This is a genomic window from Streptomyces sp. NPDC028308, from assembly GCF_055565855.1.
This window is the reverse complement of sequence record NZ_JBVHTO010000002.1, coordinates 1-446,323: the sequence shown is the minus strand read 5'-3', so window position 1 is coordinate 446,323 and position 446,323 is coordinate 1. Positions and strand designations below refer to the sequence as shown.

Genomic DNA, 446,323 nt, shown 5'->3' with positions numbered 1-446,323 from the left:
ATGCCAGGGTCCGCTCCCCGGGCTGTGGTGATCTTCCTGCGTAGGAGGACCTTCCGCATGTTCCGAAGTATCGGGAACGCCGTCGTCCGACATCCCGTGTGGACGATCGTGGCATGGCTGATCGCGGCGGTGGCGATCGTCGCCACCGCCCCGAGTCTGCCCTCGAGCAGTGACGAGAGCAGCTTTCTGCCCAGCAGCTATGAATCGATCAGGGCGGCCGACCTTCAGGAGAAGGCGTTCCCCAGCGCCTTCACCCCGTCCGCCATCGCCCTCTACCAGCGCGGCGACGGCGGCAAGCTGACCGCCGCCGACAAGAAGGACGTCGCCCGCATCACCCGCGAGCTGGGCGAGAAGCACATCGACCAGGTGCAGAAGGTCGTCGCCGGCCGGCCGTCCAAGGACGGCCGCTACACCATGACCCTGGTCCAGATGGACAGCAAGAACGCCGGCCAGCCCAAACAGGCCGACGCGGCCGAGACCCTGCGTACGGACGTCAAGGAGCTGACCAAGGGCACCGACCTCGACGTGAAGCTGGGCGGTTCCGCCGCGCAGGCCCTCGACCAGCAGGAGTCCTCCAGCCGCGGTCAGGCACTGATCGGCATCGGCACTTTCGTGATCATCCTGGTCACCCTGCTGATCATCTTCCGGGCGCCGATCCTCGCCGTACTGCCACTGGTCCTGATCGGACTGGTGTCCGCCATCGCCAACGGGCTGATCGCGTACGCCACCAAGCTGTTCGACCTCCAGGCGAACAGCTCGATCTCGTCGATCCTCATCGTCGTGCTGTTCGGCGTGGGCACGGACTACTTCCTCTTCCTCATGTTCCGTTACCGGGAACGTCTGCGCGCCGGTGACGAACCGAAGGAGGCCATGGTCAACGCGGTCGGCCGGGTCGGCGAGGCCATCGCCTCCGCCGCCGGCGCGGTCATCATCGCCTTCCTCGCGCTGGTCCTGTCCACGCTCGGCTTCCTGAAGCAGATGGGCCCGGCGCTCGCCATCGCGGTCGCCGCCACACTGGTCGCCGGACTGACCCTCATCCCGGCGGTCGTCTCGCTCATCGGCCCGAAGGTCTTCTGGCCGTCCAAGTCCTGGCGGCAGGAGCCGGAGAACGCCCGCTTCGCCGCCCTCGGCCGCGGTGTGCGGCGCCGCCCGGCCCTCACCGCCGCGCTGTCCGGCCTCGTCCTGGTCGCGCTCTCGCTCGGCATGTTCGGCTACAAGGCCACGTTCGACCTGGCGTCGGGGTCCATGCCCGACACCAAGGAGTCCATGGTCGTCCAGGACGAGATGCAGAAGGCGTACTCGGCCGGCGCCGCCGCCCCCACCGACGTCTACCTCTCCAGCACCGGGGGTGAGCCGCTCGACAAGGCCGCCTTCGACGGATACGCGGACAAGCTCGGTGCCGTGGACGGTGTGGCGAGCGCCCGCCTGACCCAGCTGAACAAGGACGGCACCACCGCCGACTTCACCGTGACCCTCGAGTACGAGGCGTCCACGGACCGGGCGATCGACGCCGTGGGCGAGGTGCGCGACGTCGCGCACTCAGCCGCCCCCGACGGAACCGAAGCCCTCGTCGGCGGCATGTCATCGATCTACAAGGACATCGGCACCGCGGTCAACCACGACTACCGCACGGTCTTCCCGGTCGCCGCCGTCCTGATCATGGTGATCCTCGGGCTGCTGCTGCGCAGTGTGGTGGCCCCGCTGTATCTGATGGCCTCGGTGGGTCTCGGGTTCGGCGCCACTCTCGGTGCCACCGTCTGGATCTTCCAGGACGGCCAGGGGCACTCGGGGCTGATGTTCATGCTCCCGGTGATCATGTATCTCTTCGTGGTCGCCATCGGCACCGACTACAACATCCTCATGATCGCCCGGCTCCGCGAGGAGGCGCGCGAGGGCCGAGATCCGCGCGAGGCGGCCGGTATGGCGCTCCGGTACGCCGGTCCGACCGTGGCGGCGGCCGGGTTCATCCTGGCGGCGACCTTCGCCACGATGATGCTCGCGGGCAACGCGCTCCTGACCGAGATGGGCTTCGCGGTGTCGTTCGGGATCGCGGTCGCGGCCTTCGTGATGTCCATGTTCTTCACGCCGAGCCTCACCGCGCTGATCGGCCACGCGGCCTGGTGGCCGGGGCACGGGGACCGAGCGGTGGGCGCGGCAGCGGGACCCGGCGCGGGTGTCGCCGAACCCGCCCCGGCACCCGCGGACCGGGCGCACGACACCGCCGAGGAGGAACCGTCCGGGCGCACCCGGTGAAGTACCACTCCCCGCGCCCGAAGGCGTGGGGAAGTGTCGCCTCCCGGCGCCCGCGGGTACCGGGAGGCGACGCCCACGTCCGCCGCTGAGAGTCGTCGGCGAGGGCGCTGTGGGCCGCCGCTCAGCGCGGCGGCGGCCCATGTGGGGTCCGGCGGGTGAACCCGTCAGACGCCTGCGGCGAGTGCCCGCTGCCGTGCCTGCACCACGGCGTCGTGCAGGGCGGTGATGTCGTAGGCGCCGTGGTAGCGGCGTCCGTTGACGAAGAACGTCGGCGTGCCCGAGACGCCGCTCAGGTCCGCGGAGTCCACGTCCTCGGCGATCCGGCGCGCCCCCGAACGCCGCTCCAGGTCCTTGCGGAACAGCGCGACGTCCAGGCCCAGTTCGGCCGCGTACCGGAGCAAGTCGGTCTTGGTGAGCGCGTGCTGGCGGTCCATCAGCAGATCGTGCATCGCCCAGAACTCGCCCTGGGCGGCCGCCGCCTCCGACGCCTCCGCGGCCAGCTGCGCGCGGGGGTGTACGTCGTTGAGGGGCAGGTGCCGCCACACGTAGCGCACGTCGGTCTCCGTGCCGAGGAGTTCGCGTACCGCCGCTTCCGCCTGGCCGCAGTACGGGCACTCGAAGTCGCCGTACTCCACCAGCGTGACCAGCGCGTGCTCGGGTCCCCGTACGCGGTCGTGTCGCGGGTCGACGGCGACCGCCAGATCGGTCAGGGGTTCGTTGGTGCCGAGCAGCGCGCGGGCCCGGCGTGCCGGGGGGAGCAGGGAGATCACGCCGGTCACCGCCCAGCTGATCAGGAAGGCCGCCACCAGCGTGGAGAGGATGCCGATCCGGGCCTGCTCCAGTGCCCGCCCCTCGAACGCCAGTGACGCGATCAGCAGCGACACCGTGAACGCGGCACCGGCGATGGCGCCGCCGGCCGTGACCGAGCCCCACCCGACGCCGGGGCGCAGCCGGCCGCGGCTCAGCCAGCGCGCGGCGGCCATGGAGCCCACCACGCCGAGCACCTTTCCCGCCGCGTACCCGCACAGGATGCCCAGGGTGATGCGGGAGGTGAACGCGTCGGCGAGGGTGTCCATGCTGAGCGGGATGCCCGCGTTGGCGAGGGCGAACAGCGGCACGATCACCAGGCTCACCCAGGGCAGGAACAGCTGCTCCAGCCGGTCGTTGGGGGAGAGCGCGGCGGCGAGCCCCTGGACCGCCGAGCGCTGGAGTTCCGGCGTCGGCTGCTCACGGAACAGCCGGAACAGGCCGCTGGCCCGCTCCAGATCGACCCGGTCGGCGGGATAGGCGATGACCAGCGCGCCCACGGCCAGTCCCGTCACGACGGGGTCCACCCCCGCCTCGTACAGTGCCACCCACGCCACGACCGAGAGCACCGCGCAGTACACGCCGCGGCGTACGCCGAGCACCCGCAGGCCGACGATCAGGAGCAGCGCCACGATCGCCACCAGCAGCGCCGGGAGCCGGATGTCCTCGCTGTAGAAGAAGGCGATCACGAGCAGGGCGACCAGGTCGTCGACCACGGAGATCGACAGCATGAAAGCCCGCAGCGACGCCGGGAGTCTGGAGCCGAAGAGAGCGAGGATGCCGAGCGCGAAGGCGGTGTCCGTCGACATGGCCACACCCCAGCCGTGCACGGAGGTGTGCCCGGCGTTGAGGGCCACGTAGACGACGGCCGGGACGACCATGCCGGTCAGTCCGGCGATGGCGCTCAGCACCATCCAGCGCCGGTCGCGCAGCTCGCCCATGTCGAACTCCCGGCGGGCCTCCAGACCCACGAGGAAGAAGAACAGGCTCATCAGTCCCGCGTTGATCCATTCGTGCAGGTCGAGCGAGAGCTGGTGCGAGCCGAGGCTGACGGAGAGCTGCGTACGCCAGACCGCCTTGTACGCGCCGGGTGCGATGTTGGCCCAGAGCAGGGCCGCGACCACGGCGGCCAGCAGCAGTGCGGCGCTGCCGGTCTCCGTCCGCACGAAACTCTGCCGGCGCGCGGCACTGCTGGTGGAGGTACGCAGTGCGTCTCCCAAGCCTGTCTCCGTCACCGCTCGATTATCACCGGGGCGGAAGGTGCACCGGTTCCGGAGGGGGCGTGTGGCCGTGTGCGCGAGCCCGGCTCACGGGTGAGGGTCCACCGAACACGATGAGGCGCAGCGCTTGCTCTCACCTATCGAGTTTCGATAGATTTCCATCGCTGGTCGATCGAGGGAGAGATATGGGAGTGATGACTGTGCGCGCGCTGCGCGCCGTGCTCGTGATGCTGATGGCGGGCTCGGTGTTCGTCCAGGCGGTGATGGTGCCCCTGCTCGCCGCCGACCTGCGCGGGGTGGACGAGGACCTCGACTTCCCTCGCGCGCCGTTCCTCGTGATCACGGTCCTGGGCATCGTGGCGGTCCAGGTCGTCCTGGTCTGCGTATGGCGACTGGTGACGATGGTGCGCCGCGGCACGGTGTTCTCGGACGGCGCCTTCCGGTACGTGGACGTCGTGATGGGGGCGGTCGTGGCCGCCGCGCTCCTGGTGTTCCTGCTCGGGGTCCTCCTGGCGCCCGGTGAGGCCGTCGCCCCCGGAGTGGTCCTGCTCCTGGGCGGAGTCGGCGTGGCGGTCCTCGGCGTCGCCCTCATCGTGCTCGTCCTGCGGATGCTGCTCGCCCAGGCCGTCGCACGCGACATGGAGGCGGCACGGATGCGGGCCGAGCTCAACGAGGTGATCTGATGCCGATCACCGTCGACATCGACGTGATGATGGCCCGGCGGAAGATGTCCGTGGGCGAACTCGCCGAACGTGTGGGGATCACGCCCGCCAATCTCGCGGTGCTCAAGAACGGCCGGGCCAAGGCGGTGCGTTTCGCGACCCTGGCCGCGCTCTGCGAGGCACTGGAGTGCCAGCCGGGGGACGTGCTGCGCTACGAGGCGGAGGCCGGGGACGAGGGGGCGGCCGTGCCGGTCTCGGAGGCCGCGGAGGGATGACATCCACCGCGGGACGAGGGGTGGGGCCGCCGGACACCGGCGGCCCCACCGGGGATCACGACTGGTAGGGCTGCTGCTGAGGCTGTCCGTAGGGCTGACCGGTGCCGGCGGCGGCCGCCTGCCCCTCCAACTGCGCCGCCTGCTCCTTCGTCACCTTCTGCTCCGCGCCGCAGAAGGTGCACTGCGTCTGGTACTTCGTGGAGAAGGGGAACAGCGGTACGAAGAACAGGGTGAACTTCGTGACGCGCTTGCGGAGCGTGTGCGCGGAGGGGTTCCCGCACCGGCCGCACACGAGGGTGAGTATCGCCAGCTGGTACAGATATCCCTTGGTGCCAAAAATGATCATGATGTGACCCTTCCCGGTCCGGCGGCGGCCGGCTCTCCTGAGCACGTGACGAAGCGTGCGTTCACACAGGACGGTCTCATGCCGCCCGGCCCGGGTCGAAGCGAGGTGGCGGTGCGCCGCGGACGCACGGCGGCTCGCCCCGTACACCGGTCAGATCCGCACGACGGATGTCCGGAGATGTCCCCGAAGGTGGGGCGGAGCACCGGACGGATCAGGATTCGAGAAGCGCCGGCCAGGGTGTTCCGCCTACCGTGACTGCCAGGAAGCCGGAGCCGTGCGGCTCGCCGGGGCGAGGGCGGGCCGGGCGGGGACGACGGAGACCGCGCGAGCGGTCCCACCAGGAGATGGAGACGCGATGAGCAGGGCCACGAGGACGGACACGCAGTCGCCTGCGCCGCACGCCGCGGACAGCCACGACATGATCCGCGTGCACGGCGCGCGCGTGAACAACCTCAAGGACGTCAGCATCGAGATCCCGAAGCGGCGGCTGACGGTGTTCACGGGCGTCTCCGGCTCCGGCAAGAGCTCGCTCGTCTTCGGCACGATCGCCGCGGAGTCGCAGCGGATGATCAACGAGACCTACAGCGCCTTCGTGCAGGGCTTCATGCCCACGCTCGCCCGGCCCGACGTCGACGTCCTCGAAGGACTGACGACCGCGATCATCGTCGACCAGCAGCGGATGGGAACCGACTCCCGCTCCACCGTCGGCACCGCCACCGACGCCAACGCGATGCTGAGGATCCTTTTCAGCCGGCTCGGGAAGCCGCACATCGGCTCACCCCAGGCGTTCTCCTTCAACGTCGCCTCCGTCAGCGGAGCGGGCGCGGTCACCCTGGAGCGCGCGGGGAGGACGGTGAAGGAGCGGCGGAGCTTCAGCATCACCGGCGGCATGTGCCCGCACTGCGAAGGACGCGGCACCGTCACCGACTTCGACCTCTCGCAGCTGTACGACGACAGCAAGTCGCTGAGCGAGGGCGCGCTCACGGTCCCCGGCTACAGCGTCGACGGCTGGTACGGACGCATCTTCAAGGGCTGCGGCTTCTTCGACCCGGACAAGCCGATCCGCAAGTTCACCAAGCGGGAGCTCCACGACCTCCTCCACAAGGAACCGACCAAGATCAAGGTCGACGGCATCAACCTCACGTACGAGGGCTTGATCCCGAAGATCCAGAAGTCGTTCCTGTCCAAGGACAAGGAGGCCCTGCAGCCGCACATCCGGGCGTTCGTCGAGCGGGCCATGACGTTCACCACCTGCCCCGAGTGCGAGGGCACCCGGCTCAGCGAGGCCGCGCGCTCCTCACGGATCGGGAAGACCAACATCGCCGACGCGTGCGCGATGCAGATCAGCGACCTGGCCGACTGGGTCCGCGGCCTCGACGAGCCGTCCGTGGCGCCGCTGCTCGCCACGCTGGGGCAGACGCTGGACTCGTTCGTCGAGATCGGGCTCGGCTACCTCTCGCTGGACCGGCCGGTGGGAACGCTGTCGGGCGGTGAGGCGCAGCGCGTGAAGATGGTCCGCCACCTCGGTTCGGCGCTGACCGACGTCACGTACGTGTTCGACGAGCCCACCATCGGTCTGCACCCGCACGACATCCGGCGGATGAACGACCTGCTGCTGCGGCTGCGCGACAAGGGCAACACGGTGCTGGTCGTGGAGCACAAGCCGGAGACGATCGCGATCGCCGACCACGTCGTCGACCTCGGGCCCGGCGCGGGTACGGGAGGCGGCACCGTCTGTTTCGAGGGCACCGTCGAGGGGCTGCGGGCCGGCGGCACGGTCACCGGACGGCACTTCGACGACCGCGCGGTCCTCAAGGACGCGGTGCGCGAGCCGTCCGGCGCGCTCCAGGTGCGGGGCGCCACCGAGCACAACCTGCGCGATGTCGACGTGGACATCCCGCTCGGCGTGCTCACCGTGATCACGGGGGTCGCAGGCTCGGGCAAGAGCTCGCTGATCCACGGCTCGGTCGCCGGACGGGACGGCGTGGTGACCGTCGACCAGAGCGCCATCAAGGGATCCCGGCGCAGCAACCCGGCGACGTACACCGGACTGCTCGACCCGATCCGCAAGGCCTTCGCGAAGGCCAACGGCGTGAAGCCGGCGCTGTTCAGCGCCAACTCCGAGGGCGCCTGCCCCACCTGCAACGGCGCCGGGGTCATCTACACCGACCTGGCCATGATGGCCGGCATCGCCACCACCTGCGAGGAGTGCGAGGGGAAGCGGTTCCAGGCGTCGGTGCTCGAATACCACCTGGGCGGGCGCAACATCGCCGAAGTCCTGGCGATGCCGGTCACCGAGGCCCATGCCTTCTTCACCGAGGGCGAGGCACGCACCCCCGCCGCCCACAAGATCCTGACCCACCTGGCCGACGTCGGGCTCGGCTACCTCAGCCTGGGCCAGCCGCTCACCACCCTGTCCGGCGGCGAACGCCAGCGCCTCAAGCTGGCCACCCACATGTCGGAGAAGGGCGGCGTGTACGTCCTCGACGAGCCGACCACCGGCCTGCACCTCGCCGACGTGGAACAACTCCTCGGCCTGCTCGACCGGTTGGTCGACTCCGGCAAGTCGGTCGTCGTCATCGAGCACCACCAGGCGGTGATGGCCCACGCGGACTGGATCATCGACCTCGGCCCGGGCGCCGGCCACGACGGCGGCCGCGTCGTCTTCGAAGGCACCCCGGCCGACCTCGTCGCCGCCCGCTCGACCCTCACGGGCGAACACCTCGCGGAGTACGTCGGCGACTGACCGCGGCGAGGGGCGGCGGTCCGGGACGCCGCCCCGAGGAGCCGATGAAGTCGCCCTCGTCCCGGCCCTCACCGTCGTGAGGCCCGGGCGGGCCGGAAAACTGTTTGCGCCGCCCCCGTACCCGGATGGCAGGGTTGCGCGGTGATTCATGTGCTGTCGGCCCGTCACCTGGACTGGGACGACGTCGAACCGGTCCGCCATCCCTTCGACCGCGCCTCGGTCGAGCAGGTCGTGCGCTCGCTCGGACCGGCCCGGAACGTGCCCCGCAGGCCCGACGTCCCCTTCGCCGACCCGGTGATGACCGCATGGGACCGGGAGGTGGCCGAGCCGTGGGCCGACGCCATGTCGCAGGCCCTGGTCGAGCGGTACGGCCGCTGGACCGTGGGCTGGCGCTGGTCGCACGACGAAGGGGACTTCGACGGCGGCCCGGTCGGCCACTGGTGCTGCCCCCGCGACTCCGTCACCACCCCGGAGGAGACACTTCCCCGGGTCGTCGCGGCGCTGTGCGAATGGCGTGACTGGCTGGAGAGCCTCGCCGGCCGCTTCGAGGCGTACCCGCTCGACCTCGCCGACGTCGAGGACCAGCGCATCCTGTGGGAGTGCGCCGCCCGCAACCTGATCATCCAGGTCACCGACCGCACCGGCTGCGGCAGCGGCTGGCACGGGCACTGCCACCAGGTCCTCGCCTGGTTCCTCGACCACTGGGGGATCGCACCCGACACCGCACAGGTCCTGGTCGAGCGGGCGGTCGGCGGACGGTTCCGGAGCTGGACCGGCCCCGACCGCCGACTCGTCGACGACATCGCCGAGCGGCTCGCCCGGTCGCTACGCCCCGACGACGCGGAGCCGGACGGCGGACCGCTGCCTGACCATCTGCGGCGCTGGCTGACGGTGCGCGAGTCGGTGCCGTGGCCCGAGGCCGGGGACACCGAAGAGGCGGGTGCCGTGGAGCCGGCCCGCGACGGTGCGGCGGAGGACATCCGCCTCTTCGACGGCGCGCTGGACCCGGCCCGCGCCGAGGGACTGCTCACCGCCCTGCACCTGCTGCGGGCCGACGCGGCACGCGGCGCCCGCCCGGACTTCGACCTGCTCCGCGGCTGGCAGCGGCACGTACTCGGCACACCGGGGCCCCCGGAGTTCCGCACGCAGCCCGCCTTCGCCAAGGAGGGCCGTGAGCGCTACGGCATCGACGCGGACACCCGCGAACGCTTCGACGCCTGCCTCGCCGAGAGCGCCATGGAGGGACCCCTGCCCTTGGCGGCCCGCGCCGCCCGTGCCTACCTCGACGTCTGCTTCTTCCACCCCTTCGACGACGGCAACGCCCGCTCCGCCTTCCTCACGCTCGTCTTCGTCCTCGCCCGCGAGGGCGTCGCACTCGACGACGTCAAGGTGCTCCGCCGCCTCGCCTTCCAGGCCGAAGCCCCGCAGGACGCGGTGACGCTGGCCAGGTTCATCGACATGGCCGTCACCGGGACGCGGAACCGGGCCCTCTCCTCGTCCCGCTGAGCGCGACGGGGAACCGGCGGCTCCTACGCGCACGGCGCGCCGACCTGCGGAACGGCGCCGTATCCGCCCGGTTCGGGGGTAGCACCCTCCAGGAGGCACCCTTGCAGGGAGCGCGACGGACGCCTGCCGACGTACCCGCGCGGACGAGGAAGCGGGTAGGCCGTCCTGAACCGCGGGAAGGCCCGCGCGGCGAGGAGAACCGAGAAGGCGAGGAGTCGGATGCGGCGGTTGCCCGTGGCCCACGGACCTGCGGACGGCGACGCCGCGCGCGTCGCCGGGCTGTACACGCGCCGCTTCGGGCCGTGGCCGACGACGGAACCCGTCGTGGTGCTGCTGCACGGCCTCGGGCTCTCCGGACGCTACTTCTACCCGCTGGCCCGGGAGCTGGCCGCGGCGGGGCGCCGGGTGCTGGTGCCCGATCTGCCGGGCAACGCCCGCTCCCGTTCCGCGTCGCGGCGTGCCCCGGACACGGCGGCGACCGTACGGGCGCTGCGGCGCTGGCACGCGGCCGCCGGGATCGGGCCCTGCGTCGTGGTGGCCAACTCGGTGGGCTGCCAAGTGGCGGTGGCGCTCGCCGCCACGCACGGCTCCCCGGTGGAACGCCTGGTCCTGGTGGGGCCCGCCCTGGACACGGCGCACCCCTCACCGTGGCGGCAGTTCCTGCGTCTGGTGGCCGACGCGCCCAGGGAACCGCTCGCCCTGCTCGTGCTCGTCGCGGCGGACTATCTGGTCACCGGGGTCTCGCGGTTCGTCGCCGGATTCCGACAGGCCCGGCGCGAGGCGCTGGGGCCGTTCACGGCCCGGCTGCGCGCGGTACGGGTGCCCGTCCTCGTCGTGCGCGGGGCGGGCGACCGCGTGGCTCCCATCCCGTGGGCCGAGCGGGTGACCGCCGCACTGCCCGACAGCCGTCTCGTCGTCGTCCCCGCCGCGGCCCACGCGGTGCACTTCAGCCGTCCCGCCGTCCTGGCCCGTCTCATCCACGGTTTCCGTCGCTGACCGGGCCGGAGTCCGGCGACGACGGGCGCATCCCCGTCCCTCGCGCCGGTGAAGCCGTCACACCGACCACCGGCGCCCGTACGGCCGGACGCCGCTCCCGGTCCTCCAGGCCCCAGGGCTCCCGGCACGCATACTCGGCCCCCGTGTGGGCACTCCGAGTTGCACAAGCCACCGCCCAGTGCACTCGGCGGAGTTCGGATCTGCGGAGCGGGCCGCTCGGCGTCGCCCCTCACCTCAAGGAGTGGCCGTGACCGTGCGTATCGGAGTGGAAGAGGAATTCCACGTGGTCGAGGTGGAGACCGGCCTCCTGGTGCCGCGGGCAGGCTCCCTGCTCGAACGGCTTCCCAAGGGGACGTTCACCACCGAGTTGAAGCAGTCCGTCGTGGAGACGAACAGCGGGGTGCACGCCTCGCTGGACGACCTGCACACCGATCTGCTCGGCAGCCGGCGGCGACTGGACACGGCCGCCTCCGCGCAGGGACTCGCCGTGGTGGGAGCTGGGACGGTGCCGTTGGCGCGCCGTATGTCGGCCGTCCCGGCCACTCCCGGTGTCCGCTACCGGCACATGGTGGACGAGTACCGCGCCGTCGCCGACGAGCAGCTGATCTGCGGGGCGCAGGTGCACGTGGACGTGCCCGACCGCGACACGGCGGTGCGGATCATGTGCGAGGTGTCGCCGTGGCTGCCGCCGTTGCTGGCGCTGTCCGCCAGTTCCCCGTTCTGGCAGGGCGCCGACACCGGCTACGCGAGCTGGCGCACGCTGCTGTGGCAGCGGTGGCCCACCGCCGGTCCCGTCGGGTGTTTCGCGAACGCCGCCGAGTACGACGCCGCCGTGAGCGAGCTCATCGGCACGGGCGTCATCAGCGACGCGGGCATGATCTATTACGACGTACGGCCCTCCGCCCACCAGCGGACCCTCGAACTGCGCGTCTGCGACGCCTGCCCTCGGCCCGAGACGGTGGTGCTGATCGCCGGCCTCTTCCGCGCCCTGGTCACGCATGCCCGCGAACGTCTGGAGACGGCCGGTGCGCCCGCTTGCAGCGGACGGCACGAGTGGCTCCGCGCCGCGACCTGGCGGGCGGCCCGGTCGGGCCTGGAGGACGGCCTGATCGACCCCGGCACCCGCCGTGAGGCGCCCGCGGCGCAGGTGATCCGCGCCCTCCTCCAGCGCGTACGGCCCCAGCTGGAGGCCCACGGCGACTGGGAGACCGTCGCGGCGCTCACCGAGGAGGCCCTCGCCGAAGGCAGTGCCGCCCACCGCATGCGCCTGGTCGCCGACCAGGAGGACCTGCTGGCGTGCGTGGACCTGGCGATCGCCGAGACCCGTGGCGACCGCAGGCCGCCCCGGCCGGCGGTCGGTGAACCGGCGCGTGTCACCCCGTCCCCTCGGCTGGACCCCGACGGCCCGTACGGCCCCGACTCGGCCCGCGTCCCGGGCGCCTGACGAGACCTGGGGGACTGGGTGAGCGGACCGGCGCACCTCGGACGAGGCGCGTGCCCGCAGTCGGGCGGACCACCCGCACGGCCCCTCACGGGCCGTGCGATAGGTTCCCCGCCATGGCTGAACTCGGGCCCGTCAGCTGGCCGCCTGCCCCGATACGCACCGAACGGCTCGTCCTGCGCGAGTCCGAGGCGCGGGACCGTGCGGCGTACATCGAGCTGTTCGCCTCGCCGGAGGCGGGCACCTACCTCGGAGGGCATCGATCCCGCGACGAGCTGGAACGCGCGGTGCCGGCGGTGCCCGGGCGGCGCCCCGGCGTCTTCGTGATCGAGCTCGGCGGAACGATGATCGGCACGGTGTCGCTCGACCGGCGCGACGCGGAGCGGCCAGGTCACATCCGTCCCGACGCGGACGAGGCCGAGCTGGGCTACATGCTCCTGCCCGGGGCGTGGGGGCGCGGCTACGCCGCCGAGGCGTGCACGGCGGCCCTCGACTGGTTCGCCGCCACGGTCCCCGGCGAGCCGGTACTGCTCTGCACCCAGACCGCCAACACCCCCTCGATGCGCCTCGCGACCGGACTGGGCTTCACGGAAGTGACTCGCTTCGAGGAGTTCGGAGCCGAACAGTGGCTCGGCGTGCGGTCCTTCGGCACGGGGTCCGGTTGATCCAGTAGGTGTAGGACCGGACCGCTCACCTCAGTCGCGGGCGACCACCCGTAGCGTCTTGACCGACGGGTCCGCGGCGTCCGGGATGAGGACGCCGTGTTCCACGCCGCTGCGCAGGTAGTCGAGGACCTCGTCGGTGATCACCTCGCCGGGTGCCACCGCCGGGACGCCCCGGGGATAGGGGCTGATCGTCTCGGCCGAGATCCGGCCCGCCGCCCGCTCCGCCGGCACGTGCTCGGCCGGGGCGAAGAACGCGTCGCGAGGGAGCATCGCCTGCTCCAGTTCCAGCGCCGAGGCCGCCGGCAGCCGCACGGGCGGCCGGCGTTCGATGGAGTCGGCGTTCTCGACGAGGGCGTGCAGCGCGTCCCTGAGGATCTTCTCGGTCTCGTCGTCGTCGGCGTGGGTGATCGACGCGCTGATGCGGCACGTGTCCGAGCCGCCGACGTCCACGTGGCGATGAGGCCGCAGCCACTCGGCCGCCTGCATGCCGCTGATGCCCAGCTCCCGTACGTCGATCACGATCTTGAGCGGGTCGAAGGCGGCGGTGAGCCCCTCGTCGACGATCTCCCGGCCCATGGGGCGCAGTCCGTCCAGGCTCTCCGCCACGGCCCGGACGCGGTACGCCCGCTGGATCGCGGCGTCCAGGAGTTCGTGTCCGTGCTCGACCATCTGGCGCCGCCAGCCGTCGAGCGTGGCGAACACCAGCGTCGAGGCGCTCGTCGTCCCCAGCAGGTCCTCGCGCTGCTTGAGGACCTCGGGAGAGATCCGGTCGTACTGGAGATGGAAGACGGAGCTCTGCTCGATGGCGCCGCCCATCTTGTGCACGCTGGTCACCACGAGGTCGGCCTCGGCGTCCATGCCGAAGGCCGGCAGGTCGGGGTGGAAGGGCAGGTGGGCGCCCCACGCCTCGTCGACGATGAGCGGTACGTCGTGCTCGTGGCAGACCCGCGCCTCGCCCCGGATGTCCGCGCAGCTGCCCCAGTCGGTGGGCGTGATCAGGAGCATGCCCTTGGCGTCGGGGTGCTCCTGGAGCTTGCGGCGTACGTCGTCGGGCTCCGGCGGGTGCGCCATGTGGCGCTCGGTGTCGAACTCGGGGTGCACCCAGATCGGCTGTACGCCGTTCACGATGACGGCCGCGATCACCGACTTGTGCGCGTTGCGGGACAGGAGCAGCTTCTCGCCGGGCCCGGCCACCGACAGCATGGCGGTCTTCACGGACAGGGAGCTGCCGCAGGTGGAGAAGAACGCCTGGTCGGCGCCGACGGCGTCCGCCATCAGCTCCTGGGCCCGGCTGAGCACGCCCTGCGACTGGCGCCGGTCGTCGAGCCCGTTGAGGGACAGGACGTCGGACCTGAAGACGTCGAGCCCGACGATCTCGGCCACCCTCGGGTCCACTCCGCGGCCCTGCTTGTGTCCGGGCGGCCCGTAGGCCACGTCTCCCCGGCGGCGGAAGTCTTCCAGTGCTTCCAGGACGGGCGCGCGCGAGTGGTCCATCTCTTCTCCCTCGTCGACGCCGGTCGTGCCCCCGGTCTCCGCCCGGCGTCCTCGCACCGCCGGCCGACGGCCTGTCGGGCACCCCTCACGAAATGCACCCGCGCCGTGATCGAAACCTCGCGGGTGTCGGGCACCCGCACGGTGGAACCCGCTTCCTGACAGGCGTACGACCGCATCCAGGCGTCCTGAGGAGTCCGCATGGCACGCTCGCTCGACGGCGTACACCAGCAGATCCGCAAGGAGGTGAAGGGGCGGGCCGAGACGCTGTGGGACGTGGCGCTGCGCCTGCACGCCGACCCGGAGTTCGCCTTCGACGAGCACCGGGCCGCCGCGCTGCTGACGGACGTGCTCGAACGCGAGGGCTTCGCGGTGGAGCGCGGGGTGGCGGACATGCCGACGGCGTTCACCGCGCGCTCGGGCCGGGGCCGCCCCACCGTCGCGCTGCTGCTGGAGTACGACGCGCTGCCGGGCCTCGGGCACGCCTGCGGCCACAACCTCATCGCCGCCGCCGGACTGGGGGCCGCCCTGGCCGCGGGTGCCGTGCTCGACGCCGGCGACGGGTCCGTGCTCGCCGTCGGCACGCCCGCCGAGGAGGGCGGCGGCGGCAAGGCCGTCGAGGTGGAGGCGGGTGTCTTCGACGACGTCGACGCGGCTCTGATGTTCCACCCGGGGGTGCACAGCTGGACGCGGGCACCGCTGACGGCCCAGGTGCAGTACCGGGTGGGGTTCCACGGGCGAGCGGCCCATCCCACGGGCAACCCCACGGAGGGCATCGACGCCCTCGCGGCACTCGTGGAGCTGTTCAACGTGCTGCACGCGCTGGGCCGTCGTCTGCCCGAGGCCTCCCACATCCAGGGCATCGTCACGCACGGCGGCACCGCCACGAACATCGTCCCGGAGTACGCCGAGGGGCGCTTCGGCCTGCGCGCCGCCACCACCGACGCCCTGGCGGACCTGGTCGCCCGGCAGACCACGTGTGCCGAGGGCGTCGCCCTGGCCACCGGCACCCGGGCCGAGGTGGAGCGCGTCACCGTCCGCTACGACCACTTCCGCGACAGCGGCACGCTCTCGGAGCGCTTCGCCGAACATCTGGACCGGGCCGGGATCACGCTCGGCGCGCCGACGCCCGGCGTCTACCTGGGGTCGTCGGACATCGGCAACGTCAGCACGCGCGTGCCCGCCATCCACCCGTTCGTCGCGATCATGGGTGAGGACGCCTCCGACCACACCCCGGAGTTCGCCGAGGCCGCGGCCTCCGAGCGGGCACGCGAGGTGCTGCTCGCGGCGACGGAGGCGCTGGCGTGCACGGCGGCGGACGTCCTGCTCAGCGCGGAGTTGCGCGAGCGGGCCTGGTCGGGGCATCGCGCGCCGGACGCGGGGTAGCGCTGACGCCCCGGAGGCCCCGCGCCCCACACGGCAGCGCGCGCCGCCCGCCCGGGTCCACCGGCCCGGGCGGGGCTCAGACGGCCGCCTGCTCCTCCCCGGGCCTGCGCACCACGGTGAGCAGGTCGTCGCGGCCGGCCACGGCCTCCAGGGACAGCGTGTGGTAGCCGGCCTGGTCGAACAGGACGGTGATGCGGTCCCCGTCCTCGCTGAGGACCGTCCCGTCCCCCCAGTGGCCGTGCCGCACCTCGGCGCCGACGGGGTAGTCGGCGACCGCCGGGTGGGCGGACCGCCCGGCGCCCCCGAGCTCGTCGTCGCCGTCCCGCTCCGCGCACACGTCGCAGTTGTCGCACGGTGTCTCGTACGCCTCGCCGAAGTAGCCGAGCAGGAAGTGGCGCCGGCAGCCGGTCGTCTCGGCGTACGAACGGGCCATGTCGACCCGGGACTTGTCGGTCCTGCGGTGGGCGTCGGCCGTGAGTGCGGCCTGTTCCGCCGCGTCGTCCGGGGGAGTGGCGGGCACCGGAAGCACCTCGCCCTCCGCGCCGGTGGTCACGGCGCCGGCCTCCTCCAGCAGGTTCACGGCGGCGGTGACGCGGTTGCGCGAGAGTCCCGTCGCCCGGCGCAGTTCGTCCACGTCGGCGGGGTCCGACCGGCGTTCGTGGACGGCGTCGGCCACCTCGGCGAGGACGTCACGGCTGGGGGAGCGGGCGGCGAAGTACGTCTGCATGCCGGTGTCCTCGGGCCGGTAGTGCAGCACGGCCAGCGCGGGTTCGCCGTCCCTGCCGCCGCGGCCGATCTCCTGGTAGTAGGCGTCGAGCGAGCCCGGCAGCGAGGCGTGCAGCACGAACCGTACGTCCTCCTTGTCGATGCCCATGCCGAACGCGGAGGTCGCGACCACCACGTCGGTCTCGCCGGAGAGGAACGCGTCGTGGATACGGGAGCGTTCGGTGGCACGCAGCCCGGCGTGGTAGGCCTCGGCGGCCAGCCCGAGGGCGGCCAGCTCGCCCGCGAAGAACTCGGTGTCCTTGCGGGTCGCCGCGTAGACGATGCCCGGCTTCGGCTCGGCCGCGGCCCGCTCGACGACCGCCCGGCGCCGGTCGTCCTCGTCCAGGAAGCGGCGCACCTCCAGCCGTATGTTCGGGCGGTCGAAACCGGCCACCATCAGGCGCGGTCGGTCCATGCCGAGCTGTTCGACGATCTCCCTGCGCACCGGGGGCGCCGCCGTCGCGGTCAGCGCGAGCAGCGGCGGCCGGCCCACCCGCCGTGCCGCCTGCTCCAGGCGCAGGTAGTCGGGCCGGAAGTCGTGGCCCCACGAGGACACGCACTGCGCCTCGTCCACCACGAACAGGGCGGGACGCAGCGCCGCCAGCCGTTCGATCACGTCGTCGCGGGCCAGTTGCTCGGGAGACAGGTACAGCAGGCGGGCCTCACCGCGGGCCACGGACTCCCAGGCAGCCTCCGTGGCGGCCGCCCCCAGGTCGGAGTTCACGGCGACGGCACCGGGTGAGCCGTCACCGTCCGGCAGTCCGGCGATCTGGTCCCGCTGGAGGGCGAGCAGCGGCGAGACGACCACGACCGGCCCGTCGAGCAGCGCCGCCGGCACCTGGTAGACGGCGGACTTGCCCGCGCCGGTCGGCATGACGACGAAGGTGTCGTGGCCGTCGAGGACCCACTCCATGGCGGTGAGCTGCTCGGGCAGCAGGGTGTCCCAGCCGAACACCTCCGAGGCGGTCTTCCGCAGCCGTGCCGCCTGCCCGCCGCCCGTGGTCGCTGCCTGTCGGCCCATGCCCGCTCCTTCACGCGTTCACCATCGCTTGCCGCCGCTCGGGGTGTCCCTTGCGGCGGGAGCCTGCGGGTACCCCCGGGAGGCGTCCCCAGGCCCGCCGCGTCGGCCGGGACGCGTCAGCACCCGCCGCGGCGGGCCCCGGTGGGCGGCCGTGCTCCCTCCCGGAGCCGGCACTGCCGCAAGCGGCTTTGCATGACCATGCGTGAGGGTGCATACTCTTCCTATGTCTAAGGTCCTCACCTCCCTTCCCGCCGGCGAGCGCGTCGGAATCGCCTTCTCGGGCGGCCTCGACACCTCCGTCGCGGTCGCGTGGATGCGCGACAAGGGCGCCGTCCCGTGCACCTACACCGCCGACATCGGTCAGTACGACGAGCCCGACATCGCCTCGGTGCCCGGCCGCGCGCAGACCTACGGCGCCGAGATCGCACGCCTGGTCGACTGCCGTGCGGCGCTGGTCGAGGAGGGCCTGGCCGCTCTCACCTGCGGGGCGTTCCACATCCGCTCCGGCGGGCGCGCCTACTTCAACACGACGCCGCTCGGCCGCGCCGTCACCGGCACCCTGCTGGTCCGGGCGATGCTCGAGGACGACGTGCAGATCTGGGGCGACGGCTCGACCTTCAAGGGCAACGACATCGAGCGGTTCTACCGCTACGGCCTCCTCGCCAACCCGCACCTGCGGATCTACAAGCCCTGGCTGGACGCGGACTTCGTGACCGAGCTCGGCGGCCGCAAGGAGATGTCGGAGTGGCTGGTCGCCCACGACCTGCCCTACCGCGACAGCGCGGAGAAGGCGTACTCCACCGACGCCAACATCTGGGGCGCCACGCACGAGGCCAAGACCCTGGAGCACCTGGACACGGGCGTGGAGACCGTCGAGCCGATCATGGGCGTGCGGTTCTGGGACCCCTCCGTCGAGATCGCCGCCGAGGACGTGACGATCGGCTTCGACCAGGGCCGCCCGGTCACCGTCAACGGCAAGGAGTTCGCCTCCCCCGTCGACCTGGTGATGGAGGCCAACGCCATCGGCGGTCGCCACGGGCTCGGCATGTCCGACCAGATCGAGAACCGCATCATCGAGGCCAAGAGCCGCGGCATCTACGAGGCCCCCGGCATGGCCCTGCTGCACGCCGCCTACGAGCGCCTCGTCAACGCGATCCACAACGAGGACACCCTCGCCCAGTACCACAACGAGGGCCGGCGACTGGGCCGCCTGATGTACGAGGGCCGCTGGCTGGACCCGCAGGCGCTGATGATCCGGGAGTCCCTCCAGCGCTGGGTCGGCTCGGCCGTCACCGGCGAGGTCACCCTGCGGCTGCGCCGCGGCGAGGACTACTCCATCCTCGACACCACGGGCCCCGCGTTCAGCTACCACCCGGACAAGCTGTCGATGGAGCGCACCGAGGACTCCGCGTTCGGCCCGGTGGACCGGATCGGCCAGCTCACCATGCGCAACCTCGACATCGCCGACTCCCGCGCCAAGCTGGAGCAGTACGCCGGGCTCGGCCTGATCGGCACCGCCAACCCGGCCATCGGCGCCGCGCAGGCCGCCGCGACCGGACTGATCGGTGCCATGCCCGAGGGCGGCGCCGAGGCCATCGCCTCCCGGGGCGAGGTCTCCGCCGACGACGAGCTGCTGGACCGCGCCGCGATGGAGTCGGGCACGGACTGACCGGGGGCGCCGCGAGACGTACGCGGTACGGGGCTGTGCCCCGCGCAGGACGGCGGTCGTAACGGCCGGCCCGGTGCCTCGGCGCCGGGCCGGCCCCGGTGAGCGCGCTCGCGCGGCAGCGGATCGCCTGGACCGCGTCGACTGAAAAGGGCGCGGCGGGGCACTGGGGTGGGAGACTGTCACCGCCGGTGCGCGTCGAGGCCGCACCATCGCGACCGGCCTCGCCGGCCACTCGTCCCCCTCGGCGAGGCGGATCCGGAGCGGTCGGACGACGGGAGACCCAACACGTGAGCGCACATCCGCCGGACGACGCCCCGAACGGGCGGACCCCGCCCGCGCCCGGTCCCGACCGCCACGACGGCACCATCGGCCTGGCCGGGGTGCTCGCCGCCGCGGAGTCGGCGGCACCGGTGGAATCGCTCGACGTCGTCGCCCGCATGCTCAGACAGCGCCTCGACGCGAGGACGGTGTCCTTTCTCATCACGGACTTCACCGGCGCGTCGGTGGTGCGCCTCGGTGCCGCCGGAACCGTCGAGACCGACGAGCCCGCCCGGCGCATCGCCCTCCCCGGCACGCTGTACGACGAGGTGATCCGGACCCAGCAGAGCACCACGGAGCTCTTCGACGACGGGCGCACGGTGCGGGTCATCGCCCCCGTCACCAACCGCGGGGACGCCATAGGTCTCCTGGAACTCTTCCTGGACTCGGAACCCGACACGGCGGCGATGCGGGAGATCGGCGAGACGGCACACGCCCTGGCCTACATCGTCATCGCGAACCGGTCCTTCACCGACGTGTACCAGTGGGGCCGGCGCACCAGCCCGCTGAGCCTGGCAGCGGAGATCCAGCACCGGCTGCTGCCCTCCTCCCTCGCCTGCGAGGCCGCACAGTTCACCGTCGCCGGAGCGCTCGAACCCGCCGACCACGTCGGGGGCGACACCTTCGACTACGTCATCGACCGGGACACCGTGCAGCTGTCCGTCACCGACGCCATGGGGCACGACGTCGACGCCGCGCTGCTCGCCACGCTGGCCGTGGGCGCGCTGCGGCGGGCCAGAAGAGCCGGGGGCGACCTCGTCGAACAGGCCGGGCAGGCCCACAAGGCCATGCTGGAGCACGGCCGCCAGAGCTACGTCACCGGTCAGCTGCTGCGGATCAGTCTGCTGGACGGCACCAACGAGTTCATCAACGCCGGTCACCCGTGGCCCCTGCGGCTGCGCCACGGGAAGGTGGAGCAGCTGCGGGTCGACATCGACATGCCGTTCGGTTTCCGGTTCCCGCACCGCTACCACGTGCAGCGGCTGGACCTCCAGCCCGGCGACCGGCTCGTGATGGTCACCGACGGCATGCTGGAGCGCAGCGCGAGCGGCGTGGACCTGAGCGACCTGATCGAGCGAACCAGCGACCTGCATCCACGCGAGGCTGCCCGCACGATGATCGCGCGGGTCGTGGCCTCCAACGACGGCCATCTCCAGGACGACGCGACGATCATGTGCCTGGACTGGCACGGCGTCGGGCAGTCCCGCAGGCACGCCGACACCGGGGCCGACCTCTCCGACGCCTCTCCCTCCCCGACGCCGCCGTTCTGACGGGCCCCACGCCGAGGGCTCAAAGGGGCGCGCGGACCAAGGACTTGCCGTCCAGCGCCGCTAGGGCCTGCCGTTTGGATCAGGCCGGGGTCGCAGGGTCTGGCACGCACATCTGCGGCGTTGTCGTCGGTCGCCGACTCCCCCACTCTCGGCTCCGCTCGAGCGGGGGGACCCCCATCGCTTCGACTCCCTCCTCCGCCTTGCAGCTGCACGCACCAGACCCCGCTCGGGCCGACCGGGACGAACCCTCTGTCACGGCCGACCTGATCCAAACGACAGACCCTAGTCCCCGGACCTGGGTACCTGCCGCACCGCGTGATGGACCGACCAGGCGTCCGCCACCGGGCCCACGTGCCCGAGCTTGTCGGGGTTGATCACCGAACGGATCGCCTGGACGCGGCCGTCGAGCACGTCGAGCACCAGCGTGTGCAGGACCTTGCCGTCGCGGTCGCGGAAGATCGCGCCGGGCTGGCGGTTGACCTCGTGCGGCTCGAACGTGATGTCGACCCGTGCCATGCGCGGGAAGACGGAGGCGAGCAGGCGTGCCACGTTCCCGGCGCCGCTGACGGCCCTGGCCAGCTGCGGCGCCTTGCCGCCGCCGTCCCCGACCATCGTCACGTCGGCGGCGAGCAGTTCGCGCAGCGCGGCGACGTCGCCCTCGCGCAGTGCCTCGAAGAACCGCGAGGCGAGCTCCGCCCGCTCCTCGCGGTCGGCCTCGAAGCGCGGCCGCCCGTCGGCCATGTGCCGCCGGGCGCGCACCGCGAGCTGGCGGCACGCGGCCTCCGAGCGTCCCACCGCCGACGCGACCTCGGGAAACCCGAAGTCGAAAACCTCCCGCAGTACGAACACGGCCCGCTCCAGCGGGCTGAGCCGCTCCAGCAGCAACAGGGCCGCCATGGACACCGAGTCGGCCAGCTCGGCCGAGCGGGTCGGATCGTCGTAGGGGTCGCTGAGGAGAGGCTCGGGGAACCAGGGGCCGACGTACTCCTCCCGTCGGACGCGGGCCGAGCGCAGGACGTCGACCGAGAGGCGGGTCACCGTGGCCGAGAGGAACGCCTTGGTCGATCTCGGCTCCGTCGTGGACGCCTCGAAGCGCAGCCAGGTGTCCTGGACCGCGTCCTCGGCCTCGCTCACGCTGCCCAGGATGCGGTAGGCGATCGAGAACAACAGCGGCCGCAGCTCCTGGAACTCCTCGGCTTTGCTCATGCCCTTCCCTCCTCGTACGTCGGGCGCCGAGCGGGACGCCGTAGCGGCCGACCGGACTTCCGTGCGGCCCGCGTGGGGGAACGCCACCCCGTGCGCGCGGCCATCCCCCGCGTCGGACACCCCGACGACCGTCCTCGCCCCGTCCGTCGGCGGTCATCCGGCGAAGGGCTCCGGGCCGAGACGGCCCCAGGCCAGGTAGACCGCGAGAGCGAGGTACACCAGATTCAACGCCACCAGCGCCGACTCTCCCCGGCGGCCGTGCGTGAACATCGCGCCGATCATCAGCAGCACCCAGCACAGGGCCGTCACCGGCACCAGGACCGGCGCGATGTCGAGCGCGGCGGGAAGGATCAGGCCCGCCGCGGCCAGGAGTTCGAGGAGGCCGAGCGTCCTGACGGCGGGGGCACCCGCGTCCTCGGTCCAGCCTCCGCCGTGCACCGAGGCCAGCCTCTCGATGGGCACGAACGTCTTGCTGACACCGCCGGCCAGGGCCACCAGGGCCAGCAGTCCCGCCGTGATCCACAGCGCGAGGTCCATCGTCCGCTCCTTGATCGGGGATTGCCTGCACCCCATAGGACGAGACAGCACCGGCCGCTGTGACATCCTCCGGCGAGCCCGTCTCCGACGGCGTCTTCGGCCGCCTCGCCCGCCGGATCACGAATCACCGCCGGCCGCGGGGGTACCGGCGTCCTGCACCGTTCACCACGTAGGGGAGTCACCGTGACGAAGGCAAACGAGGACGAGCAGGTCAACCGGTTCTGCAAGGCGTGCGGTACGCCCGCCGAGGACGGGAGGCTCTGCCGGCACTGTGGCGCCGTACTGGAACTGCCCGACGAGGCGGGCCTGGTCGAGGATCAAGGCGCCGCGATACGGCGGGACTTCGAGGGGCGTGGGGACCACACCGGCTGAGCGTGCGGCCGGTGCGCCCGGGGCCTCGGGATCCCGCGCCGTCACGTGCGCTTCGGCACGAGGGGAGCACCTGTCCGCGGCTTTTCCACGATGCGTCGCCCTCGGTCCGATGGGCGGCGCATTTGTGGGTACACGGGCCGCATGGCATCGAGGAACGATCACTCCATTCCCCTGCGGGCGGTGCGTCAGCTGCGCCGGATCCGCATGTTCTACGCGGCGGGTGCCCTTCTGTGGGCGGCCTCGGCGACCTGGCTGGGACGGGAGGCTCCCGGAAGCCGGCAGATGTGGGTGTCCGTGCTGTTCCTGGTGGTGTTCACCGGCCTGCTGTCCGTCACGTCCCTGTGGCTGTGGCGCAGGCGGCCCGTCGGCGCGGGCGGCGGAGCCCGCCACGCGGGCGCGCGGGGAATGGCCGCGGGGCGCCACGCGAGCGCTTGAGCGAGTCCGACGGCCGGTCGCCGCGTGCGGGAGCACGGCGACTGCCGGCCGTCGGTGAATGGCCCCGACGTTTCCACCTCCGGGAACACGGACGGCTGTCACACTCAGCCGCCGGGAACTCGGGCCGACCAGTGCGAGCCGGGCGGACGGGTTCCGGAGGGCAGCCGGAATCCGTGAAGCTCAGCCGGTGCGCTGCAGTGCGGGCGCGGTCCATTCACCTGTGAGGGCGGACGCACGGGGCCAGTACAGACGCAGGAAGACGTTGAAGGCGCCCGCCGGGGCCGGGAGCCAGTTCGTCTCCCGGTCGGTCCCGGGATTCTCGTGCTGGACGTAGATGTCCAGGGAGCCGTCGGGGTTGGTCCGCATGCCGCTGCGGTCGCCGATCGCGTAACGGTTCAGCGAGTTGTCGGCGAACAGCTGACGCTCGTTCATCATCGTCAGGGACCAGAAGCCGTCCACGGGCGGCGTCCGGCCCGCTTCGAAGTGCAGCACATACGAGTGGGCGCCGTCGAGCGGGCGGCCCTCGGAGTCGGTGGTGGCGTGCGGGTACAAGGCGTCGGCGTCGAGATTGGCTCCGTATCCGAAGCGGGTGATGACCGCGCGCTTCGCGTAGTCCGTTCCGTAGTCACCCAGACCCCGATGCACGGTCCAGCCACCGGAGTCGGCGGACTCCGCACGGGTGAGGTGAGCACGCAGAACGTCCGGACCGCGTTGCGCAGCCGCGTCCAGAGCGGCCAGGACGTCGGGGGACTGGCCGTCGAGGCTCGCGCCGGGAGAGATGCCGAGGCCGGCGAGGCTGTGCAGGAACGGGGCGTCGGCGGCGTCCGGAGGGTTGTCCACCATCAGCCGGTTGAGGAGGGCGAAATACTCACGGCCGCTGAGAGCGTGGACCCTCTCGACGGGCGGCGTGGTGGTGTCGGCGTCGGCGGGCACCGGGACGTCGGTGGGTGGGGAGTAGTCGTCCGGGTCGCCCGTCCACTGCGACAGCGGAATCAGCCGTGTGCCGTCCTGGAGCTGGTTGACGTCGGGAAAGTCGGACGGGCCGCTGGTCGCGTACCGGGCGATGATCCAGTTCACGCTCGTGGGCGACTTCAGGAGCGTCAGGCCGGGCGGGACGTCCCCCGACCAGGACGGACCGGCGATCAAGCAGGGGCCGGCGGAGGGACCGTTCTTACGCCGGCCGACGACGGCGAAGACGTTGGACCAGGCGTCCAGGATCGGCACCATCCAGAACCGCTCGCCGAAGGCGGGGAGGGTCAGCACCAGTGGCTGGTCGGACAGGTCGAGCCAGGCACTGGAGTACAGGGTGTCGGCGTTCGGTGACACCACTTCGGTGAAGGAGGCGTCCGGCGTGCTGCGCATGTAGCAGAACTGGTTGAGCGGTGCCTTCCGCCGCGCGTCGTCCCTCGACGGGACAGCGGTCATGGCATCTCGTGTCATCGCGGCCGTGACCAGCGGGTATCCGTAAAGCCAGGCTTCCGCTGCCAGCTTCTCCATCGACGCATCGCTCATCGGCTTCTCCAGGTCGCTACGGCGGATCCCGCCCCGGGCCCGACGCTACGAGCGCCGTCCGCCGCCCGCCCTGTGGGTCCGCCGGTCGAGTGGCGCATGCGGAACCAGGGTGTCGGGCTGACGGGCCGAAGCTCGTCGAGCTCACCCGAGGCGGGCGCCTCGACCTTCCGACGTGCGCGTGAGGTCCTCCGGTGCTGGACTGGAGAAACGGTGCATCGCGCGCGGCCGGGGACGTGACCGGGACACCGCCGCAGGCAGAAGGCCGTCCATGAGGAGCCGGTATGACCGTCGACGAACTTCCCCAGCTCGGCCCCGTCGATTACCTGATCCTGGAGTTCCCGGGTAATCGCATGACCGGCGAAGGGCTGCCTCTGCTGCTCGAACTCGTGGAGCGGCGCATCATCCGCATCCTCGACCTCTCCTTCGTCCGCAAGGACGCGGACGGTTCGGTCAGAGGGCTCGAACTCACCGACATGGACGGTGACGGCGAGCTCGACCTGGCCGTCTTCGAGGGTGCCTCCTCGGGCCTGCTCGGGGAGGACGACCTTCAGCAGGCCGCCGCGGTCCTCGAACCCGGCAACTCAGCGGGTGTCATCGTGTACGAGAACGTGTGGGCCGCCCCCCTGGCGGCAGCCCTGCGCCGCAGCGGAGCACGGATGGTGGCCAACGGAAGGATCCCGGCAGAGGACCTCTTGGCGAGCCTGGAGGCGGTCGAGCGCGGGGCCGACGCATAGCGGCCGACGGCCGCCTGAGGACAAGGAATTCGGCATGCCTGGTCTACTTCGCGGTGTCGCCCGCACCGCGGTCATCTCCGGTACCGCCACCGCCGTCTCCAACCGGGTGTCACGTCGCCAGGCCGGACGATGGGCGCAACAGGACTGGGAGCGCACCTCCGCGGCCGCACCCCAGGAGCCCTACAGCGCTCCGCCTGCCGCACCCGAGGCCCCGGCCGGCGACTCCATGGACACCAAGATCTCGCAGCTCAAGGAACTCGCTCAGCTGAAGGAACAAGGTGTGCTGTCCGAGGCGGAGTTCGAGGCCCAGAAGAGTCGCATCCTGGCCGCGTGACCCGCCGGACGACGGCTCTTCACGGCTGAGCCGTTCACGTCGCCGCCTGCTTCGCCTCGTGCGGGCGGCCGGCGGCGGCCGGGCCCGTCGGAAGCAACTCGGAGACGACGAAGGCCGTCACGGCCGCCAGGATCACCACGGGGATCGTCTCCGCGTTCCCGAGCAGGAGGACCACCAGGGCCACGCTGCTGACCGGGAGGCGCAGGACGGCCGCGGCCCCCGCGGCCATGCCCGCGGCGGCGGCCGGAATGACCCCGAAGCCGGGCAGTGGGCAGAGCAGGACTCCCGCGGCCGCACCCAGGAACAGCACGGGGAACACCAGTCCACCGCGGAGGCTGCCCAGACACAGGATGTACGCGACGGACTTGAACAGCAGGACGCCCAGCAGGGCACCGACACCCCAGGCGTGGGGATCGGACGCGAGGTCGGCCAGTGTCGCCTGTCCCGACGAGGCGACGTCCACGGGGGTACGACCCGTGACGAGCGTGTACAGCGCGGCGCAGCCTCCGGCGGCGATCGCGCAGATCACCGTCCTGACGAACGGGGAGGAGCCCACGTAGGCGGCGGTGAGCCGCCCGCCGATGACCACCAGGTGCGCCAGCGCGCCGATGGCCACGGCCAGCAGGATCGACCACACCACGTCCCCGACGTCCAGGCGGGGCGGGGCGGTAGGGAAGCGGACGCTGAGATTCCCCGTCTCCAGGCCGGTCCAGTGCCCGAAGCCGGTGAATGTCACGGCCCCGACACCGCTCGACAGGAGAGCGGGGAGCAGGACGACGAACAACTGCGGACCGCCCACCCCCGCGACCTCGATCAGGAGTACGGCGGCGATGAGGGGGTTGCCGAAGATGGCGGAGATGGCCGCGGAGGCGCCCGCCGCGACGAGCAGAGCGGTGCCCTCGGGTGTGGCGGGGGCGCGGACGAGCGTGCGGAAGAGCAGGGCGAGACCGCCTCCGAGCGCGATCAGGGGTGCCTCCGGGCCGAGGACCGCCCCGAGCGGCAGACTCGCGGTCGCCGCGATGATCACCCCTGGTACCGCCCTGGCCGAGGTGCCGCCCGAGTGGAGCCCGGACGCCGGGACGTGACCGCCCGCCCCGGGCAGATGTGTCACGACCAGCCCCACGATGACTCCCGCCACGGCGAGCAGCGGAAGCGGCCACCAGGACGGCGGGGAGTCATAGCCGAGGGCGTCCGGCAGGTCCGCCCACATCACGTGCTCCAGCTCGTGCAGGCCGACGAGGAACCAGAAGGCGGCCAGCGAGATGGGGATGCCGATCAGGGAGCTGAAGACCAGGACCTTGCGGTACGCGGGCTTGAGCAGGAGGTCCCGCAGATGGTCGGCCTCGGAGGTCTCCGTCCCCGGCTCCTCGGCGGGCGCTGTGCTGGCGTTCGGCACCGTCATGAAGTACGTCTTTCGGAAGCGGGGGAGGGCCGAGTGCGACGGGCGGGGTGTCGTCGGACTCCCTCGAGTTTCCACAGCGTGCTCATGACGACCGCGCCTCGTCCGCGGCGTCGTGCCGGTCCGGGCCGCCCCCCGGGCCGGGGTCGTCGAGGAACTCGCGCAGGGCGAGGGCGAGGAGCAGCGCGGCCACGATCCACAGCACGACGGTGGTGCTCGGGTACGACCAGGTGACGAGGACGAGCAGCGCGGCCAGCAGAACGAGGCCGCCGATCCACCGCTTGTACCGGTGGACGAAGCGTCCGACCGCGCCGAGACGCAGGCCCGCCGAGCCGGCGGCGCCACGCACCGCCCCGATGCCACCGGTGCACGCCTGCCGGATCGCGACGGCCACGCGGGAAGGCCCGCACAGGAAGGCACCGCAGGCGGTCACCAGGGCGACGGCGGCCACCGCGCGGACGCCGGCGCGCAGGAACTTGACCAGGGCGTCGAACACGGCGGCTGCGGCGTCCTGGGACACCGAGGCCGGCAGACGGTCGAGATAGATGTCGCGGAACACCGTCAGGCCCACACCGAGGACCAGCATCCCCGCGGCCACGGCGAGGGCGGTCGCCACCAGCACGCGTCGCCGGTGGACGGCCAGGAGGACCCCCGCGGCGGCGATGAGCACGGTGATCACCGGAAGCCATGCGCCGACGATCTGGAGGATGCGGGTGTACGTTCTGACCTCGGCGAGTTCGTTCGAGGAGAACACCACGAAGTCGGTGTGCACCTCGGGGATGCTCGACGCGCGGCTGAACCCCGACCGCACCAGCTCGTCCTTGGCCCGTTCCACGACAGGGCCGATGTCGATCGTCACCTGGTCGCCCTTCAGGACCACGGCGCCGCCGCCTTTGCCCGTCAGGGCCTTGTCCAGTGACCGGTGCGCCGCCCGGTTGGCGTCCGTCCACAGGGTCTCGAACGCGGAGCCGGTCACGACCCTGTTGACGGCGCCGCGCACGAACTCCTTCAGGCCGCTCTCGATGGGACCGTCGAGTTCGCCGATCAGCTTGGCGAGGGCAGGGGGCGCCCCTTTCTGCTCGGCCGCCGAGGAGAGTTCGTCCACCAGCTTCTGCACGTCGATCCGGTCGAGGATCGCGGACGTGGCCCGGTTCGTCACGGCCGTCTGCACCGCCGGGTCCTTGGCCAGCGGAGCGACGGTGTCGACGTACCGGTCGGTGTCCTCCACCATGCTGTCGGCCCACACCGCGACGACCGACAGGACGGACAGCAGCGCGGCGATGGTGACCGCCACGGCGGACAGGACCGACCGCCACCGATGTCTGCGCGGCTTGCCCCCGCTCTCCAGTTCCCGGATGCGGCGCTGGAGGTCGGCCAGGTCGGTGTCCGGCACTCCCGTCGGCGCCTTGTCGTACGAAGGATCCGGCAGACCCGGCTGCGGTTCCATACGGATCTCCTGCAGAACACTCCGCGGGTGACCGCGAACGGCGGGGCATCCGCCGCCAGTCCAGCAAAGACGCTGCCGACGGGTCTCGCTACCGGAGGCGAGCCGTATGGCGTCGTCGGGAAGCGGAGGCCCGGTGCCCGCGGTTGTGACGTCCGGGTCAGAGGGGGGAACTGCCCCCGATACCCTGGAGGTCGGCACCCTGCGCGATGGCGCGGCGGTTGGGATCGGTGAAGGCTCGCTCGACGGACTCCTGCAGCAATGTCAACGGGGCTTGCAGCGGAGGGCGTTGCCGGGACGGCGAGGCGTCGAGCAGGTTCTGCGGCATGGCACGCAGTCTCCGGCAGATCTGCAGGGACGAAGCGCCGTACGACATGATCTCGCAGACGGCGAGCTGAAGGTGGCCGCCGAAGTCACGGCCCCGCAGGACGAGCCGGGCCTCCCCGTGGCCGTCGGCCGGCACATGACGGCCGCGAGCCGGAATCTGCCGGCCCAGGACGTCGTGACACCCACGCGAGTCCCCTTCACCGTAGGAATCAGATGTTCTCGAACGACGCGGGGACGCCCGCTCCGCACGCCGTCCGCACCTCACGATATGGCGGTTCCCGGACCGCAGCAGGGTCGGGATCGCGGTCACCGCGGGGGTTCTCCTCGTCAGGACGAACGGGTGTCGGCGGCCTAAGCTGATCGAGTGCCGCCCGGTCCTCATCCGCGGCGTGACGGTGTTTGTTCCGCGTTCGGCCGACCGGGCCGAAAGGGGTCGACGATGAACGACTATCCCCTGATCGAAGACCACGGACTGATCGGTGATCTGCAGACCGCCGCCCTCGTGACGACCGACGGGACGATCGACTGGTTCTGCTGTCCGCGCTTCGACTCACCCAGCGTCTTCGGCGCACTTCTCGACCATGGGAAGGGTGGCCATTTCTCCGTGCGGCCCGCTGCGCGCACGTACACCACCAAACAGCTCTACCACCCGGACACCGCCGTGCTCGTGACCCGTTTCATGACCGAGGACGGCGCCGGGGAAGTGGTCGACTTCATGCCGGTGACCGGCACGACCGTAACCGACCGGCATCGCATCGTGCGCATGCTGCGATGTGTGCGCGGCAGCATGACGTTCGAGGGAGAGGTCGCTCCGCGCTTCGACTACGGCCGCAAACCCCACGAGGTGCATCTGACGGAGCACGGGGCCGTGTTCACCTCGGACGAACTGGACCTCGCCGTGCACACCGTCCGTGAGCCGCAGGACGAGCGGTTGTTGCACAACATCTCGGTCCATGACAGCGATGTGCGTTTCTCCCTGACCCTGCGTGCGGGACAGCAGCGTGGCCTGATCGTCGAATCCTCGCCAGGAGGGCCACCTCAGCAGATCCGACTGGCGGAGTTCGAGCGCCTCTTCGACCGGACGGTCGCCTTCTGGCGCTCGTGGCTGGCACAGTCCACCTACACCGGACGCTGGAGGGAGGCGGTGGAGCGTTCGGCCGTGACCCTGAAGCTCATGACGTACGCGCCCACCGGTGCCCTCGTCGCCGCGCCCACGGCGGGCCTGCCCGAGCAGCTGGGCGGAGAGCGCAACTGGGACTACCGGTTCACCTGGATCCGTGACGCCTCGTTCTCGGTGTACGCGCTGTTGGGGATGGGGTTCAAGGAGGAAGCGGCCGCGTTCATCGGATGGCTGCACGACAGGGTGAAGCAGGGGGACGACAGCCGGAGTGACGGGTCCGGACCGCTGAACATCATGTACCGGGTCGACGGCTCCGCGGACCTGGTCGAGGAGACCCTCGACCACTGGGAGGGATACCGCGGTTCGGCGCCGGTCCGTATCGGCAACGGGGCCGCCACCCAGCTGCAACTGGACATCTACGGCGAGGCCCTGGACAGCATCTACTTCGCGCACGAGCACGGGATGCATCTCGATCACGGGGGCTGGAAGGCACTGCACACCCTGCTCGACTGGCTGGTCGACCACTGGGACCAGCCGGGTGAGGGGCTCTGGGAGACCCGCGGCGGCCGAAAGGACTTCACCTATGGCCGCGTGATGTCGTGGGTGGCCTTCGACCGCGCCCTGCGGATCGCCTACGACGACGGTCGTCCCGCGGCCGGCGGGCGGTGGGTCGAGGCGCGCGACGAGATCTACGCGCAGACGTTCGAGCGTGGTTGGGACCCCAAGAAGCAGGCGTTCGTCCAGCACTACGGCGACGACGTGCTCGACTCTTCGCTGCTGCGCATGCCGACGGTCGGTTTCATCACGCCGGACGACCCGATGTGGAAGTCCACGCTGGACGCCATGGAAGCCGAGTTGGTCAGCGACAGTCTCGTCTACCGGTACAACCCGGAGGCGTCCCCCGACGGGCTGCGAGGCTCCGAGGGAACCTTCTCCCTGTGCACCTTCATGTACGTCGACGCCCTGGCGCGGGCGGGCCGGACCGACATGGCCCGGCTGGTGCTGGAGAAGATGCTCACGTACGCCAACCACCTGGGCCTGTACTCCGAGGAGATCGACCTGACGGGCCGTCAACTGGGTAATTTTCCCCAGGCGTTCACTCACCTGGCGCTGATCGACGCGGCGATCACGCTGGACTCGATGCTCCGGGAGAACCAGCGCCGCGGCGGATAGCGCGCCGCGGCGGCGTGAACTCCTCAGCGCTGGGGAGCCGAAGGCGGCGTACGGAGCGATCACGCCGGGACTGTCGTGCGAGGGTCCCACTCGGTGGACGGGACCGCCAGGATGGCGGCGGTGACGGCCTGGTCCGGCAAGTCCGGTCCCAGCAGCTTGTCGGGGTGGACCACGTCCGTCGTCGCTCCCACGGCGAACCCCGCGGGGAACAGAACGATCGGGGCGGGGACGCGCAGCCTGTTCGCCAGGATCTGCGAACCGGTGGCGAGCACCACGGTCAGCGCGAAACCGAGAAGCATCTCGTCGTCGGTCACAGCGGCTTCCTCCGTCGGAGCGCAGCGCGAAGAAGGTTCGAAGGCCGGACGATCAGCTGTCGAACACCGCTCGGTCACCGTCGGGGTCGCTTCCTCCGCCCAGCTCCGAGTCGGTGAGTTCCTCCAGCTCTCCGTGGGTGTCCAGCCAGTAGAGGAAGACCACGGCCGGTACGACCACCAGCAGGGCCACCAGTGTCACGACCGCCAGCCACGTCAGTGTGGACGGGGCGCCCGCGGCCTCGTCGACGGTCAGCGAGGTGGGGAGCAGGTAGGGGCGCTGAGCCATGCCCCAGGCGACGACGGCCGACGCGACGACTCCGACCGCCGCGACGCGGGCCCACGGGCCCGGCGTCCGCAGCAGCAGCCAGACGGCCGCGAGAGCGGCTGTGCCGGCCAGGATCGCGAAGAGCAGTCCGAGACCGTGGGTGAGGCCGTGCCACACGTGGGGGGAGTCCTCGTGGGTGACGAACCCGGTGACCACCGCGAGGACGGTGAGCACGGCGAGGCTGCCCAGCGCGCGCTGCCTGAAGTAGCCGACCAGCTCGGGCGCGTCGAACCTGCGTGCGTCCCCGGTGAGGAACACCGCTCCGAGGAACGCCGTGGTGGCGACCGCGACGAACCCGAAGGCGAGCGACGTGGGGCTGGTCCAGACGTCCGCCGAAGCATCGGTACCTGGAGCCACGCGTTCCGATGCGACGCCGCCGACGGCGGCACCCAGGAAGAAGGGCGTGACGACCGAGGCCGAGGCGAACGCGGCACCGTACAGGCGGCGGCCCGCGAGCCGTCGGGAGGGCTTGCGCAGGGCGAAGCCGGCACCTCGGAGGACCATGCCCACAGCGGCCAGCGCGAGCGGGAGCCACATCGCGGAGAACACGGTCTGGAACAGGACGGGAAAGCCGGTCCACATGATCACCAGAACGAAGACCAGCCAGACGTTGTTCACCTCCCACACGGGGGCCATGGCATGGTCGATGAGCCACCGGGGACGCCGGCCGCGCTCCGTACCGCCGGCCATGAGGTCCCAGAAGCCGGCGCCGTAGTCCGTGCCCCCCGCGCAGGCATACGCGGTCACGGCCAGGAGAAGCACCACGGCGATGAGGTCCGCGGTCACGGGCCGTCACCTCGTGACCGGCCCCCTCCCGGGCCCGCGGCGGACGCGTCACCCGCGGGGACGGCGGCCCGCGGGCCGTAGGGGATGTCCGCCTCGGGCGTGTGAGTGCCCGCCGGTGTGCCCCGCGTCGAGTCGGCGAGCCGCCAGCGCGTGCGCATCTTCAGCAGGACCACGAGAAACGAGGCGAAGAGGGACACGTACACCACGATCACCACCCCGAACATGATCCACAGACTGCTGGAGCGGGTCGAGGTCACGGCTTCGGCGACCCTCATGTTCTGGTAGACGATCCAGGGCTGGCGTCCCACCTCGGTGGCGATCCACCCGCACTCGACCGCCACGACGGAACCGGCGCCGGCGCATGCGGCGGCGCGGAAGAACCACGGCGAGGCGGGCAGCCGACGGTGCCGCAGCCAGACGAATCCGTACCAGAGCGCGAGCAGCACCAGCCCGGAGCCGATGAGGACCATGACGTCGAAGGCCCAGTGGGCGATCGTCGCCTGCGTCGCGGTGGGCCGCTGGTCGGCCGGGACGGAGGTGAGTCCCCGCACCTCGGTGTCCGCGTGGAATCCGGCCAGTACCGAGTCGAGCAGCGGGATCTTGATGCCGCCCGAGACGGTGCCGTTCTCGTTCAGTCTGCCGAAGAGGTACTCCGGCACACGGGTGTCGGTCTTCCAGACGATCTCCATCGCGGCGAACTTCACCGGCTGCTTGTGGAACACCGACCGGGCGATGGAGTCACCGAGAACGAACTGCAGGGGGGCGGCGACGGCGGCGATGGTGAACGGTACGGCGAAACCGAGTCGGTGGTAGCGGTCCCGGCGGCCGCGCAGCCAGCCCGTCGCGTAGACCCCCGACACCACGAAGCCCGCGGTGAGCACCATCCCCACCACGAAGTGCCAGTACTGCGGACCGAACATCGGCGTGAAGATCGCCTTCCAGACGTTCACGTCGGTCGGCTCGCCCCCGGAGTCTAGCGAGAAGCCCTGCGGAGTGTTCATCCAGGAATTGGCGGCCAGGATGCCGAAGGCCCCCAGCAGGGCGGCGAACGGCAGGGGCAGCCCGAGGAGGAAGTGCGTCCGCGGCTTCAGCCTCCGCCACCCGTACAGGTAGATGGCGATGAGCACGGCTTCCAGGAAGAAGGCCCAGGCCTCGACACCGAACCCGACGCCGAAGACGTCACCCCAGCGCCCCATCAGACCTGGCCACAGCAGACCGAACTCGAACGACAGCACCGTGCCGGTGACGATGCCGAGCGCGAACTGCACCGCCATGACGGCCGACCAGCGCCGCGCCAGGAGCAGCGCCGTGGCGTCCTTCCCGCGCAGCCCGCGGTAGTGCATCACCAGGGTGATGAGGGGGAACGCCACGCCGAGGGGCACCAGGATGATGTGGGAGGCCAGCGTGAAGGCCATGAGTTCCCGAGCGGGCAGGAGCTGAGCCGGGGCATCCGCCAGCAGGTGCAGGGAGGTGGGCATACGCGCCTTCGTCGTCCGTGTGGGTGAGATGCCGGGCGGCGCTCAGCCACCGGTGGCGAAGCCGGGGAAGAGAGTCATGCCGCCGTCGACGTACAGCGTGGTCCCCACGACGTAGTCCATGAGATCCGACGCGAGCGCGACTACGGCGTGAGCGATGTCGTCGGGTTCCCCGACCCGCTCGTACGGGATGAGCCGCAGGAGGTCCTTGAGCGCTTCGTCCGTCTCCCAGGCCGAGCGGTTGATGGGTGTCTTGATCGCACCCGGGGCGACCGCGTTCACACGGATCTTCTTGGGCGCGAGCTCCTGGGCCAGGGTCTGCATCATCATCTGCACGCCGCCTTTGGACGACGCGTAGTTCACGTGACCGGACCAGGGGATGATCTGGTGCACCGAACTCATGCAGATGATCTTTCCGGCGGAGCGGGACACCTCCGGCACCACGCCACGGCGCTGGAACTCCTTGGCCGCCTCCCGCGCACAGAGGAACTGACCGGTGAGGTTCACGTCGATGACCTTCTGCCACTGGGCGAGCGTCATCTCCGCCAACGGCGCGTCACGTTGGAGTCCCGCGTTGGCCACGAGGATGTCGATGGTGCCGAACTCCTGGACCATCCGGTCCATCATGGCGACGACTTGGTCCTCCTGGGACACGTCCCCCTCGTACGCGGCCGAGCGCACCCCGAACGAGGCGATCTCCTCGGCCACTTCCTCCGCGGCCTCACGTCCCGCCACGTAGTTCACGACCACGTCGGCACCGGCCCGGCCCAGGCCGATCGCCGTGGCCTTGCCGATACCCGAGTTGGCGCCGGTCACGAGAGCCTTCTGGCCGTGCAGCAATCGCGCCGGGATCACCCCCTGAGGCGCTCCCACCGTGGAATCCATGCTGTGCAGCCTCCTTGCTTGCGCTTCCGCGCCGAGCCCGGCGCCTGTGCGGCTGGGCATCGTCACGCAATCACCCGACGCCCCGAACGGCATCTCCTCGAAAACCGCGTTAGGCCGTCGGAGTCGGCGGCTTCGTCCGGACGGACCAGAGCCGAGACGGCCGTGACCACAGCAGGCCTCACAGGCCTTCGCCGGCCTGTGGAGCGGCGGTGACGCCGTCGAGGACGCACCGCTCCGGCCGGCAGCGCGCGGATGCCGTCAGGAGTACCCCCACGGGCGCAGACCCCATCGCAGGACGTGGGTCGCGCCCGGGTACAGGACGGTGAGGTCCGTGCCGCTGCGAAAGGCGTCCGGCGGACAGGACATCGGCTCCACGGCGACCCCCCGCCGCCGGTGGCGTACGTCCAGGGTGTCACCGGTGTAGATCTGCACGTAACGGGTTCCTTCACCGAGCCGGACATCGAGGCCGTGACTGCCCGAAGGGTGCGCCAGCCGCACGACGGCCAGTCCGTCGGAGCCACGGTCGAGCCCGGTGAATGCGGTGTCCAGCCTCTGCGCGCCGATGCGTCGGGTGGAGCGGAAGTCGTAGGGGGTTCCGTCGACGGGCTCCCGGTCCCCGGGTAGGCCACGGTCGTCGGTGGGCAGCAGGTAGCGCGCGGGAACGGTCAGGACCGCGCTGTCGACGAGGTCGGTCCCGACCGTGAGATACGGATGCTGGCCGACCCCGTACGGGGCGGGTTCCGGACCGGTGTTGGTCGCGTGGACGGTGACGGTGAGGCCGTCCGGTCCCAGCCGGTACTCGACACGGACGTCGAGGAGGAACGGGTAGCCCGGCTGGGGGCAGAGCGTCGTGCCGAGCAGGACCGAGTCGTCGGTACGCCCCAGTGGTCGCCACAGGGTCCAGCGCAGCAGTCCGTGGATCGCGTTGCCTTTGTCGACCTCGTTCAAGGGGAGTTGCAGACTTCTGCCGACGAAGCGGTAGCGTCCGCCGCCCACGCGGTTCGGCCAGGGTACGAGCAGTTGTCCCCGCCCGCCGGTGATGGCGGAGCCCGCGGAGAAGCCGTCGAGCAGCGGCCGTCCGTTCACCGCGTAGTCGCGCAGGGCGCCGCCCAGCTGGACCACGACCGCGCTCTGTTCGTCCCTGACCAGCCGCCACGAGGTGCCCGCAGGGCTGGGGGAGAGAGGCTCGCGCGAGGCCGTGGCGAGGTTCGGACCGGCCGTGGCCGGAGCGGCGGCGGCCTGTCCCGGCATCAGGGACAGCACCGTCGAAACGACGGCGTCCGGTGGCTGGTCGACGTCCACCACCAGCGGGTGCTCGTCCGGCTCCGGTTCCTGGAGAGCGGCGAGCTGGCTGTCCAGCAGATCCGCCGGGAAGAAATGACCGCTTCTCGCGGCCAGCCGGGACTCCAGCAGCTCGCGCGAGCCGTGCAGGTACACGAGGAGAACGTCCCGCCCGGTCAGCAGCTTGTCCCGGTAGTCCCGCTTCAGCGCCGAGCAGGTGACGACGGCGTGCCGGCCGCTCGCCACGACCTGGTCCATCCACTGGGCGATCGCGTCGAGCCATGGCCCCCGGTCGCTGTCCGTGAGGGGACGGCCGGCGGCCATCCTGGCGCGGTTGGCGGCGGAGTGGAATTCGTCCGCGTCACGGTAGGTCCAGCGCAGCCGCTCAGCGAGCAGGCGCCCCACTGTGGACTTGCCCGAGCCTGCGACGCCGACGACGAGCATCAGGCGTCGCGGCTGTTCCGCCGCTGTTTCGTCTGCCATCGGTCCCGGTCCCGGACGTCATGTCCCCGTCGGCCGGGACGGGGAGCACGGGCCCGCCAGGACACCGTAGACGCACCGGCAGGCGGCAGGATTCACGAGCGGACCCCCGCAGGTGTCATCCCGCTGACCGACTGCTCTCGTGGCGGGCTTCATGACAGCGTCCTCCTCGCCCGCACGCCGGGGCGTAGCGGCCGGCCGGTGGTCCCGATACCTCCAATCTGACGCCAGTCGTCCGCCGGCGCACTTCGACGACGTCGTGAGACGTCGAGACGAGCCCGTCGCCGCAGCCTGTCCGCTCAGCCCGGCGCGTGTGTCGGCTCAAGGGGGTGGCGCGGTCGCGTGCGGCTGCCGGCGCTCGTGCGCCGCTCGGGCCGCCACGTGGCCACCAGCGCGGCGGCCAGCAGGAGTTCGGCGATGTCCCCGCCGTAGTACATGATCTCCGCGCCCTGCCGGACCTGGTCGACCGGGGCGTGGATGTCGACGAAGAAGCCGCCGTACATCGCCTGGGCGACCAGCGCGTGTGCGGCGACCGCGGCTCCGAGGTACGCGAGCCGGGCCGGTACGCCGGGCCTGCTCGGGGCGGGGTCGGGTCCGGCTATGACGTAGGCGAACAGGCAGCCGGACGCCAGGAAGTGCGCGTGCAGCAGCCAGTGCCCCGCGGGATGGCCCATGGCGGTGCCGTACAGCGGCGTGAAGTACAGCACCCCCAGCGTGCCGGTACTCAGAGCCAGGGCCACCGCGGGGTGCGCAGGCAGCCGTGCGGGCCGGCTGCGCAGCGCCGCGGTCAGCTTGCGGGCCCGCGCGGGAGACAGGGTGCGCAGCAGCAGCGTGACGGGCGCGGCCAGGACCAGGCCGAGCGGGGCGTACATGCCGATGAGCATGTGCTGGGCCATGTGGCCGCGGAAGTCGGTGTGCGCCGCCGGGCCCAGCGGCGGCAGCAGCGCGACGGCGAGGAGCGCGAGTCCGCCGACGAACGACGCCGAACGCAGGCGGCTCCAGCCCAGCACCGGATTGCGGTGGCGGGCCCGGCGTACGGCGAGGAGGTAGCCCGCGGCGGCGGCGAGCAGGACCAGAACGGTCAGCAGCGTTCCCGGCAGGCTCGGCCCGGTGCCGTCGTGGTGATGCGTGTGCTGCATGCCGTCCATCAGGCGGAATTCCCTGCCGGACCGTCACCGCGGGGCACGCCCGGGCCGGCGGAGGCACCGCCGGGCTCGGTGGGGTCGTGGAACCGGCCGCCGCGCTGGAGCAGGAAGCCTCCGAGGACCAGCAGCCCGCCCAGGACGAGGAAACCGGCGTCCCACCAGGCCTGGTGCGGGCCCCCGTGCACGTGATGGATGCCCAGGATCTGGTGGTCCAGGAGTCCCTCGACCAGGTTGAACAGGCCCCAGCCGGCCAGGATCCATCCCCACAGCACCCGCGAGGCCCACACCGCCCGCCGGTTGTGCGTGACCCGCGCGTACAGGATGCCCAGGCCCGCGATGACCGCGACCCAGCAGACGGTGTGGAAGACGCCGTCCCAGACCGTGTTCATCTCCAGCCCGGTCACGGTGTCCGGGTCGTAGTACTTCACGCCGACGCGGTCGTGGTTCGTGCTGGTGAGCATGTGGTGCCACTGCAGGAGCTGGTGGAGCAGGATGCCGTCGACGAAGCCGCCGAGCCCCACCCCGAGGACGATGCCGGGCAGCCGCAGACTGTTCGGCCGCGCCCCGGCCGTTCGGCCTCGGCCCGGCTCTGTCGTGGTGGCCATCACCCGTTCTCCGTCCCGTCGGCGGTGCGCGCACGTCGTCCGGACAGGGTTGCCCCGGCGGCCCGACTCAATCACTCATTCCGCGTACCGCTCGCGTCCTTTCCCGCCAGATACGGTGCCCCGGTCACTTTCGGCCGCGACGGGTGCCGGGGTGACGTCAGGCGCTGTGCAGGGTGGAGTCGCAGCGCGCGCACATGGCTTCCTGCTGGTCCGGCGGGCACCAGGAGTCGGGGCCGGCGGGCTGGTAGGCGAGCCGCTTCATGGCGGAAGTCGGCGTGCCGCAGAGGGTCGTGGCGCCCGGTTGACCCGAACCCGGCGGGTCGGCGGGCACGGCGTGGACGGTCGGCGTGGGCGGAAGGGCGTCGCCGGGCCCGGCGTCGTCGGCGAGCTGGGTCTCGGCTTCCTGGACAGCGATGATCTCCATGGGTTCACCCTCCGTCGGCTCGCGGAACTCCGCACGTCGGGTGGGCGAGTTCAGGTGACGGGGGTGAACGCGGGGCAAGTGTTGCGCCGTCCGCCGGAAGGGCGGGGCACACCCGGACGAGCGTGCCTCACCCCCTGCGCGAGTGCCCTCGGCTCCGTCAGAGGGCCCAGACGTGCAGGGCGTTCTCGTCCTCGGAGACCGTGTACCAGGTGCCGTTCCCGAGTCCCCGCGGCAGCCCGGACACCTCGAAGGGGTAGCCGATCCGGCCCGTCAGCCGCATGCGGGTCGCGTCGACGAGCCAGTCCTGGCCCTCACCGACGCTCAGACCCATCTGGCCGGGATCGGGGTGCGGCACGTGCACGGACCCCGCCGCCGACGTGCGCGTCCGGGTCCGTGCCAGCACCGTGCCGTCCGCGGCGTCCAGGACCAGCCACTCCTCCTCGCCCCGGTCCCCGTCCGGCTGCTCGCCGGACAGCGGGCCGAGGACGTGGGCCCACAGCAGCTTCCCGTCCGCGGAGAAAGCGGCCGAACCGCTGCTCGCGTAGCGGTGGTCGCGGTCGTCCCCGTACTCGTCGAACGCCGTGTGTCCCGCACAGCCCGCCCAACAGCGGTGGCGCAGTTCCCACCGCACGGTTCCCGCGCGGTCGACGGCCCGCAGTGCGTGCGGTCCCGTGAAGACCGCGAGACCGGCGTCGGGTGACACCGCGTACCCACCGAACCGCCGCGGCCAGGGCGCCGGGAAGCGGACGCTCGCGGACACCGCCGAACCCCGCAGCTCCCGCACGACCAGTTCCGTGTCACCCCGCTGGACCAGCAGCCGCGCCGAGGGGCCGCCTCCAGACGAGGGGCCGCGTCCGCCCCCGAGAAGGCGGCGGGAGCGCCGAGCGTGGTCACGAGCCGGGCGAGGTGCGGCACGGGGACCCCGGGGGACGGGCGATTTCCTCCCGGGACCCTACGACACGCCGCCCTCCTCGGGGGCACGGGCGACGTCCACGACCCAGGTCACGCCGAACCGGTCCCGCAGCATGCCGTACAGGGGCGCCCACTGCGCCCGGTCCAGCGGCAGCAGCACGGTCCCGCCCTCGGAGAGCTTCTCCCAGTACGCGGCTGCCTCCTCCGCCGTCCCGGAGCGCAGTGACACGAAGAAGGCGTTCTCGCCCTGGTTCCACGGCATCCGCGAAGGCACGTCGTACGCCATCACGTGGAAGCCGCTCTCGGCGGCGACCTGGCCCCACATGACCTGGTCCGCCTCGGTCGGCTCCTGGACGTTGCCGGCGTCCTTGTACGTCACCAGGGCCAGGTCCCCGCCGAACACGGACTGGTAGAACGTGAGCGCCTCGCGGGCGTCACCTCGGAAGTTCAGATGGGTCACGGTGTCGACGGACATGTGCGGCTCCTGTCTCACGGGGTGGGCCGGGAGCGTTGCGCGTCCCGGCGTCGTGTGATGACAGTCGCAGGGGTGGCGGTCAGGGAGTGGCCGCTACCCGGGGCGAGACGAGGCCCGTCCGGAACAGCGGGTGATGGGACTCCGGGAAGAGGTCCGTCCGGGCGCGCTCACGGCAGCAGGCGCTGCTCCTTGGCCACGGCGACCGCGCCGGCCCGGGTGTCGACGCCGAGCTTGTCGTAGATGCGCCCCAGGTGGGTCTTCACCGTCGCCTCGCTGATGAACAGGGCCCTCGCGATCTCGCGGTTGCCGAGCCCCTGCGCGAGCTGCGTGAGGATGTCCCGTTCGCGGTCGGTGAGGGTGGGCCGCGGGCTGCGCAGGTTGGCCATGACGCGGCTGGCGACGGGGGCGGAGAGCGTGGTGCGGCCCTGGGCGGCGGCGTGGACGGCGGCGAACAGTTCCTCCGGCCGCTCGGCCTTGAGCAGGTAGCCCGTCGCGCCGGCCTCGATGGCGCGGGTGATGTCGGCGTCCGTGTCGTACGTGGTCAGGACGAGCACGTGCGGGCCGCCACCGTCGCCGGTGGTGAGGCGGCGGGTGGTCTCCACACCGTCGATACCGTCCCCGAGCTGGAGGTCCATGAGTACGACGTCCGGACGCAGCTTCGCGCTCAGCGCGAGCGCCTCCTCTCCCGTGCCCGCCTCGCCCGCGACCTCGATGCCGGGCGCGTTGTCCAGCAGCGCGAGCAGCCCGGCGCGCACGACGGCGTGGTCGTCGCAGAGCAGGACGCGAACGCGCCGGGAGGTCTCACGGGCGTCGGTCATCGGGAGGGCTCCAGGGGGATCGCGGCGGACAGGACGGCGCCTTCGCCCGGCGCGGACTCCACGGTCAGGGTGCCGCCGAGGCGACGCACGCGGGCGCGCATCGCCGGCACGCCGTGGCCCCGTACCCCGGGCGCGGCGGCGGACAACTCACCGGGGACGAAACCGCGGCCGTCGTCGGCCACGTCGAGGACGACCCGGTCGTCCAGCAGAGTGAGGGTGAGGGTGGCCGTACGGGCCCCCGAGTGCTCCCGGACGTTGGCCAGGGCGCCCTGGGCGATCCGCAGCAGGGCGGACCGGACCCCTTCCGGGAGCCGGGGTCCGTCGCCCGCGTCGTCGACGTGGACCTGGACGGTGAGGTGCTCGCGCGACTCGCGTGCGGCCAGGGTGCGCAGGGCCTGGGCCAGGTCACCGCCGCGGGCCAGGTCGGACGGAGCCAGGTCGTGGACGAAACGGCGGGCCTCGTCCAGGTTGTGCTCGGTGACGGATTCGGCGGTGCGCACGTGGGCCCGGGCCTTGACCGGGTCGGACTCCCAGACCAGGTCGGCCGCCTGGAGGAGCATCCGCTGGCTCGACAGTCCCTGGGCGAGCGTGTCGTGGATCTCCATGGACAGACGCTGCCGCTCGGCCAGAGTGCCTTCCCGGCGTTCGGAGGCGGCGAGCTCACGGCGGGTGCGGACCAGATCGTCGATGAGCAGCCGCTGCCGTACGCTCTGCCGTTCCATCTGGAGGAAGACGGCCGTCGCGATCGCGGCCACGGCGGGCGGGGCCAGCAGCAGGTTCGGGTCGAAGGAGCCCGCGAGGCGCAGTTGTGCCGCCACGACGAACCCCGTCAGCACCGCGACGAGCACGAGCGCCGCCCGCTCGGGCAGGACGCGCAGCCCCGTGTAGAAGAGCGGCACGGCGCACCAGGCGAAGCTGGGCGCGAGCACGACGAGCACCATCCACACCGCCACGACCGCGGCGGGCCGCCCGAGCCCCCACGCGCCGAGCCGGCCGTCGGCCCCGCCCCGCGCCGCAGCCTTCGCTCGGGTGAACGGCGCCCAGGGGTCGTGCACCGCCCCGGACGGCGACACCGACGAGCCGCGCGACGGGATGGCGTAGAGGACCGCAAGGAGAGCCGAGAGCGCGACGATCCACGGCGTCCGGGCCTCGCCGGGGTGCCGCAGCAGGAACCGCGCGAGCGCGCCGCCGAGCAGGAGGAAGAACGCCACGTGCATCACGGCGCCGAGCCTCCGGGCCTCCGCAGCGCCCGGGTCGGCGCCTGCGCACCGGCCCTCCGCGCGGTCCTCGCCCGCGCCGTACGCCCCGTAGGCATCCGCGTCGCGGTCGTGGCCCCGCTCGGTCTCCGTGTCCATGTGTCCACCTCCTTCACCGCTCCGGCCTGCCCGAACACTCCCATTGTCGCCAGCCCGGGCCACACCGGGGTCATCCGATCGGCTGACCCCGGCATCGGCCGGTCGGCGTCCCGGGGCGAGCCGTGACGCCGACCGGACCGGGCACCGCACGGCACCAGGCTTGAGGGCGGAAGCAGCCAACCACCCTTTCGAACCAGGAGCCGAAACCATGCAGAAGCTCTCCCGCCGCGCCCGTATCGCCACCGGTGGCGCCGTGATCGCGGCCGTCGCCGCCGGCACTTTCGGCACGGTGTCCGCGAACGCCTCGTCGCCCGCCACCTCGGCTGCCTCCGTGGCCGAGGTGAGGAGCGGCGGCACCCTCACGTCCAGCCACCTCACGGTCGACGCCGCCACGCAGGCCGCCCAGGCCGCACTCGACGCCGCCGAGAAGGAGAACCAGAGGGTCACCGTCGCGGTCGTCGACCGCAACGGCAACACCGTCGTCACGCTGCGGGGCGACGGTGCCGGCCCGCAGTCCTACGACTCCGCGCAGCGCAAGGCGTACACGGCCGTCTCCTGGAACGCGCCCACCTCGGCGCTCGCCGACCGACTGAAGCAGACCCCGAACCTGAAGGACATCCCCGGGACGCTGTTCCTGGCCGGTGGCGTGCCCGTCGCCGTCAAGGGTGCGCCGGTGGCCGGGATCGGTGTCGCGGGCGCGCCGTCCGGGGACCTGGACGAGAAGTTCGCCGCGGCGGGCGTGGCGGCGCTGGGCCGCTGAACCGGCCACGGGTCCGGCGCGGACGGCGTCGGACCCGGCCCGGCGGTCACCTGGGACAGGGCTCGCAGCCGTCAACCCGGGCCCCGGACAGGCGCGTTGGGGCATGAGCCGGGCGACCCGATGATGGAAGGCGCGGATTGCTGTCGTAAATTCGGATCTTCCTCGTCACCGAGTCGCCAAGGAGAAACGATGTCCTCATCGACCCCGTCCCACAGCCCCGCGTTCCTGAGCCGCCGCAACCTGCTGCGCGCCGGCGGCGGTCTGGGCCTGGCCGCCGTGGGCCTGGGACTGGGAACGGGCGCGGCCTCCGCCGCCGTGCCCGCGTCCTCGCGCTTCGACCTAACGGAACCCTCGTACGACCTGTTCCGCGGCAAGACCCTCCACGACAGCACCGTGCAGCAGGGTTTCGTCTTCGACAACGTCAACCGCCGCCTGTTCGTGGTGCAGCGGCGCGACGGTTCGTCGGAGACGGCAGGCGACCTGTGTGTCACCCAGCTCGACTTCGACGGCAACCAGGTCGGCTACATGCACCTCGCCGGCTTCGGCCACGGGGTGTCCATAGGCGCCCAGGCCGTCGGGACCTCCACGTACCTGTGGACGGAGACCGACACGAGCGGCAGCGGCTACGGGACGCGTCTGGCCCGCTTCAAGTTCACCAGCGGCACCACGCTGACGAACACCTCCTCCGCGCTGACCAAGTACACGCCCGTGGCGGGCGCGACGTCCTACACGTGCGCGACCGACCCGGTGAACAACCGGCTGATCGTGCGCTACCTCCTGGACGGCGACCGCTACATCTCCGTGCACTCCCTCTCCGCGGCGGCGGCCGGTGACTTCGGCAACCCGCTGGCCCGCTTCGTGATGCCGACGCTCGACACGGCGTCGTCGGTCTTCCAGGGCTACACGGCGTACGGCCAGTACCTCTACGTGCTGACGGGCACCAGCTACGAGGCGAACGGGAACATCGTCGACTCGGAGGTCACCGCCATCGACCTCAACACCGGGAAGGTCGCCCAGGGGCCGGTCCTCACCAAGGCCGGCTCGACCCTGACCTTCCGCGAGCCCGAGGGCCTGGCGATCTACCAGACGGCGGCCGGCGAGGTGCGCCTGTTCCTCGGCTTCGCCTCGGGCGAGGCCGGTGACCGCCGCTCCAACCTGTTCTACAAGAACGCGCTCGTCTGACGGGTACGGCAGGGGGCGGAGGAGGGTGTCTCCGCCCCGTGTCCGTGGGGCGGGCCGGCACCAAATGGGGTCGCTGCACAGGGCGTTGAGCGGGGCGAGAGTAAGTCGCCCTGGTTCAAAAGGCGTTCAGGGGCCGTCGACACCGATGGCCGTGACGGGACCACCTGCGGCCGCTGTAGCGGGGACCGGGGACGAATCCATGCCGGGGCCCCGCTATGCCACCGGCTTCGCCGGCGTGTCGGAGCGGGTCACCTCGAAGTCCACGTCGACTACCCCCTCCACGGCCCGGACCAGGCGTGCGGCCACCGGAACCAGGGACGTGTCCCTGAGCCGGCCGACCAGCTTCACCACGCCTTCCCGGACCTCCACCCGCACCGCCGAGGCCGGCGCCGGGAAGAGGTAGGACACCACTTCCCGCCGTACCTCCTCGGCGATCTCCTCGTCCTCGCGCAGGAAGACCTTCAGCAGGTCGGAGCGGCTGACGACGCCCTCCAGGGTGCCCAGTCCGTCGACGACGGGCAGCCGCTTGACACGGGCGCGCGCCATGGTCCGTGCGGCCTGGGCCAGTGTCGCGTCCGCGCGGACGGTGAGGGCGGGGGACGTCATCAGCTCACCGGCGGTCAGCGATCCCGCCTTGGCGAGGTCGGAGAGGCGGTGCAGCTGCGTGTCCCGGTCCGGGTCGCTGTCGCGGAACTCCTCCTTGGGCAGCAGGTCGGCCTCGGAGACCACGCCGACCACCCGGTTCTCACCCTCCAGGACCGGCAGGGCGCTGACCTGCCAGTCCCGCATCATGCGCACGATCTCCTTGAACTCGGCCCCACGGCCGACAGCCGCGACGGTGTGGGTCATCACATCGCTCACGATGTGCGGGCTGCCGTGCATGTCGTCTCCTCGGTCGTCGCGTCGGACACGGTCAGCGCGCACTGCCGCTGCCGTAGGGGGCGTAGAGGTCCAGCAGGCGGGTGCGGGCGGAGCGCAGGCGGTGGGCGACGATCCCGCCCACCCACTGGGAGACCGCGGCGCCCAGCGCGGGGTCGTCCCGGCACAGCGCCCTGACCGCGGCGGCGTCGAACTCGTACGCCCGTACCGGCGTCGTCGCCTCGGCACCCAGATGCCACGAGTGCGGAGCGAACAGCCAGGACCAGCCGACGAGTTGGTTGTGCCCGAGGCACTCGATGACGGCGGCCCTGCGGCCGGGCACGCGCATGTCGAGGGTCACCGTGCCGGTACGGATGATCCAGAACCGGTCGGCGTGCGCGCCCTCCTCGAAGAGGCGGGTTCCCTGTGGGAAGGACACCTCGCGGGCGATACGCATCAGCTGCTGCCGGTGCTCGGCCGGCAGCGACTTCAGCATGCCGGACGTGGGAGAAGTGATCACGACGGGCCTCCAGGACGTGTGACGGACCTGCCGCTTCCAGCGTGGTCCCCGGGACGCCGCCGGACCATGGGCCACCCGGCCCATGCGCAGGACCGACCGGCACGCCCGTCGCCTCTGCCGGCGACAGCCCTCAGGCCCCAGCCCCACAGGCGATCACGGCCGGCCGCGCCACCGCAGGACTCAGGCAGGAGGGCACCGGACCGCGCGACTCCTTCCCCACGCTGGGCCGCAGATCTGGACGGCCCTCGCACCGACGGGTGCCGGCCGCTCAACAGCCCTGCCAAGTAGGGCCGTTCAGCCCCCTGGAGGCGGACCTTCGGCATCCTTCGGCGACCGCGGCGCACGGCCAGAGTGAGCGGTGTCGGGCACCGGCCCGATGTCCTCCGAATCCCTGAACGATTCCCGAAGGGACCACCATCATGGCCGTGCACGAGCACCCTCGGCGGAGCCCGAGGTTCCAGCTGCCCTTCTCCGGCGGGAACCGGACCGCGTCCACCTCCGAGCCCGCCGTGTCGGCACGCACCGACACGCACACCGCGCGGGCCTACACCTTCGCGAGCCTGCGCCTGCTCACCGGGTTCGTCTTCCTGTGGGCGTTCCTCGACAAGACCTTCGGCCTCGGCTACGCCACCCCGTCCGGCAAGGGCTGGATCGACGGCGGCTCGCCGACCAAGGGCTTCCTCGGCGGCGTCGCCGCGGGCCCCATGGAGTCCACGTTCCACGACTGGGCGGGCGCCGGCTGGGCCGACTGGCTGTTCATGCTCGGCCTGCTCGGCATCGGGGTCGCGCTGATCGGCGGGATCGCGCTGAAGCTCGCCGCGACTGCCGGCACCGTGATGATGGCGCTGATGTGGGTCGCCGAATGGCCGCCCGCCAAGCACCTGTCCGACGGCTCGCCGAGCATGTCGACCAACCCCTTCGCCGACTACCACGTCATCTACGCCGTCGTCCTGATCGCCCTCGCGGTGGCGGGCGCCGGTGCGACGTGGGGGCTGGGCCGGGCCTGGGCCCGCCTGCCGGTCGTCCGCGACAACGGCTGGCTGCGCTGACCGGTCAGGGCACGGCCGGGCCAGGGGAGGGGCCCCGCCGTGCCGACGGCCGTAGGGCCGACCGGTCCCCACGAGGGACCTGCGGCCCCTGCACTCCGGGGCCGCGGGCCACGACGCTGGAAGCAGAACCCCTTCAGGAGGTGGAGAGCATGCCCCGCACCGTCACCGTCGGCCTCGACGGATCTCCCGAGAGCCGCGCGGCGGCCGACTGGGCCGCCCGTGAGGCCGCACTGCGCGGCCTGCCGGTGAAGCTGGTCCACGTATGGGAGCCGGTGCCCGAACCCTTCGCGCAGGCCCCGCTGCTCGGCGTCGAGACGCAGCAGCACTGGACCGAGCGCATCCCGCGGGAAGCCGCGGAAGCGCTGCGGGAGCGCCACCCCGGCGTCGACATCGTCACCGAGCAGATCAGCGGCCGCCCGGCCGAGGCCCTGTCGGCCGCGGCGCAGGACTCCGCCCTCCTGGTCCTCGGCTCCCGCGGGCTGAGCGGAGTGGGCGGGTTCATGGTCGGCTCGGTCGGCCAGGCCGTCGTGGCCCGCACCCTGATCCCGGTGGTCCTGGTCCGTGCCACGGAGCCGCCCGCCGGAGACCTCACGGGAACCCCGGCCTCCACGTCCCCGGACCGCCCCGTGGTCCTGGGCCTCGCGGTCGACAGCCCCGACGACACCCTCGTCGAGTTCGCCCTCCAGGCCGCCGAACTGCGCGGGACGTCCCTGCGCGTCGTCCACGGCTGGAACCCCCCGCCCTATTACGCCTACGGACTCGCCGCCGACCTGGAACTGCACCAGGAGCTGTCCCGCCAGCAGGCGTCCGCCCTCGCCGACGTGCTGCTCCCGTGGCAGCAGAAGTTCCCCGCGGTCGAGGTCACCGCGGAGTCCCACTACGGATCGGCCGCCAACCTCCTCACCGACGCCTCCCGCGATGCATCCCTGGTGGTCGTCGGCCGCCGGGTCCGCCGGAACCCGATCGGCGCGCACATCGGCTCCGTCGCCCACGCCGTGATGCACCACGCCACCGCCCCCGTCGCAGTCGTCGCCCACCACTGACGCACGCGCCACCGCACACGAGGAGCAATCGTCATGAAGGCAGCGGTCGTAAGGGAGTTCGGGGCACCTCTGGTCATCGAGGAGCGCCCCGACCCGGAGCCCGGCCCCGGACAGGTCCGCGTACGGGTGGAGGCCTCCGGGCTGTGCCACACCGACATCCACGCCGCGCACGGGGACTGGCCGGTCAAGCCGACCCTGCCGTTCGTACCCGGCCACGAGGGCGTCGGCCTGGTGGAGGCCCTCGGCGACGGCGTCACCCACCTGTCCCTCGGGCAACGGGTCGCGGTCCCCTGGCTGGGCAAGGCGTGCGGGCGCTGCGAGCACTGCCTGTCCGGCTGGGAGACTCTCTGCGAGAGCCAGGTCAACACCGGCTACGGCTGCGACGGCGCGTACGCCGAGAAGATGCTTGCCTGGGCCGACTTCGCCCAGCCGGTGCCGCTGGGGATCACCCCGCTGGAGGCCGCCCCACTGACCTGCGCGGGCGTGACGACGTACAAGGCTCTCAAGGTCGCGGACGTCAGGCCCAGTCAGCTGGTCGCGATCTCCGGCGTGGGCGGCCTCGGCCATCTCGCCGTGCAGTACGCGAAGATCGCCGGCGCCACCGTCGCCGCGATCGACGTCACCGACGAGAAACTGGAACTCGCCACGCGGCTGGGCGCCGACCTCGTCATCGACGCCCGGACGGAGAACGTCGGCGAGGTGCTCAAGCGGTACGGCGGCGCCCACGCCGCCCTCGCGCTCGCGGTGGACGACGCGGCCTTCGAGGCCGTCAACTCCGGCCTGCGGCGCGGCGGCAAGCTGGTCATGGTGGCCCTGCCCGCGCACGGCACGGTCCGCGTGCCGATCTTCGACACCGTGCTGAACGGCACCTCGGTGATCGGCTCGATCGTCGGCACCCGGCAGGACCTCGCCGAGGTCTTCCGGCTCCACGCGGCCGGCCGCACGGAGGTCGTCCACGAGACCCGCACTCTCGCATCCGTCAACGACTGCATCGACGAGGTCCTGCGCGGCGAGGTCAAGGCCCGGATCGTCTTCGATCTGGACACGGGACGGTGAGAACGATGGAACTGCCTGTCGTCGTCGGTGTGGACGGCTCCGAGCCGAGCCTGCGGGCCGTCGACTGGGCGGCCGACGAGGCCGCCCTGCGCGGTGCACCGCTGCGGCTCGTGTACGCCTCCCTCTGGGAGCGGTACGAGGGCAGCGCGCTCGCCGCCGACCTCGGCGGGCCCTCGGCGGACGTCACCGCCGAGGCGATCCTCCTGGCGGCCGCCGAGCGGGCCCGGCTGCGTCGGCCCGAGGTCGAGGTCACCACGGACGTGCTGCCCGAGGAACCCGAGTACGCGCTGGTGAGGGAGGGACGCAACGCCGCGTTGCTGGTGCTCGGCACCCGGGGCCGCAGCGGTCTCGTCGAGACGCTGCTCGGCTCCGTCAGCCTGACCGTCGCCGCCCACGCGGACTGCCCGGTGATCGTGCTGCGCGGTGCCCACGACAACCAGGTGCGGCCCCACTCGCACCGCCGTGTCGTGGTGGGCGTCGGCGAGAAGGCGCCGGAGTCCGCCGCCCTGCGCTTCGCCGTCCAGGAGGCCCGGCTGCGTCACGCGCCCCTGGAGGCCGTACGCGCCTGGCGCTGCCCGGCACACGAGAGCACCGACCACCCCCTCCTCACCGGCGAACCCGCCCGGCTGCACGAACAGCACGCCGCCGACGTCCTGGAGGAGGCGCTGACGGACGTACCGGCCGACGTGACCCTGCATCGCAGCACGGCGGAGGGCCCGGCCCGCCGGGTGCTTCTGGCCGCCTCCTGGGACTCGGACCTGCTGGTCGTCGGCGCCCGGCGCGGCAAGGGACACCGCGGACTCCAGCTGGGGCGGGTCGCCCATACGGTGCTGCACCACGCCCACTGCGCCGTCGCGGTCGTACCCGAGCGGGCGTGAGGGGACGCGCCGGACGTCAGAGGAGGTCCGCCGCGTGATCGGGGACGTAGGTCTGGAGATCGCGCGGCGGGCGCACATACCCGGTCGAGGCGGGCCGCTCCGGCAGTTCGAGGACCGGTGGCGGCACATCGTGGTACGGCAGGGAACCGAGCAGGTGGGCGATCATGTTCAGCCGGGCCCGGCGCTTGTCGTCGCTCTCGACCACGAACCAGGGAGCCTCGGTGATGTCGGTGTGCACGAGCATCTCGTCCTTCGCCCGGGAGTAGGCCTCCCAGCGGGTGAGGGACTCCAGGTCCATCGGCGACAGCTTCCAGCGCCGCAGCGGGTCCTGCAGACGGCGCCGGAACCGCTCCTGCTGCTCGGTGTCGCTCACCGAGAACCAGTACTTGCGCAGCAGGATGCCGTCCTCCACCAGCATCCGTTCGAAGATCGGGCACTGCTGCAAGAACAGCCGGTACTCCTGGTCGGTGCAGAACCCCATCACGTGCTCCACGCCGGCCCGGTTGTACCAGGACCGGTCGAACAGCACGATCTCCCCGGCGGCCGGCAGATGCTCGACGTACCGCTGGAAGTACCACTGGGTGCGCTGCCGCTCGGTCGGTTTCGGCAGCGCGGCGATCCGTGCCACGCGGGGGTTGAGGTGCTCGGCCAGCCGCTTGATCGTGCCGCCCTTGCCCGCCGCGTCGCGTCCCTCGAAGACCACGACCAGCCGGGCGCCCTCCGTCCGGACCCACTCCTGAAGCCGCACCAACTCGCCCTGAAGGCGCGCCAGTTCCTTCTCGTAGGTCTTGCGCGGCACCGCCGCTTCCTTGCCCGACATGCCGCCTCCACCGCCCGATGACCCGTGCCGACCGCGTCCGGAGCCGGTGTCCGCGGTCGGACACCAGGACGCCACCGTACTGACCGGGGAGGAGGCGCGCACCCGGGGCGGCCGGGCGACTTCCCCGGTGGGCCGGATCGGCTCCCAAGCCGGGTTTCACGGACGACGGGCCGTTCGCCTCGTAGGGGCCGGCCGTCCTCGCACAGCTCCGCCCCGTTTCGGCCCGGGCGGTGTGACGGGCACGTCGGCTCGATCAGGGCCGATCGGCCCCCCGCGCGGTCCCGGTCAGCCCTGTGCCCGCCGTCCTCGTCGCCGCACCATTGAAGTGTCATCTGCGAGGAGGACAGCCATGACGGACGACCTGCTCGACCGGCCCACGGTGCATGCGCTGCTCGCCGACGGCACCACCGTGTGCATCCGCCCCGTACGGCCCGCCGACCACGACCGGCTGCGGGGGCTCTTCGAGGAGATGTCACCTGACAACCTCCGGCTGCGGTTCTTCGCGGCGAGCCGGCGTTCTGCCACCCTGTCGGCCGACCGCGCCTGCGCCCCGGCCCCACCCGGTCACCGTGCCCTGCTGGCCGAGACGGACGGCCGGGTGGTCGGCCTCGCCGAGTACGACACCGGGGGAGCCGAGGACGGCGCGGAGATCTCCATCGCCGTCGCCGACGGACTGCACCACCGGGGCGTGGGCACCCTGCTGATCGAGCACCTGGCGTCGACGGCGCGCGCCGAGGGCATCACCACGTTCACCGCCGACGCCCTCAGTGAGAACCAGGAAGTGCTGCGCCTCTTCGCCGACCTCGGTCTGCACGTCTCCCGCCGCTTCGAGGGGCCGGAGGTCCGCTGCACGGTCCGACTCGACCAGGACGACGCCTATCTGTCGGCCGTCGAGGCCCGGGGCAGGACCGCCGACGTGGCCAGCCTGATGCCCCTGCTGAAGCCGTCCGTGGTCGCCGTGGCCGGCGCCGGACGCACCCCGGGATCCGTGGGCCGGGCCATCCTGGAGCACCTGCGCACCGGGGGCTTCACCGGCCGGCTCCTCGCGGTGAACCCCGCCGCCGACTCGATCCTCGGCGTGCCGTCCTACCCGTCCGTCGCCGCCCTGTCCGAGAGTCCCGACCTCGTGATCGTGGCCGTACCCGCCGCCGCCGTCCCCGACGTGGCCGAGGAGTGCGGGCGGGCCGGGGTGCGCGCCCTGGCCGTCGTCACCGCCGGACTCGACCGCACCCAGGCGCGGCAGCTCCTGGCTTCCTGCCGCACCCACGGCATGCGACTCGTCGGACCCAACTGCCTGGGCATCTGCAACACGGCCGCCGAGTCGGGTCTCGACGCGACCTTCGCCGCCGGCCACCCCCGCCCCGGGACCGCGGGGGTCGCCGTGCAGTCCGGGGGAGTGGGCATCGCACTCCTGGACGGCCTGTCCCGGCTGGGCATCGGCGTCTCCTCGTTCGTCTCCCTCGGGGACAAGTACGACGTCAGCGGCAACGACATGCTGCAGTGGTGGGAGAGCGACGGCCGTACCGACCTCGCCCTGCTGCACCTCGAATCCTTCGGCAACCCGCGCGCCTTCTCCCGCACCGCCCGACGGGTGACCCGCCGTATCCCGGTGCTCACCGTCGACGCGGGCCGTACCGACGCCGGTCGCAGAGCGGCCGCCTCGCACACCGCTGCCGCCGCCACCCGCACCATGACCCGCGCCGCGCTCTTCACGCAGGCGGGCATCACCGCCACCCGATCGGTGGGAGAACTGCTCGAAACGGCGGCACTGCTCCACTCCCAGCCGCTGCCCGGGGGGAGCCGCGTCGTGATCGTCACCAACGCGGGCGGTGCCGGAGTCCTCAGCGCCGACGCCTGCGCGGAATCCGGGCTGGCTCTCCCCTCGCTCGCCCCCACCCTGATCGACGAACTGCTCGACGTGTTGCCGGACGGCGCGTCCGTCACCAACCCTGTCGACGTGACCGCCGCGGTCTCCGAAGAGCAGCTGACCCGGTGCGTCGACCTGCTCACCCGGTCTCCGGGCGTCGACGCCGTCGTGGTGGCCCTGGTGCCCACCGCGGTGGCCGCGGCCACCGGTGACGACCTCGTGCGCGCCCTGGCGCGGGCCCTCCCACGGCGGGAGCGCCCGGTGCTCGCCGTGCGGCTGGAACAGGACCTGCCCGTCCGGCTGCTGCCCGCCGCCGACAGCGGCGCGATCCCCTCCTTCGCCGACCCCCTGGCGGCGGCGCGGTCGCTGGCCCACGCGGTCGCCCGGGCCGCCTGGCTCGCCCGGCCCGCGGGAGTCGTCCCCGACCTCGACGACGTCGAGACGGTACGCGCCCGCACGGTCGTCGAGGAGTACCTGACCGCCCATCCCGACGGCGGCTGGCTCGACCCGCGGACCTGCGCCGACCTGCTGGCCTGCTACGCCGTCCCGCAGATCCCCTGGGCGTGGGCCGAGACGGAGGACGACGCCGTACTCGCCGCCGACCGGCTGCGCGGATTCGACGGCCGGGTCGTGATGAAGGCCCACTGGCCGGGGCTCCTGCACAAGTCCCAGCAGCACGCCGTCCACCTCGACCTGCGCGGCACGGCCCAGGTGCGGGCCGCGTTCCGCGACCTGGAGACGCGCTTCGCCGGGCTGATGACCGGCGTGGTCCTGCAGCCCCTCGCCTCGCGCGGCACCGAGCTGTTCGCCGGCGTCGTCCAGGACGAGGTCTTCGGCCCGCTCGTCCTCTTCGGACTCGGCGGTACGGCCACCGAGGTGCTCGCCGACCACGCCGCCCGCCTCGCCCCGCTCACCGACCACGACGTCCACGAGCTGATCACCTCGCCGCGATGCGCCCCGCTGCTGCTCGGCGCCGACGGCGGCCCTCCCGCCGATCTCGAAGGTCTCGAGCAGGTGCTCCTGCGGCTGTCCCGCATGGCGGGTGATCTGCCCCAACTCGCCGAGGCCGACTTCAACCCGGTCCTCGCCACGCCCGGCCAGGTGACCGTCCTCGACGCACGGATCCGGCTGCTTCCGCGTCGGCCCCACGACCCCTACCTGCGTCGACTGCGCTGAGGAGGTGACGGACGGGAAGCCCCGCACGGTGTCGCCGACGACCGGCTGCGGCGACTGTCAGAAAGGAGGCGGACACCATGTCCGGCAACGTACTGGTGGCCTACGGAACGACGAACGGGGCGACCGCGGAGATCGCGGACGCCGTCGCCGAGGTACTGAACAAGAACGGCCTGACGGCCGAGGCACTGCCCGCCGCCTCCGTGCCGAGCGTCGAACCCTACGACGCGGTGGTCGTGGGCGGCGGACTGTACGCGGGGCGGTGGCACAAGGACGCGCGGCGTTTCGTGCGCCGGCACCGCGACGAACTCGGGAAGCGGCCGGTGTGGTTCTTCAGCAGCGGTCCGCTCGATCCCTCGGCGTCCGAGCGGACGGTACCGCCCGTGCCCGGTGTGCAGCGGGCCATGACCCGACTGGACGCCCGGGGGCACGTCACCTTCGGCGGATGCCTCCGAGAGGGCGCCAAAGGGCGGGTGGCCGGCATGATCCTCCGCTCCGGAAAGGGCGGCGACTACCGGGACTTCGCCGCGATCGAGGCGTGGGCGGGCGGTGTCGCCGACGCCCTGACGGTCGAGTAGGAGGAAGTCGGCAATGCGTCGGCTCCGGCACCGGGCGAGAACGGGCGGCCGGCGCGGACGGCTGACCCCGAACGCGCACGCCACGGTGGCGCGATGTGCCGGGGGACCACCCGGCACGGGCGCAGGGCCGGACGGCCCAAGCGGAACAGGCGGCGACTGGACAGACTGGTTGTGAGAAGCGGTACCGGCACGCGGACAGAGGACGGTGAGCGACACCATGAAGGGCTACGTCTTCCACGGGCCCGGGCGATCCGCCTGGGAGGAGGTCCCCGACCCGGCCGTCAAGGAACCGACCGACGCCATCGTGCGGGTCGACAGCGTCACCATCTGCGGCACGGACCTGCACATCCTCAAGGGAGATGTGCCGGAGGTGCGGCCGGGCACGGTGCTGGGCCACGAGGCCGTCGGCGAGATCATGGAGGTCGGCGGCGACGTCCGGACCGTACGCCCGGGCGACCGCGTACTGGTCTCCTGCATCACCGCCTGCGGGCGCTGCCGCTTCTGCCGCGAGGGCGGCTACGGCCAGTGCCGGGGCGGAGGAGGCTGGATCCTCGGCCATCTGATCGACGGCACCCAGGCCGAGTACGTCCGCGTCCCCCACGCCGATCTGTCCGTGCACGCCCTGCCCGGCGCCATCGAGAGCAAGGACGCCGTGCTGCTGGCGGACATCTTCCCGACCGCCTACGAGGTGGGTGTCCTCAACGGGCGGGTGGGCCCCGGAGACACCGTCGTGGTCGTCGGGGCCGGACCCGTCGGCCTCGCGGCGATCGCCACTGCGCAACTGTTCGCGCCCGAGCGGATCGTCGCCGTCGACATCGCCGCCTCCAGGCTGGAGGCGGCGAAGCGGCTGGGAGCCCATGCCGTCGCCGAAGTGAGCGAGGATCCCGAGCAGCTGGTCGCCGATCTGACCGACGGTCTCGGCGCCGACGTGGCCATCGAGGCGGTCGGCGTGCCCGAGAGCTTCGAGTTGTGCACGCGCATGGTCCGGCCCGGCGGCCACGTGGCCAACGTCGGCGTCCATGGCAAGCCCGCGACGCTGCACCTGGAAGACCTGTGGATCAAGAACGTGACCATCACGACCGGCCTGGTGGACACCAGTTCCACGCCCACCCTGCTGCGGATGGCCGCCGCCGGCCGCCTGCCGACCGCCCAGCTGGTCACCCACACCTTCCCGCTGGACCGCATGGATGAGGCGTACGACGTCTTCGCCCGCGCGGCCGACACCGGCGCCCTCAAGGTGGTGCTCGGCGGGCAGCCGCATGAGGAGATCGCCGTCCGGGCGACCTGACACGAGGACGTGAAGAGCCATGACCGAACGGACACAGACCGACGCGGCCCAGCGCCGGCCCTCGAGCGACCTGGGCCGACGGGTCGCCGCACGCCGCGACCAACTCGGGCTGACACAGGAGGAGACGGCCGCGCGAGCGGGCATGGCCGCCGCCTATCTCGCACACCTGGAGCAGCACGCAGGTGCCGCCCCGGGCGCGGGCACGCTCCTCGCGCTCGCGGGGGCCCTGGAGACCACCGTGCCGGCCCTCACCGGAGGCGACACCGACCGGCCACCTGGTCCCGGACAGGCGGGCCGGACCCCGCGGTTCACGGAACTGAGCAGGACCGAGTGCGGTGACCTGCTGTCCACCCACGGTGTCGGAAGACTCGCCCTCCAGACAGCTCAGGGGCCGACGATCCTCCCCGTCAACTACACGGTCGTGGACGGCACGATCGCCTTCCGTACCGCGTACGACGCGACACCCGCCCTGGCGTCCGGCAGCCCTGTCGCCTTCGAGGTCGACCGCATCGACGACGCGTTCAGCGAGGGCTGGAGCGTCCTCGTCCGCGGCCACGCGCGCGGTGTCACCGATCCGCAGGAGGCGGCCGGGCTCGCCCGGCAGTCCTACAGCACGCCCTGGGCCGGCGGACGCCGCGATCTGTGGCTGCGCATCGAACCGTACGCCGTCACGGGACGCCGGATCGAGACCTGAGCCGGGCCCTCCCGCCGGAAACCAGGGACCGATGGTCCCTGGTGCGGGGCCGGTTCGCCCTTCGACCATGAGACGTGCCGTAGCGCCGGGCGGGGTGAGAGACGAGAGAGAGCAGATGGACGCCATCGACGGATTTCGCGAACTGGGAACGCAGGAGTGCCTGCGTCTACTGGCCACCGTGCCCGTGGGGCGCATCGTGTACACCCGGCACGCGCTGCCCGCCGTACTCCCGGTCAACTTCTGCCTCGACCGCGACGGCGCGGTGCTGGTCCGCACGTCCGCTTCCTCGGATCTGGTCGGCGCGATCGACCGGGCGGTGGTCGCCTTCGAGGCCGACGCCTTCGACGGGGTCGCACACTCCGGCTGGAGTGTCGTGGTCACGGGAGCGGCGGCCGTGGTGGCCGACCCGGCCGAGCACGCCAGGCTCCTCGCCACCGGGCCGCGTTCCTGGGTGCCCGCGCCCGAGGAGGTGTTCGTACGCATCGATCCCGAGCTGGTCACCGGACGCGAGGTCGTCGGCGGACGCACGCTGTACGGGGTGCGCTTCCCCTCCTGAACGCCCTTCGGCGGTACGGCACTTCGGGGGACGGATGGGTGCGCCGCGACGTGAACGGAGCGGCACCGCGGGGGATCGGTGCCGCTCCTGATACCACTGTCCCTCATGTCACGCCGTTCCCACAGGTGCCGTTCGGCCCCCTGTGGCCGGGCCGGACGTCCCTGGTGTCCTCCGCCCACGGGCAACCTCGCGGCCACTCCGGAATCGCCTCGGGCTACTCGGCAGCGCGGGCGCCGTCGGCGGCGACGGTCAGGCTGTTGACGACGCCGATCACGCCGTCCACGCGATAGGTGTGCCGGAGGGCGAGAGGGATGTCGCCGGGGTCCCGGACGGTGCCCCGCAGCGTGACCGTCCCGTCCCGGACGGAGACGGCCACACCGCTCGCGGGCAGCCCGAGGACACGGCTCACCACCTCCTCGCGCACGTCCCGGCAGATCTCGCCGTCCGTGCGCAGGAAGACCCGCAGCAGATCCCGCCGGGTGGCGATGCCGATCAGCCGGTCCTCCTCGTCCACCACCGGCAGGCGCTCCACGCCGTGGCGCTCCATCACGCGCGCGGCGTCCGCGATCCGCTGCTCCGGATGCACGGTGACGGCGGGCGTGGACATCAGCTCCGCCGCGGCGACGGCGCGCCCCCGCGATGTGCCGAGACGGGCGAAACCGTCGGACGGGCGGCGCCGCCCGAACCGCATGACCCGGAGCCCGCCGGGCCGGGCCGCCTGGTGGCGGACCAGATCCGTGCCCGAGATCACTCCCACGACCTTGTCGTCGTGATCGACCACGGGCAGCCCGCTGATCCGGTGCCGTTCCAGCAACCGCACGACGTCCTTGAACGAGGTGTCCCGGCGTGCCTCGACGACGTCGCGGGTCATCACCTCACCGACCGTGCGGGCCATGGCACCCACATCCCTTCCGCCTGCGGTCCGGCCGGGCGGCCTCTGGGGACGGCGGCCCGGCGTACGACCTCAGCCTTCCCCGCCCACGGTGGCGGCGGCAGGTGCCGAGCGTCCCGCGAGGGGGACCGACCCGCCCACGGTCCGCCGGACGGACGGCAGGGACGGAAGGGGCACATGGTCCCGGCGGCGGCCTCTCGCGGGCGGGCGACGGGTCCCGGCCGCGAACGGGGAATCGGCCCCGACCCGCTACCGCGTCCTCGGCTCCGAGTACTAACGTGGCCACATGATCGGTATGGATGTCCGTGCGACCTGAGGAGCACACGTGGGAAGCCCCGAGGACGTCCGCGTACGCCTGCCCCACCTGCGGCTGGACGAGCTGCTCGAGGAGTTGCAGGCACGGCTGGACGCGGCTCGCGGCACCCGTGACCGGGTGCACAGCCTCCTGGAGGCGGTGCTGTCGGTAGGCCGTGAACTGGACCTGGAGCAGGCCCTGCACAGCATCGTGGAGGCCGCGGCGGTCCTCGTCGACGCGGAGTACGCGGCCCTCGGCGTGATCGGCCCGGACGGCAAAGGCCTCTCCGCGTTCCACACCATCGGGGTGAGCGACGAGCAGATCGCGAAGATCGGCCCCTTCCCCGAGGGCCACGGCATCCTGGGCGAGCTGATCAGCCACCCCGAGCCGCTGCGCCTGGCGAAGATCAGCGAACACCCGTCCTCGTACGGCTTCCCGCCGCACCACCCCCCGATGAACACCTTCCTCGGCGTCCCGATCCGCGTGCGCGACCAGATCTTCGGCAACCTGTACCTGACCGAGAAGCACGGCGGTGCCCAGTTCGACGAGGAGGACGTCTCGGTCACGCTCACGCTGGCCGTGGCCGCCGGCGTCGCCATCGACAACGCCCGGCTGTACGCCGAGTCCCGGCTGCGCGAGCGCTGGCTGCAGGCGAACGCGGACATCGCACACAGCCTGATGTCGGGGGGAACTCCCGCCGAGGTCCTCGGCCTGATCGCGGAGCGGGCGGGGGAGATCACGCAGTCTGCTCTGGCGGCGGTCGCGCTGCCCATGGAGGACACCGGTTCGCTCGCGGTCGAGATCGCGGTGGGGATGGACGCCGACGCGCACCGCGGACTCGTCCTGCCCATGGACCGGAGCCTGATGGGACTGGCGTTCTCAGCAGCGGCCCCCGTCTCCACCGCGGACGTCACCCAGGACGACCGGATCTGCCCGGACCCGCCGCGCTTCGGCGGACTGGGACCCGCGGTCGCCGTACCCATCGGCACCGGCGAGGCGGGCGCGCGCGGCGTGGTGCTGCTGGCGCGCGAGGACGGCGGACCGGCGTTCACGCAGACGGAGACGGAGACCCTGAAGGGCTTCGCCGCCCAGGCGGCCGTCGCGATGGAACTGGCGGAACGCCGTCAGGCCGCCGAGCAGGTCGCGGTCCTCGAAGACCGTGACCGCATCGCCCGCGACCTGCACGATCTCGCGATCCAGCGCCTCTTCGCCACCGGTATGACCCTGCAGAGCGCGGGCCGCTTCATCGAGCACCCTCAGGCCTCCGAACGCGTGGCGCGCGCGGTGGACGACCTCGACGAGACCATCAAGATCATCAGGTCGACGATCTTCGGCCTGCGGAGCCGTGACGGTTCACGGGAAGCCGGCCTGCGGGCCCGTGCCGTGCGCATCGTCGGCGAGGCGGCGCCGGTCCTGGGCTTCGCCCCCAGCGTGCGCATGGAGGGCCTGCTGGACACCGACGTGCCCAGGGAGACCGCCGAGCACGTGGTGGCCGTTCTCTCCGAGGCCTTGACCAACATCGCCCGGCACGCCCGTGCGAGCCGGACCGAGGTGGTCCTGGCCACGGACGGGCGGGAGGTACGGCTGACGGTCACGGACAACGGCGTGGGCGTCCCGGCCGGGGGCCGTCGGAGCGGGCTGCGCAACATGGCCGAGCGCGCCGAACAGTCTGGCGGCGGCATGGACCTGGACGTACCGGAGGGCGGCGGCACCGCGATCACCTGGCGGGTACCGCTGAGCAGGCCGTAGACCGCGGGCCGACATTCGTGGGCCACCCGTCGGCCGCGGTGCGGGCAGTACGCCACGCACGGCGTCCGCCAGGCCCGCGGGACGCACGCCTCTCCGCGGGCCGTCCCGGCCCCCGCGCCGCCGGCCGTGCGAGCTGCCCGATGGCCTCGCACACCGCACACTGGTGGAGTGACCGGCATGAGCGACCGCCCGATCGCCGACTACGCGCTGCTCTCCGACTGCCAGACCGCCGCGCTGGTCAGCCGTGACGGTTCGGTCGACTGGCTGTGTCTCCCGCACTTCGATTCCCGGTCCGTCCTGGGGCGCCTGCTCGGCCCCGAGGCGGGGCACTGGTCGATCCGCCCGGCCGGCCCGCACACCTCACGGCGGGAGTACCTGGACCGCACTCTGGTACTGCGCACGGAGTTCCGCACCGACGGGGGACTGCTCACGGTCACGGACGCCCTCGCCTCCGGACTCGACCAGCGCGGCCACGACCTCGGCCGCGACGCGCCGCACGCCCTCCTGCGCGTGGTGGAGTGCGTCGAGGGCGAGGTGGAGATCGACATCGAGTTCGCGCCGAGACCCGAGTACGGAGTGGTCCGCCCGCTGCTCATCGCGCAGGAGGGCGGACTGCACTGCCGAGGAGGCCCCGACACGCTCGGCCTGTGCAGCCCGGTGCCTCTGCGGATCTCCGACATGGCCCGCGGCCGGCACGCGATGCGCGCCGGTGAGAGCGTGGCGTTCGCGCTGCACCAGGTGCGCGCGGGCGGCGGCCCCGAGCTGTGGACCCAGGAGGACATCCACACGCACCTGCGCGACACCGTCCGCGGCTGGTGCTCCTGGTCGGAACTCCACCAGACGTACGAGGGTCCCTGGGCGCGACTCGTCCAGCTGAGCGGCCTCGTCCTGCAGGGGCTCACCTTCCAGCCGACCGGGGCGATCATCGCCGCGCCGACCACCTCACTGCCGGAATCGGTCGGCGGCGTACGCAACTGGGACTACCGCTTCGCCTGGGTCCGGGACGCCTCCTTCACCCTGGACGCCCTGTGGGTCGCGGCCTGTCCGGACGAGGCCGAGGCGTTCTTCCGTTGGATGGCGCACGCCGCCGCGAGTGATCCCAGCAGGCCCGCGCCGATGCAGATCATGTTCGGCATCCGAGGCGAACGCGACCTCAGTGAGCGCCAGTTGCCGCATCTGCCCGGCTGGCGTGACAGTCGTCCGGTCCGCGTCGGCAACGACGCCTGGCAGCAGCACCAGTTGGACGTCTACGGCGAACTCCTGTCCGCCGCCCACCGGTTGCGCCGGTACCTCGGCGATCTCGACGCCCCGACCAAGGCGTTCCTCGCGGGCTGCGCCGACGCCGCTGTCACCCACTGGCAGTCACCCGACCAGGGCATCTGGGAAATCCGCGGCGAGCCGCGGCACTTCGTGTACTCCAAGCTCATGTGCTGGGTCGCCGTCGACCGCGCGATTCGCCTGGCCGACGAACTCGACGCAGGCGAACGGGTCGCCGAATGGTCGCGGGCCCGGGACGAGATCCGCACGGCGATCGAACAGCACGGCTGGAGCGACACGGCGGGCGCCTACACGCAGAGCTTCGGCTCCGACGTCCTGGACGCGTCCGTGCTGACGATGCCCATCGTCGGGTTCCTCGCCGCCGACGCACCCCGGATGCGCGCCACCATCGACGCCGTCCGGGAACGACTCACCGGCCCGGACGGGCTCGTCCACCGCTATCTGCCCCCGGACGACGGTCTTCCCGGCGGCGAAGGCGCCTTCCTGCTCTGCACCTTCTGGCTGGCCCAGGCCCTCGCCCTCGCCGGAGACGTCGAAGCGGCGCGCGACCTCTTCGAGCGCGCGGCGGGCTGCGCCAACGATCTCGGGCTGATGTCCGAGGAGGTCGACCCGGTCGGCGGGGAACTGCTCGGCAACTTCCCCCAGGCCTTCAGCCACATCGGCCTCGTCAACGCCGCGTGGGCCATCCACCAGGCCACGCTCTTCGACGCCTGACACCGCTCAGGGAGGCATACTCGGCGGCCAAGAGACACGTCAGGATCTCTGTCCGGCGAGAGCCGTACGTGTATCGCGGTCCGGGCTCCTCCTGCGGAACGGTTCGGACCGGAGAGGCGGAGCCGGTGGTGCCACCGAAAAGACGTGGTCCCTCCTGACCCCGGGTGTGATCATGTGCGGATGCTCTTCCGCGCCGCCACGGCAGACCCCGCAGACCTCGACCGCGCCACCGCCTACGCGGCCGACGGGCCCATACTCGCCCTGGCCGCGGAGAGGATCCGTGAAGAGCTTGCGAGCAACCAGTTCCGTCCCGAATGGATCTGGTTCGCCGAGGACGAGCGCGGGGAGATCCTGGCGCGCGCCCTGTGGTGGGGCCGTGCCGACAGCACGCGGCCGATCGCGCTCGACTGCCTCCAGGTGCGTGCCGGTGTGGCCGACCCGGTCGCCTTCGCCTCCGGACTGCTCGCCGCCGGCCACGCCGCCTTCGGGGCGCTGCCCGTCTACAACGTCTCCCTGCCCGCCGACTGGCGGGACAGCCCGGCCCTGGTCGAGGCGGTGGATTGGCGCAGGGAAGCGGCGGCCGAAGCCGGCCTGAGCAACGAGATCGAGCGTCTGCGCTTCGAGTGGACCCCGGCCGCCGGGGTCCACGAGCCCGCGGGGAAGCTCGTCTTCCGGGACGGTACGGACGAGGAGTTCCTGGACGCGTTCGTCCGGCTCTCGGCGGGGAGCCTGGATCTGCACACGCGGAACGAACTCCGGTCGATGGACGCCGAGCAACTGGCCCGCGAGGACATCGAGTTCTACCGTGACTGCCCCGGCGAGCGCTCCTGGTGGCGCCTCGCCGAACTGCCGGACGGCACCCTGGCGGGCCTGGCCATCCCCTCGGCGACCCCCTACCACCGCAACGTCGGGTACCTGGGCGTGGTCCCAGAGCTGCGCGGACAGGGCCTGATCGACGAGATCCTCGCCGAGATCACCCGGTTCCACGCCGGCGAGGGCGCCGACCGCATCACCGCCACGACGGACACGGTCAACACGCCGATGGCCGCCGCGTTCGAGCGCGCGGGCTACGAGACGACGGAGATCCGGCTCGTCCTCGAACCGCCGGCCCGGTGAGCGCGGATGTCTCACGTGGTCGTTCGTTGATGCGGCATGATGCCGGATCGTGGGTGCTGATCTGTCGCGTCGGCTCGTGCCGGACGAACTGTGGGAGCTGACCGTTCCGTTGCTGCCGAGGTTCAACTCCCGTCCGCAGGCCGGTGGTACGGCTCCAGTGGACGAGAGGGAAGCCACTTCCTTGCCTTCTTCGGCCTTGCCGCAGCCCTGGCCTGCTGCAAGCGGCTCGCGAAACTCGCCATGTGAGGCATCCTCTAAGCCTTGATCGGCGCGGCCGACCGGGCGGCCTGCTCGATCTTCGCGCGGTGGGCTGCACGGGCATCCTCGTCGATCCGCTGCTCGTGTTCGGCGCGCAGTCCGGTCCGGCCGTCGAGGCCTTCGCGCAGGATGTCGGCGTGACCGGCATGCCGGACGGTCTCGCTGAGGACATGGGTCATAACAGCGAACAGGTTCGTTCTGGAGTGAGGCTCCGGCCACCAGGGCACGTGTCCGGAGGCGTCGAGGGGAAGCCCGTTGATCGTCGCGTCCGAGTGTTCCCACGTGCGCTGGTAGAACCCGATGATCTGATCGCGAGTCTCGTCCTCGGTCGCCCACTGATCGCTGCCGTCGGAGTCCTGCCACGGGGACAGCGGTTCCGGGGAAGGGCGGTAGAAGACCTCGCCGAAGTACCTGGCCTCGACGGTGGCCACGTGTTTGACCAGGCCGAGAAGGTTGGTCCCGGTCGCTGTCAAAGGTCGGCGGGCGTCGTATTCGGACAAGCCGTCGAGTTTCCAAAGCAGCGCCTGGCGGTCCCGCCGCAGTCTCCCGTGCAGATTGTCTTTCGCGAATTCATCGATCATGCGGCATGAGCCTGCCATGGGCTGCTCGTGGTCTCCAGATCCGGCACGTGGTCCGCAACGGCCGGCAGAGCTGCGTTGGACGTGCCCGTGAGTGATCAGGGAGACGGCGAGGCCGAGGAGGAAGGCTTCGTGGATGCCGTCGTGCTGTTCCCAGCGGATGCGCAAGCGGCGACAGCCGCGGCGGGCCGACAGTCACGTGATCAACAGCTCTTGCTGGAGCCAGTAAGCCCATAGGCCCGCCTTACGGGAGCGGGGGGCCTGTGCCGGCGATGGCCGGAAGGGTGGGGTATCCGTCGTTGCGGCCATCGCGGTGGCCGCCAAGGATGGACACCATGACGCAGCGGCCCGCGTCGCCGGGACTTCGGCCCACGATGTCCCGGCGGACGCGACCGCTGAAGCCGGCCATGGAAGGGCACACAGTGCAGATCGCGATCGTCCTCTTCGAACGCTTCACCGCCCTGGACGCGGTGGGACCCTACGAGATGCTCTGCCGTATCCCCGGCGCCGACACCGTCTTCGTGGCCGAGCAGCCGGGCCCCGTACGCAACGACCGGGGCGACCTGGTGCTCGTCGCGGAGAAGCGACTTGAGGAAGTGGCGGCGCCCGAGATCGTCGTCGTGCCCGGCGGACCCGGCCAGTCCGCCCAGATGGAGAACGAGGCGCTGCTCGACTGGCTGCGCACCGCCGACCGCACCAGCACCTGGACGACATCGGTCTGCACGGGCTCCCTGCTGCTCGCGGCGGCCGGGCTCCTCCGAGGACGCCGGGCCACCTCGCACTGGCTGGCGCTCGACACCCTGGCCGCGTTCGGGGTCGAACCGACCGGCCAACGCGTCGTCACGGACGGCAAGTTCCTCACCGCGGCAGGCGTCTCCGCCGGGATCGACATGGGCCTCACCCTGGTCGGCAAGGTGGCCGGCGACGACCACGCGCAGACCGTCCAACTGGCGACCGAGTACGACCCCCAGCCGCCGTACGACGCCGGGTCACCCGAGAAGGCCCCGGCCGGGCTCGTGGAGAAGCTCCGTGCCGGAAGCCGGTTCATCCTTCAGTAGGGCCCGGCACACAGGCGTTGCTCCGCGTCTGCCGAGGGACTGCTCCTCATGTCACGCGGGGCTGCGAAGGAAACGAGAAGATGAGCGTCGCGCCGACGGGTCAGGCCGTACCAGAGGGTTGCACCAGCGTCGCGCCGTGGGCGGTCACGGTCGACACCGGAGGGACGCTCGACTTCGTCACCGCCGCGTTCGGCGGTGAGGAGATCGCTCGGGTACCGGTGGAGGACGGCAGAATCGGTCACGGCGAGACCGGGTCAGCGACACGGTCGTGCTTCGACCTGAAGGCCGACGGGGGCCGTGACGTCGCCTTGGACGTCCGCGTCCAGCGGGTCAACGCCACGGTGGAACGGCTGGTCGAAGCCGGTGCCTCGGTGCTGCGGATCAGGGACGAGCCGGACGAGGGGTTCTGTGCCGCCGCGATGCAGGACCCCGAGGACAACGAATTCGACGTCGTCTGAGGGGCATTGAGCCTGAGGGGCCCGCGGCGGTGATGGTCTCACCCCTCCACGGACGAGACCAGCGCAGTCGCCCCCCCCAGGTCTCCATGCGAGGTGCCGTGCGGTTCGGTGTGTGTCCGGCTGAAAAACCGCGCTGCGCGTTGCTCAGGCATTCCATCCCGGAACTCAACTCCTACTAAACTTAACCGGTTTGGCTCAGGCGGTTGCCCTGGCGGAAGTCTCCTCCTAGCCTCTCTCCCAGCCGCTGGTCGAAGACATCCGCCATCACTCCCGTATCACCGGTTCGGGAAACAAGTGGCGGTCTTCAGCGGTGACGCGCCGTCCCGCTGTCCGGTGTGAGCCGCACGCCGGACACCCGGGCAGCGGGACCTCATCCAGGTCCGCGTACTCCCTGTCGCCGACCCGGCCCGGGTGTGCGAAGGGCCGACACGTCCGTGCCCCCGCCCGGGGCCGGCCGGGCGAACCGTACGGACAGCCCTGCGCTGAATGTCAGTGCCGTACGACCGAAACGCGTGTCGGGCGCGGTCCACACGAGCGATCACCTTGGGAGCAGCAATGAGAAGAAGACTGGCCACCGTCGCGGGAGCGTTACTGGCCATGGCGGTCTCGCCAATGGCCGCGCCGACCGTCGCGCAGGCGCAGGCGGAACCGGGGTTCCACGTCAGCGACGGCCGTCTGCTGGACGCGAACGGACAGGACTTCGTCCTGCGCGGCGTGAACCACGCCCACACCTGGTACCCCACCAGGACGTCGCAGGCCCTCAAGGACATCAAGGCGCTCGGGGCCAACTCGGTGCGGGTGGTCCTCGCGACGGGGGACCGCTGGACCAGGAACGACGCCTCCGACGTGGCCGCGGTGATCAGCGGGTGCAGGCGGAGCCGGCTGATCTGCGTCCTGGAGGCGCACGACACCACCGGGTACGGGGAGCAGGCCGGGGCGGTCTCGCTGTCCCGGGCGGTCGACTACTGGCTGAGCATCCAGGACGTCCTGAAGGGCCAGGAGAAATACGTCATCCTGAACCTGGGCAACGAACCGCACGGCAATTCCGGCTACTCGGCGTGGACTTCGGACACGCAGACCGCCATCGCGCGTATGCGGGCTGCCGGATTCGGCCACACGCTCATGGTGGATGCCCCCAACTGGGGTCAGGACTGGTCGTTCACCATGCGGGACAACGCCGGGAAGGTGTTCACCGCCGATCCCGAGCGCAACACCGTCTTCTCGATCCACATGTATGGAGTCTTCGACACCGCCACCGAGGTGAACGACTATCTGAACCGGTTTACCTCGCAGCATCTTCCCATCGTGGTAGGCGAGTTCGGCGATGCGCACTCGGACGGTAATCCCGATGAGGACGCCGTCATGGCCGCCGCCCGGCGCCTGGGAGTCGGCTACCTGGGCTGGTCGTGGAGCGGCAACGGCGGCGGGGTCGAGTACCTCGATCTGGCAGCGGACTTCGACGCCTCCCGGCTCACCGCCTGGGGCCGGCGTCTCTTCGAGGGCGCCGACGGCATCAAGCAGACCGCACGCGAGGCCAGTGTCTTCGCCGCGGACCCGGACGACGGCTCGGCCGACGGGAGTTGCGCGGTCGGCTACCGGCTCGGCGACTGGGGCAACTGGTTCAACGCGGACGTGACCGTACGCAACACCGGCACCACCGCGGTGAAGGGCTGGCGGCTCGACTTCGCCCTCCCCGGGCAGCAGAGGGTCAACTCCGTCTGGAACGCGAAGGCGACGCAGGACGGCAGCCAGGTACGGGTCGTCAACGAGTCCTGGACGGAGACCATTCCTGCAGGGGGGACCGTGACCTTCGGCTTCAACGGCTCCTCCACCGGAACCAACGGCGTCCCCGCGGCCTTCACGCTCAACGGCGTTGCCTGCGCCGGTAGTTGAGGCACGACACGGATACAGGGCCGCATTCCTTGGGAGTGCGGCCCTGCGAGTGTTCCCGGCTACGAACCGGTCCCGGGAGCCCGGGCGGTGGAGCCCCTGGGGGTCAACGTGGGCGTCGGGGCCTGGTGCGCGCCCGTGTGCGTACCGTCGATGACGTCGAAGAGGACGCGTGCCACCTCGGCGCCGAAGTGGTGTACGTCGTGGCTCATCGCGGAGAGTGTCGGATGGGTGATCCGGCACAGCTGGGAGTCGTCCCAGGCGATGAGGGACAGGTCGTCGGGGACGGTGAAGCCCATCTCGGCGGCGACGCCCGCGCCCGCGACCGCCATGATGTCGTTGTCGTAGACGATGGCGGTCGGCCGGTCGGGGGCGAGGAGCAGCGAGCGAGTGGCGCGGGCGCCCTCCTTCTCGTCGAAGCCCGTCGCGATCTGCTTCGCCTCCTCCAGCCCGAGCTCACGCGTCGTGGACGTGAAGGCACGTGCTCGGATGGCGCTGTGGCCGAGGGTCGCGGGACCGCCGACGCGGGCGATCCTGCGGTGGCCGAGCGCGGCCAGGTAGCGCACGGCCTCGGCCACGGCGGAGGCGTCGTCGGTCCACACGGCCGGGAAGGGGCCGGTCAGCGAGGGGTGGCCCACCGCGACGGCGGGCAGGCCCGTGCCCTGGAGGGACGGCAGCCGGGGGTCGTCCTCCCGGAAGTCCACCAGGATCGCCCCGGCGATCATCCGCCCGCCCCACCAGGCCTTGTAGAGGGCGATCTCCTCGTCGAGGTCGCGCACCAGCCGCAGCAGCAGCGAGCAGGGCCGCTCCACCAGGATGCTCTCGATGCCGGAGATGAAGTCCATGTAGAACGGTTCGAGGCCGAGCAGCCGGGCGGGCCGGCACAGGGCCAGGCCCACGATGTCCACGCGCTGGTTGGACAGGTTGCGCGCCGTGGCGCTGGGTGCCCAGCCCAGCTCGCGGGCCGCTTCGAAGATGCGCTCGCGGGTGGCCGGGGAGACGCCGGGCTTGTGGTTGAACGCCAGTGACACCGCACCTTTGGACACTCCTGCCCGCGCGGCGACGTCTTTGATGGTGACGCGCTCCGGCGCGCCGCTCATGCGGCGTCCACGCAGTACAGGGCGGCCCTCACGTCCTGCACGTCGACCGGGCCGCAGCCGGTGACCCGCAGGCGCGTCTGCTCGCCGGGCAGCAGGGTCTGGGGGCCGCGGTCGCAGTGGGCGGCCGGAGCGATCCGGTCGGGCTGGAGCAGCAGATCTCGGACGAGGGTACGGGCGGTGACCACGATGTCGACTCTATCCTCCTGCCCGTCCACCGGCTTCACCTCGACGTCGTACGCCGGGCGGGGGTAGGCGAAGTCCTTGTCCGGGACGGGGAAGTGGAGTGCGCGCAGCCCGTCCGCGTCGGCGACCAGGAACTCCTTCGCGGACCGCTCGCCCGGGGCGAGGCCGTCGGGCACGGGGAGCCGGACGACCGAGCGGGGTGCGGCCGTCACCTCCAAGACGCTCTCCCGGATCAGGCTGCCGTCCGCCGCGCAGCGCCGCAGGGTCACCGCCGTGCGCCACGGGGTGGCGGACTGGTTGACGCCGGCGAGCACGAGAGCGTCACCGTCGGGCTGCACGGTCAGCAGGCGGTCGGCGTACACCCGGCGCAGCTCGTGGTAGAGCGGCTTCACGCGACCGTCGCCGTCGACGGCGGCCCAGGAGGTCACCGGCCAGCAGTCGTTGAGCTGCCATACGACCGTGCCGGCGCACCGGGGCCAGTGTGAGCGCCAGTGTTCGACACCCGCCGCGACCGCCCGCGCCTGCACCAGCTGGGTCAGGTAGTGCCAGCGGTCGAAGTCGTCCTCGGGCAGCGGGAAATGGCGGGCGAGGCCGCGGTCGAGCTTGCCGTTGCCGTCCTCCGCCTTCTGGTGGTGGAGCATGCCGGGGGAGTCGGGCGCGAGTCGCTCGCCGGGCAGGGCGCGTCGAAGGGTGGCCAGGGCCGGGGGCGCCTGCCAGCCGAACTCCGCGACGAACCGGGGCACGCTCGCCCGGTACGCGGCGTAGTCCTGTCGGTTCCAGACCTCCCACGAGTGATGGGTGCCGTGGGCGGGGTCGTTGGGGTGGTGGTCCCAGGAGCCGGACCAGGGGCTGCCGGCGGCGTAGGGGCGGGTCGGATCCAGTTCGGCGACGATGCGGGGGAGCAGGCCCAGATAGTAGCCCTCGCCCCAGGAGTCGCCAGCGAGGCTGCCCTCCCAGTCCCAGTCGCGGAACCCCCAGAGGTTCTCGTTGTTGCCGTTCCACAGCACCAGTGAGGGGTGCGGCATCAGCCGGACAACGTTGTCGCGGGCTTCGGCCTCGATCTCGCCGCGCAGGGGCTGTTCCTCGGGGTAGGCGGAGCAGGCGAAGAGGAAGTCCTGCCAGACCATCAGGCCCAGTTCGTCGCAGGCGTCGTAGAAGGCGTCGTCCTCGTAGATCCCGCCGCCCCACACCCGTACCAGGTCGACGTTGGCCTCGGCGGCCTGGGTGAGCCGGGTTCGGTAGCGCTCGGCGGTGATCCGGGAGGGGAAGGCGTCGTCGGGGATCCAGTTGACCCCGCGGGCGAAGACCCGTACGCCGTTGACGACGAGAGTGAAGCCGGTGCCGTGCTCGTCGGCCGAGCGGTCGAGCTCGACCGTGCGGAAGCCGATACGACGCCGCCAGGTGTCGAGAGGGCGCCCCGCGTCGTCGCTCACGGTCAAGTGGAGCTCGTAGAGGGGCTGTTCGCCGTAGCCGCGGGGCCACCACCGGCGTGGTTCGGGCACCTCCAGACGCAGTACCGCCTCGTCGCCCATGAGGACGGCCTCGGCACGGGCGCCGGCGATCCGGGCCTCGACGTGCAGGGGGCGCCCCTGCCCCTTGGCGGTGCGTTCGAGTTCCAGGTGCACCTCGACGCGGCCGGTGCCGTGATCCAGGGTCACCAGGGGGCGGACCCGGTCGATGCGGGCGGTGGACCAGTGCTCCAGGCGGACGGGCCGCCAGATACCGGCCGTCACCAGGGTGGGGCCCCAGTCCCAGCCGAAGTTGCAGGCCATCTTGCGTATGTACTGCGACGGTTCGGGATAGACGTTGGGCCGTTCACCGGTGAGGGCACGTACGGCGGCGGCCTCGTCGTAGGCGGAGGCGAAGCGGACCTGCAGATCGCCGGTGCGGCCCGTGACGTCGAAGCGGTAGCGGCGGTGCATGTTGCGGGTCGTGCCGACGGGGCGGCCGTCGAGGGTGATGGAGGCGGCCGTGTCGAGGCCGTCGAACACCAGGTCCGTGCGCTCGTGCGCGCTGTCGTGTGCAAGGGGGCGGACGTAGGTCCAGGCACGGCGGCCCACCCAGGCGAGGCCCGTCTCGTTGAGGCCGATGAGCGGGTCGGGGATGGCTCCGGCGGCCAGCAGGTCGGTGTGGACGCAGCCGGGCACCGCGGCCTCCAGCAGCTCCTCGCCGTGGCGCAGGCTCCAGCCCTCGGTGAGCTGCGTGACGTCCTTCATGGTGCGGCTCCAATCGCCTGACTCCGGCCGGTGGGACGGACAACGGCCGACAACCTAACCCGCAGATCAGACTCTGTCCATAAACCGGTCTAGTTCTCCGAGCGGTAGTCAAGTCCGCAGTTCCCGCACGTAGTTGTCCACCAGTCGTCCACTCCGGTAACGATTGGGCATCGTGCTGGAAATCCTAGCTTTACCGGTTAACCCCGAGCTGACATAGTGCCGACATCCCACCCGCAGAGCTGAGCCGCACACCTGAAGGAGCTGGGCACATGGGGAACAAGCAGACGCTCACGGGAGCGCTTCTGGCGCTCACGATGCTGACCGTCGCCGGCTGCAGTGGCCAGGGCGCGGCCTCCGGCGAGGAGGCGAAGGCACCCGCCGACCCCGCAGACGCCTCGGGCACCATCAAGGTCCTGACGCACCGCACCGACCTCGTCCAGGACGGGACGATGGCCAGGTACGCGGCCGAGTTCAACAAGATCTACCCCGAGGTGAAGGTCAAGTTCGAGGCCCTCACCGACTACGAGGGTGAGGTCAAGATCCGGATGAACACCGAGGACTACGGCGACGTCCTGATGATCCCGGCCGTCATCGCCAAGAACGACTACCCCAAGTTCTTCGCCCCGCTGGGCTCCGCGAAGGAACTGGCGTCCAAGTACCGCTTCAGCGACAAGACCGAGGTCGACGGCAAGGTCTACGGTGTCACGACCTTCGGCACCGCCAACGGCTTCCTCTACAACAAGGCCGTATGGAAGAAGGCTGGTATCGCCAAGTGGCCGACCACCCCCGGGGAGTTCGTCGCCGACCTGAAGGCGATCAAGTCCAGGACGGACGCCGTGCCGTATTACACCAACTTCAAGGACGGCTGGCCGCTGACCGCGTGGAGCAACGACATCGGCTCCGTCACCTGTGACGCCGAGGCCAACGACAAGCTCGCCGGTCCGGTCTCCCCGTGGAAGCGCGGCGGCGAGCTGAGCACGATCGACTCGCTCCTCTACGACATCGTCGAGGGTGACCTGTCCGAGAAGGACCCCAGCACCACCAACTGGGAGTCGTCCAAGGGCATGATCGCCCAAGGCAAGGTCGCCACCATGCACCTGGGATCCTGGGCCATCACACAGATGCGCGACGCGGCGGAGAAGGCTGGCACCGACCCGGACGACATCGGCTTCATGCCCTTCCCGGCACAGAAGGACGGAACGTACTGCGCGGTGCTTGCCTCCGACTACCAGCAGGCCGTGAACGTCCACTCCGACGAGAAGGTCGCCGCAAGGGCCTGGATCGACTGGTTCACGGAGAAGTCCGGCTTCTCGGCCAAGGAAGGCGCGGTCCCCGCCCTGAAGTCAGCCGCAATGCCGAGCACACTCAAGGACTTTGTTGACAACGATGTCACCTTCCTGGAGCGATCCGAGGCGAAGACCGGTGACGTCAACTCCATAGACAACGCGGCCGAGATCGGCCTCACCAAGCCGGACTACCGGCAGAAGCTCGTGGACACCGCGCGCGGCGCGCAGAAGGGCAACCTCGACGACTTCTTCGCGGATCTCGACAAGAGGTGGAACGAGGCGGCCGAGTCCGCGGGTTCCTGACCGTCGGCCGACCCCTGACCCTCACGCGGTACGGCCCTCGACCGGACCAGCGGGCGGGGGCCGACCGCCCGTCGCAGATCAGCGGACGACGAAAGGCCCGACATGACCGAGACGACAGGAACGGCACCGGCCAAGGTGCCGCGCACCGCCACCCCATCCCGCCGGACGCCGCGCCCGCGCCGCCGTGCGGGGCTCGGCGGCGGACCGCGAAGCACGCCCCTGCTGCGCCGCCTCACCCCGTGGTTCTTCCTCGCGGTCCCCCTGGTCCTGCTGGTCACGTTCACCTACGTGCCCGTGGGCAACATGATCTTTTACAGCTTCACCGACTGGGACGGAGTGAGCCCTGACCGCAACGTCACGGGCTTCGACAACTACCGGCAGATCTTCACCAGGCCGGAACTGTTCCGGGTGTTCTTCGTCAGCTTCTACTACCTCGCGGCCTCCGCCGTGCAGATCGTGGTCGCCCTGTACTTCGCCACCGTCCTCAGCTTCGACCTGCGTTTCCGGAACCTCTTCAAGGGGATTCTGTTCTTCCCGTACCTGATCAACGGCGTCGCCATCGGGTTCGTCTTCCTGTACTTCTTCCAGGACGGCGGCACGCTGGACTCGGTACTGTCCTGGTTCGGCGCCGGTTCCGACCACGCGTGGCTGGGCGACCCGGAGTCGGCCAACACTTCGCTGGCCGGCGTGTCCGTGTGGCGCTACACAGGACTCAACTTCGTCCTGTTCCTGGGCGCGATCCAGTCGATCCCTGCGGAGCTGTACGAGGCGGCCCAACTCGACGGAGCCACAAGGTGGCAGCAGTTCCGCCATCTCATCGCGCCCGGCATCAGGCCGGTGCTCGGTCTCAGCGTCATCCTCGCGATCTCGGGATCACTTTCGGTCTTCGAGATTCCGTACATCATGACCGGCGGCGCGACCGGTACGTCGACCTTCGTGATCCAGACGGTCAAGCTCGCCTTCCAGTTCAACAAGACGGGCCTGGCGTCGGCCGCCGCCGTCGTCCTGCTCCTGATCATCCTGCTGATCACCTGGATCCAGCGCCGCCTCGTGCCCGACGAGAAGGTTGACCTCGTATGACCACGGCCCCGCACACCCGGCCCCGTCGCCGCATCGCACCGGCGCTGACGTACCTGTCACTGATCGTCGCTTCGCTGATCATCATGGTGCCGCTCGTCGTCGTCTTCCTGACCTCCCTCAAGACGTCGAAGGAGGTCACCGACGGAGGGGCCCTGTCCCTGCCGGGGGACTGGCTCAACTTCGGCAACTACACGACGGCGTTCACCGACGGCAAGATGCTGTCGGCCTTCGGGAACACGGCGTTCATCCTGCTCTTCTCGATCACCGGGACGGTCCTCATCGGTTCGATGACCGCGTACGCCGTCGACCGCTTCGCGTTCCGGGCGAAGAAGCCGGTGATGGCGCTCTTCCTGATCGCGACGCTGGTCCCCGGAGTCACCACGCAGGTCGCCACGTTCCAAGTGGTCAACAGCTTCGGCCTGTTCAACAGCCTCTGGGCACCGATCCTGCTGTACATGGGCACGGACATCATCTCGATCTACATCTTCTTGCAGTTCATCCGCGGCATACCCGTCTCGCTCGACGAGGCGGCGCGGCTCGACGGAGCCGGCTCCTTCACGATCTACTGGAAGATCATCCTGCCGCTGCTGAAGCCGGCCGTCGCCACGGTCGTGATCATCAAGGGCATCACCGTCTACAACGACTTCTACATCCCGTTCCTCTACATGCCGTCCGAGGACCTGGGCACCATCTCGACGGCCCTCTTCCGCTTCAAAGGCCCCTTCGGAGCACACTGGGAGAACATCTCGGCCGGCACCATCCTGGTGATCGCCCCGACCCTGCTCGTCTTCCTCTTCCTCCAGCGCTACATCTACAACGGCTTCGCGCGGGGGGCGACGAAGTGACACCACGCGGCTCCGCGACGCATCCACCGCGGAGCCGCGGGTCACACCCTCGGCTGCCTTCGCGGTTCGCCGCGTCAGAACGGTGACGTGAGCGGGTGCCGAGGTGGCTCATCGCCCCCCTGGTATGTACTCGGTGCGGGTGGCACGATGAGCGTCCATGCATGATCAGAAAGCTTCTGCCGCTCAGGCTCTACGCCTTGTGACGTCCCGTTTCCCGGACGCTTTGGGGGCCTTGCTCGGAGGGTCGGTAACCCAGGGACGGGCGACCGCGACCAGCGATCTGGACGTGGCGGTCCTCCTGCCGGACACCGACGTCACCCGCCGTGAGGTCGTACGCCATGAGGGCCGCGTGGCGGAGCTGTTCCTCAACACCCTCGCGGACATCCCGGAGTTCTTCGGGTGGGACAGAGCCCGCCGCCGCGGCACGGTCCTCTTCCTCTATGACCAGGGCCTGCCCTTGTACGACCCGCACGGTCACGTACGGCATACGCGCGAACAAGCCAGTGCCGTGCTGGCCGCAGGTCCGCCTCCGCTCACGTCGGCGGAATGGGACCGGGGCCGGTACGGGCTCACCTGCCTGATGGACGACCTGGTCGACAGCCTGGGGAGCAGTCGGTACGAACAGCTGGTCCTCGCTGACTTCGCCCTGCGCGAGGCAGCTCACCTGCTCACCGCACACCACGGGGCGTGGACGGGCATCGGCAAGTGGCTGCCTCGCAGGCTGCTGAACGCGGATCCGGTACGAGGGAAGGCGCTGCTGGACGGGCATCGAGTCGTGGCGGAGAACGCCGACCCCGTTCCGTTGGCGACTGCTGTCGAGGACGTACTCCACCTTGTGGGCGGGCCGTTGAGGGAAGGGTACGCGCAGCCCTGGCGCTCGTGATCACGCCTCTGCACCGGTCCGGTCGGGCTGGTCCTGTCAGTTCGCCTCTTCGACCCGGGCCCGTTCGGCAGTGTGCCCATGCCACTGCTTCAGCTATCCGCTCGCGCGAACAAATCGGCAGCTCGAACAGCCCTGGGTGGCGTGTCCGAGTCGGGGTCGGTGGAGGCCGTCGATGTAGGACAGTTCCAGGCCGCCTCGGGTTCTAGCCTGCGCAGGCGTCAGCCAGGAGAGGGAGAGACGATGCAGATCGCTGTCACCACACCGACCGGCAACGTGGGCCGTCATGTCGTCGCCATGCTGGTCCGCGCCGGGGTCCGGCCTCGCGTCCTGTTGCGCGAGCCGGGACGTCTGGCGCCTGGCCTCCGGCGGGAGGTGGACGCCGTTCAGGTCGACCAGCACGACGCGGAGGCGGTGGTGGCCGCCACGAACGACGTCGATGCGGTGTTCTGGGTGGACCCGACGCCCGGCGGCGAGGATCCCCTCGCGGACCACGCGCGTGCCACGACCGCCGTCGTCCGCGCCGTCGCCGAGAACCGGATCGGCCGTGTCGTCTTCCAGAGCAGTGTGGGCGCCGAGAAGCGCCAGGGTGCCGGTGAGATCGACGGCCTGGCCCAGACCGAGGTCGCCCTGGACGGCATCGGCGTCGACGTCACACACCTGCGCTGCGGGTACTTCTTCACCAACCTCGAACTGCAACTCGACGCGCTGCGCGCCGGGTGCCTCCAGGTGATCCCGCCGCTCGACCAGCCCATGCCCTGGGTGGCACCTCGTGACATCGCCGAGGTCGCCGTGACCCGTCTGCTCTCGCCCGACTGGTCCGGCCGCCACGTGCAAGCCGTTCACGGGCCCGGCGACCTGACCTGGCGCGAGGTCGCCGAGATCCTCACCGAGGCCACCGGTCGGCGGATCGGCGTCGAGCGGATCACGGACGACGCGATGCGCGCCCAGCTCGGTCAGGCCGGACTGGGGGACAAGGCGATCGAGGCCATCGTCGGTATGTCGACCGGCCTGCGTGAGGATTTCGTACCCGAACAACCCCGCAGTGTCCGTACCACCACGCCGACCACGCTCGCCGCCTGGGCGTACGAACGACTTCGGCACCGGCTCGGCGACGTGTCCTGAGCTGTCGGCCGCTGGCAACGGGGCAATGACGGGCGGGTGTTGGGCGGCATTCCCGTCACCGGGGCCGGTGCCCTCGGTAACTCCCCGGGGGCCGCGCAGGTCTGGCCGGGCGGGCTGAGCGTCGTCTTGGCTCGCGGTCGTCCGAAAGCTCTGGGCTTGCTCAAAGGACGCTTGGGGGAGTCTTCGCACTGGGCACGCTGGGAGCAGTCGACGCGAATGCCGGCGTTCAGGGGGAGAACATGTTGATTCTGTTTGTCGTCGTGGGTGTGGCCGTGGGGGTCGCCACCCTGTGCACGTGGCTGATGCGGCGGGCTTGGCGGCGCGCCTATGTAGACCTCAGCAGGCAGGCGTCGCTCCGAGGTCCGGGGTGGCCCAACACCGCTGGGCGGGTGGGAGGTTCCAGGGGGAGCGGGTCGCGGTCGAGTGCGAGCGCGGGGTCCTCCCACGACGCGTCTTCGTCCTGGTACGTCATGGGGGCCGCGTACGACGGCTCGGGGGCCGGCTCGTCGTGCGGGAGTGGATCGTCGTCCTGCGACAACAACTCGTCCTCGTGCGGCAGCAGTTCGTCGTCCTGCAGCAGCTCGTCTTCTTCGTGCGGCGGTAGTTCGTCGTCGTGTTCGAGTAGTTCGTCTTCCTGCGGGAGTTCCTCCTGCTGAGACCAACTCCCTGCCGGCCGCGTCACCGGCCGGCCGGCAGGAAGCGGGGTCACCGGGACGGCTCGGCCAACCGTGAGGGGGCGGGCCGCGCGGTGTTCTCACGGCCCAGGAGACCCGCCACGGACAAGGCGCCGGGGCCGAAGAACACCAGCAGCAGGAAGCCCCAGCAGAACAACACCGGTGCCAGTCCGCCGTTCTGCAGCGGGAACACGCCGTCCGGCTGGTGCTCGGTGAAGTAGGCGAAGGCCATGGCGCCCGAGCTGAGGAAGGCCGCGCCGCGCGTGGCGAGGCCGAGGAGGACGAGTACGCCGCAGGTGAGCTCGATGACCCCCGCGTACCAGAACGGCCAGTCACCCACCGGGCCGGCCTTCCGGTCGAGCACTCCGAACAGCGTGGCCGCGCCCTCACTGGCGAACAAGAGGCCCAGGACCATGCGGAAGAGGCCCAGCACGAGTGGCTGGCGCCTTGTCAGCCACTGGGAGAGGCGCGTTGTGGTCATCGGTACTCCTGAGGGGTGGCTGGGGCCCGGTGTCACACCGGTCCTGCCGGTCATCGGCCGAGAGGAGAGAGTCTCCCGGCCTCTCTACGGATGCACAACGCTTTGTGTTCAGCCGGATTCGACAGAGATTCACTTTGCCGCGGACCTGTGTTGCTTGCCTACGACGAGTCGCGCGGGCCAACCGGTGGAAATCCCGTGTCGCGGCGGACGCGAAAGGCGCAGACTCGTGCCATGGCTGACATGGGGGCGTTCCGCGACGAAGTCACGAGGTGGGCGGCCGGTGGTCCCGGCGAGCCCGCGCGCGAGCTGGCCGCGCTGCTGCCCGTCCGGACGGCCGTCCTGCTGGAAGGCCCGAGCGACGTGGCCGCGGTCGACGCGCTGGCTGAGAGGCGCGGCAGGAACCTGACGGCGGAAGGTGTCTGCGTTCTGTCGATGGGCGGCGCGATGAGCGTCGGGCGCTTCGCGCGCCTCCTCGGACCCTCCGGACTGGGACTGCGTCTCACGGGGCTGTGCGACGAGCGTGAGCAGCGCTACTACGCGCGTGCTCTGGAGCCGGCCGGGGCGGAGCCTGAGTTCTTCGTCTGCGTGGCGGATCTGGAGGACGAGCTGATCCGCGCCCTGGGTGTCGCGAGGATGGAAGAACTCATCCGCGCGGAGGGCGATGTGCGGGCGCTCCAGACCTTCCTGCGTCAGCCCGCGCAGCAGGGCCGCCCCTCGCCTCAGCAGCTGCGGCGCTTCCTCGGCACGAAGAAGGGGCGCAAGATCCAGTACGGCCGTGTGCTCGTCGAGGCCCTCGAACCGGACCGCGTACCGGCACCGCTCGACGACCTGCTCGCCGTTCTCTGACCTTCGTCCCCTGACCTTCGTGCTGGAGGCCGAGGACTGCCAGCGTCTCAGTGCCCTCGCCTCACCTGTTGTCCCTCTCACTGCTCTCTGACCTCACTGCTCCCTGATCTCGTCGAGCGAGAGCTGCATGGCGGCTCGCGCGCGGACGAACCAGTCGGTGAGGACCGCCGTCTCGTCGGGGGTGTAGTCGGCGAAGAGGGTGCCGAGCCGCTCGTAGTGCGGGCCGTACACGGCGAAGACCCGGGCGGCCGCCGATTCGTCCAGGACCACTCGAACTCGGCGGCGGTCTCCGGGGTCCGGCTGCCGATGGACGTAACCGGCACGCTCCAGACGGTTGAGTACGCCCGTGACCGCGCCGGTGGTCAGGTTGGCGCGCTCGGCCAGGTCGCCGGCGTTCAGGTGCTGCTCGCCGGCGCCGATGACGTGGCCCAGGCAGGTGAGGTCGGTGACGTTCAGACCCAGCCGCTGGGCGATGTCGTGCTGGGAGACGAGGGCGAGCGCGATCAGCTGGTCCATCGCGTCCAGCGCCTGCTGCGGTGTCGCCTCGGGGCGGGGCTTGCCCTTCACCGGAAATCTCCTTAGCATCTAAGTTACTTAGCTCGTGAGATAAATGACCTGCTCACGACGCGACGATACCGACAGCCGACCCGAGGAGATTCATGAGCGGCATGCACGGCGACCACGATCTCGGCCACACGGTCGCCGGATGGACCGGGGCGTGTCTCGCTCTCGCCGGGTTCACCCTCACCGGCGTCGCGATGATCGCGGCGTGGGTGCCGGGGTTCTTCCTCGGTCTGGGGGTCGTCGCCCTCGCCGCCCTCGTCACCTGGGGGCTGCATCTGGCCGGCTGGGGCAAGCCGAGCGGTCCGCGCCCGCTCGCCGAGCAGGACTGGCGCGCGAAGGATCCGGAGGCCGCGAGCGGTCACCCCGGATGCGTGGGCTGTCGAATGGCCGGACGCGGGCGTCGCCGTCCCGAGCCCGTCGTCCAGGAGGTGCCTCCGGCTCCCCGGGCCGCCGAGGAGCGCGTGGCGCTCGACTCCGTGAACTGAGGGACGACGCCCTGGTGATCACGTCGGCGTACCGGCGGGCGGCCGCAGAGGCCGCGACAGCGCGAAACCGCAGCCCGGACACGGAGTGATCCAGGCTGCGGTATTTCGAAGGTGGCTGGCCGGTGTCAGTGCGGGGAGTGCGGGCTGCGGTCGCCGAGGCGACAGCCTGCACCGCCGATGTAGTACGCGTTGAGGTAGTTCGGTCCGGCGCCCGGAAGCTGTGTGCGGTTCGGGCCGACGCAGAGGTGGTAGTCGTTCGTGCTGCCGCCGCCCCTGACGTCTACGTGGACCAGCACCGTCGTCTCACCGCAGTGGTTGTAGGCGGCGAACTGGGACTCCCGGACGCTGTAGCGGAAGAAGCCGCACGGTACGGCGGAGACCGCGGCCGCCGGTCGCGCCTGCGGCTGGTGCGAGGACGCGGCGTGGACCGGACCTGACGAGGTGACCACCGCTGCCGCGGTGAGCACGCTCGACGCCACCGCCGTGGCGACTCGGACGGAGTTGAGGAAGGGCTTCACGAACACTCCTTGTGGCGAGCCTGATCGGTGGCCGCCGGATCCTGCTCGGCGCGACAGCGGTCGCAAGCGGGTTCGCCGGCATGGAGATCGTAACGCCATGCACTCGTGCCGTGACGACCTGTCACCGAAACGAGTGGCGAACGCAGTTGAAACGCTGAGACGGCTTCGATCGTGTCCGGCGCTGCCTCCGCGGGCGCCGTGGCCCGTGTCCGGCACCGCCTCTGCTCCAGGCACGCTGTCCGGCGCTGCTCCCGGACGGCTCGTACCGTCGTCGCCGCACCACAGGGATGTCGGCGCTGTCGGCCGGGCTACTCACCCGTGGCGCCGTCGACGGCTTCGCGCAGCAGGTCCGCGTGGCCGACGTGACGGGCGTACTCCTCGATCACGTGCTCCAGGACGAACCGGACGTCGGTGGTGCCGAACTCCGGGCTGGAGACGAGGCGTCCGGGGTCGGCGGTCACCTCGGCGAACAGCTTCCGCGACTCCTCGCAGGCGCTGAGGTAGTCCTCGTACACCACGTCGGCCGGCGTGGGGTCCGCCTCGTCGAACCAGTCGTCGCCGGCGGCGGTGACGTAGGTCCGGTAGGGGAAGTACGGCGGGGCGGTCACGCCGGCCAGCGTCCGCTGGAACCAGGCACGTTCGACTCCCTGAAGGTGACGCATGAGTCCCAGCAGCGTCAACGCGGAGGACGGTAGAACGCGTTGACGCAGCCGCGCGTCCGTGAGGCCCTCGCACTTCCACAGGAACGTCGCCCGGTGGTAGTCGAGGTTCGAGGCGATCACCGTCGGCCAGGGGCCGGACCGTACGCGCTCGGGGCGGGCGACGTTCTGGATGACGATGTCACTCACGCTCATGTCTCCTGGATCGGTGCCGGTGTGCGGAGCGGACGCCCGGGGCGGGGAGCCGCCTGCTCCGGGTCGCGTACGACCGACTGTCAGACCCTTGGGCGCGACGGAAGTCATCGCTCGGACGCCGCACGTTCCCGACGGCGACGGCCGACCCCGCGCCGACCACCGTGAGTGTGGACGTCGAGGGGTCGGCGGGCCCGGTCACCCGTGGCGTCGGCTCACTCGGGCCAGGCGGAGTTCTGGATGACCTCGACGAAGTCGGTGCGGCGGAAGCCCGGGGCGAAGTGTTCGAGGACGTCGGCGTTCACCGTGCCGAAGGTGGTGTCGGGACGGTGCTTGAAGCCGTCGGTGAACGCCTGGAGGATCTGGCGCTTGAAGTCGGGTCGGGGGTGAGCGGCGGTGACGGCGTCGATCTGCGCCTGGGTGATGTTGCCCAGGTTCAGGCCGAGTACGTCCGTCTCGACCCCCGCGGTGGTCGCCGCGATCTCGGGGGCCATCTTGTACGGCACCTCCGGCGTCGTGTGCAGGGCGATGGCCGTCCAGACGGTGTCCGCCGCGCCCTCGGACAGACCATGGGTCAGCAGGAACGCGCGGGCCTGGTCGGCGCCGTCCATCTCGAAGCGCTGGTCGTCGCTGCGGTAGGGCGGCACGAGGCCCGTGTCGTGGAACAGCGCCGCCACGTACAGCAGCTCCGGGTCCGGGCTGAGCCCGCGTGCGGCCGCCTGCAGGCTGCCGAACAGGTAGACACGGCGGGAGTGGTGGAAGAGCAGGGCCGGGGTGGTGTCGCGGATGAGTTCGGTGGCGTCCTGCGCGAGCTTGCTGTCGGGGATCTCGACGCCCGCGATGTTCTCGGTCATGGCTGCCTTCCCTTGGCGGTGACGGAGGGGGATCTGTGCCCAGCTTCCGCCGGACCGGGGTTCCGCGTCCGCTGCCGGACGGCCGACATGCCCTCGGAAACGGCCACGCCGCGGAGCGCCGAGCGGTGCTCGTCGTCCAGAACGGTCACGGTGCGGGCGTACGGCCCGTTCCTGTCTTCCGAAACGATCTCCGCCTTGCGCGGATGGCCGAGCGAGCCGTGGCGTACGGCCACGGTGTGAACCGCCGACCGGACCTCGCGTCCGGTCACGGCCGGGCGGGCGGTCAGCCCTGTGTGCGGGAGTCCGGGGACGTGGTGGCGAAGCGGCGCTGGTAGCGGGCCGGGGAGAGGCCCAGATGGCGCGCGAAGGCCCGGCGCAGGCTCTCGTAGCTGGGGAAACCCGACAGCGAGGCGGCCTCCGTCGCGTTGTGCCCGGCGTCGAGCAGGGCCTTCGCCATGTCGAACCGGATCAGCTCCACGTACTTCATCGGTGTGGTGTCGAGCTCGGCACGGAACAGGCGGGTCAGGTGCCGTGGGCTGACGCGGACCAGCGTGGCGAGCGAGTCGAGGCTGTGGTCGGCGGTCGGGTCGGCCTGGACCGCGTCCTGGATCAGCCGCAGCACCGGGGTACGCGGCGCCGGACCCTGGAGCGAGGCGGAGAACTGGGACTGGCCGCCCGCCCGCTGCATGTAGACCACCAGTGAGCGGGCGACTTCGCGGGGCAGGTCCGGTCCGTGGTCCTCCTCCACCAGGGCGAGCGCGAGATCGATGCCCGCGGTGACGCCCGCGGAGGTGTAGGTGGTGCCGTCCCTGACGAAGATCGCGTCGGGTTCCACCCGCGTCGAAGGGCAGCTGCGCGCCAGTACGGAGGTGTGCTGCCAGTGCGTGGTCGCGCGCCTGCCCTCCAGGAGTCCCGCCGCGCCCAGGACGAAGGCACCCGTGCAGACGGAGGCGACCCGCCCCGCCCGGTCCGCCAGCGCCCTCGCCGCCGCGCTCAGGGCGGGCGCGACGGGGGAGGCGGGCAGCAGATCACCGCCCACCACGAGCAGCGTGTCGTACGCCTCGCCCGCAGCCGCGTCCGCGTCGGCGGGCACCCTCATGCCGATGGAGGAGAGCACCGGTCCGCCGCCCACCGAGACGATGCTCAGCCGGTAGCGCGCGCCGTACCGGTTCGCCTCGCTGAAGACCTCCGCCGGTCCGGACAGGTCGAGCATCTTCATGCCGTCGAACACGAGAACGCCCACGCTGTGTGCCGGGGATGTCATGCCTGCTCGCCTCTCTCATGGGGCGCCCGCCGCGTCACGGTCACGTCGGCCAGGCCGCACCCATGATGCGCTCGATCATGGACGTACGGCGGAAACCGGGGACGAACTCCTCCAGTACGTCCTGATTGACGGTCCCGTACGTGGTGTCCGGGCGGTCGCGGAGTCCCTCCAGGAAGACCTGCGGGAACCCGGTCTTGAAGTCGCCCCGGGGATGGACGTCGGTGATCTCCTCCACCCGGGCGCGGTCGAGCCGGTCGAGACCGACCCCCACCGCGTCGGTCAGCACACCCTGGTTCAGGGCGGCGATCTCCGGTCCCATCCGGCCGGGGATCCCCGGTGTGGAGTGCAGCGCGATCGCCGTCCAGACGACCTCGGCGGAGTCGGCGGGAAACCCGTGGTCGAGCAGGAACGCGCGCGCGTGGTCGGCGCCGTCCAGCTCGAAGCGCTGCTCCGTGTCGGAGAAGGGCTTCAGGAGGCCGACGTCGTGGAACAGGCTGGCCAGGTACAGCAGCTCCGGGTCGGGGGTCAGGCCGAGTTCCCGGGCCTGGAGCGCGCCCAGAAGGAAGACGCGTCGGGAGTGGTGGAAGAGGAGGGGACTGGTGCTCGCCTGGACGAGGCGCGTGGCCTCGACGGCGGCCGCCGTCCCGGGAACCGTTACGCCTGCGATGACTTCGGCCATGACCTGTGCGTCCTTCGGGGTGACTGTGCTGTGCGGGGTGGATGGGTGCTGCTTCGACGATGCCCACTTCCCGGCCGCGGCGCCGCATCGGTCCGGCCAGGAACCGCCCGAAAAGAGACAGGAAGGGGCCAAGGACTTCGGCGTGAGGGTCCACGGTCGGCACGGCTCTCCCGGGGCCGGCCCGGGAGGGCACGTTTTCGGTGGTCGTGCCGGGGGACCCGGGGCTGTACGACCTTCCACGGGGGTGCCCATGGCCGAGCTGACTTTCATCGGTACCGCGACGGTGCTGCTGCGGCTCGGTCCCTTCACGGTCCTGACCGACCCGAACTTCCTCCATCGAGGCCAGTTCGCCTACCTCGGCAAGGGCATCGTCAGCCGTCGGCTGACCGAGCCGGCGCTGAGCGTGGAAGACCTTCCCGAGCTCGACTGCGTCGTCCTGTCGCACATGCACGGCGACCACTGGGACCGTGTCGCCAAGCGCGGTCTCGACCGGCGTGTCCGCATCCTGACGACACCGAAAGCGGCTCGAGCCCTGCACCGGCAGAAGTTCGCCGGCGCCGAGGGTCTGCGCACCTGGCAGAGTGCCGAACTCGCCAAGGACGGGCACACGCTCAGTCTCACAGCGGTCCCGGGAAGGCACGCGAGAGGGCCGGCCCGGGCCCTGCTGCCGCCCGTGATGGGCGGCGTCCTGGACCACCGGGAACCCGACGGCACACTCGCGACGCGTCTCTACCTCACCGGCGACACCCTGCTGATCGACGACCTGCGCGAGATACCCAGGCGCTTCCCCGCCATCGACACCGCCGTCGTCCACCTGGGCGGGACGACACTGCCGGGCGGCCTGGTCGTGACCATGGACGGCCGCCAGGGCACCGACCTCGTCGAGCTGATCCGGCCGCGGTCGGTGGTGCCCGTGCACTACGACGACTACGGCGTCTTCAAGTCGCCGCTGTCCGACTTCCTCGCCGAGGTCGAGCGGCGCGGGCTGGCCCCGCTGGTGCGGACGGTGCGCCGTGGCGACACCGTCGCGCTGTAGGGCACCAGGTCGGATCGCCGGTCCCGGTTCCCTGATCGGAGCTTGCGGCGGTTGTCCGGGCACGGGGGAGAGCCGTCTCAGGGGGTGCTCTCGCCGGTGATCAGCTCGGCGACGCCGCGGAGACCGCCCTGCGCCAGCGCGGCGCGCTGCCGGTCCGCGCCGGTGCCCTCACGCAGGAGCCTGTGGACCAGGCCCGCCACGTCCCGGGTGTCGCCGGACGCGTCGAGCGCCGGTGACACGTACTGCAGAAGCCGGCACAGGACGTCGCCGGCGCGGCTCCGACGGCCCTCCGGGTCGATCAGGGTGTCGCTCAGGCCGTGCCGGGCCGCGTGCCACATGGCGCCGTGAAGCAGTTCGGGCGCGCACTCCGGGGCGGACGCCCCCGTCGCCGCCTCCGCGAGAGCGGTGTCCACCAGCGCCCGGACGATCCCGGTGAACATCACCGCCTCGTCCACGTGCAGCTGTACGTCGCAGCACCGCACCTCGATCGTGGGGAACCGCTCCGACAGGCGGGCCTGCCAGTACAGCTGACCGGTGTCCGCGATCAGCCCGCAGTCGAGCAGCCGCTGCACACGTCGGTCGTAGTCCGCGGCGTCCTGGAAGTGCGGGGGAACGCCGCCCACCGGCCAGCGGTTGAAGATCACGGTGCGCCAGCTGGCGAAACCGGTGTCGTGGCCGTTCCACAGCGGAGAGTTCGCCGACATCGCCGTGAGCGTCGGCAGCCACAGGCGCAGCCGGTTCAGCACCTGCACGCCGGCGTCCCGGGAAGGCACCGCGCAGTGGATGTGCATGCCGTTGACCAGTTGCTCCGCCACCAGTTGCGGAGCCTGGGCGAGCATGGTCCGGTACCGGGCCTGGTCGGTGACGGGCACGGGTTCCTCGTCGTGCCGGGGCGGTGTCCCACAGGCCGCGATGGCGCAGCCGTGCGTCTCGGCTGCGGCTCCCAGGGCATGCCGCAGACGCAGCAGATGTCCGCCGACCTCCTGAAGGCTGTCGCACACCGGGGAGGCGACCTCGACCTGCGCCTGCAGCAGCTCGGGCTGTACTTCCTGGTCGCCGGTGAGCTGCCCCAGTCCGGCCGCCATCCGCACCTTCTCCGCCAGCGGTACGGGGAGGCCCGTGGCGGGGTCCACCAGCAGGTATTCCTCTTCCACGCCGATCGTCGTCATCGACCGCCCTCTGTTCCGCTCGCGGCCGGCCAGGCCGGTGAGCCACTTTCGGGCACCCGCCGTCGGCGGTCACCCGCGGCGACGGGCGCACTAACCCGCACTGACCGAGTGCCGCAGAACTTATCGGTACAAACCAGACATGGTCAGATGGGTGAAACGCGTCGGCCGGCCGGGCCTCGCCTACGACTCGCCGGGCGGGTCGCGAAGGGCGTCGGCTGTGATGTCGGGCAGTGACCGCCCGCTACGGAGCGTCCCGGCACCTACGTCAGGTCCGTGGGCCGTGCCAGTCCAGTATCAGGACCGTGGCGTCGTCCTTCAGGTTGCCGCGGCAGGCCTCCAGCACGGCGCCGGTCAGGGCGCGGACGGCCTCCCGGGGATGGCAGGCGCGGGTGTCGCGTACGAGAGCGGGCAGGTCGACGGCTCCGGCGCCGCGCTCCTGCATGCCGTCCGTGAGCAGGACGAGGCGGTCACCGGGCTCCAGGTCCAGCTGCTGGAGCTGGTAGGAGGTCGGGGCGGCCACCCCGAACGGCAGGTTCACGGCGAGCCTGACCTCCTCGGCCTCGGCCGCTCCCTCCCGCAGCCGGATGGGCCAGGGATGCCCCGCGTTGACCAGCTCACAGGTGCCCGTCTCCAGGCTGACGCACAGCAGTTGGCCGGTTGCCAGGCCGCGGCTGTGGGTCAGCAGGGCCTCATGGGCGCGATGGGCCTGCTGGAGTGCGTCGCATCCGGTCCGGCGGGCACCGCGCAGCGCACCCACCAACAGCGTGGCCAGCAGCGCGGAGTTGGTGTCGTGCCCCATGGCGTCGGTGATGGACAGATGCAGGGTTCCGCTGTCCAGGGTGTAGTCGTAGGTGTCGCCGCCGATGTCGTCGGCCGGGACCAGACCCGCGGCGAGAGTGAACTGAGGGGACTCACAGCAGGAGGCCGAGGGGAGCAACTGGTGCTGGATCTCGGCCGCCAGGCTGGTCCGGGTGGTGCGCCGGCCCGCGTGGTACAGGTCCGTGAAGCGGCGGTCCGTCACGATGATGTACGCCAGCGCGTGGGCGGCCTCGCTGATCTGGGCGAGGACGGTGTCGTCCGCGTACTGCAGCGTCACCTCCAGCAAGCCGATGCAGTCGCCGCGGTTGGTGACGGGCGAGATCACCCGCCGTCCGCCCTGGCCGTCGGGTTCCACGTGCTGGCGCTGACTGCGCAGGACCTCGTCGTAGACGCTGTCCCGCAGTTCGACCTGCTCCGCGCCGTCCGCCATGGCACTGTCGGTGGGCGACGTGAGGCGCACCAGCCGCTGTCCCAGCAGGTCGGCGAACAGGAACGACACACGCTCCGCTCCGAAGCGTTTGCGCAGGTCGTGTGCGACTACGCCGACGGACTCTCCGGGCGGCGCCGCTTCCGCAGCCGCCAGTAGTTCACCCAGTTCCAGATCCGCACCGTCCACAGCGACCTCCTGTCCCATGTCGCCCCTTCTTCCCCGAGTCGCGCCGACCTCACCTGACTCCTGTCATCCGGCGCGGTGACGACGTCCGTTCCGAGAGGCAAGCCTGCTGGCCAGGGGTCCGGACGGGAGAATATCCGCACACCGCGGGCGAACATCCCTGCGACCGTGCGATGCCGTGTTCGCGTCGCGGAACCCCCTCCAGAGGGGGAACGGGCACGCTCCCGGATGTCCGGACCAGAAGGGACGCACCGCACCGACAGGCCCCTGTTCGAAGCCCACTCGCGACCCGCGTACGTGAACCCTTCCTGCCCGACCGGCGACCAGGCCGGCCTCGGGCATGGTCCGCCGCGACACCGTGCGATCGCCGGTGTACGGCGCCGAGCGTTGGCTGAAAACGGCGGGTAACGGTCCGATTCGGGGCAGTGACGAGGGCCCGCCCGGCATCCCTTACGCTGCGCCTGCAAGTCGCCCCTCCCGTCCGCATCCGGGGTGGGACGCGGGCGGCATCCGATGTGTGACCAGGGTGGGGACAGGGAAATGGGATCGCAGATCGCTGCGGAGCGGACACAGGCGTGTCCGGAGTGCGGCGTGGACGTACCGGTGAATCCGCGCTTCGGCGCATGGTGTGCTGAGTGTGGCTGGAATGTCGACCCCGGCGCTCCGGAACCGCCTGCGGGGAGGATCGAGGCCCGGCGTCGACGCCTGGCCGAACGGCACGGGCGGCAACTGCTCGACGAGATGAGCCGGGGTGAAGCTGAGGAGCCCGGGCGCGACCTTCCCGGCGCTCTCGCGCTGGCGATCTCGACGGTCGTGAACGGCATCACCTTCGCGCTCGCCGTCGCCGGAGTGCTGCTCGTCGTCCTGGGCTGGAGCACCGTGGTCCAGCCGCTCGTCGGAGCGGTGCTGATCGTCCTCGCCGTCGTCCTGCGACCCCGCTTCGCGTCGCTGCCCGACAACGAACCGGTCCTGCAACGGGCGGACGCGCCGCGGCTGTTCGCGCTGATCGACGAGGTCGCGGCGGCCGTCGGCACCACCGGAGTCCACGCCGTGGTGATCGGTCCGGACGCCAACGCGAGCGTCACGCTCGTGGGAATCAGACAGCGGCGGGTGCTGTACCTGGGTCTGGGGCTGTGGGAGATCCTGAGCCCGCCGCAACGCCTGGCGCTGCTGGGACATGAACTCGGCCACTACGCCAACGGGGACCTGCGCCGCGCCAAGAACGTCGGCAGCGCGCTGCGGTCCCTCGCGCTGTGGTGCTACATGCTGGCGCCCGAGCCGTCACCGACGTTCCTCGAACGCTTCGCCAACCTCCTGCTGGCCCCGCCGCGTTGGGCGGCCCGAGGACTGCTGGCACTGCTCGACGGCCTGACCATGCGCACCTCGCAGCGTGCGGAGTACCTCGCCGACCGGGCCGCCGCCCGGATCGCCTCCAGCGAGACCGCGGTGGAGCTCCTCGACCTGCTCCTCGTCACCGACGCCGTCGACATCGAGCTGCGCAGGGAGTCGGTGCTCGCCCAGACGGGCATCGGCGGGCGGTCACGCCGGGACGCGTGGGACGGCCTGTGGGAACGGCTCGCCGCCCATGTCGGGTCGGTGCCGGAGCGCGAGTACGAACGACTGCGCCGGGTCAGCGCGCTGCGCGGCCACAGCGTCGACTCGACGCACCCGCCCACACACGCGCGCCGCCAGTGCGTCAGCGAGGGCGAACCGAGGCCCGCGCTGATGACTCTCGACGACGACACGTCGGCCGCGATCGCCACGGAACTCGCCGCCGCCAGGAAGCGGGTGGCCCAGCAGGTCATCCGCGACTTCGCGGGCTGACGGCGGGACCCCTCTCCCGGGGCGTGGTGAACACGCCCCGGATGCAAGGGGATTGGCCCTGGCTGCGCCCAGCGAGGTGAACTCGCCGGAACGGCCGACGCATGAGTACGCCGGTGCCGGTGCCGGTGCCGGTGCCGGTGCCAGTGCTGGTGTGGGCCTCGGGCACGCCGCCGCCAGGGAGTTCACAAGAGTATGGCCCGGCCGTTCCGACGGCCGGGCCACACTCGTACGCTTCGCCGTCCTACTGGTCGAGCGACTGCTCGCGGACCTTCTCGACCTGCTCGGTGAGGTCACCGGTGTCCGAGGCCGGCGGGGCCGTGACCGGCTTGGTCGCACCGAACTTCAGGTAGTCCATGGTGACGTCCATGCCGCCGCCGTGCTGCTCCATGCGCACGGGCAGGTCCTTGTCGTCGACCCAGATGTCGAGGACCATCTTGCCGGTGGACGCGAGGGACTTGATGGCGGCCCGCTTCTCCCTGTCCGGCAGCTTGGACGCGTTGATCTGCTCCGCTCCGACCGTGCCCCGGTAGTGGGTGGCCTTCTTGCCGCGGATCGTCTCCTCGCCGAGGTCCTTCACGTTCTTCGAGGCACCGATGTACCGCAGGCCCGTCGTGGGGTCGGCGTTGTCCGCGATGGCGTCCGCGGTGGAGTCGCCGACCACGGCGGACACGTCGATCCGCATCCAGTGCTTGCCCTTGAGCGGTCCCGATGGCTGCGGGTCGATCTCGTAGTAGTACGCCCCGTCGACCATCTTCATGGTGAGCGTCGGGTCGTCCTGGAGCGACTGCATCTGGGCGTTGGCGGTGTCCATCTCCACGTCGAGGGCGGCGCCGTCCCCCCAGGAGTAAGTGCCGTTCATCGAGATGGGCTTGCCGCTGCCCGCCGTGATCGTGGTGGTCGACTCCACCTCGGCCGAACCGAGTCCCGACGCCTTCTCCGAGGCGCGGGTCAACGCGGCCATGATGGTGTCGGCGTGGCTGACGGCGTCGGCGGTCGTCTTCGCCGCTTCCGCGCCGCACGCGGTGGTCGCGGCGAGCGCGACGACGGTGATGCCCGCCCACGCCGCGGTCCTGAGGTGCCTCATATGTCCCCGCCCCCTGTGTGTTCCCTGTGTACGTGATGAGATGGGGACTCTAGCCGCGCCGGCACCACGGTCCAATCCGCGGCACAAAAGGGACGCAGCGAAACCCGGTTGGGAGTGGGTCTTCGTCGCACGGCGGCCACGCCGGGGTGCGGACGCTGACGGTCGCAGCGGTGCCGCCGGGTACCCCGGCACCGCGTCCCCAGCGGCACGCCGGCCACAAGTGGTCCCGGGCTCATCCGTCCGACGGGCGGACGATCGCCTCGGGGTGGTCGTCGAGGTAGTCCTGTACGAGAGACAGGAAGCTCGGGTCGGGGTCCAGGCCGAGGGCCGCGGCGCGTGTGCTGTCGACGGCGGCGGGCCAGGAGCCGACGATCGCCTCGATGGCCGGGTCGGGGGCGACGGTCACCAGGTCCGCGGCGGTGCCGGCGACTTCCCGCAGTGTGGCGAGCATGTCGGCGACGGAGACGGTGAGGGCGGGGAGATTGACCGGAAGCCGGCCTTCGAGGTGGCCGGGACCGGTGCCGCGCCGGGCCTCGGCGACGCGGACGATGCCGCGGATCGTGCGTCGCGGCGAGGCCAGTGCCACCCGCAGACCGGGGTCCACCGGACACACGGTGGGCAGTCGCGCGAGTGGTTCGCGGATGATGGCGGACAGGAAGCCCGAGGCCGCCGCGTTCGGCTTGCCCGGTCGCACCGCGACGGTCATCAGACGGACCACGCGTCCGTCGACGAAGCCCCGGCGCGTGTAATCGGCCACGAGATGCTCGCAGATGAGCTTCTGCGTTCCGTAACTCGTCTGCGGCAGGGGCACGGTCGCCTCGCTGACCACGGGCGGAAGGGGCAGCCCCGGCTGCGAGCCGTAGACGGCGAGGCTGCCGGCGAACACCACACGTGCCGTGGGTCCGCCGGACTCCGACTGGGCCCGGGCGGCGTCGAGCAGGGCGCGCGTAGTGTCCACGTTCATCCGCATGCCGAGGTCGAAGTCCCGCTCGCACTCGGCCGACACCGCGGCGGCGAGGTGGAACACCACGTCGACCGGCCGGGCGAACACCTCGGCGAGGCGGTCGGTCAGCTCGCCGTGGGCCAGTTCCACGAGGGGGTCCGCCGTCTGCGGGAGGCCGGCGAGCACGACGCGGTCAGCGAGGACCAGCCGGGTGATCGGTTCGCCGTCGAACGAGCGCTCCCGCAGCAGCTTCTCGACGAGCAGACGCCCCAGAAACCCGTACGCGCCGGTGATCAGGATCCTCACGTGACGTCTCCTCGGAAGCGGCCGTCCGCGCACCGTGCGCGTCGGAGTGATACCCCGCCGCCGGCTCCGGCAGGCACCCGGGGGCCGCCGGCACCTAGACGAGGAGCCGACTTCCTGCATGGTCACCGCCCGCAGGCGCGTTCAGCAGGCGGCGGTGAAGCTGTCCAGGAGTACGGGAGCGGCGGTGCGGGCCGTGATGTCCTCCACGGTGACCCCGGGGGCGGTCTCGACGAGGGCGAGGCCGCCCCCGGTGACGTCGAGGACGGCGAGGTCGGTGATGACGCGGTGGACGCATCGTTCGCCGGTGAGCGGCAGCGTGCACTCCGAGAGCAGCTTGGGGCTGCCGTCCCTGGCGGTGTGCTCCATCAGCACGATGACCCGGCGGGCCCCGTGGACCAGGTCCATGGCCCCGCCCATGCCCTTCACCATCTTGCCGGGGATCATCCAGTTGGCGAGGTCGCCGTGGGCGGACACCTGCATCGCTCCGAGGACGGCGGTGTCGATGTGACCGCCGCGGATCATGCCGAAGGACAGCGCGGAGTCGAAGAAGGAGGCTCCCGGCAGGACGGTGACCGTCTCCTTGCCCGCGTTGATCAGGTCGGGGTCGACCTGTTCCTCGCGCGGGTAGGGGCCGGTGCCCAGGATGCCGTTCTCCGAGTGCAGCACGACGTGGACGTCGGCCGGGAGGTGCCCCGGGATGAGCGTGGGCAGGCCGATGCCGAGGTTGACGTAGGAGCCGTCGCGGAGTTCGGCGGCGGCGCGGGCAGCCATCTGGTCGCGGGTCCAGGCCATCAGTCGCTTACCGTCCTCTTCTCGATGGGCTTGTCGGCGGCCTGTCCGGCGGTGAGCGCGACGACCCTCTGGACGTAGACGCCGGGGAGATGGATCTCGTCGGGGGCGAGGGCGCCGGGTTCGACGAGCTCCTCGACCTCCGCGACGGTGATCCGCCCGGCCATGGCGGCCAGGGGGTTGAAGTTGGCGGCGGCACGGCGGAAGCGGAGGTTTCCGTGCCGGTCGCCCCGCCAGGCGCGTACGAGGGCGAAGTCGGTGGTGATGCCGTGCTCCAGGACGTACGCGCGGCCCGCGAACTCCCGGGTCTCCCTCGGTGGGGAGGCGACGGCCACCGTCCCGTCGTGGGCGTACCGCCAGGGGAGTCCGCCCGTCGCGACCTGTGTGCCCACGCCTGCGGGGGTGTAGAAGGCGGGGATGCCCGCGCCGCCCGCGCGCAGCCGTTCGGCGAGGGTGCCCTGTGGAGTCAGTTCGACCTCCAGTTCGCCGCTGAGGTACTGCCGGGCGAATTCCTTGTTCTCGCCGACGTAGGAGCCGGTGACCCGGGTGATGCGGCCGGCGGCGAGCAGGACGCCGAGGCCGCGGCCGTCCACGCCGCAGTTGTTGGAGACGACATGCAAGCCGGTCGCCCCCTGGGCGTGCAGTGCGTCGATGAGGACGGCGGGGACGCCGGAGAGGCCGAAGCCTCCGACGGCGAGTGAGGCGCCGTCGGGTATGTCGGCGATCGCCTCGGCGGCGCTGTCGCGGACCTTGTTCACGGTGGGCTTCCCTTTCGGGCGGCGGTGGGCGGGTACGACGGCGGGGCCGGCGCCGTCGGCGTGACGGGCGCCGGTGGCCGGGGCCTCGATGCCCGCGGCCCGGTTCATCGGTCCGCCTGCTGGGCGAGCAGGGCGTCGGACACGGACTTGACTCCTCCGTGGGCGGTCAGTCCGCCGTCCACGGGGATCTCGGTGCCGGTGAGGAACGCCGACTCGTCCGACAGCAGGAAGACCACGAGCGGGACGATGTCGTCCACCGTGCCCGTGCGGCCGAGCGGGGTCTCACGGAGGTTCGCCTCGCGGAACGCGGGTGCGGCCGAGGCGGTCATCTCGGTCTCGATGTAGCCGGGATGGACGATGTTGACGCGGATGCCGCGCGGCCCCAGTTCGAGCGCCGCCGTCCGCGAGAGGCCGCGCAGGCCCCATTTGCTGGCGGTGTAGGCGACCGGGTAGTGGGCGGTGAGCGCGGCGGAGGAGCCGACGTTGACGATCGAGGAACCCGGCGGCATCAGAGGGCCGATCCGCTGGATGCCGAGCAGGGGACCGGTGACGTTGACGGAGTGGACCCGCTCGAAGTCCTCGGCCCGGACGTCCCCGAGACGCGCCCGCCAGGTGATGCCCGCGTTGTTCACCAGGCCGTGCACCTGCCCGTAGGTGTCCGTCAACTCGGCCGCCAGCTGCGCCCATTGCCGCTCGCTGGTGACGTCGAGCCGCCGGCAGCCAGGTGCCTCCGCGACGTCGGTGGCGATGACGCGGGCGCCCTCGCGGGTGAGCGCGTCCGCCTCGGCCGCCCCCTGTCCGCGGGCGGCGCCCGTCACCACGACGACCTTGCCCAGGAGCCGTTTGCGGCAGGGGCCGGTCACGGCCGTTCCCGCGGGCGGCGGCGGCCGGCCGGCAGCGGTACCGGGTCGGGGCCAGGCACCACCGTGCTGGTCAGGGTGCCGATGCCCTCGACGGTGAGGCTCACCGTGTCGCCGGGCTTCAGCGGCGGCGGGTCCTGCGTGCCGTGCCGTCCCCACAGTTCGGCGAGGCATCCGCCGTTGCCGCAGGTGCCCGAGCCGAGGACGTCACCCGGCAGCACGCGGGTCCCGCGGGAGGCGTAGGCGGTCATCTCCTCGAAGGTCCAGCTCATGTTGGAGAGCAGGTCCTCGCCCACGACCTCGCCGTTGACCGAGGCCGTCAGAGCCAGCCGCAGGAAGCCGTCGGGGTCCCGGAAGGGCTCGAGTTCGTCGGCGGTGACCAGGTACGGACCGAGGGTGGTGGCGGTGTCCTTGCCCTTGCAGGGGCCGAGGCCCACCTTCATCTCGGCCGACTGCAGATCGCGCGCGGACCAGTCGTTGAACACGGTGTATCCGACGATGTGGTCGCGGGCCCGTTCGGGAGTCAGGTCGCGCCCCTCCCGGCCGATCACGGCGCCCACCTCCAGCTCGAAGTCCAGGACGCTCGACCCCGGAGGCATGGGGACGTCGTCTTCGGGGCCGTGGATCGCGTGCGCGTTGGTGAAGTAGAAGGTGGGTGCCGCGTACCACTGCTCGGGGACGCCCGCGACACCGTCGACAGCACGGCGTACCCCTTCGACGTGCTCCTCGAAGGTGACGAAGTCCCGTACGGACGTGGGCTGGAGCGGGGGCAGCAGCCGTACCTGGGAGACGTGCGGGCCCGGGGGGACGTCGAGCGCCTCCCGGCCCGCGGCGAGCAGTCCGGGCAGGCCCGCGGTCTGCGTGAGCAGCGTGGACAGGGAGGAGACGCCCGGCAGCGGGAAGAGGGTGTCGTCGTCCTCCACGACGGCCACCCGGGTGCGGTGGTGGTGTTCGTATGCGGCGAAACGCATGGGTGGCTCCTGGGGGAGGAGGTGTCGGCCGGGGACGGAGAGGGCGCGGGGTGTGCGTCGCCTCCGTGCCCCCCGGGTGACCGGTGGGGGATCAGACGGGCGGGGCGACGAACACGCCGCGGTCGGGGTCGTTGAAGGACTCCTTGGCGATGAGTTCGTTCATGGGGTTGGCGGTGCCCCACTGGTCGGTGACCTCGGGCCGGGAGAAGTCGTAGACGTGGGGGTGCCAGGTGTCCTCGTCCAGGCACTCCAACTCGGTGGTGTACTCGACGGTGTTGCCGTGCGGGTCGAGGAAGTACGTGAAGGTGTTGTCGCCGGCCATGTGCCGGCCGGGTCCCCAGATCTTGCGGTGGCCCGCGCGGAGCACCCGGCCCGAGCCGCGCATGTACTCGTCGATGCCGCGCATCTCGAAGGAGACGTGGTGCAGGGCGGTGTGCGGGCCCTGGGCGATCGCCATGGAGTGGTGCTGGTTGCTGATCCGCATGAAGTGCATGACCTCGCCCATGTGCGGTGAGCTGAGGGTGTCGGAGAGGGCGAAGCCGAGGTGGCGCTCGTACCACTCGCGGGTGCGGTTCAGGTCGGGGGAGTTGAGGACGACGTGGGACAGCTTGACCGGGATCGCCTCCTTCTCCTCGATCTTCCGGTGCCGGCGGACCCCGACGTCGGAGGAGACCTCGATGGTGCGGCCGTCGACGTCGAAGAAGCGGAAGCCGTAACCGCCCCCGGGGGTGTCGACCTTCCCCGGCCGCGAGATCAACCGCACTCCCTGGGAGAGGAGTTGCTCGGCGAGTGTGTCGACGTCCGCCGCGTTCGCGGCGCCGTACGACACGAGGTCCAGGCGCTTCTCGTCCGCCCGGCGCAGCCGCACGACGTACTGCTCGGGGGAGCCCTCCGCGGCGAGGAAGGAGAGGCCGGAGTCCTCGGCGACCTTGGTCAGGCCCCAGACCCCGGAGTAGAAGTCGAGCTGCTTGTCGTAGTCGGGCACGGCCAGGTCGACGTGCCGGAGATGGGTGAGGAGACGGGCGCTCATGGGGTTCCTCCCGTGACGGGGGTGAGGTTCAGCAGGGCGGCGGCGTTGCGGCCGCGTACGGCGTCGAGATCGGCCTCGGACAGCCGGGCGGCGCGCAGGACGCCCACCGGGTCGTCGGTGCCCATGTCGAAGGGGAAGTCCGAACCGAGGAGCACCCGGTCCGGGCCGGCGACGCGGATCAACTCCCGCAGGACGCCGGGGTCGTGGACGAGTGAGTCGAAGTACAGCCGCCGGAGGTAGCTGCTGGGCGGGTGGGCGCAGCCGGCGCTCGCGTCGGCGCGGGCGTGCCAGGCGTGGTCGGAGCGGCCGATGTGGGTGGGGAGGTAGCCGCCGCCGTGCGCGGCGATCACCTTGAGCCCGGGGTGGCGGTCGAGGACGCCGGAGAAGACGAGGTGCGAGAGGGCGACGGCGTTCTCGGTGGGCTGGCCGACCGTGTTGGAGAGGTACCACTGGTCGAGGCGCTCGTCGAGGGTGCAGCCGAAGGGGTGCAGGAAGACGATCGCCCCGGTCTCCTCGGCGCGGGTCCAGAAGGGTTCGTAGGCGGGATCGGAGAGTTCGCGGCCGGGGGCGTGGCTGGAGATCTCCACGCCGGACAGTCCTTGCGCCAGGGCGTGGTCGAGGGCGCGCACCGCCGTGCCGGGATGCTGGAGGGGGACGAGTCCCAGTCCCCGCAGCCGGTCGGGCGCTGCCGAACAGTGCGCGGCCACGGCCTCGTTGGCCAGCCGGTACACCTTCTCGGCGGTCTCCTCGTCGGCCCAGTAGTGGTAGTGCGAGGGCGACGGGCTGATCAGCTGGACGTCCACGCCCTGTGCGTCCATCGCCGCGAGGCGCACGGTGACGTCGGTCATCCGCGGAACGCGGGCGCGGACCATGGGCCCGCTGACGGCGAGGGAGGCGGGGCCGTTGCGGCGCGCGTCGAGTTCGCGGGCCTCGGCGTGGCCGGGCAGGCCGGCCACGAGCGCGTCGAGTCCGGGCAGCAGGATGTGGGCGTGCACGTCCACGGTGGGGCCGGTCACGGCAGGTCCCTGAGCATGGTCATGGTGCGGGCCATGAGTCCGGGCACGTCGGCGTCGCGTACCCCGTCGAGCTGCCACTGCCCGATCTGCACGGACGCTTCGACGACCGGTCGCACGCGGGTGATCCGCCGCTCGTAGTACGCCTGGAAGAGCGCCTCGTCCCAGGTGTCGGACCCGGTGAGGTGCTGGGCGAGGACCCAGGCGTCCTCCAGTGACAGGGCGGCGCCCTGCGCGAGGGTGGGCGGGCAGCAGTGGGCGGCGTCGCCGACGAGGACGACCCGGCCGCGGTGCCAGGATCCCTCCACCAGCATGCGGTCGAACCAGGTGTAGTTGACCTTCGCCGGGTCCGTGATGTGCGCGGTGATCTCGGGCCAGAAGCCGCCGTAGTGGCGGGTCAGGCGGCGCATCTCGTCGGCGTAGGAGTCGGCGGGTATCGAGGCGCGGTCGCGGTTGGCCTCGACGACGTACGCGTACAGGGTGCTCTCGCTGGTGGGGCAGTAGCCGGCGATGTACGCCGGTCCGCCGTAGGCGAGGTCGGTGCGGACGACGCCCGCGGGGCGCGGGGCCGCGACGCGCCAGATGGCCATGCCGGTCGGCTCGGGCTTGGCCGTGATGCCGATCGCGGCCCGGGTGGCGGAGCCGAGGCCGTCGGCGGCGACGACGAGGTCGTAGCGGCGCTCCGTGCCGTCGCCGAGGCGTACCAGGACGCCGTCGGCGTCCTGGTCGAGGATGTGCGCGGTGGTGCCGAGCCGGATCGTGGCGCCGCAGGCGCGCACGGTGTCGATGAGGATTTGCTGGAGCTGCGGCCGCTGCATGCCGACCGTGGCGGGCAGGTCGTCGCCACCGGTGCGCAGGTCGTTCTGGGTGTGCAGGACGGTGCCGTCGGGGGTGGTGATGCCGACCGAGCCGAAGCCGAAGCCGGATGCCTCGATCCGGTCCCACACACCGAGTTCGCGCAGCACGCGCAGGGCGTTGCCCTGGAGGGTGATGCCCGAGCCGGCGGTGGCGTTCCAGTCGCCCCTGGCCTCGACCAGGTCGACCGCGATCCCGGCGCGGCGCAGCAGGATCGTGATGGCGTTGCCGGCCGCGCCGCCGCCGACGACGAGGACCGTGCGGGGTTGGGTCATGGGGAACTCCCTTGTTCCTGCGGCTACTTGACGGCGATCGGGTTGACGGGGGAGCCGACCGCCCCGGTGATGGGGAGGGGAGCGGCGGTGAGCCAGAACTCGTAGGCGCCGTCGGCGGCGCAGTCCTCGGCGAGGGCGTCCAGGTCCCACATCTCGCCGATGAGCAGGCCCAGATGGGGGATGGCGACCTGGTGCAGGGGCTGGAAGGCGTGCTCGAACTCGTTGGGCCGCACCTCGAAGCCCCAGGTGTCGGTGGCGATCGCGGCGATCTCGGTGCGGTGCAGCCAGCCGGCGGTGGTGAACGACAGGCCCGGCGCGGGCCCGCCCGCGTAGTCGCCCCAGCCGTCCCGGCGCGCCCGGGTGAGCTGTCCGGTGCGGACCAGCACGAGGTCACCGCGTCCCACGCGGACGCCCTGCGTCTCGGCGGTCGCCGTCAGGTGCTCCTCGGTGACGGCGAATCCGTCGGGCAGCTCGCCGTCGGTGCCGACGGCCCGGCCGACGTCCAGCAGCACCCCGCGCCCGGCGACGTGGGGCGCCATGTGCTCGATGCCGGTCACCTGGTCGCCGTCGGACGTGACGACCCGCTCCGCCGGGCGTCCGTTCCAGGCCCGCCCGTGGTCGAAGATGTGCCCGAGGCCGTCCCACTGGGTGGAGCACTGCAACGGCATCGCGATCACGTCGTCGGCGCCGCCGAGGCCGTGCGGGAAGCCCTGGATGCCGAGAGCCGCGTCCGTGCCGGTGTCCAGCATGGTGTGGACGGGGTTGGTGCGGCGCCGCCAGCCCTTCTGCGGGCCGTCCATGTCGAAGCGCTGGGACAGGGAGAAGCTGACGCCCCTGCGGACGAGTGCGGCACCCTCGCGGCGCTTGGCCTCATCGAGGAAGTTGAGGGTGCCGAGGACGTCGTCGTCGCCCCAACGGCCCCAGTTCGAGCAGGCTTTGACGGTGCGGGCGATGGAACCCTCGGGGTCGGTGCGGTCCAGGCTCATGACGTCTCCGCCACACATCGCGTGCGCTGCGCGCCGAGCCCCGTGACCGAGGCGTCCATGACGTCGCCGTCGCGCAGCAGCCGCCCCCAGTGCATGCCGTTGCCTGCCGGGCTGCCGGTGAGCACCAGGTCGCCGGGGAGCAGGCGGGCGCTCTGGGAGGCGTACGACACCATCCGGGCGACGTCGAAGATCATGTCCTTGGTGGACTCGTCCTGCATGGTCTCGCCGTTGAGCCGCAGCGTGAGCCGCAGGTCGCCGGTGTCGGGCAGGGACTCGGCGGGGACGATCCAGGGGCCGAGCGGGGTGAAGCCGGGCGCGTTCTTGCTGCGCAGCCAGTCCGTGCCGATCTGCGGCATGTCCCGGCGGAAGACGGTCGCGCGATCGGTGAGGTCGTTGGCGATGGTGTATCCGGCGACGTGGTCCAGTGCCTCCTCGACTGAGACCCGGTGAGCGGTCCGGCCGATGACGGCCGCCAACTCCAGTTCCCAGTCGGGCTTCTCGGCCCAGGCGGGGAGCTCGACGTCGTCATAGGGGCCGGTGATCGCGGTCGGCAGGCCGATGAAGACGTACGGCAGGTCGTCGGAGGCGCGCCGGTCCATGATCTCCGCCGCCTCCGCGCGCCGCTCCTCCTCGGGGCGGTCGTCGCCCGGGGCGCGGTGGGCGACGTGCAGGTCGATCACGTGCTGCCGGTAGTTGGCACCCGACTGGAACACCTGACGGGGCTCGACCGGCGCGTGCACCCGGAAGTCCGCCAGCGGCCTGCGTCCGGGGGTGCCGTCGGCGGCCAGCGTCCGCAGTCGCGGCAGCACCGTCTCCCACCGCTCCAGCAGGTCCCGGACCGTCAACTGCCCCTCGTCCAGGGCGACGTGGAGGTCCAGAACCTGGGCGTCGGGTGTGACGAGGGCGGGGAAGGCGGGCCCGTCGGGGGCCGAGAGCGTGCCGAGGGCGAAGGGTCCGGCGAAGAGCGCGGACGCGGATCCAGGTTTCACGGACATGTCCTCCTGATTGCGGTGCGACTAATCTGGACCCGCCACCCGCGATCGGGGAAATCGATTGTGTGGATGACTTCTATCCACCATGTCTATTTGCCCTGGTCGGCACCGCACCGCAGAGGGAAGCCACCGTGAATCTGGCCAGCCTGGACCTCAACCTCGTCGTCGCCCTGCGGGCCCTGCTGGAGGAGCGCAACGTCACCCGCGCCGGACAGCGCGTGGGCCTGAGCCAGCCCGCCATGAGTGCGGCGCTCGCCCGCCTGCGCCGCCACTTCGACGACGACCTGCTGGCCCGCGTCGGCGGTCACTACGAGCTCACCGCCCTCGGCCAGGTCCTGCTCGACCGCACGTCCACCGCCTACGACGTGCTGGAACGCCTCTTCGCCAGCCAGGCCGACTTCGACCCGGCCAACGAGAGCCGTGAGTTCAAGCTCGTGGCGTCGGACTACGCGGTCGCGGTCTTCGGCACCGAACTCGCCCGCGTCGTCCACGAGGAGGCCCCCGGCATCAGGCTGCGCTTCACCCAGACCCCGCCCACCGTGGTCGACGACACCGCGACGCTGCTCAGCGCCACCGACGGCCTGTTCATGCCGCACGGCGTCATCAGCGACTTCCCGGTCACCGACCTCTACGACGACCGCTGGGTCTTCCTGGTCGCCGACGACCACCCCAGCGTCGAGGACCGGCTCACCCGGCAGGACCTGGCCCGTCTGCCCTGGGTCACCTACCAGCGCACCTACGACGCCCCGGCCGTGCGCCAGCTCGGCATGCTCGGGGTCGAACCACGCGTGGAGGTGTCGGTCGACAGTTTCCAGCTGCTGCCGCTGCTGGTCGCCGGCACCCGCCGCATCGCCCTGGTCCAGGCACGACTGGCGGCCCTCATGGCTCCCCTCGCCGCCGTGCGCGTACTGGAGCCGCCGTACGAGGCGGTGCCCCTGCGGGAGGCCCTGTGGTGGCATCCGGTGCACACGCACGACGCCGCCCACATCTGGCTGCGCGAGACCACCGCGCGGGTGGGCAGGCGGCTCGGGGACCCGCCCGGGGCATGACTCGGCACCCCGAGCACGGCCGGGAGGGCTGCGCGCGGGTATCCATGACGTGGATCGGCGGCATCAGGAAATCGGATCGCTCAAGGGGTGGGCAGGCCGGAGCACGGAACGCATAGTCGTGGCACATCGTGCGCCGTACGCCGACGTCCCCCGTCCCCGGACCCGTCCGCCCCGCGGCGCGCTCCTTTCCTCTCGCGCCCTGGAGTGCCGTCATGCCCGCTCCCGCCGTCCCGCCCGTCCGCGACCACGGCGCCGCCCCGGCCGTACGGGGCCGGCTGCCCGCCGTCCTGCTGATGGCCGGCAGCTGTCTGCCGATCCTCGGCGCGGTCCTGATCGCCCCGGTGCTGCCCCGTATGCAGGACCACTTCGACGGCGTGGCCGGCAGCGCCGTCCTGGTGCCGCTCGTCCTCACCGTCCCGGCCCTCTCCCTCGCCCTGCTCGCCCCGTTCGCGGGCGTGGTGGTGGACCGGCTGGGCCGCAGACGCCTGCTCGTCGTGGCCACCGGCCTGTACGCGCTGTTCGGCACGGCCCCGCTGTGGCTGGACTCGCTGTACGCCGTCGTGTTCAGCCGTGTCCTGGTGGGAGTCGCCGAGGCGGCCATCATGACCGCCTGCACGACGCTCATCGGCGACTACTACACCGGCCGGGTCCGCGAGCGCTATCTCGCCCTGCAGACGATGTGCGCGTCGGCGTCCGCCACCCTCTTCTTCGTGCTCGGCGGCGCGCTGGGCGCGGCCGGCTGGCGGGCTCCGTTCTGGCTGTACGCGGTCGGCCTGCTGCTCGCTCCGGTCATGGCCCGCGTCCTGCCGGAGTCCGCGGCGGAGGCCGGAGGACCGGCGCGGGAGGGACACACCGAGGCCGGGCCGCGGCCCTTCTCCGTGCGCCGCATGGCCGGCGTCTGCGCGCTCACCGTCTTCGGCGCGGTCGTCTTCTACACCGTGCCCGTCGAGATGTCCTATCTCCTCGACGAGCTGGACGTGACCTCCACGGGAGTGATCGGCCTGACCACGGCGATCGCCAGTGCCGCGACCGTTGCCGGGTCCGTCGTCTTCACCCGGCTCACCGGCACCCCGCGGCGCCGGCTGCCCGCTCTGCTGCTGGTGTGCGGCGCCGGTTTCCTCGTCATGGGAGTCGCCGGAAGCCCGGCGCTGCTCGTGGTCGGCGCGGTGGTCAACTGCGTCGGTACGGGGATGCTCCTGCCGTCGCTGCTGACGCTGGCGATGGCCCGGCTGGACTTCGCCGACCGCGGACGCGGCACCGGACTGTGGACGGCGGCCTTCTTCCTGGGCGAGTTCGTCTGCCCGCTGGTGCTCCTCGGCGGCAAGGGCGCCCTCGGTGCTCTCTCCTCCGCCGTCGGCCTGCTGGGTCTGCTCACGCTGCTGGTCGCCGCCGGGCTCCTCGCGCTCAACGGCCGGGCCGCGATCGCTCCGCCCGTCCAGGCCCCTGAGCAGCCCTGACCGGCGGACTACGACGCACCGGCGTCCCGTGCCCGTCCTTGCCGCTGATCCGCCACCCCGCGCCGACCGCGGAGTCCCCCCGCCGTCCGGCGAGCGCGCAGCCGGTGCGGCGGGCACTTCGCGGTCCACGGCCCGGACCGTGTCCGCAGGGCCCGCCCTCCGGGCGGCCGGAGGGAATGGGCGGACACGACCTAGCGACCTCGCGGTGCCGTGGTGCTGCCGCGCACCACCAGGCGCGGCGTCATGGTGGTCTGCATGGCCCGGTCCCGCCGGCCCTCCACGCGTTCGATCAGCATCCGGGCCGCCGTCTCTCCCATGGTGTGGCCCGCCTGGTCGACGCTGGTGAGCTGGACGGGGGCCAGGGCGGCGAGCGCGGTGTTGTTGTAGCCGACCAGCGAAACGCCCTGCGGGATGCGCAGGCCCAGTTCGTGTGCGGCGCGGTAGACGCCGAGCGCGGCGACGTCGGCGCCGGTCATGATGGCGGTCGGCGGGCGTTCGGCGGTCAGCAGGGTCATGCCCGCCTTGAAGCCGCCGTCGTCGGAGTAGGCGGCGTGGTGGATGCGAGCGTGCTCGGTGAGTCCGTGCCGCCGCATCGCGGCGAGATACCCGTCGGACAGCACGAGTTCGGGGGTGCGCTTCCACTGGCCGGCCCGGGCTCCCGCGGCCGAGACCAGCGCGATGTCCCGGTGGCCGAGCGAGACCAGGTGGTCGACGACCAGTCCGGCGCCGATGTCGTCGGCGTCCACGACCGAGTCGTGGGAGTCGGCGGCGTCGTGATGGCCGATGACGACGGTCGGGGTCGAGGCGGCCGTCGACAGCACCTCGGCGCGCGGGGTCCCCGGCGCGATGAGGATCAGGCCGTCCATCTGACGGTCCACCAGGGAGCGGATGCTCCTCGCCTGTTCCTCCGGATCGAAACCGGCCGCGCCGATGAGCACGGTGTACTCGCTCTCGCGGAGCTCGTCACGGATGCCGTCGAGGATGTCGGCGAAGAAGGCGTTGCGGACGTTGTCCAGCAACACACCGATCGTGTACGTCCTGCCGCGCATCCCCCGCGCCGCCGCGTGCGGGCGATAGCCGAGTTCGGCGATCGCCGCCCGGACGCGTTCCTGCATGGCGGGGCTCACCCCGTAGGCGTTGCGCATCACCTTGGACACCGCGGCGGTGGACACCCCGGCGTGGCGGGCGACGTCGGTGATGGTCACTCGCTTGTTCTGCCTGGGTGCGTCGGGCCCGTCCATCGTCAGCGCTCCGGTGTTCGTGGTTGTAGTGCAACGGTCTACACGCACACCCCCGGTGTGCGTCAAGTGCTCGTAGGGAACCTATCGGTGTTACGGCTCCGTGTCTTGACGGTGACAGGTGAGGGGTGCAAGGTGTTGCCCACTTCCTCGTGAAGAACGTTTTACAAGACTTCACGTGCGGCCCGGCTTTCTCGCCGCCCCGGCGCGCTGTTCGCGCCCCTCTTTCCTGCTTTCACTCTCCCAGGGAGTCATCCGTGTCCCTCCGCATGTTCCGCGCCAGCCGCACACGCCTGAGCCTGATCACCGCCGGCACCGCCTCGTTGGCCCTCCTCGCCACGGCCTGCGGAGGCAGCGGCGGCGGCGGCACCTCGACGGCGCCCAAGGAGTTCAGCTACCTGAGCGTCACCGAGAACACCACCGTCAAGACCGCGCTCACCACGATGTCCAAGGGTGTGTGCAAGGCGGCGAACCAGGCCCTGCCGCTGAAGGTGGAGACCGTTCCGCAGAGCGGCCTGGACCAGAAGCTGCAGCTGCTGGCGGGACAGAACGCCCTGCCGGTGCAGTTCGCGGCGGGCAACGCACCCGCGCTCACCCAGAAGCTGGCGAAGTCGGGCAAGGTCGCCGACCTGGAGAAGGAACTCGACAAGCTCGGCGTCCTCGACCAGCTGGAGCCGGCCGCCGTCTCCACGATCCGGGCGCTGTACGGAGGCAAGCTGGAGGTGCTGCCCTACGAGTACAACATCGAGGGGATCTTCTACAACAAGAAGCTGTTCCAGGAGAACGGCCTCAAGGTTCCCGGCACTTGGGAGGAGCTGGTCTCGGCCGCCGCGAAGCTGAAGGCCGCGGGCGTGCAGCCCTTCTCCGCCTCCGGGCAGCAGGGCTGGCCGCTGACCCGGCTCATCAGCGGCTACCTGTACCGCAGTCTCGGACCCGACGCGCTCCAGGAGGTGGCCGACGGCAACGCGAAGCTGACCGACCCCGAGTACGTGAAGGCCGCCCAGGAGGTCGCCGCGCTCGGCAAGAAGGGCTACTTCGGCAAGGGCGTCGGCTCGATCGACTACGACACCGCGATGAACGAGTTCCTGTCGGGCAAGGCCGGCATGTTCTACATGGGCAGCTGGGCACTGGCGAACATCGCCGACGCCAAGCAGAACAAGGTCGGCGCCGACAACGTCGGCTTCATGCCGTTCCCGGCCGTCTCCGGCGGCAAGGGCTCCGTCGACCAGTACCCGTCCAACGTGGGCCTCGGCATCACCCTCGGCGCCAGGACCTTCGACAAGAAGACCGGTGCCTGGGTCTCCTGCATCGCCGAGAACTACGGCAGCACCGCGCTGAAGGACCACGGCACCATCTCCGGATTCAAGGTGAACACCCCCGTCGAGGACGCCACCGAGGTCACCAGCCAGGTCCGCGAGACGATCAGCGAGTCGAAGCAGAACGTGCTGTGGTTCGAGGCCCTCTTCGGCACCAAGGCCACCACCGCCAGCCAGACGAACGCCGCCGGCCTGGTCGGCGGCAGCGTGAGCCCGCAGAAGTTCATGCAGACCGTCCAGGACGCACTGACCGCCCCGTGACCGGCCGGGGGCGGCCCGCTTGCCCCCTCGCGTGCGCCGCCCCCCCCGTCCGGTCTCTTCACCCCACGAAGTGGACACCACCCATGCACCGCGTACTCGGTGACCGCAGGGCCGTCGTGATCCTGCTCGGTCCCGCCCTCCTCGTCTACTCCCTGATCATGCTGGCCCCGATGGTGTGGTCGCTCGGCTACTCCTTCACCAAGGGCAACTCCATCGACGGCTTCACCGGCAACGGCGTCGCCAACTTCTCGCGCCTCCTCGACGACCCGGCCGTCCGTGACGCCCTGTGGTTCACCCTGAAGTACGCCGTCGTCGTCACGGTCGGCCAGGTCGTCGCGGGCTATCTGCTGGCCCTGCTCTACGTCTTCTTCCTGCGCAGGGCGTCGGCGCTCATCCGCACGCTGGTGTTCTTCCCGGTGGTGCTTCCCACGGTCGCGGTGGGCCTGCTCTTCCAGAAGTTCTTCCAGGTCGCTCCGCAGACCGGACCGGTCAACTCCCTGCTGAACGCGGTCGGTCTGGAGTCCGTCGACTTCTTCGGCAACGCCGGCCACGCCTTCTGGGTCCTGGTCGTCATGGACATCTGGCGCTCCATGGGCTTCTACGCCGTGCTGCTCTTCGCGGGCCTGGTCGACATCCCCGAGGAGGTGCTGGAGTCGGCGCGCCTGGACGGCGCCTCGGGCCTGCGCCTGGTGCGGCGGATCGTGCTGCCGATGTCGTTCCCCGTGCTGATGTCCTCACTGATCTTCAGCATCAACGGCACCCTGAAGGTCTTCGACTCCGTCGTCGCCCTGACCAACGGCGGGCCGGGCAGCGGAACCACCCCGCTGACCCTGTACATGTTCCAGACGTCGTTCACCTACAGCGACTACGGATACGGCAGCACCGTCGCGCTGCTGCTGACCGTCGTGTGCCTGCTGGTGAGCCTGGTCGTCTACCGCGTCTCGCGGCGCGACCTCACGGAGGGCTGAGCCATGGCCATCGACACACCGGTGAAGACCTCCACGGGTCACCGCCGTCCGGACGCCTCCCGGACCGGACGCCCCCGCCGCGGCGCCCGAGCCGGCAGGCTGTGGGTGAGGATCGTCGTCGGCCTGCTTCTCGTCGTCGAGATCTACCCGCTGGTCTGGATGTTCCTCACGTCGCTGAAGTCCAACGACGACTACCTGAACAACTCCACCTGGAGCCTGCCCACCACCTGGGAATGGGGCAACTACAGCGAGGCGTGGACCACCGGCAACCTCGGCCTGTACGTACAGAACAGCCTCCTCGCCGTCCTGCCCGCCCTCGCCCTGATCCTGCTGCTCGGCACCGCCGCGGGCTTCGCCCTCCAGGTCATGGTGTGGAAGGGCCGCAGCCTGACCCTGCTGGTCTTCCTCGCCGGCATGATGGTGCCGCCGCAGATGATCCTGCTGCCGCTGTTCACCGTGTACTTCCAGACCGGCCTGTCCGGCACCCTGTGGCCCCTCGTCCTCACCTACACCGGCACCGGTCTGCCGCTGACCGTCTTCATGATGGCCACCTACTACCGGACCGTCCCCCGCGAGCTGTTCGAGGCGGCGACCATCGACGGCGCCGGCATCCTGCGCGCCTTCTGGACCATCAGCGTCCCGATGGTCCGCAACGCGCTCCTCACCGTGGGACTGGTGCAGTTCTTCTTCATCTGGAACGACCTGCTGATCGCGCTGACGTTCACCAACAGCCAGGACCTGCGCACCATCCAGGTCGGCCTGCTGAACTTCACCGGCGACTTCGGCGCCACGCAGTACGGCCCGCTGTTCGCCGCCATCTGCATCAACGTCTTCGGCACCCTGCTGATCTACCTGTTCCTCAACCAGAAGGTCATGAAGGGTCTCACCTCGGGAGCGGTCAAGGGCTGACCCCCGCCCTCGCTTCCGCGCACGTCACGAAAGGTTCTCCCTTTGCTGCCCCCTCAGCCTTCTCCGGTGTCCTTCGAACACCTCCCGGACGGCCTCGGCATCGGCACGGCCACCCCCCGCCTGAGCTGGACCCTGGCCGCCGGATCCGGCTCCCAGAAGGCGTACGAAGTGCAACTCGACCGCGGCGGTCACTCGCACCGCACCGGCCGCGTCGACCGCCCCGACCAGCTGCTGGTGCCCTGGCCCGGCGAGCCGCTCGCCTCGCGCGAACGGGTCACCGTCCGGGTCCGCGTCTGGACGTCCGGCGCACGGGAACCCTCCCCGTGGAGCGAGCCCGCCACCGTCGAGGCGGGCCTGCTCGACCCCGCCGACTGGTGTGCGGTGCCGGTGGGCGCCGCCTGGGCGGAGGACCCGGCCTCCGGCCGCCGCCCCGCCCGCGTGCGCAAGGACTTCCGCCTGGACCGCCCGGTGGCCCGGGCCCGGCTCCACGTCACCGCGCACGGCCTGTACGAGGTGGAGATCAACGGCAAACGTGTCGGCGACGACATCCTCGCCCCCGGCTGGACCGTCTACCCGCACCGGCTGCGCTACCGCACCCATGACGTCACCGGCCACCTCACCCAGGGTGCCAACACCATCGGCGCGTGGCTCGGGGACGGCTGGTACCGCGGCCGGTACGGCTTCGACGGCGGAACCCGCAACATCTACGGCACCGACCAGTCGCTCATCGCCCAGCTGGAGGTGACCCACGAGGACGGCACCACGGCCGTCGTCGCCACCGACGGCACCTGGACCGCCGCCCCCGGCCCCATCATGTCCAGCGGCCTGTACGAGGGCGAGACCTTCGACGCCCGCCTGCACGACCCCCACTGGGCCACACCCTCCCGCGCCGACACCTTCGCGTGGACGCCCGTACGGACCGGCACCCGGGACCCCGCCACACTCGTCGCGCCGCTCGGGCCCCCCGTGCGCTGCACCCAGGAGCTCCCCCCGGTCTCCGTCACCCGCACCGGCGACGGCCGCCACCTGCTCGACTTCGGCCAGAACCTGGTCGGCCGGCTCCGCGTCACGGTCGACGGCCCCGCCGGCACCACCATCACCCTCAGGCATGCCGAAGTCCTCCAGGACGGGGAGCTGGCCACCCGCCCGCTGCGCGAGGCACACGCCACCGACACCCTCGTCCTCGCCGGACAGGGCCCGCTCACCTGGGAACCCCGCTTCACCGTGCACGGCTTCCGCCACGCCGAAGTCACCGGCTGGCCGGGCGAGTTGACCGCCGACTCAGTGACCGCCCGCATCTACCACACGGACATGCGCCGCACCGGCTGGTTCGAGTGCAGCGACCCGCTGGTCAACCGGCTGCACGAGAACGTCGTGTGGAGCATGCGCGGCAACTTCGTCGACATACCCACCGACTGCCCGCAGCGCGACGAACGCCTCGGCTGGACCGGAGACATCCAGGTGTTCGCCCCCACCGCGAGCTTCCTGTACGACTGCGCCGGCATGCTCGACTCCTGGCTCACCGACGTCGGTCTGGAACAACTGCCCGACGGCACCGTCCCCTGGTACGTGCCCGTCATCCCGGGCGCACCCATGTGGACCCCGATCCAGCCCGGCGCCGCCTGGGGCGACGTCGTCACGCTCACCCCGTGGACGCTGTACCTGCGCTTCGGCGACCTGGAGCTGCTGCGCCGCCACCACGGCACGGCCCGGGCGTGGGTCGACCTGATGGAACGTCTCGCCGGCCCCGACCGCCTCTGGGACACCGGTTTCCAGCTGGGGGACTGGCTCGACCCCGCCGCTCCACCGGACGACCCGGTCGCCGGCCGCACCGACCGCTATCTCGTCGCCACCGCCTACTTCGCCCATTCGGCCCGCCATCTCGCCCTCGCCGCCCGCGAGTTGGGTGACCGCGCGGGAGCCGAGCGGTACGCCGGACTCGCGGACGAGGTGACCGAGGCCTTCCGGCGCCGCTACGTACGTCCCTCCGGCCGGATGACGAGCGACAGTCCCACGGCCTACGCGCTGGGACTGGCCTTCGACCTGATCGGCCCGGACCAGCGGCAGCCGGCGGGGGACCGGCTGGCCGAACTCGTCCGCCAGGACGACGCCCGCATCGCCACCGGGTTCGTCGGCACCCCGCTGATCTGCGACGCCCTGACCGACACCGGACACCTCGACCTCGCCTACCGCCTGCTGCTCCAGACCGAGTGCCCCTCCTGGCTGTATCCGGTGACCATGGGGGCCACCACGATCTGGGAGCGCTGGGACAGCATGCGGCCCGACGGGACCCTCAACCCCGGCGGCATGACCTCCTTCAACCACTACGCACTCGGTGCCGTCGCCGACTGGCTGCACCGCACGGTCGGCGGCATCACCGCCGGCGCCCCCGGATACCGCGACATCACCTTCAGACCCCGCCCCGGCGGCGGCATCACCTGGGCCCGCACCCGCCACGAGACGCCCTACGGCACGGCCGCCCTGTCCTGGGAGCTGACGGCCACCGGCATGACGGCCCGCTTCACCGTGCCCGAGGGCTGCACGGCCACTGCCGAACTCCCCGGCCGCACCCCGGTCGTCCTCGGCCCGGGGGAGCACACCCTCGACACGGCGGAACTCGCCGAGGACGCCGCCTGAGCGACGACCGAACGTCCCTTCCCCACGGGTCCGGTTCCCCCTCCCAGGACCCGGGCCCCCGCGAACCGGGGCCGGCCGAGTACCTGACCCCTCGGCCGGCCCCCACCCCGCATGGCTTCGTCATGAGGCCCCGCCACCATCAACCGGAGAGCCGCTGTGAACAGACGAACGTTCCTCACCGCCGCCACCTTCACCGCCCTGGCCGTCACCATGGCCCCCGTCGCCGACGGGCGAGCGGCCGCCGCCTCCGACCCCACACCCGGCAGCCGCGCCGACGCCCTGCTCGCCCGGATGACCGCGGCCGACAAGGAGTCCCTCGTGCGGTGCGACTTCGCCGCCGTCGCACACCTGGGCATACCGGCGCTGACCATGGTCGACGGCTCCGCGGGTCTGCGGGGCGAACGGGGAGTGACCGCGTTCCCCGTACCGGTCGCCCAAGCCGCCACGTTCGACGAGGAGTTGGCGGGCCGCATCGGCCGCGCCATCGGCACGGAAGCCCGCGCCAAGGGCTACAACAACGTCCTCGGCCCCACGGTCGACCTGGCCCGCACCTGGCACTCGGGCCGCCAGGCCGAAGGCATGGGGGAGGACCCGCTGCTGGCCGGACGGCTCGGCGCGGCCCTCACCCTCGGCATACAGGACCGGGACGTGGCCGCCACGGTCAAACACTTCGCCGCCTACACCCAGGAGACGAACCGCCTCGTCACCGACACCGAGGTCTCCGACCGCGCCCTGCACGAGATCTACGAGGCACCCTTCCGCCGCGTGGTCGCGGCCACGCCCACCACGTCGGTCATGATGGCCTACCCGAGGATCGGCGGGACCTTCGCGGCTCAGAACCCGGCGCTGTTCACCGACTTGAAGAAGACCATCGGTCTCCAGGGCTACACCGTGCCCGACTTCTGGGCCGGGGACGACCAAGTCGCCGCCGCGCGCGCCGGGATGGACCTCGCCGGCCTCGGTCCCGCGGGCGTCAAGATCCCCGCCGGGGCCCTCACCGGCGGAGCGATCCCGGGCGAGCGCCTGAACGACGCGGCCCGCCGGATCCTCATCACGATGTTCGCGCACGGCCTCTTCGACCACCCCGTGCCCGCCCCCGCCGACGACGTCAGCACGCCCGGGCACCAGGACCTCGCCCACGAAGCCGCCGTCGCCTCCACCGTGCTGCTCACCAACCGCTCCCGTGCGCTGCCCCTGCCCCGGTCACTGAAGTCGCTCGCGGTCATCGGCCCCGCCGGCGGTGACACGCTCACCGGCGTCGCCGGCTCCGCCTACGTCGACCCCGGCACCTGGACCACGCCCCTGGAGGCGATCCGCGCCCGCGCCGGCACCTCCGTCACGGTCACGCACGCCCAGGGCACCCAGGGCGACCTGCCGCTGACCACGATCCCGGCGACCGCACTGCGCACCGCCGGCGGGGCGGCGGGCCTGACCGGCACCTACTACGCGAACGCCGACGCCGACGGCACTCCGGTCGCGACCCGGACCGACCCCACCGTCGACTTCACCGCCGCCCCCGTCGCCGGACTGCCCGCCGTCTGGTCCGCCACCTGGACCGGCCGGCTCGTGCCGACCACCACCGGCCTGCACCGCTTCTCCCTGCTGCCGGCCGGAACCGCGACCCTGAAGATCGACGGGAAGACGGTCGTCTCCGGCACCCGCCACAGCCGCCGCTTCTTCCTCGGCCCCTACGCCTATCCGCTCCACGGGACCGCCGAACTGACCGCGGGACGCGCCGTCACCGTCGAACTGCGCTACACCAGCGCCACCGCCGACCCCGGCACCTGTGGACTGACTCTCGGCTGGCAGCCCGACTCCCTCATCCCCGCGGCGGTGGCCGCGGCCCGGCGCGCCGAAGCAGCGGTCGTCTTCGTCAACCGGGTCGCCGGGGAGGACATGGACCACGGACACCTCGGCCTGCCCGGCGACCAGGACCAGCTCGTCACCGCCGTCGCCGCGGCGAACCCGCGCACCGTCGTCGTCCTCAACACCGACGGCCCCGTCGCGATGCCCTGGCTGCCCGACGTGGAAGCCGTCGTCCAGGCCTGGTACGGCGGACGCGGGACGGGCACCGCGCTGGCCGCCGTCCTCTTCGGCGACAGCGACCCCTCCGGACGCCTGCCGGTCACCTTCCCCGCCGACGCCACCCAGGGACCCGGGACCACTCCCGGAACCTACCCCGGCACCGACGGCACGGTGTCCTACGACGAGGGCATCGCCGTCGGCTACCGCTTCTACGACAGCCGGGGCCAACAGCCCCTGTTCCCCTTCGGCCACGGCCTGTCCCACACCACGTTCGCCCATGGCTCCCTCGACGTCACCCATGACCGGACCGCCCGGCAGGTCACGGTCTCGGTGACCGTCACCAACACCGGCCCACGCGAGGGCACCGACGTCGTGCAGGTCTACGCGGCCCTGCCGGACGCCGCCGCGGCCGAACCCCGCCGACTCGTCGCCTTCCGCAAGGTCACCCTCGCCCCCGCGGCCTCCCGGCGGCTCACGCTGACCGTCCCCGTCCAGGACCTGACCGTCTGGAAGGCCGGCGCCTGGACCCTCGTCCCCGGCACCTACACCTTCGCGACGGCCCGCAGTTCACGGGACCTGACCGCACGGAGAGCGCTCAGCCTCGCCTGACGGCGGCCCGCATCCGGCCGCTCCCGGCGAGGGCGGGACATGCCATGCCGGTCCCTCCGGCGCCCGCCCGACCACGGGAGCGGCCCACCATGACGACACCCCACCACGAATCGGTGCTCTCCCGGACGGCTCGCATCCTGGAGGCGTTCAGCCAGGACGAACCCGCGCTGACCGTCTCCGACCTCGCGCGCCGCACCGGACTGCACGTCGCCACGGCCTCCCGCTACGTGGCCGAGCTGGAGGCACACGGGTTCCTCGGCCGGGACGGCGACCGCAAGGTGCGGATCGGCGTCCGGCTGTGGGAACTCGTGACACGGGCCTCCCCGACGCTGTCGCTGCGCGACGCCGCGATGCCGTTCATGGAGGGCGTGCACGACGTCGTGGGACACCATGTGCAGCTGGGTGTCCTGGACGGCGACGACGTGCTGTTCCTCGAACGCCTCTCGGTCCCGCACGCGGTCGTCAACTACACCCGTGTGGCGGGGCGGTTGCCCCTGTACGCCTCCTCCAGCGGCCTGGTGCTCCTGGCCCACGGCCCTGCCGACCTCAAGGAACGCGTGCTGGCCGGACGGCTGACCGCGTACACCCCGGCGACCCCGGCCACACCCGCACGCCTGCGCGCGGCTCTCGCCGAGATCCGGCAGCGGGGATACGCCTACTGTCCCGGCTACGTCCACGAGGAGGCGCTCGGGGTGGCCGCACCCGTGCGCGGCGCGGACGGCACCGTGGTGGCGGCGCTGTCCGTCATCGTCCCCGACGACCCCGCCGCGAGCGCCGTCGTGCCCGTCGTACGGGCCGCCGCCCGCGGCGTCGGCCGCGCGCTGGGCGCCCGCACGGCCGCTACCGCCGGGGCGTGACGGCGACACGACAGCCGTATGACTTCCGCACGAAGGTCCTCTCTCACTGAGTGAGAACGCCGTCGCGGGCCCCCGGAGTCCGCGCCCATGCTTCCCGCATCCCCCAGACAGGAGGCGACAACGTGGTCGTACCCAACCTGCCGCCGGCCGCTCCCCGACAGGCGTCCACCGCCCTGCGGTTGCGGGTCCGGGACAAGGAGACCGTGGCCCACGGGGTCACGGCACTCACCCTCACGCACCCGGACGGCGCCCGGCTGCCGGACTGGACGCCCGGCTCCCACATCGATCTGATCCTCCCCGACGGGACGACCCGCCAGTACTCCCTGTGCGGAGACCGGTGGGACCCGCACACCTACCGCGTCGCGGTGCTGCGCCAATCCGGCGGGCGCGGCGGCTCGGCGTACGTCCACGACCGCCTCGCACCAGGTGACACGGTCGGGGTGGGCGGCCCGCGCAACCACTTCCCCCTCGTGCCGGCCGAGCGGTACCTGTTCATCGCGGGCGGCATCGGCGTCACCCCGCTGCTGCCGATGATCCACCAGGCGGAACTGACCGGGGCCGACTGGCAGTTGCTCTACGGCGGGCGCACCCGGGCATCCATGGCGTTCCGCGAGGAACTCACCGGCGTCCACGGCGACCGCGTACACCTGCGGCCCGAGGACACCCACGGCCTGCTGGACCTCGTCAGGTGGCTGGCCGTCCCCGCCCCCGGAACCCGGGTGTACTGCTGCGGACCCGAGACCCTGCTCGCAGCCGTCCGGGAAGCTTGCGCCCCGTGGCCGCCCTACAGCCTGCGCACCGAACGCTTCACCCCCGCCGCACCTGCGGAGCCCGCGCTGCGCACGCCCTTCGACGTGGAACTGCGCCGCACCGGCCGGACCGTGACCGTGACTCCCGGCCTCTCCGTCCTGGACGCCCTGCGCCTGGCGGGCGCCGACGTGCTCTCCTCCTGCGGGCAGGGAACCTGCGGCACCTGCCTCACGCCGGTCATGTCGGGAATCCCCGACCACCGCGACTCCGTCCTGGCCGAGCACGAAAGGGCCGCCGGCGACTGCATGCTCCCGTGCGTGTCCCGCTCCCGCTCGGACCGCCTGGTCCTGGACCTGTGAGCCGGACCCACCCACCCCGTCCAGCCGCCTTCCGCCGGAGCCGCCATGTCCGAGTCACCGGTTATCGACCTCCCGACGCCCACCAGCGCCGCCGACCCCTTCGCCGCCGAACACCTGGAGAACCCCGAACCCCTGCACCGCGCGCTGCGCGAGGCCGGTCCCGTCGTCCACCTGACCCGCTACAACGTCCACGCCCTGGCCCGGTACCGCGAGGTGCACGCCGCTCTCGTCGACTGGCAGAACTTCCAGTCCGGGGCGGGCGTGGGCCTCGCCGACTTCCGCCGCGAGAAGCCCTGGCGGACGCCGAGCCTGTTGCTGGAGGCCGACCCGCCGCACCACGACGCCCCGCGGCGCGTACTGCGCGAGATCCTCGCCCCACCGGTGCTGCGCCGGCTGAGCGAGACATGGCAGCGGGTCGCCGACGAACTCGTCGAGACGGTCCTGGCCGAACGGGGGCCGCGATTCGACGCGTTCGAGGCACTCGCCGTGGCCTTCCCGCTGCGGGTCTTCCCCGACGCGGTGGGCCTGGGGCCCGAAGGACGCGAAAACCTTCTGCCCTACGGGAACATGGCCTTCAACGCCTTCGGACCCGTCAACGAGCTCGTGACGGCCGACGCGCACCGGGCCGCCGGACTGACCACCTGGGTGAACGCCCGGTGCGCGCGGGAAGCCCTCGGCGAGGACGGTTTCGGCGCCCGCATCTGGGCCGCCGCCGACCGGGGCGAACTCACGCACGAACAGGCGCCCTTGGTGGTGCGCTCACTGCTCACCGCCGGCGTCGACACCACGGTGCACGGCCTCGCCGCGACCCTCCACGCCTTCGCCACCCATCCGGACTCGTGGCAACGGCTGCGCGAGCGGCCCGGGTTGGCGCGGGTGGCGTTCGACGAGGCGGTCCGCCGGCAATCGCCCGTGCAGACCTTCTTCCGCACCGCCACGACGGACGTGACCATCGCCGGGACGGTCGTCCCGGAAGGCTCCAAGGTCCTCATGTTCCTCGGATCGGCCAACCGGGACCCGGCCCGCTGGACCGACCCCGACCGCTTCGACCTCACGCGCGACCCCTCCGGCCATGTCGGCTTCGGCATGGGCATCCACCAGTGCGTCGGGCAGCACGTCGCCCGCCTGGAGGCTGAGACGCTCCTTACCGCCCTCGTCCGCAAGGTGGACCGCATCGAGCCGGATGGTGACCCGCGGCGGCACCTCAACAACACCCTGCGCTCGTGGGCGTCCCTCCCGGTGCGGATTCGCCCCGCGGCCTGAACTTCGTACCGCCTCACCACGCGACCGTACACGGCCCCAACCGGCTTGGGGTGTACGGGAGTTGGCGCGACGGCAGACCCCGCCCGCGGCCCCGCGCACATGTCACCGATAGCCTGCGTCGTCATGATGCGTGCGTGGATCCTGCCGGCGGTGTTGGCGCTCTGCGGTGCCGCCATGGTGGCGGGTCCGGTGGGCAGGGGGGAGTTCGGGGTCGCCGTGCCCCTCCTGCTGCTGTTCCTCGGGCTCGCCGGACTGCACTCGCCGCTGCCGTTCCCCCGGTCGCTGAGCGCGGCCGAGGCGCGACGCCGCAGCGCGGCCGACGGCCGGCCGATCGTGTACTGGCGGGCCGGCTGCATGTACTGCCTCCGCCTGCGCATCCGGCTGTGGCGCGGCGCCCGCGGTGCGCACTGGGTCGACATCTGGCGTGATCCGGCCGGCGCCGCCGCGGTGAGGGCGGTCAACGACGGAAACGAGACGGTGCCGACGGTCGTGGTCGCGGGCCGGCCGCACGTCAACCCCGATCCCGCGTGGGTGCGTGCACAGCTGCGCTCACGGTGAGGACGCGGGGAGGAGCAGCGGCCGGAGACGGTGTCACCGGCCGCTCCCACGGCCTGCCCGATGATCATCCGTCGGCCGTTGTTCGTCGTCACGACTCCGTGCGGTAGCCGGGAGTTGGGGCGTCGGCTACAGCCTTCTCGACGGCATCGGCCGTCGTGGCGGATGCCGTCGAGCCGAGCCGACGAAAGGCACCGACCGTGCGCTTTCCCTCCCCGTCGTCCACCCGCGGGACCACCCTGGCCGTGGCGACGGCGCTGCTGTCGTCCCTGGCGGCAGGCGTGCCCGCCCACGCCGTGACCTACGGGACGCCGACGATCAAACTCTCCTCCGCGTACCTCTCGGGAGCCGTCGGCGCCACGGCCGACCCCACCGTCACCGTGACCGTCGCGCAGAGCGGCGCCGACGTCTCCGCGCTGACGGTCACCGCGTCGAAGACCACCTCGTCGTCCGTCGCGGGCACCACCGACATCACGGTCACCGGCACCGGCGGAACACGTACGCTCGGCGTGACCGCCCACTCCCGCGGCCGCACCGACCTCACGCTCAAGGTCACCGGGCTCGGAGGCAAGACCGCGACCACCACCCTGCACTACGCCGCGTCGCCTGCCGTCCAGCACTCCGCGGACGCCCGCTACCTGACCGGCGCCAGCGACGCCTCGGCAGCGGTGGACGTCGGCGGCGGCCACCTCCTCGTCGCCAACGACGAGGACAACACCCTGCGGCTCTACAACGGATCCGTCTCCGGAGCCCCGGTCAGGACGTGGAACCTCGACTCCGCCCTCGGCGCGGACAAGGAGGCCGACATCGAGGGCGGCACCCTGGTGGGCAACACGGTCTACTGGACGGGATCGCTCGGCAACAACAAGGACGGCGAGTACCGGGCCGACCGGAACACGGTCTTCACCACCACGCTCTCCGGGTCCGGCGCAGCCACGACCCTGACCTTCGGCAGCGCCTACCACGGCCTCCGTGACGACCTGGTGCGCTGGGACCGCGCGGGCGGCGACCCCCTCGGCTTCGCGGACGGCACCGCCGCCGGCTCCGTCCCCAAGGCGGTCGACGGGTTCAACGTGGAGGGCCTGGAGTTCGCGCCCGGCAGCACCACCACGGCGTACGTCGGCTTCCGCGCGCCGCTGGTGCCCCCGGCGACGGACGGCGACGCCCTGCTCGTCCCGGTCACCAACTTCGACAAGGTCGTCAAGGGAACCGGTGCGGTCTTCGGCGCGCCCGTCGAACTGGACCTGGACGGCCTGTCCGTCCGTGACATCCGCCGCAACGCCCTGAACCAGTACCTGATCCTGGCCGGGTCCTGGGCCGCGGACGACAACAGCGACCCCTACGCCCTGTACTCGTGGGACGGGGTGGCCGGGCACCAGCCGGTCAGAGTGCTCGACCTGCCGACGTCCGACGCGGGCGGCTGGGAGGCCATCGCGGCGGTGCCGGACCTCACGCAGCCCGGTGCGCGCGTCCAGCTGGTCACCGACGACGGCGACGCCGACCTGTACGGGGACGGCACGGCCGCCAAGGACCTCGACCACCCGGAGTGGCAGAAGTCCCGCAGCACCTGGTTCACCCTCGGCTGAGGAGCGAACCCACGGCCGTCCGGTCACGTCGCCGCCGTGACCGGACGGCTCGTCCGGACCGACGTCCGTCAGTCGGCGTGCGTCTCGGTTCCCCCCGGCTCACCGGGGTTGTTCCAGCGGGCCAGGTCGCGCAGCCAGGCCTGGGCCGTGCTGTCGGACGGCGCCCGCCAGTCACCGCGCGGTGAGAGGGAGCCGCCGGCCGACACCTTCGGCCCGTTCGGCATGGCCGACCGCTTGAACTGCGCGAAGCCGAAGAAGCGACGGCAGAAGACCTCCAGCCAGCGCCAGATCTCCGCGAGGTCGTACTCGCCGCGCTTCGGCTCGGGGAAGTTGGTCGGCCAGACGCCCGCGTCCTTGTCGTGCCAGGCGTGCCAGGCGAGGAAGGCGATCTTCGACGGCCGGAACCCGTACCGCAGCACGTGGAACAGCGTGAAGTCGTGCAGCGCGTACGGCCCGATCTTGGACTCCGTGGACTGCATCTCGTCGCCGGGCACGAGCTCGGGGCTGATCTCCGTGTCCAGGATCGCCGTCAGCGTCCGGCCGGTCTCCTCGTCGAACTGCTCACTGCCGACGACCCAGCGGATCAGGTGCTGGATGAGTGTCTTCGGCACACCGGAGTTGACGTTGTAGTGGCTCATCTGGTCGCCGACGCCGTACGTGCACCAGCCGAGCGCCAGCTCGGACAGATCACCGGTGCCGAGCACGATGCCGTCGCGCTGGTTCGCGAGCCGGAACAGGTAGTCGGTCCGCAGCCCCGCCTGCACGTTCTCGAAGGTGATGTCGTAGACCGGCTCGCCTGAGGAGAACGGGTGGTCCATCTCCTTGAGCATGAGCCGGGCGGTGGGCGAGATGTCGATCTCGGCCGCGGTGATACCGAGCGAGCGCATCAGCTTGTGCGCGTTGTCCTTGGTGTGGTCGCTGGTCGCGAAACCCGGCAGGGTGAAGCCGAGGATGTCGCTGCGCGGGCGGCCCGCGCGGTCCATCGCCCGGGCGGCGACGATGAGCGCGTGCGTGGAGTCGAGGCCTCCCGAGACGCCGATCACGACCTTGGGGCCGCCGATCGACGCGAGCCGCTGCTGGAGCCCCGCCACCTGGATGTTGTAGGCCTCGTAGCAGTCCTGAGCGAGCCGGTCGGCGTCGGCGGGCACGAAGGGGAAGCGCTCCACCCGGCGCTTGAGCCCGAGGTCCGCCGACGGCGGGTCGAGCCGGAACTCCACCTGCCGGAAGCTGTCGGTGCGCGCGGCGTGTGCACGGCGGTTGTCGTCGAAGGTGCCCATCCGCTGACGTTCCTGCCGCAGCAGGTCCAGGTCCACGTCGGCCACGGCGTACCGGTCGTCCTGCGGGAAGCGTTCGGTCTCCGCCAGCAGGACCCCGTTCTCGTAGATCATGGTCTGGCCGTCCCACGACAGGTCGGTCGTGGACTCGCCGAGGCCGGCCGCCGCGTACACGTACGCGGCCAGGCAGCGTGAGGACGCGGAGCGGCAGAGCATCCGCCGGTCCTCGGCCCGGCCGACCGTGATGGGGCTGCCGGAGAGGTTGGCCAGCACGGTCGCGCCCGCCAGCGCGGCCTCGGCGCTCGGCGGCACCGGCACCCACATGTCCTCGCAGATCTCCACGTGCAGCACCAGGCCGGGCACGTCCTGCGCCGCGAACAGCAGGTCGACGCCGAACGGCACGCTCTCGCCGCCGACGCGGATGCTCGCGCCGCGCTCGTCGTCGCCCGCGGCGATCTGCCGCCGCTCGTAGAACTCCCGGTAGTTCGGCACATAGGACTTGGGCGCGATGCCGAGAATGCGCCCGCGGTGCACGACCACCGCGCAGTTGTAGACACGGTGCCGGTAGCGCAGCGGGGCGCCCACCACGAGCACCGTCATCAGGTCCGCCGAGCCGGCCACCACGATCTGGAGGGCTTCCTCGACCTCGTCGAGCACGGAGTCCTGGAGCAGGAGGTCCTCGATCGAGTAGCCGGACAGGCACAGCTCGGGGAAGATCGCGACGGCGACCCCCTCGTCCGCGCACCGGCGCCCCTGCCGCAGCACCGCCTCCGCGTTGGCGGGCGGGTCGGCGATGGCGGCATGGCCGGTGCACGCGGCGATCCGCGCGAATCCGTGCTGATAGAGCGACCAGAAGTTCATCGAGACTCCGCATCCGTCCATGTCCTGCGTCACGGTCCGGTGGTGCGCGTACCCGGAACGTCCGTGATCACAGACTAAACGGTGGTCATCACAGGGTGAAAAAGAGCACTCGTGCCGGAGTGGCCGCCCGCTGACCAGCGCGTGTTCCGCCGTAGAGACCCCGGGGCGGGCCTCGGGGGACGGCCTGCGACCGTCGGCGCCCGGAGGACTCGCGCCGTGCGGCAGAGCGGCCGAACGATTGTCCCCACGACGCCGACGGTGACGGCGTGCTCAAGGCCGCCCTGGAACGGTCAGGTGTCCTGCCGGGCCGCGGCGCGGCGCTGCCGTTTGCCCAGCGGTGCCTGGGAGAGGTCCTCGGCGCTGCTCCTGAGGTTCTTGTGGCCGTACCCCCGCTCGGCCAGCCACGTCTTGGCCGCCTCCTCGGCGCGCTCGGTCGCCTCCAGGATGTCCTCCTCGGCCTCTCCGGAGTCCTGGAAGCGGAACGTGAAGGCGGACCGTGCGGCCAGGTCGTAGCTGAGGTGGCCCTCGGGAGTGAAGGCCGCCCGCAGGACGTCGTGGTCCGCCGCACGGGACAGGAGCTCGGCCCGCTGCTCGGGAGTCAGGTCGGCGAAGACACCGCGGACGGTGACACGGAAGATGCGCGTACTCATCCCCCGAACCTAGTCACCGCGACCGGCGCGGTTCCACCGAGTTTCCACCGGTCGGGACACCTTGCCGAAAGGTTCCGGCGCCGCAGTCGTCTGCGACCGGTACGGGCTCGTTCAGGAAGAGACGTGTCACAAACGAACGTTTGTCGACAAGCCACCTGCGCCGCGGCCGGTTGATGCTGGAATGTTCCATGCACTCGGGCAGGCACAAGGCATCCCCCAGACCTCACGCGATCCCCGTGACCGAGGAGCCCTTCCGCGCACTGCTGGAGGCGGCCCCCGACGCGATGGTGATCGTGGACGACGCCGGGGTGATCCGTCTGGTCAACGCCCAGACGGAATCCCTGTTCGGCTATCCCCGCACTGAACTGCTCGGGCGCCCCGTCGAGATCCTGGTGCCGCAGCGTTTCCGCGCCCAGCATCCGGGCCACCGCCTGGGCTACTCCGACAACCAGCAGGTCCGCCCCATGGGCGCGAACCTCGAACTGTACGGACTGCGCAGGGACGGGGCCGAGTTCCCGGTCGAGATCAGCATCAGCCCGCTGCAGACGCCCGACGGACTCCTCATCTCCGCCGCCGTGCGCGACGTCAGCGAACGTCAGGCGGCGGAAGCACGTTTCCGTGCCCTGCTGGAGGCCGCACCGGACGCCATCGTCATCGTGGACGACGGCGGCACCATCCAGCTGGTCAACGCCCAGACGGAGACCCTGTTCGGCTACGGACGAGAGGAACTCCTCGGCCGTCAGGTGGAGATGCTGGTCCCGCAGCGTTTCCACCGGTACCACCCCACCCACCGGCACGGCTACGTCGACAACCGCCGCGTTCGCCCCATGGGCGCGGGCCTGAACCTGCACGGGCTGCGCAAGGACGGCGGCGAGTTCCCCGTGGAGATCAGCCTCAGCCCGCTGGAGACCCCGGAGGGCACCCTCGTCTCCGCGGCCATCCGGGACGTCAGCGAGCGCAAGGCCGCCGAGGCCCAACTGGCCCAACTCTACGAGCAGCAGCGCCACGTCGCTCTGACCCTCCAGCGCAGCCTCATGGGCTCACCCGCCCCGCTGCCCGGGATGGACACCTCCAGTCGTTACTTCCCCGCACGCCATGGCGCGGGGGTGGGCGGGGACTGGTTCGACCTGATCGCCCTCGGCGGCGGCCGCGTGGGAGTGCTGATCGGCGACGTCATGGGCCGTGGCCTGGAGGCGGCCGCCGTCATGGGCCAGCTGCGGTCGGCCTCACACGCCCTGGCCAAGACCGGTATGCCGCCCTGGCAGTTGATGCGCGCCCTGGACGCGGTCGTCAGCGAGATGCCCGACCAGCTCGTCACCTGCTGCTACATGATTCTCGATCCGGACGAGAGCGCCCTGACCGTCTGTTCCGCCGGACACCTGCCCGTGCTGGAGGTGGACGCCGCCGGACGGGTCCGCAGACTCCCGGTCCCGGTCAGCGTGCCGCTGGGCGTCGGCGAGGTGCCCCACCAGGAGACCCGGCTGACGGTGCCTCCGGACTCGGTGCTGGCCCTCTACACCGACGGCTTGGTGGAGACCCCCACCAGCGACATCGAGGAGCAACTCGGGGCCCTCGCCGTGGCGTTGGAAAAGGCCGTCAGTGCCACCCCTTGTCTGGAACAGGCCGCAGACGCCGTACTCGCCGCCCTGCTGCCCGACCCCCAGGACTACGCGGACGACGTGACCCTGCTGCTCACCCGGATCCCTCCGGCGCCGCTCACCGCCGTGTCCGCACTGCTGTCCGCGCAGCCGGTGAGTGTGGGGGAGGGGCGCCGCTTCCTGCGCCGTACCCTGCGGGACTGGGACTGCGAGGACCTGACCGACACCGCCTGCCTGCTGGCCTCCGAACTGCTCGCCAACTCGGTGCGTCACGCGTGTGACCCCCTGCGGCTGCGGCTGCGTCGCACCAGGGACGAGCTCAACATCGAGGTCTGCGACGGCAGTCCGGTGCTTCCCCAGGCCAGGACCGCGGCGCCCGACGAGGAGTCGGGGCGCGGTCTGGCGTTGCTCGACCAACTGGCTTTGTCCTGGGGCACGTTGCCCACCCAGGAGGGCAAAGCCGTGTGGTTCTCGCTCCCCCTGCCCGATCGCGGCCCCTGAGAGGTCGCCGCGCGAGCCGTCAGCCGGAGCCGTCGGACGGTGCGGAGGGACGGTGCCCGGGGCCGCGGGTCAGGACGTAGAGGAGGAGCGCCGCCATGACGGCGACACCGGTCCACATGGCGTGCTGCCAGCCCTCGACGAACGACTCCTCGGCCGCCCGGATCAGCGCCTGCCCCTGTGGCCCCGCCCGGTCGGCGACGGCCAGCGCGTTGGAGACGCCTTCGCGTGCGGTGTCGGCGACGCCGTCCGGAACGCCGGACAGCCGGGAGTCGACGGCGCCGCGGTAGCCGGCGGCCAGGAGTGCTCCGAGCAGGGCGACGCCCAGTGCGGTGCCGAGTTCGCGGGTGACGTCGTTGAGCGCGGACGCGACGCCCTGGCGCTCCCGCGGGAGGGCGCCGGTGACGGCCTCCGTGGACGGTGTCATCGACAGGCCCATGCCGGCGCCCATGGCGAGCATGCCGGGGAGGACGGACGGGTAGCCGCCGTCGACGGAGACCATGGCGGCCATGAGGGCGAGCCCGGCACCGGCCAGGAGGATGCCCGCGGCCATGGCCGAACGGGTGCCGACGCGCGCGACCAGGTGCGGGGCGAGGCCGGAGGACGCCATCATGAGCACGGCCATCGGCATCAGGGCGAGCGTGGACAGCAGCCCCGACCAGCCGAGGACGGCCTGGAGGAACGGGAAGAGGACCACGAAGATGCCCGCCTGCACGCCGAAGACGGCCAGGAGCGTGACCGAGCCGCCGGCCAGACCTCGCTCCCGGAACAGGCGCACGTCGAGGAGCGCGGTGTCCCGGCGGCGCAGTTCCCAGGCCACGAAGACGCCGGCGGCGAGGACACCGACGGCCAGGCCGAGCAGCGTTGCGGGCGCGGTCCACCCGGCCTCCGGTCCTTCCTGGAGGGCGTAGACGAGGCCGGCGACGGCGACGACGGAGGTCAGCGCGCCCACCGTGTCGAAGGAGTGCCCGGTCTTCTCGCGGGAGTCGGGGACAGAGCGCAGGGTCAGGACGAGGGCCACGACGACGAGCGCGACGGGCAGGGCGAACAGCCAGCGCCAGCTCGCGACGTCGACCAGAGCGGCGGAGAGGAACATGCCAAGGATGCCGCCACCGCCGGCCACCCCGGTCCATACGCCGATCGCCCGTCCTCGTTCCTCCGCCGGAAAGGTGGAGGCGATGACGGCGAGGGTGATGGGCATGATCATCGCCGCGCCGACTCCGCTGAACAGGCGCGCGGTGAGCATGACTTCGGCCGACGGGGCGAGCCCTGCGACGGCGTTGGCGACGCCGAAGACGGCGAGACCGGTGAGGAGCATGGGCTTGCGGCCCAGCCGGTCGCCGATGGCACCGAGCGGCAGCAGCAGCGCCGCCAGGCTGAGCGTGTAGATGTTGATGATCCACAGGACCGTGCTCTGCGAGGCGCCGAAGGCCACGGCGAGATCGGACTGGGCGACGTTGAGGCCGGACACCGATGCGATGACGGCCATCAGCGCGACGCAGACGGCGGTCAGGATCGCGCGCCGCTGCCGTGCATCGGGTCCTTCCTTGCCGGGGGCGCCTGCCGGGGTGTCGCTGACCTGCGGAGACGGGTCGGTACTCATGGAGTCCTCTCGGGGGGCGTGCGTAGGGCGGGACCCGGACGGCCTCGCGCAGAACCCGGCCGCCCGAAAAGGTGCGGGTAGGGGATAGAGGGGGCGTCGCCGACCGGGACACGGACGACGCTAAGCGCCCCTTGCATCCAGGGCATACACTTTTGCCTATGACGCAAGACGATGGTGAGCTGGACAGCCTGGTACGCAAAAGGATCCGGGCCCTGCGCGTGGCTCAGGGCTGGTCACTGGAGGAGCTGGCCGCCCGTGCCAAGGTCAGCCAGTCCACCCTCAGCCGCATCGAGAACGGCCACCGCCGTCTCGCCCTGGACCAGCTCGTCACCATCGCCCGCGCCCTGGACACCTCCCTCGACCAGCTCGTCGAGAGCGCAACCGACGATGTCGTCTCCAACCCGGTCGTCGACGCCGCGCACGCGCGCATGCACTGGTCGGTCAAGGCGGAGCCGGGGATGACGGTCGTACGTCAGCGCATGACCAGCCCGCCGCCCGACAGCCCTTCGCGCATGCGTGCCCACCCGGGCCGTGAGTGGCTCGTGGTCCTGTCCGGCACCGCGGTCCTGCTGCTGGGCAACCGGCGCTTCCGTATCGAGACCAACCAGGCGGCGGAGTTCCCCACCATGCTTCCGCACGCCATCGGGGCGGAGGGCGGACCCTGCGAGATCCTGGGCATCTTCGACCGTGACGCCCGCCGGGGTCACCAGCGCGGCGAGGACACCGGCGGACCGGGCGGCACATCACCGTGAGCTGTCTCTCCGCCCGTACGGCCCAGGAGTGACTACGGGGCCGGTTCGGAGAGGCGGCGGTGGTAGCGGATGCCGGGGCGTCCGCTGAGTGTGGTGTCACCGACGACGGTGAACCCGTTACGGGCGAGGACCCTCTGCGAGGCCGGGTTGTCGGTCGTGGTGCGCGCGACGAGGGACGTCAGCCCGTAGGCCGCGGCGGCGAGCCCGCACACCTCGGCTACCGCGGCGGTCGCGACGCCCCGTCCCGTCGCGTGTTCCCCGATGCGGTAACCGAGTTCGGCGTTCCCGTCCTGGACGTCCACGAGATTGACCCGGCCCAGCAGGTCGCCCCGCTCGTCCACCACGACGTGGAAGTGGCAGGCGCCGGCGTCCTGTTCGGCCAGGAGGGCGCGGTGGCGAGCCGCGAACTCGCTGAAGTAGGCGTCCCCGCGGTCCGGGATGCTCCGGGCGAAGAACTCCCGGTTCTCGCGCTCGAACGCGAGCAACGCCGGTGCGTGGTCGGCCCGCAACCGCTCCAGCTTCGTCATCCCGGCAGCATACGACCCGGCGATCACGTACCGCCGGGGTCCGGGACAAACCCGGCCGGGGGCAGGCCGGTCACGTGCGGGTGAGCCGGGCGAGGTACGCGTCCAGGGCCTGCACGCGACCGGGCAGGTCCTCGCGGAGGTCCCACCAACGGATGCCGGAGATCTCCGCGTTGGGGTGAAAGGCGCGTACGCCGGCGGTGTGGCCCGTGAAGAGGGCGGCGTACTCGACGCGGCCGTCGGGTGCCAGCGAGAAGCGGGGCCGGCCGACGAACCGCAACGGCTCACGGCTCGACTGGCCGCTCTCCTCGCGCAGTTCACGCACGGCCGCCTGGCGAGGGGTCTCGCCGTCCTCGATGCCGCCGCCGGGGAGTTCCCAGGAACGCCGGTACCGGTCGAAGACCAGTAGCACACGCCCGGCGTGCCACAGGGCGACCAGGGCGACCGGCAACGGCGCGTCGCCGGGCGGTGCTTCCTCATCCCCCGGATGGAAGGAAAGCAGGGCGTTGCCGCGGTCGTCGGCGGCGAGTGGTGGGGCACCGGTACCGGCCATGAGCCCAGGATCCCCGGCCGGACGCCGGAGTGCGAGATGCCCGACGGCTCCTCGGCGCACATCGCAGGGGCCTGATCCGGGACCGCGCCCCTGGTGGAGGTGCCGGGGTTCCCATGCCGGCGCAGGTGTCGGCCCCGGACCAGACCAGCCGCGTACCCGGCAACGGGGTGCCGATACAGGAACTTTGTGCAAAAGACGTGAGAGTGCTCCGCGCACACGGGTAGGGGCGCACCGACTGTCGGTGCGCCCCTACCCGTTTCGCGGTGGCCGTCAGCCGCTGCTACCAGCGGTACCAACGGCCTCGGCTGCCGCCTGCCCCGGTGGAGCGGGCGAAGAAGCCGACGAGCCAGATCACCAGGACGATCACGGCGATCCACCACAGTGCCTTCAGGGCGAACCCGGCACCGAAGAGGATCAGAGCGAGCAGAAGAACGAGAAGCAGGGGAACCATAGTTATCAACCTCCGTTCCGCCGTGTGCCCCGCCGAACCACCCGCACACCTGGAAGTTTTATGCGTTTCTTATCCCCGAGCCGGGGCATCCGGAGACGTCGCCCACCCGCCGTGCGGTGCCCGGGCCGCCGCGTGAGGGGGCGCACGGTCAGCTCACACCGGGGGCGTTCGACCGGCGTATCGGCGGGTAGTCGGCGGCCATGTTCTTCTTCAGCAATCGCGTCGGCTGTCTGGGGTCCCTGCTGATCAGCGTCGTGGCCACCCTTCTCCTCTGGCTGCTCCTGAGCCGCTGACGTCCGCCGCCTCCGGCCCCGGTCCCCGCCGGACGGCCCGACCTGCGGCGGAGACGCGCCGCGCCGGCACTCGTACAGACGTCGGTGGCACGTCAGTCCGCCGGGTCACCCGATGGGTGATCTTCCCCGTGTCGCCGGGCGGGCCCGGTCAGTCTCGTAGCGGGAACTGGGTGGGCCGCCGCCCCGTCCGCAGCCGGACATCGCGCTGCCGGACCCGCGGCGGCCGCAAGCAGAGGGGGACGGCGTGACGGACGAGACCGGACGAGCACGGGGCGCGGGACACAGTGACGTGCTGCTGCTGGGCGCGGGCGTGGCGGACCTGGCCATCGGCGCGATGAGCACCGTCGTAGGAGGACTGCGCGGACTGCTGGGCCGCTCCGACGTGGTGGAACTGGCCGGAGAGGGGCGGGAGGACCTCAAGGCGCGCGGTCAGCTCGCACTGGACCGCTACGCCGCACGGCCCCCGGCGCACATGGAGGTGCTGGCGCGCCACGCGGCAGCCCGGCGCGCCGGCGGCGCCGATGACTGAGGGCAGCGCCCACACGGCCCTCAAGGCCCGGGTCGACCGGGTGCTGAGCGACTTCGTGCGCCAGGAGGCCGACCTCCTCCTGGACATCGACGAGCGGCTCGCGCCGGTGGCCGAACAACTGGAGATCGCCACCCTGCACGGCAAGCGGCTGCGGGCGGCGTTCTGCTACTGGGGCTGGCGGGCGGCCGGACAGCCGGACAGCGACGCCCTGGTGCGGGCGGCGGCCTCGATGGAACTCGTGCACGCGGCGGCGGTCGTCCACGACGACCTCATCGACGCGAGCAGCATCCGGCACGGCCTGCCGACCGCGCATCGCGCCCTGCGCGCCGTCACCTCCGAGGGCCCCCGTCCCAAGGCGGCCGCCCGTTGGCTGGCCATGCTCGTGGGGGACCTGCTGATGTCCTGGACCGGGCAGCTGTTCACCACCTGCGGCCTGCCTGCCGCCTACCTCTCGAGGGCCCGCCCCGCGTGGGCGGTCCTGGCCAGGGAGCTGGTGGCCGGCGAGTGCCTGGAGATCCTGCGCACCGGCCGGCCGCCGGACACCGACACGTCGCTGAAGGTCATCCGCTACAAGACCGCCAAGTACACCGTCGAACACCCCCTGCGCATCGGGGGCCTGCTCGCCGGGGCGCGCGGCGGGCTGCTGGAGGCGTACTCCGACTACGGACTGCCGCTGGGGGAGGCCTTCCAACTGCGCGACGACCTGCTGGGCCTGTTCGGCGACCCGGCGCGCACCGGGAAGGCCAACGCGGACGACCTCATCGCCCGCCGCCCCACCGCACTGCTGGCGCAGACGTGGCAGAGCGCGTCCGCCGCCGAGCGGGACGAACTGACGCGGCTGCTGGGGCGGCGCGACCTCGATCAGGACGGCGTGTTCCGGGTGCGGGAGATCATGCACGGCGCCGGTGCCCCCGCCCGCATCGAGGCGATGATCGCCGAGCGGATCGCCGTCGCCGCCGCCGTCCTGCACGACACGGACCTGCCTCCCGAAGCCGGCCGTGCCCTCGGCCACCTGGCGCATACGGCCACCGCCCGCCGGCACTGACATCCCGCCGCGCCCCTACGTGCGCGCGGCTCCTTTCGTGAAGACCCGCAAGGAGTCCCAGATGGTCTACACCGAGCAGTCCCTGCAAGCGTTGCGGGAGGCGGGCGACGAACTGGCCGACGCCACCGTGGCTACCCTCTTCGAGCGGGGCGAGGTCGGCAAGTTCAACACCCTCATGCGTTACTTCTCCACCGCCGGGCAGGAGTTGCCCGACGGACTGCCGGAGGTCGCCCGCGCCTATCTGCACGAGACGGCGGCCCCGCCCTCGTGGGTGGACTGGGCGGAGATGGAGAAGGCGCGGCTGTTCTTCATCGACAACAACGTGCACATCTCCACCGCCCTGTCCTTCGCCTCCATGCCGGCCTGTTACGTCGTGCCGCACGTCGCCAGGCTCCTGTCCGCGACGCACGGCCTGAGCTACCCCTCCAAACGGATGGCGGAGACAGGGCAGTTCACCGTCCATCTCATGCAGCCGGACGCCTTCGAGGCAGGCGGCCGCTTCGTCCCCGCCGCGCAGAAGGTGCGCCTGCTGCACGCCTCCATCCGCCACCACCTGCGCCGGGAGGGGTGTTGGGACACGGCGAGTCTGGGCGTCCCGATCTGCCAGGAGGACATGATCGGGGGACAGATGATGTTCTCCATCCAGGCCCTGGACGCCCTGCACCGGCTCGGCATCCACATGAGCACGGAGGGCGCCGAGTCCTACTACTACGCGTGGCGCGTGGTGGGCGCCATGCTGGGCGTCGACCAGGAACACGTACCGCAGGACCTCGAACAGGCCCGCCAGTTCTCCGACTTGTACATGACCCGCCACATGGGCCCCTCGGAGGAGGGCGCCCACCTCACCCGTCAACTCCTCGACCTGTACGAGGAGGTCGTCCCCGGGACCCTCTTCGATCCCGTCGTCGGCGCCCTCATCCGCTATCTCGTCGGCGACACCTGCGCCGACTGGCTCCAGGTGCCCCGCACCCCCTGGGACACGGCGGTCAAGGCCGCCCCCGCTCTGCTGGGCGTCCTGGAGACGATCGAGGACCGCTCCCCGCTGGGAGCCTGGGCGCTGGACCGCCTCGGCCACCTGACGACCCGCTTCGAACTCAGCTCACTGACCCGCGGCCGCGTGATGCACTACGCGATCCCCGAACACCTCAAGAAGGCCTACGACGTCCCCACCGCGGTGCCCCGCGCCCGCCGCTGGACACCGCCCGCCCCCACCCTCGCCCCCTGAGACCGGGCGCGGACGGCAACCGTTCCGGTCACCGGGACCGGCCCGTCGGGACCCGTGCTCAGACGTCGCCCCGGAACCAGTCGCGCTGGATCCGGTGCGCGAGGGCACGGCGCACCGACGCCGAACCGGTGGCGGCGGCGGTGTTCTTCCCAGGCACGTCGAGGCGGCGGCTGATCTCGTCGTACGCCCTGCGGTAACCGCCGGGCAGCTCGCCCCGACCCGACCGCAGGTCCTCCTCCACCAGACGGCGCAGCTCGTCGACGCTCTCGGGAGTGAAGCGCCTCCTGCCGCGGGCGAGGGCCTGGACGCGCTGCGTGCAACGGGCGTCGTCGCCGCATGACTCGGAGATCGCGTCGGCGAGCGCCCACAACCGCCCTTCGAGCCAGGGGGCGTCGTCCTGGTCCAGGGTGAGGTCCACCGTCGGAGACGCGTCGCGGCCCTGGTGCCTGGTCAACTGCTTGGACACGGCGGGCTGGCTCATCCCGGTGAGGCGGGCGATCTTCTCCTGGGTCCAGCCGAAACCGGCGAAGACGGGGATCAACTCGGCGCGCAGCGCCCGCATCTCCTCGCCCGCGCGGATGATCTCGTTGATACCAACCAGCATCGCCTCGGCCTGCTTCTCGCTCAGCGCCGAGGGGTCCGCGTGTTCCCTGTCTCCACCTGCCATGCCTTGGTTATACACCCTGGCCGCATCGGGTCATAACCGGGTTGTAAAACCTGGTTATAGCTGTCAGGATCCCGGCCATGCCCACCTTCCTCGCACCCGACGGAACCCGCCTCGCCTACCGCACCGCGGGCAGCGGCCCTCCGCTGATCTGCGTCCCCGGCGGTCCCGCCGACTCCCGCTACCTCGGCGACCTCGGCGGCCTCTCCGCACACCGCCGCCTGATCGTCGCGGACCTGCGCGGCACCGGCCGTTCCGCGAAGCCCGCGGACACCTCGACCTATCGTTGCGACCGTCTGGTCGACGACATCGAGGCGCTGCGCGGGCACCTGGACCTGCCCCGCGTCGACCTGCTCGGCCACTCCGCCGGCACGAACGTCGCCGTCCAGTACGCGGCCCGTCACCCGGAGCGCCTGCACACCCTCGTCCTTGTCGGCCCGAGCACCCGCGCCGTCGGCCTGGAGATCACCGGGCGAACGCGGCGCGACCTCGCCCGACTGCGCAGCGGGGAACCGTGGTTCGCGTCGGCGTACACGGCCCTGGAGACGCTCACCGAAGGCGCCGATGGTGACCCGGAGGCCATCACACCCTTCTTCTACGGCCGTTGGGACGACGCCGCGCGTCAGCACCACAGCGCCGGCCGGCCGCGTAACGAGGACGCGGTCGCCCACTTCGCCGCGGAGGGCGCCTTCACCCCGCGCGCCACCCGGGAGGCGCTCGCTGCCTGCCCGGCGCCGGTCCTGCTGCTCACCGGCGAGTACGACGTCAACAGCCCTCCGCGGTCGGTGGCGGAGCTGGCGGCGCTGTTCCCGGACGCGCGGCTGGAGGTGCAGCCGGCCGCGGGCCACTACCCGTGGCTCGACGACGCCGGGCGGTTCGTTGCGGTGACGGAGGCGTTCCTGGCGCGGCACGGGTGAGGCGGCACAGTTCTCGGTGAACAGCCCTCAGGTCCACCCGAGTTACTCACGCGGCCTCGCTCCGACACCCCATTGCGTGGACCCTGTTGCCTCACCTCCTCCTCGTGGATGCGATCCCCGAGCCCCTGAGACCTCCATTCGGCCGGAGGGCGGAAGCCGCGGGCGGGACAGCTGCGGGCGGCGGCCGTCCTCGCCACCGCCACCGCGCCCCCGCCCGTCAACCACTCGCGGCCAGGTTCACCCTCGCCCTCCGTGGCCCCATGACCGTCGCCCGTGCAACGGCGCGCTGTACGAGGCGGTCGGGTGGAGAGGGCGTATACGCAGGTCAGGTGGCGCGCTCGCGGCGATGACGGTGCTCGGCGGGGCGCGCCGGCGGAGGGCGCGCGAGGGTTTCATCCGTTGCCGCGGGCGCCGCGGATTGGTCGGTTAGCCAATTAAATCCCTTTCGGCCCGACACCAATCCGGCTCCCGCCCCGGACCGGATTCCCCACGTGAGGACAGAGCAGAACGACCGGCAACCACCCGCACTCTGGGCGCGGCTCCTTCTCGGCGCGCTCAGCGGGTTCCTGGCCGGTTTCGCCGCCCTGGCGGTCGCGGAGCTGGTGTCCGCGGCGGTGCGCCCGCAGGCGGGTCCGGTCGTCGCCGTCGGGGGTGCGGCGATCGACCGCACGCCCGCCCCGGTGAAGGACTGGGCCATCCGCCACTTCGGCACCGACGACAAACTCGTCCTGCAACTGGGCATCGTCGCCGCGCTGACCCTGCTCGCACTGGCACTCGGGATCCTGGCGGTCCGTCACCGCCGCCTGGGAGCAGCCGGGGTGCTCCTCTTCGGAGTCGTCGGAGCCGTGGCGGCCACCAGCCGTCCCGACTCCACCGGTCTCGGAGACGCCCTGCCCTCGGTCGTCGGCGCCCTCGCCGGTGCGCTGCTGCTCTACCTGCTGATCGGAAGGCTGTACGCACCCGCCCCGCACGCCGTCGGCGCGGCGTCGACGGCGCCCGCCGAGGACCCGGCGCCGCACGACGGCACCGGCTCGCCCGAGGCGTCCGGAGCCGGATCGCCCGCACGGGCCGGGGACGAGGCGGGCGGACGCGGCTGGGACCGCCGGGGATTCGTCATCGCGGCGACCGCCGCCGCAGCCGTGTCCGCCGGCGCCGGACTGTGGGGCCGCTCGCTCAACGGCCGTACCGGCAAGGAGGCGGTCGCCTCGCGCGACCGGCTCGTCCTGCCCGCGCCCTCCTCCGCCGCACCGCCCGTCCCCAGGGGAGCCGGGCTGCGCGTGGCCGGCGTGAGCCCGTTCGTGACGCCCACCAAGGACTTCTACCGGGTGGACACCGCTCTGGTCGTACCGAAGGTGGACGCGACGAACTGGCGGCTGCGGATCCACGGAAAGGGCGTGGCCCGTCCGACGACGCTCACCTTCGAGGACCTGCTCCGCCGTGAACTCGTCGAGCGGCACATCACGTTGACGTGCGTGTCGAACGAGGTCGGCGGCCCGTACGTGGGCAACGCGCGCTGGATCGGGGTCCGGCTCGCGGACCTCCTGGGCGAGTGCGGTGTCCGGCCGCCCTCGCGCGGCGGACCGGCCGATCAGCTGGTGGCCCGCTCGGTCGACGGCATGACCATCGGCAGCCCGGTCGAGGACGTCATGGACGGCCGCGACGCGCTGCTGGCGGTGGGCATGAACGGCGAACCGCTGCCCTTCGAGCACGGGTTCCCGGTCCGCATGCTGGTGCCCGGCCTGTACGGGTACGTGTCGGCCTGCAAGTGGATCGAGGACATCGAGCTGACCACGTTCGACGCCTACGACCCGTACTGGGTCAAGCGCAAGTGGGCCCGGAAGGCGCCGATCAAGACGCAGTCCCGGATCGACACCCCCAAGCCGTTCGCCCGTCCCGCGGCCGGCGCGGTCATGGTCGCCGGGGTCGCCTGGGCCCAGCACCGGGGCGTCGACCGGGTCGAGGTCCGCGTGGACGACGGCCCCTGGCAGCAGGCGGACCTGGCCGCCGAGGACACCCGCGACACCTGGCGCCAGTGGTCCTTCCCCTGGAAGGCGACCCGAGGCGCCCACACCCTGACCGTGCGCGCCACCGACCGCAGCGGCCGGGTGCAGACCGACCGGCGCACCCGCACCATCCCGGACGGGGCCAGCGGTCGCCACTCGGTGGTGGTCACCGTCGACTGACCACGCCCACAAGCCACTTCAACCGATTCATCAAGCATATCCCTACGCAGCGTTTCCTACGCAACATCCGACTGGAGAACCGTCATGAACACTCGTATCCGCCGCACCGCCGTCACCGTCGCCGCAGTCGCCATGCTGCCGATCGCGCTGACCGCCTGTTCCGACGACAGCAAGGACTCCGGATCGTCCGGCTCGTCGAAGACCTCCGCCTCCGCGGCGGCCACCGACACCTCGGCCGGCGGCACCGCCGACGAGATGAGCTCCGACGAGCCGTTCGGCCCGGCCTGCGCCTCGGTGCCCAAGGACGGCGCGGGCTCCTTCGACGGCATGGCCAAGGACCCGGTGGCCACCGCCGCCTCCAACAACCCGGCCCTGTCCACGCTGGTCACGGCCGTGAAGAAGGCCGGTCTGGTCGACACGCTCAACAACGCGGAGAACATCACCGTGTTCGCGCCGACCAACGACGCCTTCGCGAAGATCCCGAAGGCCGACCTGGACAAGGTCCTCAACGACAAGGCGCAGCTGACGAAGATCCTCACCTACCACGTCGTCGGCCAGAAGCTCACCCCCAAGGACCTGGAGAACGGCTCCTTCCCGACGCTGGAGAAGTCCAAGCTGACCACCTCGGGCTCCGGTGAGTCCTACACCGTGAACGACTCCGCCAAGGTCGTCTGCGGCAACGTCAAGACCGCCAACGCCAACGTCTACATCATCGACACCGTGCTGATGCCCAAGAGCTGACGCAGGTCGACAGCGGCGCCGCCGGGCTCAGGTCCCGGCGGCGCCGCGCCACGGTCCTCCTGTGACGGGGAGAGAAGGGGCGGGCGGGGCATCTTGCCCCGCCCGCCCCTGTCCCCGCCGCGGGCGGTCCCGCCTCCGCTTCACCAGGGCAGGGGGCCCTCCGCGTCGAAGTAGCCGCCCGTCGGTCCCTCGGGACCGGTCATCGCCATCCGGACGATGATCTCGGCGCCCTCCTCGACGGTCTGCGTGCCGGTGTGCCCGTTCAGGTCGGTCGCGGTGTACCCGGGCTCGACGGCGTTGACCCGCATGCCGGGGAACGCCTTCGCGTACTGCACGGTGACCATGTTCAGCGCGGCCTTCGAGGCCGGGTAGGCGACCCCTGGATACGCGTACGTCGGCGTGCCCGCGGAACTCACCGCGGTCAGGGAGGCCAGCCCGCTGCTGACGTTCACCACGACCGGCGCGGCGGAACGCGCCAGCAGGGGCAGGAACGCGTGCAGGACACGCACCGTGCCGAAGACGTTCGTCTCGAACAGCGGACGCATCAGGTCCGCGGTCAGCTCCGCGGCGCCCACCACGCCGCCCTGCGGGGTGCGCCCCTCGATGCCGGCGTTGTTGACCAGCACGTCCAGTCCGCCGTCGGCTTCGACCCTCTTCGCCGCCGCCGTCACGGACTCCTCGTCGGTGACGTCGATGAGCAGCGGCCGGGCACCCAGCCGCTCGGCGGCCCGCCGCCCGCGCTCGGCGTCCCGGCTGCCCACGTACACGGTGTGACCGGCCGCGACGAGCCGTCGCGCGGTCTCGAAACCCAGGCCCTTGTTGGCTCCGGTGATCAGTGTTGTCGTCATGCCCCAAGACTCGGCCGCCGCGGTTCGCACAGCCAGATGCCCAGGCTTCCTGGGACCAGCGGTACCAGGCACCCCCGTCCCCCGCGCGGCACACTGGGCGCATGGCGACGGCGGAGTTCGGACAGGCGGTACGGCGCTGGCGTGACCGCGTCTCACCCGAGAGCGCCGGGCTGCCCGCCGGCGGCCAGCGGCGCGCGGCCGGGCTGCGCCGGGAGGAGCTGGCCCTGCTGGCCGGGATCTCCGTCGACTACGTCACCCGCCTCGAACAGGGCCGCGCCTCCCACCCCTCGGCGCAGGTCGTCGCCGCCCTGGCCCGGGCGCTGCGGCTGTCCGACACCGAGCGCTCCCACCTGTTCCGGCTGGCCGGGCTGGCACCGCCGGGACCCGAGACGGTGCCCGGCCACCTCACCCCGAGCGTCCAGCGGATGCTGGACCGGCTCACCGGCACCCCCGTCGCCGTCTACGACGCGGCCTGGACACTGCTGGTGGCCAACGCCGCGTACGCCGCGCTGATGGGTGACGTCTCGGGGTGGCGCGGCCACCAGCGCAACGGCGTGTGGCGCAACTTCCTCGGCCCCGGCAGCCGGGTGCGGCACACCCCGGACGAGCGGCGCGCGTTCGAGGCCGCGCTGGTCGCCGACCTGCGTGCGGCCGCCGACCGCTATCCGGCGGACCCCGGACTGCGGCGTCTGGTGGGGGAACTGCGCTCCGGCAGCGCCCGGTTCGCCGAGCTGTGGGACTCCGGCGCGGTCGGACACCACCGGGCCGCCCGCAAGACCATCGACTATCCGCAGACGGGCGCCCTGACCCTGGACTGCGACGTGCTCACCGTCGCGGGCAGCGACCTGCGCATCATGGTCTACACGGCCGAGCCCGGCACCCCCGACGCCGAGCGCCTCGCCCTGCTCACCGTCCTGGGCACCCAGACGCTCGTCGGCTGACCGGGCACGGGAGCGGCCAGAGGCACACTCGCGGCAGCCCGTGCCGCTCGCCGGTCGGCCACCGGTTCCCCGCTCAGCGGGCGGAGGCGAGTACCAGCGTCCACCAGGAGCCGCGGCGCCCGGCCCGGACGCCGGCACCGGCATCGTCGTACCCGCAGTTCAGGACGATGGAGCGGTGCGGCGGGCTGTCCATCCAGGCCTCGACGGCGGCCCTGGGCGTGGCGGGTCCGGCGGTGATGTTCTCGCCCGCCTGACCGAACCGGTATCCGGCCGCCCGCAGCCGGCTCGCCGTGGTGCTGCCACCGCTTCCGGTGTGGGACAGCCGCCCGTGCCGGGCCATGTCCGCGCTGTGCCGGCGGGCGGCCCGGCCGAGCGCGCCGTTCGGGTGCACGGGCGGGCAGCCGGCGCGGTCGCGGTACCGGTTGACGGCCGCGATCACGGCGGCCTCGGAGGAGGCGCGCAGCACGGGCAGAGCAGGCGGCCAGCGACCCGTCACGGCGGGCGGCACCCACAAGGGGACCGGCTGGCGGGGCGGCGGCCAGGGCACCGGCGGGGGCCCGGCCCAGGACGGCACCGCGAGGGCGCACAGGAACGCGACCGCGGCGAGAGCGACCGCGGTGACCGACCGGATGCGGAACACCATTTCGTCCCCCTTCTCGACAGGGTCCACAGGCCTTGCGAGGCCGGTGGGTACGCGGACACGAGGTCCGGTCATTCTCGGGCGCCGTACGGCGGTGCCGCCGCCGCGGCCGGTCCGTCCGGAGTAACACCGCCACCCCGCACCGCCGGTCGCCCACCCCGACCGGGCGCGGAGCCCGTACGTCCGCCACTCCGGGCCGGGCACGCGGGCCGCAAGCCGCGGCCACGTACCTTGTGCGCACGCCCCCGGCCGTCCTGAACAGGCACCGAGTCCGCCGTTCGTCCGCCGGCCCCGGAGTGGGACCGGCGGACGACGCGTTGTCCTAGAGGGCGCCGCCCCGCGAGAGGGTGGTCTCCCGTACAAAGCGCTGGACCCCCTCGGCGAACGGTCGGGGCTCCTCCACGTGCCCCATGTGACCGCTGTTCTCCAGGACCAGCAGGCGGGAGTCGGGGATCAGTTCGGCCAGTTCGAGGCCCCAGCGCATGCCGCAGATCACGTCGTGCCGGCCCACGATCACCAGAGCCGGTACCGCCAGGTCCTTCAGCGCGGCACGGTCGTCGACGACGTCGGGAGCGAGGTCCTCGTCCAGGCCCGAGACGTGGGTGGCCCGGATCGCGTCCCGGAACGGGGTGTACCGCTCGACGTCGCCCCAGTAGTCGGCGAAGTAGGACGGCAGTACGCCTTTGGCCACCGCCTCGGTCTGCTCGTCGCTCTCGATGGCGGACATGGCGGCGAACGCGGCCAGCACGCCGGGCAGTTCGGGATGCCCGGCGTGGCGGGCCGCGAACGCCTCGACCATGCGGGCGGCCTCGGCGCCGTGCTCCGGGCCGGTCACGGGGGAGCCCTCGTACAGCACGACGCCGGCCAGCTGCCCGGAGCGGTGCAGGGCGTGGTGGGCGGCGACGAATGCGCCGTGCGAGTGCCCCAGCAGGTGCACCTTCGGCACGCCGAGCCGGTTGGTGAGTATCTGCAGGAAGCGGCTGTAGCGCTCGCGCGTGTATCCGTGCGGGTGCGAAGGCAGACGGCTGTCCTGGGCGGTGCCGACGGGTTCGACGTACACCATGGTCAGGTGTGCCTCGAGGGCGGGCATGCGCAGGTACTCCCAGGAGATGCCGGGGCCGCCCGGGTGGGCCACGCACACCGGCCCCGTGCCGTGGACGTGGTACCGCTGGACCACGCCGCCCAGTCGGTAGGTGTGGGTGCCGGGGGAGAGGGCCGGCTCTGTGTGCGCGCTGGTCGTGTCCATCGGGACCTCCGTGCGGTGTGTGGGTTTCTGACACCGACACGAGAGTTCGCCCGCCGATAAGTTCGATGGTCGACGTGTGATCCGGCTCACAGGGAGGGGGTGTGGCGGCTCGGTCACGGGTCTGGACCTACGTCTCAACCCGCTTCGGCAGGTGCTGACTTCGGCTGTGTGCGGGGCGAGTGGTACAGGGAGATCCTGTCGACACGGCCGCCGTCCAGAGTCATGATCCAGGCGACGCCCGGGGGACAGTGGTCCGGATCGTCGGCCGGGTTGAGGAATTCCATCTCCCACACGACCAGGGAACGTCCGGCCACCACATGGACCGGCCGCTGGCGTACGCCCGCCGCGAGGTCGCAGTCCATGCCCGCCAGCAGGAAGCGGGTCCCGCCGAGCCGCTCACCCCGGGTCAGCAGGGAGACGTCGCGGGAGTAACGGTCCTTGACGACCTTGTCGAATTCCCCGCGCTCGGCTGCCGCGAGCGTCTCGTGGGCCTCCTGCCGGCTGGCCTCCGTACGCCGTGTCACGTCCTCGTGCGCCGAGGACGCCGTGGCGGTGAGTGCGCGGGCGAGTAGGGCGCGGGCCTGGCTGAGCCGGCTCCGGACGGTGCCGACCGGCACGGCGCAGGCCTCGGCGATCTGCGCGTAGGAGGTGATGCCGGTGGAGAAGTAGCGCAGGACGACCGGCAGCCGCAGCGTCGGCGACAGCGTCTCGACCGCCGCCCAGATCCAGTCCCGCAGCGCGTGGCTCTCCAGGAGGTGCTCGGGGGTGACGCGGTCGGGCGGGAGCGGCACCTGTGCCACGGGCCGGGTGCGGCGGGCGTCCCGCAGCAGGGCCCGGCAGCTGTTGCGTACCACCATGCGCAGCCACGGGCCCACGGCCCGGGGGTCGCGGACGTCCACGATCCGCCGCAGCGCCACGAGTGCGGCGTCCTGCATGACGTCGTCCACGTCCGGGCCTGGCCCCAGCAGGCTGAGGGCCACCGCGCGCATGCCGGGCCGGTGCCGCTCCAGGAGCCCGGCCAGGGCGGACACGTCGCCCGCCTGTGCGGCCAGGGTGAGCGCGGCATCGTGTGCGACGTCGTCCGCAGTCCCGCTCACACCCGTCCTCCTGTCGCCCCACATGTGTCGCGATCCTAACCGCGACGGTCACACGTGTGCCGGGCGGCGGTCCCGTGGAGCCCGGCGGGGTGGGCGCCGCCGTCCTCGTCTCGGAACCTCGGAGCGGCGCTCCCTGTTCCCTGGGGTCTTTCTCGCCCTCGCCCCCGAGTTGGCCCGGCAAGGGCCGAGAGGCGTACCGGGCTCGCACCGGGGGCGACCGCCGGGACCTCGTAGCGGTGGGCGAGGGTGCGCCGGTCACCGGTGGCCGGCGGCCCTGGTGCGTGTCGCCGCGGTGGTTTCGTCGATACTGCATGCAGACGCGGTACGCAGCAGAGCTGCCACGGACGAAAGAACCTCCCGCAGGAAGGCCCCACACGGTGACCACCGTCGCATACCAGGGTGAACCCGGATCCAACTCGGCGACCGCCGCGCACGCCCTGTTCTCGGTCGGCGGCGAGGTGGCCTGCACCAGCTTCGAGCAGGCCCTGGACGCGGTGACCCTCGGTGAGGCCGACGTCGCCGTGATCCCGGTGGACAACTCGGCCGCGGGCCGCGTCGCCGACGTGCACCATCTGCTGCCGGAGTCGGGGCTGTTCATCGTCGGCGAGTACTTCCTGGCGATCCGCTTCGACTTGATGGGCGTACCCGGCGCCACCCTGGACCAGGTGGAGTGCGTCCGCAGCCACGTGCACGCGCTGGGGCAGTGTCGCAAGCTGCTGCGGGAAGGCGGCTGGCGCACGCTCGTCAGCGACGACACGGCCGGGGCGGCGCGCGAGGTGGCCGAGTTGGGCGATCCTCGGCACGCCGCGCTGGCCCCGCCCGCCGCGGCCGCGCTCTACGGTCTCGACGTGCTGCGCCCCGAGGTCGAGGACGACCCGGACAACACCACGCGGTTCGTGGTGCTGTCCCGGGACGCGGCCCCGGCGCCGGACGCGGGGAACCCGAAGATGACGAGCGTGTTCTTCAGCGTGCGCAACATCCCGAGCGCCCTCTACAAGGCACTCGGCGGCTTCGCCAGCAGCGGCGTCAACCTCACCAAGATCGAGAGCTACCAGATCGGCGCGGGGCTGGGGGCCAGCCGCTTCTACGTCGAGATCGAGGGACACCCGGACGACGAGCGCGTCGCCCTCGCCCTGGACGAACTGCGTTTCTTCTCCACCGAGGTGCGGCTCCTGGGCGTGTACCCCGCGGACCCCCACCGACTGAAGGCCTGACCTGGCCCGGGTGCGGGAACCAGCCGCCCCGGACAGCGGGTGCCTTGCGCGAGGTCACACGTATCGCGTGAGCACCGTGGAACCTGAAGATACGCCGCGGTGTCGTCGACGTACACGGACTCCTCGCCGCGCAGGCGGAGTTGCTCCAGCACGAATTCGTAGATCCCCCCGGCTCGCGCCGCTTGCGCATGCCGTGCACCTCCGAAAGCACCACGGCGTCGTAGGGGTCTTCCAGCTCGTACCCGTCGCATCCCGCGCGTGTGCCGCGCCGCGGAGGAGATGGGCTACGACGGGACGCGCGCGCGTACGGGCGCGTTCCTCGGTCAGGGAGCCCCGAGGCCGTGCAGCAGGGTGTCGACGACGACGTCCGCCGCCCGGCCCGGGCTCAGTTCGGGCAGCTGCCGGTTCACGAGGTGCGTCAACTGGGGCAGCAGCGCGCTCGCCCACCCCTGCGGCAGATCGGAGCGCAGGAGTCCTTCGTCGGTGGCCCGTTGGAGGAAGGTGTCCACTTCGGTCACGGAGGTGTCCCGGCGTTGGCGGATGGTGTCGTGGGTGAGCATGCGGGTGAGGTCGACGGGCCAGGTGCGGTTGACGGTGATGACGTTCTCGACGTAGCGGTGCAGGGCGACGGTGACGGGTGCTTCGCGTAGTCGGGCGTCTTCGATGGCGTTCTCGATGGCGGTGAGGCGGGCTTCGTAGATGGCGGCGAGGAGTTCTTCGCGGGAGGCGAAGCGTCGGTAGACGGTACGTCGGTCGACGCCGGCTTCGGCGGCGATGCTCGCGATGCTGGCGCCGGGGTCGGCGGCGAGCATGCGGGCTCCGGTCGTCAGGACGGCTTCCAGGTTGCGCGCTGCGTCGGCTCTCACGCGGCGATTCTATCGGTGATCTGTGACCCTTGAGGCATTTAGCGTCCTTACGGTGTGTATCACTTCCATCTAAGTGCTACATTCAAGAGGCAGATAAAGGAGATAATGCCAGCAGGGTGAGGCGTGGACGGAACGGGCGCAGCACCTCTGCTCCTTCGGAGAGAGGCAAGTCGATGTCGAAGACACAGTCCGCGTCACCGCGGGCAGGTGGTGTCGCCGCCGCCATGGGCGCGCTGATCCTGGCGGTCCTGCTCGCCGCGCTCGACCAGACCATCGTTTCCACCGCGCTGCCCCGGATAGCGCAGGACCTGGACGGGTTCGACGACATCGCCTGGGTCAGTGCCGCGTACCTGCTCGCCTCGACCGCCGTGACACCGCTGTGGGGCAAGCTCGGCGACATGTTCGGCCGCAAGCGGCTCTACCTGACCTCGACCGGGATCTTCCTGACCGCCTCGGTGGCCTGCGGCCTGGCCCAGACCCTCCCCGAACTGATCGGCGCCCGGGTCCTCCAGGGCGTGGGTGGCGGCGGCATGATCGTGTTGACCTTCGCCCTGGTCGGCGACATCGTCGCCCCGAGCGAGCGCGGCCGGTACCAGGGGATGTTCGGCTCGGTCTACGGCGTCGCCAGCATCGTCGGCCCGCTGCTGGGCGGCATCTTCACCGACCAGCTCTCCTGGCGGTGGGCCTTCCTGATCAACCTGCCGGTCGGGATCGTCGCCCTCGTCCTCGCCGCCCGGGCGCTGCCCGCGGCCACCCGGGGCGCCAGGGCCCGTATCGACTACGCGGGCGCCACCGTCCTGGCCGCCATCGCCACCGGGCTGGTCCTCGTGACGTCCTTCGGTGAGCGGTGGGGCTGGGGCTCACCGGCCATCATCGGCCTGATCGCCGCCACCCTCGCGCTGGCCGCACTGCTGGTGCCCGTCGAGCGCCGGGCCGCGGCCCCGGTCCTGCCGCCGGCCATGCTCGGCTCCCGGACCGTGGTCTTCTCCTCGCTGATCGGCTTCTTCGCGAACGCCGCCATGTTCGCCGTCCTGGTCTACCTGCCGACCTACCTCCAGATCGTCCACGGTGTCTCGGCGACCCTGTCCGGAATCCACATGCTGCCGCTGGTCGCCGGCCTGGTCGTCAGCCAGTCCCTCGCCGGACGCTGGACCGCTCACGTCGAAAGGCTGCGCCTGATCCTGCTCGGGGGCCTGGCCGCCAACCTCGCCGGACTCCTGCTGCTGGGCACCATCGGGGGTGGTACCGGCACCCTGGCCCTGAGCGGCTACTTCCTGATCACGGGCGTCGGTATCGGCATGGTCCCCATGGTCGTACTGACCACCGTCCAGAACAGCGTGCCCACCGCCGACCTGGGCGCCGCGAGCGCAGTCGTGACCTTCGCCCGCTCGATCGGCGCGGCGTTCGGAGTCGCCGTCTTCGGCAGCCTGCTCAACTCCGGTTTCGCCGAGCGCACCCGCGCCCTGCCCACCGTCGGCGGCTTCGACGCCGCCCGGCCCGACACCGTCGGCCACCTGCCCGCCTCCCTGCGCGACACCGCGCTCGACGCCTTCGCCCACGCCACCGCCACCGGCTACCTGTGGATCGCCCCGAGCCTGGCGGTCGGGATCGTCCTCGCCCTCTTCCTCAAGCCCTCCCGCGAGAGGGAGGGCCCGGATGGGAGCGCCGGCAACATCCCCGACAGCGCCGTACAGGAGACCGTCGCCGCCTGAAGCGCGCACACAGCCGCATCGACCGGCCGGCACCCGCACCGGGGCCGGCCGTCGGCATGTCCGCCCCCGCCGACCAGTTCGGCGCGAGCCGGTGGCCGCATCCCTAGTGCTCGTCAGCATTCGGTGGAGCATCATCACCTGTCAAGACGGTGACAGGAGTGAGAGGGCTTCCAGGTTGGTGCGTGCGGGTGTGACTCTGCACTTTGCGCAGGTGTCGGCTCGCGCCGGGGCATCCCTGTCGAAACGCCTGCGCTGCCGGGAAGAGCGAGGCTCTTCCCGGCAGCGCAGGCGGGGCGTGCGGAGAGACCCGGCGGAAGCGGCCAGGACGCCCCGTGCGATGGGCGACGGGCTAGAGATGGTCCGCGTCGACCACCGCCTGGGCGAAGACGCTAGGGGCCTCCTGCGGCAGGTTGTGGCCGATGTTCTCGACGGTGCGGTGCGCGTAGGGGCCGGTGAAGTGGTCGCGGTAGGCCGAACCCCCACCGGGTGCGGTGAACGGGTCGAGGGCCGCGTCAAGGGTGACGGTGGGGACGTGGATGGGGGGCTGGGCGGCGAGCAGCTTCTCATAGCGGTCGTAGCGGGGCTCACCCTCCACGAGGCCGATGCGCCACCGGTAGTTGAACAGGACGACGGCGGCGTAGTCGGGGTTCTTGAACGCCTCGGCCGTGCGGTTGTACGTGGCGTCGTCGAAGTCCCAGTTGGGGGAGACGAGTTCCCACACGTAGCGGCACAGCGCGAGGCGCTCCTCCTCGTCCTCCATGGCCTGCTTGCCGCGAGGGGTGGCGAAGTACCACTGGTACCACCAGTTGTGCTCGACGGCCGGGGCGGCAGGCGTCAGCTGCGCCTTGCGGTTGGTGATGAGATAACCGCTGGTGGAGACAAGGGCCTTGACCCTCTCGGGCCACAGCGCGGCGATGATGTCGGCGGTGCGCGAGCCCCAGTCGAAGCCGGCCAGTACCGCCTTGTCGATCTTCAGTGCGTCCATGAGGGCGATGATGTCGAGCGCTACGGCGGACTGTTCGGCGGTGCGGGGGGTGCTGCGGGACAGGAAGCTCGTGCTGCCGTGCCCGCGCAGGTAGGGGACGATCACGCGGTAGCCGAGGTCGGCGAGGAGCGGTGCGACGTCGACGAAGCTGTGGATGTCGTACGGCCAGCCGTGCAGAAGGACGACGACCGGGCCGTGGGCGGGCCCGGCCTCGGCGTATCCGATGTCGAGGACTCCGGCCTTGACCTGCTTGAGCCTGCGGAAACCGGTGTGGGTGCCGGGGGTGATCGTGGGCACGGCGGGGGCGGACGCGCCTGCCGCCTGGTGCGCGGCGGTGGAGGCGGACGCGCCGTTCTGCAGGCCGGCCAGCGAGACCGCTGCCGCACCGGTGCCCAGGCCTACGGCCTTGCTGAATGTGCGCCTGTTGATCATGGTGAGAAACCCTCCGTCGTGCGTGTCCGGTGACCGGCTCGCGCCCGGAGTCCTCCCTTCGCACCTGCGGTACGAGGTGGCTCCGGCGCCTCGGTGCGATGACCCTCACACACGTTGCGTCACCTGTCAAACAGGTGACATGGTGCGTCGCGGGTATGGGTCAAGTCCTACCGTCGGCTTTACCGACTCTCGGTTGTGTACGTAAGAATCTAAAGTGCTACATTGAAGTGACAGTTTTGAGTGAGTGAGTAGACGACTCAATGTCACGGAAGAGGGCGAGCGCATGATCACCTACGAGCGGCTTTTCATCGGAGGTTCCTGGGTCGAGCCGAGCAGCCCGCAGTTGCTCGACATCGTCTCTCCGCACGACCGGTCGGTGGTCGCCCGCGCCGCCCAGGCGCAGCCCGCCGACGTCGACCGCGCGGTCGCGGCCGCCAAGAAGTCCTTCGAGGCGGGTGAATGGCGACTGACCCCGCCCGCCGAGCGGATCGCCGTCCTGCGCCGCTTCAACGCGCTGCGCGAGGAGGACGCCGAGAAGATCGCCCGGCTCATCTCGCTGGAGAACGGCTCGGCCGGCTGGTTCACCCGCGCCGGACAGCCCGGTCTGACCCGGCAGGCGAACGCCTACCTGCGGGCGGCGGAGGAGTTCGGCTGGGAGGAGACGCTCGTCCCCTCGGACCCGGCGTCCCCGGTGCGCAGCGTGGTCCGTCGTGAGGCGATCGGTGTCGTGGCCGCGGTGATCCCGTGGAACTCGCCGTTCTCCTCGGCCACCTCCAAGCTCATCCCGGCCCTGGTCACCGGCAACTCCGTGGTCCTCAAGGTCTCCCCGGAGAACTCGCTGAGCATGGGATTCCTGGCAGAACTGCTGGAGCGGGTGGGCCTGCCCGCAGGCGTCGTCAGTGTCCTGCCCGCGGACCGCGAGACCAGCGAACACCTCGTGTCCCACCGGGACGTCGACAAGATCGCCTTCACCGGCTCCACCAGTGCCGGCCGCCGCATCGCCGCCATCGCGGGTGAGCAGCTCAAGCGGGTCAGCCTGGAGCTGGGCGGCAAGTCCGCCGCGATCATCCTGCCCGACGCCGACATCGAGAAGGCCGTCGCCGGCGTGAAGTTCGGCTCGCTGCTCAACAACGGCGAGTCCTGCATCGCCCAGACCCGTATCCTCGCCCCGCGCAGCCGGTACGAGGAGGTCGTCCAGGGGCTGAAGGAACTGGTGGAGTCGCTGAAGGTCGGCGACCCGAACGACCCCGACACCTTCATCGGGCCGATGATCCGCCCCGACCAGCAGGAGCGGGTCCGCAGCTACATCCGGCTCGGCATCGAGGAAGGTGCACGCCTCGTCGTCGGCGGCCCGCAGATCCCGGCCGGCCTGGACAAGGGCAATTACGTCACGCCCACCCTCTTCGTCGACGTCGACAACTCCATGCGGATCGCGCAGGAGGAGGTCTTCGGCCCGGTCCTGGTCGTCATCGCCTACGACGACGAGGACGACGCCGTCCGCATCGCCAACGACTCCGAGTACGGCCTGTCCGGAGGTGTCTGGTCCGCGGACGAGGAGCACGCCCTCGCGGTCGCCCGCCGGATCCGCACCGGGACCGTCACGATCAACGGCGCCTCCATCGCCTTCGACGGCCCGTTCGGCGGCTTCAAGGCCAGCGGCATCGGTCGCGAGTACGGCGCGGTCGGCATCGGCACGTACACCGAGTACAAGACCATCACCGTCTGAATGCCGGCCATGCGACGCGGGAGCCGTGAGTCCCGCACCGACGAGGGATCGGAGGACTCGTCGTGAGCAAGACCTGGCTGATCACGGGGAGTTCACCCGGCCTGGGCCGCACGCCGGCCGAGACGGTCCTGGCCTTCGCCGCGGCGCAGCACATGGCCGACCGCCTCGCCGCGAAGGACGCCCGATGGCACCACGTCGCCGAAGCAGCGTCCGCGTGAAGCGTGCCCCCGACCGAACGGGGTGCCGCGACGGGGCTCACATGTGACATGCGTCCGTCGCCGTTCTGGAGGTGTGCTTGCCTACGTTCTTACGTCACCGGCTTGACAGGTGACAAAGAGTGGAGCAGGCTCACGGTAGTCGCCCGAGGCGATGAGCGGGACGATCGACGAAATGGAGCACGGCCATGAACAACGAACTCCCCGTGGACCCCGACGCTGCGGCCCGGCAGGCGCGCTTCGGCAAACTCCCCGAGCGGGTCCGCGTCGAGGACATGACGATCGACGCGGAAGCCGCGCCCGGCGGAGGCAGCGCCTCGTACAACCCCGAGAGCGCGTTCAACTACTACTCGTGCCTGGCCCTCGATCTGGGCCTCTGACCGTCCACTCGGCCGCGACCGCCGTGCCGTCACCCGCCGAAGACGGCCGTGCGACGCTCGTGGTGACCGGGCCCGGGCACTGGCCGTCCGGCGTCGCCCGCGTCCGTCTGCTCCACGGCGAACGCGGGCGACGTACGCGCGCGACCTGGGAGGCCCGGGAGCAACTGCTCGCGACGCTGGAGGCGTTCGAATCACTCGGCCCGGCCTCGCGTAGACCGCACGCTTACCGAGCCGCGGGCCGCCGGTCACGTCGAGGCGTCCGTCTCGGGCCCGCTGCCGTTGACGGCCGAGGAGCGTCGGATCGCCATGCCGACGGCGACCGGGCTGACCGGCAAGCAGGTCGCTGAGTGTCCCTTCCTCGCGCACTGCACCCTCGGCGCGCACCCCTACCGGCTCTGCCGCAATCTCGGCATCAACTCCCGCACCGCACCGCACCGCACCGCACTTCGCGACGCCCTCGCGCCTTGGGCCGGGAGAAGCCCTGGCACCCCGCCGTGCCGGGCATCCGCGCGGGCTGCGCGAGGGGCGAGCGCCGTAGGCAGGCGCGCCTGATTCCCCTCGCCGGTCGGCCGGAGGGCGCGGTTGTCGTCCTGGACGGAGTCGCACACCACTAGTCACCGCCTTGACCGGTGACGCAAAGGACTGCCATGATGACGTCACCAGTTCAACCGGTGGCGAATGAAATGTCCCGGTCGAGGGGTTCACGGACTTCGGACACCGATGGGGAGCATCAGCCATGGCAGTCACCTACACCGCCGTTGTGGACGTCGACGGGGAGGGCCGCAACGGCGGTCATGTCCGCTCCTCCGACGGGTTGCTGGAGACGAGCCTCGCCCTGCCGAAGGAGCTGGGCGGCGCCGGCACCGCGACCAACCCCGAGCAGCTGCTCGCCGCCGGGTGGGCCGCCTGTTTCCTCGGCGCCCTGCGCCGTGCCGCGGCCCAGCGCCAGATCCGGTTGACCAGCACCAGCGTCACGGCCGAGATCACCCTCACCCACGGCGACGACGGAGAGTTCTCCCTCTCAACGGTCCTCAATCCCGTCCTGGGCGGCGTGGACCAGGCCACCGCACAGGAACTCGCGCAGGCCGCCCATCGGATCTGCCCGTACTCCAAGGCCACCCGCGACAACGTCCCCGTCGTCATCAACGCCTCGGCCGCCTGACCGACCCCACGGACCGCGGGTCCCGCGCCCCTTCCCATCCCCCGCACGGACCCGCTCACGCCCACCTCACACACCTGACAGCGAAGGCGAGACATGGCCCTCAGGACATATGCATACGTGGGCAGGCGGCGGCCCGTCCCGAGCGGCCGCTCCGCCATCGCCCCCGCGAGGCCGTCGCAGGCCGCGGCCCGGCCGGAACAGCACGGCCGGCCCACCGACGTACAGGTGTGGAACTGGGCGGAGGGCGCCGTCCTCGGCGGATACGGCCCGCCCGCCACCGCATACCTCTGAGGACGTGTCACGCCCTCCGGCGGCCGGGCCCCCGCCCGGCCGCCCCGACCCACCACGGGAGAACCCATGACCACCGAGAACATCCAGACCTACGACGTCATCGTGATCGGCGCGGGGCCGGTCGGCGAGAACGTCGCGGACCGCACCAGCGCGGCGGGCCTGAGCACCGTCATCGTGGAGAGCGAACTCGTCGGCGGCGAGTGCTCGTACTGGGCCTGCGAACCCAGCAAGGCCCTGCTCCGTCCAGCCCTGATGAGGGCCGACGCCACCCACGTCCCCGGGATCGACCCCGCCGTCGGCAACCCGCTGGACGTCGAGGCCGTCCTCGCGCACCGCGATCGCATGTCCGCCCACTGGAAGGACGACGGCCAGGTCGCATGGCTCGAGTCCGCCGGCATCGACCTGCTGCGCGGCCACGGACGTCTGACGGGGGAGCGTGAGGTGTCCGTGCGGACCCCGTCCGGAGACACCGTCCGCCTGCGTGCCCGGCACGCGGTCGCCCTGAGCACCGGAAGCCGCGCCGCCCTGCCCCCGCTGGCCGGGATCGAGAACCTGCGGCCGTGGACCAGCCGGGAGGCCACCAGCGCGAGCACGCCACCACGGCGACTGGCGGTCGTCGGCGCCGGGGTGGTCGGCGTCGAGATGGCCACCGCCTGGCAGGCGCTCGGCAGCCAGGTCACCCTGCTCGCCCGCACGGACGGACTGCTGCCCCGCATGGAACCCTTCGCGGGAGAACTGGTCACCGAGCGGCTGAGGGAAGCCGGAGCGGACGTCAGGTTCGGCGTCTCCGTCGCCGCAGCCGATCGGGCCGCCGACGGAGAGGTCCGAATCACCCTGACCGACGGCGGCGAACTCACCGCCGACGAGATCCTGTTCGCCACCGGACGCGCCCCGCGCTCGGAGGAGATCGGACTCGAGACCGTGGGACTCACCCCGGGCGACTGGATCGCCACGGACGACAGCCTCACGGTCACCGGTGTCCCCGGCGACTGGCTCTACGCGGCCGGAGACGTCAACGGCCGGGCTCTCTTCACCCACCAGGGCAAGTACCAGGCCCGCATCGCGGGTGCCGTGATCGTCGCCCGGGCCTTCGGCGAACGGCTGGACACCGACCGCTGGTCCCCGCACAGCGCCACGGCCGACGGGGAGGCCGTCCCCGGCGTCGTCTTCACCGACCCCGAGGTCGCCTCCGTGGGCCTGACCACGATCGAGGCGGCGCGCACCGGCCGCGCCGTCGAGGTCGTCGACCACGATCTCGCCCGCCTCGCCGGAGCCCTCCAGTACCGCCCCGACTACCGGGGCAAGGCCCGCATACTCATCGACCCGGACCGGCAGGTCGTCGTCGGCGCCACCTTCGCCGGGCCCGGGGTGAGCGAACTGCTGTACTCGGCGACCGTGGCGATCACCGCGGAAGTCCCCGTCGAGCGCCTTTGGCACGCCGTGCCCGCCTTCCCCACGATCAGCGAGGTGTGGCTCCGCATGCTGGAGACGAGGAGGGACTCGTGACCACCGCAGGCGATCTCGCGCTCAAGGTCCTGGCGCTCCCATCCGACCGCACCGTGTAACACGGGCGCCGGGCGAGGAGAGCCGAGGGGCTGGTGTATGTGTGACCTCTGCGATCACACACGTCCTTCGCCGCCCCCGGAGCCGTGACGCACCCGGTCAGGGCGAGACACCCGTATACGGACACGGGGATGCGCCACACACGGCGCCGGGCCGCCGTGTCAGGCGTCCGAACCCGACTTCACGACGGTGTACATGACGGCACGTCGCTCCTTGTGCCGCCGGATGCGGCCCTTGGCGACCAGCGACTCCAGGGTGTTGCGCACCACCTGCGGAGTCGGGTTGCGGTCGGGGTGCTTCTGGAGGAGTTCGTCCCTCAACTCCTTCGCCGGGCGCGGCTCGTCGTGCTTGCCGAGCAGGTCCAGCAGCAGATCACCGAGCAGGGGCGGGCGCGTCTTCGCTTTATCCGTGTGGCCCGCGCGAGCCGTCCTGGCCGAGCCAGAGCCCGAGCCCCGTGTGCTCGTGCCGGTGGGGGTCCGCTCCGCCTTGGCGGCGGGTTCGTCCTCTACCTGCTCAGGCAGCCGAGCCGAATCCGCGAAGCCCTCGTACCGCTGGGCGAGACTCAGGATGTCCGTCAGGAGAGCCTCCTCCTGCTTCAACACCGAGAGCCTCTCCGTCAGTTCCTGCTGCCGGCGGCGGTTCTCCTCCAGGTCCGACGCGGCCTGGTCCACGATCCGCGAGCGGAGGGGGGTGGTCGACTGGCTGGTCACAACCGTTTCACTCCCTCGATATGAACGTCGCAGCGCATGCTACCCACACCGAGGTTTCCGTGCGGCCGCGTGTCGGCACCGCACGACACACCGGGCGGGTTTCACCTTCCACGATAAGTGCCTGCGTGCCCGCACACACGGGTGCCCGCGACCGCCGACGACGGCGCGGGCACCCGCTGCTCTCCTGGCCGTGTCTCTCAGCCGCGCACCGTCACCGGGGGAGTGTTGTATCCCTCGATCCGCAGCTCGGAGCGGCCCGAGGGATGAGCGGCCGCAGGCCACGACAGCGCGACCGTCCGTGTCTCGCCGGGCAGCAGCCAGATGTAGTTGTCGTCGTAGAGCGTCGGCAGGACCCGCGCGCCGTCCCCGTCCAGGTGGGAGAGCCGTACCATCGCGGCGACCGTCGTGCCCCGGTTGCGGATGGTGGCGGTCGCCTTCCGGCGGTCCCCGTCACGTGACACATGTGACAGCGACGCGGACAGCCGCGCCCTCCGCACGTCGTTCAGGGCACGCAGCGCCTCGGGTGTGCGGCAGCGCCAGTAGGTGTTGCGGGACAGCACCTCGCCACCGTGGTCCGTGAGGGTCAGCCGCAGCAGGTGAAGATCCGGCAGGTCCTCCGCGAACGCCGCGGTGAACGCCTTCGCGGAGGCCGCCGGGTTCACGTCGAGGCGAGCGCGCCGCGTGCCGGCGATTCGGCGGCCCGACAAGTCGTACGTCTCCGCGGTGACTTCGGCGTCCTTCAGCGCCGTACGGGTGTGGTTGACCGCGATCACCTGCCACTTCACCGGATCGGCCTGCACGTGCAGGGGCTCGCAGGCGCTCCGGCAGCCGAAATAAGCCCCGTTGACGTCGAAGTCGTAGTCGTAGGTCTGCCACACCGTGCTGTGCCAGGCGGGGTGGGACATCCACAGCATCAGACCGCTGGCGTTGTCCCAGAGGTTGGCGTTCCAGGCCTCGAACATCGCCCGGAAGTTCTCGTAGTTGACGAACTGCGCCTTGCGCGAGAAGTCGTCCAGGTCGCGCGCGGTCCCCAGGCGGGTCTCGATGGCGGCCTTGTAGTTCTGCGGGGCCTGGTTGCCGCGTTCGCTCCAGTCGTGGTGGTACCAGGCGCCGCCGATGGGCCATTCGGGGCCGTCCTCGCCCACCATGGCGCGGACGCTGGCGGCGGTCCCGACGACGGGCATGCCGATCTCGGTGTGGAAGCCGAAGTCCTTGCTGCCGTACGTCGACGGATCGAAGTACTTCTCCGGCTCGACCCAGCCGTAGGGACCGCCGCCGGTGACGATGCCGCCGGCGGAGTTGTTCTGGTACAGGATGCCCGGCGCCCGGCCCTCCACGGCCTCGCGCATCCCCTGGTCCACCGCCGCGGGCGGGTTGCCCTCGTTGGCGCCGCACCACACCGCCACACACGGGTGGATGCGGTAGCGCAGCACGGTGTCCCGGGCGGCGGCCAGGAACGACGAGTGGTCCGGCGGGTCCATGCCCCAGGCGTTGGGGAAGTCGTTCCAGACCAGGATGCCGTGCCGGTCGCAGGCGGCGAAGAACTCCTCGCGGTTACTGCTGCCGACCCAGTTGCGGATCATCGTGAAGTTCATCTCGCGATGCATCCGCACGGCCGCGTCCATCCGCTCCGGGGGCATGCGGCGCAGCAGTTCGTCCCACCCCCAGTTGCCGCCGCGCACCAGGACGCGTACGCCGTTCACGCTGATCTTCAGCGGGTCCGGTGTGTTGGAGACGGTGGTGACATCGCTCCAGCTCTCGCCGTCGTCGGAGACCTGGATCGTGTACGTCTTCGGGTACGCCGCCTCCCAAAGGACCGCGACCCGGTCGAAGCGCCGGGCAGCGCCCAGGTCCACCTGGATCCACTGGTTGTCCTCGTAGGCGGAGGACCAGCAGGTGCCCGGGTTGCCGTCCGTGGCGTGCGCGGCGGGGTGGTCGTCGCTCTCGCTGGACGCCCGCGCCGTCCGCCGCCGCGCGAGGTCGGTGCCGGGTTCCGCGCTGTCCACGACCGCCAGGGACCACAGGGAGTTGCCCCAGCTGGTGTTGCGGATCCCGCAGGACAGGCGGACGTAACGCGCGGTGCGGGCCTCGAAGTCGGTCACCCGCAGACTGGCGTCGGAGGTGTTGAACGGCAGCGGGACCGCCGTGTTGTCCACGGACGCGGCGTCCGTCCACTGCTCGCCGTCCTCGGAGACCTGTACGACGTAGGTGAGCGCGTAGGCCTGCTCCCACACCAGGTCGACCCGGTCGAAGGACTGCACCGAGCCGAGGTCGACGCGGATCCACTGGTCGTCGGCGAACTCGGAGGACCAGCGGGTGCCGGCGTCCCCGTCGGTGGCACGGGACGCCTCGTGACCGTCCTCGTCGCGCGTCGAGGCGGTGGCCGGGGCGTGCAGCGCGAGGTCGGTTCCGGGGCGGGCGCTGTCGAGGACGGACAGGGTCCACAGCGAACTGCCCCATTCCGTCGCCCGGGTGAGACAGCGCACGCGGACGTACCGGGCACGCCGGGCTCCCAGCGGGACGCTCTGGGTGTAGGCGTCGGAGGACGGAGGGAACTTCAGCGGGGTGTCGTACGCGTAGCCGAACTGCCGTATGCCGAAACGGGTGGTGCGCCGGTCGCTCTCGGCGCCGTCCGCACGGGCGACGAGGGTGAGCTCGTGCAGCGTGGGCTCGCCCAGTCCGTTGGGCCACCACAGTTCGGGGTCCTTCACCCGCAGGGCGCCGAACGCTCCGGGCGTGAAGACGACGTCGACGGACTCGCCGGCCGGGACCCGCACCGTACGGGAGACGCGAACGTTGCCGAACGCGGCGGAGACCGTCGCGGACCGATCGGCGGAACCGGCGTTGCGGACCGGGACCGTCACCGTCAACTCGGCCACCGAGAGGTCCGGCAGGCCGGGCAGAACGGTGTCCACGCGCGGATCACCGATCACGATGTCTCCGGTGGATCTCAGGCGTACGTGGTTCCAGATCCCGGCGGCCCGGTCGCGGACCGCGGGCATCCAGTCCCAGCCCGAAGAGGCCAGATAGGTCGGCGAGTTGAGGTTCATCGTGTTGGCACCCGCGTCGACCCACGCCTCGCCCGCGGGGCCCTTGTCGCCGGGGCTGCCCGGGTTCGGCACGGGGGATATCCGCACGGCCAGGGCGTGGTCGCCGCCGTCGGTGAGGAAGTCGGTCACATCATGGGCGGAACGGGCGAAGGGGGAGGTGACCTCACCCACGGCGTGGCCGTCGAGCCAGATCTCCGCCTTGTGGTTGACGCCGTCGAACTCAAGCCAGATGCGACGGCCCGCGCCGGCGCGCAGTTCCCTCGGCAGCTCGAACTCCCGGCGGTACCACCAAGAGTGCCGGGACAGGGCTTCGGGGACGCGCAGGTTGTTCAGGCCCGCGACCGGGTCGGGCAGCTTGTCCTGGTCGACCAGGGAGCCCAGCACGGTGCCGGGGACACTCGCGGGCAGCCAGCGGCTGGTGTCCACGCCGGCTTTCGAGAGGTCCGTCCCGCCGCTGCCGGCCCAGTCGTCCAGGGTCAGGGCCCATCCCGACTCCAGCGGCACCGTGCCGTCCGTGCCGACGGTGAGACGCGGCGCGTCCCCGTGATGGGTGCCCCAGTCGGTCCACCCGGTGGCTCCCGGACGGTGCTTCGGCGCGGTGCCGTAGACCTCGAAGCCGTTGAGGCCGAGGGGCAGGGCGCCGGAGCGCCGACGAGCCGTCATCCGGACCCAGCGTGCCGTGACGGGCTTCGGCAGCGGGATGTCGACGACACCGCCGGTGCCCGCGGTGGTGCGGTACACGCCGGTCCAGGAGCCGCGGTCGCGGGAGGTCTCGACGACGAACTGGGTGGCGTAGCTGGAGAGGATCTCCTTCCCGGTGGTGCCCTGCCGGGGGTTTCCGCTGGTCGGGGGCGTGAACACGGGGTCGCTCGCGTCGGCTTCGAACGTCAGCCGCACGCGGTCGACACGGCAGACCGCCTCCAGGTCGACCTCGATCCACTGCGGGTCCTCCGCCTCGGCACGCCATCCGGTGCCGCGCACGCCCGGTCCGGGAAGCGCGTCCGTCACGAAGGCGGCGGGGGTTGGCGCGTACGCCTGCGAGGAGGCCCGTGCCGGGCGGTACGCGGCGAGCTCGCCCGGCGCCGAGGACACGTCGGCCGGTGTCTCGCCGACTCCGGTCCGCACGACGGCGCCGGCGGCCGAGGGGAAGACCACGCCCAGGCCGAACCCGGCCAACAGGGTCGAACCACCGGCGACGACGGCACGCCGGGACGGTCGTTGCGGGGGGCCAGGCTGATCGGCCATGAGTGGATCGTCCAATCGCAAGTGGGCGCGTTCGGCGGGGAGCGCGGCAGGGGAACGTCGTGTTTGACAACGTTGCCATAGGCTGTGGCGGACGACGCTTTCCTGTCAAGGCCCCTGACGGTGAGGATCGTTGCGCGGCCCCCGGAGCGGTTCGGCGACGAGGTACGCAGAGGGCCGCCACGACGGAGGTTGACACACATGTGACCTTCCACCGGTCCTCGGCAATGTGTAGGCGCGCCCCGAGTCGTCACACGTATCCGCCACGGTGAGCACGCCGGAGAAACACGCCAAGAGTGAGGCTGAAGGCGAACGGCGGACGGGCATGTGCAGGACGCGACCGCGTACCGCTCGTGCGTTGTCCGGGATGGCGCATGCCTTCGCGTCGGCGGCGGCGCTGCGAGTGCGGTGACCCGGGGCGAACTGCCAGCTGGTCACAACCGGAATCGCGGCGCCTCCAACGGCCGGTCGTGGTCCGCCTCCAGCCGTAGCTCGCGACCGTGCCACCGGCGTCGCAGCCAGCGGTCGTGGCTGGCGACCACGATCGCGCCCGGCCCGGTGCCCAGCGCCTCCTCCAGTTCGTCGCACAGGCGCGGGGAGAGGTGGTTGGTCGGCTCGTCGAGCAGGAGCAGCTGGGGCGGGCGGGCCACGAGCAGCGCCAGCGCCAAACGGCGGCGCTGCCCCACGGACAACTCGCCCACCGGCTTGTCCAGGTCGGCGTCGTGCATCAGGCCCAGTGAGCCCAAGGGGACTGCCTCGGCCCGTGCCGGTCCGAGCGACAGTTCGTAGGTGTCCCGGACCGTGCGCTCGGGCCGCTCGAACACGGAGTCCTGAGCGAGCAGCCCCACCGTCAGCCCGGGGCGCCGCCGCATCCGGCCCTCGACCGTGAGCCGCCCCGCGAGTACCGCGAGCAGAGTCGACTTGCCCACCCCGTTGCCGCCCGTGACCAGCAGCCGGTCCGCCGCCGCCACCTCCAGGACGTCCAGCGCGAGCCGCCCCGGAACCCGCACCTCACGCAGACAGACCAGAGGCAGAGGCCCCTCCTCCGTCGGTGTCGCCAGGTCCCGGGCGGCGAACCGCAGTGGGCGTGGCGGCTCCGGGACCCGCGAGCGCTCCAGCTCCGCCAGTCGCCGGGCGGCGTTGCGCACCCGGCGGGAGATCTGGCTCTGCACGCGGCCCGCCCGATGGCCGTACCCCATCTTCTCGTTGTCGGTGCGGCCCCGGTCCGGTGCGACCCGGTGCGCGGTCACGCCCACCGACCGGCGCAGCTCGAACATTTCCTGCTGCTCCTCGCTGAAACGCTGCTCCCAGCGTTCCCGCTCGGCGTGCTTCTCGGAGAGGTACGCGCTGTAGTCGCCGCCGTAGCGCACCGGCCCGTCCACCGCCGGGTCGAGGTCGACCAGGTCGGTGCAGACGGCGTCGAGGAACGCCCGGTCGTGGCTCGCGGCCACCACGATTCCGGACAGGGCGCGGACCTGCTCCTCCAGGAAGGCGGCGGCGCCGTCGTCCAGGTGGTTGGTCGGTTCGTCGAGCAGCAGTGCCGTGGGCCGTCGTACGAGCAGCGCCGCCAGGGCCAGCCGGCCGCGCTGTCCGCCGGAGAGCGAGCCGAGAGCGCGGTCGTACCCGACGGCACCGAGGCCGAGGCCGTCCAGTACGAGGGTCGCGCGGCGGTCGGCGTCCCAGGACTCACGGTCCTGGGACTGCTCCAGGAGGCTGCCGTAGCGGTCGAGGAGTTCCCGGTGGCCCGGCTCGTCCTCCGGGGTGCTGGCCAGCAGTTCGCCCAGTCGGTCGAGTTCCGCGAGATCCCGGCGTGCCTCCCGGAGTGCCTCGTGGAGCACGTCGGCGACGGTGGAGCCGGCGTCGAAGGGCATCTCCTGGTGGAGGAAGCCGAGGTCGCCGGGGCGGGTCACGGTGCCCGCGTCGGGTTCGTCGACGCCGGCCAGCACCCTCAGCAGGGTGGACTTGCCGGCGCCGTTCTCGCCGATGAGGCCGATCCGGCGACCGGGGGCGGCCGTCAGGGAGACGCCGTCGAGGACGCGGCGTCCGCCCAGGTGGCGGACGATGTCGTGGGCGAGCAGAGCGGGTCGGGGCATGGGAGTTCCGTCCTACGTGATCGGTGGACGGCCCGCGGGGCGCACGGCCTCGGACGCGGGCCACTTCACACGTGGCCCACTCACACGCCCGGCGCTCCCGTCTCCTCCAGTACCCCCTCGGACAGCCGCAGCCAGCGGCCGATGCCGATCTCGGCGAGGAACCGCTCGTCGTGGCTGATCACCATGAACGCGCCCTGGTAGGAGTTGAGCGCGCCGACCAGCTGGCCGGCGCTGACCAGGTCGAGGTTGTTGGTCGGTTCGTCGAGCAGCAGCAGGTGCGGAGCGGGCTCGGCACACAGGACGCAGGCGAGTGTGGCGCGCAGCCGCTCCCCGCCGGAGAGCACGCCGACCGGCAGGTGGGCGCGCGGGCCCCGGAAGAGGAAGCGGGCGAGCAGGTTCATCCGCTCGGCCTCGGGCCGCTCGGGTGCGAAGCCGGCGAAGTTCTCGGCCACGGTGCGGTCGAGGTCGAGCAGGTCCAGTCGCTGTGACAGGTAGGCGATCCGGCCGTCATGGCGCTTGATCTCCCCGGCGTCCACGGTGAGTTCGCCGGTGATGAGGCGCATCAGTGTGGTCTTCCCGGCGCCGTTGGGCCCGGTCAGCGCGATGCGTTCGGGGCCGCGGACGGTCAGGTCGGCACCGCCGGGGGAGAAGACGTCCGTGTCGCCGAGGCGCACCCGCATCCCCTCGCCGAGGAACAGGTTGCGCCCGGCGGGCACCTGCGTGTCGGGCAGCTCCAGGGTCAGTCGCTGTTCCTCGCGCAGCGCGCGTCCGGCCTCGTCGAGGCGGGCCTTGGCCTCGCCGACCCGGGAAGCGTGCAGCTGCCCGGACCGGCCGGCCGCCTCCTGGGCGCCCCGTTTCATGTTCCCGGCGAAGATCTTGGGGAGGCCGGCGTTCTTGAGGTTGCGGGCGGCGTTGCTCGCGCGGCGCTCGGCACGCTCGCGGGCCTGCTGCATCTCCCGCTTCTCGCGCTTCAGTTCCTGTTCGGCGTTGCGGACGTTCTTCTCCGCGACCTCCTGCTCGGCGCGGACGGCCTCCTCATATGCACTGAAGTCGCCTCCGTAGAGGCGCAGTTCGTCACTGCCGAGTTCGGCGATGCGCTCCATGCGGTCGAGCAGTGAGCGGTCGTGGCTGACCAGCAGCAGGCAGCCGGTGAAGTCCGACAGCACGTCGTAGAGCCTGTGCCGGGCCTGGAGGTCGAGGTTGTTGGTGGGTTCGTCGAGCAGGAGGACGTCGGGACGCCTGATCAGCTGGGCGGCGAGGCCGAGGGACACGATCTGGCCGCCGCTGAGCGTGCCGAGGCCGCGGTCCAGGGAGAGGTTCGCGAGACCAAGGCGGTCCAGCTGGGCGCGGGTGCGTTCCTCGATGTCCCAGTCGTCGCCGATGGTGGCGAAGTGCCTCTCGTCGACGTCACCGGACTCGACGGCGTCCAGGGCGCGGATCACCTCGTCGATGCCGAGCACCTGGGCGACCGTGAGGTTCCCGGTCAGCGGCAGACTCTGCGGGAGGTAGCCGAGTGTGCCGCTGACGGTCACCGAGCCGGAGGTGGGCCGGAGTTCGCCGGCGATCAGCTTGAGCAGGCTGCTCTTGCCGGAACCATTGGGGGCGACCAGTCCCGTACGGCCCGAGGGCACGCTGAAGGACAGGTCGCGGAAGACCTGGGTGTCGTCGGGCCAGGCGAAGGAGACGTTGGAGCAGACGACGGCGGCGTCGGACATGGAAGGACCTCGGAGGTACTGAGGGCAGAGCGTGGTGTTCTGCCCTGGGCAGACGTGGGGAAGGGGGTACGACGAGACGGACCACCTCGGCAGCGCTCCTCGGCGCCGGCCGGTGGCCGTCAGATCCGGATCTCATCCGGAGATGTCGTCTTCACCCACCACGTCTGTGACTCCTCGGTCGACGGTCTATGCCACACGTGAGCGTAGCAAACGGTCCTGTCCGCCGCAGCCGTCGACGCCTCTCGGGTCATGTGTCGTGAGCTCGGTCCGCGTCCGGGGCGGTGACGAGGGCATGAGGTCTCTTCCTGTGCACACGTGTCTCTCCCCGACCGGCGGGAACGTCGAGCTGTCCGGCGGGGTGATTCCAGGACGGTGGCTCATGAGCTGCGACTGGGACCGCCCCGAAAGCCGCGCCGTCAGCCCACCCGGTAGCGCACCGGCAGTGACACCACGCCGCGGATGATGCCGGATCCGATCCAGTCCAACGAGTCAGCGCTCACCGCGAGTTGAAGGTCGGGGACGCGGGACAGCAGCGTTCTGAGGGCGATCGTCGTCTCGAGCCGCGCCAGCGGAGCGCCCAGACAGTGATGGATGCCGTGTCCGAAGGCCAGGTGGCGGGCATTGGGCCGGGTCACGTCGAGGACGGTGGGACCGTCACCCTCGGTTTGCGGGGCGTCGTGCCCGGCCGAGCCGAGTGCCACGGCCACGATGCCGCCCCGGGGGATACGTACTCCGCCCAGTTCGAGGTCCTCCGCCGCGTAACGGCTCGTCGAGCGCTCGACAGAGGTGTCGTAGCGCAAGAACTCCTCCACCGCGCCGGCCGTCAGGTCCGGCCGCTCCCGCAGGAGCTGGAGCTGCTCGGGGTGGCGCAGCAGGGCCAGCACGGCGTTGCCCAGTAGGTTCACGGTGCTCTCGTGGCCCGCGACGATGAGCATCAGTCCGGTGCCGACCAGTTCCTCCTCGGACAGCCGACCGTCGCGCTCGTCACGGACGCCGACCAGGGCGGACAGCAGGTCGTCCCGAGGGGCGCGCCGCTTGTCGGCGATCAGGCGGGCCAGCAGCGCGTGCAGTCCGGCCAGCGCCGGGCGGTGCTCGGGCGAAGCGACCTGCAGGGCGTAGCGGGACCAGTGGCGGAAGTCCGCGTGGTGCTCCTCGGGGATGCCGAGGAGCTCGGCGATCACCATGGCGGGCAGTGGCGCGTTGAACGCCTCGACGAGGTCGATCTCGCCGGAGGGCGGCATCGCGTCGATCAGGTCGTGGGCGATACGTTCGATGCGCGGCGCCAGCTCCGCCGTGCGGCGTGCCGTGAAGGCGGCCGCGGCCAGGCGGCGCAGGCGGCCGTGCTCGGGTGGGTCGGCCTCCAGCATCTGTGCGCCGAGTCCCACCGACGGTTTGTTCAGGACGTAGCCGGCGGCGGTCAGAGCCTCGGCGGCCGGGGCGGAGTCCTTGAGCAGTGCCGGATGCGTCAGCGCCTCCCGGGCCAGGTCGTGGCCGACGACCACCCAGCCCTCGATGCCCAGGTGGAAGCGGGCGGGATGGATGGGCCCGATGCGCCGCAGCCGCGCGTACTGGGCGGGAGCGTCCGCCTTGAAGGCCGCGCCCAGGTCCACTCTGTTGTCCTGGTGCGGGCACTGCTCATGGGCACTCATGGACGCCTCTCCCGTCTGGCGGGCCCGCGGACGCCGGGCGGCGCCCCGAGGGCCGGTGTGGCCGTCGTCGTGAACAGACCCGGGCTGCTTCGGGGTTGAGACTTGCCAAGCGCAGCCGACAGGAAACTTCGTAGGGGGCACGCGTGCCGCGCGCGCCCCCTACGAGGCGGGAGAGACCCAGTTGTCGCTGTTGAAGATCGACAGCACGCGCAGCACTTCCAGGTAGATCCACACCAGCGTCATGGTGAGACCGAAGGCGGCCAGCCACGCTTCCTCACGCGGCGCTCCGTAGGCGATGGCGTCCTCGACCTGCTTGAAGTCCAGGGCGAGGAAGGCCGCGCCGAGGACGATGCCGATCAGCCCGAAGGCGATCCCGAGGCCGCCGCTGTGGAATCCAAGGCCATCACCCGCGCCGAAAGCGGAGAAGAGGGCGTCGGCGATCACCAGCAGGAGGAATCCGGTGGCGGCGGCGGCCACGAAACCGGCGAACCGCTGGTCGACCCGGATCCAGCGCATGCGGTAAGCGATGAGGGTGCCCGCGGCCACCGCGAAGGTGCCGAGCACCGCCTGGACGACCACACCTGGCGATATGTAGGTCGAGACCGTGCTGGAGAGGACGCCGAGGAAGACGCCCTCGAACGCCGCGTATCCCAGGATCAGGGCCGGGGAGGGCGTCCGCCGGAACGCCTGGACGAGGGACAGCGCGAAAGCGACGAGGGCGCCGCCCAGGGCGATGCCGTAGGAGCGGCTGACGTTCGCCTCGTCCACGGGGAGCAGCAGCCAGGACAGCACCGCGGTCAGGGCCACGGTTCCCAGAGTCATGGCGGTGCGCACGACCACGTCGTCCAGGGTCACCGGTGCCGAGCCGACGGGCCGTGTGCCGATGTCGGCGGGGGAGGCGTATGGATTCGTCCCGAAGCCGCCGGCCGACGGCCCGCCGAGCGCGGCACCCACGGTCTCGCGCTGATGTGCGCCGGCTGGAGTGGTGTCCTTGGTGGCACCCCAGCGGGAGAAGATCGGGTTGCTGGTCCTCACGTTGTTCCTCCTGATCCGCCGCTTTCGCGGCCTGTGCGAAGGTGTGTGCCGCAGGTGTGCGCGTCATCGTGCACACCCGTGGGTGGGCTCACGGGTCCGCCGACGGCAACCCACGGTCGTCCGGCTGCTGCCCGAGCCCGCGTTCACGCACGGGGCGCGGGCCTCCGTGACGAGTCGCCGCCTGCCGTCGGCTTCCCAGGTGGCCGCGGACCTGACCGGGTGGGCTCGCGGCCCGGTAGCGCCTGGCCGGGTGGGCTCGCGGCGGGCTCTCGCGTGGTGGACGTCGGATGCGGGACGGGGTGACCGGCTGTCCGCCACTGCCCGTAAGCGCTACATGCGACGCCCTGGAGCCGTGAGCTCCGCCAACTGACGTCGCGAGCCGCTCACTTCGCCCGGAGGGGGGCCGCGAAGGACTTGCGCAAAGACGCGGGTGCGGCGAGGGGCAGGAGGGCGGCCAGCATCTTGCCCTTCAAGGTGCCCGGTTCCCGGGTCAGTTCGACGTCGACCCGGGTGCCGCCGTCCTGCGGGGTCATGGTGAAGGTCCAACCGCCCCCGGCCCCGAACAGCTTGGAGTCGAGCGTGGTGACGGTGACCAGGTCGCCGTCCGGGGTCCAGTCGTATCGTGCCCGCTCCCAGGCGGAGTTCGTCCCCTCGGTGACCTCGGCCCACGTGTCGCCCCGGTCGTGCACCTGGAAGTGTTCGGCGTCGATCGTGGGCCAGGCCTCGGCCCGGGAAGGGCTGAAGTCGGTCAGGACTCCGAGTACGTCCTGCGGGCTGAGCTCGGAGACGAGATGGAACCGTACGACTGTCATGGCTTTTCCTCACCGGAAAGTAACTGGTCTGGGTGGTGACGCAACTGTGCCACGTGCTCACGTCACCGGTCAAGATGGTTACGAGAAGGGTCCCGCGCCGGACCGGTCGCCACGGCGACACGCGTCAAGGGCCGGGGTGCGGGCGACAACATGCTCCTCCGAAACGTGTCCGGCGGCCGTCGACCAGCCCGCCGAACAGGCCGGACCGCGCCTGCGGTGGTCTGCGGAGCGTCATGCGAGATCGCGGTGTCACCAGTTTGACAGGTGACCATATGGAGTGCAGGCTGACCGCGTCCGGTGGGATCACCGCTCGCGCGCACCGTCCAAGGAGCAGGCATGAACCGATTCGCGACCCCTCCCTCGCCGTCCCGCCGCGACAAGGACCGTGAAGCGATGGAAGACCTCCTGCGCCGGGTGAACTGCAACGACCGGCGAGGACCCGACCGGGAAGCAGCCGAGCGCGCCGACGGAGCGCACCGACTCGCGGCCGTCGCATTCCTCAGCGCCGTGCTGTGAACCTCCGCGGCAGGGGAGAGGGGTCGACGGGCACGGGTCGTGAGCCTCGATCGGCGGAACCGTGTCGCGATATAGCGCTAGTCTTCTGTCCGCGCCGCTGACCGCGTCGCGCGGAGACGTCGACAGGACCAGGACGGAAGCATGTCGGGAGAGATTTCGCCCACCGGGAAGCCCGCCGGCCCCGGCTCGTCCCCCGAGCTGCGCGCCTCGCATGCGGACCGGGACCGTGTGGTTGATGTGCTGCGGATCGCCGCGGGAGACGGCCTCCTGAACTCGGACGAGCTGGACGAGCGCCTGGAAGTCGCGTTGTCGGCGCGAACCGTAAACGAACTGGCCGTCCTCACCGCCGACTTGCCGCCCATCTCGTCCGACGGGGGCTCGGCCGCGGCCGAGGTCAAGGACGTGGTCCGGATCGAGCAGGTGCACAGCGGGCCGATCGAACGCGCGGGACGCTGGGTCGTGCCGCGGCGGCTGGAGCTCGCTGTGACGTTCTGCGAAGTGACGCTCGACTTCACGGACGCCGTGATCACCCACGACACGCTGCGTCTCGACTTGAGCATGATCGGAAAGACGCTGACGCTGGTCACGAGGCCGGGTGTCGTGGTCGATTCCGATGGTCTGCAGCTGGTTCACAGCAGGGTCAAGTACCGTCAGCCGTCGACGGGTTCGGACACGCCGGTCACCCTGCGAGTCGAGTTGGTCGGTCAGAAGGCCCACGGAAGCGTGGTGGTGAGGCCCCCGCGCCGGACGTTCGTGCAGTGGCTGCTGCGCAGGCCCGCATCCACGTCCGCCGGCCGCTGACGCCGCGGATTCCGCCACGATCAGGGCGGGCGCCCGGCTCAAGAGCGAGCAGGCGCCACTCCTGGGACACAGCCGAACTCCCTCAATCGTCCTTTGAGTTCGGCACTGGGCCAGCGAGTCACGCGACCGGTGCCGGTATGCATCCCGGCACCGTCAGGGTCGTCACCTGGCTGCCGGGCCCGTGGTGAAGAACGTGATCATCTGCTCCAGTCCACGTTCGCCGAACATGGCCTCCAGGCTTGCAGAGGAGGCAGCCGCCGACGCTTCACTGCGCGGGAACAGCGCCGTCTCGTAGGCGAGCAGGGCGGCCTCGGTGTCGCCGGGGTGGGCCGCGATGGCTTGCCCGAGCTCGGCGCCGTCGAGCATGGCCAGGTTGGCGCCCTCACCGGCGAAGGGTGACATCAGGTGGGCGGCGTCACCGAGCAGCGTCACTCCCGGAGTCCGCTCCCAGCTGTGCCCTACGGGCAGGGCGTGGATGCGGCGCGGCGTCATCGTGTCGGCGTCGGCGACCAGGGCGCGCAGGTCCTCGTGCCAGTCCTGGAAATGGGGCAGGACCGCGTTCTTGGCGGCGGCGTGGTCGGTGAAGTCGATGCCGTCGAGCCAGTGCTCGTCGACCGTCAGGGCGGCGTAGACGTGAAGGCTCCCGTCGGTCTCGCGGTGCGCGAGGAAACCACATCGGCCGCCCAGAGCGATGAAGAAGCCGCCACCGACGAGGGCGGCGCTGCGCGAGTGGCGGGTGACGGCGTCCCGAAGGTCGGTCTCCACGAAGGAGATGCCCGCGTAGGAGGGGCGGGCGTCCGAGAGCAGCGGGCGTACGCGTGACCAGGCGCCGTCGGCGCCGATGAGCAGGTCGGTCGTGATGGCCGAGCCGTCGGCGAACGTCACCTCATGGCGTCCGTCGCCCAGTGCCCTGGTGCCGGTGACCTTGCTGCCCCACCGGACGGCGCCGTCGGGCAACGAGTCGAGCAGCAGGTCACGCAGGTCGCCGCGGTCGACCTCGGGGCGGCCGCCGGTGCCGTCGTCCTTTTCGGAGACGTGGACGGTGCCGTCCGGGCCGACGAGGCGCATCTCCTGTCCGCCCTCGTGGATGATCTTGCGGAAGCCTTCGTGGAGACTGGCGGCGTGCAGGGCTTTCTGCCCGTTCTCCTCGTGGATGTCGAGCATGCCGCCCTGCGTGCGGGCCGCGGCCGATGCCTCCAGCTCGAATACGACGGCTTCGATGCCGTTGACGTGCAGGACGCGGGCGGCGGTGAGACCGCCGAGCCCGGCTCCGATGATCGCGATGGGGTGGTGGGTGGTCATGGCGGCCTCCAGGTGGGAGTGCGGGCGCGAGGGCCGAGCCCGGGGCGGTCGCGGTGAATGCTCGGCGGTCGCGCCCGGTGGCAAGGGGCCGGTCGCGTCTTCGGTGCAGACGCGGCCCCGCTGGACACCTCCACCGTAACGAACATGTTCGTCGCGAACAAGTTCGTTACGGCCATGCCTGAATTCGAGCAGGTCAGCGGGTCAAGGTGAGGCGGAGTCCGCCGGACCCGGCCGGGCACGGGTCCGGCGCCCCTCGTGCGAGGGACCGGCGGCCACGGCCGTGAAGGGGGCGTCGGCTGCTGTACCGACTGGGGCCGTCAGGGTCGACCCGATGCAGCCGTCCCAGCGAGCCGAGCCGAACTCGATCGGCTACGGCCGGCCGGACGAGCTGGTGGGCCGGACGGTCGAGCGACGCGAAGGATCAGTGCGCCGAGCCGGGAACCGGTGTGTGAGTGATGCCGTTGACGAGTACGTCGAAGCCCCAGCGCATGCGGTCGCCCGCGGATCCGTCGATCAGGGCGGGCATGTGCGCCCTGATCGCCGGATGCGTGTTCTCGTCCGCGGCCCGCAGGGCGTGGACGGTGGCGTTCCAGTCGTCCTCGGCCTCGGGATTCTGTCGCTGTGTCGACTGTTCGGCGGCCGTGGCGGTGGCGTCCTGGAGCAATTTGTCGACACCCCACGCGGCCTGCTCTCGGGAGGCTCCGCTGCGGGACAGTAGATCCAGGACGCGTTCGACCAGTCGGAGGTAGTTCTCCCCGCTGGGGCGGGCCACCAGGGCGGACCGGGCGAGCTGCGGATGCTCGAACAGCACGGCCGTGTAGGACGTGAGGACGGCCCAGAGGTGCTCGCGCCATCCGTCCCCCGCGTGCTCGCCACGGAGGTCGACCTCCCCGAGAAGGGCGTCCAGCACGGCCGCGTGCAGCTCGGCGGTGTTGGCGACATAGACGTAAAGCGATGCCGGCCCGGTGTCCAGCTCCTGCGCCAGGCGGCGCATGGTGACCTTCCGCAGCCCTTCGGCCCGCATGATCCGTACGGCGGTGTCCACGATCCATCGCCGGGACAGTGCGGGCTTGGCGGGACGCTCCCGGCGGCTGATCGGCTCACTTGCGCTCATGCCGGGATCGTAACGAACGCGTTCGCTTCGGCGACGAATGTGGTCGCGCCACCGTGGAGAGGCGACGCTCGGAGTCGGCGTGGGCGCGACCTCGTCCGGCACCGTCCCGTGCCGCACAGTCCCATGCGGCCTCAGGGCGCGGGCCCCGCCGTCGTCGGACCGGCTGACGCGTCGGCCCGGCCATCCCCGTACGAGGGTGGCCGGGGCCGACGTGCGGTTCAGGCGGCCGCCCCCGACTCCCTCGCGCTGCGCGGGTCCCCGTCGCGATGGATGGGCGCGGCCGACCCCGTGAGCGGCGTGCCCGTCCCGCCGCGGCGGAGGGCGACGATCTCCGCCGCGATGGACAGCGCCGTCTCCTCGGGGGTGCGGGCGCCGAGGTCGAGGCCGATCGGTGACCTCAGCCGGGCCAACTCGGTTTCGGTCAGGCCGACTTCGCGCAGGCGTCGGTTCCGGTCCGCGTGGGTCCGGCGCGAGCCCATCGCCCCGACGAAGGCGACCGGCATCCGCAAGGCCTGCGTCAGCAGGGGGATGTCGAACTTCGCGTCGTGGGTGAGCACGCACAGGACCGTGCGCGCGTCGGTCTCGGTGGCCCGCAGGTACCGGTGGGGCCAGTCGACGACCAGGTCGTCGGCCTCGGGGAAGCGGGCCCGGGTGGCGAAGACGGGCCGCGCGTCGCACACCGTCACGTGGTACCCGAGGAACTTCCCGGCCCGTACGAGCGCGGCGGCGAAGTCGATCGCACCGAACACGATCATCCGCGGCGGCGGCACGTTCGACTCGACGAGCAGCGTGAGGCCGCCGGGACAGTGCGTGCCGTCCTCCGCGAGGTCGAGGGTGCCGGTGCGTCCGGCGTCCAGCATCGCCCGAGCCTCGGCGGCGACCGTGCGGTCCAACTCCGCCGAGCCCGTGCCGTACGAGCCCTCGTAGGACCCGTCAGGGTGCACCAGCATTGCTCTGCCGAGCAGTTCCGCCGGCCCCCGCACGACCCGGGCGAGCGCTCCGGGTTCGCCCGACGCGGCGGCCGACAGCGCCGACCGGAGCACCTGGCGGGCGGGCGCCCCCGCGCCGACGGGGGTGACGATGACGTCGATGACCCCGCCGCAGGTCAGCCCGACCGCGAAGGCGTCCTCGTCGCTGTAGCCGAACCGTTCGAGGACGCTCTCGCCGTCCTGGAGAGCCTGGACGCACAGGTCGTACACGGCCCCCTCCACGCAGCCGCCGGAGACCGAGCCGATAACCGTGCCCTCGCTGTCGACCGCGAGGGCGGCGCCCGGCCCGCGCGGCGCGCTGCCGCCGACGGCCACGACGGTGGCGACGGCGAACTCCCTTCCCTCGGCGGCCCAGTGGGCCAGTTCGTCGGCGATGTCAAGCACGCGGGCCTGCCGTGAGGACACGGTCCGGACGGATCGGCAGGCTGCGGTGGCGCACGCCGGTGGCGTGCCATACGGCGTTGGCGACCGCCGCCGCGGCTCCCACGATGCCGATCTCGCCGATGCCCTTGATCCCGACCGGGTCGTCCGGGTCCGGGTCCTCCACCCAGTCCGCCTCGATGTGGGGGACGTCGGCGTGCGTGGCGACGTGGTAGCCCGCGAGGTCGGCGCCGTAGTGGGCGCCGGTGTTCCGGTCCCTGACCGCCTCTTCGTGCAGGGCCATGGAGATGCCCCAGATCATCCCGCCGATGAACTGGCCCCGTGCGGTGAGGGGGTTGACGATGCGGCCCGCGGCGAAGATGCCGAGCATGCGGCGCACGCGCACCTCGCCGGTTGTCACGTCCACCGCGACTTCTGCGAACTGCGCCCCGAAGGAGTGCCGTTCCTTCTGTGCGAGCGCCCCGATGGCCGCGGTGGTGTCCGACCGTACGGTGATGCCCTCCGGCGGAAGGCCGTCGCTCAGGGCGAGCCGCTCGCGCAGTTCCTCCGCGGCGGCCGTGACCGCCCAGGCCCAGGACCGGGTGCCCATGGAGCCACCGGCGATCATCGCCGGGCCGAAGTCGCTGTCCCCGATCCGCACCCGTACGCGCTCGGTCGGCACCTCGAGGGCGTCCGCGGCGACGAGGGTGAGCGCGGTCCGCGCCCCCGTGCCGATGTCCGCGGCGCTGATCCGCACGGTGAACGTGCCGTCGGCCTCCGCGGTGACGGCGGCCGTGGACGGCGCGGCTCCCGCGAAGAAGGAGGCCGCGGCCGTCCCGGTGCCGATCAGCCAGCGTCCGTCCCGGCGAAGGCCCGGACGCGGGTCCCGGTCCGCCCAGCCGAACCGGCGAGCGCCCTCGCGGAAGCAGGCGGGCAGATTGCGGCTGCTGAACGGCAGCCCCGACACGGGACCGGCTTCGGGCTCGTTGCGCAGGCGCAGTTCGACCGGGTCGATACCGCACTTCTCGGCGAGTTCGTCGAGCGCCGACTCCAGCGCGAACGATCCGGGCGCCTCGCCGGGGGCACGCATGAACGTCGGCGTCGGCACGTCGAGCCGTACGACCCGGTTGGCCGTGTGGTGGGCCGGGGCGTCGTACATCACCCGGGCGGGGCCCGCGCCGGACTCGATGAACTCGTGCACGGTCGAGGTGGCGCTGAGCGAGGTGTGCTCCAGCGCGCGCAGCCGGCCCTCGGTGTCCGCACCGAGCCGCAGCCGCTGGATGGTGGGGCTGCGGTAGCCGGCGAGGGAGAACATCTGACGGCGCGTCATGACGACCCGCACCGGACGGGAGAGGACGGTGGCGGCCATCACCGCGGCCACCTGGTGCGCGCGGACGCCCTTGCTGCCGAAGCCGCCGCCGACGTGCTCCGACCGGACCCGCACCGAGGACGGGTCGAGCGAGAACATCTTCGCGAGTTCGTCGGCGACCCACACCGTGCCCTGGTTGGAGTCCACGACCTCCAGCCTGCCGCCCTCCCAGCGGGCGGTCGCCGCGTGGGGTTCCATCGGGTTGTGGTGCTCTTCCGGAGTGGAGTACTCGGCGTCCAGCACGACGGCGGACGCGGCCAGTTCGGCGCCGAGGTCCCCCTTCTCCGTCACGCCGGGACCACCGGGGCCGGCCATCGTGTACGCGTCCGTCCGGTCGGAGGAGAAGGTCACGTCATGGCCCTCCTCCTCGTAGTGCACGACCAGCGCTTCCGCGGCTTCCCTGGCCTGCTCGGAGGTCTCGGCGACGACCAGGGCGACCGGCCAGCCCGCGTGCGGCACCCGGTCGTGCTGGAAGACGGCAGCTGTGGGGTCCGGCGGCATGCCGAGCATGCCGACGTAGTCGATGTCGACCCGCGGGGCGTTGCCGTGATGCAGGACGTCGAGCACGCCCGGCATCTCCAGGACGGCGGCGGTCTCGACGGAGCGGACGCGGCCCCGGGTGGCGGTGGACAACACCAGCCAGCCGTAGGCCAGTTCGGCGAAAGGTATCTCGCCGGCGTAGCGGGCCGCTCCGGTGACCTTGTCGCGACCCTCCACCCGGGTGTGCGCGGTGCCGACGGCCTTCGCCGCCCTGGTCCCGGTCGTGGTGGTGGTCATCGGACCTCCTCGGCGAGTTCGCTGAGCACGGCGATGACGAGGTTGCGCATGAGTGTCACCTTGTATCCGTTGTGCGGCAGCGGCCGCGCGGCCGCCAGTTCGGCATCGGCCGCCGCCGCGAAGGCGGCGGCGTCGGCAGGCCCACCGATCAGGGCCCGTTCGGCCGTGTGGGCTCGCCACGGCCGGGAGGCGACCGCTCCGAAGGCCAGGCGGGCGTCCTGTACGACACCGTCCCGGACGTCGAGCGCGGCGGCGATCGAGCCGATCGCGAAGGCGTACGAGGCGCGCTCGCGCACCTTGCGGTACCGGGAGTTGGCCGCGACGGGCGAGGGTGGCAGCGTGACGCCCGTGATGAGCGCGCCCGGCGGGAGGGCCGTCTCCAGGTGAGGCGTGTCGCCCACCGGGAGGTAGAACTCCGTCAGGGGCAGCCGGCCGGGTCCCTCCACCGTCTCGTAGGACACCACGGCGTCGAAGGCGGTGAGGGCCACGCCCAGGTCGGAGGGGTGTGTGGCCACACAGTGGTCGGAGGCGCCCAGGATCGCGTGATTGTGGTGCTCACCCTCGATCGCGGGACAACCGCTGCCCGGGACCCGCTTGTTGCAGGGCTTGGACACGTCGGCGAAGTACCCGCAACGGGTGCGCTGGAGCAGGTTTCCGCCGACGGTCGCCATGTTGCGCAGTTGCCCGGAGGCCCCGGCCAGGACCGCCTGCGTCAGGGCCGGGTAGCCGCGGCGCACGTCGGGATGTGCGGCGAGGTCGCTGTTCGTGACGGTCGCGCCGATGCGCAGCCCGCCGTCCTGCGTCGACTCGATGCCGTCCAGGGGGAGTTCACGTACGTCGACGAGTCGGCCCGGCCGCTCCACGCCGGTCTTCATCAGGTCCACCAGGTTGGTGCCGCCGCCGAGGAACCGGGCGTCCGGGTCGGTGCCGAGGAGGGCAAGGGCGCCCGGGACGTCGACCGCTCGCTGGTATCCGAACTCCTTCATGCCGCCGCTCCTTCGCGCTGTCCGGCCTGCGTGCCCTCCGTGGTCCGGTCACCGTCCGCGGTCCGGGCGTCGCGGGCGTCCGCCTCGGCCGCACGGGCGACCGCCTGCACGATCGACACGTACGCGCCGCAGCGGCACAGGTTGCCGCTCATCCGCTCGCGTATCTCCTCGGCGGTCAGGGGCGGTGGCCCCGCTTCGGGGCGTACGTCGTCGGTGACGGCGCTCGGCCAGCCCGCGGCGTGCTCCTCGATCACGGCGACGGCCGAACAGATCTGGCCGGGCGTGCAGTAGCCGCACTGGTATCCGTCGAGATCGAGGAACGCCTGCTGTACGGGGTGCAGTTGGTCGCCCTCGGCGACGCCTTCGATGGTCGTGATCTCCCGGCCCTCGGCCGCCACCGCGAGTTGCAGACAGGCGACGGCCCGGCGTTTGTCGAGCAGGACGGTGCAGGCGCCGCACTGTCCCTGGTCGCAGCCCTTCTTCGTGCCGGTCAGATCGAGGCGCTCACGCAGGGCGTCGAGAAGGGTGGTGCGGTGGTCGACGGTGAGCGTGTGCTTCTCGCCGTTGATGTTCAAGGTGATGGCGCTGTACGTCGTGGAAGGTGCTGTGGCCATGATCAGCCTTCTTTCGCATTCCCGGACCACCCTGGGAGGACGGTCCGGCAGGCACGGGAGACGGGAGACGCAGAGCAGTGTCGGAAAGCAAGCGGTCAGGTATCGGGACGGGCGGAGGCGCCGCCGCTCCGGGGTGGCGGCGAACCCGGAGTGGGCGCCGGGCGGGGTGGCGGTTGCAGGCCGTCACCGGCTGTCCGCGCCGCCCGCCCACGGCTAGAGTGGGATCAAGCGGACAATTGTCCGGTCACAGGAAAACGTAACGGACAGCTGTCCGCTTTACAAGGACGGGATTCGGCCACGGACCCGCGAGGAGGACGCGTGCAGCAGAAGAAGGGCGCCCCCCTGCGCTCCGACGCGCAGCGGAACCGCGAGCGGATCCTGGAAGTGGCGCTGTCCGAACTGACGCTCTGCGCGGACGTCCCGCTCAGCGTGATCGCCAAGAAGGCGGGCGTCGGGCAGGGGACGTTCTATCGCAACTTCCCCAACCGCGAGGCCCTCGTCCTCGAGATCTACCGCCACGAGATGCAGCAGGTCGCCGATGCCGCCACCGAACTGCTCAGGTCCCGCGAGCCCGACCGCGCCCTGCGCGAGTGGCTGGACCATCTCGCCAGGTTCGCCATGACCAAGGCGGGCCTGGCGGACGCGATCCGTCAGGCCACCAGCACGCCGGACGGCCCCGCGAAGCCCGGTCACACCCCGGTGACGGCCGCGGCCGAACTCCTGCTGCGGACGAACGCGGAGGCCGGCACCATCCGGACCGGGGTGACCGCGGACGACCTCATCCTCGCCATCGCCGGCCTCTGGCAGCTCGACCCCCGAGGCGACTGGCAGCCCCGTGCCGCCCGTCTCCTGGACTTCGTCATGGACGGACTGCGCGTCGGGGCGACCGGGAGACCGGCACCGCGAGAACGCTGACGGAGACAGCCGCCGTCCCGTCGATCTTCTTGACGAAGATCGCCCTGCTCTGCGAGATCCTGCGGGTGCACCGCGTACTGAAGTCGGCTCCGCCCGCCCTTCCGGGGGACGTGACGGGACACGTGGACGGAGCCGGGAACCTGCCGGACGGCACGCGAGCCGAGGGGCTGTTCGCCGCGCTGCGCCCCGCTTGCGACCCCGCGAGTCAGTGACGGGGCGAGCTGTGGGCAGGGGTCAGGCGCCCAACTGTGCCCGGACGGCCGGGATTTGTGCGCACGACAGCGGGGGAGTGGCAGGGCACCCGCCGCGTAGACCTCAGTGCTCCAGCAGGCGGGCGAGACGGTCGACGGTCTTCTCGCCCGCCCGTTGCTTGATGAGGCCCTCCTTGGCGGCGGCCCGAAGACGCACGCCGGTGCCTTGCTCGCCACCGGGGTTCAGGACGGCGGTGACCACCACCGGATTCAGGCCGCCGAAACCGCCACCCCCCATCACGCGGAGCGCTGTGCCGCCAGTGCCGTCCGTACCGGTCTCCACCCGCCACGGCTCGGCCCCGGTGCTCACCTCGGCCATGGCTCCGCGTACCCGCTCCAGAGCGTCGTCGAAGCCGAGCGGCAGCAGCAGGGTCGCTTCACCGACGTTCTTCTTCAGGCGTTTGGCGGTGAAGGCGGCGCCACTACGCCCCGACCCGGCGAGCGCGCCGAGTGCCTCCACCAACAGCGCGTCCTCGGACTCGTCCGGCACCGTGTTCCTCCTCGGCTCCGACGGCAACTAGGAGCATCGTGCCATCCCCGCGGCACGCTGCACTCGGTACAGCACAGTCGCTACTCGATTATCGGGGTGCGACGCCGGTTGCTGGGTAGGTTCCGCGCATGAGCGATGTTGTGGACTCTGACGAGCTGCTCCGCCGGATCCAGCGCGCCCGGGACTGGGCCGCACAGGAGGAGCAGCACTGGAAGACACGGTCGGGACAGTCCGGGGACACGGAAGTGGACGGCGCTCGCGAGGCCGACATCCTCGCCTCCGTCTACGAGGCCGTCCGCAAGGTCTTCGACGAGGTCGTCACACCGGGGAGCAACAGTGCCGACTAGGGCCCCTCGTTCAGCGCGGTGAGGGCTCGCCGGCTCAGGGCGATTGTCAGTGCCGGGTGCGAGGCTGACCGGTATGGATGAGCAGCAGTTCATGCGCGGCAGGGTCTACGGCGCCGACCATGAAGATCCTGATCCCGGCCCGCGGCCGGGACATGACTACGTGGAGCTGATCGGCGGCCCCTTGGACGGGCTCCTGCTGGACGTGACCGACCGGCCTGGGCACCGCCATGGGGAGGACGTCGCGCTGCCCACGGAGATAGGGCGCTACGGTCCGGGCGGCCGTGCCCTGTACGGCCCGAGACCCGGTGACGAGCGCCGTTACGACTGGCACGGCGACACCCCCTGACGGTATGCGGGTCCGGGCGGAGTGTTCCCCATCGGACCCGCATACCGGCCGGACCTCAGCGGCCCGGTGATCGGTCAGCGGCGCATCAGAGCGAACACTCCCCAGCCGAGGTACTCGCGCTCGTAGCGCGTGTAGTTGGCGGCCGCGTTGTCGAGCTCGGCACGTACCTCGGCCGCCAGTTCGTCGGCGGGGTTGCGGTCCAGCCAGCGGCGCAGGTTGAGCCACTGTGCGGCGCGGTACCGGTCCCAGCTCGCCTGATCGGCCAGCACCATCTCGACCACGTCGTAGCCGAGGCCGGTGAACTGCTCGATCAGCTCGGGGAGCAGCAGGAAGTCGGACCGGTCGGCGGCGTGGCAGGCCTCGACGCTCTCCTGGTCGGGCGGCAGCCGGCGCCAGTACGGCTCGCCGATCAGCAGCAGACCACCGGGACGCACACTGCGGGCGAGCAGCTCGACCGTCCCGGACGGGCCACCCGCGATCCAGGTGGCGCCGATGCACGCGGCGACATCGACCGGCTCGTCGGAGACGTGCCCGCCTGCGTCGCCGTGGACGAAGCCGACCCGGTCGCTCACTCCCAGTTCGACGGCGCGGGCGCGGGCGCGCTCGGTGAACACGGTGCTGATGTCGACGCCGGTCCCCATGATGCGGTGATCGCGCGCCCAGGTGCAGAGCAGCTCTCCCGACCCGCTGGCGAGGTCGAGCACGCGCGATTCGGGCGCCAGGTGCAGTGCCCGTCCGAGCGTGGCCAACTGGTCGTCGGTGAGCGGGTTGTGGATGCGGTGACTACTCTCGCGAATGCTGAAGATGCGTGGAAGATCCACGGGAGGGGTTCCTTCGGTTCGATGTGGTCGTGGCGTCGAGAGGGGACAGTCGGTCGGAACCGGCCGTCGTTGCCTGGACCGTCATCAAATGCACCTCATCAGAACGTGTGGATCTCGAACCGAGGTGACGCTAGAGCCCATGACGTCTGCGTGTCCACCGATTTCGGACGCCGCCGGGGGCGTGGAGCGACTCCACCTCTGGACCACGTCCTTCTTCAACCTCAGTGACGCTCACGGCCACGAAGTCCCGGGCGGCTGCCCGGAGTGCGTGAACGGCCCGGATGACACGCTGGGTTGCTGCATGATGTCTGTCAGCGACAACGTCCCAGGGGGGATCATGCACTTCCGCACCACCATCGCGGCCGCCACCGCGGTACTCGCCGTCACCCTCGCCGGTTGCAGCAGCGGCGACGACGGCGGCGAAGCCAAGTCCGCGCCCAGCAGGGCCGGTACGTCGGAGCCGTCGGCCGCGAAGACTCCCGGGGCCGAACAATCCGGTGGCGCGACCCCGGGCGACGCGAAGAAGGCGACGGGCATCCCCGCCGAGCCGGACGCCGCCACCCGGGCCCAGTTGATCAGGGCTCTGAGCGCCATCGACCCCGCTTTGGTGGCCGACGAGGACAAGGCCGTAACCAACGCGCGCAATCAGTGCTCGACCCTCGACGGCGGTCGTCGTGCCGAGACCGCCGCCAGGACCCGCTTCTCGACCAGCGATCACAAGGTCACGCATGTCGAGGCCAGGAAGATCAACGTCGCGGTGTCGACCGTGCTCTGCAACTGACGACCCCGCTCGGGCGAGCCGCACTGTTCGCCAACGGCCGGATCGGGTTCCATACGGCAGGCAGGCAGGCGCGTAGAGGAGGGCGGAGCGCTGGCGGGGCGGCGGCGGACTCTTCGCCGACCGCAACGGCCGTCGGCAGCAGCACCGGATTCGCACACAGTGCCGCTGCTGGGCTATTATCAGTCCAGAGCGCGACGCCGAACTGCGGTTGCTGCGCCTGGCGTTGGTGGTCCAAGGAAAGACGCCCCACTTCCCGTGGGGAAATGCAGGTGCAAGGCCTGCCCGGCGCTCCAGACAGTCCCACCCCGGTCACCCGGGGTGGGACTTTTTGCTTGTCCCCGCTGCACCGCCCACGCGGGCTTCCTCGGTCCGCCCCCCGCCATCGTGCTCAGCGGATGGGCTCGCCGATGCCCAGCATGTTCCCCTCGCTGTCCCGGAACCAGGCACCGCGTTCGCCCCGCGCGCCCTTGCTCGGATAGTTGCCCTCGATCTCCGCGATCCCGTCCACCGTGCGCAGTCCAGGTACGTCGACGTCCTCGAACACCACGCCACGCCGCCTCAGTTCGGCCACCGCAGTGTCGAGATCCTCGACCTCCAGCGCCATCTGCGTGAACGTGCCGGGCGAGGTCCCCGTCGACTGGAAGAGCACGAATTCACCGCCCGCGCACCGGTACAGGAGTCCGCCGGGCCGCTCGTCGGCCGGTTCCAGGCCGAGCCGCTGCGCGTAGAAGCGCCGCGCCCGCTCCAGATCCTGGGCCGGGAGCCTGGTCGCCACGCGAGCCAGGGTCAGAACGCTGCCGCCACCTGAAGTCATGCCCCCACTCTGCCGTGAGCGGCGGCCGCACGGGCGTAGGTGACAGGCGCGTGCCCGCGGGTCGCACCGTTGGCGCGGAAGGGACCGGAGGGCGGTTCCGCGGCCACAGGTACGAAGGCCGGACGTGCTCTGTTTGGGACCGGCGACGGGGGTACCTGGCAAGGGCCCAGCGCAACACCCGTACCGGGATGCCCGTCCTCCTCCGCCGCCCAGGCGGCGGATCCAGAGCGGAGGCGGACCGGTCGTCCCCCTGCGACAGGTCGGCACGGCATGGCTTCCCTCGAGAGTTCCGCGCGCATGCTCGGCGGTCTGCTGCGCGACAGTCACGAATGCGCCTTCGAGGAGCTGCCGGCCCTGCTGGCCGGGCACGCGGAGACCGCCGGTCTGCGCCGGGTGCGCCTGTTCGTGGTCGACGTGCAGGAGAACGTGCTCCGCGAGGCCACCGGCGCGGGACCCGACGCGGGCCAGGGCGGGCAGGAGTTGCGGATCGACGCCACGCTGCCCGGCCGCGTCTTCCGTGCCTCGCTCAGCCGGTCCACACCCGCCGACGACGGCCTGCAGCACTGGATCCCCGTACTGGACGGAACCGAGCGCCTCGGGGTGCTGTGCGTGGAGACCGAGAGCGCACCGGACGGGCAGACGGCGCAGGTGATGGAGGACCTCGCGTCCCTGGTGGGCCTGCTACTGGTGTCCAAGCGGCACCACAGCCATTCCTACGCCCGCCTCACCCGCACGCGCCCCATGTCGGTGTCGGCGGAGATGCAGTGGACGCTGATGCCGCCCCGCACGTTCGCCAACAAGAGGGTGTCCATCGCCGCCTCCATGGAGCCCGCCTACGCCACGGCCGGCGACGCCTTCGACTACGCGCTCGCCGGTGACACGGCTCATCTGGCCGTCTTCGACGCGATGGGGCACGACACCTCCGCCGGGCTGACGGCGAACCTCGCGATGGCCACCTGCCGCAGCCGGCGAAGGCGCGGCGAGAACCTCATGGAGGTACGCGAGGCCATCGAGGCGACGCTGATCGAGCAGTTCGCCCAGAGCCGGTACGCCACCGCGGTACTGGCCGAACTGGACACCGTGACGGGCACCCTCACCTGGATCAACTGCGGGCACCATCCGCCGATCCTGATCCGCGGCGGCCGTTGGACCACCTATCTACGGTGCGCTCCCACTCATCCGCTCGGCGCGGGCCTGGGCCTTCCCGTCGTCCTGTGCAGCGAACAGCTCGAACCCGGCGACCGGCTCCTGCTCTACACCGACGGCATCGTCGAGGCCCGCGACAGCCGGGGTGTGGAATTCGGTCGCGAGCGCTTCGTCGACTTCATCATCCGTCACCAGGCGGACGGGCTGTCCGCGTCGGAGACGCTGCGCCGTCTGGTGCACGCGGTGTTGGAGCACCGCGCGGGCACGCTCACCGACGACGCCACCGTGATGCTCTGCGAGTGGCGCGGCGGGCCGCACGTCGTCGCCGCTGACGGGTGACGCGCGCCGTTCGCCTGTCGGGCGGGGCGAGACGGAAAGGGTGTCGGGGATGCCCAGGGCGGGGTCGGAGGGGAACGCGGCGGGCGCGATGCGCACGGTCGGCGGCGTGGCAGGTGGGCACAGCCTCGTCCGGTACGCCATCGTGAACGAAACGCAGGGATAGGCATCAATCGTCCGAAAAAATCAGAGGAACGCAATGGCTGCAGTGACGGAGCCGGTCGCCCCGGTGCCAGTGGCGGGGCGCAGCAAAGGACAGGTGATCGTGTCGTGGCTGACCACCACGGACCACAAGAAGATCGGGCACCTGTACCTGATCACATCGTTCGCGTTCTTCCTGTTCGCCGGCGTCCTCGCGCTGCTGCTCCGGGCCGAACTGGCGCGGCCCGGACTGCAGTTGCTCTCCACTGAGCAGTACAACCAGACGTTCACGCTGCACGGCACGATGATGCTGCTGCTGTTCGCGACCCCGACCTTCGCGGGTTTCGCCAACGCGATCATGCCGTTGCAGATCGGTGCGCCCGATGTGGCCTTCCCGCGGCTCAACATGCTGGCGTACTGGTTCTTCCTGTTCGGCGCGCTCATCGTCGTCGGGAGTCTGCTGACGCCGCAGGGCACGGCCGACTTCGGATGGACGGCCTACATCCCCCTCAGCGGCGGGGAGCGCAGTCCCTACGTCGGTGGCGACATGTGGATCATGGGGCTGGCGCTGTCCGGGTTCGGCACGATCCTGGGTGCCGTCAACTTCATCACCACCATCATCTGCATGCGGGCACCGGGCATGACGATGTTCAGGATGCCGATCTTCACCTGGAATGTGCTGCTGACCTCGGTCCTGGTCCTGCTGGCTTTCCCGGTGCTCGCGGCCGCGCTGCTCGTGCTGGAGGCCGACCGTCGCTTCGGGGCGCAGGTCTTCAACCCCGAGAACGGCGGAGCGCTCCTGTGGCAGCACCTGTTCTGGTTCTTCGGCCACCCCGAGGTCTACATCCTGGCCCTGCCCTTCTTCGGCGTCGTCACCGAGGTCCTGCCGGTGTTCTCCCGCAAACCGATCTTCGGCTACGTGGGCCTGGTCGGCGCGACCATGGCGATCACGGGGCTGTCAGTGGTCGTGTGGGCGCACCACATGTTCGCCACCGGGGCGGTGCTGCTGCCGTTCTTCTCCTTCACGACGTACCTGATCGCGGTGCCCACGGGGGTGAAGTTCTTCAACTGGATCGGCACCCTGTGGAACGGCTCGCTCAGTTTCGAGACGCCGATGCTGTGGGCGACCGGATTCCTGGTGACGTTCCTGTTCGGCGGCCTGACCGGCGTCATCCTGGGCTCGCCTCCGCTGGACTGGCACGTCACCGACACCTACTTCGTCGTGGCGCACTTCCACTACGTGCTGTTCGGGACGATCGTCTTCGCCATGTTCGCCGGATTCCACTTCTGGTGGCCGAAGATGACGGGCACGATGCTCGACGAACGCCTGGGGAAGATCCACTTCTGGACGCTGTTCGTCGGCTTCCACACCACGTTCCTGGTGCAGCACTGGCTCGGCGCGGAGGGCATGCCCCGCCGGTACGCCGACTATCTGGCGAGCGACGGTTTCACGGCGCTGAACACCGTGTCGTCCATCGGTTCCTTCCTGCTGGGTCTGTCCACCCTGCCGTTCCTGTACAACGTGTACAAGACCGCCAAGTCCGGACGGCGTATCGACGTCGACGACCCGTGGGGCTACGGCCGCTCGCTGGAGTGGGCCACCGCCTGCCCGCCGCCCCGCCACAACTTCGTCGCCCTGCCCCGGATCCGCTCCGACTCGCCCGCGTTCGACCTGCACCATCCCCAGATTGCGGCCATCGACCAGAAGGAACACTCCGGGCGGCGCGACGCCATCGACCCGGAGGGCGACTGAGGGCGACGCGCATGAGAGGCGATCACGGGAGGGACCCGCTGCCCCCGGCCGCGGCAGCGGGCCTCAACGATCTCGAAGGCTTCCTGATGGCGCAGGCCGAGTACCAGGCGGCCGAGCGCGAAGCACGTTCCTTCACCGACCGCATGCCGTGGCTGACCACCGCCCAGCAGGAGGAGGTCGCCCGCCAGTACGTCGCCGAACGCATCAGGCTCAACCAGCGGGCGCTGAGCACGATCGTCGGACGTACCCGTGCGCTGCGCGGCGAGTACGAGGCCCGCTACGCCTTCCTGCGCGCCAAGCTGCTGAAGAGGTTCGGCGTGGCGGTGTGCACCGTCCTGATGTGCACGGCCGGCATCACCGCGTGGGTGGCCCGCTGGACCACGGGCGACTGACGTCCACCGCCGTCCTCCCCGGCACCGGTCTCGCTTGCCGGTACCGGAGAGACGGACGGGCCGGGGGACCGGCCGCGGCGAACACGTGGTCGCCGCCGCGAAGACCCCCTCAGCCCTCCACCTGCTGCTGCGTGTAGCTCCACGCGTACTGCAGCCAGTCGGAGATCACCACCGCGCTCAGTCCGGCGGCGGCGAGCCGGGCGGCGCGTGGCGCGGCCGCGTATCCGCACATCAGACCGGTGGCCGCCCAGGTGGAGGCACAGAACGGGCAGCTCAGAAGTTCGCCCACGGCCTGCCCCACCGCTCCCTCCCGGCGCGGTTCGTCCATGACCTCGCTGCCGCCACCCGCCTCCTGGCGGCGGGTGAAGGGCGCCCGGAGAAAGCTCGTGATCTTCCCCTTGGTCACCAGCCGCGACACCTTGTACGTGGCCGTGCCGATCACCAGGAGGTCCCACGGCGGCACACCGGCGGGCAGGGGGCGTCCCGACCTCCGCAGCGCGAGCGTGGCCAGCGCGGTCGCCGCGCCGTAGGCGCTCGCCAGCACGGCGTACCCCCGCAGCGGAACGGCCTCGCCGGGCGCGTACGCGTCGTCCACCTCGTGGCCGCCCATGCCGCGTACCGGCCAGCCGTGGGAGCAGGAGCGCGCACCGTCGCCGGTCCCACCGCTGTCGTCGGCCGCTTTGAAAACCATGGTCGTTCCTCCGTATTCGCCCGGCTGATCACCGGGCCCCGCACCAACGCCGCTCGTCCGACACCCGGCCCGCCGGAACCACTCACCGAGGCGGTGTGGCCGCCGGATCAGGGCCGGGCACGAAGACTGTCAAGCGCCGGGTACCCGAATCTGCCTGATGAAGCAGCTTCCGGGCGGTGACTCATGGCCTGGTCCCAGCACCCTGGACCCGCGGCCCTCACACCGAGCGGCTCGCACGCCCACAACGCGGACCGCCGGACCCGGAACCGGACCGTCGCGACCACCGGAGAGCGGCGACAGGCGACCGCGAAGCAGTCGCTCTCCGGCGGTCGCCTACGGGACTGTCAGCCCTCCATGGCCTTGCGGACTGCGTCCCGGGTCCGGTCCATCAGAGCCGCGACGGGACCCAGCGTCACGTTGGCCGCGGCGGACTCCACGCCCGGATGCGGACGGGTGGGCGCCATGGCCTCGGCGGCCTTGACACCCTTGGCCAGCGCGGCCAGGGCGGCCGCGTCGGTGCTGCGGCGGATATGGGTGAACTCGTAGCGCTCCTCGGCCCGGGCGTGCTCCTGGACGTCGGCTCGCAGCGACAGGAACTGCGGCATGAACTTGGGATCGCGGGTGTCCGTGTCGTCCAGGGTGCTCAGCGTCTCCTTCGCGGCACGCTCCTCGCCCAGGCGGGCGTCCACGATCTCATCGCCGCCCTCGACGTTGCGGCGGACGAAGGGATGCACGACCTCCTCCTCGGCGGTCTCGTGCACCGCCAGCAGCCGCACCAGCCGGCGGAACGCATCCTGCCGGGCGTCCCCACTGGAGGCCTCGACCTCGTCGAACAGGTTGCGGATGTCACCGTGCTGGCGCATCAGCAGGGCCACCACGTCGTCGTCCGGCGCGCCGTCGTCTCCGGCCGGCGGGGTCTGAAGTTCGGTCATGGCGGCCGCCTCACTTCTCTCGCTGGGAGGGATCAGGGTGCTCGCCCTCGGTCTGCACCCGGTATTCGCGGCCGAACATGCTGTCGTGTTCCACCATGACCCGGTCGCTGGGCGGTGCCTCGCCGCCGTGGATCTCCTCCTGCATCTTCTCGAACCGCTCGTGCGCCTCCCGCACCTAACCGGCGCCGAGCGTCGTGAGGTCCATCTGAGTGTCCAGCAGCTCACGCAGGTAGGCCTTGTTCGGCTCGAAGGTGAGCACGTTCGGCAGTTCCGGGGCCAGTACCGACTCCGGGTCCCGGCCGTCGTGACGGCGCATCAGATCGCAGGCGATGTGCAGGTGTTCCAGCTCCTGGTTCAGGTGCAGCTCCCAGATGGCCTTCACCTTGGGGTCGCTCTCCTGCTCCATGAAGGAGTAGTACAGGTAGCACTCGTTGTACTCGTGGTTGACGAGTTGCTCCCACCATGTCTCACCGGGGTCGACGAGCGACTCGTAGTGGGTGACGTGCTCCTCCTCGATGAGCCCGATCTCCTGGTAGAGCTGGCGGGCGATCGGTTCCATGTAGGTGGGGCCGGTGTTCATGTAGAAGTTCATCGTCTGCTGTTCCGCCAACATGATCGTCAGCGCGTGCAGCTTCGACAGCGGGTCCGTGGCGTCCTTGTCGTACGGGTCACGCACGTTGTCGACCGGATTGCGGTGGTGGAAGCGGGTGGGCCGGCCCGGCATGACCTCGGTCAAGCCGTCGACGATCGACTCCGCCTTGCGGTGCTCGATCATCTCGTACAGGTTCGCGTACCGGTACAGGTGGTCGAAGTCCTCCAGCACGCCGAACTGGTAGGCCTGCTTCAGATAGGGGTCCGGCTCCATCCGGGCGACCCACGCGGTCAGGTCGACCGCCACCTGCTCGTACGCGATCGTCGTCTCCAGGACCGACGAGACGCCGGGCAGCAGCCAGTTCACGACCTTCTGCTGCTGCGCCTCGATGTACCGGGTCCGGGCCAGTTGCCGCTTCACCTCGGGATCGACGGTGTTGCGTGCCAGCTGATGGCTGAACATGATCGCCTCGACCTCGATGCCGTTCATGGCGATGATGCGGCAACGGGTGTACGGGTCGCAGTGATCGGGGTCGATCGGCTTGACGTTCAGCTCGCGCCAGTTCCTCAACTGACGGTCGAGCGGGATGCCACGCTGCTCAAGGGGATTGAAGGTCACCTGCGTCTCCTCAGCCGGTGGTGGGGACGCCCGGTTACCCAGGGCGACCTAGGGCCTGTCGTTTGGATCAGGCCGGGGTCGCGGGGTCTGGCACGCACATCTGCGGCGTTGTCGTCGGTCGCCGAAGCTCCGCTTCGACTCCCTCCTCCGCCTTGCAGCTGCACGCACCAGACCCCGCTCGGGTCGGCCGGGACGAACCGTCTGTCACGGCCGACCTGATCCAAACGACAGGCCCTAGATCTCACTTCGTGAACAGGAGACAGCCATACTTGGCTCTGATGGCATCGTCCACCGCCTGCCTCGCCGCCCAGCGGGCGCCGTCACCCGGATGGCGGCCCTCGGCTGACCGGCTCCGAACCGGGAAGTAGAGCCGGCCGGACCGGGTACTCGGCCGGCCCCTGCACTCAGAAAGGCCGACCGCAGATGATCAGCGAAAACCACGTCCGGGAACTGCTCGCCGCGCAGGACGACACCGCGCTCGTCCTACTGGAGGGACGGGCCGAGGTGGTCGACGCCACCTCCCTCGACTCCGACGACTACCGGGGAGCCGCCGTCCTGCTGACGCGCGGTGATCTCGCCGACCGTCTGGGCACGGCGACACCTTCGGAGCACGAGATCCACGAACTGGCCGCGACCTTGGACGCGATGGCCTCGAAGACGGGCGCCTGATCCACGGCACCGGCATCACCACGGACTTCACCAGCGGGCTTCCGGCCAGGATGGACACGGGCACCCCTGAGTCCTCACGAGGGAGAACGATCGTGCGCCGTACCTTCGCCGGCCTCGCGGGCGTTCCGGACATCGGCCTGAGCCCCGAGGAGATCTCCGCGCTGTCGGAGAGCCGCTCACCGGCTCCCTGGGCGGTACGGGCCCGTGCCCTGTGCTGGGCACGCCGCCCCGACGCCTCGGCGCGCCGGGCCATCGAGGCGGTGGTGCCGGAGCCCGTCCGCGCGAACGCCACACCCGAACTGGTGGTGGGCGCACTGATCCACTACGAGTCGACACCGGTCGGCCCCTACGACGAGATCACCGCGGTGGTCGTCCACCGGCGGGCCGGCACCCTGTTCGCCACCGTCCCCTTCATGGCGGTCGACTCGCCGGCCGGCCTGGTCGCCGGACGTGAGAACTGGGCCCTGCCCAAGACGCCGGCGGAGTTCGAGGACCTGGGCCGCCCGCACGGCGAACAGGAACTGAGCGGAACCGTCCACGACATGAACCGGGCAGTGGCGGGCCCCGGATGGCGCATCGAGGTCGAGACGACCACCGGCCGGATCCCGCTTCCGGTGTACGTCCCACCTGTGCTGCCGCTGCTCCAACTCGGCCCCGGCGGAGAGCCGTTCATCTTCCGTGCGAGCGCGCACGGCCGAGGCCGCCGCGCCCGGCTGAGCGTCCGCGTCGACGCACCCCCGGCACTGCGTGACTGGTTCCCGGCCGGACGTCGCACCGGAGTGCTTCTGACCGACCTGCACATCCGCCTTCCCGCACCCACCCGCTCGACCGGTGAAGCGGGCCGGGCAGCCCGCCGCCGGTGAAGGGGCCCGCCGTTCAGGCATGTTCCCCCCCCATTTCCCGGCAGGTGCGCTGGAGAGTTGAGGGCGCGGCCGCTCCGTGAACCGACTCGACACACCTCAACTGGGCTTCCCGAAGCGAGCAGTTGGGTACCTGCGGCGCCGCCGTGCCCTGTCGAACCTTGCGGCCTGCTCAGCCGCTGGGCGTACGCAGGGCCAGCATGGCGACGTCGTCGTCGTTGTCGGTCGGGCGGACCTGCTCCAGCAGGGAGTCGCAGAAGGAGTCCAGCGGGCGGTGCGCGAGAGCGGCGGCATGCCGGCGCAGCCGGTCGAGACCGTGGTCGATGGAGCGGTGCGGGGTCTCCACCAGACCGTCGGTGTAGAGCAGGAGCGTGGACCGCGGCGGCAGGACGGTGATCGCGTCGGGGCGGGCTCTGGTGAGCCCGGTCCCGAGCAGTATGCCGTGGGCATCGTCGAGATAGCGGGTCTGGCCGTCATGGCCGACCAGCAGCGGGGGCGGGTGGCCGGCGTTCGTCCAGTGCAGCGCCCACAGCCCGTCGTCACGTCGGGCGAGGGTCGCGAGGATCATGGTGGCCATGGGGACTTCGGCGATGTGCCGTACGGCCTCGTCGAGTTGGGTGACGATGGCACTGGGGACGCTGTCGGGCTGTGACCACGCGAAGGCGCGCAGCATGTTGCGTACCTGGGCCATTCCGGCCGCGGCGTCGAGATCGTGCCCGACGACGTCGCCGATGACGAGCGCGTGGGCGCTGTCGGCCAGCGTGAAGGCGTCGTACCAGTCGCCGCCGACGGAGGAGGCGTGTGGAGCGGGCACGTAGCGTGCCGTCATCTCCACTCCCGGAACGGTGGGGAGCTGCGGCAGCAGGTGCCGCTGCATGGTCTCGGCGACCTTGCGCTGGCGCTCGTAGAGGCGGGCGTTGTCCAGCGCCAGCCCCGCCCGGCGGGTGAGGTCCTCCAGGAGCGGCAGGTCGCCCGCGGTGAAGGCGCCGGGTCGCTGGGAGCGGCCCAGCGTGAGGGCGCCCAGCACGTCACGCAAACCCCGGATGGGCGCGATGGCGGCGGAGTGCATGCCGGTCTCGGTGAACAGGCGCTGCTGCTCGACCGCGATGCCCGAGTCGGGCGGACCCTGGTAGGTGGACGGTCCGGCGAGGGAGGAGGCCGCGCCGCGCAGAGCCCGGGACAGTGGCATAGGGGAGAGCTCAGGGACGGGAGGCATGGGGCCCTGCAGGTCGTCGCGCTGGACCAGGATGCCGTCCTTGTGCTCCATCACCAGGGCGCGCCGCACCTCGTCCCGGTCGGTGAGCAGGTCGAAGATCGCCCAGTCCGCCAGCCGGGGCACGGTCAGGGCCGCCAGGCGGTGCAGGGCCTCGTCGATGTCCAAGGTGGATGTGAGCTGGGTGGTCGTCTCCGCCAGCAGGGCCAGGCGGTCGAGTTCCGTCAGGGGCGCGGAGATCCCCTCGGCGCCCTGCGACGGTCCTTCACGCTGTACGCCGTGCAGCAACACGAGGGCGCCTGCCCTGCCCGAATCGAGTGAATAGGGTGTGACCATCCAGGACAACCCGATGAGTGTCCCGTCCCCGCGCTCGAACCACTCGGTGTCACCCTGCTCGGTGCGCCGGGTGAGCAGAGCGTTCCTCATCGCGCAGCGCGTACGGGGCATCGCGTGCCCATGGCAGTCCCGGTGCAGCAGGTCGTGGGAATCCTGGCCGACCAGGTCCTCGGCGCTGCGGCCCAGTACGTCTTGTGCCGCGCGGTTGGCAGCGAGCATCAGGCCGTCGTCATCGACGAGGACGGCGGCCGCGTGCATGTCCTCCAGCATCGTCCCGGGCAGGGCACCGCAACGCTCCTGGTGCCCGGGCACGGGGGAACCGCCCGTGTCGGCATCGGCGACGTCCATGACCCTCCTCGGTGATTACAGACCTACCCGAGTTCCCCACAAGCCCAGATTGCATGCCCATGGTGACCGCTGTCTCGCGAGGGGTCTACCCGTGATCACCCAGCGTGACGAAACCGGTGGTGACAGCTGCTATCTGTCACCACCGGCCCATACGGCTCAGTCCAGGTCGCTGCTGTCCACGTAGCCCGAGCCGACGAGCACGGACTTGTAGTTGCTCTTGTCGATGCTCACCGGCTGCAGGAGGTACGCGGGGACGACCTTGCGGCCGTTGTGGTACGTCTCCTCGTCGGTGATGGCGGGCTTCTTGTCGTGCAGTACGGCGTTGACCATGTAGGACGTGATGAGCGCCAGCTTGCGGGTGTCCTTGTAGACGGTCTGGGACTGTTCACCCGCCTTGATCGACTTGATGGAGGGAATCTCGGCGTCCTGCCCGGTCACCAGGGGGAGAGGTTTGCCCGCGGTGCCGTAACCGTGCCTCTTGAGCGCGCGGATGACACCGAGCGACATACCGTCGTACGGGGACAGGACGGCGTCGATACGCTTTCCCGCGTAGTCCGCGTCGAGGATTCTGTTCATTCTCTTCTCTGCCAGCACGCCGTCCCAGCGGCGGGTGGTGACTTCATCGAGGTCGGTCTCACCGGACCTGACGATGAGGTCGCCCTGTGCGATGTAGGGCTTGAGGATGTCCATCGCGGCCTTGAAGAAGAAGCGGGTGTTGTTGTCGTCCGAGGACCCGGCGAAGAGCTCGACGGTGAACGGGCCCTTGCCGGTGCCGTTGACCAGGCCGAGTCGTTCGGCGATGAAGAGGGCCTGCTGCTCCCCGACTTCCTCGTTGTCGAAGGACGCGTAGTAGTCGACGTTCTCGGTGTCCAGTATGAGCCGGTCGTAGGAGATCACGGGTATGTGAGCGTCGCGCGCCTTGTCCAGCACGCCCTTGAAGGCGTGGCCGTCGACCGACGCGATGACGAGTGCGTCGACTCCCTCGGAAATCATGTCCTCCACCTGCGAGACCTGGGTCTTGGGGTCGTCGTCGGCGTATTTCAGCGTGGACTTGTAGCCGAACACCTTGAGGTTCTTGACCATGTCCTGGCCGTCGTTGATCCATCGCTCGGACGTCTTGGTGGGCATGGCGATGCCGATGTTGACGGTGCCGTCGTCTCCTTCGCCGGTGCTGTCGCCGCATGCGGAGAGGGAGAGGGCCAGGACGGTGGAAAGGGCCGCAGCTACGGTGGTGCGGGCGCGCATGCTCATCGTTCCTCACGGGGGTGACTGACGGTCAGCGGGGCTCATGAGCCGTGAAAGGGAGGCCGGATGTCCTCGCCCGTTTCCGCTGCGTCGGGGAGGCTTTGCGGAGGGGGCCACAGGCGTATGACGCCATGACGGATTCCGCCGTGCGTCATCGCCCGTGCCGGAAGCCGACCCTATCTCGACGTGCGGCAACCGGATACTGTTTCTTCACGAAAGCAGCATCAGAAGTGAGTTGCGAAGACGACCGCATCAACTGGTTGTCGAGTCAAGGCTGTTCAGGCCCTGAGAGTTCGTAACACGATCTTGTTGAGGCGTCCTGGTCGGGCGTGACCGGTATGACTTTTCGGTCGTTCGTCAGTTGTGGGTACTCGACCGTGGATCGTGGACGACGACTTATGGGCTCTGATCGAACCGCTGCTGCCGCCCTGGCCGCAGAAGGGGCCGGGCCCTCGCCCGGTCGCTGACCGACGGTGTCTGCAGGGCATCCTGTACGTCCTTTACAACGACATCGCCTGGCAACTCCTGCCCCCTGAGCTGGGGTTCGGCTCGGGGCAGACCTGCTGGCGGCGCCTGGACAGATGGCAGAAGGCCGGTGTCTTCGACCAGCTGCACCGAATCCTCCTTGCAGAACTGCACGCGGCCGGCGCACTCGACTGGTCACGGGCGTGCGTGGACGGCTCCCACATCCGCGCGAAAAGGGGGGCGCCAAAACCGGTCCGTCGCCGGTCGACCGGCGGAAGACGGGCAGCAAGCACCACCTGATCTGCGACGGCCGCGGCACCCCGCTCAAGGTCATCACCACTGCCGCGAACGTCAACGACGTCACCCAGACCCTCGCCCTCGTCGACGGCATCCCGCCCGTCGCAGGGCGTCCCGGCCGACCGCGACAACGCCCCGTGGCCCTCCTGGGTGACAAGGGCTACGACTCGAACCCGAACCGGGCCGCACTCCGCCAGCGAAAGATTCTGCCCGTCATCTCCCGAAAGGGCGCACCCAACATCAAGGGCATGGGCAAACTCCGCTACGTCGTCGAGCAGACCTTCGCACTCCTCCACCAGTTCAAGCGTCTCGCCGTGCGCTGGGAACGCAGGCCCGAACTCCACGACGCCTTCGTCTCCTTGGCCTGCGGTCTCATCTGCTGGCGACGACTCAAGAAGACAGCCGGACCGTGATCGCAGGAACTCCCATGGCAGCAAATCGCCTTGGGAGCTCAGGCACTTCCCACCCCGGCTTCACCGGCGCGAGCTACCCTCCTGGAAGCGTCGGCACTCGCCCACGCGCAGGCAGTCATCCGGAGCGGTCATGCCAACTGAAGGCCCAGGCAAGACAGCAGCGTGGGCGAAGGTCCTCGCTGCGTTCGTTCTCCTTGTCCTCATGCCCCTGGCGATCTGGTTCATGGTCTCCTTCCAGGGCTCTGGCGCCTTTCCATGGTGAGTGCGACCGCCACACCTCCGAGCTACCTCGACGGGCTGTGACCTCGCTCAGCCACTCCTGAAGACATGATCGTGTTACGAGTTCTGATGATGTTCGAAATGACGAACAGGGCGGCGCTGTCGTCCTGTTCGCAACCGCACCGCACCAACAATTCCACGCCGGCCGTTTCGCGCCGTATTTCCCGAGGCCGACAAGGGCTGGCCGGCCCCGCACCCACCGCTTCCGCTTCCGCTTCCGCGGACGACGGCCGTGCCGGTACCGCCGGGCCACTCGTCCCGCACCGGTCACGTTGTCAGTGGCGCCGGATACGCTCCGACCTGGAGGTCGGACGGAGATCGTGAGGGACTCGCGGCCATGGGGGGTGGGTCGGACAGGCCCCGGCAGCGGCTCGGGCCTGGAGATGTGATGCCGCGTATCCCCCCCCACATCTCCGGGTGGGCGAAGAGCGCGATCGTCCTCCCGGCGGCAGGTGATGCGCTGCTCAGAGGAAGGCGAGGGCGGGGCTGAGGGCCCCTGGCATGTGATGGTCGGTCTCGCCCTCCCGAAGGGCCTGAGCCTGCCCATGAGGTCCAGCGTGTACGAGAGAATCTCCTGGTGACTGTATCTATCGACCGTAGCCGGTCCCTTGAGGAGCTTGAGCGTGACCGCTGGCCGGCGCCCCTACCAGACGCCACCCGTCTCATGGCGACGGCCCACGCCCTGCGGAGCCGGCCGGTCGGGACTCTGACCGTTGAGGACCTACGCCTGCTGATCGGGCAGAACATCGGGCTGACGGTGCTGCTCCCGCTCGCAGTGGAGGTGCTTCACGACAACCCGCTGGCCGAAGGTCATATGGGCGAGGGTGACTTGCTGCGAGCAGTTCTGACCAGGGCCCCGGCGGTCTGGAGCGTTCACCGGGACCTCGCGAGCCAACTGACCCACATCGTGGACGGCCTCTCCGACCTCCCGCCATACCTGCGAAACGCGGTCGAGAGGTTCGCGGATGTCGTCTCTCAAAACCGGCGCTGAACGGAGCGCAAGCGGTCCGGTTACCGCTTGGCTGTGGTGACAGGCGGCGGCAGACTGGAGGCATGTGGCGGATGGTCTCGACGAGCGCCCCGCGGCATCGGACGCTGGACGGCAAAATGTCGTCCCCTCGCCATCCGCGTCTTTACTGGCGGACGACGCACCGTATCTCGGCGGGGCAGTGCCTCCGTAGTCTCCGCCTGGTATGCGATATCCGCCAGTGCAGTTGTAAGAATTCGAGTGACGATCGCGGAGTATCCGGACCGGTGACGTCTTGATATGCGCGGGAACTTACAGTGACCATTTGGATCTCGATTTTTCGAGAGTAACTTGTGTGTATGAAGGCGACTGGGAGTGGGGACAATCAGTCCCGTGATTCCGCGGGCTTGTGTTCCACGGCGACTCAGGAGCCGCGGCGTCGGCCGACCGGACCGGTCGAGGGCGACGCTCGGGACCCGCCCGAGGGGAGAGCCCTCGGCTCCCGGGCCCCGGCGCGGATCAAGCGCTCGAAGGTGCTGCACACGGTCTGGAAGGTCGGCGTCTTCTTCGTCGGCCTGGCCGTGGTAGGCGCAGGCATCGTGCTGTTGCCGTTGCCCGGGCCGGGTTGGCTGGTGATCTTCGCCGGCGTCGGTGTCTGGGCAACGGAATTCGTCTGGGCCCAACTCTTGTTGCGGTGGGTCAAACGGAAGATCACCAACGCCGCCCGGAAAGCCCTGGACCCGGCGGTGCGGCGCAGGAACCTGCTCATCACGGCACTCGTGGTGGTCCTTCTCGCCGCGGCGATATCCCTGTGGGTGTGGAGATTCGGGTTCTTCGTCATGCTGTAGAGGTGCGGACGTCCGGTTCGGAGAGCCGAGAAACTGGGGCGGCCACGCGCAACAGCGGATTCCGGGGACTCCGGCGACCATGCTCAAGGCTGCTGTTGCCTCACGGAGACTGAGTTCGTTCGGCCCTGGGCGACAAGCGTAGTTGAGGTGTATGCCATGCGACCTGCGTTGAGGTCCCTGAAACTCGCGATGAGGCGCCTGCGCGCGGCGATCGACCTCGCGCCGGTCGTCAGGTCCCTACGCTGTGCCGGCGATGCCTTCCAGTACGGCTACGGCTGGTCGGCCTACGCAGCTGATCCCCGTCTCTACAGCTGGCCCGGCACGATGTGCGCCACGCCTCTCGAGCCCGGCGCCGACCCCGCACGCGGCGTGGTCCCGTCCCAGTTGCCCATCCCGAGGCAGCGGCATTCTCTTGAGACGGTCAACTGACCCGCTGCCACCGGCGCCGTGCTGGAACGGCGCTTCGCTCACGGCTGTTGATGTGGCACGGAACCCTGCTCGCCGTCGTCGCCGCCCGCCGCGGCGAGGGCCCTGTTCCTGCGGACCGACGACCAGAACGACCAGCCGATCAGCACCACGCCGACGAGACCGGTGATCACCTCATTGATCTCGTACTGAATGGTGACGAGCAGGATGATCGACAGCGCGCCGATGGCGTAGTGCGCGCCGTGCTCCAGGTACACGTAGTCGTCCAGCGTGCCTTGGCGGACCAGGTACACGGTGAGTGACCGTACGTACATGGCGCCGATCCCGAGACCGAGGGCCATCAGCACGATCTCGTTGGTGATGGCGAACGCGCCGATGACGCCGTCGAAGGAGAAGGAGGCGTCGAGCACTTCCAGATACAGGAACATGAAGAACGCGGCCTTGCCCGCGAGGACGACTGCGGATGCCGGCTTCCCGGCCCGGGCAGCCTCTTCCTCCTCCTCGTGCTCGCGTTCTTCCTGTTCCTCCAGCCTGTTCTCGAAGAAGCCGGAGAGCCCTCCGACGACGAGGTACGTGATCAGGCCCGCCACGCCGGCGAGCAGGACGGTCTCCGCCTTGTCGGCATGACCGGCGTGCTGGTGCGCCCGCGTGGCGAAGGTGAGTGCGGTGGCCAGCAGAACGATCAATGCGACACAGATGGACAGCATGTCGACCTTGCCGAGCTTGGCGGCCGGCCGCTCGATCCAGCGCAGCCACTGGATGTCACGGTCCTCCAGGATGAAGTCGAGGAAGATCATCAACAGGAACATGCCACCGAAGGCGGCGATCGCCGGATGGGCGTCCGTCACCAGCTCCTTGTACCTGTCGGGGTCGTTGAACGACAGGTCGATGGCTTCGATGGGCCCGAGCTGCGCGCTGATGGCGACGATGACGACGGGGAAGATCAGCCGCATACCGAAGACGGCGATGAGCACGCCGACCGTCAGGAAGATCTTCTGCCAGAAGGCACTCATCTTCTTGAGGATTCCGGCGTTGATCACTGCGTTGTCGAATGACAGCGAGATTTCCAGGACCGCCAGGATCGCGACGATGCCGAAAGCCTGCCAACCGTCGTAGAAGACTGCCGCGACCAGACCGAGGACGGTGATCGCGAGCGACCAACCGAAGGTTCTCAGAAGCACTGGTCTTCCTTTCATGAAGACGGCTTGCGGCCATTCAGGCGGGGGTCCCTCGTGCCGGGGGGCTTACGGCACCACCGCCCAGGAAGTCTAGATCTACGGCTACAAATCGGTCGCTCACCGACACTCGGAGCGACCGCCCCGCCGCCTGGTGGCGCCGGGAGCCAGGAGGCGTCGAAGGCCACGTCAACAACCCGCTATACGGGACGGGGACACCGATGGCCGCCGCACCGCTCAGCCGACGCCGGCCGTCAGTGCGCCGGATTCCGCACACGGATGCCTTCCGTCCTGTCCAGGAATTCACGACCATGCCCAGGCGGTGAAATGAGCGGCGAAATGAGCGGCGCTGCGACGGTGCAGCGACGGTGGGACACTGGTGCGTATCGGCGAGGTCTGGCCTTCCCGAAATTCTCGCGGCCGTCCCTACGGAAAATGTGTGCGGGCGGGTGAGGGGCGAACAGCGCCCCTCCCACGCGGACAGGTGAATCCGCGGGAGCACAGGATCTCGTACGTATGCCCAGGGAGAGTTCGCCCCACCAGCACTCGCGGAGGCGTCCTTGCACTCCGACCGACACGGCGCCGAGTCGGGCGAAACGGTGCCCGACCCGCCCACGGAGCCCGAACGACGTCGCGTGGCGGTGAAAGCCTGGCTGCAGCCGGCGCTCATCGGCCTGACCGTCCTGGCGGCCTTCATCGCCGCCTACATCGGCCTTCAGCGGGACCCGCAGCCCCACGGTCTTCCGGTCGCGGTGGCAGGCACCCGGCTCGCCCACGAGGTGGGTGACGCGTGGGGTCCCAGCGCACACATCGTCGGGGTCGCCGACCCGGCTGCCGGGCGACGGGCGCTCGATCGCCGCGAGGTCGTGGCTTCGCTGAGTCAGGGAGCCGGGAATGCCGGCGACGCCTTGCATCTCGAAGTCGCTGGAGCCAATGGGCAGTCAACCACCGCCATCGCCACGGGCCTTGTCCGCACGTACGCAAAGGAGACCGGTCAGCGCCTGACCGTCGCCGATGTCATCCCACTGGTCAAATTCGATGCCCGAGGCCTCGCGGGCTTCTACCTGTCCTTCGGCGTCACCCTCGCGGGCTTCGTGGTCGGGCAAAGCGTGCTCGGGCTCACCAAGACGTTGCCCCAACGGCACCGTTTCGTCCTCATCATCGTCTTCTCCGCAGCCGCGGGTCTCCTCGCCGCGGTCCTGGCGGGACCCGTGTTCGGTGCCGTCCCGGCCCCTGTCCTGCCGCTGGCCATCACCTTGGCGCTCCTGGCGGCTGCCGCGGCCTTCACCACCCAGATGCTCGGCACCTATCTCGGCCCGATCGGCGTGCCTGTGGCCACGATCATCCTGTTGACCTTGGGCAACGCCACGAGCGGCGCCGTCATCGGCGCCAGGCTCCTGCCGGGCGCGGCACGCTACATCTCGCCCGTGCTGCCTCCCGGCGCAGCTGTCCGCGCCGTCGGCAACCTCAGCTACTTCAGGGGCACTCCGATGCTCATGCCGATGATCACGCTCGCCATCTGGGCGGTCGGAGCCGCCCTGTTGGTGGCGGTCAAACCGAAGTTGTCCCGAACTCGGGGACCGGCTTGAGCATGGTGCGTGCTGCCGTGCGTACCGCCGACCGAACGTGACGACTCGCGGCATACGGCGAACGCCCGGGCGCCGTGCGGTGTGTCAGGGGCGGCCCCATCCCCGACGGACGTCGCTGGAGCGGCGCGGGTGACCCCCGCGTACCATCGAACGCGACTCCCGTTGGAATCCTGCGTACCTGCTCACCCACCGCAGCCGACTAGACAGCAGAACACCCTTGAACACCACGTCGATTCGTCTGGTCGAGCCCTCTGACGGCCCCGTGCTGGCGGACTTGCTCGCCCGGGACAAGCAGGCGTATGTGCGTTGGCTGCCCGCGAGGCCCACAGAGTTCTACACGCCTGACGGCCAAGCTTCGGTCATCGCCTCCCTGCTGGCCTCTCACACACAAGGGCTCGCATGGCCCGGAGTCGTCGTCTCCGAGGGCAATGTCATCGGACAGGTCACCATCAGCTCCATCCTGCGCGGCCCGTTCCAGAAGGGGTTCCTCGGCTACTGGGTCTCTTCCCTCCATCAAGGGCTCGGGCACATCGGCCGTGCGGTCGGCCTCGCCCTGCGGGTCGCCGAGGACGAACTCGACCTGCATCGCCTGGAAGCGCACACCCAGTTGGAGAACCTCGCCTCACAGGCGATCCTCCGCAAGCACGGATTCCGCGCCTGGGGCATCGCCCACGAACACTTCTACGCCGACGGTGCCTGGCGCGACGAGATGTTCTGGGAGAGGAACCTGACCGGCGGGACTCCTTCCTAGTCAGAGGGCGGTCCCCGTCCGGGGGCGGTCCGATCCTCAGAACGCCTTTGCCCACGAAGGTGCGGGCGGCGGCTCATGGAGGGACGGCAGCGCCGCTGCGATCACGCATTCGGTGGCCGCCGTGCACCCGTCCCGAAGCAGGCGCACCCTTGAGGTACGGACGCAGCTCGGAGGTGCGCGATGGCCTATCACGAGGGGAGCCCGTGGCGGGAGCCGCGGACGACGCCCCCATCCAAAGGCCGGGTCCTGCTCGGCTGCCTCGTAGCCCTTGCTCTCGTCGTCGTGCTCGCCATTCTGGAGATCGAGGCGGCGGCGATCATCGTGGGGCTGGCCCTGATCAGCGGATTCATCCTGGTCATCGGGACGAAGGTCAGCCGGCGTCGTAGTCCGTAGTCCTCGGCTGTCGCTCACGGGGCCGCGCGGGGGAGTGACGTCATGCCCTCCGCTGCGAGTTCGACAGGACGGGGTTGCGCGTGGCCGGCCCTGCCGCCCTTGAGAGCCCCGGGACGCCGCAGCGCACGTAAGTGAGGCTCCCCGCGCTTGGACGGCGCTGCAACCGCCCCTCTCAGCCGAACCGTAGGACGCGTGGTGCGAAGGTGCCCTCAGGACCGTCGGCGCGCCCCACCGACCACACCGTGGTCGTGCCAGGCACCGGCGCCAGGCGGAGGACCCGGGAGCCACCCTCTCCGGACACCTCGGGTTCCTGGTACTCGGTGAACGAATCCCCGTTCCGGGCAAGGAACGCAGGCCCAGGAACAAGCGGGGGATAGCTGCCGGCCGGGCCCCATTTCTGCGAGCCGGCCACCGAGACCCAGCCCAGCGTGCCGGACGGGGTGGGCGCAAGTGAGCTGATCGAACCGAAGTCGGTGGGCACCGGCACCTTGCTCCACGCCTGCCCGTCCCAGCGGGCCAGCAGCGGCGGAATCGGCTTCCCCACGGGGCCGCCGACGAATCCGGCCGTGCCACCGGCCCAGACCTCCGTCGGCGAGACCGCGAGCACGCTACTCACGGCCGACCGCGGAAACGCGTCCACGACCGTCTGCTGCCACGCCTGACCGTCCCAGTGGGACACGACCGCGCCCGAGTCGGCGGCGCCCGCGACCCAGACGTCGTCGGCCGCCAGGATGTGGAGGCCGGACACGGAGCCCGGCGGCACTGGGACGTCACGCCAGCCGCGGCCGTCCCAGCGCAGCAGCACCTGCGCGCCGGCGCGGGAACCGATGAGCCAGGTCTCACCGCCTCCGGCGACGGCCCTGGTCAGTACGACACCGCGCGGCGGCCGGCTCTCCGACCATGTCTGGCCGTCGAAGCGGAGCAGGCGGCCGCCACCCGTCGAGTCACGGCCGACCGCCCAGCCGGAGGTGGGCGAGGTCGCGGCGACGGACAACAGCTCGCCCTGCCAGCCGACGCCGGGCAGGCTCTGGCGCTGCCAGGCGGTTCCGTTCCACCGCAGGACGAGAGGGAAGCCCGGAGCCTCACGGCCGACGGCGTCGGCTCCCACCGCCCACGCCCGGTCCGGGGAGAAGGCCACGGCTTCGTTCATCCCGGCCTGCGGGCGTACCTCCGGCGGGACCGGAACGTGCTGCCAGGACGGCGTCTCCGTCGCGAGCGAGACGGAGGCCCCAGCGGGAGAGAGGAGGGCCAAGGCGGTCATGGCGGCGGTGAGAGCCGTGACGAGAAATCGGCGTGCCATGTCAGCCTCCCAGCCGCTCACTCATCAGGTTCGGTTTCGAGCCGTAGATCTCGACGGTTCCGAAGGACAGCAATGAGGGTCCGCCGGCCGCCAGCGCACGTGGCTTCACGTCGATGGCGTTCGCGCGTTCCGGTCCGTAGGAGAAGGTGGTGCGGAGGCCGTCCACCCGCGCGTACTTCGACTGGAACGCGCGGTCGCTGCGTACGGGCAGCCACAGCGTGCCGTCCGGGCCGCGCACCATGCCCTCGGTATAGGTGTCGCCCAGTGGGGGATGCGTGGTGCGCCAGGCGTGCCCGTTCCAGGTCATCAGGTAGGTACGGGCCGCACCGTCGACGTACTGGCTGCCGCCGATCGTGACGCGTCCGGAGGGTTCGACCAGGATCGTGTGGACGTTGCTGTCCGGCGGGAGCGGTACCTTCGCGTCCCGCCACTTCACCCCGTCCGAGCGCAGGACGGCGGGGCCGGTGCTGGTGTCCGCCCATGCCCAGACGTCGCTGGCGGTGCGAGCGGTGACGCCCATCAGGTACAGGACGCCGTCCGGGGTGGACTGAGTGGTCCAGCGGGACCCGTCGTAGTGCAGGACCTTGAGACCGGTCTCGTCCTCGCCGACCACCCACGCGGCGCCCGGTACGGCGGCGAAGTCCTGGTAGGTCCACAAGGTGGTCGGCAAGGGGACGGCACTCCAGTCCTCGGCGGACCGGCGCAGGATTTCGCCGGCACCGGCAAGGTTGTGGAAGATCCACGTCTCCTCGCCGACGAACTGGACCTTTCCGAGCCAGCCCGGTTCACCGGCGCCGGGGAACGTCGTGTCGCGGCTCCATGCCGTGCCGTCCCACCGGTACAACATCGGCCGCAGTCCATCGGCAGCGTGTTCGTAGCCGGTCGCCCACGCCTCGCCGGGCCCGCGAGCGGCGAGATCGGACACGGTCACCGGCGGGACGGCCGCGGGCACGGGCAGCGCAGACCAACTCGGTGTCACGGCCGAGGCCGGCGAAGCCACCACGGCACACGCGAGGACGAAGGCGACGATGACCGTACGGAGACCCTTCACGAGACCTCCCTGGGACGCGAGGGTCGCTCAGCCTAGAGGCGTCCACCACAAGTGAACAGACGGAACACGGCCTGTCAGTTGTCTCGGTTCGGAGAGGCGAGCGACCGAGCCGACGTCTACGAAGATTCCTCGAAAGAATCCCGGGGCGAGCCCTCCCAACGCCACGGCGAAGAACCACCCGAGGACATGCTCCCCACTCATACTCGCAACCGACAGCCAGGCTCGGGGTATCTGTCTAGGACTCTCATCCGTGGTACGTGACCTTTACCAGCAGGATGTCCGGGGTGAGGGCGTCGATGTAGCGGTTGACGGTCTCGGCGTATCGGTGGTCGTGATCCGAACTCGGTTCCAGCCACGTGCCATCCAAGGTAAGGAAGCCGCCGAACCGAGCCAGACTTGCGTATGCCCGCCGACGCGAGAAGACCTCCCGCCCGACTCCGAAGTCGCCAACTGCCCTTTGTCCGAAACGCGATTGCAGCGCGGCGTCGCCGAGCACGGCTCGCATGACGGGCTGAGCCGCATACCGGTGCCAGGCAGGTCCTGGACGACGGCGCGTCGCCTCGGGTTCCTCGTCAATGAGGTCGCTGAGGCTACGGGCCGAGGGAAAGTTCGAGGAGAATTCCTGCCACTCGCGCCACAGCGCATCTGCCTTCGAATCCGCCCGGGATCGCTGTCCATCGATGTCCAGCACGCCCACCGGCCCTCCGGAGCAACGGCCCGGCGGAATGATGTGCGTAGAACGCGCCCGCGTAGGTTCATATTCAAGGATCACGCGCGGGTCGTCCGCGAACTCGGGCTTCAACCAGAACTCGCTTCCTGCGGCACCCATGCACCATGAATCCCAGTGGCCTGGCGTAGCGTCCTCACTCGGTCCGTCGTAATCGAAGGGCGCGAGGGCTTCGGCGATCGCCTGACGTGCCGCGCCTGGTGGGAGGGAAGGCAGACAGACGGTCAGCTCCTCTCTGGCCACAGTGAGTCCCATTCGTCGTGCCTCGTGAATTGAGCTACGCCTGAACGTCATCTGAGGACGCAGCATCACCGAATGCAACCGGACTGCGCCTGCCGCTGTCGACCGTATTTGTGCTCATGACCGGCTGGCGTGAGTACGTATCAAGGGCCCAGGTGCCGCAAACCGGGCGCATCCGGAAAAGGGTGGAGGCGGCTGAAGTATTCGGTGCCGAGGATTTGGGCGCGGGTGGCCTCGTCGAGGCGGGACAGCAGTGCGGGCAGCGGTCGTTCGTCTGCGAGCTGGCTGCGGTGGGAGAGGATCGCGGCCCACTTCTGATCGAGCCAGGCGCTTACGTCCACGGTTGCGCTCGCGTGCTCGTCGGGCACGCTCAGCATCGTCTTGCCGACCTTTTGCAGGAGTGGCCGCAGAGCGCCGATTCCGTATTGGGGATGGGTTGCCGCGTAGAGGGTGCTGACCCGACACGGCGGCCCGGCCTCGGGATGGAGATCAGCGAGAGCGGCGGCCTCCACCGCAAGGAGCGTCACCTGGTGGGTGCGCCGATGGTCCGGGTGACCGGTGAGCTGACCCAAGGCATCGTGGGTCACGACGGCGGTGGGTCGGAACTGCCTGATCTGCATCACCACTTGACCGATGGCCTCGTCCAGGTCGAGGTCGCACCACCGGGGCCGTCCGGGTGCCGAGTCCTCGGCGCGGGCGTCGGCGTAACCGAGCATCCGCGGCGTGCCCGCGCCCAGGACGGCGAGCGCATCGGCCAGTTCGGCGGCCCTCGGGGTGTCCGGCGCCCAGGTCGCGGTGACGACCGCCGTACGGGAACCGGAAGCCGCGTGCCGGGCGAGCACACCGCCGGCCAGCAGGCTCTCGTCGTCGGGGTGCGCGAACACCCCGAGGATGGAAGGGAGTTCCGGATCCGGATACGGCAACGCGGGTGGGGTCACGGAGGGTCCCTTCTCACGGCTGGGGTGGGGTGGGGCCAGTGGTCGCGCCGCGGGCCCGGAGGCGAGGGTTGTCACCCGAGCATCTGTCACGCGCGCCCCGACTGTTCAGCGACAGCGAGGTTGACGGCTGTCGAGGACAGGTTCGGGCGGGCGATCATGTCGGGCTGTTCGGCGGTTCTGGATCGAGGTCGGCGAACAGACGCAAGTGATCGAGGGCAGCCAGGGTCTCGGCTCGCACTTCCATGGCTGAGGTCTCGAACCTGAGCGTGAAGTACGGATCGGCGTCCATCAGCAACTTCAGGTCCTCGAGACCGTCGTTGTCGAGAGAGGGTGAGACCACGGCCTCCCACACATCGGTACCGGCAAGGGCTGTCACGCTCACCGGGATGCAAGCCAGGCATGTCGATGGGTTGGCCCACCACTCCAGATGCCCCGGCCTCGTGTAACGATCCATTGCCCGAGCGTAGGTGCGGCCTCTCGGGTCGGCTCGGAATATTTGCCTGCGCTGCCCGGCGGGCTCCGCGAAATGGCCCGGAGGTGACTCGCTGCCGCAGCGTCCGGATCGGTGTCCGTTTTCGAGTGCTTCACGGCGTGAACGAGGCGGCGCCGACGCACCCCGCTCGGCATGGTTGGAGGCAGGCCGCCACACGGCTTCCGAGTTCGAAAGCGCCGGATGGCAGGGGTCCCGGCAGGCTCGTGTAGGAGGCGTGGCGCCCTATCCGCAGGGACTGCGAGCGGCTCGCCGAGGCGGGACACTGAGGGTGGGCAAAGACGGCAGAAGGGTGTTCACCGACCTGGTCAAGGTCGGCCGCGCCAAGGTACTCGGAGAGAGAGGGAACCATGCTCGCCATCACCGCCCAGGACCGGGAGGCCGGAGTCAGCGGGCTGACCCTGACCGACCTGCCCCGTCCTCATGCCGCCGAGAACGACGTGATCGTCCGGGTGTGCGCCGCGGGGTTCACGCGCGGAGAACTCGACTGGCCCGCCAGCTGGACCGACCGCGCCGGCCGTGACCGCACTCCGAGCGTGCCCGGGCACGAGGTCTCGGGTGTCGTGACGGACCTCGGCTACGGAACCACCGGCCTCACCGTCGGACAGCGCGTGTTCGGGCTCACCGACTGGGCACGCGACGGCTCACTGGCCGAATATGTCGCCGTCGAGGCCCGGAACCTCGCCCCTCTCCCGGCAGACGTCGATCACACGGCCGCGGCCGCGCTCGTGATCTCAGGGCTGACCGCCTGGCAGGGGTTGTTCGTCCACGCCCGCATCGCGACCGGCCAGACGGTCCTCGTCCACGGCGCGGCAGGCGGTGTCGGGTCGATCGCCGTGCAACTCGCGCGCGAGGCGGGAGCCCGCGTGATCGGGTCCGGTCGTACCGCCGACCGGGAAACGGTCCTCGCTCTGGGCGCACACGCCTTCCTCGACCTGGGGGCGGACCCCCTGGAGAACGCCGGAGAGGTCGACGTCGTATTCGACGTCATCGGTGGTGACATCCTCGACCGCTCGGCCGCGCTCGTACGCGACGGTGGCACTCTCGTCACCATCGCCCAGCCGCCCACGGTCCGGCCTGAGGATGGACGGGCGGTCTTCTTCGTCGTGGAGCCCGATCGCGCCCAGCTTTCCGACCTGGCGGAACGGCTGCGCGCGGGCCGCCTCCAGGTGCGGGTCGGTGAGGTGCGGCCATTGGCCGAGGCGGTCGCGGCACTGGCTTCCGGGCGACGTGCCGGCGGTAGGACGATCATCCGCGTGGGAGGGGACTGAGGGGATCGCCCGGCCGTTCGACCGGCATCACGGCAACGGCCGGCTTGCTCGACCGGCACGACGCCAACGGTCAGGTCGCTCGACCGGCACGACGCCAACGGTCAGGTCGCTCGACCGGCGTCACGGCAACGGCTTCCGAGCCGTGGCCCGATGGCCGCGAAGGTCCGCGATGTGGCCGTCTCAGGCCTCACGACGCCACGGGCCGAGAAGATCCGCAAAGAGCACGGCGCCGGTCGCCCCGCCCCGGCAGGGACAGTGACGACCGGCGCCGCCCCCGAGAGAGGGGGAGGTCCTGCTTGCTACGGCAGGTCACCAATAGTGCTTGCGGCCCGCCACCGCGTGCCCCATGGAGCCCATGATCCACAGGATCGCGCCGATGACGGCGAGGATGATCCCGATCGTCCACAGGATCGATATTCCGGTGAGGAATCCGATGATCAGAAGAATGACGCCGATGAGAAGCATGGCCGCCTCCTGCGCGGAGTAGTGCTGCTCCCTATCGTGTACCCCGAAAATCGCAACCTTGACGGAGTACAGCCCTACTTCGAGCGCACCTGATTTCCACCCCGGGGCCGTGCTGACTCCGCCTGGGGCGCGCGTGAGCCGTGAGGTCTGCGGCGGGCAGCGGGCAGCCAAGGTCGACCTACGGGTGGTCTACGTAGCCGCCGGGCGACCCGGGGCCGGGTCAAGGCGCGATGAGGATGCGATGAGATGCGGTGGTGCCGACGGTGGCCGAGTCGCGTGGTCGTCGGCCGGAAAGGTTCCCCGCGGACGGCACGTCCGCCCGGACGCGGCCCAGCGGCGCCCGGGGCTCCGGTCTCGACGCAGGGTCACGTGTGGGACGACGGAGGCGTCCTGGTCCCGACCCCGTCCTGGTTCCGGCCCGTCCTGGTCCCGGCCGGCGGGGAGCGCGCCGTGCTGCGGATGGCGGGGCGCGGCGGCCTAGCCCACTGGGTCCGGCTTGTAGTCCCGGGCCAACAGGCCGAGCAGCACTTCATCGAGGAACTCGCCCATCACCCAGGCCGACGAGCGCAGTACGCCTTCGCGGACGAAGCCGTTGCGTTCCGCGGCGCGCAGCATCGACGGGTTGTCCGCCAGCGTCTCGATCTGGAGCCGATGCAGGCCGCGTACGACGAAACCGTAGTGGCACAGCACCGCGACCACGTCCGTGCCGTAGCCCTTGCCTCGCGAGGACGGCAGCAGGCCCAGTCCGATGTGCGCGGAGCGGCTGTGGTTGTCGATGCCCCACAGGTTCGCGGTGCCGATCAGCGTGCCGCCTTCGAGTTCGACCACGGAGAACGGGACGTGCCTGTGCTCGTTGTCGTCCACGACGAGCCGCGGGTCCTTCGCGCCGGGCGTGATCGGTCGCCACGGACCGCTCTCGGCCCGCGAGGCGTTGACCACGTCGTCGTAGAGCTCGCTGTGCAGGACCGGAATGTCGTCCTCGTGCCGGGCCCGCAGCCCGACCTTGCTACCCCTCAGCATGCGAGATTCCTATCCGAGTGGAACCTGCGGCGGCAAGCGATTAAAGGATCACGCCGGGCCTTGTGCCGGTGGTGCGTTCACGGTCACTCTCGCCCGGGTCGTCATCCGGCGGTCCATGTCGAGGCACGGGGGCCCGCCGTTGTGGCGAGCGCCACTTGAGGGCCGTACAACCAAAGCGTCGATCTCTGATCGTTACGCCAAGCGACCTTAACGCGCTGGCAAAAGCCGCTGGTTGTGGGCTTTGATTCGGCTCGGCGCGTTCGGAATCGTGGACGCGCCCATGGATGCAAAAGGGTGGGAACGAACGTGAAGTCAGCTCTGGGTCGCGTGCTGGTCGGTGTCGGTATGGCGGCGGCGCTCACCGCGACGGCCGCTTGTGGTGGCCAGGACACCGACGACAAGAGCAGCGGGTCGAAGAAGCCTGCTGCCAAGGCATCGGCATCGCCTGCGGCCCAGGAAGGCCTGAAGCCCCTCACCAAGGCGCAGTTGACGAAGGCCGCGATCACGAAGGCGGATGTGAAGGGGTACCGCGTCGGCAACACGCCCGACGACGAGATCCCGGAGGTGAGCGTGCCCGCGAAGCCCGCCGGCTGCCAGGCCATCGCCGACCTGTTCCTGCTCGGCACCGAGCCTGACGCGGCGGCACGCGTGTCCCGTTCGCTCACGAGCGAGAAGCAGACCGACGCCACGCTGGTGCGGATGGGTCTGCTCGCCCACAAGGAGGCGGACGCCAAGAAGGTGGTCGCCGACCTGCGCACGCAGAGCAAGAAGTGCACCTCCTACGAGCACACCGACTACCAGTACACGGGCATCAAGTCGCTCACGGCCCCGGACTTGGGCGACGAAGCGGTGGCGTACTCGATGACGGGTGCGATCGACGGCAACAAGATCCCGATGAGCTACACGATCGTGCGCAGCGGTTCGACGCTGGTCGTCATCTACGCGATGGACGCGCTCGGCGGAAAGGCCCCCGAGGCGCCGGTCAGTGTCCTGAAGGCCCAGGTCGCCAAGCTCGAGAAGACCGCCTGACAGCAACCTGATCCCGGCTACGGGCCTTGACCCGCGGTGAGCACTCCCGCGGTACACGGCCACGCCCGAGAGGCCCCGATCTGCTCACGCCGAGCAGATCGGGGCCTTTTCGTCGCTGTAGGTGGGGTTGGGCAGTGCGCGGCCTGCTGTGTGCTTGATCGAGCCGCCGTGCGCGGCCCAGGCGCACGGCGTCGGTAACGACCGGAGACAGACGGCGCGCGCCCGTCGGTCAAGCCGACATGGCCTGCTCGTCGCCCTCGGTGTCCTGCGCGCAGGCGCCGGCGAGGTCGTCCAGGGACAGATGCAGTGCGTGGGCCAGGGCGGCCACGGTGAAGAACGCCGGGGTGGGGGCCCGGCCTGTCTCGATCTTGCGCAGTGTCTCGGCGGACACCCCCGCGGCGGCCGCCACGTCCACCATGCTGCGATCACCGCGGGCCTGCCGCAGCAGGGCCCCGAAGCGTTCTCCGCGGAGCCGCTCTTCCGGGCTCAAAGGAACTCTCACCATGCCCGTGATACTAATACCGGTATAAGTATTGGGCAACGCCGCATCGCGAGGAGTCACGGCACATGGTGGAGATCAAGACCGACACGGCACTGGAGGCGATGCGAGAAGCGGGGCGCGTGGTGGCCCAGGCACTCGCGGCCTCCCGCGACGCGGCGGCCGTGGGAGTCCGCATGCGCGAGCTCGACGAGGCCGCCCGCACCGTGCTCACGAAGGCCGGAGCGCGTTCCCCGTTCCTCGGATACCAGCCCTCCTTCGCGCCGATCCCCTTCCCGGCGGTGATCTGCGCCTCGGTCAACGACGCCGTCGCGCACGGCATCCCGGGCGACTACCGCCTGCGTGACGGAGACCTGGTGAGCATCGACTGCGGAGCCGAACTGGACGGCTGGACGGGCGACGCCGCGATCAGTTTCATCGTCGGCACGCCTAGGCCCGTCGACCTCGAACTCATCACGGCCACCCAGCAGGCCCTGGACGCCGGCATCGCCGCCGCCACCGTCGGCCATCGCATCGGTGACATCTCCCATGCCATCAGCACGGTCGCCCGCAAGGCGGGCTGCGGCATGCCGTCCGACTTCGGCGGTCACGGCATCGGCCGGCAGATGCACGAGGACCCCCACGTCCCCAACCACGGACGACCGGGTCGCGGTTTCCCCATGCGCCACGGCCTCACCCTCGCCATCGAACCCATGCTGATGGCCGGAGGGCACAACGACTATCGCACCGACCGAGACGGATGGACCCTGCGCACGATCGACGGCAGCCGAGCCGCGCACTTCGAACACACCATCGCCGTCACTGAGGAGGGTCCCCGCATCCTCACGCTGCCCTGACCGGCGTCCGCGCCTGTCCGAGGCCTCCAGCTCCGGCTTCGGGCACGACTGCAGCGTGGTCTACGGAGCCCAGGGCGGTGAGCTCGTCCGCGAAGAGGCGCGGAGAGCGGCAGTTACATGCTGTGCGAGGTGGTCCGGGTCACCGGTGCCGGGACATCGAGCTTCGGTCCCTCAGTCGTCGCCATTTGAACTCCGCCGTCCGCTCTTCTGCGCGTGGTGCAGAACCGTTCCCACGCCGCGCATCACGGCCGCCACGGCACGAACCCAGGGAGGCCCGCCGAATTCCGCCCACACCACACACACGCAGCCACCCAGGACAAGTACCAGGACGACAAGCAGCACCAGAACAGCCATTTCCCCACCCCTGCGATCGTTCTACGGTCCGGTGATCTTCCCAGGGAAACGATGACGCTCGGCGAGGTCGGCCGGTTCCAGAGGGCCGGGGCCGGGTGCACTGAGGTGCATCGCCTCCGCCTTCAACTGGCCTCCGGTGGCATCAGGGCGCGCTGAGGCTCAGTGGTTGAGAGCGATCAAGGACGCAGACGCCACAGCGACTTCGGCTCCACCTCCATTGCCCCTTCGGTGCGGCAACCGAGTCGCAGGGCCGAGCCGTCTTCGGAGGGACAGAGAAGCCGTGTTGGAGGGGGCAAGGCATGAAACGGCTGCGTGGATCTGTGTCACCACGGTCTGCCGGGACCGCACTCCTCAGGTGACGCGAACTGAGCCGTCGCCGTCCGCGTATTGAGGGTCGGGCCCGGGCCGACGGGACCGCGCTCTCGCTGTCCGAACACCCCCCGTTGGTACGGCAGTTGTCGGCACGGCCTTCCGCCTACGGCTCGTCGCCGCGCCGGCAGTGGACCTGCGCGCAGCGTCCCTCGGTGTGGGGGAGCAGGCAAGTGCGCCGGGGGCGCGGGGGTCACCGACCGCTCCGTCACAATGTCCCGATGACAGATTACGACGAGCACGATCCAGCCCGTCCGCTGCTGCGCCGTCCCGAGGACGGAGAACTCATCGACGTCGCGGGGGTCGCCCACTTCTTCCGGCTCACCGGCGAGCACACGGGCGGACACTTCGCCTTCGAGGAGTTCCGCCTCGCCCCGGGGACCATCGGCGCCAGGCCGCACGTCCATGATGGCCACGACGAGTACTTCTACGTCCTCGAAGGCGAGTTGACGCTGCACACCGGAGACGGGGAGGAGACCGTGGGCCCCGGACACCTGCTCGCCGCCACACGCGGCACCCCGCACGGGTTCCGCAACGCGGGTCCGTCCCCCGCACGGGCTCTCTGTCTCTACACTCCCGCCGGTTACGAGGACTACTTCCGAGATGTCCACGCCGCCCTGAGTGCGGGAGCCGAGGTCACCGACGCTTTGCTGGAGGAGTTCCGGAGTCGCTACCGCACCCGCTCCTTCGCCAATAGTCCGGACCGCTCATAGCCGTCCCCACCGGAGTCCGACCCGGACGCACGCAGTACGTGAGGAGTGGGGAAGGGCCGAGGACGACGCATCCCCACGACACGGCAGCCTCGGGACGCGCCTCGAAAGGGCTCGCGGGCGGACGAAAAGTGGACGCACATGTGACTGGCACGGCCGCGAGGGGGAGTGGAGTCGTACGGCCGATGTGCTCCCCCTCCCGTCGGGCCGTTCATCCTGTCTTCCCGTGCGTACAACCCTTTGTCCACTCGCGGGGTCGTAGACCACCGAAGCCCATGCCGTCATCGGCTCCGGGACCACAGACAGGGAGCATCACTTTGCGCGCTCGTACTCTGGCCGCTGCCACGGCTGCCGTCCTCGCCGTCGCCGGGCTCGGTGCCCCCGGGGCCGTCGCGGCACCCTCCGCACTCGCGGACGACTTCAACGGAGACGGCTACCGCGACCTGGCCATCGGTACGCCGAAGGCCAGTGGCGGAACGGTCACCGTCCTGTTCGGCTCGGCTTCCGGCGTCAGACCCGCGCGCTCGGTGAACATCACGCAGAACACGCCTGGTGTGCCGGGTACCTCGGAGTCCGAGGACAAGTTCGGTGAGAACGTCACCAGCGGTGATGTCGACGGAGACGGCTACGCAGACCTGATCGTCGGTGCCCCCTTCGAGCAGGTGACAGGCAAGCCGCGCGGCTCGGTCACCATAGTGTGGGGCGGACCGACCCCCTTCACCTCCGGAGGCATGACGCTCACCGCCCCGACCGGCGAGGCCTTCGCCTTCGGGGAGGGCACCGCCTTCGCCGACATCGACGGCGACGGCACCGGCAACCTGGTCGTCATCGGCGCCGACACCTTCTGGTGGTACGCCGACGGGAAGCCGACCCAGGACGGGGCGCTGGCGCCGGAGGTGGGTTTCCTGCCCGAGAACGTCCTCCTGGACGGTGTCGTCGCGGGACACTTCTCCGGCACCGACGGCAGCGACTACGTGCTGCACGGACGGAAGATGGACCCGGACAACGGAACGACCGGCAACTACGTCGGGCTCCTGCGCGGCGGCCCCGGGGACCTCGGCCGCTCCTACTCGGTGCTGGCCGAAGGCACCGCCCCACAGGGGGCGTCCTGGGCACCGGCCGTGGACGGCGGGGACATCAACGGTGACGGATACGACGACCTGGTCACCGGCAACACGGCGGTCGGGCAGGGTGGTTCGTTCACCGTGCGGTACGGCAAGGCGACGGGACTCCCGGTCACGGGCACGACCTACACCCAGGCCAGTGCGGGCGTCCCCGGCACCGACGAGCGGTACGACAACTTCGGGGCAGCGGTGGCGGTGGGGGACGCGACCGGTGACGGGCGCGCTGACGTGGCGGTCGGCGCCTCGTACGAGACCGTGGACGGCCACAGCAACGTCGGCAACATCGTGTTCCTGAAGGGCGGTTCAGGGGGTCTGACCACGAGTGCCGCCCAGTCCTTCCACCAGGCCACTTCCGGTGTGCCGGGTGCCGCCGAGGCGGGCGACCACTTCGGCTCCTCGCTGCGGCTGCGTGACATCAACGGCAACGGCCGGGCGGACCTGGCGGTCGGCGCGTTCGGCGAGGACGTCCTGCCCAACGGATACGACGACGGCGCCGCCTGGGTCCTGCGGGGTGCGACCACGGGCCTGACGAGCACCTACGCGACGGCCTTCAACGCGACGGACTTCGGCTATCCCGTCGTCGAGGGACGCAGGTTCGCGGACACTTTCGGCCGCTGAGCCGTCTCGCCGGACGACTCAGCGGCCGAAGTGTCGAGTAACGGCCCACGAGTGGCGCTCCCGGAGTCGGACACCGGGAGCGCCAGTCCGTCAGCTCCAGTCCGTCAGCTCGCGAGCAGGCCCGTGTTGGAGCTGGAGCCCTGGAACTGCAGGTAGTAGGAAGCTCCGGGAACCGAGTTCTTGAAGATCACCGTCCAGGTCCCCTTCGGAGCGGTCTTCCAGTCGTGACACCTGTTCACGGTGCAGACCCGGACGGTGCGGGTGGAGTCCGTCTTGATGTTGATGTCGTTGCAGTTGCCGTCCACGACGTCCCACTGGCCGTAGTTGGGATAGTGGGCGTAGCCGCCGTTGGCGCCGGGCTCGGCCCAGTATCCGTAAGCCGACCCGTAGCAGGACAGAGCACTGCCCGCCGCCGTGGCGGAGGCTTCGGATGCCTGCGCGGGCACGCCGGTGGCCACCAGAACGGCGGCGGTGCCGGCCAGTGCCGCGGCAACTCGCCTTGCTGTCTTCGTCATTGATCCCCCAGTTTCGATCGGAAGCGCTCTCCCGCGCCTTGCGGAGAGCGCGTTGTGGATGGGCCGGTGGAGCGCAAGATGCTTCGCCGGTGAGGTGTGCGCATGGCGTCGGGTGGTCGGCCGGACCGGTCGGCGGACGCACAGGGCGCCGCCGGTCGTCGACAAGCGTCGCCGGGATCGCAGGACGGCGCTTGTACGAATGCGACCTGCGGCCGTGCCGTGGGAGCGGTTCTGGCCATCCCCTGTTGTTCCGCTCTGACCAGCGGCGGCTTCTCCTACGATCGCTGGGTGTTCGCGTCGACCGATGGGGGATCGGGACATGCACGAGTTACTCAGCCGGCCCGCGGCCGCGCACCTGCGCGCAGAGGTTCTGGGCTATCGCGGCTTCCGCTTCGACGTGATCGGAGTCCGGCGCAGACTGCTGGTGCCCGACGGCGTGGTGAAGGTGATGCTGGGCTTCGGCGACCAGCTGCGGGTGGTGGACACCTGCGATCCGGTGTGCGCCGGCAGCGGGGCGTCCCTCACCAACGGTGTCAGGGCGACCGCCGCGATCGGTGAGCACACCGGTCTCATCCACGGTGTGACCGTCCTGCTCACTCCGCTCGCCGCCCACCGGCTGTTCAAGGTGCCCATGTCGGAGTGGAGCCGGCTGCCGGTGGCGCCCGAGGAGCTGTGCCGTTCCCCGTGGGCTGAACTGCCGGCCCGCCTGGCGGAGATCCCGCACTGGGGTGGTCGGTTCGCCCTGCTGGACCAGGTGCTCCAGGAGGCCCTGGCGTCGAATCCCGCGGGCAGTCCCGAAGTGGCCTGGGCGTGGCGCAGAATCCAGCGTTCGTGCGGGCGCACCCGCATCGAGGACCTGGCGCGGGAGACCGGCTGGAGCCGCCGGCACCTCGAACGGCGCTTCCGCTGCCAGATCGGGCTGAGCCCAAAGGGCGCGGCTCAGATCATGCGCTTGCAGACGGCTCTGGCGCTGAGGGAGACGGGGTCGACCTGGTCCGATGCCGCGGCACAGGCCGGCTATCACGATCAGCCGCACTTCGACCGCACCTTCAAGGCGATGACGGGCCGTACGCCCAGCGCCTTCTACGCGAACCGCATGGCCGCTTCCCCGCACGACGCGCAGGACTTCGTACCGGGGCAGGTCACGAGTGCCGTGCTCAGGCACCGGGCATGACGTTCACCTCGTCTGCGGACGGCCGAAGAGCAGTTCGTAGCCGGGAGGGAGCTGGAGGAGGAGCTGGTTGGTCAGCTCGTCGCCCGCGATGTCGGCGACGACGCTGAGGACGGCGCTCACGTCCCATGCCGCTGTCTTCTCCGAGGCGCCTTCGATCCACGCGGAGGTCGCCCGGATGAATCGTTCCGGAGAAAGGGGCTCGTGGGCCTGGAGCGGGTTGAGGAGGATGAGCGCCAGCGTCTCGGGAAGGCGGGCGGCCAGTGCCGCCCGCACCTCGCCCACCAGATGAGCGCCGAGGAGGCCGAGGACGACGCGGGAGGATCGTTCGGCTTCTTGCGGGGTGGGGTACTGGCCGCGCTCTTGGACCGCGGCGACGAACGCGCTCCAGTGCATACGCATGACAGCCTCCGAGTAGCGCTCCGAGCGGGCTCCGAACGGGGTGGGAACCTGTGGTGCGGCTCCCACCCGCCACCTGTCGCGGTCTCAGCCGCCGATCTGCTTGCGCGTGTCGCCGCCGCTGATGGTGATCTTGCGGGGCTTGGCCTGTTCGGCGACCGGGATCGTCAGCCGCAGGACACCGGCTTCGTAGGAGGCGTCGATCCGCTCGGTGTCCAGGGTCTCACCGAGGAACAGCTGGCGGCTGAACGTGCCCGCGGGCCGTTCCGTGATCACGACCTCCGCGTTCTGCTCGGCGCTCGGGCGGCGTTCGGCCCTGACGGTCAGAACGTTGCGCTCGACGTCCAGGTCGATGCTCTCGGGGGCCACGCCCGGCAGGTCCAGTTCGACCACGAAGGTGTCACCGACGCGGAAGGCGTCCATCGGCATGGCCGCGGGCTTCGCGGCGGTCCCCAGCACCTGCTGGGTGAGCCGGTCGAGCTCCCGGAAGGGGTCGGTTCGCATGAGCATCTTCGGTCAACTCCTCTCCGCAGACGGGATGCGCATGAGACGACACCCACCTATATACCTCGCGTCATGAAACTTGACAAGAGGAGGCTCAGTTTCGGCATCGCTGCTGGTCATCTGCTTGCCGAAGGGCCTGCATGGGCGGCGCGAGTCCTGTCCTGGCGGACAGGTGAAGGGGGAGTCCGGTATCGCTCCACGTCCTTGCCGGGATTTGGTGTTCACCGCGCGCCCCGCGCGGCTAAAGTTTGTCATACGACAAGAAACAGCGAGTGACGTGTCCATTACTCAGGAATGCGTCCAGGGGTGCGGGCCGAGTCGGCGCGTCTCCTCGCACAGCCTTGCGTCTTCGCTCAACCCGATGCCGTCGCCAGGAAGGTCCGTGATGCAGGCCTCCAGCAGCGTCATCTCCACTCTCACCATCGATTCGGACGGTGAGCTGGCACGGGTGCGCCAGCACGTACGCCGTGCGGCCGCCGATCTGGGCATGGGTCTGGTGGCTCAGACCAAACTGGTCACCGCCGTCAGTGAACTGGCACGCAACACCCTCATCCACGGGGGTGGCGGGAAGGCGGAGATCGCCTACGAGGAGGCCGGCGGGAGGCGCGGGTTGCGGGTCGTCTTCACCGATCGCGGTCCCGGCATCGCCGACGTCGAGCAGGCGCTGTCCGACGGATACACCTCTGGCGGCGGCTTGGGTCTCGGGCTCAGCGGCGCCAGGCGTCTCGTCCACGAGTTCGATATCGACAGCACCCCCGGTCTCGGCACCACGATCCGGATCGTCATGTGGGCGCCCCACGTACCCGCCCCGGTGAGAAACGTGAAGGACCGGACTCCGGTCACGCCGCTCGCGCGGCAGTAACCGCCGGACCGGCTTCACCGCCGAACCCGGGGCGTCTCCGGTCAACGGGCACGCCGGGAGATGCCGGCGCCGGTCGTGCTGCTCCATCCGCTGCACATATCGGGACAAGGGGTATCGAGGCCGGTAGGTTCTCGTCTCGGTCGAGCGGAGCCCGGAGCGGTACCGGCCTGCCGCCCGACCTGGGAGCCGACGTGTGCGGAAGAGGCGCCTGCGCGGGACCGGCAGCGCCGAACCGGAGCCGTCCTCACCCTGTCGGCGGCAACGGCATGAACGGCGCCGGGTGAAGGCCACTCACCGAGGCGTGACCCGCGGGCCGGGACGTACAGACAGGGACGCCATGACCGAAACCGATGCCCCGGCCGACAGCGCGGCCGGGCCACCCCAGCAGGCGGCGAAACTGACCCTGCTGACGCTGACCGCGATGGTCGTCGGCTCGATGGTGGGCGCGGGTGTCTTCTCGCTCCCGCGGCGTTTCGCACAGGAGACCGGGGTCGCCGGTGCGCTGATCGCGTGGGCTGTCGCCGGCACCGGCATGCTGATGCTCGCCTTCGTCTTCCAGACCCTCGCCGTACGCAGACCCGACCTCGACGCCGGGGTCTACGCGTACGCCAAGGCCGGCTTCGGCGAATACCTCGGCTTCTTCGCCGCGTTCGGCTACTGGGCCAGCGCGTGCGTGGGCAACGTGACGTACTGGGTGCTGATCATGTCCACGATCGGCGCCATCTGGCCGGCGCTCGGCGACGGCGACACCCTCCTGGCCGCGGTGCTCTCCTCCTTCGGCGTGTGGGCGTTCTACTTCCTGATCCGCCGGGGCGTGAAGGAAGCGGCGGCGATCAACCGCATCGTCACCGTCGCCAAGGTCGTGCCCATCCTGGTCTTCGTCATCCTGGCGCTCTTCTACCTCAAGGTGGACGTCTTCGCCGACAACTTCGGTGGCGCCGACTACGCGGGCTCCCTGTTCGACCAGGTCCGCGGCACCATGCTCGCCACCGTCTTCGTGTTCCTCGGAGTGGAGGGCGCCAGCGTCTACTCCCGGCACGCCAAGCGGCGCGAGGACGTGGGGCGGGCGACGGTACTGGGGTTCCTCAGCGTCTTCGCCGTCTTCGCCTCGGTCACCATCGTGTCCTACGGGATCCTCCCCATGGCGGAGATCGCCGAACTGCGCCAGCCCTCCATGGCCGGGGTGCTGGAGGCGGCGGTCGGCACCTGGGGCAGTGTCTTCGTCAGCGTCGGGCTGATCGTGTCCGTCCTGGGGGCCTACCTCGCCTGGACCCTGATGGCTGCCGAGGTGCTCTTCGTCGCGGCGAAGGACGACGACATGCCCCGCTTCCTGCGCCGCTCCAACCACGCCGACGTGCCCGTCCCGGCATTGCTGATGACCGCCCTGCTCACCCAGGTCGTCCTGTTCGTCACCCTGCTCTCCGAGAACGCCTTCAACTTCGCACTCGACCTGACCAGTGCGCTCACCCTGATCCCGTTCCTTCTCGCGGCCGCCTTCGCTCTCAAGATCCGAGTGCGGCCCGACTCCGGCACCCGCGGCGGACGAGGCACCCGCCGGGAACTGGTCGTGGCGGGACTCGCCACGCTCTACACCGCGTTCCTGCTGTACGCGGCGGGCCTGAAGTTCGTCCTGGTGTCCTTCATCATCTACGCGCCGGCGACGGTCCTGTTCGTGATGGCCCGCCGGGAACAGGGCAGGACGGTGTTCTCACCGGCCGAACTCGTCATCCTCGCCGTGTCCGTGGCCGGCGCGGTCCTCGGCCTTGTCGCCCTGGCCGCCGGCTGGATCAGCCTCTGACCTCCCGCCCCACCGTCGGCCGCACCCTTTGGAAAGGCACCCGTGAACCGCAACGACACCAACGGCAAGCCGCTCTACGGCGTCCATTCCGAGGTCGGCCGCCTCCACAAGGTGCTGGTCTGCGCCCCCGGCCTGGCCCACCGCCGCCTGACCCCGACCAACTCCGACGACCTCCTCTTCGACGACGTCCTGTGGGTGGAGAACGCCCAGCGCGACCACGCCGACTTCGTCGACAAGCTCACCCGGCGCGGCGTCGAGGTCGTCGAACTGCACGACCTGCTCGCCCAGACCATGGCGATCCCCGAGGCCAAGGACTGGCTCCTCGACCGCAAGATCACCGCCAACGAGGTAGGGACGGGCCTCGTCGACCCCACCCGCGCCTTCCTGGAGACACTCGCGCCGCGTCAGCTCGCCGAATACCTCATCGGAGGGCTCGCCACCACGGACCTGCCCGAGGAGTTCCGGTCCGGCTACCTGGCGCTGGTCCGCGAGTCCACCGGCGTACGCGAGTACCTGATGCCGCCGCTGCCCAACACGCTCTACACCCGCGACACGACGTGCTGGCTCTACGAGGGCGTGACGCTGAACCCGCTGTACTGGCCCGCCCGGCACGACGAGACACTGCTGATGAAGGCCATCTACACCTTCCACCCCGACTTCGCCCACGCGACCGTGTGGTGGGGCGATCCGGAGACCGACTGGAGGCAGGCCACCTTCGAGGGCGGCGACATCATGCCGGTGGGCGGGGGCGTCGTCCTGATGGGCATGAGTGAACGCACCTCCCGCCAGGCCATCACCCAGGTCGCCGCAGCCCTGTTCGCCCAAGGTGCCGCAGAGCACGTCATCGTCGCCGGCATGCCCCGGCTGCGCTCGGCGATGCACCTGGACACCGTGTTCACGTTCGCCGACCGCGACATCGTGACCCTCTACCCGAAGATCATGGACGCGGTGCACACGTTCTCCCTGCGCCCCAGCGACCGGGCTCCCGGCCTGCACATCACCGACGAGGGCTCACGCCCCTTCACCGACGTCGTCGCCCACGCCCTGGGACTGTCCTCGCTTCAGGTGATCGCCACCGGTGGAGACGAGTACGCCTCCGAACGCCAGCAGTGGGACAGCGGCAACAACGCGGTCGCCCTGGAGCCGGGCGTGGTCTTCACCTACGACCGCAACACCCAGACCAACACGCTGCTGCGCAAGGCGGGCGTCGAGGTGATCACCATCGTCGGCGCCGAGTTGGGCCGTGGACGCGGCGGCGGCCACTGCATGACATGCCCCCTCGTACGGGAACCCGTCGGCTTCTGACCCCCGTCCGACAGACTTACGAGGAGGATCCGGCCGGGGGAGCGGGGAGCGGGGAGCGGGGAGGTGGGCAGGGCCGTGCTGACTTCCTTCTGCCGGGTCGGTCTACCGGGCCCGACGGACACCCTGGCTGAGGAGACGCCGGCCGTGTCAGTATCGGCCGGGCAGGTGTCCTCACCCGTGGAGGCAGGTTTCCGATGCGTCTGCATCCAGGCGAGACCGAGGCCGACGGCTGGCGGGTGGTGACGATGCTCGACGCCGTCCGGCAACTGCGTGACGCATCACCCGACGTGACGGGACGTCCGCGGGTGACCGCCATCGACGGCAGGGGCGGCGCCGGCAAGACGACTCTGGCCGAGCGGCTGCGCAAGGTGGTGCCCAACTCCGCCGTCGTGCACACCGACGACATCGCCTGGAACCACGCTTACTTCGACTGGGGCGCCGTCCTCGTCGAGAAGATCCTGCAACCCCTGCACCGGGGTGAGGCGGTGGACTACCGCCCTGATTCCTGGAGCCGGTACGGCCGGCCGGGATCGATCACCATCCCCGCCGGTGCCGACTTCGTCTGGGTCGAGGGCACCGGCATCATCCGCGCAGAGCTTGCCCCGTGGTTGGACACCTCGGCGTGGATGCAAGGTGACCTCGACGAGCAAGAGCGCTTGTTGGCGGTCCGCGACGGCGACTCCCTCGAGCAGCGGGAGCACGTGGCGAACTGGCTGCTGGAGGAACTGCCGTTCATCGTGCGAGAGCAGCCGTGGGCGCGAGCCACCATGATCGTCGCCGGCCCTCCGCACATCGACCATGACTTGGACACCGAGTTGGTCGTCGCCCCGCCGACCAGGCCCAGCTCGGCCGAACCAACCGCAGCCCGCGGGTGAGTGGCATCCTGCCGGATCGCGGCGTACAACTCGACGATCACGTCGAAACGGCTCCCGCTCAACCACGCGGTCCTGGACGCAGCCGGCGGTGATACGCGACACGGCGTCTGGGTCCAGATCGGAGATCGTGGGCACTTGCGAGGACATCGCGGCGAGACGCTACGGCGATCTCCAGTACGAGCAGCAGTGCTGAGCGGCGTCCGAAGATCCGGAACCCTGGGCGCCGACGACCGCTGGCTCGTTCGGCCTCTCGAGAGAACGTCGGTGCGGGTGGCGTCGGCGCGGAGCCTAGTTCTCCGCCGGGGTGAAGCGGTCCAGACCCAGTACGGCGAGCAGCTGGAGCTTCTCGTAGCCCTCGGTCCGCGGCGGAGCGGTCAGCACGAGGAGCGTCTGCGAGCGGTCCTCGGTGAACAGTGCCTGGCAGTCCAGCTCGATCGCGCCGAGTTCGGGGTGGAGAAGCGTCTTGTGGTCCTCGAAGCGCTGAGCGACCTCGTGCCGCGCCCACAACTCGGCGAACTCCTCACTCGCTTTGTGCAGGGCCCGTACGAGCTCACCGGCCCTGGACCGCGGACCGCGTACTCCGTGGGCGGCACGCAGGCTCGCGACCTGGGCGCGGCTCTGCCGGTCCCGATCGGCCTCGGGATAGATCGTCCGCTCGGCGGGATCGGTGAACCACCGGTAGATCGCGCTCCGGGCAAGCCCTCGGTGGTTCGACGCGTCCCCGAACAGGGCAGTGGCCATCCTGTTCTGCACCAGCGTCTCGCTCAGGTCGGTCAGGACGAGCGCCGGAGTGTCATGGAGGCGGTCCAGCACCCGTAGCAGGGCGGGCGCCACATGCGGTGAGAGGGACAGGGCCGTCGGCGCGTTGTGCCCGGCGATCCGGTACAGGTAGTCGCGCTCGTCCCCCGTCAGCCGCAGCGCCCGGGCCAGAGAGGCCAGCATGTGCTCGCTGGGCTGCGGGCCGCGCTGCTGCTCCAGCCGTGTGTAGTAGTCGGTCGACATCACGGCGAGGGACGCGACCTCTTCGCGCCGCAGCCCCCGGGTACGCCGACGCGTGCCCGGGGGAAGGGCTACGTCCTCGGGTTGGAGTGCCTCGCGTCGGCGGCGCAGGAAGTCGGCCAGTGCTGCGTGGTCCATGTGGTCGAGTATCGCTCTGCCCCCGTGGGCGAGCCAGGGATCGCCGATCCCCCGATAACCGGTCTCTGCACCCCCGCCGGCGGAACGCCGACCATCGGGGCATGAACATCTCCGGAAACACCATTTTCATCCCCGGTTCCACCAGCGGCATCGGTCTCGCCCTCGCTCTGGAACTGCGGGCTCGCGGGAACACCGTGATCATCGGCGGCCGGCGAACCGAGCTGCTGGAACGGATCGCGGTCGAGCACCCCGGCATCGGCACGGTGCGGATCGACACGACGGACGCGGCGAGTATCGCGTCCGCCGCGAAGCAGGTGCTTGGCGAGTATCCGGACCTCAACGTCCTCGTCACCATGGCGGGCGTGATGTACGCCGAGGACTGGAGTAGCCCGTCCTCGTTCCTGGCCTCGGCGGAGACCACGGTGACGACGAACGTGCTCGGTCCGATCCGGCTCATCGCCGCGTTCGTCGATCACCTGCGCGCCCGGCCGGACGCCACGATCATGACCGTGTCGTCAGGGCTCGCGTTCGCTCCGTTGGGCATCACCCCCAGCTACAACGCGTCGAAGGCGGCGATCCACATGCTCAGCGAGTCGCTGCGCCTGCAGTTCGCCGGCACCTCGGTACGGATCGTGGAGCTCGAACCGCCCGCCGTCCGCACCGCGTTGATGCCGGGGCACGAGGACAACGAACACGCCATGCCTCTCGACGAGTTCGTCACCGAGGTCATGGACCTGATCGAAGCGCAGCCCGACGCCGAGGAGATCCAGGTCGAGCGCGTGAAGTTCCTGCGCTACGGCGAGGCCCGCGGTGACTACGACCAGGTCGTCAAGACGCTGAACGGGCACGCTGCGCGGGCGGAGTAGGGCTTGCCTCTCGTAGGCCGGGCCTGCGGACCTGCCCGTGATGGGAGCAGCGCTCCGGCGGCGCCAGGCCTCGGTGGGAGGCCGCGGCGATGGGCGGTCCTGAGTTCACTCAGCGTGCCCGGACCCGGGCCCAGCCCATGTCCGCGTCCGCGTCCGCTGCCAGTGCGGCGCCGAAAGACAGCACCCCTCGGTGTGACGCGCTGCCGTGTGGGAGTGGCGAGGCGGGACGCGGACCTCCGCTCACTCCCGCGCCGGTTCCGGGGTCGCCGTCCAGCTGGCCAGGAGGTCCAGGCGTTCGGCGGTCCGGGACGCGGGCTCCGGTGTGTAGGCGACCAGCATCTGATCCGGGTCGCCGGCCACGGCCAAGGTCTCGTAGGGCAGCGTCAGTTCCCCGACCAAGGGGTGCCGCACACGCTTCGCGCCGTACGTCTTCTCCTTGACCTGGTGGTCCGCCCAGAGTCGGCGGAAGTCCTCGCTGCCGATGGACAGTTCACCGACCAGCGTGGCCAGACGGCGGTCGCGCGGGTGGCGGCCCGCGTCCAGTCGCAGGTGGGCGACCGTCTCCGCCGCCACTGCGGCCCAGTCCGGATACACCTCACGCGCCCGCGGGTCGAGGAAGACCTGACGCGGCATGTTGCGCTCTTCGGCGGGCATCCGCGAGAACCTGACGACGGCGTCCCCCAGCGCGTTCCAGGCGAGGACGTCCATGCGGCGCCCGAGCACGAACGCGGGGACCCGGTCCATGCTGTCGAGCAGCAGCCGCAGCCCGGGGCGCACCTTCTGCACCGCAGCCGGGGAGGCGGACGCCCGGCGGGGCCCGGGCCTGGCCACCGTGCGCAGGTATTCCTGCTCGGTGGGGTCCAGTCGCAGGACGCGACCGACGGCGTCGAGCACGGCGTCGGAGACGGAGGTGCCGCGGCCCTGCTCCAGGCGGATGTAGTAGTCGACACTGACGCCGGCGAGCTGGGCGACCTCCTCGCGGCGGAGTCCGGGGACGCGCCGCCTGCCGTGCGGGGGCAGCCCGACCTCCTCGGGCTGTATCCGAGCGCGCCGCGAGCGCAGGAAGTCGCCGATGTCCGCGTCCCTGGATGTGTCCATGTACCGATCCTAGGCGTCGCCTCCCATCCGATCCTGGTACTGGTGGACCCAGGAAAACGGCCACCCTGGGTAACAACCTCGGCCTGTCGCAGGGTGGTTGCCGTGACCGCGAGACACCCCGGTCACGGCAACCCGACGACACCACCACCCAGGAGCCCTCATGTCGTACGACACCCTCGCCGGCCGTACCGCCCTCGTCACCGGAGCCGCCAGCGGTATGGGAGAGGCCACGGCCCGGAAACTGGCCGCGCACGGTGTGCGTGTGGCCCTGCTGGCCCGACGCGCACACCGCCTGACGGAGCTGGCCGCCAAGATCGAGGCGGACGGCGGACAGGCCCTGGTGGTCGCAGCCGACGTCACCGACCAGGCATCCGTGGACGCGGCGGTGCGGCAGGTGCACGCCGCGTACGGGCAGGTGGACCTGGTCGTCAACGCGGCCGGGGTCATGCTCCCCAACCCCATCACCCACGGTCGTACCGACGAGTGGCAGCGCATGCTCGACACGAACGTGGCCGGTGCCCTGCGGGTCATCCGCGCGTTCGCCCCCGACCTGATCGCGTCCGCCGAGGACGGCCGGACGGCCGACCTGGTGAACATCTCCTCGATCGGCGCCCACATCACCTTCCCCGACTACGCCGTCTACGGGGCCACCAAGGCGGCTCTCACCTATCTGTCCCAGTCCTTGCGTACCGAGCTCGGCCCGCGCGATGTGCGCGTCACCAACATCGAACCGGGCCTCACCAGCACCGAGTTGGGCGGCCACATCGACAACGCGCAACTGTCCGGTCAGCTGGCGGGCATGTTCGACGCGCTGACGGGGCTGTCTGCGGAGGACATCGCGGATCTGATCGTCTACGCCACCAGCCGGGCCCGCCACGTGAACCTGCGCCAGGCGGTCATCCTGCCCACCCGCCAGGCGTAGGAGCGGCGGCCGCCCTGTCCTGGCAGTCTCAGCGCAAAAAGAATGCCCCCTGTGGGGAACGAGGCGCACATGTCCTCGTGTCCCTCCGCTACCAGTACGCCGAAGCCTCCTGCGGGGTGGGATGCCCTGGTCAGGCCCTCCGCGAAAAAAGACCGTGTGTCGCCTTCGCGAATCCACTTCCAGGCGACCCTGCTGGAGCGAAGCAGGGCATTACGTGCAAATGTGCCTGCTCGTACGCGCCTGGAGTCCCCCTGGACGGGAAACAGGGCAACCGGTACGGTATTGACATACCGCGCGTGCTGTTTTTTACTCGTGGTGCTGGGGAAGCACTAGAGCTCCACCAGACCGCAGGGGGACGCGTGGACATCGAAATACTCGGCACACTCGCCGTACGACTCAACGGCATACCCGTCACGCCGACGGCACCCAAGCCGCGCCAAGTGCTCGCGCTCCTGGCACTGAGGGCGGGGCAGGTCGTTCCGGTGAGCGACCTGACCGAGGAACTGTGGGGAGCCAGGCCCCCGCGCAGTGCCCGCGCGACCCTGCAGACCTACATCCTGCAACTTCGCGAACTCATCGGCGCCGCCCTGGAGAAGAGCGCGGGCGACGGCGCGGAGCAGCGCGGCCCGGCCAAGGACGTCCTGCTCACCGTCCCCGGCGGCTATCTGCTCAAGGAGGGCGAGGGTGCCAGCGACGTGAAGGACTTCGAACGCCTCGCCGGTTGCGGCTACCGCGCCATGGACGCCGGGGACGGACCCCGGGCCGCCAGTCTGCTGCGCGAGGCGCTCGACCTGTGGACCGGCCCGGCACTCTCCGGCGTCCAGGTGGGCCCTCAGCTGCGGACCGAGGTCAGGCGACTGGAGGAGAGCCGGCTGTGCGCCCTGGACCAGCGTGTCGACGCGGACCTGCGGCTCGGCCGGCACCGTGAACTGCTCGGAGAGCTGACCGTGCTGGTCGGTCAGCACCCCACGCACGAGAGCCTGTGCGGCCAGTTCATGCTGGCGCTCTACCGTTCGGGTCGTCGTGGCGAGGCGCTGGACGCCTACCAGCGGCTGCGCGCAACCCTCGTACGCACCATGGGTCTGGAACCGTCTCCGACGCTGGCCAAGCTGCAGCGCTCCATGCTGATGTCCGGCCCCCGCACACTGCCCGGGCGCGCCACGACGCACGCCCCCGTGGCCACCGTCGGCTGACGGAACGTCATCTCGCCGCGTCGCGGGTCGTTTTGCGTCCTCTCCGCCAGAAATCGAGCACCGCTCAGGTTCGGTCGTGCAGCGTTGAGCACATCTGGAGGAAGGGGTCGCGCATGCCGTCGCAGTCAGTGTGTGTCGCCGAGCAGACCGTCACGGTCGCGGCGCCCGCCGACGTCGTCTACGGCATGCTCGCCGACGCGCCGCGCTGGCCGGTCCTGCTGGCCCCCTTCGTCCATGTCGAACGCCTGGGCTTCGACGGCGCGCAGGAGAGCCTGCGCCTGTGGTACCTGCGGCACGGTGCGGTGCGCTCCGCGCTGGCCCGGCGCGAACTGCGCCATGGTGAACGCCGCATCGACTTCGAGACGCGCGACGACCTGCTGCCCGACGCTCCGACGTCCGGCTCCTGGAGCGTGGCGTCCGAGAGCACCGACCGGTGCCTGCTGACCCTGCGCCAGGAGAGCCCGCGCGGTTCCCGGGATGAGACCGAGGCACTCCGGGCGGACGTGGCAACGGAGTTGGCGGCACTCCGCGAGGCGGCCGAGCGGTGGGACCGACTGGACGAACTGCTTCTGTCCTTCGAGGACAGCGTGTACGTCTTCGGCTCCTCGGAGCTGGTCTACGACTTCCTCTACCGCGTCAAGGACTGGGTCGACCTGGTGCCCGACGTGGAGCGGGTCGATGTCACCGAGGACCAGCCGGGCGTCCAGTTGACGGTCCTGCACACCTTCGATCCCGACACGGGGGACACGCGGGTGTCCGAATCCGTACGGCTGTGCTTCCCGGCCGCCGGACGGATCGTGCACAAGGACATCGTGACGCCCGATCTCGTCGCCGCGCACTGGGGGGAGTGGTCACTGCAACCGGACGAGAGCGGAGTTCGGGTCGCCTCGGTGCACCAGGTGATGCTCGACGAGAGCGCGGTCCCGTCCGTGCTGGGCGCGGACGCTCCGCTCGTGGATGCCCGCCACCACGTACGCGAATGGCTGGGACGTTCTAGCACCGAGGCCCTGGACCTGGCGCGCTGGCACGCCGAGAGCGCCGTACGCCGACTGCGATGAACACCGCCGCGGAACAGACCGGCAGAACGAGCGCAACCACGACGACGAGGAGGCCCGCGATGGTCCTGACCCGGCCGCTTCCGGGCACCGACCGGCACCCCGCGTCATCGACCCCGGCCCGCCCGGCGGACGACGCGTTCGGTGCGGCGCGGTACGCGGCGCACCTGGAGGCCCTGCTGGGCGATCCCCGGGACCGCACCAACCCCTACGGGCGTGCCGCCCTGTGGGCCGCGGAACCTGGCGCTCTGCCCGCCCCGCCCGCCGGGCTGCCTGACGCCACACAGGTGAGGGCCGCACCATGGCAGATCGCCCGCGCCCTGCGCCCGCTCCTTCGCCGGGATCTGGCCCTCGCGCACGCCTGGACCACGGGTCCGCTCCTGAATACCGTCGTCCCGCCACCGACGGCTGCGCTGCTCGGGCCCGCGGCGCTGCTCGCCTCGGCAGCCGGCGTCCTGCGCGCGGCCACCCGCATCGTGGACGGCCTGTGCGCATACGAGCCCGGTGCCGGGCAGTGGCGGCCGGTCCTGGCCTCGGCCTTCGCCGATCTCCTCGCCTGCGAGAGCCTGACCGCCGTAGCTCTGCGCTCCCGCACCCAACGGACTCCGGACACGGATAGGCCGGAGCCGGCCCAGGGCGGGCAGTGGCTCACCGACGTCGTGGGGTACCTCGTGCCGCTGCTGCTCGACGAGTTGCTCGGCGATCTCGAACTGGTGCTGAACGAGTGCGGGTTCGGCTCGGACACCCTCGAACGGCGCACGCTGGCCCGAATCCAGCGGGACAAGGTGTTCGCCGGAGCTGACTGGAGTACCGCACGTGACGCCCAGGCCCGTGTCGTGCGCGCACTGAACGCGGCGAACAACCCGCGGACGGCCCACGCCCGCTACCCCGCCGAGCTGTTCAGGATCACCGAGGGCATCACCACCGTGCCGGACGGCGACAGCCCCCAGGCATGGGCAGCGGCGCTGACGGCTGCCGGTGAGCGACTCGCCGACGGCAGCCGTCCCGGCACCGCCGCGCTTTCCCGCCTCGTCCGCAAGCTGCTCGTCGAGCAGCGGGAGCTGCAACTCGCCTGTGTGGCCGTTGCCGTTCACGACACCGCCGACCCGGCGGCACGGGCGCTGGCCGACCGTCGGGCCCTACTGGCGCTCACCGTCGCGGTGTTGGGCGTGTGGGACGCGGCGGCCGGGACGCATCCCAGCTTCCTCGGCGGGAGCGACTGGGCGCTTCTGGCACTGGGACGGATCACTTGGCGGCTCGCCCTGCCCGTGTCCGACCGGACGCCCGAGACCTCGCCCGTATGGGACGAACTGGCCCGGCGTGCGGCCGACCGTGTGGACTGCGACCTGTATGCGACGAGGACGGCGTGGTGAGCGGGCCCCGGGGCCTCGGACCCGTCGTCGCCGCACCGGCGTCGCCGCCGCCGTGCCATGCCCCCGGGCCGGACGGGCCGTGGGAGGAGGTCCAGGAGCGGGTCGAGGAGACGGGCCGGGCGGTGGTGCACGCCACCTGGGGCCAGTGGCTGACCCCTGTCCTGCTGGACCCCGGGCTGCGCACCCTGCTGGGCCGAGACTGGCCCCGCTACCGCCAACACCCGGCAGCCGCGGGCCGGATGAGCCTCGCCGTCTCACGGGCCGTGGTCAAGTACACCGCCGCCGCCGCACTGCAGGTACCCACGGACCGGCTCGACCTGGCCTACCTGCCGGGCGGGCGCCCCGTGCTGCGCGGGCTCGGCGCGGACCTGGAGGTCAGCCTCACTCACACCGGTGAGCTGATCGTGGTCGGAGTCAGCCGCAGCGGGCCCATCGGCGTGGACGCCGAACCCGTAGACCGGCGTATCTCGTTCGAGGCGCTGCGCGAGCACGTGTGCACCGCCGAGGAGGGTGACGTGCTCGCGGCTCTGCCCGAACCGGAGCGTACGGAGCGGTTCTTGCGGCTGTGGACGCTGAAGGAGGCGTACACCAAGGCGCTGGGGCACGGCATGCGGCGCCGGTTCTCGGCGGTCGGTTTCGAGTGGGACGCGACGGGCGGCGCTCGTCTTGTCGGGGACGCGGACGGGGAGTGGGCCTTCACCACACATCTGGTCGGGGGCCGCTTCTGGGTGAGCGAGGCGCACTGCCGGAGCACGGCACAGCAGTCCCGGTCACAGGCACCCGCACCCGCGCCCACACCCGCTCCGGCGTCCGCGCCCGCTTCAGCGGCCGGATCCGCATCAGCGCAGGGGCGAGAGCTTTCATCGCCGTCGGACGTGAAGATCATCGACTTTCCGGGGCGTCGGAGCCCCCGACGGCAGTGAGCGCCGGGGCCGGGAGGCGGCTTGCCGGAGCTTCGCGCCGACGCGCGGTGCCGAAACGATTCGTCACTGGGGTCGAGGCGCCCGGCACGGTTGTTCGGACGCAGGCGTGCGGCATTGGGAGGGACGGGTGAACAGCCGTCACGAGCACCTGGGCACCGTTCCCGCGGTGGTGCACGAACCGTCCTCGACCGGATCACCGCTCGTCTTCGACCTGTGCTCGCTCACCCGGACCGGCGCGGAGGCCGTCGCGGCCCGTGTCGCCGCACGCCACCGGGGCTACGACGTCGCCCTGGCCGACGGTGCGGACACGGGACGGATTGGCAGGTCCGCCCAGCGGCTCACCCTGCACGCTCGTACCGGATCCCGCGCGACGCTCACCGATGACCTGCTGGCCGACCTGCTGGCACCGTCAGAGGCGGAGACGATCCCCGTGAGCGGGGATCAGCGGAGCCTGCTCACGGCGGCGGTCGAGGACTCGAACGGGTCGGGCCGGTACGTGGAGCAGCTGTGGTGGGACTGGACTGGGCCACTGGACTCCGGCCGGTTCATCACCGCATGGCAGTCCGTGGCCGAGCGGGAGACGGTCCTGCGGGCCGGCTTCGACCTCGCGGGCTCTGCTCGCCTGGTACTCCACGATCGTGTGGCGGTTGAGGTCGTCCACCACGCGCACGCCGGCGTCGCGCTGGGCGAACTGCTCCAGCGGGAACGGGCCCGCGGTTTCGAGCTGTACCGGCCCGGCCTGCTGCGCGTCCTGCTGCTGGACGGGCCGCATGGGGACGGCGCCGCACGGGGGCCCACGCGTGTGGTCCTCAGCTGGCACGCCGCCCTGCTGGACGAGCGCGGAGTGCGGCTGCTGGTACGGCAGTTCTACCGCTCCTATCTCGCCGGCGGCGTCCTGCCCGGCGGGCAGCGTCGTCCCGATCTCCGTGACCACGCCCGGTGGCGGGCCCGGCAGGACCCGGCCGGAGCGAGCGCGTTCTGGGCCTCGGCCGCACCGCCGGCCGCTGCCGCCGTCAGGGTGGGCCGCCAGAGCGGGCCACCCCTGCCCGGCAACGGGGGACGAGGCCGTATCGAGTGCAGGCTCAGCGCGTCCCAAACCGCCCGGCTGTGCGCGTGGGCCGCGGACCGGGGCGCGGGGGAGAGCAGTGTGCTGCACGTGGTGTGGGCGCTGCTGCTGTACTGGGCGGCCGGTGCCCGCGGCCCGCTGCCGGTTGCGTTCGGCGTGCACGTCTCCGGGCGGGACATGTCGCTGCGGGGCGCGGCCGACACCCCTGGACTGCTCGGTGAGACGCTGCCCGTCACCGTCACCGTGGAGCCCACCGCGCCGCTGGCCGACCTGCTGCTGCGGGTCCGGGACGCCGCGCTCGACCTGCCCCCGTACGCCTGGGTCTGCGAGGAGAACATCCGCCGGTGGAGCGGACGCGGACCGGACGCCGGCCTCGTCGAGACCACGGTGCGTTTCGACAGCAAGCCCGACCTCCCTCAGGATCTGCGGGCCGAACTGGCGGCGCAGGGCATCGGGGCGGGCCCGCCGCACAGTACCGGTGGCGACACGGCGACCCCGTTGACCCTGGCCGCGCACCACGACAGCGAGGGCACCCTCGTACTGGCCGCCCTGTACGACCGGGCGAGATTCACGGCCACCGACGTCCGCACCGTCCTCGACCAGTGTCTGCACCTGCTGGACGGTCTGCCCAAGCACCGGGACGAGCATCCGACGGTGGGCGACGCCCTGCACCTGCTGGCGGGTTCCTCGGTGTCCGGCATGGCACCACCCCCGCCCGGAGGCACCGGCTTCCGGCTCGCGGTACTGCGGGCCGGGGAGCCGGGCGCGGACGTCGTGTGCCTGGTCACCGCACCCGGAGTCACTCCCGGCGTGTACGACACCCTTCTGCGCGAGCACGAGGGGCCGCAGCGCATCCTCTCCCTAGCGATGACCGGCCTGCGGGTGCCACCCGGCCCTCTGCCCGAACTGGTCGGCGAGGGACGTCGATTGCTCCTGTGCGGATCAGGCTCCGCCGCCGGGCCCGCTCACGACATCGCCCGTCGCACCGCTCGGCGCACGGGGAGGGCACCGACCGTCGTGATGACAGGTACCGGCGGCGCGGACCCGAGCGCGCGGGCGCTGTCCCGAGCCCTGGAGGCGGTGCTGGCACGCAGCACGTGACCCCAGACCACGGCGTCCGAGATCGAGTACGGCAGCCGGAGGGCGGGGGTCATGTGTGGCGTGCCAACGACCCTGGTGGGCAAATGGGTTGGGCTACGTCTGGCGGCGTGATGCCGGAGGGGGCCGTATGAAGAACCGAGAGTGGGTGTCCCAGGTCAACGAGCCGTGGACATACGGACGATGACCGGGCGCGGAGTGGGCGTGCCGCCTCTGAGCGAGCCGACGCCCCAGACCTGCCGGGTGCCCGGAACCGCTGCGTAGTCTTCGAGTTCGAGGTGCTGCCCGCACCCACGCTTGCCTGACCGGGAGGTCGAGCAGTGGGGTTGGGCGATCCGCCTCGCCTCGCCGGATGCTGTCAGGTAGCGCTTGGGCGTGAGAAGAAGGCCGCCCGCGATTCCGCCGGTCGCGCAGCACGGGGGTCGGTCCTCCTCTTTCCACCGAGAGCCGTCCCAACGTACGGCGAGCGGGGCGAAGTAGGCGTCGGTGTCCCCGCCTTCGCTCGAGACGGTGCCGAAGGCGCGCACATCCTCCGCCGAGACAGCGATGACTCGGGTGAGTTCGCCGTAGTGCGGGTCGCCCTTCGGGCCCGGCGCCAGGTCGGGCATCGTCGTCTCCGTCCACTGGCTGCCGTCCCAATGTGCCCCGGCAAGGCCTGGGTTGGCCTCAGGTGTCAGTTCGGATCCCACCGCCCACAGGTCGCGCCCGGACACACCCGCCAGCGCCTGCGCCCGGCCGGGCAGCCGGGAGGCGCGCCATTGGTGTCCGTCCCAGTGCCAGGCGGTGCGCGAACCGTCGACGATCCAGGCGTCCTCGGGACCGAAGACGGCGGCGCCCCTCACGATCTGGGGGAATTCCCGGGGCAGGCGGACGGTCCGCCATGCCGTGCCGTCCCAGTGCGCGGCCAGTGGCGGACGACTCCTGTCCGGATTGGTGAGGACGCCCGCGAAGAGCCACACGTCGCCGGGGCCGGAGGAGTCGAGCCGGACGGTCGGGAGCTCATCGAGGCGGCGGCGCAGTTCGGACGGAAGGTCGTAGGGGCGCCAGACCTTCCCGGAGTAATGGAAGAGGAGTGTCTGCTGGTCGTCCACCCAGCCGGTGACGGGGCTCTTTCCCACGGCCCAGGCGTCGTCGGCGGAGGCGGCCGCGATGTCGGTGAAGGAGGCGTTGGTGCTCTGACCGGTGTAGTCGTAACTCCAGCCTGGGGCAGCGGCGTTGCCGTCAGGACGACTGGTACGGGACGAGCGGTCCTCGTGTCGTCCTCGTGAGTCGCTGCATCCCGCGAGCACCAGGAGAGCTGCGCAGAGAGCGGCGACGCGGCGCATCGTGGGCATGAGTCGTCCCTGAGGTCTCGGTCGTCGGCGGGCGGGTGGGGGAGCGGGCCGGATTTTACGTGAAGCATCACGCCAGGTGAGAGGGGTTCTCACCGGTAGCAGGCACGGCAGCACGCGGCAGATCTCGGGGCGAGCGGAGAGCGGTGGAGGGAGGGCTCCTGCCCGTCTCATCGACGTCGTCCCCGTCGCCCCGCGCCGCGCGCTACGTTCTTGCGCATGCCTTCGACGCGACTTGACTTGGACCGGATCCGCGCGGCCCGCGGGATCATCGACCCGGTCTTTCTGGACACACCGCTGTATCAGTGCGACGCGTTGGGACGCGAGCTCGGCTGCACGGTGAGCATCAAGCTGGAGACGGCGAATCCGGTGCGCAGCTTCAAGGCGCGTGGCACGGAACTCGTCGCGCGGCTGCTGGCGGACCGGGGCGAAACCGAGGCGGTGTGTGCGAGTGCCGGCAACCTCGGGCAGGCGCTGGGCTGGTCCGGCCGCCGCCGGGGCGTGCGGGTGACGGTGGTGGCCGCACGCATGGCACCCGCGATCAAGCTCGACCGTATCCGCGCCTCGGGAGCCGAACTGGAGGTAGTGGACGGTGACTTCGAGAGCGCCCGTGAACGGGCCGCGCACCTCGCGCGACTGCGAGGCATCCGACTGGTCGAGGACAGTCTCGACGTCGAGACCTGCGAGGGCGCGGCGACCATCGGCCTGGAACTGGCAGACTCGGCAGCCCCGTTCGACGCCGTACTGATCGCCCTCGGTGGGGGTGCGATGGCCACCGGGGTGGGCTTCGTCCTCAAGAGTCTGTCTCCGGACGTCGAGGTCATCTGCGTGCAGCCCGCCGGCGCACCCGCGATGACCCGCTCATGGCACCGGCGCCGAGTCGTCACCACGGGGCCGACCGACACGATCGCCGACGGCGTCGCCGGCCGGTATCCCATCCCCGCCGTCCTGGACGACCTCATCGCGGTGGCCGACGACGCCGTCCTCGTCCGCGAGGCGTCCATCGTCACAGGCATGCGCATGCTCCTGGAGTGTGCCGGCCTGCTCGTCGAACCCTCCGCGGCCCTCGGCGTCGCCGCCGTCCTGGAGGACCGGGACCGCTTCGCAGGCCGGCACATCGCCACCGTCATCTGCGGCAGCAACGTCGACATGGACGCGTACCGCAGCTGGGTGCACGTATAGAGCCCCGCAACAACTGGATGGACGGGTGGTTGTACGGGAGAGGCGGCGCGTTCGTCCACGGGTCACGCCTGTGCCGCGGTCACGCCTGCGCCGCCCGGTGCGTAGCCCACGAGCACGATCCGCAGCCGAACTGTACAGTCGGGTTCAGCTCCGCGGGTAGGGTGCGACCATGGACGACGAAGCGCTGGCGGAAGAGCTGCGCCACACGATCGGCGAGCTGGTCCGGGCCGTACGCACGGTGGACACCATGCCGTCCGGAGAAGCCGCCGCCCTGGGACACCTCGACCGCGGCGGTCCGCAGACGACGGCCGAGTTGGCGCAGCGCCGTCGGGTGACGCACCAGTCGGCTGCCAAGACCGTCAAAGAACTCCTGGCCGACGGTTTCGTCCGCACCGAGCCCCACCCCACCGACGGGCGCAAGCTCCTGGTCCACATCACGGACGCCGGACGCGCCCGGTTGCAGGCCGAACGAGAGCAGCGGTCAGGCCGGCTCGGAACCGCGATCAGCGAAGCGCTGGACGTGGATGAGCGGCGCCAACTGAGTTACTGCGTACGCCTGTTGGCTCGACTGACCGACCGCCTGCGGAGCTCGTGAGGGACGGCATCACAGCTGGATGCTGGTGCCGGGGGCCAGGCGGGTGATCGGGGTGCCGGTAAGCCCGTTCTCACCCAGGATGTTGGCAGTGGACTGCTGTCCGAGGTCACTGAGCATGAGTTCGTGGATCTGGATGATCCGCTCGGGCTCGACCCTGCGGACGTAGTCGGCGGCTTCGCCGAGTTTGGTCCAGGGGCCGCTGGTCGGCAGCAGGAGCGTGCGCACGGCGGCGTCGGGTGCGAAGTAGGAGTCCCCGGGGTGGTACACGGCTCCGCCGTCCAAGAGGTAACCGACGTTGTCGGGGCAGGGGATGTCGGCGTGGATCAGCGCGTGCCGGTGTCCGTGGACCGAGACGTCGAGGGCGCCCACGGTGAAGGTGTCGCCCGCGACGACGCTGTGAACGCGGTCCCCGTAGCTGCCGAGGGCGGCCCCGACGGCGGCTGTGCCGTAGACATGCAGCTCGGGTCGGGACTCCAGAGCAGCGGCGACGAGCTGCTCGTCGAAGTGGTCGAAGTGCTCGTGAGTGATCAGGACGGCGTCGGCGCCGGCGACGGCCGCTCCCGCGTCCGGGGTGAAGGTGCCCGGGTCGATGACCAGGCGCGCGTTGTCCTTCTCAAGGGTCACGCAGGCATGGGCGTGCTTGGTGAGCTTCATGGTGATCCTCCGCAGGAAATTATCTACAACCAAACTGTACAGGTAGGCTGTGAATAAAGTCAGGTCGGTTGACAGAGAGCGGCGTGCGCGTCGGCGCGTTGCCTCCGCCGCCGCAGCGCTGAGCGCAACGCCGACGGGCCCGCGCCGGTAACCTGACGATCATGGGGGAGTGGGTGATGCGGGCGGCCACAGCGGCGGACATCGAGCCGGTGGCCGAGCTTCGCGCCGTGGTGATGCGGGCAGATCTGGAGCGGCTCGGCCGGTACGACGAACGCCGGGTGCGGCAGCGGCTCCGCGCCAACTTCGAACCGGCGCACACGTGGGTGATCGAGGTGGGCGGCGCGTTCGCCGGTTGTGTGGCGCTGCGTCCGGTCGAAGGGGCCCTCTGGCTGGAGCACTTCTACCTGGCCCCGCACCATCAGGGTTCGGCTATCGGTTCCGCCGTCCTGCGTGCCCTCCTGGAACCATGCGACCGCGAGGCGACCCCGGTGCGCCTGAACGTACTCCGGGGCAGCGCGGCCCGGCGACTGTACGAACGGCACGGATTCGTCTGCGAGGCCGAGGATCCCGTCGATGTCTTCATGGTGCGCGAGCCGGTACGGGCAGAGTCCGTCCGGCCCTGAGCGGACAGAGCGAACGGCGCGGACAGAGCGGCGTCGGGCAGGCCGAGAGCAGGCCCGGCAGGCGGCTCAGGCGGGAAGGCCATGCGACGGCCGTGCGGCAGTGTCGGCGCGCCGCGTCACACCGGCGGGACCCAGGTACATCATGGCCTTCACCTCGGGTCGTACGGGGATGGCACAGTGTCACTTCGGAGCGACCAGAGACAGCTGAGGAGGCGACCGTGGGCGGCGCACAGGGCAACGAAGGCGAGCAGGCGACCCGTTGGAACGGACCGGCCGGCAACGCCTGGGTGGCCGCGCAGGACATGCTGGAGAACCTCTTCAGACCTCTCGAAGAGCTGCTCGTCGAGGCGGTCGCCGCCGCTCCTGGGGGCCGGGTGCTCGACGTCGGCTGCGGCACGGGTTCCACCACCCTGGCCATCGCGCGGCGACTCGGCCCATCGAGCCGTTGCGTCGGTCTCGACATCTCCGAGCCGGTGCTTGCCGCCGCCCGGGAGCGAGCCGAGCGGGAGCGGGCCCCGGTGTCCTTCATCCTCGGAGACGCGCAGGAGCACGCGTTCGACCCGGGAGCGTTCGACGCCGTGGTGTCCCGCTTCGGCGTCATGTTCTTCCCGGATCCGGTCCGCGCCTTCGCGAACCTGCGCCAGGCCGCCGCGGACAACGCCCTCTTGCGAGCCATCGCGTGGCGCGGTCCCGAGGACAATCCCTTCATGACGACGGCCGAGCGCGCCGCGGCACCGCTCCTGCCGGATCTCCCGGTCCGTCGACCGGACGAGCCGGGCCAGTTCGGTTTCGCCGACGCGGACCGGGTGGGCGGCGTCCTGAGGGAGAGCGGCTGGTCCGACGTCGACATCCGACCGATCGACGTGACCTGCGTCCTGCCCGAAGCCGAACTGGTCGGTTACTTCACCCGCTTGGGCCCGGTCGGCTTGCGGCTGCGGGAGGCGGACGAGCAGACGCGCGCGCAGGTCGTCGCAATGGTCCGCCCCGCCTTCGAGCCGTACGTCCACGGCGCGGACGTACGTTTCACGGCGGCCTGCTGGATGCTTTGCGCCCGCGCGTCGGCGTAGGCCGAGGAAGGGTCGACGGGGCAACTTGCCAGGGGAGGCTAGGTAGTTCCCCATGCTGGGACTGCCAGCACCGGAGGCGCCACTTCCGTACCCCCAACGAGTTGTCAGTGACGGGGCGCTTGAATAGCGAGAGAAGGTGACGTCGGAGGGCGTAAGCGGCGTCAGTCCAGGTCGGACATGTCGAGGACGAAGCGGTAGCGGACGTCGTTGTGCCGGAGACGGTCGAGGGCCTCGTTCACCTGTGTCGAGGGGAGGAGTTCGATGTCGGCGGTGATGCCGTGCTGGGCGCAGAAGTCGAGCATGGCGGCGGTCGCGAGCCTGCCGCCGCTGCCTCCCGAGCTGAGCTTCTTCCGCCCCACGAGCAGGTCGGTGGTCTCCACGGTGACGGACCCGAGGTGTCCGAGCTGGCTGAGCGTCCCGTCCAGGGCGACCAGGTGCAGGTAGGGACCGAGGTCGTGCGGAGCGGCGATGGTGTCGATGACCACGTCGAACCGGTCGCGGGCAGCGGCCATTTGTGCCTGGTCGGTCGAGACGAGGAAACCGTCGGCACCGAGACGACGAGCGTCATCGGCCTTGTCCGCTGAGCGGCTGATGACCGTGGTGTCGGCGCCCAGCGCGACGGCGAGCTTGACCGTGAGATGGCCCAGACCTCCCAGTCCCGCAACGGCGACCTTGGTTCCCGGTCCCACTCCGAGGGCGCGCAGCGGTTCCCACACGGTGATACCGGCGCACAGCAGAGGCGCGGCGGCGGCGGGATCCAGACCGGCGGGCAGGCGGTAGGTGAAGCGCTCGCTGACGACGTACTCGCGGGAGTATCCGCCAAGGGTGGTCGACCCGTCGTGCCGGTCTGTGCCGTCGTAGGTCAGTGTCGGGAAGGCGTGGCAGAAGTTCTCCTGGTCGGCCCTACACATGGCGCACTCGCCGCACGAGTCGACGATGTTGCCCACGGCCACCAGGTCCCCGACGGTGAAGTCACCGACCTGGGGTCCCGTCTCGGTGACCGTGCCGGTGAACTCGTGCCCGGGCACCAGAGGTGGACCCCCGGCGCCCTGGCGGGCCTGAAGGGCGTGCAGATCGCTGTGGCAGACACCGCAGAAGTCCACGCGGACCGCGATGTCGTCCGGGCGTAGATCCCGACGTTCCAGCGGCGCCCGACGCAGTGCCGACGAGGCCTCTTCCAGCTGCCAACCGACGGTGCTCCTCATGGCATCTCCCTTTAGACAGACTGTTCGGTCTATTCACGGTAGGCACACGGATCCGGAGAAGCAAACCAACTGTTCTGTCTGATAGCGTCGAGGTATGGCCGATCAGCCCCTGACCTCCCGTGGAGCCGCGACCTACCAGCGCATCCTCGATGTGGCGACCCAGGAGTTCGCCGAGCACGGGATCGCGGGTGCGCGCGTGGAGCGGATCGTGGCCGCGGCGCGCACGAACAAAGCGCAGCTCTATGCCTACTTCGGCAGCAAGGACGGGCTCTTCGACGCCATCTTCTTCGGCTCGCTGGAACGAATCGTCAACGTCGTACCGATCGACGCCGACGACCTCGCGGACTGGGCCGTACGCCTCTACGACGAGTACCTCCGACGCCCCGACCTCATCCGACTGGCCACCTGGGCACGCCTGGAGCGGCGCCCGACCGGGCACCTGGTCGAGGACCCCGACCGTCTCGACGACCGCAAACTGCGCGCCATCGCGGAGGCTCAGGCGGCTGGCCTGGTGCGCGAGGGGGACCCTTTCGACGTCATGGCCATGGTGATCGCGATGTCCATGGCCTGGTCCCCGGTCAGCAACGTCTACGCCGCCACCGCGCAGGAGCCCTCGGAAGTGCACGAGCAGCGTCGCACTTTGCTCCGCGAGAGTGTCCGCCGCGCCATGGCGGCCGACTAGATCTCGGGCCCGCCCTTGGGGTGTCGCATCATCGCCGGTGCTCCGCATCGACGCGCCTCCTCGGCTATGCCGTGCGTACGCACCAGACTCGCTGGGGCGGCCGAGAGGACCGCATCTCGCAGCCGGGCTCCTCCGACGACATTGTCAGTGTTGAGCCGCGGAAGCTTTTCCGATGAGTTTCCGGTGGCTGCGTGGTCTACCTGTCGACGAAGGGAGCGCACCATGCGCAAGATCAACGTTTGCACGTTCCTGACGCTGGACGGCGTCATGCAGGCGCCGGGTGGCCCGGACGAGGACTCTGAGAGCGGCTTCGAGTACGGCGGCTGGCAGAAGCCGGTGGCCGACGACGAGGTCGGCGCAGCCATCGCCGGCTGGTACGAGGGCTCCGACGCGATGCTGCTCGGCCGCAAGACCTACGACATCTTCGCCGCGTACTGGCCGACCGCAGATCCCGAGAACCCGTTCACCAGTCGGATGAACACCATGCACAAGTACGTGGCGTCCCGGACCCTGACGTCCGTCGAATGGCAGAACTCCACGCTGCTGGAGGGCGACACCGCGGATGCCGTACGCAAGCTGAAGGAATCCGACGGCGGCGACATCAACGTCGTGGGCAGCGGCGACCTCGCTCAGACCCTGATGCGGCACGGCCTCGTCGACGAGTACCGGCTGACCATCCACCCCGTGATCATCGGCACCGGAAAGCGGCTGTTCGCCGGCGGCGCGATCCCCACCGCGCTGGAGCCGGTCAGCGTGTCGACGACGAAGGGCGGCACCGTCGTCGGCATCTACCGTCCGAGCGGCGAGCCGAGCTACGACAGCTATTAAGCGTTGTTGTCCGGGGCGACGGGGGCCCGAAGGAGGATGCGCCCGACGGGGGAGTCCGTGCGTCGCCCGTGGTGGAGGTCCTCTTCTTGCCGATGACCGATGCGGGTGGCCGGGCAGCGGCTTGGATGTGGCTGGTGCACCGCTCGACGGCACTGGGTGTCTGTAGGTCTCGCGATCGGAGGCTGTTGGCCTGCTGCCGGCGTCCCACGGGGCCGGCGATGTCGGCGGTCGGCTGGGACGGGGACCGTCGTAGGCATCCGACGTGGTGCGGGCTCAGGCGACGAGCACCAGGGCCCTGCACATGGCCAGGCAGTAGAGGGCGACCGCCGCCGCCCGCCTCCGCACGCTCGTGTGGGCGCGTCGCCCGTGTTGCCGGACCTTACGGATTCGAGTGGGGGGGCTCGGCGGCTCCGCCACGAGTGTGATGAGCAACGTCAAGGCCCGCGGGGACGGTCGGGGCCTGCCCAAGCAGGGCCGCCTCCCGACCGCCCTCAGCCGACCGCTTACCAGGGCACTTCGCCGTTCTCGTCCTGGAAGGTCCCGGTCGGGCCGTCCGCGTCGAGAGTCGCGAGGCGTACGACGACCTTGGCGCTCTCCTCCGGTGACCGTCCTATGCCGAACGCCGCGGTCAGGTCTGTGGCGGTGGTGCCGGGCTCGACGGCGTTGAACTTGATGCCCGGCTGGGACTTGGCGTACTGCACCGTGAGCATGGTCGCTGCCGACTTGGACGCGGAGTAGAGCGCCAACGGCAGGTTGAACTCCGGCCGTTCCGGATTGGTCACCGCCCAGAAGGACCCGGCGCTGCTGGAAACCGTGACCACGGTGGGGTTCGAGGACTTGCGCAGCAGGGGAAGCGCCGCCTCCGTGACGCGCACGACCCCCACCGCGTGGGTGTCGAAAGCTCGGAGTGCCGTGGGACCGTCGAGGGTGCCGTTCCCCAGGATGCCCGCGTTGTTCACCAGGACGTCGAGCCGGCCCTCGGCCGAGTCGATCGTGGCCAGGGCCCTGTTCACCGATGCGTCGTCGGTCACGTCGAGTTGCACGAAGCGTGCGCCGAGCGCCGCAGCTGCCTTCTCGCCCCGCTCGACGTCACGAGCGCCGACGTAGACGACGTGGCCCAACGCCAGAAGCTGCCTGGCCGTCTCGAATCCGATGCCTTTGTTGGCCCCGGTGATGAGTGTGATGGTCATGGGTGTCCTCAAGAGTTACGTGGCCCAGGTGGGCAGTTGGTGTTGTTCGGACTGTTCATCGAGTTGCTGACGCCGACCCCGTAGGTCAGCCATTCAGCCGGTCAGTTGGCGGAGCAGTTCGCCGGCGTCGTGCAGCGCTGTCATGTGTACGAAGCGCCCGTCGCGCACTTGGTAGATGGCGTACTCGACGATCTCGAAGGAGGCGCCGGTCGGTGCCACGCCCAGCCACTCCTTCACCGGAGTACCCGTGTTGATCAGACGGGCGGCAAGACGGTCGCCGTCGAAGAGCAATTCCTTGAGTTCCCAGTGAAGGTTCGGGACCGCGTCCACGTCATGCTTCTGGACCGCGATGAGGTCGTCCCGGGTGGCGCGCTCGCCGTTCAGCGTCGTCCGGTCGTCGATGAACTGGGCCATGCCGTCGAACTCGTGGGCGTTGAGCGCCTTGATGTAGCGCAGGTAGAACTCGCGTAGGTCGCTGTCGGACATCAGTGGGCCTTTCTGTGGGGCGGCCCCGAATCGGGGATGTGTGATCGGCTGGCGATGACGTTCAAGGGAGTTGGGCCCCTTCGTGGAGGTGGCCGCTCGATGAGGGGTGTGCGTCTCTCGCGCACGCCACCTCGAAGTTCGCTGAACGGAGACGAAATGTGGGGGAGTAGCTGCGTATCTGGGAATCTGCAGGGCCTAGTCCTCGCCCTTCTGTATTTGAAAATCCAAAATGAAGGCAGGTGAATGCTCGACCGCGGAGGTCATGTCCTCAACTCAGGAGCGAGTGAAGCCCGTTGAGCGAGACCTGCCGCAGCAGTCCGGGTTCGACCCCTGCCTGAGCCGTCACGCGCAGGCCGGAGATGAGCGCCATCACCAGCAAGGCGCCCTCCTGGGGATCGGCATCCGCTCGGATACTGCCGTCGAGGCGCCCGGCCTGGATCGCCTCCTCCAGTAGGCCCACGTGGTCACGCAGGTCCCGATCGAGAATGCGGGTCACGCGCTCGTCCCGCTCGCGCAGGTCCGGAGCCATCAGGCTGTGTACGACCATGCAGCCCGCCGCATGCCCCTGCTCCCGCGCGGCACGCTCCTCCTCGACGACCCCCTCCATGAGGATGCGAAGCCGCTCACCTCCGCTGAGCTGGTCGTCGGTGAGCAGCTTCGTCCGGGCCTCGCGGTATGTGGCGACGTACCGCTCCAGGGCGCGCACGAACAGTTCGTCCTTGGAGATGAAGGCGTTGTACAGGCTGCTCCGCCGCACCCCCGCCGCCTCGCAGAGCTGCTCGGTCGAGGTGTCGGCGAAGCCGTGCACCCGGAATTCCGCCGCCACCGCGTCAAGCACGGCGGCCTCGTCGAACGATCGTGGCCTACCCATGTCGACGATGCTATCAGGTTCTGTATCTCAGAATCCAGAACGCGGCAGCGATCGGCCTGGAGGCATCGGACGCGAGCCGAATAACGCTCCGCACGCCCGGCCGCTCCCTTGCGTCCGCCGGGTCCGACAAGCAGCGGGTCGGGCATCGTCGCGGAAAGATCAGTAGGGTCGTCCGCGTGCGTGATGTGCGGGTGCTATTGATCGGCGGGACGTCGAACGTCGGAAAGTCGACCGTTGCCCAAGTAGTGGCGGAGAGGCTCAAGTTCGAGTGCTTGAGCACTGACCGGCTGGCCCGGCATCCTGGGCGACCCTGGAGAACCCCGGAGTGGGAGGTGCCGGCGCACGTTGTCGAGCACTACAGATCACTCACGGTGGACGAACTGATCGCGTCCGTTCTCGGCCACTACGATCGGTTGTGGCCCCGTATCGAAGAGCTGATCAACGTCCATGCGGCCGAAGGCAGCAGCAGGTAGGGCCTGGTCCTGGAGGGCTCGGCACTCTGGCCCGCCCACGTCGGGAGGCTGGAGGTCCCGCGGACCGCTGCCGTCTGGCTCACCACGGACGATGCTTTGGTACGTGCTCGCGTTCACGCAGCGGGCCGCTACACAGCAGCTACCGACGAGGAGCAGCAGCTGATCGACAAGTTCCTGGCCCGTACTGAGCATTACCAGGCCCTCATGATCGATGCCATCGACAGGTGGGGCATGGATCGCATCGACGCCGGTGGGGGACGGTCCGCTGCACAGGTGGCGGACGCCGTGCTCGCAGCAGTCAACGCTCAGGCCACGGTGGGACGGTTGGCTGACGGGCGATGAGCACGCGCGCCGGTTCACCTGCGCCGTTGCTCCGTGATGTGTCGGCCTTCAGCGACACAAACGATCGTTCCGCCCTGTTGCAAGGCGGGGGGCGAGCGCTGGGGAGGGGACACAGGCCCGTTGCTGCGTGACCAGCAGGGTGCGGATCCGCGGTCGGGCGGTGCCTTCAGCTCGCCCTGGTTTCCGTCACCGGGTCCTCCGAGCTACGTGCGTGATCGAACCGAGCTGTCTCCAGCAGCTCTTGCCATGAGCGGACGGCCGGCCGGCGCCGTAGCAGGGAGCGTCGTTCTCGCTCAGTCATGCCACCCCAGACGCCGTACTCGATGCGCCGGTCGAGGGCGTGGGCCAAGCACTCCGTGCGCACCGGACAGCCCGTGCACAGTGCCTTGGCGCGATTCTGCGCGGCGCCCTCGACGAACAACTCATCCGGGTCGGCCGTCCGGCACGATCCCTGCCCCATCCAGTCGGCGTTCGTCATACAGCGTGCCGCCCCCTCTCATGGCTTCCCTGCGAGCACGCATGGTCTCCCCCCACCGGCTCATGCATCACGCTACGTCATCTGACAACTGATCAAAAGTCGCGTGCGCACGGCTCTTTGAGGGTGATCGGCATGAGATCGGAGCGACGTGGCCGTCTGCCCTCGTGTGTTGACCGGGCTTGCGCGGAGACCGACGACCCGTCGGGGCAGGTCGGGCTCGGGAAGGCGGTGGCGCACAGTGACCGCACCGTGGATGGTCAGGCCGCTGGGGAGTCACGGCAGCATGATGGTCTTCGACCGCTGGATCACCTGTTCCGCTCGGGCGATCATGTCGTCGTCGACAGGTGGCGGTGTCTCACCGGCCCGCGCGGGTGTGCTGTGATCGAGCATGAGCTGCTCCAGGCCGGCCGGCGTGTAGATGAAGAGCAACCTCGCGGCGTAAGTGCGGCGGTTCTTGAAGCCGTGCCGGATGCCCTTGGGGGCGTGGGTGTCCATGAATTCCAGTTCACCGTCAAAGAACATAGAAGGTCTCGTACTCGTCGGTGTGCGCGTGAGGGACGGGACCGCCACCAGCCGGAACTGTAGCCTCGATGAAGCCTATATTTCCTTTGGTCTGAGCGCTCGCCGCCTTGACCGTGTAGATGTCGTCCGCGGCCCACACGGTCGGGCCTTCGCCGGACGGCACATAGAGCGCGCCCCGCTTGTTCCACATCGGATCATCGGGCGCAATCTCATTCAGCAGAAAACTCATGTGGTGAGTTGGCGCGAACGCCTGTGTTCGAGTGCGAGATACCTTTGCGTCCTTATCGCTGTGGCTCACTGGGAGTCCTAGGTGAAGGCACGCCGAGCGAAATACCGAGAGGGCTCACCGGCGGATCCGGTGAACCCGTTCCGAGGTGACGCCGTCAGACGTCGGCCGGGGGACGCTGAGCGCCCTGGCGCACGGTGCGACGATCACCCGGTGTCGGCGATACGTTCTCCCAGGTCGTACTCGAGTTCCCCTCGCTGCTGCATCCCCCGCTGCAAGAGCTTTCGGATGCGCTCGTGAGCCTCCGGCCAGGTCAGGGAAGCGCGGAAAGTGTCCTGACCTGCGGTCAAGTCGGCCTCGGTGGGCAGGGTGGAACGGTTGACGAGCGCCTTGACCTCGGCCAGCGGCTTCCGGTCGAACGAGGCGATTCTGTTGGCGACGCGCTCTACGTGGGCGTCCAGCTCGGCATCGGGGAGGGCCCGATTGATCCAGCCGTACCGTTCGGCCGTCTCGGCGTCGAAGTCGTCGGCTCCCGCGATGATCTCCAAAGCGCGCCCTCGTCCGACCAGGAGCGGAAGCCTTTCGGTCGCTCCGCCTCCGGGGGTGATGCCCGCCGCCACCTCTGGCTGCCCCAATACTGCCTTCTCCTTGCTGGCGAAGCGCATGTCGCAGGCCAGGGTGAATTCGGAGCCGACTCCTCGCGCCCGGCCGCGGATGGAGGCGATGGTGATGACGCGGGAACGGGTCATGCGGGCCGCGATGTCCAGCCAGGTGGGTCCCGTGTAGGGCTTCTCGGGCGGCATCAGATCGAAATGGGCCAGGAAGTAGTCGGGGTCCGCGCTGTCGAATACGACTACTTTCAATTCGTCGTCCGATTCCATCTGGTCGACAAGGTCTCCGAGCGCCGCGAAGACCTCGTAATCGACCAGGTTGATGGGCGGCTTGTCGAAGGTGACGCGCCAGTACGCCGAGGTTCGTTTCACCAGTCGGAACGGGGAGAGAGTGCTCATGCTATGAAGCCTACGCCGCTTAGCGAGCCGATTCGTGTCCGGCCTGCGGCGAATGTGAGATTACCGCTCCTTGACGCGGCAATCATCCGTACGGGTGCAGCTCGCGTCCGGTGCGGTAGTCGCCTTGCCGCCGGATGTATCTCGCTTCGGGCTCACCGCAGACTGTCGGCGGTTACGTGAGAGGCAGCAGTACGAGCGTCGAGCGGGGGCAGCCGTCAGCCCGCCGACTTCGTGAGCGGCGCCGAATCGAGAAGTGCGGCGGCGGCCTTGCGGGCGGTCGTGGCCGCGGACGGGTCGCGATCCATCCGCGCCGCCTGTTCCGCGCCGTCGTACAGGAGGTGCAACTGACGGGCCAGTTCTTCCGGTTCGGCGAAGCCGGAAGAGGTGGCCAGTTCGGTGAGCAAGCCGCGGACCCAGGCTCGGTACTCCTCGGCAGCGCGACGCACCATGCTGTCGGCCGGGACCTCGGCAGTGGCCCGTACGAACGCGCAGCCGTTGTAAGCCGGGTCGGTGAACGCCTCACCCTGTGCGTCGAAGACGCCGAGCAACTGCTCACGCGGGGTGCGGAAGCGTGTCAGGGACCGGGTGATCCGCTCGCGGCTGCGATCCCGACGGAAGTCCAGGTAGGCGCAAACGAGGCCTTCCTTGCTGCCGAAGGTGTTGTAGAGGGACGCCTTGGCCACACCGGCGTGCTCGATGACACGGTCGATGCCGACGACCTGCACGCCCTCACCGTAGAAGAGTTCGTTGGCCGCCTGGAGCAGTCGCTCCCGCGCCGGGGTTCGGGTCCCGGTCCTGCTGGTCGCCATTTTCGACACCTCGCTCAGACAGATCTGTCTATGGTAGCGCTGGGTATGAGGTCACCGCTCCGCCATCTCCGCCGAGGGTGCGGGCGTGACGGCCAGGTCGGCCGGTCGCACCACGGCGACCCGCTCGGCGCGACGGCCGCTGACCAGTAGCGCGGTCAGTGCCACAAGGGCCAGCAGGATGACGGCCCCGCCGTACTCCCGAGTGGTCGCCACCAGCCCGCCGCCGTGCACCACCAGGAGCCCGCCGATCACGGCCGGGACGCCCAGGCCCACGTAGCAGATGACGTACAACAGGGACAGCACACCGGCGCGCTCGTGCGGCTCGACCAGGGGCACGACGAGCCTGATGCCGCCCTGGAAGCCGCCGCCGAATCCGAAGCCCGAGACCGCCGCGCCGATGAAGAAGCCGGTCACCGAGAGGGTGCCGCCGCCACCGGAAGCCACTGACACCAGGGTGATCAGCACCCCGACGGCGAGTGCGCCGATTCCGATGAGCATGACCTTGCGGGTGGCCGTCCCGCGCAACACCACGACGGCCAGACCGGCGGAGGAGGCCAGCACGAACAGCGGCAGTCCGCCCCACACCACGGAAGAGGAGTGCACGAGCGTGCGGACGATGGCCGGTCCCAGTGCCGCGTACAGCCCGGTCAGGGCCCACACCGCGAACATGACCGGTGCGGCGATGGCCACGGCCGCGCGCGCGGAGCGCGGCAGCTTGAACTCAGGGGCCATGCTGGCCAGCGCGCCCCGCTTGCGGGAGACCGTCTCGCCCATCACCAGCACGGCCAGTGCCTGTAGGGCGAAGACGCCCAGCAGTAGCAGGTAGACCAGGCGGGTGGGGGAGGGCAGGTACTGAACGACCAGCCCGGAGACCATTGCGCCGCCTGCCGTGCCGATCGTCGGTGCGAGGGAGTTCAGGAAGCCTCCCCTGCGCGCGTCGATGTCGAGCATCCCGGCGCCCAGGGCTCCGACCGCGGCACCGGTGCTGACTCCCTGGAGGACGCGGGCGGCCAGAAGGGCGTCCACCCCGCCGGCCTTGACGAACACGACCATCGCCAGCGCCTGCCCGAGCAGCGCGACCACCAGCACGGGGCGACGGCCGACATGGTCGGAGATCTTCCCGAAGACCAGCAGGGAGAGAAGCACGGCCACCGCGTAGACGCCGAAGACCACTGTGACCGTGACGGGGGAGAAGCCCCAGCGCTCCTGATAGATCGCGTAGAGCGGCGTCGGCGCGCTCGACGCCGCCAGCAGGGACACCAGGATCGAGGCCAGGACGGCAATGGAGGTGACGGGGCCGAGGCGCCCGCGTCGCGGAGCCGCATGCGCCCCTGGTCGGCTTCTGGGCGCGCCCAGCGAATCGGACTGAGGTGTGGAAGGTGCGGAACTCATGCGATCACTCTCGAATCAGCAAGGGGACCGACTCATAGTAGACAGACCTGTCTGATGGTGGACCACTCATAGTCGTGAGACATGTCGCAGGAGGTTCTGCGTCAGCCGGGAATACGCGGGCGCGGCCCGGACGGCCACGCCCCGCCGTGTCGGCCGTAGCGTCACGCGGTACGGGTCGCGTGCTGAGTGCCGGTCGCCAGGCAGTCCGCTCACCGCGGCGCGGTGTCGATGAGTCGGCCGTCGCTTGCCACTGCAGGGAGGGGTGGTGGGCCGGACAGGGTGTGTCGAGCGTCGTGCAGGCCTTTGTTGGCTCGCAGGTCGGGGGCGTCAGCTGAGGCTTGGGCGGTGAAGCGGGACACATCGACATCTCCTTGACTAGTCAAACATAAGGAGGCATGCTTGACGGGTCAAGTAAATTGCTCTCCAGGTTCGTCCACGGACCGGGAGTGGCAACGGAGCAACGGAAGGAAGGCCATGCCTGCCAGCGCCTTCGAGGTCGGTCTCGACTCCTTCGGGGAAGTCGCCACGGACGGCGGTCGGACGCTCGACGATGCCGAGACCGTCCGACTCCTGGTGGAGGAGGCGAAGCTCGCGGAGGCTTCGGGGATCGACGTCTTCAGTGTCGGCGAGCACTACCGGCCGGGGCACGTCGACAGCGCCACTCCCGTTCTGCTCGCCGCCATGGCCACGGCCACGGAGCGTATACGCCTGGGAACGTCCGTGACGGTGCTGAGCACCAATGATCCGGTGCGGCTCTACCACGAGTTCTCGACCCTGGACGCGGTGTCGAACGGCCGCGCACAACTCGTCCTCGGGCGCGCCTCGGCCACGGAGTCGTTCCCCTTGTTCGGGTACGACATAGCCGACTACGAGCAGCTCTTCGAAGAGAAGCTGGACCTTTTCATACGGCTGCAGAGGGAAGAATGGGTGACGTGGAGTGGGGAGACCCGCACCTCTGTCACCGATCAGCGGTTGCGTCCGCGGATGCGAGCCGGAGGAATACCGACCTGGATCGGCGTGGGTGGCAGCCCCAACTCCGTCCTCCGCGCCGCCCGATACGGACTGCCGATGATGCTGGCCATCATCGGTGGCCGGCCCCAGCGCTTCACCAGCCACGTCGCTCTCTACCATCGGGCGCTCGAACAGGCAGGACATGACCCGCAGCCGGTCGGCCAGCACTCGCTGGGACTGGTCGCCGACACCGATGAAGAGGCGAGAGAGACCTGGTGGCGGTACTGGGAGCCGGTCGTGACCGAGCTCGCGGAGGAGCGCGGCTTCTACAAGCCGGACCGAAAGCGCTACGAGGCCGAACTGGACCAGGGCGCGCTCTTCGTCGGATCCCCGGAAACGGTCGCCCGCAAGATCGCGGGAGTCGCTCGTGACCTGCACCTGAGCCGGTTCGACCTCAAATACGACATCATGCACCTCCCGCGCCAGGCGCGCGCCCGCAGCATCGAACTGCTGGGCCGCGAAGTCGCGCCGCGGGTACGGGAGATACTGAGCAAGGAAGCCGCACATGTCTGAACTCGTCCTCGGCCTGGACACCTTCGGCGACGTACCCGAAGACGATTCGGGTGCACTCGTCTCCCATGCGCGCTCGATACGCCAGACCGTCACCGAGGCCATCCTCGCGGACGAGATCGGCGTCGACGTCCTCGCACTGGGTGAGCACCACCGCCCCGAGTACTCGGTCAGCACCCCGGAGACGGTGCTCTCCGGTATCGCCACCCGAACCAAGCGCATCCGCCTGTCCTCCGGCGTCACCGTCCTGAGCTCCGACGACCCCGTCCGTGTCTTCCAGCGGTTCGCGACTCTCGACGCGCTGAGCGACGGGCGGGCCGAAGTCATCCTGGGACGCGGCTCGTTCACGGAGTCGTTCCCCCTGTTCGGCTACGACCTCGCCGACTACGACATTCTCTTCGAGGAGAAGCTCGACCTCTTCGTGCAGTTGCTCAAGGAGCAGCCCGTCACGTGGAAGGGCACCGTGCGGCCGCCGCTCGACCACGCGGAGGTCTACCCGACGACGGAGTCCGGTCATCTGACGACCTGGGTCGGTGTCGGCGGCTCCCCGCAGTCGGTGGTGCGTACCGCTCGGCACGGACTTCCCCTGATGATCGCCGTCATCGGCGGTTCCCCGACGCGCTTCGCGCCCTACATCGATCTCTACGAGCGCGCCACGGCCCAGTTCGGCACCACCGCGTATCCGGTCGCCATGCACTCGCCCGGTTTCGTCGCGGACACCGACGAGGAGGCCCGCGAGGCGCACTGGCCGGGTTACCGGGTGATCCGGGACCGTATCGGCGCCCTGCGCGGCTGGCCGCCGATCCGCCGGGAGGAGTACGAGGCCGAGATCGCACACGGATCGCTGTACATCGGGTCGCCCGAGACGGTCGCCCGCAAGATCGCCCGGGCCGTGAGCGAACTCGGCGTCGGCCGGTTCGACCTCATCTACACCGCGGGCTCCCAGTCGATCAGCGCTCGCCTCCGTTCGGTCGAGCTGTACGGCACGAAGGTGATCCCCATGGTCCGCGACATTCTCGCCGGCTGACCCGTGAGAGGAGACGAAATGGCAGTCGAAGACGTGCGCACGATCGGCATCCTGGGCGCCGGGAAGGTGGGAACTGTCCTAGCTCGGCTGGCCGTTGCCGCCGGCTACCGCGTACTCGTCGCGGGCTCGGGAGCACCCGACAGGATCGCGCTCACCGTCGAGGTCCTCGCCCCGGGCGCGGTCGCCGTGACCGCGGCCGAGGCGGCGGCACAGGCGGACGTCGCGATACTGGCCCTTCCCCTGGGCAAGTACCGCGGCATCCCCGTCGACGCGCTGCGCGGCAAGCTCGTCATCGACGCGATGAACTACTGGTGGGAGGTCGACGGCGTACGTGACGACTTCACCGACTTGCGCACCTCCACCAGTGAGCTGGTCCAGGCGTTCCTGCCGGAATCGCGGGTCGTCAAGGCGTTCAACCACATGGGGTACCACGACCTGGAGGACGAGGCGTCGCCGCAAGGCGCGGTCGGGCGCAAGGCGATCGCCATCGCCGGTGACGACCCGGCGGACCTCTCGGTGGTCGCTGTCCTGGTCGACGCCCTCGGCTTCGACCCGGTCGATGCCGGCTCGCTCGCGGAAGGCGTGCGGCTGGGGCCGGGTACCGAGCTCTTCGGAGCCAACGTCGCCGCCGGCGAACTGCGGGCGATGCTCGACCGGTTTCCCACGTCGGTACGCGGACGCCAGATCGCCGAGGCCCGCTCCGCTCACGCAGCAGACGTGAACTGAGTCATGTCGCGTCCCGAGCGAGGCGAGTCAAGGGCGCCATGTCGGTTGTGGGGCGCGCCATCACTCCCGTAGGGAAGCCGCTCCGGGCAGCGGATAGCGGTTGCCGCCGGCGACCTCAAAGGCGCCGCGCCATGCCGCAGCCGGAAGGGGGCCGCGGCGAGGTTCGGCGGAAGGACACCGTTGCCCGGAGTACGCCGCCGCCGTCCCAGATGCGTCGCAGCAGTGGTCTTTTGACACCCGGCTGATGGCCGCCGTACGCTATAGACGACCGGTCGGTCAATAGTGGTCAAGGTCCTGTCTCGCCAGCGCGCTTGCCGGTGGGCGTGCGTACCGTCGTAGTGCCGCCCCTTCGCGCGACCTGATCCAGTACATCTCCGGCCGATGTAACGACCACCGTGGTGACCATTGGAGTTCCCGTGAACGCATCCCCATCGCCCGAGTCTGTGACCACGGTCGACTTCTGGTTCGACCCGGTGTGTCCCTGGACGTGGCTGACGTCCCGCTGGATGCTCGAAGTGACCAAGGCTCGACCCGTCGAGGTGTCCTGGCACGTCATGAGTCTGTCCGTCCTGAACGAGCACCGCCTGGACGAGCTGCCCGAGCGCATCCGCACGTTGATGGGCGAAGCGTGGGCGCCGGTGCGGGTTCTGACGGCCGCACGCCTCACCCATGGGGAACAGGTGCTCGAACCCCTCTACACCGCCCTCGGAACCCGCTATCACTTGCAGCAGCGGCCCAAGGACCGGGCGACCTTGGAAGACGCCTTGAGGGAGGCCGGGCTGCCCGTGGACCTGGCCGACGCCGGCGACACGGACCGATACGACGAGGAACTGCGCGCATCCCATCGCAGGGGCATCACCTTGGTCGGCGAGGACGTCGGCAGCCCGATCATCGCGGTCCCCGGCTCGGAGGCGGGCAGCGAACCCACCGCATTCTTCGGCCCCGTCGTCAATCCCACCCCCAAGGGCGAGGACGCCGCGCGGCTGTGGGACGGAGTGCTCACCGTGGCCTCCATGCCGAACTTCTACGAGCTCAAGCGCACGCGCACCGGCGGCCCCGACTTCAGCTGAGCGAAGTACGGAAGCGGGGCGACTTGGATCTCGCCGGATGTGTGAAGTGAGCGGCGGCCGGACCACGTCGGCGTTCGTACTGGGTACGACCGTCGGCTGTGGTCCGGCCGCCGCTGTCCTGCTTCTGATCGAGTCCAGGAACGATGAGTTGCCTTAGATGGAAGCGGCCAGGGTGCAGGCGGCGGCTACTGAGATCAGGCAGAACATCACCGGGGCCATGGCGGCGTTGCGGGTCTTGCTGTCCGCGTAGTCGCCCCACTTCACGTGGTAGGTGACCGCGCCGATGAGCAGGACGACCATGCCGAGGGCGGCGGCTATGCCGAGGGGCTGCCACCAGATGCCGACCACCAGCCCCACAGCCGCGGCCACTTCGGCGAGGCCGATGAAGCGGACGAGGCCGGAGCTGAGTCCCTTGGCGACGAGGCCCTCCGGCACATCGCCCTTCAGTTGGGCCTTCGGGGCGCCTGCGGCGAGCGAGAAGAGGGCGAGGAGAACACTGAGGATGACAGCGGCGATGTACACGAGGGTCCTTGTTCGGAGACTGAAGGGGAGAAGTGGCCATGTCGCGCCGGGACTTGTGGCTGAGCGGGCGTGAGCCGTCCAGCACATGACAGTGCGGTCCGTTCGCGGTGAGGAACGGGCGTCTGAGTCGTCCGGACGCTGACAGGCGTCGCGGGGCCACGCAGGGCTGCGGGCCACTGACAGGTCGGAAACGGCTGTGCACAGGAAGGTCCGCCCGGCTTGGGGTGTGCCGCGCCCCGACGTATACGGGAGCCGGCCACGGCGGCCATGAGGTCCGGACCGTCGTCCACCCGACCGCGTGACGCAGGGGGTCCACTCGCCCAGGGCGTGTGGACCCCCCTCTTCCTGCTCACCGACTCCGTGCGACTGTCCGCAGCAGACGGTTTCTCGTGGTCCTCGTGGGACGTTGAGGGCGAGCGGAGACCGGTTGTGCCGGGATGTCACCGCCGGTGCCGTGTCCGATGTAGCCGGCCCGCGGGCGAGGGTTGTCCGTGGTGCCGCGGGTTCGTCCGGCTCGGTTGGTCGGGCGGCTGGTCAGGCGGCGCGGAGCGGGGCGAGCGCGCGGCTCCAGGCCAGGACCTGGTCGAGGGTGGCGTTGAGCGCTTCCACCTGGTGGTCGCCGGGCTTGAGAACGCTGAAGTTCTCGAAGTCGTGGAAGAGCGAGAGGCCGACCTGGGCGCGCACGTCGGCCATCTGGAGTTCGCCGGCGACGAGGCGCAGGTGCTCCACCGCGCGGGCACCGCCCATGGCGCCGTAGCTGACGAAACCGACCGCCTTGTTGTTCCACTCGGCGAAGAGGTAGTCGATCGCGTTCTTCAGCACGCCGGACGTCGAGTGGTTGTACTCGGGCGTCACCATGATGAAGCCGTCGAAGGAGGCGATCTTGCTCGCCCACTCCTGGGTGTGCGGCTGCGAGTACTGGCCCATCGAGGGCGGCAGCGCCTCGTCGAGGTGGGGAAGCTTGTAGTCGAGCAGGTCGACCAGCTCGAACTCGGCGTCCGAGCGCTTCGAGGCGACGTCCAGCACCCAGCGGGCCACGCCCTCACCGTTACGCCCGGGGCGCGTGCTGCCGAGGATGATACCGATCTTGGTCATACCGAAGCCTTTCGTGTGGGTGACCCGCGAGCCGCCCTACTTAATTGCTGCTACAAGCAATCTAACACCATAAGTTGTTCAGTCAAATAAGTGCCGATGGGTGGACCCCGGGGAGTGGGGGGCGAGGCCGGCCCGAAGTTCGTGACGCGGGGGAGTCCGGACGGACGGCGGCTCCCGCCGTCGCCAGGCTTCCGGGGCTCGTCCTCCGGCGTTCGTCCGACCCGTACCCCCGGGACTGCGGAGCCCACGGCGCCTCCGGTGAACACGGCGGAGATGTAGACGGCGTCGAGGCGCGCCCTGATGGCGGGCTGCGCGGCGAAGACGCGTGCCTGGTCGGCGATCTGGCCGCTGGTCGCGCCGTAGCCCAGCAGGTTGCGCCGGCGCGTGCTGTCGGCTGAGGAACCTGTGCAGCTACGGTGCGTGGACGTGGCGGCCGCCCGGGCGGGAGTGCTACTCGGGGTCATACGAGTCTGTTCCAGGTGAGTTCGGCCGTACGGTCCGCGCCCCAGAGCCGGGTGGGGGTCGTCACGCCGAGGCGGAGGAGCGAACCGGCGAACTCCACCTTTCGTACCTGGGTCAGCCCGATCCAGTTCGGGAAGAGGCTGGTGGTGACGTGGTGCTCCACGGTGTGGGGGTCGACGACCTCGAAAGTACCGCCATAGGCGACGTAGCCGGCCGCCGTCCGGGCCAGGTCGTCGGGCCCCGCCTCCTCGAGACGCGGTGTGTTCAGAGGGAGCCGGTCTCCGCGCCCGAGCTGGGCCGACATGTATCCCTCGGGCGTGTAGACGATCAGTCCGTACGGGTCGGGACCGAAGGGGAGGAAGACCTCTCCGTCGGCGCTCTTTGCCGTGTATGAGACGAGCTGCCACGCGCCGAGGAGCCGCATGCGGACCTCGTCGCGTGCGTCGGGCCCGTCGTTGCCGTTCGCGGCCTGGTTGTTCATGGGCACGGGAGTGCTCCCTTCTGTGGGGGACGAGCGGCCCCGTCCGGCGGGCGGAGGGGGCCGCGGCGAGGGCTCAGCGCCGGGTGAGTTCTCCGTCGACCAGCCGCCAGAGGTCGAGCGGGTTGGTCTCGCGCAGCGGCTCGGGCAGCAGTTCGTCGGGGAAGTTCTGGTACGTCACCGGACGCACGAAGCGTTCGATCGCACCCATACCGACCGAGGTGAAGCGGCTGTCGGAGGTGGCCGGGAACGGGCCGCCGTGGGTGGAGGCGTAGGAGATCTCCTGCGGGATCGAGAAGGCGTTGAACACGATGCGTCCCGTGCGCCGCTCCAGGATCGGCAGGAGCTGCTCGGTGGTGGTGCGGTCGGCCGCGTCGGCGTGCAGAGTGGCCGACAGCTGTCCGCGGAAGGCGCGCGCCGCCTCCAGCAGTTCCTTCTCGCTGGTCAGCTTGACCAGCAGGAGCGTGGGGCCGAAGACCTCCTCGCGCAGGGTGGGTTCGGCGAGGAGTTGTTCGCCGGTGACCTCCAGCAGCAGGGCCTGGCCGTCCGTGTCGCCGGCCGGGGCGGCTCCGTGGCCGAGGGTGGTGGCGCCGTGGTCCTGGTGGCGCTGGACGCTGCGGGCGTACGTGTCGTGGATGCCGGGAGTGAGCATGGGCCGGGCGTCCCACTTCTTCACCTCGGCGGCGGCCGCGTCACGCAGTTCGGCGTAGCCGGGGCCGTCCACGGCGAGGAGGATGGCGGGCTTGAGGCAGGCCTGCCCGACGTTGTACATGCCGCGCTGCACCAGTGCGGTGCCGATCTCGGCGCCGCGGGCGGCGAGCGCTCCGGGCAGGACGAAGGTCGGGTTGACGCTGGTCATCTCGGTGAAGACCGGGATGGGGTCGGGGCGGCGCTGGGCGCGGCGGTAGAGGGCCATGCCGCCGGCCTCGGAGCCGGTGAAGGTGACCGCCCGGACCAGGGGGTGGTCCACGAGGGCTTCGCCGATCTCGTTGCCGGGGCCGCGGACGAGGGAGAAGACGCCCGGGTGGAGTCCTGCTTCGGCGACGGCTTCCTGGATGACGCGGCCCTGGATCTCGGAGGCTCCCGGGTGTGCGTTGTGCGCCTTTACGACGACCGGGCAGCCGGCGGCCAGAGCCGAGGCGGTGTCCCCGCCCGCGACCGAGTAGGAGATCGGGAAGTTGCTGGCGCCGAAGATCGCCACGGGGCCGAGAGCGACCTTCTGCAGGCGGTGGTCCATGCGAGGCGTGGGCAGGCGGTCCGGCTGTGCGGGGTCGATGGCCGTCTGGAGGAAGCGGCCCTGGCGGACGACGGTCGCGAACTTGCGGAACACCGCGGCGGTACGGACGACCTCGCCCTCGAACTGCGCGGCGGGCAGGCCCGTTTCGAGCGACGTCCGGGTGGCGAGTTCGTCCTTGACCGCTTCGAGCTTGTCCGCGATGAGGTCCAGGAACGCGGCCCGCTCGGCGAGCCCGGTGTGGCTGTAGCTGTCGTAGGCGTCGTCCGCCAGCCGCAGGGCTCGGTCGACCTCGGCGGGGCCGCCGAAGGCGAACTCCGGCTCGATGAGTTCTCCGGTGGCCGGGCTGAACGCCTTCATCGACCCGGTGGCGGCGGGCACACGCTCTGCGCCTATGAACAGTTCTCCGGTGAGGGTCATGAGTGTGCTCCCTTGAATGCGTCGACGAGCTCGGCGGTGGTGGTGATGGCGTGGGCGTAGGTGGGCCCGTTCAACTCGTGGGCGGCGTGCATCATTTCGGGCATGAAGGCGGCGGTGGCGTCCCGTACGAGCGTGACGTGGTACCCGAGCTCCATGGCGAAGCGGCCGGTGGACTCGATGCAGGTGTTCGCCAGCAGGCCGACCAGCACCACGTGGGTGATGCCGTGCTGCTTGAGCCGGAAGTCGAGGTCCGTGTTGGCGAAACCGCTCTGCGCCCAGTGCTCGGCGACGACGACGTCGCCGAGCTGCGGCTGGAAGTCCGGGTGGAACTCTCCGCCCCAGGTGCCGCGCGCGAAGCTGTGCCGCTCCATGATGCCGAGCTGGGTGGGATTGGGGTGGCTCCAGGTCTGGTAGTCACCCTCTTCCCAGCGGCGATGGGGGACGAAGACGACGGGCGCCCCGGCCTCGCGGGCGGTGGCCACCACGGACCGCAGGTGGTCGAGCAGGTCCAGTTCCTTCGCCATCGTCTTCAAGCGCGGCCAGATCTTGCCGCCCTCGGAGAGGAAGTCGTTGTACGGATCGACCAGCAGCACGGCTGTGCGGCGCGGGTCGTAGGGCTGGATCATGGTTCCGCTCCGATCTGGATGATAGACATCATCTTGATCTGAGGATTATTGGCGTCATCCTGAAAGTCAAGCGTGAGATGCGGCGATCCCGTTGTAGTGGGCCAGTGTGTATGATGGCCGTCATCCAGTCGTGTGTCGGCCGCACGGCTCCGTCGCACGGAAGGCAGGGTTGTCATGGGCCACTCGCAGGCGGACAAGGCGGCGACCCGCGAACGCGTCCTGAGGATCGCGTCGCGCAGGATCCGGACCGACGGGGTCAACCGCCCGGGCGTCGCGGAGCTCATGCGCGAGGCCGGGCTGACTCACGGCGGTTTCTACAAGCACTTCGACTCCCGGGACGACCTGATCGCCCAGGCCGCCGCCTTCGCCCTCGCGGAGGGGACGGCGAAGATGGAGCGGTCCGCGCACAAGAACGACGAGGACCCGCGAGCCGGCCTCATCGACGCCTACCTCGCCAAGCAGCACCGGGACGGACCGGCCACCGGATGCGCCCTGGTCACACTCGGCGCCGCTGCCGGACGCGGCGGCCAGCACCTCAAAGAGGCATACGAGAAGCAGGTCCGCACGTACCTGGACCTCATCGCGGGTCTGGACGACGACAGCGAGGACGCGCACGCCGAGGCCATGCTCACACTCAGTGCGCTGGTCGGAGCCGTCCTCATGTCGCGGGCCGTGGCCGACAAGCACTTCTCCGACGAACTGCTGAAGACGGTGACCGACCAGCTGACCCGCGACGACTCCCGCCCCGCCTCGGCCTGACGCCCACCCCGGCGCCGCTCGAGGAGGCCGAACCGGCGCAGGGCGCGTCCGGGGGAGAGGTGCGCCGCCGAGGGCTCCTGAGTCGCCGCGTCCGGCAGGGTGAATCGGCCGGTTCCGTTGGGGCTGGTCAGCCTGCCCACACCCGTGCTGGTCGGCGGCCGGGCGAGGGCCTTCACCTGGCTGTGGCCACGCCTCGGGCGGGCAGCCGCCCGGCGCAAGCGGCTGCGAGAGTTCGCCGAAGGGTGCCGCAATCCGAGCCGCGTCGTCACCGCTCCAGAAGTACGAGCCCACGCCGACGTCCCACAGTCGCGCCCGGCCCGGGTGTCGGGCGGGCACACCGCGGTCGCGTACGGCTTGGCCTGCCACTTGTACGACCCGAAGCATCCAGCCGCGCCGCCCTCCCTCGCGACGCACCGGGCCCCGAGATGAGCGCCGCGCTCGCGTCGATCCCGTCGGCGGCGAAGAATTGGACATCAGCGGAACGACCGAGCCTCTACCAATGTCCCGGCAGTCGCCGCGCTGGAGGGAGCCATCCCGTGGGGAGCAGCACACCAGGAGGAGAAGAGCATCGCAACGGTGGCCCCAGCCCCGTCCACGGTGCGGACGTGGCGGAGGTCCTGCACCACGCCGTACGCGAGGCGCGGGGCCGGCTCGACGCGGTGGCGGCCGCGGTCTATCTGGTGGATGACCAGCGCGATCTCCGGCTGGCGCTGACCGGCGGGAGTGCTCCCTCGCTCTTCACGTTCCCCGGCCGGATGGCACTCGACGGGGCCTCGGCGACGGCGCGCGCCTGGGCCACGGGCAAGGCGGCCGAGCTCATCGATCCCGATCCCGCGGGTCCGGAACAGGAACACGTACTGCCGTACCCGTACACCGCCCTGTCGGCGCCCGTAGCCACCGCCGGCCGACGCTTCGGTGCCCTGACCGTGCTGCGTCTGGAGACCAAGGGCGCCTACCGACCCGCGGAGTGCGAGGCGCTCGAAGACATCGGACACCGGCTCGGCCGAGCCCTGGACGGACTGGCGGACGACGGAGCCGACGTAGCCGCCGGGCCGACGCCGATGCTGGTGCCACCGGACGCGGAGGTGGACACGAGCGTGCACACCCCCGACTGGGGTGTGCTGAGCGTCCCGGGGTCCGCCGGGATGAGCATGATGTTCCCGCTGCGGCGCCTTGCGGAGCTGCTCAACCGCGCCACGACCATGGACGAAGTCGTGGCCGCGGCCGAGTACTGCGTCATGTCCCCGCTGCGCGCCGAAGCGATCGTGCTCGTCCAGGAGCGCGAGGGTCGCCTGTGGGTGCTGGGACGCAGCGGTGACTCCGCGGAGATGGCCCGCACAATCCACGGGTCCGGTGTGGACGACCGGACACCGGCGGCAGCGGCGTTCCGAGGACGTCCCCTGTATGTCACCGGAGAGGAGTCGTCGGCCGGCGGCGAGACCGGTAGCGGCGAGACCCGAACCAACGCCTACCTGCCGCTCAAGGGGGACGGGCAGTTCGTCGACCTGCCGTTCGCCGACCGCACCCGGATCGTCGCCGTGTGCTGTCTGTCCTTCTCGGGGGACCGCCGGTTCCCGCCCGAGGAGCGAGCAGTCCTCGGCATGATGGCAGGACTGCTCGGAGCAGCGGTGGAACGTGTCGCACTGAGTGCCGAGCAACGCGGCGTAGCCCAGTTCCTCCAGCGGTTCCTGCTCCCCTCGCAACTGCCGGACCTGCCCCGGCTGGTGACCGCGGCACGGTACCGAGCCGCCGACGGGACCTCCAAGGTGGGCGGCGACTGGTTCGACGTGTTCGAGATCGCCGACGACTGCGCGGTGCTGATCATCGGGGACGTCGAGGGCCACGCGATGGAGAGCGCCGCGGTGATGGGCCAGGTGCGTACCGCGATGGCCTCGTACGCGATCGAAGGCCATCGCCCTCCGGCGCTGATCGAGCGGACCGGCAGAGTACTGGCCGCGCTGGGCACCGGCCTGACGGTGACCTGTTGTGTCGTCGGGCTGGACACCTCGGACGGCACCGCGGAAGTGGCGCTGGCCGGCCACCCCGCCCCCCTGGTGCGCCGACGGGACGGGACCCTCGAAACCCTGGACGCGCCGGCCAACGTGCCCCTGGGTGTGCCCATGGCGCACACCTACCAAGGTCGCGAGCACACACTTCAGGCCGGCTCGGTCGTGATGCTCTACACCAATGGCCTCGTCGCCACCCCGACCGCCGGTCCGGAGGCCTGCGCGCAGGCATTGCTCGGCTCCGGCGACAGGTCCGCGTCCGACCTCGAGGATCTGGCCGACAAAGTCGTCTCCGACCTCAGATCCCCCGAGCAACGCCGTGACGACGCCGCCCTGTTGCTCGCTCGGTACGACGGCGCACGCGGCAAGGACGAGCCCCGGGCGGCCGGACTGCACATCCAGCGACGTGATCTGCGCGGCGTGAAGGCGACCCGCAAATTCGTGCACGACCAGCTCGGGTCCTGGGGGCTTCAGGACATGGCGGACGCCGTGGAACTCGCGGCTTCCGAGATCGTGACCAACGCGCTCATCCACGCCGGGAGTGATGTGGACGTACGTCTGCGGGCCTTCGCGGACCATCTCCGGCTGGAGGTACGGGACTCCGACGCGAATCCGCCCATTCCGTCCCCCCTGTCGATGGCCGAGGACGAGATCCCCGAGGCCGAGCACGGGCGCGGCCTGCTCATCGTGGACGCGGTGGCCGACGAGTGGACGAGCCATCCCAACGGTCAGGGCAAGACGGTGTCCATGAAGATGTCCATCCCGGCGCCTTGAGGTGCCATCGGCACGGAACTCCCCCTGAACGAATAACCGGTAGCCGGAATGAGTCGACCGGTCGTCTTGTTGCAACGATCAGATCGCCGGCGTCCTAATCAAGCGGACGCGGCCGATCCCAATGGCCGCGCCCCTGGCGCTGATACGGAAGCGAACAAGCGCGTGATGAACCACCCGACTCCCTCCGGGTCCGGACCGTCCTTCTCCGCGGACGAGAGTGTGACCTGCTGGTGTGAAGCCGAGGTCCTCCTGGACGGCCCTGTCTCCTTGCCGGTGACACTGGCCTTCCACTATGCCGCCGACGAGCCCTACAGCGTGCGCATGGTGGTACACACCGGCTCGACACCGCCCGTGGAGTGGGTGTTCGCGCGGGACCTGCTGACGGAGGGGCTGCGCAGGCCGGCGGGGCTCGGGGATGTGCAGGTGTGGCCCGCCCCGCGCAGAGCGCATCAGCTGGAAGCCGGAGGGGGTGCGGTGCGCATACGTATCAGCTCGCCCGACGGGACGACCGTCCTGTCCTTGCCGGCTCGGCCTCTGCGCGGCTTCGTCGAGCGGAGTCTGGAAGAGGTGCCCTCCGGAGCGGAGACCGACATGCTGCATGTGGATGAATCCCTCAGCGCATGGGTGGCCGAGGGGCGGGCGGAGGACGGAACACTGTGAGCTCGGCGCCGAGCGACAAGCGCACACGTCGGCGCGGAAACGCCGTCGTCCACGTTGCCTGAAATGAGACAACATCTCTTTCGGTGGACGGATGTTGTTCGTGACGGGGAGCGAAGAGGCCTCGAACGCACCGCGTACTCCCCCTACACGTAGACTGCTCTGCACGTGCGGGGCTCGGGCCTGCAAGGGGAGGGCGTCGTGCAGACGAGCGACAACGAGCGCCAATGGGTTGCCGCGTATCACGTGCCGCTGAACATCGCCGCGATGCACGTGAGTGGCGTTCTGCTGTGTGTCGGTTTGTTCTGGATTCCAGCTGCGTCCGCGGAAACCTATACCCAGACCATCGAGTTGATGCTCACGGTCCTGCTGTGCCACGTCGCCATCCAGATTCCCGCCGGTCTTCTTGCCTCCTTTTGGGCAGCCCGCGGCCAGACGGTCAAGGCCGGCCTGGTCGCGCTGGGACTGGCCACGGCAGCCACATGCGCGCTCTACGTGTGCGCGGGGCACCAGCCGGCGACGTGGCCATTTTGGTGGCAGACCTGGGGATGCCTCTGTGTCTCCTTGAGCAGCTACGTGGGGCTGTGCACTCTGAGGCGCTCCACTGTCGAGCGACGGGTCGAACGATTCAAATACTCTGTCCAGACACTCGCCATGTGGGCTTTGCTGCGTCCACCACGGCGCGGTCTCCGCTGACCGGGAGATCGCACAACCAGTTCCACATTCGTGCCAGAGGCTCCATGGCGGACGCGGCGATCTGGGACGCCGGGATCACGCGGCGGTAGTGCCGCTCCCGGCGGAAGGCGCGGAGGCGGGCTCCACCGGCGTCGCCAGGTCGACGTCGTCCAGCGGTGTCTCGTGCCCGTCCGTGCCGACGAACGCGACGCGCAAGGGGTCGCCGCTCGTCCTGCTGGTCCGGCGGACCAACGGGCCGTCGGGATGCGGGCAGTGCTGGTCGCCCCACTGTTGCAGGGCGCCGAAGAGCACCATGAGTTCACGTCCGGCGGGCGTCAGGTGGTAGGCCATGCGTGACCGGGCTCCGGCCTCCCGGTAGGGCCGCTTGTCCAGGACACCGCCCTCCACCAGGACTCCGAGCCTCTGGGTGAGCACGTCGCTCGCCACCGTCAGCCGGTCCCTGAAGTCCGAGTAGCGCGTCGCTCCGCTGAGTGCCTCGCGCAATATCAGCAGGCTCCAGCGGTCGCCGAGCAGCTCCAGCGTGCGGCCGATGGAACAACGTGTGTCACCCGCGGCAGGTGCGTGATTTCGCTTCGGCATGCTGCCATCCTACCTCTGAGACGGTTTTTCCAATTCAGGTGCTAGATTGGATTACAGGTTCCAGGTCGCCCGGATCCGTGGCGCCTACGGACACAGCCAGGGCCGACCGCCCGGAGGCCGCCGCACGCCAACCGTGAGGTGCGGCGTAGCGCTCGCCGGACGTCCGCACCTCGGCGGTGCCGGCGGAATGTGGGCCCGTCGGTTATGGCCTCCCCCTCGGCGGCGAGAGCGTCTCGCACCTCGCACCTACACCCTTCACCTCTCAAGGAGTCCTGATGAGCGCCAACCAGCAGTTCGCCGTCGAAGAGGTCAGCCCCTCCTACTGGCGGGTGACCTTCTCCAACGGCGAGATCAACCTGATCGACCCCGACACCATCGAGCAGCTGGCCGAGCTGGTCACCCGTATCGAAGAGGCACCGGAACTGACCGCCGTCGTCTTCCGCAGTGCCAACCCGGACTTCTTCATGGCCCATTGGGACATGCTGTCCGACCGCTCCCGCGTCGCCGCCATGAAGCCGGCCGCCTCCGGCCTGCACCCCTTCGCCGACAACCTCTTCCGGCTCGGCAAGGTCCCCGCTGTCACGGTCAGCGAGATCAACGGACGCGCCCGCGGGGCCGGCAGTGAGTTCGTCCTCGCGACGGACATCCGCTTCGCCGGACCTGGCGCCATCCTCGGCCAGTTCGAGGTGGGCGTCGGATCGGTTCCCGGCGGAAATCCCACCGGACGGCTTCCGCACCTCGTGGGCCGCGGGCGCGCACTGGAGATCCTGCTCGGTGCCGACGACTTCCCCGCCGACCTCGCGGCGGCGTACGGCTACGTCAACCGCGTACTGCCCGAGAACGAGCTGGAGCAGTTCGTGGACGGCTTCGCCCGTCGCGTCGCCGGTTTCGACAAGACCGCCGTCACCCGGATCAAGGCCCTGGTGGACGTGGAATCCCTTCCTACGGAGCAGTCCTACGGCGCGAGTCTGCAGGCGTTCTTCCAGACGTCCGGCCGTCCCGAGAACGCCGACCGCGTCCGGTCCCTCTTCGAGCGCGGTCTCCAGCAGCCCGACGGTGTGGAACTCGACCTCGGGCGCCGCGTGGCCGAGTGAGTGGTGGCGGATGTCGCGGGGTTCCGGCCTTCCGCACGCGCAGGTCACATGGAGACCGCCGAAAGCCTCCTCGCCCACGGCATCGCCGGATGACCCGCGTGGGGACCGACCGCGACGGCCGCCCACCTCCTGTTCGGCTCCCGAGTCCTCGTAGCCCACAGGGATGTCTGCTCGCCCGGCCCCACGCGCGCCCCGCCTGCCTGCTCAAGCGACAGAGGGCAGCCTCCGGTACTGATGCCTCCCACAGCCGGTCCGCGCGGTCCGGGTCGAGTGCGTAGCGGGCGACGTCCGTCATGCTTCCCGTACGGCGGTCGACAACTCCCGTCATGAGAAGGATCGGGTGTGCGGGTCACGGCACCAGAAGGGCTTCCTGTTCGGTCGGCTGGGTGCCGCCGTGCCAGGGCAACACCTCCCCGAAGCGGACCAGTTCGCCGTACAGGGTGGGATCCGTGGAGGTGGCCAGGACCAGGTCGAGTACGGCCCTCGCCGCCTGCTCGGGGGACTGTGCCGAGCTGTAGTCGGTGAACCAGGGGCGGGACGCGGCGGTGTCGACCATGCCCGGACAGACCGAGGCGATCAGCGTGCCGTCCGCGAGGTCGCGCGCTCGCCGTTCGGCGGCCACCGCGCGGACGGCGGCCACCTGGGCGACCTTCGACGGCAGGTTCAGCCACAAGGGCCAGCCGGCTTCGCCCGAGGTGCCGTGGTGGACCGCCGAACGCCACGACTCCACCACGCGCTCGACCTGGTCGAGACTGGCGCCGTCGAACAACGGGCGTACCCCTTCAGGGAGATGGCCGAGAGTTCCCAGGGAGCTGGCGACGACGAGCAGCCGCCCGCCGGGCCGCAGAACCGGCGCGAATGAGCGCAGCACGGCGTGGGTGCCGCCGTTGGCGACGTCGATGAACTCGTCGGCCTGTGCGGCTTGCGAGACGTCCGGCAGCAGTCGTGCGGTGGCGTTGGAGATCACCACGTCGACTCCGCCGTGCCGTTCGCGTAGTTCCTCGGCCAGGGTGGCGACAGGCTCGGGACGCGAGACGTCCAGGACGCGGCCCTCGACGCGGGCGACGGTGTCAGGCGATCGCCGGATCTCCTCTGCCGCGACGGTGACCCGGCTCGCGTCGCGCCCCGTGAGAAGGACGACGTCCTCCGCACGCATACGGGCTGCCAGACCGGCGACGAGGGCCCGGCCCAGTCCTTGGTTAGCTCCGGTCACGAGGGCGATTCGAGAAGTACTCATACGTCCACGGTGACGTCCGCACATTCATGAGTCCAACGACAAACTTGCAACCGAGGTATGCGTATACGTCATGGGCGGCGCCGCTGCGGCGCCGAGTTCCCTCGATCTGACTTGCCGCCGGTCCTGGGCGGCGGCTGCGGGCGAGGGCCGTACGGGTAGCGCTTCTGACCTGGCCTTTTGTTGATAGTCGGGCGGTCGTCTATTCTGCAAGGAGTTCAGTGAAACCGTGATCGACCGGGTCGGACTTCCAGCACCTCGATGGGATCAGCCGCCGGCGCTGCGAATGGAGAACTCAGATGATGCGAGTCGAGATGTGGACCGACGTCGCCTGCCCGTGGTGCTACGTCGGCAGGGCGCACTTCGCCAAGGGCCTCGCCGCGTTCGCGCACCGCGACCAGGTGGAGGTCGTACACCGTTCCTACGAGCTCAATCCGCAGGCCGAGAACGGCACGGTCCCGATCATCGACGCCGTCGCGGCCCAGTACGGCCGTACCCGTGCACAGCAGGTCGCCAGGGAGGAACAGGCCAAGGGCATGGCGAACGCCGTCGGGCTCGAATTCCGCGTGGGCGAACGGGTCTTCGGCAACACCTTCGACGTGCATCGTCTCGCTCACTTCGCCAGGACCCGCGGCCTGCAGAGCGAACTGCTCGACGAGGCCTTCCGCGTCCACTTCGCGGACGAGTCCTCGATATACGACACGGAGACCCTGGTGGCCCTCGCCGTGAAGGCCGGCCTTCAGGAGACCGAGGTGCGGGAGGTGCTCGGCAACCCGGACGCCTTCGCCGAAGAGGTGCGGTCCGACGAGCGGCTCGCCGCCGAACTCGGTGCGAGCGGTGTGCCGTTCTTCGTGCTGGAGCGACGCTACGGCGTCAGTGGTGTCCAGTCACCCGAGGCGTTCACCCGGGCGCTGGAACAGGCGTGGGCCGATCGCCCTGCTGCGTAAGGTGTGCGTCGCTGGCGGCCCTCGGTGCCCGGGTCGGCAGAACAACACGAGGCCACCCTTCGCCCGCCGATGGAGGAAATCCGCTGCTGCGCACGGGACTTGGACCGGACCGTCGAGGTCTTTTCAGACCTCTCTCTGAGCACGCTCGTGCGGCCCGGCCTGCTGGTGGCAGTCCGGGCCGCACGCTTTCATGCCGGGGGCGTAGGTCAGCCGTCGGACTCCGGCGACGGGATGTAGGCGCCGGGCACGTCGTTCGGGGCGTAGATCTTCTTCTCGCCAGGGTACGGACGCGTCCAGTTGTGGGTCTGGTACCAGGTGAGGTGGTTCATCTGGGCCGGGTTGGCGTAGTCGGGGAGAGTCGCTTTGCCGCGGCGGTTCCGACCGTGCGCGCCCGGCCGCCACGACACGGCACGGGAGTCGTCCGAGCCGTGGGGAGGTAGCCGGCCGGGTGATGCGGGCCGGCCGAGGGCGTGACAGTCAGTCAGGGCGCTTGGCCATGACGACCACACCCGGCCCGCTGTAATCGGTCGGCGGCAGCCGGAGTTCGGCGACCGGGCTCAGACCGGCCTCCACGATCAACTCCACGAGCTGCTCCGGCCGCCACTGGTGCGTGGTCCAGCGGACGGCTACGCCGCCGTATGCCTCGGTGCGCAACGCGTCCTCGTCCCCGACGTGTGTCGCGGTGATGAGGTAGCCGCCGGGCTTCAGAGCGCGCGCGAACAGGGCGAGGACCTGAGGAAGCACGTCACGGGGCAGGTTGAACAGCGACCACCATCCGAGTACGCCGCCGAGGGACGCGTCCTCGAGGTCGAGCTCGGTGGCCGAGGCGACACTGAAGCGGCAGTCCGGATGGAGACGGCGCGCGTTCTCGATCATGCGAGGCGAGAGATCCACCCCGGACACGTCCATCCCGCGCTCGGCGAGGTAGCCGGTCACCGTTCCGGGACCGCAGCCGACATCGAGCACCGGCCCCAAATCTCCTACGCTGTCGGCGAAGGCGTCGATCGAGGCCTTGAGCCACGGGTCACGGCGGATGTCGCCGATCCCTGTAGTCACCACCATGTGGGCGTAGTTGTCGGCCACGCGGTCGTAGGACTCTCGAACCGTGTCGAGATCGGCCGGGCGGTCGATCGGGTGTGTGCGCATCACCCAACGATAGGACTCGGACGGGCGGTTCGGGGCAACTCGCAGTACGGAACGGCAAGTTCGGCCTTGGCCACGGCCGGAGCCGAGCAGGCCGTTCACACCCTGCTGACGGCTCCGCCAAGACAGTCGACTTCCGTCGCACTCCTGCTGTTCCCGCTTGCTGGCGTCCGTCCATCTTTTCTCGGTGCGAGGGCGGAGGCAGGCCCTGGAGAACCAGGCGGGCGAGCGCGTCGGCCGTCGAGTTTCTGTCCTGTCCCGCCATGGGGGAGGCGGCGGGATTCATGCGGTCGGCGAGCGGGTCCTGAGTCAGTGCCAGTGCGGGGCCGCTGATCGCGAAATAGATGATGTGCGACCGCACGCGCGGAATGCGTCCGCCTGCCACGAGACGCTCGATGGTCGGCTCGATGCTTTCCCGGAACGGTTTGACGAAACGCTCGTGGAGATGGTCCAGGCGGTCCGAATCCCGCGTCGATTCGTCCGCCATCAGGTGGTTCAAGCCGGAGGCGTTCGCGGCCAGCCGATACAAATGTCGGATCACTTGTTCCAGGCGTTCGCCGTCATCATGGTGCGTCGCGAGCGCTTGTCGAGCTGGGGTTGCAGGTCCGCCCGGGCGAATTCCACCGCGGCCAGCAGTTGCGACGTTCTGGGGTCATGGGAATTACGTCACGGCCACCAAAACCTCATCATTCCGAACGACGTCGGGCAATGGCGTCGACGCCACATGCGTGGCACATGAACAGAGTTTCTCATAAGGGTCGTGAACTGCGAGTGAGGTATCGGGCTCGATCGCGGGGCTTGACAGCTGTCAGACCGCGGAACATGCTTGCACCGTCAAGCAGTTCTGCGGTCGGCAGTCGTCGACCTTGCTCTTGAGGAGTGTCCTGTGATGTCCAAGAAGGCCCTGGCGACCGAGCCCGCCACGAACGCCACCACCACGCCGAGGAGGCGTGGGAAGCTGGTCGGAGCCGTGACCGGTCTCGCCGTTGTCGCCGGCCTGGCCGCCGTGGCTGTCCCGGCCGCCGCGGAGGACCAGGTTTCGCACGTCACCTCGGCCGGCCACTCGTCCGTTCACCGCCACTACCTGTCGCCTCTGCAGGTCACTTCGGCGTACTACGCCAGCTACAACGGCGACCTGGCGGCCGCGTTCGATCGCTACATCTCCAAGGATCTGGTGCTCCACGGCTTCAACGGCCCCGAGAGCCGTGAGGACTGGATCAAGGGAGATCTCAACATCAAGGCCGGACTGACCGGTTTCAAGATGACCGTGCTGGACCAGATCGTGGAAGGCGACAAGGTCGTCACGCGCTGGGAGTTCGGGGGCCGGCACACCGGAACGATCTTCGGCATCCCCGCGTCCGGCCGCGAGGTGCGGCTCAGCGGCATCTCGATCGACCGCGTGGTGAAGGGCCAGTCCATCGAGCACTGGTCGGAAGGGAACTTCGGCAGGTTCCTGGACGACCTCCGCGGAGAGAGCACCTCCGGTGCGGCCGCGTCAGGCGCCAAGTAGCGATCCTGAACGGTATGCGGCGGTCCTGGCCGGAGCGCTCCGGCCAGGACCCACCGTCGGGCGGTGCCGGGGCGCACCGAACGCCCGGTGCGCCCCGGCACCGCCCTCGCAGTTGCACGCACCAGACTTCCCTCAGCTGGCCGGGACGAACGGTCGATCACGGCCGACCTGAAACCACACGACAGACCCTAGGGTTCACGCATGCCGGGCCGGCTCCGGGCAAGCGCAGACGCCGCTCATCGGGCCCCCGGCCGTCCTCCGTCCGTTCACATGCCGTTCAGCGCACAACCATCAGCCGTTGCCGCGTGTCTGGCAGGTGAATCACACTCGCGCGTGCGCTCGACCTCGCGCGCGCTTCAAGGAGGAACCGTGGGAATCCGCCGCCCCGCCATATCGACCGCCGTAGCCGCCGCCCTCATCGGGTCGTTCGGCGTGCCCATCCTGGCGGGCTCCGCATCCGCCGAGGGCAGTGCCGCCACCGTACGCGAGGACTTCAACGGCGACGGCTACCAGGACATCGCCGTCGCCGCTCCCGGCGCGCAGGTCGGCGGTCACACCTGGGCGGGCTACATCGCGATCACCTACGGCTCGGCGCAGGGCCTCGACCCCGCACGCACCACGGTCATCCACCAGGACACCCCCGGCGTCCCCGGCGCCTCCGGGGACAACCAGGTCTTCGGTTACGACATGATCGCCCGCGACCTGGACGGCGACGGACTGACGGACCTGGCCCTCGTCACCCGCGACTACCAGCCGGAGACCAACGTCAGCGGATCGGTGATCGTCCTCTGGGGCCGGACGACCGGCATCTCCGGCCAGGACGCCGTTCGCATCAAGGCACCGGCCAACGCCCAGGTCGGCGCCGACATCACCGCCGGCGACTTCGACCACGACGGGCACGTGGACCTGTTCATGGGCAACGGCGAGGAGTACGACTACCACGACGTGCTCTACGGCCCCTTCGACCGCGACGGTTCTCCCGCCCGTGAGCAGCAGCTGCTGGTCTACAGCACCGACAACACCATCAACACCACCGCCGCGGGCGACTTCAACGGCGACGGTATAGAGGACCTCGCGACCTTCTACGTCTACGAGAACCACGCCGAGGGCGGCAAGCTCTGGCTCGGCACCGAGGACGGCCTGTCCACCGTGCCCCAGCGCCTGAACTCCGCGGCGAGCGCCGCCGTCGCCGACTTCGACCAGGACGGCTACGCCGACCTCGCCACCCGGATCTTCCCCAACGGCGACACCGAGAACGAGGAGGACTCCGGCACCGTCAAGATCTACTACGGCTCGCCGTCCGGTCCCAGCCAGACCCGTACACGGACGATCACGCAGAACACGGCGGGCGTGCCCGGGGTGAGTGAGAAGAGCGACCAGTTCGGCGGGCGACTGAGCGCCGGTGACGCGAACGGCGACGGCTATCCCGATCTGGCGGTCGGCGTCCCCGGGGAGGCGATCGGCTCGAAGGCAAAGGCCGGCGCCGTGGTGCTGCTCAAGGGTGGCGCGGGCGGTCTCACCGGCACGGGCGCGCAGGCGTTCCACCAGGACACGACGAGCGTGCCGGGCGCCGCGGAGGCCGGCGACCTGTTCGGCGGCTCGACCCGACTGCTCGACATGACCGGCGACGGCAAGGCCGACCTGATCGCGGGCGCGCCGGGTGAGAACCTCGGCACCATCGTGAACGGCGGCGCGGTATGGCTGCTGCGCGGCAGCACCTCGGGCCTGACCGCCTCGAAGTCGGTCGCTGAGAACCCGGTGGACATCAGCGCAGTGGCGTCGAAGGCACTGTTCGGCGAGAACCTGAGCGGTGACAACGGCCCGGGAATGGCGATCCCGTAAGCCTCCCGACGCGGTCATGAGCGGGCCTGTGGCGAGGTCGTCTCGCCACAGGCCCTTCTGTCTAGGCGGGTAAGCCTCGCAACTGACCCGCCTGACAGACATTTCGTGCAATGTGTCGTCATGGTGGAACCCGCCCTCCCTCGCGAGCGCTGAGGTCACCGCGGGTGCCGACCATCCGTGCCGATGCGCGAGAATGACGTCGGCCCTCAGGAGCACGCTCTCAGGCCGGCGGCTGCCGCCGTATGCCTATTGACCTGCACAGATCCGCTGTGCTTCGCTCGGCGGATCGAGGTGAGAACTGGTTCGGGCCGGGGGAGAGACGTCCAGTGAGAGCGGATGGCGGGACACATGGGCACGCGCGCCCGCCGACGCTCCGTGGTCCGTAGGTCGAGCAGGTGGGCCGTCTCGGGGCACCGGCGCCGAATCCGCACGGTGTGATCCGAAGGTCGGAACCTGTCCGGAACCCGAGCGGTGTTCTTTCCGTCTTGCCCGGGGGAGTAGGACGGGTGGCACAAGCAGCATCTAGTGAAGTGGTCTGGGTTGATACACATACGGCGGCATCCACAAGCGGGGCTGTGGGCCGTGGCGGCGGTCGCGGTTACCGGGTTCCTTATAGCGCTCGAATTCGCCGTACGCCACTACGGTCTGCCGGGTCCGATCACGACCCAGGCGCGCGAGGTCCTCTTCCCGCCCAAATCGGGCGGACTGCTCTACGCGAGCATGGCGTTGATGATGGTGGTCCTCACCTGGCGGCAGCGCTTCATCGCGCTGGGCGCCGCCATCGGCATCGACATCGTCTTCTGGGTCGTCCGCTTCGTCGCGGACATCAAGGTGACCGACGGACATCCCTTCGGCAACGGCGCGCTGTGGGTGGTCCTGGGCTGCGCGGTCGTGGCCGTCACCCGTCGCACCGGCCGGGAACGCGTCCTGCTGCTGAAGGGCGTGGGCCTGGCCCTGCTCCTGATCGCGGGCCGCAAGACGGGCGACGCCTGGCTGTACCTCACCTCGACCACCCGCCCCATGGTGCTCGACCAGTACGTGGCGACCACCGACCACGCGCTGGGCAACCCGTCCTGGCTGGTCGGGCGTCTCGTCACCGCCTCCGGCGCGGTCGGCTTCAACGCCCTCGACTTCGTCTACGGCCAGCTTCCGGTGGCCGCGGTCGTCGTCGCGCTGTACCAACTGCGCCACGTGGCCGCCGAACGCCGCTTCCCGCGCCATCACCTGGTGCGTACGTTCCTCGTGATCGGTCTTCTGGGGCCGGCCTTCTACATGATCTTCCCGGTGGTCGGCCCGATCTTCGCCTATGGCACGGGCGCCGCGCACTGGGAGGGAGTCAGCCTGTGGGCACCCCACATGCCGGCCAGTGAGCCCTGGGCCGTCGCCGACCTGTGGCCGCGGACCCTGCCTCCCATCGGCACCCCGCACCTCATGCCGTTCGACGAGATCACTCCCCGCAACTGCATGCCGAGCCTGCACACCGCCTGGGCCACCGCGATCTTCATCCACACCCGCAAGGGCCCGCGTGCCCTGCGCTACGGCGGCACGTTCTGGCTGGTCGCGACACTGGCCGCGACGCTCGGCTTCGGCTACCACTACGGCGCCGACCTCATCGCCGGGGTGGTCTTCACGCTCACGATCGAAGGCGCTCTGCGCGCGTTCGACCACGGCTGGGACCGGTCGGGAATCCAGCTGGTCGCCTACGGCTCGACGGTCCTCGTGGCGCTCCTGGTCGCCTACCGCTATCTGTCGGTCGAGATAGCCGAACACCGCGTGCTGACCGGCCCCCTGCTCGTCCTCGCCATGATCTCGGTCATCTACTGCTACGTACGGACCACCGCGTCCTGGAAACCGAGAGCCGCGCCGGCCCCGCAGCCGGCGCCGCAACCCGAACTGATCTGAACGACGGCGCCCGGCTCGAACCTCGCCTCGGCGGCAACCCCCCGTATCCCGTGTGCTCCAGCACGCGTGGGGGTTGCCGCCGAAGTCGTGAGAGGACTGCTCTTCACCGGAGCGGCTTTGCGGCGGCCGTGGGGTCCGGACACGCTTGAGAGGATCGGGGCATGACGGACTCGCCCATGAAGATCAACGCCCTCATAGTCGATGCCACCGACCCCGAGCGGCTCGCCGCGTTCTGGTCCGAGATACTCGGCAGACCCGTCGTGGGCCGTACGGGTCCGTACCTCTGGCTTCAAAGGGAAGACGGTTTGGGCCTGGGCTTTCAGCGGACCAACGAACCCAAATCGGGCAAGAACCGGATGCACTTCGACATCACCTCACCCGACCCCGCTGCCGAACAGCGACGTGTCGAGAGGCTCGGCGGGCGCAGACTGGAGCAGTACGCCGACGGGGGTTTCCTGGTGATGGCCGACCCCGAGGGCAACGAATTCTGCGTCATCCCGGAGGGTTCCTTCGAGCTCGACGACGAAGGACGTGCGCACTATCTCGCGTGAAGGCCGGAGTCTCCGACGCGTGAGCAACCGTCCACCGTGCGGGAGGCCTGGCGCCGGGGTGGGTCGCGCTCCGGCTACTGGCGCGGCCATCCCTGATGCGGGACGAGCAGTGGCCCAGCCGCGCAGCCGAAACCAGGCGAGGCGGGTGCCGGCGGTTCCAGCCCGCCTGCCTGGGGGATCAAGGCGGCGTGCAGCCCTACCGACATGTCGTGTGGAGCTCGGCTTGAAGGATCCGGGCGTTGGGGGCTCCGGTTCCGTCGGGAGCGCGTACTGTCGTAGTGGAAAGACCGTGTCCCCTCGAAGCGGCTGAACTCGGCTCTCACGCAGGGTAGTTGCTGCGGCGTGTACGCCCGCAGGGGCCGACAGGCGAGCCGTGGACGGCCGCCGCCGGAGGCGGGCGAGTGTCCAGCGGCGGCCGCTTGTGCGAGGACGGCGGCGGCGCCCCTCGGATACCGCCCTCGCACCGAGCGTCCTCACCACCCACCCGGGATGCGCGGGAGTACATCCCGGTCTCGAAGCAGGGCTGGGAGGACGAGGGCTGGAGCTGCGTTGTCGGCGATGTGGCTCCAGCCGCTCACGGTGGTCGGTGTGCGCCCCGAGGGCTGGGGGCAGGTCGGCAGTCGTCCGGAGCCGTCGAGCACCGGCTGCGAGCGGTTTCCCTGCGGGCAGGATGGAACGGGCGGGACCCGGACGGGCAGGATGCGATTGAGGCGACGGTCACCGAGCCCATCGCGGCCCTAGACCTCGGGCTCGGCAACGGCATGACAGGAAGAGTCCTCCGGACGTCACGTTCCGGAGGACTCGGCAGGGCTGCTCTCCGAACCCTGCCGCAGTCGAGTCACCAGTTTCCCCCGGGGTTACACATCGCAGGCGACGATCGAAGCGAAAGCCGGCGTGGCGACCGACGTCGCGGCCCGCCCGTGACCACCCGCCACGGAGGACACCATGTCGGCCGCCGGCGCGCTGGCCGGTGGCGCCCGTCGGCAGCCACCACCTGCTGGAGGCGATGCTGCGGGCGGAGAACTCCGGCAGCCGTCGAAGCATACGAACTCGAGATGCTCGCACGCACCGCAGCTGCGGCTCGCCAGTCCGCGTACATCTAGGACACCCCGACGTCACCGGGCGCCGGGCTGCGGATGCTGTCGTTCTTCCAACCGGCTGGTGAGAACTTGGAAACCTCCACCGCGGCTTGGTTGATCCACCAAACTTGCTCTCGTCTTCCGATGGAGAAGGAGCGGCAAGCATGGCGAACAGCGCACTTCTGGTGATGGACGTCCAGCGGGACGTCGTGGCCATCGCCGACGACGGTTCCGGATATCTGCCGCGCTTGCGCAGGGCGATCGACGGTGCCCGGGCCGCCGGGATCCCTGTGATCTACGTGGTGTTGGGGTTACGGCCGGGCGATCCAGAAGTCAGCCCTCGGAACAAGGTGATGACGAATGCCGTGCGGGCCGGTCTGTTCACCGAGGGGGCCCCTGGCACCGAGATCCATCAAGATGTCGCGCCTCAGAAGGGCGACGTGGTGGTGACCAAGAGGCGGGGGAGTGCGTTCTCGGGCAGCGACCTCGACCTGGTACTCCGGGCTCGCGCCATCGACACCCTTGTTCTCACCGGCATCGCGACCAGTGCTGTGGTGCTGTCCACCCTGTGGCATGCCATCGACCTGGACTTCGGCCTCACGGTCCTTTCGGATGCCTGTCTCGACACCGATCCCGAGGTGCACCGGATGCTCACCGAGAAGCTGTTCCCGCAGTGGGCAGACGTCGTGACCGTCGAGGAGTGGTGCGAGGCCATCGCACGGCAATAGCGTCAGGCGCCCCACGCCCTCGCATACGGGGGGCCCGGCCGGTCCTGGTCCGGCAGGGTCGGGGTTGGCGACGAGGGCTCTAGCAGGGCCCTCGCGCCCCGTTGCTGCTCTCCGGTAATTCCTGGGCAGGGCGTCACGAAGGCTGCTCGTCTGCCCTTTCGACCGTGAAGGGCCCGGTGGCGGGTGCCAAGCACGGGGTCACGTCCGTTGTCGCGCCTGCTGCCGTGCCGGCCTCGCAGAGTCAGCCGCCGCTCTCCCTCAGGTCGAGGTGGAAACGCGTGGTTGTTCCGTCTTGCCGGAGGCCGTGGATGCGCTCATCGATGTATCCGAGGCCGTTCAGGGTTTTGCGGACGCTCGCGGGGGTGGGCGTCGGCACCGCCTGCAGTGCCTCGATGATGCGCTGTTCGTGCTGGACGCTCGCGCACCAGTCGCGAGCGTTCAACACCGACTCCGGTCCTGTGGGGGCACCTGGTTCGATCGGGTCGGTGGGGGGAGACTCGCCAGGCGGGAGACTCGGCTCCTCCGGCGGACCGCTCGGCTTCGAAGCGGCGGGGTATGTCCCGGGCGGGGGACACCGTCGGGCAACCCTGTCGAGCATCTTCGCGAACGCCGCTCGGTCGGCCGACGGAGATGGGGCGCTCACCTTGGAGCCGGCGGTCGTGCCCGCTCCGTCCTGTGCGTTGTCGTCGCCAGGCTGGTCGGTTCCGCAGCCGGCAAGGGCCAGACAGATGAGGGCGCCGACTGCGAGGGCGCGTCCAGGGCGGGCGAACGGGCTGGTGAGGGCTTGGACTTGTGTCATGTGTGCAGCTTCGGACGGGAGGTCCGACCCTCGCATGAGTACACGTACTCATGGAGGCTGAGCATGGGCCTCCGAAGCCGCCGACATGATGGAGTGGGCGCGCACGATGTGCGGGGCTGTCACAGCATCCGGGGCTGATCGCAGGCCCGGCCGGACATCGGGCCAGGCCTGCGCGTGCTGGGGATCCGCCCTCCGTCAGGGTGGGGCAGAGACGAATCCGCGCCTGGATCAGCCGAGGCCGAGGACGGTCATCGCGCGCTCGGCCATGCGCCGTTCCCCGAGGGCGTTGGGGTGGACGGGGACGATGTTCTGTCCGAAGAGGAGCGGCTCGACCCACCGGGTCCCGGAGGTCTTGCAGGCGTCGTGGCCCTCGGACACCTGGGAGAAGTCCACGTAAGTCGCCCCTGTCTCCTCCGCTGCCCGTTTGATCGCGGCGTTGAGATGCGCCTGGAGGCTGCGCAGGTAGGGCACGTCACCGGAGGCGATGGGAAGCTTCACGAAGCAGGAGGGGTCGGCGGTCGCGGGTGTGATCCAGGGGTAACCCAGGGCCGCCACGCGGGCGTTGGGCGCCTTGGCGCGGATCTTCTCCAGGGACGCCTTGAGCGCGGGGTAGGTGTTCGCGTCGATCTCGTCCTCGAAGGAGGAGCCGTTCTTGTCCTTGCAGGGGCTGCCTTTGCCGCCGGTGGAGATGCCGGCGGTGCCGCAGGCCACGATCGCGTTGATGAACGTGTTGTTGTCGTTGCCGCCCATCGTGAAGGTCACGAGGTCGGTGTCGGTGCTGAGGGCGTCCGTCTGCGGCGCCACACCGGGGTACTGGGACTCGGTGAAGTGCTTGGTCTGCGCGGCTCCGCAGGTCACGTCCTTGAGGTGGGCACCCGTCCTGGAGGCGATGACGTGGGGATAGTTCGCGGTGGAGCGCAGGCACAGCAGGTTGCTGAGGTCCACGGGCAGGACGCCGGAGCCGGCGCTGTAGCTGTCGCCGAGGGCGACGTAGTCCAGCGTCGATGTCGCGTGTGCGGTGGTGGCGGTGAGGGTCAGCGCGGCGGCGAAAGCTGACGTGGTCATGACATGACGGAGCTTCGGCATGTGCTCTCTCTTCTCGAATGCGGCGTGGGGGCGGGCGCGGCTGTGACGGCACAGTCGGCTTCGCAGCGAAGAAAGCGGCTCGAGCATGAAGGGGGGTGCGTTCGCGCACCGGACGGCTGTGGGCGTGGCCGCCGGTCGTGTCGTGGAGTGCGGTTGCGGGGTTACCGCTCGGTCCTACCCATAAGTAATGTGGGCCAGGGAGATGTCGGCGTCAACATTGTTGACCGTACTTCTTGAATTACTGACGAGCGGTCACGAGCACCCGCACAGACCGCTCCTGCCTCCCCGGGGTCGCAGACCTACTCTTGGCGCAAGGTGCAGGTCCAGCCCGGTCGGAAGAAAGGGCGACTGCTCGTGCAGGGTGACCCGGACGGCATCCGGGCTGTGCAGGGTGATCCACAATGATCGGATGGTCACCCTCGAGACACCCCGCCTGATCCTGCGTCGCTGGCGCGAGGAAGACGTCGCGCCCATGGCTGCCGTCAACGCCGACCCCGAGGTCATGCGATGGATCCGTGACGGCAGCGTCCGTGACGAAGACCAGACCCGCGACGGGATCCGGGCATGGGAGAGCGAGTGGGAGGAACGGGGTTTCGGCCTGTTCGCCGTGGAGATCCGGTCCACCGGCGAACTGGCCGGATTCACCGGCCTCGCGGTGCCCCATTTCCTGCCGGAGGTGCTGCCGGCGGTCGAGGTCGGCTGGCGGCTGGGACGTTCTCACTGGGGGCAGGGCATCGCCACGGAGGCCGCTGCGGCCGCTGTGCGATTCGGGTTCGAAGAGGCTGGGCTGGAGCGGATCGTCAGCATCGCTCAGGTGGGCAACGACGCCTCCGAACGGATCATGACCAAGCTGGGGATGCGGCTGGCCCGCGAAACCGTCAATCCCACCTGCGGTCGGCGAGTCCGGGTGTTCGAGTTGTCCTCGGACCAGTACGGGGCAACCGCGCGCTGATGACTCCTGCGAGGACGGTGGCCTCGTAGCAAACCGCGAGTCGCGGCAAGCTCGTGAGATGCAACCATGCTGCAGGCATGGCCCGTTGGAGGCCCGGCCTCCGGAGTCCGGGCGACCGCCCGTCACTCCTGATCCCGCCCCCGTGCCGGTCGGTGGCTTGCCAGCGCAGGAAGGCGTCCTGTACGGCGTCTTCGGCGTCGGTGGCGGAGCCCAGCAGCCGGTAGGCCAGCGAGGCCAGCCGGTTCCGGCTGGCCTCGAACCGGTCAGTGGTGGCGCTGTCCACGCGGCTCACCCTAGGCGGACGCCGGACGGCCACGCGATGCCTTCTCGGCGGACGCATCCGGCGTGACCACCAGGCGGCGTTTGCGCCTGGGCAGGCCGAAGGTCGGGTGCGAGGTGGTCCACAGCGACATTCTGAGGATGCCCGACTTGATCCGCGCGGCCTTCCGGCCCCCTACGTGCTTCGGTTTCGCCTCGCCCTCGCGGTCGACCAGCTGCAGGATGCCGTCCCGCCGCCCGAGGCTGATGTGGTTGCCCAGGTACTCCAGCCTGGTGTTCGGGATCTTGCGGCCGGTCAGGCGTCCCACGATCGCCGCTGTGGCCTGCATGCCGGTGCAGCCGGCCGAAGCGCACGACATCGGCAGCGGCCGGCCGTTGTCACCGATGGCGTAGGCGCTGTCGCCGACGGCGTAGACGTCCGGGTGGGAGACCGACCGCATGCTGCGATCGACGACGATCCGGCCTCTCTCGGTGACCTCCAGCCCGCAAGTGGCGGCGACGGGGCCGACCGCGAACCCGGCCGTCCACACAGTCGCGTCGGACGCCAGGACGGTGCCGTCGGAGCACAGGACCCGCCCCGCCTCGACGGTTTCGGCCTCGGTGTGCTCCACGACGGTGATGTCCAGCCCGGCGCAGGCCTGACGGAGATGGCCGCGGGCTCCGGCGGAGAGCCTGGCGCCCAGCTCGCCACGGGCGACCAGCGCCACCGAAAGGCCCGGCCGGGCTTCGGCGATCTCGGTGGCTGTCTCGATGCCGGTCAGCCCGTCGCCGACGACCACCACACTCCCGCCGGCGCCCAGGCTGCCCAGCCGCTCGTGCAGGCGCAGCGCCGAGGGCCGGGCGGCGACGTCGAAGGCGTGCTCGGCCGCTCCGGGGACGCCGCCGTGATCGCCGTGGCTGCCGAGCGCGTAGACGAGCGTGTCGTAGCCGAGTTCGCCACCGCCGGTGCCGTCGGCCACGGTGACGATGTGGCGCTCGGGGTCGAGCGCTGTGACACGGGCCAGGCGCAGCCGTATCCCTGTGCCTGCGAAGACGTCGGAGAGCTGCGGGGCTTCGATCGTGTGACCGGCCGCGGGTTGGTGCAGCCGCAGCCGCTGGGCGAAGTCCGACTCGGCGTTGACCACGGTGATCTCGGTGTCCGCCGGGGACAATCGCCGGGCCAGGGTCCCGGCCAAGTAGGCCCCGGCGTAGCCGGCGCCGAGGACGACGATGCGGTGCTTCATGTGATGCGCTCCTGTCGGTCCGAGTGCTCTCGGCGACTTGAGCGGAACAGCGCCCCGACTACTGACAGGAACATCATGTGGTGTGGGTCACAGGCAGGGTAGGTGTCTGGCCGGCGGATCGCGTGTCAGGGGACGCCGCCCGAGGGCGGGCCTACGCGCGATCGTCGGCCGCATGGCATTTCCTAGACTGGGGCGATGAACAACTACAAGTGCACCCAGTGCGGCACGGTCGGACTGGCGGAGGGCTTCATCGAGGATGCCGGCGAGCACTCGCGCGGGTACGCGCGGTGGATCGAGGGGGCATTGGAGCGGGGGATTCTCGGGGGCGCCAAGCGGATGGGCAGGCCCCGGCGGCAGATAGAGGCGTTCCGCTGTCCGAAGTGCGGGCACCTGGAGCTGTTCGCGACCGGCGAGGTGTGAGTCCGCCGCACGGCTGTAGGTGATGAACCTGAGCCGCAACTGGGCCGCCAGGCAATCGTGTTGGGTGGATGCGACGAGAGCGGTCCCCGAGCGGAGTCTCTTCGCTCGGGGACCGCGCCTCCGCTGTACGAGAGGTCAGCCGAAGTCGGGGATCGGGTCATCCGGGACGAGTGCGGCGGCGATCCGCTGGGCGAGCAGGTGGGCGGCGTGGCCGTCCGGGGTCTTGGGGCCCTGCGTCGTCGAGACCGCGATGGCCAGACGCTTGGACGGAAGGTAGGCCTGAGAGGCGGAGTAGCCGAAGAACAGGGGGTGTTGGGCCACCCAGTCACCCAGGACGAGTACGCCCATGCCGTAGTGGGTGGGCTCGCTGTTCGTGAGACAGACCGTCGCGGGACACGTGTCGGTCGCGCGGCCCAGGTTCACCGTTCCGGGGCTGAGCAGCTCCTTGTAGGAGGACTCGGAGAGTAGCTCGCCGGGAGTATTGAGTGACCGCGAGGTCCGGGCCGGTCCTTGGCCCGCCGACCCGCCCGACATCACCCGTCAGGCAGCACGCCCGGAACCTGCGCGTCCGTCCGGCGCCCCTGCGACGTACCGTGCTGGAGCCACGTCCGGGAATCGTGAGCGCGAGCACCGGTGCGACCAGGACCCGCGGTCCCGCGGCCTGCCCGGCGACGCGACAGCGGGACACGTGCGGCAGCCGGTCAGCGGACGACGTCGAAGACGTTCTTCTGCACACCGTTGGCGTAGGCCTCGTGCTCGACGAGCTTCAGCTTCTGCATGTCCTTGTCCGTGGCGCTGAACAGCCGCTTGCCCGCACCGAGCAGCAGGGGGAAGACCAGCAGGTGGTAGCGGTCGATCAGGCCGGCGTCCGACAGGGCGTGGTTCAGGGCGGCGCTGCCGTGGATGATGATCGGGCCACCCTCGGTCTCCTTCAGCGCGGCGACCTCGTCGAGTGAGCGCAGGATGGTCGTCTCCCCCCAGTTCGACACCAGGTCGTCCTCGGTGAGCGTGGTCGAGACGACGTACTTCGGCATCACCTTGTAGTCGGCGAAGTCAGCCATGTCCGGCCACACGGGGCTGAACGCCTCGTAGCTGGCGCGGCCCATCATCATGGCGGACGCCTCCTGCTGCTCCCGGCCCTTGATCTCGTACGCCTCGGGAAGGAAGTCGATGTCCTTGAAGGTCCACCCGGAGTTGCGGTAGCCGGGCTCGCCGCCCGGTCCCTCGACCACGCCGTCGAGGGAGATGAACGCGGTGCTGATCAGGGTACGCATCGGAGGTTCCTCGGTATCTCGTGTGCTGCTGACAGGTCCGGTCGCGCGCTCCCACCGCCCTCGCGGCCGTGGCGCGCCAACCATGAACTATGACGGCGGCCCGCGGGGAAAGTCATCGGTCCTCGCCCTCCTTTTCGACGACCTCGCCCATCCGGGTGTGCACCGCCCGTGGCAGGCTTCGGGCGCACGACGGCCGGGATCGCCCGCTCACCCGAGACCGGTGAGGGATTCAGGTGGCCGTGGTGGCACCGATCTCGCTCTTTTCCCGTCTGTTCAGATGGCCGAACTCACCATGCACGGTGAGCACTTGTCATCCATCGACCACAGGGGGAAAAGGACCATGACCACTCCACGTCGCATACCAAGACCTTTCGGACGGCTGCCGGTCGTCGCCGCCACGCTCGCCGCACTCATGGCCGCCGTGACGGGGACGGCGACCCAGTCGGCCGCCTCGCCGAAGACTCCTGAGAAGCCCCCCGTGCCGTCGCTCACCTGGACCGACTGCCAGGGTGGCTTCGAGTGCGCGAAGGCCGACGTCCCGCTCGACTACCGCGACGCGAACGGCAAGACCATCACCCTCGCGGTGATCCGCAAGAAGGCCGCGGACCAGACGAAGCGCAAGGGCACGCTGTTCATGCAGCCGGGCGGGCCCGGCAACTCCGGCGTGGACTTCGTGCGGAACAACTACGCCGACCTGCCGGCCGCGCTCCGCGATTCGTTCGACGTCTTCGGCTACGACGTCCGCGGGGTCGGCCGCAGTTCAGCGCTGACCTGCTTCGACGACGCTCGCTACACCCGTGCCGTCACCGAGGCCAAGGGTGTACCAGGGCCCGACGCCTTCGGGCCGGCCCTGCGTGAGGCGGCCGAGTTCAACCAGGCCTGCGCGGACAACACGGGCGAGCTGCTGCCCTTCATCGGCACCGAGTACGTCGCCCGGGACATCGACCTGCTGAGGGAGGCGCTGGGGGAGAAGCAACTCACTTACTACGGACGGTCCTTCGGGTCGTACATCGGGACCGTCTACGCGGCCATGTTCCCCGAGCGGGTACGGGCCCTGACCCTCGACGGCGCGTACGACCCGGTGCACTACGCGGACCGTCCCTACGCCTACGACCGGCCGCAGTACCTCGCGCTGGACGGCGCCATGAGCCGCTTCCTGGACTGGTGTGCCGCAGACCAGGCCACCTGCGGGTTCGGCGACGGAGACCCGCGCGCGGCGTTCGAGAAGCTGAAGGCCGACCTGGACGCCGGCCCCGTGCCCACCGCGAACGGCGGCCAAGCCAACGGCTACACCCTGGTCTACCGGCTGATGTTCAACATCAACGAGGGCAAGGTCATCTGGCCCTCGCTCGGCGCGGCACTGCGCAAGGCACAACTGCGGGACAACACGTCCTTCCTGCTGCGCCCGCCGTCCCCGGCCAGCTTCGACTTCCTCGGTCCGAACGTGGCCGTCGAGTGCGTCGACCGCGACTACCCGCGCAACCTGCAGCGGCTGGAGCGGAACGTCAAGGCCAACGCCGAGGCGGCACCGCTGCTCGGCCCGGCGATGGCGTACGGGCCTCCCACGTACGACCACCAGCACGCCACCGCCTGCGTCCAGTGGACTGGCGAGCACACCAGCCGCTACGACGGCTCCTACCGGGCCAAGGGCTCCGCGCCGATCCTGGTGATGGGCACCACCGGCGACCCGGACACCCCCTACCAGGACGCGGTCGCGTTGTCCCGGCGACTCGACAACGCCTCGCTGCTCACCTTCCGGGCCGAGGGGCACACCGCGTTCGGGCGCAGCGCCTGCGCGACGGACGCGGTCGTCGGCTACCTGGTGGACCTCAAGGTTCCCGCCTCGGGCACGACCTGCGAGGACGAGACGCAGCCGCCGTCCTCGACGCCGAGGAAGGCCCTGCCCGGCACGACGCTGAGTGAACTCCGCAACGGCGTCAACGAGCGGGTCGAACGCATCGGCGCCGTGGACTGACGTCGCCGTGCTTCCCTCGGGGTGCCGGCCTTTGTGTGGTCGGCACCCCGGGGCAACGTCGACCGGGGCGATGGACGCCGCCGTGAGGGCGCGCCATGAGCGGGTGGGCTCAGTCACCTGTGCCCACCAGGCTCCCTGCACCTCGGCCGGCCCTGCTTGGCGGGTCGCCTCGGATCGGCCGATTCAGTAGACACTCAGGCCGTACGCCGACAGGGACTCGGCCACCGGCTGGTAGTAAGTGAAGCCTCCCGAGGTGCAGTTGCCGCTGCTGCCGACGATGATGCCGAGGGCCGTGCCCCCGGAGAAGGCCGGGCCGCCGCTGTCTCCGGGCTCGGAGCAGATGGTGGACCGGAACAGTCCGTAGACGATTCCCCCGCCGTAGTTGACGGTGACGTTCACCGCCTGGACGGTCCCGCAGCGGTATCCGGTGGTCCGCCCGACGTGACAGACGGACTGTCCGACGACGGGGTTCGCCGCACCAAGGATGTCGCGGGTGCCGACGCCGGAGCCCAGCGTGACCTCGCCGGGGTAGGCGACCGCGGTGTTCGTGTACCGGACGCTCGCGTAGTCGTTGCCGGGGAAGCTCACCCCCGCGGTGACGCCGACGGGGACGGTCAGGGCGGCGTCGGCGTACCAGGTGCTCGTGCCCTGCGCGCAGCGGCCCGAGACGAGCGCGTACGTCGCGGTGGCGGAACGGGCGTTGAAGCCGACGGTGCAGCGGGCGCCGCCGCTGTAGAGGGTGTCGCCGCCCCGTATCGCGACGGCTGCCTGGCGCCCTGCCCGGTCCCCGGCATGGGCGGCGGGGCCGATGACGGCGGACCAGCCGATGAGGATTGCCAGGACGACGGCGGCTCGGACGACGGTTCGCTGGGGTCTTGTGGAACGCAAGGGATTCACGGCGGCCTCCTGTGGCGGGTAGCTGACAGTTTGTGGCCGCCGGAGCCCGATGGTCAGGCCGAAAGCCGCCAACAACGGGTGAGGCGGGGGCCGGTGCCCTTGCCGGCGGGCTCGCCGCTCACCGGCCTGCTCGCCGACATGCCCCGGAGGCTGGCCGTGGCTCCATGGCGTACGCAGGCGCCTCGGGGCGGCAACCGTGTGGTCGCCGCCCCGAGGCGTCTGCGCGATGCCGACTGTTCAGCGCTTCGAGCGCAGGACGGGGTCCGGCTCGGGATGCTCCTCGGTCAGCTCGGGTTCCAGGCCGTCGGCCAGCTCGGTGGTGCGGCGGCCGATGTCGGTGCGCCAGGCCTCGAAGGCCCAGGCGGTGAGGGCCACGACGGCGAGCCCCAGGAGCCAGCCGCCCACCACGTCGCTGAACCAGTGCACGCCCAGCGCGACGCGGGTGAAACCGACGCCGACCACCGAGAGCACCGCGAAGCTCCAGCACACCACCCGCCAGGCGCGCGGCACCATCGGCAGCAGGACCAGCAGCAGGATCGCGAACGAGGTGGTGGCGGTCATGGCGTGCCCCGAGGGGAACGAGAAGCCGGGCGCGCGGGCGACGGGGTCCTCGAGGGAGGGCCTGGCCCGTTCGACGACCACCTTGACGAGCAGCCCGATCAGCCCGCCGGCCACGGCCGTCACCGCCGACCAGGCGGCGAGCCGCCACGCCTTGCGGTACAGCAGCCACAAGGTGAGCAGGGCGACCACGATGCGCAGGGTCACCGGATCCCAGACACGGTCCGACAGGAAACGCAGGGTGTCGGTCCAGGCGGGATGGTCGAGCGCGGTCTCGTTCAGGCGCCGCGCGGCGCCCGCGTCCAGCCGTCGCAACGGCTCCCACTGGCCCTCGACGAGGATCAGCAGCAGCCCGAACGGCACCGCGGCGAGCGCGGCCACGACGGTCGCGCCGAGCAGGCGGGCGCCGAACTTGCGGTCGGCCTCCCGGCGGCGGCGTTCGCGCATACGGCGTGTGGTGAACCGAAGAACCATTCAGACTCCCGGGTCGGCTTCGATCGGACCGGGGCGCATGGCCCGCGCGGCTTCCAGCTGCGCGGAGAAGGACAGTCCGAGGAACAGGGCGATGGAGGTCAGGTACGCCCACAGCAGCAGCGACATGAAGGCGCTGAGCGGGCCGTACACGGTGTCGAAGGAGCCACTGAACGCCAGATAGAGGCTCAGCAGCCAGGTGAGGGTCGTCCACAGCACCAGGTACACCGCGGCGCCGAAGGCCAGCCAGGTGTAGCCGGGCTGCTTGCGGCGCGGCGCACGGCGGAAGATGGCGCTGGCAGAGATGAGCACGAGGACGAGACCGAGGGGCCAGCGCAGGATGTTCCACGCGGTGAGCGTGCCGTCCTGGAGGTGGTACACCGTCACCGCGGCGGAGGCCAGGTCAGCGCCGGCCACCATCACGATGAAGCCCACGCCCAGCGGAAGGCCGGCGCTGACGGACATCACCAGGCCGCGCAGGTACTTGCGGTGGAACGGACGGTCGCGTTCGTTGCCGTAGATGCGGTTGGCACCGCGCTCGATCTGGCACATCGCGGTGGTGGTGTTGACCAGCGAGAACAGCAGGCCGAACCACAGGGCGAGCTGGGCGCCGTCGCCCGCCTTGCGCTTGCTGCGGTCCAGCGCGTCGTCGACCACCTCGGCGCTGGGACCCTGGGCGATCCGGTGGATCGTCAGTTCCGCGAGCCTGCCGATGTCCTCCGTGTGCAGGGCGCTGGACAGGCCGACGAAGGCGATCGCCAGCGGGATGACCGACAGCACCGTCTGCAGGGCGAGGGCCCGGGAGTGCGTGAAGCCGTCGGCGTAGCGGAAGCGGACGAAGGCGTCGCGCAGCAGCGGCCAGCGGCCGTAGCGGCGCAGGGACACCAGCGCCTCGTCGGCGGAGAGTTCCTCGCCGGTCATGTTCCTGGTCTCAGGGACCTTGGTTGCTGTACCCATCACTTCTCCCCGGCAGGCAGCAGCATGGTCAGCGCGCCCGGGCGCACCTCGGCGGTCAGCCGCCGGCCCGGAGTGACCGGGTCCCCGTCGAGTTCGCGGCTCTGCTCGGACTCGAAGGTGAGTTCTGCGCGCTCGAAGGTGAAGAACTCCACCGGTACGCCGGCGTCGGCGTCATGGGCGGCGATCGTGTCCACCGACGTGGGCTTGGGCGTCCTCGCCCCTCGCAGCAGCGCGCCGAGCACACGGATCCAGCCGGAGGGGCCGCGCGGGTCGAGGATGAGCAGGTCGAGCCGTCCGTCGTCGCACCGGGCGGCGGGCACGAGGGTGAGACCGCCCTGCACGGTGCCGACGTTGGCGAACAGCACCATGCGGGCGGTACGGCGCAGGGCCGGGGCGCCGTCGAGCTTGATCGTCACGCGCATCCGGGGGGTGCGCAGGGTGGTGATGCCGGCCAGGACGTACGCGGGCCAGCCCAGGAAGGACTTGGTCCGGTCGTCGGTGTTCTCCATGATCGCGGCGTCGAGTCCGGCCCCGGACATGGCGGCGAAGTGGGTCGCTTCGAGGTCGTCGCCCTCGATCCGGCCGAGGTCGATGTGACGCACGGTTCCGGCGAGGGCGGCGTCGAGCGCGGCCGCGGGTGACAGCGGAAGGCCGAGGTTGCGGGCGAGCAGGTTGCCGGTGCCGCTGGGCACCAGGGCGAGCGGTACGCCGCTGCCGGCCATGGCGTCGGCTGCCGCACGCAGCGTGCCGTCCCCGCCGCAGACGACCACCAGGCTCGCGCCGTCGGCGGCCGCGCGGGCGGCTTGGCCGCCTCCGGTGTCCTCGATCGTGGTCTGCACGAATTCCACCGTGTGGTGGCCGTGACGGTTGAGCACGTCGCGCAGCGCGCCGCAGAGGTTCTCGTCGGTCACGGTGGGGTTGTAGACCACGACGGTGCGACCCGACGCCAGTCCATTGCTGCCGGCGCCGACGGCGGGCGCGGGGCGGGCCGAGGGAGCGGCGGTCACCGAGGCGTCGGTGAACAGGGCCCGGCCGACGATCAGCAGCGACAGGCTGCCGTTGGTGAGTCCGCCGACGACGTCGGTGGGGTGGTGCATGCCCCGGTAGAGGCGGGCGAGTGCGACCAACAGTGGTATCAGCAGCAGGAGTCCGGCTACGGCCTTGCGCCAGGGTCCGCGGATGCGGGACAGGGCGAGCGCTGCCAGTCCGGCGTACAGGGCGGTGGCGGCTCCCGTGTGCCCGGAGGTGTAGCTGGAGGTGGGCGGGGACGCGTCGAGGCGGTGCACTTCCGGCCGGTGACGGTCCACCGACGCGGTGACGATGAGGAAGACCAGCGCCTGGAGCGAGACGGCGACAGCGAGGAAGACGGCCTGACGCCACATCGGCAGACGGGGTATCAGGACCAGCCCCAGGCAGACCGCGAGGGTGATCGCGATGATCGTGAGGGTGTTGCCCGCCTCCGACGCGAACCACGAGAAGGTGGTGAGGAGGCCCGTGCGGTGCTGTTCCAGGCCTTCGTTGAGGTCGTCCTCGACGGTCATCGGCCACACGTCGTGCGCGGGTCCGGTGATCAGCAGCCCGAAGCCCACCATGAGCGCGGCCTGACAGGCCGTCAGGCCGCCGATGCGGGCGGCGGTGCGGCCGGTGCCGCGAGGCAGGGCGCGCAGACGGGCGGCCCGGACGGCTCCAGGCGTTTCACCGGGCAGGACGGTGGGTCTCTCCGGCACGGCGGTCGGCATCAGAACTCCCACAGGTCGGCGCCTCGCGGCGTTCCTTTTCTCGGCCGGGGGGTGTGCCCTCCCCGATCACCGCCGTATGCCCCCGAAGCCGCCGCGCAGACCTGTGGATCTGTCGCAGACTCTCCACACCGCCATGGCAGACTCTCCACACCACGACGCGAACCTGCCGATCGGCCGCACCGCCTTCACCCCAACGCGGCCCCATCGTCGGGCGCTTGAGCCGCGCAGATTCGGTTCTGCGTCCTTGGCGCGGTCCGTGGACTAGCCAGCCCACTTGAGCAGCGGGAACGGCGCCACGTCTGAACTCCGTTACGTGGCTGCGAGTACGTACCTGGGCGTGGGGCCGGCGGGCGCATGGCGGCAGGGCCTGAGACCGCCGTGTACTGGTGGTTCCTGTTGCCGATGACAGGAGGGCGGGGGCAGGCGCGACGCCTGCCCCCGCCTGGGCCTGCCGGTGTGTGGGCTGAGGCGGCAGGCCGGTCTTGGGATGGTCAGCGCGACGACGTGCCGGCGTAGGAACGCAGGAAGGCGGCTTCGACGTGCGCCATGTTCTGGATCTCGGAGAGGTCGACGCTCTCGTTGGGGGCGTGGATGAGGCAGCGGGGTTCCTCGACGCCCATGAGGATGATCTCCGCAGCCGGGTAGGTGTCGGCCAGGACGTTGCACAGGGGGATGGAGCCGCCCTGTCCGAGGTAGGCGAGGGGTTTGCCGTAGACCTGCCGCATGGCGGCGTCGAGGGAGCGGTAGGCGGGTCCGTCGGTGGTGGCGCGGAACGGCGCGCCGGAGCTTTCCGGTTCGACCGTGACCTGTGCGCCCCAGGGGACCGCCTCGGTGATCGCCTGGCACGGGTTCCCGCTCGGACCCGGGCGCCGTGGGATCGCGGTCCAGCCGCCGCCGGGCGCATCGTGGGCGGGCGTGTGCCGTCAGGTCCTCGTGCGCTCCGGCCGGGGCTCGCTCGCCGCGGTCCCGCTCGTCTCCTTGGCGCCGGCGCGCTCGCCCAGGCCCGCGACCAGGCCGATCAGCGTGGTCACCGCCGTACAGACCACGATGGTGACCGCCGGGGTGGTGGCTTCGACGAGGCCGGCCGTCAGGAGCGCGGCGGCGCCGTAGCCGAGGCCGCCCGCGGCGTACAGGAGGGAGAAGCCCGTGGCCCAGACGTTCTCCGGGAGGCGGTGCTGGAGTGCCAGGTTCCTGATGATCATGAGGGGGCTGTAGAAGAGGCCGCCGAGCAGGAACGCGGTGAAGAAGCCCCAGAGGCGGCCGGTGACGGCGCACAGCGTCAGGGCCACGGTCATGGCGGGCAGCAGGAAGAGTGTCTGCGTACCGGGGGTGCCGGGCCAGGCGCGGCGGCCGTAGACGAGGCCGGCCGCGATGCTGGCCCCGGCGAACACACCGGTGATGACGCCGGTCAGGGCGAGCTGCTGTCCGGTGCTCTCCAGGCGTGCGGGCAGCGCCACGTCCATCGCGCCGACCAGGAACATGATGGCCGCGGCCAGCAGCACGGTGGGCCAGGCCATCCTGACGACGCTCAGGGTGCCGGCGGGAGTGTCGTCCTGCTCCAGGGCGGCGGGGCCGCGGTGCCGGATGCGCGCCGCCATGAGCAGCGGCGCCGCCGAGGCGACGGCCATCAGGACGAGCGCGACACGCGGCGAGACCTGGGTGGACACCAGAGAGGCGAGCATCGGTCCGGCGGCCCAGATGGCCTGGTTCAGGGCGCTTTCCAGTCCGAGCGCGGTGGCCCGCAGGTGCTCGGGGGTGGTGCTGGACAGCTGCGCGCGCATTCCGCCGGGCACACCCGCGGCGACAGCTCCGGCGGCGAAGGCGAGGGCCACCAGGAGAGGCATCGGGGTGTGGCCGGTGAGGACGGCGAGGGCCGCGAAGGCGAGGGCCTCGGCGAGCAGGGCGACGCGCAGCTGGCCCAGGAAGGGTTTGCGGTCGAACCGGCGTCCCATGAAGGGCGCTCCCACTGCCTCCCCGAGCGCGTGCGCGGCGGCCAGGACACCGCCCGCCGCGAACGAGCCGGTGCTGTGGCCCAGGAACACCAGGGCCAGGGGAGCCATGGCGACGGGGGTCCGGATCAGCCCCATGGCGGCGTACCAGGCGGTGCCGCCCTCGCGGCGCAGGACGTCGCGGTAGGTCGGGGCGGGCGGCGCTGTCGGCAGCGTGTTACCACTCATAGTGTTAACCGGTAACCGCTCGTCGGGGTCGCAAACCTTGTTTACCGACTAAGCTCTACGTATGGGCAATCAGACGGGAACGACTGTGGCCGGGCCACAGGTGGAGGAGATGAGGTCCTTCCTCAACACCTGGGTGATCCCCAACGACACGCGGGAGGAGACGGAGACCCTTCCCGACCTCGCCGGGGACGCGCAGGAATGGGCGCGCGTGCTGCCGCACATCCCCCGCCCGCGCGCCGACGAGCTCGCCGAGCTGCTCGGGCTCCGCGACGACCTGCGCGAGGACGTGTCCGACCGAGGCACCCGGCGGCTGGACGACTGGCTCGCGCGCAGGCCGCAGACCGTGCGCATCGGCGAGGGCGAACTGCGCCTGGAGGGCCCCGCCGCCCCGGTCGACGTCGTCCTGCGCCAGGCGGCTCACCTGGTGCTCGCCGAACGCTGGCGCCGGCTCCGTTCGTGCCCGGACTGCCGCTGGGTGTTCTACGACCAGTCCCGCAACAACACGCGCACCTGGTGCAGCATGTACGCCGGGGAGAGCGGCCGGGCCTGCGGCAGCATCGCCAAGGTCCGCCGGATGCGCGCGGCGCAGAAGGAGCGGGCGGCGGTCACGGAAGCGGGGTGAGGACCCCGGCCGAACCGGTGTCCTCACCCCGTGGGGCCACTCTGATGACGGGCGGTCAGAACGAGGCGGCGGTCTGCCGCAGCAGGCGCTCCGTCTCCTCGGCCGCCTCCGGATCGCGGTCGTAGACGAGATACTCCGCCGTGTGGTTGTAGGGGCTGTCGTCGACGAGGATCACGGCGCCGCTCTCGCCGTCCGGGCTGAGCCGCGGGTCGTGGTCGATGGCCCAGACGAGCTTGGCGAAGTCCCGCACCGGCAGGTCGTTGCGGGTGAGGACGGTGTGGCTGCGCTGGTAGCCGTCACCCAGCAGCCGCCGGGCCGCGGCGTCCACGTGGGTGCAGCCGCCTATCCGGGCGTTCACCTCGCTGAAGAGCACCTCGCCCGCCGGCGTGACGATGGAGTCGCAGTTCAGATAACCCCGGTAGCCGAGCCCGCCGATCGTGCGGGCCATCGCCAGCGACGCGTCGAGCATCCGCTGCTCCGCCTCGGCGGCCAGGGCCACCGGCGGGATGGCGAAGCCGTTCCAGACCGGCTCCATCCGCATGTCGCCGTGGTCGAGCAGAACCGGCTCGTCGGGCGGGCCGGGGAGGAACAGTTCGCTGTAGAGGGTGCGGCTGTGGGGGTGGTACACCTCGACGACGGCTTCACTGGGACGCAGGCCCGTGGGGAAGTCGCGGACCTCCTCGACGACGGGGAAGGACGTGGCGAGCAGTGCCTCGATCTCCTCGGAGGAGGCGTCCGGGTCCACGACGTGCCGGGCGGACGCACCGATGGACGGGACACCGGCGTCGGTGGTGAACAGGACGTTGCCGTAGCCGCTCGCGCTGAAGTCCTGCTTGACGATGACGCTGCCGGTGTGCGGCAGCAGCTCGCGCACGGCGCGCGCGGTGGCCCCCCGGCTGCGGCAGACCTCGCCCCGGGCGACCGGGACGCCCGTGCCGGTGGCCCACGCCCGGAAGAAGGACTTGCTGTTGAAGAAGTCGCTGCCGCCCTGGGCGAAGAACGCGGGCGCGGCCGGGCGCAGGCCGAGCCGGTCGGCGAGTACGGCGACGGTGCGGTCGTACAGGTACGGCGTCAGCGTCCAGTCCGGGTCCACGGTCTGCCGCAGCCGCTCCAGCAGGGGCTCGGCGAGCGCGGTGCGGGCGTCCAGGAAGGTGCCCTCGTCCGGTCCGTCGGGGGTGAGGAACGTCAGGGCCGCGGGGTCCAGACCGAGCAGTGAGACGAGGTAGTCGTGGAAGTCTGGGGTGAGCCGGCGGTGGGCGAGCATCGCGTCGCCGTCCTCCAGCAGCCAGGCCGTGCGGGTGGAGATGGCGTGCTGCTTGTGGGCTTCCTTGGGGCTGAACCCGGTGAGCGGACTGGCGAACATGTACTCGCTCGTCACGTTGCCGAGGACGAGTTGGGACACGGGAGGTCCTTTCGTGCGGTGCTGTGGGGGGCTGTGACGTGGTGGTGCCGGGGGAGTGGGGACCGCCGTGCGGCGGTCCCCAACGGACCTCGTGGTCAGGCGCGTTCGGCGAGCTTCTTCTCGAACGCCTCACGGTTGACGACGGCCCGGCCGTGGACACCGCGGAGGATGACGGCACGGCTGTCGCGTGCTTCCACGGCGAAGGTCAGGACCTTGCCGTCGACCTCGGTCAGCGTGGCGGTGACGGTGATCTCCTCGCCGACGGGCGTCGGGGCCACGTGCGCGGAGTCGTGGTTGAGGCCCACGGTCATCCAGGGCGTGGCGATCTCCTCGCTCAGGACGTCCATGGCGGTGACCTCGCTGAGCCACAGCAGGATCGGCGTGGCGAGGACGTCGACGTCGTTCTCCCAGGCGGTCGCGGAGTCGCGGGGTCCGACGACGTGGTGGCGGGTGGCCGACTTACCGACGAGGGAGTCGAGGGCGGGACGCGGCGGAGCGGTGGTGTCGGACATGACTGCCTTTCGCGTGTGGTGAGGGACTGGGCGCCCCAGCGGGCGGGTGTCCGCTGTGTCGGGCGCAGGAGGGACGGGGACGCCCGGCGTCAGGAGGCCTGCGCGAGGGCGCGCATCTGGTTGAAGACGTTCTTGCGCTGCATCTCCGCGGTGCCGCCGGCGATCAGGGTGCCCAGGGCGTCCTGGAGCGCGTGGGCGGCGGGACCGTCCATGTAGCCGAGGTGGCCGTAGACCCGCAGCGCCGTCTCGGTGCCGAGCCTGAGGGTCTCGCCGGCGTGGTACTTGGCGGTGGAGCACAGCAGCGAGGCCTGCTTGTCGCCGCGCAGCAGGGCGTCCAGGGCGCCGTAGGACACGTAGCGGGTCGCCTCGATGGCGAACTTGGCGTCGGTGATGCGGCCCTGCACGTACTGGTGGTCGGCGATCGGCTGCTTGAAGGCCTGCCGCCGGCGCGCGTACGCGAGCACCTCGTCCAGGTGCGGGTCGAGGTAGGCCGCCGCCAGCACCCCGTACAGCAGGCGGTCGAGGGCGATGGTGTTGTAGATCGCCTCGATGCCCGCGCCGATCTCACCGACCAGGTGCCGCGCCTCCACCCGCACGTTGTCGAAGGCGATGGGCCCGGTCGGGCTGGTCTGGTTGCCGATCATGCGCTCCACGGGCCCCTGGGTGATGCCCTCGTCGTGGAGGTCGACCATGAACAGGGTGATGTCCCGGGCGCCGTGCTCGGGCACGCGGCCCAGGACCAGGGCCATGTCCGCGACGGGCCCGTTGGTGATGTGGTCCTTGTGGCCGTTGAGCCGGTAGACGTCGCCGTCGCGTGCGGCGGACGTCTTGATCCGGGTGACGTCCGAGCCGCCGGTGGTCTCCGTCAATGCGGTGGCGCCGACCTCGCCGGACAGCAGCCGGGGCAGCCAGTAGCCCTTCTGGTCGTCCGTGCCGTAGATGAGCAGGGACCGGATCAGTCCGGCCTGCGCCACCATGGACAGGGAGAACCCGAGGTCGCGGCCGCCTGCCGCGACACCCTCGAAGGCGGCGGTGAAGTCCCACCAGGTGCCGCCGTCGCCGCCCCACCGGCGGTCCACGGCCAGCCGCCATATGCCGGCGTCGCTGATCTCCTGCCAGGACGCGCGGTCCAGGACGCCCTCCGTCCGGCATTCGTCGGCGCGCTTGGCGACGGAGGAGGCGGCCAGGTCGGCGTAACGTGCGCGCAGCGCCGGGTCGGTGAAGTGCTGGAGCATGGTGTTCGTGTTCCTCTCGGATGTGGGGGGTCTGTTCCTCGGGCGCGGGAACCGGTTCAGCGGGCGGCGATTGCCAGTTCGTCGACCTGCGCGGCGGGGGCCGGTGTGAGGTCGGCCAGGCTGCGGTCCAGACGGACCGTCAGCTCCTCCAGGTCGGCCTCGGAGCTGTTCAGCGGGGGCGCCACCATCACCGACTCGGTGAGGGCGTTCACCCCGGACGGGTACAGCAGCAGGCCGTTGTCGCGGGCGGCGGCCACCAGGTCGTGCGCGACGCCGGGCGTACGGCTCGGGTCGGCATGCAGGCCCAGGGCCAGTTGCAGGCCCCGGCCGCGGACGTCGCGCACCACGGCGTGACGGGCGGCGACACCCTCCAGGAGCGTGCGCAGGTAGCGCCCGGAACGTTCCGCGCGGGCGGGGATGTCGTGCTCCTTCAGGTACTCGACGGTCGCCAGTCCGGCCGCGGCGGCGAGCGGCGCGCCGGCCATGGTGTGCCCGAACAGCACGTTGCCCAGCGGCTCGCCGAAGGCGGCGGCGATCTCGTCGCGGACCAGCACGGCGGACAGCGGCGCGTAACCGGCGGTCATGCCCTTGCCGAGCACCATCACGTCGGGGACGATCCCGGCGTGGTCGCAGCCGAACCAGGCGCCGGTCCTGCCCAGCCCGGTCATGACCTCGTCGGCGATCAGCAGGAAGCCGTCACGGTCGGCGAGTTCGCGCAGCCGCCGCAGGACGGCCGGGTCGCACGGCACGGCTCCCGAGGACGCGCCGCCGACCGGCTCGACGATCACGGCCGCCAGGTTCTGCGCCTGCACCTCGTCGATCGCCCGCTCCCACTGCTCGACGTCCGCACGCATCTCGCCGTGCCGGGGACGCACCTTGGCGACGGTGGCCTGGTTCGCCAGCAGGGGTGTGAGGTTGTGCTTGCGCAGCGGGTGCCCGGAGGCGCCGAGGGCACCGGCGGTCATCCCGTGGTAGCTGGGCTCCTCGGTCAACACCGTGCACTTGAAGGGCCGGTAGGCCCGCGCGTGGAAGAGGGTCGTCAGGCGCAGCGCCATCTCGATGGCCTCGGAGCCGGAGTTGCAGTAGAGGGGGTTGCCGAGGCTGCCAGGGGCGAGGTCCGTCAGCATCCCGGAGAGCCGCTCCAGCGGCTCGGAGGTGAACTGGGTGCGGTAGGCGAAGCTGATGGCGTCGAGCTGCTGGTGCATGCGGGAGGTGATCTCGGTGAGTCCGTGCCCGAGGTTGGTGTTGATCGCTCCGGAGCAGCCGTCCAGGTACTCCCGGCCTTCGGTGTCGTAGACGCGCGGGCCGTCACCGTGACTGACCGTGGGAAGCATGTGGGTCTCCTAGCTGTGCGTGGGGGGAGTCGTGCGGCGGGTCACCCGCCTGTGGAGCTGTCTTGCCGGCCGTGGCCGTCGTGTGATGGCTTCGATCCGTGGAGGCCGTCAGTACCAGGTCATGACGGACGCTCCGGCCGTCATGCCGCCGCCGACGGAGGCCATCAGGACGCGCTCGCCGCGCTCCAGCGGTGCGGCGCGGTGGCTCTCGCTCAGGGTCAGCGGGATGGACGCGGCGGCGGTGTTGCCGTAGCGGTCCGCGGTGACGGCGACCTTGCGGGAGTCGATGCCGAGCGCGTCGGCGAGCGTGTGCACCAGCCGCAGGTTGCCCTGGTGGAAGACCGCGCGGTCGATGTCCTCCAGACGCATGCCGGACTGGTCCAGCGCCTGGTGCACGGCCTTGGGCACGTGCTGTACGGCCCAGTCCTTGACGGCTCGTCCGTTCATCCGGAAGTGATGGGCGCCCGGGTCCTGGACGGTGGCGGCCGGCCTGCGGGAGCCGCCGCCCTCGACGCGGACGTGGTCGGTGGTCGTCCCGTCCGCGAGCAGGGAGGTGGCGTGGATGCCGTAACCGTCGGGGACGCGTCCCACCAGGACGGCGCCCGCGCCGTCGCCGAAGAGGCTGACCGTCCTGCGATCCGTCCGGTCCATGATCGTGGAGTAGGTGTCCGCTCCGATCACCAGGACGTTGCGCCAGTCGCGGTGGGCGCACAGCATCGCGTCGGCCACGTCCAGGGCGTACAGGAAGCCGGAGCAGACGGCGTTCAGGTCGAAGGCCGGTACGCCACCGAGGCCGAGCTGCGCCTGCACGAACACGGCCGTCGCGGGCTGGGGTTGGTCGGGCGTCGTGGTCGCCACGATCAGCGCGTCGATCTCGCTCGGCTCGTACGGGGCCTCGTGCGGAGGTGTCAGTAACCGGGTCGCGGCGGCCGCGGCGAGGTCGGACGTGGCCGCGTCCTGCTCCGCGTACCGCCGTTCACGGACCCCGGTACGCTCCTCGATCCACTCCTCGCTGGTCCCCGCCCAGGCGCCGATCCGCTGGTTGTCCACGACACGGGACGGCACGTGCCCGGCGACGCGAAGTATTCCATTCGGCATGGATTCCCCTTTTGAAGCATTAATCCTGCAATGACCAATCAGTGACTGCTGAACCCATCTACCTCAGCCCTACGGTGGTAAACAGTTGCCCTACTGCTTGTGATTGGTATCACTGAGTGATATTCCAGCCACCTAAGGTGATCGCTTATGACCGTTCAATGCACGCAAAACCGGGCAAATCGGCTCTCCGTTACGTTCCTTCGTGGGGCCGAAAAGGGGCATGACGTCGCGGGGTGTGGGCGCGGCCGCGCCATCGTCGGGGCAGGTGAGACGGGGCTCAGGCCGCGAGCGGCGGAAGCCGGCCCCGAGCCTCGCACGCCTGCGTTGCACAGCAGTTGAACGTTCCGCAAGGGGAGTCTTCAGGTCATGGCCGAAGACATTTCACCGCGCGCTGTCCATCCGGGACGCAAGATCCGTTACCGCCGAACCATTACGAGGGCAACGCGGTCGGCGTAGGCATGGAGCCTGTGCGCGACCGGGCACGCTCGGCGCGCGCTCATGTTCGTGACGCATAGTCCATGGGTTCACGCGGTAGAGTCGGCGCCATGGGCATGAGTCTCGACGACCGGGTGAGGTCCGCTGTGGCCGCTTTGCTGTATGCGTCGGGGGAGTCGCAGTCCGACCTTGCCGCCGTTCTGGGGGTCACGCAGGGGCAGGTGAGCCGTCGTCAGTCCGGCGCCGCATCCTGGAGCCTGGCGGACTGCGAGGCGGTGGCCGCGCACTACGGCATCGACGCGCTGGATCTCCTGGCCGGTCCCACCCGCGCCGCCGAGTCGATGCCCGCGCAACGCCGTCGTGCTCGCCGCCGGGCCAGGGCGACCGGGCCCGCAGCCGCACAGGCCGGCGGTGAGCGGTGACCGGCTTCGACGCGATCGACGCGCTGCTCGCCCAGGCGAAGCAGGAGGTCCCCCTGCCGCCCGCCGGGCAACGGCGTGGCCTGCGCGAGGAGTTGAACGTCTCACGTGCCGCGCTCGCCAGGGCCATGGGCGTCAGCCCGTCCACGGTCGCGGGCTGGGAGAGCGGCCGGGAACCGAGTGGTGAGGTACGGGAGAAGTACGCGTACTTCCTGGACGGAGCCCGTGCCCGCGTGACTGCCGCCGCGGGCGAAGCGGATCCCGGCGACGGGACAGCGGAGGACTTCGAGGACGTCGACCAGTGGGAAGCGGGCCCGGGCGACGGCCAGAGGGAGGGGGGCCCGGGCGACGACCAGGACGACGTCGACACCCTGCCGTCCCCTCAGCCGTGCGTGCTGTGCGGACACCCCGCACGTCATCAGGTCGAGGGGTTCCCCCAGCATCTGGATCCCGACGCTTGCGGTTCCGCCCAGCCCGAGCCGACACCCGGGACCCGCCCCGTGGCGGCACCCGAGCCTCTTCCCGCGGCCACACCTGCGTCTCACCGCACGGCGGCAGCCGAGTCTGTTCTCGCGGCCACACCTGAAGCTCACCGCACGGCAGCGCCCGCAACGGACTCCGGGCCCGCGCGAGATGCAGCCGAACTCAGCGCCTCGCGGCGACCGGCGAGCGCCTCACCCCGGAAGGAGACGCACGCAGTCAAGGTCGTCCCCGCCGGACGACGCATGCAGACCGCGGGCGGCACCCCGGACCCGATCCGGACAGCGGTCGCGACCGCCCTAGCCGACCACGCCGGTGACGTCGAGGCGGCGACCGCGGCACTGGTCAAGCGGGCGATCCCCGACGCGATGACCCTGCTGGACCACACGCGCAAAGGCGGCCGCTACGACGTGGTCGCCCACCCGCCGCTGCCCGAGATCCTGCGCAAGCAGAGCGCGCGAGGCGCCGACCACATCTGGGAGGCCCGCCCCAAGTGGGCGAGGGTCGAACTCCCGCCCGGAGTACACGAGGTGACGGCCCTGGACGTCAACGGCGCCTACCTGTCCGCCCTCAAGACCCACCTGCCGATCGGCGCCCTGGAACACTCCACCGGCAACCACCACGACCGCCGCCGCGCCGGCGTGCACCTCATCACCCCGCCCGCCTGGGACCACGACGCCGTCCTGCCCAACCCCATCGGCAACCGCGACGAGCCTGGCCCGCTGTGGGTGACCGAACCGACCCTGCGCCTGCTGCTGCGCCTGTCCGGCCCCAAGTACGGTCTGTGCGAGGCCCCCGAGATCCACGAGTCGTGGACGTCCGGCGCGACGGAAGGGCTGCTGGAGAAGTTCCGCGTCGCACTGAAGGACGCCCGTGACCGGGCCATCGCCGAAGGCGACGACGTGACACTGGAGTACGTGAAGGCCATGTACGCCAAGTTCGTCTCCACGCTGGGTGAGTCGAACTACAACCGGGAGCTGTACCGCACCGACTGGATGCACCTGATCCGCAGTCAGGCCTTCGCCAACCTCTGGTGGAAGGCCCACCGCGCCTACGACGAAGGGCTCATGGTCGTCCGGGCGATGGGCACCGACGAACTCCACGTCATCGGTGACTGGCGGGCGGTGTTCCCGGAGGGCAGGGGAGTCACCGAGGTGAAGGTCAAGGACACGTACACCGTCGACACCGATCCGAAGCAGGCGGCGCGGCCCTCCGTGGGTCGGGCATAGCGCCGATGACGTCCGGGCGCGCTGCCTCTTACGGGACGGTCGTACAGTGCCCGCAAGCCGTAGAGTGATCCACCACCTCTAGGGACCGGAAGGGACCATGCCCGAGCGGAACATCGACTTCGGCAAGTTCGGCGCCCGCGGCATCAAGGGCCACGAAGCCGTCGCAAGGCAACTGGACGCGCTCGCCGGCTACATCGTCACGCCCGTCACCGCCCGGCGCGGCCTGCAGGCCCGCCTGCACTACCTCACCCGCACCGACCACGCCCGCCAGGCGGCCCGCGCGGCCGGACTGACCGTCACCGCCCGCACGCTGCGCGCCTGGCTGGCCGACACCCGCACGCCCTCGCGCAGGAACCTCGAGCGCATCGAGCAGGCCTACCGCACCGTGCGGCGCGAGAACGTCGCCCGCTACCTCACCGCCCGACTCAACCGCGAGGGCCGCGGCACCCGCGTGGAGATCCACCCGGTCAACCAGTCCCAGGTGAACCGGCCCCTCCAGCGCGTGGTGGAACTACGCCACCTGAACATCCGCCGCTGGGACCGCATCGTCGCCGCCTGGCAGGCCGGTGACGCCCAGGCGCTGGACGACGCGTGGGTCGACCAGATCGTCGACCTCGGCTCGCAGTGGGGCCAGTACGAGTACGTGACCAACGTAGGCTTCGCCGCGTGAAGGGATGACGGCTGCCCCAACAGCCGCCGTAGTCATGGGCGTTCGTTGCGACCCTTCCTCCGCTTCCTGAGCAGGCGGTCGTGGGCTTGCTCGGAAGCCGCGGGGAGGGTGGACGGCTTTGGTCAAGAGTCCGATCCCTCACGTCTCCCGTCCGGTAAAGACGGTGGATCGTGGGGCACGACCCGCCTTACGGTGACGTCATGAGCGATCAACCGGAAGCCCCTGTCGCACCCGTCGAGGCATACGAACCCCCGTACTACGTCGCGGTGTTCACTACGGTGCGGACCCATGACCAGAGCGGCTACAGCGAGACCAACGCACGCATGGAAGAGCTGGTGAAGGACGTCCCCGGGTTCCTGGGGATGGACCACGCGCAGACTCCCGGCGGGCTCGGCATCACCGTCGGGTACTTCCGCGACGCCGACGCCCTCACGCAGTGGCGGAGCGACGCCGAGCACCGCGCGGCGCAACAGCGCGGGCGAGCCGAGTGGTACGAGAGCTACACCCTGCACGTGGCGAAGGTCGAACGGAGCCACGGGTTCAAACGAGGGTGAGCCCGGCCGCACGACGGCAGGACGCCGGACCGGCCCCCGTGCCCGCAGCTCTCGGCTGATCGCATCGAGTCCCCGGTGTCGGCCGGCGCAACTTGCTGGGCCGGGCGGTAGCTCACGGCCTGTGGCACGGAGCCTGCTTGAGCAGCCACCGTTGGGCCGCGTCCAGCACCGCGTCCTGACGGCGGGCCACCGGCCGGGGGTCCTTGATGACCTCCTCGTCCGGCGGGATCGGCTCGTCGTAGGTGCGGCCGGTGCGGTCGGCGTCCTTGGCTCCCGTGAGTATGAGTCTGGCGCCGTCCGAGAGACGGTACGCGGCGTTTCCCGTCGGGACGCCCGCGGTCGGCTCGCCGAAGGAGCGGGTGTTCGGGCGGCCCCGGAAGGCCACCGTGACCGCCTCTCCCGCACTGCGCGTCTGCCGGCCGGTGAGCACGGCTACCGGCGGCCTGCTCGTCGAGAGGGGGCGGCCGGCGCTCCAACCGGCCGACTTGCCGTCCTCGTACGGAGCGCCGTTCCTGATCGACCACACGGACCTGTCGCCGTCCGCGTCGACGGACATGCCCACGGTGCCGTCACCGAGGACCGGTCCGGCCACGGCCAGCACGGGCCATATGCCGCCACCGGTCTCGCGCCTGAGGTCCACCACCCAGCCACAGGCTCCCTCGCCGTCGGCTTTCGCGACGGCCTTCCGGCCCTGCCGTACGTACGCGTCGTGCGTTTCCGTGGGACCGTCCACTCCGGGCAGGGAGATGTATCCGATGCCGTTCTCGAGGGAACGGGCCTCCAGATCGTCGAACGTGCTCGTAGGTGTCCCCAGGACCTCGTCGGCCTGCTCGGGGTCCCAGAAGGTGCTGTGATGGTCGCCGAGAGCCGCCAGAGCAGACCTGATCGCCGGGTAGGTGTCCGACGGCTTCTGCGCCGCACCGGCGCGCGTGAAGGCCTTGCTCCGGATGGCGGTCCAGTCGAGCTTGTGCCGGTTGAGGGAGTGCTTCTCCATGATGCCCAGTGCCTTCGACAGATACGTCCGTGCCGTGGGCGCCATGTCGTCGCCGGGCGAATCCTGCGCACCGTTCGTGCATCCCGAGGCTGCGACGACGACAGCCACCATCCAGACCCAGGAAGCCCTGCGCAGTGAACGTCCCCGGCCCATCCGCCCCCCAGCTCCCGTTGCAGAGGCCACTCTCACGTTTGTGGCGTCGGCGTACTCGCTGCACATCGGGCTATCGCCCGGGCGGTCGGCAGGAGATGATGCAGGTGGACGAGGTGCCACTGGACGGCTCCTTCAGACGAACGGGGAAGTCGTGATCTTCATTGTCTGCGCTGTGGCCGTACTCGTGGCCGCCGCTGCCGCGTGCTTGGTCGTACTGCGCCGCAGGGGCGGGTCGGGGGAGCGGGGAGCGCAGCAGGGCGCCGCGGCGGAGCAGGGACTCGCTCAGGGCGTGGCGGCGGCGAACGCCGCGCGGCAGAACTCGGGGCCGTTCTGACCGGGCCCGCTCATGGTGACGGGTGAGCCAGAACGGCGGGCTGGGAAAATGGCGTTGCGCTGTCTCTGACCGGCGGGGAGGCTGGCTCACCGGAGGTGCCCGAGATGAGCAGCGTCGTGTTGCGGCTGTCGGTCCGTGACTTGGTGGAGGCGGACCTGGCCTCGTGCGGGTGGGCCGGCTCCGAGCACCACTTGGCCCGCGTCGCCGAGCAGTTGGAACGTGCCCGGCTCGGCGAGGTCGACTACCTCGCGGTCTGCCCGAAGACAGACCTCCCTGTGGCGAAGGGCGGCATCGACTACCAGGTCAAGGACGGCGTCGGCACGCTGTGGCAACTCGCGGTCCACCCCGCACTGCAGTCGTGCGGGATCGGCACGCTTCTCATCGAAGCCGCGGAACTGCGGATCAGGAGCCGGGGTTTGCGGCAGGCGGAGCTCGCGGTGGAGGAGAGCAATCCCCGCGCACGTGCGCTCTACGAACGCCTGGGATATGTCGCGTACGACCGCCGGCCCGACTCGTGGGACCAGCAGGGCCCCGATGGCTCGCTGCGCCGCTACGAGACGATCTGCACGGTGATGCGGAAGGAACTCGCGTAGGGGCGGTCACCATCAGGGACCGCCGGCTGACACGTCGTTGTCCTCCGATGTCGGCGTGGTGCCGGGCTCAAAGTGTGCCTTCTGCCACACGGCCTTGAACCGGGGCCGGGCCGAAGGGGCCTGCTGTCGCCTTGACCCGCTGCATGACGGTCAGCTGGTAGGCGAAGTACACGGCGGCTGCTGCGGCTCCGAGGTGCAGCACGTCGGACACCATGTCCTGGGTCACCCCCGACCGGGCCTCGGCGAGTGTCGTGGAGTGCTTGTACTTGTAGGCGGCGAGACGACCGAACAAGCCGCTGGCCAAGAACAGCGTCCACCACAGGTGCACCGGCCACAGACGAGACTGGTACGGCTCGCCGTCGCGTGGCAGCGGCGTGGCAGCGGTCCACGTGTCGGCTGCCACCCGGTGCGGCATCCAGAGGTTGGCCAGTGGGATGCACCAGGCCCAGACGGCCCAGCTCGGTCCGTTGCGAAAACGGTCCGGGCCCAGAGGCTCCGTCCTGCGGCGCATGTGGAGGAACCAGACGACGAAGACGATCGCGCACGGCAGGTACGCGATGACCTGGTACCGGGCGGCCGCGTCGTACAGCGAGACAGCCGAGTCGAAGCTGCCGGTCGCGGCCGCGGCGAACCCGCCGTCCGTCCCGATCGCCGCCCTGAGCCGGAAGCACGCCACGAGACTCAGGACGTCACAGGCGGCGGCCAGGACGAGGCCGGTCACCATGGCGGCCAGGAGGCCGAACGAGGCCATCGGGGCCCAACTCGGCGATGCCGGGTCAGGACGCGGTTGACTGAATGCGGACATGACGGTGTGGCCCCCCACGGACGTGATACGCGAATGGTCGCGGCAAGATCACACGGCTGACGCACGATACGCCGCCCTCGACTCCGCCGTCCATACGAATCCGCTGCTCAGTGGGCAGGTGAGTGAGCGGGGGTCCCGCCACGGCGCATCCCGGCCCGGAGGTTCGCGTTCCTGTGGCCACCGGCGCTGCTCGACCACCGGGGTCCCGTTGTCCCTCGTCACGGCAGGCCTGGTCATCGGCACCGTCATGAGCTACCTGATGGCCCTGTGCTGTTTACCGTCCACCGCACGGACTAGCGACCGGTACCGAAAAGGGGGTCGAGTGGATCGCCGTCATTCCCGACGACGAGACAGGCTGCGGCCACCGGACCCCGGGACAGCGTGGCGAGTCGGGCCAATGCCCTCGCCTCGGAGGGCAATTCGGCCGGGTCGATACCCAGCGCCCGAGCCGCGCTGTCACGTCGACGGTCGAGGTCGGGCAGATCCCTCCGATACTCGTCGGCGACGGCCAGGACCTCTTCAGCCGTCCGGCCGGGAGCGCTCTGCCGCCACGGAGCCACCAGACATGGACGGACCAACTCCGCCAGCCCGACCGCGACCAGGCCGGCCTCGCCGTCGAGGCTCACGTACACCACTGGCCGCTCCTCACCGCCCTCGCCGACGAAGCAGAAGGCGTCCCCCGAGCCCGCACGCGCGAACTGCTCCAGTCGAGAGTCGAGCACCCGAGGCCAGCCGGACTCCGTCCTCCAGGGCCCACGCGGCGGAGTCCGTCACGTCAAGATCCGCGACCCCGGCGAAGAACTCGACAAGCTCCTTCTCGGCTGTCATGAGGGGAAGCAATGCACCAGGCCCGGCTGGTGCGTTCAGTCCGTTCACTCGGCCACCGTAGCGGGCCCGGCGGCGGCTGAAGCGAGCGCGGATATGGCTCGACGGTGACTGCCGGCGGTGTGAGGAGCCGGTCGGTCCCGTGCACGTTCTTCAGGCGGCGTAGGTGTGGCTGTCGGTGATGGGGGAGCGGCCCAGCCGCGACGCCCGCCGACGATGTGGAGCGGGGCAACCTCCGCTGTCGGCCTGGCCGTTCAGGATCACACGATCTTGAGGGTGGTGCCGGCTTCCTCCAGTGCGGCGGCCTCGTCGGAGGGCGCTGTGGTGTCGGTGACGAGGGTGTGCACCAGGGTCGAGGAGCCGACGTGCGCGTGGGCGATGCGGCCGAGTTTGCTGCCGTCGGCGGCGGCGATGACGCGGCGGGACGAGGTGATGGCCGCCTTCTTCACGGCGGCCTCGTCGAGGTCGTACGCGGTCATGCCGTCCCTGGCACTCAGGCCGCAGCAGCCGAGGACGGCGGTGTCGAAGCGCAGCGCCGAGAGGGAGGCGAGGGTGAGGGGGCCGGTGAGGGTTCCCTCGCCGGGGCGGGGCCGGCCGCCGGGTACCAGGAGCGAGGTCGGTTCGGGGGCGTCACTCAGCAGGTGGATGGCCTGCAGTGACAGCGGCATCACGGTGACCTGCCGCCCGTGCAGCAGGCGGGCGACTTCGAGGCAGGTCGTGCCGCTGTCGAGGAGGACGGTCTCGCCGTCGGTGATCAGTGACGCCACCTCTGCCGCGATCCGGCGCTTGGCGTCGACGGCCTCGTGAGCGCGCAGCGCGAAGGGGGGCTCGTCGCCTCGGAGAAGGAGGGCGCGGGCGCCACCGCGGAACCGTTCGAGCACGCCTTGGGCCGCCAGCTGGTCGAGATCTCGCCGGATGGTCATCTCCGAAGCACGCGTCAGGGCGGCCAGCTCGGTGACCGTGGCCGTGCCCGCCTCCTGGACGGCCTGGGTGATCAGTCGGTGACGCTGCACGGTACTCATACCGAGATTCAACACCACTAGAAACGAACAATTGCAATGTTTGAAGTGGTCGCTTACAAACAACATCGACGTTCGTTATGGTGGGTGCATGGAACGAGCGCTACGCGCATCCCGCGTTGTGACATTTGTTTACTTCGTACTCAACGGCATGTTGCTGGGCATGTGGGTGGTGCAGATCCCGGCCGTCGAAGAGCGCGTGGGCATCAGCCACGCGGCTCTCGGCGGGTTCCTGGTGCTGCTGGGGGCCGGGGCGTTCGCCGGCATGCAGGTCGGCGGGCGCCTGTCCGACCGGCTCGGCGCGCGCGCCGTCGTCCCCCTGGCCGGAGTGCTGTGCAGCGCGACCCTGGTGCTGCCGGCACTCGCGCACCAGCCATGGACCCTCGGGGCCGCCCTGCTGGTCTTCGGATTCGGGAACGGCACACTCGACGTCAGCATGAACGCGCACGCCGTACAGGTGGAGAAGGCGTACGAGCGGCCGGTCATGTCGGCCTTCCACGCCACGTTCTCCGTCGGCGGCGTCCTGGCCGCGCTCGCCGGCGCCGCTGCCGTCGGGATCGGCTGGGGCCCGGCCGCGACACTGGGCACCGCCGCAGGCATCGGCGTCATCACCGCGTTGGCATCGGCCCGCGCGCTTCTGCCCGCTGGCTCGACCGACCCCGCCGACGACGCCGAAGGTCGGCCCGTGGGGGAGAAGCGCGCCGTCGCCTCCCGGATCTGGCTGCTGGCCGTCCTGGCCCTGCTGGTCATGCTGTGCGAGGGAGCCGCCAACGACTGGAGCGTCCTGCACCTCAAGACCGTCCTGGACGCACCGGAGAGCACCGCGGCCTTCGCCTATGGGACCTACGCGGCCGCCATGACCGCGGGCAGGCTCCTGGCGGACCGGACGGCCGCGCGCTTCGGGCCGGTCGCAGTCCTGCGCTACGGCGCGGCTCTGGCCGCCGTCGGCATCACCGCAGTGGCCCTTTCGCCCTGGATCTGGGCCGCGCTGACCGGCTGGGCGCTGTTCGGACTCGGCCTGTCCGGCTGTATCCCGCAACTGTTCAGCGCCGCGGGCCACGCCGACCCCGCGGCCGCGGGCACCAACGTCTCCCGGGTCGCGGGCCTCGGCTACATCGGCATGCTCGCGGGCCCCGCCGTCATCGGCTGGTTGACCCATGTCACGGCCCTCAACCACACCTTCCTGCTGCTCACGCTGTTCTGCGCGACCGCCGCTGCGGCGGCCGGCATCCTGCGCCCCTCCCCGGACCGGTCGCGTACGGTCGAGCTGACCTCCTGAATGCGGCCGCCCGCACACGAAGAGGTCCGAGCACGGCCTCGGTGAAACCGGGTCGGAAATCCGCCGTCCGCTCGGTGTGCCGCCGCGCCCCCTACGTGGCCGGGCGCTTGATGACGATCATGGCGGCGTCGTCGTCCAGGTGTCCGCCCACGTGACGCAGCAGGTCGCGTCGGAAGCGGCCCAGGAAGGCGTCGGGATCGCTCTCGGTCCAGCCGGTGAGGCGCTCGGCGAGCGGGTAGAAGGTACCGACGGAGTCGCGGGCCTCGGTGACGCCATCCGTGTACAGCAGCAACAGGTCCCCCGGGACGAACGGGAAGCTCTCCACGTGGTAGCCCGGGTTCGTCAGTTCGCCCAGCCCCAGCGGAGGAGCGGGATGACTGGCGTTCATCGTCATCGGCCGGCCCTGGCGGAGGACGATGGGCGGAGGGTGTCCGCACGACACCATCTGGACGTGCCCGTCCTGGTCGGGGATGTCGAGGACGGTGGCGGTGATGAACGTTTCCCCGTAGGTGCCCGCCTCGCCCGGCTCCATCAGCTCCCAGCACACGCTTCGGTCGAGATAGGCCACCAGCTCGCCCAGGCTCGCCTCGCGGTGCGCTGCGACGCGGAACGCCCCGAGCAGCAGTGCGGCGTCACTGACCGCCGTCATCCCCTTGCCCCGCACGTCACCGACGATCAGCCGGGTGCCGGACGTGGTGCGCGCCGCCGCGTAGAGGTCACCGCCGATCCGGGCCTCGGCCTCCGCCGCGAGGTAGAGCGAGGCGGCGCGCAGCGGACCGATCCGGCCGGGCAGCGGAGGCAGGACCACACGCTGGGCGGTCTCGGACACGTACCGGACCTGTGTCAGCTCTGCCGCGCGACGCTCACGCACCACGCAGAAGAGGACGAGGCTCACCCCCACCAGCACCAAGGCCATGACCTGCGCCTGGTGATTGGCGGAGAGCAACTCGTCGGGATCGCGCAGCACCCCGATGATCGTCTGCGCGATCACCGCCAGCGCTGCCACCAGCCCCACCGTCCGGGGCCCGCCGAAAGAAGGCGTGATCGCCGGGGCGGCGACGAGCAGGGGACCCAGGTGGATGTCGGGCGGCGCGAGAACGTCGATCACGGACACCACGACGATCCACGCGATCGGGATGGCGACCAGCGCCCGCCCCGACCACATCGGCCGACGAAACCCGTCGAAACCTGGCGACATGACTCCTCTTTACACCTACCAGCGCGTGATCCGCTCGCTCAGGCGGAGACCGGCATGCGATGCGCCGACGGTGGTGTTACGCCGTACCCGGGTCGAGGAGGCCGCCACCCGGACAGCGGCGGCTCACGCCGCATCGAACAGGTCCGTACGCCACCCCCGTACGGCCAAGACGCGCGCCCGCAGGTCCGGCGCTCTACGGTGAGGGAGTGCGGGGAAGCGCTCGGACCTGGCGGCATCGGAACGAGCGACTCTCCCTCGCGCGTCCCAGGCACATGGCCAAGTGGCCACAAGGTGGCCGACCCGGCGCGACACTCGGCCACCCGGATCTGAGGCCCTGCAGTCGGTCTCAGGGCTCGTCATGGAGGTTCGGCATGCCCCGTCCTGTGTGGTCCGGTGCGATCTCGTTCGGGCTGGTCACCATTCCCGTCAAGGTGATCAGCGTGGCCGAGAACCATTCGATCTCGTTCCGCCAGATCCACCTGGAGGACCTGTCCCGGGTGCGCTACCGCAAGGTCTGCGAGCTGGACGGACAGGTGCTGACCGAGGACGAGATCGGCAAGGGCTACGAACTCACCAAGGACACGATCGTCCCCGTCGCGGACGAGGAACTGCGGGAGATGCCGCTGCCCACCGCGAAGGCGATCGACGTGGTGGCCTTCGTCCCCGCGGAACGTATCGACGCCGTGCGGCTGGGGGACAGCTACTACCTCCAGTACGACGGCCAGGTCGCCGCCAAACCGTACAAGCTGTTGAGCAAGGCCCTGGAGCGGACGGACAAGGTCGCGATCATCAAGATGGCGTGGCACGGCCGCGAGCGGCTCGGGCAGTTGCGCGTGGTGGGCGACGGGGTGATCGCCCTGCAGACGATGTACTGGCCGGACGAGGTCCGCTCGCCGCAGGAACTGGCACCGAAGCCGGTGGAGATCTCCGAGCGGGAGCTGCGCGAGGCGGTGGCGCTGATGGATGTCATCGGTGAGCGGGACATCAGTGAGTTCCATGACGAGTACCGCGAGGCGCTGGAGCAGGTCATCGAGGCGAAGGTGGAGGGCAAGGCGCCTCCGCAGCTGCCCGAGGAGAAGGAGCCCGCCGGCAAGGTCATGGACCTGATGGCGGCACTGCAGGCCTCCGTCAGCAAAGCCAAGGAAGCCCGGGGCGAGGGCGAGGACGCCACCGTGCACGAGATGCCCGCGAAGAAGACCGCGGCCAAGAAGACGACGAAGGTGCCCGCCAAGAAGACGGCCGCGAAGAAGACAGCGGCGAAGAAGTCCCGCCGCAGCGCGTGAGCTGGGTGTGGGGCCGGGCTCGGGGTTCCGGCCCCACGACCTCAGGTTAGACGCGGTGCTCCGGCGGGGCGCGTCGCAGTGCGCAGTTGGCCCACACCGGGCCGCGGCAGCCGGGTTATGGCAGCCGGGTCGTGGCCGCGTACCCCAGCCGTGAGCTGAGCCCGGCGTCGTACGGCAGGCCAGGCACAGCTCCGGCGGTGGGCGGGCGCAGGGTGTCCCGACGCCTGCGGTTTCACAGTGTGCGGGACCGACGTCCTGTATGGGCCGGCCGGGCTGCCCGACCCAGGCCCGGCCACAACCAGGAGGTCGGCGGGTCCGACTACCGGACCCGGATGAAGACCACGTCGTAACTGCTGTTCGTGGTGCGGGACTTCACGTAGACGCCGTCGCTTCCGCCGTTGGGGTTGCTCGTGTTGCCCTCGACGGTGGTGAAGGACGCCCCGGACACCGTCCGCACGATGCCTATGTGCTCGTTGCCCCCGGTGAAGTCGCTTCCGCCGTCCCAGTCGAAGGCCACGATGTCACCCGGCTGCGGGCTGTTCGTGACCGACAGGTGGTAGTTGCCGGCCCGCGCCTGCTTGACCCAGCCCGAGACGTAGGAGTTGCGGTAGGAACTGGCTCCGGTCTGCTTGGCCACCCAGCTCACGAAGGTCGCGCACCAGGCGTAGTTGCTCGTGGACAGCGAAAGCCCCACGGATGCGCCGTAGCTGTTGGCGCGGGCGCTGCCCTCGACCGTGCCGACCTCGGCCTCGGCCACGTCGAGGATCTTTCCGTAGCCTCCACCGGGCGGAGGTGAGGACGGCGGCGTGACCGCGCCGTACAGAGCGGCCTTGGTGGCGGGTCCGACGTGGCCGTCGACCGAGAGACCCTTCTCGGCCTGGAAGTCCTTGACGGCGCTGTCGGTGAGCGCGCCGAAGTCGCCGTCGACGGCGAGATCCGCGCCATGGTGGTTGAGCAGGCTCTGCAACTCCGTGACGCAGCCGCTGCGCTGGCCCTGCACGATCTCGTTCGGGCAGGAGGCGGAGGTCAGGTTGATCGGTGCGGGCGCGCCGTTGCCCCCGCCTCCGCCGATGTTGGAGTACAGGGCTGTCTTGGTGTTGGGTCCGACCTGGCCGTCGGCGGTGAGACCACTGGCGGACTGGAACGCCTTGACGGCCGCCAGGGTCGCGGGGCCGAAGCTGCCGTCGACGTCGACGCTCTGGCCCTTGCCGTTCAGCAGCGCCTGCAGCGTGGCGACGCAACCGCCGCTCTGCCCCTCCACGATGTTCTGCGGGCAGGACGCGGACCTCAAGTCCAGGCTGGTGGAGGGTGATTCGTCGGTGTCGTACAGCGCGCGCTTGGTGTTCGTGCCGACCTGGCCGTCGGCCGTCAGACCGCGGGAGGACTGGAAGCTGCGGACGGCGCTCGCCGTGCTGGCACCGAAGTCGCCGTCCACGACGACCGCGTAGCCATGGTGGCGCAGCAGCCGCTGGAGCTCGCTGACACATCCGCCCTTGTCGCCCTGGACGACGTTCGCGGGGCACGAGGAGGACTGGAGGTTGATGGGGGCGGGCGCCGAGCCTCCGGTCGCGTACAGCTTGCTCTTGGTGGCGGGGCCCACCCGTCCGTCCACGGCGATGGCGGTGGCGGCCTGGTACTCGCGGACGGCGTAGAGGGTGCTCGCTCCGAACTGACCGTCCACCACCAGGGCGGCGCCGTGCGCGTTGAGCCGGTTCTGCAATTCGGTGACGCAGCCGCCCGCCTGGCCCTGCACGATCTCGCTCGGGCAGGACGCGGAGGTCAGTTTGATCGGGGCCGGGGCCGCCACGGCCGGACCGGCACCGAGCACGATTCCGGCCGAGACCATCGCCGCGGTAGCGGCGAACGTCCCGACGCGGATGCGCCACGTCGTTCCGGTGCGGCGCGGGTCCCGACGTCGTGGGCTCTCGTCTTCGGCGCGTAGGAGGAATGCGAGTCCGGGCATGGAGGGGAGGTGCTCCTTCGATTGCGGGCACTGCACGGGACGGCGACGGCACGCCGGTTGATGTGTGGGGAACGGGGCGCTTCTCGGCGTAGCGAGGTCACGAAGCGTGAGGTCCCGGTGCGAACAGGGGACGGGAACACGCATCCCCGGCCCGTCCTTGTCGGCGGAGGACGGGCCGGGGATGGTCATGCGGTGTTCGCTCACGGTGTGACCGGGCTGATCGGCGGCGCGAGCAGCCCGATCAGCCCGGTCGGGCATGGCGGACCGGTCAGGCGGCGAAGCGCTTGAACGCGGCCCGGGTGCCCGCGCCGGCGACACCGTCGATGGCACCCGTGTAGCCGTAGTCGTCCTTCAGCAGACGCTGCAGCGCCTTGATGGTGTTGGTGCCGGGGTCTCCGTCGATGGCCCCCGTGTAGCCCCAGTACGTCGCGAGGCAGCGCTGGAAGGCCTTCCAGCTGTTGGTGCCCAGCTGACCGTCGATGGCGCCGGTGTAGCCCCAGTAGTCGGCGAGGAACTCCTGGACGTTCTTGGCCTCGGCCGTGGTCAGACCGAAGTTCTGCGTCGCGGCGACGGCGGCGGGCTGCGCGGCCGCCGTCTGCGTGGTGGTCGCGGTCGCCGCGAAGCTGGTGCCCGCGGTCGCCACACTGCCTGCGGCGAGGCCGGCAACGGCGACGAGGCCGGCGATGGTCCTGCCCAGAGCGTTCGGTCGCATGCGTTCCTCTTTCGGTTGTGGGGTCGGCACCTGTCCCGCCAGGAGGTCAGGTGGCGAGATCAAAGGTGCACGGCGCCGGGGTGCGGAGGCCACGGCTGTGGGACAAGTGGCGGCCTTCTGGGACGATCAGCCCGCTGACCTGCGGTGACAGCGCCCGGTGGGACGGCTGTACGGGACTCCTGTGACAGATGTGGCGGGCTCATGCAGAATGCGCAGCAGCGGAGGGGGCCGCTGTTTTTCGCTCATGACCGCTTTGGGGGAAACATGCCGCGCTACAAAGCGCTGCCCGCTGAACTCGACCCTTGCGCACGTCAGTTGGTGGGGCGGTTACGCCAGCTGAAAGACCGCAGTGAGATGACCATGCGTCACCTCGCTGTCAAAACCGGCTACAGCGCCAAATCGTGGGAGAGGTACCTGGGCGGTACGTCGCTCCCACCCCGTGAGGCGGTGGAGGCGCTGGCTCGGACCACCGGCGCCGACCCCGTCCCTCTGCTCGCGTTGCACGAGGTCGCCGCCGACGTATGGGGCGGCGGCCGTGCCGGAGTCCTCACCCGGCCCGGGGTTGCGACGCGGGAGCAGACAGAGGAACGGGAAGAGGTTCACGAACGGGCACAGGAGCAGGCGCCGGGACCGGAGAACTCGGTGCACGCGACGGAGTCGCAATTCGGGCCGCCGATCCAACCGGCTGCGCTCACGACGCCACAGGCCAGCACCGGGTCGGCTCCCGGACGCATTCCCCACATGGCCCTCACCGCGGGCCTCGTCGTCCTGGTCGTGGCCCTCTCGGTGGCGCTGCTGCTCGTGCTGCGCTTCGACGAGAGCGGGACTGCGGCGCCCGTCGCCGCGTCGCCCAGCGTCAGCGCAGCCTCGTCGCCGCCTTCCTACTCGTGCCGCATCGCCCGTGTCGACGGCCGTTGGTCGGCAGGCATCAACAAGGGGCGGAACACCGAGATCTTCTACGGCTCCTCGGGTGCCGACGTCGCCGAAGCGCAGTGTCTGCTACGCCGGGCCGGCATCTCGCCCGGCGGGATCGACGGCATGTTCGGCCCGCTGACGCTACGTGCGGTCAAGAGATTCCAGCAGCGCGCCGGACTCGTCGCCGACGGCATGCTCGGTCCGCGCTCTTGGAAGGCGTTGCGCGGATGACACCGAGTTCCCCCTCACCTTCGGGGGCCCGACTGGCCGTCGTTCTGCAGGAGTTGAGGAAGCGCACAGGCTTGACCCTGGCGCAGCTCGCGAACGCGACCACCTTCAGCAAGTCGTCCTGGGAGCGTTACCTCAACGGCAAGGGCCTCCCGCCCCGCAGCGCGGTCAAGGAGCTGTGCCATCTCGCCGGAGAACCCGCCGACCGCCCGTTGGCGCTCCTGGACATCGCGCGGACGGACCGGACGCAGGACAGCGGCGCGAGGGTGACGCCGGATCGGCAGCGCACGGGCCACCGAACGGACACGCCGGCCTCGGACCTCGCGCCTGCCGACCTTGTCCGCAGCGAGACGGCCCGGGACGGCATCGGCCCGGCCCGGACGCGCCTGCCAGATGACGGCCCGAGCGAGACAGGTCTCGGCAACGTCGATCACACCCCGAGCGACCCGAGGAAGCACCGCCGCCTCACGGTCCTGACCTCGCTCGCGTCGGTCTGCGCCGTGGTCCTGGCGGCACTCGTGATCGTCCATCTCCCTGATTCGCATGCCGAGTTGGCGTCACCGGGCGGCACGCCCCCTACGGCCACGGGGGCGCTTTGCCGGCACACCGCCTGCCAGGACAAGGACCCGATCACGACGAAGTGTGCCGCCAACCCGTTGACCCTCACCGAGCACGAGACCGACACGGGCGCCTGGATCCAGATTCGCTACAGCCAGGAATGCGGGACGAGCTGGGCCCGGATGTGGGGCGCCGTCGTGGGCGACCGCGTCGAGGTCCGGGCGACGGGACGGAAGGATTCCCTGCGCGGCGTCCGGGTCAACAGCAGTGACGAGGCGGACACTTACGTCCACACCTCGATGAGCGTGGTAGTCCCTGGCACGTCCGTCCAGGCCTGTTTCGTGCCCGGCGCGGGTGGCGCGACCGAGTGCTTCAAGACGCGCACGGACAAGGCCCTCGTCGCTCCTTGAAGGCGCGGCGCTGTCTCCGGCTCAGGACAGGCTCGAGAACAGCCTTGGCCGTGCGGAACGGGATCAGTAGGACCAGCGCCAGGCGCCCGATCGGTAGCGGCACGTGATGCTGGTGCCGGAGGCGTTCGTGGTGGTCGCACCGTGGTCGATGTTCCGGCAGTACTGCCCCGCCTGGTAGCAGTTGCCGGAGTTCGAGGTGATCGAGCAGGTGCCCGTCTTGCTTGCGCTGCTCCCTCCGCCGCTGGTCGTCGATGCCGAGTCGTCACTCGTGCTGCTCGCGGGGCGTGACGTCTTGGTGACGGTCACAGTCGGACCGGGCTTCGCCTTGGCCGTCTTGGTCACGGTGACGGCGGGTTCGGGTGCTGCGGTCACCGACCGGGTGGCGGTGACGGTGGCTCTGGGTCTCGCGGCGGCGTTTGCCGTGTCCGGGTTCTCGCCGGCCGCACCGAACATGCCGCCGAGCAGCAGAAGTCCGGCGCCGGATGCCCACACACGCTTGCGCTTGCGCAGCGGTCGGGCGTCGGGGCGGTTCGGCGGAGCTGAGGGCGGTATGGGGCTGGACGGGCCGTACGGGTTGCTCATGATCCCCCCAGGGACGCGGTGATGCTGGTGACGGCGGGACCCAGGGCTCGGCATGACGCCGGGCAGTCCCGCCGTTGGCGCGGCAGCTCTCAGTGTGCTTCACGGCGTCGGACGCCACGTGCCTATCGAGAGGATGTACGCCGACGGGAGCGACTGTGGTAGGGCCCGGCGGGGCGGCCCGAGCGGTCCGGGGCTCGGTGATCGTCCTGGGGATGCGACGTCCAGGGAAGCGGCTGAGAATGTTGGGGTGAGAGGCACTCATGCGGTGGGCGCGGCCGCTGAACCGGCGCCCAGGACCCCGAACCAGACGCTGGCTCTCGCGGCCATGCTCTTCGCGGTGTCGATGACGTTCATCGATCAGACGATCGTCTCTGTCGCGGCGCCGGACATCGTGCACGAGCTGGGCTTGTCGGCGTCGGGCATGCAGTGGGTCGTGAATGCTTATCTGCTGTCGCTGGCGGCGTTCTTCGCCCTCGGCGGCCGCCTGGCGGACCTCTTCGGGCCACGCAGGGTCGTCGTCATCGGCACCTTGGTCTTCGTGATCTCGTCCGTGCTCTGCGGCTGTGTCCCCAAGGGGGACTTCGCACAGAGCTGGCTGATCATCTTCCGTGCGACGCAGGGGCTGGGAGCGGCACTCCTGTTCCCGGCGGCCCTGGCCGTGGTGGTGGCGGTCTTCCCGGTGGAGCGGCGCGGCCGGGCCCTGGCGCTGTTCTTCGGCCTGTCCGGAGCACTGACGGCCATCGGACCGCTGTTGGGCGGCTGGCTCACGTCCTGGACCTGGCGGGCGATCTTCTGGGTGAACGTGCCCGTCGCGATCGTGGCCCTCGTCCTGACGATGATGGCGCGTATCCCGGACCGACGGCGTGACGAGTCGCTGGACGGAGTCGGCGCCTTCCTCATCGCGGTCGGCATGGGGGTGAGCGTGCTCGGTTTCCAGCAGGCCGCCATCTGGGGCTGGGACAGCGCGGCGACCTGGGCCTGCATAGTGGGCGGTCTGGCGGTGCTCGTCCTGTTCTGGCGCTATGAACGGGGCAGGCGGCACCCGCTGGTCAACCTGACGGTGTTCCGTGACAAGGCGTTCACCGTGGACGCGCTGGTGCTGTTCTTCGCCATGCTGGCCTTCGTCCCGGTGTTCTTCTTCGCCTCGGTCTACGCCCAGGTCTCGCTCAGCGCCTCCCCCAACCAGGCCGCGCTCTACCTGCTGTACTTCTTCGCCGGCTTCGCGATCGCCTCACAGTGGGGCGGCCGCATGCTGGACAAGCAGGGAGCCCGGGGACCTATGAAGATCGGCACCATCGTCGGCGCCGTCGGGTTCGCCCTGTGGGCCAACAAGCTGACCGACCTGTCGATGCACGACCAGTGGCCCTACGTGGCCCTCGCCGGCGCCGGCATCGGCTTCATCCTGGCTCCCGCCTCCACCGACGCCGTCAACCGGGCCATCGGAGCCTCGTACGGTGAGGTCACCGGTATCACGCAGACCGTGCGTAACTACGCGGCGAGCGTGGGCCTGGCCGTCCTCGGCACGATCCTCACCCACCGGACGACGGAGAACGTCGTGTCGACGCTGACGTCCCGGGGAATTCCGTCGGGTACCGCGAACGGGGTCGCGAAGGACATCGCGGAGGCCGTGACGGGCAACGGCGACGACCGCCGGCCCACCGGCACCGGGCCCGCCGCCACCGCCGCGCGCGAGGCTATGCCGAGCGTCCGCATGGACTTCGCCGAGGCCAACCAATGGGTCTTCTACGGCATGGCCATCGCCCTCGGTATCGCTTTCCTCATCGCCGTGCGGCACCCCGGAGGCAAAGGGACCCCGGTCATCGCCGAGGGCGAGCGGGAGGCGGCCCTGACGAGTCCGGCGGCCCCGGCGCCCCCGTCCGAGGGCGGAAACCGGACGAGCGCCTGACACGCCCGCGAGTCGCTCTACCGGGCGTGACGCGCTACTTCTCGGCGTTGAGAAGTGCGGTCACCAGGGCTTCGAATATGGCCACGTTCTTCGGCGAGGTGATGCCCAGGTCGAGTGGGGTGTCCCTCGAGGTCTTCCTTGTCGGCCGACTGCCCGGCTTCAGGATGCCCGCTATGCGGAGCAGATCCTTGTGCTGTTCGCCCAGCTTCTCGGCGAGCCTCTTCCATGGGTCGACCGGAGCCTTGAATCTGCCTTCCGCGATCGCGGTGACGTCGCGTTCCGGCATGCCGGTGTCCTTGGCGAGCTTGGTCCGGCCGGCTGCGGTGGTGAGGTCGTAGCCCGCCCCGCGTGCCCGTCGGCTGACGTACCGTCCGAACTCGACTGCGTTCAGGGGTTGTCTGCTGCTGGTCATCCACTCGTCCTTCCACTCGGGAATGCAGCAGCATGACACCTGGACGGCCGGGCGGGTATAGCGCCTCGTCTCTGTAGTTGTGGGTGCAGTGTCCCAACGAACACGATCGCGGCGCCGTCCCGCGGTCGGCCCGCACACCGGCCGCGACGGCCATGCGAGCTGCGACAGGCGAGGCGAGCGCGGCGCCGGACGGCTGACAGGCCGGGTGAGGAAATCGCGATCGGGCGGGGCATGCGGGACCCCGTCCGGCAGTCGGGCGATGGCTTGGGCTCGACGTCCAGGTAGCGGGCGGCGCCCCTGGGGTGCCAGCCGCACATACAGGCCTGTTGCCGACGCCCCCAAAGGCGCCGTCTCGTCAGCGAGTTGCTGACTGCGGCGGGCGTACTCAGGCCGACCTGAGTACGTGCCCCGATGCCCGGCAGGACCTCGCCCGGCGAGTATCGGCGCAGCGGCGCAGCCCAGAGGCGCCCATCCGATCCAGCTGAAACAGTTACGGAGATCCTCATGTCCCGACGTATTGCTCTGTGCGTGACCGCCGGTGTCGTCGTCCTCGGTGGAGCCGGTGCCTTCGCTCTCGCCTACGCCGGGGAGCAGCCCCCGTCGCTGGCGCACAGCACGGCCAACTACACGGCTCCCGACGGTGACCGGGACGGCTCGCTGACCTTCGGCACCGACGTCAAGGCGTCCTCCGGCGTGAAGAGCGTGAAGGTGCTGGCCTGGCCGCAGGACTCGTCCTTCGCCAAGGACAAGCTGACGGTCAAGGACATGGCTTCCGCCGAGCAGGCCGTCTGCAAGCCCTCGGCAAAGGACACCGTGCACTGCGCCTACACCACCAAGGCCACCACGTCGGAGACCAAGTCGTCCCCGCGCGGCGTCTGGCACGTCGCCGTCCTGGCCACCGCGAAGGACGGCACCCAGACCTTGAACACGAAGGCGGCCGACTTCATCGTCAAGTAGACGGCGCCGCAAGCTGGTTGGGCGCGGGGTGCCGGAGAAGCGGACGACGCCGCCGGTGAGCCTCCGCCTGCTGCGCACCGTGACGTGGCCGTTTCTCGCCACGTTCGACGCCGTGGCCGGAACGTGGACGCTGGTCGGTTCGATCAGCCGTCAAGCAGGCAGATCGAAGCGGAAGGCCGCCTGGGGGCTGCCCAGTTGGAGCCAGACGTGCTCGGGTTGACGTACCAGACGTACGGCGATGCCGTCGCAGCCGGGGCAGCGGCCGGTCAGCCCGGGCTCGGTGCCGTACACGCGGAGCTCGGCCATCGGTGACACCAGACGGCACTGGGGACACCGGCGCCAGGCGGTGGTGGGTTCGAGCGCCAGGATGTCGGCGAAGGGTCCGGCGAGGCTGTTGCCGTCGCGGTAGGTGGGGACAGACATGAGGCCTCCAGGTCCGGGGGGATGTGGGGTCAGCCGAATCTCTCGGTGCGGATGTGGCCGGGCAGGTGGCCCTTGGCGACGAGCACATCACTGACGTGTTCCACGAAGGGAGTGGGACCGCAGACGAAGCACTGAGGTCCCGGGGCGAGGTCGGGCCGGGCGGGAGCCGGTAGGTCATCGGCGCGGATGCGGCCTGCCGGCCGGCCGTTGCCCGACGGCGCCTGCCGGGAGTACAGGACGTCCACGGTCAGTGGGCCGCTGCCGGAGGCCAGTTCCTTCTGGTACCAGGCCTGGTCGGGGCTGCGTACGGAGTACACGAGGTGGAACGGCGTGGTGGACTTGGCGGCCTGGTGGGCGCGGACCATGGCCATGAGGGGCACTATCCCCGAGCCGCCCGCGACGAGCAGCACGGCTGCGGCATCGCCGGGCCGCCACACGAACCAGCCGCCCAGCGGTCCGGTGATCTCCACCTGGGCGCCGAGGGGCAGGTCGTCGGCGAGGTAGGGGGAGACCTCACCGCGTGGCACCGGCTGGATGCCCAGTTCCAGCCGGTCGTCCGTGGGCGGACCGGCCAGGGAGTAGCTGCGGACGGCCTGATATCCGTCCTCGCCGGTGAGGCGGACGTCGATGTGCTGGCCCGGGAGGTGCCCGGGCCAGTTCGGCGTGTCCAGGACGAGGGTGCGGGCGGTCGCGGTCTGCGCATGCCGTGCGACCAGACGGGCCGGCCTCCAGGTGCCCGTCACGGTCAGTCGGTCCAGCCGCGTTCCTCGCGCCAGGGGTCGCCGTGGTTGTGGTAGCCGGCGGACTCCCAGAACCCGGGGTCGTCCTGCGGCATCAGGCGAATCCCCTTGACCCATTTCGCGGACTTCCACAGATAAAGGTGGGGGACCAGCAGACGGGCCGGACCTCCGTGCTCCGGTGAGAGCGGATATCCGTCGAAGGAGTGGACGAGCCAGGCCTTCCCGTCCTGCAGATCCTCGAGCGGGAGGTTGGTCGTGTATCCGCCGTAGCTCTCCACCATGGCGAAGTCCCCCAAGGTCTCGACAGCGTCCAGGAGTGCGTCGAGCGGGACTCCCTGCCAACGGGTGTCGAACTTCGACCACCGGGTGACGCAGTGGATGTCGACCGTCGGCTCTTCCTGGGGCAGGGCCATCATCTGCTCCCACGTCCAACGCACAGCCGTCCCGTCCTCGGCGGTGATCGAGAACTCCCAGCTGTCGGTCGAGACGCGAGGGGTGGGGCCGGCGGAAAGGACGGGAAAGTCCTCCGTCGGGTACTGACCGGGAGGAAGGCGCCCTTCGAAGCGGTGAGTCCGCCCGTGGAACCCTGGAGAGAACGTGTTCATGTCGCCGCCCGTCTGATGGCATCGAGCAGGGTGGTCGCCCTGGAACTCCCTGGTCCGAGGCGTGCCCGACTGCCCGGCTCGTCGGGTGGGCACCGGGCGGCGACGCATGCCTGGACTCGGTCAGGGCAGAAGATTCTGCTGAGACGATCGAACCTGGCATCAATGCTTTCCCAACCTGCCGGAACTGTCCATTTGGGCGCGAACCCGCGTCCCGGCGTCCCCGAGGGAGTGGGGAACGAGGGCGCTCGCAGGGCACGTACACGCAGGCCGGGGTGTCAATCGATGCAGGTGACCGTCACGGGCGGACCGGTGGCGCAGAGTCTGCCGGACGTCCGGCAACGGCCATTCGATGCGGGTGCAAGTGCGCCGGCCAGGGAAGAATGGTCGAAGCCTCAAGACTGACCATGCGGAGGAGCGGATACATGCAGGACGCGCGAGCAGGGCAGGTCGCCGGCCCCGGGGACCTCATCGACGTGGCCCGCCTCGTCACGGCGTACTACGCGCTGCACCCCGACCCGGCCGATCCCGGGCAGCGCGTGGCGTTCGGCACCTCGGGACACCGCGGATCCTCCCTCGGCACGGCATTCAACGAGGACCACATCGCGGCCATCAGCCAGGCCATCTGCGAGTACCGCGCCGACCAGGGCACCACCGGCCCTCTCTTCCTCGGAGCCGACACCCACGCCCTGTCCGAGCCCGCCCGGATCACGGCGCTGGAGGTGTTCGCGGCCAACGACGTGAGCGTCCTCATCGACCAGGCGGACGGATACACGCCGACCCCCGCGGTCTCGCACGCGATTCTCACCCACAACCGGAACCGGACGTCCGGCCTCGCCGACGGCGTCGTGGTCACCCCCTCGCACAACCCGCCCGCCGACGGTGGCTTCAAGTACAACCCGCCCAGCGGCGGTCCGGCCGGCTCCGAAGCGACGTCCTGGATCCAGGACCGCGCCAACGAGATCATCGCCGCCGGACTCAAGGACGTACGGCGCATCCCCTACGCCCGCGCCCTGGCCGCATCCGGCACCGGCCGCCACGACTTCCTCGGCGACTACGTGGCCGACCTACCGAACGTGCTGGACCTGGACGCGATCCGTGCCGCCGGTGTCCGGATCGGCGCCGATCCGCTGGGTGGCGCCTCGGTCGCCTACTGGGGTCGCATCGCCGAGGAGCACCGGCTCGACCTGACGGTGGTGAACCCGCTCACCGATCCCACCTGGCGCTTCATGACGCTGGACTGGGACGGCAAGATCCGCATGGACTGCTCCTCGCCGTACGCCATGGCCTCGCTCATCGAGCAGCGCGACCGGTTCGACATCGCCACCGGCAACGACGCCGACGCCGACCGGCACGGCATCGTCACACCGGACGGGGGACTGATGAACCCCAACCACTACCTCGCCGTGGCGATCGCGTACCTGTTCAAGCACCGGGAGCAGTGGCCCGCGGGCGCGGGGATCGGCAAGACCCTGGTGTCGTCCAGCATGATCGACAGGGTCGCCGCGGACGTCGGCCGACAGCTGGTGGAGGTCCCGGTCGGATTCAAGTGGTTCGTGGACGGACTGTTCGACGGGACGCTCGGATTCGGCGGCGAGGAATCGGCCGGCGCGTCCTTCCTGCGCCGTGACGGCTCGGTGTGGACCACCGACAAGGACGGCATCCTCCTGGCGCTGCTCGCGTCCGAGATCACCGCGGTCACCGGCAAGACGCCCTCGCAGCACTACGCGCAGCTCACCGAACGCTTCGGCGCCCCCGCCTACGAGCGCATCGACGCCCCGGCCTCCCGGGAGGAGAAGGCACTCCTCGCCAAGCTGTCCCCGCGCCAGGTCACCGCCGACACCCTCGCCGACGAGACGATCACGACCGTGCTCACCGAGGCCCCGGGCAACGGTGCCGCTCTCGGCGGGATCAAGGTCGTCACCGACAACGCCTGGTTCGCGGCCCGGCCTTCGGGCACCGAGGACACGTACAAGATCTACGCGGAGTCCTTCCGCGGGGCGGACCACCTGCGCCTGGTCCAGGAAGAGGCACGGTCCATGGTGCTCGCGGCTCTGGGCACCTGAGAGGTCCGCGTCGACTGAGGTAACGCGCGGGTACGCCGGTCGTGCGGTGGGAGCGGGTCCGTGCGGGAGCCCGCCCGGTGCGCCGATGCGGCAGCGGTGTACGCGATGTGAGTCACCGCTTCGACGCGCATGGGAGCTGGGCTGCTCGGACCTCACCGGGCGGGATGCCGGCCGTCCGCACAGCGATGACGACTGCGATGTCGTCGTCCAGACGGTCGGCATCCCGCCCGCTAGCGGGGAGCGGCCCAACGCCGGCTCCGCGCCGCCGGACGACTCGCCCCGCCCCGTCGGGCGCCGCGATACCGCCGAACGACGCAGGTGAACCGCCGTACCGGGCACTCTTCGCAAGAACTTCGGCGCCGCTGTCGATCCAGCCTCGTCCCGTTCGACATCCTGACGTAGGACGCATCGCCCTACGAGGAAGCGACCGATGAGGGGACACATGAATCAGCTTCTGCGCGTACAGAACTTCACCGTCTCTAGCGACGGCGTAGCCGCCGGCGAGGACCAGAGCCTGGAGCGGCCTTTCGGCCATCACATCGATCCGCGCGAGCTCTTCGCCTGGGCCGGGGCCACGGCGAGCTGGCCCAATCGGAGCGAGCCGGGAGGAAGCCGGGGCCTCGACGACTACTTCACCCGGGACTTCAGTCACAACATCGGGGCCGAGATCATGGGCCGCAACAAGTTCGGACCCCAGCGTGGCCCGTGGAGCGATCACGAGTGGCGCGGCTGGTGGGGGGACGAGCCGCCCTTCCACACACCAGTGTTCGTCCTGACCCACCACAAGCGACCCTCGTTCACCCTCTCCGACACCACGTTCCATTTCGTGGACGGCGACCCCGCCACCGTTCTCGCGCAGGCACGGGAGGCCGCCGAGGGTAAGGACGTCCGGCTCGGCGGCGGTGTGAGCACGGTCCGGGAGTTCCTCGACGCCGACCTCGTCGACACACTCCACGTAGCCGTCTCACCGCTGAAGCTGGGGCCCGGCCTGCGCCTCTGGGACTCGCCCGAGGACCTGCTGGACCGGTTCCACATGGACGTCGTCCCCAGCCCTAGCGGCATGACGCACCACCTGTTCTGGCGTAAGTGACCAGAGAGATTGCGGGGAAACCCCGGCGGGACCGCCGCGAGCGATCCGGCGCTTGAACGCGTAGTCGTGGGCGAGTGACCGAAGATCCCGGTACTCGCCCACAACCGCCGGCCGCCCACCGAGCCGCGGACCTGCCGACTGTTGTGCGTGGTCGTCGCGCGTCCTGACCGGCGCTGGTCAGCGCTCGGAGGTCGAGCGGAAGAGACGGATCGCCGAGACCAGGAAGAAGATCCCGCCCAGCACCGCGTAGCCGGCGAGCGCCGTCAGCGACGGGTCCTCCTGCGTGGCGCTCCGGAAGAACGAGGCGCCGGCCAGGACAGAGATGCCGCCGCTGAGGATCATCGGCCACTGACCGCCCATCGACCTGCGGGCGACGCCCACGAGGAGCTGGACCAGGCCGGAGACGATCGCCCACGCGCCCCACACGCGCAGTACGTCGGCGATGTCGGAGGTAGTGGCGATGGCGATGCCGACGGCGGCGATCGCGCTGACGGCCATGTTGGCGTACAGGGCCTTGACCGGCCCGGCGGCGTGCGCCGACCGGCGGTCGACGACAGCGGCCACGACGTCGAAGGCGGGATACAGGAACAGCAGCAGCTTGGCACCGGTGGAGAGATCCGACCCCAGCAACAGCAGCAACGCGGCCCATGCGGCGGCGAAGACGAAACGGATGAGGTAGAGCCTGCTGAGAGCGGGAGCGGTGCCGGTGCGCTCGGGGGAGGCGACGGATGCCATGGGGTTCTCCAATGTGTGTGCGGTGTGTACGTGCGTGGAGGGGAGCGGGTTGGCCTGACCGGGTTCGGTAAGCCGATGGCCGAGGCGCGGCTGAGCGTGCAGGCTCGCTGGAGGCCGGGGCGGTTCGATCTGAGACTTCTCCCTCGGGGATGGGCGGAAGACCGAGGGGGGTAGAACGCTCTTTCTTGTTTGCAGCCTGGCACAGTCCCGACCGCAAAACAAGAGAGAGCGTTCTACCTGCTAACCTCAGGGGTATGACGCAGACGGAAGCCGGCACCGGTAAGAGGGTGTCCGCCGCCCGAGAGAGGCTCCTGAAGACCGCGGGGCAGCTCTTCTACGCGGAGGGCATCCACACGGTGGGCGTCGACCGCCTCGTGGCCGAGGCCAAGGTCACCAACGCGACCTTCTACCGCCACTTCCCCAGCAAAGAGGACCTGGCCGTCGCCTACATCGAAAGCGTCGACCAGGTGATCCGCACGCAGATCGACTCCTTGATGGCGGCGAACCTGTCAGCCGTGGAGATCCTGCAGGGCATCGGCGCGTCCCTGGTCGAGCAGATCCGCTCGCCCGGCTATCGCGGTTGTGCCTTCCTCAACGCGGCGGCGGAATTTCCCGCGCCCGACCACCCGGTCCACCGGGCCGTCGTACAGCACCGCGACTGGTACCTGCAGACCATCACGGAACTGTTCGCACGGGCCTCGGAGGCGCCCCCCGAGCACGCCGGACGGCACTACGTCATGCTCCGCGACGGCGCGATGAGCGCCGGCTACCTCGGCGACCCCGCCCAGGCGGGAGAGACCCTGATCCGGGGCATCGAGGGGCTGTTGCGCATTCACATCGGCCGTGGACTCGACGATGGCTCCGCACCGACGCCCGCAGAGACACCCACGGCGACCGCGGCCGTCGCCGACATCGACTGCTCACCGCCGGGCGCGTAGCCGCGCGCGACGCGGCACCTGCCGGACGCCGGTGGCTTGCCGCACGCGGGACCGGGACGCGTTCAGCCTTCGGCGGCCGCGCTGTTGAGGATCTGCTCCCGCAGGATGTCGGCGTGGCCGCAGTGCTGCGCCAGTTCACGCAGTGTGTGCAGGTAGACCCAGCGCAGCGGCAGTGGGCCGCGGCGGTTTCCGAGGAGCAGGTCGTCGAGCGTCAGCTCCGCCGTCGCTCGACGGGAGGCTGCGCAGGTCTGCTGGTAAGCGTGTTGGACTGATGCGATCGTGTCGTCCTCGTGCAATTCGAACGACTCGTCGGGAGAGCCGGGGATGCCGATCTCGGCACGAGACCGGCAGGTGATCGCCTCGTCGAACCAGACCTTCTCCACGAACGTGGCGTGCTTGACCAGCCCCAGGAGGGTGGTCTTGGACGCGACCAGCGACCTGCGGGCCTGCTCCTCGGTCAGCCCGTTCAGGCAGTCGTGCAGCGCGGACCGATGCTCATCGAGAAACGCCTCGAACTGCTCACGGAACGGCGCCTGGAAGATGGTGGGTTGTACCGAAGGCTGGGAGACCATGACAGTAACGATAGTCGGCTCTCATCCCTTCCGGCACGGCAGTTGAGCACGTGGCAGGCCAACCGTTCGCCGACGTCTGCCACTTGCGGACCGTGCGTGAGGCGACCTCGCCGTGCCTGGTGCGCGCACCGCGTCGGGGCCATCCCAATGCCGTACCAGCGCGACCGCCGAAGTACGCGGAACCCGGACCGTGGTTCACCGAGCGTCGGCCGCCGCACCGGAGGTCAGCGGCCCGCCCGGAGGTAGTGGGGGAGTTGCGGCACTGCCGTCGGCGCCGGAGGCGGCGGTGAGGTCCGTGGCGAGGGCGTACAACCAGACCTCGACGTCGATCAGCAGGGACACCGCCGCCGGTGAGGCCAGCGGCAGTACGTCTGCGGGCAGGGGCGCGAGTCGGACGTGGACCCCTCCCGTCGGCAGGTCTGCCGCCTCATGAGTCGCCGACGCGAGTCTCGTGGCGGCCTCGTGCGCCCAGTGCAGGAGGGGGGAAGGCAAGCCCGCCGCACCCTGCGACGGTGGCAGCCAGTAGGAACCGACCAGGACGCGGGAGCCGTAGTTGAGGGCGGCGAGCCAGTCGGGACCGTCTTCGCCCGTATGTGACGAAGGCTCCGTGCGGTACTGCGCGTAGGCGGCTTCAGCGATACGCAGCCGGTGCACGGTCGGCCGGAGCGAGGCGGCGGCAGCCGTACGGGGGGTCGCGGGACCGACGGGTCCGGTGGCCGCCTCGGTGGTGGCACGGACGACCGGCGCGGCGGTCCGGAACAGCTCCGCGACGCTCCGCCGCATCTCGGCGCGTGCACCGGAGGGCCAGGCGAGCAGACCGCAGACGAGTCCGACCGCGCTGCCGGTCAGTACGTCGATGAGCCGGACCTCCGCCAGCCGCCAGGTCACGGGAGCGATCTGGGCGAAAGCCGTGGAGACGACGAGGGTGAACAGTCCCTGCGCCCACGCCGGTCCGCCGACGGGCCCCACGGAGAAGGCCACCAGCATCATCGGCACCAGGAGGTACTCGTACACGGCGGTGGCGTCCCCCGCGGCGAGGAGGAGCACGCCTGCGGTCGTCACGCCGATCAGTGTTCCGGCGGCGGCCGAGCGGACGGCGGCCCACGTGGCGCCCGCGGTGGTGCGTCCCAGGGTCAGGACGGTCAGCAGCACCCAGAAGCCGTGCGAGAGGTCCAGCGATCCGGCGACCAGACGGGCGAGGGCGAGGCCGATGGCCGTACGGACGGTGTTCTGGAAGACGACGGAGCGCGGGGTGAGGTTGCCCCGGACGCGGACCCACCACAGGGAGACCGGGGCGGCCCCGGCATACCAGAACTGCTCATGAGGCAGTCCGGGCGTCGACTGGCGGACGCCGGACGCCAGGGCGGCAGCGGTGCGCGCGGTCACGGTCGACACCGCGACGGTCAGCACGGTCGACTGGCGGCGCAACAGCCCGTGCAGGGAGTCTCCGGGGTTGCCCGAAGTCGTGCCGCGCTCGGTCAGGAACCCGGCGATCATCTCCTCGATCAGACCGGGGCCGACGGTGGGACGCCGGCCGCGCAGGATGCCTGCCGTGTCCGCGCAGGTACTCGCGATTCCGCGCAGGAGCGTCTCCGAGGCCAGGTCCGGCGGTACGGGCGCGAGCCGTGTCAGCGTGGCGAGTTGGTCCAGTAGACGCCGGGCCGCCGAGCCCGCCTGCGCCAGTGCGCGGTCCGTCCGCCCCGCGCCGGTCGGCCTGTTGGCGGGCGGTTGCCGCGACAGCCGAAGGTCGCGGCCGGCCGCACGCAGTCGCGCCGCCATGTGCGGATCCGTCGCCTCTCCCCGTACGAGACGGGTCGCGGCATGTCGGCCTAGGTCGAGGGCGTCGGCGATCCGCTCGCGGTACGGCGGCTGCGCCGGCTCCGCGAAGAGGAACAGTTCGCACAGGACCGTCAGGATCGTGCCGACGGCCAGTCCGGCAAGCCGCTCCGGCAGGGTGTCGGGCGCGTAGGGCGGGAAGCAGGCGAGGATGTAGAAGAGCTGCAGCCCTGGGGCGATGCCTGCGAGGCGGGGCGCGCAGGTCGCACCGAAGGTGAGCACGACGGCGACCCCGAACATGCCGACGACGGCAGACCAGGTCGCCACCGCGAGGACGGTGCCCAGCAGGACCAGCACGACGGCGGCAGCAACCGCCCGCAGCACGGTCCCGGCCCGTCGGCGCCCCGATCCGGGCAGTGGGGAGAGAAGCCCGAAGGCGATGGGGGTGAACAGGGCGTACACGGCCAGGACGGGTCGGTCCAGCAGGTGAGCCGCGGGGTAGAAGCCCGCTGCCGCGGCCACCGTGACGCGTACTGCGCGCCGGCCCGCGCCGATGGATTCGGCCGCGGACGGCAGCTTCGGCATGCGCGTCCTTCCCCGGGGCGGGGCCGTTCGGCGGTTGCTTCGTCGTGCAGGGGTCATGGGTCGTCACATCATGTCGGGACGAGCCCCCTCGATCGGCAACCGCACCGGAGTCCTGGAACGGGACCGCCCGAGCGGCCCATCCACTGGCGAGCATCAGGGCGGCAGCCGACTGGGCGCCGCCACCAGGAACGCCGCGCTCGTGCCACTGCCGACTTTCCCGAACGGTGGCTGTTTCGAAGTCTTCAATGGCTGAAATCAATGGCACGACACAACCGGATGGGTTAATTCGGATACAGCGGCGCAATAGCTGACCAGGGTGAATTCCCGACGAGGCCTGGTCAGGCCTTGATCGGCTGAATAGATGAACGTCGGGCAGCGAGAGGGGAGCCGTAAGGATATCCGCGAACGGAAACAGTCGGTCCGTTCCCGTGAACCCCCGGTTGTGGCATGTTTCGGTCAATGAATAGCCGGAAACTTCCTGCCTAGCGATCATTGTGGTGGCTAACGTTTCGAGCGCTCGGGAATTCCTGAAGCGTCGTGACTGAAGGGAAATGATCCCCATGCGCACGAGAATCAAGATTGGCGTCACCCTGGCCGCCGGCGCCGTGGCCACGCTCGGCCTGGCAGCTCCGACCTCCGCCTCGACCCAGCTCGAAAGCACGATCGCGGCCCAGGCGCAGAAGGCGGGTCTGAACAAGAGCGAAGTGGCCGGCCTGCAGCGGCAGATCGACAAGCAGATGGCCAAGACGCCCGGCGGCAAGCAGATCGGCGTGAACCAGGTCGCGTGGCGTGGCGGCAAGGCCGTCATGACCTTCCCGCTGCCGGGTGAAAAGCAGGCCAGGTCCGTCAACGAGCCCCTCGGTGCGCTCGGCACGGCCAACTGCAGCTACCTCTGGACGTGCCTGTACGAGCACTCCAACTTCGACGGTCGGCGCCTGACCTGGTCGGACTGCAACTTCGAGAACCTGGCCAACTGGGGCTTCAACGACCAGACCACGTCCTGGCACAACAACCAGAGCCGCGGCACCCAGACCCACGTGTACAACTGGACGGGCTCGTCCTGGGCCCAGCTGTGGGTCTCCACCGCCCCCTCGGCCAGCTCCAACGTCGGCAGCGCCAACAACGACAAGGCCGACGGCCTCTGGGTGTGCTGATCGGCGCTCCATTCCTTTCACCCGTCTGTCGGGAGGCCGAGCGAATCGGACCAGCCTCGCTGTCTGAATCGGCCGCAGACGCGGCGTGAATCCGCTCTTTTCTCCGTTGGGGTCGCATCCCATTTCGGATGCGGCCCCGTTCGGATGCGGCGACGCGGTGGGCGAAATACTTAACGCCGGACGAGGAGCGAAAAGGTGATCGGACGTCGAGATTGATGGCTGCGAGCATTATCGTGCCTGCGGCATTCAACTGGACGGCGGCGGTTAGTCAGTCATAGTTCCGTTTGCTGGGTGCCGATGCTCGATTACTGGCTGGTTCCCTTGCGGGGCGGTACTGCCATTGCCTCTGCAGCGGTCACTGACGCGGGCGGTCGCTGAGTCGACGGAAGCAGATGAGTCCAGCAGCGATGCCGACGACGGCGGGGAAGTGCTCGGCCTTGCGTTCGTAGCGACGCCGGAGCCGAACGCAGGCGGCGACGCATGACGCGATTCGCGCGACGACCCGCCGAAAGGTGATGTTTTAGTCGTAGGCGAGCTTGTTGTCCTTGGCCTCAGCGTGGAAGGCGGGGAACGGGAGCCGTCGACCCCGCGCCCCGCAAGGCCACTCCGCGACGGTGTCCCCTCCTCTCGTTACTCACGAGTGCTCTGTCGCACCTGTGTGCGACTATCACCTCAACGACCAACGACTCAGGGGGCTTTCGTTTTGGACGGCAACTTCAGCCTGCTCGTGAGACGAGGGCGAGGTGCTGCGCGATCAGCGGTTTTCGCCGCTTTCGCCGCATTGTTCACCTCGTTGTTGACCCTGCCGGCGGCCAGCCCCGCCATGGGTGCCGACGAGGAGTGCGCGTCGCTCGCGGTCGCTCCCTTCGGTGATCCGGACAACGCTGTCGGCCAGGCACGCGTCGCCCCTGACTCAAGCGTTTGCTACACCGTCACCGTCGCGTCCCCGGGGCTCTATCTCGCACCGGCCCTGGACAGCGACGGCAACAAGATGACCCGGGAACTACTCAGCACCGACGGCAGCCAGGTGGACTGCTCCGGCGACACATACGCCACCCACGACATGTGTACGGTCTCCGCAGCCGGCACCTACACGCTCAAGGTGTCCAACACCGGCTGGGAAGAGAAGACCACGTCCGTCGCCCTGGTACCGCTCGCCTCGACCAGAGGATGTGCGGACGCCGTCGGCACCAACTGGGACCAGCCGGAGGCCAGTCGCAGCACCGCAAGCCCGGTTGAAGTCGACTGTCAGCCGTTCGAAGGCAAGCGCGGCGACCGGATCCGACTCACGTACGGCTCAAAGACGTACGGCGACTCGCTCGCCTGGATCACCGATGAGAGCGGCGCCCGGATCTGTGAGCGCTTCCCGGAGGACAACGAGGACAGCTGCGTGCTTCCGGGCGACGGTCCCTACCGCGTCATCTCCACCGTATGGCGCGCTGAGAACGGTTTCCCCGCCGAGTACTCGGTGAAGGTGCGCCGCGTCAGCGACCCGCAGGGTTGTACCGCAGCCCCGATCCGTCCCTACGGACCCCTGGAGCAGCAGGACTTCGTCGTCAACCCGTGCTTCACGTTCACCGCCGAGGAGGCAGGTCCGTACACCGTGCACTCGGTGAGTGAGGACCGCACGGTGGACGTGGCCCGGGTGTACGACGCGGCGGGTCTGAGCGTGTGCCGATACGGGGCTGATCCTTGCCGGATCAAATCACCAGGCACCTACACGGCCGTACTCGACGGCACCAACCCTTTCCGCGAGACGCGCGCCGGCGTCGTCGTCCTCGACCGGTCTTCGGACTCCGGTTGCCAGAAGGCCGAAACGGACCTCTACAGGGGAGAGTTCACCACGGTCGGGGAGTACGACTGCCTGACCCTGGACGCTCCGAAGGGTGCCAGGATCGCCGCGCTGAAGCCGCTCTCCGCTTCCGGCGTGAGCGCCGAAGTGGAGATCCTCGACCGGGACGGGGCGGTTCAGTGCGGCGCGGCCGATCTGTCGGCCGGGACCTGCGCGTTGTCGGGTGAGGCTCCTTATCGGGCGCTCATGCACACCACTGCCGGTGGAGCGAACGCGACGGGACCGTACTCCATCGCGTTCTCTCGCACGGACGCGGCGAACGACTGCGCTGTCCTACCCGCAGGCAGTTTCACGGCCGATGGCGCCAAGGCCACACTCACCACCGGCGAAGGCGTCTTCTCGCACTGCCTGAGTGTTCCGGCGAGCGCGCACACGAAGTCCGAGCTCTTCCATCTGACTGCCGATTCGGGCGGAGTAACGGCGAAGTTCTCGGTACTTGACGCCACTGGAAAGAAGGTCTGTGAGCGCAGTGCCACTACCGACGGCTGGACGCTCTGCTCCCTGACGCCCGGGGTGGCTCACACTGTGCTCGTCACCGGTCGTGACCAGACGGCCACCTACACGCTGGCCCGACGTGACGTCACGTCGACGGCGTCCTCTGCAGGCTGCGAGAAAGTCGCCGCCTCAAAGGTGGGCGGGCCGTCCGTACCCGGCATTTACGGTGCCCCCGGCACCCTGAACTGCCACCAGGTGACCACTGACGCGGTCACGGATGTCATCCACCTCGACGTCCGGGACACGTTGGGCACCGCCAACATCGTCGTCTTCGGCAGCGACGGCGCCACCGAGTGCTCGTTCCGCAATCGCTCCTGCGCGGTCACCGGCTCCGCGACGCACCAGGTCGTAGTACAGACTCCGGCCACACTGAAGGCGGCACCCGACTACCACCTGGACGCCCTGCGCATCGCGACTGCGGACGGCCCGGCCCCGGAGTGCACCAAGGTCCCGTCCGTGTCCTACGGCTACGGCCCCCTCACCGGCACGCTCGACGAATCGCACAGCGCCGTGTGCGCAGTCCTGCCCACCGCCGGTCTCGACCGCTTCAACACGACGATCACGGACACCACCGGCGCCGGAACCACCGCAGTGCCGGCCCTTTACAACAGCACCTGGAGCAACGGCTGCACACTGTCGTCCTCCGGCAGTTCGTGCGCGGTGGGCGGTTCGTCCTCGGCCGCCAGCCCCACGGTGTTCGTGCTCGGCCTGCCGGAGAAGGCATCCCGCACCGCCTACAGTGCCCAGCTGACCTGTTCCTCCGCGCTGTGCGGAACGGACAAGGTGAGCGTCACGGCGGTCAGCCCGGACACCGGAGCCTCCGGCAGCAGGACCACGCTCACCGTGACCGGCTCCGCGCTGCCTGCGAACGCCACGGTTCGGCTGACTCGTGGCGGGGAGACCCTCACGGCCACGACCCAGTCCGTCTCCGCCGACAACCGCACGCTGAAGGCGGTACTCGATCTGGCCGGCGTCACCGTCGGCACGTGGAATGTGAGCGTGCTGACCACCTGCTGCGAGTACGCGCGCGGCACGTTCACAGTCACGGCGGCTACGAAGTGATTCACCCACGTAATCGTTCGAAGACTCGCTGAGATGAAAGAACGGGATGGCGCCACCTCATGACCGTCCATGTGGAGTTCCCGAACGTACGGAGCAACGTCGTGGCTGCTCTGGTATCCCTCGCGGGCGACGTGGACGACAAGGTCTATCTGGCCTCGCCCCGGTGGCCGGCCGTGGTGGCGTACGCGCGAAACATGCTGGAGGCGATGCGCGCGGATCGCTGAGGGGGAGTGGTGTACAACTCATCAGAGGGGCCAGGTCTCCGCCCGCGGCGGCCTAGCCCCGGCTGCATTCACCGCACAGACGCGGCATCCGCCCCCGGGGGGAACTGCACGCGATTGTGCCGCCATCGATCGTGGCGGCTGACGGCGCAAACCGGACTGGCCAGGATCTCGACCACGAAGGCGGCCGGGCTCTCGACGGCCATTCCGCGCGTCCGTCCACTCTGTATGTGAGCGATGAGTTTGCGCGATGGCTCAGGTCTTCCCTGCATGACTCGAACGTTCGCTGACAGCCCGGCCGGTCTCGGCTGCTTCGCCGACGGAGCCGACCCCAGTCCGGACGTCGGATCGGACCCTGGCAGCGCGCGGCCTGGCGCCCGGCAGATCCTCCGCACTGGGGTGCCGCACCCCGCTCACCTCGTGCCGGGACGCCGGGCCACCGCCGTTCACCGGCGAGTCGACGCGCGTGACGGTGCGGTGGAGCGCGATGTGGACAGCGGCCTAGACCTCGACGCACCAGGCCTACGACGTCTTCCGGTGATCCGATGACTACTGTCCGCGTCAATGAGATCGCCTTGGGCATCGAGACGTTTGGTGACGACGACGCGCCGCTCGTCCTGCTCGCGGGCGCGACGACGATGCTTTCCTGGCCCGACGCGCTGTGTGAGCGCCTAGCCGCCGGCGGACGCCGTGTCGTGCGCTATGACCTGCGCGACAGCGGGGAATCGACGACGAAGGATCCGGCGGCGCCTGCCTACACCTTGCGCAGCCTCGCCGCCGACGCGGTGGCTCTTGTTGATGCGCTCGGCGCAGGCCCCGCACACCTCGCGGGGATCGGCGTCAGCGGGATGGTCGCCCAGGTGGCAGTGCTCGAACACTCGGACGCCTTCTCGGCGCTCACCCTGCTTAACACCCGCGCGGTTGCCCCGGGCCCGCCCGACGAGGACCTTTCCGACCATGACCAGGAGACGATGGGTCGGCTGTTCGGGCGTCCGATGCCCGACTGGACGGACCGCGAGGCGGTTGCGGAGTACGCCGCCGCCGGCGCGGAGATTCTCGGCGACGACCCCGTCGCCGCGCGCGCAGTCGCTGCGCGTATCTGGGACCGCACGCCAGGCACCGAACCCTCGGTTCAGATGGCCAACCAGATGGGCCTGGTGTTTGCCAGGCTCGACTGCAAGCCCCGTTGGCGTGAGCGCCTGCCCGAGATCGAGGTCCCGACGCTCGTCGTTCACGGCCGCCGAAACCGGTTCTTTCCTGTGGACAACGGCGAGGCGATCGCACACGAGATCCCCGGGGCACGACTGCTCGTCCTGGAGGGGGCAGCGACGACGATCCCCGATGCGGCGGTCGAAGGGATCACCGAGGCGATGCTGGCGCTCGGGTAGAGAAGCAGAACGGCGCCGCCGCCGGGCCTGTTCGCCGCGCGGTGGCGCACGTCGAGCAAGGTGAGAGAGGGCCCGGAGCTGAGCGCTGTACGTGTCCGGCTGTGTGCTGCTCAGCCGGAGCCTTGGCGGCGATACGGGGCCGAGGCGGACGGACGGCGGGAGTGCGGGGTGTCGTACCGGTTTGACGTCCGCCGTCGACTGGTGTGCCGGGGGTTCACCAGTGGTTCACCAGTCTCCGGTCGTGAGCTGCACCGACAGGTCCCAGAGCCGGCGCGCATTGTCGGGGTCGAGAGCGTAGTCGGCGACGCCTCGGCGCACGCCCGGGGTGTACGGACCGGCCTCCTGGCAGTCCTCGAAGTACTTGCCGGTCACCCCGTCGACCAAGGGGGATGACGCCAGCAGTACGGAGGTGGCCGTGCCCTGGGCGATGGTCTTCTCGGAGACGCCGGACGCGCCGGACGGGTCGAAGGACGCGGGAGGCGCGTCCATGTGCCGGCTCAGTCCGGTCTCCCAAATGCGCCCGGGGTTCAGCGCGTTGACCCCGATGCCGTCCGTCGCCCAGCGCCTGGCCGCCTCCACGGCGAAGAGGATGTTCGCCGTCTTGGACTGTGCGTACGCCAGCCACGGGTCGTAGGGTTCCGCGATGAAGTCGGGGTCGTCGAAGCGGACGGGACCGTTGACGTGGCCGACCGAGCTGACGACGACCACGCGAGCGTCGCCTGCCGCGGCCAAGGCGTCGTGGAGGAGGACGGTGAGGGCGAAGTGCCCCAAGTGGTTGGTCGCGAACTGCAGTTCCCGACCTGCGGGGGTGCGCTGCTCGGGCGTCGCCATGATCCCGGCGTTGTCGACCAGGATGTGCAGCGGTCCGGTCCAGGCCGCGGCGAAGGCGGTGACGGTCGTCGGGTCGGCGAGGTCCAGGTGGCCGGCTCGCGTCCGGGGGTTGCCGGTCTCGGCGGCGATCTCCTGTGCGACCGCCGCGGCGGCCTGCGGGGTCCGTCCTGTGACGGTGACCTCGGCACCCGCTGCGGCCAGGGCGCGGGCTGTCTCCCGACCGAGACCTCCGGTGGCGCCGGTTATGACGGCTCGGCGGCCGGTGAGGTCGACGCCGGCGAGGACGTCGGATGCCGTGGAGTGCGCGCCGAACGGTGTGGTGACGCTGGGAGGCATGGCCATGTTCCTCTGATCGGTTCCTGCTGGCATGGCTGGGCGAATACGGGAAGGTCGCCTACGATGACACGTAAGCGGATTCGGGTCCGCTTACTCGTCCACCATAAGCGGAGCCGGGTCCGCTTGCAAGGGGGAAGCATGCCGCGCTCGCTTCGGGCGGACGCCCAGGCAAACCACGACCGCCTGCTGGAGGTGGCTGCCCGCGCCTTCTCGCAGGAGGGAGCCGACGCCTCGCTGAAGGCGATCGCCGCGGAGGCCGGCGTCGGGATCGGCACGCTCTACCGCCGCTTCCCCGCTCGGGAAGACCTCATCGAGGCCACCTACCGCGATCAGACCGACCGGTTGTGCGCCTCGGTCCGCGAGCTGCTCGCCGACCGTGCGCCTCTCGCCGCTCTGCGCGAGTGGTCAGAGGCGTTCGTGGACTACATGCTCACCAAGCGGGGCATGGCTGACGCGCTTCCCGCGATCCTTGCCTCCCGTGAGGGGCTGCGCCGGCACAGCCGTGACGCTCTGGGCGCGGCGGTGGCGACCCTGCTCGAGGCCGGGATCGCCGCCGGTCAGGTACGCGAGGACGCGGCGCCGAACGACGTACTCATGGCGCTCGGCGGAATCACCCTCATCAGTGGGCACGAGCAGCAGCGCGACCTTGCCTCACGACTCATCGGCCTGCTCCTGGACGGCCTCGCCACCAACTACGGGACGGCACTGGGCCCGGCGTAGTCGCACCCATGCCTTTCTGTGCCAGGCCACGTGACCCCGGGAAGATGTCGGCGTGCGCGACCGGGCCTCGATCGCGGGGCGCTACCGACGGCATCCAAGCCTTCAGCGGACCTTGAAGCCTCTTGAGTGATCGCTGGTCTCGGACGTACTGGTGGTGAAGCGACTGTGTCGCCCGGTCGACTTGCTGCCCTGGTTTCTCACGTACGTGGCTCAGTTCGCCCGGCTCCCGTGTTGTTCCTCCCGCAACCGAACTACCTCCGACCCTGGGTTCGAGATGCCTGCAACGGCTTGTCGGATCCACTCAAGAGCGCTGGCGTTCTGCTCGTGCCTGGACCAACTCTTCGACCGCGGAGGGCAGCGTGTTCTCGAAGTCGATGAGCTTCGCCCAGGTCGGGGTGATGACGATCCGGACCATGCCGTCGCAGTAGAGGGAGCGGACTTCGGCTTCCCACGCTGTGCGCTGGTCGGGTGTCATCTCGTAGGTGCCGTTCATTTGCAGGTACTCGTCCGGGATGCCGTCGACGGCGTCCAGCTCGGCTCGTCCACGGATGAGGAGGATCTTCGGCGGGTGGACTTCGGTGTCGATGGTCAGGGCGACGACCGGGTTCTTGCACAGCGCGGGAAGCTTCGGAGCGTTCTTCGTGGTGCACAGGATGATCTCCGAGCCGTTCCAGGTGAACGCGATCGGGATACTGCGGGGAGTGCCGTCCTTGGCGACGTACGCGAGGCGGGTCAGATCGCGGGCCAGCAGCTCCTGGCTCGTGGGGCGGCTCAGGATCTCCGTGATCTCGGTCGGTTCCATGGTGATCGCTCCTTCGTCGGGGCCGTCGACAGACCAGTCCGTGGCTGTTCGTGCCCCTGAGACGGAGCCGATGGGCGGTTCTCGACATCCCAGGCACGAAAGGTTGCAAGATCTTTTTGGGGCGCTGTGTTCGTGCGGTCGGCGGGCTCTCGAGACGCTGGGAGTTGCCGTGCGTTCCGCCCTGCACGCAGTAGGTGGCATCGGCGAGGCCTCGGGTACCGATCAGGGGCACCGACTCGATAGCTGTAAAGCTCGGGCACGGGGGCCCAAGACGGACGAGCCGCGCCTCCCATGCTGTAGGTGCCGGGGCCTGCGGAGCCCATTCGATGGCGACGTTCCCGACGTGATCCGCGAGCAACGAGTAGCCGACGTCGGACGTTGGATCCTCGACCCGCACACGCGCACACGCGCACACGCGCAGTCGTGCGGCGTGCACGCGCACTGTCCACGTACTCACCAGTAGCTAAGTATGCGAGCAGTGTTGAGCCCCTGCGCCCGCCTGTTGGGATGTGCCCATGACGACGACCTTCAACATTGCTCCGGCCTCCGGCGATCCAGCTTCGCGGACTCGATACCGCGGGGTGGCCTTGGCCATCGGCGGAGCAGCGATCGTGCTTCTCCTCATGGGACTTGCCAGCTACTACGATTCGCTGTCTGGTGGTCAGGTCATGTCCGAGACGGCGTTTCGCGAGCGCATGAGCCAGACCGAGGAAGCCGGGGAAGAGGCCGTTTGGACGGTGGGCAGCGATCCGGACGCGGTCATCGACCAGAAGGACATGGCCGACCCTTCGTGCGCGGACGACTTCGGGTTCGACTCGGAGGGAGTGGCCCGGGACCAGCCGACCGTCACTTGGGCCCCCGACTTCGCGGATCGCGGTGCGTACACCGCGGCCGTCGACGCCCTTCGCAAGAGTTGGTCTGCGGAAGGCCTGTCCGTGGAAAGCATTCCGGCTCCGGCGAAGGGCGAACCGGGGGGCGGCTTGCCTGGGATCCGCGTCACGAATGAGGACGGCATCGAACTGTCTCTCCGGCCCGACTGGTATTCCGGCAAGGCGATCCTCACGGCTGACGGCGGGTGCGTGCGGCATGAGGGGTACTCGGTGGACTGGGAGTAGGAGTATCACGTCGGTGACGGCAGGCGTCGGGGTTCGTACTCGACGAACTCGCCCGGCGCAGAGCCTCGTCCGAACGCTCTGCGATGATCGCGTCATGAGGCAGAACACCCGTGAGCAGGAGCGTGCGCAGGGCTCGGACGTCCATTGGGTCCCCGTCTCGGGTGGCGGCCGGTTGTGGGCGGAACGCTGCGGGGAGGGCAGTCCGGTGGTGCTTCTGCACGGCGCCGGTATGGACGCGCGCTTGTGGGATCTCGTCGTTCCCGAGTTGGCGCGACACCACGAGGTGGTTCGTTTCGATGCCCGTGGCCTGGGCCTGTCCACGCCACCGGAGGATGTGTTCGACGACGTGGAAGACCTCCTCGCCGTCCTGGACTACTTCGACCTGGATCAAGCCGCGTTGGCCGGCCTGAGTATGGGCGGGGAGACGTTGTTGGACTTCACTCTCGCGCACCCCGAGCGGGTCAGTGCCCTGGTTCTCATCGCGGCCTCGGCAAGCGGCCATACCTGGCCACATGATCCTGTACTCGCTGCGTACGCCGCGGCCCGCCGTGACCAGGACGCTGCTGGGCTCGCCGAACTGGAACTGTCCATCTGGGCGCCCCTCGGAGGAACCGCGCCGGGCGGGAGTCTGATCAAGTCGATGATCGAGGACAACGCCCAGCAACGCCTCGTGAGCGAGCGGCACTTCGTGGATCTGGGTCGCAACGCCGTCAACGACCTGAAGCAGATCGCCGTGCCGACGCTCGTCATCGCCGGCGACTGCGACCATCCCGGGATTGCCGTACTGGCCGACCGGCTCGTGGACGGCATTCCCGATGCCGTCGGTGAACGAATGCCGAAAGCCGACCACTACCTGCCGCTGCGCGCACCCGAACGCTTCGCCGAAGCCCTGCTTGCACATCTGGCCCGACGCGGGTAACAGACCGTGCGTGTCCCTTCAATCCGGCGCCGGCGTGGCGTACACGACGAGGTTGCTGTCGTAGCCGCCCGCCTCGCGTTCGTAGGTTCCGCCGCAGGTGAGCAACGCGAGTCTGGGCGCACCTTGCCGGGTGAACAGATCGCGTGGCAGGTTTCGCTGCAGGTACGTGCGGCGGGCAGCGACGATGTACGGATAGGTGTGGCCGTCGGCGGCGGTCACCGTAAGCCTGGCTCCCAGGCGCAGGTCATGGATGGCCGCGAACGCCCCGAGGCCGGCCGGAGTGTCGACGTGCCCGGCGACCAGCATGGTCCCTTGGGAGGCGCCCGCTGGGGAGCCCAACGCCCACCATCCGCCGCGCTGAGCATCCTTGGGGAGGATCACTTCGCCGTCGGCGGAGGCGGCTACTGGGACGACAGTGGCCCGGAAGCCTCCAGGGCCCTGGACTTCACGCGGCGGGGACGGGATTCGGGCGCCCGCATTCGCGACGTGGGGAGCCGCCGTAGGGGGCACCCTGCCCGCATCCCGTGAGAGGAGCGGGCCGGTGAGCAACGTCCACCCGGCGGCCGCCGCCGCAGCGCCGAGGCCGGCTGCCGCGGCGACCGTCGCTGGGCCGCGCACGTGATGCGAGATCAACGCTCGCGTGACGCACCACGGCGGCCGCGCATCAGCCACATGGCACCCGCTCCCGCGAGGAGTCCGCCACCGAGTACGACGGCCGTCTTGCTGTTCCGTGAGTCGTCGGCGGCCTGGGCGAACTGCCCGCCATTGCCGGCCTTGACCGTGCCCGCGTCCTTTCCGGCGTGACAGGTACCTCCCCGCACCATCTCGAGATGCATCGCCACCACTGGCCGTGCTGCTCGGGCAGCGGCCTGCACCTCAGCGTTCTGCCCGGATTTCAGCTCGCTGTCGATCATTGCGAGAGTTGCGGTGTGCGCGGCGTCCTGGGTCTTCAGCCAGGCTGTGTCGTACGCCCGCGTGCCGGCCTTGGCCTGGACTGCTGCGAGCTCCTGCCGCTGCTCCGCGGTCGGCATGCCCGGCAGCGTGATGTCCAGCTTGTGCGCGAGCATGCGCAGATCGGAGTCGAGCTTGCCGTGGTCGCGCACCAGTGTCGCACCGACGGTCTTCACGCACGCAGTCGTCGCGTGCTTCTGGGCGTCCCGTCCGGCGGCTATCTCTGCCAGATTCCCCTGATGGGCCGCCCTGGCGAACGTGTCGTCCTGAGGGCTCCCAGCGCCGGCACTCGCGGGGGCTGCGGCTATACCGCACACCGCGGCGGCTACAACGAGGGGGAACGTCAGCCGAGTACGCGTCACAACGTGCTCCTTTCGCGCCCACCGGCAGACCGGGACGGCGCACATGGGAAGAAGGGGGCTGCTGTAGCACCCAGCACGTATCGGTTCCACGAGACACGCCGGAATGAGCGTGAACCTCTCGCATTCACTCGAATGGCACGGTTCGGTGCAGCGCGGAGTCGATCCGTCTCCCAGCGGAACGTCGTCGTGGAGCGGGCAGGAGCGGCGTCGAGCGGTCTTGCGGTCTCGTCTCAACCGCGAAGGAGCTGAGTCCTGGCTTGTTGGCGACGCCGCATGCACCGGGCACGCAATCGGGCGGCCCGGTTGCGGTGGGTCGTAGTGGAGCGTGGGAGGCTGCGCTGGAGGGCGCTCAGAGGTGGCGAAGCTTGCTCTGCACGAGTACGAGGTGTCAGGACAGCGGGGGCGCCGGCACCGGCGACTCCGAGTGTCGTAGCTCAGCGAGCAACTCGTTCTGTCCGGAGATCAGTTCAGTCAGGATCCGACGCGCCGCGCGGAGCAGTTCGGCGACGTCACCACCGGCCAGCGCATAGCTGACCGTTGAGCCCTCTCGGATCGACACCACGATCCCTGAACGGCGCAGCACGGCCAACTGCTGGGAAAGATTGCTTGGTTCGATCTCAATCTCCGCGAGCAGGTCCCGCACCGCGACGGGCCCACCCTGAAGCAGCTCGAGAACCCTGATGCGCACCGGGTGCCCCAGCATGCGGAAGAACTCGGCCTTGGCTTGATACAGGGGAACCTGCACGCTCGCTCCCTACCGCTCTCGAGGTCCTGCGTCCGTCACGATCCTGGCGACTACGGGCTCCGCACGCCCTGGTGATGCACGGATGTGGATGTGCCGAGATGAAGAAATCTTCAATTCGTGGGCATGCGAAGCCGTAGTCAAACAGTCGGTTACACCTCTAGGTCCATCTCGATCCGCTTCAGCTGGTGACGGGCCATCGCGAGGTTGGAGCGGCCTCGGTCCAGGACGAGGTAGAGGAACAGCCCGCTACCCTGCCGTCCCTGCACCAGTCGAATCAGGTGGTACTGGGACCCCAGGGTGATCACGATGTCCTCGATCTCGCCCTTCAGCCCCAAGTGCTCCATGGTGCGGACCTTGGCGCGGATCACGTCGGTGTTGCCCGCGGCGGCCACGACCAGGTCAAGATCCTTGCCGCCGCCCAGCGTTCCGAGCGCCATGCCGCTGGTGTAGTCGACGACGGCTGCGCCAAGTGCCCCCTCCACCACGGTCATCGTTTCCTTGAGAGAGATCTCCACATTCGTCATGACGGTCCTCCTGCGGCTTCTGCCGGCTGCGCGGGACCGGTCTCCTCCGGCCCCGTTCGTGCGTCGAACCGTACGGACGGCATCGCTCGTACGAGTGACGCCAACCGAACCTGGTGCAAGGACCTTCGAAACCCACGGACGTCTGGCGATCTTTGATCGCGCCGGAGACGGAAGGTGACCGCATTCGGCGTCAGGGCTCTCTGCGTGGGATGTCTGTGTGGCTGTGACGTCCTTGGAGCCGGTGGCCGGTGGCCGCAGTGCACTCTGAGCCGAGGTGTGGCTAGTCGCTGCTTGATAACTAGACCGCACAGTTTGTTTGGTGCGGATTCACCTGAAGTGACTGGCTGGTTTCCACTCGGTTGCGAGAGGGAGTCTGTCCCGTCGGTACGGGTTCGACGTGGCGGGCGAGGGGACCCCTCTGACCTGTAACTAGTCTTCCGTGAGGGGGTTTTGGTCGAGTTCTGATGACTCGTGCAGTCGTTAGCGAGGGTTGATAGCAGCCCTAAGAAACAGGACGGTCGGTTCTGTATTGACATACCGTGCGTGCTGTTTTTGAATGGTGGAGTGTCAGACGGGCTGGGCGGATTGGGGGACGGCGTGGACATCGGTGTGCTGGGTTCGCTGGATGTACGGGTGAACGGGGTGTCGGTGGCTCCGTCGGCGCCGAAGCCGCGCCAGGTGCTGGCGCTCCTGGCGCTGCACGCGGACCGGGTGGTGCCGGTCGCGTCGTTGATCGAGGAGCTGTGGGCGGGGCATCCGCCGCGTAGTGCGCGGACGACACTGCAGACGTATGTCCTGCAACTGCGCGAGCTGATCGCGGCAGCCCTTGCCCCCGGCGCGGTCGACGTGGGCTCCGCTTCAGGTACGGGCACTGCCCCCGGTAGGGAAGATGCCGGTGGCGCGGCGGGTGAAGGGCTCTCGGGCTTCGGAGATGTTGAGGTCGGCACGTCCCGTGCAGCCGATGGGGCGGCGGGTTGTGGAGCCAAGGACGTTCTTGTGACGCTGCCCGGCGGCTACCTGCTGTCGTCGGGTGGCGGCTTCAGCGATGTGCGGGAGTTCGAGCGGCTCGCGGGGTTGGGCTACCGGGCGATGGACGGTGGTGACTTCGCGGGTTCGGCCCGGACGTTGGCGTCGGCCCTGGACCTGTGGTCGGGAACAGCCTTTGCGGACGTGCAGGCAGGTGTGCAGCTGGCGATGGAGGTACGACGGCTGGAGGAGAGCCGGTTGTGCGCCCTGGACCAGCGGATCGAGGCGGATCTACGACTGGGCCGCCACCGTGAGGTGCTGGCCGAGTTGACGGTTCTGACCAGCCGCTATCGCACGCATGAGAACCTGCACGCTCAATTCATGATCGCGCTGCACCGATCGGGTCGGCGTGGCGAGGCGTTGAACGTGTTCCTGCAGCTGCGTGCCACGCTGGGGCGCGAGTTGGGGCTTGAGCCCTCACCCCGGCTGCGTGGCCTGCAACACACCATCTTGACGGCCACCTCCGAAACCGCCCCCGCCCCCAGAAGCGGCCTCGGCAACGGCTCCAGCACTGCCGGCAGCTCGGGCGTCGGCCGCACCTCCGGTCAGGCAGGCTCCGGCGCCGACATCGGCGCCATCTCCGGGACCGACGGCATCGACATGGACGGTGTGGAGGTGGAGGGCGGGCGTGTTGTGCGGGGCGCTTCGCTCGCGCCGGTTCGCTGAGGTGGCTGTGCGGGTGAACGGTGCGAGGTCGGATTCCCTGGCGTTCTGGAGGCGCGGAGTATGAGCGGTGAACTGTTTGTGCCGGACAGCGGGGACGTCGTAGGTGAACTGCGGGACGTCCTGGCCGGTGTGGTGGGCGCTGATGCTGAGCGGGTGGATCCCCATCAGCCGTTTGCCGCCCTCGGTCTGGACTCGCTCCTGGCGGCCGAACTCGTCGCCGCCATCTTTCAGCACTTCGGGGTCCGGATCACGGGTGGGGCCCTGTACGAATACTCCACGCCGGCGCTGCTGGCCGGCCATCTGTCGGCCCTGCGTGAAGGCGCCTCGGTGTCGGCCGTTCGGACTCCCCAAGCCTCGTCCCCAGTCCTTGAGGCACTCCGCCTCCAGCTAGCAGGCCGTCTGGGCTGTGACGTCTGGGAGATCGACGCCGACGCCCCATTCGTGGCTCTGGGGATCGATTCCATCCTGGCTGCCGACTTCGTCGCCGGCATCAATGACACCTACGGACTGAGTGAACGCCCCCTCACCCTCCACGAGTATCCGACTCTGGCCACCATGGCCTCGTACATCAGCGCCCACACCAACACGGCCACGGCTACCCGCGACATGCCTGCCGTGGACCTGAGTACCGACGACGCCCCTGACGCCGGCAGCACTCGGACCGAGGGGCCGGGCACCGCCGGCGCGTCGGGCGATGTACAAGAGGTCCTGGCTGAGTTGCGGGAGCGCTTGGCGACGGTCCTGCACTGTGAGCCATGGGAGATCGAGGGCGCCGCCTTCCTGTCCGAGTTGGGCATTGGCTCGCAGCTGGCCGACGACTTCGCCGCTGAGGTGAACCGTGCCTACGGCCTGGACGAGAGCCCGGTCACTGCCCACGAGCAACGGAGTCTGGCCGCCATGGCCGCCTACATCGCGGCGGGCACCCGGGGCGTAGTCGTGGACGCGACACCGACGCCGATGGCCCCGGACCCCGGCGACGCACCCACCTCGGCGGGAGCGATGCCTGAATCGATGGTTCGCGTGAGGCTGGAGACCCACGCCGTAACGACGCCCGAAGGAAGTGGACTTGAAGTGGCGGCCGACGTGCCGAAGGCCGAGGTTGCGACGAGCGCATCGCGAGCCGAGCGTGAGTCGACGGCTTCGACGGTGCCCGCCGCGGGGAAGCCTGCCTTGTCGCAGGAGGAGATGCTGGCGCTCTTGGATGCCGTGCGTGGGGAGCGGATCGGTGTCGACGAGGCCGCCGCTCTGTTGGCGGGTCGCTCCTTGTGACTCTGACGGGGACCGCGGGGAATGGCATCTCGCCCTGAGGTGTGTGGGGTACCTGGAGATGAATGAGATGGCTTCATGACACGCGTATCGGAAGGGTCTGTGGGTGCGGGCTCAGGGGGTGAGGTCAGCGCGGCCGCGGTGAAGTTGTGGGTGTGCGCCAACGATGCTCTTTCACCTGACGTGGTGGGAGTGTTGGCGGGGCATTGGCTGGATTCGGGAGAGCGCGAGGTTGCTGCACGGTTCCTGTTCGAGCGTGATCGACGCCAGTATCTGCTCGCTCATACGTTGGTACGGCGGGCGTTGGCGCTGGAGGCGGGGCTGGCGGAGGCGGAGCAGGTGATCTGGCGCTCTTCGCGTGGCCGGCCGTTCCTGCAGCCGCTGCCCGAAGGGCTGCCCAGAGGCGGCCATCACCTGGATTTCAACCTCTCTCACGCGGGGGGTTACAGCTTGCTGGGCATCGTGCGGGCGTCGCGTATCGGGGTGGATGTGGAGCACCTGGATCGTGAGCCGCGCGCGTTGGAGACCATTCTGACGACGTTCACGCCGGAGGAGCAGCAGTGGGCGGCGGAGATGCCGACGGGGGAGTCGCGTAGCAGGAGGGTGTTGCGGTTGTGGACGCTGAAGGAGGCCTACACGAAGGCGCGAGGAGTGGGTCTGGGGCTGCCCTTTGACGAGTTCTCCTTCACTCTGGACCAGGAGACCGGGGTCCTCGCGTTCCAGCCTCCTGTCGATGATGCGGCGGGGCGTTGGCGGTTCGTGGAACTGGAGCCGGTGCCCCGCGTGTTGGCCGCGGTGGCCCTGCCCGCAGGTGAGGGCCCGGCCCCGTATCTGGAACTGCACCACGGCTTTCCCTGGGATCGGGCCGCACCACACGTCGTCGCTCTCCCGGCCCCCGCCACGAGCTCGCGCTCCGGTCCCTGCCGCCAGTAGAGGACTACCGGGCTCTTCGGTCCTTCCTCCGCCCCAACGGCCCGGCAGATGCCGCCTGGTGGCGACTGCTTGCCGTGGACCCGGCCCCCGGGCATTACGGCTCGCCTGGGCGGGACGACAGCAAACCGTTCATCGTCGCCTCAGATGATGCCCAGCCGTTTCGCTTCGCGCATCCATGACGGGAACTCGGACAGGAGCCTGTCGTAGAGTTCCGCATCCGGTACGTCGCTGATGTCGTCGACGGCGAAGAAGCCCACGTTGTCGACGCGGCGGCCGGGCAGGGTGTCGAACCGCTCCAGCACACCGTAGTTGGAGCGTCCCAGTCCGACGAACTGCCAGAAGATCGGTTCGTCCACCGCTTGGCGCAGCTCGGTCTCGATCTCGTTGTTCCTATAGACGCCGCCGTCGGAGAAGAAGAGCACCAGGGTGGGGGCGGCCGCGGGATGCTCACGGACGTACGCCCGAACCTCGGCGATCACCTTCTGTTCCTCATTCTGGATCCCGACCGCGCGCATGTCCACCTGGCCCGGCAGTAGACCCTTACGAGGCTTCTTACGCCGGAACAACGTCAGTTCCCCGACCCGTACATGATGCTCCAGCCACTGCGGCAGATCGCCCAGGGCAAGGTCCGGAAGCCGGGCCGGATTCGAGGCGAACGTCCATGCCTGCATCTCTCCGTCGTCGTCGAGCTGTGCGGCCACCGCCGCCATCCGCTCCACGACGTCGGCCACGACTCCCTTCGTGTACAGGAACGACATGGAACCGGAGGCGTCCAGGACCAGGATGACGCGTGCGCTCACCCCTTCGGCGCCATGCTTGCGCAGACTGACGGCCACCTGCTCTTTGCGAAGGGAGAGCCGTTTGCGCATGTCCACCGGCAACTGCTCCTCACCCTTGACCAGACGTGGGGTGGGGGAGGAGGTGGGGGCCATCGGGTTCTGGGGCGAGGTGGGAGCGGGCGGTGCTGTCGGCGCGGGCCGGGCCGCGGGGGCGGGCGTGGGTGTCGGCGGCGGGCTGGGCGCGGGCGGGAACGTGGGTGCGGGGGAAACCGACGACGCAGTGAGGCTCGGTTCCTCGTCCACGCTGATTCCGAAGTCGGTGGCCAGGCCCGCGAGTCCGGAGGCGTACCCCTGGCCCACCGCGCGGAACTTCCACTGACCGGCGCGCCGGTACAACTCTCCACCGATGAACGCCGTCTCCGTCGTCGCCTCCATCTCGAACAACGCGAGCTGCGTACCGGTGGCGGCGTCGATCAACCGCAGCCTCAGGCCAGACAATTGGCCGAAGGTGCCTCCGTCCGCGGAGGCCCCGAGGACGACCCGGTCGATCTCCGGCTCCAAGCCTTGCAGGTTCACGCCGACGGTGTCCGTCGTCGCGCCGCCTTCCCGTCGCTTCCCCAGATGGCTTACGGCACCGGAGGCATGTCGGGGCTGGTTGTAGAAGACGAAGTCACCGTCGTTTCTCACCCGTCCGTCGGCACGGAGCAGCAAGGCCGAGGCATCGGCATCAGGTGCGCCGGGGGCCGCGAACCAGCCGAGCTCGACCTGCACGGTGCCGGCGGTGACGGGAAGATTGCCGCCCTTGCTCATCGATGTCGCTGTCATGTGCCCAGTCTGCCCACAGAACCCGGTGCCGGGAGTGTTCGATTCGCAACGACTTGTACACAGCTGCCTACTCCCGGATGTCGCACCGTGCTGCACATGCGTCGGCCACTTCCCAGAAGGTGCCGTGGCAGCCCCACATCAGGGTCGGTCTGGGGACTTCGCGAATGGATGACTCGACCTGGTCAGATGTCGGTGTCCCGTATTGCGCCGCCGGACTTCGCGACGCGATCAGTCACGTAACGGCACGAGAGAAACCCGGCGACGGCGCCGGACGTTCCCGGGATACTGGTCGCCCATGGATGAGGTCCAGGTTGTCGTCGCCCATTCCGAGCGTGCGACGCTGCGTGTCGGCGATGTCTTCCTGAAGGTGGACGCCGACCAGGCGCGTATCGACGTAGAGGTCGAGGCCATGTCACTCGCGCCGGTGCCGACCCCGGAGGTCCTGTGGCGCAAGCCGCCCGTGCTCGCGATCCGCGCACTCCGGGGGGCGCCCCTCGGGCTGCTCGGCGGGCCGTCGACCGGGTCGCCGGCGGCATGGGCCGCGGCGGGCGCCGCCATCCGGAAGCTGCACGACGCGCCGCTGCCGCCCCGGACCGGTCGGGCCGGGCGGAGCGTCGTCGCGCTGGCGGCGGAGCTCGACAGCGAGTGCGAGTCGCTCGTGAAGGGCGGCATTCTGCCCGCTGATCTGGTCCTCCGCAATCGCCAGGTCGCCGAGGCCGCGCTCCGACCGTGGACTCCGGCGTTCACGCACGGCGACCTGCAGATCGCGCACCTCTTCGCCGACGGCGACGAGGTGACGGGCATCATCGACTGGTCCGAGGCGGGCCAGGGTGATGCCCTTTACGACCTGGCCACCTTCACGCTGGGGCACGAGGAGCACCTCGGCGATGTCGTCGCCGGCTATGGCACCGAGATCGACCTCGACGTGATCCACGCGTGGTGGTCGTTGCGCAGCCTGCTGGTGGTTCGCTGGCTGAGCGAGCACGGCTTCGACCCATTCGCGCCGGGCTGCGAGGTCGACGTGCTGAGATCCCGGATGTGACGCTGCGCGGGTGGGCGACTGCCACGGATGCGTCTCGACGACGCATCGAGCTGGTCAGCCCTCGGGGCGCCTCGCCCGCCGTTACTGCAGCCTGCGGCTTGGGCAGCAGCCGCTTGTGCAGGTGCGGGAGGACTGGCCGCGTGATCGGGATGCAGCCTGTTCTGGAGGTCCATCCCGGCGACGGTTTTGACCTGTGGCCGGTCGCGGATCTCGCCGCATCCAGCCAGCTGAACTCCTGGGAGTCAGGGGCGGCGGTGCGGTGCGTCGCCTGTCTGAGGGCTTGCTGCCTCATGTGGTGTGGAGTGCTGCTGGAGGATGGCTACAGGGTCGTGTTGGCGTTGGGGGCGGAGGGCTAGCGTGCGTGGTGGCGGTGTATTTCGGCCGCGTTGGAGCTGGGGCACGAACTCGACGAGGTGGGGAGGGCGCCATGCTGATTCAGGTTCTGGGTCCGTTGAGTGCCGAGGTCAACGGGGCGTCGATTGTTCCGTCGGCGGGCAAGCCGAGGCAGATTCTGGCGTTGCTGGCGCTGTATCCGGGCAGGGTGATGCCGGTCCCCACGCTGATGGAGGAGTTGTGGGGGTGTGAGCCGCCGGCGAGTGCGCTGACGACGCTGCAGACCTACATTCTGCAGTTGCGGCGGCGGTTGGGGACGGCGATGGGGCCGGGCGCCGGGTCGGGGGCCAAGGATGTTCTGGCCACTCGGCACGGTGGGTATCTGCTGCAGGTCGACAAGAGCTGTGTGGATGTGAACCGCTACGAGGAGTGGATCCGTCAGGGTCAGGCCGCGTTCGATGCGGGCGACAACGAGCTGTCCGCGGCGCGTTTCGGTGCGGCGCTGGCGTTGTGGAGCGGTGCGCCGCTGGTGGATGTGAAGCTGGGGCCGGTGCTGGAGATCGAGGTCATGCGGCTGCAGGAGAGCCGGCTGGTGACGGTCGAGCGGCGCATCGACGCGGATCTGCGGCTGGGCCGGCACTCGGAGTTGATCGCTGAGCTGACGGAGCTGACGGCGCGTCACCCGCACCATGAGGGGCTGCATTCGCAGGCGATGCTGGCGATGTATCGCGCGGGCCGTCAGGCGACCGCGCTGGAGGTCTACCGCAGGCTGCGGATGCGCCTGATCGACGACCTGGGCGTGGAGCCGTCACCGCAGTTGCAGCGCATGCACCACGCGGTACTGGCAGTGGACCCGCAACTCGACGTGCTGGCGGGCCCGCGGCACTCCTCGACGTTCGACCTGTTCGCCGCCTGATCGGTTGCCGGCATCGGCGCGGGGCCCCTCGACGGTGACCTGGGTCGCGGCGTTGATGGTTGAAGGGCTCGGTATCTGCTGGTCCCGCTGTCGTCATCGGTCAGTCGTATCTCGTCGACAGCGGCGCGGAGTTGACTTCGGGGGCCCCGGCTTGTGGCGGCGCCGCCATCGGCATCAGGTGGCATGGCTGCCAACGATTTCCGCCAACTCGCGCGGCAGCTTCAGGGGGCAAACGATAGAACCCCTGAAGGCTGACCGAGTTCATGAGACGGCCGCCACCACGTACTTCAGGCAAGGGTCCTACCTCGGCGGTTGCACCACGTGAGCCTCACGTGTAGGGCCTTCATGCCGGAAATCAGTCACGAGGCCGGACGTACAACCAACCATGAAGGCGCGAGCCGCAGCCGCCCGGCCGGCCCTCAGTTCCTTTTCAGCTCCTCGGCGAGCATCACGAGGATGCCGCTGGGGCCGCGGAGGTACGTGAGCTTGTAGATGTCCTGATAGTTCGCCACACCTCGAAGCGGATGGCACCCGTGCTTAGCGGCTGCCTCAAGCGCTACGTCGATGTCGTCGACCGAGAAGGCGACGCGGTGCATGCCGATCTCGTTGGGAAGCGTGGGCTCCGTCTCGATCGCATCCGGGTGGATGTACTCGAAGAGTTCGAGGCGACCGAGACCGTCTGGGGTCTGGAGCATCGCGATCTTGGCGTGGTTGCCGTCCAAGCCGACGGCGGTGTCGGTCCATTCGCCACTCACCGTGTCACGGCCGACGACGGTGAGGCCGAGGTCGGTGAAGAAGGAGATCGTTGCTTCGAGGTCGCGAACGGCGATGCCGACGTTCTCGAGTTTGATGGGCATGCGTTGCATGCTACCGAGCCCGGCCGCAGGAGTCGGGAGCTCCGGAGGACCGTCAGGACACGAGGGCACGCCGGGTTGTCCCTTGGCCATGGCATCGCACCGCGCTCTCCGCGCTGCGTGTCGCTACCGACGGTGGCACGCTGTTCACCGGCGTGCACGACGGCATGATGTGGGTGCTGGCACTCGACTTCCCTCGCGTCATCGCGCACGCCTGTGCCGAAGCCCACCCGGCGATCACACGAACCGCGTGGAAGCGCTGTCTGGCGGGTACCCCTTACCGTCCACCGTTTCGGTGAAGTGGCTCTCCGATCGGTCGCCCCCCGCCGACGCGGTCGTACTCCTGGCGGATGGTGCCCGGTCTGGAGCCGCCGCAGGTGCCGACGCCCCAGCAGCGCAGCCTGAACAACCGCGTCCTTCCGGTTCTGGTGCTTCACACCCTCGCTTGCAGACGGGTGAGGGTCTCCCAGAGGGCCGCAGGAGTGGCGAAGGTGTCCAGGGAGAGAGTGTCGTTGACGAAGCGGACGTCGTAGGCGCTTTCGAGAGAGCCGAGGAGTTCGACTGCGCCCAGGGAGTCCAGCCCTGCGGTGGGGAGGTCCGTGTCGGCGTGCAGTGGTTGGGTCGCGCTGAGGAACGGCAGGTAGCTGCGCAGGAGTTCCTCGAATGTCGTGTCCCAGGACATGGCTGGTCTCATCCCTTCGTTCTTGTGTGCGGACCCTAGGTCGGTCTGCTGCGGTTCATGACGGTCGTGCGTGGCGGGTGAGGTGCCCGAAACCCTGAGGCCTCGGCACTTCGCGCCGGGCGGCTGCATGCGGTGGCGTTCGGTCGTCCGAGGCCCCCGTCGGGCGCTGTGGGGTCCTGTGGCCTTGGCCCGGAGTCTGTTCGTGTCTTCTACAGGCGCAGTGGAGGCGCGGCACAGCGTCACGGGTCGACCTGTCCTCCGGCACTTCTCGAGGCGACACCGGCAATGTGCTCCACGACAGCTGCACGTGACGGCGTTCCATGGAGAAGGGCCTGATGGTCATGGCGCTCACGCTGGCCGACCCCCTCAGCGGGGTGCTGCACGATCTGCTCACCGCCCGCAGCCTGCGAGAGCGCAACAAGGAAGTGGTTCTGGCACTGGTCGGGGCGGCCAATCGGGGTGAGGTCAATGAGCTCACCCGTCCCTGGGCCAGCCGGGAATCCTCCGGCGGCGCCCTGCTGCCCGCGGAACTGGTCCTCACGGTCGAGAGCCTGCTGGCCGACACGGACACGGCTGTGCTGCGGGCGACTGCCCGGGCGGGACGCTCGGCCTGGTCGTTGGTGGCGGAGCTGCGCTTTGACGGGGCGGGCCACATCGTGCAGTGCCACGACATGCTCGTGCCCGGCGACGAAATCCCTGGTAAGCGGCCCTGACCCCGGCGCGGGCCGCCATCGAGTCGGCGCGGGAGTAGCGCTTCAGCGCACGGCACCAGCGGTACGCCGGCCGGTCCACGATTTGCACGCCAGCCAACGGCCGGCGGCGGACCGTACACGCATCCCCGACCGTGGCCCGCGGGTTGGGGGCTGGCACGTCGCTGTGGGATGGGGCGTGAGGTGCGGCCGGCGTCCTGGGAGTGTCAGTGGATCGAGGGGGAGGGGAGTGGTTCGTGAGAGGGGTGTCGCGTTGGGCTGCTCTGGTGCGGCGGCCGGCGTCTGAGGGCCGCGGTGTGCTGCGGGGCCAACCTGTAGTGCTGGATGCGGGGGCCGAGTCGGCGGTGATCTTTCCGTCGGGGCCGGGTGTCAGTCCTGTTCAGTTGCGCGACTTGTACGGGGCGTTCTCGCCTTTCCGGGAGCAGTTCGATGCCTTGTGTCAGGTAATAGACGGCAGTCTGCCGTTGCCGTTGGCTGCCGCCGTGTTCGCTCCCCACGACAGTGTCGATGCCAGTCTGCTTGACCGGGCCGAGTTCCGGCGCACCGCGCTGTTCGCCTACCAGGTCGCTCTGTTCGAGTTGTGGCGCCAGCGCCATGCGTTGAGTGCCGCGGCCGTGGCCGGAGATGGGGCGGGCGGTTGCGCCGCCGGCTATGTCTCGGGCGTCCTGGACCTGGACGAAGCGGTACCGCTGCTGGTGTCGGGACACGGCTTGTCCGAGCCTGGTGTGGATGTCGCCGAACTCAACCTGTGGAGAAGCGGGTTCGAGTCGGTGGTCCGCTGTGCCCCCGAGCAGCAGGCACCCTGGAGCGGCGGCACCCCACCCACCGGTCGTGCTGCGGGCCCTCCGCTGGCCGGGAGCGTCCACGATCGATGAGGGGGACCGGTCGGGAACCGCCCTCGCTGTCCATCAAGTCTGTGCCGGGCCAGGCGGCTGCTGAGGCGTTTTGATGCCCATCGGCAGCAGAGCCTCCAGCGACCTACTGGCCGTTCATCGGGTCGTCGAGTCGCTCAGTCGCCGCCTGGCCATCCGGCTTGAACCCTGCGGGGCGAGGCCGAGGCAGTAAGAGGCGAAGGCGGGCCCGGCACAGCCCCGCCTCCGCCACTCATGCCTGGCGCCGGTGCGTGTGTCAGCGTGCTGCGAGGTCCGCGAGCAACTCCGCCGCGGGCCTGGGGTGGACGAGCCAGCGCAGGTGACTGCCGTCGAGCGTGCGGACGTCGAAGGGGTTGTCGGGTGTGAGTGCGTCGGCTTCGCGGATCATGCGGTCCTGCACGGCGAGCGGGAGGCTGGCATCTGCGGCCAGGCGTACGTAGGTCTTGGGGATTCGACCCCAGGTCGTGGCCTGTGCCCGGTCGGCGGACGTGCCGGCGTCGAGGTTCTCATCCGGCTGGAAGGTGTTGAGGAAGGTCCGGAACTCGTCATCGGTGAGGTCGGCGCCGAACGCCCGCTTGAACGCGGCGAGCGCCGTCGCATCGGCGGTTCGGAAGTTGGTGCGGAGCAGGCCGAGTTCAGCGGGGTTCCCGACGAGCGTGGCCGCGAAGGATCTCGTGTCGACGTCCGCCATCTCAGGCTGGGCGTAATAGTCGCTCACGTCCAGCTCGACGGGGCACCAGGCGGAGACGTAGACGATCCGGTCGATCAGCTCGGGCCGCGCGTTGGCCACGGCGGTGATGGTGATGCCACCCCTGCTGTGGGCGACGAGGACGGTGGGCCCGTTCTGCTTGGCTCGTTCAAGGACCTCGATCACGCGGGCGACATTGTCGGCGAGTGTGACTCCCCTGATGCTCCCCGGTTCCGCGGCGAGTGCCTTCAGATCCTGGGGGGCTTGGTAGGCCGCTGGGAAGGTTGCCTCGAAACCGTGCCCGGGAAGATCGACCGCGGCCGATCGGTGCCCCAGCAGGGCGAGTTCGGCCTGCAGCGGCGCGAACGAGAACGAATTCGCGAAGGCTCCGTGAACCAGAATGAAATTCGGCGGATTAGGCATGCCTCAGCCTCCAACAGAACGATCTTCAGAGCAAGGCTCAAGGTCTTGCGAGGGCATCGAGGTACCCGGGCACGGTCTCAGAGGTGCTGCTGATCCATGTCAGCCCGTCCGGCTGCGCCCTCTCCCCCGCCGCGGTCATGTGCTGACATCAGGGCCCGGTGGAAGGTCGGCCGTCGATGGCGGCCGATGCGCGCACTCCACCCGCCGTGCCCGGTAGTGGCTGGCTGCGCGTCGCGTGCGAAGCGCGCGTGCATGAGGCGGGTTCCAGGGGCAAGGTGGGAGGCATGACGACGAAGCTCGGTGCTTTTGTTCTCGGTACTCCGGATCCACCCGCGCTGGCCGACTTCTACCGGGCCCTGCTCGGTTGGGAAGAAGTGGTGCGCAGTCCGGAATGGGTGCGTCTCAGGGCCCCTGAGCAGGAACGGCCCAGCCTCAGTTTTCAGCTGGAGAAGGACCACGTCCCTCCGACGTGGCCGCAGCGTCCAGGTACTCAGCAGATGCAAGCGCACCTGGACGTGCAGGTCGACGATCTGGAAGCGGAGACCGCCCGGGCGTGTGCGCTGGGTGCGACGGTGCAGGAGCACCAACCGGCGAAGGACGTACGAGTCCTTTGCGACCCGCACGGACACCTGTTCTGTCTGTTCCTTCCGGGCGCCTGAGCGCTACCGGTTTGGCCGGGGCACGGTCAGCAGCCCAGACCTGAACTGCAGAGAGCATGCGTAACGAGCCCGCCCGGGAGGAGTCCGATCCCGCGTCCTGAACTCCGGAGGGGACGTTGACACCGGCTTCACCACGGGTGGTGAACTCTCGCAAGATCTACGGGCCTTCGGCCAGCGCGCGGCGTGTGATCACGCCGGGTCTCGGCCGTTACGGCTTGCGGCGTGTGCGCTCAGGTGGACCCGCCTTGGGGATAGCCCTGACCTGACCGTTGTCAGTTGCTGTCGTCGGCGGTGGCGAAGTCGGGCAGTTCGGTGGACAGGAGTTCCTCGGCGCCGTGGTCAAGGAGCTTCTGCATCTTGTGGGAGCGGGGCAGCATGCTGTTTTCGTATGCCTCGATGGCGTCGTTGACGCTGTTGCTTTCGGCGACGGAGAGCGCGAGTTCGCATGCGTCCAACATCGCGAGGTTGACCCCGACACCGAGGGGTGGCATGAGGTGGGCGGCGTCGCCGAGCAGGGTGATCGGGGAGCTGCGTTCCCAGGTGTGAGGCACCGGCAGCGCGTTGATGGGGCGGTCCACGTAGAGCCCCTCAGTGTCCGTGAGCAGGCGGCGTAGGCGGGGTGACCAACTGCGGTAACGCTCCAACAGGAGAGCCCGTATGCCGTCGGTGTCCTGGATGGTGAGGCCGCTGGCGGTTATCCAGTCGGCCGGGACGCGCTGGATGATGTAGACGCGGATGTGGTCGCCGCTGTTGCGCTGGGCGAACAGACCGCGCTCACCGTCGGCCGCCGCGGTGCTGCCCTGGCCGACGAGTTCGGCGATCTCGGGGTGCCGGTTCTCGACGTCGTGGAACCAGGCTTCGAGGAAACTCACCCCGCTGTACTCGGGGACGGCGGGGGAGACCGCTCGTCGCACCTTCGACCAGGCACCGTCGGCGCCGACGACGAGGTCGGCCTCGATCGTGGTGCCGTCGGCGAAGCGCAGCAGACGGGGGCCGTGGTCGGGTCCGTCGACGGAGGTGAGTGCGTGGCTCCAGCGGACCGTGCCCGGCGTCAGGGAGCCGAGGAGGAGGCCGCGCAGGTCGCCGCGGTCGATCTCGGGCTTGAAGAGATCGCCCGCCTCCGGGGTGTGGTGGAAAAGGATGGTGCCGTCCGGGTCGACTTGCCGCATCTCTTGACCTTCGGGGCGCGACAGGCGGAAGAACTCCTCAAGCAGCCCGGCTTCGCGCAGGGCGAGCTGGCCGTTGTCCTCGTGCAGGTCCAAGCTTCCGCCCTGATTGCGGATGTCAGGGCCCGCTTCGGCGTCGTACACGGTCACGGGGATGTCGTGGCGTTGGAGGATGCGAGCGCAGGTCAGGCCGCCGGGGCCGGCGCCGATGATCGCGATGCGGGGTGCGGGGTCGGTGTTCATGGTGATGCTCCGTTCGTTTCATGCGGGGTTGCCTGGCCGCGAGTGAGGTGGTGCTGACGTGCGGGTGGGGAAGAGGGCGCTCTGACGGCGGAATCGTCTTGGCGCATCGCAGCCCTCAGCACCGGTGTGCGTGCTTGTGCGCCGCCGGTCGGACGGAGAGCGAAGGGGTGATGCGCTGGCCTGTGCCGATTCGCTTCTCGGACAGGCAGGGGCAGGTCGGGGGAGAAGGTGGCGGCAGCGGTCGCGCTGCCGCCATTCCAAAAAAGCACAACGAGCAAAAAAGTGCAACGACACAACTTTTTGAGTCAGGCACCTTTATGTATGATGGCGGTATGCCAACCTCTGCCCAGTCCTCGCCTCCGGCTCCGGCGGGACGGCGTGAACGCAAGAAGGCCGCCACCCGCAAAGCGCTCGCCGACGCTGCCCTGAATCTCTTCCTCACGCGCGGATACGACGCGGTGACCCTGCACGAGATCGCAGAGGCGGCCGACGTCTCCACCACCACGCTCCTCAAGCACTTCCCGAGCAAGGAGGCCCTCGTCTTCGACGAGGACGCGGACCAGGAAGCAGCGCTCGTCGCCGCCGTCCGTGACCGCGCCCCCGGAGCGACCGTCCCCCAGGCGCTGTGCGCACACATCAAGCGCGTACGCCTGCGCGGCGCCGACTCCGACCCCGGTTACGCCGACTTCGTCAACTTGGTCACCAACACCCCCGCCCTCAGCGAGTACGGCCACCGCATGTGGATGCGCCACCAGGACGCCCTCGCGCACGCCATCGCCCAGGACGCCGGCCTCGCAGCCGACGACCCGCGCAGCCTCGCCCTGGCCCGCTTCGCCTTGGAGGCCTCGGCCCTCGCCCGCGGATCCGACAAGCCCGAGCAAGCCGTCGACGCGGCCTTCGATCTCCTCGAACACGGATGGAACGCCACACCGGCGGAGCGTCAGCGGAGCTGCCAGTTGCCCTGAGTCAGAAGGTTCTTGACGCCTGCAGCGGTGACTCCGCTGTTGACCTTCACATTAGTGTGAAGCCTTTGGAATCGGGCCATGACGGACGACAGATCGTTTTGCATCGGCATCGCACTGGAGGGTGTGGGTTGGCACCCGGCGTCGTGGTCGCACTCGACGGTGGCGGATCCCGCCGAACTCTTCACCGCCGACTACTGGGTTGACTGGGCCCGGGCAGCAGCATCGGGCGGCATCGACTTCGTCACGCTCGAGGACGGCCTGAGCCTTCAGGCCGACCAGTTCGGGACCGCTGCGGACGATGCCGGCCGCCGGGTTCGCGGTCGGCTGGACTCGGTGGTGGTCGCCGCGCTTCTGCTGTCGATGAGCGATATCTCCGAGGTTGTCGTCACGCGGAACGTGACCCACTCCAACCCGTTCCATGTGGCCGCGCAACTGGCGTCCCTCGCGGCCATCGGCCCAGGTCGGGTGGTGTGGCGCCCGCAGGTGTCGGCGGACGCCCGCGACGCCGTCGTTGTCGGGGGTACTTCCACACCTGCCCTCGAGCCGGAAGACGTATATGTCCCGCCCCGGATCGCACGGCGGCTGCGCGACCTGTTCAGGGACGCTGAGGACTATGTGCACGCGGTGCGTCGCTTGTGGGCGACCTTCCCAGGGGAAGGCCTCGGCGGCGGGGGCAAGTTCTGGCAGCCCGAACAGGTGAGGCTGGCAACTTTGGAGGGCAGGCCGCGGTATCCGGCCGCCGGCCCGTTGACAGTGCCCGTCGGGACCCCGCCGTCGGTCGCCGTCCTGGCCCATCACGCCCTTGAGCCGTACCGGCTCGGCGCCGCTGTGGCTGACCGGCTGTTCCTCACACCGACTTCTGATCACCCGATTCCGGAGCTCCTGGCGGCGTTTCACCAGATCGAGGAACTCACCCCGGATGCCACCCCGACCCTGATGTACGCGGACATCGCGGTCGTGCTCGGGGACTCCGACGACCACGCCCATGACCGGCTCGCGCGATTGAACGACGCTGCCGGTGCGCCGTGGTCGACTGACACGAGCATCTTCGTGGGAACCGCGGACCGGCTCGCGGACGAGCTGACCAACTGGCGCGACGGTCACGGGCTTTCCGGCGTGCGGTTGCGGCCTTCCGTGCTGCCCGACGATGCCGAACGGATCATCCACGACCTCGTGCCCCTGTTGAGGCCGCCTGCGAGCGGAGCCGCCAACTCGGACGCGGGCCGGCTATGACGGGCCTGTCCACCGACAACCGCGGGCAGGCACACCGATGTTCCTCTTGCACGGGTTGACGATCGACCAGATCGGTCGGTCGCTCGGGCTTCGTTCGCAGGCGAAGTCGCTACCGCCCACCCTCCTCAACAGCGGCTCCTGAGGTGGTACCGCCACGCCACCTACGCGGCGCTCGACCGTTGCGGGCACGACGTGCAACGCGAACGGTCAGGGGCCGTCGCCGCCCTGCTAAGGGCTCAGCGTCACGTGCTCCGTGGTTGATCGTCGAGGGTCGGGGCCCGGTGCCGTTCCACCTCGGTCAGGTATTCACTCATGGCGTCACGGTTGCGGATCAGTACCTCGATCCGTGCGTTGAGTTTGTCCCGCTCATCCGTCAACAGCGCCAGCATCTCCGGCGTCGCATCCCGGAAATGGATCAATCGGGGCTTGTCCAGGCACGGCAAGATCTGCTTGATGATCCGAGTCGGCAGCCCAGCCGCCAGCAGACCACGGATCTGCTTGACCCGATCCACGTACCGGTCGTCGTACTCCCGGTACCCGTTCGCGCCCCGGTCCGGGACGATGAGCCCTTGCTCCTCGTAGTAGCGCAGCAGCCGACGCGACGCTCCTGTCAGCCGGGACAACTCACCGATTCGCACCCCGTCAGCCTAGCTACGGATCACCGACTTGACCATCACATCTATGTGAGGGTTTGAGGATCGGTGCCATGACCACCACCACACCTTCCCAGACGGGACGAGCCGCCCTGCCGTGGTCGGCGTTGCTGGCGTTGGGGACCGCGGTCTTCATCACCAGTCTGACCGAAACCCTGCCCGCCGGAGTTCTGCCGGAGATGTCCTCCACGTTCGCCGTGAGCTCCGCTGCTGCCGGCCAAGCTGTCACCGTCTACGCCGCCGGCACCGCCCTGACCGCCATCCCGCTGGCGGCAGCCACTGCCCCCGTTCCGCGCAAGCCCCTGCTGCTCGGCGCCATGACGGTATTCCTGGTCGCCAACACCCTCACCGCCGCCGCACCGGGATACGTCGTTCTCCTGGTCGCCCGGTTCCTCGCCGGCGTCGCCGCCGGTCTGGCGTGGGCGATCCTCGCGGGCTACGCACGGCGTATCGCCCCAGCCGGGCTGGAAGGGCGCGCCATCGCCATTGCGATGACCGGGATCCCGTTGGCCCTGTCCCTGGGCGTGCCGGCCGGGACCTTGGTCGGTCAACAGGTGGGATGGCAGGCGGCGTTCGCAGCCGTTTCGGTGCTCACCCTCGCTGTCATCGCCTGGATCGTCCGGTCCGTCCCCGCCATAGCCCGGCCGGGGATCGAGAACGCGACGAAAGCGACCACCCGTCAGACCATGAAAGTCCCTGGCGTTGCAGCGATCATGATCGTGGCCGGGACGTTCGTGCTCGGCCACACGATCATCTACGCCTACATCGCGCCCTACCTTCAGCATGCCGGTCTCGGGTCGTCCACCGATGCGGTCCTGCTCGCCTTCGGTATCGCTTGCCTGGGCAGCATCTGGTACGTCGGGCGCCGCATCGACCAGTACCTGCGGGTGCTGGCGTTGACCGGGGCAGCACTGTTCACTCTCTCCACTGCAGCGTTCACCGTCACGACTGCGCACTCGGCTGTGTGGGTCGCCGCTGTCGTCTGGGGCCTGGGGTGGGGCGGCGTACCCACCCTGCTCCAGACCGCCGCCGGACACGCCGGCATACAACGTGGCCCGGCCGTTGCCGATACCGCGCAGGCCATCCTCGTCACCCTGTGGAACGCCGCGATGGCCCTCGGGGGGATCGTCGGGGGTGTCATACTCCAAAGCGCCAGCGCAACCGCGGTAGCAGCCATGGCCGCGATCCTCGGAGCAACCAGCCTGCTCGTCGTCGCCCTCGCGCGTCACCACGCCTTTCCCGCAGCTCGGACCGCGCCATGACATGCCGCCGCGTCACTCTCGTCGGAAGGTCGACGCCGCCTGACAGAGCGTTGTGAGACCCGCCGGATTGCGCATGTGGCCGCAGAGACGGGGATCTCGCGGGTGTGCGGCGTCGAAGTGGGTGAACTGGCGGCGCAAATACGGTGACGTCGGGCTGCTCGATCCGCCGGCGGCGCCCCGTTGCCGCCCGGCAGTGACCGCGATCGAGTTCCTGCATCGAGCCAGGCTCTGGTGCGCCACGTGCGGAATCACCCGAATCAAGCCCCTCGTTGAGGCCTCATACGGCTAGTGGCTTGCGCTCTCCTTGGTGAAGTCCTCATCCCTGGACGCCGGGTGATCGGGAGCGTCGGCCGGAGTGGCCGCGCGCAACGCGGCTTCTACACGGCGGTTGTTGGTCATGGTCGCCGTGACGGCCGTCATCGTGAGGAGGAGGGCCGCGGCGGCGTAGAGCGGGGTGCGGACGTCGTACGTGGAGGCCAGCCAGCCGCCGAGGAAGGCCCCGATGGGGGCGGCGCACATGGCCAGCATGCGGGAGGTGGAGGCGACCCGGCCCATCAGGTGGGCGGGGACGATCGCTTGCCGGAGGGAGGGGGCGAGCACCATCGTGGCGCCCATGCCCGCTCCGCAGACGGCGAGCGCGAGGCCGGCGACGTACGGGTTCGGGGCGACTGCAAGGCCCAGGATGGCGAGTCCTTCGACCGCGGCCGTGCAGGTGAGCGCGGTGCCGGTGCCGAGTCGGCGGCCGAGGAAGGAGGCGATGCCCGCGCCGAGCAGGCCGCCGGTGGCCTCGGCGGTGAGGAGCAGGCCGAAACCGTAGGTGTCGATGCCGAGCCGGTCGTGCGCGAAGAGGGCGAGCACGGTTTCCACGGCGAGGAAGGCGACGTTCCCGACCGCAGGACGCAGAGCGAGTCCGAGCAGCACCTGATCATGGAACACGTACGAGGCGCCGGCCCGCGCCTGTCGCAGCAGCGACTCACGGGCCTGCGGCACGGGTTGGGGCGTTGCGGGCAGTGACCGTACGAGCAGTGCGGAGAGGGCGAACGACACCGCGTCGGCGAGCAGCGGTACCGCTCGCCCGATCGCGAGCAGGGCACTGCCCGCAGGCGGTCCCGCGAAGCCGGACGCGGCGGTCTGGGTGCCGCGCAGGCGGGAGTTGGCGCGTTCCAGCAGTGCGGGGTCGCGGCCGAGGAGATCCGGAAGGTAGGCCGTGGCGGCGGTGTCGAAGAAGAGCCCGCCGAGGCCGAGCAGGAAGGCGACGGCTGCGAGCAGGGGAATGCTCAGCATGTCGAGCGCGGCCGCTCCCGCCGGTATCGCGAGCAGCACCGCACGTGCCGCGTCCGTGATCCACATCGTGCGTCTGCGGTCCCAGCGGTCCACCAGGGCACCGCCGAGCACTCCGAAGAGCAGCCACGGCAACGTGCCGGCGGCCGTGACGACGGCGAGTGCCATCGGATCCCGCGTCAGCGTCAACGCGAGGAGGGGCAGCGCGGCATGGGACACCCCGTCTCCAAGTGACGAGACGGACTGGGCAGTCCACAGCCGTCCGAACCCGGTCGGCAACTTACGGGCGTCTGAGGTCACTTGGCGTCTCCTTCGGCCTGCCGGCGCGGTGCGGGGTGGAAGAGTGCGAAGACCAGCGACGCGTCAGGCAGTGACGGGTCGGACAGTTCCCGGTACTCGTCCGCCAGCGCGTCCAGTCGCGCCCCCAGCTCCGCGAACTGCTCCTCGGTGAGCCGCAGATGCGCCATGCGTACGTGCCGATCGTCTTCCGGCTGCGCTGCCTCCAGGTCCGCCACCGCGTGCCGCATCAGCACATCCGGCCCTCCTTCGCCCGGATCGGGCAGCACGATCGACCGCGCGGCCATGGCGTAGTACCGCTCGGTGACCCCACGGACCTTCCGCGTTCGCACCACCTTCACCAGGCCCGCCCGTTCGAGCAGCCGCACGTGGTAGCTGGAACTCCCCTTCGCGAGGCCCACCCGATCGGCGATCTGCGTGATCGTCGCGGGCTCGAAGCGGAGCACGGCCATGATCCGGTGGCGCGTGAGATTGGAGACGGCGCGTAGCTGTTCGTCGGTGGTGACGTGAAGCGTCTCTGATGGATCGTCGGTAGGCATGCCAGCAATGGTCAACGTTTCTTGACCATTGCGCAAGGGGTTTCGTGCGGGCTTCCGGGACGGCTTTTTTCGGTGCGCACGGGCTTCGCTCCCGGAGGGGCCGCTTCCGAGGCCGCGACTCGTTCACCGGGCGAGGCAAGCACGTGTTCCCGCACGCTCGCCCTGTTCCGGGTGCCGGACGCCGAGGGCGGGTCATGCCTGTTCAGAAGTCCAACTCCCGTGGCGCGTAAACCCACTGGGCACGCGGGCTGTCGGCACCCGCTGCTAGCATCCGCACACGTGTGCGAGGGCGTGCGCCCTCGCAGGGAGGGAAACACACGTGGGCAGATACGCCCTGGCGCGCCGCCGTCTGGCGGTCGCGATCTCATCAGTGTCGCTCGCCGTGGCGGGCGGCGCCGTTCTTCCGGCCCCGGCCGTGGCCGCTCCGATCGCCCCGTGGGGCCCGGCTACCGCCATCACCGGTGCCGACGTCAGCACCGCGGTGTCGGACCTCGTCACCGCCGCCGACGGCTCGGCCGTCGTGCTGTGGAACCAGTACGCGGGCATCGGCAGCAAGGAACGCAAGTTGTACGCCGCCGTCCGCCCGGCCGGCAGCGACGCCTGGGGAACACCGACGCTGCTCGCCGTCACCCCGACCGAGGCGGGCACCGAGAAACTGCATGCCTCGGCGGACGGCACGGTCACCGCGCTGTGGCTCGAGTACCCGCACGAGACCTCGCCGGGCTCGGGGCCGTTCGACAGCCGGGTCGTCAGCTCGGTGCTCGCGGCCGACCGGTCCGCCTGGTCCTCGCCCGTCGAACTCGTCGGCACGGACGCGTCCTGGGGCGACGGCGGGATCGACCTCGCGGAAGCTCCCGACGGCAGTCTCACCGCCGTATGGGGCAGCAGACCCCGATCCGGCAGCCAGTGGGAGGTCAGCGCCGCAACTCGCTCGACCGACGGCACCTGGTCCGCGCCCGTGCAGGTGAGCACCGCCGCCGCGGACGGCGCCGACTCGGCGTACGGCCCGAGCGTCGCGGTCACCTCCGACGGCACGGCAGTCGTCGTCTACAAGCAGTGGGACGGTCCCTCCGCCTCGCTTCATACGGTCTCGCGTGCGGCCGGCGCCGACCGGTGGAGCACTCCCGCCCCCGCCACCGCCGACTACCAGTCGGTGGGAGACCCTGAGGCCACGGCCGCCGCCGACGGCTCCGTCACCGTGGCCTGGCAGGGTACCGACGAGTCCGAGGACTCCTCGCTCCTCACCACCACACGCTCCGCCGGCGGCACATGGTCCGCGCCGGAGACCGTGACCGGCACCGACAACCTCGCGGGAAGCCCCGAGCCGCTGGTCGCCCCCGACGGTGACGTGACCCTCGTCTGGGTCGACTACACCTCGACGTTCAGCACCCGCACCGCCACCCGGGAGGCGGACACCGGCATATGGTCGGCCCCCAAGACGCTGTCTACGTCTCACGCTTCCGAAGCCTGGGACGCCGACATCGGTGACGACGGCACCGTACGCGCGCTGTGGCCCCAGAGCGCTGCCGGGAGCACCGTGATGATGGAAGCCGTCCGCGCCGACGGCACGTGGACGACCGCCGCCCAGGTGCCGGGCTCCGCCAACGCGTCTGTCCTGGGCCGGATCAGTGCGGGCCCGGACGGCAGCGCCACCGCCGTCTGGTCCGGCGCGAGGAGTGACAACGCCAACTGGCAGCTGTCGGGCTCCCGGACCTCGTGGCCGGCCCTCGCCGTCACCGGCTCCGCCGTTCCCGCCGGCGCCGCGCTCAAGGGCAGCGACGGGACCAGCAGCGTCTGGGCGCCCAACTGGAAGCTCACCAGCCCCGCCTCGTCCTGGTCGCTCACCCTCACCGACCGGGCCGGCAGGACGATCCGCACGCTCACCGGCACACCGGACGGCCTGTCGCTCACCGCGGGCTGGAATGGCCGTACATCCGACGGGAGTTACGCCCCCAACGGGCCCCTGGCGTGGACACTGCGCGCCACCCAAGAGGGTGCGTCCGCAGATACGCAGGTGGCGTCCGGCACGGTCACCGTCACCGGCGGCGAGGCGGTGTCCCGCGATTTCGGCGGCGTCTCGGCCACTCCGGACGGTACCGGCGACCTGCTCACCCTCAACTCCTCGGGCGCGCTGACCTTCCAGCTGGGCAAGTCGTCCACCGGCGCCTTCTCCGGCAAGGTCAGCGAAAGCGGCTGGGCCACCTCCGTCAAGGCCGTACCCGTCGGCGACCTCAGCGGGGACCGCTGCAACGACGTCCTTGTCCGGTACAGCAGCGGGGCCCTGCGCCTGTACAAGCCCGGCTGCGGCAAGGCGCTCACGCCGTCCACGTCGTACACGACCCTCGCGTCGAGCGGCTGGACCCAGTACGACGTACTGACCTCGCCCGGAGACGTCAGTGGCGACGGACGCCCGGATCTCCTCGCGCGTAACTCGTCGACGGGAGCGGTCTACCTCTACAAGGGCACGAGCACGGGCAGGCTGTCGGCGCGCGTGAAGCTCTACGACGACTGGAAGACGTACAAGAAGGTCGTCGGGGCCGGCGACCTGAACGGGGACGGTTTCGGCGATCTGCTGGTCCAGGACAAGGTGAACACCCTGTACCGCTACAACGGCAAGGGCGACGGCACCTTCTCAGCCCGCGCCAAGGTCTTCTCCGACTGGGGCGGCTCGTACAACGTGGTCGTCGGAGCAGGGGACGTCACCGGCGACGGGAAGGCCGACCTGGTCTCCCGTGACAGCAGCGGCAACCTGTACCGCAACAGCGGTGACGGCAAGGGGTCGTTCGGCGGGCGCGTGAAGATCGCATCCGGCTGGAGCGGCTACAAGTCCCTTTCCTGACCGCGTGTCTGATCGTTCCCGTCCCGGCCTGGGGGCGTTGCCCGGCGGGTTCAGGAATCCCTCGCCTCCTGGTTTCAGGAGCCGCTACCGAGGGCGGGGACGGTGAACAGCGCCGACGCGGACTTCGGCGACCACGGTACGGCGCCTGCGCGAGTAGCGCAGGCGCCTGGTCGCCGAAGTTTCCGCCGTGTGGGCCTCAGCGAGGGGTGGTTAGGTGGGCGAACCCGCCATCCGGGCGGGTACGCGTGACCTCACTGGCAATACCGGCCGGGCGCGTGAGCCCTTCGCCTCAAACACTGCCGCGTTCAGCGCCAACCCAGTGCCGGAGCTACGTGAGTCAGGATGCTGTCGAGCACGTGGGCGTTGTACTCGACGCCGAGCTGGTTGGGCACGGTGAGCAGCAGGGTGTCGGCGGCCGCGACGGCTTCGTCCTCGGCGAGCTGTTTGACCAGCACGTCGGGTTCGGCGGCGTAGGAACGGCCGAAGATGGCGCGGGTGTTCGCGTCGATGTAGCCGACCTGGTCCTTCGAGTTGCGTTCCCTGCCGAAGTAGGCGCGGTCCCGGTCGTCGACCAGTGCGAAGACGCTGCGGCTGACCGACACCCTGGGCTCGCGGGTGTGACCCGCCTCCCGCCAGGCCTCGCGGTAGACCTCGATCTGCTTGCGCTGCTGGACGTGCAGCGGTTCACCGCTCTCGTCGTCCTTGAGGGTCGAACTCTGCAGGTTCATTCCGAGCGCGGCCGCCCACGCCGCGGTGGCGTTCGAGCCGGAACCCCACCAGATACGGTCCCTTAGACCCTCGGAGTGCGGCTCGACGCGCAGCAGCCCCGGAGGGTTGGAGAACATCGGATTGGGGCTGGGCTCGGCGAAGCCCTCGCCCCTCAGCACGTCGAGCAGTCGCTCGGTGTGGGCGCGCGCCATGTCGCTGTCGCTGCTCCCCTCGGACGGCACATGCCCGAAGTGGCGCCAGCCGTCGATCACCTGCTCCGGGGACCCCCGGCTGAGACCGAGCTGCAGCCGGCCACCGGAGATCAGGTCCGCCGCGCCCGCGTCCTCGGCCATGTAGAGGGGGTTCTCGTAGCGCATGTCGATCACGCCGGTGCCGATCTCGATCCGGCTGGTGCGCGCGCCGATGGCCGCGAGCAGGGGGAACGGTGAGGCGTGCTGCCGTGCGAAGTGGTGGACGCGGAAGTACGCGCCGTCGGCGCCCAGCTCCTCGGCGGCGACCGCGAGGTCGATCGCCTGGAGGAGGGAGTCCGCCGCGGAGCGCGTCTGCGAGTGCGGTGACGGCGTCCAGTGTCCGAAGGACAGGAACCCGATCTTCTTCATACTGCTTTCAACAATCGTGCGCGGAGGTCATTCCCCGCCGCCGTGTCCGGAGGATGGGTTCCCCTTGGGGCTGGCGACCTACATCTGTCCGTCTCCATCGAGTGCCTCTACGTCGCCGAGTCCATCCGCGACCAGTTCACCGCCGCGTTCGTCGCCGCACGAAGCAGCTCAAGATCGGCCCCGCCTACGACTACAGCATGGACGTCGGCAGCCTGACGACCCCCGCCCAGCCGCAGACCGTCACCGGACACGTCGGCGACGTAGTGGCTCACGGAGCGACGTTCCTGGCAGGCGGCACGGCCGCGGAGCGCGGGATGAACGGCCACCGCACGGCCCGCGATCAGGCCGACCACCAGAATGAACCGCTCGTAGGCAACAGGCGGCCCGCCTTACTGTCCCCGACGACGCCCCTGACCGCGGTTGCCGACGTCAGGCGGACGCCGCAAGCGGGAGACCCCTCGCTCTCACGCCTCCTGCAGCATCGGGGCCGGCTGTTCTCCCGACCCGCGGATGATCAGGCGGGTGGGGACGGTGATGCTGCGGGCGCGGGAACGGTCGCCGTCGAGGCGGGCCAGGGCGGTGGTCGCCGCCGTGCGGCCGATCTCCTCGGGGTTCTGGGCGACGACGGTCAGGGCCGGTTCGAGTGCCTCGGCGAGCTCGATGTCGTCGAAGGCGACGACGGCGACGTCCTTGCGTTTGTTGCGGGCGAGTTCGGTGACGATGCCGAGGGCGACGATGTTGTTGCCGGCGAACAGGGCGGTGGGGGGATCGGCCAGGTCGAGGAGCCGGGAGGTCGCGGCGGAGGCCCCGTGCTGGTCGTGGGCGTCGGTGACCAGGGAGCGGTCGTAGGGGAGGCCGGCTTCCTGCAGGGCCGCGCGGTAGCCGGTCAGGCGTTCGCGGCGTGTGTAGAGCTTGGTGGGGAGGTCGCCCGCGAAGCCGATGCGGCGGTGGCCGTGGGCGATCAGGTGGGCGACGCCGTCCTGGGCGCCCGCACGGTTGGAGGTGACGACGCTGTCCGTGGAAAGGCCCACTCCGGGACGGTCGAGGAAGATGATGGGCAGGCCCTGGGTGCGGTGGGTCTTGAGGTGGGAATGGTCGGCTCCGACGGACGGCACGACCATGAGGATGCTGACGCGGCGGGCCAGGAACTTGTCGGTCAGGGCGCGTTCACGGTCGGGGTCGTCCGCGGAGGAGCCCATGAGCAGGGTCAGGCCGCGGTCGCGGACGGTGTCCTCGATGCTGCGGGCCACGGCGCCGAAGAAGGGGTTGCCGAGGTCGGGGATGACCAGCCCGATGGTGGTGTCGGGTCCGCCGACACGGATGTTGCGTGCCATGAGGTTCGGCTGGAAGCCGAGCTTGGCCACGGCGGCGAGTACCTGTTCCCTCGTCTTTGCGGAGGCGGGCCCGTCCTCGTTGAGGACGCGGGAGACGGTCTTGGCGCTGACGCCCACTTCGCGGGCGACGTCGGCCAGGGTGGGGCGGCGGTTCGCGGCCATGAGGGAACGGTCTCCTGTGCTCGTCGGTTCCGGCCGCGGCCTCGGCCGGATTCCGTCGAGTTTCGTCTGGTGTGGTCAGGTGGCCTGGACTCCCGCGGCCTTCACCGCCTCGGAATCCGCTACGACAGTATCTCCGGCCGCGTCCACGGTGAGTGCGCCGGTCATGATGGCGACGACCTCAGCCATGGAGTAGTCGGACGGCTTGATCACGGCCGCGCGCCTGCCCAGCCGGTGGACGTGGATCCGGTCGGCGATCTCGAAGACGTGGGGCATGTTGTGGCTGATCAGGACGACCGGCATGCCTTTGTCGCGGACGCGGCGGATGAGGTCCAGGACCTGGCCGGACTCCTTGACGCCGAGGGCGGCGGTGGGCTCGTCCATGACGACGACGCTGCGGGCCCAGGTGACGGCCCGGGCCACCGCGACGGCCTGCCGCTGCCCGCCGGAGAGGGTCTCGACGGACTGGGTCAGCGAGCGCAGGCCGATCTTCAGGTCGGCCATGTGCTCGGCGGCCTCCTTTCGCATGCGCTTCTTGTCGAGCATGCGAAAGGCGCTGCCGAGGATGCCGGGCCGGAGCAGTTCACGGCCCAGGAACATGTTCGAGGCGATGTCCATGGACGCGGCGACGGCGAGGTCCTGGTAGACGGTCTCGATGCCGTGGGCTCGCGCACTTTGCGGCCCGGAGAACTGGATCGGCTTGCCGTTGAGCCGTATCTCGCCCGCGTCGGGGACCACGGCACCGGTAAGTGCCTTGATCAGGCTGGTCTTTCCGGCGCCGTTGTCGCCGATGACGGCGAGGACCTCACCGGGCAGCAGGTCGAAGTCGGCTCCGTCGATGGCGGTGACGTGGCCGTAGCGCTTGACCAGACCGCGGGCCTGCAGGACGGGGGTGGGGGAGGAGGTGGCGGTCATCGGGCCTTCTTCCGGGAGATCTGGTCGACGGTCACCGCGAGGATCACCAGCACTCCGGTGATCAGGGTCTGGTAGATGGAGGCGACGCCCATCAGCTGCAGACCGTTGCGGAAGACGCCGACGATGAGGACGCCGATGAAGGTGCCCAGCACCGAGCCGCGTCCGCCGAAGAGGCTGGTGCCGCCGAGGACCACGGCGGTGATGCTGTCGAGGTTGTCGGTCTGGCCGGCCTGCGGGTCGCCGACTCCGGTGCGGGAGATGAGCAGCAGGGCTGCGAGGCCGTAGAGCAGGCCGGCCACGGTGTAGATGCCGATGGTCAGGCGGGAGGTGCGGATGCCGTTCAGCCGCGCGGCTTCCTGGCTGTTGCCCAGTGCGTAGACGTGCCGGCCCCAGCCGGTGCTGCTCAGCGCGTAGGCGAGCAGGAGGAACAGGGCGATGGTGACCAGGGAGCCGTAGGTGATGTCGGTGTGGCCGAGCGGGAAGGTCTGCCTCAGAGCCGTGAGCGGGCCGGGCAGGTTGGTGACCGTCTGCTCCTCGGAGTAGATGTGGGTGAGCGCGAACGCCACGTTGAGCATGCCGAGGGTGACGATGAACGGGGGCAGCGGGATCTTCTGCACGAGTAGCCCGTTGAGCAGCCCGAAGCCGCCGCAGACCGTGATACCCAGGGCGATGGCCAGGAGCGGCGGAAGGGAGCCCTCGGCGGCCATCTTGGCGATCACGATGCTGCCGAAGGCCATCACCGCACCGCAGGACAGGTCGATGCCCGCTGTGAGGATGATCAGGGTCTGGCCGATGGCGAGGATGCCGACGACCATGACCTGCTGCACGATCAGCGAGAAGTTCCCGCCGGTCAGGAACTGTTCGGTCGAGAAGGAGAAGAAGACGCACGCCAGGAGGAGGGCGGCGAGCGGGCCGGTGGTCGGTGCCGTGAGCAGCCTGCGGGCCGTGGTCGGCGCTGTGAGCCCGGCGTACGGCGAGGACGTGCTCGGAGGCGTGGACGTGGCGGTCATGCGAAGTCCTTGTCGGAAGACAGAAGTCCGTGTCAGTCCTTGTCGCGGGACAAGGGAGAAGGCCGAAGCCCTTCCTGGTAGGGGAGTTGGGGCGGCAGGCCGGCCGAGGGCGTGCAGGACGCCGGGCCGGTGGCCGCGCGAGCTCAGCCCCAGCAGTGGTCCAGGCCGTAGGCGGTGTCCTTGGAGGCGGCCTTGTCCTGCGCCTTGTCGGTGATCAGGGTGACACCGGTGTCGGTGTAGCCGGACGCCTTCTTGCCGTCCTTGGCGTAGGTCACGACGGCCTTGACGCCCTCGGCGGCCATCTTGAGCGGGTACTGCTGCGAAGTCGCCGCGATCTTCCCTTCCTTGACCGCCCGGGTGCCTGTGCAGCCGCCGTCGACGGAGACGATCAGCACGTCCTTCTCCCGGCCCTTGGCCTTGAGTGCCGTGTACGCGCCCAGTGCGGCGGGCTCGTTGATGGTGTAGACGACGTTGATGCCGGGTTCCTTCTGGAGGCAGTTCTCCATGGCGGTCTGGCCCTTGGCCTGGTCGCCTCCGGTGTCCTGGGAGCACACGACCGCCGGGTCCTTGGCGTCGATGCCGAAGCCCTTGAGGAAGCCGTCGTGCCGCTGGACGCCGACGGAGACGCCCGGCGCGAGGTCGAGGGTGGCTATCTTCGCGCTCTTGCCCTTCATGACGGCCTTGGCGTACTCGCCGATCAGCTCGCCGGCCTTGAGGTTGTCGGTGGCGAAGAGGGCGTCGACCGCGCTCTGCGGGTCGGTCGGGGTGTCCAGGGCGATGACCAGGACTCCCTTGGCCTTGGCCTTCTCGATCGCGGGCACGATCGCCTTGGAGTCGCTGGGGGTGATCAGGATGCCCTTCACACCGGCGGCGACCATGTTCTCGATGGCGGTGACCTGGCCGGCGTTGTCTCCGTCGAACTTGCCCGCGGCGGTCATCAGTTGTGCGCCGTCGGCCTTCGCGGCCTTCTCCGCGCCTTCCTTCATCTTCACGAAGAACGGGTTGGTGTCGGTCTTGGTGATCAGACCGACCTTGACGCTGCCCGAACCGGAGTCGGTGGTGTCTGTTCCGGAGCCGGATCCGCAGGCCGTCAGGGTGAGGGCGGCCAGACCGGTGCAGGCGGCGGCTCTGACGAGGGCCGAGGGCAGACGAGGGGTGCGGGACATGGAGTGCTCCTGTGGGATCGCGGACGGTGGGGCGGCATCAGGGGATGCCGCCACCGAGGTGTCATCGTTGACTTATGTCATCGTTGACACTGCTTGCCGAGGATGATGGACTCCGCCTCCCGGCAACGTCAATGCCTTGGACCGGACACAAGTCCGTAACGGCCGTGGCGGATGCCCGCTCCGTGCCCGCTTCCGCCCGCGCGTCCGCAGAGAAGAGAAACCCATGAGCCCGCGTCAGATCACCGTCCTGGGGGAGTGCGTCGCGGACGCGTTCACCACACCCGCAAGCAGCCCCGACGAACTCGGCCTGCGGGTCCTGCCCGGCGGCGGGCCTGCGAACACCGCTGTCGCCCTGGCCCACCTCGGCACGCCCGCGCGCCTCCTCGCGCGACTGTCCGGCGACGTGTTCGGCCGTCTCTTCCGGGCCCGCCTGGAAGCCTCCGGGGTGGACCTGTCGAACGCCGTCGCGGCCGCGGAGCCCAGCACGCTGGCCGTGGCGGAGCTCGACGCGCGGGGGCAGGCCACCTTCTCGTTCCACGCGCAGAACACGGCCGACTGGCAGTGGACAGCCGAGGAACTGGCGGGGGTGGACCTGTCCGACACGGCCTGCGTGCACACCGGATCCCTCGCCCTGGTCCGCCAACCCGGCGCGGCCGCGGTGGAGGACTTCCTGGCGGCGGCAGTACCTCAGGCAACCATCAGCATCGACCCCAACGTCCGGCCCCTGCTGGTGGATCCCGCGGTCTACCGCTCCAGGCTGTCGCACTGGTGCGCCCTCGCCGACGTGCTCCGGCTGAGCGAGGACGACCTGGACCTCCTGCTCCCGGGCACGCCGCCCGAGCGGGCATGCGACCTCTGGCACGCGGCCGGGGTGCGGCTGGTGGTGATCACACGCGGCGCCGACGGCGCCCTGGCCTCGCTCGACGGCGAGCGGCTGCACGTGCCCGCGGTGGCGATACGGGTCACCGACACGGTGGGGGCGGGGGACTCCTTCACGGCAGGGCTGCTGCACCACCTCGGCACCCGCGGCCTCCTCGGCGGCCGGCTGGCCGAACTCCGCCTCGACGACGTCGCCGAAGCCTGCCGGTTCGCCGCTCAGGTCGCGGCCCTGACCTGCTCGGTCGCCGGCCCCAACCCACCGCGGCACAGCGAGTTGGCGCTGCCGGCCGCAGCCCGGCGCGGCTGAACGGGCAGCCGAGTCGCGCCGAGACGATCGGAGTCGCACCGTTGACGCACCGGGCGGATTGCCTCCATCATCGGGCCACTCGATGTCATCGATGACACCAACTCGTCATCTTGCCGGTTGCCGTGGACGACGGCGTCGGCGAGGCGTCATTCTTCGGTGCGTCCGTGCCGGGCAGCAGGCCCCGCGGCGTGGACGGCCGCCACACAGGAGACACCATGAGCCCTGGACGTGTACCCCGTCATGCCCGCACGTGGCTGGCCGCAGCGGTGGCAACCGTCTGTGCCCTGTCCGCAGCCACGCTCGCGCCCCAGGCCGCCGCTGCCGACAGCCCGCCGTACTCCGAGAACCATCGCCCCCAGTTCCACTTCACCCCGGAGAAGAACTGGATGAACGACCCCAACGGCCTGGTGTACTACCAGGGCGAGTACCACCTCTTCTACCAGTACAACCCGAACGGCAACTCCTGGGGCGACATGTCCTGGGGGCACGCCGTGAGCAAGGACCTCGTGCACTGGAAGGAGTTGCCGCTCGCCCTGTCCCACGACGACAAGGAGATGGTGTTCTCCGGCAGCGCGGTCGTCGACCGGAACAACACCACGGGGTTCGGCACGAAGAAGAACCCGGCCATGGTGGCGATCTACACCAGTGCCTACAAGGACGGCGGGAAGCAGGCCCAGTCGCTCGCCTACAGCACCGACCGCGGCCGTACCTGGACCAAGTACCAGGGCAATCCCGTACTCGACATCGGCTCACGAGAGTTCCGCGACCCGAAGGTCCAGTGGTACGCGCCCACCAAGAGCTGGCTGATGACGGTCTCGCTGTCCACCGAGCACAAGGTGCGGTTCTACTCGTCCAAGAACCTCAAGGACTGGGATCAGCTCAGCGAGTTCGGTCCCGCCGGCGCCACGGGCGGAGTGTGGGAATGCCCCGACCTGTTCCCCCTCGCGGTCGACGGGGACGAGAGCAACATCAAGTGGGTCCTGGTCGTCAACATCAACCCCGGGGGCATCGCGGGCGGTTCAGCCGCCCAGTACTTCATCGGCGACTTCGACGGCCGGACGTTCACACCCGATGACAAGGGCAGCTACACGCCGCCCGCCGGGACAGTGGTGCAGGACTTCGAGGGCACCGACTTCGGCACGTGGACACCGGCCGGCACCGCCTTCGGCGACGGACCGTCGGCCGGGGCACTGGCCGGGCAGGGGACCGTCGACGGCTTCGACGGCGACAGACTCGCCAACAGCTTCCACTCCGGCGACGGCACCACCGGGACGCTCACCTCACCCGAATTCACCGTGGACAGTCGCTACTTGAACTTCAAGGTCGGCGGCGGACGACACCCGCACGAAGCCGGAAGCGTCATGGAACAGGGGCCTCCACCCGCGGGTACGGTCCTCGCCGACTTCGAGGGCGGCAGCTACGGCGACTGGACGAAGACCGGAGACGCCTTCGGCCCGGCACCCGCCACCGGCACCCTCCCCGGCCAACAGGAGGTCTCCGGCTTCCTGGGAAGCGGCCTCGTCAACACGTTCCAGGGAGGCGACGCCGGGACCGGAACCCTCACCTCGCCCGCGTTCACCATCGACAAGAAGCACATCAACTTCCTCATAGGCGGCGGACACCACCCCGAGGGCTCGGCCGACCCCACCGCCATCGAACTCCTCGTCGACGACCGAGTCGTGCGCAGCGCCACCGGAAACGACGCCGAGGCACTCAACTGGGCCTCCTGGGACGTCGACGACCTCGCCGGCGAGAAGGCGCGGATCAGGATCGTCGACGACAACACCGGCGGCTGGGGCCACCTCAACGTCGACCACCTCATGCTGTCGGACACCAAGGCCCGGCCGGTCTCCCAGGAGACGTCCGTCAACCTCCTCGTCGACGGCGAGGTCGTCCGCAGCGCCACCGGCTCCGACAGCGAGACGCTGGACTGGGCCTCCTTGGACCTGCGCCCTTACGCCGGCAAGAGGGCGCGGATCCAGATCGTCGACATGAACACAGCCGGCTGGGGCCACATCATGGCCGACGAGTTCACCGCCGCCGACACCGCCGCCAAGTCCGCCGTCCAGCGCGCCGACTGGGCCGACTTCGGCAAGGACTACTACGCGGCGGTGTCCTGGGAGAACGCCCCCGGCGGCAAGCGATTCATGATCGGCTGGATGAACAACTGGGACTACGGCGGCGCCATACCCACCGCCCCCTGGCGCGGCGCGCAAAGCGTCCCCCGGGAGATGAGCCTGCGCAGCATCGACGGCCGACCCCGGCTGACCAGCAAACCGGTGCGCAGCCTGGAGTCCCTCCGGCACGGGCACCCGGCGACCGCGGCCGGTGTCACCGTCGACAGCACCACGAAGCCGCTGATCGGCGCCGCGGCCACGGGCAAGGCACTCGACATCGAAGCCACCTTCTCCCTCGAGAACGCCGAACGGTTCGGCCTCAAGGTGCGCACCGGCGCCGCGGGCGAGGAGACCGTCATCGGCTACGACACCACGACACAGGAGCTGTACGTCGACCGCACCCACTCCGGCGCCGTCGACTTCAACAGCACCTTCCCCGGCGTCCAGCGAGCACCACTGCATGCCAAGAACGACAAGGTGAAACTGCGGATCCTCGTCGACTGGTCATCCGTAGAGGTCTTCGGCGGCGACGGCGAAGCCGTCATCACCGACCAGATCTTCCCCGACCCCGACAGCCAGGGGGTCCAGGTCTTCGCCGAGGACGGCTCCGTGAGGCTGGACCAGGCCCGCGTCTGGCGCCTCGACTCCATCCACGACTGAGCCCTCTCTCCACGCCCGACCACGAAGGACACCACACCGTGAACAGAACCCTGCTCGCCGAGTTCACCGCCCGTGAAGGCGCGGAGGACGAGGTCACCCGCCTGCTCCTGGACTACGCCCGCAAGGTGCGCGAGGAGGACGGCAACCTCGCCTTCGACGTCTACACCAAGACGTCGAGCCCGCGCGCCTACTGGATCTTCGAGGTGTACCGGGACGAGGACGCCTTCCAGGCCCACCTGAAGGCGCCGTACGGGGCTCCGTTCAACGCCGCACTCGCCCCGCTGATCGAGGAGGACGCCTCGGTGCTGACGCTTCTCGACCCGGTGGCGTGACCGTGGCCGGCCCGCCTCGCGGGCCGGCCCTCACGCGCTGAGGCTGAGGACGGGTGTCGGTCCGTGCCGACGGGGCTGCCCGACAGTTGCCGCGGGGTCCTCGAACAGCCATGAGGACTGCCGCTTCCTCCTGCCGCCTCGGAGCATCGGCGTTACTCTGGGGGAGAGGCCTGGGAGTCTCCTCTTTCGTCGTGCCTCCCTCCGGTGCGGGAGTGAGGCCAGGGAGCCCAGCCTCTCTTCGTATGACCGCAGTCGGATCGTTTCCGGTACATCCCTAGCGTTGGCGGCGAGCAACCGTCCTCGTGCAAAGTCAGGCGAAGGCAGCCGTCTTCGCTCCCTCGGGAAGGGACAGTATGAGCACTCGGTTCGAAGCCACCGTCGACATCGACCGCCCGATCGCGGACGTCTTTGCCTACCTCGCGGACGGCCGTAACGATCCCGACTTCAGTCCGCGTGTGCAGAAGATCGACAAGATCCCAGACGGCGAGACGAACGTCGGAACCGTCTTCCGCAGCACCGTCAAGGACTCCGGAATGAAGTCGCAGCGCGAATTCGAGATCACCCACCTGACCGCACCGACCCGGATCCGGTGGCGCGAGATCTCGAAGAACTCGCTCACCGCGCGAGAAGGCGGATACGACCTCGAACCGACCGCCGCCGGCGGTACCCGGGTTCGTCTCTTCAACGTCCTCGACGGGCACGGGCTCGGCAAGTTGCTGCTCCCGCTTGCCGGTGTCGCTCTGCGCAAGGATGCGCCGGCTTTCGGCAGGCGCATCAAGACCGCCGCTGAAGCCGCGCTCTGAAGTCTTCTCCTTCCCGACCGGCGGTGCGCCGTCGACTACGACCGGCCGGTTCAGGGCGTTGTCGCAGCCAGGCGCACGGAGTTCGGAACCGGTACTGAGAGGCAAGGGGTACCCAGACATGTGTCAGGACCGGTGAACGGGGTTCGTCACTGGGCTCGCGCCCGGTTTCGGCTCCAGAACAGTTACCACGACTCGCGGCGCGTGGAGCGGGTCGGGTACAGCTGTCGTGGTGGCATCGCCGTTCGCACTGGACATGCGGGTGTACAGGACACCGGAGCGCCCCGAAAGGCCCTCTGCAGTTAGGAATGGACGGTCAGCGGCTGGCTGTCCAGGGCCGCCGCGCCGACGATCGAAGCGGGCGTGCTCCGTGTGTAGCGCGGGGACAGGGTGCCTGTCGCCTACTGGAGGGACAGCACGCCGATGGTCAATCGACGGAACAGGCCCACGAGTTGGGCGGCCTGTCGCTCCCTCCGCGGTGGACGCCGGCTCAGCCAGGGTGGCGCCCTGAACCAGTCTCGGCCAGCGGGCCGACCCACCTGCTCGCCTTGGCGCACTGGCGCAGCTGAAAACGCACGGCCCACGAGATCATCGACTGTCCTCAGCACGGCCGTGTCACCCGGAAACACCTTGAGCATCTGCGTCTCCGTGGCCGGGGCCAGCCGGCCGTCGGCACGGACGACGAACAGCACGTCCTGGTCCGGGGGGATCGGTCGTGATCCGGGCTGCACGTGGAAGCGGGCGCCGTGCTCGTGGCGGGCGGCCAGTCGGTGCCGGACCAGCGTGGTGCCGAAGAGGATGTCGTCACCCGTGTAGGAAGCGACCACGCCGTGACTGTCCTTCGGGGGCCCGACCCGATAGACCGGGCCCTGCACGTCGTCCTTGATGACGACGGAGGCGAGGGCGTTGAAGTCGTCGTCGGTGAGGAGGAACACCGCGCTCACTCCTTCCAGACGATTGCGAGGGTTGGTCGCGGTCGCGAGCATCTCTCCGTGCGCGAGTTCGAGGCCCGCTGCGGTGACGTGCTCCGTGCGCGAGTTCGAGGCCCGCTGCGGTGACGTGTTTGCGCCATCCTCAGCGCCCGCCCACATCAGCACGTCCAAACCCGCGCTCCTCAAGGCCTGGCCCAGTCCGATCACCCATGGCGCCCCGCCCACCAGAAGGGGCCGGTCCGTACTGACCGGTCTTGGACGCGCCCGGCAGTCCCTGCTGCACGAGCGTGCCGGCGAAGGCCTCGCGTGCGTTCAGCGCGACCGGACACGTCTCACCACACGATCAGCGTGCACCCGCCCCGGCGTGACTGCGCGGCATCCTGACGTCGTAGTGCGGGGCGGGCACCGGGTCTCTCGGATCTTCGGACCGTGGTCGTGAGGCCCGGCGGGTCTGTCGCGTCGACGGGCTGTCAGCAGTTGCGCACCGTGAGAGAAGCGCTTGTGATGGATTCATGGATCCACAGGTCTCGTCGCCAGCTGACAGCGTGCCCCCGATGGAGCGATCGCATTGGGTGGCGTTCGCGGGGATTCTGCTACTGACCAGCGCACTGTTCAATCTGCTCAACGGCTTCGTCGCGATCTTCAATCACGGCTACTACTCGACGGCCTATGCCCACGGCAATCGGCTGCTGATCCTGAACTACACGGCGTGGGGCTGGATCTGGGTCGCGGTGGGGATTGTGATGTGTCTCGCGGGCATCGGAGTCCTGGCAGGGTCCAGGGGGGCGCGTCGCACGGGTATCTGCCTGGCGGCTCTCTGCCTCGTCGGGCAAATGATCTTCCTGCCCGTGTACCCGTTCTGGTCCCTGTCCACCATGCTTCTGTCCGTGCTGGTGATCTTCGGGCTGCTGGCCGAGCCTCGACACGTCCCCGGCTCACGCGTGTAGGGCGGCTGGCATGCGTGGGGGCACCCGCCGTTTTCGTTCCGCTCGCCACCGCGCTGACCGGCGGGCGTGGCGCGGCTTTGCCGCAGGCCCTCGTGCGCCGGCCTCCGCTGACGTGCGCGTCGAGGCGGCTCGAAGCACGTCCGCCGTCGGGAGCCGTGTGTGCCGCGGGATGAGTCGGTGGCCGCCCGCGGCAGGACGGACCCACCCACCGGAACAGGGTGACCCTGCCCCTTTGTACCGAACCGACATCGCGCCGTACTCGTGAAACCGCCTCCGGCCCGACGGTACCGAACAGGGCTCGCGCCCGAGAAAGTGTTGGCCTCTCGTCATGACGAACCAGGACCCCTCAGCGCTCTTCGGGAACCGCTTCCTGACCGCGCCCGCACCCGCCAGGACCTTCCCGCAGGAAGGCATGAGCGCCTTGGACGCCATGAGGCTCCTGGACGTCGACCTCGCCATGGAGGGCGATCCGCAGCGCAACCTCGCCACGTTCGTCACGACGTGGATGGAACCGGAGGCGCAACGGATCATCGCCGAGAACCTTCACCGCAACTTCATCGATCATGCGGAGTACCCCATCTCGGCCGAGATCGAGCAGCGCTGTGTGCGGATGCTGGCCGACCTCTTCCACGCACCGGGCGAGACGTCCGGCTGCCGGACCCAGGGCTCTTCCGAGGCCATCATGCTGGGTGCGCTGTCGCTGAAGTGGAAGTGGCGGGAGCGCCGTCAGGCGGCCAACCTCTCGGTGGCCCGGCCCAACCTGGTCTTCGGCGGAGACGTGCACGTGGTGTGGGAGAAGTTCTGCCGCTACTTCGACGTCGAGCCGCGCATCGTCCCCCTCGCGGAGGACAAGTACACGATCGGCCCCGAGGACGTGGAGCCGCACCTCGACGAGAACACGATCGGTGTCGTCGCCGTTCTGGGCACCACGTTCACCGGCCACAAGGACGACGTCGTAGGGATCGACACACTCCTGCGGGACATTCGCCGGGAGAGGGAACTGGACATTCCCATCCACGTCGACGCCGCCAGCGGCGGCTTCGTGTGGCCCTTCCTGTACCCCGACTCGCCATGGGACTTCCGGCTCGAACAGGTCCGCTCGATCAACGTATCAGGACACAAGTACGGCCTGGTCTACCCCGGCATCGGCTGGCTCGTCTTCCGTGAGACGTCGGACCTGCCCAAGGACCTCGTCTTCCACGAGAACTACCTGGGCAAGACCGACGCGACGTTCACCCTCAACTTCTCGACCGGCGCGGCGATGGTGCTCGCCCAGTACTACAACTTCGTCCGCCTCGGGCATCAGGGCTACACCTACGTCATGGAGACCATGCAGACCAACGCGCGGGTGCTGGCGGACAACCTGCGCGACGGCGGACGCTTCGAAGTGATCGGCGGCGACCTGGAACAACTCCCGCTGGTGGCCTTCCGCCTCGCCGGAAAGCATGACTACGACGAGTCCGACATCGCATGGCAGCTCTCCGCAGAACGCGGCTGGATGGTGCCGGCGTACACACTCCCGCCCAATGCCGAGCAGGTGAAGATCATGCGGGCGCTGGTCAAGGAGACGCTCAGCCGCGAGCACATCGACCGCCTGAGCGAGGACATCGCAGACGCGTGCCGCACCCTGGACGCCAAGGGTGCCACCCACGCGACGGAGCGAGCGCAGGTCAAGCGGGGCACCGGATACTGAGCGCGGTCCCGCCGCGCCGGATGAGCTCACCGTCGCGCCGACGGAATGGTGTTCGTCGGCGGTAGGCGCGGAGGTGCTCCTTGGAATCCGCGCCGAACCCGAAATACGCTCCCCCTGGTGCTCGAAGGCCGAAGCCGAGGACGTAGGGGCTACGCCTTCACCGGACCACTGCCCGGCTCCTTGAGGATGCGATCACCGACGGTGATCGACTTCCACAGTCGACGCTCGATGCGTACCTTCACGGACTGGCCGTCGGTACGCCGCACGGTCACGAAGCGGTACATGTTGGCTCCGTCGAGCATGCCGCGTGACTTCTCCTCGACGACGCCTTCCCAGGCGTCGTCCGGTCCTGGCCTACGAGATGTGAACATGCCGCAAGCCTACGGAGGTCAACGGGTGTGAAGCAGTGCCGAGAAGCACGTGATCCGCGGTACAGGTGTCGCGCCACAGGCCTGACAAATGTCCCGAACGTGCGGCGCCGCGCCCGTCCCCCCGCCCCCGGGTCCTCCTGCCCGCTGAGCGCGCACCTTGTATCAAATATTTGACACAAGATGGCGCCTGAGCCATCTTGTACTTGCTACTTGATACAAGATGATCCGGGGGGACCTCTCCATGCTCGGCACAGCCTCGCTCCAGAGCCGCTTCCTCGATCACGCCGACCATTACGCCCGCTGGTCCGGCCTCGCCATCGGCATCATCGCCGCACACGCCCTCTCCACCCTGGGGCACATCGAGTTCGAACAACGCGTCGTGTTCTGCATCACGGCCTTCGGTCTGTGCGCGGTGGCGGGAGTCCTTCTCGCCGACGCGCTGACTCTGGTTCCCCGGGACGTCGTGCGCACCGCGAGCCTCGCCCCACGCCTGGTGAGAGACCATGTGCCGCCGCACATGGGCCCCGTGATCGCCTTTCAGGGATTCTCGCTCGCCGTGCTGCTGGCCATCGCGGCCGTCACGGCCTCCATCGACTCCGGCCAGATCTACGCGTCGGGAAAGGTGGTCGCCGTCACGTGCAACGGGATGCGTGCGCATCTAGGCCCCTGGCCCGGCCTGTACTACAGCCTCCCGATGGTCGGAGCACTCGCCATAGCCACCCCCACCTGCGGGTGGGCCCTGCGCCGCATCGCCGACGGACCGGGCGAGAGGCAGCAGCGGCGCGATCGCGCGTGGGCGGTGACGGGAGCCTGGGGTCTGTTGGTCTCGAGCCAGCAGCTCTACGCCGTACTGATGGTCTCCGTCTCGCTGACGGAGACGGGATGCGCCGGCGTGATGGGCGCGCTCACCTTCTGGGTGTTCTACCCGCTGGCTCTCCTGAACCTGTTCACCCTCGTATGGGCCCTGGTCACCGTCGTGGCTCCACGCGCCGTCGGCGATCACGCGACGGAAGAGCCCGGCCATGCATGAGCCAGCCGTTCGCGTCGACACCACCAGTCAGGTCCCGCCCTACGCACAGATCCGCGCACAACTCGGCGCACTGATCCTCACAGGACGGCTGGCCGAGGGCGACCGGCTTCCCACCGTGCGCCAGTTGGCGACGGACCTCGGCCTCGCGCCAGGCACCGTGGCCCGGGCCTATCGCGAGCTGGAGGCCGCCGAACTGATCCGCACCCGCCGCGGAGCCGGCTCCCGGGTCGCGGCACCTCCCGCCGGCCCGGCATCTCCGTACGCCGCCCAACTCGCGACGCTGGCACGGGATTTCACCTCCGCCGCACGCGCCTTGGGCGCCGACACCGAGACGATCCTGACCGCCGTCCGTGTGGCCCTCGACCTGGGTGATCCGTAGCGCTCACGGGCTTCCGCCGTCCCTGCCGGCGGGACTCGGTCATCAGGGTGCCGTACGGCGGTCTGGTGAGTCGCCGCATTCCCGCGAGGCCACTTACCGGGCTCCGTCACCCACCCGCGGTCCTTTCGCGGATCGGTCTGCCGAGGACCATGGCCTCGTACGCGACGGCCGGCGGTTCGCGTCAGGGGCGCTCGAGGAACTGGAGAACGCCGCCCATGACGAAGCACGACGCTCCCGCGAGGGTGCCCCAGTTGGCGATGTCGATGTTCAGGACACTCCCTGTCGCCGGCCTCGTGAAATCGGCTAGGGCCGCACCCAGGAACAGCACGGACCCCAGCTGGTTGACCGCGACGATCCACCAGCCGAGACTGCGCGGGAGCATGCCGGGGCGGCCATGGCACACCTCGACCAGCGCAAGGTGCCCCGAAATAAGGAACAGGATGCATCCGACCATGTCGGGGGCCCAGACCAGCCTGTTCGTCTGCTGCACCGAAAGGCCCTGCAGCAGGGATGCCAACAGGTTGATGCCGAACACCAGAGTTCCGGCGAACAGCAGAAACGTACTCAACCAGTCGATTCTGCTCGGCTCGTAGCTCCACCACCTCCAGCTTCGAGCGGAGGGCGGCCCGGCCATATCGGCTCCCAGAGGAGCGTTCACGGCCTGGAGCAGCGACGCGTAACCGCCCGTGTTGAAGAACAGGCCGCCGACGAAGAAGATCCAGGCACTCGTCACACCGCTCGGGCCGACCTGGGCGATCGCCGCGCCGGCCGCGAAGAGGCTCCCTCCGGCCGCGAACGCGCCGGCGGCGACCGTGTTGGTCCTGCCGAGGCGCGCAAGGGTCCTCGCGTCCGCCTCCAGGGGCCGCGGCTCGGCGCCGCTCGTGGCGCGCACGCTGATCAGGCCGCGCTTGCGCGCCCGCCGTGACTCCCAGACCGCGGTGCCGCCGTCGTCGAGAGCCCAGGTCAACCTGGTGGTGAACGGTCCCGCGCCCTCGGCGGTCTGCTCGGTATGACTCACCGGTAAACCGTAGCCCTCCGACGGGGCCTTTCCCCGTCTGCGACTCCGCTTCACCGCCGACGTCGACGCCGGTGCTCATGCGGCTCCCGATGCGCGGTTCGTTCCGCTGTCGCTCGCGCGTCCACCGACCGTCCGCACGCCGATCGGTCGTCGGTAGCTCGCGTCCCGGGTCGGCCATACCAGCCCGGCCGCGCCCACGGCGGCCGGATGCTCGGCATCGCGGCCTTCGCCTGCCTGGCGGCCGCCCTCGTCTGAGCCCCACGGGACGACACATCACTTCAGTGTTCTGCCCGGCCGGCGAATGATCCGCAGCGCTCTCGCGGAGGCCGGCTCTTCGGTCCGCACCCGTGAAACTCTTCAGGCGGCCGTCTTCTTCCGGCGGCGTCCGGCGCCGGCGAGACTGTCGATGAGCTGCGATCGGCTCATCTTGGATCGGCCGGTGACGTTCTGCTCGGTGGCGCGCTGGTAGAGCTCAGCCTTGCTGAGTTGCCGCAGCTCGTTCTTGTCTGTTCCGGCTCGGCTGTAGGTCGGCGTTTTGCGGACGACGCCTTCTTGGCGGGGGCCTGCTGTGCGCTCGTTCACGCGCCGGTTCCGGACCCGGTCGGACGTGCCCCGCTGTAGCTGGTGGAAGTGGACGGTGTGGTCCTCCGTGGCGGTGAACAGGCCGACCGGCACCGTGACCAGGCCGAACGTGATCACATCGCTCCAGATTGCGCGTGCCATGACCGCCCACCTTCGCCGTACGTGACGCATGCCGACACCTCGCGGGCCGTGATCACGGCCTCGCTCCTGTTCACTCATGAGACACCGCAGGCCAGGGCTCTGTATCCGCTGAGTAGGCGCCGTTCGTGCACGCGGCCGGGCACCGGGCCGGTCCCTGTTCCTGAGCTGGGCCCCACACCGCAGGACGCGAGGCTCCTGGAGGCGTCGGCCGCGACCGCTTGACGAGCGTCACCTCCACCGGTCGCGGTACGACGGCGCGACCGGGAGGTGCGGCTCAGTCGTCCTGTTTCCAGGAGCCGGTGGGGATGCCGTCGGCGCAGCGCGCGCGGAGTTCGACCTTGCCCCCGGGGCCCTCGAACTTCACTTCGGCGTGTTCGTCGTCGGGGCCCGGGTCCGCGCTCTTGACGTCGTATCCCTGGGCGGGAGCCCAGGACAGCAGCCGTACCGTCGTGCCGTCGCAGGCGGCGATCGCGGTGCCGCCCGGAGTGGAGAAGGTCTTTCTGACCGGGACGGCAGTCGCGCTCGGGGCCGGGGTCCGGCCGGTGGGCGCCGTACTCGGCGTGGGCCGAGCCGTGTTCGGGGTCCGACCGGGGCGGGGAGACGCGGAGGCGCGTGCCGCGTCGAGTTGTTGCTCGATCTGCGCCGAGGTGACTTCGTCGCTCCCGGAGGTGCCGGTGATGCCGTCACCGATGAGCTGCACGGCCGCCAGACCGGTGAGCGTTGCGGCCGTGGCGGCGGCTGTCCAGCCTGCCAGGGCGAGGAGGGTGCGGGAGGGCATGCGTACGACTATGCCCCGGCCCGCGATAAGGACAGCACCGGGGAGCCCTAAGGGATGGTTAACGCGACGGCTGGGCCGGGGACGGTTCGGATAGCGTGCCCGCTGTGGTGCACCTGCTGATAGTCGAAGACGATCCCGCGATCCGGATGCCGCTGATCCGGGCGCTGAGCGAGCGCGGTCATGCCGTGGCGGCCGCCCAGAGCGCCATGGGGGGACTGCAGACCGCGTTGGACGAGCGCCCGGACCTCGTGGTCCTGGATCTCGGTCTGCCCGATCTCGACGGGATCGAGCTGCTGCGCATGCTGCGTGCGGTCAGCCCCGTGCCGGTGATCATCGCGACCGCGAGGGACGACGAGGCGGAGATCGTGCGGGGTCTCGACGCGGGCGCCGACGACTACGTGGTCAAGCCGTTCACGGCCGCCCAGTTGGAGGCTCGGATCCGGGCGGTGCTGCGGCGCGGGGCCGCTTCCCGGGAGGTGGCCGCTGCCGTCGTCGTAGGCGATCTGCGCATCGATCCCGGTTCCCGTGAGGCGAGCCTCGGCGGGACGGCGCTGGACCTCACACCCCGCGAGTTCGATCTGCTTCACCACCTGGCCGCACGAGCCGGGCAGGTGGTCACCAAGCGCGAGTTGCTCACCGAGGTGTGGCGAGTGCCGTACGGGGGTGCCGACAAAACCGTGGACGTGCATCTGTCCTGGCTGCGCCGCAAGCTCGGCGAGAGCGCGCAGGAGCCCCGCTATCTGCACACCGTGCGCGGTGTCGGCGTCCGGCTGAGCGCACCCGCGGGGGCGTCGTGAGGCGTCGGCTGACTCTGCTGGTCGCGGCCACCATGTGCCTGACGCTCCTGGCGTTCGTCGTGCCGCTGGCACTGCTCCTGCGCACGGTGGCGCAGGACCGTGCCGTCGCGGCGGCCGGTGCGGACGCGCAGAGCCTGGTGTCACTGGTGGGGACGGCGGACCGGGACACGGTGCGCTCCAGTGTCGAGCACATGGCCGGGCAGGCGCGGGGACCGCTGACCGTCTTCCTGGCCGACGGGGTGGTGCTGGGTTCGCGGGCGCCGCGGACCAGCGCCGTACGGCTCGCGGCCCTGGCGGGTGCGAGCCGCACCGTGGAGCGCCCCGACGGGCGGGAGATCGTGGTGGCGGTGCAGGGGCGGCCTGAGGGCACCGCCGTCATCCGTGCTTTCGTGCCCACCGCCGAGCTCACGCGCGGGGTGACGCGGGCCTGGATGGTGCTCGCCGGGCTCGGCGTCGCGCTGCTGTTCCTGGGACTGCTCGTCGCGGACCGGCTCAGCCGCGCGCTGGTGAGTCCCCTCACGGAGCTGTCCGCCGTGTCACACCGCCTCGCCAGGGCCGACCTGACCGCTCGGGCCCGCCCGGACGGGCCACGGGAACTGCGGGAGGTCGCCGGGGCCTTGAACCATCTCGCCGACAGAATCCGTGAGTTGCTGCGGGCGGAGCGCGAGGAGGTCGCGGACCTGTCCCACCGCCTGCGGGCGCCGCTGACGTCCTTGCGCCTGGAGGCGGAATCGCTGTCCGGCGCTGACGCGGCGCGGATCGGCGCGCGCGTCGACGCGATGGAACGGGCGGTCACCGGGCTCATCAGCGAGGCCCGCCACCGTCGCGAGACGGACGCGTACGCGATGTGTGAGGCGGCCTCGACCGTCCGCGGACGGGTGGCGTTCTGGACCGTGCTGGCCGAGGACACCGGGCGTGCCGTCACCCTGGACGTCACGGAGGAAGGACCCCTGCCGGTCGGGATCCACGATGACGAACTCGCCGCGGTCGTGGACGCGTTGCTGGGCAACGTGTTCGCTCACACACCTGACGGCACGGCTTTCACGGTCACGCTGGCATCCCGGGCCGGCGGCGGGGCGGTGCTGACGGTCGAGGACGAGGGCTCCGGCCTGTCGTTGGACATGGCCCGCCGGGGTGCGAGCCTCGGCGGATCCACCGGCCTGGGGCTGGACATCGCCCGGCGGGCCGCCCAGGCCAGCGGCGGACGTATGGACCTGGCGACCGGCGGGGCGGGTGGCGCCCGGGTGAGGCTGGAGCTGGGACCCCCGGCCTCGCCCGCTGTGCCGGAATGAACTCCTTAGCCCGCTCTTAGCACTGGCGCAGCGCGGCCCTATCCCGGCGTGCGTGAACCTCCTCTCAACAGCAGCGCCCACACAGGAGGTTCGCCATGAAGCGCACATCGGTCGTACTGCTCGCCTCGGGGGCACTCGTCGCCGCGGTCACCGGGACCGCCCTCGCGGGAGGCGGCGACGGCTCCTCCCCATCGTCCGGTTCGTCGTCGGCTTCGGCGACGCCGTCATCCAGTACGTCAGCCGCGACGCCGACAGCGACGTCGACACCGACGCCGTCCATGGACGACACGGCCGGAGCGACCGCCACCACGCCCGCGAAGGGCGCGGTGAGCAGTCGCCATGCTCGGGCGATCGCGCTCTCCCACGTGGGCGGCGGCAGCGTGACCAAGGTCGAGGGCGAGATGGAACACGGTCGCGCGGTGTGGAGCGTACGAATCGTCCGGGACGGCGCCCGGTACGACGTGGACGTCGACGCGAACACCGGCGAGGTCACCAGGTCCCGGGGCGGAGCAGGCAGCTCTGGCGCCGACAGTCGCCGCGACGATCACGGCGACGCCCGCGACGACCGTTCCGGGGCGGACGACCACGGGGCACGGGCGGGGGCGGACCACGAGCGAGGTGACGACCGCTCCGGCCACCACGACGACGGCACGTCCGACGACCGTCGCGGCGGTGACGACGACGGTCACGGCCGGCATGGACGGCACCACGACTGAACACGCCGGTGGGCGAATTGATGCGTGATGTGGACGCGGGGCCCAGCTTCGGCTGGGCCCCGCGTGTGTTGAGTGGCGAGCGACGTGATGCGTGGCTCATTACACCCCACGTCGCCGCCTCAGGCCCCTTGGTGCGTGGCCGGCGTGTCCGGTGACGTCGGCGCGTAGCGGGCTGCGTACCGGCGCCGCAGGGGCGGGTGGACGTTGGCCAGGGACAGGTCGCCCTTGTAGTGGTCGGTGAGGCGTGGGTCCATGACCTTGCGCCACAGGGGTGTCAGCCAGGCCAGGACGATCATCGTCGCGTACCCGGAGGGCAACTGTGGCGCATCGTCGAAGTGGCGCAGGGTCTGGTAGCGGCGCAGCGGGTTCGCGTGATGGTCGGAGTGCCGCTGGAGCTGGAAGAGGAGCAGGTTGCTGATGGTGTTGTTGCTGTTCCAACTGTGCTTCGGGGTGACGCGCTCGTAGCGGCCGTCGGGCCTTCGCTGCCGGCGCAGCCCGTAGTGCTCGAGGTAGTTGACGGTCTCCAGAAGACAGAAACCCAGTACCGCCTGCAGGAGCAGGAAGGGCAGGACCTTGAGGCCGAACACCGCACTCAGGGTGCCGAACAGAATTACGGTCATGGACCAGGCGGTCAAGACGTCGTTGTGCCGGCTCCACACGGCTTTGCCGCGACGCTGTAGCCTGCGCTGCTCCAGGTGCCAGGCTGAACGCAGACTGCCCAGGACGGTGCGGGGCAGAAAGCGCCAGAAGCTCTCGCCCAGGCGTGAACTGGCCGGATCTTCCGGGGTTGCCACGCGAACGTGGTGCCCGTGATTGTGCTCGACGTAGAAGTGGCCATAACCGGTCTGCGCGAGCGCCATCCGGCTCAGACGGCGCTCCAACTGCTCACGTTTGTGCCCCAGTTCGTGTGCGGTGTTGATGGCTACGCCGGCTACGACTCCGGTGGTGGCGGTCAGGCCCAGCTCCTGCGCGACGGAGAGGGTGCCGTCGGCCCACTTGCCGCAGGCCCAGACGAGGGCGCCGAACTGCAGGGGCAGGTAGAGGTAGGTGCACCAGCGGTAGTAGCGATCCGCCTCCAGCGCCTTCATCACGTCGTCCGGCGGGTTCGACTCGTTTGAGCCCAGTAGATGATCGGAGACCGGTATGACGAAGAATGCGAAGAAGGGCCCCCACCACCACAGAAGACCGCTGCCGGTCAGATCGACCAGTCCCTGCGCCTGAAAAGGCAGGGTCGGAACGACGAGCGCCAGAGGCCAGAGATGACGCCTGCGGTCGCGCCACGGGAGCGGCGCCTGCGAGTCGCGGTCGGACACGAAGCCTCCTTGGGCAACGGGCACCACACGGATTGCCGACTTGCGGTCTCGGCGGAGGCGCCCTGGGAGAATGCCGAGCGTGCCAGCCCGGAATTCGACTGACAAATGCTGCGCCGTGTAAAAGTTCTGATGGAGCATCAGCAACGTGTGGAGGGGCACTTTGGCGAACGAACCGCTCGACGTGGCGCCACCCGATCCGCCACGGATCGCCTGGCGCAAGCAGATGAGGGAGAGAGTCCTGCGGGAAGCGTGGCTGCTGTCCACGCAGGCGGGTTGGGACCGGGTGAGGGTGGCGGACCTCGCGCAGCGTGCCGAGGTGTCACGGCCTTCCATCTACGCGGAGTTCGGTGATCGCGCCGGAATCGGGCAGGCGCTCGTGCAACGCGAGACAGAGCGTTTCCTGCTGGGAGTCGGCGCTGTCCTGGACAGACAGCGCGGCGATGTGGGAGCCGCACTGGAGGCCGGCGTCGGTCACGCTCTGGCCCAGGCGAGGAGCAACCCGTTCGTCGCTGCTGTGGTGTCGGCGGCGCAAGGCGGTACGGAGGCGTTGCTGCCTTACTTGAGCAGCCGGCCCGAGCCGGTGTTCTCCGAGGCTCGGAGGCTGGTCGCGGCTTGGCTCGACGTCGTGGCCCCTCACATTCCGGAGGAGCGCAGGAAGGAAGCGGCCGATCTCGTCGTCCGGTTGACCATCAGCCACATGCTGTTGCCGACGCCGGATGGAGACTCCATTCCGAAACGAGTGGCGCGGGCCGCGCATGCCGTCCTCGAAATGCCCGTCGATGCCTGAACCGACCGATCGGATCCAGCGACCAGTGGGCAACGTGCCAGCGGTCGGGTCACGCCGTGTGCCGAGCGCGGCCTGGTCCGCTGACGTCCACTGCGGAGAGGGCCTCGTGTGCTGCGGTACGGCTCAGGCGCAGGCGTAGTGTCTCCGCCGCAATCGCCACCAGGGGCACAGAGACGGTGGGCACGGTCCACCAAGGGATGCCGATCCATACTGCTGTCAGACCCACGCCGAAACAGGCCCCGGTAGTGATGAACAGCAGCGCCCTGCCGTACGGGTCCCAGGTGAAGGGCTTGTAGTCGCGCGGCCTGGCGAGACGCATCGCACCGAACAAGAAGAGCTGGGCCGCGAACAGCCCGGCCAGCACGCCGACGGCCGCGTTCATCTGCACTTCGTCCCGCGGGGCTGCCGAGGTGTCCTGTTTCACGCCGTCCTTACCGAGCACCCGGATGTGGCCGCGCCAGGCGGTGGCTCTGACGCGGTCACCGGGCCGTAAGCGTTCCAGGAGTGGTCCGGCGTCTCCGAAGTTCACGGTGCCCCGCCACGAGTCCTCATCCGTGAGGACCGCTTCGTACCTGCTGCTCTTGCCGGTCTCGTTCACCGTCTTCTCCACGGTCAGCCGCCACGTGCTCAGGCAGTCCGTCTGCCGCCGCTGCAGCGCGCCGTTGGTGCACGGCCGGGCCGCGCGGTAGTCCTGATAGCGCTCCCTGTCGGAAGGCAACCACCATGCAAAGGCCAGGAAGCAGGCAGCAGTCGGGATCAAAGAGAGCAGGATGAGCAGCGCGCCGGCGAACCGTGCCCGGCGTGGGGATCTTGTATCGGCGCAGTCCCGGCTCTGTGGTCCGATTGCGTCGTGGGCCGAAGCCACCGTTCCTCCGGTCATCGCCCGCCACGGCCTTCGCCGGCGTCATGCCGTGGCTCCTCATGTCCCCGCATGATTTCCTCGGTATTCGGCCGGACTGCGGGGTGGACAAGCGCCAGCACGCTGAGGCCGAACATCAACACGCCCAAAGGCAAGTGAAGAGACGGTATGCGAGCAATGCCGAGCACGACCTGGAACGAGGCAAGAGCGAGGAAGCCGGACGCATGCCAGACAGGCCGCAGCGAACCGCCGCCCGGTTTCCACGCCAGCAGTGCCGCGAGCAAGTACAGCATCGTCGCCCCGTACATCACTCGGGCTCCGACGCTGTGCAGCATCGCTCCGTAGGTAGAGGTCAGCAACAGGCCGGCGGAGACCGCCTGCAGGAAGATGGTCAGAGTCTGCAGAGCGATCGCGAGCCGCAGTAAGGAAGTGCGCTGCGCTCTTGCCGGCATCGCCTGAGTGGCCATGTCATCTCTCCGTGGCTTCCAGGAGGGGGCGGGCGTGGGCGTCGAGGTGCCGCGTGGCTCGATGCCCAAGGCTCGCGGGGCACCGGGCGGTGGTCAGGGCCATCGCATCTGTCCGGTGGAGTCCAACACCGCGGTGAGGAAGCGGCGCACCGTTTCCAGCTCATCCGGCGCGAACCCGTCCGCTGCTGCCACCACTTCGCCGATGACAGGTCCGAAGAACGACCATCCCAGTTCGGTTGCCTTGTCTTCCACCTCCAGCAGCACGCGTCGTCGGTCAGCGGTGTCCCGGATGCGCCTGACCAGCCCGAGCCGCTCCAGCCGATCGACCAGGGCAGTGGTCCCGGCCGAGTTCAGCCGCAGCTGCCGGCCCAGCCATCCAGGCGTCGCGAGAGTGTGCTCCCGGGCGGCATCCAGCAGGTGGATCAGTGCGCGTACGTCGGTGGGGTGCAACCCGTTGCGGGCGGCGAACTCGGCTCCGAGCAGGTCGAACTCCACGGTGACCGCACGCAACAGGTGGACCAGCATCATCGGCGAGTTCTGATCGTTCACGCGCACTCCAGGGGACTCGGGCATATTCTCTCGCTGAGCGAGAATATCGTCGAACGAGAGGAATGCCCAGTGTCCCGGACCGCATTCGACCTCGCATACGACCAACTGCGCGCCCGCTGGCCGAAGTCCACCGAGGAGCGCGACATCGATACGCCGTACGGGCGCACGCGAGTCCAGTCGTACGGGCCGGCTGACGGCACTCCGCTGGTGCTCCTGCCCGGCGGACTGGCCACCGGCCTGGTCTGGTTCGCCAACGCGCCGGCCCTCGGTCGCAACCACCGGATCCACGCCGTCGACCTCATGGGCGACGTCGGCCGCACCGAGCGCCACGGCACTGCCCTGCGGAACGCCAACGACCTCAACCTCTGGCTCGATGCCCTGCTGGAAGGGCTCGGCGTCGGCAGTGCCCATCTGTGCGGCCACTCCTACGGCGCCTGGATAGCCGCCAACTACGCCTTGCACGCCCCGGAACGGGTCACCCGCCTTGCCCTGCTCGACCCCACTCAGGTCTTCGCCGGCTTCCGCCTCGGCTACCTGCTGCGGGCGCTACCCACGCTCATCCGGCCGACTCAGGACCGGGCCCGCTCCTTCCTGGCATGGGAGACAGCCCCTACCCAGCCGGACGAGACCTGGCAGCGCCTCTACGCCCTGGCCGCCACGGTAGCCGGGCGCAAGATCATCACCGGCCGCCGCCCTCGGGCCGCCGACCTCCGCATGCCGGTGCTCGTTCTTCTCGCCGAACGAAGCCGAGCCCATCAGGTCCGTCACGTGGCCGACCGCGCCCGCCGGGCCCTGCCTCAGGCCGAGGTGACCGTGCTCCCCGGGGCCACTCACCACTCGCTGCCCCTCACCGCCCCGGAACGGCTGAACGATCGACTTGCCGATTTCCTCAACGGCGGTTCCTGACACACCTCTTGCCGTGCGCACTCCTCCGGGCCTCACGGCTGTCGGCGGGTTCGCCGACAGATGATCACAGCGGCCAGGTTCAGCTGGCAGGCCGGGTCGCGGTGGGTCCACCTGTTGAACAAGTACGCCAGCCGGTGAGGGGCCACCGCCCACAGCGGGCTGCGCACGTGGGTCACCGCGAGGTTTGCGAGCGGGTGCCCAATGCGCTTGAGGCCCGAGCCGACTGGCACGAGGACACCGAGGCGAAAAGCCTTTGACGGGGTGGAGGCCGTTGGCCGATGGTGTGCCGGTTGTTCCGGTCACGAGCCAGTCCTGCGGTGCCATCGGCTCCCGCAGGGCGAGGGAGTTCCGCATGATTGCTGTGTCTGCCGCTTCAGGGGCCTTCGGTCGACTCGTCGTGGATCATCTGCTGGCCCGGTGCCCTGCCGAAGAGGTGGTGGTTGCGGTGCGTGCTCCTGATCGTGTCGCGGACCTCGCCGCCCGAGGGGTCCAGGTGCGCCGCGGCGACTACGACGTCCCGGACACGCTGCGCACGGCGTTCGAGAACGCCGACCGACTCCTGCTGATCTCCTCCCCGGAACTGGATTCCGCTCGTCGTATCCGCCAGCACCAGGGCGCCATCGAGGCGGCCCGAGCCGTCGGTGTCGGCGCTGTCGTCTACACAAGTATTCTGGACGCGGACACCCAGGCCGAGGGCATCACCGAGGCACACCACGCCACCGAGCGCGCGCTACGAGCCAGCGGCCTGCCTCATACGCTGTTGCGTCACCCCTTCTACAGCGAAGCCTTCCTCAACTCCGGTCTGCACGCCGCCGTAGCCTCGGGCGCGTTGGACGACGCGACCGGCGCCCGCGGGATCAACACCGCCTCCCGCGCCGACCTTGCCGAAGCCGCCGCACGTGTCCTGACCGAAGAGGGTCACCTGGGCCGCGCCTACGACTTCACCGGCACCTCGTGGACCTATCCGCAGCTCGCCCAGGTCCTCACCCGCGTTAGCGGGACGCCCGTCCTCCACCGCGTGCGGGACAGTCTCACTACCGGCGCCCAGGGTTGGCTGGAGGCCCAAGTCCGAGGAGGGGTCCTGGAACGGCAGACCGACGACCTCCACCGCGTCCTCGGGCACCCGCCCACCACGCTGGACCGGGCAGTCGCCGATATCCTCGCCCGTCCGGCGCCATCGAGCGACGCCGCCGAGCAGGCCTGACACGCCAGGACCAGGACCAGGGCCAGGAGCACGGCCCGTGTTCAATTTCACCGCCGCACCACGTGTGGCACCGTCCCGCCCGGCACCTGTGAGGCCGGGCGGGACGGTGCCACACGTCATGTTCCAAGGCGAGCTCGGTACGAATCCGCCGTCGCGGACACGCTCCGCGCGGCTCACGCCATAGCTGCTTGAAACGCCTTCATACAGAGAAAACAGTGCCTGTCAGTTGGCTCCTGAGTGCTGGGTTCCTCCGGCTTGTGCACCCCGCACATCGTGGAGGACTTGTCATCCGCCAGGACATGCCACGCCGGTTCCCCTGCGGGGGCTGGGCCCCACCACATTTCATGCATTGTCAGCTTCCCGGTCGAGGTCGAGAGCACTCTCATCAGAGCATGGTTGACGGAGGCGAGCATCTTGCGGCGTCCAAGCGGGTTGCCTCGCAGGTCGGCCGGATGGAAGAACGTGAGACGGGTTCTGCGATGGCTTGGGTGCCGGCGCCCCGACTGCTCGAGCCCCCGAGCCTGGGAAGCGATGTCCGGACCGGCAAATTGTCAGGGATTCGCAGACGCCGCTGCGCTACGCCGCCTTTGATTGCGTGGGCACGCCAGCGTCTCATCGGAGCCCCCATCCCGGGGTCTTCGCCGTGAGCGACGTTAAAAGCGGCTTGGTCAAACCGGTGGCCTCGGCGGGGTGAGGATGCGACGGCGGTCCGCCTCGTGCACGAGCAGCGGGAGAAGACGGGTGAGGCGGTCCGCCGCCGGCCTTGAGAGGCGGTGCCCGGTGGCCTTCCGGTCCGTCTCTCAGGAGCGTCGACATCGCCGCAGGTGCGTTCTGTGGGAGCGTTCGAGAGCGGGGGCAGTTCACGAGAAGGGTTCAGTCATGCCGATGGCTTCGCAGGACCTTACAGTCGTGGCCCTCCTGGCGGATCCGGATGCGCCGACGGAGATCGCTCAGCGTATGGCCCGCATTCTGCCCTCGCGGCTCGCCGACAAGGCGGAGCAGGGGCGACGGTTCGACGTCGAGGTGGTGAGTGAGCCCTTCACCGCGGGGACGGAGGACACGTCCGTTCTGATGCAGAGGATCAGGGATCGCGCAGGGTCGGAGCACTGGGACATCGTCGTGGCACTCACCGATCTTCCGCTGCACACGCACGGGCACAAGCTCGTTGTGGATCTGAACCACGAACACGGCTTGGCACTGCTCTCTCTTCCTACGCTGGGAGGCTGGCGGCTGCAGACAAGGGCCCGGCGGGCCGTGGAAGAGGTCGTGCTCGGCCTGACGGGTCCGCCGGCCGACGGAGCACAAGGACCGCAGCAGCGTCAGCCACCCATGGGGCGCTTCGTCAGTAGTCTCGCGCCCGTTCACCCGGGCGCGGTCGACGAGGAGGAGATCGCTGATCTTCGGTACGTCCTCAGCGGGCCGCGCGGATACCTCAGGGTGCTCGTCGGGATGGTCCGTGCCAACCGTCCGTGGCGCTTGGTGCCGGGTCTGTCGAAAGCCCTGGCTGCCGCGCTGGCCACAGGAGCGGTCGCCACCGTGAACTCCACCGTCTGGAGCCTGGCCGGGGCCCTGAGCGCGCCGCGTCTTGTGATCGCAACGGTCGGTTCCCTCGTGCTGATGATCGGCTGGCTGATCGTGGACGCGCAGCTGTGGCACCGGTCGTCGGACGTCTCACGGGAGGCGAGGCAGAGGGTGAAGCTCTACAACGCTTCGACAGTCCTGACCGTGGGTATCGGTGTGGTCGTCTGTTACGCGGGTCTGATGATCGTCAACCTGGTCTGGGCGCTGTTCATCCTCAATGACCAGGTGTTCGCCTCCATGACACAGACGCCTCTGCACACAGCGGACTACTGGACGTTGTCCTGGTTCGTCGCTTCGGTCGCCACGGTGGGCGGAGCTCTGGGATCCGGCTTGGAGAGTGACGAGGCGATCCGCGCGGCTGCCTACTCCAAGCGTGAACAGGAACGGCGCGACATGCTCCAGGACGAAGGTGATCAACTGAAGCCCTGAGCCGGTGACTTGTCGGTGGTCGGTCGATGCCCGTCCGGGGCCGAAGACCCAGATGATCGATCGTGCGTGGTTGTTTCGCGTCGGGGCCGACGGGGACCCGGAAGTCACCGCCGGAATGCGGGCCTCCGCCTGGGCGTCCGGCGGGCACCACCGTCCCACCCGATTCGGGTGAACGGTCCATTGAGGCATGCCTGAGCCGAGGCCCCCGTCCCATCACCTCCCGGGCGCCCGGCTCTGTGCGCCGTCGCCATTTCCGGCGTGCTGCGGCAATGCTGCGCACCGAAGGAAGCCATCATGAAAGCAGCGGTATACGACGGACCGCGAACGGTCACCGTGAAGGACGTGCCGGACGCGAAGATCGAGCACCCCTGCGACATCATCGTGAAGATCACCGCTACCAACATCTGCGGCTCTGACCTGCACATGTACGAGGGCCGCACCTCGTTCGAGTCCGGCCGCACCCTGGGACACGAGAACATGGGCCAGGTCGTGGAGGTCGGCTCGGCCGTCCGCAAGGTCCAGGTCGGCGAGTACGTGGTCCTGCCCTTCAACATCGCTTGCGGCTTCTGCAAGCAGTGCGAGCGAGGTCTGACCAACTACTGCCTGACCATGCAGCCGGAACCGGCCCTCGCGGGAGCAGCCTACGGATTCGCCGACATGGGGCCCTACCAGGGCGGCCAGGCGGAACTGCTGCGCGTACCCTACGGCGACTTCAACGCCCTGCGTCTGGGCGAGGACGCCGCCGAACGCCAGACCGACTACGTGATGCTCGCCGACATCTTCCCCACCGGCTACCACGCCACCGAGATGGCCGACGTCAAGCCGGGCGACCAGACGATCGTCTTCGGGGCCGGTCCCGTCGGGCTGATGGCGGCCTACTCGGCCATCCTCAAGGGCGCCGGCCGCGTCTGGGTGGCCGACCACCAGCCCGACCGGCTGCGCAAGGCGGAGGAGATCGGGGCCATCCCGATCAACACCGCCGAGCAGAACCCGGCGGACGTGGTGAAGGAGGCCACCCTCGGTCTGGGCGCCGACAACGGCTGTGAATGCGTCGGCTACCAGGCACACGACGCCCAAGGACACGAAGACGCAAGCCTCACGCTCAACGGCCTGATCGACTCGGTCAGGTTCACGGGCAACATCGGCGTGGTCGGTGTGTTCCTCCCGGAGGACCCCGGCGGCGCAGAGGCCCAGGGCGAGTTGGAGGCCCAGGGCAAGGTCCCCATCGACTTCGGCCTGATGTGGTTCAAGGGTCAGCGCATGGGCACCGGGCAGGCGCCGGTGAAGCGGTACAACCGTGCGCTGCGAGACCTGATCGCCGGCGACAAGGCAAAGCCGAGCTTCCTCGTCTCTCACGAGCTCAGCCTGGACGAGGCCCCCACCGCCTACGAGCACTTCGACGCCCGTGACGAGGGCTGGACCAAGGTGGTCCTGCACCCCGACGGACACGCGAACGGCCACAAGCGCTGAGGAACTACAGCACCGCCACTGGGCGCGTTCTTCCCGGACCGGTCCGGGAAGAACGCGCCCAGTGGCGGTGACTGTTGGGTGAGGGCTACTAGCGGAGGTTCGTAAGACCGGGAGCCGTGCGTGAACGCCCTCTGTCTGCGAGTGAAGCTGCGCCGCTACGCCTCGGCACCGCGTTTCTGGTGATACCCATTCAGCGCACGTTCAGTGGCCGTCCTCGGCACGCAGGCCGTGCCTCGCGGCGCTCGTTTCCGCAGACTGGTCGCCGTACTGCACCGCGGGCAGCCCGGCCTGACCGTTCGTGCGCGCGGTGTGGCCGCGTCCGCGGGACACGGCCCCGGCATCCTCAACGCAGCGCGCTCTTCGCCTGCCAGGCGTTCCACGGCACGTTCCACGCGCCGAAGCCGTTTCCCGGGTCGACCACGCCCTTGGTGTCCTTGCCCGTGATCTCGAAGGGGTCGCCCGGTCGTACCTGCCCGTAGAACCAGGCCGCGTCCGTTTTGCTCATGCCTATGCAGCCCGAACTGTGGTTGGCGTTGCCGAAGTAGGCGGCGTTCCAGGGTGCGGCGTGGGCGTACATGCCCGACCAGGTCAGCCGCATCGAATAGTGGACCGTCTTGTCGTAGGCGTCGCCGAGGCCGACCGTCTCCGAGTTCATGTTGACGGTGCCCTCCTTGGCCATGAGCACGGCCGTTCCGCGCCAGGATCGCTTGTCCCCGCCGGGGGTGCCGCCCGAGACCGGGATGCTGCGGACGGTCCTGCCGTCGCGTACCAGAGCGAGGCGGTGGCGGTCGAGGTCGACGCGGACGATCTGGCGGGTGCCGATGGTGAAGGCCGTGCTGTAGTCCCGTACGAACCAGCCGCCTTCGGATCCCGAATCGGTGCCGTTCAGTTCGGCCTTGAGCACGACCTTCGTTCCCGGCTTCCAGTACGACTTCGGACGCCAGTCGACCCGGTCCCGGCCCGACCAGTCGCGTATCCAGCCCCAAGACCCTTCCGTGGGTTCCGAGGTGGTGACGTGCAGCTGCTTCTCGACCTCGGAGCGGTTTCTGACGGGGCGGTCGAAGACCAGGGAGATCGGCTGGGCCACTCCGACGATGGTGCCGTCCCCAGGACGCCAGTCGACCTTGTTGACCTTGTCCGCCTCGACGGTGGTGAACGATGCCTTCGTGGTGGCGGCGCTGCCACCCGTCGTCCGGGTCTTGGCGATGACCGTGTACGCCGTGCCGGGTACGGCCTTGCGACCGGAGACCCACCTCCGTCCGTCGGCCGCGACCTTGCCGGGCAGGCGCCGGCCTTCCGCGTCGGTGACGGTGACCGAGGTGAGACGGCCGTGGGAGGCGGTGACCGTCACCGGCCGGCCCGGCGTGGCCTGCCGCCCCTTGGGTGTGACGGTGACCATGACGGGCCGGTCCTTGGACGCATCCGCCCGCGGTGCGTGTGAAGAGGAAGGTGACGGACTCGACGAGCAGGCGGCGAGAGGTGCGAGCAGGGCTGCGGCGATGGCTGCCCGGATCGGGACATGGGTGGACACACGTGTGCGCGGCAAGGAAACCCCCAGGACGGACGACTCCGCGGCGATGAGCGGACTGCCCCGACCGTAGAGCCGGAAAATGCCAGGTCAGCTGCTTTCCGGGTCTATGACGGCGGTTGGTGAGAAACGGTCATGGCTTCGTCACACTCGGCGCGCGGACCGGTCACGGCTGGTTGTGAGCATCCTCGGTGTCCCCGTCGCCAGCCGGGGAGGAGAGTGAGGCTCAGACCGTGTCAGCGCTGCTCGTTCCACCCGGCCGTATCCCCCGAGCGGGGAAGGAACCCTTGTCGCTGGGGCCGGTCACGCCCCGCGCTTACCGTGCCTTCCTTTCGTCACCCGCCGGCCGAGCCCTCCGCCCCGGCTTCCTGCAGTGCCCTTCCTGGGCCGACGTCAAGGAGGGCTGGCGGGCCCAACTCGTCGGCTGGGGAACGGATGTGGAAGGGGGCGCGCTGAGCGGTGCGGCGCTCGTGCTGCTGCGCCAGTTCCCCGGCACGCGCAAGTTCTTCGCCTACCTGCCCGAGGGCCCGGTGGCCGACTGGGCGGATCCCGACGTCGACCTGTGGCTCACGCCGTTGCTCGGTCATCTGCGCGACGCGGGAGCGTTCGCCGTGCGGATGGGGCCCTCGCCCGCTTACCGGCGCTGGGACGCTTCCGCGCTGAAGTCCCTCACCGGGCCGGGGCGTCGGCTCGGCGACGTGCTCGCCAGCGAGGTCGATCCGCTCGGCAGTGCCGTCGCCGAGCGGCTGCGCGCGCGGGGGTGGGTCCGCTGCGGCAGCGACGGGTCCGCCGACGGCGGTGACGCCCAGCCCCGCCACGTGTTCCGGATACCGCTCGCAGGACGCACCACCGAGGACCTGTGGTCAGGACTCAATCAGGAGTGGCGGCGCAACGTCCGGCGCGCCCGGAAGGAGGGCGTGGAGGTGGTCGTGGGCAGCGCCGCCGAACTTCCCGAGTTCTACCGTCTGTTGGACGTGACGGAGCAGCGCGACGGTTTTCGCCTCGGTCGCTCCCTCGCCTATTACGAGCGCCAGTACGCGGCGCTCAACGCCGAGGAGCCGGGCCGGATGAAGCTGTACCTCGCCCGTCACCGCGGGGAGATCCTGGCCGCTCACACCATGATCACGGTGGGTGACCGGGTCTGGTACCAGACCGGCGCCTCGGCGGACCACCGTCGTGAGGTACGGCCCTCCAACGCCCTGCAATGGCGGATGCTGCTGGACGCGCACGCGCTCGGCGCCGACGTCTACGACATGCGCGGGGTACCCTCCACTCTCGACCCCGCCGAACGTGCGTACGGCCTGCTGCGCTGGAAGCTCGGCACCGGTGGACAGGTCGTGGAGACGCTGGGGGAATGGGAGAAGTCATTGGGTGGCCCCGCCAACCAGGCGCTGTACCGCGCCTTCCAGGCATACCTGAACCGCCGGTGAGCGCCCTCACCCCGACCGGTGCGGAGGACAGCGCCTCGCGGCCGGACGGCGAACGGCGAGGCGACGACAGCGCCGCGACCGCGAGCGAACAGCCGGGCCACGAGCCCCGTACGAAGGCGACGTCCACGGCGCGCAGCAGCGCCGTCATGGCCGCCGGGTCGCTCGTCTCCCGCGGCACCGGCTTCGCCCGTGCCGCCGTGATCGCGGCGGCGATCGGCACCGTCGGGCCGACCGCCGACGGCTACGCCGTGGGCAACTCGCTGCCGACGATGGTCTACATGCTCCTCCTGGGCGGCGCGCTCAACGCCGTGTTCGTCCCCGAGCTCGTCAAGGTCGCCAAGGAGCACGAGGACGGCGGCGTCGCGTACACCGACCGACTCGTCACGGTCTGCGTGGCCGCGCTCCTGGCGATCACCGTGACCGTGGTGTGGGCGGCTCCCGCGATCGTCGACGTGTACACGGATTACAGCGGCGGACAGGCCGCCATGACGAGCGCGTTCGCCCGGTACTGCCTGCCGCAGATCTTCTTCCTCGGACTGTTCACCCTGCTCGGGCAAATCCTCAACGCACGCGGCCGGTTCGGCGCGATGATGTGGGCACCCGTCCTCAACAACCTTGTCGTCATAGCCGTGTTCGGCCTCTTTCTGGCGCTCGCTACGGACGGCGGCACACTGAGTTCGACCGAGACGGCGCTGCTCGGGTGCGGCACGACCGCCGGGATAGCCGTCCAGGCCCTCGCTCTGCTTCCCGCGCTGCGCGCGGCCAGGTTCCGCTGGCGGCCCCGCTTCGACTGGCGCGGCAGTGGACTGACCCGCCCGCTGCGGTCGGCCTTCTGGCTGCTGCTCATGGTGCTGGCCAACCAGGCCGCCTACTGGGTCACCACCCGGCTCGCGACGACCGCCGGTCTCGACGGCGGACCGGGATACAGCGCGTACAACAGTGCCTACGTCCTGTGGGTCGTGCCGCACGGCATCGTCACGGTGTCCCTGGTGACCGCGCTGATGCCCCGGATGAGCGCGGCCGCGACGGCCGGGGACACCGCCGGCCTGCGGCGCAGCGTCTCCCAAGCCTTGCGCACCTCCGCGTCCGCCGTCGTCCCCGCGGCGTGCATGCTGCTCGCCCTAGCCCAGCCGATCATGGACCTCGTCTTCGGGTACGGCAGGACCAGCGCCGGCGACACCGCGGCCATGGCCGGCATCCTCATGGCCTTCGCACCCGGGCTCGTCGCCCTGTCGGGGCAGTACGTGCTGTCCCGCACCTTCTACTCACTCTCCGACACCCGCACCCCGTTCCTGCTCAACCTGGTGATCGTGACCGTCAACGCGGGGCTGTCCGTGGCGGCCGCCCAACTGCTGCCCGCCCGCTGGGCCGTGACGGGTATGGCGGCGGCGTACTCGGTGGCCCTGTGCGCGGGCTGGGCGGTGACCGCCCGGGTGCTGAGCCGCTCGCTCGCCGTCGCCCGTCCCCTGCGTTCGGCCGCCGTCGGCACGCACGTGCGGCTCCTCGTCGCCGCAGTACCCGCCACCCTTCTGGGCCACTTCGCCGTTCGGGTCGCCGCAGGGGCGGGAACGCTCGCCGCTGCAACCGCCGGGGCCGTGGCCGTCGTGCTCACCTTTGCCGTGCTCGCCCGCCCGCTGCGGCTCACCGAACTCGACGCCCTGCTCTCCACCCTGCGCCGCAGAGCGACCCGGGCCTGACCACTACCGAGGGAGAACTGCCCATGCCCCGCGTGCTCCTCATCGAGGACGACCCTTCCGTACGGGAGGGTGTCGAACTCGGTCTGCGCCGCCGTGGACACGAGGTGCGGGTGGCCGCGACCGGTGAGGCCGGTCTCGCCGCACTGGCCGAATTCCGCCCCGATCTGATGCTGTTGGACCTGATGCTCCCCGGCATGAACGGCGTTCAGGTCTGCCGGAAGGTCCGCGACCGGAGCCAGCTGCCCATCATCATGCTCACCGCGCGGGGTGACGACTTCGACGTGGTGATCGGCCTGGAGGCCGGCGCCGACGACTACATCGTCAAACCCGCGCGCACGGAGGTGATCGAGGCCCGCATCAGCGCCGTACTCCGCCGTATCGACAACTCCGGTCAGGGCAAGGCGGCCATCGAAGTCCACGGCGACCTCGTCATCGACCGCGCCGGGCTCAGTGTCACGAAGTCCGGTACGCGCCTTCCGCTCGCCCCCTCCGAACTCAAGCTGCTGCTGCACCTGTCCGCCGCACCCGAGCAGGTCTTCAGCAGACAGCAGCTGCTGGAGCACGTGTGGGAACACAGCTTCCACGCCGACGCACGGCTGGTCGACGCCTGCGTCGCACGGCTGCGCGGCAAGGTCGAGGACGAGGCGGGCAGCCCGCGGTACATCCAGACGCTGCGGGGCTTCGGCTACCGTTTCGGACCCCTGTGACCTCCGGCATGCGGCTCGCGCGTCGGAGACCCGGCGCCGGCGGCGGTAACCGTCCGGCCCGCGAGGGCACGCCGGCTGCGGACGCTCCCGTCCGACGAGGCTGGGCGCGGGCGTTCGGGCTGCGCACCCGGCTGGTCCTGGCCTTCCTGCTGGTCGCCGCCGTCAGTGCGGGCACCACCTCCGCGCTGACCTACCGCGAGGCCCGCAACGCGTTGCTGAAGACCGCCCAGGACACCGCGGTCGCCTCCTTCCGCGACCAGGTCCAGCAGACCGGCTGGGCCCTGCCCCTGCAGAAGGAAGGAATGGAGGAGACCCTACGGAGCATCGCCCGCGCTGGGAGGCCCCACCCCTGGGTCGTGTTCGCGGAGTACGGATCGATCAGGGCGTCCTCCGGCGAGAACCCCGTCTCCACGGTGATCACCCCCGAACTGCGCCGCGCCGCACAAGCTCATCCCCGCGGCACCTTCGAACGGGTCGTCAAGGACGGAGTCCCGTACCTCACCATCGCCATGCCCACGGTGTTCAAGACCGGCCCCGACGACGTGCTGCCCAGCGGGCTCGTCCTCTACGCCGTCACGCGCATGAGCGACGAACAGGTCAACGTCGACGCGCTCCTCATAGCCGCCCGCGACGGCGCCCTGCCCGGTCTCGCCATCGCACTGATCCCCGGCCTGATCGCCGCCCGCAGCGTGCTGCGCCCGGTGCGCGAACTGCGCAAGGCCGCACGGAGCATGGGCAGCGGCAGTTTCGACACCCGCATCCCGGTACGCGGCAGCGACGAACTGGCAGACCTCGCCCGCACCTTCAACGAGTCCGCCGCCGCACTGGAGACCTCGGTGCGCGAACTGCGCGAGGCCGAGGCACGCGCCCGCCGCTTCGCCTCCGACGTCTCCCACGAACTGCGCACCCCGCTCGCCGGCATGCTCGCCGTCACCGAGGTCCTCGACGAAGACGCCGATGGACTGGACCCCGACACCGCCCGGGCGGTACGCCTGGTCAGCGCCGAGACCGGAAAGCTCGCCGTGCTCGTCGAGGACCTCATGGAGATCTCCCGCTTCGACGCCCGCGCGGCAGGGCTCAACGCCGACGAAGTCGACATGGCGCAGACCATCGACAAGACACTGCAGAACAGGCACTGGACCGACGACCGCGTCCGCACCCGCCTGCCCTCCGGCATCCGCGCCCGGATCGACCCACGGCGTTTCGACGTCGTCATCGCCAACCTCGTAGGCAACGCCCTGCGGCACGGCGGCGCGCCCGTCACCGTGAGCCTGCGCAGCGAGCAGCGCTCCTCCGGCCCGCCCGTGCTGATCACCGAGGTCGCCGACAGCGGACCCGGCATCCACCCGGACGTCCTCCCGCACATCTTCGAGCGGTTCTACAAGGCCGACGCGGCGCGCACCCGGTCGGCGGGCAGCGGCCTGGGGCTGGCGATCACCCTGGAGAACGTGCGGCTGCACGGCGGAACCGTGCGCGCGGCGAACCTTCCGGGCGGCGGCGCCGTCTTCACCGTGGAGATACCGCTGCACCTGGAAGAGGGCTGTTGATGGGACGTGCGCGTGTGCGCCGCCGTAGCGGGGCGGTCGCGGTCGCCGCCGCGTCGGGGGTGCTGCTGCTCGGCGGCTGCGGCATCCAGGAGACCGACGTGATCGAGGCGGGAGGTCCCGCCTCGATCCAGGCGTTCTTCGACGACGAGACCGAGGTGCTGCTCTTCTTCCACACCCGCGACGGCCGCCTCCACCCGGTGATCCGTCCCGCCGAGTCGATGACGGACAACGGCTCCGACGCTTTGACGGTCGCGGGCCAGAACTCCACCGCGACGGACACCGCACCCCCGCCGCTGGAGAAGGTGCTCGGCGCGCTGCTCGCCGGCCCCGGCGAACGGGACCGCAAAGCGGGGCTCGGCACGTCCCTCCACCCCACTTCGTCCGACCGACCACCTCAGGTTGAGGTCTCGGCGGGCGGCAAGCAGGTCACGGCTGACGTGCCCCTGCCCTTGGACGGCCTGAACCGGACGGCGTCGCAACAGCTGATCTGCACGGTCGCCTACGGCCACGACGTCGACATCCAGGCCACCGTGCGACTGAGGGGCACGGAAGGCACGTCGAGATCGGGGACCTGCGACTTCGCTCCGGAGCCGAGGCCGGGACTGTGACGGGGCACGCCAGCTCTTGCTCAAGGGGGAAGGTCGCGATGACGGCTTACGGCGGCGATGACCACGACGCTGCCATTGTGCTCGGCGCTCGCTGTCCAGCCGGTCGGGGTGGCGCTGGCCGACGACAGGCTGAACGGCCACAAGAAGAAGACAGAGATAGGCGGCCGTCTCGTGAGGAGCGACGCATGACGACCATGTTCCACCGCCGGGTCGTGCCCACGCTGCTGCTCGGTCAGGTCGCGTATGTCACGCTGCTGGAGCTCGCGTTCACATTCCTGGTGCCCGACACCGCGGAAATCGACCACACCGCGCCCGACACCTCTGGCACCCTGCTGAACTCGGTGCTTGTCGCCGTGGCCGCTCTGACCATGATCGGCGGAGCCGCCCTGCTGGGCTCAAGTCGTGTCAGGGACAGGGCACCGCGCGCCTTGCGCGTCGGCTGGCTCGCCGTGCTCGGAGTGGGTGAGGTCGCCATCGCAGTGATGCTCCTGGGGTCGGTCGCTACCGGGGCCTCGGGCCCCGACACATTGATCGGCGTGCTGGCGAGCGTGGCGAGCTGCGCGATCGCATGGTCGTGCCTGATCGATTGGCGCTACGTGGCGCCGGCCCACCAAGTACACCCTCGGCAAGAACCGGGCACCAGCTGATCTGGGACTCTGCTGAGACCCCTACGTCGGTACGGCGGCGGTTCCGGAAACCTCGGGACCGCCGCTGTCCTTTTGCCGTACCAACCCCGTGGCGCCGGGTCGGTCAGGGCTTGGGACGCGGAGATCCCGTACTCCGGCACCTTTTGCCGACGTATATCAGGGGTCCCATTTTGAGTTGGGCCGGCCGCTGCCCGGCAAGGCGCATTCCGGAGTCCCCCCGGGCAAGCGGTGGCGGTTGGCGGCGATCAGGCGGTACACGCCGTGGGCGACTTGGCGCAGCGGGGGCAGGCGCAGCAGCGCGCCGAGTACCGGCCACGCCCCGCGCGCGCTCAGCAGTGCCTTCGCCACGGCGTCGGAACCTCCGTACACCGTGCCGGGCGGAGTCACCCACAGCACCTCTTGCTCGGCCCGCTCGCGTCTGACGCCGAGGGCTTCCAAGTCGGCGAACTGCGAAGGGACGATCTCGCAGCGCGGTCGCAGCCACCGTTCGAGCACGCGCACCGAGGTGGAGCAGAAGCCGCAATCACCGTCGAAGACGAGTACCGGTCGATTCCGCATGACTGCATCTTGCCGTGCCCGAGGCGGGTCACGCAGTCCGGAGCGACGCCGGGCCCCCGGCGTCCGGCCGGGTTCGCTGGCAGGCGGGGCTCCGTGCAATCTCAAGTCGCACCTTCCCGGTTGAGGCGTCGGTCCTACGGAGGGCTCCCGCAGCCTGCTCACCCTGCGCCGCGCCGCTGGGGCGTGGCGCAGGGGGTCCGTTCAGCCGCTGCCCACACTCTCGCCGAGCGCTTCCCGGGCCGAAGGTACGGCTTGCGCGCGGTCCTCGGGGACCAGGCCGATGCGGGTTCGGCGGTCGAGGAGGTCGGCCTCGTCGAGGGCGCCCTCGTGGCGTACCGCCCAGGTCAGTTCGGCCTGTGTGACGGGGTGGCCTTCAAGTACCTGGGCGCCTAGCCGTGGGTCCTCGGTGGTCAGGGCGTGTATGTCCGCCGCTTCGGTGCCGTAGCGCCGGACGAGGCGGGGCGGTGCCTGGACGGTGGCGAGGACGTGCGGCGGCGCGGCGCCGATGAGGGGCAGCGAGGCGGTGGGGGAGGGGCCCGCGTCGAGCCCGTGCGTGGCGACGGCGGCGTCGACGGCGTCCTGGGCCATACGCCGGTAGGTGGTGAGCTTGCCGCCGACGACGGTGATCACACCGTCGGCCGAGGTGTGCACGGCGTGCCTGCGGGAGATGTCGGCGGTCTTGGTGCCGCCGCTGCCGGCCGGGGCGGTGTCCAGCAGGGGGCGCAGCCCGGCGAAGGCACCCACCACGTCGTCGCGGTGGACCGGGATGTCCAGGGCGGAGTTGAGTACGTCGAGGAGGAAGCCGATGTCGGAGTCGGGCGCCTCGGGGACGTCGGGGATGTCGCCGTCGACGGGCTCGTCGGTGAGCCCGACGTAGACGCGGCCGTCGCCTTGCGGCAGGACGAGCACGAAGCGGTTGGTCTCCCCGGGGACCGGGATGTGCATGCCCGCCGGCACCGCGCCCAGGTGCTCGGCGCGCAGGACGAGGTGGGTACCGCGCGAAGGCCGGATGCGGATGCCGTCGACGAGGCCGCCGGCCCACACGCCGGATGCGTTGATCACGGCGCGGGCCCGGAGCTCGCCTTCCTCGCCGGTGAGTTCGTCGCGGACGCGTGCGCCGTGCCCGGTCAGTTCCAGGGCCCGTACCCGCGTCAGGACACGCGCGCCGCGCGCGGCGGCCGTACGGGCGATGGCGGTGACGAGGCGGGCGTCGTCGGTGAGCCGGCCGTCGAAGGACAGCAGGCCGCCCCGCAGACCGGCGGAGCGGAGTGCCGGGGCCAGCTTGCGGGTCTCCACGGTGGACAGGCGGCGTGGCGCGGGGAGGGTGGCGCGAGACGTGCGGGCCGCCAGGCGCAGGAGGTCGCCGGCGTGGAAGCCGGCGTGTGCCAGGGCGGCTTGACCGCGTGAGACCAGTGGGGTGAGGGGGAGGACGAAGGGCTGGGCATGCACCAGGTGGGGGGCGGTGCGTTCCATGAGGATGCCGCGTTCGACGGCGCTTTCGTGGGCGACGTCGAGTTGGGCGGAGGCCAGGTAGCGCAGGCCGCCGTGGATGAGCTTGGAGCTCCAGCGTGAGGTGCCGAAGGCCAGGTCGTGGGCGTCGACGGCGGCGACGCTCAGGCCGCGTGCGGCGGCGTCCAGGGCGACCCCGGCGCCGGTGGCGCCGAGACCGACGACCAGGAGGTCGACGGGAGCCCCGCCCACGGTGCGGGCCAGCTCGTCGGCCCGCCGGGCGGCGGTCAGTGAGGAGCCGGGTGTCGGTGCCGGGTCGGACGCGCTCCTGCTGGTGCTCATGGCGTCAGGGTCCTCTCCAGGATGGTCCGCAGTTCCGTGAGGAACGCGTCGCCGGTCAGCTCGGGGTCGTCCTCGTCGGTCATGGTGCGCAGGGAGAGCGTGAAGGACTGCACGATCAGCAGCAGGGCCCGGGCCTGCCGGTCGGCGTGCTCGGCGCGCACCGATCCGTCCGCGTGGCCTTCGCGCAGGGTGCCGAGGAGCAGTTCCAGGAGGGCTTCCTGGCTGGCTCCGCGTCTGTCGAGCATGTAGGGCAGGAGCAGTTCGGGGTCCACGTCGATGATCTTGCGGAACAGCGGGTGGGCGCGGAACGCCCGCACGCCCGCCACCAGGCCGTCGACGATCAGGGCGCGGGCGGAGGTGCCCGTCCGGCGCTCGGGCATCGCCCGGGTGGCCGCCTCGACCCACTCGCGGGTCATCAGGTCTCCCACCAGGGTCCGTACGTCCGGCCAGCGCCGGTAGAGCGTCATACGGGAGACACCGGCGCGGCGGGCCACGTCGGTGAGGGTCGTGCGGCGCACTCCGACGGCCAGCACGCAGTCGCGTACGGCGTCCAGGACGGGGTCTCCGGCGGCCGTACCGTCCGGACCGTTGTGACGAATAGGCGTCATGTGTCACAGTGTAACGCGCCACGGGGTCGTGGGACAGCACCTCTTCCGCCCCACGGCCCCATGCCGCTCCCTGCGGCACCCCTTGCATCCGACCGGTGAGGAACAACCCCATGGACATGCTGTGGAGCGGGTGGGGAGACCCCGCCAAGGCCACTGAGCTGCCCGAAACGGTGATCGGGCTCCTGCGCGACCTGCTCGGGGTCAAGCCCGCCCGCAGTGCACCGGTCGCCCTCGACGCCATCGAGGTGCCCGCCTCACCGCTCGACGCGGGAGCCATCGACGCCCTGGCCGCCGCGGTCGGCGGCCCGGCGCACGTGCGTACGGACGCCGAGACCCGCATCCGGCACACCCGCGGCAAGTCCACCCCGGACCTGCTGCACATCCGGGCCGGCGACATCGCCGACGTCCCGGCCGCCGTGGTCCTGCCCGCGAGCCACGACGAGGTCCTCGCGGCCCTACAGGCCTGCGCCGCCCACGAGTTGGCCGTCGTCCCCTTCGGCGGCGGCACCTCCGTCGTCGGCGGTCTGACGCCCGAGCGGTCCCGCCCCTTCGTCGCGCTGGACCTGCGCCGCATGGACGGCCTGCTCGCCCTCGACCCCGTCTCCCGCACCGCCACCCTGCAGCCCGGACTGCGCGCCCCCGAGGCGGAGGCCCTGCTGGCCGAGCACGGATTCACCCTGGGGCACTTCCCGCAGTCCTACGAATGGGCCACCATCGGCGGGTTCGCCGCGGCCCGCTCCAGCGGACAGGCGTCCGCCGGCTACGGCCGCTTCGACGAGATGGTCCTCGGCCTCACCCTCGCCACCCCGCAGGGCACGCTCGACGTCGGCCGCGCCCCCCGCTCGGCGGCCGGACCCGACCTGCGGCAACTGATCCTCGGATCCGAGGGCGCGTTCGGTGTCATCACATCCGTCACCGTCCGCGTCCGCCCGCAGCCCGCCGCACGGCGCTACGAGGGCTGGCGCTTCGCCTCCTTCGAGGAAGGCGCCGCGGCCCTGCGCCGCCTCGCCCAGGACGGACCGCGCCCCACGGTGCTACGCCTGTCCGACGAGACCGAGACGTTCATCGGCCTCGCCCAGCCCGACGCCATCGGCGCCCAGGACGCACCGCAGGACCCCGGATGCGTCGCCGTCGTCGGCTACGAGGGCACCCAGGAGGACACCGAACTGCGCAGCCGGCAGGGCGAGGCAGTCCTGCGCGAGTGCGGCGGCACCTACCTCGGCGAAGAACCCGGCCGACGCTGGGCGCACGGCCGCTACTCGGCGCCCTATCTGCGCGACGCTCTGCTGGACGCGGGTGCCTTCGCCGAAACCCTGGAGACCGCGGCCTTCTGGTCCCGCATCCCCGAGCTCTACGCCTCCGTCAAGGAGGCACTCACCACCTCCCTCACCGAAGCCGGCACACCGCCGCTGGTCATGTGCCACATCTCCCACGTCTACGAGAACGGCGCCTCGCTGTACTTCACCGTGGTCTCGGCCCAGGGCGAGGACCCCGTGGCGCACTGGGCACCGGCCAAGCGCGCCGCCAACGAGGCGATCGGCGCGGCCGGCGGCACGATCAGCCACCACCACGGCGTGGGAACCGACCACCGCGACTGGTACGTCCGCGAGGCCGGCGAACTCGGCATCGCCGCGCTGCGGGCGGTCAAACAACGGCTCGACCCCGCCGGGCTCCTCAACCCCGGCGTCCTCCTGCCACGCGACTGAACCCGCCAACCCTCGGTCCAACCAGTCCACTCACCCCACCCCGCGTCCCGGAGGCCCACCGATGCGACAGTTCACCGCCATCGTCAACCCCAGTGCGGGCGGATCCACTTCGGCCGCCGCGCTGCTGCAGGTGGCCAGGCTGCTCCGGGAGGCGGGGGCCGAGCTGGAGACCGAGTACAGCCGCAGCCTGACCCATGCCCAGGACCTCGCCCGAGCAGCGGGCGCGCGGCAGCGCGTCGTCCTGGCCGTGGGTGGCGACGGCATCGCGGGCGGCATCGGCGGAGCCCTCAGCGGCACCGACGTCCTGTTCGGCCTCGTCCCCGCCGGCCGCGGCAACGACTTCGCGCGGGCCCTCGAACTCCCCTCCGAACCGGCGGAGTTGGCCCGCATCCTGCTGCACGCCCCACCGCGGGCGGTGGACACCATCGAGGTGGAGTCGGCCGTCCACCCGCGCACAGCCGTCCTCGGCAGCGTCTACGCGGGCGTCGACGCACTCGCCAACCGCCACGCCAACGAGGCCAAGCTGCTGCGCGGCGCGGCCTCCTACTACGCGGGCGGCCTGCGCGCCGTGGCGACTTGGCGAGCGGCCACCTACCGGGTCACCGTCGACGGCGAGGAGCACACCCACCGCGGCTACACCGTCGTGGCCGCCAACTCGCCTTACTACGGCTCCGGTCGCATGATCGCCCCCGGCGCGCGCGTCGACGACGGACTGCTCGACGTGGTGCTGATCCGGGAAGCGCCGCGCCGGCTGTTCTTCGCCCTGATGAACGAGCTCTCCGCGGGCACCCATGTCCGGCGACCTCAAGTGCGCGTCCTCCAGGGACGGGAGATCCGCATCGAGGCGGACCGCGAGGTGCCCTACGGCGCCGACGGCGAGGTCGACGCCGTCCTCCCGGTCACCGCACGCGTACTCCCGGGAGCCTTGCGGATGCTGTACTGAGCTGTCCGCGCCCCGCTAGACCTGTCGGGAGGTACCCCGGCCTGGCATCGCCCCGCTGTCGGCCGCCGTTGACCTCCGCTTGATCGGCGCAGGGCCCCGATCCATCCCGTCACGGGTGTGGGGCAGGATGGCGACATGGCACAGCAGATCTTGCCCCCGCCGGAATCCTGGCGCCGGATCGACGCCTGGCTGGCGACCCATGCGGCGTCCGATTTCGCCCTGCTCAATCCACCTGCGACACAGGACGACATCGAGCGGGCCGAGCGTCTTCTCGGCATCGCGCTGCCTGGTGACCTTGCAGAGTCTCTGCGGTGCCATGACGGGGTGAGCGCCTGGGCGACCTTCCTGCCGGAGCAGTCACCGCTCGCGGTGAGTGGCATCGTGGACCGTTGGCAGACCTGTATGGATGTCGCGGCGGAGAACGACGGTCTGACGCGTCGTCCCTGGGAGGACGAGCCCTGGTGGCACCCTCTCTGGGTCCCCTGGGCCGAGAGCGCCGATGGCGGGACCCAGGTGATCGACCAACGTCCCGGCCCGAACGCGGGCCGCATCGGCTGGGCAGGCCACAGTGGCGGCGGCGACTTCACCGATCCCTGGCCTGATCTCGCGAGCCTTCTCGAAGCCGTAGCCCGTGCGCTCTGTGAAGGTGGTGACGTGCGTGGACTGCATCCATACCTCACCCCCGGAGGTGAGCTCTGGTGGGACGAAGAGAGCTGTGAGGAACTCAACGCTGAGCTGCTGAGGACAGCACCCATCGGGCTGCCTTGACTGCCGACGACGCAGACTGCCGCCGAGTCGACGCGAACTGGCGAGGCGGCGAACTGGGCCGCTTCTCCTGGCTCATGGCGCTGACCAGATCCGGCGCCAGCCCCGATTCCTCATGGCCGGCGCGGTTCTCGACAGGACACTTCCATAAGCAATGAATATAAAAGCGTTATGCTTCGAATATGAGTCGTCAAGACGCCGCTCCTGACGCGTGCGCCGCCATCGGGGCAGTCCTCTACGGCTTGGCCACCAGGGCGGCGAGACGCCTGCCCCGAGACATGAGCCTGACGTCCGCCGGCACCCTGGCCACCCTGGACCGGACCGGCCCGCGGCGCATCACCGATCTGGCCGCGGTCGAGGGCGTCACGCAGCCCGCGATGACCGCCCTGGTCCGGGTGATGGAGGAGTCCGGCCTGGTCGAACGGCGGGGCGACGCGTCCGACAAGCGGGTCACGCTGGTGCACCTGACGGAGGCCGGCGCCTCCTATGTCCGGACGCGGCGCCAGGCGGGCGTCCACGCGTTCCAGCGGTTGATCGGCGAGCTCACCGGCGACGAGGTCGAGGCGCTGGTGGCGGCCCTTCCGGCGCTGAAGCATCTGGCAGAGCTCGAAAGCCAGGACGGCGAAGGGCCGAAGCGGCGATCGGGCAGCGGGTCGGCGGCGTCGCGGTGAAGGCGCTCCCGGTGGCGCGTTCCGAGGCGCGGCCGCTGGTCCCCGCCCTGATGTTCATCGCCCTGGTCGTGGCGGCGGTCGCCAGCCTTGGGACGCCGCTCATCACAAGCGTCGCGACTTCCTTCCACGTCTCGCTCGGCAGTGCGCAGTGGACACTCACCGTCGCGCTGCTCAGCGGGGCCATCGCCACGCCGCTCCTGGGCCGGCTCGGAGCCGGTCCGTACCGGCGTGCCACGATCCTCGCCACGCTGGTGGTCGTCGTCGCCGGCAGCGCGCTCACCGTGCTGCCACTGCCGTTCGCGTGGTTGCTCGCCGGCAGGGCCGCCCAGGGCACCGGGCTCGGACTGACCGCGCTGATGATGGGCGTGGCCCGGGACCACCTGCCCCGGGAGCGCGGCGCGGCCGTGATCGCCCTGATCTCGGTGGTCTCGATCATCGGGGCAGGCGTCGGCTACCCGCTGGCCGCCCTGCTCGCCGAGCTCGGCGGGGTACGGGCCGCCTACGGCCTCGGCCTGCTGGTCACCGCCGCCGCCCTCCTGACCGCGTGGTGGTCCATGCCCGAAGCCCCCGAAGGGCGCTCCGCCCATGTGGACGTGGCAGGAGCGGTCGTCCTGGCCGCTGTGCTGCTTCTGGTGCTGCTCCTCGCGGGCGAACGGAATCTTTGGAGTCGGCACCTCGCCGTGGCGGCGGGCCTCGCCGTCGTCGCGGTGGTGCTGCTCTGGGTCTGGGCCGTCATCGAGCTGCGCAGCACGTCGCCCCTGGTCGATGTGCGGGCTCTGCGGCACCCGGCGGTCGCAGGGGCGAACCTCGCCATGTTCGTCGGCGGGATCGGCATGTACCTCCTGCTCACGCTCATCACCCGGTACGCGCAGACACCGCACGGAGCCGGCTACGGCTTCGGGCTGACGACCTTTGTCGCCGGGCTGGTCCTGATCCCGTTCTCGGTGCTGGGGTTCGTCGCCGGCAAGTTCACGCCGAGGATCCGGGCGCGGATCGCCGACCCCCTGCTCCTGGCCGGCAGCGCTGTCGTGGTCGGGGGCGGATTCGCCGTGTTCGCGGCGGCCCGGTCAGACCTGGCCGAACTGTTCGCGGCGATGGGCGTACTCGGCTTCGGCGTCGGCGGCTTCTCGGCCGCGATGCCCGGCGTCATCCTGGCCGTCACCCCGAAGAGCGAGACGTCGAGCGCCATGAGTTTCAACTACGTGGTGCGCAGCGTGGGTTACTCCTTGGGCAGCGCCATCGGCGGCCTGATCCTCGCCGCAGGCACCGGGCCCGGCCACCTCTTCCCCGATGACAGCGCCTACACCACCGCGGCGCTGGCCGGTATGGGCGCCATGGCGATCACGACGCTGACAAGCCTCGCTCTCGCCCGCCGACGCCCGTCCGAGACCACCCCGTAAGTCAGATGCCCTCATCCCGACACTGGAGGTTCCATGCCCAAGGGCTACTGGGTCAGCGCCTACCGCACCATCTCGGACCCCGAGAAGCTGGCTGCTTACGACAAGCTCGCCGGTCCGGCCGTCGGGGCCGGCGGCGGCCGGATCCTCTCCCGTGGCAGTCGGGTCGTGGCGCATGACGCCGGAATCGCCGAGCGCACCATCCTGATCGAGTTCGACAGCTTCGAGCAAGCCGTCGCGGCGTACGAGAGTGCGGCCTACCAGGAGGCGCTGGTCGCCCTCGCCGACGGCGTCGAGCGCGACTTCCGCATCGTCGAAGGCATCGACTGACCCGGTGGGCGGAAAGGCTGCCGTCGTTCCACTCGTGTTCTCGGCTCGTCGGCCCACCCGGGACGAGCGGCTCGGCCACGGGTGTCATCGCGTAGGACGACCGGACGCCCCCACCGGCAAGGCGTCCGGCACGCCGAAGGGTCTGCACGGTCGTCAGCTACGAGACCTCACGACAGGGGAGCGACCGTCACCCTCTCACCGGACCTCAACGCCTACTCCTGCACCTTCGGCTGAGACCCTCCGGGCCACGGACTCGGAACACCCTGACCGGTGATGCCCTACCCGGCGCCGGCGGGCTTGCTGAAAGGGGTGAAGCGGGCCGGTGGATGGTCGATGGGCAGGTCAGGGCGCCAGGCGGTGAGGATCTGAGCGCTGCACTCGAACACGCCCTGGGGGAGTGCGTCCAGCGGCCACCACCCCCAGTCGCCGACCGGTTCGCCCGGCTGGTCGGCGGGCTCGCCGCTCCACCGCGTCACGAGCGCGCCGAACGTGATGCGGACGACGCCGCCGACCTGGTCCAGAAGCATGCCCAGCAGGCGCACGTCGGCCGCCTCCGTGTGCAGGCCCGTTTCCTCGGCCAGTTCGCGTACGACCGTCTCCTCCAGCGACTCGCCCGGTTCCACCGTGCCGCCGGGCAGTTCCACGGTCCCCCGCCGGTGATGACCGAGCAGCAGACCGCGCGGTCCTACCAGCACCGCGCCGACCCCGGCCGCCGCATGCGCGATGGGCGGCTGGGCTGTACGGGGACGAGACGTGACGCGGGCCGGCCTGCGGACTTGGAAGAGCCGGTAGGAGGCCTGGTTGCCGTCCTCGGGCGCGTCCAGCACGGTGACCTCCTCGGTGCACAGCCCGTACCGGGCGAGCAAGTCCGTCCACAGCTTCGTGGTGAGCACCCACATGTGCCCGGTCAGTTCGCCGCCGCCGGCCAGGCGCAGGATCTCCGGGCGGGACGTCACCTCCGAAGACGGTCCGTGTCCGGACGAGTTGGTGTGCAGCACGGTGAAGTACAGCCGTCCGCCGGGCCTGAGGGCCGCTGCCAGGGCGGGCAGCAGCCGGTGCGGGTCGATGAAGTGCACAGCGGACAGCGAGCAGATCACGTCGTACGGCTCCGACGTGCGCAGGTGCCGGACGGCGTCGGCCTGGATCAACCGGGGGCCCGGCAGGTCGCCGTAGCGCGCCCGCGCGCGAGCGATCTGCGTAGGGGAGAGGTCGACCGCGTCCACGGCGGCGTGATGGGTACGGGCTAGGTGGGCGGCGTGCCGGCCCGTACCGCATCCCAGGTCGAGCACGCGCATGCCCGTCAGGTCGCCGAGGACGGCGTCCCCCGGCCCAGTTCCCGCCGGGCCCCAGGCGATCTCGTCCACCTCGGGCAGGGGCGTGGACCGGTCGAGGTGGTGCGCCCCGTAGGTGTGCCACATCGTGGCGTTGACCTGCTCGGCATCCGCGGTACCGGGCGCGTCGGGTGCCGTCATCGCGTCCCCTTCTCGAGTTCGTCACCGAGTCGGCTCGTCCCATGGTCCCGCACGTCGGCGGGCGCTGTCCTCGCATTGCCTGACGCCCCGGACGATGAGCGACGGTAGCGCAGGGGGTGGCCGGTAGGCTGCGCTGGTGCGAACGGTCGAGCTCCTGTTGGACGAGGCGGCAGATCTGGCGGTCCGGGAGGCTTGGCGGCGTCTGGCGGACGCGGGGCTGCCCAGCCAGGCGCGCCACCGCTCACCGACGAACAGCCCGCACCTCACCCTCGCCACCTGCCCGGAGTTGACCGCTCCGATCCGATGGGAGCTCGCCGAGGTGGCCGCCCAACTGCCGCTGTCGGTGCGCTTCACAGGCGTGGTCCGTTTCGAGCGGCCCACCTCGGTGCTGGCTTGGTCGCTGGACTGCGACCCCCTCCTGGCCGCTCTGCACCGCCGGGTGTGGGAGGCGGTGACCTCGGACAGCCCGTCCGAGACCCTCAATCCCTTCCACGCCCCGGGGCGTTGGAGCCCGCACGTCACCCTCGGCCGGACCCGGCGCGCCGGTGCCTTCGCCGGTCGGCGGGTCCCCGAACTGCTGCCGCCACCGCCGCTGTCGGCCCGGCTCACCACTCTGCGCAGCTACGACACGGAGACGGGCGTCGTGGAGGTGCTGGAACCCCGCCCCTGAAGGTGCCGTTGCGACGTGGGTAACGGATCTCGCCGTGCCGCGCGCGCACCTGTCGGTTGAGAATGACTGGGGGTGACGTCCGACGTCACGAGGCGTCGTCGCCGTACTCGACGAACTGGAGGACACCTTGCCCACCGCCGCAGGTCTCATCGGCCGGCTCGACGGGACCGGTCGCCTATGAACCGCGTCCTCGGCTCCGGGGGACGGCCGTCGCGGCTGCGTTTCGACGGCTGGATCGCAGGCCTCGGTACGGCCTCCGGGACACGCATCGTGCTGGGGCACTGGCCCCGGTCGCCGTTCGGCTCCTTCAGCGACGTGATGCTCGAGCGGTCCGACGGGGAACGACTGCTGCTGGCCCCCACCCATGAGACGGCGGACTTCATCAGCGGGACCTACACCTTCGACACCGTGCAGGTCGTTCCCATCGACGTAAGGGCCGAGGGCGACACCTGGACCGTCGCCGCTGGCTCCCTCCACCTGCGCTTCACCACCGGGCGGCGAGGACCCCTGGGGCTCATGCTGCGCGCGGTGCCCGGTGTGATCAGCCGCCGTCCGGGGTGGAGCGCGCTGACCGACCTGCCCGCGCGTGCGCTGCTGCGCGGTGTACGCACGCGTGGCAGCGCGGGCGGCGGCCGCAGGGAGTGGTACGGAGCCCGTGATCTGCGGCCGATCCGCACGGTGTCGGCGGTCTTCGAGGACGCCGACCTCGGCACGATCGCTCAGGTCGCACCGCCCGTACGGTTCGGGTTCGGCTCGGTGCCACGGTGGCCTGCACTGACTCGGGTCACGACGACAGTGGAACTCGCTCCGGAGTGAGTACGCCCGGTCAGGTACGGGCGCGTCCTCGTCGGGGCAGTCGTCGCAGCCGTAGAGGCGGTCGGCGGAACGGGGAGCGGGGTGGACGGTGAATTGGCCGGACGCCAGGGGAGAAAACGGTCCGATCGGTTGACCTGGCCGCGGACGGCACCCACATCCTCCGCTGGGCGGTGCAAGCCTTGTTCCGAACCTGCGCTGTGGTCCGACGAACTCAAGCCCCGAGGAGGGGGCACCCCGGCACCGGGTGTCGGAGCCGGCGGAGACCCGTGTCGCAGCCGGGTCCTGCACCCGACTCGCCGGGCGCGTACGCGGCGGAGCACGCTGCCGCGCTCGCCGGCGACCGTCCCGTGGTGGAGGCCGCCCGTCTGGTCGGACTCGTCCGCGCATCGACACCGGTGAGTCCGACAAGGCATGGGCAGCGCCGCGCATCCCGGGAAGCGCGGCCCGCGCTCCGGTGGCCTCAGCGTGCCGTCGACACCGGGTCCGGACGCAGCCAGTGTCCGTCCGTGGTCCAGCCGAGGAGCAGGCGCCCGGCGCCCTCGTCCGCCGTGCCGCCCTCGGTGACCTGGCGCAGACCGGTGAGGGCGGGAGCCAGCCGTCCCGCCACATGGCGGGGGTGCCGGGCCAGCTCCTCCGGTAGCGAGGCCAGCACGCGATCCCGCTCGCCGGTGCTGCACAGGGACAGGTAAAACACCATCTGGCGCCAGGCGTAGGCCACGTCCTTGATGGTGCTCAGAGGGCGAGGGTTGCCGTGCACGCGGTCGGTCAGGCGGCACACGGTGACGAAGCAACGGCGGGCCAGGTCCGCCCAGCCCACGTCCGGGTCGATGCCGACCCGGTGGACCAGGGTGGCCAGATTGTGCGTGGTGAGGATCTGCGCCTGCTCGATCACCTTGCCGTTCGCGGCCACCGATCCGGTTGCACTCCGCGCCCCGGACGAGCCGCCCTTCGCCCGCGCGACGCACAGCTTCGCGAACTCGGGCGAGGTCCGAGCCCCGTACGACGTCGTAAGCGTCTCGCCGGCCTCGACGATCGCCAAGTTCCGGATGGCCCGGTAGTCGATGGCGTAGTAACGCTCGTAGAGCGAGCCGCCGCCCAGCAGTTCCGCCGCGACCCGCGCCGCGGCGAGGAACTTCGGGCTGAACGTGCCCATGAAGATGTCCGCGGCCAGCTCCTCGACCAGGGGAGCGCCCAGCTCGGCCTGGCGGGCCAGCAAGGACAGCTCACGGATCAGCGGATTGGGCAGGATCGTGCCAGGGAAGGCCTGCACGGCCAGCTCACCGAGCCGCCGAAACGCGACGGCCGACACCGCACCCGCTGCCCCCTCCTCACGCTGCCCGGCCACGGCCCGTACCCATGGCAGTTCCTCCGCGCGCACCTGGTGCTGGAGGTTGAGCAGCAGCAGTGAACGGCGGCCCGCGAACGCCCGGTGATGGGCGGCCGCCAGCGTACGCAGGGCCGGGTCGGGATAGGCCTGCGCGGTGGTGGCGGCGACGAGTTGCGGTACGAGCTCGGCCAGCACTTCCGCGGAGGGTACGACCCCGCGTTCCACAAGGGTGCTCAACGGCGCGCTCAACGCGGACTCGACGGGCCGCCGGACGCCGGCGGGAATCACCGCACCCGCGGGCAGACCCGTTTCCCCTGCCTCCTCCTCACTCACCTCGGCGACGAGCGGCGCGACCTCGGCGACGCCCGCCTGCTGGTCGAGGTCGGAGAGCCGCCGCAGCACCAGCTGGGCCAGCGCATGGTGCGAGGGCAGCGCCGCCTGCGCGGCCTGCCCCCGGCGCAGTGCGGTGAGCTGGGCGGACCCGGGCAGCCCGCGCCGCCGCACCATGGACGTGACGGCGTGCCGCAGCAACCCGAGCCGGCGCGCGTCCAGTTCCCGTCCGGCGGCGACCTCCTCAAGCGCCCCGCGCAGGATGCCCAGGTTCGCCTTGGGCTTGCGGTGCTTGGTGCAGTAGGTGTGGCGTTCGCTCAAGTCGCGGTATCGGCGCAGCAATTCGGCGCCGTACTCGTGCCAGGCGGCGTCGGGGGTGCGGGTCAGTACCCGGAGCGGCTCTCCGGGGTCGGCGGTCTCCAGCCAGTGGGCGAGGAGTTCGTCGCCGAACGGCTGCCAGACGGCCAGTGCCTCTCGCTGTGTCTCCACCGCCTCGCTGGTCTGCCGTCGCGCGAGGCTTTCACCGGCCTCGGCGACGGTCCGCCGGTGCACCATGCCGGGGTCGGGTGCAGGGCGGGTGGAGGGGCGGGGCGTGAATCGCAGCCGTCCGGCGAACGGGGCGAGTTCCTCGACGAGTCCGATCGCCGCGTCCGTCTCTCCGGCCCGGGCCAGCCAGGCCACCGTGAGCAGAGCGGCTTCCTCGGGGACGGTCACCTCGTACCGTCCGCTGTCCAGGAGTTCGTAGAGCTGTGCCAGCCCGTCCTCGGACACCCAGTAGGCGAAAAGCGCTGCGCGGTCCTGCGGCACCCCGGCGCGGCGCGCGGCCTCGGTCTCGTACCGCGTCATGGGGCCGCCGGCGCTCGGCGCGCCGGTGGCGAAGCCGCCCCGGAGCACCTCGGGGGTCACCCACGCGGGCAGATCCCGTACCGGTGTGCGGGAGCCGATGGTGAGCAGGCCGTTCGCCATGCCCGCCAGGACGGACCGCCACGCACGCTGTCGCTCCCCGGCGCGCCGGCGGGTGTCGGGGTCGTCGTGGGTGAGCGCGGTGCTGAGCGCCCTGGCCAATTGGCCTGAGGCGTAGGCAGGGTTGGCCTCTGCGAAGTGCTGCTGGTCAGCGTCGTCGTTCATAAGCCGACGTGGCGGGTACCGCCCCCGCCCCCTCCGGGTCCCGAGCCCGGTGCTCTGCTGCTGAGCTACACGTCGATGAGCCGACGTGGCAGGTTCCGCCCCTGCGCCGTCCGGGTGAGAAGCCCGGTGCTCTGGCTACTGAGCTACACGTCGATGAGGCCCGACGCTAGACGCCGAACGTGCTTCCGGACAACAGGATTTCGCCCCTGGGCGCCTGAACAGCCCGTAGGTAGTGCGTGCTGTCGTCGCAGTCAGTGCCGTTCCATGCGGGCAAAGTGCAGCGTCTTGATGGTTGCGTCGCCGGCGCATGGTCGCATGACGAACTGTTTCCGGTGCCTCGGACATGCCTGCCGTAGTACCCGTAGTACTTGAGAGCTACCGCGCAGGTGAGCTCCCCGGGGTGACGCGGTCGACGTCCCACGATCCGTAACTTCCCTTCCAGGCAGGCCCGATGAACGGGCGGGCGGGAGGGGGATCGACCATGGGGCTCGAGAAGCGGTCAGTCGAACGAGCGCAGCGGAGACGCGGTGGCGCCGAGTACCGGGAGCGGGTGCAGGGCAAGCGCACCAGGCGCCGGGGCACTTGGCAGCGGGGTCTTCTCGCCGCACTGATCACGGGTGCCCTGGTGGTCCCTCTCGCCGCTGCCGCGCGGCCGGAGATCCCGGCGCCGGACCCCGCGGTCCTCGGCCAGGTCACGGCGGCGACCCTGGACGAGGTCTTCGCTGCCAATCGGGCCAACGCCGCCGAGGCTTCTCGTATGGCCGCTGCCCATGGGGACACGCACCGTGCGGCCGCGGAGCGTTCCATGGCCGGTCCGTCCCGTCGTCTTCTCGCCTTCGACGGCCGCGGTCCGGGACGGGTGATCGAGGTCTTCGGTGACCTCGCCCGCGCCGACCGCATCGCGGTCCTGGTCCCGGGTTCCGACACGAGCCTCGACACGTACACACGCTTTCGAGCGGGAGCCCTGGCCCTGAGGGATCAACTCACGCGGGAGACTGGAGGAAGTGATGTCGTCGCGGTCGTGGCCTGGCTCGGCTACCGGACTCCCGGCACGGTCAGCGTCGACGTCCTCACGGACGGGCTTGCCGAGCAGTCCGCACCTCATCTGCGTGTCTTCGTGGGGGAGTTGCGGGATGTCGCGGGCGAGGACGTCCACGTCGCGCTGCTCTGCCACTCCTACGGGTCGGTCGTCTGCGGCCGTGCCGCACCCGGTCTGGAGGTGGACGACATCGCGCTGCTCGGCAGTCCCGGCACCGGAGCGGACTCCGCTGCCGCCCTGCGTACGTCGGCTCGGATCTGGGCTGCTCGTGGCGCTGAGGACTGGATCGCCGACGTACCGCACGTGAAGGCCGGCTTCTTCGGCATGAGCGTCGGATTCGGCACGGATCCGGTGTCACCGGCCTTCGGCGCACGCGTCTTCGAGGCACGTGGCGGTCACAGCGACTACTTCGCTCCCGGTTCGGCGTCGCTCGCCGGCCTCGCCGGAATCACCCTCGGACGGATCTCGGCGGTGCCCCGTGCTTGAGGTGAAAGTGCGCGACGCTTGGCGCTCCGTGCACCGAGGTGCCGTGCGCATCGACGCCGGGACACCTGCGGAGCGGGACCGCGCCGTCGACGCCTTGCGCGCGCTCGCCGTCCTCGGAGTGGTCCTGGGGCACTGGCTGGTGACCGCTCTGGTCGCGGACGGCGGAACGCTTCACGCGGACAGCCCGCTGCGGCATCTGCCCGTCCTTGCCCCGATCTCCTGGGCCTTTCAGACGCTCGCGGTCTTTTTCCTGGTCGGCGGCCAGGTCGCGAGCCGTGGTCTTGTCGCGGCGCGGGCCCGTGGCATGACGTACCGGCGCTGGCTCGCCGCCCGCATGTCACGACTCTTCAAGCCGGTCGCCGCGGTCATCGCCCTGTGGTCGGTGACCGCGGCCTGTCTGGCCTTCGCGGACGTGGAGTTCATGACCGCCCGCACGCTGGTCAAACTGGCCCTCTCACCCTTGTGGTTCCTCTTGGTGTTCGCCGCGCTGACAGCGGCGACCCCACTGCTGAACCGGCTCACCCCCCTTTGGCCGCTGGCGGTCGTCCTCCATGTGGACCTCTTTCGTTTCGGCCTGGGCGGCCCGTCCTGGCTCGGCTGGGTGAACGTAGTGGCCGGCTGGATGGTGCCCTACACCCTGGGTGCCGCCTGGAGTCGCGGGGAGCTGGACCGGCTGCGTGCGGGATGGGCGCTGTTCATCGGTGGGGCGGTGGCGACCGCCGTACTGGTGGCGTGGGCGGGTTACCCGGCGTCGATGGTGGGGGTGCCGGGAGCGTCGGTGTCGAACCTGAACCCGCCGAGTCTGGCCGCCGTCACCTTCGGTCTGGCCCAGTGTGGTCTCGCCCTGTTGTCGTGCGGTGCCCTGCGACGGGCCATGTGTCGGCCGACGGCCTGGGCCGCGGTGGCGCTGGTCAACCTCTACGCCATGACGATCTTCCTCTGGCACCAGACGGCCTTGATGGTGACCACGGCCGTACTTCTCCCCACAGGCCCCCTGCCGGGGCTGCACACCTCACCCGACGGCTGGGTATGGATCGCGGGCCGACTGGCGTGGCTGCCACTCTTCGCCCTGGCCCTCACGCTGTGCTGCACGGCCTTCCGCCACGTCGAGCAGGGTGTACGCAGGCGCTCGTCGGCCTCGGGTCCGCCGGTGGAATTCGGGTCGAGCCGGGTGGTGCGAGTGCACCGCGCCCCGAGCCGGGACACGGCAGAGGGAGGGCGACGTGCATAGGGTGTCACAGCACGGGGCGGGGGACGGAGGGCCAGACGTGTCCGGGAGCTTGACGAAGCGTTGGCTGCGGGTGCTGCGTGGTGATCTGCTGACCGTCCGCGCGGATCCGTTGCCGGTCTCCCTGTGGTTGCGCTGGCTGCCCCACGGGGTTGTGTGCCTGACGGCATTCGTCATCGCGGTCGCCGCACTCCAGCAACTCCTGGACTGGGGCCTGACCGCCCTCGCCTACCCGATCGCCCTCGCCCAGGGCGGTGCGGTGGTCCTGGCACTGTGGCGGCCCGTGCCGGCGTGGTGGCTTTCGATCGCCGGCACGGTGGCGGGTGCCGTTGCCTTGCAGGACTGGATGGGCGTCGTCGAGCCAGGGCAGCCGGTCTCGTTGTGGACCACGACCGGCGTCACAGCCCACGTGCTCGTTCTCCTTCTGCTCGCTCTGCGGGTGCCCACCCGAGTGTCCGCCGAGGTACTGGTCCTGACCGCTCTGGTGACGTACGTCCTCCAACGCCCCCTGAGTGTGAGGGACTCCGGAAGCGCCGGGACGGTGACAGTTCTGCTGTCAGCGGTCGTCGTGGTCCTGGGAATGGCCCTGCGCGGCCGTCGCGAGGCACGCAGTGAACTGGTCCGGCAAAGCACCCTCACCGCCGAGGAACGGGCCCGGCGCACACTGCTGGAGGAGCGCAGCCGCATCGCCCGCGAACTGCACGACGTGGTCGCCCACCACATGTCGGTCATCTCCATCCAGGCCCAGGTCGCCCCGCACCTGGCGGAGAACCCGTCCGAGGAGTTGAAGGAGAATCTCGCCGGGATCCGGCAGAACGCCCTGGAGGCACTCGCGGAACTGCGCCGCGTGCTCGGTGTCCTGCGTTCGGAGGACCCGGACGACCCGTACGGTCTCGGCGTGTTTGGCGCCGGATCTTCGCCCAATGCGCCGCAGCCCACGCTCGAGCGGCTAGACGCCCTCATCGACAACACCCGCGCCGCCGGTCTCGTCGTCACCCAGGACATCGAGGGTGAGGCACCCGTCTACTCGCCCGGTCTGGAGTTGTCCGCGTACCGGATCGTCCAGGAGGCACTCAGCAACGCCCTACGGCACGCGCCGGGTTCCGCCGTGTGTGTCGAGATCCATCACCTGCGTCAGGGCCTGCATCTGGGAATCGTCAACTCCCGCCCCCGTCAGCCCACTCCACCGTCCTCGGGAACAGGACACGGACTGCTGGGCATGCGGGAACGAGCGGCCATGCTCGGCGGTCACGTCACCGCCACGCGAACCCGAGACGGCGGATTCGCCGTCACCGCTTTCCTCCCTCGAGACGCCCACACAGGCGGCATCGCGGGACCAGCCGCTCCCGTTGACCCCTCCGGGCCCTACGCCTCCGACAGACACCATCAACCGCACGGCCCCGCTTCGCCGCCACCAGTCCCCGCCCCCGCACCAGGAGACGACACACCATGACGAGCGGCACCATCCGCGTACTCATCGCCGACGACCAGCACATGGTCCGGCAAGGCTTCACCGTGCTGCTCAACACCAAGCCGGGCATCGAGGTGATCGGGCAGGCCGTGGACGGCCGGGACGCCATCTCCAAGGTCGCCGAACTCGCGCCGGATGTCGTCCTCATGGACATCCGCATGCCCGAACTCGACGGCATCGAGGCCACGCGTCACATCACCGGCGCGAGCCCCGACATCAGAGTGCTCGTGCTGACCACCTTCGATCTGGACGAGTACGTGTACGAGGCGCTGCGCGCGGGAGCGTCAGGGTTCCTTCTCAAGGACGCCTCGGCCGACCAACTGGCCGAGGCGGTGCGTGTGGTGGCCGCAGGTGAGGCGCTGCTGGCCCCGGGCATCACCCGCCGGCTCATCACCGAGTTCTCCCGCCTGGACAGCAGACCACGCGTTCCGCTCAAGGAGCGGACAGGTGGACTGACCGAGCGGGAGACAGAGGTGCTCTGCCTGATCGCGCAAGGGCTGTCCAACGCGGAGATCGCGGGGCGCCTGGTCGTGGCCGAGCAGACCGTCAAGACCCATGTGGGCCGGGTCCTGGTCAAGCTGGCGCTTCGGGATCGCACGCAGGCGGCTGTGTTCGCGTACGAGTCGGGACTGGTTCGCCCCACGGGTTACTGAGGCGGGAGCAGGGCCGAGGCCCCCGGTAAGACGGCGTAGCGTGCCTTCGAAGTACCCGACGTGGAACAGCGGTTGATCTCAGGGCCGGATGACCCGGCTGGAGGTGGGGTCCGTGAGCGTCACGGGTACGAAGTCCTCGCTGCGGCAGGGGGCCAGGTATCCGAGGTGCGCGAGGCTGGCCTGTTCCTGGCGCATGTGCTTGAACGATTCCAGGATGTAGCCGACGAGCAGGACGAGAACCGCGATGATCATGATCGCTGCGGCGAGAACGGCGGTGGGCAGTCGCGGCACGGTTCCGGTCCGGGTGAACTCGACGACGACCGGCAGGCCCAGGGCGAGGGCGGCGACGGTGAGGAGGCCGGCGATGATGGCGTGGAACTGGGAGGGACGCTGTCTGCGCGCCAGACCCAGAATGAGCTTCAGGATGCGCCAACCGTCGCGGTAGGTGCGGAGCTTGCTGACACTGCCCGCGGGGCGGTCCTTGAAGCCCACCTCCAACTCGACGGTCGGAAGCCTCAGGCTGAGTGCGTGGACCGTCATCTCGGTCTCGGTCTCGAACTCGCGCGACAGAGCGGGGAAGGACTTGACGAAGCGGCGGGAGAAGACGCGGTAGCCGCTCAGCATGTCGCTGACGTCGTTGCCGAACAGGGTGCGGACGGCGCCGGTGAGCATTCTGTTGCCGACCGCGTGACCTGCCCGGTACGCGGTCTCCACGCTCTCGCGGCGGGCACCGACGACCTGGTCGTAGGGGCCCTCGAAGAGCAGGTCGACCATCTCGCGGGCGCGGGAGGCGTCGTAGGTGTCGTCGCCGTCGATGATGAGGAGCGCGTCGGCCTCGACGTCGGCGAAGGCGCGGCGGATGACGTTGCCCTTGCCCTTGCGCGGTTCGTGTCGCACCACCGCGCCCGCGGCGTGGGCCTCGGCGACGGTGTTGTCGGTGGAGGCGTTGTCGTAGACGTAGATGATCGCCTCGGGGAGGGAGGCGCGCAGGTCGCGCACCACTTTCCCGACAGCTGCCTCCTCGTTGTAACAGGGCACGACGCACGCAACGCTGGGATTCATGGGTCTGTCCTCGGCCTCTGTGTCGCCCCTGGTGCCGGTTGATGCGCCCTCACGAACGACAGTCAGATTTGGTAGCTTTTGTGGCATACGTTACCTTCAGCGTCATGCTGGAGCCGACGGCCTGGATTCGACGTTCACCCGCATGGTTGCGGACCATTTGGAGAGAGGTCGCGGCGTTCGGCACCGTGGGCGCGCTCGCGTTCGTGGTGGAGACGGCGAGTTTCAATCTGCTCGCGTTCGGCCCACCGGGTGACGGCCCGCTGCACGCCGCACCGGTCGGCGCCTCGGCCATCGCCACCGTGCTGGCCATGCTGGTGAGCTGGTTCGGGAACCGGTACTGGACCTACCGCGACCGCAAGGGTCCGGTCCGTCCGCGTGAAGTGGCCTGGTTCATCGGGGTCAACCTGCTCGGCCTCGTGATCACGGCGGCCCCCCTGTACGTGGCGCACCAACTGTCCGACCACCCCTCGGCCTTGAGCGACAACGCCGCCCGCCTGGTCGGATGGGCTGCGGCAACCTTCGTCCGCTTCACCGTCTACCGAGGACTCGTCTTCACCCCGTCTCGAAAGGACTCCTCAGACGTGCTCTCGACGAGTCCCCGCGGAACGGGAGTGTGGCGGGACGACCGGTTCTGGCCGGCGGTCGTGGCCCTGACGGCCGCGGTGTGCGGTTGTCTCGTCTCCACTGCCTTCCACCCCGGATTCCTCACCGCCGACAGCGTCGAACAGCTGCTCCAGGCTGAGGGCGCACGGCCGGTGACCGACTGGCATCCGCCGGTCATGGCACTGCTGTGGCGCACCCTCATCGACACCACCGGCGCACTCTCGGCGATGGCGGCCCTCCAGACCGGCGTGCTCTGGGCCACCGTGTGGGTGCTTGCCGTCGCCCTGTGGAAGCGGACCGGAAGTCGTCCGCTGTCGCTGCTCATGCTGGGATTCGGCCTCGCGCCGCACATCGTCACCTTCACCGGCGTGGTGTGGAAGGACGTCCACATGGCCTACGCGCTGCTCGCCGTGTGCGCGATCGCCCTCTTCGCGCGCGAGTTGCCGCCGGGACACGACCGGGCACGCTGGGCCTTGCTGGTACTGGGACTGCTCTTCCTGGCGTACGCGATCCTGGTCCGGAAGAACGCCCTGGCGGCTGCCCTCCCGCTCCTTCCCATGCTGGTCCTCGCCCTGTGGCCCGCGCCCGGCCGGCGCCGATGGCTGATCACCGTCGCCTCCGTGCTCGCCTTCACCTTGGTCGGCAGCGTGGCGGTCTCTTCCGCCACCCACCCCCTGGCCGTCCGCCAGTACGCACAGATCCCGCTGGACGACCTGATCCACGTCCTCGATCCGCAAGAGGTACGGTCCGCCGCCGAGCAGGCCGGTGCCTCCCCGTCGTTCCGCGACGACCTCGTCACTACGGCGCAGAACTGCCGGACGAGGAAGATCCTCTGGGACGCGTACTTCACGTGCTACCCGCACAAGCCCGGCTACCGGGACGCCATCGGACCGCACTTCACGGCCGACGAGGCGGACGTGCTGGTGAAGATGTGGGTCCAGCACATGCCCCACCATGCCTCCGGCTATGTGCACTACCGCACCCGAACCTTTGCCCGCTTGCTCTTCGAGGGCAACCTGCGTTACGCGGGCGGCGTCTTCGAGGGCACGCCGGAGAATGTCCGCGTCGACCCGTCGCTCGACGCGCTCATGAGGTCGTACGTATTGGGGTTCGCCCACGATGTGCCGTGGCTGTTCCAGGCATGGTTCTGGCTGGTCGTCGCCCTGGCACTCACGTTCCGCCGTCGCTGGCCGGGGCCCTGGTCCCGAGAACTACGGCTCCTCGGGCTGAGTTCCGTGCTCTACATCGCGTCGTACCTGCCGACCGCCCCGCAGGCCAACTACCGCTACGTGTACTGGCCCGCTTCAGCCGGAACTCTCGCCCTCATCCTGATCGCGGCAGACGCGGTCACCCGGCGCAAGGCCGGCCACCTCGCCGGGCAGGAGCACGAGCAGGACCCAGCGCAGCGAGAGGGGGAACGGCACCGGAGCTCCGCACGCCAGGCGCCCAGCCCCTCCGGCGGCCCCGGAGGCTCGCCGCCGTGCGGTTCGCCGGCACCGCCCGTGGAGAGCGACCTCGTCACCGGCGCGGGGGAGGGGCCTGCGCACACCGCCGGTTGACTGGTACTCCAGTCGTAGCTCGTGATCTTGCTGGTGTGGAACGCCGCGGAGATGGCCGGCGTTGATGATCTGGACGAGATTGCCCACACCATCGGCGGCGCCCGTCCCTTGCCCGCTTACCCCAGTCCACCGAGGCGGAGGGCATCCCTCATCTCGCTGAGCTTCGTGGCTGCCGTCGCGGTCCACTCCTGCGGCTGTCCAGCAACACGGAGAGCGTCCTCGATCTCCCTGAACTTCACGGAGGACAGCACGCCTGCCCGCTCGACCAGGTCGTCCCCGGACACGTTGGTCAGCCACGTGCAAGGGGTGAAGCCTGGACGCGGGAACGCGAACCGCAGCACGCCTTCGAAGGGCAGCCCCTCCGTGGCGCCCACGGCCACTTCGATGCCCAGACCGCTGATGTCGACGCCCGCCGGAGCGACGACCTGCATCGCCCGGAGCCCGGACGCCTCGTCTCCCCGCAGCAGCACGACCGGCCGTCGCTCATCAAACTCGACCCACCAGACTTCGCCGTGTTGCATATGTCCTCCTGGCACGATCTGCGGTGAGGGCCCTGTGAAAAACGCGTGCGGCCACCGTTGATCATCGGTGTGTGAAGACTGAAGATTTGTCTCGGGTGCGATCCTGCCGGTCGACGGTGGCTGGCTCGCGACTTTCTGAGTGACACACGCTGCAGCGTTGGGTGAGATCTACTCACCCGGCACTGCAGCGTTCCTGCAGTATGACGAGCATCGCCGGGCCGCGGCCACCCATCTGGGTGTCCCGGGGGGTGAAGTCCGGGACGGATCCAACGGCACCGACCACCGCAGCCACACTGAGCAGACGATGAATGTCGCGTGGCCGATGCGGCCCGCCATTTTGTGGGTCAACCTGAGCGCTCGACACGCAAACTGGTGACGCGCAGCCGGTCTGCAGACGCGCGGTGCGATCCCGACGACCAGGCGAGCGCCGGAAGCGCGTCGACGGCGCCGTCGACGCGCTTCTCGGTGTGCAGCAGCGTCTGAGAGTTCTCCTTGTGAAGGAGGGGATTCCGCCGTCGGATCGAGCTGCTCGCGAGTGGCTGCTCGGAGCCGGTGTCCGGCTCAGACGGTCGGGACGGTGCCGCCGTCGATCACGTACTCGGCTCCTACGATTGCCGAGGCGCGGTCCGAGACCAGGAACCCGACCAGGTCCGCGATTTCCTCGGGGCTCGCGAATCGTCCCAGGGGTACTCCGCCGAGGGAGTCGTAGATGGTCTGCTTGGCTGCTTCACGTGTGAGTCCGTTGCCCTCGGCGATCCGGTCCACGAATCTTTCGTAGGCCTCGGTCTCGATTCCGCCGGGGCTGATTGCGTTGACGCGTACGCCGCGCGGCGCGAGCTCATTGGCGAGTCCCTTGCTGTATGTGCGCAGCGCGGCCTTCGCTGCTGCGTAGGCCAAGGACGCGTCGTATTGGGGCAGCTCGCGCTGGATCGAGGTGAAGTGCAGCACCACGCCTGACCCGGACGCGATCATTGCCGGGAGAAGAGCTCGATCCAGCCGCACCGCTCCAAGGAGGTTGAGGTTCAGCTCGGTGAGCCACTGGTCATTGGTGATGGCCGCGAATCCACCAGCCGGCGTCGACGCCCCTCCCACGACGTGCACCAGGATGTCGAGTGCGCCGGCCTCAGCGATGCGAGCGGCCACGGCGTTGGTGCCCTCTACCGTCAACACGTCCGCTGCGATGAAGCGTTCAGGGCGCTCGTACCCGTCGGGCATCGTTCGCGCCGTCGCGTACACGTCGGCACCCATCTCTCGCAGTCTCTCTACGACGGCCTTGCCCGAGCCCTTCGATCCGCCCGTGACCAGCGCCCGGCGTCCGTCGAGACGATCGCGATCTGAACTAGACATTTCTCTCTCCACTGAAGACCGAGGTGAGGCGGGTGCGGTCAGGCTGGGTGGTTGGCGATGACGAGTTCGGCGATGAGGTCATCCCGCAACGCGAACCGGTAGTCGAGCTCGGCGACGCCACCCGGGAAAGTGCCCTCGAGCCGCACGGTTGCCACCCAGTGGGTGTCATCGACGCGGTGAGCGCCGATCTGCTCGGTCGTGTATTCGAACTCGGACCCGGCGTCCCGCAGGAACGCGCGGGCCTCCTCTCGGCCGCGGAAGGTCTCACCTTGGTCGACGACCACCGCATCCTCGGCGAGGAACGACGAGGCGGATTCGGCGTCGCGGACGACGTGGGCGGCGAAGAACTCGCGCACGGTGGTCGGGAGCAGATCGGACGGGGAATCGGTGTGCTGTGTCATGAGCCCACCGTGTGACCTCACGGGGCGGGAGGGTCAAGTCGTGGACTCTCCCCCAGGGAGAAGGTTCAGAATGAGGGGATGCTGACCATCGGAGAGTTCTCGCGGCTGACCCACTTGAGCGTACGGACCCTGCGTCGGTATCACGAGGTGGCCTTGCTGGAACCCGCCGTGGTGGACGAGACCACTGGTTACCGCTACTACGGCGTCGACCAGATCCCGACCGCGCAGGTCATCCACCGGCTCCGCGAGCTCGACGTCCCCCTGAGCGATGTGCAGCGGATCCTGCGGACCCCCGACCCCGGTGTCCGGGCGGCCCTGGTCACGGACCACCTGCAACGCCTCGAGGACGAGCTCGACCGCACCCGGGCCGCGGTCGTGTCGCTGCGCCGGCTGCTCCGGCCCGACCCCGCGCCGATCGACGTCGAGCTGCGTGCGGAGCCCGCCCGGACGGTCGCGGCGGTGGAGGCCGTAGTCGGTCACCGCGACATCGCGACCTGGTACGCAGGCGCGATGGCCGAATTGGAGGCGGCGGTCGGCGCCGCCGTGACCGGACCGCCGGGCGGCAGCTATGACAACGCCCTTTTCGAGCAGGAGCGCGGTCACGCGGTCGTCTACCTGCCGACCGCTGCGCCACCTCGCACCGGACGCGTGCACCCCACGGTTCTGCCGGCGGCGGAACTGGCCGTCACCACCCACGTTGGCGAGCACGAAGGCATCGAGGTCACGTACGGCGAACTCGGGACCTGGGTGGTGGAGAACGCGATGTCGGTGGCCGGGCCGGTGCGGGAGGTCTACGTTGTCGGCCCCCGTGACACAAGCGATCCAGCTGCGTGGCGCACCGAGATCGGCTGGCCGGTCTTTCGTGTCACCTGAAGGGGTCAGTGCGGGGAAGATCCTCCTGGACGTGCACTGGCGGTTGCGTTGGCCGGCGACTGCCTGGCCGATGTCGGCATGCTGCGGAGGGCCGAGCCCGCCGTGTTCGGGCCGGTCGCCTCAGACCCGACGGTCTCCCGCCTCATCGACACCCTCACAGCCTCCGGAGAGACACTGCGGGCGGGTGCGCCGCCGCGGCGATCGGCCTTCGCCCCAGGCACGAAAACGGTCCACCGACTCCGTCGGCGGACCGTCACGAAACTTCGAGGCTAGGAGTACAGCAGGGCGAAAAGGGATTCCCACCGGCCCACCACTCGCTCAGGTGAGAACCGGTGGATATTCCTTCGTGCCTGTTCGCCCATTCGGTCTCGCAGGTCCTGGTCGCAGATCATCCTGTCGAGGTGCTGCGCGAACGCCCGGGTGTTCCCTGCGGGAGCGATGAGACCGTCTTCTTCGTGCGTGATGATCTCCCGCACTCCCGGACTGGCGTCGAATGCCACACACGGCACCGCGGTCGCCATCGCCTCCATGGGCGCCAGGGGAAATCCTTCACCTCGGGAGGAAAGCGCGAAGACCGAGCTTTCGCGCAGCGCCCCGAGCACGTTGTCGGTCCGGCCCTTCCATTCCACCGAAGCGGCGATCCCCAGGTGCGCCGCCTGCTTCTTCAGGGCCTCTTCCTCCGGACCCGAGCCATAGATCGACAGCGTCCAGGAAGGGTGGTCCGAGGCGATCTCGGCCCAGGAGTCGAGAAGGAGGTCCACGCCCTTCTCCTCGTGCAGCCGGCCGATGCTGACCACACGCTTCTCGGTCCGCTCAGACGGGGTGTCAGGAAGGAAGGGAAGCGGGTTCGGCATGCTGCCCACATTGTTCAGACCCTGGCCGATCCAGAGATCGGCGTCCTCACGAGTGAGCGCCAGCATCCGGTCCACGTCCTTGTAGAACCGCTGGACCCGACGGAAGCGGGAGGACCTGCGACAGGTCTCGAACGACTCGTGAGTCATGCCGACGACCGGCAGTCCGCGCGTATCGGCAAGCGCCACCCACTCCATGGCCCAGACCTGGGTCACGATGATCACGGCGCCGGGGCCGGCTGTACGAAACAGTGCGCTGAGCTTGGCCGACTGCTCACGCATGCCCGCGGCCCGTGCCGCCTCTTGCAGCCGCTCGCCCGGGTGGAGGACACGGGTCAGCCCCCGCCGCGGGGCGGGACCGACCGGATGGACGTCGTACAGCGTGACGGTGGTGTACGGCAGGCTTTCACCCAGGTCGGCCCGCTGATCCTCGGGAGCGGGAACGACTCCGACCACATGCACGGTGTGGCCCCGCTGCGAGAACAGGCGAGCCATCTGATGGGTCCAAGTGGTGACGCCCCCGATCTCATCCACGTTGTTGGAAACGAAGAAGATTTCACGGGCGGACGTCGTACCGTGCACTTCCGTCATTCCTGATCCTGTCTCGTAGAAAGAAGTCCGCGAAAGGGCGAACCGCGGCGGATCTTTCGCGCGATAAGACTTTCATGGTGACCTCGATCGCGCGCCCCGAGGCGTAGGCGCACCGGGTACTTGAATGACCGCCCGTCGGCAGTGGGCCTGCGCCGCCGCCCCGAGTTCCTTCGGCCGGCCCAGCACGCCCTGCGCCGTGGCGGACTCGTGACGTGGGTGACGCGCAGGACGCGGCATATCCGGAATACCAGGTACCGCGTGTTGTGGGTGACCGGCGGGGAAGACGGTTGGTCCACGCCGTGATCATCGGGATCAGGCGCTGACTGAGGGCGCGAATACGGCTCTCGGGGGAGTGAGTGCGATGCGAGGAACGGGACGGTTGGCAGCCGCGGTGACGACGGGCGTATGTGCGTTGAGCCTGGTGGCATGTGGCGGAGGGGATGAGGAGGCCTTCAAGGGAAAGTCCGCCGATGAGGTGGCCGATGAGGCGGTCAAGGCGACTCGGCAGGCCGACTCCATGCGCCTCAAGGGCAACGTGCGTCAGGAGGGTGGTCAGTTACTGGCGCTCGATATCGCGGTCGACAGCGAGAAGAACTGCGAGGGGACGCTCACGCAGCAGGGTGCCAGGGCGGAGGTGCGGCACACGGAGGCGACGCTGTATCTCAAGGGCGACGAGGAGTACTGGCGCAACAGCCTGAAGCGTGAGGACGGCGCGGACAAGATGGTGTCCAAGGTCGCCGACAAATGGGTGAAGGTGCCTGCCGGGGATGACCAGTTGAGCGGGCTGTGTGACAAGCAGGGCTTGCTGGCCGCGCTGGACGAGGACAAGTCGGAGCGCAAGGGCATGTCCAAGGAAGGCAGTACGTCGGTGGACGGCACCCCGGCGGTGAAGCTGGAAAAGAAGTCGGGGGGCAAGACGTGGACGCTTTACGTGGCGTCCGAGGGGAAGCCCTACATTCTGAAGGCGACCACGACGGGCGGTTCCAAGCCTGAGTCGACGACGTTCAGCGACTACAACAAGCCCGTCAAGCCCGAACAGCCGTCTGCCGGAGACACGGTGGACCTCAAGCAACTCGCTGCTCAGTAGCCGGCAAGGATCGGATGCCGTCAAGGGTCGGCGGCTCCAGGCCCGTGTGTCCACACCGTAGAACGGGTGGGCACACGGGCCCCGTTTTGAACGAGCGATCCGTGATCCCCAGACGTACTCGGAGCTCATGACCTACGAGTGACCTGTGAGGTTGTCGTTCGCAAGGCGTCGCCGTTAGTCGGTGGCCAGGGGTCAGCCGGTCAGGGCCGCGAGGGTGTCGTCCAGGTCGGTGGCCCTCGGCTGGTTGTGGGGGAGCTTGGCCAGGATCTTGGCCATGCCGCACCTGTTGGTGAGGGCGGAGAAGACCAGGCCGCCGGCGACGCCCGCGGAGAGCCAGTGGGCGGTACTCCATCGTCGTCCGGCGATCAGGCCCATGAGGACGAGGGATCCGGCGGCGAGACGGACTTGACGGTCCATGGCCCAGGGGGCGTTGGTGCCGGCCGGGCGATGGGTGTCGTGGCCCAGCTGCGTCCAAGCCGTGGTGCCGCCGGCGAGGGTGGCGGCGGTGACGCCTTGGTCGGCAAGACGCCGGCAGGCTTGGGTGGAGCGGGTCCCGGAGGCGCACACGATGAGAAGGTCGCCGCGGTCCGCGGCGGTCTTGAGGGCGGGCAGGGCGGCACCGAGGCGGTCGAGGGGGATGTTGTGGGCGCCGGGGAGTGGCCGGAGGCGTATTCGCCGGGGGTGCGCACGTCGATGACGGTCAGCTGGTGGAGGCGGGCGTTGGCCTGGTCGGCGGTGAGGGAGGTGGTGGTGGCCACGCGGGATTTTCTTTGCTTGGTCCGGGTTACCCCTTCTGTAGGATACCCAAGGGGGTATCTCGAAGGAGTGTGGGTTGTGGAACTGGCGATGGCGGCCGAGGAACTGAAGACGGTGGTCAACCGGCTGCGCCGGGCGCAGGGTCAGATCGCCGGTGTGATCAAGATGATCGAGGAGGGGCGGGACTGCGAGGACGTCGTGACCCAGCTCGCCGCGGCGTCCCGGGCTCTGGACAAGGCCGGTTTCGCGATCATCGCCACGGGTCTGCAGCACTGCCTGACCGACGCGGACATGGCGGCCTCCGGCGACCGGGAGCAGATGCGCGCACGGCTGGAGAAGCTGTTCCTGTCCCTGGCCTGAGCTTGGTGATGCGGCGCCGATCACCGGTCTGAGTCCTCAGGTGAGGGCGTCGACGAGCATGAAGGCTGCCACGGCGAGCAGCGCGACGGCGAAGGTGCGCTGGAGCAAGGTGCTCGTGACCTTGGCGGCCAGGCGTTTGCCGTCCCAGGCGCCCAGGATCGCCGCCCCCGTGAAGGGGCCGATCACCGCCCAGTCGACGCCGACGGTACTGGCACCGCGGGTGGCCAGGGAGGCCAGCGAGTTCGCCGAGATGACCAGCAGGCTGGTACCTACGGCGGCCTGCATCTCGAACGCCAACACGGTGACCAGGGCCGGGACGGCGAGAAAGCCTCCGCCGACCCCGAGCAGACCGGTCAGCGCGCCCAGCCCCGCGCCGGTTCCGGCGGCCCGGGCAGGCCGTGCCTCTGTGGCTGTGGCTGCCGAGCCGGCGGTGGTGCGGCTGGGCCGGAGCATCGTGACGGCGGCGAGTGCGGCGACGGCAGCGAACGCGGCGGTCAGTACCGGTTGGGGTAGGTGGGATGCGGCGGCTCCCGCTGCGGCCGCGGGCAGGAGGCCGGCCGCGGCGAACAGGGCGCCGGCTTTCCAGCGGACGGTGCCGGTGCGGTAGTGGGCGTAAAGAGCGGTGAGCGAGGTGGCCGTGACGATGATCAGGCTGGCGGTGGTCGCGGCGGCCGGTGTGAAGCCGAGCAGGTAGATCAGTGCCGGGACGGCCAGGACGCTGCCGCCCCCGCCGAGCGAGCCGAGCGCGAGTCCGACCACGGCTCCGGCGATCAAGGCCAGGATCAGCGCGCTCACGCTATGACGCCGTTGCTGCCGTTCTCGCCGGTGACCGGCAGGCCCCGGCGCGCCCAAGCGGCCATGCCGCCGGTGACGTCCGTGGCCCGTACTCCTCGTTGCGTCAGCAGCTTGGCGGCCTGCTGGGGGCGGTGGCCGGAGCGGCAGATCGTGACCACTGTCCTGCCTTGTATGGCTGCCGGGAGTGACGCCCCTGCCGCCAGACGGGAAAGGGGCAGGTGCAGCGCGCCGGGTGCGTGCCCGGCGTTCCACTCCGGTGTCTCGCGTACGTCGAGCAGGACGGCGGTGCCGTCGTTGGTCTGCTGGTGGGCCGTCTGGGGGGTGAGGCGGCCGGGGCCGCGGCGGAGAAGCGAGAACATCATTTGGTCGCTTTCGTGCAGGTGGAGCGGTTGGGCGTATCAGTCGGTTCGGCCAGTGCGGGTGGGGGTCAGTCCTGCCTTGACGGCGGCGTCGAAGCCGTCGTCGATGGCGACCACATGGCGGCCGGCGGCGTCGAGCAGGGAGGCGGCGATCGCCGCGCGCATCCCTCCGGTGCAGTGAACCCACACCGTCCCGTCCGGTACCTCGCCGAGGCGGCCGTGCAGTTCGTGGATCGGGATGTGGACGGAGCCGTTGAAGGGAAGGGGTCTGGCTCAGGAGTCCACTGGATGGCGATGTCCCGTCTTGTGGCCGTGGCCTTCCACGTGCTGGACGACATTCAGTCGTGCAGGAGATCAAGCTGTTCCGTGACCTGCTTCCACCCGAGGGCATCAGCCCGGGCGCGCCCCCGCAGATCACCAGCCACCCGGCTCAGCTCGGTGCTCGCTGCAGCCTTGACCAGTGCAAGGTCCTCGCGCTGCCGCTGAATCTCGACGCCCGGCCCCGCGAGCCGAGGACTATGTTGACTCGCCGCGATCGCGGCGATCTGCAGGCAGCGAAGCGCGCCATCCCAAGGCCCACCCGCGCAGACGGATGCTGCTTCTGATACGGCCGTCAGGGCGTCCAGATGCATCATCACGGCACCCTCGGGCTCAGCCTCCTCCAGGAACTCTTCCAGGTCGGCCGTTCCGTCATCGAGTCCTTCGTCGTCAGCGCTGTCCTCGGGCAGAGTCTCGTACGAGTGGAAGAGATCAGTCAGCGACAAGGTCAAATACTCGCGGGACAGTTCGTCTAGCTGATCGGTGAGCTCCCGAAGCCGAAGGAGGGAGGAGTCGTCCCCGGCGTAGCTGTTCCAGCACGCTTGGAGCACCTCCTTGACCAGCGCTGCTTCCGAACGGCCACGCCGCCGGAAGCGCTCATCGTGAAGGCACCCAGAGACGCGTTCAGCTGCCGTCAACCCGACCAGCGCTGCTGCCCGAGGGCTCAAAGCGCCGAGCGCCGCCTGCCACTCATGAAAATCCCAGGTGTGCATGCCCGTCCCTGCTCGCTCGGTCCCCGACATCCTGCCAGTCCGACCAGCGGGCAGATCCGAGGGCTCAGGAACAAGCATTGTGCTGCCGTCTAGCGTGCGCACTGCCGCTTCGGGCGAGCAGGTGGGCTGTGGAGGCTGACATGCTTCGGGGTATGGAGTCGCGCAAGAGTCCGTGGCACGTGCGGGCCTCGTTCGCCTTTTGTGACCCAACAACTCCTCGGTGTGATGCATGTCATGGCCGTACTTCAACCCAGCTGTGCAACCAACTCCGCCAGGAGCTCTCGGGCTCCCAGGTTGCTGTCCGCCATTGCCGCCGCCTGTCCGGCCCACAGGTTCACATACTCCAACCTGCCCTGGGCGGCGGCGGATTGGCGGATGGGCCTCATCAGGGCGTTCTGGATGGGGTACGGGGGCACGACGTCCTCGTGTGCCGCCATTTCGCGGACGAACCGGTTTGGAATGCCGCGGGCGGTTCGACCGGAGAAGAGCCGGGTGAGGACGGTGGTGCGGGCCGCCGGAGTCCCGAGCTGACGCTTGTGGGCGTCGCTCGCACCGGATTCCCGGGTGGCCAGGAAGGCGGTGCCGATCTGCACGGCGTCGGCGCCGAGGGCGAGGGCCGCCCGGATTCCGCGGCCGTCGGCAATACCGCCCGCGGCGATGACGGGCGTGGTCACGGCATCGGCGACCTGCGGCACCAATGAGAAGGTGCCGACCAGCGACTCGTGCACGGGTGCGAGGAACGCGCCGCGGTGCCCGCCGGCGTCGCTGCCCGAGGCCACGATCGCGTCGAGGCCTGCGTCGTCAAGGGCGACAGCCTCGTCCACTGTGGTCGCCGTGCCGATCAGGGCGATGCCTCGGCGGCGCGCCTCATCGATGACACGGCGTGAAGGGATGCCCATGACGAAACTGATGACAGGCGGCGCCGCGGCGAGGAGCGCGTCGATCTGGTCGTCGAACTCAGGCAGCGTTTGGACAACTTCGTAAGCAGGGGGAGTGGCGCCGAGTTCTTGGTAGTAGGGGCGGAGCCGCTCGATGTGGGCGGTGATCTCGTCTTTGTCGGGCACTGCGGAGCGCTCGCCCTCCAGCGGCACCCAGAGGTTGACTGCGAATGGTCGGCTCGTGGCCGCCTTGAATTCGGTGACGAGTGCGGTGATCTCGTCGGGAGTGAGGAGGTGCGCGCCGTAGGAACCAAGGCCACCGCCTTCGCTGACCGCGGCGGCGAGGGCGACGGAGGAGAGCCCGCCACCGAAGGGGCCCTGGACGATGGGGTGGTCGATGCCCAGCAGCTCCCCGAGTCGGCCCGGATCGCTCATGCGGCCACCTCCAGGGCGACGGTCGGGCCGTGGACGTGACGCGAGATGCTGGAGCGAGCGGTGGCAGTGGAAGGTTGCGTGGACATGGGGTGGCCTTTCGTTCTCATGCGCACGGGTTCAGTGGGTGCAGATTAGCCGACCGGTCTACTATTTTCCATGTGTCGCATGCTCAACGTATGCCAAACCTGCACGTAGGGCGCTATTTAGGCCAGCCGATGTCGTCTTCGTCGGCGGTGTTGGTGTTGGTGTTGGGTGGCGGTGCGGATGGCTGGGTGTGGGGGTGTCGGGTGGGGTGCTGGTGGGGAACCGGGGGTGTCATGGGTGTCTCCCGTGGAGGTGAACGAGAACGGTTCCCGTGGTGGGTTGGGTGGTTGGGGGCGTGGTTGTGCCATTACTCGTTGAAATGCTGCGCGTTGCTGGTCAAGGACCGCTTGAGGAACGCATGAAAGGCTCGTGAGGTTGACACGAGGTGGGGTTCAGGGGGTGTGGCAAAACATTGCCGGGTGGTTGCCCTGCACCTACGCTCGGGGCGGTCCCGGTCCCCTGGAGCTACCCCTTCCCTCAAGCCCTCTGTCGCTGCCCTTTGCTTCGATCGCTGCTCGTTCTCTGCCCGTGCCCGTGCCCGTGCCTCATGTCGGCTGTGGCGGCTGGCCGTTGCCCCGGACGGTGTCTCGCCTGCTCCGATCCGTGCTCTTGCCCTTGTCCTTGCCTCTTGGCTCTGACTGTGTGTCTGTGAGGGATTGGTTTTATGTTGCGTCAGCCTGCTTTTGGGCGTCGTCTTCGTGGTTTGCGGGTGGCTCGTGGGTTGTCGCAGACGGCGTTGGTGGGGGAGGGGATGTCGACTGGGTATTTGTCGCGGTTGGAGTCGGGGGCTCGTCAGCCGACGGAGCGGGCTGTGGCGTTTTTGGCTGAGCGGCTGGGTCTTGAGGTGGCGGACTTCGAGGAGCCTGCCGGTGGGTCGCTCGCGAATGCGTTGACGCTGGTTGCTTCTACGGGTTCGGATTCGGCGTTGGAGGTGTTGCGGGAGGCCTTGGGGGCGGAGGGGCATGAGTCGCCGGTGTTGCGGTGGCAGGCGTTGTGGCAGTTGGCGGGGCGGCGGCGGGTGCAGGGTGACCATGCGGGGGAGCGTGAGGACCTCGCGGAACTCGTCGGCCTGGGCGAGGTCGTGGGGGTGGTGGCGTTGCGGGTGCGAGGCCTGACCCGTTTCGCTCGCTGTCTGCGGTCGCTGGGTGAGATTCCTGCCGCGTTGGATGCCGCGACGACCGCGCACCAGTTGGCGAGGGAGGGGGGTGTGGAGGTGGAGGACCGGGCGGGAGTGTTGCTGGCGTTGGTGTCGGTGGAGGCCGAGGCGGGCCGGATGCCGGACGCGCGGGCGCATGCCGATGAGCTGGTCGCGTTGGTGGCGGGGCGTTCGGATGTGTTGTGGGCGGAGGCGATGTGGACGGCCGCGGCGGTGCGCTTGCGCCAGGGCGATCACCAGGCGGCCCAGGGCTATTTGCAGCAGGCGCTGGAGGGGTTCGACAGCGCGCTGGATTTGGTGTTGTGGCTGCGGTTGCGTCTTGCGGCGGGGCGGCTGCATCTGCAGAAGCTGCCGCCTGATCCCGGGGCGGCTGAGGAGTGTGTCCGTGCGGCCGAGCCGGCCCTGGCCTTCGTGGGGACTGCGGGTCTGCGTCAGGAGTTGACGGCGTTGAAGGCGGATCTGGCGTTCCTGACGGGCCGTTATGACGATGCTCGGGTGCTGCTGGCGGAGCTGGCCGAGGTCGAGCCGCGGATGACCTACCGGGACCGGGTCCGGCTGGACATCCTGCGTCAGCAGCTGCTGATCCGTTCCGGTGACGTCAGTGGGGTGCAGGGGCTGCGGGTGCTGGCCGAACAGGCGCAGGCCGATGCCAACATCGACCTGACCGCGGAGATCTGGCGCATCCTCGCCGAGTCCCTCGCCGCAGGCGACAGCCCACGCCACGCAACCACCGCTAACTGACATCAGATAGAAGATCAGGGCGTCCTGGATCGCGTGGCGGGGAGAGGGTGCGCTTTACGGCATTGCACCTTGCTGTTGCTACCGTTGCCTGCCTGGGACTCCGCCTCCGACTTTCTGACGGTGCGGAAACGTCTTAGGACTGGGGACGTTTCCCATGGTTCGCTGCGTGCTTGCGCCTGCTCTTCTTCTTCCGACGTCGCTTCGAGGACATGCGGGACTCCATCACTCCGGGGACACCGCGAGGCGTCCTGATGGTCGGGGAACACCGCGTTCCACACTTGCATACATCACATTTCGTCGCGATTCGGATCGACGCGATTGTGACTCCTTGTATGTGAACGTCACGAAGAGTTGCTTTCTCCGATGAGTCGGCGATAGGACCGAGCCGGGGAGCTACCGGTTGACGGTGTGGCCGCCGGACAAAGAAAGCGGCGCAGCGGCCGATCGCGGGACCACGCCCAGGTGGTCCCGCGATCGGCCGCGTCGTCGTGCGTTCAGCGCTCGTAGTGCGACGGTGGGAAGGGGTCCCGTTCGCGCCGGGTGCCTTTGCCGGAGGGCATCTCACCGGTGCCGACCTCGCGGTCGATCTCCTCACGCTCCTGCCGGTACTCGTCCTCCGGGTCCTCCGTGGGCCCGCCCGGGAGACCGGCCTCACGCCGGTCGTGTTCCGTTCGCGCCTGGAGCTCGTCCTCGTCGACCCGCCGGGGCATGCCCCTGCTGTGGCCGTGCTCCGGGTCGCCTTCGACAGCTCGGTTGGGCTTGTGGTGCGTCATGCGCAGCCTCCTCAAATGGACTGCTCGGGGTGGTCATTGCGCCCGTCCCGGGCATGCCTTTCGGTGTCAGGAGTCCTCCGTCCCGTCGCCCGTCGTGCCGTCCTGCTCGGCTGCGGTCCCGCCGTTCCCCCGGCCCTCGTCCGCCGGGCCGTCACCCTTGCGTACGGTGCAGTAGACGGTGTCGTCCCGAACGTCGGCGACGATCGTGTCGCCGCGCTCGGCCTCGCCGCTGAGCAGCAGTTCCGCGATGCGGTTGTCGAGTTCGGTCTGGATGGTCCGCCGCAACGGGCGTGCGCCGAACTCGGGTTGGTGACCGTGGGCGACGAGCAGCTTCTTGGCCGCGTCCGTCACTTCCAGCTTCATGCCCTGCGCGTGCACCCGGCGTTCGCTCCGACCGAGCAGATGCTCGACGATTTCGCCGAGATCGTCCTCGCTGAGGCCGTGGAAGATGATGATGTCGTCGATTCGGTTGAGGAACTCCGGCAGGAACCGGGTCCGCAACTCGTTCATCAGCACGTCCCTGAGTTCGGACACGTCACCCTTGTGGTCGAGGATGAGATGTGCGCCGATGTTGGACGTCATGATCACGACGCAGTGCCGGAAGTCGACGGTGCGGCCCTGGCCGTCCGTGAGGCGTCCGTCGTCGAGGATCTGGAGCAGCGTGTTGAAGATGTCGGGGTGTGCCTTCTCCACTTCGTCGAACAGCACGACGCTGTACGGCTGCCGGCGGACTTTCTCGGTGAGCTGGCCGGCCTCGTCGTAGCCGACGTATCCGGGTGGCGCGCCGACCAGTCGGGCCACCGTGTGCTTCTCCTGGAACTCGCTCATGTCGAAGCGGGTCATGCGGTCCTCGTCGCCGAAGAGCAGTGCGGCGAGGGTCTTCGCCAGTTCCGTCTTGCCGACGCCGGTCGGGCCGAGGAACAGGAAAGAGCCGACAGGGCGGTTGGGGTCGCCCATGCCGGCGCGGTTGCGGCGCACTGCCTGGGACACGGCGGTGACGGCCTCGTCCTGGCCGACGATGCGGGAGTGCATCTCCTCCTCCAACTTGAGGAGTTTCTCCTTCTCGCTGGCGGTGAGTTGGGAGACGGGGATGCCTGTGCGCCGGGAGACGACGTCGGCGATGTCCCGGGCAGTCACGGACACCACGCCTGCTCGGCGCTCCTCGATGCCCGCGAGTTCACCCTCGGCGTCGGCGATCTGCTGCTTCAGCTGTCCCGCCCGGTCGAAGTCCTCCGCGGCTACGGACTGGTCGCGTTCGCGGCGCAGTTTGGCGATGCGGTCCTCGCGTTCGGCGACCTCGGTCGAGCGGCTCGCGCTGCGCAGCCGTACCCGCGCTCCCGCCTGGTCCATCACGTCGATCGCCTTGTCGGGCAGGAACCGGTCGCTGATGTAGCGGTCGGACAGTTCGGCCGCCGCGGCGAGGGCACCGTCGGCGAAACGGACCTGGTGGTGCGCCTCGTAGGCGTCGCGCAGGCCCTCCAGGATCTGCACGGTCTCCTCGACCGTCGGCTCCGGGACCATCACCGGCTGGAAGCGGCGTTCGAGTGCGGCGTCCTTCTCGACGTACTTGCGGTATTCATCGATGGTCGTGGCGCCCACCACGTGCAGTTCTCCGCGTGCGAGGGCGGGTTTGAGCATGTTGCCGGCGTCCATCGAGCCCTCGCCCGACGCGCCCGCGCCGACCACGGTGTGGAGTTCGTCGATGAAGAGGATGATCTCGCCTTCCGAGTCCTGGACGTCCTCGATGACCTTCTTCAGACGTTCCTCGAACTGCCCGCGGTACTGGGCGCCCGCGACCATGCCGGACAGGTCGAGCGAGACGACGCGCTTGCCCTTCAGGGTCTCGGGGACGTCACCGGAGACGATGCGCTGGGCGAGCCCCTCGACGATGGCGGTCTTGCCGACGCCGGGCTCGCCGATGAGGACGGGGTTGTTCTTGGAGCGGCGGGAGAGGATCTCGATGGTCTGCTCGATCTCCTCGGCCCGTCCGACCACCGGGTCGAGCTTTCCCGCCTTGGCCTCGTCGGTCAGGTCCCTCCCGAACTCGTCCAAGGTGGTCGCCGGCTTGTCGGGCTCGGCGGACGAGCGGCCTTCCTGGCGTGCGGCCCTCTCCGAGAGGCCCGCCAGCTTCTGTGCGTCCTGGCCGTCGCCGCGCATGAGCTGGGCGGCGCCGCTGTCGGCGTCACCGAGCAGGGCGCCCAGGATGTGCTCGGGGCCGATGTAGGAGACCCCGGCGGCCTGCGAGCGGGCGTAGGCGGTGGTGAGGGTGCGTTTGGCCGCCGGGGTGAGGCCCGGCTCCGACGACGGCTCGCTGGCGTCCCTGGGCAGCACCTCGGCCAGCTGGGCGGCGAGGGCGTCGGGGTCGACCCCGGCCTGAGCCAGCAGGGAGCGCGAGGGCTCCACCTTCGTGGCGGCCCAGAGGAGGTGTTCCGTGTCGAGGTCGGTCGTGCCGTTCTCCATGGCCCGCTGCGCGGCCAGGTTGAGCAGTTCCTGCGAGGACTCGGTCAGCAGCCGCCCGATCGGCACGCGCTGCACCGCAGGTGGGGACGACGCGGGTGACATACCGAAGAAGCGGTTCAGCAATTCGCCGAAAGGATCGGACGAGCCGAAACCGTGCGTCGACATCGACATGAGCAGCTCCCGGAGCGGCGATGAGTACTTTCCACCATTTCGCGGGGCCCATGGCTCCGCAACCGGAGGCGGACGTCGCCCACGCCGGTCCCGGCGGCCGCTGCAATTCACCGGCATGCGGTGAACTCGCTCTCGTGAAAAGCGCGTTGGGCAAGCCGACGGGACAGGACTGCGCACAGGGAAAGCGGACACAGGTCCGCCGAGACCGTGTCTGTCAGCCTCTGTCAGCGTCTGTCGGCGCGTACGGACCCTGGAGGTACACGCGGGACGGTCGGCCGATCCTCCTTCATCTGCTGCGTACCGGAGAATCCGCACGAGATCCGGCGTCCGATGCCGTGAAGACATGAGGGCCGAGGGATGTCCGGCGTGTCAGCCGCTGACGATTCCCACGACGACGTTGATGGCCGAGGCGAGAATGCTGGTGCCGAACACGTAGGAGAGGAGCGAATGCCTGAGCACGATGGAACGGATCGCGGAACTCGACACGTCGGTGTCGGAGACCTGATAGGTCATTCCGAGGTTGTAGCTGAAATAGAAGAAGTCGCGGTACGAGGGTGGGGCGTCGGAATTGAAGTCGATGCCGCCGTTGTGCTCGTAGTACACGTAGGCGTAGCGGGTGGCGTACATCAGGTGCAGCGCGGACCAGGCCAGGAAGACGCAGCACAGCGCCGTGGCGGCAGCCGCGTGTCCGTCGCCCGCCCTGCCTCCGCGCACGAGCAACAGCACGATGGCGAACAGCCCGCACAGTGCGACCGTCACCACCACCAACTCGTCGGTCACGGGCCGGAAGTCCTCGCGCCGCGTGTTGCGCCGTGTCGCCGCCGCGTCCATGGGCCACAGCACCACCCAGCCCGCGATCACGAAGAAGAGTTCCGTCGCGGCGATCCCGGCCAGCAGTCCCAGCAGCACGTCGGTCGGCAGTCCCACGGCCACTCCGACGGCGGCGCCGAGCACGACCGCGCCAGTGAGTCGCGGCACCGCGTCCAGGGGGAGCCTCATCCTCATACACCGCCACGTTAGTCCCGTTGCGACGCCGCAGCCCGGCGGGAACGAGCAGGCGGGCGAGGGCTCTGGCGTCGGGAGGCACCCCACCGCGTGGACCGACGTCCATCGGGTACGGACGAAGTACTCGGATGGTGCCATCCTGCCGGTCGTGGCCGCGGAGGGATCGGCCGGCCCGTGGCGCTGGTGCAGACCGCCCGGGGCACGGTGGAAGTGGTCGTGGTGGACCTCGTCCGCGCAGGTCATCGGCACCGGGAGGCTCGAGGCCGTACGGCAGTACCTGGAGGGGTGTACCCCTTGCCGCCGTTCAATCGCGTGGACCTCAGACGGGGACGGGGAACAGCAGGCAGCTGCTGGTGGTGTGGGCGAGCAGCCGGTCGGTTTCGTCGAGGAGTTCCGCCTGGGCGAGGGCCGTACGGCGGCCGCTGTTCAGGACCGTGCCGACCGCGCGGATCCTGCCTGTGTCCACGGTGACCGGCCGCAGGAACTTCACGGTCAGGTCCAGCGACGTGTAGCCCATGGCCGGTGGCAGCACGGACTGCACGGCACACCCCGCGGCGGAGTCGAGCAGTGTGGCGTACACCCCGCCGTGGACGCTGCCGATGGGGTTGTAGTGCTCCTCTCCCGGAATCAGGGAGAAGACCGCGCGGCCGTGCTCGACCTCTTCGAGCCTCATGCCGAGGGTGGCGGCGATCGGTGGCGCCGGGAGGCGTCCGGCCTGCACCTCGCGGAGGAAGTCGAGGCCGCTGTAGTGGCCGACGGCGGACGCGGAGATGGACGGGTCCTCCCAGTCGTACGTGCGTGACCTGCCCATGACGCTCCCCGTTTCGATCGACCTCATCTGCCTTCTTTTTTCGAAGTTAGCTAGAGCGGGACCTGGCTGTCAATGACACAGCCAGCCTACGATGGGCTCCATGACGTGGCTCGACACCAGTACCGACAACTGCACGGTCCAGCGGACGCTCGACCTGATCGGCGAGAAGTGGTCGATGCTGGTCCTGCGTGACTGCATGAACGGCGTGCGGCGGTTCGACGACTTCCGCCGGCACGTAGGGCTGTCCGAGAGTGTGCTGGCCGACCGGCTGCGGAAGCTCGTCGCGGCCGGGATCCTGGACACGGTCCCGTACAGCGAACCGGGCAGCCGTACCCGGCACGAGTACCGGCTCACCCGTAAAGGCTGGGAGCTGTGGCCCGCCATGATCGCTCTGAAGCAGTGGGGCGACCGCTACACGGCGGATCCCGAGGGCCCGCCCCTGGAGGTCGTCCACGACGGCTGCGGCGAGCAGGTCCGCACCGTGGTCGTCTGCACCGCGGGGCACGGCGAACTGATCCCGCCCGACGCGCGCACCCGTCCCGGCCCCTCCGCGAAGCGCGCGGACGGTACCGCCCCCTGAGTGGGCCAGGGTTCGTCCGACGTCGTGGGCCGGGCCAGGGACAGACCGAGGTCAAAGTCGCTCTGTGCCGTAATCGTGTTGACCACTCCCGGCCGGCGGTGCTGGAGTCGGCCGGTGGACAGCATCCCCGCCAACCGGCGGTTCTGGAACCGGATCAGCAGCGACTACCAGCACGGGCACGACCCGCAGATCGGCGCTGCACCGCGGCTGTGGGGCATGTACTCCATCCCTGACACGCACCTTCACGCCCTGGGCGATGTCGCCGGCAAGCGTGTCCTTGAACTCGGCTGCGGCGCCGGCCAGTGGTCCAGGGCACTGGCTGCCGAGGGTGCAACCGTGGTCGGGCTCGATGTGTCCGAAGCCCAACTCGCGGCAGCGGCCCGTGCGATGGCGGCGGCCAGCTACCCGCTGGTGCAAGGTGCCGCCGAACAACTCCCCTTCGCCGCCGGCAGTTTCGACCTGGTGTTCTGCGACTTCGGTGGGCTCAGCTGGGCGCCCCCGCACCTGGCGGTCCCGCAGGCCGCACGCGTCCTGCGCCGTGGCGGGCGCCTGGTGTTCAACGTCGCCAGCCCCTGGTTCGAGGCCTGCTACGACGAAGCAGCCAGCCTGGTGACCCCGACGCTGCAGCGGGACTACTTCGGACTGAACACCATCGCCGAGGGCGACGGCGCGACCAGCTATCAGCTCACCTACGGCGACTGGGTCAGGGTCCTGCGCGGCGCGGGTCTCGTCATCGACGACCTCATCGAGCCGCGGCCCGAACCCGGAACACCCAACGGCTACAACGAAACCGACCCACTCGATTGGGCACACCGCTGGCCGGCGGAACTGCTCTGGGTCACCCACAAACCGTAAGTCCCGCCACGGCGAGGGGAAGGCATCCCCTCGCCGTGTGGCGTCGTCCGTCAGCGCACGGAGAGGCTGGTGAGCCGGGCGTCACCCCGCCGCCCCGCGTCGGTCGCCAGAGCCACGTAGCGAGCGGTGGCGTCGACGGTGAGTTCGCGGGTCCGGCCGTGCCCGGTGAGGGGGCCGGCCTGCGTGTAGGTGAGACCGTCGCTGCTGAGTTCCGCCTTGAGGCCGGGGACGTGACCTCCGGTCCACACGGTACGGATCTCCCGGACGGTGTGCTCGGCGCCGAGGTCGACGACGATACGGCCGTCGGGCCCGGGCGTCCACGCGGTGTGCGGGTCACCGTCGACAGCGGCCGACGGGGCCGACATGCCGGGCGGGAGCGGGTTGGTCGGGAAGACCGTGCGGCCCAGGGCGAGGTCGTCCAGCGGGTAGGCCTCGGCGCCCCGCAGTGTGACCGTGGTGGTGCGACCCGCGCGGACCACGGCCACCTCGGTACGGTTCTGACCGCTCACCCGCAGGGTGCAGGACGGCCCGGTGAGCCGCACGGTCGCGGCGTCCACGACCTCCGCCCGCAAGCCGACGGGCAGCTGCCGTCCGAGGACGGGGCTCACCACCATACGCGGGGGCAGCAACTCGGCCGTGGCGGCGTCGAGTTGCGCCTCGTAGGCGCTGCCGTCGGCGGTGAGGGTCTGGTGCCCCTCGAACAGGACCGTGCGCATGCCGGACTGCGGTATGTCGACGCGGGTCGCGATCCTCCTGTCGGTCAGGTTGAACAGACTGAGATGGTCCTCGGTGAGAGCCGCGCGGACGCCGTCGTCCTGGGCCCGTGGTGTGTCACGGCGGGCGAGGTCACGGAGCTTGTCCGTGGCTATGCCGGGATAGCCCTCGGCCAGCAGGGGCGACGCCGCACCGTCGGCCAGGACGACCGTGTCGCCGTACACCGCCAGGGGCTGCTCCGAGCCCCGCACGACGAGGCCGGCGCGACCGTCGACGTCGATCCAGCCGCCCTTGCTCGAGACGTCGGGCTCGGGCCAGGAGACGAGGTCGGTCCACTTCTGGCCGTCCGTCGAGCCCTGCACGGTGTAGGCACGTCCGGCGGCCGCCTCCCAGCGGAGCGTGACACGGTCCACCGCCTGGGCCGCGCCGAGATCGACGGCGATCCAACTGTCGGCCCGGGGCCGGTCGGCCCTCGACACCGCCCAGCGGGTCGTGGCGTTCCCGTCCACCGCGAACTTCGGCTCCTTGCCGGGGTCGTACGAGGACGCGGTCGCGGTCCCGCTCCGGGCGAGGTCGGTGCCGTTCACGCCGTCGCGGGCCTCGAAGGCGTAGAGCGAGTAGCCGTACGTCGGGTCGGGCAGGACGCCGGTCATGCGCAGGTGCCTGACCTCGGTCCGCGTGAAGACGACCTCGTCCACGCGCGGCGAGGCGCCGGCCGGCCCGGCGTCCTGCGCCTTCACGGTGGCGGTGCCCTCCGCGAAGCGGTAGGTGCGGGAACCCGTCAGACCTGCCATGCCCGGCATGGTGAGGTTGTGGACTTCGAGGTGTCCCTCTCCCGCCGCGACGCCGGTCGTCGCGTAGACGACCGCACCCGAGGGCAAGGTGGTCAGCCCGGCCTGGCCGGTACTCAGACGCAGCGCCGTGGCACTTCCGTCGAACCCGTCGCGCAGTTTGGTGTACGTCCTCACCTCGCGGCCGGTGACCTGAGCGGCGGTGCTGGGCAGGAACATGGGGTTGGCACCGCTGATCTTGAACAGCCAGTTGTCGTGGGCCGGTTGCCAGGCGAACTTCACGAAGCCGGGCTTGGTCACGGCGCCGGCCCAGGCGCCGGCCGACTGGTGGGACACGAGACCGGGGGCGGCGCCGAAGTCGGTGACTCCCGAGGCGTGTTCGAACAGTTCCTCCGCGGACAGGGGCCGGACGGTGCGGTCATGGTCCGCCGCCCACAGGTGCAGGAGGTAGCTGATGGCCACCTCCGCGCGCGCCTCCGGCTCGTACTTGGGCTCCCCGGAGAACTTCGCCAGCCGGTACTCCGGCGGGTACTTCTGGTACGACTCCAGCCGTTCGGCGAGGGCCAGTTCCGCCCGGGCCGCGGCGCGGTCCCCGCCCACCTGGGCGAGGAAGGCGAGCGGGATGACGTCACGGCCGTAGAGGTGTTCACGGTCGTTGACCATCGGCATCAGCGGCTCGCCGGCGTCGCTCATCACCCCGAGGAGGGTGCGCCACAGCTCGTCCGCGTTCGGCTGGTTGGTGAGCACCTGGGGCAACGGGCGTCCGGCGGTGATGAAATGGGCGGCGTTTCGGCCGGACGTGCGGAACAGCTCCTGCTGGTAGTGCGGGCCGAAGGAGCCGTGATTCTCGACGATGAAGGTGTCGTACAGGTTGCGGGCGGTGTTGTCGGAGACGGGGACACCGTCGACACGGGCCGGGTTGACCAGGTCCGCCTGGGGCAGGCCGGTCTCATTGCGTGACCAGGTGCCGAAGACCTTGTCCCAGTCCGCGTGCCGGGCGTCGTCCGTGGCCCAGGCCAGTCCGGGGGCCAGGGACTGCGCGTAGACGCCCATCTCCTCCAGTTTGGTGTCGCCCTGATGGCCACCGAGCAGGCCGTTCGGGGTCCAGCTGCCGGAGTTCGGGTCGTTCCCCGTTCCCAAGCCCGTGGTGTAGGCGGCCTGTTCGCGGGCGATGGTGTCGACGTTGGTACGGGTGGCCGCGTCGAGCTCGTCCCACAACAGCCGGGCCGCCAGGACGAAGTAGAGCTGGAAGGTGGTGTCGAAGAAGAGCGTCCGGCCCCACTGGGTGCCGCCGGTGAGCCGGTTCGACGCGGCGAAGTGCTGGATCGTGGCTATGGTCCGGGCCTTGAGTGTCTTCTCGTCGACGCCGGCGCGGTCGCTGTCGTAGCTGCCGTGGGTGAGGAGGACGGCGTTGCCCAGCACCACGGCGAAGCCGAAGTCCTTGGCCGTGTAGTAGCCGTGGGCTTCGTCCCACTGTGTCTCGGACCAGTGTGTGTGGTTCAGCAGAACACGGTAGTAGATGTCCGCGACGGTGTCGGGCGCCGCACCAGGGTGTCCTTGAGCGCTCGCAGCGCCACTGCCGAGGGTGACAGGGACGGTCGCCGCGAGCGCCACCGCGCCGAGAAGCTGGACGAAACGGCGGCGGTCGACGGAGAGGGAAGCATCGGGCACGCTGGGCGCCTTTCGATAAGACAACGTTGTCAAACGGATGCCCGAAATTGTTCGTCCGGAATCGGCCATGCGTCAAGGGGTGCGACGGGAGTGGGGTGACTCCGAGGCCGTCCACGGCCTCGTCCTGAGCGGGCGCGCGAAGGCGGACGCCCAACCGACCTCAATGAGGCCATTCCGCGTGGAGGTCTCCGGAGCTGCGGAGTACGCGGAGGTGTTCGAGGGCGCCCGCCACCAGCCAGCGCGCAGGCTCAAGTCCGGCGGGGAATGCAGTGCGAGGGGGGGGAGCCCCTCTGTCGTACGCCCTACCGCAAAACGCAACCGGCCCCAACCACCGCAACCGTATCCGGCGGGAGGGCTTCAGCAGGGCGCCATGTTCGTCGGAGACCCCTCGTCTCACGTCGAGGGCACCTCAGAGGCCCCCGGTGTTGAGCAGCCGGTTGGGGGTGTCGGAGCGTACGCCGTGCAGGACACCGTGGGTGGCCGTGTGGTCGAGCCAGACGTGGACCTGATTGGCCGTGGCGTGGGGGTGTGCCGACAGGTACAGGGCGATCACGCCGGTCGCGTGCGGTGCCGCCCAGGACGTTGCGCCGTCGTTCTGGGTGACCTTGCCGCCACCTGCGAGAGCGGCGGTCACCTTCTGGCCTGGGGCGTACAGGTCCACGCAGCGTCCGTAACCGGATCCGTAGCTGCCACCGTCGTTCCATGGGCGGTCGTTGGCGGTGGCGGCCGCGACGACGATCGTGCCAGGGACGCCGGCCGGGGAGTGTTTGCAGGCGTCGTCATGGAAGTTGCCGGCCGCCACCACCGTCGGGATTCCCGCGTCGACCATCTTCTTGACGGCTGACTCCAGTGCCGGCGACCGGTGGTCGAGGTTCAGCGACATGTTCACCACCGCGGGCTTCTTCGCGTGCGCGGTGACCCACTTGACCGACTTGACGACGGCCGCCTCGGCCGCCGCCGGGGAGCCGCCTCCGTCGCTCTCGCACACGATGCCCTGAACCCGTACGAGATCCGCCTTCGGTGCCACCCCGTACTTGGCCCCGCCGATGATGCCCGCCACGAACGTGCCGTGACCCGTGCCCTCCTCGTTGAAGCAGTCACCGGAGTCCTTCGGCCCCACGAAGTCGGCGCCGAGGTGACCGCGTCCGCCGAACTCCTTGTGGGCGATGTCCATCCCGGTGTCGATCACGTAGACGTGGACGCCCTTGCCGGTTGCCGTGGTGGTGAGCTTTCCGTTCAGGGGCCGCGACCGCTGGTCCAGGATGTCCAGGTTCCACGGCACCTGCCGGGTGACGGGCCCTGCCGCAGCCTGCGCGACGGCGGACAAGTCCTGCTCGGCGCCCGCCGACGCCGGGTCCGACGGCACCCCGTCTCGCGAGGGCGCCACTGACTTCTCGCTCCCGTGCGCGGGCCGCGCCCCGTCCTTCCGCGCTGCCGCGGTGCCGGCTGCGCCTCCGCAGGCCGAGGCCCCGAGTACGGTCACCACGGCCACCATCATGAGACCGGCCTTCGTCACGTTCCGCGTCACAACGTCCCCCGTCATCCTGTTTCGCACGCAGTCAGCGCCCAAGACGACCTCCGGGGGCGGGCGGTTCCGGCGGCTTGCGCGGGACAGTCCTGCGGCGGATTGCGCGGGACCACGTATGGGCAAGTCGTTCCGGGCGTTGGGCCGGCTCGGCGAGGGGGCGCGTCCTGGCGCGTAGTCAGCTAGCGAGCGGTCTGTGAGCGCTTTTGTGGGCGACTGTGGCGCCGTAGTCGACGACTTCGAACGAGCGGAGAGCCGTTGGCCCGACGGTATCGGGTGCGGACCGTTGTGCAGGGTGGCTGATGCCGAGTCAGGTGGGACCAGTAGCGCGGGTGGGGTGAGTCTTTCCTGCCGGTGTGTGCCGAATCACGCCCTGAAATCAGTGCTCAAGTTGTGTAGGTCACAGCGGAAATGTCCCTTTGGCGTCCATGCTCGACGGAGACAGCGCCTCCCGTGACGGAGCCCATCGGTACAGGCCCGACGTTCCGAAGTGGCCCATGGCGCAGCCCTCCTGACGATCCTCTCTGTTCCCCTGGAAAGGTGCTCATCATGGCCGCATACCTCTGTCCTCCTGCCGTGATACACGGTGAGCACGCCGTGGAGACCAGCCAGATCGTTGCGGAGGTTCGTGACCGGCATCCGCATGCGGCGTGGGAGTCGCGGATGGACGGCATCGCGGCCAGCACGGGTATAGCGACCCGCGGGTGGATGCTGCCGCTGGAGACCGCCGTCGCCCCCGGCAGCGGCGGCGGGCTGCGGGCCGTCGGCACCGGACCCGCCCAAAGCGCTCTGGCGCGCGAAGGGTTCACCCAGCAGGACGTGGAGCGCGTCATCGCCGCTCTCGAGGCGATACCCGCGCCGCAGACCGTCCAGGAGCGCACCGCTCCGGCCTGGGAGGCCGTGCAGGCCTACGGGGAGCGTGCGGCGCGCGGGGCGCTGCAGATCGCCGGACTGGACGCCTCGGATGTCGACTGCCTGATCACCAGTCATTCCACCACCCCGGCGCTGCCGGGTCTGGACGTGTCCCTGGCCAACAAGCTGGAGCTCCGCAACGATGTGATGCTCCTGCCGGCGACGCAGTGGGCCTGTGTCGCGGGGACCCGTTCCCTGGCCCTGGCGGCGGAGCTCGTGGCCGCGGATCCCGACCGGGTGGTGCTGGTGGTGATCTCGGAGGCGCTGAGCACGACCTACCAGCCCGCCGACGACACCCTGGAGTCCTTGATCGTCCGCCTGCTGTTCGCCGACACCGCGGTCGCCGCGGTGGTCACCGGTCGGCCGAGGCGTGAGTCGGTGCTGCGACTGGACGCCGCCTGGCACCACACCCTGCCCGGCACCCAGGACCTGCACCGCCTGGACACGCGGGAGGACGGCGCCCACTTCGTGATGGACCGGCGAGGGCCGCGCGCCGTACAGGAGACGGTCAACGCGATGTGGGAGTGGCTGCGCGTCCGTTACGAGGACGACCCGGAGTCCTGGCACCCCGACGTGCTGCTCGCGCACCCCGGCGGGACGCGGGTGCTGGAGTACATGGAGCAGACCATGCCTGAGATGTGGCCGTCGGGGCTGCTGGACTACAGCCGGGACAGCTACACGAGCGGCAATCGAGGAGGCGCCGCCGTGTTCGACATCCTGCGGCGGGCGCACGACGCCGGGCAGAAGCCGGGCAGTCGCGCCGTCCTGTACGCCGCGGCACCCGGCCTCACCGCCACCGCCCTCGAGGGGGAGTGGCTGTAGTGCGTGCCGAACCCGCCCGCGCTCGTGACCGGGTCGCTCGCGTCACCGTTCGGGCCACGGGTGTCCCCGAGGACTCCGTCGGCTGACGCGTCTGCCGCCCTGTTGGCGCGGGGCGCTGGGCGGCGTACGGCTCGGCGCGAGGGCGTCACCTCGCGACTTCCGCCCAGACCACCTTGCCGGTGTCGGTCCACCGCACCCCCCACCGCGTGGTGAGCCTGTGCACGATCTGCAGCCCGCGCCCTCCGTCGTCGAGCAGGTCGCCCCTGCGCAGACGCGGCCTGCCGTTGCCGGTGTCGCCGACCTCGCACAGCAGGCCGTGACCGGCCCTGATCAGTCGTACGGTGACGGGACCGGATGCGAAGCGCACCGCGTTGGTGACCAGCTCGCTGACCATCAGAGCCACATCGTCCCGTACGTCGTTCCGGGCGCGCCATTGCCGCAGCAGTGTGGAGACGTGCGCACGGGCTCGGGCAGGAGCGTCGTCGCGCGCGGGCAGCCGCCAGGTCGCGGTGTCCTCCTTGCGGTAGCCGATCATCCGCACGAGCAGCAGGGTGATGTCGTCGCGCTGACGCCCGGGTGCCAGAGTGGAGACGACGTGCCGCGCGGCCTGCTGCAGGGTGTCCCAGGGATGCACCGTGGACAGGACTTCCGCCAGTTTGCCGATCCCATCGTCGATCGAGAGGGCCGGATCCTCCACGAGGCCGTCGGTGTACAGGGCGAGCAGGGAGCCCGGAGGCGCGCTGAACGTGTACACGTCGAACGGTTCCCGTAGAGCGAACTCGGCGCCGAGACCGGGGTGTGGGCTCACCGCGAGCGGCCCCGCGCGGCCGGTCGGAAGCACCAGAACCGGGGGGAGGTGACCCGCGCTGGAGAGCGCCACCTGATGGCTCACCGGGTCGTAGAGCGCTATGCAGCAGGTGGAGCCGAGGGCGCTGTAGCCGGCCGTCAGTCCGGACTCCGCGTCGTCCAGCAGCGTGACGGTCTTGTCCAGGTGCTCCAGCACCTCGTCGGGTGCCAGTCCCGCCGACAGGAGCGCGCGGGCCTCCATGCTCAGCTGGCCCATGGTCGCCGCGGCTCCCAGTCCGTGGCCTACGACGTCGCCGACCACCAGTGCGGTACGGCCGTCCGGCAGCGGAAAGCTGTTCACCCAGTCCCCGCCGACGCCCGCGCTGTCCGGGGTCGCGGGCTGATAGACGCTGGCGATCTCCATGGTGTTGCCGCCCGTCCGGGGCAGCAGTCGGCGCTGCAACGCCAGCACCTGGGTGTGTTCGCGCTGGTGCTGACGGGCCAGATCGACGTGATGGGCGGTCCTGGCCACCAGTTCCTGCAGGTCGAACAGCTCGCTGTCCTGGAAGGGGATGTCCGCCCGCCGCCAGACCTCCGCCACGCCCAGTACGACGGGCGGCGTGCCGTCCAGGACCAGCGGGAGGCATGCCACGCTCGCCGACCGGTCGCCCGGCACCAGGGCGCGTATCACCCGCGGGCTGCCGAGCAGGCGCCTGATGGCCTCCCGCTCGGGTATGACGATGGCTTGCGGCGAATCATTGCGACGTACCGCCTGCGCCAGCAGGCGACTCGCGTCGCTCGGAAGATCGTCACCCGGAGTCACGTACCCCTCCGGCCATACCCAGTCGGGCACCAGAGCCGCCCGTCGTAGCCGGATGCGTCCCTGCGCCTTGTCGGTGACTCCTTCACCCGTCCACACGGCGTAGTCGAGGTCCACGGCGGCCACATCCCCCCAGGCCAACAAGGACTCGGCCAGCGACTGGGCGGTCTCGCCGATGTCCAGCGAGGTGCCGATCGCGGTCTCGGCGGCGTAGAGGTGCAGCCGCTTGGCCATGGCGATCAGGGAGACGGTCAAGCCTTCCTGGGGCGCGGCTGCGGGCAGGATGCTCATGGAGACGACCAGCTCCGACCCGTCGCCGCGTCGTAGTCGCTGGATGCGGGCGACGTGGGCCTCGCCGATCTCCAGGACCTGCTGCAACCGCCGCGTGACCGTCGGTACGTCCCCCGGAGGCAGAAGGTCGGCGAAAGAACTCCCGACCGTGACGTCCAGCCCCGCGAACACGACGGCGTCCAGATTGCAGTGGGTGATCTTCAGGTCGCTGTCCAGGTTGACCACGCCGAGAATCTGCTCCTGACGGTCGGCTGCTGGATCGCCGGATACGCGAGGGCGGGCGGCACGGTCGCCCCGCGCGTCGCCAGAGCCACTGGCCGTATCGCCGGAGCCGCCGGCCGTCGCCGCTCCACCGCGCGGAACGTAGCGCCCGAGGGCACTGCTGACCAGGTCGAACGGCGATGAGGACGACGGGGAGGGGGAGGGCGAGGGTGTGGAGTCCATGCGGCTCTCTCACAATCCCCGGGGCGGCGCCGGGGCGACTATTCGGACCGGTGCGACGGAGCCCCGAGATCCCCCGACACACACCTCATTGAATAACACGAGGGGTCGCTTCGCCCACATCAGCTGATTGTTACGTGAATGTGGACAGCTCGTGTCGTTTACGGTGAAAATGTGATCGTCACCCAGTGTAACCGTTCACGGTGCAGGCCGGCCTCTGCGGACCATCGGCCACGTCGAGGCCCCCGCTGCGGCGTGGTGGCCGGCGGGGGCGTCACGAGGTGGCGGTAGAGCCCGGGCGTGATCAGGCGGAGGCGACATTCGGCCACCCGATGTCACCCGCGGGGACGGCGGTGGGTGCGGTGGGCCAGCCGATGTTGCCGGCCTGGATCGCGGTGGGGGAGGTGGGCCAGCCGATGTCACCCGCGGGGACGGCGGTCGGGGCGGACGGCCAGCCGATGTTGCCGGCCTGGACGGTGTGGGCCAGGCGGCTGGTGTCCGCGGCGTG

General features: G+C 70.2%; 410 protein-coding genes, 2 tRNA genes and 9 pseudogenes. 212 read left to right on the top strand and 209 right to left on the bottom strand.

What is annotated here, in order from left to right; translation table 11 throughout:
- Positions 1-57 precede the first annotated feature (57 nt).
- Entirely contained in the window at positions 58-2,253 is a 2,196-nt protein-coding gene (locus tag ACZ4VA_RS06315; RefSeq protein WP_356172187.1) for an MMPL family transporter, read from the top strand.
- Positions 2,254-2,417: 164 nt separating this feature from the next.
- Here the strand turns inward: ACZ4VA_RS06315 and nhaA are convergent, their stop codons facing one another.
- Complete coding sequence (nhaA, locus tag ACZ4VA_RS06310) at positions 2,418-4,280, bottom strand: Na+/H+ antiporter NhaA (RefSeq protein WP_468080093.1); 1,863 nt, start codon at positions 4,278-4,280, stop codon at positions 2,418-2,420.
- Between the two features lie 185 nt (positions 4,281-4,465).
- Between nhaA and ACZ4VA_RS06305 the strand changes: the two genes are divergently transcribed.
- Together ACZ4VA_RS06305 and ACZ4VA_RS06300 are read left to right on the top strand one after the other, a co-directional pair.
- Positions 4,466-4,963: a DUF2975 domain-containing protein gene (locus tag ACZ4VA_RS06305; protein ID WP_355793986.1), complete on the top strand. Its 498-nt coding sequence runs from the start codon at positions 4,466-4,468 to the stop codon at positions 4,961-4,963.
- A complete protein-coding gene (locus tag ACZ4VA_RS06300) occupies positions 4,963-5,217 on the top strand; it encodes a helix-turn-helix domain-containing protein (protein ID WP_468080091.1) in 255 nt (84 codons plus the stop codon). The genes ACZ4VA_RS06305 and ACZ4VA_RS06300 overlap by 1 nt, the downstream gene beginning before the upstream one ends.
- Before the next feature lie 55 nt (positions 5,218-5,272).
- Here ACZ4VA_RS06300 and ACZ4VA_RS06295 read toward each other — a convergent pair whose 3' ends face one another.
- A complete protein-coding gene (locus ACZ4VA_RS06295; RefSeq protein WP_356172175.1) occupies positions 5,273-5,563 on the bottom strand; it encodes a zinc-ribbon domain-containing protein in 291 nt (96 codons plus the stop codon).
- A 355-nt stretch (positions 5,564-5,918) separates the two neighbouring features.
- On the opposite strand from ACZ4VA_RS06295, the gene ACZ4VA_RS06290 reads away from it, so the two are divergent.
- The 5 genes from ACZ4VA_RS06290 to ACZ4VA_RS06270 all read left to right on the top strand — a co-directional run bounded on the left by ACZ4VA_RS06290 (position 5,919) and on the right by ACZ4VA_RS06270 (position 12,917).
- On the top strand, positions 5,919-8,309 hold the full coding sequence (locus ACZ4VA_RS06290; RefSeq protein WP_468080089.1) for an ATP-binding cassette domain-containing protein: 2,391 nt from the start codon (positions 5,919-5,921) through the stop codon (positions 8,307-8,309).
- A 141-nt stretch (positions 8,310-8,450) separates the two neighbouring features.
- On the top strand, positions 8,451-9,815 hold the full coding sequence (locus tag ACZ4VA_RS06285) for a Fic family protein (protein WP_468080087.1): 1,365 nt from the start codon (positions 8,451-8,453) through the stop codon (positions 9,813-9,815).
- Positions 9,816-10,034: 219 nt separating this feature from the next.
- Positions 10,035-10,811: an alpha/beta fold hydrolase gene (locus ACZ4VA_RS06280; protein WP_388905207.1), complete on the top strand. Its 777-nt coding sequence runs from the start codon at positions 10,035-10,037 to the stop codon at positions 10,809-10,811.
- A 247-nt stretch (positions 10,812-11,058) separates the two neighbouring features.
- On the top strand, positions 11,059-12,255 hold the full coding sequence (locus tag ACZ4VA_RS06275; protein ID WP_468080084.1) for a carboxylate-amine ligase: 1,197 nt from the start codon (positions 11,059-11,061) through the stop codon (positions 12,253-12,255).
- A 113-nt stretch (positions 12,256-12,368) separates the two neighbouring features.
- Positions 12,369-12,917, top strand: coding sequence for a GNAT family N-acetyltransferase (locus ACZ4VA_RS06270; protein WP_356167854.1), 549 nt, complete (start codon positions 12,369-12,371; stop codon positions 12,915-12,917).
- Between the two features lie 30 nt (positions 12,918-12,947).
- On the opposite strand, the gene ACZ4VA_RS06265 is transcribed toward ACZ4VA_RS06270, so the two are convergent.
- A complete protein-coding gene (locus ACZ4VA_RS06265) occupies positions 12,948-14,411 on the bottom strand; it encodes an aminotransferase class I/II-fold pyridoxal phosphate-dependent enzyme (protein ID WP_468080082.1) in 1,464 nt (487 codons plus the stop codon).
- Between the two features lie 198 nt (positions 14,412-14,609).
- Between ACZ4VA_RS06265 and ACZ4VA_RS06260 the strand changes: the two genes are divergently transcribed.
- Complete coding sequence (locus ACZ4VA_RS06260; protein ID WP_468080080.1) at positions 14,610-15,794, top strand: amidohydrolase; 1,185 nt, start codon at positions 14,610-14,612, stop codon at positions 15,792-15,794.
- 76 nt (positions 15,795-15,870) lie between these two features.
- Here the strand turns inward: ACZ4VA_RS06260 and ACZ4VA_RS06255 are convergent, their stop codons facing one another.
- Positions 15,871-17,580, bottom strand: coding sequence for a RecQ family ATP-dependent DNA helicase (locus ACZ4VA_RS06255; protein WP_356244642.1), 1,710 nt, complete (start codon positions 17,578-17,580; stop codon positions 15,871-15,873).
- 223 nt (positions 17,581-17,803) lie between these two features.
- Between ACZ4VA_RS06255 and argG the strand changes: the two genes are divergently transcribed.
- Together argG and ACZ4VA_RS06245 are read left to right on the top strand one after the other, a co-directional pair.
- The gene (gene argG / locus ACZ4VA_RS06250; RefSeq protein ID WP_356167848.1) at positions 17,804-19,249 is read left to right on the top strand and encodes an argininosuccinate synthase; all 1,446 of its coding nucleotides are present in this window, start codon (positions 17,804-17,806) and stop codon (positions 19,247-19,249) included.
- Between the two features lie 365 nt (positions 19,250-19,614).
- A complete protein-coding gene (locus tag ACZ4VA_RS06245) occupies positions 19,615-20,838 on the top strand; it encodes a PP2C family protein-serine/threonine phosphatase (RefSeq protein WP_468080331.1) in 1,224 nt (407 codons plus the stop codon).
- 282 nt (positions 20,839-21,120) lie between these two features.
- Here the strand turns inward: ACZ4VA_RS06245 and ACZ4VA_RS06240 are convergent, their stop codons facing one another.
- Together ACZ4VA_RS06240 and ACZ4VA_RS06235 are read right to left on the bottom strand one after the other, a co-directional pair.
- Positions 21,121-22,044, bottom strand: a complete 924-nt coding sequence (locus ACZ4VA_RS06240; protein WP_468080077.1) for an RNA polymerase sigma-70 factor — start codon at positions 22,042-22,044, stop codon at positions 21,121-21,123.
- A gap of 153 nt (positions 22,045-22,197) precedes the next feature.
- Entirely contained in the window at positions 22,198-22,581 is a 384-nt protein-coding gene (locus ACZ4VA_RS06235; RefSeq protein ID WP_355790294.1) for a DoxX family protein, read from the bottom strand.
- 183 nt (positions 22,582-22,764) lie between these two features.
- Between ACZ4VA_RS06235 and ACZ4VA_RS06230 the strand changes: the two genes are divergently transcribed.
- Both ACZ4VA_RS06230 and ACZ4VA_RS06225 read left to right on the top strand, forming a co-directional pair.
- Complete coding sequence (locus ACZ4VA_RS06230; protein WP_355790291.1) at positions 22,765-22,953, top strand: hypothetical protein; 189 nt, start codon at positions 22,765-22,767, stop codon at positions 22,951-22,953.
- 141 nt (positions 22,954-23,094) lie between these two features.
- Positions 23,095-23,388 (top strand): hypothetical protein, encoded by a 294-nt coding sequence (locus tag ACZ4VA_RS06225; RefSeq protein ID WP_355790289.1) that lies wholly within the window; start codon positions 23,095-23,097, stop codon positions 23,386-23,388.
- A gap of 180 nt (positions 23,389-23,568) precedes the next feature.
- Here ACZ4VA_RS06225 and ACZ4VA_RS06220 read toward each other — a convergent pair whose 3' ends face one another.
- Positions 23,569-24,900, bottom strand: coding sequence for a DUF1254 domain-containing protein (locus ACZ4VA_RS06220; RefSeq protein ID WP_468080075.1), 1,332 nt, complete (start codon positions 24,898-24,900; stop codon positions 23,569-23,571).
- Positions 24,901-25,181: 281 nt separating this feature from the next.
- Here ACZ4VA_RS06220 and ACZ4VA_RS06215 point away from each other — a divergent pair, with 281 nt between their 5' ends.
- Positions 25,182-25,634, top strand: coding sequence for a DUF6325 family protein (locus tag ACZ4VA_RS06215; protein WP_355790286.1), 453 nt, complete (start codon positions 25,182-25,184; stop codon positions 25,632-25,634).
- A gap of 34 nt (positions 25,635-25,668) precedes the next feature.
- Positions 25,669-25,968, top strand: a complete 300-nt coding sequence (locus ACZ4VA_RS06210) for an SHOCT domain-containing protein (protein WP_355790283.1) — start codon at positions 25,669-25,671, stop codon at positions 25,966-25,968.
- Positions 25,969-26,002: 34 nt separating this feature from the next.
- Here the strand turns inward: ACZ4VA_RS06210 and ACZ4VA_RS06205 are convergent, their stop codons facing one another.
- The 3 genes from ACZ4VA_RS06205 to ACZ4VA_RS06195 form a co-directional block, all read right to left on the bottom strand.
- Positions 26,003-27,370 carry a chloride channel protein gene (locus ACZ4VA_RS06205; RefSeq protein WP_452921464.1) on the bottom strand — a complete coding sequence of 456 codons (1,368 nt, stop codon included), beginning with the start codon at positions 27,368-27,370 and terminating at the stop codon, positions 26,003-26,005.
- A gap of 82 nt (positions 27,371-27,452) precedes the next feature.
- Positions 27,453-28,814 carry a hypothetical protein gene (locus ACZ4VA_RS06200; protein WP_355791660.1) on the bottom strand — a complete coding sequence of 454 codons (1,362 nt, stop codon included), beginning with the start codon at positions 28,812-28,814 and terminating at the stop codon, positions 27,453-27,455.
- A gap of 157 nt (positions 28,815-28,971) precedes the next feature.
- Positions 28,972-29,274 (bottom strand): hypothetical protein, encoded by a 303-nt coding sequence (locus tag ACZ4VA_RS06195; protein ID WP_468080072.1) that lies wholly within the window; start codon positions 29,272-29,274, stop codon positions 28,972-28,974.
- A gap of 303 nt (positions 29,275-29,577) precedes the next feature.
- On the opposite strand from ACZ4VA_RS06195, the gene ACZ4VA_RS06190 reads away from it, so the two are divergent.
- Positions 29,578-31,431 carry a glycoside hydrolase family 15 protein gene (locus ACZ4VA_RS06190; protein WP_356167833.1) on the top strand — a complete coding sequence of 618 codons (1,854 nt, stop codon included), beginning with the start codon at positions 29,578-29,580 and terminating at the stop codon, positions 31,429-31,431.
- 59 nt (positions 31,432-31,490) lie between these two features.
- Here ACZ4VA_RS06190 and ACZ4VA_RS06185 read toward each other — a convergent pair whose 3' ends face one another.
- The 12 genes from ACZ4VA_RS06185 to ACZ4VA_RS06130 all read right to left on the bottom strand — a co-directional run bounded on the left by ACZ4VA_RS06185 (position 31,491) and on the right by ACZ4VA_RS06130 (position 42,573).
- The gene (locus ACZ4VA_RS06185; protein ID WP_355794502.1) at positions 31,491-31,745 is read right to left on the bottom strand and encodes a hypothetical protein; all 255 of its coding nucleotides are present in this window, start codon (positions 31,743-31,745) and stop codon (positions 31,491-31,493) included.
- Between the two features lie 52 nt (positions 31,746-31,797).
- Positions 31,798-32,856, bottom strand: coding sequence for a cytochrome d ubiquinol oxidase subunit II (locus ACZ4VA_RS06180; RefSeq protein ID WP_356167830.1), 1,059 nt, complete (start codon positions 32,854-32,856; stop codon positions 31,798-31,800).
- Positions 32,853-34,334 (bottom strand): cytochrome ubiquinol oxidase subunit I, encoded by a 1,482-nt coding sequence (locus tag ACZ4VA_RS06175; protein ID WP_356167827.1) that lies wholly within the window; start codon positions 34,332-34,334, stop codon positions 32,853-32,855. Before ACZ4VA_RS06175 ends, ACZ4VA_RS06180 begins: the two co-directional genes overlap by 4 nt.
- Before the next feature lie 42 nt (positions 34,335-34,376).
- Complete coding sequence (locus ACZ4VA_RS06170) at positions 34,377-35,216, bottom strand: SDR family oxidoreductase (protein ID WP_355788389.1); 840 nt, start codon at positions 35,214-35,216, stop codon at positions 34,377-34,379.
- Between the two features lie 258 nt (positions 35,217-35,474).
- Complete coding sequence (locus tag ACZ4VA_RS06165) at positions 35,475-36,980, bottom strand: gluconokinase, GntK/IdnK-type (RefSeq protein ID WP_468080068.1); 1,506 nt, start codon at positions 36,978-36,980, stop codon at positions 35,475-35,477.
- 296 nt (positions 36,981-37,276) lie between these two features.
- A complete protein-coding gene (locus ACZ4VA_RS06160) occupies positions 37,277-38,125 on the bottom strand; it encodes a cytochrome c oxidase assembly protein (RefSeq protein ID WP_356167823.1) in 849 nt (282 codons plus the stop codon).
- Positions 38,125-38,727: a DUF2243 domain-containing protein gene (locus ACZ4VA_RS06155; RefSeq protein ID WP_356167820.1), complete on the bottom strand. Its 603-nt coding sequence runs from the start codon at positions 38,725-38,727 to the stop codon at positions 38,125-38,127. Before ACZ4VA_RS06155 ends, ACZ4VA_RS06160 begins: the two co-directional genes overlap by 1 nt.
- Positions 38,728-38,884: 157 nt before the next feature.
- Positions 38,885-39,151 carry a hypothetical protein gene (locus ACZ4VA_RS06150; protein ID WP_356167817.1) on the bottom strand — a complete coding sequence of 89 codons (267 nt, stop codon included), beginning with the start codon at positions 39,149-39,151 and terminating at the stop codon, positions 38,885-38,887.
- Between the two features lie 157 nt (positions 39,152-39,308).
- Positions 39,309-39,935: a hypothetical protein gene (locus tag ACZ4VA_RS06145; protein ID WP_356167815.1), complete on the bottom strand. Its 627-nt coding sequence runs from the start codon at positions 39,933-39,935 to the stop codon at positions 39,309-39,311.
- A gap of 168 nt (positions 39,936-40,103) precedes the next feature.
- The gene (locus tag ACZ4VA_RS06140; protein ID WP_356167812.1) at positions 40,104-40,538 is read right to left on the bottom strand and encodes a VOC family protein; all 435 of its coding nucleotides are present in this window, start codon (positions 40,536-40,538) and stop codon (positions 40,104-40,106) included.
- Positions 40,539-40,705: 167 nt separating this feature from the next.
- Positions 40,706-41,356, bottom strand: a complete 651-nt coding sequence (locus ACZ4VA_RS06135; RefSeq protein ID WP_355794987.1) for a response regulator transcription factor — start codon at positions 41,354-41,356, stop codon at positions 40,706-40,708.
- A complete protein-coding gene (locus tag ACZ4VA_RS06130; protein ID WP_468080329.1) occupies positions 41,353-42,573 on the bottom strand; it encodes a sensor histidine kinase in 1,221 nt (406 codons plus the stop codon). The genes ACZ4VA_RS06135 and ACZ4VA_RS06130 overlap by 4 nt, the downstream gene beginning before the upstream one ends.
- Before the next feature lie 346 nt (positions 42,574-42,919).
- Between ACZ4VA_RS06130 and ACZ4VA_RS06125 the strand changes: the two genes are divergently transcribed.
- Both ACZ4VA_RS06125 and ACZ4VA_RS06120 read left to right on the top strand, forming a co-directional pair.
- On the top strand, positions 42,920-43,471 hold the full coding sequence (locus ACZ4VA_RS06125; protein WP_355790758.1) for a GlcG/HbpS family heme-binding protein: 552 nt from the start codon (positions 42,920-42,922) through the stop codon (positions 43,469-43,471).
- A gap of 189 nt (positions 43,472-43,660) precedes the next feature.
- On the top strand, positions 43,661-44,653 hold the full coding sequence (locus tag ACZ4VA_RS06120; RefSeq protein WP_355790756.1) for a phage baseplate protein: 993 nt from the start codon (positions 43,661-43,663) through the stop codon (positions 44,651-44,653).
- A gap of 213 nt (positions 44,654-44,866) precedes the next feature.
- On the opposite strand, the gene ACZ4VA_RS06115 is transcribed toward ACZ4VA_RS06120, so the two are convergent.
- Both ACZ4VA_RS06115 and ACZ4VA_RS06110 read right to left on the bottom strand, forming a co-directional pair.
- Entirely contained in the window at positions 44,867-45,535 is a 669-nt protein-coding gene (locus ACZ4VA_RS06115) for a CBS domain-containing protein (protein WP_452921452.1), read from the bottom strand.
- A 31-nt stretch (positions 45,536-45,566) separates the two neighbouring features.
- Positions 45,567-46,031 carry a cyclic nucleotide-binding domain-containing protein gene (locus ACZ4VA_RS06110; RefSeq protein ID WP_452921450.1) on the bottom strand — a complete coding sequence of 155 codons (465 nt, stop codon included), beginning with the start codon at positions 46,029-46,031 and terminating at the stop codon, positions 45,567-45,569.
- A gap of 419 nt (positions 46,032-46,450) precedes the next feature.
- On the opposite strand from ACZ4VA_RS06110, the gene ACZ4VA_RS06105 reads away from it, so the two are divergent.
- From ACZ4VA_RS06105 to ACZ4VA_RS06090, 4 genes are all read left to right on the top strand, one after another.
- Positions 46,451-47,080 carry a hypothetical protein gene (locus ACZ4VA_RS06105; protein ID WP_356240830.1) on the top strand — a complete coding sequence of 210 codons (630 nt, stop codon included), beginning with the start codon at positions 46,451-46,453 and terminating at the stop codon, positions 47,078-47,080.
- Positions 47,081-47,229: 149 nt separating this feature from the next.
- On the top strand, positions 47,230-48,123 hold the full coding sequence (locus ACZ4VA_RS06100; RefSeq protein ID WP_356167799.1) for a universal stress protein: 894 nt from the start codon (positions 47,230-47,232) through the stop codon (positions 48,121-48,123).
- Between the two features lie 33 nt (positions 48,124-48,156).
- Positions 48,157-49,179 (top strand): zinc-dependent alcohol dehydrogenase, encoded by a 1,023-nt coding sequence (locus ACZ4VA_RS06095; protein ID WP_452921446.1) that lies wholly within the window; start codon positions 48,157-48,159, stop codon positions 49,177-49,179.
- A 5-nt stretch (positions 49,180-49,184) separates the two neighbouring features.
- Positions 49,185-50,057 (top strand): universal stress protein, encoded by an 873-nt coding sequence (locus ACZ4VA_RS06090; protein ID WP_356167793.1) that lies wholly within the window; start codon positions 49,185-49,187, stop codon positions 50,055-50,057.
- Between the two features lie 16 nt (positions 50,058-50,073).
- Here ACZ4VA_RS06090 and ppk2 read toward each other — a convergent pair whose 3' ends face one another.
- Positions 50,074-50,877, bottom strand: a complete 804-nt coding sequence (gene ppk2, locus ACZ4VA_RS06085) for a polyphosphate kinase 2 (protein ID WP_468080060.1) — start codon at positions 50,875-50,877, stop codon at positions 50,074-50,076.
- A gap of 349 nt (positions 50,878-51,226) precedes the next feature.
- Here ppk2 and ACZ4VA_RS06080 point away from each other — a divergent pair, with 349 nt between their 5' ends.
- From ACZ4VA_RS06080 to ACZ4VA_RS06060, 5 genes are all read left to right on the top strand, one after another.
- The gene (locus ACZ4VA_RS06080) at positions 51,227-53,920 is read left to right on the top strand and encodes a bifunctional acetate--CoA ligase family protein/GNAT family N-acetyltransferase (protein ID WP_389389874.1); all 2,694 of its coding nucleotides are present in this window, start codon (positions 51,227-51,229) and stop codon (positions 53,918-53,920) included.
- Between the two features lie 77 nt (positions 53,921-53,997).
- A complete protein-coding gene (locus ACZ4VA_RS06075; protein ID WP_355794585.1) occupies positions 53,998-54,495 on the top strand; it encodes a flavodoxin domain-containing protein in 498 nt (165 codons plus the stop codon).
- A gap of 217 nt (positions 54,496-54,712) precedes the next feature.
- Positions 54,713-55,783, top strand: a complete 1,071-nt coding sequence (locus ACZ4VA_RS06070; RefSeq protein WP_468080327.1) for an alcohol dehydrogenase catalytic domain-containing protein — start codon at positions 54,713-54,715, stop codon at positions 55,781-55,783.
- A gap of 19 nt (positions 55,784-55,802) precedes the next feature.
- Complete coding sequence (locus tag ACZ4VA_RS06065) at positions 55,803-56,477, top strand: pyridoxamine 5'-phosphate oxidase family protein (RefSeq protein ID WP_468080057.1); 675 nt, start codon at positions 55,803-55,805, stop codon at positions 56,475-56,477.
- Positions 56,478-56,592: 115 nt separating this feature from the next.
- Positions 56,593-57,033: a pyridoxamine 5'-phosphate oxidase family protein gene (locus tag ACZ4VA_RS06060; RefSeq protein WP_468080325.1), complete on the top strand. Its 441-nt coding sequence runs from the start codon at positions 56,593-56,595 to the stop codon at positions 57,031-57,033.
- 214 nt (positions 57,034-57,247) lie between these two features.
- Here the strand turns inward: ACZ4VA_RS06060 and ACZ4VA_RS06055 are convergent, their stop codons facing one another.
- A complete protein-coding gene (locus ACZ4VA_RS06055) occupies positions 57,248-57,928 on the bottom strand; it encodes a CBS domain-containing protein (RefSeq protein WP_468080055.1) in 681 nt (226 codons plus the stop codon).
- Between the two features lie 322 nt (positions 57,929-58,250).
- Between ACZ4VA_RS06055 and ACZ4VA_RS06050 the strand changes: the two genes are divergently transcribed.
- The 3 genes from ACZ4VA_RS06050 (at position 58,251) to ACZ4VA_RS06040 (ending at position 63,077) form a co-directional block, all read left to right on the top strand.
- A complete protein-coding gene (locus tag ACZ4VA_RS06050) occupies positions 58,251-59,969 on the top strand; it encodes a sensor histidine kinase (protein WP_452921442.1) in 1,719 nt (572 codons plus the stop codon).
- 177 nt (positions 59,970-60,146) lie between these two features.
- Positions 60,147-61,961 (top strand): glycoside hydrolase family 15 protein, encoded by a 1,815-nt coding sequence (locus ACZ4VA_RS06045; RefSeq protein ID WP_468080053.1) that lies wholly within the window; start codon positions 60,147-60,149, stop codon positions 61,959-61,961.
- A 180-nt stretch (positions 61,962-62,141) separates the two neighbouring features.
- Positions 62,142-63,077 (top strand): GNAT family N-acetyltransferase, encoded by a 936-nt coding sequence (locus tag ACZ4VA_RS06040; RefSeq protein WP_356167772.1) that lies wholly within the window; start codon positions 62,142-62,144, stop codon positions 63,075-63,077.
- Positions 63,078-63,331: 254 nt separating this feature from the next.
- Here the strand turns inward: ACZ4VA_RS06040 and ACZ4VA_RS06035 are convergent, their stop codons facing one another.
- A complete protein-coding gene (locus tag ACZ4VA_RS06035) occupies positions 63,332-63,916 on the bottom strand; it encodes a DinB family protein (protein ID WP_355794112.1) in 585 nt (194 codons plus the stop codon).
- A gap of 419 nt (positions 63,917-64,335) precedes the next feature.
- Between ACZ4VA_RS06035 and ACZ4VA_RS06030 the strand changes: the two genes are divergently transcribed.
- The 3 genes from ACZ4VA_RS06030 to ACZ4VA_RS06020 all read left to right on the top strand — a co-directional run bounded on the left by ACZ4VA_RS06030 (position 64,336) and on the right by ACZ4VA_RS06020 (position 67,322).
- Positions 64,336-64,971, top strand: coding sequence for a DJ-1/PfpI family protein (locus ACZ4VA_RS06030; RefSeq protein WP_356167897.1), 636 nt, complete (start codon positions 64,336-64,338; stop codon positions 64,969-64,971).
- Between the two features lie 80 nt (positions 64,972-65,051).
- A complete protein-coding gene (locus tag ACZ4VA_RS06025) occupies positions 65,052-65,429 on the top strand; it encodes a VOC family protein (protein WP_468080050.1) in 378 nt (125 codons plus the stop codon).
- Positions 65,430-65,984: 555 nt separating this feature from the next.
- Positions 65,985-67,322, top strand: a complete 1,338-nt coding sequence (locus tag ACZ4VA_RS06020) for a cellulase family glycosylhydrolase (RefSeq protein WP_452921434.1) — start codon at positions 65,985-65,987, stop codon at positions 67,320-67,322.
- Between the two features lie 59 nt (positions 67,323-67,381).
- Here the strand turns inward: ACZ4VA_RS06020 and ACZ4VA_RS06015 are convergent, their stop codons facing one another.
- Both ACZ4VA_RS06015 and ACZ4VA_RS06010 read right to left on the bottom strand, forming a co-directional pair.
- Positions 67,382-68,419, bottom strand: coding sequence for a LacI family DNA-binding transcriptional regulator (locus tag ACZ4VA_RS06015; RefSeq protein ID WP_468080047.1), 1,038 nt, complete (start codon positions 68,417-68,419; stop codon positions 67,382-67,384).
- On the bottom strand, positions 68,416-70,818 hold the full coding sequence (locus ACZ4VA_RS06010) for a glycoside hydrolase family 2 protein (RefSeq protein ID WP_468080045.1): 2,403 nt from the start codon (positions 70,816-70,818) through the stop codon (positions 68,416-68,418). Before ACZ4VA_RS06010 ends, ACZ4VA_RS06015 begins: the two co-directional genes overlap by 4 nt.
- Before the next feature lie 269 nt (positions 70,819-71,087).
- Here ACZ4VA_RS06010 and ACZ4VA_RS06005 point away from each other — a divergent pair, with 269 nt between their 5' ends.
- From ACZ4VA_RS06005 to ACZ4VA_RS05980, 6 genes are all read left to right on the top strand, one after another.
- Positions 71,088-72,407, top strand: coding sequence for an ABC transporter substrate-binding protein (locus ACZ4VA_RS06005; RefSeq protein ID WP_356167757.1), 1,320 nt, complete (start codon positions 71,088-71,090; stop codon positions 72,405-72,407).
- Between the two features lie 102 nt (positions 72,408-72,509).
- A complete protein-coding gene (locus ACZ4VA_RS06000; RefSeq protein ID WP_356240801.1) occupies positions 72,510-73,487 on the top strand; it encodes a carbohydrate ABC transporter permease in 978 nt (325 codons plus the stop codon).
- Entirely contained in the window at positions 73,484-74,332 is an 849-nt protein-coding gene (locus ACZ4VA_RS05995; protein WP_355787334.1) for a carbohydrate ABC transporter permease, read from the top strand. Before ACZ4VA_RS06000 ends, ACZ4VA_RS05995 begins: the two co-directional genes overlap by 4 nt.
- A 157-nt stretch (positions 74,333-74,489) precedes the next feature.
- Complete coding sequence (locus ACZ4VA_RS05990) at positions 74,490-75,215, top strand: nucleotidyltransferase domain-containing protein (protein ID WP_468080042.1); 726 nt, start codon at positions 74,490-74,492, stop codon at positions 75,213-75,215.
- Positions 75,216-75,455: 240 nt separating this feature from the next.
- Entirely contained in the window at positions 75,456-76,337 is an 882-nt protein-coding gene (locus ACZ4VA_RS05985; RefSeq protein WP_468080040.1) for an NmrA family NAD(P)-binding protein, read from the top strand.
- 367 nt (positions 76,338-76,704) lie between these two features.
- Positions 76,705-76,941, top strand: coding sequence for a hypothetical protein (locus ACZ4VA_RS05980; protein WP_356167748.1), 237 nt, complete (start codon positions 76,705-76,707; stop codon positions 76,939-76,941).
- Positions 76,942-77,042: 101 nt separating this feature from the next.
- On the opposite strand, the gene ACZ4VA_RS05975 is transcribed toward ACZ4VA_RS05980, so the two are convergent.
- On the bottom strand, positions 77,043-77,492 hold the full coding sequence (locus ACZ4VA_RS05975) for a DoxX family protein (RefSeq protein ID WP_355787324.1): 450 nt from the start codon (positions 77,490-77,492) through the stop codon (positions 77,043-77,045).
- Between the two features lie 231 nt (positions 77,493-77,723).
- Here ACZ4VA_RS05975 and ACZ4VA_RS05970 point away from each other — a divergent pair, with 231 nt between their 5' ends.
- Positions 77,724-78,338, top strand: coding sequence for a TOPRIM nucleotidyl transferase/hydrolase domain-containing protein (locus ACZ4VA_RS05970; RefSeq protein WP_468080037.1), 615 nt, complete (start codon positions 77,724-77,726; stop codon positions 78,336-78,338).
- 93 nt (positions 78,339-78,431) lie between these two features.
- Here ACZ4VA_RS05970 and ACZ4VA_RS05965 read toward each other — a convergent pair whose 3' ends face one another.
- The gene (locus tag ACZ4VA_RS05965) at positions 78,432-78,905 is read right to left on the bottom strand and encodes a MarR family winged helix-turn-helix transcriptional regulator (RefSeq protein ID WP_468080035.1); all 474 of its coding nucleotides are present in this window, start codon (positions 78,903-78,905) and stop codon (positions 78,432-78,434) included.
- Between the two features lie 92 nt (positions 78,906-78,997).
- Between ACZ4VA_RS05965 and ACZ4VA_RS05960 the strand changes: the two genes are divergently transcribed.
- Positions 78,998-79,387: an HGxxPAAW family protein gene (locus ACZ4VA_RS05960; protein WP_356167738.1), complete on the top strand. Its 390-nt coding sequence runs from the start codon at positions 78,998-79,000 to the stop codon at positions 79,385-79,387.
- A gap of 125 nt (positions 79,388-79,512) precedes the next feature.
- Here ACZ4VA_RS05960 and ACZ4VA_RS05955 read toward each other — a convergent pair whose 3' ends face one another.
- The 5 genes from ACZ4VA_RS05955 to ACZ4VA_RS05935 all read right to left on the bottom strand — a co-directional run bounded on the left by ACZ4VA_RS05955 (position 79,513) and on the right by ACZ4VA_RS05935 (position 83,553).
- Positions 79,513-79,905: a DUF6355 family natural product biosynthesis protein gene (locus tag ACZ4VA_RS05955; protein WP_355793673.1), complete on the bottom strand. Its 393-nt coding sequence runs from the start codon at positions 79,903-79,905 to the stop codon at positions 79,513-79,515.
- Between the two features lie 308 nt (positions 79,906-80,213).
- Positions 80,214-80,753: a DinB family protein gene (locus ACZ4VA_RS05950; RefSeq protein WP_356167735.1), complete on the bottom strand. Its 540-nt coding sequence runs from the start codon at positions 80,751-80,753 to the stop codon at positions 80,214-80,216.
- A 218-nt stretch (positions 80,754-80,971) separates the two neighbouring features.
- Complete coding sequence (locus ACZ4VA_RS05945) at positions 80,972-81,610, bottom strand: HD domain-containing protein (RefSeq protein ID WP_355793677.1); 639 nt, start codon at positions 81,608-81,610, stop codon at positions 80,972-80,974.
- Between the two features lie 283 nt (positions 81,611-81,893).
- Positions 81,894-82,874, bottom strand: coding sequence for a GlxA family transcriptional regulator (locus tag ACZ4VA_RS05940; RefSeq protein WP_355782399.1), 981 nt, complete (start codon positions 82,872-82,874; stop codon positions 81,894-81,896).
- 40 nt (positions 82,875-82,914) lie between these two features.
- Complete coding sequence (locus tag ACZ4VA_RS05935) at positions 82,915-83,553, bottom strand: HD domain-containing protein (RefSeq protein WP_355782402.1); 639 nt, start codon at positions 83,551-83,553, stop codon at positions 82,915-82,917.
- Positions 83,554-83,803: 250 nt separating this feature from the next.
- On the opposite strand from ACZ4VA_RS05935, the gene ACZ4VA_RS05930 reads away from it, so the two are divergent.
- Complete coding sequence (locus tag ACZ4VA_RS05930) at positions 83,804-84,589, top strand: MBL fold metallo-hydrolase (RefSeq protein ID WP_355782405.1); 786 nt, start codon at positions 83,804-83,806, stop codon at positions 84,587-84,589.
- 77 nt (positions 84,590-84,666) lie between these two features.
- Here ACZ4VA_RS05930 and ACZ4VA_RS05925 read toward each other — a convergent pair whose 3' ends face one another.
- Both ACZ4VA_RS05925 and ACZ4VA_RS05920 read right to left on the bottom strand, forming a co-directional pair.
- The gene (locus ACZ4VA_RS05925) at positions 84,667-85,758 is read right to left on the bottom strand and encodes a carboxylate-amine ligase (RefSeq protein ID WP_356167726.1); all 1,092 of its coding nucleotides are present in this window, start codon (positions 85,756-85,758) and stop codon (positions 84,667-84,669) included.
- A 265-nt stretch (positions 85,759-86,023) separates the two neighbouring features.
- Entirely contained in the window at positions 86,024-87,193 is a 1,170-nt protein-coding gene (locus ACZ4VA_RS05920) for a PP2C family protein-serine/threonine phosphatase (RefSeq protein ID WP_356167894.1), read from the bottom strand.
- Positions 87,194-87,931: 738 nt separating this feature from the next.
- Here ACZ4VA_RS05920 and ACZ4VA_RS05915 point away from each other — a divergent pair.
- On the top strand, positions 87,932-89,014 hold the full coding sequence (locus tag ACZ4VA_RS05915) for a M48 family metallopeptidase (protein WP_356240767.1): 1,083 nt from the start codon (positions 87,932-87,934) through the stop codon (positions 89,012-89,014).
- A 241-nt stretch (positions 89,015-89,255) separates the two neighbouring features.
- Here the strand turns inward: ACZ4VA_RS05915 and ACZ4VA_RS05910 are convergent, their stop codons facing one another.
- The 11 genes from ACZ4VA_RS05910 to ACZ4VA_RS05860 all read right to left on the bottom strand — a co-directional run bounded on the left by ACZ4VA_RS05910 (position 89,256) and on the right by ACZ4VA_RS05860 (position 99,879).
- Positions 89,256-90,098, bottom strand: coding sequence for an SCO4651 family lipoprotein (locus ACZ4VA_RS05910; protein ID WP_356167724.1), 843 nt, complete (start codon positions 90,096-90,098; stop codon positions 89,256-89,258).
- A 232-nt stretch (positions 90,099-90,330) separates the two neighbouring features.
- A complete protein-coding gene (denD, locus tag ACZ4VA_RS05905; RefSeq protein WP_389389858.1) occupies positions 90,331-91,347 on the bottom strand; it encodes a D-erythronate dehydrogenase in 1,017 nt (338 codons plus the stop codon).
- A gap of 141 nt (positions 91,348-91,488) precedes the next feature.
- Positions 91,489-92,139: a CoA transferase subunit B gene (locus ACZ4VA_RS05900; RefSeq protein WP_468080029.1), complete on the bottom strand. Its 651-nt coding sequence runs from the start codon at positions 92,137-92,139 to the stop codon at positions 91,489-91,491.
- Positions 92,139-92,894, bottom strand: coding sequence for a CoA transferase subunit A (locus tag ACZ4VA_RS05895; RefSeq protein WP_356167891.1), 756 nt, complete (start codon positions 92,892-92,894; stop codon positions 92,139-92,141). Before ACZ4VA_RS05895 ends, ACZ4VA_RS05900 begins: the two co-directional genes overlap by 1 nt.
- A gap of 104 nt (positions 92,895-92,998) precedes the next feature.
- The gene (locus ACZ4VA_RS05890; protein WP_468080027.1) at positions 92,999-93,757 is read right to left on the bottom strand and encodes an SDR family NAD(P)-dependent oxidoreductase; all 759 of its coding nucleotides are present in this window, start codon (positions 93,755-93,757) and stop codon (positions 92,999-93,001) included.
- Entirely contained in the window at positions 93,754-94,725 is a 972-nt protein-coding gene (locus ACZ4VA_RS05885) for a fumarylacetoacetate hydrolase family protein (RefSeq protein WP_356167714.1), read from the bottom strand. Before ACZ4VA_RS05885 ends, ACZ4VA_RS05890 begins: the two co-directional genes overlap by 4 nt.
- Positions 94,726-94,816: 91 nt before the next feature.
- Positions 94,817-95,755: a VOC family protein gene (locus ACZ4VA_RS05880; protein WP_355787258.1), complete on the bottom strand. Its 939-nt coding sequence runs from the start codon at positions 95,753-95,755 to the stop codon at positions 94,817-94,819.
- The gene (locus tag ACZ4VA_RS05875; RefSeq protein ID WP_468080024.1) at positions 95,752-96,771 is read right to left on the bottom strand and encodes an amidohydrolase family protein; all 1,020 of its coding nucleotides are present in this window, start codon (positions 96,769-96,771) and stop codon (positions 95,752-95,754) included. The genes ACZ4VA_RS05880 and ACZ4VA_RS05875 overlap by 4 nt, the downstream gene beginning before the upstream one ends.
- Positions 96,768-97,898 carry an FAD-dependent oxidoreductase gene (locus ACZ4VA_RS05870; protein ID WP_468080022.1) on the bottom strand — a complete coding sequence of 377 codons (1,131 nt, stop codon included), beginning with the start codon at positions 97,896-97,898 and terminating at the stop codon, positions 96,768-96,770. Before ACZ4VA_RS05870 ends, ACZ4VA_RS05875 begins: the two co-directional genes overlap by 4 nt.
- Before the next feature lie 23 nt (positions 97,899-97,921).
- Complete coding sequence (locus tag ACZ4VA_RS05865; RefSeq protein WP_355787040.1) at positions 97,922-98,884, bottom strand: cyclase family protein; 963 nt, start codon at positions 98,882-98,884, stop codon at positions 97,922-97,924.
- A complete protein-coding gene (locus ACZ4VA_RS05860; RefSeq protein ID WP_356167706.1) occupies positions 98,881-99,879 on the bottom strand; it encodes a fumarylacetoacetate hydrolase family protein in 999 nt (332 codons plus the stop codon). The genes ACZ4VA_RS05865 and ACZ4VA_RS05860 overlap by 4 nt, the downstream gene beginning before the upstream one ends.
- A 128-nt stretch (positions 99,880-100,007) precedes the next feature.
- On the opposite strand from ACZ4VA_RS05860, the gene ACZ4VA_RS05855 reads away from it, so the two are divergent.
- Positions 100,008-100,925 carry a LysR family transcriptional regulator gene (locus ACZ4VA_RS05855; RefSeq protein ID WP_355787034.1) on the top strand — a complete coding sequence of 306 codons (918 nt, stop codon included), beginning with the start codon at positions 100,008-100,010 and terminating at the stop codon, positions 100,923-100,925.
- A 212-nt stretch (positions 100,926-101,137) separates the two neighbouring features.
- On the top strand, positions 101,138-102,382 hold the full coding sequence (locus ACZ4VA_RS05850; RefSeq protein WP_468080020.1) for an MFS transporter: 1,245 nt from the start codon (positions 101,138-101,140) through the stop codon (positions 102,380-102,382).
- Between the two features lie 191 nt (positions 102,383-102,573).
- Here the strand turns inward: ACZ4VA_RS05850 and ACZ4VA_RS05845 are convergent, their stop codons facing one another.
- Positions 102,574-103,587: a LacI family DNA-binding transcriptional regulator gene (locus tag ACZ4VA_RS05845; RefSeq protein WP_468080018.1), complete on the bottom strand. Its 1,014-nt coding sequence runs from the start codon at positions 103,585-103,587 to the stop codon at positions 102,574-102,576.
- A gap of 290 nt (positions 103,588-103,877) precedes the next feature.
- On the opposite strand from ACZ4VA_RS05845, the gene ACZ4VA_RS05840 reads away from it, so the two are divergent.
- The 10 genes from ACZ4VA_RS05840 to ACZ4VA_RS05795 all read left to right on the top strand — a co-directional run bounded on the left by ACZ4VA_RS05840 (position 103,878) and on the right by ACZ4VA_RS05795 (position 117,715).
- Positions 103,878-105,197 (top strand): ABC transporter substrate-binding protein, encoded by a 1,320-nt coding sequence (locus tag ACZ4VA_RS05840; protein ID WP_468080016.1) that lies wholly within the window; start codon positions 103,878-103,880, stop codon positions 105,195-105,197.
- Positions 105,198-105,280: 83 nt separating this feature from the next.
- A complete protein-coding gene (locus tag ACZ4VA_RS05835) occupies positions 105,281-106,165 on the top strand; it encodes a carbohydrate ABC transporter permease (RefSeq protein ID WP_356167696.1) in 885 nt (294 codons plus the stop codon).
- 3 nt (positions 106,166-106,168) lie between these two features.
- Positions 106,169-107,074 (top strand): carbohydrate ABC transporter permease, encoded by a 906-nt coding sequence (locus tag ACZ4VA_RS05830; protein WP_355781417.1) that lies wholly within the window; start codon positions 106,169-106,171, stop codon positions 107,072-107,074.
- A gap of 66 nt (positions 107,075-107,140) precedes the next feature.
- The gene (locus tag ACZ4VA_RS05825) at positions 107,141-109,711 is read left to right on the top strand and encodes a family 78 glycoside hydrolase catalytic domain (protein ID WP_468080013.1); all 2,571 of its coding nucleotides are present in this window, start codon (positions 107,141-107,143) and stop codon (positions 109,709-109,711) included.
- A 156-nt stretch (positions 109,712-109,867) separates the two neighbouring features.
- Entirely contained in the window at positions 109,868-112,345 is a 2,478-nt protein-coding gene (locus ACZ4VA_RS05820; RefSeq protein WP_468080011.1) for a beta-glucosidase H, read from the top strand.
- An 89-nt stretch (positions 112,346-112,434) separates the two neighbouring features.
- Positions 112,435-113,202 carry an IclR family transcriptional regulator gene (locus ACZ4VA_RS05815; RefSeq protein WP_468080009.1) on the top strand — a complete coding sequence of 256 codons (768 nt, stop codon included), beginning with the start codon at positions 112,435-112,437 and terminating at the stop codon, positions 113,200-113,202.
- 122 nt (positions 113,203-113,324) lie between these two features.
- Positions 113,325-114,311: a PDR/VanB family oxidoreductase gene (locus ACZ4VA_RS05810; RefSeq protein ID WP_468080007.1), complete on the top strand. Its 987-nt coding sequence runs from the start codon at positions 113,325-113,327 to the stop codon at positions 114,309-114,311.
- Positions 114,312-114,356: 45 nt separating this feature from the next.
- Positions 114,357-115,574, top strand: a complete 1,218-nt coding sequence (locus tag ACZ4VA_RS05805; RefSeq protein ID WP_468080005.1) for a cytochrome P450 — start codon at positions 114,357-114,359, stop codon at positions 115,572-115,574.
- A 123-nt stretch (positions 115,575-115,697) separates the two neighbouring features.
- Positions 115,698-116,132, top strand: a complete 435-nt coding sequence (locus ACZ4VA_RS05800; protein ID WP_468080003.1) for a glutaredoxin domain-containing protein — start codon at positions 115,698-115,700, stop codon at positions 116,130-116,132.
- 197 nt (positions 116,133-116,329) lie between these two features.
- A complete protein-coding gene (locus tag ACZ4VA_RS05795) occupies positions 116,330-117,715 on the top strand; it encodes a hypothetical protein (protein ID WP_468080001.1) in 1,386 nt (461 codons plus the stop codon).
- Positions 117,716-117,783: 68 nt separating this feature from the next.
- Here ACZ4VA_RS05795 and ACZ4VA_RS05790 read toward each other — a convergent pair whose 3' ends face one another.
- Together ACZ4VA_RS05790 and ACZ4VA_RS05785 are read right to left on the bottom strand one after the other, a co-directional pair.
- Positions 117,784-119,850, bottom strand: coding sequence for an NAD(+) synthase (locus tag ACZ4VA_RS05790; protein WP_356167877.1), 2,067 nt, complete (start codon positions 119,848-119,850; stop codon positions 117,784-117,786).
- Between the two features lie 290 nt (positions 119,851-120,140).
- Positions 120,141-120,500, bottom strand: coding sequence for a DUF6204 family protein (locus ACZ4VA_RS05785; RefSeq protein ID WP_355793236.1), 360 nt, complete (start codon positions 120,498-120,500; stop codon positions 120,141-120,143).
- Between the two features lie 188 nt (positions 120,501-120,688).
- On the opposite strand from ACZ4VA_RS05785, the gene ACZ4VA_RS05780 reads away from it, so the two are divergent.
- Positions 120,689-122,599: a PAS domain S-box protein gene (locus ACZ4VA_RS05780; protein WP_468079999.1), complete on the top strand. Its 1,911-nt coding sequence runs from the start codon at positions 120,689-120,691 to the stop codon at positions 122,597-122,599.
- A gap of 19 nt (positions 122,600-122,618) precedes the next feature.
- On the opposite strand, the gene ACZ4VA_RS05775 is transcribed toward ACZ4VA_RS05780, so the two are convergent.
- Entirely contained in the window at positions 122,619-124,199 is a 1,581-nt protein-coding gene (locus tag ACZ4VA_RS05775) for an MFS transporter (protein ID WP_468079997.1), read from the bottom strand.
- A gap of 158 nt (positions 124,200-124,357) precedes the next feature.
- Here ACZ4VA_RS05775 and ACZ4VA_RS05770 point away from each other — a divergent pair, with 158 nt between their 5' ends.
- The gene (locus ACZ4VA_RS05770) at positions 124,358-124,951 is read left to right on the top strand and encodes a helix-turn-helix domain-containing protein (protein WP_355787362.1); all 594 of its coding nucleotides are present in this window, start codon (positions 124,358-124,360) and stop codon (positions 124,949-124,951) included.
- Between the two features lie 32 nt (positions 124,952-124,983).
- Here ACZ4VA_RS05770 and ACZ4VA_RS05765 read toward each other — a convergent pair whose 3' ends face one another.
- From ACZ4VA_RS05765 to ACZ4VA_RS05755, 3 genes are all read right to left on the bottom strand, one after another.
- Complete coding sequence (locus tag ACZ4VA_RS05765) at positions 124,984-125,478, bottom strand: GNAT family N-acetyltransferase (RefSeq protein WP_356240736.1); 495 nt, start codon at positions 125,476-125,478, stop codon at positions 124,984-124,986.
- 70 nt (positions 125,479-125,548) lie between these two features.
- Positions 125,549-126,028 carry an NUDIX hydrolase gene (locus ACZ4VA_RS05760; protein ID WP_356167675.1) on the bottom strand — a complete coding sequence of 160 codons (480 nt, stop codon included), beginning with the start codon at positions 126,026-126,028 and terminating at the stop codon, positions 125,549-125,551.
- Between the two features lie 280 nt (positions 126,029-126,308).
- Positions 126,309-126,479, bottom strand: coding sequence for a DUF5670 family protein (locus tag ACZ4VA_RS05755; protein WP_355787373.1), 171 nt, complete (start codon positions 126,477-126,479; stop codon positions 126,309-126,311).
- Positions 126,480-127,016: 537 nt separating this feature from the next.
- On the opposite strand from ACZ4VA_RS05755, the gene ACZ4VA_RS05750 reads away from it, so the two are divergent.
- The 3 genes from ACZ4VA_RS05750 (at position 127,017) to ACZ4VA_RS05740 (ending at position 129,571) form a co-directional block, all read left to right on the top strand.
- Complete coding sequence (locus tag ACZ4VA_RS05750) at positions 127,017-127,301, top strand: polyprenyl synthetase (RefSeq protein WP_389389842.1); 285 nt, start codon at positions 127,017-127,019, stop codon at positions 127,299-127,301.
- Positions 127,294-128,346 (top strand): polyprenyl synthetase family protein, encoded by a 1,053-nt coding sequence (locus ACZ4VA_RS05745; RefSeq protein ID WP_468079993.1) that lies wholly within the window; start codon positions 127,294-127,296, stop codon positions 128,344-128,346. Before ACZ4VA_RS05750 ends, ACZ4VA_RS05745 begins: the two co-directional genes overlap by 8 nt.
- A 61-nt stretch (positions 128,347-128,407) precedes the next feature.
- Positions 128,408-129,571: an oxygenase MpaB family protein gene (locus ACZ4VA_RS05740; protein WP_468080322.1), complete on the top strand. Its 1,164-nt coding sequence runs from the start codon at positions 128,408-128,410 to the stop codon at positions 129,569-129,571.
- A 58-nt stretch (positions 129,572-129,629) separates the two neighbouring features.
- Here ACZ4VA_RS05740 and ACZ4VA_RS05735 read toward each other — a convergent pair whose 3' ends face one another.
- Entirely contained in the window at positions 129,630-130,238 is a 609-nt protein-coding gene (locus ACZ4VA_RS05735; RefSeq protein ID WP_468079991.1) for a sigma-70 family RNA polymerase sigma factor, read from the bottom strand.
- Positions 130,239-130,315: 77 nt separating this feature from the next.
- On the opposite strand from ACZ4VA_RS05735, the gene ACZ4VA_RS05730 reads away from it, so the two are divergent.
- From ACZ4VA_RS05730 to ACZ4VA_RS05720, 3 genes are all read left to right on the top strand, one after another.
- The gene (locus tag ACZ4VA_RS05730; RefSeq protein WP_355794431.1) at positions 130,316-131,152 is read left to right on the top strand and encodes an alpha/beta fold hydrolase; all 837 of its coding nucleotides are present in this window, start codon (positions 130,316-130,318) and stop codon (positions 131,150-131,152) included.
- A gap of 491 nt (positions 131,153-131,643) precedes the next feature.
- Positions 131,644-133,335 (top strand): molybdopterin-dependent oxidoreductase, encoded by a 1,692-nt coding sequence (locus ACZ4VA_RS05725; protein WP_388905269.1) that lies wholly within the window; start codon positions 131,644-131,646, stop codon positions 133,333-133,335.
- An 84-nt stretch (positions 133,336-133,419) separates the two neighbouring features.
- Entirely contained in the window at positions 133,420-134,076 is a 657-nt protein-coding gene (locus ACZ4VA_RS05720) for a fasciclin domain-containing protein (protein WP_356240723.1), read from the top strand.
- A gap of 140 nt (positions 134,077-134,216) precedes the next feature.
- On the opposite strand, the gene ACZ4VA_RS05715 is transcribed toward ACZ4VA_RS05720, so the two are convergent.
- Positions 134,217-134,924, bottom strand: coding sequence for an SDR family NAD(P)-dependent oxidoreductase (locus ACZ4VA_RS05715; protein WP_389389838.1), 708 nt, complete (start codon positions 134,922-134,924; stop codon positions 134,217-134,219).
- Positions 134,925-135,025: 101 nt separating this feature from the next.
- On the opposite strand from ACZ4VA_RS05715, the gene ACZ4VA_RS05710 reads away from it, so the two are divergent.
- Positions 135,026-135,865 carry a helix-turn-helix transcriptional regulator gene (locus ACZ4VA_RS05710; RefSeq protein WP_468079988.1) on the top strand — a complete coding sequence of 280 codons (840 nt, stop codon included), beginning with the start codon at positions 135,026-135,028 and terminating at the stop codon, positions 135,863-135,865.
- 73 nt (positions 135,866-135,938) lie between these two features.
- On the opposite strand, the gene ACZ4VA_RS05705 is transcribed toward ACZ4VA_RS05710, so the two are convergent.
- From ACZ4VA_RS05705 to ACZ4VA_RS05695, 3 genes are all read right to left on the bottom strand, one after another.
- Complete coding sequence (locus tag ACZ4VA_RS05705) at positions 135,939-136,508, bottom strand: CAP domain-containing protein (RefSeq protein WP_468079986.1); 570 nt, start codon at positions 136,506-136,508, stop codon at positions 135,939-135,941.
- 319 nt (positions 136,509-136,827) lie between these two features.
- Entirely contained in the window at positions 136,828-137,751 is a 924-nt protein-coding gene (locus tag ACZ4VA_RS05700; RefSeq protein ID WP_468079984.1) for an alpha/beta fold hydrolase, read from the bottom strand.
- Positions 137,752-137,885: 134 nt separating this feature from the next.
- Positions 137,886-138,848 carry an RNA polymerase sigma factor gene (locus ACZ4VA_RS05695; protein ID WP_388905278.1) on the bottom strand — a complete coding sequence of 321 codons (963 nt, stop codon included), beginning with the start codon at positions 138,846-138,848 and terminating at the stop codon, positions 137,886-137,888.
- A 377-nt stretch (positions 138,849-139,225) separates the two neighbouring features.
- Between ACZ4VA_RS05695 and ACZ4VA_RS05690 the strand changes: the two genes are divergently transcribed.
- Positions 139,226-140,062: a prephenate dehydratase gene (locus ACZ4VA_RS05690; RefSeq protein WP_468079981.1), complete on the top strand. Its 837-nt coding sequence runs from the start codon at positions 139,226-139,228 to the stop codon at positions 140,060-140,062.
- A 323-nt stretch (positions 140,063-140,385) separates the two neighbouring features.
- Here ACZ4VA_RS05690 and ACZ4VA_RS05685 read toward each other — a convergent pair whose 3' ends face one another.
- Positions 140,386-140,874, bottom strand: a complete 489-nt coding sequence (locus ACZ4VA_RS05685; RefSeq protein ID WP_355792635.1) for a TetR/AcrR family transcriptional regulator — start codon at positions 140,872-140,874, stop codon at positions 140,386-140,388.
- Positions 140,875-141,101: 227 nt separating this feature from the next.
- On the opposite strand from ACZ4VA_RS05685, the gene ACZ4VA_RS05680 reads away from it, so the two are divergent.
- The gene (locus tag ACZ4VA_RS05680) at positions 141,102-142,640 is read left to right on the top strand and encodes an MDR family MFS transporter (RefSeq protein ID WP_452921384.1); all 1,539 of its coding nucleotides are present in this window, start codon (positions 141,102-141,104) and stop codon (positions 142,638-142,640) included.
- Positions 142,641-142,989: 349 nt separating this feature from the next.
- On the opposite strand, the gene ACZ4VA_RS05675 is transcribed toward ACZ4VA_RS05680, so the two are convergent.
- On the bottom strand, positions 142,990-144,057 hold the full coding sequence (locus tag ACZ4VA_RS05675) for an alpha/beta fold hydrolase (RefSeq protein ID WP_452922232.1): 1,068 nt from the start codon (positions 144,055-144,057) through the stop codon (positions 142,990-142,992).
- Positions 144,058-144,340: 283 nt separating this feature from the next.
- Between ACZ4VA_RS05675 and ACZ4VA_RS05670 the strand changes: the two genes are divergently transcribed.
- From ACZ4VA_RS05670 to ACZ4VA_RS05645, 6 genes are all read left to right on the top strand, one after another.
- A complete protein-coding gene (locus ACZ4VA_RS05670) occupies positions 144,341-145,783 on the top strand; it encodes an aldehyde dehydrogenase (RefSeq protein ID WP_468080319.1) in 1,443 nt (480 codons plus the stop codon).
- Between the two features lie 62 nt (positions 145,784-145,845).
- Complete coding sequence (locus tag ACZ4VA_RS05665) at positions 145,846-146,001, top strand: hypothetical protein (protein WP_355792707.1); 156 nt, start codon at positions 145,846-145,848, stop codon at positions 145,999-146,001.
- A gap of 185 nt (positions 146,002-146,186) precedes the next feature.
- Positions 146,187-146,378, top strand: coding sequence for a hypothetical protein (locus ACZ4VA_RS05660; RefSeq protein WP_355792704.1), 192 nt, complete (start codon positions 146,187-146,189; stop codon positions 146,376-146,378).
- A 736-nt stretch (positions 146,379-147,114) separates the two neighbouring features.
- Positions 147,115-147,540 carry an Ohr family peroxiredoxin gene (locus ACZ4VA_RS05655; protein WP_356240698.1) on the top strand — a complete coding sequence of 142 codons (426 nt, stop codon included), beginning with the start codon at positions 147,115-147,117 and terminating at the stop codon, positions 147,538-147,540.
- A gap of 93 nt (positions 147,541-147,633) precedes the next feature.
- Complete coding sequence (locus ACZ4VA_RS05650) at positions 147,634-147,831, top strand: hypothetical protein (protein ID WP_356240695.1); 198 nt, start codon at positions 147,634-147,636, stop codon at positions 147,829-147,831.
- 66 nt (positions 147,832-147,897) lie between these two features.
- A complete protein-coding gene (locus ACZ4VA_RS05645; RefSeq protein WP_452922235.1) occupies positions 147,898-149,337 on the top strand; it encodes a dihydrolipoyl dehydrogenase family protein in 1,440 nt (479 codons plus the stop codon).
- A gap of 218 nt (positions 149,338-149,555) precedes the next feature.
- On the opposite strand, the gene ACZ4VA_RS05640 is transcribed toward ACZ4VA_RS05645, so the two are convergent.
- From ACZ4VA_RS05640 to ACZ4VA_RS05610, 7 genes are all read right to left on the bottom strand, one after another.
- Positions 149,556-150,104: a hypothetical protein gene (locus tag ACZ4VA_RS05640; RefSeq protein ID WP_356240692.1), complete on the bottom strand. Its 549-nt coding sequence runs from the start codon at positions 150,102-150,104 to the stop codon at positions 149,556-149,558.
- A gap of 197 nt (positions 150,105-150,301) precedes the next feature.
- Positions 150,302-154,399: a discoidin domain-containing protein gene (locus ACZ4VA_RS05635; protein ID WP_468079976.1), complete on the bottom strand. Its 4,098-nt coding sequence runs from the start codon at positions 154,397-154,399 to the stop codon at positions 150,302-150,304.
- A gap of 431 nt (positions 154,400-154,830) precedes the next feature.
- Positions 154,831-156,489 carry an ABC-F family ATP-binding cassette domain-containing protein gene (locus ACZ4VA_RS05630; protein ID WP_468079974.1) on the bottom strand — a complete coding sequence of 553 codons (1,659 nt, stop codon included), beginning with the start codon at positions 156,487-156,489 and terminating at the stop codon, positions 154,831-154,833.
- 80 nt (positions 156,490-156,569) lie between these two features.
- The gene (locus ACZ4VA_RS05625; RefSeq protein ID WP_468079972.1) at positions 156,570-158,204 is read right to left on the bottom strand and encodes an ABC-F family ATP-binding cassette domain-containing protein; all 1,635 of its coding nucleotides are present in this window, start codon (positions 158,202-158,204) and stop codon (positions 156,570-156,572) included.
- Positions 158,205-158,620: 416 nt separating this feature from the next.
- Positions 158,621-159,853, bottom strand: coding sequence for a cytochrome P450 family protein (locus ACZ4VA_RS05620; protein ID WP_468079970.1), 1,233 nt, complete (start codon positions 159,851-159,853; stop codon positions 158,621-158,623).
- 159 nt (positions 159,854-160,012) lie between these two features.
- Entirely contained in the window at positions 160,013-160,888 is an 876-nt protein-coding gene (locus ACZ4VA_RS05615; protein ID WP_468079968.1) for a Bax inhibitor-1/YccA family protein, read from the bottom strand.
- A 383-nt stretch (positions 160,889-161,271) separates the two neighbouring features.
- Complete coding sequence (locus ACZ4VA_RS05610) at positions 161,272-161,700, bottom strand: hypothetical protein (RefSeq protein WP_452922238.1); 429 nt, start codon at positions 161,698-161,700, stop codon at positions 161,272-161,274.
- Positions 161,701-162,036: 336 nt separating this feature from the next.
- Between ACZ4VA_RS05610 and ACZ4VA_RS05605 the strand changes: the two genes are divergently transcribed.
- On the top strand, positions 162,037-162,216 hold the full coding sequence (locus ACZ4VA_RS05605) for a hypothetical protein (RefSeq protein WP_355785635.1): 180 nt from the start codon (positions 162,037-162,039) through the stop codon (positions 162,214-162,216).
- 141 nt (positions 162,217-162,357) lie between these two features.
- Positions 162,358-163,017, top strand: coding sequence for a DUF1707 SHOCT-like domain-containing protein (locus ACZ4VA_RS05600; RefSeq protein ID WP_356167604.1), 660 nt, complete (start codon positions 162,358-162,360; stop codon positions 163,015-163,017).
- Positions 163,018-163,179: 162 nt separating this feature from the next.
- On the opposite strand, the gene ACZ4VA_RS05595 is transcribed toward ACZ4VA_RS05600, so the two are convergent.
- The 6 genes from ACZ4VA_RS05595 to ACZ4VA_RS05570 form a co-directional block, all read right to left on the bottom strand.
- Positions 163,180-164,319 (bottom strand): FAD-dependent oxidoreductase, encoded by a 1,140-nt coding sequence (locus ACZ4VA_RS05595; RefSeq protein ID WP_468079965.1) that lies wholly within the window; start codon positions 164,317-164,319, stop codon positions 163,180-163,182.
- A 421-nt stretch (positions 164,320-164,740) separates the two neighbouring features.
- Positions 164,741-165,433 (bottom strand): TetR/AcrR family transcriptional regulator, encoded by a 693-nt coding sequence (locus ACZ4VA_RS05590; RefSeq protein WP_468079963.1) that lies wholly within the window; start codon positions 165,431-165,433, stop codon positions 164,741-164,743.
- Between the two features lie 218 nt (positions 165,434-165,651).
- Positions 165,652-166,806: an XdhC family protein gene (locus ACZ4VA_RS05585; protein WP_468079961.1), complete on the bottom strand. Its 1,155-nt coding sequence runs from the start codon at positions 166,804-166,806 to the stop codon at positions 165,652-165,654.
- Positions 166,799-168,928: a xanthine dehydrogenase family protein molybdopterin-binding subunit gene (locus ACZ4VA_RS05580; RefSeq protein WP_468079959.1), complete on the bottom strand. Its 2,130-nt coding sequence runs from the start codon at positions 168,926-168,928 to the stop codon at positions 166,799-166,801. The genes ACZ4VA_RS05585 and ACZ4VA_RS05580 overlap by 8 nt, the downstream gene beginning before the upstream one ends.
- Complete coding sequence (locus ACZ4VA_RS05575; RefSeq protein ID WP_468079957.1) at positions 168,925-169,914, bottom strand: FAD binding domain-containing protein; 990 nt, start codon at positions 169,912-169,914, stop codon at positions 168,925-168,927. The genes ACZ4VA_RS05580 and ACZ4VA_RS05575 overlap by 4 nt, the downstream gene beginning before the upstream one ends.
- The gene (locus tag ACZ4VA_RS05570; RefSeq protein WP_356167590.1) at positions 169,911-170,528 is read right to left on the bottom strand and encodes a 2Fe-2S iron-sulfur cluster-binding protein; all 618 of its coding nucleotides are present in this window, start codon (positions 170,526-170,528) and stop codon (positions 169,911-169,913) included. Before ACZ4VA_RS05570 ends, ACZ4VA_RS05575 begins: the two co-directional genes overlap by 4 nt.
- Before the next feature lie 318 nt (positions 170,529-170,846).
- Here ACZ4VA_RS05570 and ACZ4VA_RS05565 point away from each other — a divergent pair, with 318 nt between their 5' ends.
- Both ACZ4VA_RS05565 and ACZ4VA_RS05560 read left to right on the top strand, forming a co-directional pair.
- Complete coding sequence (locus ACZ4VA_RS05565; RefSeq protein WP_355788706.1) at positions 170,847-171,443, top strand: TetR/AcrR family transcriptional regulator; 597 nt, start codon at positions 170,847-170,849, stop codon at positions 171,441-171,443.
- Between the two features lie 29 nt (positions 171,444-171,472).
- Positions 171,473-171,655, top strand: a complete 183-nt coding sequence (locus tag ACZ4VA_RS05560; RefSeq protein ID WP_355788709.1) for a hypothetical protein — start codon at positions 171,473-171,475, stop codon at positions 171,653-171,655.
- Positions 171,656-171,758: 103 nt separating this feature from the next.
- Here ACZ4VA_RS05560 and ACZ4VA_RS05555 read toward each other — a convergent pair whose 3' ends face one another.
- A complete protein-coding gene (locus ACZ4VA_RS05555) occupies positions 171,759-172,184 on the bottom strand; it encodes a hypothetical protein (protein WP_355788712.1) in 426 nt (141 codons plus the stop codon).
- Between the two features lie 128 nt (positions 172,185-172,312).
- On the opposite strand from ACZ4VA_RS05555, the gene ACZ4VA_RS05550 reads away from it, so the two are divergent.
- The gene (locus ACZ4VA_RS05550) at positions 172,313-172,531 is read left to right on the top strand and encodes a hypothetical protein (protein ID WP_355788715.1); all 219 of its coding nucleotides are present in this window, start codon (positions 172,313-172,315) and stop codon (positions 172,529-172,531) included.
- A gap of 73 nt (positions 172,532-172,604) precedes the next feature.
- A complete protein-coding gene (locus ACZ4VA_RS05545; RefSeq protein ID WP_355788718.1) occupies positions 172,605-172,877 on the top strand; it encodes a hypothetical protein in 273 nt (90 codons plus the stop codon).
- A 74-nt stretch (positions 172,878-172,951) separates the two neighbouring features.
- Here the strand turns inward: ACZ4VA_RS05545 and ACZ4VA_RS05540 are convergent, their stop codons facing one another.
- A complete protein-coding gene (locus ACZ4VA_RS05540) occupies positions 172,952-173,698 on the bottom strand; it encodes an SAM-dependent methyltransferase (RefSeq protein WP_355788721.1) in 747 nt (248 codons plus the stop codon).
- Between the two features lie 337 nt (positions 173,699-174,035).
- Here ACZ4VA_RS05540 and ACZ4VA_RS05535 point away from each other — a divergent pair, with 337 nt between their 5' ends.
- Positions 174,036-174,479, top strand: a complete 444-nt coding sequence (locus ACZ4VA_RS05535; protein ID WP_389389816.1) for a hypothetical protein — start codon at positions 174,036-174,038, stop codon at positions 174,477-174,479.
- A gap of 388 nt (positions 174,480-174,867) precedes the next feature.
- On the opposite strand, the gene ACZ4VA_RS05530 is transcribed toward ACZ4VA_RS05535, so the two are convergent.
- Positions 174,868-175,293: a VOC family protein gene (locus tag ACZ4VA_RS05530; protein ID WP_355791071.1), complete on the bottom strand. Its 426-nt coding sequence runs from the start codon at positions 175,291-175,293 to the stop codon at positions 174,868-174,870.
- A gap of 270 nt (positions 175,294-175,563) precedes the next feature.
- On the opposite strand from ACZ4VA_RS05530, the gene ACZ4VA_RS05525 reads away from it, so the two are divergent.
- From ACZ4VA_RS05525 to ACZ4VA_RS05515, 3 genes are all read left to right on the top strand, one after another.
- Complete coding sequence (locus ACZ4VA_RS05525) at positions 175,564-176,778, top strand: PP2C family protein-serine/threonine phosphatase (protein WP_468079952.1); 1,215 nt, start codon at positions 175,564-175,566, stop codon at positions 176,776-176,778.
- Between the two features lie 196 nt (positions 176,779-176,974).
- On the top strand, positions 176,975-178,669 hold the full coding sequence (gene ctaD, locus ACZ4VA_RS05520) for an aa3-type cytochrome oxidase subunit I (protein ID WP_356167577.1): 1,695 nt from the start codon (positions 176,975-176,977) through the stop codon (positions 178,667-178,669).
- A gap of 11 nt (positions 178,670-178,680) precedes the next feature.
- Complete coding sequence (locus ACZ4VA_RS05515; protein WP_468079950.1) at positions 178,681-179,061, top strand: hypothetical protein; 381 nt, start codon at positions 178,681-178,683, stop codon at positions 179,059-179,061.
- Positions 179,062-179,170: 109 nt separating this feature from the next.
- On the opposite strand, the gene ACZ4VA_RS05510 is transcribed toward ACZ4VA_RS05515, so the two are convergent.
- The 3 genes and pseudogenes from ACZ4VA_RS05510 to ACZ4VA_RS05500 all read right to left on the bottom strand — a co-directional run bounded on the left by ACZ4VA_RS05510 (position 179,171) and on the right by ACZ4VA_RS05500 (position 181,894).
- The gene (locus tag ACZ4VA_RS05510; RefSeq protein WP_356240626.1) at positions 179,171-179,752 is read right to left on the bottom strand and encodes a DUF1360 domain-containing protein; all 582 of its coding nucleotides are present in this window, start codon (positions 179,750-179,752) and stop codon (positions 179,171-179,173) included.
- A gap of 344 nt (positions 179,753-180,096) precedes the next feature.
- Positions 180,097-180,684: a hemerythrin domain-containing protein gene (locus tag ACZ4VA_RS05505; RefSeq protein ID WP_468079948.1), complete on the bottom strand. Its 588-nt coding sequence runs from the start codon at positions 180,682-180,684 to the stop codon at positions 180,097-180,099.
- A gap of 10 nt (positions 180,685-180,694) precedes the next feature.
- Positions 180,695-181,894, bottom strand: a pseudogene (locus ACZ4VA_RS05500) (hypothetical protein).
- Positions 181,895-182,317: 423 nt separating this feature from the next.
- On the opposite strand from ACZ4VA_RS05500, the gene ACZ4VA_RS05495 reads away from it, so the two are divergent.
- Complete coding sequence (locus ACZ4VA_RS05495; protein ID WP_468079946.1) at positions 182,318-182,563, top strand: hypothetical protein; 246 nt, start codon at positions 182,318-182,320, stop codon at positions 182,561-182,563.
- Positions 182,564-182,655: 92 nt separating this feature from the next.
- Positions 182,656-183,426, top strand: coding sequence for an acetoacetate decarboxylase family protein (locus ACZ4VA_RS05490; RefSeq protein WP_468079944.1), 771 nt, complete (start codon positions 182,656-182,658; stop codon positions 183,424-183,426).
- Positions 183,427-183,595: 169 nt separating this feature from the next.
- On the opposite strand, the gene ACZ4VA_RS05485 is transcribed toward ACZ4VA_RS05490, so the two are convergent.
- Together ACZ4VA_RS05485 and chvE are read right to left on the bottom strand one after the other, a co-directional pair.
- Complete coding sequence (locus tag ACZ4VA_RS05485; RefSeq protein ID WP_468079942.1) at positions 183,596-185,320, bottom strand: SpoIIE family protein phosphatase; 1,725 nt, start codon at positions 185,318-185,320, stop codon at positions 183,596-183,598.
- Between the two features lie 156 nt (positions 185,321-185,476).
- Positions 185,477-186,565, bottom strand: a complete 1,089-nt coding sequence (gene chvE / locus ACZ4VA_RS05480; protein WP_356170639.1) for a multiple monosaccharide ABC transporter substrate-binding protein — start codon at positions 186,563-186,565, stop codon at positions 185,477-185,479.
- A gap of 381 nt (positions 186,566-186,946) precedes the next feature.
- Here chvE and ACZ4VA_RS05475 point away from each other — a divergent pair.
- The 3 genes from ACZ4VA_RS05475 (at position 186,947) to ACZ4VA_RS05465 (ending at position 189,834) form a co-directional block, all read left to right on the top strand.
- Positions 186,947-187,740, top strand: a protein-coding gene (locus tag ACZ4VA_RS05475) for an IS5 family transposase (protein WP_452925465.1) whose coding sequence is annotated in 2 segments (ribosomal slippage) — positions 186,947-187,262 and positions 187,262-187,740 — 795 coding nt in all. Because the reading frame shifts where the segments join, the coding sequence is not laid out codon by codon here.
- 856 nt (positions 187,741-188,596) lie between these two features.
- Entirely contained in the window at positions 188,597-189,010 is a 414-nt protein-coding gene (locus ACZ4VA_RS05470; RefSeq protein WP_468079940.1) for a contact-dependent growth inhibition system immunity protein, read from the top strand.
- Positions 189,011-189,345: 335 nt separating this feature from the next.
- Positions 189,346-189,834, top strand: coding sequence for a TIGR02611 family protein (locus ACZ4VA_RS05465; protein ID WP_356170645.1), 489 nt, complete (start codon positions 189,346-189,348; stop codon positions 189,832-189,834).
- Between the two features lie 467 nt (positions 189,835-190,301).
- On the opposite strand, the gene ACZ4VA_RS05460 is transcribed toward ACZ4VA_RS05465, so the two are convergent.
- Complete coding sequence (locus tag ACZ4VA_RS05460) at positions 190,302-191,441, bottom strand: DUF475 domain-containing protein (RefSeq protein ID WP_389389808.1); 1,140 nt, start codon at positions 191,439-191,441, stop codon at positions 190,302-190,304.
- A gap of 554 nt (positions 191,442-191,995) precedes the next feature.
- Between ACZ4VA_RS05460 and ACZ4VA_RS05455 the strand changes: the two genes are divergently transcribed.
- The 3 genes from ACZ4VA_RS05455 to ACZ4VA_RS05445 all read left to right on the top strand — a co-directional run bounded on the left by ACZ4VA_RS05455 (position 191,996) and on the right by ACZ4VA_RS05445 (position 194,168).
- Positions 191,996-193,024 carry a hypothetical protein gene (locus ACZ4VA_RS05455; RefSeq protein ID WP_468079937.1) on the top strand — a complete coding sequence of 343 codons (1,029 nt, stop codon included), beginning with the start codon at positions 191,996-191,998 and terminating at the stop codon, positions 193,022-193,024.
- A gap of 217 nt (positions 193,025-193,241) precedes the next feature.
- Positions 193,242-193,775 carry a GNAT family N-acetyltransferase gene (locus ACZ4VA_RS05450; RefSeq protein ID WP_468079935.1) on the top strand — a complete coding sequence of 178 codons (534 nt, stop codon included), beginning with the start codon at positions 193,242-193,244 and terminating at the stop codon, positions 193,773-193,775.
- Between the two features lie 180 nt (positions 193,776-193,955).
- A complete protein-coding gene (locus ACZ4VA_RS05445; protein ID WP_356170657.1) occupies positions 193,956-194,168 on the top strand; it encodes a hypothetical protein in 213 nt (70 codons plus the stop codon).
- Positions 194,169-194,340: 172 nt separating this feature from the next.
- Here the strand turns inward: ACZ4VA_RS05445 and ACZ4VA_RS05440 are convergent, their stop codons facing one another.
- The 5 genes from ACZ4VA_RS05440 to ACZ4VA_RS05420 form a co-directional block, all read right to left on the bottom strand.
- On the bottom strand, positions 194,341-195,468 hold the full coding sequence (locus ACZ4VA_RS05440) for a beta propeller repeat protein (protein WP_468079932.1): 1,128 nt from the start codon (positions 195,466-195,468) through the stop codon (positions 194,341-194,343).
- Between the two features lies 1 nt (position 195,469).
- Entirely contained in the window at positions 195,470-196,519 is a 1,050-nt protein-coding gene (locus ACZ4VA_RS05435) for a hypothetical protein (protein WP_468079930.1), read from the bottom strand.
- Positions 196,520-196,763: 244 nt separating this feature from the next.
- Positions 196,764-197,489, bottom strand: coding sequence for a hypothetical protein (locus ACZ4VA_RS05430; protein WP_468079928.1), 726 nt, complete (start codon positions 197,487-197,489; stop codon positions 196,764-196,766).
- A 140-nt stretch (positions 197,490-197,629) separates the two neighbouring features.
- Positions 197,630-198,424: a PIG-L deacetylase family protein gene (locus ACZ4VA_RS05425; protein WP_356170669.1), complete on the bottom strand. Its 795-nt coding sequence runs from the start codon at positions 198,422-198,424 to the stop codon at positions 197,630-197,632.
- 154 nt (positions 198,425-198,578) lie between these two features.
- Positions 198,579-198,878 carry a hypothetical protein gene (locus ACZ4VA_RS05420; RefSeq protein WP_356170672.1) on the bottom strand — a complete coding sequence of 100 codons (300 nt, stop codon included), beginning with the start codon at positions 198,876-198,878 and terminating at the stop codon, positions 198,579-198,581.
- Between the two features lie 386 nt (positions 198,879-199,264).
- On the opposite strand from ACZ4VA_RS05420, the gene ACZ4VA_RS05415 reads away from it, so the two are divergent.
- Positions 199,265-200,185: an NADP-dependent oxidoreductase gene (locus tag ACZ4VA_RS05415; RefSeq protein WP_468079925.1), complete on the top strand. Its 921-nt coding sequence runs from the start codon at positions 199,265-199,267 to the stop codon at positions 200,183-200,185.
- A gap of 309 nt (positions 200,186-200,494) precedes the next feature.
- On the opposite strand, the gene ACZ4VA_RS05410 is transcribed toward ACZ4VA_RS05415, so the two are convergent.
- Positions 200,495-200,650, bottom strand: a complete 156-nt coding sequence (locus ACZ4VA_RS05410) for a DUF6131 family protein (RefSeq protein WP_355794809.1) — start codon at positions 200,648-200,650, stop codon at positions 200,495-200,497.
- Between the two features lie 477 nt (positions 200,651-201,127).
- Positions 201,128-201,670: a GNAT family N-acetyltransferase gene (locus ACZ4VA_RS05405; protein WP_468079923.1), complete on the bottom strand. Its 543-nt coding sequence runs from the start codon at positions 201,668-201,670 to the stop codon at positions 201,128-201,130.
- Between the two features lie 306 nt (positions 201,671-201,976).
- Here ACZ4VA_RS05405 and ACZ4VA_RS05400 point away from each other — a divergent pair, with 306 nt between their 5' ends.
- Positions 201,977-202,699 carry a hypothetical protein gene (locus ACZ4VA_RS05400; protein WP_356170680.1) on the top strand — a complete coding sequence of 241 codons (723 nt, stop codon included), beginning with the start codon at positions 201,977-201,979 and terminating at the stop codon, positions 202,697-202,699.
- 229 nt (positions 202,700-202,928) lie between these two features.
- On the opposite strand, the gene ACZ4VA_RS05395 is transcribed toward ACZ4VA_RS05400, so the two are convergent.
- Entirely contained in the window at positions 202,929-203,204 is a 276-nt protein-coding gene (locus ACZ4VA_RS05395) for a helix-turn-helix domain-containing protein (RefSeq protein WP_355786686.1), read from the bottom strand.
- Positions 203,205-203,266: 62 nt separating this feature from the next.
- Between ACZ4VA_RS05395 and map the strand changes: the two genes are divergently transcribed.
- Complete coding sequence (map, locus tag ACZ4VA_RS05390; protein ID WP_468079920.1) at positions 203,267-204,034, top strand: type I methionyl aminopeptidase; 768 nt, start codon at positions 203,267-203,269, stop codon at positions 204,032-204,034.
- 171 nt (positions 204,035-204,205) lie between these two features.
- On the opposite strand, the gene ACZ4VA_RS05385 is transcribed toward map, so the two are convergent.
- Positions 204,206-204,388 (bottom strand): hypothetical protein, encoded by a 183-nt coding sequence (locus ACZ4VA_RS05385; RefSeq protein ID WP_468079918.1) that lies wholly within the window; start codon positions 204,386-204,388, stop codon positions 204,206-204,208.
- A gap of 590 nt (positions 204,389-204,978) precedes the next feature.
- Here ACZ4VA_RS05385 and ACZ4VA_RS05380 point away from each other — a divergent pair.
- Entirely contained in the window at positions 204,979-205,470 is a 492-nt protein-coding gene (locus ACZ4VA_RS05380) for a cupin domain-containing protein (RefSeq protein WP_468079916.1), read from the top strand.
- Between the two features lie 314 nt (positions 205,471-205,784).
- Positions 205,785-207,209 carry an FG-GAP-like repeat-containing protein gene (locus ACZ4VA_RS05375; protein ID WP_468079914.1) on the top strand — a complete coding sequence of 475 codons (1,425 nt, stop codon included), beginning with the start codon at positions 205,785-205,787 and terminating at the stop codon, positions 207,207-207,209.
- Between the two features lie 104 nt (positions 207,210-207,313).
- Here the strand turns inward: ACZ4VA_RS05375 and ACZ4VA_RS05370 are convergent, their stop codons facing one another.
- Positions 207,314-207,724 (bottom strand): hypothetical protein, encoded by a 411-nt coding sequence (locus ACZ4VA_RS05370; protein WP_389389798.1) that lies wholly within the window; start codon positions 207,722-207,724, stop codon positions 207,314-207,316.
- A 319-nt stretch (positions 207,725-208,043) separates the two neighbouring features.
- Between ACZ4VA_RS05370 and ACZ4VA_RS05365 the strand changes: the two genes are divergently transcribed.
- A complete protein-coding gene (locus tag ACZ4VA_RS05365) occupies positions 208,044-208,898 on the top strand; it encodes a helix-turn-helix domain-containing protein (RefSeq protein ID WP_468079912.1) in 855 nt (284 codons plus the stop codon).
- Positions 208,899-208,901: 3 nt separating this feature from the next.
- On the opposite strand, the gene ACZ4VA_RS05360 is transcribed toward ACZ4VA_RS05365, so the two are convergent.
- Both ACZ4VA_RS05360 and ACZ4VA_RS05355 read right to left on the bottom strand, forming a co-directional pair.
- Positions 208,902-209,297 (bottom strand): DUF2267 domain-containing protein, encoded by a 396-nt coding sequence (locus ACZ4VA_RS05360; protein WP_468079910.1) that lies wholly within the window; start codon positions 209,295-209,297, stop codon positions 208,902-208,904.
- An 84-nt stretch (positions 209,298-209,381) separates the two neighbouring features.
- A complete protein-coding gene (locus ACZ4VA_RS05355) occupies positions 209,382-209,804 on the bottom strand; it encodes an Hsp20/alpha crystallin family protein (RefSeq protein ID WP_389389795.1) in 423 nt (140 codons plus the stop codon).
- A gap of 379 nt (positions 209,805-210,183) precedes the next feature.
- Between ACZ4VA_RS05355 and ACZ4VA_RS05350 the strand changes: the two genes are divergently transcribed.
- The 4 genes from ACZ4VA_RS05350 (at position 210,184) to ACZ4VA_RS05335 (ending at position 214,638) form a co-directional block, all read left to right on the top strand.
- Positions 210,184-210,660: an anti-sigma regulatory factor gene (locus ACZ4VA_RS05350; protein ID WP_468080317.1), complete on the top strand. Its 477-nt coding sequence runs from the start codon at positions 210,184-210,186 to the stop codon at positions 210,658-210,660.
- A 337-nt stretch (positions 210,661-210,997) separates the two neighbouring features.
- Positions 210,998-212,458: a basic amino acid/polyamine antiporter gene (locus tag ACZ4VA_RS05345; RefSeq protein ID WP_389389794.1), complete on the top strand. Its 1,461-nt coding sequence runs from the start codon at positions 210,998-211,000 to the stop codon at positions 212,456-212,458.
- Positions 212,459-212,500: 42 nt separating this feature from the next.
- Positions 212,501-213,763: an arginine deiminase gene (locus ACZ4VA_RS05340; RefSeq protein WP_468079907.1), complete on the top strand. Its 1,263-nt coding sequence runs from the start codon at positions 212,501-212,503 to the stop codon at positions 213,761-213,763.
- Positions 213,764-213,957: 194 nt separating this feature from the next.
- Positions 213,958-214,638, top strand: a complete 681-nt coding sequence (locus ACZ4VA_RS05335; RefSeq protein ID WP_468079905.1) for a hypothetical protein — start codon at positions 213,958-213,960, stop codon at positions 214,636-214,638.
- A gap of 288 nt (positions 214,639-214,926) precedes the next feature.
- Here the strand turns inward: ACZ4VA_RS05335 and ACZ4VA_RS05330 are convergent, their stop codons facing one another.
- Positions 214,927-215,775, bottom strand: a complete 849-nt coding sequence (locus ACZ4VA_RS05330) for a helix-turn-helix transcriptional regulator (protein WP_402378224.1) — start codon at positions 215,773-215,775, stop codon at positions 214,927-214,929.
- Positions 215,776-215,876: 101 nt separating this feature from the next.
- On the opposite strand from ACZ4VA_RS05330, the gene ACZ4VA_RS05325 reads away from it, so the two are divergent.
- Entirely contained in the window at positions 215,877-216,641 is a 765-nt protein-coding gene (locus ACZ4VA_RS05325; protein ID WP_468079902.1) for an SDR family oxidoreductase, read from the top strand.
- 240 nt (positions 216,642-216,881) lie between these two features.
- Here the strand turns inward: ACZ4VA_RS05325 and ACZ4VA_RS05320 are convergent, their stop codons facing one another.
- On the bottom strand, positions 216,882-217,739 hold the full coding sequence (locus ACZ4VA_RS05320) for a helix-turn-helix transcriptional regulator (RefSeq protein ID WP_468079900.1): 858 nt from the start codon (positions 217,737-217,739) through the stop codon (positions 216,882-216,884).
- A 160-nt stretch (positions 217,740-217,899) separates the two neighbouring features.
- Between ACZ4VA_RS05320 and ACZ4VA_RS05315 the strand changes: the two genes are divergently transcribed.
- The 6 genes from ACZ4VA_RS05315 (at position 217,900) to ACZ4VA_RS05290 (ending at position 225,372) form a co-directional block, all read left to right on the top strand.
- Positions 217,900-218,661: an SDR family oxidoreductase gene (locus ACZ4VA_RS05315; RefSeq protein WP_356170705.1), complete on the top strand. Its 762-nt coding sequence runs from the start codon at positions 217,900-217,902 to the stop codon at positions 218,659-218,661.
- A 359-nt stretch (positions 218,662-219,020) separates the two neighbouring features.
- Positions 219,021-219,854, top strand: coding sequence for an AfsR/SARP family transcriptional regulator (locus tag ACZ4VA_RS05310; RefSeq protein WP_468079897.1), 834 nt, complete (start codon positions 219,021-219,023; stop codon positions 219,852-219,854).
- Positions 219,855-219,967: 113 nt separating this feature from the next.
- Entirely contained in the window at positions 219,968-220,912 is a 945-nt protein-coding gene (locus tag ACZ4VA_RS05305) for an SRPBCC family protein (RefSeq protein ID WP_468079895.1), read from the top strand.
- Between the two features lie 59 nt (positions 220,913-220,971).
- Positions 220,972-222,282 (top strand): hypothetical protein, encoded by a 1,311-nt coding sequence (locus tag ACZ4VA_RS05300; RefSeq protein WP_468079893.1) that lies wholly within the window; start codon positions 220,972-220,974, stop codon positions 222,280-222,282.
- Positions 222,279-223,205: a 4'-phosphopantetheinyl transferase family protein gene (locus ACZ4VA_RS05295; protein WP_468079891.1), complete on the top strand. Its 927-nt coding sequence runs from the start codon at positions 222,279-222,281 to the stop codon at positions 223,203-223,205. The genes ACZ4VA_RS05300 and ACZ4VA_RS05295 overlap by 4 nt, the downstream gene beginning before the upstream one ends.
- Positions 223,206-223,332: 127 nt before the next feature.
- Positions 223,333-225,372, top strand: a complete 2,040-nt coding sequence (locus ACZ4VA_RS05290; protein WP_468079889.1) for a condensation domain-containing protein — start codon at positions 223,333-223,335, stop codon at positions 225,370-225,372.
- Positions 225,373-225,527: 155 nt separating this feature from the next.
- Here the strand turns inward: ACZ4VA_RS05290 and ACZ4VA_RS05285 are convergent, their stop codons facing one another.
- A complete protein-coding gene (locus tag ACZ4VA_RS05285) occupies positions 225,528-226,703 on the bottom strand; it encodes a hypothetical protein (protein ID WP_468079887.1) in 1,176 nt (391 codons plus the stop codon).
- A gap of 216 nt (positions 226,704-226,919) precedes the next feature.
- Here ACZ4VA_RS05285 and ACZ4VA_RS05280 point away from each other — a divergent pair, with 216 nt between their 5' ends.
- Together ACZ4VA_RS05280 and ACZ4VA_RS05275 are read left to right on the top strand one after the other, a co-directional pair.
- Positions 226,920-227,882 carry a threonine ammonia-lyase gene (locus ACZ4VA_RS05280; protein ID WP_468079885.1) on the top strand — a complete coding sequence of 321 codons (963 nt, stop codon included), beginning with the start codon at positions 226,920-226,922 and terminating at the stop codon, positions 227,880-227,882.
- A gap of 169 nt (positions 227,883-228,051) precedes the next feature.
- Complete coding sequence (locus tag ACZ4VA_RS05275) at positions 228,052-228,477, top strand: MarR family winged helix-turn-helix transcriptional regulator (RefSeq protein WP_468079883.1); 426 nt, start codon at positions 228,052-228,054, stop codon at positions 228,475-228,477.
- Between the two features lie 9 nt (positions 228,478-228,486).
- Here the strand turns inward: ACZ4VA_RS05275 and ACZ4VA_RS05270 are convergent, their stop codons facing one another.
- Positions 228,487-229,131 (bottom strand): MBL fold metallo-hydrolase, encoded by a 645-nt coding sequence (locus tag ACZ4VA_RS05270; RefSeq protein ID WP_468079881.1) that lies wholly within the window; start codon positions 229,129-229,131, stop codon positions 228,487-228,489.
- A 161-nt stretch (positions 229,132-229,292) separates the two neighbouring features.
- Here ACZ4VA_RS05270 and ACZ4VA_RS05265 point away from each other — a divergent pair, with 161 nt between their 5' ends.
- Both ACZ4VA_RS05265 and ACZ4VA_RS05260 read left to right on the top strand, forming a co-directional pair.
- On the top strand, positions 229,293-229,754 hold the full coding sequence (locus tag ACZ4VA_RS05265) for a GNAT family N-acetyltransferase (RefSeq protein ID WP_468079879.1): 462 nt from the start codon (positions 229,293-229,295) through the stop codon (positions 229,752-229,754).
- A 218-nt stretch (positions 229,755-229,972) separates the two neighbouring features.
- On the top strand, positions 229,973-230,821 hold the full coding sequence (locus ACZ4VA_RS05260) for a class I SAM-dependent methyltransferase (RefSeq protein WP_468079877.1): 849 nt from the start codon (positions 229,973-229,975) through the stop codon (positions 230,819-230,821).
- Between the two features lie 161 nt (positions 230,822-230,982).
- Here ACZ4VA_RS05260 and ACZ4VA_RS05255 read toward each other — a convergent pair whose 3' ends face one another.
- Complete coding sequence (locus ACZ4VA_RS05255) at positions 230,983-232,026, bottom strand: NAD(P)-dependent alcohol dehydrogenase (protein WP_468079875.1); 1,044 nt, start codon at positions 232,024-232,026, stop codon at positions 230,983-230,985.
- Positions 232,027-232,120: 94 nt separating this feature from the next.
- Between ACZ4VA_RS05255 and ACZ4VA_RS05250 the strand changes: the two genes are divergently transcribed.
- The gene (locus ACZ4VA_RS05250; RefSeq protein WP_356170740.1) at positions 232,121-232,708 is read left to right on the top strand and encodes a TetR/AcrR family transcriptional regulator; all 588 of its coding nucleotides are present in this window, start codon (positions 232,121-232,123) and stop codon (positions 232,706-232,708) included.
- 222 nt (positions 232,709-232,930) lie between these two features.
- Positions 232,931-233,536, top strand: coding sequence for a dihydrofolate reductase family protein (locus tag ACZ4VA_RS05245; RefSeq protein ID WP_356170743.1), 606 nt, complete (start codon positions 232,931-232,933; stop codon positions 233,534-233,536).
- Between the two features lie 503 nt (positions 233,537-234,039).
- Here the strand turns inward: ACZ4VA_RS05245 and ACZ4VA_RS05240 are convergent.
- The 3 genes from ACZ4VA_RS05240 to ACZ4VA_RS05230 form a co-directional block, all read right to left on the bottom strand.
- The gene (locus tag ACZ4VA_RS05240; RefSeq protein ID WP_468079872.1) at positions 234,040-234,726 is read right to left on the bottom strand and encodes an SDR family NAD(P)-dependent oxidoreductase; all 687 of its coding nucleotides are present in this window, start codon (positions 234,724-234,726) and stop codon (positions 234,040-234,042) included.
- Between the two features lie 93 nt (positions 234,727-234,819).
- A complete protein-coding gene (locus ACZ4VA_RS05235) occupies positions 234,820-235,212 on the bottom strand; it encodes an ester cyclase (RefSeq protein ID WP_468079870.1) in 393 nt (130 codons plus the stop codon).
- Between the two features lie 268 nt (positions 235,213-235,480).
- Positions 235,481-236,083: a TetR/AcrR family transcriptional regulator gene (locus ACZ4VA_RS05230; protein WP_468079868.1), complete on the bottom strand. Its 603-nt coding sequence runs from the start codon at positions 236,081-236,083 to the stop codon at positions 235,481-235,483.
- A 191-nt stretch (positions 236,084-236,274) separates the two neighbouring features.
- On the opposite strand from ACZ4VA_RS05230, the pseudogene ACZ4VA_RS05225 reads away from it, so the two are divergent.
- Positions 236,275-236,898, top strand: a pseudogene (locus tag ACZ4VA_RS05225) (hypothetical protein).
- 166 nt (positions 236,899-237,064) lie between these two features.
- Here the strand turns inward: ACZ4VA_RS05225 and ACZ4VA_RS05220 are convergent.
- From ACZ4VA_RS05220 to ACZ4VA_RS05195, 6 genes are all read right to left on the bottom strand, one after another.
- A complete protein-coding gene (locus ACZ4VA_RS05220) occupies positions 237,065-237,376 on the bottom strand; it encodes a WhiB family transcriptional regulator (protein ID WP_389389774.1) in 312 nt (103 codons plus the stop codon).
- Positions 237,377-237,649: 273 nt separating this feature from the next.
- The gene (locus ACZ4VA_RS05215; protein WP_356170758.1) at positions 237,650-237,898 is read right to left on the bottom strand and encodes a hypothetical protein; all 249 of its coding nucleotides are present in this window, start codon (positions 237,896-237,898) and stop codon (positions 237,650-237,652) included.
- Positions 237,888-238,127: a cupin domain-containing protein gene (locus ACZ4VA_RS05210; RefSeq protein WP_356170761.1), complete on the bottom strand. Its 240-nt coding sequence runs from the start codon at positions 238,125-238,127 to the stop codon at positions 237,888-237,890. The genes ACZ4VA_RS05215 and ACZ4VA_RS05210 overlap by 11 nt, the downstream gene beginning before the upstream one ends.
- Before the next feature lie 203 nt (positions 238,128-238,330).
- Positions 238,331-239,134 carry an enoyl-CoA hydratase/isomerase family protein gene (locus ACZ4VA_RS05205; protein ID WP_356170764.1) on the bottom strand — a complete coding sequence of 268 codons (804 nt, stop codon included), beginning with the start codon at positions 239,132-239,134 and terminating at the stop codon, positions 238,331-238,333.
- Positions 239,135-239,349: 215 nt separating this feature from the next.
- Complete coding sequence (locus ACZ4VA_RS05200; RefSeq protein ID WP_468079864.1) at positions 239,350-239,943, bottom strand: TetR/AcrR family transcriptional regulator; 594 nt, start codon at positions 239,941-239,943, stop codon at positions 239,350-239,352.
- Between the two features lie 51 nt (positions 239,944-239,994).
- Positions 239,995-241,335: an MFS transporter gene (locus tag ACZ4VA_RS05195; RefSeq protein WP_468079862.1), complete on the bottom strand. Its 1,341-nt coding sequence runs from the start codon at positions 241,333-241,335 to the stop codon at positions 239,995-239,997.
- 474 nt (positions 241,336-241,809) lie between these two features.
- Here ACZ4VA_RS05195 and ACZ4VA_RS05190 point away from each other — a divergent pair, with 474 nt between their 5' ends.
- The 4 genes from ACZ4VA_RS05190 to ACZ4VA_RS05175 all read left to right on the top strand — a co-directional run bounded on the left by ACZ4VA_RS05190 (position 241,810) and on the right by ACZ4VA_RS05175 (position 245,679).
- Positions 241,810-242,859 (top strand): LLM class flavin-dependent oxidoreductase, encoded by a 1,050-nt coding sequence (locus ACZ4VA_RS05190; RefSeq protein ID WP_356170773.1) that lies wholly within the window; start codon positions 241,810-241,812, stop codon positions 242,857-242,859.
- Positions 242,852-243,883, top strand: coding sequence for an LLM class flavin-dependent oxidoreductase (locus tag ACZ4VA_RS05185; protein ID WP_356170776.1), 1,032 nt, complete (start codon positions 242,852-242,854; stop codon positions 243,881-243,883). The genes ACZ4VA_RS05190 and ACZ4VA_RS05185 overlap by 8 nt, the downstream gene beginning before the upstream one ends.
- An 18-nt stretch (positions 243,884-243,901) precedes the next feature.
- Entirely contained in the window at positions 243,902-244,609 is a 708-nt protein-coding gene (locus ACZ4VA_RS05180; protein WP_356170779.1) for an NADPH-dependent F420 reductase, read from the top strand.
- 416 nt (positions 244,610-245,025) lie between these two features.
- Positions 245,026-245,679: a DsbA family oxidoreductase gene (locus tag ACZ4VA_RS05175; protein ID WP_468079859.1), complete on the top strand. Its 654-nt coding sequence runs from the start codon at positions 245,026-245,028 to the stop codon at positions 245,677-245,679.
- A 153-nt stretch (positions 245,680-245,832) separates the two neighbouring features.
- On the opposite strand, the gene ACZ4VA_RS05170 is transcribed toward ACZ4VA_RS05175, so the two are convergent.
- The 5 genes from ACZ4VA_RS05170 to ACZ4VA_RS05150 all read right to left on the bottom strand — a co-directional run bounded on the left by ACZ4VA_RS05170 (position 245,833) and on the right by ACZ4VA_RS05150 (position 250,516).
- Positions 245,833-246,201 (bottom strand): DoxX family protein, encoded by a 369-nt coding sequence (locus tag ACZ4VA_RS05170; protein ID WP_468079857.1) that lies wholly within the window; start codon positions 246,199-246,201, stop codon positions 245,833-245,835.
- 534 nt (positions 246,202-246,735) lie between these two features.
- Positions 246,736-247,296 (bottom strand): NADPH-dependent FMN reductase, encoded by a 561-nt coding sequence (locus ACZ4VA_RS05165; protein WP_355786252.1) that lies wholly within the window; start codon positions 247,294-247,296, stop codon positions 246,736-246,738.
- A gap of 460 nt (positions 247,297-247,756) precedes the next feature.
- The gene (locus ACZ4VA_RS05160) at positions 247,757-248,239 is read right to left on the bottom strand and encodes a lipocalin-like domain-containing protein (protein ID WP_356170833.1); all 483 of its coding nucleotides are present in this window, start codon (positions 248,237-248,239) and stop codon (positions 247,757-247,759) included.
- Positions 248,240-248,312: 73 nt separating this feature from the next.
- The gene (locus tag ACZ4VA_RS05155; protein ID WP_468079855.1) at positions 248,313-249,890 is read right to left on the bottom strand and encodes an aldehyde dehydrogenase (NADP(+)); all 1,578 of its coding nucleotides are present in this window, start codon (positions 249,888-249,890) and stop codon (positions 248,313-248,315) included.
- Positions 249,887-250,516, bottom strand: a complete 630-nt coding sequence (locus tag ACZ4VA_RS05150; protein WP_356170791.1) for a cysteine hydrolase family protein — start codon at positions 250,514-250,516, stop codon at positions 249,887-249,889. The genes ACZ4VA_RS05155 and ACZ4VA_RS05150 overlap by 4 nt, the downstream gene beginning before the upstream one ends.
- A gap of 174 nt (positions 250,517-250,690) precedes the next feature.
- Here ACZ4VA_RS05150 and ACZ4VA_RS05145 point away from each other — a divergent pair, with 174 nt between their 5' ends.
- From ACZ4VA_RS05145 to ACZ4VA_RS05130, 4 genes are all read left to right on the top strand, one after another.
- The gene (locus ACZ4VA_RS05145) at positions 250,691-251,275 is read left to right on the top strand and encodes a TetR/AcrR family transcriptional regulator (RefSeq protein WP_356170794.1); all 585 of its coding nucleotides are present in this window, start codon (positions 250,691-250,693) and stop codon (positions 251,273-251,275) included.
- Positions 251,276-251,880: 605 nt separating this feature from the next.
- Positions 251,881-254,055 (top strand): SpoIIE family protein phosphatase, encoded by a 2,175-nt coding sequence (locus ACZ4VA_RS05140; protein ID WP_468079852.1) that lies wholly within the window; start codon positions 251,881-251,883, stop codon positions 254,053-254,055.
- Between the two features lie 273 nt (positions 254,056-254,328).
- Positions 254,329-254,715, top strand: a complete 387-nt coding sequence (locus ACZ4VA_RS05135) for an SsgA family sporulation/cell division regulator (protein WP_468080314.1) — start codon at positions 254,329-254,331, stop codon at positions 254,713-254,715.
- A gap of 198 nt (positions 254,716-254,913) precedes the next feature.
- Complete coding sequence (locus ACZ4VA_RS05130; protein ID WP_468079850.1) at positions 254,914-255,408, top strand: hypothetical protein; 495 nt, start codon at positions 254,914-254,916, stop codon at positions 255,406-255,408.
- A gap of 75 nt (positions 255,409-255,483) precedes the next feature.
- On the opposite strand, the gene ACZ4VA_RS05125 is transcribed toward ACZ4VA_RS05130, so the two are convergent.
- Entirely contained in the window at positions 255,484-255,987 is a 504-nt protein-coding gene (locus ACZ4VA_RS05125) for a winged helix-turn-helix transcriptional regulator (RefSeq protein ID WP_356170806.1), read from the bottom strand.
- Positions 255,988-256,262: 275 nt separating this feature from the next.
- Here ACZ4VA_RS05125 and ACZ4VA_RS05120 point away from each other — a divergent pair, with 275 nt between their 5' ends.
- Entirely contained in the window at positions 256,263-257,081 is an 819-nt protein-coding gene (locus ACZ4VA_RS05120; protein WP_356170809.1) for an enoyl-CoA hydratase/isomerase family protein, read from the top strand.
- A gap of 349 nt (positions 257,082-257,430) precedes the next feature.
- Here the strand turns inward: ACZ4VA_RS05120 and ACZ4VA_RS05115 are convergent, their stop codons facing one another.
- Positions 257,431-258,318 (bottom strand): SDR family NAD(P)-dependent oxidoreductase, encoded by an 888-nt coding sequence (locus ACZ4VA_RS05115; RefSeq protein ID WP_468079847.1) that lies wholly within the window; start codon positions 258,316-258,318, stop codon positions 257,431-257,433.
- 296 nt (positions 258,319-258,614) lie between these two features.
- Here ACZ4VA_RS05115 and ACZ4VA_RS05110 point away from each other — a divergent pair, with 296 nt between their 5' ends.
- Positions 258,615-259,262, top strand: coding sequence for a DsbA family oxidoreductase (locus tag ACZ4VA_RS05110; protein WP_356170815.1), 648 nt, complete (start codon positions 258,615-258,617; stop codon positions 259,260-259,262).
- Positions 259,263-259,468: 206 nt separating this feature from the next.
- Here the strand turns inward: ACZ4VA_RS05110 and ACZ4VA_RS05105 are convergent, their stop codons facing one another.
- Complete coding sequence (locus ACZ4VA_RS05105) at positions 259,469-259,591, bottom strand: hypothetical protein (protein WP_468080344.1); 123 nt, start codon at positions 259,589-259,591, stop codon at positions 259,469-259,471.
- Positions 259,592-259,739: 148 nt separating this feature from the next.
- A complete protein-coding gene (locus ACZ4VA_RS05100; RefSeq protein WP_468079844.1) occupies positions 259,740-260,408 on the bottom strand; it encodes a class I SAM-dependent methyltransferase in 669 nt (222 codons plus the stop codon).
- Positions 260,409-261,294: 886 nt separating this feature from the next.
- Here ACZ4VA_RS05100 and ACZ4VA_RS05095 point away from each other — a divergent pair.
- The 5 genes from ACZ4VA_RS05095 (at position 261,295) to ACZ4VA_RS05075 (ending at position 268,017) form a co-directional block, all read left to right on the top strand.
- Complete coding sequence (locus tag ACZ4VA_RS05095) at positions 261,295-261,915, top strand: ester cyclase (RefSeq protein ID WP_356170824.1); 621 nt, start codon at positions 261,295-261,297, stop codon at positions 261,913-261,915.
- A 369-nt stretch (positions 261,916-262,284) separates the two neighbouring features.
- Positions 262,285-263,757 carry an FG-GAP-like repeat-containing protein gene (locus ACZ4VA_RS05090; RefSeq protein ID WP_356173568.1) on the top strand — a complete coding sequence of 491 codons (1,473 nt, stop codon included), beginning with the start codon at positions 262,285-262,287 and terminating at the stop codon, positions 263,755-263,757.
- 582 nt (positions 263,758-264,339) lie between these two features.
- On the top strand, positions 264,340-265,659 hold the full coding sequence (locus ACZ4VA_RS05085) for a phosphatase PAP2 family protein (RefSeq protein ID WP_389389755.1): 1,320 nt from the start codon (positions 264,340-264,342) through the stop codon (positions 265,657-265,659).
- A gap of 161 nt (positions 265,660-265,820) precedes the next feature.
- A complete protein-coding gene (locus ACZ4VA_RS05080; protein ID WP_389389754.1) occupies positions 265,821-266,210 on the top strand; it encodes a VOC family protein in 390 nt (129 codons plus the stop codon).
- A gap of 1,243 nt (positions 266,211-267,453) precedes the next feature.
- The gene (locus ACZ4VA_RS05075) at positions 267,454-268,017 is read left to right on the top strand and encodes a cysteine hydrolase family protein (protein ID WP_468079841.1); all 564 of its coding nucleotides are present in this window, start codon (positions 267,454-267,456) and stop codon (positions 268,015-268,017) included.
- 241 nt (positions 268,018-268,258) lie between these two features.
- On the opposite strand, the gene ACZ4VA_RS05070 is transcribed toward ACZ4VA_RS05075, so the two are convergent.
- Together ACZ4VA_RS05070 and ACZ4VA_RS05065 are read right to left on the bottom strand one after the other, a co-directional pair.
- Complete coding sequence (locus ACZ4VA_RS05070) at positions 268,259-268,462, bottom strand: hypothetical protein (RefSeq protein WP_468079839.1); 204 nt, start codon at positions 268,460-268,462, stop codon at positions 268,259-268,261.
- A 582-nt stretch (positions 268,463-269,044) separates the two neighbouring features.
- Positions 269,045-269,902: an SGNH/GDSL hydrolase family protein gene (locus ACZ4VA_RS05065; protein WP_356173582.1), complete on the bottom strand. Its 858-nt coding sequence runs from the start codon at positions 269,900-269,902 to the stop codon at positions 269,045-269,047.
- 409 nt (positions 269,903-270,311) lie between these two features.
- Between ACZ4VA_RS05065 and ACZ4VA_RS05060 the strand changes: the two genes are divergently transcribed.
- Positions 270,312-270,854 (top strand): GNAT family N-acetyltransferase, encoded by a 543-nt coding sequence (locus tag ACZ4VA_RS05060; RefSeq protein WP_468079836.1) that lies wholly within the window; start codon positions 270,312-270,314, stop codon positions 270,852-270,854.
- A 145-nt stretch (positions 270,855-270,999) separates the two neighbouring features.
- Here the strand turns inward: ACZ4VA_RS05060 and ACZ4VA_RS05055 are convergent.
- Together ACZ4VA_RS05055 and ACZ4VA_RS05050 are read right to left on the bottom strand one after the other, a co-directional pair.
- Positions 271,000-271,137, bottom strand: a pseudogene (locus ACZ4VA_RS05055) (sigma factor); the annotation flags it as partial.
- A gap of 10 nt (positions 271,138-271,147) precedes the next feature.
- The gene (locus tag ACZ4VA_RS05050) at positions 271,148-272,356 is read right to left on the bottom strand and encodes an NAD(P)/FAD-dependent oxidoreductase (RefSeq protein WP_468079834.1); all 1,209 of its coding nucleotides are present in this window, start codon (positions 272,354-272,356) and stop codon (positions 271,148-271,150) included.
- A gap of 195 nt (positions 272,357-272,551) precedes the next feature.
- Between ACZ4VA_RS05050 and ACZ4VA_RS05045 the strand changes: the two genes are divergently transcribed.
- Positions 272,552-272,776 (top strand): hypothetical protein, encoded by a 225-nt coding sequence (locus ACZ4VA_RS05045; RefSeq protein WP_355788049.1) that lies wholly within the window; start codon positions 272,552-272,554, stop codon positions 272,774-272,776.
- Between the two features lie 135 nt (positions 272,777-272,911).
- On the opposite strand, the gene ACZ4VA_RS05040 is transcribed toward ACZ4VA_RS05045, so the two are convergent.
- The gene (locus ACZ4VA_RS05040) at positions 272,912-273,124 is read right to left on the bottom strand and encodes a hypothetical protein (protein ID WP_468079832.1); all 213 of its coding nucleotides are present in this window, start codon (positions 273,122-273,124) and stop codon (positions 272,912-272,914) included.
- A 353-nt stretch (positions 273,125-273,477) separates the two neighbouring features.
- Positions 273,478-274,050: a dihydrofolate reductase family protein gene (locus ACZ4VA_RS05035; protein ID WP_468079830.1), complete on the bottom strand. Its 573-nt coding sequence runs from the start codon at positions 274,048-274,050 to the stop codon at positions 273,478-273,480.
- Positions 274,051-274,390: 340 nt separating this feature from the next.
- On the opposite strand from ACZ4VA_RS05035, the gene ACZ4VA_RS05030 reads away from it, so the two are divergent.
- On the top strand, positions 274,391-276,025 hold the full coding sequence (locus tag ACZ4VA_RS05030; RefSeq protein ID WP_468079828.1) for an alpha/beta hydrolase: 1,635 nt from the start codon (positions 274,391-274,393) through the stop codon (positions 276,023-276,025).
- 183 nt (positions 276,026-276,208) lie between these two features.
- Here ACZ4VA_RS05030 and ACZ4VA_RS05025 read toward each other — a convergent pair whose 3' ends face one another.
- The 6 genes from ACZ4VA_RS05025 to ACZ4VA_RS05000 all read right to left on the bottom strand — a co-directional run bounded on the left by ACZ4VA_RS05025 (position 276,209) and on the right by ACZ4VA_RS05000 (position 282,824).
- Positions 276,209-276,922: a S1 family peptidase gene (locus tag ACZ4VA_RS05025; protein WP_468079826.1), complete on the bottom strand. Its 714-nt coding sequence runs from the start codon at positions 276,920-276,922 to the stop codon at positions 276,209-276,211.
- 237 nt (positions 276,923-277,159) lie between these two features.
- Positions 277,160-277,954, bottom strand: coding sequence for a phosphatase PAP2 family protein (locus ACZ4VA_RS05020; RefSeq protein ID WP_468079824.1), 795 nt, complete (start codon positions 277,952-277,954; stop codon positions 277,160-277,162).
- Positions 277,955-278,908, bottom strand: coding sequence for a YihY/virulence factor BrkB family protein (locus ACZ4VA_RS05015; protein ID WP_389389744.1), 954 nt, complete (start codon positions 278,906-278,908; stop codon positions 277,955-277,957). It lies immediately after the preceding gene.
- Positions 278,908-280,647 carry a bifunctional phosphatase PAP2/diacylglycerol kinase family protein gene (locus ACZ4VA_RS05010; RefSeq protein WP_468079822.1) on the bottom strand — a complete coding sequence of 580 codons (1,740 nt, stop codon included), beginning with the start codon at positions 280,645-280,647 and terminating at the stop codon, positions 278,908-278,910. Before ACZ4VA_RS05010 ends, ACZ4VA_RS05015 begins: the two co-directional genes overlap by 1 nt.
- Positions 280,648-281,138: 491 nt before the next feature.
- Positions 281,139-281,483: a M20/M25/M40 family metallo-hydrolase gene (locus ACZ4VA_RS05005; RefSeq protein ID WP_468080312.1), complete on the bottom strand. Its 345-nt coding sequence runs from the start codon at positions 281,481-281,483 to the stop codon at positions 281,139-281,141.
- A gap of 87 nt (positions 281,484-281,570) precedes the next feature.
- Positions 281,571-282,824 carry an MFS transporter gene (locus ACZ4VA_RS05000; protein ID WP_468079820.1) on the bottom strand — a complete coding sequence of 418 codons (1,254 nt, stop codon included), beginning with the start codon at positions 282,822-282,824 and terminating at the stop codon, positions 281,571-281,573.
- A gap of 61 nt (positions 282,825-282,885) precedes the next feature.
- On the opposite strand from ACZ4VA_RS05000, the gene ACZ4VA_RS04995 reads away from it, so the two are divergent.
- Complete coding sequence (locus ACZ4VA_RS04995) at positions 282,886-283,446, top strand: CGNR zinc finger domain-containing protein (RefSeq protein ID WP_389389741.1); 561 nt, start codon at positions 282,886-282,888, stop codon at positions 283,444-283,446.
- 55 nt (positions 283,447-283,501) lie between these two features.
- Here ACZ4VA_RS04995 and ACZ4VA_RS04990 read toward each other — a convergent pair whose 3' ends face one another.
- The 5 genes from ACZ4VA_RS04990 to ACZ4VA_RS04970 all read right to left on the bottom strand — a co-directional run bounded on the left by ACZ4VA_RS04990 (position 283,502) and on the right by ACZ4VA_RS04970 (position 289,027).
- A complete protein-coding gene (locus ACZ4VA_RS04990; RefSeq protein ID WP_468079818.1) occupies positions 283,502-284,848 on the bottom strand; it encodes a preATP grasp domain-containing protein in 1,347 nt (448 codons plus the stop codon).
- 95 nt (positions 284,849-284,943) lie between these two features.
- Entirely contained in the window at positions 284,944-285,360 is a 417-nt protein-coding gene (locus ACZ4VA_RS04985) for a thioesterase family protein (RefSeq protein WP_468079816.1), read from the bottom strand.
- An 89-nt stretch (positions 285,361-285,449) separates the two neighbouring features.
- Complete coding sequence (locus ACZ4VA_RS04980) at positions 285,450-286,595, bottom strand: acyl-CoA dehydrogenase family protein (RefSeq protein ID WP_468079814.1); 1,146 nt, start codon at positions 286,593-286,595, stop codon at positions 285,450-285,452.
- A 56-nt stretch (positions 286,596-286,651) separates the two neighbouring features.
- Positions 286,652-287,929, bottom strand: coding sequence for an aminotransferase class III-fold pyridoxal phosphate-dependent enzyme (locus tag ACZ4VA_RS04975; RefSeq protein WP_468079812.1), 1,278 nt, complete (start codon positions 287,927-287,929; stop codon positions 286,652-286,654).
- Between the two features lie 108 nt (positions 287,930-288,037).
- The gene (locus tag ACZ4VA_RS04970; protein ID WP_389389736.1) at positions 288,038-289,027 is read right to left on the bottom strand and encodes a 3-oxoacyl-ACP synthase III family protein; all 990 of its coding nucleotides are present in this window, start codon (positions 289,025-289,027) and stop codon (positions 288,038-288,040) included.
- Between the two features lie 545 nt (positions 289,028-289,572).
- Here ACZ4VA_RS04970 and ACZ4VA_RS04965 point away from each other — a divergent pair.
- The 4 genes from ACZ4VA_RS04965 to ACZ4VA_RS04950 all read left to right on the top strand — a co-directional run bounded on the left by ACZ4VA_RS04965 (position 289,573) and on the right by ACZ4VA_RS04950 (position 292,814).
- Positions 289,573-289,884, top strand: coding sequence for a helix-turn-helix domain-containing protein (locus tag ACZ4VA_RS04965; protein ID WP_468079809.1), 312 nt, complete (start codon positions 289,573-289,575; stop codon positions 289,882-289,884).
- Positions 289,881-291,590 carry a helix-turn-helix domain-containing protein gene (locus ACZ4VA_RS04960; RefSeq protein ID WP_468079807.1) on the top strand — a complete coding sequence of 570 codons (1,710 nt, stop codon included), beginning with the start codon at positions 289,881-289,883 and terminating at the stop codon, positions 291,588-291,590. The genes ACZ4VA_RS04965 and ACZ4VA_RS04960 overlap by 4 nt, the downstream gene beginning before the upstream one ends.
- Positions 291,591-291,687: 97 nt before the next feature.
- Positions 291,688-292,260: a transcriptional regulator gene (locus ACZ4VA_RS04955; protein ID WP_468079805.1), complete on the top strand. Its 573-nt coding sequence runs from the start codon at positions 291,688-291,690 to the stop codon at positions 292,258-292,260.
- A gap of 200 nt (positions 292,261-292,460) precedes the next feature.
- The gene (locus tag ACZ4VA_RS04950) at positions 292,461-292,814 is read left to right on the top strand and encodes an antibiotic biosynthesis monooxygenase family protein (RefSeq protein WP_356173622.1); all 354 of its coding nucleotides are present in this window, start codon (positions 292,461-292,463) and stop codon (positions 292,812-292,814) included.
- Between the two features lie 112 nt (positions 292,815-292,926).
- Here ACZ4VA_RS04950 and ACZ4VA_RS04945 read toward each other — a convergent pair whose 3' ends face one another.
- Positions 292,927-293,853: a S41 family peptidase gene (locus tag ACZ4VA_RS04945; RefSeq protein WP_468079803.1), complete on the bottom strand. Its 927-nt coding sequence runs from the start codon at positions 293,851-293,853 to the stop codon at positions 292,927-292,929.
- A gap of 280 nt (positions 293,854-294,133) precedes the next feature.
- Between ACZ4VA_RS04945 and ACZ4VA_RS04940 the strand changes: the two genes are divergently transcribed.
- Together ACZ4VA_RS04940 and ACZ4VA_RS04935 are read left to right on the top strand one after the other, a co-directional pair.
- Complete coding sequence (locus tag ACZ4VA_RS04940) at positions 294,134-294,295, top strand: hypothetical protein (RefSeq protein WP_356173627.1); 162 nt, start codon at positions 294,134-294,136, stop codon at positions 294,293-294,295.
- Between the two features lie 104 nt (positions 294,296-294,399).
- Positions 294,400-294,888, top strand: coding sequence for a GNAT family N-acetyltransferase (locus ACZ4VA_RS04935; protein ID WP_389389732.1), 489 nt, complete (start codon positions 294,400-294,402; stop codon positions 294,886-294,888).
- Between the two features lie 67 nt (positions 294,889-294,955).
- Here the strand turns inward: ACZ4VA_RS04935 and ACZ4VA_RS04930 are convergent, their stop codons facing one another.
- The 3 genes from ACZ4VA_RS04930 to ACZ4VA_RS04920 all read right to left on the bottom strand — a co-directional run bounded on the left by ACZ4VA_RS04930 (position 294,956) and on the right by ACZ4VA_RS04920 (position 297,540).
- Complete coding sequence (locus ACZ4VA_RS04930; RefSeq protein WP_389389731.1) at positions 294,956-295,639, bottom strand: DUF4328 domain-containing protein; 684 nt, start codon at positions 295,637-295,639, stop codon at positions 294,956-294,958.
- Between the two features lie 347 nt (positions 295,640-295,986).
- Positions 295,987-296,328 carry a hypothetical protein gene (locus tag ACZ4VA_RS04925; RefSeq protein WP_468079800.1) on the bottom strand — a complete coding sequence of 114 codons (342 nt, stop codon included), beginning with the start codon at positions 296,326-296,328 and terminating at the stop codon, positions 295,987-295,989.
- A 450-nt stretch (positions 296,329-296,778) separates the two neighbouring features.
- Entirely contained in the window at positions 296,779-297,540 is a 762-nt protein-coding gene (locus tag ACZ4VA_RS04920) for a DeoR/GlpR family DNA-binding transcription regulator (RefSeq protein WP_356173635.1), read from the bottom strand.
- Positions 297,541-297,688: 148 nt separating this feature from the next.
- On the opposite strand from ACZ4VA_RS04920, the gene ACZ4VA_RS04915 reads away from it, so the two are divergent.
- Positions 297,689-298,816 (top strand): MFS transporter, encoded by a 1,128-nt coding sequence (locus tag ACZ4VA_RS04915; RefSeq protein ID WP_468079797.1) that lies wholly within the window; start codon positions 297,689-297,691, stop codon positions 298,814-298,816.
- A 91-nt stretch (positions 298,817-298,907) separates the two neighbouring features.
- Here the strand turns inward: ACZ4VA_RS04915 and ACZ4VA_RS04910 are convergent, their stop codons facing one another.
- Positions 298,908-300,014: a PP2C family protein-serine/threonine phosphatase gene (locus ACZ4VA_RS04910; protein ID WP_356173640.1), complete on the bottom strand. Its 1,107-nt coding sequence runs from the start codon at positions 300,012-300,014 to the stop codon at positions 298,908-298,910.
- Positions 300,015-300,385: 371 nt separating this feature from the next.
- Between ACZ4VA_RS04910 and ku the strand changes: the two genes are divergently transcribed.
- Positions 300,386-301,297 carry a non-homologous end joining protein Ku gene (gene ku / locus ACZ4VA_RS04905; RefSeq protein WP_468079795.1) on the top strand — a complete coding sequence of 304 codons (912 nt, stop codon included), beginning with the start codon at positions 300,386-300,388 and terminating at the stop codon, positions 301,295-301,297.
- Between the two features lie 319 nt (positions 301,298-301,616).
- On the opposite strand, the gene ACZ4VA_RS04900 is transcribed toward ku, so the two are convergent.
- Together ACZ4VA_RS04900 and ACZ4VA_RS04895 are read right to left on the bottom strand one after the other, a co-directional pair.
- Complete coding sequence (locus tag ACZ4VA_RS04900; RefSeq protein ID WP_468079793.1) at positions 301,617-303,260, bottom strand: peptidoglycan-binding protein; 1,644 nt, start codon at positions 303,258-303,260, stop codon at positions 301,617-301,619.
- A gap of 268 nt (positions 303,261-303,528) precedes the next feature.
- Positions 303,529-303,972, bottom strand: coding sequence for a peptidoglycan-binding domain-containing protein (locus ACZ4VA_RS04895; RefSeq protein ID WP_356173648.1), 444 nt, complete (start codon positions 303,970-303,972; stop codon positions 303,529-303,531).
- A 201-nt stretch (positions 303,973-304,173) separates the two neighbouring features.
- Between ACZ4VA_RS04895 and ACZ4VA_RS04890 the strand changes: the two genes are divergently transcribed.
- Positions 304,174-305,118, top strand: coding sequence for a peptidoglycan-binding protein (locus tag ACZ4VA_RS04890; RefSeq protein ID WP_468079790.1), 945 nt, complete (start codon positions 304,174-304,176; stop codon positions 305,116-305,118).
- The gene (locus ACZ4VA_RS04885) at positions 305,115-306,083 is read left to right on the top strand and encodes a helix-turn-helix domain-containing protein (RefSeq protein ID WP_468079788.1); all 969 of its coding nucleotides are present in this window, start codon (positions 305,115-305,117) and stop codon (positions 306,081-306,083) included. Before ACZ4VA_RS04890 ends, ACZ4VA_RS04885 begins: the two co-directional genes overlap by 4 nt.
- Positions 306,084-306,146: 63 nt before the next feature.
- Here ACZ4VA_RS04885 and ACZ4VA_RS04880 read toward each other — a convergent pair whose 3' ends face one another.
- Complete coding sequence (locus tag ACZ4VA_RS04880) at positions 306,147-306,665, bottom strand: hypothetical protein (RefSeq protein WP_356173653.1); 519 nt, start codon at positions 306,663-306,665, stop codon at positions 306,147-306,149.
- Positions 306,666-306,990: 325 nt separating this feature from the next.
- On the opposite strand from ACZ4VA_RS04880, the gene ACZ4VA_RS04875 reads away from it, so the two are divergent.
- Positions 306,991-308,571 (top strand): MFS transporter, encoded by a 1,581-nt coding sequence (locus ACZ4VA_RS04875; protein ID WP_468080310.1) that lies wholly within the window; start codon positions 306,991-306,993, stop codon positions 308,569-308,571.
- A 34-nt stretch (positions 308,572-308,605) separates the two neighbouring features.
- On the opposite strand, the gene ACZ4VA_RS04870 is transcribed toward ACZ4VA_RS04875, so the two are convergent.
- A complete protein-coding gene (locus ACZ4VA_RS04870; protein ID WP_468079785.1) occupies positions 308,606-308,983 on the bottom strand; it encodes a hypothetical protein in 378 nt (125 codons plus the stop codon).
- A gap of 504 nt (positions 308,984-309,487) precedes the next feature.
- Between ACZ4VA_RS04870 and ACZ4VA_RS04865 the strand changes: the two genes are divergently transcribed.
- Entirely contained in the window at positions 309,488-309,940 is a 453-nt protein-coding gene (locus tag ACZ4VA_RS04865) for a DUF5707 domain-containing protein (protein WP_468079783.1), read from the top strand.
- Between the two features lie 150 nt (positions 309,941-310,090).
- Here ACZ4VA_RS04865 and ACZ4VA_RS04860 read toward each other — a convergent pair whose 3' ends face one another.
- The 3 genes from ACZ4VA_RS04860 to ACZ4VA_RS04850 are packed head-to-tail and all read right to left on the bottom strand — an operon-like array spanning position 310,091 to position 311,708.
- Positions 310,091-310,363, bottom strand: coding sequence for a DUF6510 family protein (locus tag ACZ4VA_RS04860; RefSeq protein ID WP_355791651.1), 273 nt, complete (start codon positions 310,361-310,363; stop codon positions 310,091-310,093).
- A 29-nt stretch (positions 310,364-310,392) separates the two neighbouring features.
- Entirely contained in the window at positions 310,393-311,112 is a 720-nt protein-coding gene (locus ACZ4VA_RS04855) for a ferredoxin reductase (RefSeq protein ID WP_468080308.1), read from the bottom strand.
- A complete protein-coding gene (locus ACZ4VA_RS04850; protein WP_356173663.1) occupies positions 311,109-311,708 on the bottom strand; it encodes a sulfite oxidase-like oxidoreductase in 600 nt (199 codons plus the stop codon). Before ACZ4VA_RS04850 ends, ACZ4VA_RS04855 begins: the two co-directional genes overlap by 4 nt.
- A 422-nt stretch (positions 311,709-312,130) precedes the next feature.
- Here ACZ4VA_RS04850 and pgm point away from each other — a divergent pair, with 422 nt between their 5' ends.
- Together pgm and ACZ4VA_RS04840 are read left to right on the top strand one after the other, a co-directional pair.
- A complete protein-coding gene (gene pgm / locus ACZ4VA_RS04845; protein WP_356173666.1) occupies positions 312,131-313,771 on the top strand; it encodes a phosphoglucomutase (alpha-D-glucose-1,6-bisphosphate-dependent) in 1,641 nt (546 codons plus the stop codon).
- Positions 313,772-314,213: 442 nt separating this feature from the next.
- Positions 314,214-314,861, top strand: a complete 648-nt coding sequence (locus ACZ4VA_RS04840; protein ID WP_356173669.1) for a dihydrofolate reductase family protein — start codon at positions 314,214-314,216, stop codon at positions 314,859-314,861.
- Between the two features lie 177 nt (positions 314,862-315,038).
- Here ACZ4VA_RS04840 and ACZ4VA_RS04835 read toward each other — a convergent pair whose 3' ends face one another.
- A complete protein-coding gene (locus tag ACZ4VA_RS04835; protein ID WP_356173671.1) occupies positions 315,039-315,596 on the bottom strand; it encodes a hypothetical protein in 558 nt (185 codons plus the stop codon).
- A 254-nt stretch (positions 315,597-315,850) separates the two neighbouring features.
- On the opposite strand from ACZ4VA_RS04835, the gene ACZ4VA_RS04830 reads away from it, so the two are divergent.
- The gene (locus ACZ4VA_RS04830; protein WP_356173674.1) at positions 315,851-316,534 is read left to right on the top strand and encodes a TetR/AcrR family transcriptional regulator; all 684 of its coding nucleotides are present in this window, start codon (positions 315,851-315,853) and stop codon (positions 316,532-316,534) included.
- Positions 316,535-316,596: 62 nt separating this feature from the next.
- Here the strand turns inward: ACZ4VA_RS04830 and ACZ4VA_RS04825 are convergent, their stop codons facing one another.
- Positions 316,597-317,106: a DinB family protein gene (locus ACZ4VA_RS04825; RefSeq protein WP_356173677.1), complete on the bottom strand. Its 510-nt coding sequence runs from the start codon at positions 317,104-317,106 to the stop codon at positions 316,597-316,599.
- A gap of 195 nt (positions 317,107-317,301) precedes the next feature.
- Positions 317,302-319,467 carry an FUSC family protein gene (locus ACZ4VA_RS04820; RefSeq protein ID WP_468079779.1) on the bottom strand — a complete coding sequence of 722 codons (2,166 nt, stop codon included), beginning with the start codon at positions 319,465-319,467 and terminating at the stop codon, positions 317,302-317,304.
- A gap of 560 nt (positions 319,468-320,027) precedes the next feature.
- On the opposite strand from ACZ4VA_RS04820, the gene ACZ4VA_RS04815 reads away from it, so the two are divergent.
- The 4 genes from ACZ4VA_RS04815 to ACZ4VA_RS04800 all read left to right on the top strand — a co-directional run bounded on the left by ACZ4VA_RS04815 (position 320,028) and on the right by ACZ4VA_RS04800 (position 325,639).
- On the top strand, positions 320,028-320,621 hold the full coding sequence (locus ACZ4VA_RS04815) for a peptidase inhibitor family I36 protein (RefSeq protein WP_389389717.1): 594 nt from the start codon (positions 320,028-320,030) through the stop codon (positions 320,619-320,621).
- A gap of 640 nt (positions 320,622-321,261) precedes the next feature.
- Positions 321,262-324,030 carry a Tat pathway signal protein gene (locus ACZ4VA_RS04810; protein ID WP_468079777.1) on the top strand — a complete coding sequence of 923 codons (2,769 nt, stop codon included), beginning with the start codon at positions 321,262-321,264 and terminating at the stop codon, positions 324,028-324,030.
- A gap of 101 nt (positions 324,031-324,131) precedes the next feature.
- Complete coding sequence (locus ACZ4VA_RS04805) at positions 324,132-324,254, top strand: hypothetical protein (protein WP_389389715.1); 123 nt, start codon at positions 324,132-324,134, stop codon at positions 324,252-324,254.
- 542 nt (positions 324,255-324,796) lie between these two features.
- Positions 324,797-325,639: an alpha/beta fold hydrolase gene (locus tag ACZ4VA_RS04800; RefSeq protein WP_356173688.1), complete on the top strand. Its 843-nt coding sequence runs from the start codon at positions 324,797-324,799 to the stop codon at positions 325,637-325,639.
- A gap of 225 nt (positions 325,640-325,864) precedes the next feature.
- Here ACZ4VA_RS04800 and ACZ4VA_RS04795 read toward each other — a convergent pair whose 3' ends face one another.
- Positions 325,865-326,812: an SDR family NAD(P)-dependent oxidoreductase gene (locus ACZ4VA_RS04795; protein ID WP_468079774.1), complete on the bottom strand. Its 948-nt coding sequence runs from the start codon at positions 326,810-326,812 to the stop codon at positions 325,865-325,867.
- A gap of 132 nt (positions 326,813-326,944) precedes the next feature.
- Here ACZ4VA_RS04795 and ACZ4VA_RS04790 point away from each other — a divergent pair, with 132 nt between their 5' ends.
- Entirely contained in the window at positions 326,945-327,526 is a 582-nt protein-coding gene (locus ACZ4VA_RS04790; protein WP_356173694.1) for a TetR/AcrR family transcriptional regulator, read from the top strand.
- Positions 327,527-327,827: 301 nt separating this feature from the next.
- Here the strand turns inward: ACZ4VA_RS04790 and ACZ4VA_RS04785 are convergent, their stop codons facing one another.
- Positions 327,828-328,328, bottom strand: coding sequence for a pyridoxamine 5'-phosphate oxidase family protein (locus ACZ4VA_RS04785; protein WP_468079771.1), 501 nt, complete (start codon positions 328,326-328,328; stop codon positions 327,828-327,830).
- 515 nt (positions 328,329-328,843) lie between these two features.
- Here ACZ4VA_RS04785 and ACZ4VA_RS04780 point away from each other — a divergent pair.
- Together ACZ4VA_RS04780 and ACZ4VA_RS04775 are read left to right on the top strand one after the other, a co-directional pair.
- Positions 328,844-329,443, top strand: a complete 600-nt coding sequence (locus ACZ4VA_RS04780; RefSeq protein WP_468079769.1) for a hypothetical protein — start codon at positions 328,844-328,846, stop codon at positions 329,441-329,443.
- A 94-nt stretch (positions 329,444-329,537) separates the two neighbouring features.
- Positions 329,538-330,362: an alpha/beta fold hydrolase gene (locus tag ACZ4VA_RS04775; RefSeq protein WP_468079767.1), complete on the top strand. Its 825-nt coding sequence runs from the start codon at positions 329,538-329,540 to the stop codon at positions 330,360-330,362.
- Positions 330,363-330,380: 18 nt separating this feature from the next.
- Here ACZ4VA_RS04775 and ACZ4VA_RS04770 read toward each other — a convergent pair whose 3' ends face one another.
- The 4 genes from ACZ4VA_RS04770 to ACZ4VA_RS04755 all read right to left on the bottom strand — a co-directional run bounded on the left by ACZ4VA_RS04770 (position 330,381) and on the right by ACZ4VA_RS04755 (position 332,944).
- Positions 330,381-330,872, bottom strand: coding sequence for a class F sortase (locus ACZ4VA_RS04770; RefSeq protein WP_468080306.1), 492 nt, complete (start codon positions 330,870-330,872; stop codon positions 330,381-330,383).
- A 119-nt stretch (positions 330,873-330,991) separates the two neighbouring features.
- Complete coding sequence (locus ACZ4VA_RS04765; protein ID WP_468079765.1) at positions 330,992-331,720, bottom strand: DUF4142 domain-containing protein; 729 nt, start codon at positions 331,718-331,720, stop codon at positions 330,992-330,994.
- Positions 331,721-332,063: 343 nt separating this feature from the next.
- Positions 332,064-332,420, bottom strand: coding sequence for an ArsR/SmtB family transcription factor (locus ACZ4VA_RS04760; protein WP_355794050.1), 357 nt, complete (start codon positions 332,418-332,420; stop codon positions 332,064-332,066).
- 149 nt (positions 332,421-332,569) lie between these two features.
- Positions 332,570-332,944 carry a hypothetical protein gene (locus tag ACZ4VA_RS04755; protein WP_389389707.1) on the bottom strand — a complete coding sequence of 125 codons (375 nt, stop codon included), beginning with the start codon at positions 332,942-332,944 and terminating at the stop codon, positions 332,570-332,572.
- 564 nt (positions 332,945-333,508) lie between these two features.
- Between ACZ4VA_RS04755 and ACZ4VA_RS04750 the strand changes: the two genes are divergently transcribed.
- The 3 genes from ACZ4VA_RS04750 to ACZ4VA_RS04740 all read left to right on the top strand — a co-directional run bounded on the left by ACZ4VA_RS04750 (position 333,509) and on the right by ACZ4VA_RS04740 (position 336,835).
- Positions 333,509-334,636, top strand: a complete 1,128-nt coding sequence (locus ACZ4VA_RS04750; protein WP_468079762.1) for an AfsR/SARP family transcriptional regulator — start codon at positions 333,509-333,511, stop codon at positions 334,634-334,636.
- A 60-nt stretch (positions 334,637-334,696) separates the two neighbouring features.
- Positions 334,697-335,905, top strand: a complete 1,209-nt coding sequence (locus tag ACZ4VA_RS04745; RefSeq protein WP_468079760.1) for a phosphopantetheine-binding protein — start codon at positions 334,697-334,699, stop codon at positions 335,903-335,905.
- Between the two features lie 75 nt (positions 335,906-335,980).
- Entirely contained in the window at positions 335,981-336,835 is an 855-nt protein-coding gene (locus ACZ4VA_RS04740) for a 4'-phosphopantetheinyl transferase family protein (protein ID WP_356173716.1), read from the top strand.
- A 140-nt stretch (positions 336,836-336,975) separates the two neighbouring features.
- Here the strand turns inward: ACZ4VA_RS04740 and ACZ4VA_RS04735 are convergent, their stop codons facing one another.
- The gene (locus ACZ4VA_RS04735; protein ID WP_468080304.1) at positions 336,976-338,439 is read right to left on the bottom strand and encodes a VWA domain-containing protein; all 1,464 of its coding nucleotides are present in this window, start codon (positions 338,437-338,439) and stop codon (positions 336,976-336,978) included.
- Between the two features lie 295 nt (positions 338,440-338,734).
- On the opposite strand from ACZ4VA_RS04735, the gene ACZ4VA_RS04730 reads away from it, so the two are divergent.
- Positions 338,735-339,481 (top strand): phosphotransferase family protein, encoded by a 747-nt coding sequence (locus ACZ4VA_RS04730; protein WP_468079757.1) that lies wholly within the window; start codon positions 338,735-338,737, stop codon positions 339,479-339,481.
- Between the two features lie 427 nt (positions 339,482-339,908).
- Positions 339,909-340,730 carry an AfsR/SARP family transcriptional regulator gene (locus ACZ4VA_RS04725; RefSeq protein ID WP_355789838.1) on the top strand — a complete coding sequence of 274 codons (822 nt, stop codon included), beginning with the start codon at positions 339,909-339,911 and terminating at the stop codon, positions 340,728-340,730.
- 419 nt (positions 340,731-341,149) lie between these two features.
- On the opposite strand, the gene ACZ4VA_RS04720 is transcribed toward ACZ4VA_RS04725, so the two are convergent.
- Both ACZ4VA_RS04720 and ACZ4VA_RS04715 read right to left on the bottom strand, forming a co-directional pair.
- A complete protein-coding gene (locus ACZ4VA_RS04720; protein ID WP_355787267.1) occupies positions 341,150-341,587 on the bottom strand; it encodes a VOC family protein in 438 nt (145 codons plus the stop codon).
- A 430-nt stretch (positions 341,588-342,017) separates the two neighbouring features.
- Positions 342,018-342,278, bottom strand: coding sequence for a phosphopantetheine-binding protein (locus ACZ4VA_RS04715; protein WP_402377920.1), 261 nt, complete (start codon positions 342,276-342,278; stop codon positions 342,018-342,020).
- 308 nt (positions 342,279-342,586) lie between these two features.
- Here ACZ4VA_RS04715 and ACZ4VA_RS04710 point away from each other — a divergent pair, with 308 nt between their 5' ends.
- Together ACZ4VA_RS04710 and ACZ4VA_RS04705 are read left to right on the top strand one after the other, a co-directional pair.
- On the top strand, positions 342,587-342,979 hold the full coding sequence (locus ACZ4VA_RS04710; protein WP_468079754.1) for a hypothetical protein: 393 nt from the start codon (positions 342,587-342,589) through the stop codon (positions 342,977-342,979).
- 314 nt (positions 342,980-343,293) lie between these two features.
- Positions 343,294-343,851: an ACP S-malonyltransferase gene (locus ACZ4VA_RS04705; protein ID WP_356174776.1), complete on the top strand. Its 558-nt coding sequence runs from the start codon at positions 343,294-343,296 to the stop codon at positions 343,849-343,851.
- Between the two features lie 253 nt (positions 343,852-344,104).
- Here ACZ4VA_RS04705 and ACZ4VA_RS04700 read toward each other — a convergent pair whose 3' ends face one another.
- Complete coding sequence (locus ACZ4VA_RS04700; protein ID WP_356174773.1) at positions 344,105-344,959, bottom strand: alpha/beta fold hydrolase; 855 nt, start codon at positions 344,957-344,959, stop codon at positions 344,105-344,107.
- Between the two features lie 284 nt (positions 344,960-345,243).
- Between ACZ4VA_RS04700 and ACZ4VA_RS04695 the strand changes: the two genes are divergently transcribed.
- Entirely contained in the window at positions 345,244-345,618 is a 375-nt protein-coding gene (locus tag ACZ4VA_RS04695) for a VOC family protein (protein ID WP_389392410.1), read from the top strand.
- Between the two features lie 272 nt (positions 345,619-345,890).
- Here ACZ4VA_RS04695 and ACZ4VA_RS04690 read toward each other — a convergent pair whose 3' ends face one another.
- Complete coding sequence (locus ACZ4VA_RS04690; RefSeq protein WP_468079751.1) at positions 345,891-347,027, bottom strand: FAD-dependent oxidoreductase; 1,137 nt, start codon at positions 347,025-347,027, stop codon at positions 345,891-345,893.
- A 332-nt stretch (positions 347,028-347,359) separates the two neighbouring features.
- Here ACZ4VA_RS04690 and ACZ4VA_RS04685 point away from each other — a divergent pair, with 332 nt between their 5' ends.
- Positions 347,360-347,992 (top strand): TetR/AcrR family transcriptional regulator, encoded by a 633-nt coding sequence (locus ACZ4VA_RS04685; protein ID WP_468079749.1) that lies wholly within the window; start codon positions 347,360-347,362, stop codon positions 347,990-347,992.
- Between the two features lie 78 nt (positions 347,993-348,070).
- A complete protein-coding gene (locus ACZ4VA_RS04680; RefSeq protein WP_468079747.1) occupies positions 348,071-349,225 on the top strand; it encodes an LLM class flavin-dependent oxidoreductase in 1,155 nt (384 codons plus the stop codon).
- A 242-nt stretch (positions 349,226-349,467) separates the two neighbouring features.
- Here ACZ4VA_RS04680 and ACZ4VA_RS04675 read toward each other — a convergent pair whose 3' ends face one another.
- A complete protein-coding gene (locus ACZ4VA_RS04675) occupies positions 349,468-349,863 on the bottom strand; it encodes a MerR family transcriptional regulator (RefSeq protein WP_468079745.1) in 396 nt (131 codons plus the stop codon).
- Between the two features lie 68 nt (positions 349,864-349,931).
- On the opposite strand from ACZ4VA_RS04675, the gene ACZ4VA_RS04670 reads away from it, so the two are divergent.
- Positions 349,932-351,140 (top strand): MFS transporter, encoded by a 1,209-nt coding sequence (locus ACZ4VA_RS04670; protein WP_468079743.1) that lies wholly within the window; start codon positions 349,932-349,934, stop codon positions 351,138-351,140.
- Between the two features lie 285 nt (positions 351,141-351,425).
- On the opposite strand, the gene ACZ4VA_RS04665 is transcribed toward ACZ4VA_RS04670, so the two are convergent.
- Together ACZ4VA_RS04665 and ACZ4VA_RS04660 are read right to left on the bottom strand one after the other, a co-directional pair.
- Positions 351,426-352,721 (bottom strand): MFS transporter, encoded by a 1,296-nt coding sequence (locus tag ACZ4VA_RS04665; protein WP_468079741.1) that lies wholly within the window; start codon positions 352,719-352,721, stop codon positions 351,426-351,428.
- The gene (locus ACZ4VA_RS04660; RefSeq protein WP_356174749.1) at positions 352,718-353,257 is read right to left on the bottom strand and encodes an ArsR/SmtB family transcription factor; all 540 of its coding nucleotides are present in this window, start codon (positions 353,255-353,257) and stop codon (positions 352,718-352,720) included. The genes ACZ4VA_RS04665 and ACZ4VA_RS04660 overlap by 4 nt, the downstream gene beginning before the upstream one ends.
- A 319-nt stretch (positions 353,258-353,576) precedes the next feature.
- Between ACZ4VA_RS04660 and ACZ4VA_RS04655 the strand changes: the two genes are divergently transcribed.
- Positions 353,577-356,096 carry an FG-GAP-like repeat-containing protein gene (locus tag ACZ4VA_RS04655; protein ID WP_356174746.1) on the top strand — a complete coding sequence of 840 codons (2,520 nt, stop codon included), beginning with the start codon at positions 353,577-353,579 and terminating at the stop codon, positions 356,094-356,096.
- A 305-nt stretch (positions 356,097-356,401) separates the two neighbouring features.
- On the opposite strand, the gene ACZ4VA_RS04650 is transcribed toward ACZ4VA_RS04655, so the two are convergent.
- Positions 356,402-357,424, bottom strand: a complete 1,023-nt coding sequence (locus tag ACZ4VA_RS04650) for an LLM class flavin-dependent oxidoreductase (RefSeq protein WP_356174744.1) — start codon at positions 357,422-357,424, stop codon at positions 356,402-356,404.
- Positions 357,425-357,508: 84 nt separating this feature from the next.
- Here ACZ4VA_RS04650 and ACZ4VA_RS04645 point away from each other — a divergent pair.
- A pseudogene (locus ACZ4VA_RS04645) lies at positions 357,509-357,726 on the top strand (aldehyde dehydrogenase family protein); the annotation flags it as partial.
- A gap of 162 nt (positions 357,727-357,888) precedes the next feature.
- On the opposite strand, the gene ACZ4VA_RS04640 reads toward ACZ4VA_RS04645, so the two are convergent.
- The 4 genes from ACZ4VA_RS04640 to ACZ4VA_RS04625 form a co-directional block, all read right to left on the bottom strand.
- A complete protein-coding gene (locus ACZ4VA_RS04640; RefSeq protein ID WP_468079738.1) occupies positions 357,889-358,920 on the bottom strand; it encodes a LacI family DNA-binding transcriptional regulator in 1,032 nt (343 codons plus the stop codon).
- A 75-nt stretch (positions 358,921-358,995) separates the two neighbouring features.
- Positions 358,996-359,832 carry an ATP-binding cassette domain-containing protein gene (locus tag ACZ4VA_RS04635; protein ID WP_468079736.1) on the bottom strand — a complete coding sequence of 279 codons (837 nt, stop codon included), beginning with the start codon at positions 359,830-359,832 and terminating at the stop codon, positions 358,996-358,998.
- On the bottom strand, positions 359,829-360,842 hold the full coding sequence (locus ACZ4VA_RS04630; protein WP_468079734.1) for an ABC transporter permease: 1,014 nt from the start codon (positions 360,840-360,842) through the stop codon (positions 359,829-359,831). The genes ACZ4VA_RS04635 and ACZ4VA_RS04630 overlap by 4 nt, the downstream gene beginning before the upstream one ends.
- A gap of 143 nt (positions 360,843-360,985) precedes the next feature.
- Positions 360,986-362,008 (bottom strand): sugar ABC transporter substrate-binding protein, encoded by a 1,023-nt coding sequence (locus tag ACZ4VA_RS04625; protein ID WP_356174733.1) that lies wholly within the window; start codon positions 362,006-362,008, stop codon positions 360,986-360,988.
- A gap of 223 nt (positions 362,009-362,231) precedes the next feature.
- Between ACZ4VA_RS04625 and ACZ4VA_RS04620 the strand changes: the two genes are divergently transcribed.
- The 4 genes from ACZ4VA_RS04620 to ACZ4VA_RS04605 all read left to right on the top strand — a co-directional run bounded on the left by ACZ4VA_RS04620 (position 362,232) and on the right by ACZ4VA_RS04605 (position 367,106).
- Positions 362,232-363,194, top strand: a complete 963-nt coding sequence (locus ACZ4VA_RS04620; protein WP_468079731.1) for a carbohydrate kinase family protein — start codon at positions 362,232-362,234, stop codon at positions 363,192-363,194.
- A gap of 215 nt (positions 363,195-363,409) precedes the next feature.
- Positions 363,410-365,971, top strand: coding sequence for a GH32 C-terminal domain-containing protein (locus ACZ4VA_RS04615; RefSeq protein WP_468079729.1), 2,562 nt, complete (start codon positions 363,410-363,412; stop codon positions 365,969-365,971).
- Between the two features lie 38 nt (positions 365,972-366,009).
- Entirely contained in the window at positions 366,010-366,303 is a 294-nt protein-coding gene (locus ACZ4VA_RS04610) for a putative quinol monooxygenase (RefSeq protein WP_356174725.1), read from the top strand.
- A gap of 353 nt (positions 366,304-366,656) precedes the next feature.
- Positions 366,657-367,106, top strand: a complete 450-nt coding sequence (locus tag ACZ4VA_RS04605) for an SRPBCC family protein (protein WP_356174723.1) — start codon at positions 366,657-366,659, stop codon at positions 367,104-367,106.
- Between the two features lie 398 nt (positions 367,107-367,504).
- Here ACZ4VA_RS04605 and ACZ4VA_RS04600 read toward each other — a convergent pair whose 3' ends face one another.
- Positions 367,505-368,206 carry a hypothetical protein gene (locus ACZ4VA_RS04600; RefSeq protein WP_468079726.1) on the bottom strand — a complete coding sequence of 234 codons (702 nt, stop codon included), beginning with the start codon at positions 368,204-368,206 and terminating at the stop codon, positions 367,505-367,507.
- Between the two features lie 341 nt (positions 368,207-368,547).
- Between ACZ4VA_RS04600 and ACZ4VA_RS04595 the strand changes: the two genes are divergently transcribed.
- Both ACZ4VA_RS04595 and ACZ4VA_RS04590 read left to right on the top strand, forming a co-directional pair.
- Complete coding sequence (locus ACZ4VA_RS04595) at positions 368,548-368,982, top strand: DUF7144 family membrane protein (RefSeq protein ID WP_468079724.1); 435 nt, start codon at positions 368,548-368,550, stop codon at positions 368,980-368,982.
- Between the two features lie 328 nt (positions 368,983-369,310).
- On the top strand, positions 369,311-370,675 hold the full coding sequence (locus ACZ4VA_RS04590; protein ID WP_356174714.1) for a glutamate decarboxylase: 1,365 nt from the start codon (positions 369,311-369,313) through the stop codon (positions 370,673-370,675).
- Between the two features lie 149 nt (positions 370,676-370,824).
- Here the strand turns inward: ACZ4VA_RS04590 and ACZ4VA_RS04585 are convergent, their stop codons facing one another.
- The gene (locus tag ACZ4VA_RS04585) at positions 370,825-371,046 is read right to left on the bottom strand and encodes a DUF7489 domain-containing protein (RefSeq protein ID WP_468079721.1); all 222 of its coding nucleotides are present in this window, start codon (positions 371,044-371,046) and stop codon (positions 370,825-370,827) included.
- A 241-nt stretch (positions 371,047-371,287) separates the two neighbouring features.
- Here ACZ4VA_RS04585 and ACZ4VA_RS04580 point away from each other — a divergent pair, with 241 nt between their 5' ends.
- Together ACZ4VA_RS04580 and ACZ4VA_RS04575 are read left to right on the top strand one after the other, a co-directional pair.
- Positions 371,288-372,076, top strand: a complete 789-nt coding sequence (locus ACZ4VA_RS04580; protein ID WP_468079719.1) for a hypothetical protein — start codon at positions 371,288-371,290, stop codon at positions 372,074-372,076.
- Positions 372,069-372,455 carry a GntR family transcriptional regulator gene (locus ACZ4VA_RS04575; RefSeq protein WP_356174705.1) on the top strand — a complete coding sequence of 129 codons (387 nt, stop codon included), beginning with the start codon at positions 372,069-372,071 and terminating at the stop codon, positions 372,453-372,455. Before ACZ4VA_RS04580 ends, ACZ4VA_RS04575 begins: the two co-directional genes overlap by 8 nt.
- A gap of 181 nt (positions 372,456-372,636) precedes the next feature.
- On the opposite strand, the gene ACZ4VA_RS04570 is transcribed toward ACZ4VA_RS04575, so the two are convergent.
- From ACZ4VA_RS04570 to ACZ4VA_RS04560, 3 genes and pseudogenes are all read right to left on the bottom strand, one after another.
- The gene (locus tag ACZ4VA_RS04570; RefSeq protein ID WP_389392397.1) at positions 372,637-373,473 is read right to left on the bottom strand and encodes a hypothetical protein; all 837 of its coding nucleotides are present in this window, start codon (positions 373,471-373,473) and stop codon (positions 372,637-372,639) included.
- A gap of 567 nt (positions 373,474-374,040) precedes the next feature.
- Positions 374,041-374,196: pseudogene (locus ACZ4VA_RS04565) on the bottom strand (Ku protein); the annotation flags it as partial.
- Between the two features lie 274 nt (positions 374,197-374,470).
- A complete protein-coding gene (locus tag ACZ4VA_RS04560; RefSeq protein ID WP_468079716.1) occupies positions 374,471-374,974 on the bottom strand; it encodes a hypothetical protein in 504 nt (167 codons plus the stop codon).
- A 104-nt stretch (positions 374,975-375,078) separates the two neighbouring features.
- Here ACZ4VA_RS04560 and ACZ4VA_RS04555 point away from each other — a divergent pair, with 104 nt between their 5' ends.
- The 3 genes from ACZ4VA_RS04555 (at position 375,079) to ACZ4VA_RS04545 (ending at position 377,779) form a co-directional block, all read left to right on the top strand.
- Entirely contained in the window at positions 375,079-375,771 is a 693-nt protein-coding gene (locus tag ACZ4VA_RS04555) for a response regulator transcription factor (RefSeq protein ID WP_389392395.1), read from the top strand.
- Positions 375,768-377,063 (top strand): sensor histidine kinase, encoded by a 1,296-nt coding sequence (locus ACZ4VA_RS04550; protein WP_468079713.1) that lies wholly within the window; start codon positions 375,768-375,770, stop codon positions 377,061-377,063. The genes ACZ4VA_RS04555 and ACZ4VA_RS04550 overlap by 4 nt, the downstream gene beginning before the upstream one ends.
- Positions 377,064-377,158: 95 nt before the next feature.
- The gene (locus ACZ4VA_RS04545; RefSeq protein WP_468079711.1) at positions 377,159-377,779 is read left to right on the top strand and encodes a PepSY domain-containing protein; all 621 of its coding nucleotides are present in this window, start codon (positions 377,159-377,161) and stop codon (positions 377,777-377,779) included.
- Positions 377,780-377,898: 119 nt separating this feature from the next.
- Here the strand turns inward: ACZ4VA_RS04545 and ACZ4VA_RS04540 are convergent, their stop codons facing one another.
- Positions 377,899-379,092: an alkane 1-monooxygenase gene (locus ACZ4VA_RS04540; RefSeq protein WP_468079710.1), complete on the bottom strand. Its 1,194-nt coding sequence runs from the start codon at positions 379,090-379,092 to the stop codon at positions 377,899-377,901.
- 160 nt (positions 379,093-379,252) lie between these two features.
- On the opposite strand from ACZ4VA_RS04540, the gene ACZ4VA_RS04535 reads away from it, so the two are divergent.
- Positions 379,253-379,879 carry a TetR/AcrR family transcriptional regulator gene (locus ACZ4VA_RS04535; protein WP_468079708.1) on the top strand — a complete coding sequence of 209 codons (627 nt, stop codon included), beginning with the start codon at positions 379,253-379,255 and terminating at the stop codon, positions 379,877-379,879.
- Positions 379,880-379,928: 49 nt separating this feature from the next.
- Here the strand turns inward: ACZ4VA_RS04535 and ACZ4VA_RS04530 are convergent, their stop codons facing one another.
- The 3 genes from ACZ4VA_RS04530 to ACZ4VA_RS04520 all read right to left on the bottom strand — a co-directional run bounded on the left by ACZ4VA_RS04530 (position 379,929) and on the right by ACZ4VA_RS04520 (position 381,733).
- Positions 379,929-380,744 carry a hypothetical protein gene (locus ACZ4VA_RS04530; RefSeq protein WP_468079706.1) on the bottom strand — a complete coding sequence of 272 codons (816 nt, stop codon included), beginning with the start codon at positions 380,742-380,744 and terminating at the stop codon, positions 379,929-379,931.
- An 11-nt stretch (positions 380,745-380,755) separates the two neighbouring features.
- A complete protein-coding gene (locus tag ACZ4VA_RS04525) occupies positions 380,756-381,205 on the bottom strand; it encodes a hypothetical protein (protein WP_356174677.1) in 450 nt (149 codons plus the stop codon).
- A gap of 93 nt (positions 381,206-381,298) precedes the next feature.
- A complete protein-coding gene (locus tag ACZ4VA_RS04520; protein WP_468080302.1) occupies positions 381,299-381,733 on the bottom strand; it encodes a MarR family winged helix-turn-helix transcriptional regulator in 435 nt (144 codons plus the stop codon).
- 90 nt (positions 381,734-381,823) lie between these two features.
- Between ACZ4VA_RS04520 and ACZ4VA_RS04515 the strand changes: the two genes are divergently transcribed.
- From ACZ4VA_RS04515 to ACZ4VA_RS04500, 4 genes are all read left to right on the top strand, one after another.
- Positions 381,824-382,660, top strand: a complete 837-nt coding sequence (locus tag ACZ4VA_RS04515) for an alpha/beta fold hydrolase (protein WP_468079703.1) — start codon at positions 381,824-381,826, stop codon at positions 382,658-382,660.
- A gap of 352 nt (positions 382,661-383,012) precedes the next feature.
- Complete coding sequence (locus ACZ4VA_RS04510; RefSeq protein ID WP_356174671.1) at positions 383,013-383,864, top strand: NAD(P)H-binding protein; 852 nt, start codon at positions 383,013-383,015, stop codon at positions 383,862-383,864.
- An 879-nt stretch (positions 383,865-384,743) separates the two neighbouring features.
- Complete coding sequence (locus tag ACZ4VA_RS04505) at positions 384,744-385,874, top strand: hypothetical protein (protein WP_388906146.1); 1,131 nt, start codon at positions 384,744-384,746, stop codon at positions 385,872-385,874.
- 294 nt (positions 385,875-386,168) lie between these two features.
- Positions 386,169-387,344, top strand: coding sequence for a glutathione-independent formaldehyde dehydrogenase (locus tag ACZ4VA_RS04500; RefSeq protein WP_355792529.1), 1,176 nt, complete (start codon positions 386,169-386,171; stop codon positions 387,342-387,344).
- 201 nt (positions 387,345-387,545) lie between these two features.
- Here the strand turns inward: ACZ4VA_RS04500 and ACZ4VA_RS04495 are convergent, their stop codons facing one another.
- Entirely contained in the window at positions 387,546-387,674 is a 129-nt protein-coding gene (locus ACZ4VA_RS04495) for a hypothetical protein (protein WP_388906149.1), read from the bottom strand.
- Between the two features lie 13 nt (positions 387,675-387,687).
- Complete coding sequence (locus ACZ4VA_RS04490) at positions 387,688-388,890, bottom strand: L,D-transpeptidase family protein (protein WP_468079699.1); 1,203 nt, start codon at positions 388,888-388,890, stop codon at positions 387,688-387,690.
- 215 nt (positions 388,891-389,105) lie between these two features.
- Between ACZ4VA_RS04490 and ACZ4VA_RS04485 the strand changes: the two genes are divergently transcribed.
- The 6 genes from ACZ4VA_RS04485 (at position 389,106) to ACZ4VA_RS04460 (ending at position 395,508) form a co-directional block, all read left to right on the top strand.
- Positions 389,106-390,302: a lipid II:glycine glycyltransferase FemX gene (locus tag ACZ4VA_RS04485; RefSeq protein ID WP_356175084.1), complete on the top strand. Its 1,197-nt coding sequence runs from the start codon at positions 389,106-389,108 to the stop codon at positions 390,300-390,302.
- Positions 390,303-390,448: 146 nt separating this feature from the next.
- The gene (gene murJ / locus ACZ4VA_RS04480; RefSeq protein ID WP_468080300.1) at positions 390,449-391,999 is read left to right on the top strand and encodes a murein biosynthesis integral membrane protein MurJ; all 1,551 of its coding nucleotides are present in this window, start codon (positions 390,449-390,451) and stop codon (positions 391,997-391,999) included.
- 23 nt (positions 392,000-392,022) lie between these two features.
- The gene (locus tag ACZ4VA_RS04475; protein WP_355780207.1) at positions 392,023-392,706 is read left to right on the top strand and encodes a response regulator transcription factor; all 684 of its coding nucleotides are present in this window, start codon (positions 392,023-392,025) and stop codon (positions 392,704-392,706) included.
- A gap of 8 nt (positions 392,707-392,714) precedes the next feature.
- Positions 392,715-394,253 carry an ATP-binding protein gene (locus ACZ4VA_RS04470; RefSeq protein ID WP_468080298.1) on the top strand — a complete coding sequence of 513 codons (1,539 nt, stop codon included), beginning with the start codon at positions 392,715-392,717 and terminating at the stop codon, positions 394,251-394,253.
- Positions 394,253-394,861, top strand: a complete 609-nt coding sequence (locus ACZ4VA_RS04465; protein ID WP_356175093.1) for a hypothetical protein — start codon at positions 394,253-394,255, stop codon at positions 394,859-394,861. Before ACZ4VA_RS04470 ends, ACZ4VA_RS04465 begins: the two co-directional genes overlap by 1 nt.
- A 185-nt stretch (positions 394,862-395,046) precedes the next feature.
- Positions 395,047-395,508, top strand: a complete 462-nt coding sequence (locus ACZ4VA_RS04460) for a hypothetical protein (protein ID WP_355780198.1) — start codon at positions 395,047-395,049, stop codon at positions 395,506-395,508.
- A 156-nt stretch (positions 395,509-395,664) separates the two neighbouring features.
- Here ACZ4VA_RS04460 and ACZ4VA_RS04455 read toward each other — a convergent pair whose 3' ends face one another.
- The 3 genes from ACZ4VA_RS04455 to ACZ4VA_RS04445 form a co-directional block, all read right to left on the bottom strand.
- On the bottom strand, positions 395,665-396,066 hold the full coding sequence (locus ACZ4VA_RS04455; protein WP_355780195.1) for a thiol-disulfide oxidoreductase DCC family protein: 402 nt from the start codon (positions 396,064-396,066) through the stop codon (positions 395,665-395,667).
- Positions 396,067-396,267: 201 nt separating this feature from the next.
- Positions 396,268-397,857, bottom strand: a complete 1,590-nt coding sequence (locus tag ACZ4VA_RS04450) for a glycerol-3-phosphate dehydrogenase/oxidase (RefSeq protein WP_468079695.1) — start codon at positions 397,855-397,857, stop codon at positions 396,268-396,270.
- The gene (locus ACZ4VA_RS04445; RefSeq protein WP_356175099.1) at positions 397,854-398,465 is read right to left on the bottom strand and encodes a TetR/AcrR family transcriptional regulator; all 612 of its coding nucleotides are present in this window, start codon (positions 398,463-398,465) and stop codon (positions 397,854-397,856) included. The genes ACZ4VA_RS04450 and ACZ4VA_RS04445 overlap by 4 nt, the downstream gene beginning before the upstream one ends.
- A gap of 110 nt (positions 398,466-398,575) precedes the next feature.
- On the opposite strand from ACZ4VA_RS04445, the gene ACZ4VA_RS04440 reads away from it, so the two are divergent.
- The 6 genes from ACZ4VA_RS04440 (at position 398,576) to ACZ4VA_RS04415 (ending at position 404,277) form a co-directional block, all read left to right on the top strand.
- Positions 398,576-400,171, top strand: coding sequence for an FAD-binding oxidoreductase (locus ACZ4VA_RS04440; protein ID WP_356244438.1), 1,596 nt, complete (start codon positions 398,576-398,578; stop codon positions 400,169-400,171).
- Between the two features lie 61 nt (positions 400,172-400,232).
- Complete coding sequence (locus tag ACZ4VA_RS04435) at positions 400,233-401,114, top strand: YegS/Rv2252/BmrU family lipid kinase (RefSeq protein WP_356175104.1); 882 nt, start codon at positions 400,233-400,235, stop codon at positions 401,112-401,114.
- A 135-nt stretch (positions 401,115-401,249) separates the two neighbouring features.
- Positions 401,250-401,882 (top strand): SMI1/KNR4 family protein, encoded by a 633-nt coding sequence (locus tag ACZ4VA_RS04430; RefSeq protein WP_356175107.1) that lies wholly within the window; start codon positions 401,250-401,252, stop codon positions 401,880-401,882.
- A gap of 275 nt (positions 401,883-402,157) precedes the next feature.
- On the top strand, positions 402,158-402,550 hold the full coding sequence (locus ACZ4VA_RS04425; protein ID WP_356175143.1) for a MarR family winged helix-turn-helix transcriptional regulator: 393 nt from the start codon (positions 402,158-402,160) through the stop codon (positions 402,548-402,550).
- Between the two features lie 50 nt (positions 402,551-402,600).
- Positions 402,601-403,950: an MFS transporter gene (locus tag ACZ4VA_RS04420; RefSeq protein WP_356175146.1), complete on the top strand. Its 1,350-nt coding sequence runs from the start codon at positions 402,601-402,603 to the stop codon at positions 403,948-403,950.
- Positions 403,951-403,983: 33 nt separating this feature from the next.
- Positions 403,984-404,277 carry a DUF1330 domain-containing protein gene (locus ACZ4VA_RS04415; protein ID WP_356175110.1) on the top strand — a complete coding sequence of 98 codons (294 nt, stop codon included), beginning with the start codon at positions 403,984-403,986 and terminating at the stop codon, positions 404,275-404,277.
- 278 nt (positions 404,278-404,555) lie between these two features.
- Here the strand turns inward: ACZ4VA_RS04415 and ACZ4VA_RS04410 are convergent, their stop codons facing one another.
- Positions 404,556-405,749, bottom strand: coding sequence for a bifunctional class I SAM-dependent methyltransferase/NUDIX hydrolase (locus tag ACZ4VA_RS04410; RefSeq protein ID WP_356175113.1), 1,194 nt, complete (start codon positions 405,747-405,749; stop codon positions 404,556-404,558).
- 136 nt (positions 405,750-405,885) lie between these two features.
- On the opposite strand from ACZ4VA_RS04410, the gene ACZ4VA_RS04405 reads away from it, so the two are divergent.
- Together ACZ4VA_RS04405 and ACZ4VA_RS04400 are read left to right on the top strand one after the other, a co-directional pair.
- Positions 405,886-406,419, top strand: a complete 534-nt coding sequence (locus tag ACZ4VA_RS04405; RefSeq protein WP_355792936.1) for a 2'-5' RNA ligase family protein — start codon at positions 405,886-405,888, stop codon at positions 406,417-406,419.
- 177 nt (positions 406,420-406,596) lie between these two features.
- Entirely contained in the window at positions 406,597-407,235 is a 639-nt protein-coding gene (locus ACZ4VA_RS04400; protein ID WP_355792934.1) for a hypothetical protein, read from the top strand.
- Positions 407,236-407,695: 460 nt separating this feature from the next.
- On the opposite strand, the gene ACZ4VA_RS04395 is transcribed toward ACZ4VA_RS04400, so the two are convergent.
- The 3 genes from ACZ4VA_RS04395 to ACZ4VA_RS04385 all read right to left on the bottom strand — a co-directional run bounded on the left by ACZ4VA_RS04395 (position 407,696) and on the right by ACZ4VA_RS04385 (position 410,173).
- On the bottom strand, positions 407,696-410,020 hold the full coding sequence (locus ACZ4VA_RS04395) for a hypothetical protein (protein ID WP_468079690.1): 2,325 nt from the start codon (positions 410,018-410,020) through the stop codon (positions 407,696-407,698).
- Positions 410,021-410,023: 3 nt separating this feature from the next.
- Positions 410,024-410,095 (bottom strand) — tRNA-Pro (locus ACZ4VA_RS04390).
- 5 nt (positions 410,096-410,100) lie between these two features.
- A tRNA-Arg gene (locus ACZ4VA_RS04385) sits at positions 410,101-410,173 on the bottom strand.
- Positions 410,174-410,501: 328 nt separating this feature from the next.
- On the opposite strand from ACZ4VA_RS04385, the gene ACZ4VA_RS04380 reads away from it, so the two are divergent.
- Genes ACZ4VA_RS04380 through ACZ4VA_RS04365 form a run of 4 tightly spaced genes read left to right on the top strand, consistent with a single transcriptional unit; the run spans position 410,502 to position 414,897 of the window.
- On the top strand, positions 410,502-411,545 hold the full coding sequence (locus ACZ4VA_RS04380) for an alpha/beta hydrolase (protein WP_468079688.1): 1,044 nt from the start codon (positions 410,502-410,504) through the stop codon (positions 411,543-411,545).
- Positions 411,546-411,588: 43 nt separating this feature from the next.
- The gene (locus tag ACZ4VA_RS04375; protein WP_468079686.1) at positions 411,589-412,776 is read left to right on the top strand and encodes an acyltransferase family protein; all 1,188 of its coding nucleotides are present in this window, start codon (positions 411,589-411,591) and stop codon (positions 412,774-412,776) included.
- 37 nt (positions 412,777-412,813) lie between these two features.
- Positions 412,814-414,226, top strand: coding sequence for a sensor histidine kinase (locus ACZ4VA_RS04370; RefSeq protein WP_468079684.1), 1,413 nt, complete (start codon positions 412,814-412,816; stop codon positions 414,224-414,226).
- Positions 414,223-414,897 (top strand): response regulator, encoded by a 675-nt coding sequence (locus ACZ4VA_RS04365; protein ID WP_468079682.1) that lies wholly within the window; start codon positions 414,223-414,225, stop codon positions 414,895-414,897. Before ACZ4VA_RS04370 ends, ACZ4VA_RS04365 begins: the two co-directional genes overlap by 4 nt.
- Positions 414,898-414,975: 78 nt before the next feature.
- Here ACZ4VA_RS04365 and ACZ4VA_RS04360 read toward each other — a convergent pair whose 3' ends face one another.
- The gene (locus tag ACZ4VA_RS04360) at positions 414,976-415,959 is read right to left on the bottom strand and encodes a glycosyltransferase family 2 protein (protein WP_355793779.1); all 984 of its coding nucleotides are present in this window, start codon (positions 415,957-415,959) and stop codon (positions 414,976-414,978) included.
- Positions 415,960-416,063: 104 nt separating this feature from the next.
- Here ACZ4VA_RS04360 and ACZ4VA_RS04355 point away from each other — a divergent pair, with 104 nt between their 5' ends.
- Positions 416,064-418,121, top strand: a complete 2,058-nt coding sequence (locus ACZ4VA_RS04355) for a GtrA family protein (protein ID WP_468079680.1) — start codon at positions 416,064-416,066, stop codon at positions 418,119-418,121.
- A 116-nt stretch (positions 418,122-418,237) separates the two neighbouring features.
- Here the strand turns inward: ACZ4VA_RS04355 and ACZ4VA_RS04350 are convergent, their stop codons facing one another.
- Positions 418,238-418,642: a type II toxin-antitoxin system PemK/MazF family toxin gene (locus ACZ4VA_RS04350; protein ID WP_356175130.1), complete on the bottom strand. Its 405-nt coding sequence runs from the start codon at positions 418,640-418,642 to the stop codon at positions 418,238-418,240.
- A gap of 157 nt (positions 418,643-418,799) precedes the next feature.
- On the opposite strand from ACZ4VA_RS04350, the gene ACZ4VA_RS04345 reads away from it, so the two are divergent.
- Positions 418,800-419,018: a hypothetical protein gene (locus ACZ4VA_RS04345; protein WP_355795206.1), complete on the top strand. Its 219-nt coding sequence runs from the start codon at positions 418,800-418,802 to the stop codon at positions 419,016-419,018.
- A gap of 185 nt (positions 419,019-419,203) precedes the next feature.
- Here the strand turns inward: ACZ4VA_RS04345 and ACZ4VA_RS04340 are convergent, their stop codons facing one another.
- Both ACZ4VA_RS04340 and ACZ4VA_RS04335 read right to left on the bottom strand, forming a co-directional pair.
- Complete coding sequence (locus tag ACZ4VA_RS04340) at positions 419,204-419,989, bottom strand: SDR family oxidoreductase (protein WP_468079677.1); 786 nt, start codon at positions 419,987-419,989, stop codon at positions 419,204-419,206.
- Positions 419,990-420,027: 38 nt separating this feature from the next.
- Positions 420,028-420,390 (bottom strand): nuclear transport factor 2 family protein, encoded by a 363-nt coding sequence (locus ACZ4VA_RS04335; protein WP_355786807.1) that lies wholly within the window; start codon positions 420,388-420,390, stop codon positions 420,028-420,030.
- 78 nt (positions 420,391-420,468) lie between these two features.
- On the opposite strand from ACZ4VA_RS04335, the gene ACZ4VA_RS04330 reads away from it, so the two are divergent.
- Both ACZ4VA_RS04330 and ACZ4VA_RS04325 read left to right on the top strand, forming a co-directional pair.
- The gene (locus ACZ4VA_RS04330) at positions 420,469-421,263 is read left to right on the top strand and encodes a MerR family transcriptional regulator (protein ID WP_468079674.1); all 795 of its coding nucleotides are present in this window, start codon (positions 420,469-420,471) and stop codon (positions 421,261-421,263) included.
- Between the two features lie 13 nt (positions 421,264-421,276).
- Positions 421,277-421,434: pseudogene (locus ACZ4VA_RS04325) on the top strand (IS1380 family transposase); the annotation flags it as partial.
- 98 nt (positions 421,435-421,532) lie between these two features.
- Here the strand turns inward: ACZ4VA_RS04325 and ACZ4VA_RS04320 are convergent.
- Positions 421,533-422,705, bottom strand: a complete 1,173-nt coding sequence (locus ACZ4VA_RS04320; RefSeq protein ID WP_468079672.1) for a glycosyltransferase — start codon at positions 422,703-422,705, stop codon at positions 421,533-421,535.
- Between the two features lie 379 nt (positions 422,706-423,084).
- Between ACZ4VA_RS04320 and ACZ4VA_RS04315 the strand changes: the two genes are divergently transcribed.
- Entirely contained in the window at positions 423,085-423,792 is a 708-nt protein-coding gene (locus ACZ4VA_RS04315) for a hypothetical protein (protein WP_355786799.1), read from the top strand.
- Between the two features lie 192 nt (positions 423,793-423,984).
- On the opposite strand, the pseudogene ACZ4VA_RS04310 reads toward ACZ4VA_RS04315, so the two are convergent.
- Positions 423,985-424,550 (bottom strand): annotated as a pseudogene (locus ACZ4VA_RS04310) (rhodanese-like domain-containing protein).
- A 76-nt stretch (positions 424,551-424,626) separates the two neighbouring features.
- Between ACZ4VA_RS04310 and ACZ4VA_RS04305 the strand changes: the two are divergent.
- Entirely contained in the window at positions 424,627-424,908 is a 282-nt protein-coding gene (locus ACZ4VA_RS04305) for a metal-sensitive transcriptional regulator (protein ID WP_018845516.1), read from the top strand.
- A 36-nt stretch (positions 424,909-424,944) separates the two neighbouring features.
- On the opposite strand, the gene ACZ4VA_RS04300 is transcribed toward ACZ4VA_RS04305, so the two are convergent.
- The 5 genes and pseudogenes from ACZ4VA_RS04300 to ACZ4VA_RS04280 all read right to left on the bottom strand — a co-directional run bounded on the left by ACZ4VA_RS04300 (position 424,945) and on the right by ACZ4VA_RS04280 (position 428,406).
- Positions 424,945-425,703 carry a sulfite exporter TauE/SafE family protein gene (locus tag ACZ4VA_RS04300; RefSeq protein WP_389392665.1) on the bottom strand — a complete coding sequence of 253 codons (759 nt, stop codon included), beginning with the start codon at positions 425,701-425,703 and terminating at the stop codon, positions 424,945-424,947.
- Positions 425,700-426,062 (bottom strand): rhodanese-like domain-containing protein, encoded by a 363-nt coding sequence (locus tag ACZ4VA_RS04295; RefSeq protein WP_468080295.1) that lies wholly within the window; start codon positions 426,060-426,062, stop codon positions 425,700-425,702. The genes ACZ4VA_RS04300 and ACZ4VA_RS04295 overlap by 4 nt, the downstream gene beginning before the upstream one ends.
- Positions 426,063-426,101: 39 nt before the next feature.
- Positions 426,102-426,317: pseudogene (locus tag ACZ4VA_RS04290) on the bottom strand (rhodanese-like domain-containing protein); the annotation flags it as partial.
- A gap of 83 nt (positions 426,318-426,400) precedes the next feature.
- Complete coding sequence (locus tag ACZ4VA_RS04285; RefSeq protein WP_355791464.1) at positions 426,401-427,093, bottom strand: hypothetical protein; 693 nt, start codon at positions 427,091-427,093, stop codon at positions 426,401-426,403.
- 245 nt (positions 427,094-427,338) lie between these two features.
- The gene (locus tag ACZ4VA_RS04280; RefSeq protein WP_468079669.1) at positions 427,339-428,406 is read right to left on the bottom strand and encodes an NAD(P)H-dependent flavin oxidoreductase; all 1,068 of its coding nucleotides are present in this window, start codon (positions 428,404-428,406) and stop codon (positions 427,339-427,341) included.
- 748 nt (positions 428,407-429,154) lie between these two features.
- Here ACZ4VA_RS04280 and ACZ4VA_RS04275 point away from each other — a divergent pair.
- Positions 429,155-430,387, top strand: a complete 1,233-nt coding sequence (locus ACZ4VA_RS04275) for a helix-turn-helix domain-containing protein (protein ID WP_468079667.1) — start codon at positions 429,155-429,157, stop codon at positions 430,385-430,387.
- A 133-nt stretch (positions 430,388-430,520) separates the two neighbouring features.
- Here ACZ4VA_RS04275 and ACZ4VA_RS04270 read toward each other — a convergent pair whose 3' ends face one another.
- From ACZ4VA_RS04270 to ACZ4VA_RS04250, 5 genes are all read right to left on the bottom strand, one after another.
- Positions 430,521-430,598: a 50S ribosomal protein bL37 gene (locus ACZ4VA_RS04270; protein ID WP_373287922.1), complete on the bottom strand. Its 78-nt coding sequence runs from the start codon at positions 430,596-430,598 to the stop codon at positions 430,521-430,523.
- A 283-nt stretch (positions 430,599-430,881) separates the two neighbouring features.
- The gene (locus ACZ4VA_RS04265; protein WP_356176086.1) at positions 430,882-431,160 is read right to left on the bottom strand and encodes a hypothetical protein; all 279 of its coding nucleotides are present in this window, start codon (positions 431,158-431,160) and stop codon (positions 430,882-430,884) included.
- 66 nt (positions 431,161-431,226) lie between these two features.
- The gene (locus ACZ4VA_RS04260) at positions 431,227-433,791 is read right to left on the bottom strand and encodes an ATP-dependent Clp protease ATP-binding subunit (protein WP_468079664.1); all 2,565 of its coding nucleotides are present in this window, start codon (positions 433,789-433,791) and stop codon (positions 431,227-431,229) included.
- Between the two features lie 369 nt (positions 433,792-434,160).
- Positions 434,161-434,796 carry a DUF1345 domain-containing protein gene (locus ACZ4VA_RS04255; RefSeq protein ID WP_468079662.1) on the bottom strand — a complete coding sequence of 212 codons (636 nt, stop codon included), beginning with the start codon at positions 434,794-434,796 and terminating at the stop codon, positions 434,161-434,163.
- Between the two features lie 319 nt (positions 434,797-435,115).
- Positions 435,116-435,607: a PaaI family thioesterase gene (locus tag ACZ4VA_RS04250; RefSeq protein ID WP_468080293.1), complete on the bottom strand. Its 492-nt coding sequence runs from the start codon at positions 435,605-435,607 to the stop codon at positions 435,116-435,118.
- Between the two features lie 100 nt (positions 435,608-435,707).
- Here ACZ4VA_RS04250 and ACZ4VA_RS04245 point away from each other — a divergent pair, with 100 nt between their 5' ends.
- Positions 435,708-436,187, top strand: a complete 480-nt coding sequence (locus tag ACZ4VA_RS04245; protein ID WP_468079660.1) for a winged helix-turn-helix transcriptional regulator — start codon at positions 435,708-435,710, stop codon at positions 436,185-436,187.
- 114 nt (positions 436,188-436,301) lie between these two features.
- Positions 436,302-437,042 carry a class I SAM-dependent methyltransferase gene (locus ACZ4VA_RS04240; RefSeq protein ID WP_389392658.1) on the top strand — a complete coding sequence of 247 codons (741 nt, stop codon included), beginning with the start codon at positions 436,302-436,304 and terminating at the stop codon, positions 437,040-437,042.
- Between the two features lie 50 nt (positions 437,043-437,092).
- Here the strand turns inward: ACZ4VA_RS04240 and ACZ4VA_RS04235 are convergent, their stop codons facing one another.
- Entirely contained in the window at positions 437,093-440,218 is a 3,126-nt protein-coding gene (locus ACZ4VA_RS04235; protein WP_468079657.1) for a discoidin domain-containing protein, read from the bottom strand.
- 409 nt (positions 440,219-440,627) lie between these two features.
- Entirely contained in the window at positions 440,628-441,605 is a 978-nt protein-coding gene (locus ACZ4VA_RS04230; protein WP_356176099.1) for a S8 family peptidase, read from the bottom strand.
- 687 nt (positions 441,606-442,292) lie between these two features.
- Here ACZ4VA_RS04230 and ACZ4VA_RS04225 point away from each other — a divergent pair.
- Entirely contained in the window at positions 442,293-443,477 is a 1,185-nt protein-coding gene (locus tag ACZ4VA_RS04225) for a type III polyketide synthase (RefSeq protein WP_356176102.1), read from the top strand.
- 145 nt (positions 443,478-443,622) lie between these two features.
- Here ACZ4VA_RS04225 and ACZ4VA_RS04220 read toward each other — a convergent pair whose 3' ends face one another.
- Entirely contained in the window at positions 443,623-445,818 is a 2,196-nt protein-coding gene (locus ACZ4VA_RS04220) for a SpoIIE family protein phosphatase (RefSeq protein ID WP_468079654.1), read from the bottom strand.
- Between the two features lie 301 nt (positions 445,819-446,119).
- A pseudogene (locus ACZ4VA_RS04215) lies at positions 446,120-446,323 on the bottom strand (hypothetical protein); the annotation flags it as partial.

What these genes read in the sequence shown, in the direction of transcription:
- ACZ4VA_RS06315 (WP_356172187.1), top strand. Translation starts at nt 58, where the DNA reads ATGTTCCGAAGTATCGGGAACGCCGTCGTCCGACATCCCGTGTGGACG.
- ACZ4VA_RS06305 (WP_355793986.1), top strand. Translation starts at nt 4,466, where the DNA reads ATGGGAGTGATGACTGTGCGCGCGCTGCGCGCCGTGCTCGTGATGCTG.
- ACZ4VA_RS06300 (WP_468080091.1), top strand. Translation starts at nt 4,963, where the DNA reads ATGCCGATCACCGTCGACATCGACGTGATGATGGCCCGGCGGAAGATG.
- ACZ4VA_RS06295 (WP_356172175.1), bottom strand. Translation starts at nt 5,563, where the DNA reads ATGATCATTTTTGGCACCAAGGGATATCTGTACCAGCTGGCGATACTC.
- ACZ4VA_RS06290 (WP_468080089.1), top strand. Translation starts at nt 5,919, where the DNA reads ATGAGCAGGGCCACGAGGACGGACACGCAGTCGCCTGCGCCGCACGCC.
- ACZ4VA_RS06280 (WP_388905207.1), top strand. Translation starts at nt 10,035, where the DNA reads ATGCGGCGGTTGCCCGTGGCCCACGGACCTGCGGACGGCGACGCCGCG.
- ACZ4VA_RS06270 (WP_356167854.1), top strand. Translation starts at nt 12,369, where the DNA reads ATGGCTGAACTCGGGCCCGTCAGCTGGCCGCCTGCCCCGATACGCACC.
- ACZ4VA_RS06265 (WP_468080082.1), bottom strand. Translation starts at nt 14,411, where the DNA reads ATGGACCACTCGCGCGCGCCCGTCCTGGAAGCACTGGAAGACTTCCGC.
- ACZ4VA_RS06260 (WP_468080080.1), top strand. Translation starts at nt 14,610, where the DNA reads ATGGCACGCTCGCTCGACGGCGTACACCAGCAGATCCGCAAGGAGGTG.
- ACZ4VA_RS06255 (WP_356244642.1), bottom strand. Translation starts at nt 17,580, where the DNA reads ATGGGCCGACAGGCAGCGACCACGGGCGGCGGGCAGGCGGCACGGCTG.
- argG (WP_356167848.1), top strand. Translation starts at nt 17,804, where the DNA reads ATGTCTAAGGTCCTCACCTCCCTTCCCGCCGGCGAGCGCGTCGGAATC.
- ACZ4VA_RS06240 (WP_468080077.1), bottom strand. Translation starts at nt 22,044, where the DNA reads ATGAGCAAAGCCGAGGAGTTCCAGGAGCTGCGGCCGCTGTTGTTCTCG.
- ACZ4VA_RS06235 (WP_355790294.1), bottom strand. Translation starts at nt 22,581, where the DNA reads ATGGACCTCGCGCTGTGGATCACGGCGGGACTGCTGGCCCTGGTGGCC.
- ACZ4VA_RS06225 (WP_355790289.1), top strand. Translation starts at nt 23,095, where the DNA reads ATGGCATCGAGGAACGATCACTCCATTCCCCTGCGGGCGGTGCGTCAG.
- ACZ4VA_RS06220 (WP_468080075.1), bottom strand. Translation starts at nt 24,900, where the DNA reads ATGAGCGATGCGTCGATGGAGAAGCTGGCAGCGGAAGCCTGGCTTTAC.
- ACZ4VA_RS06215 (WP_355790286.1), top strand. Translation starts at nt 25,182, where the DNA reads ATGACCGTCGACGAACTTCCCCAGCTCGGCCCCGTCGATTACCTGATC.
- ACZ4VA_RS06210 (WP_355790283.1), top strand. Translation starts at nt 25,669, where the DNA reads ATGCCTGGTCTACTTCGCGGTGTCGCCCGCACCGCGGTCATCTCCGGT.
- ACZ4VA_RS06205 (WP_452921464.1), bottom strand. Translation starts at nt 27,370, where the DNA reads ATGACGGTGCCGAACGCCAGCACAGCGCCCGCCGAGGAGCCGGGGACG.
- ACZ4VA_RS06200 (WP_355791660.1), bottom strand. Translation starts at nt 28,814, where the DNA reads ATGGAACCGCAGCCGGGTCTGCCGGATCCTTCGTACGACAAGGCGCCG.
- ACZ4VA_RS06190 (WP_356167833.1), top strand. Translation starts at nt 29,578, where the DNA reads ATGAACGACTATCCCCTGATCGAAGACCACGGACTGATCGGTGATCTG.
- ACZ4VA_RS06175 (WP_356167827.1), bottom strand. Translation starts at nt 34,334, where the DNA reads ATGCCCACCTCCCTGCACCTGCTGGCGGATGCCCCGGCTCAGCTCCTG.
- ACZ4VA_RS06170 (WP_355788389.1), bottom strand. Translation starts at nt 35,216, where the DNA reads ATGGATTCCACGGTGGGAGCGCCTCAGGGGGTGATCCCGGCGCGATTG.
- ACZ4VA_RS06165 (WP_468080068.1), bottom strand. Translation starts at nt 36,980, where the DNA reads ATGGCAGACGAAACAGCGGCGGAACAGCCGCGACGCCTGATGCTCGTC.
- ACZ4VA_RS06160 (WP_356167823.1), bottom strand. Translation starts at nt 38,125, where the DNA reads ATGGACGGCATGCAGCACACGCATCACCACGACGGCACCGGGCCGAGC.
- ACZ4VA_RS06155 (WP_356167820.1), bottom strand. Translation starts at nt 38,727, where the DNA reads ATGGCCACCACGACAGAGCCGGGCCGAGGCCGAACGGCCGGGGCGCGG.
- ACZ4VA_RS06150 (WP_356167817.1), bottom strand. Translation starts at nt 39,151, where the DNA reads ATGGAGATCATCGCTGTCCAGGAAGCCGAGACCCAGCTCGCCGACGAC.
- ACZ4VA_RS06140 (WP_356167812.1), bottom strand. Translation starts at nt 40,538, where the DNA reads ATGTCCGTCGACACCGTGACCCATCTGAACTTCCGAGGTGACGCCCGC.
- ACZ4VA_RS06135 (WP_355794987.1), bottom strand. Translation starts at nt 41,356, where the DNA reads ATGACCGACGCCCGTGAGACCTCCCGGCGCGTTCGCGTCCTGCTCTGC.
- ACZ4VA_RS06130 (WP_468080329.1), bottom strand. Translation starts at nt 42,573, where the DNA reads ATGCACGTGGCGTTCTTCCTCCTGCTCGGCGGCGCGCTCGCGCGGTTC.
- ACZ4VA_RS06125 (WP_355790758.1), top strand. Translation starts at nt 42,920, where the DNA reads ATGCAGAAGCTCTCCCGCCGCGCCCGTATCGCCACCGGTGGCGCCGTG.
- ACZ4VA_RS06120 (WP_355790756.1), top strand. Translation starts at nt 43,661, where the DNA reads ATGTCCTCATCGACCCCGTCCCACAGCCCCGCGTTCCTGAGCCGCCGC.
- ACZ4VA_RS06115 (WP_452921452.1), bottom strand. Translation starts at nt 45,535, where the DNA reads ATGCACGGCAGCCCGCACATCGTGAGCGATGTGATGACCCACACCGTC.
- ACZ4VA_RS06105 (WP_356240830.1), top strand. Translation starts at nt 46,451, where the DNA reads ATGGCCGTGCACGAGCACCCTCGGCGGAGCCCGAGGTTCCAGCTGCCC.
- ACZ4VA_RS06100 (WP_356167799.1), top strand. Translation starts at nt 47,230, where the DNA reads ATGCCCCGCACCGTCACCGTCGGCCTCGACGGATCTCCCGAGAGCCGC.
- ACZ4VA_RS06095 (WP_452921446.1), top strand. Translation starts at nt 48,157, where the DNA reads ATGAAGGCAGCGGTCGTAAGGGAGTTCGGGGCACCTCTGGTCATCGAG.
- ACZ4VA_RS06090 (WP_356167793.1), top strand. Translation starts at nt 49,185, where the DNA reads ATGGAACTGCCTGTCGTCGTCGGTGTGGACGGCTCCGAGCCGAGCCTG.
- ppk2 (WP_468080060.1), bottom strand. Translation starts at nt 50,877, where the DNA reads ATGTCGGGCAAGGAAGCGGCGGTGCCGCGCAAGACCTACGAGAAGGAA.
- ACZ4VA_RS06080 (WP_389389874.1), top strand. Translation starts at nt 51,227, where the DNA reads ATGACGGACGACCTGCTCGACCGGCCCACGGTGCATGCGCTGCTCGCC.
- ACZ4VA_RS06075 (WP_355794585.1), top strand. Translation starts at nt 53,998, where the DNA reads ATGTCCGGCAACGTACTGGTGGCCTACGGAACGACGAACGGGGCGACC.
- ACZ4VA_RS06070 (WP_468080327.1), top strand. Translation starts at nt 54,713, where the DNA reads ATGAAGGGCTACGTCTTCCACGGGCCCGGGCGATCCGCCTGGGAGGAG.
- ACZ4VA_RS06065 (WP_468080057.1), top strand. Translation starts at nt 55,803, where the DNA reads ATGACCGAACGGACACAGACCGACGCGGCCCAGCGCCGGCCCTCGAGC.
- ACZ4VA_RS06060 (WP_468080325.1), top strand. Translation starts at nt 56,593, where the DNA reads ATGGACGCCATCGACGGATTTCGCGAACTGGGAACGCAGGAGTGCCTG.
- ACZ4VA_RS06055 (WP_468080055.1), bottom strand. Translation starts at nt 57,928, where the DNA reads ATGGCCCGCACGGTCGGTGAGGTGATGACCCGCGACGTCGTCGAGGCA.
- ACZ4VA_RS06045 (WP_468080053.1), top strand. Translation starts at nt 60,147, where the DNA reads ATGAGCGACCGCCCGATCGCCGACTACGCGCTGCTCTCCGACTGCCAG.
- ACZ4VA_RS06040 (WP_356167772.1), top strand. Translation starts at nt 62,142, where the DNA reads ATGCTCTTCCGCGCCGCCACGGCAGACCCCGCAGACCTCGACCGCGCC.
- ACZ4VA_RS06035 (WP_355794112.1), bottom strand. Translation starts at nt 63,916, where the DNA reads ATGATCGATGAATTCGCGAAAGACAATCTGCACGGGAGACTGCGGCGG.
- ACZ4VA_RS06025 (WP_468080050.1), top strand. Translation starts at nt 65,052, where the DNA reads ATGAGCGTCGCGCCGACGGGTCAGGCCGTACCAGAGGGTTGCACCAGC.
- ACZ4VA_RS06020 (WP_452921434.1), top strand. Translation starts at nt 65,985, where the DNA reads ATGAGAAGAAGACTGGCCACCGTCGCGGGAGCGTTACTGGCCATGGCG.
- ACZ4VA_RS06015 (WP_468080047.1), bottom strand. Translation starts at nt 68,419, where the DNA reads ATGAGCGGCGCGCCGGAGCGCGTCACCATCAAAGACGTCGCCGCGCGG.
- ACZ4VA_RS06010 (WP_468080045.1), bottom strand. Translation starts at nt 70,818, where the DNA reads ATGAAGGACGTCACGCAGCTCACCGAGGGCTGGAGCCTGCGCCACGGC.
- ACZ4VA_RS06005 (WP_356167757.1), top strand. Translation starts at nt 71,088, where the DNA reads ATGGGGAACAAGCAGACGCTCACGGGAGCGCTTCTGGCGCTCACGATG.
- ACZ4VA_RS06000 (WP_356240801.1), top strand. Translation starts at nt 72,510, where the DNA reads ATGACCGAGACGACAGGAACGGCACCGGCCAAGGTGCCGCGCACCGCC.
- ACZ4VA_RS05995 (WP_355787334.1), top strand. Translation starts at nt 73,484, where the DNA reads ATGACCACGGCCCCGCACACCCGGCCCCGTCGCCGCATCGCACCGGCG.
- ACZ4VA_RS05990 (WP_468080042.1), top strand. Translation starts at nt 74,490, where the DNA reads ATGCATGATCAGAAAGCTTCTGCCGCTCAGGCTCTACGCCTTGTGACG.
- ACZ4VA_RS05985 (WP_468080040.1), top strand. Translation starts at nt 75,456, where the DNA reads ATGCAGATCGCTGTCACCACACCGACCGGCAACGTGGGCCGTCATGTC.
- ACZ4VA_RS05975 (WP_355787324.1), bottom strand. Translation starts at nt 77,492, where the DNA reads ATGACCACAACGCGCCTCTCCCAGTGGCTGACAAGGCGCCAGCCACTC.
- ACZ4VA_RS05970 (WP_468080037.1), top strand. Translation starts at nt 77,724, where the DNA reads ATGGCTGACATGGGGGCGTTCCGCGACGAAGTCACGAGGTGGGCGGCC.
- ACZ4VA_RS05960 (WP_356167738.1), top strand. Translation starts at nt 78,998, where the DNA reads ATGAGCGGCATGCACGGCGACCACGATCTCGGCCACACGGTCGCCGGA.
- ACZ4VA_RS05945 (WP_355793677.1), bottom strand. Translation starts at nt 81,610, where the DNA reads ATGACCGAGAACATCGCGGGCGTCGAGATCCCCGACAGCAAGCTCGCG.
- ACZ4VA_RS05940 (WP_355782399.1), bottom strand. Translation starts at nt 82,874, where the DNA reads ATGACATCCCCGGCACACAGCGTGGGCGTTCTCGTGTTCGACGGCATG.
- ACZ4VA_RS05935 (WP_355782402.1), bottom strand. Translation starts at nt 83,553, where the DNA reads ATGGCCGAAGTCATCGCAGGCGTAACGGTTCCCGGGACGGCGGCCGCC.
- ACZ4VA_RS05930 (WP_355782405.1), top strand. Translation starts at nt 83,804, where the DNA reads ATGGCCGAGCTGACTTTCATCGGTACCGCGACGGTGCTGCTGCGGCTC.
- ACZ4VA_RS05925 (WP_356167726.1), bottom strand. Translation starts at nt 85,758, where the DNA reads ATGACGACGATCGGCGTGGAAGAGGAATACCTGCTGGTGGACCCCGCC.
- ACZ4VA_RS05915 (WP_356240767.1), top strand. Translation starts at nt 87,932, where the DNA reads ATGAGCCGGGGTGAAGCTGAGGAGCCCGGGCGCGACCTTCCCGGCGCT.
- ACZ4VA_RS05910 (WP_356167724.1), bottom strand. Translation starts at nt 90,098, where the DNA reads ATGAGGCACCTCAGGACCGCGGCGTGGGCGGGCATCACCGTCGTCGCG.
- ACZ4VA_RS05900 (WP_468080029.1), bottom strand. Translation starts at nt 92,139, where the DNA reads ATGGCCTGGACCCGCGACCAGATGGCTGCCCGCGCCGCCGCCGAACTC.
- ACZ4VA_RS05885 (WP_356167714.1), bottom strand. Translation starts at nt 94,725, where the DNA reads ATGCGTTTCGCCGCATACGAACACCACCACCGCACCCGGGTGGCCGTC.
- ACZ4VA_RS05880 (WP_355787258.1), bottom strand. Translation starts at nt 95,755, where the DNA reads ATGAGCGCCCGTCTCCTCACCCATCTCCGGCACGTCGACCTGGCCGTG.
- ACZ4VA_RS05870 (WP_468080022.1), bottom strand. Translation starts at nt 97,898, where the DNA reads ATGACCCAACCCCGCACGGTCCTCGTCGTCGGCGGCGGCGCGGCCGGC.
- ACZ4VA_RS05865 (WP_355787040.1), bottom strand. Translation starts at nt 98,884, where the DNA reads ATGAGCCTGGACCGCACCGACCCCGAGGGTTCCATCGCCCGCACCGTC.
- ACZ4VA_RS05860 (WP_356167706.1), bottom strand. Translation starts at nt 99,879, where the DNA reads ATGTCCGTGAAACCTGGATCCGCGTCCGCGCTCTTCGCCGGACCCTTC.
- ACZ4VA_RS05850 (WP_468080020.1), top strand. Translation starts at nt 101,138, where the DNA reads ATGCCCGCTCCCGCCGTCCCGCCCGTCCGCGACCACGGCGCCGCCCCG.
- ACZ4VA_RS05835 (WP_356167696.1), top strand. Translation starts at nt 105,281, where the DNA reads ATGCACCGCGTACTCGGTGACCGCAGGGCCGTCGTGATCCTGCTCGGT.
- ACZ4VA_RS05830 (WP_355781417.1), top strand. Translation starts at nt 106,169, where the DNA reads ATGGCCATCGACACACCGGTGAAGACCTCCACGGGTCACCGCCGTCCG.
- ACZ4VA_RS05815 (WP_468080009.1), top strand. Translation starts at nt 112,435, where the DNA reads ATGACGACACCCCACCACGAATCGGTGCTCTCCCGGACGGCTCGCATC.
- ACZ4VA_RS05805 (WP_468080005.1), top strand. Translation starts at nt 114,357, where the DNA reads ATGTCCGAGTCACCGGTTATCGACCTCCCGACGCCCACCAGCGCCGCC.
- ACZ4VA_RS05800 (WP_468080003.1), top strand. Translation starts at nt 115,698, where the DNA reads ATGATGCGTGCGTGGATCCTGCCGGCGGTGTTGGCGCTCTGCGGTGCC.
- ACZ4VA_RS05790 (WP_356167877.1), bottom strand. Translation starts at nt 119,850, where the DNA reads ATGAACTTCTGGTCGCTCTATCAGCACGGATTCGCGCGGATCGCCGCG.
- ACZ4VA_RS05785 (WP_355793236.1), bottom strand. Translation starts at nt 120,500, where the DNA reads ATGAGTACGCGCATCTTCCGTGTCACCGTCCGCGGTGTCTTCGCCGAC.
- ACZ4VA_RS05780 (WP_468079999.1), top strand. Translation starts at nt 120,689, where the DNA reads ATGCACTCGGGCAGGCACAAGGCATCCCCCAGACCTCACGCGATCCCC.
- ACZ4VA_RS05775 (WP_468079997.1), bottom strand. Translation starts at nt 124,199, where the DNA reads ATGAGTACCGACCCGTCTCCGCAGGTCAGCGACACCCCGGCAGGCGCC.
- ACZ4VA_RS05770 (WP_355787362.1), top strand. Translation starts at nt 124,358, where the DNA reads ATGACGCAAGACGATGGTGAGCTGGACAGCCTGGTACGCAAAAGGATC.
- ACZ4VA_RS05765 (WP_356240736.1), bottom strand. Translation starts at nt 125,478, where the DNA reads ATGACGAAGCTGGAGCGGTTGCGGGCCGACCACGCACCGGCGTTGCTC.
- ACZ4VA_RS05760 (WP_356167675.1), bottom strand. Translation starts at nt 126,028, where the DNA reads ATGGCCGGTACCGGTGCCCCACCACTCGCCGCCGACGACCGCGGCAAC.
- ACZ4VA_RS05755 (WP_355787373.1), bottom strand. Translation starts at nt 126,479, where the DNA reads ATGGTTCCCCTGCTTCTCGTTCTTCTGCTCGCTCTGATCCTCTTCGGT.
- ACZ4VA_RS05745 (WP_468079993.1), top strand. Translation starts at nt 127,294, where the DNA reads ATGACTGAGGGCAGCGCCCACACGGCCCTCAAGGCCCGGGTCGACCGG.
- ACZ4VA_RS05740 (WP_468080322.1), top strand. Translation starts at nt 128,408, where the DNA reads ATGGTCTACACCGAGCAGTCCCTGCAAGCGTTGCGGGAGGCGGGCGAC.
- ACZ4VA_RS05735 (WP_468079991.1), bottom strand. Translation starts at nt 130,238, where the DNA reads ATGGCAGGTGGAGACAGGGAACACGCGGACCCCTCGGCGCTGAGCGAG.
- ACZ4VA_RS05730 (WP_355794431.1), top strand. Translation starts at nt 130,316, where the DNA reads ATGCCCACCTTCCTCGCACCCGACGGAACCCGCCTCGCCTACCGCACC.
- ACZ4VA_RS05720 (WP_356240723.1), top strand. Translation starts at nt 133,420, where the DNA reads ATGAACACTCGTATCCGCCGCACCGCCGTCACCGTCGCCGCAGTCGCC.
- ACZ4VA_RS05715 (WP_389389838.1), bottom strand. Translation starts at nt 134,924, where the DNA reads ATGACGACAACACTGATCACCGGAGCCAACAAGGGCCTGGGTTTCGAG.
- ACZ4VA_RS05710 (WP_468079988.1), top strand. Translation starts at nt 135,026, where the DNA reads ATGGCGACGGCGGAGTTCGGACAGGCGGTACGGCGCTGGCGTGACCGC.
- ACZ4VA_RS05705 (WP_468079986.1), bottom strand. Translation starts at nt 136,508, where the DNA reads ATGGTGTTCCGCATCCGGTCGGTCACCGCGGTCGCTCTCGCCGCGGTC.
- ACZ4VA_RS05700 (WP_468079984.1), bottom strand. Translation starts at nt 137,751, where the DNA reads ATGGACACGACCAGCGCGCACACAGAGCCGGCCCTCTCCCCCGGCACC.
- ACZ4VA_RS05685 (WP_355792635.1), bottom strand. Translation starts at nt 140,874, where the DNA reads ATGCTCGCCGCCGACCCCGGCGCCAGCATCGCGAGCATCGCCGCCGAA.
- ACZ4VA_RS05680 (WP_452921384.1), top strand. Translation starts at nt 141,102, where the DNA reads ATGTCGAAGACACAGTCCGCGTCACCGCGGGCAGGTGGTGTCGCCGCC.
- ACZ4VA_RS05675 (WP_452922232.1), bottom strand. Translation starts at nt 144,057, where the DNA reads ATGATCAACAGGCGCACATTCAGCAAGGCCGTAGGCCTGGGCACCGGT.
- ACZ4VA_RS05670 (WP_468080319.1), top strand. Translation starts at nt 144,341, where the DNA reads ATGATCACCTACGAGCGGCTTTTCATCGGAGGTTCCTGGGTCGAGCCG.
- ACZ4VA_RS05660 (WP_355792704.1), top strand. Translation starts at nt 146,187, where the DNA reads ATGAACAACGAACTCCCCGTGGACCCCGACGCTGCGGCCCGGCAGGCG.
- ACZ4VA_RS05655 (WP_356240698.1), top strand. Translation starts at nt 147,115, where the DNA reads ATGGCAGTCACCTACACCGCCGTTGTGGACGTCGACGGGGAGGGCCGC.
- ACZ4VA_RS05650 (WP_356240695.1), top strand. Translation starts at nt 147,634, where the DNA reads ATGGCCCTCAGGACATATGCATACGTGGGCAGGCGGCGGCCCGTCCCG.
- ACZ4VA_RS05645 (WP_452922235.1), top strand. Translation starts at nt 147,898, where the DNA reads ATGACCACCGAGAACATCCAGACCTACGACGTCATCGTGATCGGCGCG.
- ACZ4VA_RS05635 (WP_468079976.1), bottom strand. Translation starts at nt 154,399, where the DNA reads ATGGCCGATCAGCCTGGCCCCCCGCAACGACCGTCCCGGCGTGCCGTC.
- ACZ4VA_RS05630 (WP_468079974.1), bottom strand. Translation starts at nt 156,489, where the DNA reads ATGCCCCGACCCGCTCTGCTCGCCCACGACATCGTCCGCCACCTGGGC.
- ACZ4VA_RS05625 (WP_468079972.1), bottom strand. Translation starts at nt 158,204, where the DNA reads ATGTCCGACGCCGCCGTCGTCTGCTCCAACGTCTCCTTCGCCTGGCCC.
- ACZ4VA_RS05620 (WP_468079970.1), bottom strand. Translation starts at nt 159,853, where the DNA reads ATGAGTGCCCATGAGCAGTGCCCGCACCAGGACAACAGAGTGGACCTG.
- ACZ4VA_RS05610 (WP_452922238.1), bottom strand. Translation starts at nt 161,700, where the DNA reads ATGACAGTCGTACGGTTCCATCTCGTCTCCGAGCTCAGCCCGCAGGAC.
- ACZ4VA_RS05605 (WP_355785635.1), top strand. Translation starts at nt 162,037, where the DNA reads ATGAACCGATTCGCGACCCCTCCCTCGCCGTCCCGCCGCGACAAGGAC.
- ACZ4VA_RS05600 (WP_356167604.1), top strand. Translation starts at nt 162,358, where the DNA reads ATGTCGGGAGAGATTTCGCCCACCGGGAAGCCCGCCGGCCCCGGCTCG.
- ACZ4VA_RS05595 (WP_468079965.1), bottom strand. Translation starts at nt 164,319, where the DNA reads ATGACCACCCACCACCCCATCGCGATCATCGGAGCCGGGCTCGGCGGT.
- ACZ4VA_RS05590 (WP_468079963.1), bottom strand. Translation starts at nt 165,433, where the DNA reads ATGAGCGCAAGTGAGCCGATCAGCCGCCGGGAGCGTCCCGCCAAGCCC.
- ACZ4VA_RS05580 (WP_468079959.1), bottom strand. Translation starts at nt 168,928, where the DNA reads ATGACCACCACCACGACCGGGACCAGGGCGGCGAAGGCCGTCGGCACC.
- ACZ4VA_RS05575 (WP_468079957.1), bottom strand. Translation starts at nt 169,914, where the DNA reads ATGAAGGAGTTCGGATACCAGCGAGCGGTCGACGTCCCGGGCGCCCTT.
- ACZ4VA_RS05570 (WP_356167590.1), bottom strand. Translation starts at nt 170,528, where the DNA reads ATGGCCACAGCACCTTCCACGACGTACAGCGCCATCACCTTGAACATC.
- ACZ4VA_RS05550 (WP_355788715.1), top strand. Translation starts at nt 172,313, where the DNA reads ATGAGCGATGTTGTGGACTCTGACGAGCTGCTCCGCCGGATCCAGCGC.
- ACZ4VA_RS05545 (WP_355788718.1), top strand. Translation starts at nt 172,605, where the DNA reads ATGGATGAGCAGCAGTTCATGCGCGGCAGGGTCTACGGCGCCGACCAT.
- ACZ4VA_RS05535 (WP_389389816.1), top strand. Translation starts at nt 174,036, where the DNA reads ATGCACTTCCGCACCACCATCGCGGCCGCCACCGCGGTACTCGCCGTC.
- ACZ4VA_RS05530 (WP_355791071.1), bottom strand. Translation starts at nt 175,293, where the DNA reads ATGACTTCAGGTGGCGGCAGCGTTCTGACCCTGGCTCGCGTGGCGACC.
- ACZ4VA_RS05525 (WP_468079952.1), top strand. Translation starts at nt 175,564, where the DNA reads ATGGCTTCCCTCGAGAGTTCCGCGCGCATGCTCGGCGGTCTGCTGCGC.
- ctaD (WP_356167577.1), top strand. Translation starts at nt 176,975, where the DNA reads ATGGCTGCAGTGACGGAGCCGGTCGCCCCGGTGCCAGTGGCGGGGCGC.
- ACZ4VA_RS05515 (WP_468079950.1), top strand. Translation starts at nt 178,681, where the DNA reads ATGAGAGGCGATCACGGGAGGGACCCGCTGCCCCCGGCCGCGGCAGCG.
- ACZ4VA_RS05510 (WP_356240626.1), bottom strand. Translation starts at nt 179,752, where the DNA reads ATGGTTTTCAAAGCGGCCGACGACAGCGGTGGGACCGGCGACGGTGCG.
- ACZ4VA_RS05505 (WP_468079948.1), bottom strand. Translation starts at nt 180,684, where the DNA reads ATGACCGAACTTCAGACCCCGCCGGCCGGAGACGACGGCGCGCCGGAC.
- ACZ4VA_RS05495 (WP_468079946.1), top strand. Translation starts at nt 182,318, where the DNA reads ATGATCAGCGAAAACCACGTCCGGGAACTGCTCGCCGCGCAGGACGAC.
- ACZ4VA_RS05485 (WP_468079942.1), bottom strand. Translation starts at nt 185,320, where the DNA reads ATGGACGTCGCCGATGCCGACACGGGCGGTTCCCCCGTGCCCGGGCAC.
- chvE (WP_356170639.1), bottom strand. Translation starts at nt 186,565, where the DNA reads ATGCGCGCCCGCACCACCGTAGCTGCGGCCCTTTCCACCGTCCTGGCC.
- ACZ4VA_RS05465 (WP_356170645.1), top strand. Translation starts at nt 189,346, where the DNA reads ATGAAGGCGACTGGGAGTGGGGACAATCAGTCCCGTGATTCCGCGGGC.
- ACZ4VA_RS05445 (WP_356170657.1), top strand. Translation starts at nt 193,956, where the DNA reads ATGGCCTATCACGAGGGGAGCCCGTGGCGGGAGCCGCGGACGACGCCC.
- ACZ4VA_RS05440 (WP_468079932.1), bottom strand. Translation starts at nt 195,468, where the DNA reads ATGGCACGCCGATTTCTCGTCACGGCTCTCACCGCCGCCATGACCGCC.
- ACZ4VA_RS05420 (WP_356170672.1), bottom strand. Translation starts at nt 198,878, where the DNA reads ATGGATCGTTACACGAGGCCGGGGCATCTGGAGTGGTGGGCCAACCCA.
- ACZ4VA_RS05415 (WP_468079925.1), top strand. Translation starts at nt 199,265, where the DNA reads ATGCTCGCCATCACCGCCCAGGACCGGGAGGCCGGAGTCAGCGGGCTG.
- ACZ4VA_RS05410 (WP_355794809.1), bottom strand. Translation starts at nt 200,650, where the DNA reads ATGCTTCTCATCGGCGTCATTCTTCTGATCATCGGATTCCTCACCGGA.
- ACZ4VA_RS05405 (WP_468079923.1), bottom strand. Translation starts at nt 201,670, where the DNA reads ATGCTGAGGGGTAGCAAGGTCGGGCTGCGGGCCCGGCACGAGGACGAC.
- ACZ4VA_RS05395 (WP_355786686.1), bottom strand. Translation starts at nt 203,204, where the DNA reads ATGGTGAGAGTTCCTTTGAGCCCGGAAGAGCGGCTCCGCGGAGAACGC.
- map (WP_468079920.1), top strand. Translation starts at nt 203,267, where the DNA reads ATGGTGGAGATCAAGACCGACACGGCACTGGAGGCGATGCGAGAAGCG.
- ACZ4VA_RS05385 (WP_468079918.1), bottom strand. Translation starts at nt 204,388, where the DNA reads ATGGCTGTTCTGGTGCTGCTTGTCGTCCTGGTACTTGTCCTGGGTGGC.
- ACZ4VA_RS05380 (WP_468079916.1), top strand. Translation starts at nt 204,979, where the DNA reads ATGACAGATTACGACGAGCACGATCCAGCCCGTCCGCTGCTGCGCCGT.
- ACZ4VA_RS05370 (WP_389389798.1), bottom strand. Translation starts at nt 207,724, where the DNA reads ATGACGAAGACAGCAAGGCGAGTTGCCGCGGCACTGGCCGGCACCGCC.
- ACZ4VA_RS05365 (WP_468079912.1), top strand. Translation starts at nt 208,044, where the DNA reads ATGCACGAGTTACTCAGCCGGCCCGCGGCCGCGCACCTGCGCGCAGAG.
- ACZ4VA_RS05360 (WP_468079910.1), bottom strand. Translation starts at nt 209,297, where the DNA reads ATGCGTATGCACTGGAGCGCGTTCGTCGCCGCGGTCCAAGAGCGCGGC.
- ACZ4VA_RS05355 (WP_389389795.1), bottom strand. Translation starts at nt 209,804, where the DNA reads ATGCTCATGCGAACCGACCCCTTCCGGGAGCTCGACCGGCTCACCCAG.
- ACZ4VA_RS05350 (WP_468080317.1), top strand. Translation starts at nt 210,184, where the DNA reads ATGCAGGCCTCCAGCAGCGTCATCTCCACTCTCACCATCGATTCGGAC.
- ACZ4VA_RS05345 (WP_389389794.1), top strand. Translation starts at nt 210,998, where the DNA reads ATGACCGAAACCGATGCCCCGGCCGACAGCGCGGCCGGGCCACCCCAG.
- ACZ4VA_RS05335 (WP_468079905.1), top strand. Translation starts at nt 213,958, where the DNA reads ATGCGTCTGCATCCAGGCGAGACCGAGGCCGACGGCTGGCGGGTGGTG.
- ACZ4VA_RS05330 (WP_402378224.1), bottom strand. Translation starts at nt 215,775, where the DNA reads ATGGACCACGCAGCACTGGCCGACTTCCTGCGCCGCCGACGCGAGGCA.
- ACZ4VA_RS05325 (WP_468079902.1), top strand. Translation starts at nt 215,877, where the DNA reads ATGAACATCTCCGGAAACACCATTTTCATCCCCGGTTCCACCAGCGGC.
- ACZ4VA_RS05320 (WP_468079900.1), bottom strand. Translation starts at nt 217,739, where the DNA reads ATGGACACATCCAGGGACGCGGACATCGGCGACTTCCTGCGCTCGCGG.
- ACZ4VA_RS05315 (WP_356170705.1), top strand. Translation starts at nt 217,900, where the DNA reads ATGTCGTACGACACCCTCGCCGGCCGTACCGCCCTCGTCACCGGAGCC.
- ACZ4VA_RS05305 (WP_468079895.1), top strand. Translation starts at nt 219,968, where the DNA reads ATGCCGTCGCAGTCAGTGTGTGTCGCCGAGCAGACCGTCACGGTCGCG.
- ACZ4VA_RS05300 (WP_468079893.1), top strand. Translation starts at nt 220,972, where the DNA reads ATGGTCCTGACCCGGCCGCTTCCGGGCACCGACCGGCACCCCGCGTCA.
- ACZ4VA_RS05285 (WP_468079887.1), bottom strand. Translation starts at nt 226,703, where the DNA reads ATGCCCACGATGCGCCGCGTCGCCGCTCTCTGCGCAGCTCTCCTGGTG.
- ACZ4VA_RS05280 (WP_468079885.1), top strand. Translation starts at nt 226,920, where the DNA reads ATGCCTTCGACGCGACTTGACTTGGACCGGATCCGCGCGGCCCGCGGG.
- ACZ4VA_RS05275 (WP_468079883.1), top strand. Translation starts at nt 228,052, where the DNA reads ATGGACGACGAAGCGCTGGCGGAAGAGCTGCGCCACACGATCGGCGAG.
- ACZ4VA_RS05270 (WP_468079881.1), bottom strand. Translation starts at nt 229,131, where the DNA reads ATGAAGCTCACCAAGCACGCCCATGCCTGCGTGACCCTTGAGAAGGAC.
- ACZ4VA_RS05265 (WP_468079879.1), top strand. Translation starts at nt 229,293, where the DNA reads ATGGGGGAGTGGGTGATGCGGGCGGCCACAGCGGCGGACATCGAGCCG.
- ACZ4VA_RS05255 (WP_468079875.1), bottom strand. Translation starts at nt 232,026, where the DNA reads ATGAGGAGCACCGTCGGTTGGCAGCTGGAAGAGGCCTCGTCGGCACTG.
- ACZ4VA_RS05250 (WP_356170740.1), top strand. Translation starts at nt 232,121, where the DNA reads ATGGCCGATCAGCCCCTGACCTCCCGTGGAGCCGCGACCTACCAGCGC.
- ACZ4VA_RS05245 (WP_356170743.1), top strand. Translation starts at nt 232,931, where the DNA reads ATGCGCAAGATCAACGTTTGCACGTTCCTGACGCTGGACGGCGTCATG.
- ACZ4VA_RS05240 (WP_468079872.1), bottom strand. Translation starts at nt 234,726, where the DNA reads ATGACCATCACACTCATCACCGGGGCCAACAAAGGCATCGGATTCGAG.
- ACZ4VA_RS05235 (WP_468079870.1), bottom strand. Translation starts at nt 235,212, where the DNA reads ATGTCCGACAGCGACCTACGCGAGTTCTACCTGCGCTACATCAAGGCG.
- ACZ4VA_RS05230 (WP_468079868.1), bottom strand. Translation starts at nt 236,083, where the DNA reads ATGGGTAGGCCACGATCGTTCGACGAGGCCGCCGTGCTTGACGCGGTG.
- ACZ4VA_RS05220 (WP_389389774.1), bottom strand. Translation starts at nt 237,376, where the DNA reads ATGACGAACGCCGACTGGATGGGGCAGGGATCGTGCCGGACGGCCGAC.
- ACZ4VA_RS05215 (WP_356170758.1), bottom strand. Translation starts at nt 237,898, where the DNA reads ATGTTCTTTGACGGTGAACTGGAATTCATGGACACCCACGCCCCCAAG.
- ACZ4VA_RS05210 (WP_356170761.1), bottom strand. Translation starts at nt 238,127, where the DNA reads ATGAGTTTTCTGCTGAATGAGATTGCGCCCGATGATCCGATGTGGAAC.
- ACZ4VA_RS05205 (WP_356170764.1), bottom strand. Translation starts at nt 239,134, where the DNA reads ATGAGCACTCTCTCCCCGTTCCGACTGGTGAAACGAACCTCGGCGTAC.
- ACZ4VA_RS05200 (WP_468079864.1), bottom strand. Translation starts at nt 239,943, where the DNA reads ATGGCGACCAGCAGGACCGGGACCCGAACCCCGGCGCGGGAGCGACTG.
- ACZ4VA_RS05195 (WP_468079862.1), bottom strand. Translation starts at nt 241,335, where the DNA reads ATGAGTTCCGCACCTTCCACACCTCAGTCCGATTCGCTGGGCGCGCCC.
- ACZ4VA_RS05190 (WP_356170773.1), top strand. Translation starts at nt 241,810, where the DNA reads ATGCCTGCCAGCGCCTTCGAGGTCGGTCTCGACTCCTTCGGGGAAGTC.
- ACZ4VA_RS05185 (WP_356170776.1), top strand. Translation starts at nt 242,852, where the DNA reads ATGTCTGAACTCGTCCTCGGCCTGGACACCTTCGGCGACGTACCCGAA.
- ACZ4VA_RS05180 (WP_356170779.1), top strand. Translation starts at nt 243,902, where the DNA reads ATGGCAGTCGAAGACGTGCGCACGATCGGCATCCTGGGCGCCGGGAAG.
- ACZ4VA_RS05165 (WP_355786252.1), bottom strand. Translation starts at nt 247,296, where the DNA reads ATGACCAAGATCGGTATCATCCTCGGCAGCACGCGCCCCGGGCGTAAC.
- ACZ4VA_RS05160 (WP_356170833.1), bottom strand. Translation starts at nt 248,239, where the DNA reads ATGAACAACCAGGCCGCGAACGGCAACGACGGGCCCGACGCACGCGAC.
- ACZ4VA_RS05155 (WP_468079855.1), bottom strand. Translation starts at nt 249,890, where the DNA reads ATGACCCTCACCGGAGAACTGTTCATAGGCGCAGAGCGTGTGCCCGCC.
- ACZ4VA_RS05150 (WP_356170791.1), bottom strand. Translation starts at nt 250,516, where the DNA reads ATGATCCAGCCCTACGACCCGCGCCGCACAGCCGTGCTGCTGGTCGAT.
- ACZ4VA_RS05145 (WP_356170794.1), top strand. Translation starts at nt 250,691, where the DNA reads ATGGGCCACTCGCAGGCGGACAAGGCGGCGACCCGCGAACGCGTCCTG.
- ACZ4VA_RS05125 (WP_356170806.1), bottom strand. Translation starts at nt 255,987, where the DNA reads ATGCCGAAGCGAAATCACGCACCTGCCGCGGGTGACACACGTTGTTCC.
- ACZ4VA_RS05120 (WP_356170809.1), top strand. Translation starts at nt 256,263, where the DNA reads ATGAGCGCCAACCAGCAGTTCGCCGTCGAAGAGGTCAGCCCCTCCTAC.
- ACZ4VA_RS05115 (WP_468079847.1), bottom strand. Translation starts at nt 258,318, where the DNA reads ATGAGTACTTCTCGAATCGCCCTCGTGACCGGAGCTAACCAAGGACTG.
- ACZ4VA_RS05110 (WP_356170815.1), top strand. Translation starts at nt 258,615, where the DNA reads ATGATGCGAGTCGAGATGTGGACCGACGTCGCCTGCCCGTGGTGCTAC.
- ACZ4VA_RS05105 (WP_468080344.1), bottom strand. Translation starts at nt 259,591, where the DNA reads ATGAACCACCTCACCTGGTACCAGACCCACAACTGGACGCGTCCGTAC.
- ACZ4VA_RS05100 (WP_468079844.1), bottom strand. Translation starts at nt 260,408, where the DNA reads ATGCGCACACACCCGATCGACCGCCCGGCCGATCTCGACACGGTTCGA.
- ACZ4VA_RS05095 (WP_356170824.1), top strand. Translation starts at nt 261,295, where the DNA reads ATGTCCAAGAAGGCCCTGGCGACCGAGCCCGCCACGAACGCCACCACC.
- ACZ4VA_RS05080 (WP_389389754.1), top strand. Translation starts at nt 265,821, where the DNA reads ATGACGGACTCGCCCATGAAGATCAACGCCCTCATAGTCGATGCCACC.
- ACZ4VA_RS05075 (WP_468079841.1), top strand. Translation starts at nt 267,454, where the DNA reads ATGGCGAACAGCGCACTTCTGGTGATGGACGTCCAGCGGGACGTCGTG.
- ACZ4VA_RS05065 (WP_356173582.1), bottom strand. Translation starts at nt 269,902, where the DNA reads ATGCCGAAGCTCCGTCATGTCATGACCACGTCAGCTTTCGCCGCCGCG.
- ACZ4VA_RS05060 (WP_468079836.1), top strand. Translation starts at nt 270,312, where the DNA reads ATGGTCACCCTCGAGACACCCCGCCTGATCCTGCGTCGCTGGCGCGAG.
- ACZ4VA_RS05050 (WP_468079834.1), bottom strand. Translation starts at nt 272,356, where the DNA reads ATGAAGCACCGCATCGTCGTCCTCGGCGCCGGCTACGCCGGGGCCTAC.
- ACZ4VA_RS05045 (WP_355788049.1), top strand. Translation starts at nt 272,552, where the DNA reads ATGAACAACTACAAGTGCACCCAGTGCGGCACGGTCGGACTGGCGGAG.
- ACZ4VA_RS05040 (WP_468079832.1), bottom strand. Translation starts at nt 273,124, where the DNA reads ATGGGCGTACTCGTCCTGGGTGACTGGGTGGCCCAACACCCCCTGTTC.
- ACZ4VA_RS05035 (WP_468079830.1), bottom strand. Translation starts at nt 274,050, where the DNA reads ATGCGTACCCTGATCAGCACCGCGTTCATCTCCCTCGACGGCGTGGTC.
- ACZ4VA_RS05030 (WP_468079828.1), top strand. Translation starts at nt 274,391, where the DNA reads ATGACCACTCCACGTCGCATACCAAGACCTTTCGGACGGCTGCCGGTC.
- ACZ4VA_RS05020 (WP_468079824.1), bottom strand. Translation starts at nt 277,954, where the DNA reads ATGGTTCTTCGGTTCACCACACGCCGTATGCGCGAACGCCGCCGCCGG.
- ACZ4VA_RS05015 (WP_389389744.1), bottom strand. Translation starts at nt 278,908, where the DNA reads ATGGGTACAGCAACCAAGGTCCCTGAGACCAGGAACATGACCGGCGAG.
- ACZ4VA_RS05010 (WP_468079822.1), bottom strand. Translation starts at nt 280,647, where the DNA reads ATGCCGACCGCCGTGCCGGAGAGACCCACCGTCCTGCCCGGTGAAACG.
- ACZ4VA_RS05000 (WP_468079820.1), bottom strand. Translation starts at nt 282,824, where the DNA reads ATGAGTGGTAACACGCTGCCGACAGCGCCGCCCGCCCCGACCTACCGC.
- ACZ4VA_RS04995 (WP_389389741.1), top strand. Translation starts at nt 282,886, where the DNA reads ATGGGCAATCAGACGGGAACGACTGTGGCCGGGCCACAGGTGGAGGAG.
- ACZ4VA_RS04985 (WP_468079816.1), bottom strand. Translation starts at nt 285,360, where the DNA reads ATGTCCGACACCACCGCTCCGCCGCGTCCCGCCCTCGACTCCCTCGTC.
- ACZ4VA_RS04980 (WP_468079814.1), bottom strand. Translation starts at nt 286,595, where the DNA reads ATGCTCCAGCACTTCACCGACCCGGCGCTGCGCGCACGTTACGCCGAC.
- ACZ4VA_RS04975 (WP_468079812.1), bottom strand. Translation starts at nt 287,929, where the DNA reads ATGCTTCCCACGGTCAGTCACGGTGACGGCCCGCGCGTCTACGACACC.
- ACZ4VA_RS04970 (WP_389389736.1), bottom strand. Translation starts at nt 289,027, where the DNA reads ATGCCGAATGGAATACTTCGCGTCGCCGGGCACGTGCCGTCCCGTGTC.
- ACZ4VA_RS04965 (WP_468079809.1), top strand. Translation starts at nt 289,573, where the DNA reads ATGGGCATGAGTCTCGACGACCGGGTGAGGTCCGCTGTGGCCGCTTTG.
- ACZ4VA_RS04955 (WP_468079805.1), top strand. Translation starts at nt 291,688, where the DNA reads ATGCCCGAGCGGAACATCGACTTCGGCAAGTTCGGCGCCCGCGGCATC.
- ACZ4VA_RS04950 (WP_356173622.1), top strand. Translation starts at nt 292,461, where the DNA reads ATGAGCGATCAACCGGAAGCCCCTGTCGCACCCGTCGAGGCATACGAA.
- ACZ4VA_RS04945 (WP_468079803.1), bottom strand. Translation starts at nt 293,853, where the DNA reads ATGGCGCCCACGGCACGGACGTATCTGTCGAAGGCACTGGGCATCATG.
- ACZ4VA_RS04935 (WP_389389732.1), top strand. Translation starts at nt 294,400, where the DNA reads ATGAGCAGCGTCGTGTTGCGGCTGTCGGTCCGTGACTTGGTGGAGGCG.
- ACZ4VA_RS04930 (WP_389389731.1), bottom strand. Translation starts at nt 295,639, where the DNA reads ATGGCCTCGTTCGGCCTCCTGGCCGCCATGGTGACCGGCCTCGTCCTG.
- ACZ4VA_RS04920 (WP_356173635.1), bottom strand. Translation starts at nt 297,540, where the DNA reads ATGAGTACCGTGCAGCGTCACCGACTGATCACCCAGGCCGTCCAGGAG.
- ACZ4VA_RS04915 (WP_468079797.1), top strand. Translation starts at nt 297,689, where the DNA reads ATGTTGCTGGGCATGTGGGTGGTGCAGATCCCGGCCGTCGAAGAGCGC.
- ACZ4VA_RS04910 (WP_356173640.1), bottom strand. Translation starts at nt 300,014, where the DNA reads ATGTCGCCAGGTTTCGACGGGTTTCGTCGGCCGATGTGGTCGGGGCGG.
- ku (WP_468079795.1), top strand. Translation starts at nt 300,386, where the DNA reads ATGCCCCGTCCTGTGTGGTCCGGTGCGATCTCGTTCGGGCTGGTCACC.
- ACZ4VA_RS04900 (WP_468079793.1), bottom strand. Translation starts at nt 303,260, where the DNA reads ATGCCCGGACTCGCATTCCTCCTACGCGCCGAAGACGAGAGCCCACGA.
- ACZ4VA_RS04895 (WP_356173648.1), bottom strand. Translation starts at nt 303,972, where the DNA reads ATGCGACCGAACGCTCTGGGCAGGACCATCGCCGGCCTCGTCGCCGTT.
- ACZ4VA_RS04890 (WP_468079790.1), top strand. Translation starts at nt 304,174, where the DNA reads ATGCAGAATGCGCAGCAGCGGAGGGGGCCGCTGTTTTTCGCTCATGAC.
- ACZ4VA_RS04885 (WP_468079788.1), top strand. Translation starts at nt 305,115, where the DNA reads ATGACACCGAGTTCCCCCTCACCTTCGGGGGCCCGACTGGCCGTCGTT.
- ACZ4VA_RS04880 (WP_356173653.1), bottom strand. Translation starts at nt 306,665, where the DNA reads ATGAGCAACCCGTACGGCCCGTCCAGCCCCATACCGCCCTCAGCTCCG.
- ACZ4VA_RS04875 (WP_468080310.1), top strand. Translation starts at nt 306,991, where the DNA reads ATGCTCTTCGCGGTGTCGATGACGTTCATCGATCAGACGATCGTCTCT.
- ACZ4VA_RS04870 (WP_468079785.1), bottom strand. Translation starts at nt 308,983, where the DNA reads ATGACCAGCAGCAGACAACCCCTGAACGCAGTCGAGTTCGGACGGTAC.
- ACZ4VA_RS04865 (WP_468079783.1), top strand. Translation starts at nt 309,488, where the DNA reads ATGTCCCGACGTATTGCTCTGTGCGTGACCGCCGGTGTCGTCGTCCTC.
- ACZ4VA_RS04860 (WP_355791651.1), bottom strand. Translation starts at nt 310,363, where the DNA reads ATGTCTGTCCCCACCTACCGCGACGGCAACAGCCTCGCCGGACCCTTC.
- ACZ4VA_RS04850 (WP_356173663.1), bottom strand. Translation starts at nt 311,708, where the DNA reads ATGAACACGTTCTCTCCAGGGTTCCACGGGCGGACTCACCGCTTCGAA.
- pgm (WP_356173666.1), top strand. Translation starts at nt 312,131, where the DNA reads ATGCAGGACGCGCGAGCAGGGCAGGTCGCCGGCCCCGGGGACCTCATC.
- ACZ4VA_RS04840 (WP_356173669.1), top strand. Translation starts at nt 314,214, where the DNA reads ATGAATCAGCTTCTGCGCGTACAGAACTTCACCGTCTCTAGCGACGGC.
- ACZ4VA_RS04835 (WP_356173671.1), bottom strand. Translation starts at nt 315,596, where the DNA reads ATGGCATCCGTCGCCTCCCCCGAGCGCACCGGCACCGCTCCCGCTCTC.
- ACZ4VA_RS04830 (WP_356173674.1), top strand. Translation starts at nt 315,851, where the DNA reads ATGACGCAGACGGAAGCCGGCACCGGTAAGAGGGTGTCCGCCGCCCGA.
- ACZ4VA_RS04825 (WP_356173677.1), bottom strand. Translation starts at nt 317,106, where the DNA reads ATGGTCTCCCAGCCTTCGGTACAACCCACCATCTTCCAGGCGCCGTTC.
- ACZ4VA_RS04820 (WP_468079779.1), bottom strand. Translation starts at nt 319,467, where the DNA reads ATGCCGAAGCTGCCGTCCGCGGCCGAATCCATCGGCGCGGGCCGGCGC.
- ACZ4VA_RS04815 (WP_389389717.1), top strand. Translation starts at nt 320,028, where the DNA reads ATGCGCACGAGAATCAAGATTGGCGTCACCCTGGCCGCCGGCGCCGTG.
- ACZ4VA_RS04800 (WP_356173688.1), top strand. Translation starts at nt 324,797, where the DNA reads ATGACTACTGTCCGCGTCAATGAGATCGCCTTGGGCATCGAGACGTTT.
- ACZ4VA_RS04795 (WP_468079774.1), bottom strand. Translation starts at nt 326,812, where the DNA reads ATGGCCATGCCTCCCAGCGTCACCACACCGTTCGGCGCGCACTCCACG.
- ACZ4VA_RS04790 (WP_356173694.1), top strand. Translation starts at nt 326,945, where the DNA reads ATGCCGCGCTCGCTTCGGGCGGACGCCCAGGCAAACCACGACCGCCTG.
- ACZ4VA_RS04785 (WP_468079771.1), bottom strand. Translation starts at nt 328,328, where the DNA reads ATGGAACCGACCGAGATCACGGAGATCCTGAGCCGCCCCACGAGCCAG.
- ACZ4VA_RS04780 (WP_468079769.1), top strand. Translation starts at nt 328,844, where the DNA reads ATGACGACGACCTTCAACATTGCTCCGGCCTCCGGCGATCCAGCTTCG.
- ACZ4VA_RS04775 (WP_468079767.1), top strand. Translation starts at nt 329,538, where the DNA reads ATGAGGCAGAACACCCGTGAGCAGGAGCGTGCGCAGGGCTCGGACGTC.
- ACZ4VA_RS04765 (WP_468079765.1), bottom strand. Translation starts at nt 331,720, where the DNA reads ATGTGCGCCGTCCCGGTCTGCCGGTGGGCGCGAAAGGAGCACGTTGTG.
- ACZ4VA_RS04755 (WP_389389707.1), bottom strand. Translation starts at nt 332,944, where the DNA reads ATGACGAATGTGGAGATCTCTCTCAAGGAAACGATGACCGTGGTGGAG.
- ACZ4VA_RS04745 (WP_468079760.1), top strand. Translation starts at nt 334,697, where the DNA reads ATGAGCGGTGAACTGTTTGTGCCGGACAGCGGGGACGTCGTAGGTGAA.
- ACZ4VA_RS04740 (WP_356173716.1), top strand. Translation starts at nt 335,981, where the DNA reads ATGACACGCGTATCGGAAGGGTCTGTGGGTGCGGGCTCAGGGGGTGAG.
- ACZ4VA_RS04735 (WP_468080304.1), bottom strand. Translation starts at nt 338,439, where the DNA reads ATGACAGCGACATCGATGAGCAAGGGCGGCAATCTTCCCGTCACCGCC.
- ACZ4VA_RS04730 (WP_468079757.1), top strand. Translation starts at nt 338,735, where the DNA reads ATGGATGAGGTCCAGGTTGTCGTCGCCCATTCCGAGCGTGCGACGCTG.
- ACZ4VA_RS04725 (WP_355789838.1), top strand. Translation starts at nt 339,909, where the DNA reads ATGCTGATTCAGGTTCTGGGTCCGTTGAGTGCCGAGGTCAACGGGGCG.
- ACZ4VA_RS04720 (WP_355787267.1), bottom strand. Translation starts at nt 341,587, where the DNA reads ATGCCCATCAAACTCGAGAACGTCGGCATCGCCGTTCGCGACCTCGAA.
- ACZ4VA_RS04715 (WP_402377920.1), bottom strand. Translation starts at nt 342,278, where the DNA reads ATGAGACCAGCCATGTCCTGGGACACGACATTCGAGGAACTCCTGCGC.
- ACZ4VA_RS04710 (WP_468079754.1), top strand. Translation starts at nt 342,587, where the DNA reads ATGGAGAAGGGCCTGATGGTCATGGCGCTCACGCTGGCCGACCCCCTC.
- ACZ4VA_RS04700 (WP_356174773.1), bottom strand. Translation starts at nt 344,959, where the DNA reads ATGCCTAATCCGCCGAATTTCATTCTGGTTCACGGAGCCTTCGCGAAT.
- ACZ4VA_RS04695 (WP_389392410.1), top strand. Translation starts at nt 345,244, where the DNA reads ATGACGACGAAGCTCGGTGCTTTTGTTCTCGGTACTCCGGATCCACCC.
- ACZ4VA_RS04690 (WP_468079751.1), bottom strand. Translation starts at nt 347,027, where the DNA reads ATGAACACCGACCCCGCACCCCGCATCGCGATCATCGGCGCCGGCCCC.
- ACZ4VA_RS04685 (WP_468079749.1), top strand. Translation starts at nt 347,360, where the DNA reads ATGCCAACCTCTGCCCAGTCCTCGCCTCCGGCTCCGGCGGGACGGCGT.
- ACZ4VA_RS04680 (WP_468079747.1), top strand. Translation starts at nt 348,071, where the DNA reads ATGACGGACGACAGATCGTTTTGCATCGGCATCGCACTGGAGGGTGTG.
- ACZ4VA_RS04670 (WP_468079743.1), top strand. Translation starts at nt 349,932, where the DNA reads ATGACCACCACCACACCTTCCCAGACGGGACGAGCCGCCCTGCCGTGG.
- ACZ4VA_RS04660 (WP_356174749.1), bottom strand. Translation starts at nt 353,257, where the DNA reads ATGCCTACCGACGATCCATCAGAGACGCTTCACGTCACCACCGACGAA.
- ACZ4VA_RS04650 (WP_356174744.1), bottom strand. Translation starts at nt 357,424, where the DNA reads ATGAAGAAGATCGGGTTCCTGTCCTTCGGACACTGGACGCCGTCACCG.
- ACZ4VA_RS04640 (WP_468079738.1), bottom strand. Translation starts at nt 358,920, where the DNA reads ATGGCCGCGAACCGCCGCCCCACCCTGGCCGACGTCGCCCGCGAAGTG.
- ACZ4VA_RS04635 (WP_468079736.1), bottom strand. Translation starts at nt 359,832, where the DNA reads ATGACCGCCACCTCCTCCCCCACCCCCGTCCTGCAGGCCCGCGGTCTG.
- ACZ4VA_RS04630 (WP_468079734.1), bottom strand. Translation starts at nt 360,842, where the DNA reads ATGACCGCCACGTCCACGCCTCCGAGCACGTCCTCGCCGTACGCCGGG.
- ACZ4VA_RS04625 (WP_356174733.1), bottom strand. Translation starts at nt 362,008, where the DNA reads ATGTCCCGCACCCCTCGTCTGCCCTCGGCCCTCGTCAGAGCCGCCGCC.
- ACZ4VA_RS04620 (WP_468079731.1), top strand. Translation starts at nt 362,232, where the DNA reads ATGAGCCCGCGTCAGATCACCGTCCTGGGGGAGTGCGTCGCGGACGCG.
- ACZ4VA_RS04615 (WP_468079729.1), top strand. Translation starts at nt 363,410, where the DNA reads ATGAGCCCTGGACGTGTACCCCGTCATGCCCGCACGTGGCTGGCCGCA.
- ACZ4VA_RS04605 (WP_356174723.1), top strand. Translation starts at nt 366,657, where the DNA reads ATGAGCACTCGGTTCGAAGCCACCGTCGACATCGACCGCCCGATCGCG.
- ACZ4VA_RS04595 (WP_468079724.1), top strand. Translation starts at nt 368,548, where the DNA reads ATGGATCCACAGGTCTCGTCGCCAGCTGACAGCGTGCCCCCGATGGAG.
- ACZ4VA_RS04590 (WP_356174714.1), top strand. Translation starts at nt 369,311, where the DNA reads ATGACGAACCAGGACCCCTCAGCGCTCTTCGGGAACCGCTTCCTGACC.
- ACZ4VA_RS04585 (WP_468079721.1), bottom strand. Translation starts at nt 371,046, where the DNA reads ATGTTCACATCTCGTAGGCCAGGACCGGACGACGCCTGGGAAGGCGTC.
- ACZ4VA_RS04580 (WP_468079719.1), top strand. Translation starts at nt 371,288, where the DNA reads ATGCTCGGCACAGCCTCGCTCCAGAGCCGCTTCCTCGATCACGCCGAC.
- ACZ4VA_RS04575 (WP_356174705.1), top strand. Translation starts at nt 372,069, where the DNA reads ATGCATGAGCCAGCCGTTCGCGTCGACACCACCAGTCAGGTCCCGCCC.
- ACZ4VA_RS04560 (WP_468079716.1), bottom strand. Translation starts at nt 374,974, where the DNA reads ATGCCCTCCCGCACCCTCCTCGCCCTGGCAGGCTGGACAGCCGCCGCC.
- ACZ4VA_RS04545 (WP_468079711.1), top strand. Translation starts at nt 377,159, where the DNA reads ATGAAGCGCACATCGGTCGTACTGCTCGCCTCGGGGGCACTCGTCGCC.
- ACZ4VA_RS04525 (WP_356174677.1), bottom strand. Translation starts at nt 381,205, where the DNA reads ATGGCCACTCAGGCGATGCCGGCAAGAGCGCAGCGCACTTCCTTACTG.
- ACZ4VA_RS04520 (WP_468080302.1), bottom strand. Translation starts at nt 381,733, where the DNA reads ATGATGCTGGTCCACCTGTTGCGTGCGGTCACCGTGGAGTTCGACCTG.
- ACZ4VA_RS04510 (WP_356174671.1), top strand. Translation starts at nt 383,013, where the DNA reads ATGATTGCTGTGTCTGCCGCTTCAGGGGCCTTCGGTCGACTCGTCGTG.
- ACZ4VA_RS04505 (WP_388906146.1), top strand. Translation starts at nt 384,744, where the DNA reads ATGCCGATGGCTTCGCAGGACCTTACAGTCGTGGCCCTCCTGGCGGAT.
- ACZ4VA_RS04500 (WP_355792529.1), top strand. Translation starts at nt 386,169, where the DNA reads ATGAAAGCAGCGGTATACGACGGACCGCGAACGGTCACCGTGAAGGAC.
- murJ (WP_468080300.1), top strand. Translation starts at nt 390,449, where the DNA reads ATGGCCGCCGGGTCGCTCGTCTCCCGCGGCACCGGCTTCGCCCGTGCC.
- ACZ4VA_RS04475 (WP_355780207.1), top strand. Translation starts at nt 392,023, where the DNA reads ATGCCCCGCGTGCTCCTCATCGAGGACGACCCTTCCGTACGGGAGGGT.
- ACZ4VA_RS04470 (WP_468080298.1), top strand. Translation starts at nt 392,715, where the DNA reads ATGCGGCTCGCGCGTCGGAGACCCGGCGCCGGCGGCGGTAACCGTCCG.
- ACZ4VA_RS04465 (WP_356175093.1), top strand. Translation starts at nt 394,253, where the DNA reads ATGGGACGTGCGCGTGTGCGCCGCCGTAGCGGGGCGGTCGCGGTCGCC.
- ACZ4VA_RS04460 (WP_355780198.1), top strand. Translation starts at nt 395,047, where the DNA reads ATGACGACCATGTTCCACCGCCGGGTCGTGCCCACGCTGCTGCTCGGT.
- ACZ4VA_RS04455 (WP_355780195.1), bottom strand. Translation starts at nt 396,066, where the DNA reads ATGCGGAATCGACCGGTACTCGTCTTCGACGGTGATTGCGGCTTCTGC.
- ACZ4VA_RS04450 (WP_468079695.1), bottom strand. Translation starts at nt 397,857, where the DNA reads ATGAGCACCAGCAGGAGCGCGTCCGACCCGGCACCGACACCCGGCTCC.
- ACZ4VA_RS04445 (WP_356175099.1), bottom strand. Translation starts at nt 398,465, where the DNA reads ATGACGCCTATTCGTCACAACGGTCCGGACGGTACGGCCGCCGGAGAC.
- ACZ4VA_RS04440 (WP_356244438.1), top strand. Translation starts at nt 398,576, where the DNA reads ATGGACATGCTGTGGAGCGGGTGGGGAGACCCCGCCAAGGCCACTGAG.
- ACZ4VA_RS04435 (WP_356175104.1), top strand. Translation starts at nt 400,233, where the DNA reads ATGCGACAGTTCACCGCCATCGTCAACCCCAGTGCGGGCGGATCCACT.
- ACZ4VA_RS04430 (WP_356175107.1), top strand. Translation starts at nt 401,250, where the DNA reads ATGGCACAGCAGATCTTGCCCCCGCCGGAATCCTGGCGCCGGATCGAC.
- ACZ4VA_RS04425 (WP_356175143.1), top strand. Translation starts at nt 402,158, where the DNA reads ATGAGCCTGACGTCCGCCGGCACCCTGGCCACCCTGGACCGGACCGGC.
- ACZ4VA_RS04420 (WP_356175146.1), top strand. Translation starts at nt 402,601, where the DNA reads ATGTTCATCGCCCTGGTCGTGGCGGCGGTCGCCAGCCTTGGGACGCCG.
- ACZ4VA_RS04415 (WP_356175110.1), top strand. Translation starts at nt 403,984, where the DNA reads ATGCCCAAGGGCTACTGGGTCAGCGCCTACCGCACCATCTCGGACCCC.
- ACZ4VA_RS04410 (WP_356175113.1), bottom strand. Translation starts at nt 405,749, where the DNA reads ATGACGGCACCCGACGCGCCCGGTACCGCGGATGCCGAGCAGGTCAAC.
- ACZ4VA_RS04400 (WP_355792934.1), top strand. Translation starts at nt 406,597, where the DNA reads ATGAACCGCGTCCTCGGCTCCGGGGGACGGCCGTCGCGGCTGCGTTTC.
- ACZ4VA_RS04395 (WP_468079690.1), bottom strand. Translation starts at nt 410,020, where the DNA reads ATGAACGACGACGCTGACCAGCAGCACTTCGCAGAGGCCAACCCTGCC.
- ACZ4VA_RS04380 (WP_468079688.1), top strand. Translation starts at nt 410,502, where the DNA reads ATGGGGCTCGAGAAGCGGTCAGTCGAACGAGCGCAGCGGAGACGCGGT.
- ACZ4VA_RS04365 (WP_468079682.1), top strand. Translation starts at nt 414,223, where the DNA reads ATGACGAGCGGCACCATCCGCGTACTCATCGCCGACGACCAGCACATG.
- ACZ4VA_RS04360 (WP_355793779.1), bottom strand. Translation starts at nt 415,959, where the DNA reads ATGAATCCCAGCGTTGCGTGCGTCGTGCCCTGTTACAACGAGGAGGCA.
- ACZ4VA_RS04355 (WP_468079680.1), top strand. Translation starts at nt 416,064, where the DNA reads ATGCTGGAGCCGACGGCCTGGATTCGACGTTCACCCGCATGGTTGCGG.
- ACZ4VA_RS04350 (WP_356175130.1), bottom strand. Translation starts at nt 418,642, where the DNA reads ATGCAACACGGCGAAGTCTGGTGGGTCGAGTTTGATGAGCGACGGCCG.
- ACZ4VA_RS04340 (WP_468079677.1), bottom strand. Translation starts at nt 419,989, where the DNA reads ATGTCTAGTTCAGATCGCGATCGTCTCGACGGACGCCGGGCGCTGGTC.
- ACZ4VA_RS04335 (WP_355786807.1), bottom strand. Translation starts at nt 420,390, where the DNA reads ATGACACAGCACACCGATTCCCCGTCCGATCTGCTCCCGACCACCGTG.
- ACZ4VA_RS04330 (WP_468079674.1), top strand. Translation starts at nt 420,469, where the DNA reads ATGCTGACCATCGGAGAGTTCTCGCGGCTGACCCACTTGAGCGTACGG.
- ACZ4VA_RS04320 (WP_468079672.1), bottom strand. Translation starts at nt 422,705, where the DNA reads ATGACGGAAGTGCACGGTACGACGTCCGCCCGTGAAATCTTCTTCGTT.
- ACZ4VA_RS04295 (WP_468080295.1), bottom strand. Translation starts at nt 426,062, where the DNA reads ATGTTCTCGCTTCTCCGCCGCGGCCCCGGCCGCCTCACCCCCCAGACG.
- ACZ4VA_RS04285 (WP_355791464.1), bottom strand. Translation starts at nt 427,093, where the DNA reads ATGCACACCTGGGATTTTCATGAGTGGCAGGCGGCGCTCGGCGCTTTG.
- ACZ4VA_RS04280 (WP_468079669.1), bottom strand. Translation starts at nt 428,406, where the DNA reads ATGAGCGATCCGGGCCGACTCGGGGAGCTGCTGGGCATCGACCACCCC.
- ACZ4VA_RS04275 (WP_468079667.1), top strand. Translation starts at nt 429,155, where the DNA reads ATGTTGCGTCAGCCTGCTTTTGGGCGTCGTCTTCGTGGTTTGCGGGTG.
- ACZ4VA_RS04270 (WP_373287922.1), bottom strand. Translation starts at nt 430,598, where the DNA reads ATGTCCTCGAAGCGACGTCGGAAGAAGAAGAGCAGGCGCAAGCACGCA.
- ACZ4VA_RS04265 (WP_356176086.1), bottom strand. Translation starts at nt 431,160, where the DNA reads ATGACGCACCACAAGCCCAACCGAGCTGTCGAAGGCGACCCGGAGCAC.
- ACZ4VA_RS04260 (WP_468079664.1), bottom strand. Translation starts at nt 433,791, where the DNA reads ATGTCGATGTCGACGCACGGTTTCGGCTCGTCCGATCCTTTCGGCGAA.
- ACZ4VA_RS04255 (WP_468079662.1), bottom strand. Translation starts at nt 434,796, where the DNA reads ATGAGGATGAGGCTCCCCCTGGACGCGGTGCCGCGACTCACTGGCGCG.
- ACZ4VA_RS04250 (WP_468080293.1), bottom strand. Translation starts at nt 435,607, where the DNA reads ATGGGCAGGTCACGCACGTACGACTGGGAGGACCCGTCCATCTCCGCG.
- ACZ4VA_RS04245 (WP_468079660.1), top strand. Translation starts at nt 435,708, where the DNA reads ATGACGTGGCTCGACACCAGTACCGACAACTGCACGGTCCAGCGGACG.
- ACZ4VA_RS04225 (WP_356176102.1), top strand. Translation starts at nt 442,293, where the DNA reads ATGGCCGCATACCTCTGTCCTCCTGCCGTGATACACGGTGAGCACGCC.
- ACZ4VA_RS04220 (WP_468079654.1), bottom strand. Translation starts at nt 445,818, where the DNA reads ATGGACTCCACACCCTCGCCCTCCCCCTCCCCGTCGTCCTCATCGCCG.